Here is a 461,373-nt window from a genome sequence, read left to right on the forward strand (position 1 = left end):
TGCGCGGCAGCGGCACCCCGGAAATCGAGCGGGCGCTGACCTCATTGCGCGAACGCCGCCGCGTCGCCATCAGCCTGCCGCACTGGAACGTCGCGCCGCAGTTGATCAGCGGTACGGATCTGATTCTCACGGTGTCGTCACGCAGCGTGCGCGAGATTGATCAGCAGGAGCTGATTGTGCTGCCGCCACCGTTCGAGATTGCGCCGTTCACGTTTGTGCTGGCGTGGCATAAGCGCCGGGGTGGGGATCAGGCGTTGAACTGGTTGAATCGCCGGATTGAGGAGGGGATAGTGCGCGGCTGAAAACGTTATCAAGGAGTGGGATGTGACAGTGAAGTCTGGATGGATCGGCTGGGTGGCCCTGAGTGGGTGGTTGATGGCAGGTCAGGTATTGGCTGATTGCGTGCCAACACCGATGGCAGGAGATCTGGATCTTTCTGTCTGCAAGGAGTGGCCTGCATATCCAGGATTAACCATCAACGCCACTGCACAGTTTAAGCGCGGATCCCCATCTGATGACCCAGAAGCGCTGAGTACCTACGATTTCGACTTGTCCGTTCTGGACACCGCTCAATCGAAGCCCCTTGCGACTTATTACAAAGCGGCTGCATTTGTATTGGATGGCGTCAGTTTGCGAGAAATAACGCTCGATACGGCTCGCTACGCACTGACTGCCGAACTTCGTGCCTTTGGCGTACGTGCGTTATCCACTAATGGATCCCGGATCAATCCGATGGAAGAAAACCTGCTTTCGCTCTACGTGAAAGAGGGCGAAAAATTGCGCCCGGTATTGGATAAATTAGTGGTTTATCGGTATGGCGGCGAGTGGGATGGTGACTGCGAAGGCGAGCGATATGAGATTTCAAGAACGGTAGAAATCGCTAAAACGAGCTCTCACGGCTATGCAGATCTGATTGTCAAAACCTTGGAGAAAGACACAACAAGTGTGGGGACGGGAGACGCATGTAAAACTAAAACCACTGACAACAAACCCGTTTTGACAACATTGCACTACGACGGAAAATCCTACGTTTTGCCAAACGGTTTCCAAGGCCTGTAACCCGCTAGCCCAACACGACACTTATCAAGGAAGAACCATGCTTAACCCCACCAGACTCCTGATCGCCCTCGGTTTGCTGGCCATCACCCCCCACGCCCACGCCGCCTGCACCACCAAGAGTTTCGACGGCAAATCCATGTCGCGCTGCAATGTCTGGCCGGCGTTTCCGAGTCAGGCGATTTCGGTCAAGTCCACCTATCTGGCCGATTCTGGTGGTGACGATGCCGGGGCGTTCGATCTGGATCTGGCGCTGCTCAATGCGAGCAACGCTAAACCGATCGCCACCTACCGTAAACCGGGCGCTTACAACTCTGATGCCGTGCGCCTGGATGATGTACGCATCGATACGGCGCGCTACCGATTGACGCCGGATATCCGCGCTTTTGGTCTGCGCGCGAAGTTCGTCCACAGTTCCCATGCCATTCCCTACGAGAAAACCGATCTGGCGCTGTATGTTCGCGAGGGCGACGAGTTGCGTCCGGTGCTTGAAGGCCTGGTGGTCTTCAAGGACAACGGTGAGTTCGTGAATGACTGCGAGGGCTACAGCAAAAAAATCCGCCGGACCCTCGAGATCGCTCCAACGAGCCACAATGGTTTCGCCGATCTGATCGTCACCACCACCGGCAGTAAAATGAAAAACACCAAGTCCGGCAATCAGTGCGTTTCGACAAACACCGACCTGAAGAAGAAACAGATCACCCTGACGTACGATGGCCAGCAGTACAACGTCCCTGAAGATCTCAGAGGTTACTGAACCATGCTCACCGGCCTCAACCACCTGACCCTCGCCGTCAGTGATTTGCCCCGTAGCCTGGCGTTCTATCGCGATGTATTGGGTCTGCGCGTCGAAGCCTCGTGGGACGCCGGTGCCTATCTGTCGCTGCCGGGGCTGTGGTTGTGTCTGTCGCTGGATGCGCAGCGCACCACCGAGCCGTCCGTCGACTACACCCATTACGCGTTCAGCCTCGCCGAGGCAGATTTTCCGTTGTTTGTGCAGACGCTAAAAGCGGCGAATGTGAAGGAATGGCGCGACAACCGCAGCGAAGGTGCGTCGTTCTACTTTCTTGACCCTGATGGCCACAAGCTTGAGGTTCACGTCGGTGATCTGGCTTCGCGACTGGCAGCCTGTCGGTTGAAACCGTACACGGGCATGCGTTTTTACGACGCGTCGTGATCAGACACATTGGGCTGATATAGACTGGCCATCATTTGTACTGGCGCCAGCAGGTTTTTCATGACTCCATCGCTGCTAATGGCCGTTCTGGCCTCGGGTTTCATTTACGGCATCACGCCCGGGCCGGGCGTTCTGGCAGTGTTCGGCATTGGCGCGGCGCATGGGCGACGGGCCGGGGCCGGGTTTCTCTGTGGGCATTTGCTTGGCGATGTGGTCTGGTGCAGCACCGCGCTGATCGCCATCGTCGGTGCCCGCGAGATCGGCAGCACCGCATTCGATGTGCTGGGTGTGCTCAGCGGCTTGTACCTGTTCTGGCTTGGCTGGCGCGCAGTGCGAGCCCAGCGGCGCAGCGCTGATCAGCCGCAGGGCGCGGCGCGTCAGCCGTTCTGGCACGGCATCCTGTTCGGCCTGACCAATCCCAAGGCGTACCCGGTGGCGGTGGCGACGTTTACCGCGCTGCTGTCGAGCCGCGCCGAACTGCTCAACTGGTCGATGTTGCCGGCGCTGATCGCCCTGAGCTTTCTCGGCGGATTGCTGGCTTACGCTATCTTGATCGGCGTTGTCGGCGCCCGACGGGTGCGCACGCTGTATCAGCGCCACGAGCTGATGATCACGCGTTTGTGTGGCGTGATGTTCATCGGTTTTGCGATCAACGCACTGATGCACGCACTACCGGGATTGCTGCCGAACAAGGCTTGAAGTTGTGTGCAGGGATGCGTGAACAAAGGGTCAGGGATGGTTGAACAGTGCTGCATTGTCCGGACACCCACGCTGAACCATGGAAAGCCGAAATTCCGCGCCGTTGGCGAGTTATATGGACCTGTTGCTCGATGCCGTCTGCGCGGTGGACAGGCAGGGCCGTTTCGTTTTTGTCAGTGCTGCCTGCGAGCGTATTTTTGGTTATACGCCTGACGAGTTGATCGGCCGTTCGATGATCGAACTGGTGCATCCCGCAGACCGCCAGCGCACCTTGGCCGCCGCCCACGACATCATGAGCGGCGAACCCAAGCACAACTTTGAAAACCGTTACGTGCGCAAGGATGGCCGCATCGTCAACATCCTCTGGTCGGCGCGCTGGTCGGAGGTCGATCAGCTACGCATCGCCGTGGCCCGCGACATCACCGAGCGCAAGCAGGCGGAATCGCGTCAGGCTGCGCTGTATGCGATTTCCGAGGCGGCGCATGTCGCCGAAGACTTGCTGGCGCTGTTCAAACGCATCCACCTGATCATCGGCGAATGGCTGCCGGCGCTGAATTTCTCCGTGGCGCTGTACGACGAGCACTGTGCGCAGCTGAATTTTCCCTATCACGTCGACGATCACGAATTGCAGCCCGAGCAACCGGGCACCGTTACCGGGCGTTTGTGTGCGGAGGTCATCCGCAGCGGTCAGCCGATTCTGCTGACGCCGGACAGCCCCGACGCCTCGCCCGACTTCGCCGCGCTGGTGGCGGGGCAGGACTCACCGTGCTGGCTCGGTGTGCCGCTGAATTCGAAGAACGGCACCATCGGTGCGCTGATCGTCAAAAGCCTGCCGGGCGGTGAGCGTTATACCGAGCAGGACAAGGAACTGCTGCAATACGTCTGCGCCCAGGTCGCCACCGCCATCGAGCGCCAGCAGCTGCACGCGCGGCTCAAGCGCATGGCGCAATACGATCAACTGACCCAGTTGCCCAATCGCGGGTTGCTCAAAGACCGCCTCAAGGCTGCGCTGGCCGCTGCCCGTGAAACCTCGGGAAACATGGCGCTGCTGTATGTCGATCTGGATCGTTTCAAACAGGTCAACGACACCTTTGGCCATGCGGTCGGCGACATGCTGCTGCAAACGGTGGCGAGTCGGCTCAAGGGCTGCGTACGCGACACCGATACCGTGGCGCGCATCGGTGGCGACGAATTCGTGGTGCTGTTGCACAGCGTTCACGCCGCTGAAGACGCCGACATCGTGGCCGGAAAAATCCGCCAGGTGCTGGTGCAGCCGATGCGCCTGGACGGTCACAACCTGTACATCGAACCGAGCATCGGCGTGGCCCGTTATCCCGAACATGGCAGTGAGGAGCAACAATTGTTCCGGCATGCCGACCAAGCGATGTACGCCGCCAAACGCCTCAATCATCGGGCGGTGGATAGCTGAAACAGTGCGCGCCGTTCGTCGCGGCGCGGGCAACTTTTCTAAACCTTTGGCAGTCCGGCAATTCTCAATCTAGGCGGGCATCTGCTCGCCAACGATCAACACCAAGAGGAAGAGAATCATGCCTAATTCAAGAAACTCGAACTCGGGAAACTTCGCCAACGATCGAACCAAGGCGTCTGAAGCCGGTCGCAAAGGTGGGAAAACCACCACCACGACGGTCGACAAAGAGCCTGCGAAAACCGAAATGGGCCGCAAGCCAGCTCAGAAGTCGAAGTAGTCGGTGAGGTAGTTTTGATTGAGAGGCGGGGGCGCAAGCCCCCGCTTGAATTTGCAGAGATAGGAGGGCGCGACCATGAGCCGGATGGCCACCCAGATACGTCGTTTCAGTTTTGCCACACTGTTGGGATTGTTCGCGGGCACAGCATTCGCCCAGTCGCCTGCCGACTTCATCAACGATGCGTCCGCCAAAGGCATGGCCGACATCGAAGCCAGCCGTCTGGCGCACCAGAAATCCGAATCCAAAGAGGTCAAGGATTACACCATCGTTGTGATCAATGACCGCACCACGGCCAACCAGCATCTGGCGAAGATCGCGAAGAAACTCGATCTGCCGGTCGCGCCCCGTGAAGAAATCGCCGACAAAGCCAAAACCATGATCCCGCAGGTCAAAGAAGGCGAAACCTTCGATCAGGCCTACGCCGCGAGCCAGGTGAAAGCGACCGAAGAGGCCATCCAGCAGATCCAGCAGGAAGCGCAGTCGACCGACGTACCGGAAATCAAGGCATTTGCCGACGAGACGCTGCCAAAACTGCAAAGCCATCTGGAAATGGCGCGGGCGCTGCAAGCCAGTCGCTGACACCAACTGCCAATCAAAAGATCGCAGCCTGCGGCAGCTCCTACATAGAACGGTGTAGGAACTGCCGCAGGCTGCGATCTTTTGCTTTGTTCAACTTTACTTAGCAGTCATTCAAATCCTGCTTCGGCTTGCTCTTCTCCCCCAGCCCCTCAAGGTTGAACACCTCGCTTTCCCCCAGGCTGCGGTAATGCTTGCGCAGCGCCTCGAGTTGTTTGAGATCCAGCGATTCCAGGCCGAGCATTGCGTTCTGCGCTTCCTTGTTCACCCGCAACAACTCATCGAGTTTCAGATGCAGGATGTCGGTATCACGGTTCTGCGTGTTCTGAATCAGGAACACCATCAGAAAAGTGATGATCGTGGTCGAGGTGTTGATGATCAGTTGCCAGGTGTCATTGAAATCAAAAATCGGCCCACTCAAACCCCACAGAAAAATCAGGATCAATGCGCCCATGAAGGTTTTCGGGCTACCGGCCCAGAGGGCCAGGGTCTGGGAGATTTTCGCGAATTTCATTGCGGTGTTCCTTATTGGGAGAGCTTGAAATTCAGACATCCGGGGCGCGGTGAAAATTCTACTTACAAATGACGTCTGCCAATAATTGTGAGGGTGAAGACATCCCTTGCAATAAGCCTGTCTGGAACTGCGCGCAGCGCTGCCTGTATTGTGACGAACCGCACGAATGTCCCGACAGGAGAACGCAATGAGTTGGTCCGCCAGACAATACGTCGCTTTCGAAGATGAACGCACCCGCCCGGCACGTGATCTGCTGGCGGCGATTCCCACGGTTCAGGCGCGATCGGTGGTCGATATCGGTTGCGGTCCGGGTAACTCCACCGAGCTGCTGGTGCAGCGTTTTGAGCAGGCCCAGGTCAGGGGGCTCGACAGTTCGCCGGACATGGTCAACGCCGCGCGCAAGCGCCTGCCGCAGTTGCAGTTCGAGGTCGCAGAAATCGATAGTTGGGCGGATCAAGGGCCGTTCGATGTGATCTTCGCCAATGCAGTGCTGCAATGGGTGCCGGATCACGGGACATTGCTGCCGGCGTTGGCGGCTAAACTTTCGGACGGTGGCAGTCTGGCGATCCAGATGCCGGATAACCTCAACGAGCCTTCCCACCGACTGATGCGTGAAGTCGCCGCCAATGGCCCATGGGCCGCCAAACTGGCTGGCGCCGCCGGGCAGCGCACCGACATGGCGAGTGCCAGCGAATACTTCTCGATGTTGCGTCCGCACTGCTCGCGGGTCGATGTGTGGCGCACCACCTATCACCATCAGTTGTCAGGTGGAGCGGCGGGGGTGGTGGAGTGGTTCAAGGGCAGTGGCTTGATTCCGTTTTTGAACCCGCTGACTGAAGAGGAACGGGCGCAATATCTCACGCAGTATATGGCGGTGGTTGCCGAGGCTTATCCGGCGTTGCCGGATGGTTCGGTGCTGTTGCCGTTTCCGCGGCTGTTCATCGTCGCGACTCGGTGAAGCCAGCCTTCAGCCACCTGTAGTGAGGGGATTTATCCCCGATGGACTGCGCAGCAGGCCCTTTAAGCGGTTGCTACGCAACCATCGGGGATAAATCCCCTCACCACATATTGTTTGCTCAGCTCAGATTAGCGCTGCACCGCCACCAACAACATCATCGGCCGCTCCCGCTCTTCAGCCAGCGCTGGTTGCGCCGCCACCTCCGCATCGCTCGGCCCCCATTCATTGACATGGCGAATGGCAAAACCCGCCGCGATCAACGAATTCAACAGCGTGCCCATCGTGCGGTGCTGCTTGATCACCCCGTCGGCCAGCCAGTGGGTCACCCGCTCGCCCTCCATCTGATAGCTGTCCAGCGGCCAGCGCTTGTGGCCATCGCTGTCGACCAGCCAGCCTGGATTGCGCGGGGCCATGAAGATCGGGTGTTCGATGGAGAACACAAAATGCGAACCCGGTTTCAACGCCGCGTACAGATGAGCGAACAGTCCGGTCAGATCCTTGATGTAGTGCAGCGCCAGCGAACTGTAGGCCAGATCGAAACTGCAGGCCGGCAAGTCGAGATGTTCAAGGTCGGCACGTTCATAGCGGATGTTCGCCGCCTCAGTGGTTTCGCGCGCGCGCTCCAGCATCTTTTCCGAGACATCCAGCCCCAGCACATTGGCGGCGCCGTGCTCACTGGCCCAGCGGCTGAACCAGCCATAGCCGCAGCCGAGGTCGACCACGTTCAAGTCGTGCATCGATGGCAGCAACGCCTTGAGCTCCGGCCACTCCGGCGCGGCATCGAGGCCACCGATGGAGCGGTTCATCTGGCTGTAACCCTGGAAAAACTCCGGGTCGTCGTAAATATTTTGCGTCATGGGGGAAATACTCTTTTGAGTTCGGTCATCAGCGGCACAGAGGCCGCGCCATGGAGTCCCTCGAAAGTCAAAACGCGTATTCGTCGATGGCCGCGCAGGGGGAGGGTGGTGGGTGATGGGGGAAATGCTAGCGGGTCGTGGGGAAGGTGAGAATCGTCGGTGTGTTGTGGATCTGTAATGTCGGAACAGTGAGAATAAAAAAGCCCGGCAAAGGGCCGGGCTTTTTGAATATCAGTGATGTGATCAGGTCTGCTTTTCACGCGCCGCCAACATCAGATCATTCTGTTTTTTGGTGGCTTCGCTCAGCACTTCGCTGTAAACGCGCTTTTTTTCTTCCGATTTCGCATTGCGAATGAAATCTGCGAATGGACTCGTGGACTCCTTTGTGGATCCGAGTTTCATGCGGTTGCTCCGTAATTGATCCCAAGCATGGCCATCAGTTCGTGTCTCGTATGCTTCTCGGGGATATGGTAGTCAATCTTGTCGACACCAGCCTTGTAGAGGCGTCCAGAATTATCAATATGCTTCACAAGCAGATCGACATGCAGGTCTTTGCCAAACTCTAGCTTAAGCGTGTTTACCACGTCACGCGCTGCAAAGTATTGGTCGACGAAATGCTCCGGTCGAATCCTGCGTCCTTCAACTTCCTCGCGGGCTCTGACAAAGGACCAGTCCAGGCTAGGGTCTTGGTAGACGTAGAGAATTTGCACAAATCTCCCTTTGTGGAGGCACCGCTGCACATTTTTCCTTGCGATTTCGATATTCGAAAGTGTTCCATCCAACAGGAAGGATTGCTTTCGATCCAGAGCCAGATCAATCAGCTTTCCAACCAGAATCGAAACGGCGCCTTGGAAAAGCCAGGCATTGCCACCTTGATAGGCTTCAAATTCATATCTGAGTTCGTCTGGATCAATTCGCAAGATGGGCGTATCGGAGAAAAGGTTCAGCAGAGCTAATGACGCCTCCGTTTTGCCAGCGCCCGGCGACCCCGCCATGAAAACCGAAACAGGTTCTTCTTCGGGTGGATACTTGGTTTGCGCCGTGAGCCGCTTGCCAATCGCCTTCTTGTTTGATCGAGCAAACCTGATCGCATCATTCCAGATAGCCTGCTCTTCCCCCGTCATTCCAGATTTTTTGTTTTCCTGCACTGATGGAAACCCTCTTGAGTGAAAGGTGATTTACCGGCGGTGCTTCGGACTTACCGAACTGCCGCGCCTTCCAATCAGTCAAAGCCCAAGAGCGGCTCTGCTAATACCGATTGGGAAGCCCATGCATGGGGATCATCCCTTTGAGCAGGCAGCGCTTCGTCGTTAGTAACGATCAAAGCGTAAAGAGGGCTGGTGCATCTGCAATAAACGGTGTGTTGCATAATGGTTCGGTGCCGACCAAGTAGCCGACATCAAATCCCGGACACAAAAAAACCGGCCCTGTAGGCCGGTTTTTTCTGTTCCTGCATCCCCCGTCATAACACGACGTGGGACCTGATTGAGTGGAGCGGGTAGAGGGAATCGAACCCTCAACTAAAGCTTGGGAAGCTTTCGTTTTGCCACTAAACTATACCCGCTCAGAGCGGCTGACTTTGTACCAGAGTCGGGCGCAGATTTGAAGTTTTTCTTTTGCTCGCAGCGCGTTACAGCATTGAAAACGGTCATTCGCGGGCAAATCTGCAGGGCAATCAATGCTGGTTTTTCAACCCCACAGACTCGCTCGCGACGACGCTTTTTCAAATGGCCAATGCATGGTGATCCTGAACGAACGCGTAACGCGTTCGGCTCGACTGCGGTGAGGGTTTCAGGAAACCGAGCAAGGCGTTCTGGCTATCGCGGCATGCAGCCTTGTGTTCCATGTCGAGGAAGTGGCCGGTGGCCTGCAGCGTGGTGAAGGTGCTGTGCGCCACATGGTTGCCGAATATCCGGGCGTCTTCGGCGGCGGTGTATTCATCCCATTCGCCGTTGAGGAACAGCACCGGCACGTTGATCTTTTTCGCCGCATTCAAATAGCACTGGCGATCGCTGTGCAGCACGTCACTGATGTGGAAGTGCATCTGCCCGTATTCGTGCTCGGCCAGGCTGCTGACGTGGCGATAGTTGAAGCGCTTGAACAGTGACGGCAGGTGTTTGCCGATAGTGCTGTTGACCAGGTGCCCGACGCGGTCGCCGTCGCGCTGGCCGAGGTAATCGACACCGCGCTCCAGGTAATCAAGCATGTGTGCGTTGATCACCGGCGAGAACGAGCTGATCACGGCTTTCTCGATACGCCGCGGCTGGTGTGACAGGGCAACCAGGGTGGCTGCGCCGCCCCAGGAAAACGACAGCACGTGTTCGGCGCCGAAGTGGTCGATCAGCTCCAGCAGGATCTGCCCTTCGACTTCCTTGGTCAGATGTTTCTCGTGACGGTTGTGGATTTTCGACCTGCCCGCGTAGGGCTGGTCGTAGCAAACCACGTTGAATTGCGGGTGCAGGTTTTTCACAGTCTGTGCAAACGACGCAGTCGTGGCCATCGAGCCGTTGACCAGGATGATGGTCTTTTCTGCGGCGTCTGCGCGATAGAACTCCGTGTAAACCCGATACTGACCCTGTATATCCAGCACAGCGATTTCTGGCCTCATGTCATAAGACTCCTGGCAAGCAAGCGGGTATGCGCGCAAATAGAGATTGCACGAGCTTTGTGACAGGTAGGCATACGCCTGGAATTTGCTTGGCCCATGTCGATCCATGACTGCGGTCGACGGGTGTTGTTATTGGCGGGCAGTCTGCCGGCTGAGGCGCAACCCAGAGGGCTGACGACCGGCAAAAAGTTTCTTAGAGGTATGGTGTGACTAATCGGTCACAATTTGGCCGACGTCCTGATTCAAGCAGTGGGAAAGGGATCGCGCAAGTGCCTTTGGTAAATTGTTCGACAACTTCTGCTGAGCGGTCGCCGGCTTAGAACAAATGGATCTCTTCGGTGCGCAAAGCGCGGTACTCGCCCGGTTTTAGCGCGTTATCCAGCGACAGCGGGCCCATGGATTCGCGGTGAAGGCGCAACACTTTGTTGTTGAAGTGACCAAACATGCGCTTCACCTGATGGTAGCGACCCTCGACGATGCTCAGGCGCGCCACTCGCGGGCCGAGTACATCGAGTTGCGCCGGTTGCGTGGTCAGGTTTTCGAAGGCGAAGTAGATGCCCTCGGCAAACGTGACTGCATACTCCGGCCCGATCTCCTGTTCGGTCTCGACGTAATAGACCTTCGGCAGTTTGGTCTGCGGTTGGGTCAGCCGTCGCGACCAGCCGCCATCGTTGGTGATCAGCATCAGCCCGGTGGTGTTGAAGTCGAGGCGACCGGCGATGTGCAGGTCGTCCTTGTCCGGTTCATCGATCAGATCAAGCACGGTCGGGTGCTGCGGATCGCGAGTGGCACTGACGCACCCCGGCGGCTTGTGCAGCATGAAGTAGCGTGCCGGTTTGCCGAGTTGCAAGACTTCTTCGTCGACTTCGACGCGGCTGAATTCCAACACTTCGCTGTGCGGGTCGCTGACGACTTTTCCGTCGATCCGCACGCGCTTTTCCACCAGCAACAGGCGAACCTGCTGACGGTTGTAGCGGGGCAGGTTGCTGAGGAAACGGTCGACGCGCATGGTCAGGAATCGGCGGATAAAGGGCCGCGTATCTTACGGGATCGGCCGCGCCGCTGCTTGCAGTTGCGCCTCGACCTGCGCGCAGCGCGGGCACAGACAGGATTGATTGCGCAGCGCTGCGGGCAAGGCTTCAAGCACTGCCGGATCGATGCTCACGGCATAGCACCAGCAGGCCTGGTCGGCGGTGCGCGGGTCAGCCAGGGTGCAGTCGTTGCGCGCGCCGCAGGCCGGGCAGAGGTCGGGTTTGATGTCGGAATCAGGCATAGGACGAGTAAGGCATTTCCACGCAATTGCGGTTACGGCCAGTTTGTCTGGCCTGCTACATCGCATGATCGGCCCGAGACAGCAGGGTATGCAAGGTGTCATCAGCACGTACGGTGGTGGCACCGATGTATTCCTGGGCATTACGCAGGGCAACAGTGGGAGCGGGCTTGCTCGCGAAGGCGTCCTGTCAGTCAGTGATTCATCACTGACCCACCGCTTTCGCGAGCAAGCCCGCTCCCACAGAGGATTTTCAGTGTGACTGACACCGCTGATCTGAAGCCTTTGCGCGCCCGGCACTTGCCCCGGACCTGACAGTCAAAACTGTGTCGGCTGCGCTGTCCTGCTGCGGCCGTGGGTCTTTCAGGAGGCCGTCATGGGTATTTCAAAACTGTTACGTCGAGTGCTGCTGGGAGCGGTGCTCGGTTCAGGCCTGTCCGGGTGTTATTACTATGCCGGTCCCTACGATACTTATCCCGCCACGTCTTATTATCCAGGGTATTACTCGCCGTATTACTACGGCGGATATTACGGACCGCGTTACTACGGCGGTGCTCATTATTACTACGGCGGCTACGGCTACCGCGGCGGTTACGGACGCGGTTATCACGGCGGCGGCTATCACGGCGGCGGCTATCACGGTGGGCACCACTGATCGGCGGCTGAATGACAGTGGTTTCCAAATGAACAGGATTTCATCAATCACATGTTTCAACTTGTTACGGAAGCGCACCAGATTCGGAAAACGCTGTCAGATGTTTCGTCAGTCACCGAATAAACGACTGATGCCTGCCAGCGTCGCTGGTGTGGCTACCCGCGGTCCAGGAGGCCGCCATGTATCGACGAATTCTTCTACTTGCTGCGATGATGTTTTCCGTTGCCGGTTGCGCTCCCTACTCCTACGCAGACAGTTATTACAGCTCGGAGGTCTACACCTCACCCGCTCCGGCGTACTACAACACTGGCGGCACCTATTACAGCGGCGGCAGCACCTATTACTCGGCCCCGCGCTACTACCAGGCGGCCCCGCGTTACTACCAACCGGCTCCGCGTTACTACTCGGCGCCGCGTTACTACCAGCCAGCGCCACGCTACTACGAGAGCCGCCGCTGGCACGACAACGATCGCGGGCGCTGGGACGGGCACCGTGGTGGGGGTTGGGATCGTGACCGGGGTGGCCGTGATCATCACGGTAACCGCGGTGATCACGGCGGGCGAGGCGGTCGCTGGTAATCATCCACAAACAAAAAAGCGGCGCATTGAGCGCCGCTTTTTTTGTGCCTGCGATTTACCGGGCGTTCAGTATTGCGTCAGATCCGCCAACGGATGCCGACCTTCCCAGACCTTGTGAAAATGCGCCTCGACCACCGCGTCCGGGACGTTATTGATGTCCGGCCAATGCCAGTGCGGTTTCTGATCCTTGTCGATCAATCGCGCCCGTACCCCTTCGCTGAATTCCGGGTGCCGACAGCAATTGAGGCTCAGTGTGTATTCCATCTGAAACACTTCGGCCAGCGACAGATACCGGGCGCGGAGGATTTGTTCCCAGACCAGATGCGCGGTCAGCGGTGAGCCTTCGCTCAGGGTTTTCGCGGCGCGGGCGATCAGCGGGTCGCTGCTGTCGCGTTGCAGGCTGATGGCTTTCCAGGCACAGGTGACGTCGCTGACGTCGAGCAGTTCATCGATCTGTTGGCGCCGCGGAAGCCATTGCGCCTCGGGCATCTGCCCGACGGCTTCCTGTTGCAGGGCCTTGAACAGACTGTTGAGCTGCATATCGGTCTGTTCCTGCCAGTTGAGTTGCAGCAGGCCTTCGATCAGCTGCGGTTGCTGCTCTTCAAGCAGGAAACGGTCGGCCAGATCCAGATCGATCGCATCGCGGCCGTTCATGTGTGCACCCGTCAGACCGAGGAACAAGCCGAGCTTGCCCGGCAACCGTGACAAAAACCAACTGGCCCCGACGTCCGGATACAGACCGATGGTGATCTCCGGCATCGCCAGGCGACTGCTCGGCGTGACGATCCGCGTGCTCGCGCCTTGCAACAGGCCCATGCCGCCGCCGAGCACGTAACCGTGGCCCCAGCAGACCAGCGGTTTGGGGTAGGTGTGCAAGCTGTAGTCCAGGTGATACTCGGCGGCGAAAAACTGCGCCGCCAGTGGCGGGACTTCACCGGGGTGGGTCCGGCAGGCCTCCACCAGGCTGCGCACTTCGCCGCCGGCGCAGAACGCCTTGGCGCCGTTGCCGCGCAACAGCACGCAGACGATTTGTGGGTCCTTGGCCCAGGTGTTCAGTTTGTCGCTCAGGGCGTTGATCATCGGCAAGGACAGCGCGTTGAGCGACTTTTCAGCATCCAGGCTGGCGATCCCGAGGCGGGCGCCGTCGGTGCCGGTGAGTTCTTCGAAGTGCAGATTCATCGTGACCTCGATCGGGAATTTGAACGATCAGTATGATCGCTGTGTGGGAAAGTGCCGGATCTGTGTCAGATCAATTGACAAGCGTGGTCGGCTTTCCTAGGGTTCGCCCCATTGTTTTTGCCGGGTATGACCATGACTGCTGACGACCGTATCAAACTCGAACCGAGCTGGAAGGAGGCACTGCGTGCTGAATTCGACCAGCCTTATATGGCAGAGTTGCGCAATTTTCTGCAGCAGGAGCGGGCGGCCGGCAAGGAAATCTACCCGCCGGGCCCGCTGATTTTCAACGCGCTGAATTCGACTCCGCTGGATAAAGTCAAAGTGGTGATCCTCGGCCAGGACCCGTATCACGGCCCGGGCCAGGCCCATGGCTTGTGCTTCTCGGTGCAACCGGGCGTGCCGGCGCCGCCGTCGCTGGTCAATATCTACAAAGAGTTAAAGCGCGACTTGAACATCGACATTCCCAACCACGGCTACCTGCAGAGCTGGGCCGATCAGGGCGTGTTGATGCTCAACACCACCATGACCGTCGAGCGGGCCAATGCCAACGCGCACAAGGACAAGGGCTGGCAGTTCTTCACCGACCGGATCATTGAAGTGGTCAGCGAACGCCAGCCGCATCTGGTGTTCATGCTGTGGGGCGCGCATGCGCAGAGCAAGCAGAAGCTGATCGATGCGACCAAGCACCTGGTGCTGACGTCGGTGCATCCGTCGCCGTTGTCGGCTTATCGTGGCTTCCTCGGCTGCGGGCATTTCAGCCGGACCAACAAGTTTCTCGAGCAAAATGGCGAAGCGCCGATCGAGTGGCGGCTGCCGCCGATTTGATCGGCTGACCGGACCGGCCCCTTCGCGAGCAAGCCCGCTCCCACATTGGTTTTGCGGCATGCACATAACCAATGTGGGAGCGGGCTTGCTCGCGAAGAAGGCAACTCGGTCTATCGGTGTTACTCGGGATTACGGTTCCAATACTTGAACAACGGCTCCGCCAGAAACAGCACAAACAGCAGCCGCATCACCTGCATCGCCGTCACCAGCGGCACCGACAGTTGCAGGGTCTCCGCCGTCAGGCTCATCTCGGCGATGCCGCCGGGCATCATGCCCAACGTCAGCGAACGCAGATCCAGATGGGTCAGCGCACTCAAGCCCAAAGCCGCCAATGTCGCGATCAACATGGTCAGCGCCGTGCCGATCAGCGTACGGCCCATGAATGACGGCGCGCGGCGGAAGAACTGTCGGTTGAAGTGACAGCCCAGGCCGCTGCCGATCAGCCACTGGCCGATCTGGCTTCCACCGTCCGGCAGGCCGATGTGCAAATCCCAGGCAATGCTCACCGTGGCACTGACCAGCAGCGGCCCGAACAGCCACGGATTGGGCTGACGCAAACGCTGCCAGAGCCAGGCGAGCAGGGCGCCCGTGGGAAACAGAATCGCCAGCCAGCGCCAATCGACGTTGCCGGCGTGGGAAATCGGCGTGCCGTCGCCCAGCAGATACTTGAACGCGGCCGGCACGCACAGCACCACCACCAGCACCCGCAGACTCTGCCCCGCCGCGACATGACTGAGCAGCGCGCCATTGCGCGCGCCGAGGTTAACCATCTCCCCGGAGCCGCCGGGCATGCTCGAGAAAAATGCGGTGGCGCGATCCTCGCCGGTACGGCGCATCAACCATACGCCGACCACCGCCGACAGGCTGGTGACCAGCGCACCGAAGAAGATCAAACCGAAATGACTCAGCACCTGCTCCATCACCAACGGGGTGAAGTGCAGGCCGATGCCGATGCCGACAATCCATTGGCCGCATTTACGCCCGCCGGGGATTTCCGTGAGTTGCCACGGGGTCAGGCAGCGCACGAGGATGATCGCCAGCAACGAGCCGACCATCCACGGCAGCGGCCAGCCGATCTGGCTGGCGATAAAACCGCCGAGCAGACCGACCAGCGGGGTGGCCCACCAGCTTCTGAGGGAGGAGCGATCAGACATCGGCGATGGCGCGTTGCGCCGCCGCACGTTTGCGCCAGATGCGCAGCAGCGGCATCAGCAACATGATCGCGGTCAGGATCCACACGCCGAAAGTGATCGGGCTCGACCAGAGGATTTCCAGCGCACCGTTGGAAATCGACAGCGCACGACGCAGGTTCTGCTCCATCAGCCCGCCGAGAATGAACCCCAGAAGCACCGGCGACAACGGGAAATCCAGCTTGCGCAGGATGTAGCCGAAGATACCGATGCCGACCATCAGGAACAGGTCGAAGGTGGTCGCATGCACGGCGTACACGCCGATTCCGGTGATGATCGCGATCACCGGCACCAGTGCCCAGTTCGGCACGGCGAGGATGCGGGTGAAGATGCGGATCATCGGGATGTTGAGGATCACCAGCATGATGTTGGCGATGAACAACGACGCGATCAGGCCCCAGACGATGTCCGGTTGCTGTTGGAACAGCAGCGGCCCCGGGGTGATGTTGTACAGCGACAGCGCGCCGATCATCACGGCGGTGGTGCCCGAACCGGGTACGCCGAGGGTCAGCATCGGCACCAGCGCGCCACAGGCCGAAGCGCCGATCGCGGTCTCAGGAGCGGCGAGGCCACGGGCGTCACCCTGACCGAATTTGCCGCTGGCACCGGCGATGCGTTTTTCGGTCATGTAGGCCACGGCACTGGCCAACGTCGCGCCGGCACCCGGCAACACGCCCATGATGAAACCCAGCAGGCCGCAACGGATGTTCACCACGAACACCGACGCCGCTTCCTTGAAGTTGAACATCATGCGTCCGGTGGCTTTCACCGCTTCCTGGCCGCGATGGGTTTTTTCCAGCAGCAGGAGGATTTCACTGACCGAGAACAGACCCAGTACCAGCACCACGAACTGGATGCCGTCGGTCAGGTGAATGTTGTCGCCGGTGAAGCGGTATACGCCGCTGTTGGCGTCGATGCCAACGGTCGACAGAAACAGCCCGATCAGCGCCGCAATAAAAGTCTTCAGCGGACGATCACCGGCCATGCCGCCAAGGCAGACGATCGCAAACACCATCAGCACGAAGTATTCCGCCGGGCCGAAGGCAATCGCCCATTTCGCCAGCAGCGGGGCGAACAGCACCATGCCGCAGGTGGCGATGAACGCACCGATGAACGAACTCCATGCCGACAGCGACAGCGCGACACCGGCCAGACCCTGGCGCGCCATCGGATAACCGTCGAGGGTGGTCATCACGGTGGAGGCTTCGCCCGGAATGTTCAGCAGGATCGAGCTGATCCGCCCGCCGTATTCGCAGCCCAGATACACCGCCGCCAGCAGAATCAGCGCCGACTCCGGTGGCAGGCCGAGGGCGAAGGCGATCGGGATCAGCAGGGCCACGCCATTGATCGGACCCAGGCCCGGCAACAGCCCGACCACGGTGCCGATCAGCGTGCCGGCCAGGGCCGTGACCAGGTTGTACGGACTCAGCGCGACGCCGAAGCCCTGACCCAAATAACCGAGAGTATCCATATCAGTTCTCCAGAACGTCGAGCAGGCCCAGAGGCAGTGGAACGTCCATCAGACGGTCGAACAGCAGGTACAGACCGATGGCCATCAACGTTGTCACCAAAATGCTCGGTAGCCAGCGACCGCCATACAGGCGCGCCATCGGGATGCCGATCAGGATGCTGCTGAGGATGAAGCCCAGCGGTTCGAACAGGCCGGCGAACACCAGCAGCAACAGCACGCAGATGCCGATCTTGGTCAGGGTTTCGCGATCCAGCGGTGGCTCGTCTTCGCTGTGTTTGATCGGTGCCGGGCGGAACACCATGTACAGCAGCGCCACGCCCATCAGGCCGAGCATCAGCAGAGGAAAGGCGCGCGGGCCGACCGGTTCATAAGAAAAAGCCGCTTGATACGGCCACGCCATCAGCGCCAGGCCAACGCAGGCCAGCAACAGCACCGAGGCGAAAATGCGTTGTAAGAGCATGGGAAACTCCTGTGCCGAGGCCTCGATGCGCGAGGCCGCAGCCGCTAGACAGAGACGATCACTGAATCAGGCCGAACTCTTTGGCCAGCACTTTGTAGTCCGCGACCTGCTTCTTCACGTAGGTGTCCAGCTCCGGGCCGGTCATGGCGAACGGGAACAGTTCACGTTGATCGCGCAGCTTGGCGAAGTCGTCCGAGGCCAGCAGTTTGTCGAAGGCGTCTTTCCACCAGGCGTAGTCTTCGTCGCTGACTTTTGGCCCGAGGTAGAAACCGCGCACCACCGGCCAGACGATGTCGTAGCCCTGCTCGCGCGCGGTCGGGATGTCTTTCATTTCCGGCTCGTCGATGCGCTTGTCGGCGAACACTGCGAGCAGCCGCATGTCACCGCTCTGGATGTGCGGCATGGAGTCGGAGATGTCGGTACTGCCGACCTGGATGTGACCGCCGAGCAGTGCAGTAGCGATTTCGCCGCCGCCTTCGAGGGCGACGTAACGCAGGTCACGCGGGTTGATTCCGGCAGCCTTGGCGATCAGTGCGGTCTGCATCCAGTCCTGGCTGCCGACGGTGCCGCCGGAACCGATGACCACGGAGCTCGGATCTTTCTTCAGGGCTTTGACCAGATCGTCGAGGGTCTTGTAGGGCGAATCGCTCTTCACCGCGATGGCGCCGTAACTGGTGCCGACGGCGGCCAGCCAGCGCACGTTGGTCTCGTCGAAACGACCGAACTTGCCTTGCGCCAGGTTCAGCAACGAACCGCTGGACCACGCCACCAGCGTGCCGGCATCGGCCGGGCGCTGGGCGACGACCGCGTTGTACGCCACTGCGCCGACACCGCCGGGCATGTAGGTCACGCGCATCGGTTTGGTCAGCAGTTTTTCGTTGACCAGCGCGCTCTGCGCCAGTTTGCAAGTCAGGTCGAAACCACCGCCGGGGGAGGCCGGGGCGATGCATTCCGGACGTTTCGGTTCGGCCATCAATTGGCCGGCGAAGAGCATGACGCCAGCGGCCAGAGCAACTTTACGCAGTGATAAGTTCATCTATGTCTCCTTGGGAGTTGTTGTTATGGACGTACTGAATTACCAAAGGGCAACGCTATAGCTCACCAGCAGACGCACTTCATCGGCATCGCGAGCGGAGTAGTTGGAACGGTAGGTGGCATTACGCAGGCGTACGGCAACGTCCTTCAGGGCGCCGCTTTGTACTACATATTTGATCTCGGTGTTGCGCTCCCACTCTTTGCCTTCTTCGCCATTCTTGAGCTTGATGTTGTCACCGCTCAGGTAACGGCTCATGAACGACAAGCCAGGGATGCCGAGGCGGGCGAAGTCGAAATCGTAACGCGCCTGCCAGGAGCGTTCTTCGGCGCCGGCGAAGTCGTTGATCTGCACGAAGTTGACCAGGTACGGGTCGCTGCCATCGACATAGGGGAACGCGCTGTCGCCGGACATGTGCTGATAACCGGCGGTGAACTTGTGGCCGCTCAGGGCGTAGCTGACCAGACCGTTGAGCGAGCGGTTGTCGATCTCGCCACCCCGGGCCGCGCCCTGATCGTCACTGACCGCAAAGCGCAGGTCGGTGGCGAAGGTGCCCGGGCCCATCGGCCGCGAGGCGACCAGACCGAAGAAGTGCTGGTTATAAACTTCGTCGAGCTGGGCGAAGTGGTAACTGCCGGTGATCTTGTCGGTGAACTTGTAGTCCACGCCGGCAAAATCGAAATGCTTGCCGGCCACGGTGCCCGCGAAGCGGCTGTTCTTGTTGTTGAGGGCGATGTCCTCGAAATCGGTGCTGTCGCGATCCTTGGCTTTCTCCAGACGCCCACCGGTGAAGGTCAGGTTCTTGATCTCCTTGGAGGTCAGCAAACCACCTTCGAACGTCTGCGGCAGGATGCGCCCGTCATTCGGTTTGAGGATCGGCAGTTCGGGAATCAGGCTGCCGATTTTCAGTTCGGTGGCGGAGATTTTCACTTTGCCGGTCAGGCCGACTTTCGAGTATTCGTTCGCCGCGCGCCCGTCATCGTGGGTCGGCAACAGGCCGGTGCCGGTACGATCCGGGCTCGAATCAAGTTTGACCCCGAGCATGCCCAGCGCATCGACACCGAAGCCCACGGTGCCGTCGGTGTAACCCGATTGCAGGTTGAGCATGAAACCCTGCGCCCATTCATCACGCTTGCTTTGCTGGGCACTGGTGCCGTCGCGAAAGTCGCGGTTGAAGTACATGTTGCGGGTTTCGAAGGTGGCGGAACTGTCTTTGATGAAGTCGGCGTAGCTCAACGGTGAGAAACCGGCGAGGGCAGCGGTGCTGGCGAGGGTGGCGTGGCGCAAACGAGAAGGACGAACAGGCGTAGAAGCCTTGGTCTGCAAGGACGGCATGCGGGTGTACTCCGTTTATTGTTCTTATTGGTCGAAAACGCTTCGAGGCGTTTTTCGTATCGCTGTGTGGCAGCAGCGACGGCAGTCGAAACTGTCCGTGACCGGACTCTAACGGGCTAACCTTTCACTAACCTTTCAGCTGGATTTCGCGGGTTTCGGGCTTCACAGCGGCGGTTGCGGCTGTAAACTCCGCGGCAAAGAATGGCGTCGGCCATCCCTGAATGAGGTAGAGATCCATGCGTGTTCTGCTCGTCGAAGACCATTTGCAACTGGCCGAAAGCGTCGCCCAGGCGCTCAAGAGCACCGGTCTGACCGTGGACGTGTTGCACGATGGCGTGGCCGCCGACCTGGCGCTGGGCAGCGAGGAATACGCGATGGCGATCCTCGATGTCGGCCTGCCGCGCATGGACGGTTTCGAGGTGCTGGCGCGCCTGCGCGCACGTGGCAAGAACCTGCCGGTGTTGATGCTGACAGCGCGCAGCGATGTGAAGGACCGCGTACACGGCTTGAATCTCGGCGCTGACGATTACCTGGCCAAACCGTTCGAACTGACCGAGCTCGAAGCCCGGGTCAAAGCCCTGTTGCGGCGCAGTGTGCTCGGTGGCGAGCGTCAGCAGCGCTGCGGCGTGCTGGCCTACGATCTCGACACCCGACGCTTTAGTCTCGGCGAAGAACTGCTGACTCTGACCTCCCGCGAACAAGCCGTGCTCGAAGCGTTGATCGCCCGCCCGGGTCGGGTGATGAGCAAGGAGCAACTCGCCGCACAGGTGTTCGGTCTCGACGAAGAAGCCAGCCCCGATGCCATCGAAATCTACGTGCATCGCCTGCGCAAGAAACTCGACGGCCAACCGGTGGCGATTGTGACCTTCCGTGGCCTCGGTTACTTGCTGGAAAGTCGCGATGCATAAGCCCAGCAGCCTGCGCTGGCGGTTGCTGTGGAACCTCGCGTTGTTGCTGGTGGTGTTGATGCTCGCCAGTGGTCTGAGCGCATACTGGAACGGGCGCGAAGCTGCCGACACGGCTTACGACCGAACCCTGTTGGCCTCGGCGCGAACCATTGCCGCCGGCCTGTCGCAGCGCGACGGCACGCTCAGCGCCGACGTGCCCTACGTGGCGCTGGACACCTTCGCTTACGACAGCGCCGGGCGGATTTACTACCAGGTCAACGACATCCACCAGAAGCTGATTTCCGGCTACGAAAACCTGCCCGGACCACCACCCGGTACGCCGAGAACCGACGATTATCCAGCGCTCGCGCGCTTCTATAACGCGACCTATCGCGGGCAGAACGTGCGCGTGGTCAGCCTGCTCAAAGCGGTCACCGAACCGAACATGAACGGCATGGCGGAAATCCGTGTCGCCGAAACCGACGAGGCGCGAGTCAGCATGGCCCGCAGTCTGGCGGCCGATACGCTGCTGCGTCTGGGCATGCTCGCCATCGGCGCCTTGTTGCTGGTGTGGTTTGCGGTGAGTGCCGCGCTGCGCCCGCTGGAGCGTTTGCGCACGGCGGTGGAGGAGCGTCAGCCGGATGATTTGCGGCCGCTGCCGCTGGTGGAAGTGCAACATGAATTGTGGCCGCTGGTGCGCGCGCTCAATCACTTCACCGAACGCTTGCGCGGGCAGTTCGAGCGGCAGGCGCAGTTCATCGCCGATGCCGCCCACGAACTGCGCACGCCACTGGCGGCGTTGAAGGCGCGGCTGGAACTGGGGCTGCGTTCGACTGAAGCGGAAACCTGGCGCACAACCCTGGAATCCTCTGCGCAAAGCACTGATCGCCTGACCCATCTGGCCAATCAACTGCTGTCGCTGGCGCGGGTGGAAAACGGTGCCCGGGCGATTGCCGAGGGCGGCGCGCAACTGCTCGATCTGAGTCAGTTGGCCCGCGAGCTGGGCATGGCCATGGCGCCGTTGGCTCATGCACGCGGGGTCGCGCTAGCGCTGGAGGCGGATGAACCGGTGTGGCTGCGCGGTGAGCCGACGTTGCTCAATGAACTGCTGAGCAATCTGGTGGACAACGCACTGGCGCATACGCCACCGGGCGGCAACGTGATTCTGCGGGTCGCGGCGCCCGCGGTGCTTGAGGTTGAAGATGACGGGCCGGGCATTCCGCTGGACGAGCGTGATCGGGTGTTTGAACGCTTCTATCGGCGCAATCAGCAGGTTGCGGGCTCAGGGTTGGGGCTGGCGATCGTCGGAGAGATCTGCCGGGCGCATCTGGCGCAGATCACCTTGCACGATGGAGAGCAGGCCGGTTTGAAGGTTCGGGTGAGTTTTATTGCTGGATAAATGTGGTGTTGGTGCGGGCCTCTTCGCGAGCAAGCCCGCTCCCACAGGGGGGCCACGCCGTACACAAATCCCCTGTGGGAGCGGGCTTGCTCGCGAAGGCCGCGCCGCGGTTCCGGATCAGTAAAACATCGTCCGCGATTCTTCCAGATCCGCGCACAATTCCTTGTTCTCCGGATCGATCCCAAGCTTCCTGAACGCCGGCACGCTGAGCGGATCGATCCGCGCAATCGGATGATCGCTGTCCTTGTGGCAATACAGGCTCGCCACCTGCACCAGATCGACGTAATCGAGGTGTGCCGAGTCGCGTTTGAAATCCAGATACAGCCCCGGCAACGCCACCAGTTGCTCGGGAAATTCCCAGACCCGCAACAACTTGTCGCCCAGCAGCGGGTGAATGTGGTCGATCACATGGTTGAGGCTGACCGGGTCTGAAAGCAGTTCGTAGTGATCTTCGGCGTATGTGAGGATCGGCAATACGCCGATCTGATGCACCAGCCCGCCCAACGCCGCCTGATCAGGTTTGAGTTGGGTGTGCCGACGGCACAGGGCGTAGCTGACGCCGGCGATCTCCAGGCTCTTGCGCCAGACTTCGCGCATCTTCTGTTCGACCACCTCGGAGCGGGCGTGGAAGATCTGTTCCATCACCAGGCCGATCGCCAGGTTGCTGCTGTAGTTCACCCCCAGTCGGGTGATCGCGGTGTGCAGGTCGGTGACTTCCTGGGTCGCGCGCAGCAACGGGCTGTTGACCACTTTGATCAGGCGTGCCGACAGCGCCGTGTCGCGGCCAATCACTTTGCTCAGGTCGCTGACACTGATCTCCGGGTCTTCGGCGGCCTTGCGAATTTGCAGGGCCACTTCCGGTAACGTTGGCAGAACCAGGTCATCGTTATCGATGGCCTCAACCAAATCCTGTTGGACCTTATCCGCCAGCTCGCTCATGTAGATTCTCTAGGGTGTTGCAACAAAAGCTGCGATCAGCGCTGGATTTCGCGGTCGCGATCCAGTTCGTAGGGCAGGTCGAGCAAATGCAGGGCTGGCCCCTCAAGGGCGCCCAGGTGCAGATCACCCGCTTCGGCAGCTTCGGCCTGCAACACCGCCAGCAGTTCAATCTTTTCTGCGGCGCGGGCGGCAATCACCACTTCGCCGATGGCGCTGCTGTGGCTTGGGGCGAACAGCGGGGTGCCCGGCTCTGGCAGTTCAGTCGCGTCAAGTTCTACGCGATAGAGGCGACGCTTGAGCTTGCCCAGGTACTGCATGCGCGCGACGATTTCCTGGCCGGTGTAGCAACCTTTCTTGAAACTCACGCCACCGACGGCCTGCAGGTTGAGCATCTGCGGGATGAACAACTCGCGGGTGGTCGGCATGACCTGACCGATACCGGCGCGAATCTGCCCCAGCAGCCATTGGTTCAATTCGCCTTCAGGCAGGGCGGCGGACAGTTTGGCCTTGATGGCATCGGCTTGATCGGCCGGTACCCAGAGTTCGGCGCGATCCGGCGAGACGCGAATCGCGATCAGGCCTGCGTTGCGCACCACGCTGTCGGTTTCGCCTGGCAGGTTCAGACCCAGGCTGGCCAACGCGGCGTCGCCGTGCTCCAGGCCAAAACGCATCCAGGCGGCGCTTTCGTCGGTCAGTTTGGACTTGGAGAACACCGCGTACTTTTTCAGGTCAGCCAGTTGTGGCTCCAGCAGTTCACTGGCCATTGCCAGCAGCACGCCGTCACCTTCGAGCAGAATGCGGAAGCTCGACTGCATCCGGCCTTTTTGCGTGCAGCGCGCGCCCAGGCTGGCCTGGCTGTCGCTGAGGTAATTGATGTTGCAGGTCAATTGGCCTTGCAGGAATTTGCCGGCATCCACGCCGCGAACCGCGAGTACGCCTTCATGAGACAGGGTGCAGAAAAAAGCAGAATCGGCCATGGGTCATCGCAGGGTAAAAAAGTCTGGGGCACATCATAAGGGCGCGTTGTTGAAATGGGTAGTTGATAAAGGATCGGTGGTGCCCGACCAAAGCCGACTGTGCGACCCGCGCCGGGGCTGTATACTGCGCGCCTATTTGAGGAGGGCTCCATGGTCGAACAAGTTGAACTCAATCGCCTCTTCTGGCACAGCCGCCGTGGCATGCTGGAACTTGACGTGCTGCTGGTGCCGTTCGTGAAAGAGGTCTATCCGCACCTCAACCAGGTCGATCGCGACTTGTATGTCCGTCTGCTGACCTGTGAGGATCAGGACATGTTCGGCTGGTTCATGGAGCGCAGTGAGTCCGAAGACCCTGAGCTGCAGCGCATGGTCCGGATGATCCTGGACCGTGTTCAGCCCAAGTAATACGTTCGAATGCCGCTGGCATGCCTCTCGGCAGTTGCTGGCGGCGTATCTGTTGACCCAGGCGTTCGCGCTGGGTGTGTTGTTTCTCCTGTCGATTCCACTCTGGGCCTGTCTGCTCGGGGCTTTCGCCTGTCTGCTGCACGCCGTGTGGGTGTTGCCACGGCAGATTCTGCTGACGCATCCGCAGGCTTTTTGCCGATTGCGCCGCGATGCCGATGGCTGGCAATTGTGGAATCAGGCGGGCGGCTGGCAAGCAGTCCAACTGCGCCCTGACAGCCTGGCGTTGCCGTTGATCGTGGTGCTGCGCTTTCGTTTGCGCGGGGAGCGGCGGGTGCGCTCGATCTGTGTACCGCGAGACTCGCAGGCAGCGGATGTGCACCGACGCCTGCGAGTGCGGCTCAAGTTCAGCCGGCGTAGGTGGGCGGCACCAGAATAGTGTCGAGCGCCTCGGGCAGCAGGTTCGGGTAGTCGAGGGTGTAATGCAGGCCGCGACTTTCCTTGCGCTCCATGGCTGAGCAGATCATCAGTTCGGCGACTTGCGCCAGATTACGCAGCTCGATCAGGTCGCGGCTGACTTTATAGTTGCTGTAGAACTCGTCGATCTCGTCCAGCAACAGACGCACGCGGTGCTGCGCTCGTTGCAGGCGCTTATTGGTGCGCACGATCCCCACGTAGTCCCACATGAAGCGGCGCAGCTCGTCCCAGTTGTGGGCGATGATCACGTCTTCGTCGGAATCGGTGACCTGGCTGGCGTCCCACTCGGGCAGGGCGGTTGGCGCGGTGACGTCATCCAGTTGTGCAAGGATGTCCGCAGCCGCCGAGCGGGCATAAACGAAGCATTCGAGCAGCGAGTTGCTGGCCATGCGGTTGGCCCCGTGCAGGCCGGTGAAGCTGGTTTCGCCGATGGCGTACAGCCCCGGCACGTCGGTACGACCGTGCTGGTCAACCATCACGCCACCACAGGTGTAGTGCGCTGCCGGTACGACCGGAATCGGCTGCTTGGTGATGTCGATGCCGAAACCCAGGCAACGTTCGTAGACGGTCGGGAAGTGGCTTTTGATGAAGGCTTCAGGCTTGTGGCTGATGTCGAGATACACGCAGTCGACGCCCAGCCGCTTCATTTCATGGTCGATGGCGCGTGCGACGATGTCGCGTGGCGCCAGTTCGGCACGTTTGTCGAAGCGCGGCATGAACCGTTCACCGTTGGGCAGCTTCAGGTGCGCACCTTCGCCACGCAAGGCTTCCGTGATCAGGAAACTCTTGGCCTGTGGGTGATACAGGCAAGTGGGGTGGAACTGGTTGAATTCCAGGTTCGCCACTCGGCAGCCCGAGCGCCAGGCCATGGCGATGCCGTCACCGCAAGCGCCGTCGGGGTTACTGGTATAGAGGTAGACCTTGGCCGCGCCGCCGGACGCGAGGATCACGAAGCGTGCGCCGTAGGTGTCGACTTCGCCGGTCGCGCGATTCAGCACATAGGCGCCGAGGCAGCGCTCGCCACTCATGCCCAGACGGCGTTCGGTGATCAGATCAACGGCAACTCGCTGCTCCAGCAGTTCGATGTTGCTGCGCTCTCTGGCCTGGGCGAGGAGGGTGGTGAAAATAGCTGCGCCGGTTGCGTCCGCGGCATGGATGATGCGCCGATGGCTGTGGCCGCCTTCGCGAGTCAGGTGGAATTCGAAACCGCCGTCTTCGGTGCCGGACTGTTCGTCGCGGGTGAACGGCACCCCCTGGTCGATCAGCCACTGGATGGCTTCGCGGCTGTGCTCGACGGTAAAACGCACCGCGTCTTCATGGCACAGACCGCCGCCGGCGTTCAGGGTGTCGTCGACGTGGGATTCGACAGTATCGGTATCGTCCAGCACGGCAGCGACGCCGCCCTGGGCCCAATAAGTCGAACCGTTGGCCAGATCACCTTTGCTCAATACGGCAATGCGCAAATGACCCGGCAGGGTCAGCGCGAGACTCAAACCGGCAGCGCCGCTGCCAATCACCAGAACATCGTGTTGAAACTGTTGGCTCATTTCAGGATTCCGCTCAAAGCGACCCGGATCGGGGGTGGCGCAGGACAGCTGGATCGGCGAGTCAAGACAGCCACACAGCCCACTAGTATATAGAGGGGTGGAGCGGCACAATAGCCGAGCTCGTATGGCATTGTGAAACTACTGTGACGACAAAAGCTTGACGTTTCGTCGGACGTTTTTTTCTGTCGTTTTGGGAAAAGGCGACTGTATCGAGGATGAAACAGGCTTTTTCAGCACGCGGTTGCTCAATGTCGCTTCAGCACGGCTATAAATAATTGGAACTTTTGCCAGAGGCCCAAGATCAATAGTCAGTTGCCAGAAGCACGGGACAGTGTCGGCTTCAATGCAGAACCTGCGATTGGGTTTTTGCCGGCGAACCGATGACAAGATTATTCGCGCAGCCGGTTTATCCCGCGCTGCGTTTTTCGTGCGTGCCAAATCAGAGCCCGCAGGAAACTTGCCTGGAGGGGGAGAACTTTTGCGAAAAGCCCGAGTCTATGTTTGCAAGTCTGGTCGTTTAGTTATGCAAGCCTCCTCCATGCTTATCGAGGAGTGTTCATGCTAACCCAGGAAGAGGATCAGCAGCTGGTCGAGCGCGTTCAGCGTGGCGACAAGCGAGCTTTCGATCTGCTGGTGCTGAAATATCAGCACAAAATTCTCGGGTTGATCGTGCGTTTCGTGCACGACACCCATGAAGCCCAGGATGTGGCTCAGGAAGCCTTTATCAAGGCCTACCGAGCGCTAGGAAACTTTCGCGGAGACAGCGCGTTCTATACGTGGCTTTACCGCATTGCCATCAACACGGCAAAGAACTATCTGGTTTCACGCGGCCGCCGGCCGCCGGATAGCGATGTAAGTTCCGAAGATGCAGAGTTCTACGACGGCGATCACGGCCTGAAGGATCTCGAATCGCCGGAACGCGCGTTGCTGCGGGATGAGATCGAAGGCACCGTCCATCGAACCATTCAGCAACTGCCAGAGGATTTACGTACGGCTTTAACTTTACGTGAATTCGATGGTCTGAGTTACGAGGACATTGCGAGCGTCATGCAGTGTCCGGTGGGTACCGTGCGCTCCCGGATTTTCCGCGCTCGGGAGGCCATCGATAAAGCCCTGCAGCCGTTGTTGCAGGAAAACTGAGACAGCGGCGACAGCCAAGAGAGGAACGCCATGAGTCGTGAAGCCCTGCAGGAATCGCTGTCCGCAGTGATGGATAACGAAGCGGACGAACTGGAATTGCGTCGAGTGATCAATGCACTGGACGATGTTGAAACCCGTGAGACCTGGGCTCGTTATCAGATCGCTCGGGCAGCCATGCACAAGGATCTGCTGCTTCCGCGTCTGGACATTGCTGCGGCAGTTTCTGCTGCGCTGGAAGACGAAACGGCTCCAGCCAAAGTAGCCCGCGGCCCTTGGCGCAACCTGGGTCGTCTGGCCGTTGCAGCTTCGGTGACCGTTGCGGTACTGGCCGGTGTGCGCCTGTACAACCAGGACGAAATCGCTGGCGTCGAACTGGCCCAGCAGTCCAATCAGCCTTCGCTGGTTGCGCCTCAGGTCAAAGGCCCGGCTGTTCTGGCAGGCTACAAAGAAAGCTCGGAAACCACAGGCCCGATGGCCAACGGCGTTCTGCAAGGTCAGCCAGGCTGGCACGATCAGCGTCTGCCAGGCTATCTGCGTCAGCATGCCCAGCAAGCTGCGTTGAAAGGTACTGAAAGCGCTCTGCCTTATGCGCGTGCAGCAAGCATGGAAAACCGTTAAGGAGGATCATGCGCGCCATACCTCTACTTTCGCTTCTGCTTAGCGGCTGGTTCATTGTTCCAGCCCATGCCGACGAGGCCCAGGATTGGCTGATCCGCCTGGGTCAGGCGGAGCAGCAGCAAAGCTTCCAAGGCACTTTCGTATACGAGCGTAACGGTAGTTTTTCTACCCACAATATCTGGCATCGTGTCCAGAGTGGTCAGGTCCGCGAGCGTTTACTTCAGCTCGACGGCTCGGCTCAGGAAGTCGTGCGTGTTGATGGGCATACTCAATGCGTCAGCGGCACTCTGATTGCGGGGTTGGGAGACTCTCCCAACTCGACCGCTCGTTCGCTTGATCCCCAAAAGCTGAAAAACTGGTATGAGCTTGCCGTCATCGGCAAGTCGCGCGTGGCCGGGCGTGATGCGGTCATCGTATCGTTGACGCCTCGCGACCAGCATCGTTATGGTTTCGAACTGCATCTGGATAAACAGACCGGATTGCCACTGAAGTCGTTGTTGCTCAACGATAAAGGGCAGCTACTCGAGCGTTTCCAGTTCACCAGCCTCGATACCGCTGATGTCCCGTCGGACAAAGACCTTCAAGCTGGCGCCGAGTGCAAGGCCGTCACTATTGATAGTGACAAGGCGTCTGCCGTGAAAACGGCTCAGGTCTGGCATTCCGACTGGCTGCCTCCGGGTTTCGTGCTGACCAGCAGTACTTCACACAAAGATTCCGAAACCAAAACTCAAGTCAGCAGCCTGATGTATGACGACGGGCTGGCGCGGTTTTCAGTGTTTCTTGAGCCGTTGAACGGTGCAACAGTGACCGATACCCGCACGCAGTTGGGGCCGACTGTCGCAGTTTCCCGCCGCCTCACTACGCCTGAGGGTGAGATGATGGTGACGGTGGTCGGCGAAATTCCAATCGGCACGGCCGAGAGGATTGCCCTTTCGATGCGCAACGATGGCGCTGCAACCAGCAAGCAGTGAGCTGATTTCAGTCATTTCCACTTCTTCTTCGAGACGTAGATGAAATGTTTGCTCAGCATTTTCATTTGCAAATCACCCGAAAGTTTTTTATAGGTCAGAGCCTCACGGCTCTGGCCTTGTCTGTTGTTCCCGGAACAAAAATACCGGCCCGCGGTTCCCGGTGTTCCTTGCTCCATATCGCTTAACCCTGCTCGTCGTAACGGGAGCTGTATGTCGATACTTAGCTTGAAGTCTTATCTCTCCATTTTCGCCACCGTGCTGGTGCTGGGTCAGGCTGTCCCCGCTGCCCAGGCGGCCGACCTGCCGGATTTCACCCAACTGGTTGAACAGGCCTCGCCTGCAGTGGTGAACATCAGTACCACGCAGAAGCTGCCGGACCGCAAGGTGAACCAGCAGATGCCTGACCTGGAAGGCTTGCCGCCGATGTTGCGCGAGTTCTTCGAGCGTGGCATGCCGCCTCAGCAGCGTTCGCCGCGCGGCGATCGTCAGCGTGAAGCGCAATCGCTCGGTTCGGGCTTCATCATTTCCTCCGATGGCTACATCCTGACCAACAACCATGTGATTGCCGATGCCGACGAAATCCTCGTGCGTCTGGCAGATCGCAGTGAAATGAAAGCCAAGCTGATCGGCACCGATCCACGCTCCGACGTGGCCCTGCTGAAAATCGATGGCAAGGATCTGCCGGTGCTCAAGCTCGGCAAGTCCCAGGACCTGAAGGCGGGTCAGTGGGTTGTGGCAATCGGTTCGCCGTTCGGCTTTGACCACACCGTGACCCAAGGTATTGTCAGCGCCGTCGGCCGTAGCCTGCCGAACGAAAACTACGTGCCGTTCATCCAGACCGACGTGCCAATCAACCCGGGTAACTCCGGTGGCCCGCTGTTCAACCTGAACGGTGAAGTGGTCGGGATCAACTCGCAGATTTACACCCGTTCCGGTGGCTTCATGGGGGTGTCGTTCGCCATTCCGATCGACGTGGCGATGGACGTTTCCAATCAGCTGAAAAGCGGTGGCAAAGTCAGCCGCGGCTGGCTGGGCGTGGTCATCCAGGAAGTGAACAAGGATCTGGCCGAGTCGTTCGGTCTTGATAAGCCGGCCGGTGCGCTGGTTGCGCAGATTCAGGATGACGGTCCGGCAGCCAAGGGTGGCCTGCAAGTGGGCGACGTGATCCTGAGCATGAACGGTCAGCCGATCGTCATGTCCGCCGACCTGCCACACTTGGTCGGTGCGCTGAAAGCGGGCGCCAAGGCCAGCCTCGAAGTGATCCGTGACGGCAAACGCAAGAATGTCGAGCTGACTGTCGGTGCGATTCCGGATGAGGACAAAGAGCTGGCTGCACTGCCGAAGTCGGGTGCGGAAAGCAGCAGCAACCGCCTCGGTGTTTCGGTGGCGGAACTGACCGCTGAGCAGAAGAAAACCTACGACCTCAAGGGCGGAGTGGTGATCAAGGAAGTTCAGGACGGTCCTGCGGCTTTGATCGGTCTGCAACCGGGTGACGTGATCACTCACCTGAACAACCAGGCCATTGGCTCCACCAAAGAGTTCGCCGAGATCGCCAAGGCGCTGCCGAAGAATCGTTCGGTGTCGATGCGCGTTCTGCGTGAAGGTCGTGCGAGCTTCATCACCTTCAAACTGGCTGAATAACCCGGTTGCGGTGAAATAAAAACCGCCTCGAAAGAGGCGGTTTTTTTATGCCTGAAATTTTTATGTCGCTGATGAAAACTCAGCCCATCATGTCCTTGATCATGCGTTCCTGCTCCATCAGCTCGCGCTGGCGTGCATCGATCCGCGAGGACAGCGGGAAGTTGCTGCCCGCCTTGCGCTTGGCAAAATCAAGCTGCTGGATCGCCTGACGATAATCGCCGACCAGCGCGAAGTACTCGGCGCGGGCCTGATGCAGACCAATGATGTTGCCAGAGAGGCCACGGGTTTCGGCGACCTGATACCACACGTCCGGATCGTTCGGACGGGATTTGAGCAAGCTGTCGAGGGCTTTCTCGGCGTCGGCGGTGCGATTCTGTTTCAGCAACAGATCGACCCGAACCTGATTCAGCGGGTAGTTGCCCGGATACTGGGTGAGCATCCGGTCAACCCGCGTTTGCGCATCCGGCAGGCGGTTGTTGGTAATGTCCAGGTCGATCTGCGCGAGGTTGTAGATGATCTCGTTGGGTGACTTGGCCAGCAGCTGTTTGAGATTCTCCCTGGCTTCATTGAGCTGGCCGCCCTTGATCTGGGCGATCGCCAGGCCGTAGCGCGCCACGTCGTTTTTCGGATTCTCGTCCAGTTGTGCACGAAAGCGCTTGGCGCCCAGTCCCGGGGTTTCTTCGTAGATCAGCTGAACACGGGCGCGGATCAGCTGATAGCGCATGCTGTCTTCGATGCCGCCCGTTGGCGCTTGTTCTGCACGGTTACGGGTGTCGGCGATACGCGATTCGGTCACCGGGTGAGTCAGCAGAAATTCTGGCGGCTTGGCGTCGAAGCGGTATTGGCGCATCAGACGTTCGAACATGGTCGGCATCGAGCGCGGGTCGTATCCGGCCTTTTCCAGGTTGAGGATGCCGATACGGTCGGCTTCCTGCTCGTTTTGGCGCGAGAAGGTACGCTGCGACTGAATGGCTGCGGCCTGAGTGCCGGCGATGGTCGCGATCCCGGCATCACCGCCACCGGCGGCGGCAATCACGATCCCCGCGAGCAGCGCCGCCATCATCGGTACCTGCATCCGCTGCGAAGCTTCGACGCCGCGCGCGAAGTGGCGTTGCGACAAGTGAGCCAGTTCGTGGGCCAGTACCGAGGCGTATTCGCCTTCAGTCTGCGCGTTGAGGAACAGGCCACCGTTGACCCCGACCACGCCACCCGGCGCCGCGAAAGCGTTGAGTTGCGGGCTGTTGATCAGAATGAATTCCAGGCGACGATCGGTCACCTGGCTGGTTTCCACCAGCTTGTAGACGCTGGATTCGACGTAGTCTTTGAGCTGCGGATCGTTGAGCTGTGCAACCTGACTGCGCAACATGGCCAGCCAGGCGCGGCCCAACTGGTATTCCTGTTGCGGAGAGACAATGGCAGAACTGGCGTCGCCAAGTGACGGCAGATCGTCGGCAAAGCCCGGTGAGGCGAGCAGGCAAGCGAGCGTCAGCAGGGTAGGGCGCAGAAATGTCATGCACAAAGCCTTAGAAGACAAAGACCTTACTGTAGCCGGACACCGGGCTTGCGACCAGATATTCTAGGCGCCTCAACCACCTGAACCGGAGTGACGCAATGACTGACGCTGTAGCCCATGACTGTGAATTGGACGCCAGTGGCCTGAATTGCCCGTTGCCGTTGCTCAAGGCCAAGATGGAACTCAACAAGCTGCCCAGCGGCGCGGTGCTCAAGGTGATCGCCACGGACGCGGGTTCGCAGCGCGACTTCCGCACCTTTGCCCGTCTGGCCGGTCATACGCTGCTGCGCGAAGAAAACGAAGCAGGCGTCTACCGTTACTGGTTGAAAAAAGCCTGAAGCCGACAGCGTAAAAGACCTAAGGATTATTGATGTTCAAAGTGTTACGCGACTGGATTCAGCGCTACTTTTCCGACGAAGAAGCGGTGGTGCTGGCGGTGCTGCTGTTTCTCGCCTTCACCGCGGTGCTCACGCTCGGTGGCATGCTCGCCCCGGTATTGGCCGGGATGGTGTTGGCGTATCTGATGCAGGGGCTGGTGCTCGCTCTTGAACGCATGCGCTTGCCTGGTGCGGCGGCGGTGGGGCTGGTGTTTGCGCTGTTCATGGGCGTGTTGCTGGTGTTCATCGTGGTGGTCTTGCCGTTGCTGTGGCATCAGTTGATCACGCTGTTCAACGAACTTCCGGGCATGCTCGCCAAATGGCAGTCGCTGCTGCTGTTGCTGCCGGAGCGCTATCCGCATCTGGTCTCTGACGAGCAGGTGCTGCAGGCCATCGAAGCGGCGCGTGGCGAAATCGGCAAGTTCGGCCAATGGGCGCTGACCTTCTCGCTGTCGAGCCTGCCGCTGCTGGTCAACATCATGATCTATCTGGTGCTGGTGCCGATTCTGGTGTTTTTCTTCCTCAAGGATCGGGCCATGATCGGCGAGTGGGTGCGCGGCTATCTGCCCCGTGAGCGAGCGCTGATCACCCGCGTGGCGCAGGAAATGAACCGGCAGATCGCCAACTACATTCGTGGCAAGGTCATCGAGATCGTGATCTGTGGCGGCGTGACCTACATCGCGTTCGTCGCGCTCGGCCTCAACTATGCGGCGCTGCTGGCGTTGCTGGTCGGGGTGTCGGTGGTGGTGCCGTACGTCGGCGCGGTGGTGGTGACCGTGCCGGTGTTGCTGATTGCGTTGTTCCAGTGGGGCTGGAGCGATCAGTTCATCTATCTGATGGCGGTCTACGGGATCATTCAGACCCTGGATGGCAACGTGCTGGTGCCGTTGCTGTTTTCCGAGGCGGTTAACCTGCACCCGGTGGCAATCATTTGTGCGGTGCTGTTGTTTGGCGGGTTGTGGGGGTTCTGGGGCGTGTTCTTCGCAATTCCGCTGGCGACGCTGTTCAAGGCCGTGCTGGATGCGTGGCCGCGCAAGGAGCCGGTTGTGGCTCCATTGCTTTAGAGCCGAGCTATTCGCTGAGGCTTATTGCCCCTTCGCGAGCAAGCTCGCTCCCACATTTTGAAATGCATTCCAAATGTGGGAGCGAGCTTGCTCGCGAAGGCGTCAGTGAAAACGACGCAGAAATATCAGGCCTTGTTCAGCGCCTGAGCCGCAGCCAGCACCGCATCCACATGCCCCGGCACTTTCACGCCGCGCCATTCCTGGCGCAGCACGCCATTCTTGTCGATCAGGAATGTGCTGCGATCAACGCCCAGATATTCCTTGCCATACAGTTTCTTCAACTTGATCACGTCGAACAGCTGGCAGACGGCTTCGTCCTTGTCGCTGATCAGCTCGAACGGAAATTCCTGCTTGCACTTGAAGTTCTCGTGAGACTTCAGGCTGTCGCGGGAGATACCGAAAATCTCGGTATTAGCGGCCTGGAACGCCGCGTACTGGTCACGAAAACCCTGGCCTTCGGTGGTGCAGCCGGGGGTGCTGTCCTTCGGATAGAAGTAGATCACCACTTGCTTGCCCTTCAGGGCGGACAAGCTGACGGTCTGCCCGCTGGTGGCAGGTGCTTCGAAATCCGCAACCGGTTGGTCGATGACAACGGCCATGAAAGCTTCCTTACATTGGGTTTTGTGGGCGCCAAGGTTCGATCAGCGCATCCAGGTTCATCGCGTCGGCGAAGTCCAGGAACTGGTCGCGCAGCCAGCTGATCTGGGTGCCGGCCGGCAGCGTTACGGTGAACGTGGCGTTGAGCATGGTGCCGCCAGTCTGCGGGGCCTGATAGGTATCGCAGGTCAGGTTTTCCAGCTCGACGTTGTGATCCATGAAGAACTGGCACAGCTCGTTGATGATGTCCGGGCGATACGCCGAGCTGACATAAGCCACGTACGGCAGGGCCTGCGGACGGTTTTCCAGGGCCGCGCTGCGTACCACGTTGACGGTGAATGCGTGGCGCTTGGCCAGGGTCGGCAGGCTGCCTTCGAGGCGGGCCAGCGCGTCCCAGCTGCCGGAGATTTCCAGCACCAGGGCGCTGCATTCGCCATGGCGAGTCAGGCGGGAGGTGACGACGGCGCAGCGATTTTCATGGCTGGCGCGGCACAGGACGTTAGTCAGCTCCATGGGGTTGGCGCCAAGGGCACTGATGACAAGGAATTGTTCGCGAACTGTGGGGGTGGACATGCAGCATTCCTAAAGCGATGAGCGGTCGGTAGGTCGATGGGCGTTGGCCGTCGGGAAGCGTCTGCGCGTGCCCGTTCAGAAAGCCCCGGGCCGTGGCTCGCAATTCGCTCCAATAAAGGCGGAGCATGCAGCAGCGACACTGGAACGGGGCCTGGGAGGCCGAAAGGGGAGGCTGGAACCCGGCGTACAAGCTGATCTGTACCGATCAAAGTCTGAAGGGTAGCGAAAACCGACGCCAAGGGGAATGGCGGCGCAGTACTTCGCTTGTGCAAGCATCTTGGCGCCAGTACCATTACCGCTCTCTTTTTCCGGCAGGAGCGGTTTCATGATTGCGGGCAGTATGGTGGCACTGGTCACTCCCATGGATGCACAAGGGCGTCTTGACTGGGACAGCCTCAGCAAACTCGTGGACTTCCATCTCAAGAACGGCACCCATGCCATTGTCGCGGTCGGTACTACCGGCGAGTCGGCGACCCTTGATGTAGAAGAACACATCGCCGTCATCAAAGCCGTGGTCAAACAGGTAGCCGGGCGCATTCCGGTGATCGCCGGTACCGGCGCCAACTCGACCCGCGAAGCCGTCGAGCTGACCCGCAACGCCAAGGAAGCCGGCGCCGATGCCTGCCTGCTGGTAGTTCCGTACTACAACAAGCCGACCCAGGAAGGCCTGTACCAGCACTTCAAGCACATTGCCGAAGCCGTCGACATTCCACAGATTCTCTACAACGTTCCCGGCCGCACCTCCTGCGACATGCAGGCCGAGACCGTGATTCGCCTGTCCAGCGTGCCGAACATCATCGGCATCAAGGAAGCCACCGGCGACCTGAAACGCGCCAAAGCCATCATCGACGGCGTGAGCAAGGACTTCATCGTGCTGTCCGGCGATGATCCGACCGCGGTCGAGCTGATCCTGCTGGGCGGCAAAGGCAACATCTCCGTAACGGCCAACGTCGCCCCGCGCGAAATGGCTGACCTGTGCGAGGCCGCGCTGAAAGGCGACGCCGAGACCGCACGGGCGATCAACGAAAAATTGATGCCGCTGCACAAGGACCTGTTCATCGAAGCCAACCCGATTCCGGTGAAGTGGGCTTTGGTTGAAATGGGCCTGATGCACGAAGGCATCCGCCTGCCGTTGACCTGGCTGAGCGCTCCTTGTCATGAAACGCTTCGCACGGCCCTGCGCCAGTGCAGCGTCCTGGTTTAATTGAGGAAGTACAACGCATGAAGCGAATGGCCGGACTTTCCGCACTTGCCTTGATTATCTCCAGCACCAGTGGCTGCGGATGGGTCTGGGGCCCGGAAGGTTATTTCCGTGACCGTGGTAGCGATTACCTGGAAGCGCAACAGACTGCACCGATGCAACTGCCACCGAATGTCAGCACCTCCAAGCGTCTGGATCCGCTGTTGCCGATCCCGCGCAACGTGGCTGATGACACGGCGAAGGGCGAATACGTGGTACCGCGCCCGCAACCGCTGACGGCGGTTGCCGAGGCGACCGACTACTCGCTGCAGAAGAGCGGTGACTCGCGTTGGGTCGTGGCCCAGCACCCTCCGGCCGAAGTCTGGCCAGTGGCGGTACAGTTCTTCCAGGACAATGGTTTCCGGCTGGATGAACAGCGTCCGCAAACCGGCGAATTCACCACCACGTGGCAGCATTCCGACGAACTGTCCGCCGCCATGGCCAAGCGCCTGAGCGCCGCCGGTGTCGGTGCCGACAGCGAAACCCGCGTGCGGGTGCGTATCGAGCCAGGCGTGCAGCGCAACACCAGTGAAATCTACGTGGTCAGCGCCGAGCGTCCTGCCGGCAGCACCGCCGACGTCGATTTCACCAACCGTTCGGTCAACACTGGCCTGGACGCAGCGCTGGTCGACGACATGCTCGCGAGCATGAGCCGGATCTCCGAGAAGGGTGGTTCGGTGTCGATGCTGGCTTCGCGCGATTTCGATACCCCGAGCCGTGTCAGCCTCAGCGAAGACGGCAGTGGCAACCCGGTACTGAACGTCGGTCCGGACCTGGATCGTGCCTGGTCGAGCGTCGGTCGTGCGCTGGAGCAAGGTCAGTGGCGCGTTGAAGACATCAACCGCAGCCTGGGCCTGTACTACATCAACCTGGCCGAGAAAGCCGAGAAGAAAGACGACAAGCCTGGTTTCTTCAGCAGCCTGTTCGGCAGTGCGCCGACCAAGGAAGAAGTTGAAGCCCGCGCCGAGCGTTATCAGGTTCGCCTGAGCAAGGTCGGTGAAAACGTTCAGGTGACCGTAGAGAAGAACATCAATACCGTTGCGCCGGCCGATGTGGCGCGCAAAGTGTTGAGCGTGATTCAGGACAACCTGGGCTGATCACATGCGCTTTGCCGTTCTCGGCAGCGGTAGCCAAGGGAACGGCACGCTGATCGCCAGCGCTGATACCTATGTGCTGGTGGGTTGTGGTTTTTCCCTGCGGGAAACCGAAAAACGCCTGTTGCGTCTGGGGGTTCACCCGGCGCAACTGAGCGCGATACTCGTAACCCACGAACATGCCGACCACGTGCATGGCGTGGGTTTGCTGTCTCGGCGCTACAATCTGCCGGTCTACCTCAGTCGCGGCACACTGCGCGGGATGCGCAAACCGATCGAACCCGCAGGCTTTCTGGCCGGCGGCGAGCAGCTGCAGATCGGCGCACTGAACATCGGGGTCATTGCCGTGGCCCATGATGCGCAGGAGCCGACCCAGTACGTATTCAGTGATAACGAGCAGCGGCGCTTCGGCCTGCTGACCGACCTGGGTTCCTATTGCGAGCGGGTGCTGGACGGCTATCGGGATCTCGATGCGTTGATGATCGAGTCCAACCATTGCCGCGACATGCTGGCCCGTGGTCACTATCCGTACTTTCTCAAGCAACGGGTGGGCGGCGAGCGGGGACATTTGAACAACCATCAGGCGGCATTCCTGGTGGCCGAGTTGGGGTGGCAGGGCTTGCAGCATCTGGTTCTCGCCCACCTGAGCAGCAAGAACAACCTGCCGCAGCTGGCCCGGCAATGTTTCGTCGACACCCTCGGGTGCGACCCGGACTGGCTGCAACTGGCCGATCAAGATTCAGGGCTCGACTGGCGCCATATCGCCTAGCCCATCTACTTAGCAAGCGGAGCCCATCATGGAAAAACGTGAAGAACTCTATCGCGGCAAAGCCAAATCGGTTTACAAGACCGACGACGCTGACCGTTTGATCCTGCTGTTTCGCAACGACACCTCGGCGTTCGACGGCAAGCGCATCGAGCAGCTCGACCGCAAAGGCATGGTGAACAACAAGTTCAACGCCTTCATCATGCAGAAACTCGAAGCGGCCGGCATTCCGACCCAATTCGACAAACTGCTGGGCGACAACGAGTGCCTGGTGAAGAAGCTGGACATGATCCCGGTCGAGTGCGTCGTGCGTAACTACGCCGCCGGCAGCCTGGTAAAACGTCTGGGCGTCGAAGAGGGCATGAAGCTCAACCCGTACACTTTCGAACTGTTCCTCAAGGACGACGCCAAGGGCGACCCGTTCATCAACGAATCCCACGTCGTGGCATTCGGTTGGGGCACCGCCGAGCAACTGGCACGCATGAAAGAACTGTCGCTCAAGGTCAACGAAGTCCTGAGCAAACTGTTCGACGACGCAGGCCTGCTGCTGGTGGACTTCAAGCTTGAGTTCGGCGTGTTCAGCGACGGCTCGATCGTCCTCGGCGACGAGTTCAGCCCGGACGGCTGCCGCCTGTGGGACAAGGACACCAAGAAGAAGATGGACAAAGACCGCTTCCGCCAGGGCCTCGGTGACGTCATCGAAGCCTACGAAGAAGTCGCCAATCGTCTGGGTGTACCGCTTTAATCGACGCAAGCATCTGATAGCACGAAGAAAATTTTCGAAAGAGGGTTTGCTTTCGGCAGAAGTGTTGTTATGATGCGCGCCGTTGGAGAGATGCCAGAGTGGCCGAATGGGACGGATTCGAAATCCGTTGTACCTTCACCGGTACCTAGGGTTCGAATCCCTATCTCTCCGCCATATTCAGAAAACCCCCGTAATTCAATGAGTTACGGGGGTTTTTCTTTTTGGGTTGTACTACTCGGTTGTACTACTAATCCCGATAGGTTTTGCGGGATTTTCCCCAAGGTACATGCGATTGAGCAGTACACCGCATGCACGTAGCGAATTTTGAAGCTCCACGGTTCCCTCCAGTGCCTCCCGAACCCAGCACGCCGGATAATCTTTCTCCTTGTGCCTAAAGCCTTCGACCTTGCCTCCCCTGTTCTCATCGATGAATGAGATAGACGCATTGTGGACGATCAGTTGATGATGTTTGACCATGTTCATGAAGGCGTGCGTATATCCGAACCACTCTGACGTTAGGGCGTCATTCAGGCGATCTTCAATCTCTCCAGCCGGAAGGGCGTCTTTGACGTTGTGAATGTAGAAGTTGCCTGTGAGCGGCACGGGCACCACTAGGCCATTCAGTAACTGCCCAAAGCTATCGTACGAATTGCGAGTGATTGCAATGCAGGCAATCAGGTTGGCTTCACTGATTAAACCAGCTTTGTGAACGACACCATCATCGTCCTCGCACCCGAATATCCGCTGTGCAAACTTTATTCCGTGCGGGTCGTTTTCGGCGTTGAATGCGGTGAAGGCATCGCGGGCGAGGCACTTGTGGTACTCGAAGATATCCCGTGATCGACCAAGCGAGTTGATGATCTGAACAAGCCTTTTGCCTGTGTCAGGCTGGCGAATCTTGACCTGTGCCCTCAGCGCCTCCAGGTTCCATGCGTCACTCATGCTCATTCCCTAACAAGTTGAATCGATCCAGTCTAGTCCGACTCGCTGCCAAGCAGGCGCATGTCATGCTTTCGGCATGGGCTGTAGGTTCTGCTGCCCTCAGGCAGATTGGGCTTAACTCCAACCGTTCACTCGCTTTTGGTGCCCTCGTAGGTGAATGGTGCCGATATACTATGATGGCCTTTCAGCCACTCAGAGCCAGCCTGTATGACCGTTCTCAAAGAGCCGCCGAGCCCACATGAGTTCTACATCTCATACCCTCTGTACCAAGGATTCACCTTTGCTAAGGAGCAGAGTCAAGCGGGATGGGACATTGCGTACTCCCGAGAGCCCATAGACACATACTGCCCCGAATGTAATGCGCACAGTATTTTCCGCCAGCACATCAACGGGGGCATTTCTCATAATCCTGAAGCGTGGGTGGGGGATGGCCGTTTTGTTGTCGTGCTCAAATGTTCTAGGGACGCTAATCACGAGTTGTTCTTCCTGTTCAAGGTGGAAGACAGGACGATGCAGAAAATTGGACAGCACCCATCCCTTGCAAACCTGAATACCTACGATGTACGCCAGTATGCTGCTGTGCTGGATAAGGAAGATTTCAAAGAGCTCAACAAAGCCATCGGCTTGGCAGCTCATGGTGTAGGGGTGGGCTCATTTGTCTACTTACGGCGAATCTTTGAGAACCTTGTAGATTCTGCCTACCAGAACGCGAAAAAGGATGATGGCTGGGATGATGACGCTTACCGCAATGGGCGTATGGCTGATCGGATACAACTGCTTGCAGGCTACCTCCCTGATTTCCTTGTCGAGAACCGTTCGATGTACAAAATTCTCAGCCAAGGCTTGCATGAGCTGACTGAGGAAGAGTGCCTAGCAGCGTTTCCCATCCTTAAAATGGGGATCGAATTAGTGCTTGACGAGCAGTTAGCGGCTAAGGCCAAGCAGCAAAAGTTAGAGCAGGCAAAAAAGGCTATTCACGTTCTCGTCAGCAAAGCGAGTGCTGATAAGTAGATCGAAGTGGAGTGCTGCCCAAGTTGGCGTTTATGGCGGAAAATCACCACCACCGCCAGAGCAGGGTCGCACTCTAGGAACAATCTTCGGTGGCTACGTCCAAAATAATCAGTGAGCAGCCAGAGACGCCGATGGGCTATCGAATAACCGTTGCCTCTCGCCCGCCGAATGGCAGGAAGCACCCGCCTTCACTCTTCATCAGGAATCGGACTTTGAGCTCTTTGCCTTTGGAGAGGTTGTATCCAGCCTGTTTGTCTGCAAATTGAACCTGCAAGTCTTGCGTCCCTACGTGATCTACGTTCAATGAAACTTCGTCGGACTCCAGCAACACGACTTGGCCGCTCCATGTCATCCAGTGGTCTTTGTACTTGGCGTTAAAGATGTCGTCTTTCTTCTGGTCGCTGTAGGTGCTTTTGCACCCTACTTCAGCGTTGGCCTGTGCGTAGCTGATGGAGCTATCGGGGTAGGTTGGAGCTGCTGGGGCGCTGGAGTATGAGGGCTGAGAGGCAGATGAAGATGTGGGCGTCGCAGGTGCGTCGATCATCCCTTTAAGCACGAGTCCACCCAAGCCCACTGCTAGAATGATCCCAATGGTTCTGCTTCCCGCCATGATTCAATCCTTGAAATAATTAGAGGGAACGATGGTGGCAGATTGATACGAAAGCTGTCTAGGTGGACGGGCATTTCCCAAGTGAATTCTCAAATCCGCGCCGCGAGGGTCGTGCTCTTGAGGGCGTTCTTTGATACAGCTCAGGGAAAAATAATGGCTGGGGCCATACATTCCGAAACCGGGGTTATCACCTGAGCTACTTAACGCGAACAAGGAGTCACTCCATGAACGTGATGAATTACAACGGGTATGCAGCCCGAATTGAATACAGTGATGAAGACGGTCTTTTTGTTGGTCATATCGCTGGGATCAAGGACGTTGTAGGTTTTCATGGCGAATCTGTAAAAGAGCTTCGGTCAGCGTTCGAAGAGGCTGTTACTGACTATCTGGAGACTTGCGCAAAACTGGGCCGTGCTCCTCAAAAGCCTTATTCGGGCAATCTCAGTCTGCGTTTGGCGCCAGCTCTTCATGCGACTGTTGCCGTAAAAGCGCAATTGGCTCAAAAAAGCATTAATCAGTGGGTTGCGGATGTTCTTGACCGAGAGGCCCATGCCTAGCTTGATTCTGGTCTGGAGGTTGTACGTCGTTCCCGAACAGAGCAAATAGCCCCGTAGCTGAGAAGCTACAGGGCTTTTTTGTATCTGCGAGTTTTACCGAGCACCCGCCTCAGCCACTCACGGCTGCGGATGCCCGAGCTTCTGTTTGATCAGGTCATACACTTCCTTGTGCGTCGAGTTACGCAGGGTGTTGTCCTTGCAAGCCGAGGCCAGGAAGGTTTTCACTTCGTCCTTGGCGTGCGGATAGAGGCTGGCGACGTAGTCGGCTTCGTGTGTTTGGGTGCAGTTGAAGTGCTTGTCGTCTTTCGCTTTGTCTCTAGCCATGGTGCGGCTCCTTTTGAGTTTGAACGTCATTTGGCGAAACAGGGCTGGATGGCCCCGTACGCTGAACAGCGTAGGGGCGCAAAAGTGCTTTGCCAGTGCTTCAGACGAAAAAGGAAGAGGCTGTAGGACGCGGCGCCATCAGATTTCCTTCACCGGCGTCTCCCCCTGCACACCCTTGATCAACTCGATCACGTGTAAACAATCGGCCTTGTTCACATACGACTCGCCACTGGCAATCGTCTCGTGGTTCCCCGCCCGCAGTCTCCAGCGCCATTGGCCTTTGCCGGTGCTCGGGGTGCCTCGGGATTGCCTGTAGATCTCGAAATACATTCGGTTCGCTCCTTGCGATGGTGTTTGCGACAACCTGTGTGGCGCATCGTCGCAAGCCTAGCGGAGCGAGTTTTTTTCGCTATCGGGTATTTGTTTCCAATCGTTGGCAGATGTTTCTGAAGAGTGCGGGCTAGAGCGCACGCATCGGCGTCTGGATTGGCCAGAATGTCGCCCTTTGCACCTTGCAAGGCTATCGACGCTACTGCTTAATACGGGACGGCCCATGGCGTTGAAAATGCTTCGACGACCGACAAACACTATAAAAAGAGCACTCCATTGACTGAGCATGGAACGGCACAGGCCACACGGGTCAGGTTATCGCTGGTTGTCCCGGTTTTTAACGAGGAGGACAGTCTCGACGCGTTCATTCTGCGCATCGATGAAGTCTTCCAGCACCAAGCCTCAATTGCTTTGGAGCTGGTGTTCATCAACGACGGTAGCACTGATGCCACACTTGAGCGGCTGTTGGATCGTCAGCGGCACGACTCGCGGCTGCGCATCGTCGATCTGAGCCGTAACTTCGGCAAAGAGGCGGCGTTGTCTGCGGGATTGCAAATCGCCACCGGGCAGATTGTGGTGCCTATCGATGCCGATCTGCAGGATCCACCCGAAGTCATTCTGCAAATGATCGAGCGATGGCGCGAGGGCTATGAAGTGGTGCTCGGTCATCGCGTTAGCCGCCGCAGCGACACCTGGGCCAAGCAGACGTCGGCGCATTGGTTTTACCGCCTGCACAACAAGATCGCCGAGCAACCGCTGCCGGAAAACGTCGGCGATTTCCGCCTGATGGACCGTTGTGTAGTCGATGCCTTGCTGACTTTGCCCGAGTCCCGGCGCTTCATGAAGGGCCTGTTCGCCTGGGTCGGTTTTCGGACTACCCACGTTGATTACGAGCGGCCCGAGCGCGTGGCGGGGCAGAGCAAATTCAACGGCTGGCGGCTGTGGAATTTTGCCCTGGAAGGCATCACCAGTTTCAGTACCGAACCGTTACGGATCTGGACTTACATCGGCGCCGCGGTGTCGCTGGTGTCCTTCGCCTTTGCCATTTTTATCGTGTTGCGCACGCTGATCCACGGCGTCGACATGCCCGGTTATGCCTCGCTGATGGTGGCCGTGACGTTCCTCGGTGGCCTGCAATTGATTGGCATCGGCGTACTCGGCGAGTACCTCGGCCGCACTTATATCGAATCCAAACGCCGGCCGGTTTTTCTGGTGCGTCGCGTCTACGACCCCAAGGACTGAAACATGGATCTCAAGGAAACCGATATCCTCGGCGACAGCATCGGTGAGCATTGGTATTACTGCTCCAAAGCGGCGGCGACTCGTCGTCTGCTCGGTGATGTACCGATCACGCGGATTCTCGACGTGGGCGCCGGTTCCGGGTTTTTCTCGCACCATTTATTGACCCAAACCGCGGCGCAAGAGGCGTGGTGCGTCGACATCAGTTACCCCGCCGACTCCGATGCGACCACCGCCGGCAAACCGGTGCATTACCGCCGCGATATCGACGCCATCGACGCCGATCTGGTGCTGCTCATGGATGTGCTGGAGCATGTCGACGATGACCTCGGTCTGCTCAAGGCTTACGTTGACAAGGTGCCGTCCGGCAGCCGTTTCCTGATGACCGTGCCGGCGTTTCAGTTCCTGTGGAGCGGTCACGACGACTTCCTCGAACACAAGCGCCGCTACACCCTGCCGCAGTTTGAAACCCTGGCCCGTGATGCCGGTTTGAGCGTGCAGCGCGGTGCCTACTATTTCGGCGCGGTGTTTCCGATCGCGGCGGCGTTGCGTTTGCTGCCCAAAGGGCCGCAGGCCGCAGCGCCGCAGTCTCAGCTCAAACGCCATCATCCCTTGGTCAACGGCTTGCTCAAGACGCTGTGCAGCCTCGAACTGCCGCTGATGAGCCACAACCGTCTGGCCGGGCTGAGCGTGTTCGTGCTGGCGCAAAAACCGTGACTTCAGTTGAAAGGAAAACGCTGATCCAGCGCGGTCTGCGTTTTGCCATGACCGGTCTGTTCGTCACCGCGCTGCATGCGCTGGTGGCTGTGCTGTTCATCAATTTCGTTGCGCCGCAACCGCCGCTGGCCAACGGTGTGGCGTTTGCCGTGGCGACGGTGGTGTCTTACGTGATCAACACCACCTGGAGTTTCTCCGCCCGATTGCACGGCAGAACATTGCTGCGATTTTTATCGGTATCGGCGTGCGGTTTTCTGTTGGCGATGTTTGTCGCCTGGGCCGCGCAGGTGGCCGGGTTGAATTATCTGTTGGGCATTGTCGCGGTGGCGCTGACGATTCCGGCATTCACGTTTGTCTTGCACAACTTCTGGACGTATCGATGAAGCTCTCCGCAACACATCGGGCGACTGCGCTGCTGCCCGTGCTCTTGGGAATTCTGGCGTTTTTCATTGTGGTCGGCCCACGTGCCTTGAACCCGATGAACATTGCATGGCTGGGCGACGGCGACCCCGCCACGCACTATCAGGGTTGGGTTTTTTTTCGTCATTCGCCCTGGACGTTTCCACTGGGGCTTAACCCGAGCTATGGGCTGGAGTTGGGTAACGGGATAATTTTCTCGGATTCCAATCCGTTGTTCGCCTTTATCTTCAAACCGTTCTCAGCCCTGTTGCCTGAACCTTTCCAGTATTTCGGCCTGTGGCTACTGACGTGTTTCATTCTGCAGAGCTGGTTTGCCTGGAAGCTGATTGGCCTGTTCAGTCGCGACGTGGCGTTGCGTTTGCTTGGTGCAGGAATGTTTTTGTTCATTCCGGCGATGATCGTCCGCATGAGCGTACATCTGTCCCTGGCTGGGCATTTTCTGTTGCTGGCAGGGTTATATCTGGCATTGCGCCCCTTTACGCCGAAACGCCGCCTCGCCTGGGGCGCGCTGCTGGCGGCGGCTGCGCTGGTGCACGCTTATTTGCTGGCGATGGTTGCGTTGATCTGGCTTGCCGACCTTGCCGCGAAAACCCTTCAGCGGCGCCAGACGCCGGGTAAGGCCTTGATCGAGTTGATCGGTCTGTTTCTGCTGGTCAGTGTCTGCTGCTGGCAGGCGGGTTATTTCAGCATAGGCGACAGCGGTCTGGCGTTGATGGGGTATGGCCTGTTCCGGGCGAATGTGCTGACCTTTTTCGATGCGGGTGTCTGGTCCTATACCTTGCAGGACATGCCGGGTGTACTGGGCGACGGCGACGGGTTCGCATTTCTGGGCCTGGGCGTGATCTGCCTGGGGATCTTTGCCTTGGTGCCGGTGCTGCAAGGGACGACTGACCTGGGAGCCAAGGCTCGCCGTTACCCGTTGGTTTTGCTCGCGCTGGCAGGGCTGGCGATATTCGCCGTTTCCAACAATATCGGCGTAGGGCCATTCGAATTCAGGATTCCGCTGCCGGATGCGGTGGTTGCCGTGGCCACGATTTTTCGTGGCTCGGGGCGAATGATCTGGCCGCTCATGTACATGGCCATTTTTGCGATCCTTTATGTGGTGATTCGCGGGCACTCTTCGCGCGTGGCGTTGATGCTGCTGAGTGTGGCGCTGGTGGTTCAGGTGGCAGACACGCGCGCCGGCTGGGCGGTGTCGCGCGGTTTCTTCATGGCCACGCCGTCGCCCACATGGAAGACGCCATTGGTCGACCCGTTCTGGGAGCAGGCGGCGAAGCGTTATCAGGCAGTGCGTTGGCTGCGACCGGAGAATTATCCGGAACAGTGGATGACCCTGGCCGACTACTCGGGTCGCCATCACTTGCCGACCAACGCGGTCTACCTTGGGCGCGTCAGTACGGTTGCCACTGAAGCCGCTCAAGCGGTGTCGGATCGAATGGTCAGTTCTGGAAACTATGCAGCCGATACCCTGTACGTGCTCAGTAACCGTACTGTGCTGGAAGCAGCTCTGACCTTGAATCGCGACACCGATGTGCTCGCCAGAATTGACGGGTTGAACGTCTTGGCGCCGGGCTGGAAGCGTTGCGCCGACTGCCTGCCGATATCGGCCCCGGACCCATTGACGCTGATCCCGCCACTCAAGTCGGGCGAGAGAGTCGTGTTCAATCCCAGCAGTCTGGCGACGTTTTTCCTCGGTAAAGGGTGGGCGAACAATGAACCGTGGGGCACCTGGTCCGAGGGGAATGAGTCGCAAATTGCCCTGCGGCCGACTGCTCGGGTGCACTCGTTCTTGCTGGAAACCACTGCGCTGCTGGCCCCTTCACACACCGAGCAAGCAGTGGAAATTTTCGTCAACGATATACGCGTGCTGTCCACCCGGCTGGTCAAGCCTGAAGCGAATCGCCTGAATGTCGAGTTGCCGGTCGAAGTGCAGCAGCGTGTCGAGCAACAAGGTGTGCTGAATATTCGTTTCAGATACGCCAACGCTATCAGTCCGGTTGAGTTGGGCATGGGCAAGGACATGCGCAAGCTGGCGATCGGGATACAGGCGTTGACGGTGAATTGAGCCGGTGTTGTTCCTTTCGCCCATAGACGCTGTCCATGGGCCTTTCTAAACTGCCCGCAGACCGGGGAGTAGGGGCAATGGATGAATCGAAATGAATTACGCAAGGCCGACATCAATCTGATGGTGGTGTTCGAGACCTTGATGCTCGAACGCAACGTGACCCGGGCGGCGGAGAAGCTGTTTCTCGGCCAGCCGACCATCAGTTCGGCGCTCAATCGCTTGCGCGCGATGTTCAACGATCCGCTGTTCATTCGCGTCGGCCATCGCATGGAGCCGACTGCCCGGGCCGAAGAGCTGTTCAAGTACCTGTCGCCGGCCCTTGACTCGCTGTCGGTGGCGCTGAGCCTGACTCACGATTTCGACCCGGCCGTGAGCAACATGACGTTCCGGATCGGCCTGTCCGATGACGTCGAATTCGGCCTGCTGCCACCGTTGCTGCGGGCGCTGCGTCAGGAAGCACCCAGCGTAGTGTTCGTGGTGCAACACGTCGACTACTGGCGCATCCCCGACCTGCTGGCCGCCGGCGACATCACCGTCGGCATCAGTCAGACCCGGGGCCTGCCGGCCAATGCCAAGCGCAAGCTGCTGCGGCATATCCAGCCGAGCATCCTGCGCGCCGATGCCTCGGATTCGCCGCTGACCCTCGATGAATACTGTTCGCGCCCACACGTACTGGTGTCGCACACCGCCAACATCAGCGGCTATGCCGATGAGTGGCTGGCGGAAATCGGCCGCACCCGGCATGTGGTGTTGTCGGTGCCGCAATACAGTGCACTGCCGGCATTGCTGGCCGGCACCGACCTGATCGCCAGCCTGCCGGACTACACCGCCGAAGCCATGGCTGCCTCCGGGCTGTTGTTCAAGGAACCGTTTCCGTTCAAGACGCCGATGCTGGATCTGTCGATGGTCTGGCTCAGCCACGTCGACAGCGACCCGGCCGAGCGCTGGCTGCGGTCGCGGCTTGAGGCGTTCATGAGTGAGCGGCCACTGACCGCGCCCTGAATCCCACCACAAATCTCCCCCTGTAGGAGTGAGCCTGCTCGCGATGAGGGTGTGTCAGTCGACATTGATGTTGTCTGACACGACTCCATCGCGAGCAGGCTCACTCCTACAAGGGTTTGCGTTCGTCTGGTCGGGCTGCTTTGCTCAATGGCAATGATCCCGGCTGGAGACTTGTCCGATGAGCATTTCCCGTTCGTTGCTGCGTGGGCGCGGCAGTCTCGACAGTGGCAAGGTCGGCATGGTCGAGTTGTTTTTCGATCTGGTGTTCGTGTTTGCCGTGACTCAGCTCTCGCATTCGTTGCTCGCGCATTTGTCGATCCTGGGCGCGGTGCAGGTGGCGCTGTTGATGGTCGCGGTGTGGTGGGTATGGATTTTCACTTCGTGGATCACTAACTGGCTCGACCCGGAAAAATTGCCGATCCGTCTCGGCCTGTTCGGGCTGATGATCGCCGGTCTGTTGCTGTCGTCCTCGATCCCCAGGGCTTTCACCGAGCGCGGGCTGATGTTTGCCTCGGCGTTCGTGTTCATGCAGGTCGGGCGCACGTTGTTTGCGATCTGGGCGGTGCGTGGCGAGTCGCTGAGCATGACCCGCAACTTCCAGCGAATTCTGGCGTGGTTGATGTGCTCCGGCGTGTTCTGGATCGTCGGAGCCTTTCTTGACGGGCAACAACGTCTGCTGTGTTGGGCGCTGGCGCTGCTGATCGAGCTGATCTCGCCTTCGCTGTATTTCTGGGTGCCGGGGCTGGGGCGTTCGTCGTTGAGCGACTGGAACGTCGAAGGCAATCACATGGCCGAGCGCTGCGCGCTGTTCGTGATCATCGCCCTGGGCGAATCGTTGCTGGTGACCGGTGCGACGTTCGCTGAACTGACGCTGAGCGCCACCGGAGTCATGGCGTTTCTGGTGGCGGTGCTGGGCAGCATCGGCATGTGGTGGGTGTACTTCGACAGCGGCGCCGAGCGCGCGCATCACCGCATCGCGCATTCGAGCGATCCCGGGCGCCAGGCGCGCATCGCCTACACCTACCTGCACGTGCTGATTGTTGCCGGGGTGATTGTCAGTGCGGTGGCCGACGAACTGGTGCTGGTGCATCCGGATCACGCCAGTGACGCCGGGATCCTGGTGATCGTGGGCGGGCCATGGCTGTTTCTGTTGGGCAATGCGCTGTTCAAGTGGGTCATGTCCGACCGACCGCTGCCGCCGTTGTCGCATCTGGCGGGGCTGGTGTTGCTCATGCTGGCGCTGCCATTGGCGTTGAATCACTGGTTTTCGGCGCTGGTGCTCGGGGCGCTGACCACGGCGATCGTGGTGCTGGTGGCGCTGTGGGAAAGCCTGGCATTGCGTCAGGCGTCGGCCTCGATAACCTCGGAAAAAGCCGCAGGAGAGTAGGGCAGCGCTGTGGTATATGTACGACCTTTCTGCCGACTGACTGGAGCACCCCATGCCACACCTGCACATGGAATACACCGCCAACCTGCCGCAGTTGAACGCTGATGTGGCGTTGATCCGGCTCAACAACGCCCTGGTGGGTTCCGGTCAGTTCGCTGCGGAGTTCGATATCAAGAGCCGGGCGGTGAAGGTCGAGACCTTCAAGGTCGGTACCGGCATGGGTGAGCGTGCTTTCATCCATGTGAAACTGGCGCTGCTCAGTGGTCGCTCGCCGCAGATCAAGAAGCAGCTCTCGGATAGCCTGCTGGCGGTGTTGCAGGATCTGTGCGAGTGGCCGGCCGGAGTTGAAGTGCAGTTGTGTGTGGAGTTGCTCGATATCGACCGCGATTCCTACACCAAGACCGCCATCGGCATGTAGGACTCAGGCCGTTTCCAGCTCACTGCACACCTTGATCACCTGCTCGCGCAGCCAGACGTTGGCGCTGTCCTGATCGGCGTTCTGGCTCCATTGCATGTCGAGGGTGAACCCCGGCAGGCCGTTCGGCGCCTCGCAGTGATTGAACACCGCGTCGTTGGTCAGCAGGCGCTGGATGCGCCGGGGCAGGGTGAGGATGAAATCGGTGCCGGTGATCATCTTCAATGCCGCGCTGTAGCTGTTGGAACGCGCGACGATCTGCCGTTTCTGCGCCTGACGCGCCAGCCAGCCATCGACCATGTTGGTGGTGGAAGTCCACGGTGTCGGGAACACATGGCGCCGCTCGGTGAAGGCCTGCAGGCTCAGGCGCGGTTCCAGCGGCGTGGCGCGTTTGTCGAAGACACAGACCAGATCGTCCTCCAGCAGCATCCGCGATTTCAGGTCGGTGTGGCTGCGGTGGAAGTTGGGGCCGAAACAGATCACCAGGTCGAGGCTGCCGTCGCGCAGTTCGTCGGCGGGCACATCGGTCTCGAACTTGTGCATGTTGACCACCACCGGCAAATCGTCGAAGTCGAAACGCTTCAACAGCCGTGGCAGCACCAATTGCTCGAAGTATTCCGGAGCGCAGATATTGAAGGTCACCGCTTGCCGGGTCGGATCGAAGGCCGGGGCGCCGGCGTGGCACAGGTTGATGCTTTCGAGGATCTTCTGCACATGGCCGTACATGGTGCCGGCCTTGTAGGTGGGACGCATGCCCGTGCGGGTGTTGATGAACAACTCGTCTTCGAAACTGGTGCGCAATTTTTTCAGGCAATAGCTGACAGTGGACTGGCTGACGCACAGCGTCTCCGAGACATCCGTGACGCTGCTTTGCTCATACACGGCGATAAACACCATGAGGTCCTGCATGTCGAGCTTTCGAAGCAAGTTACTGTTCAGCATCCGTTCCGTCCCGCTGTGCTCCTTGCGCTGAAATCCGCGCAAACGTGTGCGCATGATCGTAGCGGAACGATGGTGCCAGGACAAAGCCCTGTAGGACGTTTCAATGTCGCCAGTGGGACAGAAACTTTTAGCAACACGACGTCGGCAAATAAACCGCAAAAAGATGGCAACAGGCCTCTAGCCCGGCGGCGGCATTCGGCTTCAACGGATGTGTCGGGCGTACAGCCGAGGGTCGAAGCGCAGCACTATCAGCAGCATCACCACCATCACTGCGGTCAGCGACCACCAGGCCCATTCAAAGCTGCCGAGCCGGTCGCGGATGATTCCGGCCAGCAGCGGCGAAAGCCCGGCGATCAAGTAGCCGATGCCTTGCACGAACGCGGTCAGGCTGCCGGCGCGCTGCGGGTTGTCGAGGTGATCGAGGGAGACAATAAGGCTCATCGGAAACAAGCCGCCAATCCCCAGCCCCAACAGGCACGGCCACAGCAGGCTGAGGTGTTGCGGGCTGAGGATCAATCCGCAGAAACCGGCAATGATCAGCAACAGCAACGTAGCCAGAATCAGGCGACGATCACGGCTGCGGTTGGCGATGGCCGGCGTCAGCAACCCGGAAATCACCTCCATGGCCGTCAGAAAACCCAACAGCAGGCCGGCGTGCTGTTCGCTCCAGCCTTGTTCCACGTAGTACGGCGCCAGCCAGGCGAGTACGCAGGTGTAGGACGCCGTGCCGAGGCCGAAGAAGAAGGCCAGCAGCCAAGCGCGGGAGCTACGCGTGAAGGACTCTTTTCCTACAGGCGTGTTCTGGATGGATGACGGGGTCGACTGTGTCCACCAGACCAACAACGCGAGCAAGGAAAGTGCCGCCCAGATCGCCAAGCCGATGCGCCAGCTGCCGGTCTGCCCCAGCACCAGCGGCGAAAATGAGGCGGCCAGCGCGGCGCCGCCCATGATCGATGTGACATACAGGCCCATGCACAGCGCCACATGGTCGGGGAAGCGTGACTTGATCAGCACCGGCATCAGCGCCTGAATCAGGGCGATACCCATCCCGGCCAGCACCGCGCTGCCAATCAACTGCGGTGCCGAATCGAGCACCAGCCGCGACAGTGTCGCCAGACCGATAATCCATAGCGACAGGATCACCGTGCGTTGCTCGCCTAGCCGGCGGCTGATGCCGATGCCGAAAAACATCGCCAGCCCCATCGCCATCACTGGCAGCATGGTCAGCAGCGAAGCCACGCTGAAACTCAGCGGGATATCGCCACGAATTGCCGACAGCAACGGCCCGACGGCGGCCATGGATGGGCGCAGATTGAGTGCGACGAGAATGATCCCGAACATCAGCCAGGCAGCGGGGCGGGTGTTGGCGCGGACGTTTTCCATCGGCAGACTCTGAATTGCGGAGGCTGTCGATTAGGCGGCGCGCAGCACTTATCGGCAAATCAGATTTCCCGAGCGTTATTTAAAAATTAAATATGACTCTCCCCACTGCGGCAGCTCCTACACGGGGCGCTCCGATTAATCTTGTCAATCTCGCTGTAAGACTATTCTTTCTTTCTGGCAGGACATTTCGTTACAGCTCTGGCCCAGCGCAGGCGCGTAAAACGCCGGCGGCGATATATACTGCGCGCCATTCTTCAAGGGAGAGCCGTGTGGCCATCGATATTCACTGGATTCGCGACAACGAAAGCCTCGCGCAGTTTTGCGCCGAGTGGCAGCAACTGCCGTTCGTTGCCCTCGACACCGAATTCATGCGGGTCGACACCTTCTACCCGATTGCCGGTTTACTGCAGGTCGGCGACGGCAAACGCGCCTACCTGATCGATCCGCTGACCATCGACGCCTGGCAACCGCTGGCGGCGTTGCTGGAAAACCCGGCGGTGCTCAAAGTCCTGCACGCCTGCAGCGAAGACCTCGAAGTGCTGCTGCGTCTGACCGGCAGCCTGCCGGCGCCGTTGTTCGACACGCAACTGGCGGCGGCCTACCTGAACCTCGGGTTCTCGATGGGCTATTCGCGGCTGGTGCAGGAAGTGCTGGGCATTGAGTTGCCGAAGGGCGAAACCCGTTCCGACTGGTTGCAGCGTCCACTTTCCGACACACAAATCAGCTATGCCGCTGAAGACGCAGTGCATCTGGCGGAAGTTTTCGTACAGCTGCGGCCGAAGCTGTCCGACGACAAATTCGCCTGGGTGCTGGAGGACGGCGCCGAACTGGTCGCCAACCTGCGCCGCGAGACCGACCCGTACGAGGTCTACCGCGAAGCCAAACTGGCGTGGAAACTGTCCCGCGCGCAACTGGCGGTGCTGCGTGAACTGTGCGCCTGGCGTGAAAAAGAAGCGCGTGCCCGTGATCTGCCGCGCAACCGCATCATCCGTGAACACTCGCTGTGGCCGCTGGCCCGCACGCAACCGGACAACCTCGCCGCGCTGGGCAAGATCGAAGACATGCACCCGCGTACCGTGCGTCAGGACGGCCAATTTCTGCTTGATCTGATCAAGCGCTCTGGCAGTGTGGGGCCTGATCAATGGCCGCCGGCGGTGCCGGAACCATTGCCGGTCGAAGCGGCTGCGCTGATCAAGCAACTGCGCGCCCTCGGCCAGGTCGAAGCCGAACGCCTGGGCATCGCCCCGGAACTGATGCTGCGCAAGAAAACCCTCGAAGCGCTGGTTAAAAGTGGCTTCCCCGAGGGCCCTTATCAATTGCCTGAGTCGCTGCGTGGCTGGCGCCGCGAACTCATGGGCCAGAAGCTGCTCGACAGCCTGGCCACCGCCGGAGAACAGCCTTGAAACGTATTTGCTCCATTTATCAAAGCTCCAAGCGAAGCGGGATGTACCTTTATGTGCTCAAGAGCGATGCTCTGGAGCGTGTGCCGGAACCCCTGATGCTGGCGTTCGGCAAGCCGAAACATGCCTTCGATCTGGTGCTGTCGCCTGAGCGCAAGCTGGCCAGCGAGGACATCGTCGTGGTCCTGGAAAACCTCGACAAGCAGGGTTATCACTTGCAGATGCCGCCGGCCGAGGACGAGTACATCGAACACCTGCCCGAAGAATTGCTACGACGCAACGACCCGGTCTGATCTGCGAGGCCCTGTTCTGGGCCTCTTGCCACCCTGGAACTGATTTTACGGCGACGACCGCCACGAAGGAGCGCGACTCCTTCGGCGGTTGCCTGCACGGTTTGCGAAAGGTTTGAAGATGCGCGTTCTGATTGCTGAACACGACCACGCGGTGTACGCCCGGCTGCTACGTCAGGCGGCCCCCGAACTTGAAGTACTGACCAGTGGCGACTCCGCCGAACTGGCCCGTCAGGCGGCCGATTGCCCGGTGTGGCTGGGGCAGCCGGATCTGCTGGCGACCCTGCTGCGTCAGGGCCATCAGCCGCAATGGCTGCAATCGACCTGGGCCGGCATCACGCCGCTGCTCGCTGACGGCTTGCGCCGCGATTATCGCCTGACCCGCGCGGTGGGAATCTTCGGTCAGGTGATGGCCGAATACGTGCTGACCTACATGCTTGGCCACGAGCGTGAAGTGCTGGCGCGCCTGGTCAGCCAGGTCGAGCGCAAGTGGGACAACCGCACCGGCCAGAGTCTGGTCGGGCGCAAGGTGTTGATCGTTGGCACCGGCGATATCGGTCAGAGCGTGGCGCAGTTTCTGCTGCCGTTTGGCGTCGAGCTGTACGGCCTCGCCAGCAGCGCGCGCGAGCAGGCGCCGTTCGTCGAAGTCGGCTCGATGGCGGATCTGCCACGACTAGTCGGCGCGGTCGATTACGTGGTCAATCTGCTGCCGAATACCGAGCACACCCACGACATTTACGACGCGGCGCTGTTCAAGCAATTCAAGCCGACCGGGTTGTTCATCAACGTCGGGCGCGGCGTGGCAGTGGTTGATGCGGATCTGGTGGAAGCCCTGAAGGAAGGGCATCTGGCGGGCGCGGTGATCGACGTCTGCCGTCAGGAGCCGTTGCCGCAACGCCATCCGTTCTGGACCGCCTGGGGCCTGCTGCTGACCGGGCACAGCTCGGCACCGACGTCGCCGGCGTTGATGGTGCAGTTGTTTGTCGAGAACCTGAAGGCGTATCAGGCGGGAGAAGCGTTGCGCGGGGAAGTGGATTTCAACCGCGGATATTAAATCCACCGCGATACCTGTAGGAGTGAGCCTGCTCGCGATGGCGTAGTGTCAGTCGACATTGATGTTGTCTGACACTACGCCATCGCGAGCAGGCTCACTCCTACAGTGGTTTTTGCATGGTGGCTTAGAGGGTGAAGTTGCCTTCTGCGGCCAACTCGCTCAGCGGGCGACGCGGGCTCGGCACTTCACGGGCCTGCAGGTACTCGGCCAGAGTTGCCTTGTCACCCAGCTTGCCGACAGCCACCGCCGCATGCAGCGCATAACCTTCAGGAATATTCAGCTCCTTGCGGGCCAGCTCCTGATCGAAACCGGCCATGCCGTGGGTGTGCCAGCCGCTGATGCTCGCTTGCAGCGCCAGGTGGCCCCAGGCCGAGCCGGTGTCGAAGGTGTGCCACAGCGCCGGGGACTCTTCGCTGGCGCCGGGGGCGGTGAAGGTGGTTTTCGAAATCACGATCACCAGCGCCGAAGCGTGTTGCGCCCAGCTGCGGTTGAATTCATTCAGCAGGCCCAGGAAGCGCTCCCAGTTCGGCGTGTCACGGCGCGCATACAGAAAGCGCCATGGCTGCGAGTTGTAGGCCGACGGCGCCCAGCGTGCGGCTTCGAAAAAGCTCAGCAGGGTTTCTTCCGGGATCGCTTCGCCGGTGAAGGCGCGGGGCGACCAGCGCTCGGTGAACTGCGGGTGAATGGCGTAATCGGCGACGCGAGGGTTGGCACTCATCGAAAGATTCCTTGCTGTGTTTGAGTCATGAATTCGTGGCAAAACCCTACTGGGCGGCGATTCGGCTGACAAGCGCGATTTACCGACAGTCGCCAGCGCTTGGCCCGCAAGGCCTTGGGCACTAGACTGGCGGCCTTTTCACCACCTGATGTTGATGCTTGAACCATGGCCGCCATAGTCGAACCGTTCTGGAAACGCAAAACCCTCGAGCAACTGGATCACGAGGAATGGGAATCGCTGTGCGACGGCTGCGGTCTGTGCTGCCTGCAGAAACTCGAAGATGAAGAAGACAACAGCGTCTATTACACGCGCATCGCCTGCAAACTGCTGGACCTGAAAACCTGCCAGTGCAGCGACTACCCGAATCGCATCAAGTTTGTCCCGGACTGTATCCAGCTCACTCCTGGCCAGGCCGAAGAATTCAAATGGCTACCGCCGACTTGCGGTTATCGTCTGGTCAGTGAAGGCAAGGATCTGCCGCTGTGGCACCACCTGGTGTGCGGCGATCGTGACGCCGTGCACCACGAACGGATTTCCCAGTCCGGGCGCATGCTCGCCGAAGGCAGCGTGCCGGAGGACGACTGGGAAGATCACCTGATTTTCCGCGCTGGTTAAGCACCAAGGGTTTCCAGGATTCAACAAGGAGTGTGTATGGCTGGGGGATTGCTGCGGGCATCGCTGATCGGCCTGCTGGCGCTAAGCGCGCCGGTGTGGGCGGCGAAAAAAGTCGATCTGGATTACCACGTGCGCCTGTTGCCGCAAAGCGATCAGGCCGAAGTGCGCCTGACCTTGGCCAAAGGTGAAGCGGTGCGCAGCCTCGACTTTGACCTCGGCGATGGCAGCCATTACAGCGACTTCAAGGCCGACGGCCAGTGGCAACTGACCCCGGGCAAACAAGCCCGGGGCCTCTGGCGCCCGATCGGTGACAAGCCCAGCCTGACTTATCGCGTCAGTATCAGCCACGGCCGCAAGAGCGGCAGCTTCGACACGCGCATGACCCCGAGCTGGGCACTGCTGCGTGGTGATGATCTGGTGCCGCCGGCCAGGCTCGATCAGCAGGATGGCATCGAGCTGGTGTCGCGTCTGCAATTCGAACTGCCCAATGGCTGGCAAAGCGTTGAAACCGCCTGGCCGCGCATCGGCAAGAACAAATTCCGCATCGACAACCCGTCACGCCTGTTCGACCGCCCGACCGGCTGGATGCTCGCCGGTCACCTCGGCAGCCGCCGCACGCGCCTGGGCGAAACCGAAGTCACCGTGGCCTCACCGCAAGGGCAGGGCATGCGGCGCATGGATGTGCTGACCTTGCTGACGTTCGTCTGGCCGCAGGTGCAAGCGGTCTATCCCCGGCATCCGAAGAAACTGCTGATCGTCGGTGCCAACGACCCGATGTGGCGCGGCAGCCTCGGTGCGCATGAGTCGATTTACCTGAACACGCGTTTGCCGCTGGTCAGCGAGAGTGGCAGCAGTGCGCTGGTGCGTGAGCTGGCGCAGGTGTTCGGGCGCATCAATGACGAACAGCGCAGCGACTGGATCAGCGAAGGCTTTGCCGAGTACTACGCGATCGAACTGGTGCGGCGTGCCGGGGGCATGAGCGATGAGCGCTATCAGGCGTTGCAGGCGAAGTTGACCAAGGACAGTCAGAAAGTCACGTCCCTGCGCGGCGAAAAGATCAGTGCGGCGCAGCTTGCAAAAGCGGTGATTGTCTTGCAGGAACTGGATCGCGAGATTCGCTTGAAGACGCGCAACAAACGTTCGCTGGATGATGTGTTGCGCGGGGCGATGCATCTGGGGACGGTGAGTACCAAGGAGTTAGTGCAACTGGCCGAGAGTGTTCTGGGCGAGTCTTCCAAAGTCCTCGATAGCGCATTACTTCAGTAATACCGCTTTCGCGAGCAAGCCCGCTCCCACATTTGATCGCATTCCAACTGACGGAACCCGGTTCAATGTGGGAGCGGGCTTGCTCGCGAAGAGGCCAGAAGCCTCACCGAAAATTCAGGCTCAAACCCCGGCCTTCGGCGATTTCACCGAATCATTGCCGGTCACCGTCGCGGTGCTGGTCGCCGCTTCGGCATTGGCCTTGAGCTTGCTCAGTTCTTCCCCGGCCCGTTCGATCTTCGCCCGCACGTTGTTCATGTCCTCACGGCTTTTCTCCAGCAGGCTTTTCACCGAGCTGTGCCCGGTGATGCCACGGGCCATCGCCACGCCGCCAATCGCCACCTGAATCAGACCGAACACGCCGCCACGGCGCAGGCCCTTGCCGACCATGATCACGCCACCGGCCAGCGAGCCGATGCGCTCCCAGCCCTGGACGTTCTGCTCGGTCTGGCTCTGGAACGGGGTGGAATCGATACGTTGGACGCGTTTGAGTTCGGTCATGATCTGTCTCCCAGGCAATGTGCAATAGATAGATAAGCTGACTGCCGCAGCGGCCGGCTCGTTCCATCGAATGTGCGACGTTTCAGCGGAATTTCGGCCCGGAGCGGGTATTCAGGCCCTTGGCCATGCGGTCGTAGAGCACCACGTTGACCGTCGCCGCCAGATTCATGCAGCCGGTAGTCGGGATGTACACGACGTCTTCGCACCAGTCGCGGATCTCTTTATCCAGCGAGCCGTCTTCCGGGCCGAAGATGTACAGCGCACGGTCCGGGTGGGTGTATTCGGGCAGCGGGCGGGCGCCCTCGACCAGTTCCACGGCGACCGGGACGCAGTTGAGCGGGAGGATCTTTTTCAGGTCGTCGATGCCGATCAGCGGAATGTCGTAGTGCACGCGCTTGGTGTCGGTGACGAAATCGGCGGCGCGCTCATAGCGCTTGCCGGTGTAGAACACCGACGCCACGCCGTAACAGCCTGCGGCGCGCATCACCGAACCGACGTTCTCCGGTGATTTGGGGTTGTACAAACCAATGCAGCTGTAACGTTTGTCTGCCACGAGCGGGGTGCCTTCGGGAAAAAGAGGGCGATTATACGGGGATTGGGCGGTTGTGGTCAGACCTCGGATTATCGGTGCCCGAACGGTCGCCTTCGCGAGCAAGCTCGCTCCCACAGTGGTTTTGTGTATGACACCGATCCAGTGTGGGAGCGAGCTTGCTCGCGAAGGGGCCAGTCGGGCCAATGAAGAACTTTAATCTTCTTTTTTCATCAACCCGGCGAGGGCGGCAAACGGGTTATGCGTGGCCTTGGCGATTTTTGGCGTGCTCAGCGAGCCGTCGCCGAAATATTGCTGGTCGGTGTAGCGCGAGTGTTCGTTGTCGTGGCAGTACAGGCACAACAGCTCCCAGTTCGAGCCGTCCTGCGGGTTGTTGTCGTGGTTGTGATCGCGGTGGTGCACGGTCAGTTCGCTCAGGCGCTTGCCGGAAAACTCACGGGCGCAGCGGCCGCAGACGTGCGGGTACATCTTCAGGGCCTTGTCGCGGTAGCCCATTTCCTTGTCGCGCTGGTTGTCGGCAAGGATGCGATCGAGCTTCGACGTGTTGGTCGGGGTGGACGAACTCATGGGTTCACCTTTGTAAAAAGACTAATGACGGTTATGTGCAGAGTTTAGCTCAGCCCTTGAGCTTCTCGGCAATCCAGATCGTGTGGCGGGTGCCCTTGTTGCCGTGGGCGAAGACCTGGACTTCTTCGGCCTTGAACCCGGCCTTCTTCAATTTGTCGGAAAACTGCCGGTCAGCACTGGCCGACCACACCGCCAGCACACCTTTGGGCCGCAGGGCCTTGGCGCAGGCGTTGAGGCCAGCGGCGGAGTACAGCCAGCTGTTGGCCTTCTGGGTCAGGCCTTCGGGGCCGTTGTCTACGTCGAGCATGATCGCGTCGAAGCCGTTCGGCTCGCTTTGCAGGACCTTGGCCACGTCGTCCTGACGGATCACTGTGCGCGGGTCGAGCAATGGTCGTCCGGACTTTTCACCGAGCGGCCCGCGATTCCACTCGACCACGCCGGGCACCAGTTCGGCGACCACCACCTCGGCACCCTTGCCCAGATGCTTGAGCGCCGAGGCGAGGGTGAAACCCATGCCCAGACCGCCAATCAATACTCGCGAATTCGGCCGGCCGGCGACCTTGCGGCAAGGGATCTCGGCCAGCGCATCTTCCGAACCGTGCATGCGCGTGTTCATCAATTGCCCGCCGTCGCCGCCCTGGATCTTGATGACGAAATCCTCGCCATACTCGAACAGGCACAGGGCGCCACCGTTGTCAGGGATCGGCGTGGTGTCGAGCAGAACGAAACGTTTCATGGAAATCTCTACAAGGGGGAAGGCAAGCAGGCCCGTTGGGAGTAGCCTGAGCGCAGACTAAAGGCCAAACGGAGCCCTTGATGAAGCGCACCATTCTAACGGTCATTGCCCTGGCCGCGCTCTCGATTACTGCAGTGCAGGCGCAGCAGACCATTCCGGTCAGCCCGACGCCGCAACCCGGCTCGCCGGGAACCGCCACGCCGACCCCGTATCCGCAAATTACCCCGATCAGCGCACCGAAGGTCGGTACCGGCAGTGGTAGCCCGCCGCTGGTGCCGATCGAAATGCCCAGCCCGCCGAGCAAGGATCAACCGGTGCCGGGCATCGAGCCGAGCGGCACCAAGGTCAAATCCCCCGGCGGTTAAACCTGTTGCGCCGCCAGTTGGCCGTCGGCCATGCGCAAACGTTTGGAGAGTGACACGGCAAGGGCGCGGATGATTTTCGCGGCGATCTTCGGCGCGTCGTTGAGCATTTTTTCCAGCGAGTCCTTGCCCAGGTTGAGCAACTGACAGTTGCTCGCCGCGACGCAGGTCGCCGAACGGCGCTCACCATCGAGCACCGCCATTTCCCCGAACGCCCGCCCGCTGCGCAGGGTGGCCATGGTGATGACCTGGCCGTCGGGGCCAGTCTTTTGCACCGCGACCTGGCCGGTGTGGAGGATGCACATGAAACTGCCGGCATCGCCCTCACGGAAGATCGCTTCGCCCTCCGCCACGGTGCTGATGCTGAAGTAGCCCGAGGCCGCGGCAAAGTCCGCCAGTTGCAATTGATCGAACAGGCCACAGTCCATCAGCCAGTCGCGAATTTCGTTGTTCAGCAGGGTGGGTTCTGACATGTCATTGCGGTCTTTATTGTTTTCACGGTTTTCAGGCACTACACGAACCCTTGTAGGAGTGAGCCTGTGGTGAGGGGATTTATCCCCGATCGGCTGCGCAGCAGTCGCAAATCAGCCAATGCGGTCTGCCTGAAAGAATCGCATTGCAGATCTGGCGCGGCTTTGCCACCCATCGGGGATAAATCCCCTCACCACACAGGCTCGTTCCTACAGGGATCTGTGGTGTATCGGCTTCTTGGGTCTGGAATTAAGACCCAAGTGACCGACGGAGTTCCTCAGGCCAGGCCCAAAACCTTGAACACAAATGCATATTCGAGCGCTACGTCACGTAATCCCTGATAACGCCCGCTCATCCCGCCATGCCCGGCGCCGAGTTCGGTCTTGAGCAGCAGCAGGTTGTCGTCGGTCTTGGTCGCGCGCAGTTTCGCCACCCATTTGGCCGCTTCCCAGTACTGCACGCGACTGTCGTTGTAGCCGGCTATGACCAGGGTTGCCGGATAATCCTGCGCGGTGACATTTTCGTACGGTGCGTAGGCCTTGATCCGCTCGTAGACGTCCGGCTCTTCGGGGTTGCCCCACTCGTCGTACTCAGTGACGGTCAGCGGCAAGTCCGGGTCGAGCATGGTGTTGAGCACGTCGACGAACGGCACTTCGGCAATCGCCACGCCGAACAGGTCCGGGCGCTGATTGAGCACCGCGCCAATCAACAAGCCGCCAGCACTGCCGCCGCTGATCGCCAGTTTCTCGGCGGTGGTGATGCCGTTGAGGATCAGGAATTCGGCGCAGGCAATGAAGTCGCTGAAGGTATTGTGTTTGTGTTCCTGTTTGCCGGCGCGATACCAGGCTTCGCCCAGCTCACCGCCGCCACGCACGTGGGCGATGGCGAAGGCCATGCCGCGATCCAGCAGGCTCAGGCGGGCATGGGAGAACCACGGATCGAGGCTGGAACCGTAGGCGCCATAACCGTACAGATACAGCGGCACCGGTTTGCCGACCATCTCGCGTTTCATCACCAGACTGATCGGCACCTGCGTGCCGTCCGGCGCGGTGGCCCACAGGCGTTGGCTGACGTAGGCGTCGGCGTCGAACGGGCCGAGCACCGGGGTTTCTTTCAGGACGGTTTGCTCACCGCTGGCCAGCAGCAATTGGCGCACCTGCGCCGGACGATTCAGCGCCTCGTAACGCAGACGGATGCGGTCGCTCTCGAACTCCAGGCTGTTCTGCACATAGAGGCTGTAGGCCGCGTCCGGCAATTGCACGCGATACGGCGTCTGGCCCTGTGGGTGAACTTCGATGATCGGCAGACCGCCTTCGCGCAGGCTCAGGGTCATGGCCGCGGTGTTCAGCGTCACGCCGTCGAGCATCACCGTGTCGCTGTGCGGGATCAGGTTCTGCCAGTCGGCTTCGCTCGGTACCACACCGGTGTCCGGCGCCTGATACAGGGCGAAATTGATGCCGTCACGGTTGGTGCGGATGAACCAGGTCCACACGCCATCCAGCGCGCCGTGATCGACATCGTATTCGTGATCCTCGACCCGTGGCGCCAGGCAAGTGAAGGGCAGGTGCGGCTGATGCGCGTCCAGCGCCCAGACTTCGCTGGTGGTCTTGCTGCCCAGGGTCAGCAGCAATTGCTGCTCGGAACTGGAGCGGTAGCAATGCAGGAAGAAACGCCCGTCCGGCTCGTGGAACACCTCTTCGGCGGCGGTGCCGTCGAGGCGATAGCGAAACAGTTTGTGCGGGCGATGGGTGTCGTCGAGCACACCGAAGAACAGCGTCAGGCTGTCGTTGGCCCAGGTCATGCTGCCGTCGCAGTCCTGAAATTCCAGTTCACTGACCTTGTCATTGGCCAGCTCCTTGACGAACAGTGTGTAGATCTCGTCGCCCGAGGCGTCGACGCTGTAGGCCAGACGCTGGTGATCCGGGCTGATGCTGAACGCGCCGAGCGAGAAGAAGCCGCCGTTGGCCAAAACGTTCGGGTCGAGCAGCAGTTGCTCGCGGCTTTCGTCGAGGGTCAGGCTGTCATCGGCCGGACGCGGGCAACGGTAATGGCGGGCGTACTCGTCACCCGCCGTGGTGCGCGTGTAATACAGATACGGGCCCCAAGGCGAGGGCAGGGACAGGTCGGTTTCGAGGATCCGGCCCTTGATCTCCTCGAACAGGCTCTCGCGCAGGCCGACCTGATCGGCGGTCTGTGCTTCCTGATAGGCATTTTCGGCCTTGAGGTAGTCGAGCACCGCGTCGGTGTCGCGTTCCTGCAGCCAGGCATACGGGTCGGCACCGGCAGCCTTGCGGGCGATCGGGGCGCGGAGGACGTGGGCGGATTCGGGCATGGAAGGCTCTCGGACAATGTTCGGAATAAAGGTTTTCGCGGATCGTGAAACCGCCGCAGCACCTGTGGGAGCGGGCTTGCTCGCGAAGGCGTCCTGTCAGTAAAGACTTATTTGGCTGACACACTGCTTTCGCGAGCAAGCCCGCTCCCACAATGATTGCGGCAGGCCGTCTGGCATTGGGACAAGCCTGACGGGCGAAAAGTCGTTACTATAAGCGCCTCTTTGCCTGCCTTGCCATGGACACCATGACCGAGAACGACTATCTGATCGCCTGGGGCCTCTACGCCTTTGCTGCTGTGGGCTGCCTGTTGGTATGGATGCGCCTGACCCGCTGGATGTGGCGCTGGCTGCGCGAGCCGCTGCGGGTGCTGATGGCCGTGTTGCTGTTCAGCCCGACCATCATTGACCCGGTGAAAGCCAAGGTTGCACCGTCGATCGCCATCACCGCGCTGGACCTGGCCTTCAAGGTCGGCAACAACGCCTGGCGGGCGATTTCCGATCTGTTCATGTACGGCATGATTGCGTTCGGCATCTACCTGATTTTCGTGCTGATCCGCTTCCCGATCGAACGCGCCTCGCGCGCCCGCCGCGAGCAGGCCGAGGCGGCCAAAGCGGCGGCGCGTGCCGATGATCGCGACGACGATCAGCCGTTCGGCGCTGCCGGTGATGACCGTTACGGTCGCCCGCCATTGCCGAACAATCCGCAGCGCATGCGCGTCGAGCCGCGCCTGTAATCACGAGAGTCAGCACATGTGTGAACTACTGGGCATGAGTGCCAACGTGCCGACCGATATCGTGTTCAGCTTCACCGGCCTGATGCAGCGCGGCGGGCGTACCGGCCCGCACCGCGACGGCTGGGGTATCGCCTTCTATGAAGGCCGCGGCTTGCGTCTGTTTCAGGATCCGGCCGCGAGCAGTGAGTCGGAAGTCGCCAACCTGGTGCAGCGCTATCCGATCAAGAGCGAAGTGGTCATCGGCCACATTCGTCAGGCCAACGTCGGCAAGGTCTGCCTGTCCAACACTCACCCGTTTGTGCGCGAACTGTGGGGGCGCAACTGGTGTTTTGCGCACAACGGCCAGCTCGCCGATTTCACCCCGATCAAGAGTTTCTACCGCCCGGTGGGCGATACCGACAGCGAAGCGGCGTTCTGCGATTTGCTCAACCGCGTGCGTGCAGCATTCCCGGAACCGGTCGATATAGAAGTGCTGCTGCCGGATCTGGTCGCTGCATGTGCCGAATACCGCAGCAAAGGCGTGTTCAACTGCCTGCTCAGCGACGGCGACTGGCTGTTCTGCTATTGCTCGACCAAACTGGCACAGATCACCCGGCGCGCACCGTTCGGCCCGGCGCGGCTCAAGGATGTCGATGTGATCGTCGATTTCCAGGCGGAAACCACGCCCAACGACGTGGTCACGGTGATCGCCACCGAGCCTTTGACCGAAAACGAAACCTGGACCCGTTACGAACCGGGCCAATGGAGCCTGTGGCGACGCGGCGAATGCGTCAGCCAGGGCACGACCGAATAAAGGATCTCTCCCCGATGTTGCTCAGTTATCTACGGCTGGTGTTGTTTGCGGCGGGCCTGTTGATCGGTGTCCAGGTGCCGGGTTTCATCAACGATTACGCCAAACGCGTCGAAGCTCATCTGATCGAAGCGCAGACCGGTCTGCGCGGTTTTCAGGGCACCGCCGAGCAGTTCTTCAAGGGCGACTTGCAGGCGCTGGTCGCGCATTACCGCGCCAGTGATGACCCGGTATTTCGCAGCGATGCCGACAGCCTGAGCACCTTGCTCAACCGCCAGACAGCGCTGGATAAACAGTTCCAGGCGATGCAGGGCCCGTGGTACATCCGCTTCCTGCAAGTGGTGCTGGCCGCCGACCCGGACATTCGCAAGGAAACCTGGAACGGCTACAGCTACCAGATCCTGCTGACTCCGGAAGCGATGATCTGGGGCATGAGCGGCGCGTTGCTGCTGTCGTTCGGCATCGAGTGCCTGATTCGTCTGATTGACTGGGTGGTGCTCGGCGGCCGGCGTTTGCGCCAGAGCCGGCCGATTGAAGACCGCGACGTGCGCGGCTTGTAAGGCTGGCCAAATTCCGTGGCGAGGGGATTTATCCTCGATGGGGCGCGAAGCGGCCCTCAATGGTGTGTCAGATCAACCTGATTGCTCAGGTTTCAGGACTGCTGCGCAGCCCATCGGGGATAAATCCCCTCACCACAGGTGTGATTACTGAGTGAGGGTGATGTAGTTTTCACCGACCTTGCGCGCATACCCCGCCAGCACCTGCTGACACAACGTCACCATCTCCTCGACCCACTCCACGCCAACTCGCCACGACACCACCACCTGCAGATTCGGCGGTCGCAGGTCGATGTCGAGCAAAGTCAGTTCACCCCGCGCCAGTTCCTCGGCCACCAGCACCGGCGGCAGCACGCCAATCCCAAAACCATCGCGCAACAGCCGGGTGATCGCCGACACCGAATTCACGCAGTTCAGGCGCGGCGCCAACACACCGTTGGCCTGCATCAATGCCAGCAGATCCTGATGCGGTCGGGAGTTCTTCGAGTAGGTGATGATCCGCTCCTGCGCGAGTTCGCCGAGGTCAGCGTACTCGCGGTTGTAGATCGAATTGCTCGCAACGATCCAGCCCAGCGGATGGCTGGCCAGCTCAAGGCTGCGCACACTTTCGTGGCGCACCAGATCGGTTTGCAGAATGATGTCGAGAAAGCCTTTTTGCAGCTGATCGCAGAGGTTCAGCGAGGTATCCGCCACCAGCTCGATTTCCACCCGCGGATACAGATCGGTCATCTGCGCCACCAACGGGCTGAGCCAGGTGTGGATCACCGTGTCCATTACGCCGATGCGCACCCGCCCGACCTTGCTCGAACGGGTTTCGATCGATTGCTTGAGCGCCGACATGGTGTCGAGCATCTGCTCGGCATAATCCAGCACTTTCAGGCCTTCGGGCGTCAGGCTGACGCCGCGTGAATCGCGCAGAAACAGCTTCACCCCCAGCTCGCCTTCGAGCACCGCGATGCGGCTGGAAATCGACGCCTGGGTAGTGAACAGCTTGTCGGCGGTCAGGCGAAAACTCTTCAGCCGGGCGACCCAGACAAAGGTCTCGAGAAACTTCAGGTTCATGGCAACGGCTCGGGTGACAAATTTTTCTTATGCCTAAGGCGGGTTTTTATTCGTTGGACGCAGCAGGGCCGGGCGACGAAAAATCGGCGCATCCGGTTCCCACGATAGGCGTCGTCGGAACTTCGAACAAGACCAATAAAAGCCTGCGGAGACTTGCCATGCGTGCGCCCGACACCCTCGACCTCCCCAAGAACACGGCCCGCCCCGGACCGTTCGACTGGTATCGCAACATCAATCAGCAAGAGCGTCGTACCTTCTGGAGCTGCAAGATCGGCTATGGCCTGGACGGCATGGACACACAGATGCTCAGCTTCGTGGTGCCGACCCTGATCGCCATGTGGGGCATCACCACCGGACAGGCCGGGCTGATTCACACCAGCACCCTGATCGCTTCGGCCATTGGTGGCTGGGTGGCGGGGATTCTCTCCGACCGCATCGGCCGCGTGCGCACCCTGCAACTGACGGTGCTGTGGTTCGCTTTCTTCACGTTCCTCTGCGGTTTCGCGCAGAACTACGAACAGCTGCTGATCGCTCGCACCCTGATGGGCTTCGGTTTTGGCGGCGAATGGACCGCTGGCGCGGTGCTGATCGGTGAAGTGATCCGCGCCAAGGATCGCGGCAAAGCGGTGGGCATGGTGCAGAGCGGTTGGGCCTTGGGCTGGGGATTGACGGCGATTCTCTATGCGCTGCTGTTCTCGGTGTTGCCGCCGGAAGATGCCTGGCGAGCGCTGTTCATCCTCGGCATCGTCCCGGCGATTTTCGTGATCTTCGTCCGGCGCCTGGTGAAAGACCCGGAGATCTATCGCGAAGCCAAGGCGGCGCAAACTTCGCAGAATCCGGCGAAGTTCTACGAGATCTTCGCCCCCGGCATGCTGTTCACCACGTTCCGTGCTTCCTTGCTGACCACCGGTGCGCTCGGCGGTTACTACGCGATCACTTCGTGGCTGCCGACTTTTCTCAAGAACGAACGCGGTTTGAGCGTGCTCGGCACTGGCGGGTATCTGGCGATGGTGATTGTCGGGTCCTACGTCGGCTATGTGATCAGCGCTTATCTCACTGATCTGCTCGGGCGTAAAAAGAACTTCATCCTGTTTGCGGTCGGCTCGTTCACCATCGTTCTGCTGTACACGCAGATGCCAGTGAGCAACGGGGTGATGCTGTGGCTGGGCTTTCCGCTGGGCTTCTTCGCTTCGGGAATTTTCAGCGGCATGGGCGCGTTTCTCACCGAGCTGTTTCCAACGCGAATTCGCGGCTCGGGGCAGGGCTTCTGCTACAACATCGGTCGGGCGCTGGCGGCTTTGTTTCCGCTGCTGATCGGCTTGCTCAGCCAGAAGGTGCCGTTGAGCGTTGGGATCGGCGCGTTTGCTGCGGTGTCCTACGGCGTGGTGATTCTCGCCGCACTGAGCCTGCCGGAGACCCGTGGCAAGCAACTGGATGCGCAGTAACTGATAACCTGCCGGGCAAGCGTCCTACAGATAAAAAGACCAGAAGCTACAGGAGTGTTCACCGTGAGCCGCCTGCTATTGAATTGTGATATCGGCGAGAGTTTCGGCAGCTGGACCATGGGTCTGGACGCCGAGGTCATGCCCTTCATCGACTGCGCCAACGTGGCCTGCGGCTTCCATGCCGGTGACCCGAGCATCATGCGCAAAACCGTCAGTCTGGCCCTGAGCCACGGCGTGCAGATCGGCGCGCACCCGGCCTATCAGGATCTGGTCGGTTTCGGCCGGCGCTCCATGGCCTATTCCGCCCAGGAACTGCAAGACATCCTGCATTACCAGATCGGCGCGCTCGACGGCATCTGCAAGGCGCAGGGCGGGCGAGTCAGTTACGTCAAACCCCACGGCGCGATGTACAACGACATGATGGCCAACCCGGCGCAATTGCGGGCGGTGATTCAAGCTGTGGCGGCTTACGATCGCACGTTGCCGCTGATGCTAATGGCCACCTGCGACAACTCGGCGGCGCAGCAGCTCGGTGACGAATACGGCGTGACCCTGTGGTTCGAAGCCTTTGCTGATCGCGCCTACGACAGTGCAGGTCGGCTGGTCTCGCGGCAACTGCCGGGTGCGGTGCATCACGAAGCAGAAAAAATCATCGAACAGGCCCTGACCATCGCCCGTGGCGGTGACCTCGTCGCCAGTGACGGCAGCGCGCTGCACCTGCAGGCCAACACCTTGTGCGTGCATGGCGACAACACCAGTTCCGTGGCTGCCGTGCAGCGCATTCGCGAGGCCCTGAATCAGCAGAGCGCGCCATGAACCCACGGATTGAAGTGGTGGCCGTGGATTGCCTGATGCTGCGCCTGTTCGATGAAATCGCCGAAGCCAACATGCCGTGGATGCTCGCTGCCAGTAAGCGTCTGCGCGCGGTGTTTGGCGCGCAGTTGATCGACTTGGTGCCGTCCTACACCACGTTGATGGTGCATTACGATCTGACCGCGCTGAGCCCGAGTCAGGCGCGTGAATTGATCGCAGAAGCGTTGATCGACCTGTCGCCAAATGCGCGCACCGGCGGCCAGTGCCATGTGTTGCCGGTCTGGTACGACCTGAGTGTCGGCCCCGAACTGAGCCTGCTGGCGCAGCGCAGCGGGTTGGCGGTGGAGGAGGTGATTCGTCGGCACAGCGCTCGCGAATATCAGGTGTTCGCCCTTGGCTTTGCACCGGGATTCGCCTTCATGGGGCTGGTGGAAGAAATCCTCGCGGCGCCACGCCTGGACACCCCACGCAAGAAAGTCGCGGCCGGCAGCGTCGGTATCGCCGAGCGGCAGACGGCGGCTTATCCGGTGGTGTCCCCCGGCGGCTGGAACCTGATCGGCCGCACTCCGGCGAAACTGTTCGATCGTCATCGCGACGGCTACAGCCTGATGCAACCCGGCGACACCGTGCGTTTCGAAGCGGTGAGCCACGCCGAGTTCATCAACCTGGGCGGCGATGACACACCACTGGAGGCGCTGGCATGAGCCGACTGACGATTGAAGCCAGCACGCCGCTGTGTTTGTTGCAGGACGCCGGGCGTTTTGGCGTGCGCCATTTGGGCGTGACCCAGGGCGGTGCCGCGGATTGGAGTTCGATGTGTTGGGGCAATTGGTTGCTCGGCAATGCGCTGGATCTGCCGGTGATCGAAATCACCCTCGGCGGGTTTGCCGTGGTGGCGCAGGAAGATTGCCTGCTGGCGCTGGCCGGCGCTGATCTTGGTGCGCAGATCGATGGGCAGGCGCTGGCGCCGTGGCGCAGTTTCAAACTGGGCAAAGGGCAAACATTGAAGTTTACCCAACCGCTGCTCGGCGCCCGGGCTTATCTGGCGGCGCCCGGTGGATTCGACGCGCCGCAGGTGCTGGGCAGCAGTGCTACGGTGGTGCGCGAGGAACTGGGTGGGCTTGATGGCATGGGGTCGCCGTTGGCCAACGGCGCGACACTGAGTTATCGCGGTGCGGTTCTGCAGGTGCGTGAAGTGCCGCAGGCGCATCGTCCGGATCTGCGCCTGAATACGCCGCTGGATCTGGTGCTCGGCGCACAGATCGGCCAGTTCAGCGGGCAGAGTCTGTTCGATGTTTTCAACAGCCCGTGGACGCTCGACAGTCGCGCTGATCGCATGGGCATTCGACTGTTGGGCAAGGCCTTGCAGTATCAGGGCCGGCCGATGATTTCCGAGGGTATTCCGCTGGGCGCGGTTCAGGTTCCGCCGGATGGACAGCCGATCGTGCTGCTCAATGATCGGCAGACGATTGGCGGCTATCCGCGCTTGGGAGCGTTGACGCCGTTCGCGCTGGCGCGGCTGGCGCAGTGTCTGCCGGGGGCGCAAGTGCGGCTAAGGCCGGTGGTGCAGGAAGTCGCACATCGCGAGCATGTCGAGTATTTGCAGCGCTTTCGAAATAGCTGAGAGCTTCGCGAGCAAGCCCGCTCCCACAGGGGAATGCATTCCAAATGTGGGAGCGGGCTTGCTCGCGAAGGGGCCATCACGGCTAACGAAGATTATTTCGACAGAAACCGCATCCCTTCCTCAAGCCCACGCAACGTCAGCGGATACATCTGATCCTCGATCAAATCGCGCACGATATTGGTCGACGAGGTGTAGCCCCAGGTGTCCTTCGGATAAGGATTGATCCAGATAAGCTTCTTGTACTTCTCCATGAAGCGCTGCATCCACAGGTAGCCCGGCTCTTCGTTCCAGTGCTCGACGCTGCCGCCGGCCTGGGTAATTTCGTAGGGCGCCATGGCGGCGTCACCGATGAAGATCACTTTGTAGTCGGCGCCATACTTGTGCAGCAGATCCTGCGTCGAGAAACGCTCGGACGTGCGGCGCAGGTTGTTCTTCCACACCGACTCATAAATGAAGTTGTGGAAGTAGAAGTACTCCAGATGCTTGAACTCGGTCTTGCACGCCGAGAACAGCTCCTCGCAGATCTTCACGTGCGCGTCCATCGAGCCGCCGATGTCGAATAGCAACAACAGCTTCACCGTGTTGCGCCGTTCCGGACGCATCTGGATATTCAGCAGGCCGGCGTCTTTGGCGGTGTGGTCGATGGTGCCGTCGATGTCCAGCTCTTCCGCCGCACCCTGACGGGCGAATTTGCGCAGGCGACGCAGGGCGACCTTGATGTTGCGCGTGCCCAGTTCCACCGAATCGTCGAGGTTCTTGTACTCGCGCTGATCCCAGACCTTGACCGCTTTGCCCTGACGCTTGCCGGCGTCGCCGACCCGAATGCCTTCCGGGTTGAAGCCGCCGGAACCGAACGGGCTGGTGCCGCCGGTGCCGATCCATTTGTTGCCGCCGGCGTGACGTTCCTTCTGTTCTTCCAAACGCTTCTTGAACTCTTCAATCAGCTTGTCGAGACCACCCAGGGACTGGATCTGCGCGCGTTCCTCGTCGGTCAGCGAACGCTCGAATTCCTTGCGCAACCAGTCTTCGGGAATCAGCGCCTGCAAGTGATCGTCGAGCTTTTCCAGGCCATTGAAGTAGGCGCCGAACGCACGGTCGAACTTGTCGAAATGCCGTTCGTCCTTGACCAGAATCGCCCGCGACAAGTAGTAGAACTCGTCCATGTCGGCGAAGGTCACGCGCTGTTTCAGCGCGTTGATCAGGTCGAGCAGCTCGCGCACCGACACCGGCACCTTGGCGGCACGCATTTCATTGAACAGGTTGAGCAACATGGCATCAGCCTCTTAGCGAGAACCGCGACGGCTCATGAACGCCAGGCGCTCAAGCAACTGCACGTCCTGTTCGTTCTTCACCAGCGCACCGGCCAATGGCGGAATGGCCTTGGTCGGATCGCGCTCGCGCAGCACCGCTTCGCCGATGTTGTCGGCCATCAACAGCTTCAGCCAGTCGACCAGTTCCGAGGTCGACGGCTTCTTCTTCAGGCCCGGCACCTTGCGCACGTCGAAGAACACGTCCAGCGCTTCGCTGACCAGATCCTTCTTGATGTCCGGGTAGTGCACGTCGACGATTTTCTGCAGAGTGTTACGGTCGGGGAAGGCGATGTAGTGGAAGAAGCAGCGGCGCAGGAAGGCGTCCGGCAGCTCTTTCTCGTTGTTCGAGGTAATGATGATGATCGGGCGCTTCTTGGCCTTGATGGTCTCGTCGATCTCGTAAACGTAGAACTCCATCTTGTCGAGTTCTTGCAGCAAGTCGTTGGGGAACTCGATGTCGGCCTTGTCGATTTCGTCGATCAGCAGAATCACCCGTTCTTCGGACTCGAAAGCCTCCCAGAGCTTGCCCTTCTTCAGGTAGTTGCGCACGTCGTGGACTTTTTCGTTGCCCAGTTGCGAGTCGCGCAGACGGCTGACCGCATCGTACTCGTACAGGCCCTGATGGGCCTTGGTGGTGGACTTGATGTGCCAGGTGATCAGCTTGGCGCCGAACGATTCGGCCAACTGCTCAGCGAGCATGGTCTTGCCGGTGCCGGGTTCGCCCTTGACCAGCAGTGGCCGCTCCAGGGTGATGGCGGCATTGACCGCCAGCTTCAGGTCATCGGTGGCGACGTAGGCCTGGGTGCCTTCGAACTTCATCTGCTAATCCTCGAACGGTAACGCCGACCTGCACGGGCAGGGCGGGGGCGAAAAAATCGGATGCCCCGACTATAACGCGCAGCCCGGTCGACTGTGAACGCAGACGGCTTATTCAGTCTCTGAATGGAGCGTCACATGTTGACTCGGTTTCGGCCAGAGGCCAGTATTCAGGTATCGCCGATTTGGCGATAGCCTGTCGGGCATGACGACTAAATACCGATTTCGCGACAAATACCGCATTCAGTGACGTGAGAAGGATCACCCGCCACCCCATGTCCACTTGATCGGTGGCGGAGTGGACGTGATGCTGAGCCTTGAAACCGTCGAAGTCATGACGGGCAAGGCACCGCCGCTGATTATCAAGGAAGCGCTGGCTTGGGTTGCGGCTCATCAAGTGCAACTGCTGGAGGACTGGAAACGATGTTACCCATGAAAAGGCCTCGTCTGACGGCTGTGCAGGCACTGTCAGGTTTTCGATTGAAACTGACCTTTATTGATGGTCAGGATCTGACCCTTGACCTGAGCCGAGACATCCACGCTTATCCAGGTCTGCAACCATTGCTTGATCCCGAAGTGTTTGCGGCTGCGACCCTTGACGACAATGGCTGGACGGTCGAATGGCTTGAGCCCGATATACAGATTGGCGCAGACACGCTTTATATGGATGCGCTGGCCCAAAACACTGTCGATGAAAACACTCGGATTTTCATCGATTGGCGTGCACGTACCGGACTCTCACTGAATCAGGCAGCCGAGGCGCTGGGTGTCAGTGCCCGCAGCATCAGCCGATACAGTAATGGGCGGGAGGCGGTGCCAAGGTCATTAGCCTTGGCTTGTCTTGGTTGGGACTCATTGCAGCAAAAGTCCACGCTGGCGGCTGAAGAATCTGGTCGATATGTCGTTAATCGTAAGAACTAGCCCGCATCCGGCTTAGGCCGCTCATACCGCGCATTGAATGCCTGAATGAAGCCATTGCGCAAAATCTGCAAAAACGCTTCGAATGCGCTGATATTTTGCTGATGCACGTTGCCACTGAGTTCGACCTTGGTGGCGAACTGGTTTTTGGCCTGATTCTTCAGCACGGTTTCCGTGCCGCCGACGATGGCTTCCCAGACGGAGCGGAAGATGCTCTTGTCCTTGTTTTCGACGTCCTGCTGCCAGTTGAACACTTCGACGTCGCGCAGCAACGGTTTGATGTAGCCAGTGACCTGGGCTTTTTTCGCCTGGGCTTCGATGACCACGTCGCCGTGGCCGGCGTTGAAGTCGAACTTGCCGTAGGCCGAGGCGAAGTCGTTCATGCTCTTGAGTTCGATGTCGCGGGCGCGCAGGCGGAACTGGAAGTCCTCGAAATTGCTCAGCGGATCGAAAGTGGCCGTGGTTTCCAGTGGTGCGTGGCCGAGCAGCTTGGCCTTGCCTTCGAAGCGGGCATCGCGCTTGCCCTGTTTGTCGACCACGTTGGTCAGGTTGTAGATGCTCGCCTCGACGTTGCTGGCGTTCATGTTGACCGGCGGTTTGGAGTTGAAATTGCGGAAAGTGATCTTGCCGTCGTGGATCTGCACCTCGTCGAGAGTGATCGGCAGCAACTTGCCCAGTTGCGCCCGCCAGTCGGTGCCTTTACCAGTCTGCGAGTTCTGCTTGTTGGGGCCGCCATCGACGAAGTTGATCTCGGGATTGAAGAATTGCACCTGCGCCACCACGGCATGGTCGTACCACAGCGAATGCCAGCTGACCGCCAGATCGATCACGGGCGCGTTGACGAACGGCACCGGCACCTTGCCGTCGACCTTGACGATCTTCAGGCCGTTGATCCGGTAGGCGCCGCGCCACAGGGCCAGATCGACGTCGGTGACCTGGCCGCGGTAGTCACCCATGTCGGCCAGTTTGCCGTTCAGGTAATCGCGCACCACGTAGGGCAGGGCGATGTGCAGGGCGATCAGCAGCACAACCACGACGGCAAAAATCCCTATTGGCCAGCTATAACGACGCTTCATGGCAACAATTCCCGAACGATGTAAGCGATTGACTGTGGCGCGGCGCAGACGTTCGACCCGACTGGACTGCGCCCGGCAACAGGCATACCTTGAAAGGCTGAATTCAACGCTGCATAAGGACCCAGCCATGAGCCGTATTTTCGCTGACAACGCCCATTCCATCGGCAACACGCCGCTGGTGCAGATCAACCGTATCGCGCCGCGTGGCGTGACCATTCTGGCCAAGATCGAGGGGCGCAACCCCGGTTATTCGGTCAAGTGCCGGATCGGCGCGAACATGATCTGGGACGCCGAAAGCAGCGGCAAACTCAAGCCGGGCATGACCATCGTCGAGCCGACGTCGGGCAATACCGGCATCGGTCTGGCCTTCGTTGCCGCCGCCCGTGGTTACAAATTGATGCTGACCATGCCGGCATCAATGAGCATCGAGCGGCGCAAGGTGCTCAAGGCCCTCGGCGCAGAGCTGGTCCTGACCGAACCGGCCAAGGGCATGAAAGGCGCGATCGAGAAGGCTGCCGAAATTGTTGCCAGCGACACTGGCAAATACTTCATGCCGTCGCAGTTCGATAACCCGGCCAACCCGGCGATCCACGAAAAAACCACCGGCCCGGAAATCTGGAACGACACCGATGGCGCCGTCGATGTGCTGGTGGCTGGCGTCGGGACCGGCGGAACCATCACCGGCGTTTCGCGGTATATCAAGAATACCCAGGGCAAACCGATTCTGTCGGTGGCAGTGGAGCCGGTGTCTTCGCCGGTCATCAGCCAGGCGCTGGCGGGTGAAGAGATCAAGCCGAGCCCACACAAGATTCAGGGGATTGGCGCGGGTTTCGTGCCGAAGAACCTCGATCTGTCGATGGTCGACCGGGTGGAGCAGGTCACTGACGACGAGTCCAAGGCCATGGCGCTGCGCCTGATGCAGGAAGAAGGGATTTTGTGCGGTATCTCTTGCGGCGCGGCCATGGCCGTGGCAGTGCGTTTAGCCGAGAAGCCTGAAATGCAGGGCAAGACCATCGTGGTGATTTTGCCGGACTCCGGTGAGCGCTATCTGTCGAGCATGCTGTTCAGCGATCTGTTCACCGAGCAGGAGAATCAGCAGTAGTCGAATTGACTCAGATCAGCCAGGGTTCAGGATCGTTATGCTAATAAATGCTTTGTTGCGCAATTCTTAACACTGAATCTTGGGTTCAGCGGGTTTTTCCCGAGGCCGGTAGTGTTTATCATGGCCGGCTGCCATGCCGGGTAATGGGCATTGCGCAGCGTTGTCTTTATTCAAGGAGTCGTTGATGACCTTTTCGTTAGCCGCCAAGGTGTTGGTGTTGCTGCTGTTTGTGGGCAGCATCCTCTATGTGCATTTGCGCGGCAAGGCGCGTCTGCCGGTACTGCGTCAGTTCGTCAACCACTCGGCGCTGTTCGCCCCGTACAACGCGCTGATGTACCTGTTCTCCGGCGTTCCCTCCAAACCGTATCTGGATCGCAGCAAGTTTCCGGAGCTGGATGTGTTGCGCGATAACTGGGAAACCATTCGCGACGAAGCCATGCACCTGTTCGACGAGGGCTACATCCGCGCCGCCGAGAAGAACAATGACGCCGGTTTCGGCTCGTTCTTCAAGAAGGGCTGGAAACGTTTCTACCTCAAGTGGTACGACAAACCGCTGCCGTCGGCCGAAACCCTGTGCCCGAAGACCGTGGCGCTGGTCAGTGCGATCCCTAACGTCAAAGGCGCGATGTTCGCGCTGTTGCCGGGTGGCAGCCATCTGAACCCGCACCGTGACCCGTTTGCCGGCTCGCTGCGTTATCACTTGGGCCTGTCGACACCGAACTCCGACGATTGCCGGATCTTCGTTGATGGTCAGGTCTACGCCTGGCGTGACGGTGAAGACGTGATGTTCGATGAGACCTACGTGCACTGGGTCAAGAACGAGACCGAACAGACCCGCGTCATCCTGTTCTGCGATGTCGAACGCCCGCTGAGCAACCGCCTGATGACCCGCATCAATCGCGCCATCAGCGCCTGGCTGGGCCGCGCCACCGCGCCGCAGAACCTTGATGATGAACGTGTCGGCGGCATCAACCAGGCCTACGCCTGGAGCAAGAACTTCAGCGACCGGTTCAGCGGCGTGGTCAAACAGTGGAAACGCCGCAATCCCAAGGCCTACCGCATCCTGCGTCCGGTATTGGCAGTGGTAGTGTTGACGTTGCTGGGGTATTGGCTGTTTGGTTGAAGCCGGATGTTGAAATGAAAAAACCGCTCCTTGTGAGCGGTTTTTTATTGTCTGTGAGTCAGCGGCGCCCGGCGAGAACGTTGGGTTCGTCTTCAATGCCTGTAATCAGTAACTGCAGAAAGCGCTGCTGATTGGCTGATAGCCCGGATGACACAATCTTTTCTTCTGTTTTGATTGATCTTTTCTTAGCGGGGGATTTCTTGACTGATTTGCGCATGCTCCCTCCCTCATTGATCATTACTTGAACTGTTTTCACGATACTTTACTCTCCACTGCTAGGACAAGACGACCTTCCAAATCAAATTTGAAGCCGAGCTTTGTATAAACAGGAATTGCGCCCTGCATTGGCTCCTGGACTTCAATGAACTTGCTGCCGACTATTTGGGCGAACTCATCGATGACCATCATCGCCAAGGTCCCGATACGATTTTTCAGCGGGTGAGAATCTCCGGGTCGCCCTTCCAATCGTACGATTCGAATACGTTGGCGGCTTTTGTTCGGATTGACGAAGCACAGTCCGCAGAGCTGTTCTTCGAACCAGATCGCGATATCCAGGGACAGGGGTTCTCGTGATTTCCATGCGGCAACCTCTCGCCAGCAAAAAAGTGGATTCTCCCAGAGCTCGAACGCGCTCAGTGCTATGGCGTCGATGGGTTCGAAGCGTACTTTCGACAAGTCTTGCCGCGCTGGTAGCTGCAATAGAGCTTTGGCGATGCTTGCCTGTTTCCTGGCCTGCGACTTGTACAACTGATACCGCAAATTCGTCCGTTCCCTTGGCATGTGATCCCGAGCATTCCCTGTCTCCCCATCAATGGGCCTATCCGTTGCTCTTCAGCCTAATCACCTCGCGGCCAACTGTCCCTGCTGGCCCTTTGTCCAAATCATTGCAATCCATGTCCCACGCTGGTTATAGTCGGCGCTCGTGAATCATCTGATTCACTCTCCAAACCCTTCAAAAAAGATCAGCCCCAATGCCTGCATCCCTCATCAACGCGGTAGTCGATTCAGCGGTCAACGCTGGCGTCGTGCCGTGCGGGAATCAGCAGCCTGGGCAGATCAGTCATTACCCTCCACCTGTCAGTAGCACGCCGGTGTGCGCCGTCGTATCACCGCCGGGCGTTGGCGTTTCGGGCTGATCGGCATTCTTTGCTGACCCCTGCGCCCGCCAGAAAAACCTACTGAATTTCAGCCTCGGCTGAGTTGGCTGTTTGCCTGACTACAGGTGGTATTCATGTTTGTCCTTTCGAAAAAATCCGCGCTCGCGGCGACGTCCACGAGCCTGTTCGTTCTACTGTGGAGCAGCGGGGCAATCTTCTCCAAATGGGGCCTGGCCCATGCGTCACCTTTTGCCTTTCTGCTGATGCGCTTTGTGATCGCGCTGTGCGGGCTGTTGCTGTTGACGCCGCTGCTCAAGTTGAAGCTGCCCAAGGGCGGCCGGCCGATGCTGTTTGCGATTGCAACGGGCGTGGTGTTGTTGGGGGCGTATCAGATTTTCTATCTGCTGGCCTTGAACACCAGAGTCACACCGGGGGTGATGGCGACCATCATGGGCGTACAGCCGATCCTCACTGTGGTGTTGATAGAGCGGCAGCGCTCGGCGAGCCGGATGTTCGGCCTCGCGCTGGGGCTGGCCGGGCTGATCATGGTGGTTTACCAGGGGATCGGTCTGGCAGGGATGTCCTGGGCGGGGATGCTGTTCGGTCTGTTGGCGCTGGCGAGCATGACGGTGGGCTCGATCATGCAGAAGCGCATCACCGACAATCCCCTCGGCACATTGCCGGTGCAGTATCTGGCCGGGCTGTTGTTGTGCGGGATATTTGTGCCATTTCAGCCGTTCCACTTTGAACAGAGCACGGGTTTCATCGTGCCGGTGTTGTGGATGGGACTGGTGGTGTCGGTGCTGGCGACACTGTTGCTCTATCGCCTGATCGCCCGGGGCAATCTGGTGAATGTCACCAGTCTGTTCTATCTGGTGCCGGCGGTGACGGCGGTGATGGATTACCTGATTTTCGGCAATCGTCTGGCGGCGTTGAGTGTGCTGGGGATGCTGTTGATCATCGTCGGGCTGGCGTTTGTGTTCCGTAAAACTGCTTGAAAACCTTCAGGCCGACCCGGGCATTTTCAGTGTCTGGGCCGGCCTCTTCGCGAGCAAGCCCGCTCCCACAATTGGAATGCATTCCTCCTGTGGGAGCGGGCTTGCTCGCGAAGGCTGACTTGTTAACGCCGCAAAATCAGCGGACGGTTACGGCAGCGGGCTTCACCGCCGCCGGCTTCAACACCAGCCACAACGCCAGCGCAATCAACACGCCGCCATACAGGTGCGCCATCGACAACGGCTCATCCAGCAGCAACGCGCCCCACAACACGCCGAACGCCGGAATCATGAAGGTCACGGTCATCGATTTGACCGGGCCGATGGAGCTGAGCAGGCGGAAATAGATGATGTAGGCGAACGCCGTGCAGCCCAGACCCAGGCCCAGCAGCGACAGCCAGACATTCCACCCACCCCAGCTTGCCGGAGGGGCGGTGATCACGCTGTAGCCGAACAGTGGCAACAGAAACAGCGAGGCGCCGAGCATGCTGCCCACGGCCGAGAGACGACTGTCGAGCCCGCCGCTGTGATCCAGCCAGCGCCGCGTGAGGAACCCGGCGAAGCCGTAGCAAGTGGTAGCGAGCAGGCAGGCGAGGGCGCCCATCAGCAATTGCAGATCGAACGCGACCGGACCTGCGCGCGTCAGCACACCGACACCGAACAAGCCGAGAAACACCCCGGTCAGTTTCGCGACAGTGAGTTTTTCACTGAAAAACAGCCCGCCAATCAACACGCCCATCAACGGCGTGGTGGCGTTGAAGATTGCCGAGTAACCGGCCGGCAACACTTGCGCCGCCACCGAATACAACGTCGCCGGAATCCCCGAGTTGATAACGCCCAGCAACATCACCGTTTTCAGTTTGCCCTTGAAATCCCAGCTGATGCGCATCAGCCCGAGAATCACCAGCAGACCGACGGCAGCAATCGACACCCGAAAGAACGCGGTCGGAATGGTGCCGATCACCGGCGCAATAATGCGCATGAACAGGAAGCTCGCGCCCCAGATGGCTGCCAGCGACAGCATGCGGAAAATATCGACAGCGCTCACGATGGCACTCCTTCCTTGATCGGGACGAGAGTGTTGCCGAGCGCCCTGTCGATGGCAACCGTCAATCGGGCATTTAATTTTTCATTCAGAGCACGAAGCGCGTCACCAGGCCGTTGAGGTCGATCGCCAGGCGCGACAGTTCCTGACTGGCAGCGGAGGTCTGGGTAGCGCCGGCGGCGGTCTGGGTCGAGAGATCGCGGATGGTCACCAGATTCTGATCAACCTCGCGCGCCACCAGCGCTTGCTGCTCGGCCGCGCTGGCGATCACCAGGTTGCGCTGGTTGATCTGCGAGATCGACGCGGTGATTTTCTCCAGTGCCTGACCGGCACTGTTGGCCCGGCGCAACGTGTGGCTGGCCTGCTCGGCACTGCTTTGCAAGGCGCCGACGGTGGCGCCGGTGCCTTGCTGGATGCTGCTGATCATCAGCTCGATTTCTTCGGTGGAGTTCTGCGTGCGTTGCGCCAGCGAACGCACTTCATCGGCGACCACCGCAAAACCGCGTCCGGCCTCACCCGCGCGCGCCGCTTCGATGGCGGCGTTGAGCGCCAGCAGGTTGGTTTGCCCGGCGATGCCGCGAATCACCTCCAGCACCTTGCTGATGTCCTGGGCCTGCGTGGCCAGGCCTTCGGCCTGCTCCGACGCACCGAGCACCGCGCTGACCAGTTCCTGAATCGAGCTGATGGTCTCGCTGACCTGCACATGCCCGTGTTTGCTGTCCTCGTTCGAGGCTTCGGAGGCCTCGGCGCTGGACACTGCGTTGGCCGCAACTTCATCCACCGCCGTGCTCATCTCGGTGACGGCGGTGGCGGCCTGTTCGATCTGATCGTTCTGCTGCTGCAGGCCACGGGTGCTTTGCTCCATCACCGAGCTCATTTCTTCGGCGGCGGAGGCCAGTTGCTGCGCCGATTCGCTGATGCCACGGATGGTCGAGCGCAGGTTGTTCTGCATCTCGGCGAGGGCGCTGAGCAACTGCGCCGCCTCATCGCTACCGTGATCGGCAATCTGGCCGCTGAGGTCGCCGGCGGCAATTTTTTGCGCGACGGACAGGGCCTGATTGATCGGTGCGGTGATGCTGCGGGTCAGCAGCCAGGCCAGCAGCAGGGTAGCGATCAGGGCGACAACGATGATGGTCGCGACAATCCACAGCGCCTGCTGATAAACCCCGGCAGCAGCTTCGGCGGCGCTGTCGGCGCCTTGCTGGTTGAAGCTGATCATCTGCTCCAGCGCCTTGTCGAGGATCCGGCCCTGTGGCGCCAGTTCATTGTTCAGACGGGCATAGGCCTGTTCACTTTGCCCGGCGTCGATCTGAGTGATGATCTGGTCCAGGATGCTCATGTACTTGGCGACGTCGCTATTCAAACCGTCGAGCATCGCCCGTTCCGCATCGCTGGCCAGTAGAGCGGTGTGGTCCTTCAGGCGCTTCGACAATTCTTCGCGTTGCACCTTGATGATGCCTTTGCTTGTGTCGCGTACCGCCGGCTGGGTGCTGGTGATCAGGCGCAGGGATTCGAGGCGGATGTTGGCGATGTTCGCCGCCGCATCGTGAATGCTCTCGATGCTGGGCATCCACGATTCCTCGATCACCGTTGCGCTCTCACGCAGATTTTTCATCTGGCCCAGACCGAACAGGCCGACCACCACCAGCAGGGCGGCCAATACGGCAAAACTCAAACTGGCGCGCAAACCGATGCGCAGATTGCGGATAGACATCAATGTGCTCCTTGATCTATGAGGAAGAGGTCGTCCTCGTGGGCCGAGGATCTTGTTATGAGGCGGGTACTGGCGGGCTGTATATCAAAGTGCCACTATTTTGGTAAGACCAATCTGTGAGCAGTTCTTCTCTTTCATCGACAGGCGGGAACGCAGCGCTAAAACCGCGAGCCAGAGCGGTGGGGCAGTGATTGGATCCGAATCCCAGGGAATTCGCGGGCTGGCGCGGGGCGGCAGGCGAGACTGAGAGGGCGGTTAATTGACCGAACGGTCGACTCAAAAAACTTTGATAAAAACTGTGTCGCTGTACAACCCTGCCGCGCTTTTGGCAGAAATTGCACTTCTCCTGCGCATGCATCCGTGGCTAAGCTCAGGCACAGATTTCCACTTGCACGCCGAGGTCTCCTCTATGCCGCAGCAATGGCCAGCCACCGACATCGCCCGCATGATCCTCGATGGCTTTGACGATTACCGCGAGCACTTCCGGCGGATCACCGACGGTGCGCGCGAGCGCTTCGAGCAGGCGCGCTGGCAGGAGACGCAGACCGCGTCGGCGGCGCGGATCAATCTCTACGAAGAAAAGGTCGGCGAAACCATCGCCCGCCTGCGCGAGCATTTCGACGACGAGACGCTGATGAATGTCGGCAGTTGGCCGTTGGTGAAAAGTGCTTACATCAGTGTCATCGACCTGCGTTTCGACGATGAACTGTCCGAGACCTGGTACAACTCGATCTTCTGCGGGCTGTTCAGTCACGACCTGATCAGCGACGGCTGCATGTTCATCCACACCACCCGGCCGAGCCTGCGCCGCGCCCGGGCCGCACAAACCCGCACCTACAAGCCGCAGGGCCAATTGTCATCGATGCTCGCGAGCATCTTTGCCGATTACCGCTTCAGCGAGGATTACGCCGATTTGCCCGGCGACCTGCAGCGCCTCGAAGCGCAACTGCGCGAGAATTTGCCGGACTGGGTGTGCAAGGATCCGGAACTGAGCGTCGAGCTGTTTTCCTCGGTGCTGTACCGCAACAAAGGCGCGTATCTGGTCGGGCGCATCTACACCCGCGACGAGCAGTGGCCGCTGGTGATTCCGTTGCTGCACCGCGAAGGCCGCGGGATTCAGATTGACGCGCTGATCACCGACGAAGCCGATGTGTCGATCATCTTCTCTTTCACCCGTTCGTATTTCATGGTCGATGTGCCGGTGCCGGCGGAGTTCATCGGTTTCCTGCGGCGTATCCTGCCGGGCAAGCACATCGCTGAGCTGTACACCTCGATCGGTTTCTACAAGCACGGCAAATCCGAGTTCTATCGGGCGCTGATCAATCACCTGGCCAACACCGACGACCAGTTCATCATGGCCCCCGGCGTGCGCGGCATGGTCATGAGCGTGTTCACCCTGCCGGGCTTCAACACCGTGTTCAAGATCATCAAGGACCGTTTCTCGCCGTCGAAAAACGTCGACCGGGCGACGGTGATCGAAAAATATCGTCTGGTGAAAAGTGTCGACCGGGTCGGGCGCATGGCCGATACCCAGGAGTTCGCCGACTTCCGTTTTCCGCTGAGCAAGTTTGATCCGGCGTGCCTGGAAGAACTGCTGGAAGTCGCGCCGTCGACGGTCTCGGTCGAAGGCGATACGGTGCTGATCCGCCACTGCTGGACCGAGCGCCGGATGACCCCGCTCAACCTCTACCTGGACAACGCCAACGAAGCCCAGGTGCGCGAGGCGCTGGAGGACTACGGCCTGGCGATCAAGCAACTGGCGGCGGCCAACATCTTTCCCGGCGACATGTTGCTGAAAAACTTCGGCGTCACTCGCCACGGCCGAGTGGTGTTCTACGACTACGACGAGATCTGCTTCCTGACCGAAGCCAACTTCCGCCACATCCCCGCGCCGCGTACCCCTGAGGACGAAATGGCCTCCGAGCCGTGGTATTCGATCGGGCCGCTGGATGTGTTCCCGGAAGAGTTTCCGCCTTTCCTGTTCGCCGATGCCGGGCAGCGCAAATTGTTCGATCAACTGCATGGCGAGTTGTATAACGCCGATTACTGGAAGGGTTTGCAAGAGGCGATTCGCGCCGGCAAAGTCATCGACGTCTTCCCTTACCGCCGCAAAGGCCTCGATAACGAATGACTCCCAGGTAAACACATTGTGGCGAGGGGATTTATCCCCGATGGGGTGCGAAGCACCCCCCAAAACCATTCAACTCAGACGCTTCAGAGCGACTTTCATATCCAGTCGGCGACTGCTGCGCAGCCGATCGGGGATAAATCCCCTCGCCACAAAAGCACCTCGCAGTCGTGTTCAGTGACGCAAATCTGCGACAATCGCCCCCCTGCATAAACAGACGACCGAATTGCGTACCCGATGACCGACGAATCGCCCTCCATCGACAAACTGCTGAAAAACCTCGATCACGCCATGCTCGCCGACCGTCACCGGCTGCGGCGGCAGTTGCTCGAGCTGCGCAAGAAACCCGACGAGGCCAAACTGGCCCAGTGGGTGGCGCGCATGCAGGCGTCCTGTGATCAGGTGCTGGCGCGCCGTGCCAGCCTGCCAGTGATTCGTTACGACGACAGCCTGCCGATCGCCGCCAAGCGCGACGAAATCAAGGCCGCGCTGGAGAAGCATCAGGTGCTGATCATTGCCGGCGAAACCGGCTCGGGTAAAACCACCCAGTTGCCGAAAATCTGCCTGGAAATCGGTCGCGGCCAGCATGGCTTGATCGGCCATACCCAGCCACGCCGAATCGCTGCGCGCAGTGTCGCCAGCCGGGTCGCCGAAGAACTCGGCACGCCGCTCGGTTCGCTGGTTGGCTATCAGGTGCGCTTCGAGGATCAAAGCGATTCCAACACCCTGATCAAACTGATGACTGACGGCATCCTGCTGGCGGAAACCCAGAACGACCGCTACCTCGAGCGCTACGACACGATCATCGTCGACGAAGCCCACGAACGCAGCCTGAACATCGACTTCCTGCTCGGTTACCTGAAAACCTTGCTGCCGCGTCGCCCGGATCTGAAGGTCATCATCACTTCGGCGACCATCGATCTGGAGCGCTTCTCCAAGCATTTCGACGATGCGCCGATCGTCGAGGTGTCCGGTCGCACCTTCCCGGTAGACACCTGGTATCGCCCGCTGACCCTGGAGCAGGATGAAGAGGGCAACCGTGTCGAAGACGACCTGACCGTGGATCAGGCGATCCTCGCCACCCTCGATGAAATCGCCGCCTATGAGCGCAGCGAACGCCGCAGTCCCGGCGATGTGCTGGTGTTCCTGCCCGGCGAGCGCGAGATCCGCGATGCCGCCGACATGCTGCGCAAGGCCCAGCTCAAACACACGGAAATCCTGCCGCTGTACGCGCGCCTGTCGCCGGCCGAGCAGCAGCGGATTTTCCAGTCGCATCCGGGGCGGCGCGTGGTGCTGGCGACCAACGTTGCCGAGACCTCGCTGACCGTGCCGGGCATCCGTTACGTGATCGACAGCGGCACCGCGCGCATCAGTCGCTACAGCTACCGCGCCAAGGTCCAGCGTCTGCCGATCGAAGCGATTTCCCAGGCCAGCGCCAATCAGCGTAAGGGTCGTTGCGGCCGGGTCGAGCCGGGGATCTGCGTGCGCCTGTACAGCGAAGAAGACTTCCTCGGTCGCCCGGAATTCACCGATCCGGAAATTCTGCGTACCAACCTTGCTGCCGTGATCTTGCAGATGCTGCACCTGCGCCTCGGTGAGATCACCGCGTTCCCGTTCATCGAGCCGCCGGACGGCAAGGCGATCAGCGACGGTTTCAACCTGCTGCAAGAGCTCTCGGCGGTGGATCGCAACAGCCAGCTGACCCCGCTCGGTCGCCAGTTGGCGCGCTTGCCGGTGGACCCGCGCATGGGCCGCATGCTGCTGGAAGCGGCAAAACTCGGCAGCTTGCAGGAAGTGCTGATCGTCGCCAGTGCGATGTCGATTCAGGACCCGCGCGAGCGTCCGCCGGAGCGTCAGCAAGCAGCCGATCAGGCCCACGCACAATGGAAAGACAGCGATTCGGACTTCGCCGGACTGGTCAATCTGTGGCGCGGTTTTGAAGAGCAACGCCAGGCGCTGACCGCCAGCCCGCTGCGCAACTGGTGCCGGAAGAATTTCCTCAATTATCTGCGTCTGCGCGAGTGGCGTGATTCCCATCGCCAGTTGAGTCTGATCTGCCGCGACATGCAGTTGAGCCTGAATAAAGAGCCGGCGGATTACCCGAAACTGCACAAAGCGGTATTGGTCGGTCTGCTCAGCCAGATCGGCCAGAAAACCGAGGACGGCGATTACCTCGGCGCCCGGCAGCGGCGCTTCTGGATTCACCCGTCGTCGGGCATCGGCAAGAAACGTCCGCAGTGGCTGATGACCGCCGAACTGGTGGAAACCACCAAGCTTTACGCGCGCATGGTCGCCAAGATCGATGCCGACTGGATCGAGCCGCTGGCCGGGCACCTGATCAAGAAAAACCATTTCGAACCGCACTGGGAGAAGAAGCGCGGCCAGGTCGTGGCCTACGAGCAGATCACCCTGTTCGGGCTGATCGTGGTCGGTCGCCGCCCGGTGCATTACGGCCCGGTGGATCCGGTGGTTTCGCGTGAGCTGTTTATCCGTGAAGGGCTGGTGCGTGGCGAGATTCAGTCGAAAGCCAAGTGCCTGACCGCCAACAAGCAATTGCTCGAACAGCTCGACGAGCTGGAAGCCAAGGCTCGGCGCCGCGACATTCTCGCTGACGAAGAAACCCTGTACGCGTTCTACGATGCGCGCTTGCCGGCGGAGATTCACCAGACCGCGACCTTCGACAGTTGGTATCGGGTCAACAGCCAGAAGGACCCGCAGCTGCTGATCATGCGCGAAGAAGACGTACTGGCCCGCGAGGCCAGTGAAGTCACTGCGCGTGACTACCCGGACACGCTGCACATCGGTGATCTGGAACTGGCGCTCAGCTACCACTTCGAACCCAATCACCCACGCGACGGCGTGACCCTGCGGGTGCCGGCACCGCTGCTGCCGATGCTGCCGCCGGAGCGCCTGGAATGGCTGGTGCCGGGGCTGATCGAGGCCAAGTGCATTGCCCTGGTACGCAACCTGCCAAAAGCCTTGCGCAAGAACTTCGTGCCAGTGCCGGACTTCATTAAAGCGGCGTTGCAGCGCATGACCTTCGCCGAGGGCTCGCTGCCCCAGGCGCTCGGTCGCGAGTTGCTGCGCATGACCGGTGCGCGCGTCAGCGATGAAGCATGGGCGGAAGCCGCGCAGCAGGTCGAAAGCCATCTGCGGATGAACCTGGAAATCGTCGACGGCCAGGGCAAGTTCCTTGGCGAGGGCCGTGATCTGGCCGAGCTGACCGCACGGTTTGCCGAAGCCAGCCAGGCGGCTTTGGCGGTGCCGCAGAGTGCGAAAAGTCAGCAACCGGTGGAGGCCAAGGTCTTCGCCCCGGTGGCGGAAAAGACTCAGCAGAAGATTGCCGGATTGTCGATGACGGTCTATCCGGCGCTGGTGGAAGAGGGCGGCACAGTCAAGGAAGGGCGGTTCTCGACCCCGGCCGAAGCTGAGTTCCAGCATCGCCGCGCCTTGCAGCGGCTGCTGCTGCAGCAACTGGCGGAGCCGGCGAAGTTCCTGCGCAGCAAACTGCCGGGTATCACCGAGTTGGGCCTGCTCTATCGCGAGCTGGGCCGAGTGGATGCGCTGGTCGAAGACATTCTGCTGGCCAGCCTCGACAGCTGCATTCTGGAAGGCGAAGACCCGTTGCCGCGTGATGGCGCCGGGCTGGCGGCATTGGCTGAGCGCAAACGCGGCAGCTGGACCGAACACGCCGAGCGCGTGGCAAGGCTGACGCTGGAGATCCTCAAACTGTGGCACGGCCTGCAAAAACGCTTCAAGGGCAAGATCGATCTGGCGCAGGCTGTGGCGCTGAATGACATCAAGCAGCAAATCAGCAATCTGGTGTATCCGGGTTTCGTCCGGGAAACACCGATGCAATGGCTCAAAGAGTTGCCGCGTTATCTGAAGGCGGTCGAGCAGCGTTTCGAGAAACTCGGTGCGCAAGTGCAGAAGGATCGGGTCTGGAGCGGTGAACTCGCCGGCCTCTGGGCGCAATATCAGACTCGCGCGGCGAAACATGCCCAGGAAGGCAAACGCGATCCGCAGCTTGAACTGTACCGTTGGTGGCTGGAGGAATACCGCGTGTCGCTGTTCGCCCAGCAGTTGGGGACGAAAGCGCCGATCTCGGACAAACGGCTGAGCAAGCAATGGAGTCAGGTCGAGGCCTGATCCCCAACCCTGCTCGATCACCTGTGGGCATTTGTGGTGAGGGGATAAATCCCCTCACCACAAAGATAGAGATATGCCCCACATCGGGATTTGGGTTGTGCTTGAGAAAGGCGCCAAAACCTTGGGTTTATGGCAAACTTCGCGACCATAAACGCCGGTTTCGTGACCCAGAGCCTTCGGCCGGGTCACGTGGCGGAATAAAGCGATGCCAGGTCAGCGTCCCCGGACGGGAACAGACCCTTTGTGTGTTGGTACGTCGGTGCCAGCGCTTTCTGCCTGAACAGATTAGAGAAACGACCATGCATAACGTCGTCATCAGCGGCACCGGCCTGTACACCCCGGCCAACAGCATCTCCAACGAAGAGCTGGTGCAGTCTTTCAATACCTACGTCGCGCAGTTCAACGCCGACAATGCCGACGCCATCGCCCGCGGTGAAGTCCAGGCGCTGACCGAATCCAGTGCTGCATTCATCGAAAAAGCCTCGGGCATCAAGAGCCGCTTTGTCATGGACAAGGACGGCATTCTCGATCCTGCGCGCATGGCCCCGCGCCTGCCGGAGCGTTCCAACGACGAATGGTCGGTGCTGTGCCAGATGGCCATCGGCGCCGCTGAACAGGCGCTGCAACGTGCCGGCAAGACCGCCGCCGACATCGACGGCGTGATCGTTGCCTGCTCCAATTTGCAACGCGCCTACCCGGCCATAGCCATCGAAGTCCAGGAAGCACTGGGCATTCAGGGTTTCGGTTTCGACATGAACGTCGCCTGCTCCTCGGCGACCTTCGGCATTCAGGCCGCGGCCAACAGCGTGCAACTGGGCCAGGCCCGGGCGATCCTGATGGTCAACCCGGAAGTCTGCACCGGTCACCTGAACTTCCGTGACCGCGACAGCCACTTTATCTTCGGTGACGCCGCGACGGCGGTAATCATCGAGCGCGCTGACCTGGCGACGTCCAAGTACCAGTTCGACGTGGTCAGCACCAAACTGCTGACCAAGTTCTCCAACAACATCCGCAACAACTTCGGCTTCCTCAACCGCGCCGCGGAAGAGGGCATCGGTGCCCGCGACAAGCTGTTCGTGCAGGAAGGTCGCAAGGTGTTCAAGGACGTCTGCCCGATGGTCGCCGAGCTGATCGGTGAGCACCTGGAAGAGAACAAACTCAACGTCGGCGACGTCAAGCGCTTCTGGCTGCACCAGGCCAACCTGAGCATGAACCACCTGATCGTGCGCAAGCTGTTGGGCCGTGAAGCCACTGAAGAAGAAGCGCCGGTGATTCTCGACACCTACGCCAACACCAGCTCTGCCGGCTCGGTGATTGCCTTCCACAAATATCAGGACGATCTGGTCGCCGGTTCGCTGGCCGTGCTGAGCTCGTTCGGCGCCGGTTACTCGATCGGCAGCGTAATTCTGCGCAAGCGCTGAGTCACCCTCCTTTGTGGCGAGGGAGCTTGCTCCCGCTCGAGTGCGTAGCGCTCCCGATACCGGCGATTGCGATCTTGCTGGAGAACCGCAATCGCCGGTTTTGCGACTGCTGCGCAGCCGAGCGCGAGCAAGCTCGCTCGCCACAGGGTCGAGTGCGTTAACGTTAATCGGTATTTGCAAACGAGGCGTGCATGGCCGCAACCGACGACACCCAACTGCTCGAACGTCTGCTCGCGGGTGAGCAAAAGGCTTTCAAGGAGCTGGTCAGCACCTACCAGAGCGCCATGCGCGCCGTGGCTTACGCGATTGTCGGCCAGCGCCATGTCGAAGAAGTGGTGCAGGACGCCTGGCTTTCGGTGGTGCGCCATATCGGCAGCTTCGAGGGTCGTTCCAGTCTCAAGACCTGGCTGCTGACCATCACCGCCAACTCGGCCAAGAGCCGCTACAAACAAAACCGCCGCGAAGTATTGATGGATGATCTGCCGTCACCCCACGGCACCATCGATGACGACCGTTTTTCGCCCGGTGACGGCCATTGGCTGGTGGCGCCATTCGCCTGGCATCAGGACACCCCGGAAGCCTTGCTTACCGAAAGTGAATTGCGTGATTGCCTGGAGCACACCTTGCTCAGCCTGTCGGAACTGCAAAGCAGCGTGTTGCTGCTGCGCGAGCGTCAGGGTCTGGAACTGGAAGAGATCTGTAATCTTCTGGAGATCTCGCTCTCCAATGTCCGTGTGCTGCTGCATCGGGCGCGGCTGAAAGTCTTCGCCACGGTGGAGCATTTTGAGGAGACCGGCGAATGCTGACCTGCAAGGAACAAGTAGCGCGCTCCAGCGATTATCTCGATGGCCAGTTGAGCTTTCGCGAGAAACTGCTGGTGCGCCATCACCTGATGTTCTGCCCCAAATGTCGGCGGTTCATTCGTCAGATGCGTTTGATGCAGGCCACGTTGAAGGCGATGCCGGAGAAGCCGCAAGAGGGTGTGGATGCGCTGGCTGAGCGTCTGGCCGAGCAACGCCGTAAGGAAAAATAGAATCTCACTTGTAGGAGCTGCCGAAGGCTGCGATCTTTTGATCCTCAAAAACAAGATCAAAAGATCGCAGCCTCCGGCAGCTCCTACAGTGTTTTTGCATCCTGCAGAAATAGCCGGCGCGGGACGAAACGAACGGATGATGGGGATCGTCCCGCCCGCGTCAGGCTAGAGGGTGATGCGTTTTAGAACTTGGCTTCGGCATCCAGTTGCAGCGTATTGATGTCGGAGTCGGTCTTCTTCAGGCTGGCGTTGGTGTAGTCCGAGTTGGCCATGAAGTAGGTGGCACCCAGGGTGAAGTTCTTGTCCAGCTCGTAGCTGACTTTCAGCTTGCTGCCGCGCGAACCGGTGTAGCCGTTGGCGAAGTCGGAGTCGGTGAAGGCACCGACCACCGCGTTACGCTGTACGTCGCGGTAGTTGTAGTCGATCCCGAAGCCATAAACCTTGGTTTTCACGCCGGCCAGCCAGCCAGTGTCCTGGTCGTTGCTGGCGTCTTTGTTGTTGACGTACTGACCGTAGATCGACAGCGGTACTGGCAGGTTGGCGATGTCCAGTTGACCAAAACCTTCATACAGTTTGAAGGTTTCGTTCGGGCTGTTGCCGTTGACGGCCAAGGCACATGGCGCAGTGACGGTGCCAGTGGTCGGGCAGGCGCTGTCCTTGTCATTGTCGTAGGAATAGAGGCTGCCACCCAGGGTCAGTTTCAGGCTGTCGGTCAGTGCGAAGCGACCGCCCAACTGGCCAGCGTACAGACGCAGGTCGTGCTTGAACTGCACGCCTTCGCCGTCGACGTTGTCCTTGAGGGTGTAGTGGCCGGCGCTACCGAACAGCTCGGTGCTGCCGTTCAACGGATACTTGTAGGTGACGGCCAGACCTTCCGGGTTGATGTCGCTGTCCCAGATGATGTCGCCCATGCTCACCCACGGCTGGTTCATTTTACCGGCGATCAGGTGCAGGTTCTTGATTGCGTCAGGATGGTAGTCGACGTAACCCTGGTCGAGCCAGATCTGCTTCTTGTCGAAGTAGTTGTTCAGGTCCTGGTTGGTGGAGCGGGCGTCGTCGCTGCTGCCGGTGGCAATACGGATACCGGTGTCCACCTGCGGGTTGATTTCGGTGTAGGCACCCAGACGGGCACGAATGCGCTGACGGTCCTGGTCCTTGCTGTTCGGCACGCCATCGTTCTTGACGGTCTCCTGACGGAAACGCACGTCGCCTTTGAACTGGGTCTTTGCGGCCCAGGCGAGTTTCTGGTCGAAGGAGCTCAGCTCATTGGTTTTCTTCGCGGTCGCCGCGATCTGCTCGTTGGTCTCTTGCTGCGCCTGCTGCGCGATTTGCTGAGCCTTCTGATCCTTGGCCAGTTCAGTTTGCAGTTCTACGTACTGCGCCTGGGAAATGGAACCGTTAGCCTTGAGCATGTCGAGCAGTTTGGCGTCGACTGCAGCACTGGCCGGAACGCTCATGGCCAGCAACAGGCCACCGCACAGGGCCGCCGCAGTTTTCGTGGAAGCAAGACGCATAGCAATCTCCGAAGATGAGAGGGATGGCAGAACCATCCGGGGCACACCGACGCGCACGTCGGAAAACAGTGTCCGGGTAGAACCCGGCGCTCTAAAAACAGGAGCGAGTATCGCGATGGTTTATGACAGAGCAGTGGCTAAGTGATGTCATGTCGATGACGATACAAAGTTGTCCTGAACTATTGATCTAGAGCGCTGTCGTCCGATTGCTCGTGTGCAAAGGGCAGCGATAAGCGATACTCGCGGGGCTTTGAAGCCCGGAAGTGGAGAGTCAGTTGATGCCGTTGCAACGCCTGCAAAGCCTGTCAGAAATCGCCCCGGCGACCTGGGATGCACTGGTGCCCGAGAACCAGCCGTTTTTGCGGCACGCCTTTCTCTCGGCCCTTGAAGACAGCGGCAGCGTTGGCCCGCATACGGGGTGGCAAGCCGAGCACCTGCTGCACGTCGAAGACGATCGGCTGATCGCGGCGTTGCCCAGTTACCGCAAGTGGCATTCCTACGGCGAGTACGTGTTCGATCACGGCTGGGCCGATGCCTGCGCCCGGGCCGGCATCGATTACTACCCCAAACTGCTGACGGCGGTGCCGTTCAGTCCGGTCAGCGGGCCACGCTTGCTGGCCGCCCGGGTCGAGGACGGTTTCGAACTGCTCAAGAGCCTGCCGGGTTATCTGGAAATCGAAGAGCTTTCCAGCGCGCACATCAATTTCACCGACCCGTTCACCGATGCCGCCATGGCCGAGCAGCCGGGCTGGCTGCAACGTATCGGCTGTCAGTATCACTGGCAGAATCGCGGTTATCGGGACTTCCAGGATTTTCTCGACGCGCTCAGTTCGCGCAAGCGCAAGCAAATGCGTAAAGAGCGCGAGCAAGTGGCGGGGCAGGGCTTCGAGTTCGAATGGCTGGAAGGGCGTGAGCTGGACGAGGCGCAATGGGATTTTGTCTACGCCTGCTATGCCAACACCTACGCCGTGCGCCGCCAGGCGCCGTACCTGACGCGCGAGTTTTTCAGTCTGCTGGCTGCGCGGATGCCGGAGGCGATTCGGGTGGTGCTGGCCAAACAGGGTTCACGTCCGGTGGCGATGGCCTTCAGCCTGGTCGGGGGCGACAGCTTCTATGGACGCTATTGGGGATGTCTGGCCGAGTTTGACCGGCTGCATTTCGAGACGTGTTTCTATCAGGGCATGGACTATGCGATTGCCCAGGGGTATCAGCGCTTTGATGCCGGCGCTCAGGGCGAGCACAAGCTGATTCGCGGCTTTGAACCGGTGATCACCCACTCGTGGCACTACCTGCGTCATCCCGGTCTGAAAGCCGCAGTTAAAGACTTCCTGCAACAGGAACGTGCTGGCGTCCTTGCGTACGCCGAGGAAGCCAGAACAGCCTTGCCATACCGCCAGGCCTGAGCTTGCCTTTAAACGGGGCCGACATCGATTCTCGGGCGTGGTTGATTTATTACTGTGGGAGGGGGCTTGCTCCCGAATGCGGTGTGTCAGTAGGGTAAATATGACTGACACGACGCCTTCGGGAGCAAGCCCCCTCCCACAGGGATTTCCAGTAGTTTCAGATATCCTCTTTACCTAACCAACGATAAATCGCCCCGCCTGCCACAGCGCCAATCAGCGGCGCGACCCAGAACATCCACAACTGTGCGATCGCCCAGCCGCCGACCATCAGCGCCGGCCCGGTGCTACGAGCCGGGTTGACCGAAGTGTTGGTGACCGGAATCGAGATCAGGTGAATCAGCGTCAGACCCAGGCCGATGGCAATCGGTGCGAGGCCCGCCGGGGCGCGTTTGTCGGTGGCGCCGAGGATGATGATCACGAACATCCCGGTCATCACCAGCTCGGTGACAAAGCCTGCCGCCATCGAGTATTTGCCGGGCGAGTGCTCGCCGTACCCATTGGACGCCAGACCTGCTGCGATGTCGAAACCCTCCTTGCCGCTGGCGATGTAGTAGAGCAGCGCGGCGGCGAGTATCCCGCCGAGCACCTGGGCGATGATGTAGGCGGGTAGCTCTTTTGCTGGAAACCGTCCGCCGACCACCAACCCGACCGATACCGCCGGATTGAGATGACATCCGCTGATGTGGCCAATGGCGAACGCCATGGTCAGCACCGTCAGACCAAACGCCAGGGCCACCCCCAGCACCCCGATGCCCAGAGGCGAAGACGCGGCGAGCACCGCACTGCCACAACCACCCAGAACCAGCCAGAACGTACCCAACAACTCAGTAACTGAACGTTTGAACAGAGACATGAGAGAGTCCTTGATAGCCCATGCTATCGAGACTGTATTGCGTTGTGCTTCCCTGCAGATTTACGACAGGTTCCGTGCTGGAACCTTGGCTGAGTACAGCACGCTTTGGATGGATTTCCAGCAGCCATGAAAAAACCGCCAGAGCCCGTGGTTAGAGGGCTGTGGCGGTTCCCAATATATTGTGGGAGGGGGCTTGCTCCCGAATGCGGTGTGTCAGACAAATGTTCGGTACTGACACCCCGCTTTCGGGAGCAAGCCCCCTCCCACATTGGAGTTGTATTGATTCAATGATCAATCGATCCCGACAAATCCCCCGGTCTGGTGCGCCCACAACCGCGCATACAATCCGCGATGCGCCAGCAGTTCGGCGTGGGTACCGCTCTCGGCGATCTTGCCGTTTTCCAGCACTACCAGCCGATCCATGCGAGCGATGGTCGAGAGACGGTGAGCAATGGCGATCACGGTTTTGCCTTGCATCAGGGTTTCCAGGCTTTCCTGGATCGCCGCTTCGACTTCTGAGTCGAGTGCCGAGGTTGCTTCGTCCATGATCAGGATCGGCGCGTCCTTGAGCAGCACCCGGGCAATCGCAATGCGCTGGCGCTGACCGCCGGACAGTTTCACCCCGCGTTCGCCGACGTGCGCGTCGAAACCGGTACGGCCCTCAGCGTCCGACAGCAGCGGAATGAACTCGTCGGCGCGAGCCTTGTGCACCGCGTCCCAGAGCTCGGCGTCGGTGGCGTCAGGCTTGCCATACAGCAAGTTGTCGCGGATCGAGCGGTGCAGCAGGGAGGTGTCCTGCGTGATCATGCCGATGCGTGCGCGCAGGCTTTCCTGGCCGACTTCAGCGATGTTCTGCCCATCGATCAGGATGCGTCCGCCCTCTACGTCATACAGGCGCAGCAGCAGGTTGACCAAGGTCGATTTGCCGGCGCCGGATGGCCCGATCAGACCGATTTTCTCGCCGGGTTTAATGGTCAGGTTGAGGTCGCCGATGATGCCTTTCTTCTTGCCGTAGTGAAAATCCACGTGCTCGAAACGCACTTCGCCACGAGCCACGGCCAGCGGTTTGGCCTGCTCACGATCGGTGACGCTGACCGGTTGCGAGATGGTCTGCAGACCATCCTGCACCATGCCGATGTTTTCGAAGATGCCGGTGACTACCCACATGATCCAGCCGGACATATTGACGATACGAATCACCAGACCGGTGGCCAGGGCGATCGCGCCGACGGTGATCAGCGACTGCGTCCACAGCCACAGCGCCAGCGCGGTGGTGCCAACGATCAGCAGGCCGTTCATGGTGGTGATCGCCACGTCCATGCTGGTCACCACGCGGCCGGCCATCTGCGCCTTGACCGTCTGTTCTTCGATGGCTTCCTTGGCGTAGTGCTGTTCGAAATTGGTGTGGGCGAACAGCTTGAGGGTGGCGATGTTGGTGTAGCCGTCGACGATTCGTCCCATCAGTTTCGAGCGCGCGTCGGAAGCTTCCACCGAACGCTCTTTCACCCGTGGCACGAAGTAATACAGCGCACCGATGTAGGCGACGATCCACGTCAGCAGCGGAATCATCAGGCGCCAGTCGGCTTCGGCGAACAGCACCAGCGAACTGATCGCGTAGATCACCACGTGCCACAGCGCATCCACCGCTTGCACCGCCGAGTCACGCAGCGAGTTGCCGGTCTGCATGATGCGTTGGGCGATGCGCCCGGCGAAGTCGTTCTGGAAGAAATTCAGGCTCTGCTTGAGCACGTAACTGTGGTTCTGCCAGCGGATCATGCTGGTCATGCCGGGGCTGAGGGTCTGATGCACCAGCAGGTCGTGCAGGCCGAAAAAGATCGGCCGCAGTACCAGGGCGACTACCACCATCCACGTCAGTTCGAGGGCGTGGTCGCTGAAGAAATTCGGGTTGGGCGTGCCTTGGGCCAGGTCGATGATGCGGCTCAGGTAGCTGAACAGCGCGACTTCGATCAACGCGGCAAACAGGCCGACGACGAGCAGGGCGGCGAAACTCGGCCAGACCTGCTTGAGGTAATAGGTATAGAAGGGCCAGACACGATCCGGCGGGGACGCCGTAGGGGCGTCGCGGAATATGTCGATCAGTTGTTCGAAACGGCGATAGAGCATCAGATAACCGCCCGGATGCCGGGCTCTCCTTTTATCGGTGTGAGCGGCGTGGCTTCAGGCCAGCGCCGCTCGAAACGCCCTGTACAGCTTAGTCGATGACTTTGGCCGACTTGATGATCACAGGGTCGACAGGCACGTTTTGCATGCCCTGTTTGGTGGTGGTCTGCGAGTTGACGATGATGTCGACCACGTCCATGCCTTTGACCACTTTGGCGAATACCGCGTAACCGGCATCACGGCCCGGATCGAGGAAGGCGTTGTCGGCGACGTTGATGAAGAACTGGCTGGTGGCCGAATCCGGGTTGGAGGTACGGGCCATCGACAAAGTGCCGCGAACGTTATGCAGGCCATTGCTGGCTTCGTTCTTGATCGGCGCCTTGGTTTCTTTCTGCTGCATCTGTGGCGTGAAACCGCCGCCCTGAGCCATGAAGCCCGGGATCACGCGGTGGAAAATGGTGTTGGTGTAAAAACCGCTGTTGACGTAATCCAGAAAGTTTTTGGTACTGATTGGCGCCTTGACCGGGTCCAGTTCGATTTCGATCTGGCCGTTGGTAGTGTCCAGCAGCACGTGCGGTGCTTTGGCCGGGGTGGCAGCCATCAGGTTGGCAGCAAACAGCACGGTGCCGGCGGCGAGGGCGAGTTTTTTCAGCATGGGTCAGTGATCCTGAGATTGAATGTCGGCTGCGGCGAGAAACTCCAGCAGCGTTTGGTTGAAGTGTTCGGGTTGATCGAGCGGGGTGGCGTGGCGCGAGTCGGCGATGACCACCAGCCGCGCATCGGGCAGCAGTTTTACATAGGTTTCTTTCAGTGCTACCGGCGTGTAGTCACGGTCGGCAGTCACGATGAGGGTTGGACAGGTCACCCGGGAAAGTCGTTCCTGGACGCCCCAGCCAACAATCGCATCGAAGCTGGCGAGATAAGCACGTTTGTCGTTTTTTGCCCAGCGTTCGGCCATTTTCTGCCGCAGATCAGCCTGCTCGGGTTTCGGGAACAGTTTGCCGCCTAATGCCTTGCCAATGGTCGCGAGGCTGAGCACGCGCATCAGGCTCCAGCGCTTGAACCACTGCCAGTAATCGTCGCGGCTGCGCAGTTTGACCTCGGGGGCGCTGTTGACGATGGTCAGGCTTTTCAGCATTTGCGGCTGATCGACGCCGAACTGAAAGCCGATCATCCCGCCCATCGACAGCCCGACGTAATGCACCGGGCCGAGTTTCAGGTGTTCGATCAACGCCAGCAGATCGGCGCTGAACCCGGCGATGCTGTAGCGCTCGCGAGGTTTGTCCGAGCGACCGTGACCACGTATATCCGGAACGATCACCCGGTAGTGCGCCGACAGCGCCGGGATCTGCATTTCCCAGTCCAGGGTGCTCGAACCCAGTCCGTGAACCAGTAGCAACGGGGTGCCGTGGCCATATTCCTCGTAGTGCAGGTTGCAACCTTCATGTTCGAAATAGGCCATCGGTGAACTCCGTGTCAGGCTTGCTCGGGGGCGGCGAACGGTGCGTCAAGCGGCAAAGTGTCGAAGGTACGCAACAGTTCGATGAGGATTTGTGTGGCCGGGCCCAGCGGTTTGTCCTTGTTCGAATACAGATAGAAGCTCGGGTTGCGGCTGCCACCCTGATCCAACGGTAGCAGCTTGAGCGTGCCTTCCTTCAATTCCCGTTCGATCATGTGCCGTGGCAGCCAGGCAAAGCCCAGGCCGCTGCTGACGAACGTGGCAGCCGTGGCGAGGCTGCCGACGGTCCAGCGCTGTTCGGCGCCGAGCCAGCCGACGTCGCGTGGTTGCTGGCGGCCGGAGTCGCGGATCACCACCTGCATCTGGGTTTCCAGGTCCTGGAAGCTCAGTTCGCGGTTGAGCCGATGCAGCGCGTGATCAGGGTGGGCGACCGCGACAAATTCGACGTCGCTCAATTCCGCGCCGAGGTAGCCGGGGATGCTCAGGCCGGTGATTGCCAGATCGGCCACGCCCTCGAGCAAGACCTCTTCGACCCCCGACAACACCTCCTCGCGCAGACGCACGCGGCAGCCGCGACTCTGCGGCATGAATGCGGTCAGCGCCCGCACGATGCGTGCGCTCGGGTAAGCCGCATCGACCACCAGCCGCACCTCGGCTTCCCAACCTTGCTCCATGTGGTGGGCGAGGTCTTCCAGTTGACTAGCCTGTTTCACCAGTTGTCGCGAGCGGCGCAGCAGCACACCGCCGGCTTCGGTGAGCACCGCTTTACGACCGTCAATGCGCAGCAACGGCACGCCGAGCTGGTCCTGCATGCGGGCGACGGTGTAACTCACCGAAGATTGCGAACGGTGCAAAACCTCGGCGGCCTGGGCGAAACCACCGTGGTCGACCACGGCCTGCAATGTTCGCCATTGATCAAGGGTCACGCGGGGCGCTTTCATCAATAGCTCCTCTTGTCCTAAGCTGGCCGTCCCTCATGGAGACTGGCGAATGAAAAAATTCTGTTGTGTGGTGCTCGCGTTGCTGCCGCTGACTGCGTTTGCTTACCCGATCGATGTGCAGAAGAACCTCAATGGCTTGAAGATCGACTACGAGACCTTCGACACCGACAAAGACATCGGCTCCATCCGGGTCGCCAACTACGGTGATGTCGACGCGACCTGCAAAGTCGTTTTCAACAATGGTCCGGAAGCACCGCGTACGCGCAACATCGAAGTCCCGGCCCGCAAGCATACGAATGCCACGGCCAAGTTCTCCCGCGAGATCATCAGGCTGCGCATCGACCTGAGCTGCAGCCCGAAATAACGGTCGATCCCTTGTAGGAGTGAGCCTGCTCGCGATAGCGGTGTATCAGTCAGAGAATGCGTCGATTGACACACCGCTATCGCGAGCAGGCTCACTCCTACAAGGGTACGTGTCAGCATCTAAACGAATTATTCGATGCTTTGCAGCAATTATTTGCGCTTTTTCATCGATACGACCCTGTTTAACCTTCACTCCATCGACCTACAACATTCTCGGATGGAGACTACACACCATGTCCCGCGTTCTGATCATCGAAAGCAGCGCCCGCCAGCAAGATTCGGTTTCCCGTCAACTGACCCAGACCTTAATTGGTCAGTGGAAAGCGGCGCATCCCAACGATCAGATCACCGTGCGTGACCTCGCCGTGAATCCCGTTCCACACCTGGACGCCAACCTGCTGGGCGGCTGGATGAAGCCTGCCGAGCAGCGCAACGCCAGCGAACAATCGTCGCTGGAGCGCTCCAACGAATTGACCGACGAGCTGCTCGCTGCCGACGTACTGGTGATGGCTGCGCCGATGTACAACTTCGCGATCCCGAGCACCCTCAAGGCCTGGCTCGACCACGTGCTGCGTGCCGGCGTGACCTTCAAGTACACCGAAACCGGCCCGCAAGGCCTGCTCAGCGGCAAACGTGCCTACGTGCTGACCGCTCGCGGCGGCATCTACGCCGGCGGCCCGGCCGACCATCAGGAACCGTACCTGCGTCAGGTCATGGGTTTCATCGGCATCCACGACGTGACCTTCATTCACGCCGAAGGCATGAACCTGGGCGGCGACTTCCAGGAGAAGGGCCTGAATCAGGCCAACGCCAAACTGTCCCAGGTCGCTTGATATGTTAATCGCCAGATAATCGCCGCTTGTTTAAGTGACCTGGCGCAACCCCTTCAAGGCTCTACGCGCATCGAACCTCCCTTTGCACTTGTTGCTCCTGAGTGCTGTAGCCCGATTGAACGCTTTAGCGAGATCGGGCTTTTTTTTGCCTGGGATTATCTGAGCAACGTGTAACCCCTGTGGGAGCGGGCTTGCTCGCGAAGGCGGTGTGTCAGTCAACTATTCGTCGACTGACACGATGCCTTCGCGAGCAAGCTCGCTCCCACAGGGTTCAGTGTTGCCTGAGGTTCGCGGTCTGGCGCAAAAACCGCTATCGTCGCCGCCATTCGAAACAGAGGCGACCATGGGCTATCTACTTTTTGTCACGCTGATCCAGGCGTTTTCCTTCAGTCTGATCGGCGAATACCTCGCCGGGCATGTCGACAGCTACTTTGCAGTGCTGGTGCGCGTGGTGCTGGCCGGGCTGGTGTTCATTCCGTTGACCCGCTGGCGCTCGGTGGAGCCTTCGTTCATGCGCGGCATGCTGCTGATCGGCGCGTTGCAGTTCGGCATCACCTACGTTTGCCTGTACCTGAGCTTCCGTGTGCTGACGGTGCCGGAGGTGTTGCTGTTCACGATCCTCACGCCGCTGCACGTGACGCTGATCGAAGATGCGCTGAACCGCCGCTTCAATCCGTGGGCGCTGGTGGCCGCGTTGGTAGCGGTGGGCGGTGCGGCGGTGATTCGTTTTGACCGGATCAACCCGGATTTCTTCATGGGCTTTTTGCTGCTGCAACTGGCCAACTTCACCTACGCCGCAGGGCAGGTGCTGTACAAGCATCTGGTGGCAAAACACCCGAGTGATCTGCCGCACTACCGACGTTTCGGCTTCTTCTATCTCGGCGCGTTGGCGGTGGTGTTGCCGGCGTTTCTGCTGTTCGGCAAGTCCAACTTCCTGCCCGAAGCGCCGTTGCAATGGGGCGTGTTGCTGTTCCTCGGTCTGGTCTCGACGGCGCTGGGGATGTACTGGTGGAACAAGGGCGCGTGCATGGTTAACGGCGGCACGCTGGCGGTGATGAACAACCTGCATGTGCCGGTGGGCTTGCTGCTGAACCTGCTGATCTGGAATCAGCATGAGGAACTGGGACGGTTGTTGCTGGGCGGGAGTGTGATTCTGGCGGCGGTGTGGATCAGCCGGTTGGGCATCCGCAAAACTCAAGCCACCGCATAACCCCTGTGGGAGCGGGCTTGCTCGCGAAAGCGGTGTGTCATTCAACGATTATGTTGACTGACCTGACGCCTTCGCGAGCAAGCCCGCTCCCACAGTTTTGATCTGTGGGGTTATAGGAGGTGTTTTTGTGGTTCTGGTATGTGCGCTGAGCCGAGTACAGCCGGCAACAACCCCGAACGCAAATCCCCGCCACTCGGCTGCTGATACAGGCTCAAACCGAACTCCGGCAGCACCGCCAGCAGATAATCGAAAATATCCCCCTGAATCCGCTCGTAATCGGCCCACACCGTGGTGGTCGTGAAGCAGTAGATTTCCAGCGGAATTCCCTGCGCCGTGGTCTGCATCTGCCGCACCATGCAGGTCATGTTCGGCTGCACCTCCGGGTGACTCTTCAAATACGCCAGCGCATAAGCGCGGAAGGTGCCGATGTTGGTCATGCGCCGGCGGTTGGCCGACATCGCGGCGACGTTGCCCTGCGCCTCGTTCCAAGCCTTGAGCTCGGCTTTCTTGCGGCCCATGTAGCCGGTCAGCAGGTGCACCTGGGAGAGCTTTTCTTCCTCATCGTCACGAATGAAGCGCACGCCGCTGGCGTCGATGAACAGGCTGCGCTTGATCCGCCGCCCGCCAGACTGCTGCATGCCGCGCCAGTTGCGGAACGATTCGGACATCAGGCGCCAGGTCGGGATCGAAACGATGGTCTTGTCGAAGTTCTGCACCTTGACCGTGTGCAAGGTGATGTCGACCACATCGCCATCGGCGCCGACTTGCGGCATCTCGATCCAGTCGCCGACCCGCAGCATGTCGTTGCTGGTCAGCTGTACGCTGGCGACGAACGACAGCAGGGTGTCCTTGTAGACCAACAGAATCACCGCCGACATCGCACCCAGACCGGAGAGCAGCAACAGCGGCGAACGGTCGATGAGGGTGGCGACGATGATGATCGCACCAAACACGTACAAGACCATTTTCGCCAGTTGCACATAGCCCTTGATCGAGCGGGTGCGGGCGTGTTCGGTGCGGGCGTAGATGTCCAGCAGCGCATTGAGCAGGGCGCTGACCGACAGCAGCAGGAACAGGATGGTGAAGGACAGCGCCACGTTGCCGAGGAAAGTCATCGCGGTTTTGCTCAGTTCCGGCACCAGGTGCAGGCCGAACTGGATCACCAGCGACGGCGTCATCTGCGCCAGGCGCTGAAACACCTTGTTGTGGCGAAAGTCGTTGATCCAGTGCAAGGCCGGCTGGCGCCCGAGCATGCGGCTGGCATGCAGGATCAGATAGCGTGCCACTCGTCCGAGGACCAGCGCGATCACCAGTAGCAGCATCAGCGCCAGGCCGGATTGCAGGAATGGGTGCTTTTCGAGGGCACCCCAGAGGTCTTGGGCGTTGAGCCAGAGCTGTTTGAAATCCATGTGAGCAACGATTCTTCTGTAAGACGCGATGGGCGATTAGAGCATTTAAGACGCTGTGTATTACCGTTGGAGACAAATCGAGCAACAAAAAAGCCACTGATTACGCCCGTTTGTATAAAGAAACTCGGCCTGAGCGCTCGAAACCGGTAACCTATGCAGCTGTTTTTTTGCATATCTTCGAGGTAGCACCCGTGTTTTCCCAATTCGCCCTGCACGAACGCCTGCTCAAAGCCGTGGCCGAGCTGAAATTTGTCGAGCCAACGCCTGTGCAAGCAGCGGCCATTCCGCTGGCGCTCCAGGGGCGTGACCTGCGGGTGACGGCGCAAACCGGTAGCGGCAAGACCGCCGCTTTTGTCCTGCCGATCCTCAACCGCCTGATCGGCCCGGCGAAGATCCGCGTCAGCATCAAGACCCTGATCCTGCTGCCGACCCGCGAACTGGCCCAGCAGACCCTGAAAGAAGTTGAACGCTTCTCGCAGTTCACCTTCATCAAGTCCGGCCTGATCACCGGCGGTGAAGACTTCAAGGTGCAGGCCGCGATGCTGCGCAAGGTGCCGGACATCCTGATCGGTACGCCGGGCCGGATGATCGAGCAACTCAACGCCGGCAACCTCGACCTGAAAGAAGTCGAAGTGCTGGTGCTCGACGAAGCCGACCGTATGCTCGACATGGGCTTCGCCGAAGACGTGCAACGTCTGGTCGACGAATGCCCGAACCGTCAGCAGACCATGCTGTTCTCCGCCACCACCGGTGGTTCCGGCCTGCGCGAGATGATCGCCAAGGTGCTGAACAACCCTGAGCATCTGCAGCTCAACGCGGTCAGCCAGCTGAACTCGACCACCCGCCAGCAAATCATCACCGCCGACCACAATCAGCACAAAGAGCAGATTGTGAACTGGCTGCTGGCCAACGAGACCTACCAGAAGGCCATCGTCTTCACCAACACCCGGGCCATGGCCGACCGCATTTACGGCCGCCTCGTGGCTCAGGAATACAAGGCGTTCGTGCTGCACGGCGAGAAAGACCAGAAGGATCGCAAACTGGCGATCGACCGTCTGAAGCAGGGCGGCGTGAAGATTCTGGTAGCGACCGACGTCGCGGCCCGTGGTCTGGACGTTGATGGCCTGGATCTGGTGATCAACTTCGACATGCCACGCAGCGGCGACGAATACGTGCACCGCATCGGTCGTACCGGCCGCGCAGGCAACGACGGTCTGGCGATCTCGCTGATCTGCCACGGCGACTGGAACCTGATGTCGAGCATCGAGCGCTACCTCAAGCAGAGCTTCGAGCGCCGCACCATCAAGGAAGTCAAAGGCACCTACGGCGGGCCGAAGAAGGTCAAGGCCTCGGGCAAGGCTGTCGGGGTGAAGAAGAAAAAGACCGACGCCAAGGGCGACAAGAAGAAGACCGCCGCCAAGACCCCGACCAAGCGCAAGAGCGCCAACCGTCCGAAGCCGGATTCGCTGGTGAGCAGCGACGGCATGGCCCCGCTCAAGCGTCGCAAGCCGGCTGAGCCAGCGGCTGAGTAAGGCGTTTTCGCAGGCAATAAAAAACCCGGACAGTGTCCGGGTTTTTTTATGCGCAGGGTTTGTCAGCTCCCCAACTGTCCGCTGGTGTCTGCGTCAAAGCGCTGTTTGGCGCGATCTGCCGCCGGTTTGAGCTGCGCGAGCAACGCGGCTTCGCTGTACAGCCGCGAGTTCCCGAGCTCTTTCGGCGTCGGCTCGATCGGGATCAGTACATCTTCACCGTCAGCGTGCAGCCAGATCGCCACGACGTGCAGTGCCGAGACAAACAGCACCCGCAATTCAACGCTCTTGCCGTGCAATTGCGGCGCCTGTTCCGCCAGTTTCAACGCGCCCACGGTGTCGGCGGCCCGGGTGCCGTGGTTCAGCGAAGCGAACTCGACATGGCCACGCACCTCGGCCAGTTGCGCATCGGCAATGCTTACGCCGTCGGCAAACACCAGGTAATGCCAGTCGCCGATACGTGCGTCTTTCAGACCCTTGCCTTGGCTCAGGTCGTCGAGTGTCAGCGAGTAGCCGCGATAGGCTTCGCTGAGGCTGACTTTGGCCGGTGTCGCGTTGGCGAACTGGCGGTTGATGCCGAAGCCCTGGTTTTGCAGCGCGGCTTGCAGCACCGGACGCAAAGTCTGTACGCCGTTGGAAGGCGCCTTTGGATAAGTCAGTTGCATGATGTCGCCCTCCTAGTTTTTCGCGGTGAAGTAAGTGTGAGTCCAGTTGCCGCCGCCGTTGTACGAACCGGGGAATGAGTTCAGCGCGCGGGTCGAGTAACCGTAGATCGAGTCGGCGATCAGCACGTAGTTGCCGTTGGTGCCGTAGATCGCCAGGAAGTGCGCACCGCCACCATACCAGGCACAACGCAGGCCGACCGGGCGGCCCATGTTGATCTGGTTCTGAATGGCCGACATCTGCAGCGAACCCTGATTCATCCCGTTATAGCTGCGGGTGGTCCGCAGGGCCGAATCCAGGTAGCCATAGACGTTGCACGGCCCCGGCTGACTGCAGCAATTGCGGTCCAGCTGGGTGCTGGCGACGCCGCACTGCGTCCATGACCCGGTGCCGTAGTAGTTGCCGACCGAAGCGGAAACGGCGGCCCAGCACCAGTTGGTCTGAGTCTGTTTCTGCATCGTGAAGTTAAGGTTGGCAGCGGCCAGTGCCGCCGTTTGCGCAGTGGCTTCAACCTCGACCAGTTGCGGGTCGATCAGGTGGCCAACAAGGCACCTTGGCAGGCTCTCGCCGGTGAACGATGTTGCTTGAGTGGTTAACATTTTTTCAGTCCTCCATGAATGAAAACAAGCGTCCAGCTTGTGATTGTGTTGCGGTATTGCCGAGCGATCGGTGGGTAACGGTTTTCATCTGCGATGAACGGTGCCGATCTCCTTGCTCGATGTAACCTTAGTCTGGATATGCGTTTATGCAAGAAAATAAATGCATAAATGCATTTTCTGGGGCAAAAGATCGCAGCCTGCGGCAGCTCCTACAGGGTTCGATGTAGGAGCTGCCGCAGGCTGCGATCTTTTGATCTTGCTTTTAGCTGTCGGCTTTTTTCTCAGCCGAGTCCAGTTCCTTCAAGCGCTGATCAATCAACTGGCACTTGTCCGGCAGATCGGCGCTGGCCGTGCCCAAGTCCATCTTCTGCAACTCGGCATTGATTTCCTTGGCCTTGGCCGGATTCTGTTCGGTGAGCTTGGCCACTTCCTTGGCCAGTTGTTCGCGTTTGGCGGTGGCCTCTTCTGGTGTGCAGGCCCAGACCGGCAGGGCGCAGGCTAGGGTGGCGGCGAGGGTGAGCTTGAGCAGGGTTTTCATGGGGGCAGGCCTCCGTTCCGGGTAGGGCGGGTTGATCGGTGGAGGGTTTCGGGCGGTGAAAAGTTCAGTTCCAGTGTTTTTACCAGTCCATTTAGAGTGACCGAACGGTCGCGATCTTCCCCTGAAAAGCAGACCTCTTGAGGAAAGCCACGGGTTAGAGCGGTTGTTGTAAAAGACGCTGTACGACTTATTGACGCCAGAATGATGGCAATCTACCATCGCGCCATCACATTGATATCAAATTGTGATTTCGAGGGATCGAACAAACTATTCGCCAGCGGTTCTGCGATCGTTTTTGCCACGCTTTGGACGTTCTGACCGAGGCGCGCATTTATCCCCCCTTTTTGCTTGTTCTCTCACTTGGCCCCGTGTTTTGGCCAGGCGGGGATCGCTTTGCCTGTTGATTACCCAGAACTCACTCGCCTGTCGCAACGAGAGCTCAAACATGGACGTTCGCCAATACGCCTTCCTCGCTGGTCAGCCTTCTGCTGACGTGAAAACCCGTGAGTCGTTTCTGGGCATGCCCAAGCGCGGGCTGGCGTTCCTGCTGGCGAACGTCATGTTCTGGCAACCGATGTGGGCGCAGGCCGACGGCATTGTCGTGGCCAACCCGAACACCGCGCTGGATCGGGCCGGTAACGGCGTGCCGATCATCAACATCGCCACGCCCAACGGCAGCGGTCTGTCGCATAACCAGTTCCACGATTACAACGTCGGCGCGCAGGGTGTCATCCTCAACAACGGCTCGAGCCAGACGTCGAACACACAATTGGGCGGCCACATTATCGGCAACCCGAACCTGAAAAACAGCGGCTCGGCGCAAGCCATTCTCAACGAAGTCATCAGCGGCAACCCAAGCCAGTTGCGCGGTTACACCGAAGTGGCGGGGCAGTCGGCGCGAGTGATTGTCGCCAACCCGTATGGCATCACCTGTAATGGTTGCGGCTTCATCAACGCGCCGCGCGTGACGCTGACCACCGGCAAACCGGTGCTGGATGGCGCGGGGCGGCTGGATCGTTTTCAGGTTGATCAGGGTTCTGTGGCCATTGAAGGCGCCGGGCTTAACGCGACCAACGTCGACCGCTTCGAAATCATCACCCGTAGCGCGAAGATCAATGCCGAAATCCAGGCGCAGAACCTGACCATCGTTGCCGGGCGCAACGACGTTAACGCACAGACCTTGAACGTCACGGCCCGCGCCGATGACGGCAGCGCCAAACCGCAACTGGCGATTGACTCCTCGGCGCTGGGCGGGATGTATGCCGGGGCGATCAAACTGGTCGGCACCGAGGCCGGGGTCGGCGTGAAGCTCGACGGTAAACTGATCGCCAGCGGTGGCGATATTCAGCTTGATGCCAATGGTCAATTGAGCCTGGTTGATACCTCGGCCACTGGCGCGGTCAACGTCAAGGCGGCCAGCCTTGATGCGCGCGGCCCAGTCTATGCCGGCACGACATTGAACGTGCAGACCCAAGGCAATCTGACCAACCGCCAGACCCTGGCTGCCCGCGACAGTATCAACCTCAGTGCCAGCGGTCAGCTGACCAACGCCGGAGTCATCGAGGCCGGGGTCAACGCCGACGGCAGCCGTAACGCCAACGGTGATCTGAGCCTGAGTGCGCAAAACCTCGACAACACTGGCAAAAGCCTCATCGCCGGCCGCAATCTGACAGTCAGCACTGCGCAAACCCTGAGCAACCAGGGCGGCACCCTCAGCGGACAAACCACGGCGATCACGGCGGGCACCCTGGACAACCGCAATAGCGGGCGCGTACTGAGCGGCGGCACGATGAACCTGAATGCCGCTCAAGTGCTGAACAACAAAGGCGTGATCAACAGCCAGACCAGACTGACCGGCAACATCGGTCAATTGATCAACCGCAATGGCGAACTCAGCGGCCAGACCGACGCAGTGCTGACGGTCACTTCGCTGGATAACGTCGCCGGCGTGATGACCGCCGGGCAGTTGCTCGACATCACCGCCCTCAGTGCGATCAACAACAGCAACGGCGGCCGGATCGGCGCCAGACAAGCGCTGACCCTGCGCGCACAGCAATTCGACAATAGCCAGCAAGGCCAGTTGACCAGTGAAGGCACGCTGACCACGCGCATCAGCGATCGCCTGGACAACCAGAACAAAGGCCTGATCCAGGCCAACGCAGCGATGGACCTGCAAGCCACGCGCCTGGATAACCGCGCCGGCAAGATTTCCAGCCTCAACACCCTGACGGTTACCAGCGCCAATACGGACAACCGCAGTGGCACGATTCGCGCTGATCAGGCGGCGAAACTGTTGATCGGTGAACTGGATAACGGCGACAAGGGCCGCGTTGAAAGCAAGACCACACTGACGTTCGAGGGCAACACGCTGGACAACCGCAATGGCGGTCTGCTCACCTCGACCGGTTTGCTGAGCCTCAAGGCCAACAATGTCACCAACGATGGCGGACGGATTTCCGGCAAGGGCGATGTCGACGCCAACATCGACAGCCTGAACCAGCAGGGCGGTGAATTGGTCGCCGAAGGCAACCTGTTGCTCACCGGCAAGACGCTACAGAACCATCAGGACGGTCTCGTCGGGTCGCTCAAGACCCTGACGGTCAACGTCGACCAGATCGACAACCGCGGCGGCTCGCTCTCCAGCCAGCAGGACCTGCACATCAACGGGTCGCGCCTGGACAACAGCGAGGGCGGCAAGGTGTTGTCCGACACCACGCTGGAGGCGAAAGTCGCGCAGATCATCAACGCCAGCAACGGCCTGATTTTCAGCAAGGGCGCGAGCACGCTGAGCGGCATCGGTTTGAGCAACGTCGCCGGGCGGATCGTCAGCCAGAAAACACTGGGGCTGACCTTCGGCGAGGCCGTGGATAACCAGCAAGGCCTGATCAGCAGTGAAGGGCAGATGACCCTCAACCTCGGCAGTCTCGACAATCGTCTGGGCAAACTGTCGAGTATCGAATCGATGGCGCTCACCAGCGGCGGCGCTGTATTGAACCAGGGCGGTTTGCTCGCCTCGCAAAAGGGCCTGACATTTACCAGTGGCAGCCTCGACAACAGCGACACCGGCATCATCAGCGCCAAGGCCGATTCGACGCTGACCACTGGCGAATTCAAGAACCTGCGCGGCGGCAGTCTCGCCACCGATGGCACGCTATTGCTCACCGCCACCCACCTGGATAACTCGGGCGGGACCATCGGCAGTCAGCAGAACCTGGACGTATCGGTCACTTCGCTGGAGCAGGACGGCGGCGAGCTGTTCAGCAACGCCGATCTGACCGTTGACATGCACAACGGTCTGCTCGACAACCAGCGCGGTAACATTCATGCGCCGGGTCAATTGCTGTTCAAGAACCTCAATGAGGTGAACAACAGCGCTGGTGAGATTTCCGGCGCGAAAGCCTGGAGCGTCAACGCGCAAAGCCTGAACAACGATGGCGGCAAACTGCTGAGCAACGAAAAGCTCACGCTGATTGTTGAGCGTGCCCTGAGCAACATCAAAGGCGTGATCGCCTCAGCAGGCATCGAAGCGCGCAGCGCCAGCCTGGACAATACCCATGGCGAAATCCGTGGTCGCGGCGACGTTGATTTGAGCGTCACCGGTCTGTTCGATAACCAGGACGGCGTGGTCATTGCCGACAACGGCCTGACGCTCAAAGCCGCGTCTCTGGATAATCGCCAGGAAGGTCTGGTGGGCGCGACAAAAGCGCTGAACCTCACCGTTGACCGTATCGACAACCGCAGCGGCGAACTGTCGAGCAAGGCCGATGTGAGCCTGATCGGCGCCTGGCTCGACAACAGCGACAGCGGTTACATGCTCGCCGGCGGCAATCTGGCGCTGACGGTTAATGACGTCATCAACCGCAACAAGGGGCTGCTGTCCGGTGACAGCGGCTTGACCCTGACGGGCAAGACCCTGGAAAACAGCGGACGTCTGACCAGCCAGAAAGATATCGCAATCAACCTCTCTGCGGGGCTGAACAACGGGCAGGGCAGTGTCGTCGGTGAAGGGGCTCTGGCGATCAACGCCGACAGCCTCGACAACAAGGCCGGCACGGTCTCCAGCGCTAAAGCGCTGACCATCGACACCCGTGGCGCTGTCAGTAACCAGGGCGGCAAACTGCTGACCGACAGCGACCTCACGCTCAACAGCAGCGCGCTGGATAATCAGCAAAAAGGCGCGATCAGTGGCAAAGGCAAACTGAGCATCACCACCGGCGACCTCAACAACAGCCAGGCCAGCATTTACTCCGCCGATCAATTGCACATCGCGGCCGGCCAGGTGACCAACACCGCCGGCAGTCTCGGCGCGGCCAATTCGCTGGTGGCCAATGTTCGTGGTCTCGATCAACAGGGCGGCAGGCTGTTCAGCAGCAATGCTGATGTCAGCGTCGATCTGAACGGCGGCGCGTTGAACAACCAGGGCGGCGTCATCAGTGCACCGGGTCAGTTGTTGTTGAAGAATCTGGCTGACGTAAACAACCGTGGCGGCGAGATTTCCAGCGAGCAGGCTTTCGAACTGCTCGCCAAGTCATTGGATAACAGCGGCGGCCAACTGCTGAGCAATCAGAAACTCACCCTGCAGATCGACAACGCGCTGACCTCGATCAAAGGCAAGATCGCGGCGGCGGCGCTGCAGGTTCGCGCGGCGAGTCTGGATAACAGCGGCGAAGGTGTTTTGCTCAGTGACAGCGATATCGACGTCAAGGTCGATGGCCTGCTGAACAACCAGAACAAGGGCAGCATCAAGGCCGCGCAACAACTGACCCTCAACAGCACCGGCCTGAATAATCAGGGCGGCACGCTGGTGGGTGTTGCGGGCGTGGCGATCGATCTGGGCGCCACCGCACAGGATCTGAATAACCAGGACGGCCTGATCAGCAGCAAGGGTTTGCTAAGCATCGCCCACCTGCGTGACCTCAATAACCAGAACGGCGTGATCAACAGCAAAGGCGTGTTGAGCATCGATACGCTGCGCAATCTGAATAACCAGAAGGGCGAGATTTCCAGCGTCAACAGCTTCAGTTTGAAAGGCAACAGCCTGGACAACCGTGGCGGCAACCTGATCAGCAACGATCAACTGACTCTGACCGCTGCCGAGCTGAAAAACCAGGGTGGTCTGGTCTCCGGCTGGAACGGCGTGAGCGTCACCGGCGGCACCCTCGACAACAGTCAGCAAGGCAGTGTTTCCAGTCTGCTCGGCAACACCAGCATCGACCTCAGTGGTGCGCTCACCAACCACAGCAAAGGTGGCGTGGGCGCGAAGGGCGAAGTGAGTATCAAAGCGGCCAGCCTCGATAACAGCAACGGCACGGTCAGCAGTGGCGGCAAACAGACGCTGGCCCTGACTGGCGGCACGCTCAGCAATGCTTCCGGCGGCTTGATCGAGAGCGGTGACGCGCTGGACGTCCGCGCCGCATCGCTGGACAACAGCGGCGGCAGAGTCACTGCGAAAAAAGCCCTGACCTTCACCGGCACGCACCTGAACAACAGCAATGGCAGCCTCGTTGGCGATGACAGCGTCAGCCTCGACCTGCTCGGTGCCCTGACCAACGTCAATGGTGCGCTGGGCAGCAGCGGCCCACTGCTGATCAAGCGTTCCGCCAGTGTCGACAACCGCGGCGGGCAACTGATCAGCCAGACCTTGCTGAACCTGCTCACCAGCGGTGATCTGAACAACAGCCAAAGCGGCACCGTGTCGGCCAACAGCCAACTGGATCTCACCGCTGGCGGCACTCTGCACAACGACACCGATGGCCTGATCTCCAGCCGCGATGCCGGGGTGAACCTCACCGCTGCGGCGCTGAACAACGCCAAGGGCGCTGTGCAAAGCATGACAGCACTGACCGTGAATGCGGGCAGCGGCGCCATCGACAACCAGGGCGGCAAGATCATCGCCCAGAACGGCGACCTGACCCTCACCGCCGCCAGCCTCGACAGCCGTGGCGGTGTGCTGTCGAGCCTCAAGGGTTTGCTGCAGACCCGCCTGACCGGCGTGTTGCGCAACGGCCAGGGCGGCAAGATCGAAGGCAGCCGCCTCGACCTGCGCGCACTCGGTGGTATCTACAGCGACGGCGGGCGTATCGCCGCCAACAGCGGTGACATCCTGCTCGATGCCGGTGTCGGCACGCTCGACAACAGCGGCGGCGGGATCTACGCCCGGGGCAAGGTGAAAGCCACCGCCGGCTCGATGAGCAACAACGCCGGCCAGATCAGCGGCAATGGCATCGACCTGGGCGTCAACGGCAACCTCAGCAACCGCAGCGGCCTGATCGAAAGCGCCGGCACACTAGCGATTCGTGCTGCCAACCTCGATAACCAGGGCGGCAAACTGCGCGCGCTGGGCGCTGGCGGCAAAACCGATTTCCAGATCGGCAGCCAGTTCGATAACCGCAACGGTCTGGTGGAAACCGCCAACAACGACTTCAATCTCGCCACGCCGAGCCTGCTCAATGCCGGCGGCTCGATCACCCATGTCGGCGTCGGCGAATTCGGCATCTCGACCGCCAACGTCATGAACGCCGGCGGCTCGCTGGTGACCCTCGGCGGCCTGACGCTGAACGCGGACAGCTGGACCAACAGCAGCGTGATTCAGGCGGGGCGGCTGACGGTTAATGTCGGCAATTTTGTGCAGGCTGCGAGCGGCCAGTTGCTTGCTTCCAATCAGTTGATTGGACGTGGCGGCAATTGGAACAATGACGGATTGATTGCCAGCAGTGGCAATTTCGATATCCAGTTGAGCGGCACTTATGGCGGCAACGGTCGGCTGAGCAGTGTGGGCAATCTTGGCCTCGCCGCGTCCGGGATCGACCTGAGCAGCGCGGCCAGCATCACTGGGGCGACAACCGCGACGATCACCAGTCGCGGCAGCCTGACTAACCTCGGGCGACTGACGTCGGCAGACAGCCTGACCGTCAATGCCGCAGCGCTGACCAACAACGGAACGCTGGGCAGTGCCGGCTATCTGCGCGTCAACACCGATTCACTGCTTAACCAGAACGGTCTGATTTTCAGTGGCGGCGACATGGCCTTGCGCGTCGGCACGCTGACCAACCGCTACGCCGATATCTATGGCATCGGCAACATCAGCATTGCCCGGGATGACAGCAACGGCTGGAGTTCGTCGATCAACAACGTTTCAGCGACCATTGAAAGCGTGGGTGATCTGAGTCTGGCGGCGGATCACATCGAGAACCGCAAGGATGTGTTCGAGGTCGCCGCAGGTGGAGGACTCGTTTCGGGAACAATTGGTGTTCGATGCACGACGTGTACCTCGTTCAGTGGCATCAATTTCGAGAGTCGCCTGCCCAGCCACCTGGTCTGGGAAGAAAAATACCATTCCACCATCGTCAAGGATTCGGCATCGGGCACATTGACCGCCGGGCGCAACCTGACAGGGAACGGTCGCGAATTCATTAATAACGCGTCGGTCGTCAGCGCCGGCCGGGATATGACATTCAACGTCCAGAACTTCACCAACCAAGGGGCCACTGTCGGGGATTACACCATCACGCGTTGGATTGATGCACCCAAGGCCAGCAGGGGCTGGAACTTCTGGCAGGACGTCCTGAATTACAACGCCGCGAACGATCCGGATTACGATTCGGGGCAAACAGGTGTTGTGAACGGGAAGATCAGGATGGTTCCCAATATTCACACCTGGGACATGAATAACGTCGAATCGCTCACCCGAATAGGAGGGCGTCAGGGTGGTCGTGAGGCGATCAGATACCTTCTGTTTGGCTCGATCGCTATCGAATACGATTCCGGGAAACTGCGTTACGCTGCGCCAAGCTATGACTCGGGCGTGCGCGCTGAAGCCCCGGCCATAATCAAGAACGCGGTCCCCTTCGACACGAAGATTACCGAAAGCAGCCCGACGGCCAATGCCAACGCAGTCGTTCAGGCCGGCGGCACCGTCTACATCAACGCGACCAACAAACTGGACAACGGCGTCGTTCGCAACGGTAACGCCGCTGCCGGCGGAGCGTCTCGCCTGGGCTCCACGCAACTGGCGGGTCAAGTCACCCCGACAGTCATCCGTATCAACGCCCAGCTTCCTCCAGACCTCGCCCAACAACAGGTCAACCCACTGGCCTTGCCGGGCTTCACCCTGCCGACCGGCGACAACGGTCTGTTCCGCCTCAGCCGCAAGGACGGCAGCGAGCAAACGCTCGTAGCCGGCAAGGACTGGACGATCGGCTCCATCACGGCCGCACCCTCGACACATGCGGGCGGCATGCCGGTCAGGCATGCAACAGACCTCCAGTTCGATAAAAACGATCCAGTCTCGGTGAAGAATCGTGAGCTAGCATTGGCCAGCCGTCCTTCGCTGAATCTCAATGACAAGACGGCTGTCATCAACGTCAATGCCGCTGCCGGTGACGGGCCGGTCGGTGTGCTGATGCCCGCTCGTGGCAACGTTTCTTTCGACGTTCCACGCGTGCAGGCCCTACCCGATACCAGCGTGCGCTCCAACCCGCACAAATATCTGATCGAAACCAACCCGGCGCTGACCAACCTCAAGCAGTTCATGAGCTCGGACTATCTGTTGGGCAAGCTCGGCTACGACCCCGACACCAGCGCCAAGCGCCTGGGCGACGGACTGTTTGAACAACGCATGGTGCAGCAGGCCGTGGTGGCCCGCACCGGCCAGCGCTTCATCGACGGACAGACCTCCGACGAAGGCATGTTCAAGTACCTGATGAACAACGCCATCGCCAGCAAGGATCAGCTCAACCTGTCGGTGGGCGTCACCCTGACCGCGCAACAAGTGGCGGCACTGACCCACGACATCGTCTGGCTCGAAGAGCACGAAGTGAACGGAGAAAAAGTGCTGGTGCCGGTGCTGTATCTGGCCCAGGCCAACAACCGCCTGGCGCCGAACGGCGCGCTGATCCAGGGCGGTGACGTGACCCTGATCGCCGGTGGCAATCTGGATAATGCCGGGACGCTGCGCGCCTCCAACAACCTGTCGGCGGAGGCCGGCAATAACCTCACCAACACCGGTCTGATCGAAGCCGGCGAACGCCTGACGCTCAAGGCCGGCAACGACATCATCAACAAATCCGGCGGCATCATTTCCGGCAAGGACGTCAGCCTCACAGCCACCAACGGCAGCGTGATCAACCAGCGTGACGTGACCAGTGTCGATGTCAATCGCGGTGGCAACGTGTTCCACCGCGACTACCTGGACAACGCCGCGCGAATCGAAGCGGCCAATGATCTTACGGTCAAGTCCGGCAAAGACATCAACAACATCGGCGGCGTGCTGAAAAGCGGTGGGGACATGACTCTCGATGCCGATCGCGATGTGAACATCACTTCAGTGCAGGATCGCAGCACCAATGCGCGGGGCGGCAGCTACCTCGATCAGACAATTACCCAGCATGGGGCTGAAGTGACATCAGGGCGCGATCTGTCGATCAGTGCCGATCGGGATGTGGCGGTTGTGGCCAGTCGGCTGGATGCCAAGCGGGATCTCGCTGCAACCGCAGGCCATGACATTGTCATCACTTCGGCCGCCGACGAGAGTGACTACGTATCGCGCAGCAAGAAGCGCGCGAACGAGACTCACAGCATCACGCAACAATCCTCAGTACTGAACGCCGGGCGCGATATCGCGCTCAACGCGGGTAACGATCTTGGCATCATCGCCAGTCGAATCAGGGCTACGGAAGATGTCAGTCTCGACGCGGCTCAGGACATCACCGTTGCCTCGGCCAAAGATGAAAGTTCTTCTTATTACTACAAGAAGAAAAAGGGCTCGTTCGGGCGCAGCAAGACCACTCAGGCTGAAAGTTATGAGAGCGAGAATGTTGCCTCGGTAATCGAAGCGGGGCGCGACCTCACGGTCAACTCGTCGAAGGATGAAGACGGCGCCGTCAGTCTCGACGGCGGACGCAATGTCACCATCATCGGTAGCCAGTTGAAAGCCGGAAATGATCTGGTCGTGGGTGCGACCAAAGACGTTGCAGTTCTTTCCGCCACTGAAGAGTCCGGTTCCTACTACAAGAAGACGAAGACCGGTCTGTTTGGTATGTCGAAAAGTGGCAGTAGCCATTTGCAGACATCTGTTACCCAGGTCGGTAGCCAGTTGAATGCCGGGCATGACGCCGTGGTGTTGGCGGGACGCGATGTTCGTCTGAACGCCAGTGAAGTCAACGCTGACAATGATGCTGAGCTTCATGCCGGCCTGGTGGACAAAGAAGGCGATATCACCCTGTCGTCGGCCGATGATCAGGCGTACAGCCGAGCCGAAGAGTACAAGAAAAAACTGGGCCTTTCGCTGAAGGATACGATCGGTTGGGCCGCCGGTACACCAGGCTTTGGCGCGGACATGACCTTCGCGACCTCTCACAATGGCGGGCGGGAAGTTGTCAGCTCTGAGAGTATCGGTAGTCAGGTCAATGCCGGGCACGATGCGATTCTCAATGCGGCGCGCGACATCAACATCATCGGCAGTGGAGTGAGCGCAGTTAACAATGCTTCTCTCGATGCCGGTCGCGATGTCAATGTGGTCGCATCAATTGACAACCACCGCAGCAACAGCTGGGAGACAGACAAGACCGTTGGTATCAAACAGACCATCGACAGCAATGCTTTCACCACCTTCGCCGGTAGTGAAACCATTCAACATGGCGTCAACAGCAAGGGCTACACCGCAGCGGGCAGTTCCATCGATGCGGGAATGAACATCACTGTAAATGCCGGTCGGGATATCAATCAGCAAGGCTCCGACTTGATAGCCGAGAACAACATCCGGCTCAAGGCTGATCGCGACATCAACATCGATGCCAAGGAAGAGGCAAGCGAAGTCACCATCCGTGACAGCATCAAGCGCAACGGCATCACCGTGACCACGGCCTACAACATCGGCAATACGATGGATGGCCTCAAAGGCACTGGCAAAGGTGAGGACGGGGTCAGCAAGGGCTCAAGTGTTCTCAAGTCGGTTGATACGCTGGATCAATTCTTCAGTGGACCGAAATTTGACGGACATATCGGCGGCTCGAGCGTCAGTTCCAGCCAGACTCAGACGTCGCTCACTCAACGTCCGTCGACATTGTCTGCCGGCAATGACGTCACGCTGGATGCTGGCAACAACGTCAACGTCAGCGGTAGCCAGTTCAATGCCGGCCGTGACATCAACGTCAAAGGCAAGGACATCACCTTTGATGTCGCGCACGGTTCGGAAAGCAGCGACGGGCATTCGACCCAGAGCAAGGGCGGCGTCAAAGGGGGCACCACCGGCGGCTTCAAACTGGGCGTTGGTGTCAGCAATGCCGGCACTGTAGACAAATCGACGCAGGGCACCTCGACGGCCAGTCAGTTGAACGCCGGTGGCAGCATCAACCTTGACGCGGAAAACGATCTGACCCTGATCGGCACCCGCGCCAGCGCCGATCGGGATATCTCCCTCAAGGCCGGTAACGATCTGAATATTCTCTCGGCGCAAAACGCCTACGAGAGTTCGCACGATCGGCGTAGCTGGGGTGCGGAGGGCGGCATCATTGCCGGCCAGGACGGCTTCGGTGTTTATGGTTCGGCGAATGTGGGTATCGGCGATCTCAACCGTGAGGACGTCAAGCAGCAAGAAGCCTATCTGTATGCCGGCAACAAACTGGGCTTCGAAAGCGGTCGCGATACCAATATCGCTGGCGCGACTTTGCGTGGCGACGAAGTCATCGGTGATGTCGGTCGCAACCTGACCGTGACCTCGGTACCCAACACCGGCAAGGTCGAAGGCAAGGAGTTCGATGCCAGCCTGACGGTTGCGGTCAGCTTCGGTGCAACGGTCAGCGGTTCTTTGGGTTATGGCGAAACCAACGGCAAAACCAACTGGGTCGACAACCAGACTGTTATCAGTGGCAAAAGCAAAGTCGACATCCGTACCGAAAAACATACGCAACTTGATGGCTCGGTGATCAGCGCCGACAACGGCAACCTGAAACTCGACACTGACACCCTCGGCTACCGCAACATCACGGGCAAGGATAACGAGCACGGGTATTACCTCAATGTCAGCGGCAGTTATGGCGGGGGCGGTGGCGCCCAAGCCGACAAGCCGAACAAGGGCATGGAAGGAGAAAGCAAAAACAGCTGGGCCGTGGAGGGCTACAAGTACGACAAGGATCGTCAGCAGACGCTGAATGCCACCGTGGGTGAAGGTCAGATTGTCGTGCGTAACGACAAAATCACCGGTCAGGATTCCACGGCGGGTCTTAATCGTGATGTGAACAAGGCCTATGAGGTCACCAAGGATGAGGAACATCGCACGACGTTGTATGCGAGCAGTTCCTCCATTGATGCCGTTAGCCATCCGTTAGAGACGCTGGACCGTTGGGGCGAAAGCGTTACCGACTTCAAAAAGAACATGCTCAACCAGGCTTTGGCCGGTGCCAGCTTTCTGCAAAATCTGAAACTGGCAATCAATGCTCAGCTAGTTGATATCAGTGAGGTGTCTCCTTCGCTTCGTAATGAGCTTGGTGATGAGCAGGCATTGGCCATCACAAAGAACTTTGTTCGACAGGGAAAAAATCCTTCGGATATGGATTCCCTTGACCCCGAAGTGCTTGCTGGACTCAAGCGATTTGCCGATCTGGCAGCCGACTACGATAAGGAAATGGCGAAGGAGGTTGATCAGGGCAACATCATCATGGAGCCCAAGAACGACGGTAGTGGGGGAACGAACGTCGTCTATCTCGATACGACCACAGTGAACGAAAAGGTCATTCCCATGGGGCAGGCGGCCCTTTCAGAGCTGGGTGACCTGCTCGTGGTGGCCAATTCATTGCCGGCTGATAAACGTGATCAGCTCAAAACCGTTGCCATTGCAGCTCAAGCTGTAATGGGACCCATGAAGTTCATGGTGAGCTTTACTGCAAACGCTCTGATTAATGCTGCAGCAGGTAAGGAAGTTGAAGAGTTAAAAGATGGCGCGGCGATTAAATTGGCAGCTTTCTTTACCGGTAAATCAGAGGAAAGCCTGAGGAAGAGCAACGAGCTTGCAAAGGGTGAGCATGAGAATGGCAACACCGTCAAGTATCCCCTGGAAGGTGATAACTATGTCGTTGCTTCGCGTTTCCTTATCGATGCGGCGTTGGGTGAGTTTAAGTCGCTCGGTGTAAAAGTGGGTGGGCGAGTTCTCACGGTGACGAACAAAGGACCGACGGGCGGAGGTTCGCCTCATACTCCGTCTGTATTGACCCCCCCCCGAAATGCCGCGAATCTGATTGGAGGCCCCTTGGAGCATGCCACACAAGTCAGCGGTAGATTCAGCCTGTTGGGGCCTAAGGGTGCGACCCTGTATCGTGCTGATAATCGAGGAAACATCACCAGTTATGCGGTATACGATTCGCAAGGCATGATCATCAAACGCGTGGATGTCACGGGTGCCGCTCACGCAGGTGTACCAACGCCTCATGTCATTGAGTATGGTAGAAATACCCTCCCTGATGGGTCAGTCAGAGTTCAGTCACCATCCACCAAAGCGCCTCCAAGAAGCGTCAATCCGGAAGAAATACCATGAATGGGATCTACTCAATTCCCCCTGTTACGGACGCCGTAAACTACGAGACCTGGAAAAAACAGTGGAATGAACAAGAGGGGCTGGATGTTTTTTCATATATCAGTGATCAATGTCATCCTGAGCAAATGTTGTTATTTTCGAAGGTGTTTTTCCCAGACTTTTTGACGGTTGGGGAGGGGGTTTTTCTGGAGCGAAATTTTGCTTTTGAAACATTCTCTGCGCGAATGGCTGAGATGAATGATGTTCGCGAAGTCGAGCGGATCATTAACAATGTGCATGTTTATGATCTTTTCGATCAGTGCGCAGATAATGTATCGGACAGCGTTTTTTTTCAGCTGTGCAATGTAATTGCATTCTCTTGGAGAATGGTGCTGAAAGAGAAATTTCCCGACCAAAAATTCTTTGTGGAAGTCTCGAATTCAGAAAGTGACTACGGCCCCGTCATTACGTTTTTTCAGGTGGGTGAGTAACTCGCTCGAAAGAAAGTATCGATGGGACAGACCACGTTTAAATAAAACGTGGTCTGTCCCCGGTTCTGATCTCAATCAATAAGACAGATGGCTTCCGAATCCCATCAGGGAATGAGTACGGAGCAAATGGTTTCTGGCGCCCAGGTGGATTCACCAGCCCTGGTGGATTGCCAGAGGCTGTAATGAACCCAGTGCAGCCTGGGGACTATACTGTCACTAAAATTTTCTAATGAGAGTGGGCCATGGACAATTTGCTATTCAAGTTCCGTGATGTAGAGATTTGGAAACGCAATGAGCGATATTTCATAAGGTATGATGCGGGTGGGCATGTGGACGTGATGCGTGAGGACGAGATAACTGAGGGTGATGCGCTGAAAGCTTCTGTCAATGAAGAGGCTGCAATACAATTTCTGTTTGTTTTACAAGAGCGATTGATAAGTGAAGGCGTTGACCCTTATGTTTCAAATGTTTAGAAAACGGGAAAGGGGTCAGACCTAATTTAAAGAAGGTATGGTCTATCCCTTTTTTTGACTAAATAATGAGCTTTGAAATTTTGCTGGAAAAAGAGCCTCCCGACCACTTTGGAGTCCAGGCCCTACGGGGATTTATCCGACTAGGTGACCAAGAGGAATGCTTTTTTGCTCCGATCTCCTTCTGGGGAAGGCAGGAATATTTGAGTAGCTGGTACTCATTGATTTGTTTCGGTCTCGAAGGGAGAACGCGCTCTGTATTGGTCACTTCAATGCTTGATCCAGAGTTCGCAAATTTCCTGATGGTCTGGGTTTTATACTTTGTTGAAGAGTCAGTTCACATTCAGAATAATGTGGTTTTTACAAACGATGTTGTTCCTGGGTTTAATGTGGACGATGTTAATTCTTACTTCGGTGCACGAGAGGTCGTTAACGAGGATGGCGACAGGATTTCCCAATGGGTCGTGCCGCTGTCGGATGTACTCAGCTTAAAAGAGAAATTAAATGCGGAAATCAACATTTGAAGTCATGGTGGATGACTGATTTCTCCCTTCGCGTAGCAATCTGATGCGCCACACGTAATTGATGAGAAGGCGAAAACCTTGCTGCTCAAGAACTTGCTCCATCAATTTCCGGAGGTTTCATAGTGATTAATGAAGATATAAATATCGTCCAGGAAATCTTCCAGGAAGTCGAAGCCGGTATCGTCCATGGCTACGATGCATTCAGCTACGGTGTGGAGTTGGGGGAGGGATACATTCAGACGGAACTGGGCGTTGAGAAAAGCGGGGTGGAGGACTGGAACGCCGAAACAGACATCAACGGGGCAATAATTCTTCGTCTGGTTGACCAGTTGCATGCAAATGCAGTCGAGCGCGGTGAACCATGGAAGTCGTTTGTCCTGTCTTATCGCGAAGGCGAACAGATCAAAACAAAATTCAACTATTAGATGATGTTGTTGTATGCCTTCAAACTGGATGCGAACGATTTCAGGAGGTAGCGGAGGTGGACTTTTCATTCCAGGTATTCGGAGCGGTAGGGCCGTTGAGTGGAACCTTGTCCAGAATGCATGTGCGCAGTATTTTGGGCCGTGATTTCGAGGAGTTCAAGAAAACGGCTGGCTCATTGAACACTACCGATGCATTTGTACGTCACGACCTGCATGTCTTTTACGACGAGCAAGACATAGTAAAAGGTTTGGAGTTTTTCGATAGAAGCGGCGTCTCCTGGCAGGGACATAAACTGGTGGGAGAAAAACTGTTCCCCGTACTGGGTCTGTTCCGCGGTAATGGCATCCAAGCCGTCATTGACGATGACGGGTTTGACGTTAGCGAATTTGGTATGAGCTTTTATGTCCCGGACATTGAGGACGGCGAGGATGCATTGATCAAATCCTTGTATATGAACTTGCGTACCGAAAGGTAAGTCACCTTTTGGCTGCGTCGATAGCGGGGACGAACCCCGCTTTTTCCGATTGGGTTCAACCTTCTTTGCCATGACAGCAGTCAGACTTCATTGCCGACTCATACCGATCATGATGCCGCACCCACTCCATGATCTCGTCCTCATTCCTGCCCTTGGGCGTGAGGTCGAGGTAGTTGTAGGCGCCCACCAACATGTCCAGCCCACGGGCATAGGTTGAGTAGGTGTGGAAAATGTCGCCCTTTGCATCACGATAAAACACACTCAGCCCCGGCATTTCTTCCTCGGCACTGTCAGTCTTTTCGTAGTTGTACGTAGCCTTTCCTGCAGCGACATCTTCAGCGCGGGCACACACGCCAAAGTCGTAGTTGAAATCGGAACCGTCTGACGACACCCAGTCGAATTTCCAGCCCATACGCCGCTTGAAGGCCTGGAACTGTTCAAACGGGGCGTGGGAGACCGCGACCATGGCGATGTCGTGGTGGGCCAGGTGCAAATTGGCGCCGTCGATGTGGTCGGACAGGAACGAGCAGCCCTGACAGCCTTCCTCCCAGTCCTTGGCGAACATGAAATGGTAAACGATCAACTGGCTGTGCTTGCCGAACAGGTCGGCCAGTTTCAGTTCGCCGTTTGGGCCTTGAAATTGATAGTCCTTGTCGACTTTGACCCAGGGCAACGCGCGGCGCTGGGCGCTGAGGCGGTCGCGTTCCTTGGTGAAGGCCTTTTCGTCGGCCAGATGTTGTTTGCGCGCAGCGAGCCATTCTTCGCGCGATACCACCGGATGATTCTCGACGTTCATGATGATTTCTCCTGCGGGGGTTGAAACCGTCTTTGTCAGACTAGTCGTTTAACCCTCGATCAATTCGACAGACCGCCGGTCGGTCGCCGCGGAAAATGCAGCTGAACGGCTGCGATGCGTCCGGGTCACAACCTATGACAGCGCCCCAAATCACGCGCACCGGAGGTTGAATCAGGATGACGACTTATAACTGGGATTTGATTGAACGCCTGCTGCATGAAGTGCAGAACAGCGCAGGCGAAAGTTTCGCGCCGCGAAAATATGCCGAGGACTATGCGGCGCAGAAAGCCAGTGCAGGCGAGCCAATCGAGAATCTGGATCACCTGAAAACGGTGGCCTGCGAATATGAAGGCTTGTTGCTTGATCGTGGATTTATCGAACCGCGCCCGGATCATATGGGCAGTACCGGCAGCAATTTCATTCTGACGCCACGCGGATCAAGTCTGCTGGGCCTGATCGACAGCAGCATTCCCGGAAATGATCATCCGCGGCAGGTGCTGGACGAGCAGGAAGATGCGCTGGATGAGGCGACGTTTGATGAGGTGGCTTCCAAAGCGCAGATTGCCTGATAGCCTTTTATGGGAGCGGGCTTGCTCGCGAATGCGGTGTGTCATTCACTATTAACGTGTCTGGTACACCGCGTTCGCGAGCAAGCCCGCTCCCACATTGTTTTTTGCATAGCCTTAAGGTTTTTGCGCGGCCTTCAGGCATTTGAGGTCGTTGAAATCTTTACGTACGCCTTCGATCTTTTTCAACAACCGCTGACGCTGCTGCGGCGTACTTTCGGCCATCAGATCCACCGCCAGCGAGCGCGCTTGCGCTTCGGTGTTGGCGTAGGCCTTCTGGTAATCCGATGTCCATAAACGCTCGCGGTTGACCAGAAGTGTCTCGATTCGTTGTGGGAATTCGGCACTTTTACGCTGGGCAACGGCGTTACTGAACTGTTGCTGCCAATGTGCGCGGTTGGCGATCCATTGAGTGTTCTGATCGCCCAGCGCGGTCGACCAGGCCATCACCCGTTGTTCCTGAGTGGCGCTCAACGGGCCAAGCCAATCGGTCAGGCGCTTGTCCATGCGCGCGCCGCGCTCGGCGATCTGCTGCGCCAGTGGCGGTTTGACGTATTCCTTTTCCCGTTTGCGCAGATCCTTGGCAAACGCATCGTTCATCTCGGCGACTTGCTTGTCGTCCAGCCCTTGCAGCAGCTCGATGGCCGACGGTGTGATCTGCCGTGCAGTTTCGGCAATGGCTTTTTTCGCTTCCTCGGTTCGTGCTTGCAGCGCAGCGTCGGTCACCTGATTGCTTTCGACCATTGCCTGCAAGCGATCCAGCCAGTCGAGGTAGCCCGGCAATTGCGTGGTGCAGTGCCAGTTCAGGTGCTCCTTGAGGCGATCGTTGAACCAGTCTTTTTGCTCGCTGGTCATGTCCAGATAGTCGCCAAGCGTCCATGGAATGATCACGTCGAGATTGCGGTAGGCCAGGCCGACGCGGCTGCAGGCGCCGAGGGCGAGGGTGAAGATCAGCAGGGTGGCGAGGTGTTTGAACCAGCGAGACATGAGCGAATCCTTGCGAGAGCCTGACGTCTGATTCTCATGTGAACGCAGGAAGCTCCCGGCAGTTCAGCCGATCAATAGAACGCGCGTTCGGCCTTGAGCGTCACCAGGCCGTCACACTGACTGTTGTGTCCCGAGTACGCCGAGCATTCGCTGCCGCTGAGGTTGGAATTGCTGTAGATCAGATCGAGATCGACGCCCATGAACGGTCGGGAAAACTTCACCGACCAATCGGTAAAACTGCTGACATAACCACCGTCCACCGACACCGGCGTGTTCAGTTGGTGGGTGGTGTATTTCATGCTGATCCCGATGCCGAACGGCTGATTGCCGCCGAGGTCGGCGAACAGCGTGTTGTTCTGTTTGTCCGGGTCGTTGCTGACGGCCACACCGAAGCGGCTGCCGAGCAGGGTCAGGCCGCCGAACAGCTCCTGGCTGTCGAGGGTGTCTACTTTGGGATAGCTGTAATGGATCATCCCGACTTCGTAGCCGAGGGTCTGATCGAAAGGTTGTTTGAAACCGACGTAGGAGTCGATTTCCAGATTCTTGCCCGGGGTCAGGCCCATGCTCGGTGCATACTGGCCGACATACAGGCCGCTGTCGTGGCTGAGATCGAGGCCACCGTGGAACGAGCCGACTGCCGCCGGTTTGACCAGCCCTTGGGCCATGCTGCGGCTGGGCGTGGTGCCGAGTTTGAGGTCGAAGTCGCCGAGCTCGCGCTGGAAAATCTGCGCGTGCGCCGATGAGCAGGCCATAAGGCCCACAAACAATAAACAGAAAGTTGATTTGAGCATGCGTCACTCCATGAACAGCGAGGGCAGGGCTTGGCCTGCTGAAACGCTTGATCCAGACGCGTGCAAGGATACCGGCGAATGCTCGGCAATGATGGCCGTTCGTCGATTTTCAAAGGATTTGATTAAACAGAAGGAGGGTGTAACGCGGGTGCCAGTCCAGACGCTTCGAAGCTCAAAGCGTCTCAGGACGGGTGTATTACCGGGTGTTACTTCTTGCCCAGGCTGATCTGCTTGGACGGACCGAACGTCTGGCCGCTGACGCCTTTGGCAATTTGCTGGATTTCGCCGCCGGACTTGAGGAACGCTGCGATCTGATCGTTGATCGATTCGCTGGTTTCAACGGCTGGAGCTGGCTTTGCTTTGCTGGTGGATGCTTTTACACGCATGGCGGCCATTAACCTGTAGAAAAGTAACTCGGCCAGGCATCGTACAGGAATAACTTGACAATTGCTTGATAAATATCCCCGGGAATAACTGAGCGCGTGGGTGGATTATTCTCGATTAAACAATCGGATTATTCCCCTAAGCCACTGTTTTAAATAACAACATTTATTCTTCATTGGCGCAAATGTCCGCCGTGAAACGGCACAGCAGGCTTCGCGCTGGCCTGACGAATGGCAAACCGCCTGCGCAAACCAAGGAAAATCAAGGCTTCCGCAGATTTTCTGCGGCAGGCTGCTCGCCCAGCGAACGAGACCGGCAAAACCGGGTAGAATGCCGCCCACGCAATGAGGGTTTTGGAAAATGGCTTTAGTCGGGCGTTACAACAGTTTGCAAGTGGTTAAACACACTAACTTCGGTTTATATCTGGACGGCGGTGCCGACGGCGAAATTCTTTTGCCCAACCGCTATATCCCTAAAGATATTCCCAGCGAAGATGAAGACTGGCTCAACGTTTTTATTTATCTGGACAGCGATGACAAACTTATCGCTACCACTGAAAAACCAAAAGTTCAGGTCGGCGAGTTTGCCAGTCTGAAAGTTGTTGAAATCAACAGCATCGGTGTGTTCCTCGACTGGGGCTTGCCGAAGGATCTGTTGCTGCCGTATTCCGAAGAGAAGCGGCAGATGACCGCTGGTGAATATTGCGTGGTGCACGTCTATCTCGACAAACACACCCGCCGCATCACCGCCACCGCACGTCTGGATCGCTATCTCGACAAGACCCCGGCCAACTACAGCGCCGGGCAGGAAGTTGATCTGCTGGTGGCCGAAGCCACCGACATGGGCTTCAAGGCGATCATCAACAACAAGCACTGGGGCTTGATCCACAAGAATGAGATCTTCAAGTTCATGCGTTCCGGCATGCGCGAGAAGGGTTTCATCAAGGAAGTGCGCGCCGACGGCAAGATCAGCCTCAGCCTGCAACCGGTTGGCCAGGAAGCGGCGAGCAGCCTGAGCTCGAAGATCCTCGCCAAGTTGCGTGAAAACAATGGCACGCTGGCCGTCAGCGACAAGAGCGATCCGGCGTTGATCAGCAGTCTGTTCGGTGTCAGCAAGGGCAACTTCAAGAAGGCCATCGGTTCGCTGTACAAGGAAGGCAAGATCGTCATTCATGCCGATCGCATTGAACTAACCTGAGCCTTGCGGGGCCCATGTTGCATGGGGTCACTTGAGGTCGGGTAAATGAAAAAGCCGTTGCTTGCTTATATCGCCACTCTGCTGGCGTTTCTGTTGCTCGACGGTATCTGGCTCGGCGTGCTGATGGCGCCAACCTACCGCGAACTGCTCGGTTCGCTGATGCTCGAAAAACCGCTGCTGGTTCCGGCAGCGGTTTTTTATTGCCTGTACGTTTTTGGTTGCGTGCAGTTTGTGGTGTTGCCAGCGCTGAGCTGGCAACGGGCGGCAAAGATGGGCGCATTGTTGGGGCTGGTGGCGTACGGCACGTATGACCTGACCAATTGGGCGACGTTGCGCGGGTGGTCGGTGCAGGTGAGTTTGCTGGATTGGGCGTGGGGGACGTTTGCCACTGCTGTGGCGTGTACGGTCGGCTTTTTGGTGGCAAAGCGATTTGTGAAGTCAGCCCCGTAATCTTTGTTGTCTGGGGCGACGCCCTCGCGAGCAAGCCCGCTCCCACAGGGGGAATGCGATCATCCTGTGGGAGCGGGCTTGCTCGCGAATGGCGGCGCAGCCGACAACCATTCACCGCTGACGTTACTGACGCAGACAAAGTCTTTTTCAGACGGCTTTTTTTGCCCGAGTGATTGATAATCCCCGACACAGATTTTTGACCATTGGACGGCTGCCATGTTGTGTGTTTTCGAGGTGTTGCGGTGAATGTCGAGCGGCGCAATGCCGATGGGTTTGCCTTGCAGGTGATGATCGGCCTCTGCCTGATCTGGGGCGTGCAGCAAGTGATGATCAAGTGGGCCGCGCCCGACATCGCGCCGGTGATGCAGGCGGCCGGGCGTTCGGGGATTTCCGCGTTGCTGGTGGGGTTGCTGCTGTGCTGGAAGGGCGGCTGGGATCAGGTCGGCAACACCTGGCGTGGAGGGCTGCTGGCCGGTGCGCTGTTCGGTCTGGAGTTCTTCTTCATCGCCGAAGGTCTGCAACTGACTACCGCCGCGCACATGTCGGTGTTCCTCTACACCGCGCCGATTTTCACCGCGCTCGGCGTGCATTTTCTGTTGGCCAGTGAACGCCTGCGGCCTTTGCAATGGCTGGGAATTCTGCTCGCCTTCGTCGGTATCGCCATTGCCTTCGCCGGCGGCGTGTCGTGGGATAACCTCGACCGGCGCATGCTGCTGGGCGATGCGTTCGGGGTCATTGCCGGTGCCTGCTGGGGCGCGACCACTGTGGTGGTGCGCGCTTCGCGGCTATCGGAAGCGCCGGTGACCTTGACCTTGTTTTATCAATTGATCGTCGGCTTCGTCGGCCTGCTGTTGATCGCGCTGTTCAGCGGCCAGATCACTCACGTCAGCCTGACCAGCGTGGCGGTGGCCAGCGTGCTGTTCCAGGGCCTGGTGGTGTCGTTCTTCAGTTACCTGACCTGGTTCTGGCTGCTGCGCCGCTATCTGGCGGCCAATCTGGCGGTGTTTTCGTTCATGACGCCGTTGTTCGGCGTCACGTTCGGCGTGGTGCTGCTTGGTGAAGAGTTGAGCGTGAACTTCGTCATCGGCGCGGTGCTGGTGTTGCTTGGCATTACCTTTGTCAGCGCTGAGCAGTGGGTGCGTCGGCGTTTGCGCAAAGCCCTCGGCCAGCACTGACCGATTGCAGCGCAAGCCCGCCGGCAATCAGCAGACCGCTGCCGGCAATGATCAGCGCCGGTTGCAGACCACCGCTGAAATGGCTGCTCAGCGCCGCCAGTAACGGGCCGCTGAGCTGGCCGACGGCGAAGCATGCGGTCAGCAGTCCGGCGTTGCGCTGAGTTGTGTGCGGCGCCAGTTCTCGCGAACGTTGCATCACCAGTTGCATGCAGGCCAGGAACGGCATGCCGCACAACACCACCCCCAGCGCCAAGCCATAACCACTGCCCAACAGACAGGCGAAGACCCCGAGCGCCTGCAACCACAGGGTGGCGGTCAGCCAGTGCCGTGTGGTGTTCGGATCATGGCGACGCAGGCTCACCAACAGCACGCCAATCGCCGCACCAAGACCGAAGCACGGCCAGAACAGGTCGGCCTGCCATTGCCCGTGAAATTGCGCGTTGGCCATTTGCGAGAGAAACGTGGCCGGGATGATGTAACCCACGCCATATAACGCATACACCGCCGCCAGTCGCGGGATGCCGCGATTCGAATGGTTGACGTTGAGGGTGGCGACCGGTGTGTGCACGCCCGGTTGCGGCAGGATCCGCACGATCCCCAGCAACATCACCAGCGCCACGGCGGCATAGATCAGCCACAAGGTGGCAGAGGTCTGATTCAGCAGATGTGAGAACAGTGCCAGCAGCCCGGTCAGAAAAATTCCCAGTCCGGGACCGGCAAATACCAGCGCACCCAGCCGTGGCCGACCTGCCGCCGCTGCCAGAGGCTGACTCAATGCGGTGATCATCACCAGCACCCAGGCACTCGCCACCCCGGTACTGAAGCGCAGCAGCAAATGCGCCCAGAAGCCGTTGGCCCAGAACGATGCCAGGGTCAGCAGCACACACAGCCACAAACCGCCATGCAACCGGCGCTGCACTTGCTGCGGACGGTGGGCGAACATCGCGTCCACCGCGCCCAGCAGGTAACCGAGGTAGTTGGCCGCAGCAATCAGACCGGCGGCCGTCAGGTCGACCTGACCTTCGCTGAGCAGGTGCGGCAGTTGCGGGGTGAGGGCGAAACGCCCGATGCCCATGGCCATCATCAGGGCGACGAAACAGGCGGATAAGCGAATCAGTGGCGACATGGTCGGGATTCCTTTGAAGGAGCAATGACCGTCAGGCTAGAAGCGATTGACTTTCTTTAAAATTGAATAATAGTGAGTAACTTGTTCTGTTGTGGAGAAAGGTCGTGGAGTTCAGCCAATTGCGGATCTTTCAGGCAGTCGCCGAAGAAGGTTCGATCACCCGCGCAGCAGAACGCCTGCACCGAGTGCCGTCCAACCTGTCGACCCGACTCAAGCAACTGGAAGAGCAATTGGGCGTCGAACTTTTCGTTCGTGAGCGTCAGCGTTTGCAGTTATCACCTGCGGGAAAAGTCCTGCTGGACTACACCGGCAAGCTGTTCGCCCTGCGCGATCAGGCCAGTGCAGCGGTGATGGGCGGGCAGCCGGCCGGGGATTTTGTCCTCGGCACGCTGTACAGCACCGCGGCGATCCATTTGCCGGCGTTGCTGGCGCGCTATCACAAGCAATACCCGGCGGTGAATCTGCAAGTGCAGTCCGGACCCAGCGGCGAATTGCTCGAAGGCCTGGTCTCCGGGCGCCTCGATGCGGCGCTGGTGGACGGCCCGCCGCAACTCGCCGGGATCGACGGCGTGCCGCTGTGCGACGAGCGTCTGGTGCTGATCAGCGAAGCCGACCACCCGCCGATCCGCAGCGCCAAGGAGGTCGAGGGCAGGGCGGTATTCACCTTTCGTCATGGTTGCGCCTACCGCGCGCGGCTGGAGGCGTGGTTCGTTCACTATCAGGCGGCGATGGGCCGGGCGATGGAGATCGAGTCGTATCAGGGCATGCTCGCCTGCGTGATTGCCGGCAGCGGTGTGGCATTAATGTCGGAGTCGATGCTCGCCAGTCTGCCGGGGCGCGAGAGCGTTGCAGTGCACCCGTTGGCCGAACCGTTTGCCAGTGCGACAACATGGCTCATGTGGCGCAAGGGCATGGTCGGGGCCAACCTCAATGCCTGGATTGAACAGCAGCAAGCGCTCTATTCCGTGGCATCGAGTGAAACCCGGCAGACGGCGTGAACCAACCAACCGTAATTCTGTTCAATTCAGTAACAGATCATTGCGGATTTGGCCGAGCATTGCGTAGGACTTCGGACTATTATCAGTGCGAAGCGGCCTCAGAATTCCGGCCGCTCAGCACTACCCTGAAGGGGGCATGACGATGAAAGAGAAAATTCAGAACTGGCTGCACGATTTGGGTGTTGCCCTCGGCTTGATCGAACCGCCTCTGCAACCCGTACCGATCCGCACCGATGACGAACAGCGCCGGCGTCAGCCTCGCCGGCGGTAGTGCCTGATTAAAGATCAAAAGATCGCAGCCTTCGGCAGCTCCTACAGAAAAGTGTAGGAGCTGCCGAAGGCTGCGATCTTTTGCTTTTGTAGCGAGGGGATTTAGCGAAACGTCGCACCGCCCCGATGGGCTGCGAAGCAGTCCAAAAAAACTATTCAATTTGGTTTAACCCGCGAGATTACGATTACTGACTTCAGGGCTGCTGCGCAACCCATCGGGGCGGTGCGACGTTTCGCTAAATCCCCTCGCCACAGGGCGCTCCAGCAACACGAGTGCTGTATTTATAACCCTTCTCCGTGTCGCCCGATCTCCAGCAGAAATCGACTCAGGTCATTCGCGGTCTTCGCGGTCTTGAGTATGTGATCCTCTTCGGCCGTGAACGCCGTCAGTCCGAACTCATCTTCCAGATGAAATATCAGATCTTCGATATCTGCCTTCTCCAGCCCTAACTGCACCAGACTGGTGTCGTCGTTGAATTCGCGGGATTCCAGCAGGCGCCGAATGTATCGGTGCACCGCAGCACGCACGGCAGCTCTTCTCATGGCAGATGATTTCGTTGTTGTTTTGACTGATTACAGCAGGCCTCAAGCGTGTCGACGCAACCATTCGTCAATCATCGAACGCAAATGCCCGCCGGAAAAACTGCCGAAATGTCCGCCATGCACGGTGCGGATCGGCAGCGCCTGCAAACGCCGCAGACTGGCCGCGTAATCCTGCAGATTGGAGTGGTAAGCGTCTTCGATCAGCGGCCCGTCGTAGATGATGTCGCCGCTGAATAACGTTTCGGTGGCCGCCTCATACAGGCTGATCCCGCCGGGCGAATGCCCCGGCGTGTGCAGCACTTGCAGGGTGCGGTTGCCCAGATCCAGCACATCGCCATCCTCGACAAAACCGGTGGCCGGCGCGGCCTTCACCCGGTATTCGGCGTAGCAAAGCGGGCAATCCGGGTGCGCCTCGAACATGTCGTCGCCGACGAAGGCCCGGCTCAGGTCATTCTCGCCGTCCGGCGCGGCGAGGATGTCGGCCTCGGCAGGATGCACCAGGCGCTCGGCGAATTCGTGATGCCCGGCAATGTGGTCGAAGTGGCAATGACTGGCCACCGCCACCAATGGCCGCTCGGTAATCCACGGTAACTGCTCGCGCAGGCTGACCAGCCCCGAGCCGCTGTCGAGCAACAAGTCTTTGTCGCGCCCCTGCACGTGCCACAAATTGCAGCGGTAGAACGGGCGGATATACGGCTCATGGATCAACCGGATGCCGTCGCTCAAGTGCTGAACTTCGAACCACTGATCGCGCGAAACGATCTTCATAAGCCATTTTCTCCAGACGTAAAAAAACGGGTGTGGCAACCGACGCCACACCCGTCGAAGAAAGCATCAAGTCGTTACATCAGAGCTTAGATCGCACTCGCCACCGTCGCCGGGCGAGGGGAGACCAGGCTGACCACCACAAAACTCACCAGCCCCACAGCCAGGCTGTAGTAGATCGGCGTGTTGGCATCCAGACCGTCCTTGAACATGAACAGCAGCGCGGTGGCAAAACCCAGGCCCATGCTGGCGATGGCGCCGGCGGTGGTCGCGCGTTTCCAGAAGATCGCACCGATCAGCGGAATCAGCATGCCGCCCACCAGCAGGTTGTACGCCAGGGTCAGGGCGCTGATCACGTCATTCACCACCAACGCGATACCCAGCACCACGACACCGGTGAGCAGGGTGAACAGGCGGTTGATCGCCAGGCTCGACTGTTTGCCGCCGCGCAGTTTCGGCAGCAGGTCTTCAGTCAGCGTGGTGGCAGCAGCCAGCAGGCCGGCGCTGGCGGTGGACATCATCGCCGCCAGAGCAGCAGCGATCACCAGACCACGGATGCCGTCCGGCAGCGACAGTTTGACGATGGCGGCGAAGGCGTTGTTGACGTTGTCCAGATCCGGGATCAGTACGTGCGCGGCCATGCCGATCAGCGCGCAGGCCAGACCGTAGAGGATGCAGTAGATACCGGCGATGCTGCCGGCGTACTGGGCGACTTTGGCGGTCTTGACGGTGAACACCCGTTGCCAGATGTCCTGACCGATGAGGATGCCGAAGAAGTAGATCATGAAGTAGGTGATGATCGTGTCCCAACCGATGGTGGTGAAGTTGAACGCCGCTGCCGGCAGCTTCAGCACCAGTTCGTCCCAGCCGCCGACGCGGTACAGGCAGATCGGCAACAGGATGAACATCAGGCCCACGGTCTTGATGATGAACTGGACGATGTCGGTCAGGGTCAGCGACCACATGCCGCCGATCGCCGAGTAGATCACCACCACGCCACCGCCGAGCAGCACCGAGATCCAGAATGGCAGGCCGAACAGCACTTGCAGCACGGTGCCGATCGCCAGGATCGAGGTCACGCCGATCATCAGCGCGTAGGCCAGCATGATGGCCGCGCTCGCCGAGCGGGCCATCGGGTTATAGCGTTTTTCCAGCACCTGGGTAACGGTGTAGATCTTCAGTTTCAGCAGCGGTTTGGCGAGAAACAGGTTCAGCGCGACGATGCCGCAACCCAGCGCCGCACACAGCCAGAAACCGGAGATGCCATGCACGTAGCCCAGACGCACGGTGCCGACGGTGGACGCGCCACCCAGTACGGTCGCGGCCATGGTGCCCATGTACAGGCTTGGGCCCAGGTTACGCCCGGCGACCAGAAAATCCTCGTTGGTCTTGGCCTTGCGCATGCCGTAGTAGCCGAGCAACAGCATGCCGGCGGCGTAGATGAGGACGACGAATAAATCCAAAGCCATGATGGCGTGTCTCCGATTGTCTTTTTTATGGTGAGGCTGAATTCGATTTGCCCTTGTGGGAGCGGGCTTGCTCGCGAATGCTTTGGGTCAGTCACATCAATGTTGGATGTGCCGCCGTCTTCGCGAGCAAGCCCGCTCCCACAGGGGATTTGCGTCAGGCGGCCTGACGCAGTTCAGGTGTTTCTGCGGCTTTGCGGCGGGCATCCTTGGGCCCGAACACCTCCCGCGGTTCCGGGAACAGGCTCAGCAGCGTCAGGTACACCACCGAAGCCAGGCCCAGGGTCACCGGCAAACTGATGTCGATGCCGCCGGCCATTTCACCCAACGGGCCGACGAACTGCCCCGGCAGGTTGACGAAGCACAGGCCGACCGCCGCGCTCGGGATCCATGCGCCCAGACCACGCCAGTTCCAGCCGTGATTGAACCAGTAGCGTCCGCCTTGCTCGCCGCGAGTGAACACTTGCAGGTCGTCCGGGCAGTAGAAGCCGCGACGCACCAGCAGGCCGATGATCATGATCACCATCCACGGGGTGGTGCAGGTGATGATCAGCACGGCGAAGGTCGACACGCTCTGCACTAGGTTCGCCGCGAAGCGCCCGATGAAGATGAAGGCAATCGACAGCACGCCGATCAGCAGCGTCGCCTTGACCCGCGACAGCACCCGTGGGAACACGCTGGACATGTCCAGCCCGGTGCCATACAGCGAGGTGGTGCCGGTAGACATGCCGCCGATCACCGCAATCAGGCACACCGGCAGGAAGAACCAGCTCGGCGATACCGCCAGCAGGCCGCCCACATAGTTGTTCGCCGCGATGTAGTCCGGCGCCTTGATCGCGACGATGGTCGCGGTGCTCAGGCCGAACAGGAACGGGATGAACGTGGCGATCTGCGACAGCACCACTGCGGCCATGATCCGCTGCTTGGAGGTGTCACGCGGAATGTAGCGCGACCAGTCGCCGAGGAACGCACCGAACGAGATCGGGTTGCTCATCGCGACCAGCGCCGCGCCGATGAACGCCGCCCAGAAGCCCGGTTGACCGAGGTTTACCGTGCCGGCGTAGTTGACGTCGAAAGGACCGGCGAAGGCGAAGATGCCCAGCAGGAACAACAGGCTGGCGCTCCACACCGCGATCTTGTTCACCCACAGCAGAAAGCGGAAGCCGTAGATGCACACGGTCAGCACCAGAATCGCGAACAGGCCGTAGGCCAGGCCCAGGGTCAGGTCGGTTTCCGGCAGACCGATCAGGCGTTTCGCACCCCCGATCAACGCATCGCCCGAACTCCACACCGAGAGCGAGAAGAATGCGATGGCGGTCAACAGCGACAGGAACGAACCGACGATCCGCCCGTGCACGCCGAAGTGAGCACCCGAGGACACGGCATTGTTGGTGCCGTTGAGCGGGCCGAACAGGCCCATCGGGGCGAGGATCAGCGAGCCGAGCAGCACGCCCGACACAATCGCCCAGACACCGGCCTGAAACGACAGACCGAACAGCACCGGGAAACTGCCGAGCACGGCGGTGGCAAAGGTATTGGAACCACCGAAGATCATCCGGAACAAATCCGTCGGGCCTGCGGTACGTTCGTGGTCCGGGATCTGTTCGACCCCGTGGGTTTCAATTTGCGTAAGGCTTTGGTCGTTGTTGTTGTTATTCATGATCTGCTCCGATCATAAAGGCGCGCCTCATCGTGTGTGAGGCGTCACCTGTTTGGCTAAGGGGATGGCAGCCCTTCCGGCATTGCGGACAAATGTTCGTGGCAGGCCAGCCAATGGCCTTGTTGTTCTAGGCTCGACGCTTGTTTCTTGAAAACAATCGTCTCGCGCTCCTGGCTGAAATGTTGCTCCCCTTGCATGCGCAGCTCGGTGGCCACGTCATGGATAAACACCGCCACGTCACCTTGCAGGCTGACGAAGGCGTTGCTCGAAGTGCACGACAGCACTTCAAAGCCATCCTCGGCGCGCCAGCTGTCCCACAAAGCCTGGTAGGCATCGCGCGACAGCAGCGGCTGTTCGAGGGTGTAAAACACGAAGCTTGCGTCGGCGCTGAACGCGCCGAAATAAGCCTCGCGATCGTTACGAGCGAAGGCGGACACCAGATCGGCAGCCGCTTGCAATACCTGCTCACGTTCGTTCATGGCCGAACCCTCAGCGGTGAACCACGCCAGGCAGTACGCAGAGCATTTCGTACAGCAGGTTGGCGGCCAGCAGCGAGGTGTTGCCGGTGGTGTCGTAAGCCGGCGAGACTTCTACCAGATCGCAGCCGATCAGGTCGAGGCCCTGGCAGCCGCGTACGATTTCAATCGCCTGAATGGTCGTCAGACCACCGATTTCCGGGGTGCCGGTGCCTGGTGCCCAGGCCGGGTCGATACCGTCGATGTCGAAGCTCAGGTACACCGGGCCGCCGCCGACTTTCTCGCGCACTTCGGCCATCAGCGGCGCCAGCGATTTGTGCCAGCACTCTTCGGCCTGCACCACGCGGAAACCCTGATCGCGGCTCCAGTTGAAGTCGTCAGCGGTGTAACCCTGCGCGCGCAAACCAATCTGCACCACGCGGTCGCAGTCCAGAAGACCTTCTTCGACGGCGCGACGGAAGGTCGTGCCGTGAGCGATCTTCTCGCCGAACATGTGATCGTTGACGTCAGCGTGGGCATCGATGTGCACCAGACCGACCTTGCCGTGCTTTTTATGGATGGCACGTAGGATCGGCAGGGTGATGGTGTGGTCGCCACCCAGGGTCATCGGGATCACGTTGTGCTCGAGGATGTTGTCGTAGGCTTCTTCGATGATGCGCACGGCGTCGAGCAGGTTGAAGGTGTTGATCGCCACGTCACCGATGTCGGCGACCGACAGCGAGTCGAACGGCGCGGCGCCGGTGGCCATGTTGTACGGGCGGATCATCACCGATTCGGTGCGGATGTCGCGCGGCCCGAAGCGGGTGCCGGGGCGCAGCGAAGTACCGATGTCCAGTGGCACGCCAACGAAGGCAGCGTCCAGGCCGGCAGCGGTCGGTACATGGGGAAGTCGGAGCATGGTGGCGATGCCGCCGAAGCGCGGCATTTCGTTGCCGCCCAGTGGTTGGTGAAGAATCTTGTCCACGGGTAGGGCCTCATCGTCTTTGTTTTATTTATGTCGGCGCACCGTTGAGCACAGGTTCGGACGCCGCTGTGGGGCCGATTCTGCGAAATGTAGTGGCGGGGAAGAATCGCTACGGGCAAAAACTTAGTTCAGATTTTTCTAAACTAATGAGGGCGGGCGGATTAGACTCTGCGGTTTCGGGATTCATGCCTGGCTGAACATTGCTGCCCTCACCCCAACCCTCTCCCGGAGGGAGAGGGGGCCGACAGAGTTGTCAGCGGAATCTGCATCGACCTGAAAAATCGAGTCGAACTCAGGATTTGAAAGCCCTGGAGATCAGCGCCCTCTCCCTCGGGGAGAGGGCTGGGGTGAGGGGTGCAACAGACAACGCAGTTCCAAAGCCCGGAGTAGACATGGCCAACGCTTTACCCGACCTGAAACTATTGCGCATCTTCGTCAGCGTGGTTCGCCATCAGGGTTTTGCCAATGCGCAGCAGGAACTCAACCTGTCGACCTCGGCGATCAGCACTTACATGAGCCAGCTCGAAGCGGCGCTCGGTCTGGTGCTGTGCCATCGCGGACGCGGTGGATTCAGCCTGACCAGCAAGGGCGAGCTGTTCCATCAGGAAACCCTGCGCCTGCTCGCCGAACTCGAAGGTTTCGAGCAATACGCCGCGGCGCTCAAGGGCGAACTGCGCGGTACGCTCAACCTCGGGGTGATCGACTCCACCGTCAGCGACAAGGCCTTGCCGTTCGCCGAGGCCATTGGCGCCTACAGTCAGGAACACCCGGCGGTGCATTTGCATCTGTCGGTGATGAGCCCGTACGAACTGCAACTCGGCGTGCAGGACAATCGACTCGATCTTGCCATCGGTGCGTTTTCCACGCGCATGAGCGGTCTGGTGTACATGCCGCTGTACCGCGAGCAGCACTGGCTGTATTGCAGCAGCCGGCACCCGCTGTTCAACGAACGGCGGATCCCCGAGCAGGTCATCACCCAGCAACGCATGGTCGGCCGTGGTTACTGGAGCCAGGCAGAGCTGGCCCGCCACGGTTTCAAGCACAGCGCGGCGACCGTGGAAAGTATGGAAGCGCAGCTGATTCTGGTGCTGTCCGGCGCTTACATCGGTTACTTGCCAGAACACTACGCCCAAGCCTGGGCCGACAAGGGCGACCTGCGCGTGTTGCTGCCGGCGACCTTCGGTTATCAGGCGCCGTTTTCGATGATCATGCGCCGGGGCCGCAGTCGCGAGCCGCTGATACAGACCTTCCGTGATTTGCTCAAAGCGCAGTTGAATCAGGCGTAAAGACTATGTCCAGACCCCAATGCCCGCGCTGCCTGCGCCCCCAGACCCATTGCCTGTGCCCGCTGATCCCCAGCCTCGACAGCCGCACCCGGGTGTTGCTGTTGCAGCATCCGAGCGAGGTCAATCACGCGCTCAACACCGCGCGACTGGCAGCGCTGGGTTTGACCAATGCCGAGTTGATTGTCGGTGAAGTGTTCGAGGATCTGCCGACGCTGCTCAATCGGCCGGGGTATCAGGCGCGGTTGCTGTTTCCCGCTGACGATGCGCAGCCGCTGCAGGCTTACCGCGAATCCGCTGAACCGTTGTTGCTGGTGGTGCCGGACGGCACCTGGCGCAAGGCGCGCAAGATGCTCCACCTCAATCCGCTATTGGCAGCGTTGCCACGGGTGACGCTGGCGCAGGGCGGGGTGTCGCGCTACCGGTTGCGCAAGGCACCGGGGCCGGGGGCGTTGTCGACCATCGAGGCGATTGTGCAGGCGCTGGAAACTCTGGAAGCGCCGACCACGTTTGCGCCGTTGCTCAAACCGTTCGAGGCGTTGATCGAGGGGCAGATTGCGGCGATGGGGGAGGAGGTTTTTCAGCGTAATCATTCAAAATAATGGGTGTTGGTGCGGGCCTCTTCGCGAGCAAGCCCGCTCCCACAGGGGAATGCATTCCAACTGTGGGAGCGGGCTTGCTCGCGAAGGCGCCGGATCAATCAGCGCCAATCTCAACAGTGCCCACATTAGGGTTCTTCCAGCAGGAATGCGATCACTTGTGGGAGCGGGCTTGCTTGCGAAGGCGCCGGATCAATCACCGCAAATCTCAACAATGCCTACCGCTCGCGCATCGCCTCGGTCCGGGCTTTGAGCACTGGTTTGAGCAGATAATCCAGCACACTTTTCTCCCCGGTAATAATGTCCACCGTCGCCACCATCCCCGGGATGATCAGCAGCGGTTTCACGTCCCCGCCCAAGTGGTTTTTATCGGTGCGCACCTGAATCAGGTAGAAGCTGTTGCCCTTGTCATCGGTGATGGTGTCGGCGCCGATCAGTTCCAGTTTTGCGCTCAGGCCGCCGTATATCGTGTAGTCATAAGCGCTGAACTTGACCATGGCTTTCTGGCCCGGATGGAGGAACGCGACGTCTTGCGGACGGACCTTGGCTTCGATCAGCAGGTTGTCTTCCAGCGGCACGATTTCCACCATGTCGCTGCCCGGCTGTACCACGCCGCCGATGGTGTTGACCTTGAGTTGCTTGATCACCCCGTGCACCGGCGAAGTCACGGTGGTACGGCTGACGCGGTCGTCGATGGCGATGCTCGACGCGGTGATTTTCGACAGGTCGGTGCGTTTCTGATTGAGGTCCTTGGCGGCGTCGGAGCGGAAGGTCTGTTCCGATTCGTCGATCTTGCTCTTGATCTCGTTGATTGCCGATTCCGCCCTTGGGATGGCCAGGGTCGTCGCGTTCAGCGAGCCGCGAATTTCCACCGCGCTGCGTTTCAGTCGCAGGATCTCCACCGGCGACACCGCACCCGTGCCGACCAGCGGCGCGGACATGTTCATCTCTTGCTGCAGCAGCGCCAGGCTGGAACTGTACTGGCCTTGCTTGGAGCGGAATTCCGCCAGCTCCTGAGTCTTCTGCCGCAGCTGTTCGGTGAGGGTGCGTTGTTCGCTGGCCAGACGCCGTTGGCGCTGGTCGTACAGCGCGCGCTCGTCTTCGGCGACCTGTGGCGCTTTGGCGATCACCTCGTCAGACAGTTTGAACGGACGGCCCTCGGCTTCGGCGGAAAGGCGTTCGACTTGCGCGGTCAGGGCGTAACGATCGGCCTCACTCTCACCCTTGTTCGACAGGAAGCGTGTGTCATCCAGGCGCAGCAGCTTGTCGCCCTTGTTCACCATCTGCCCTTCACGGACAAAAATCTCGGTGACGATCCCGCCCTCCAGGTTCTGGATCACCTGGACCTTGCTTGACGGAATCGCCTTGCCTTCGCCCATGGTCACTTCTTCCAGCACGGCGAACTTGGCCCAGACCAGCGCACTGATCAGCAACGCCGCCGCCAGCCACACGGTGATCCGCGACCAGCGCGGCGAATCCTGCAACGAAGCGCCGGCGGTTTCCGGCATGAACTCAGCTTCGGCGCTTTTGCCGAAACTGTCGAAGTAGCCGCGTGATTTGCTATCTGAAGATGCAGCCATGGGGCGATACCCCTCAGTTAAGAAACATCAAACCGCACAACCCATGCGTCGCCCGTAACACTTACTTGTGGTGAGGGGATTCATCCCCGATAGGGTGCGAAGCGCCCTCAGAGTATTTGGGGCTGCTGCGCAGCCCATCGGGGATAAATCCCCTCGCCACAGGTTTTGTGAGAGCCATAAATTATGTGTACGCATCTAAACCGCCGCCGAGCCGACGCGGCCCTTGCGCAGTGCATCGATAACCGCTTCTTTCGGGCCGTCGGCGACGACCCGGCCGTTGTCCATTACCAGCAGCCGGTCCACCAGGCTCAGCATTGAGGTGCGGTGGGTGACCAGCAGCAGGGTCTTGCCTTGCACCCAACCGTGGAGCTTCTGGCGCAGCAAGTCTTCGCTGCTGTTATCCATGGCGCTGGTGGGTTCGTCGAGCAGCATGATCGGTGGGTCGAGCAGCAATGCCCGGGCCAGCAATACGGCCTGGCGTTGACCACCGGAAAGCAGTTGCCCGCGTTCGCCCACGGGGCGGTCGAAACCTTGCGGATGCTGACGGGCCAGCTCGGTGACGCCGGTCAGTTCGGCGACTTCGAGCATGCGTGAATCGCTGATGTAGCGCGCGCCGAGGGTCAGGTTGTCGCGCAGGCTGCCGGCCAAAAGCGGCAGGTCGTGGGCGACATAACCGATCTGCTGGCGCAGGTCGGCGACATCCAGTTGCCGCAGGTCGAGACCGTCGAGCAGCAACTGGCCTTCCTCGGGTTCATAGAAGCCCATCACCAGTCGCGCCAGGGTGCTCTTGCCCGAGCCGCTGCGGCCGATGATGCCGATCCGCTCGCCGGGTTTCATGCTGAAGCTGACGTTGCTCAGCGCCGGTGCGTTCTGGCCGTTGTAGTGAAAGGTCACGCCGCTGACGTCCAGCGCACCTTGCAGCTGCGTGCGCTCCAGGGGCCGCTGCTTGCCGTCGCGTTCCTGCGGCAGACCCATCAGCGCGTCGGTGCTTTTCATGGTCAGTTGCGCTTGCTGGTAGCGGGTGATCAGCCCGGCGATCTGCCCCAGCGGCGCAAGAACCCGGCTGCCGAGCATGTAGCTGGCCACCAGCGCACCGACGCTGAGGTTGCCGGCGATGATGCTGTAGACCCCGGCGACGATCGTCGCCATCCCCGAGAACTGCTGGATGAACAGCGTGCCGTTGGTCGCCAGTGCCGAGAGGTTGCGCGCGTGGCTGTCGAGGCGGGTGAGGGCGCCATGGGTGCTTTCCCATTTGTGCTGGCGCTCGCTTTCGGCGCTGCAGGCCTTGAGGGTTTCCAGGCCGCCGAGGGTTTCGATCAGCAACGCCTGTCGTTCGGCACCCAGGCTCAGGCTTTTCTGCACGGTGTCACGCAGGCGCACCTGAATCGCCAGAGCAAATATGATCGTGATTGGAAACGCCAGCAGCGGAATCACCACCAGCCAGCCACCGAGCAGACCGATCACCACCAGCATCAACACCACGAAGGGCAGGTCGATCAGGCTGGTCAGGGTCACCGCCGTGAGGAATTCGCGCAGGCCCTGAAAGTCATGAATGCTCTGGGCGAAACCGCCGATGGTTGCCGGCCGCGCCTTCATCGCCATGCCGGTGATGCGCTCGAACAACGTCGCGGAAAGGATCACATCGGTTTTCTTCCCGGCGGTGTCCAGCAGGTGCGCGCGCACCACCCGCAGCACCAGTTCGAAACCGGTGCCGATCAGCAGGCCGATCGCCAACACCCACAGGGTCGACGTGGCCTGATTCGGCACCACGCGGTCGTAGGTCTGCATGACGAACAGCGGCACCATCAGGCCCAGCAGGTTGATCAGGAAACTGGCGAGGATCGCGTCGCTGTACAGCCATTTCGACAGCTTCAGGGTGTCGCGAAACCAGGCGTGGACCCGCGGCACCAGCGGTGAACGCAAGTCTTCGAGTTCGTGGCGCGGACGGGCGAACAAGGCCTGACCGCTGTAGTGTTCGGCGAGTTCTTCGCGTTCGACCCATTGCTCGCCGCCATCGGCTTCGCTGGGCAGGATCAGCGCCTTGCCGTCGTCGGCGAAACGCCGCAGGACGGCGGTGCGCCCATCCTTGAGCAGCAACAGAATCGGCAGATTCAGCGCGGAAATATCCTTCAGTTCGCGGCGCAACAAGCGCGCCTGCAAACCGGCCCGGGCCGCTGCACGGGGCAGCAGATCCAGGCTCAGACGTTGCTTGTTCAGGGGCAGCCCGGCACTCAGGCTGGCACGACTGACCGTCGCGCCATGCAGTTTGCAGAGAATCAGCAGACCGTCGAGTAACGGGTCATCGAAGCTCAGCCGCGGATCAATTCCGGAGTGTCCGCCTTCGGCCATGCTGGTCATATTGATCGCCCCTGTAATGACTGGTCCAACCTGTGGCGAGGGGATTTATCCCCGATGGCTGCGCAGCAGCCCCATGGAACTCATTGCTGCTCAAATCTTTGGGGTCACTGCGCAACCCAGCGGGAGCAAGCTCCCTCGCCACAAAGGGTCGTGGGACTTACTTCAGTTCGGGCAGGCGTGCTTCGTTTTTGACTTCGGTCGCCGCAATGGCATCCGCCGGCAGCACCACCCGTTGCTTGCTCAGCAACTGGCCCATGTTCGCCAGCACGCGGTACATCGAATATTCCTCGGTGTAGCGGATTTCGGTGTAGCGACGGTTGGCGTTGTAAAGCTCGTTTTCACTGTCGAGCAAGTCGAGCAGGGTGCGTTGGCCGAGGCCGAACTGATCCTGATACGCCGCGCGCACACGCTTGGTGGTCTCGGCGTATTCACGGGCGGTCGGGGTCTGTTTGTTCGCGTTGACCATGGCGTTCCAGGCCAGGTGAATGTTCTCGTTCAACTGGCGCAGGGCGTTGTTGCGGATGTCCATCGCCTGATTGATCTGGTGCGCATCGGAGGCCAGACGAGCCTTGTCGCTGCCGCCACGGAACAGGTTGTAATTCATGATCACGCCGACGCGCCATTCGTTGTCGTGGCCTTCATCGCCCTGCACGTTGTTGTTTGCACCCACCGCCGCCTCGGCATCGAAACGTGGGTAGAACGGCGACTTGGCAACTTCATACTGGCTCTCGGCCGACTGCACGTCCGCCTGCGCGGATTTCAGGTACGGGTTGTTCTCGACCATGCTCTGCTGGGCTTCCGGCAGGCTGGCAGGAACCTCGCCGCGGGTCGACGGTGGCGCTTCCAGTTCATCGGGCATGCGCCCGACCACAGCGTAGAAGTTCGATTCGGCGTCGGCCAGATCGACTTCGGCGGTGTCGAGGTTGTTCTGCGCCAGCGCCTTACGGGCGACCGACTGATCGGAGTCGGCGGTGCTGCCGATGCCGCGCTGGGTGCGCAGGCCGATCTGATCGTTGACGCGCAAGTGTGCTTGCAGGTTGTTCCGGGCCAGGGTCACCAGTTCACGGCGCTTGAGCACTTCGAGGTAGACCTCGATGGTGCGCAGGGCCAGATCCTGAGCGGTGCCTTGCGCGTAGTAAGCGCGCGAGTTTGACACGCCCTTGGTGCGCTCGACCTCGTTGGCGGTGTTGAAGCCGTCGAAGATCATCTGCCGCAGCCGTAGCTCGGACTGGGTGTAGTTGAGAATCGAAGTGTGGTGATTACCCAGCGCCCGGGTATTGGTGTTGTCGCTGTAACCGCGCCCGTAAGCGGCATTCAGATCGACGGAAGGATAGAAGCCACCCTTGGCCACTTTCACCTGTTCATCAGCGGACAGTTTGGCGTCCACGCGCGAGGCGAGGTCCGGGTGGGTGGCGATGGTGCTTTGAATCGCTTCGGTCAGATTCATGGCCTGGGCTTGGGAAGTGCAAGCCATGGCCAGCAAAACCGCGCTGCAGAGGGGGGTTAGTACGCGCATGGGGTGCATCTCCCTGATCCTGATGGTGCGTTACTGTCGCCAAATATTTGACGATAAATTGAGGTGTAAGCGTTTCACTCTTGTAACAACAGAGCTAAGAACATCCTGAAGCGTAGCTAAGAAAAAATTTTCATAAGGCTTATGCCGAAAAAAACTTATGCGCTTGGCGAAAAGCGGCACATTGTTCAGGGCGAAAGCCTTTGTTTCATGCGCTTTAGGGAGCACAAAAAGGCTTGAGGAAAGTTCCATTCACTTTGCGACATACGGCGAAGTACTGCTGAAGGGGAGGGACGCGTAGCGGCAGATGAGCGACAGATTTTTGTCACTCGGGTGATTCACCACCGTTACGTAGCGTTAGTGGGTGTGCTGCATCGATCAGGACGCGGAAGTGCTTGAAAGCACTGAAGTTTCCTCGTTTGCGCAACCTGCGAAACGAACTGTCGAGGTGCGAGCGTCGCCCCGACAACCCGATTGAGCCATGGGCTGCTTCGCGAACCAGTGCCGACGGTGGTCGGCAGCGGAGGAATTTCACATGGCAACGCTCATCGGGATCGTCACTAAAGTCATTGGTCAGGTTTTTGCGCAGGGCACCGACGGCACTCGCCGCGCCCTGGTCGAGGGCGACCGCTTGTTTGCCGGCGATCAAGTGATCACCGGCGCAGAAGGTGCCGTCGCCATTCATCTGCAAAATGGCCACGAGTTGACCCTGGGCCGCGACAGCAGCATGACCATGTCCGGACAACTGCTGGCCAATCAGGCAGTGCATGTCGATTCCCCTGAAGCACTGACCCCCAGCGAAGCACAACTGACTGACGTCGAGCAGATTCAGAAAGCCATCGCTGCCGGTGAAGACCCGACCAAAGCGGCAGAGGCCACCGCCGCCGGCCCGAATGCACCGGGCGGCGCGCCAGGTGAGTTGGGTGGCGGCCACAGTTTTGTCCTGCTGACGGAAGTCGGTGGGCGCGTGGATCCGGTGATCGGCTTCCCGACCGCCGGTTTCAACGGTATTCCCGAGTTTCCCGAAGAGCGCCATAACGCAGTCATCGACAATGGCGACAACACGCCGATCGTACCGTCGCCGGTCAACAACCTGGTGACCCTCAGTGGCCTCGCCGTGCCTGGCGGTGAGCTGACCCTCAACGAAGCCAACCTGCCTGCCGGCTCCTCGGCCAACCCCGGCGCGCTGACCCAGAGCGGCAGCTTCACGGTGGCGGCGCCGGACGGTCTGAGCAGCCTGAACATCGGCGGTATCAACGTGATCAGCGCTGGCGTGGCAGCCGGTTTCCCGCAGTCGATCACCACACAACTGGGCAACACCCTGACCATCACCGGGTATAACGCCAGCACCGGCGTGGTCAGCTACAGCTACACCCTCAACGGCAACGATGCCCATCCGGCCGGTGACGGCGCCAACAGCCTCAGTGAACATTTCACCGTGACCGCAAGCGACAGCAATGGCGACAGCGCCACCGGCTCGCTCGACGTCAACATCATTGATGACGAGCCCAAAGCGGCGAATGACAGCAACGCCAACACCGCCTCGGAAACCCAGTTGACCTTGACCGGCAATGTCCTGACCAACGACGTGCAAGGTGCCGACCGTGTGCCCACCGGGCCGGTCACTGCCGGCACTTTCACCGGCACTTTCGGCACGTTGGTGTTGAATGCCAATGGCACGTACACCTACACCCTCAACACCAGCGACGCGGATTTCAAAGCGCTGCACGGTGGCGGCAATGGCACCGAGACTTTCACCTACACCCTCACCGATTCGGACGGCGATACCAGCACTGCGAATCTGGTTTTGCAGATTCACAACAACGACGATCCGGTGGTGATCAACGGCTTGAACGTTGAGGGTGGCGAGCTGACGGTTTATGAAAAAAACCTCGGCACTGGCAGCGAGCCGGATGCCAATGCGCTGACCCAGAGTGGCACCTTCACCATCACCGCACTCGATGGCGTCACCACGCTGACCGTCGGTGGCATTGCCGTGGTCACCAACGGTGTGGCCGCGGGCTTCCCGCAATCGGTGACTACACCGCTGGGCAGCACGCTGACCATCACCGGTTTCAATGCCACCACCGGGGTGGTGAGTTACAGCTACACCCTCGATCACAATGACGCGCATCCGACGGGCAACGGCGCCAATACCTTGCCTGAGCAATTTGCCGTAACGGTGGTGGACGACAACGGCACCACTGCCAATGCGACCCTCGACGTTAATGTGGTCGACGACCTGCCAAAAGCGGTGAATGATTCCAACGCCAACACCGCGTCGGAAACCAACCTGATCCTCACCGGCAACGTGCTGACCAACGACGTGCAGGGCGCTGACCGCGTACCGACCGGCCCAGTCACCGCCGGGACTTTCACCGGCACTTACGGCACCCTCGAACTGCACACCGACGGCACTTACACCTACACGCTCAACCCAACTGACGCCGACTTCAAAAACCTGCACGGCGGCGGCAATGGCACCGAGAATTTCACCTACACCATCACTGACTCGGATGGCGACACCAGCACTGCGAATCTCGTCTTGCAAATCCACAACAACGACGACCCAGTGGTCATCAGCGGCCTGGACGTGAACGGCGGCGAGCTGACGGTTTACGAAAAAAACCTCAGCACCGGTAGCACTCCGGATGCCAACGCGCTGACACAAAGCGGCACCTTCACCATCACCGCTTTGGACGGTGTTACCACGCTGACAGTGGGTGGCATCGCTGTCGTGACGAATGGCGTGGCGGCAGGCTTCCCACAATCGGTCACTACACCGTTGGGCAGCACGTTGACTATCACTGGTTTCAACGCAGCAACCGGAGTGGTCAGCTACAGCTACACCCTCGATCACAACGATGCGCATCCGACTGCCAATGGCGCCAACTCGCTTTCCGAACAGTTCGGCGTCACGGTGGTCGACGACAATGGCACTACCGCCAACGCAACGCTTGATGTGAATGTGGTCGATGATCTGCCCAAGGCGGTGGATGACAGCAACACTGGCACCGCGTCAGAAACCAATCTGACCCTCACCGGTAACGTCCTGACCAACGACGTGCAAGGCGCCGACCGCGTACCGACCGGCCCAGTGACTGCCGGGACTTTCACCGGCACCTACGGCACCCTGGAACTGCACACCGACGGCACCTACACCTACACGCTGAACACCACCGACGCCGACTTCAAAAACCTGCACGGTGGCGGCAATGGCACCGAAACCTTCACCTACACCATCACCGATTCTGACGGCGATACCAGTACCGCCAACCTCGTTTTGCAGATCCACAACAACGACGATCCGGTGGTCATCAGCGGCCTGGACGTAAACGGCGGCGAGCTGACGGTTTACGAAAAAAACCTCAGCACCGGCAGTGCGCCTGATGCCAATGCACTGACCCAAAGCGGCACGTTCACCATTACTGCACTGGACGGCGTCACTACGCTGACCGTCGGCGGTATTGCCGTGGTGACCAATGGCGTGGCCGCAGGTTTTCCACAGTCGGTCACCACGCCGCTGGGCAGTACGCTCACCATCACCGGTTTCAACGCGGCCACCGGTGTTGTCAGCTACAGCTACACCCTCGACCACAACGACGCCCACCCAACCGCCAACGGCGCCAACAATCTGCCTGAACAGTTCGCCGTCACCGTAGTGGACGACAACGGCACCACCGCCAACGCAACCCTCGATGTGAACATCATCGATGACCTGCCAAAAGCCGTGAACGACAGCAACGCCAACACCGCGTCGGAAAGTCAGTTGACCCTGACCGGCAACGTCCTCACCAACGACGTGCAGGGCGCCGACCGCGTACCCACCGGCCCGGTCACCGCCGGTACGTTCACCGGCACCTACGGCACCCTGGAACTGCACACCGACGGCACCTACACCTACACGCTGAACACCAACGACGCCGACTTCAAAAACCTGCACGGCGGCGGCAACGGCACCGAAAATTTCACCTACACCATCACTGACTCGGACGGCGATACCAGCACCGCGAATCTCGTCCTGCAGATCCACAACAACGACGATCCGGTGATCCTCAACGGTCTCGACGTGAATGGTGGCGAACTCACGGTCTATGAGAAAAACCTCAGCGACGGCACCAGTCCCGATGCATCGGCGCTGACTCAGAGCGGTACCTTCACCGTGACCGCGCTCGACGGTCTGCAAACCCTGACCGTGGGCGGCATCAACGTCGTCACCGGTGGTGTGGCCGCAGGCTTCCCGCAATCAACCGTCACGCCGTTGGGCAGCACGCTGACCATCACCGGCTACAACCCGGCGACTGGCGTGGTCAGCTACAGCTACACCCTGGTCGATAACGAAACCCATCCGAACGGCAACGGCGCCAACAGCATCACCGAGAACTTCAACGTGGTGGCGACTGACACTGACGGCAGCACCGCCAGCGGCCAGATCAACGTCAACATCATCGATGACCTGCCGAGCGCGCACGCCGATGCCGCGTCGGTGGCGGAGGGCGGCACCGTCAGCGGCAACGTGCTCGACAATGACATCGGCGGCGCCGACGGCCCGGCGGTGACCGGCGCGGTGGTCGGTGTGCGCGCCGGCTCCGACACCTCGACCTCGGCCATTGGCGGCCTCAACAGCAACATCAATGGCACCTACGGTTACCTGACCCTCGATGCCAACGGCAACGCGGTCTATCACAGCAACCCCAATGCCGTGAACGGCCCCGGTGCGGTGGATGTGTTCACCTACACCGTGCGCGATTCCGATGGCGATGAAAGCACCACCACCATCACCATCGATGTCGCCAACAGCAAGCTGTATGCGACCAGCGACACCGACGTCACCGTCTACGAAAAAGCCCTCGACCTGACCAAGGACGGCGCCGATCTGGCCCCGGGTACGGTCATCGGCAGCGATCCGACCAACACTGGCGAAACCGCGTCCGGCACGCTGGTCGGTTCGGTCACCGGTGCGGTCGGCGCCATCAGCTATGCGCTGGTCGGCAGTGCCACCGGCAACTACGGGCAGATCGTGCTCAACCCCAACGGCACTTACACCTACACCCTGACCTCGCCCGCGACCACCACACCGCATGCCGACGACGGGGCCAATACCCTGACTGAAACCTTCACCTATCAGGCCACCGATTCGCTGGGCAATGTGGTCACCAGCACCATCGTCGTCAGCATCGTCGATGACGTGCCCAAAGCCCTCAACGACAGCAACGCCACCAGTGCCTCGGAAACCCAGCTGACCCTGACCGGCAACGTGCTGACTAACGACGTGCAAGGCGCGGACGTGGTCGCCACCGGACCGAATGCCGGGCCGATCACTGCCGGTACGTTCACCGGGACTTACGGCACGCTGGTGCTCAATGCCAACGGCACTTACACCTACACGCTTAACCCGGCTGACGCCGATTTCAAGGCGCTGCACGGCGGTGGAAACGGCACCGAGACATTCACCTACACGCTCACCGATGCCGACGGCGATACCAGCACCGCCAACCTGGTGCTGAACATCCACAACAACGACGATCCGGTGGTGCTCAACGGCCTCGACGTCAATGGCGGCGAACTCACCGTCTACGAGAAAAACCTCAGTGACGGCACCAGCCCCGATACTCCGGCGCTGACCCAGAGCGGTACGTTCACCGTCACGGCCCTGGATGGCCTGCAAACCCTCACTGTCGGTGGCATTGTCGTCGTGACCAACGGGGTCGCCGCAGGCTTCCCGCAATCGGTGGTGTCGCCGCTGGGCAGTACGTTCACCGTCACCGGTTACAACCCGGCGACCGGCGTGGTCAGTTACAGCTACACCCTGGTGGATAACGAAGCGCACCCGACCGGCAACGGCGCCAACAGCCTCACCGAAAACTTCAACGTGGTCGCGACTGACACCGACGGCAGCACCGCCAGCGGCCAGATCAACGTCAACATCATCGATGACCTGCCGACCGCCAAGGCCGACACCGGCTCGGTGGCGGAGGGCGGCACGGTCAATATCAGCGTGCTCGGCAACGACGTTACCGGCGCCGATGGCGCAGCGGCAGGCGGGGCAGTGGTCGGCGTGCGCGCCGGCAGCAACACCGCGACCTCGGCCATCGGCGGCCTCAACAGCAACATCAACGGCGCCTACGGCTACCTGACCCTGGACGCGGCGGGCAACGCCATCTACCACAGCAACCCGAACTCGGTGAGCCCACCGGGCGCCACCGACACCTTCACCTACACCATCCGCGACGGCGACGGTGACGAAAGCACCACCACCATCACCATCAACGTTGCCGACAGCAAACTGATTGCGTCGGTCGATCAGGACGTGACGGTCTACGAAAAAGCCCTCGACCTGAGCAAGGACGGCCAGGACCTGGCCCCCGGCACGGTCACCGGCAGCGACCCGACCAACACCGGCGAAACCGCCACCGGCACACTGGTCGGTGCGGTCACCGGCGGCAGCGGGGCGCTCACCTACACCCTGGTCGGCAGCGCCACCGGCACTTACGGGCAGATCCAGCTCAACGCCGACGGCACTTACACCTACACCCTGACCTCGGCACCGAAAACCACGCCGAACGCCAACGACGGCGCCAACACCCTGAGCGAAAGTTTTACCTACAAAGCCACCGATGCACTGGGCAACAGCACCACCAGCACGATCGTGGTCAACATCGTCGATGACGTGCCCAAAGCCGTGGCGTCGGATCGTTCGGTGGCGGCGGTGGAAATCGATTCCAACCTGCTGATCGTCCTCGACATCTCCGGCAGTATGGTCGATCCGTCCGGCGTGCCGGGTCTGTCGCGACTGGATCTGGCGAAACAGGCGATCAGTGCCTTGCTCGACAAATACGACGACCTCGGCGATGTGAAGGTGCAACTCGTCACCTTCAGCAGCAGCGCCACCGACAGGACCTCGGTGTGGGTTGACGTGGCCACCGCCAAGTCGCTGCTCGCCGGTCTCACGGCGGGTGGCGGTACCAACTACGACGCGGCCGTGGCAACGATGCAGACCGCGTTCAACACCTCGGGCAAACTCACCGGGGCGCAGAACATCGGCTACTTCTTCTCCGACGGTAAACCGACCACTGGCCAGGAAATCGGCACCGCCGATGAGACCGCACTCAAAGCCTTCCTCGATGCCAACAACATCAAGAACTACGCCATCGGTCTGGGCAGCGGCGTGAGCAACGCCAACCTCGATCCGCTGGCCTATGACGGCATCAGCCACACCAACACCAACGCGGTGGTGGTCACCGACCTCAATCAGCTCAACTCGGTGCTGTCGGGCACCGTTGAAGGCGCCCCGGTCACCGGTTCGCTGTTGGGCGAGGGCGGTACCTTCGGCGCCGATGGCGGTTTCATCAAATCCATCGTGGTCGACGGCACCACCTACACCTATGACCCGCGCGCCAACAGCGGCCAGGGTTCGTTGACCGCAACCGGCGGCACCAACCACGGTACGTTCAACACCGTGAACAACACGATCAGCATTGCCACCAACAACAGCGGCACGCTGGTGATCAACCTCGACACCGGTGACTACAGCTACACCTCGCAGAAAACCACGACCACGGTGATCACCGAGAACATCGGTTTCACCCTCAGCGACAACGACGGCGACCTCGCCAGCTCGACGCTGACCGTGAAAGTGATCCCCAACTCGCCACCGGTGGCGACGGACGACCACGTCATCACCAACGTGCTGTCGAGCAACATCACGGTGCCCGGCGAACTGTTGCTGGCCAACGACACCGATCCGGACGGCGACACGCTCAACGCCTCGCCGACCAGCTTCAACACCGGATGGGTGGCCAAGGGCGCGGACTTCACCGGCACTGGCGCGATCAACTTCGCCGGCACCGGCAACACCGCCGCCAACCAGAACCTGGCCGACGTACGCGCTGCGTTCGCCGCCAACACCGCAGCGATGACCGCCGTGCTGGTGGTCAGCGGTTACCTCGGTGCGGTGACCAGCGCCAATGCCAACGATGAAGACTTGATCACCGTCAAACTGAAACAGGGCGAAACGCTGAACCTGGATCACAACCTCGCGGCCGGCCACGTCACCATGGAGTACTCGGTCAACGGCGGCGCGTTCGTCAGCATCGCCGATGGCGGCACCATCACTGCCGGTGCCGATGGCACCTACCAGATCCACGTGACCAACATCAGCAACACCACCGGCAGCAATCCGACGGCAGCGGAAAACTATCAACTGACCATGACGGTCAACTACGCCGGCGCCCACGACGTGACGCCGGATTTCCACGGCACCTACACCGCCAATGACAACCATGGCGGCAGCGACACGGCCAACGTCAGCATCACCTATCAGGATGGCCACACCCTCACCGGCACTGCCGGGGATGACATTCTGGTGGCGGGCACCGGCAACAACATCCTCAATGGCGGCGACGGCAACGACGTACTGACCGCCGGTTCCGGCAACAACGAGATGCACGGCGGCGCGGGCAACGACTTGCTCTACAGCGGCCCGGGCAACGACATTCTCGACGGCGGCACCGGCATCGACACGGTCAGCTATGCCCACGCCACCGCCGGGGTCACGGTCAACCTCGGTCTGCTCGGTGCGCAAAACACCATCGGCGCCGGCACCGACACGATCAGCAACATCGAAAATCTGGTCGGCTCGAACTTCAACGACACCCTGACCGGCGACAACAATAACAACGTGATCAACGGCGGGCTGGGTAACGACATCCTCAACGGTGGCGGCGGTGATGACCTGCTGATCGGCGGCATGGGCAACAACACCCTGACCGGCGGGCCGGGCGCGGACACCTTCCAGTACCTGAAGGGCAACAGCGGACACGACACCATCACCGACTTCACCCCCGGCACCGACAAACTCGACCTGTCGCAACTGCTGCAAGGTGAAAACGGCACCACCGCGTCGCTGGACGACTACCTGCACTTCACCGTTACCGGCAGCGGCGCCTCGGTGCTCACCAGCATCGACGTCAGCGCCCTGGCCGGAGCCACGCCGAACCAGACCATCGACCTGGCCGGCGTCAACCTCGCCAGCCACTACGGCGTGACCCCGGGGGCGGGCGGGGTGGTGGCCGGCGGGCACGACACGGCGACGATCATCAGCGGCATGCTCAATGATCATTCGCTGAAAGTGGACACGGTGTGATCAAGGCCTGAAACGACAAAACCCGCCGCTCCGGTTGATCGGGGCGGCGGGTTTTTTCTGTCTGGAGAACTGCGTTGCCAGTGAGTCAGCCTTCGCGAGCAAGCTCGCTCCCACATTGGATCTAGGGTGCTCAGCATTTTGTGAACAACAAAGCTTCCCTGTGGGAGCGAGCCTGCTCGCGAAAGCGGCCTCCCAGCCGACCAATCCCCAACTGAATACACTCGGTCAAATGGTGGGAGCTGGCTTGCCAGCGATGGCGGCCTACCCGCCGACCAATCCCCAACTGAATGCACTCAGTCAAATTGTGGGAGCTGGCTTGCCAGCGATGGCGGCCTCCCAGCCGACCAACCTCCCACCTGAATGCACTCATTCCAACTGTGGGAGCGGGCTTGCTCGCGAAAGCGGCCTCCCAGCCGACCAATCCCCAACTGAATGCACTCGGTCAAATTGTGGGAGCTGGCTTGCCAGCGATGGCGGCCTACCAGACAAAATCAAAACAACAGAGCAAACCCCACAAATAAACATCACCCCGCAACCACGTTTAAAGTACACGAACCGTTACGCCATACCGGCTACAACGCCTTGCGCCGTTACCTACGCGTACGCCAGAATCCGCCGGCTTACACGGCTATGGGGCGGGCTATATCGTATCCCTGTCACTGAAAATCAGTGATCGGGTTTGGTAGCCCGTTTCATTACAGTCGTGCGCCACATTACAGATCCGTTTTTGGGACTCTGCTTTATGGTGGCCATGCGTGGGGCTCCTTCGGGAGCGCCGGGTTTACTGTTTTGACCGGTCTACCAACCCACAAATGGCCGCCACCCTTCGTTTGGTAGCGAGAGTGACGGCTCCTCACTTATTCAAAACAGCGAGTCACCTATGTTCAAAGCCACACCCAACCCCCCGGACACCTCGATCCCGTACGACCCAGCCCTCGACCCGCAGAAGATAAAAGCCGCGACCGACCGCGCCATCAACTTCTACCTCAACCCCGGCGCACTGAAGATCTCGATCCCTTCAACCTCGTCATGCAAGTCGAACAGAATCTTCCTCATCGACCCCACCGTGGACGAAGAAACCTTGCTCGTCGAAGCCTGCGAATCATTAGCCGCCGCCAGCGACATGGCCCGCGACATCGGCGACACCGTCGACCACCCACAGCGCCGGGCGATGCTGATGCTGCATCAGGTGATCATGCTCAGTGAACTGATGGTCAACCGGGTACTTGATGGCCGCCGCGTGCCGAACTAATCACCCGGTCCCCTGTAGGAGCTGCCGCAGGCTGCGATCTTTTGATTTTGCTTCTAAAAACAAGATCAAAAGATCGTCCGAACGCGGCCAGAACCTGCGGCAGCTCTTACAGGTCATCATCCTTTCAAAGTGCCTCGATCGGAGTTCCATCTGATGCCCGAACCCAAGCCCAATCCACCAATCACAGACCCGCTATCACCCTACGAATCCCTCAACTCCAGAAAACTCCACGAAGCCGCCGAACGCGCCCTCGACCACTACCTCGCGCCCGCGCAAATCATGGCAACGCCATACACCCCCAGCAGCATGGTCCTCGTCAATCCACAAACCGACACCGAATCCCTGCTGGCCAACGCCTGCGAATCCCTGGCGTCGGCTACTGTCATGCTCGGTGATTTCGCCGGCACGCTGGAGGGGTCGAGTCGTAATACGGTGTTGGGCATTGCGCAGGTGGTGATGCTGGGGGAGTTGGCGGTGAATCAGGTGCTGGATAATGTTGTGTCAAAGGAATAGCCGTTGACAGTTCTGGCCTCTTCGCGAGCAAGCCCGCTCCCACAGTGGATCTGCGTTGGTCACAGGTTATGTGTCCGGCAAAAATGCCTTGTAGGAGTGAGTCTATTAAATAAATTCGTCTCCTTCTCCCACCTTATTCCTGATTGTTTTTCGCAGCCCAAGAAAATTGGCCTGCATATGTTTTGTGTAATGGAGGTAAGTATTCGGATAAAGCTGTTCTCGGGATCAATTGATCGGGGTAACACTTTCGTGGGAAAGCATTACCCCGTTCAGTAACCTCCTGTATTCACTTCAGTTCATCGAAAATAAACCAGCTTTAGGCGCAAGTACTAAGCACCTCCCCATCAAGGAGAGGCGCTTACCGTGGATTACCAATTTTCGAATCAGTGATGTTTCTGGAAAGGTCACGGGAACTGTTTAGCTTTTGAAAGTGACCTTAGCTATTTCCAGCCAAGTTAAGTGTTCCAGTGAAGTTAACCCCTTTTGTTCGAATTTGAGTGTATCGAACGCCTGGCCATTTAGGGGGGAGAGCACCCTGTCAATTGGAATGTCGTTACTTAAGGGGCCCTCGTAGAGCACTATTGAGCCCACCACATCATTGTTCCATCGAAACTCAAGCTTGATGTGCGCATTTCCGGTAGTCCATCCTTTAATTACTCCGTTGAGGAGCGCACTCTTGGCGCTCCCTTGTTTCAGTGCTAAGGAGTACGCAATTATGTTTTGACTACTCTTGGTATACGTCGCGCACCTTAGGATTCGCGGCATTGTGTTGGTCGCAAAAACGCCCTGGCCGGTAGTATCCGCCGCCCCGAGAGTTGCATTAAGCGTTACTTTAGTTTTCGTCCCCTCCATGAATTCTCCCGCATTTCGGAGGCCCCTTCCTGGTGGATATGAACTGAAATCCTCAACGAGGTCGTCGGCGACGGTCACCGTCCATTCTCCCGACTCCGTCCCGCTGCCATACAACGCCTTGGCTTTGAACACATGCTTCGTACGTGTCAGCCCGGTCAGTTCAACCGTCCATATGCCATTTCCATTGGCCTCGACCCTTTTGCCAGTGGAGCTGTTACCGTCGAAAATTTCCACCTCAAGATACTTGGTCGCCGTCCCCCTCAGACGAACAGTGGTGTCACCGGTGCTTCCATCATTGCTGATTGGCTGCCCTTTGGAATCCTCCGCAGCGGTGATGGCCGGCCTGACCCCATTCAATACGGTCAGGCGCCAGGTATTCGACGACGGGTTATTTGCGTATTGACCAATGGCCTTGAAGGTATGCAGCATGTCCAGCAATAACCCGCTCACGGTACGGGTCCAAATAGAGTTGCTGCTTGCCTTGGCCTTGCCTTTGGAGACCGCACCGAGGAAAACTTCCACCTCCTGGCCGGCGGGCGCGGAGCCAGTGAACGTGACGCTGGTGTGCACGGTGTAACCGTTTTCGCGGATGTTCCAGTTGCTCTCGTCTTTTACTGATGTGATGGCCGGTGTGTCGGCAGCCACCACGACCACGATCCGCGGCGGATCCGACACCTCGCCGCTGCCATACATCGCAGTAGCGGTGAAGCTGTGGGTGTCGGCGCTCAGCCCCGTCACCGGGAATTCCCAGTCACCACTCTGTGGATCGATGTCGGCCGTGCCTATTTCGATATTGCCGTCTTTGATCAGGACTTTCTGACCTTTAGCCCCTTTCCCTTTAAGCTTGATCGAGGTGTCAACGGTCGTGGCGCCCGGGAGAATCTCATTCCCTTTGGAGTCTTCCACTCGGGTAATTTCTGGGCGCACATCCTCAAACGCTTTGATCGTGTAAGTGCGCACAGGGAAGACCACTGCCTCGCTCTCATCCGTGCTCTTGCCGAACGCGGCTTTGAACTCCATGGTCAGCGGGCTGCCATCTTTGAGGTTTCTCAAACCTGCAAAGGCGATGCTCCGCTCGTAATAACCTTGAGTGATCCATTGGTCGCTGACATATGAGCCTGGTGCTTTATGGATCTCAAGGTTGTAGTTGCTGCCATCAGCGTTCGTCCCTTTCAGACGCAGCCAGACATATTGGCCTGTGGCAATCAACGGCCAGACGCCCATGCGATAGGTGGCATTAGCGGTCAATTTACTCACATCGAACTGTGAACCGGCGCCGTTGTTGTCGGCGTCCATGATCACCGGCAGGATCAAGCTTGAGCCCGGCAGGGTGCCGACATTCAACAACAGCGGCAACGAGGTCCGGGGCACACCGTTGCGGGTGACGGTGTACGTCACGGTGACGGTTTTGCCCAGGTTGAATGCCAGCACGGTGACCGGCAGTTCGATTGTCAGCGTGGTTTCACTGATGGGTCTTGCCGGGGTGGTGTGCGAGCCGCCGGCGGCAGTGCCGGGTGCGCCGGTCCAGGTCACGCTGAGCAGATCGCTGAGCAGCAAGTCTTGCGAATCGATGTTGACGGTCAGGGCTTCCACGGCCTTGATCGGCTGCAAGGTAGTGCCATCGGCCTCGGCCTGCTGAACCTTCGGCCGGGTCAGCAGCACCGCTTCGCCGACAGTGAAATTCAACGTCCGCGAGTAGCTGACACGTTCCGGCGTGGCGCCTGCCGCCACCCTGAGGATTTCATACATCGCGTCCACAGTGCCGCCGCGATTGGGTTCGATGTGGGTCTGGACGAAGATCGGGTTCAGGGTGAAATCGATGGCTTTGCCGGCATTGAGCGAATTGATCGGCACCGAGTCGCTGGTCTTGCCGGTTTTCGAACCGCGCCAGGTATAGGTGACCTTGTCACCCGCTTTGGTGGGTTCGGCGGCAGCCGGGGCGGTCAGTTTGCTCGAACCGCCGGGCAGGTCGTCGGGTTCGAGTGTTCCGCCGGCCTCACCGAGGACGATGGGCGCGACCAGTTCCAGCAGCGGTTCACCCACCCGCAACAGGGCATGGTGCAGTGACTCGCGCTGAATGATGCCTCCATCGCTGCCCTCGGCCATCAGCACGTAGAACAAATCCAGCGTACCGCCCTCGATGGCTTTGAGGTGTTTGCCTTCGACGATGATCGGGATCGGTTCTTTGTCGTCGATATCGCCCTTGCTAAGGGTGTGCCAGTCCAGTTCCGGGTCGTAGACGCTGAAATCCTGGCGGGTGCCGACCCAGCGCAGAACGATGACCATGCCCACCTGCATCATCGGATCAAAGGGGATGAAGGCGGTGGTGTTAACCAGATCAGGGTCGAGTGCCCCTTGTTGCGCATCCACGGCAATCGGCGCGAGCAGGCGTCGGGTTTCTCCGACGATACTGACGAAGCGCCCCTTGGAGGAGCGATCATCAGACCCGCTGCGTTCCACGCGATAACTGAACACGGCCTGGGTTTTGGCCAGCAAACGTATGTCGGCGCTTGGCAGGGCCAATTCGTAGATGTTGCCCACGCTGGTGAGTGGCTCGCCGCGGACTTCAACGTTGATTGGTTCGCCGTCCAGCGTGGTGCCCTTGCCCAGGCCGATGATCACATCACCGATCCGGAATTCAGGTGCGTCGACCAATACCTGCAAGGTCAGCGGCGCATCTCCCAGTTTGTCCATGTCCACAACGCTATTGAAGGCCTCTTTGACCATGGGAGGCGACAGGCGCGTGTTGCCGGTATCGACGGCAATCTCTACTGCGGCGCACCAGTCTTCGGAACGGTTGTCGACAATGTCGTGTACTTCAAAGGCTACGGCCAGGCTGTCGGTATCGCCGGCTTCGAGGATGGTGGCCTTGTCGACATGGATGACCAGTGGATGGCCTTGCGGGTCATCGATGTGATCCTGGGTCACCCGTGGCGAATACAAAAACCAGCCGCCCCAGGTCAACTTGCAGTGGTCACCCACGGCCATGTTGGGGTAGGGCAACAGGCTGCTGCTGCCGGGTTTGGCCTTGATGATGATGTCGAGGCCGGTTTCGGCGGTTGCCTTGTCCACGCCATCGTTGATGATCCGCGGATCGATGTACATGTTCAGCTCGGAATGCCCCGGGGCACTGCCGTTTTCATCCTTGCCGCCGGGTTGCTCGAGTTTGACGAAGATATCGACCGGAGGCAGCGAAGTTTCCGGAGACTGGCTGAATACCTTGACCCGATATTGCAGCGTATAGGCCCCGGTCGCGAACTTCCGGGGCGGGACATACAGGGTGACACGCTCGCCGACATCCTCTGGCTTGACGATGGTGGTCTGGTCGACCTGAACACCGTCGAGCAGCAGCTCGATGTGGTCACCTAAACCCATAAGTTGCCAAGGTGGACAATAGACTTTCAGCCCCTTGTCGGGCGCCAGCAACTGCGCGGCGGCAATATTGATCCCCCACACCCCCCCCTCCAGGGCCGGCTGCGTACGGTCGGGTATTTCCAGTTGCCGCAGAGTCTCGGGGGGCGGGAGGCGAGGGGGCTGAATAGGCATGCTGAAGACTCCAGGGCGTGGGAAGCAAAGGCTCTGGGTTATTTAGGGGCAGGTGGCGAGCGTTGGCTACTGTCAGAAATTACAGGTAAGGACGTATTTGCGATGAACGGTCGTGAGGCGGGGTTTGCATGCCTGAAACTGCTTCCCAGTAGGCGCTGCCGCAGGGTAGTCGACTCTGCGGTGAACCCCAACCTATGGCGAGGGAGTCTGCTCCCGCTGGGGCGCGCGGCGAGTTCATCCCCCATTCTGCTCAACAAAAATGCAGCCTCACGCTGAGCTGACTGTTCAGTTGTTTCCAGCGACTTCCCGACAAACGGTAAGCAAACCTAGTATTTCTGACAGTAGTCAGCTTTTTCCGCCAGGCATCTAATTGGGTCACAAACGTTCCACGCCATCGTCAGTCAACGGCCCGTTTTATCTTCACGACTGCCCTGCGCGAGGACACTGTCCGCTCAATTGCCGTGGAGTTTCGCAATGGTGCCCCCAGAAGAGTCGTCGATGAGTCCGCAACACGCGCGCGGCAATGACGAAACAAGTCTTGTGGTTATTCCAGAACCGATTGTTCCGGATATCCTGAAAGACGAAGAGGGTAATGAGAGCCCGGACGGGCTATTACCTCGCGATGTATTGAGTCGCGATTTGAAAATCACGATTCCGGCGTGGGACTTCTCGACAGAGCCGGAATTCGTAAAAGACGTCGTGTTGGTGGGCTTCAGGCGACGGGGGCTTCCCTTTGATGACGACACGGCGGGGGTGTTCCCGTTCGATATTCCCATTGATCCGGGTGACAAGATTGTTTCGGTGCCTCAAAGGGACCTGGCATCTGGCGTTTACGACCTGTCGTACAAGCTCAAGATTGGTGGCAACGACGCGGAATCGCTGAAAAAAACCATCACCGTCGATAGAGTGCCGCCGGATGACGGCCAGGAACCGGCGATGCTGGATCTGCTGGATCTTGAGGGCGACATCACCGATGACTATTTGGACGAGCACGGTCAGGTTCGTTTCAAAGTACGCCTCTATCTGGACGTGAAGGCCCGTGACCGGGCGATTTATTACTGGACGGACACCAACACGCCACCGGACTTCGAAACCGAAATCCGCGAGCAGGCGTTCAGTCAGTTGGATATCGATAACGATCAACTCATCATCACCGTCTACGCAGACGAAATTCGCCTGCGCGGTCATGGGCAGCGATACATCTATTATCGCTTGCGCGACTGGGCCGGAAACCGTGGACCGCGCTCGCGGCCGCTGCCTGTGTTCGTCGATCTGACCCCGGGGGTGCCCATTCACAAGCCTCCGCGCATCCCCCTGTCGGACAGAGGCTTGATCGATCGTCAGCACGCCCGGGAGGGGGCGGTCAACCAAAGGGCGGTAACGGTCGAAATCGATGCCTATGACAATCCGTTGAGCGGCGATCAGGTACTGCTGGACTGGGATGGCACTGTTCTGCCGCCGCAGGATGTCGACCCGGCCAACTTTCCTTGCGTGATCCCTGTGCCGTGGAGTGCGCTCACAGCCAAGGGGCTGGGTCCGGTGAATGCTCGTGTCACTTACCGCGTGCGCACAAGGGGCGTCGATAGCAAACCATCAATGGAAACCCTGGTATCGGTGAACCTGACGGTGGCAGGCCAGGATCACGCCAATGCGCCGGCGTTGTTGAACCCCAAGCTTGCCTTGCTGGAGATCTACGGCGCCAAATCCAAGGTGCTGAACACATTGCTTACCGAAGATTTCGGCGAGGACGCCGACGGCTTCCTGACCTTGTTCGACGCACCTGAACGAGGACACACGATCGAAGTTTATTGGGGGAGCATCAGTACGCCCGTGGCGAGATACATCGTCCAGACCGGTGACGTTGCCGGCAAGAGAGTGCCGTTCAATATTCCATGGTCGGTCATTGACCAGGACCGCCTGAACCCGGCGTTGCCGGTCCATTACACCACCAGCAATGGCGTCAACCAGCAGTTGGCGCCATTCACGCCCGTCAAGGTGTCGATCATCATTATCGAAGGTCTCCAAGAGCCTTCGTTCCCTGACGCTGGCATCAGTGGGACGCTTGACTGCTGTGCGAAACCGCGTCTCTGGGAGCGGGTGCGCGTGAGGATTGAAGGCAACCCGGTGTTTGACGAGAAGGACATCGTGACGTTGTTCTGGCAGGGATGCGCGGGACCGAATGGCACCACGCCCATTCCCAAGGCCGCGGAACGGTTCTCGACCACCTTGAGTGCGGATCAGGCAAGAAACGGTTTTGAAGTGCATGTGACCGATTACGAAAGATTGATAGCGCCGATGCAAAACCGGGGTTCGGCGTTATGTCATTACACCTTGAAAAAGTTTACGGGTGGACGGGGTGTTTCAAAAAAAGATTTCGTGATTATCAATCGAACCATGGCCAGTGGTGCAGTGTGCTCACCCACTAATGAAACCTGTACGGAACCGTAACGGGTATTTGATTAATTAAAGTGCATTAGCCGTTTTTAGTCGGGACAGTCACGAGTATTTATTCGTGGCTGACAGAGAGTGTTGTGCCCGCGTTTTGGGCGTTAGTTGATTGACAAAATTCCGGGCAGATAAAGCCCGTTTCTGAAGGAGCTGAAAAATGGCAAGTCCGAAACCATTGACGCCCGCTGAACAAAGTCGGGTCGATTATCTGAAAGTTCGCCGTGCTGTTACAAAAGCTGATGCACCCGTCATCAAAGTGCATCCAGATAACCCATTTCTAAGCGATACGTCGGATGATGAAGCCAATCAGATTCCGCTGAGCCAGCAGGGAAAGCCTTTCAAGTGTCTGGTTCCGAGACCTGCTGAGGCTGACGACCCGAAGATGATACCGGGCTTCATTCATCTGACGTTTGACGGAAGTCCGATAGTCTCTACTCGATACGATTATGTTACGCCGCTGAACCCCGATATTCTTGAAATCGAAATGACGTTTCCTGTCGGATACACCGATAGGCCGGGGACACATGAGTTGGGATACTTTATCGATCAAGGCGGTAATGAGAGCAACTCTGAACCGTTGGAGTGCAATGTTGATAGAACTCCTCCACACCCGTTTTTTCCGGTTACTCTTCCGCAGGAAGTGATAGATGAAGGTATTACCAAAAAATATCTGGACGACATTGGTTTCGTAGCTATTAAGATTCCTGATTATGGAGATATGAGGATTGGCGATTTTATAGAGGTGTTATATGGGGACTCGATACCGTTGGCAGAGGTTGTCGATTCGATCACCCGGATTGATACCACCACTGAGATCGAGCTTGAACTTACCGCTGACCAAGTATTCAAGAAAGGTGAAGGGGATCACGCGCTTTTTTTCAGAGTCACCGACCGTAAGGGAAACCCAAGTGCTATTTCTCCATCAGTCCCCGTTACGGTCGTTCTGACAGACCCACCCGAGGGGCTGTTGCCCCTTGATATTCCGCTGTTGGACGGTGTCGGTGACGGTCTGGTCGATCTGGCGGATGCGCAAAACCCTTTGGGCGTGGGAATCGTTGACGAATACACCCACTACTTGCCGGGAGATGAGTTGGTGGTGACCTACGACGACATTCCGCAGATGGCGAAGCCCATCAGCGGGTTCCCGTGCTACGTCGATATTTCGTTCAAAAACGTGTTCAACAACGACCCTGGTGTAAAAACTGTAGCGGCCCGCTACCAAATCAAACGCGGCAGCACCTATTACCCGCCAACTCCGATTTCCAAAGATGTTCTCGTTGATTTGCGAAAGCCCGGTCTGCCGATTGATCCGGAAAATCCAGACCCGACCAATCCAATTCTGGCGTTGGTGACGGTTCAGGGTGATTCCGGAGGCCTAGTCAATACGTTGCGAGAAGCCGACAAAGATGGGGACGTTACTGTTACGGTCAATACCTATGCCGACGCCAAGGAAAATGACACCGTTCAACTTGAATATGCGGGCCAGCTTGTTTCTGAGGCGGATGGTGGCCTCGTTACGATTCCAAACACTATTCCCACATCGCTTGAGTGGAAAGTAAAGTGGGACGTTATTGCGGCGGCAGGTAACGGTGATCCAACGCACCCGATGGCTTACGTCATCGGTCATTCGCTGAACGACAACGTAGATATTTCAAAACCTCGGAATGTGGATGTGGAGATTCAAGTGGACACTGTCCCTGATCCGGCATTTTTACACCTTGATCCTAACTATACTGACTGGCTGAACTGCAAAGCCTTGCGTCTGGATCCCATCGAGGGTGTGGTGGTCGAGGTGCAGGTCCCGGGCGGGGAATTGGCACTGGCGAATCAAGAGCTGACATTCACCTATCAGGGTTATACCGACGACGGCGGTGCAAACCCCAAACCCGGGACAGACAAGGAGGTGCTCTACACACCGACAGATCAGGAGGCCGCGGCCGGCTTCATTGTGAAGATCCCATACGCGCCCTTGCTCGCGACTCTGAATGCGTGGGGTAGCGTCGGTTATACGGCTGTCATTAACGGGCGCGACGTTCCCTCCAAAGAGCATCTGGTCAAGGTGTACCTGGTCAATCCGGGTGATGGCGGAACTTGCCCGTTGCCTACCTGATTCAATGCGTTTCAAAGGAAACACGGGAGGCCGCTACGCCTCCCGTGTCCTCGCTGAAACGGTTGCTGAAACAGGCGGATCATTCCTCGAGCGGGAAAGGACTTTTCCGTCCGGAGCTAGGACTTCTCCTACATTTTTGCTTGACCCGGATAGGTATTGTTCGCGCCTTACAGTCTTTTGGCGTTTCTTCTGAAAGATGTGAGGTGATGAACATTCAGGAAGCCACGTCATGAACAAAAAACATGTTTCGCTGCAAAAAAATGCTGCGGCAGGACTCTTTAAAATGCTGGTCGTGCTGCCAGCATTTTTTTCTACCGGCGGGCATTCTTTTGCCGCCGTTATTGTCGATAACGGCAATACGCTGAATATCGATGCAAGCACACCACAGAGCGATTATCTGGTACGCAACGCAAGTGTGCTGAACATCGCGGGGGCCAGCACCCAGAGTCTGTCTGTCACGTCCGGATCAACGTTGAATATCAACGGCGCAACGGTCAATGCCGACAGTGGGCTGGTGGGTATCCGCATAACCGGCAGCACGGGTGATCTCACTCGCGCCATCGTGACCAGTGACTTTATGGGGCTGGCGGTCAATCGGTCTATCGGCTCGACCCTTAGCTCCAAGGTCACTGCAACCGACAGTCAATTCAAGGGTGGGGAAATCGGTGCTCAGGTCACCGGCTTGAGCACGCTCACGCTCATCAACAGTCAGGTGACGGGCACAGGGGCTGACAGTACCGGCCTGAACATATTGGGGGGGGATGTACGCGCCTCCGCAAACACGGTTATCAGCGGCGACAAGACCGGGGTGACTATGGGCAGGGATCCCTCGGGCCTGGGCAACAATTCACTGCGGCTCGACAACGCCAGTGTGGAAGGCCGCACCGGTGATGCGATTCTTGTGGACAAGGGCATCAATGCCACCCTTGAGGTGTTGAACCAGTCTTCCCTGACGGGGGGCAACGGCAACGTGCTGACGGTGCAGGGCGCTTCCACCGCGGGCATGTCTGTCAGCGACAGCACGCTGCAAGGCAACGTCAACGTCACCGGCAACAGTACCGCCAATCTCACCTTCGATCAGGGCAACATGAAGGGCGATGTGCTGGTCGAAAACGGTTCGACTGCCAACGTCACCCTGCAGAACAACTCGCAACTGACCGGCCGTCTCGACAAGGTCAACGGCGTGACCGTCAACAGCGGTTCTAGCTGGACCCTGACAGGCGCTGACACTGTAGGAACACTCGCCATGAATGGCGGGACGGTGCGCTTTGGTGCGCAGGATGTGCCAGATACGTTCTACCAGTTGAACGTCGGCACGCTGGCCGGCTCTCCGGATGGTTCCAGTACGTTCGAAATGAAGGGCAATTTCGCCACCGGTCAGCACGACTTCCTCAATGTCACGGGTGTAGCCAGCGGGCAATTCGGATTGCTGGTGGCCGCTTCCGGTCTGGACGCGCTGAACCCGCAGCAGTTGACCCTGGTGCACACCGCCGCCGGCGACGCGCAATTTGCCCTGAGAGGCGAGCATGTCGATCTGGGTACCTGGTCTTATAAACTTGATCGGCGAGAAGTGGGGGAGGGCGGAACGGAATGGTTTCTCGACCCGACCACCAAGACCATCAGCCCCGGGGCGAAATCGGTACTGGCGCTGTTCAACGCTCCGGTGACGCTGTTGTATGCCGAGGCGGCAACTTTGCGCAGCCGCATGGGCGAGTTGCGTTTCAATGGGGGTGACACCGGCCTGTGGATGCGCACCTACGGCAACAAGTACAACATCAGCGCCGCTTCCGGCGTGGGTTATCAGCAGACCCAGCAAGGGCTTTCTCTGGGGGCGGATACGCACCTGGGCGACAGTCTGTGGGTGGCCGGGATCATGGGCGGCTACAGCCATACCAACCTGGACGTCGCACAGGGGACTTCGGGTACGGTTGACAGCTACTATCTGGGCCCTTACGTGACCTGGATGAACAAGCAGAGCGGTTACTACTTTGATGCGCTGCTCAAGTTCAACCGCTTTCAGAGCGATACGAAAGTCGGCATGAGCGATGGCACCCGCGCCAAGGGCAGTTATGACAGCTCCGGTGTCAGCGCTTCGGCGGAGTTCGGTCGCCAGATCAAACTGGAGGATGGCTACTTCATCGAGCCGTACGGCAAACTGTCGACGGCGGTGATTCAGGGGCGCAACTTTGATCTGGACAATGGCATGGAGGCCGACGGCGATCGCAGCCGCTCGGTGCTGGGTGAAGCGGGCACCACTGTGGGCCGCAACTTCAACATGGGCAATGGCATGGTCGCCCAGCCTTATGTGCGCGTTGCGGTGCAGCACGAGTTCATCAATAACAACCGCGTGACGGTCAACGCTGATAATCAGTTCAACAACGACCTGTCTGGCACCCGTGGTGTGCTGGGAGCAGGCGTTGCAGTGGCATTGACCAAGGACCTGCAGGTGTATGCCGGTTACGACTACAGCCATGGCAAGTACATCAAGAAGCCGTATGACTTGAATGCCGGAGTGCGCTGGACCTGGTAAACCGCGTCACGATGTGAATACCTGAAAACGCCTCGCACCTGCGGGGCGTTTTTTTGTGCTGGCCTGCCGGGCAACCCGCTGTCCGGGCCGGCGGGTTGACCTGACACCTGCGACTCAGGTGAATCGCAACACGTTGATTTCCTGATGCCCGGACTCATGCGTGCCCCGCCAGTGCGGCCCGTCACGGGACACCTGGTAGAACAGATTCAGTGCACCGTTCTCCAGCACCCGCAGATTTTTTCCCGGCACGTACAAGGTCACGAGATGATTTTCCACGTCCTCCGGGCTGACGATGTGCCGAGCCTCATACAAGTAGGGAATGCCATTGGCCTTGGTGCCCAGCCAGGCCATGTTGACGATATCGTCCGTGGTCATGCCCGGGTACTGAATGTTCACGGTGGCCGATGTGATATCGGCGCTCACCGTATTGCCCGCGGCTTCGCTTAGGACCGGCGCGGGGATCCGGCCTTCCACGCTGGCGAGTTCGTGCCTGGAGGGGAGCGCAGAGCCGTCGTCCTTTTTGTAGCGCACATACGATACGTCTGCGGTTCCCATGGCAATCGCCCGGACCTGCGCATTCGGAATCTGAAATATGAGGATGCTGGGGAAGCTTTCCACCCTCTGGGATTGTCGGTTGGGCAACGGAGCACCGGTGGGTGGTGTGCCTACCCAGGTCATGGTGACGGTGTCACCCAACTCGAAATCGCTGGTGGAGGCGCGAACATGCACGTTGACATCGCGATTGTTCAATTTATCGAGATCAATGATGCCGTTGACTGACTCCTGGATGATCGGCTCATCCAGCTGCCGGATTCCGGACATGACTTTGACTGTGGTCCTCAGCGACCACTTCTCGGAATGGTTGAATACCTCGTCATGGATCCCGTAATGCACCACCTGCGCGTTGCCGTCGCCACCGGCCACAATATCGTCCTGGTGTGCGGTGATCTCGATAGGTGCCGTGCCGGCTGCCTCATCGGCGCTGACGGTATGAGGTGGCAAGAAGGCATTGCCCCATTGCACCTGGATAACGTCGCGCACGGCGATGTTCGGGTAGGGAGGAATAACCATCGGCACACCCTTGGCTGCCCAATCCGCATCCACGCCGTTAACGATGACGTCGCGCGGCAGCTGCACGATGTGCAATTTTGCATGTCCGGGCAAATGGGGGTCATCGTCTTTGCCGCCCGGCAGATCCAGCTTCACCAGTATTCGCAAGGGCGTGGCGGGCTCGTCGGGGCTGGTGCTGCCTGCGCGGGTCAGTACGTAGTAGACCTCGTCGACCCAGCCGGGAAGGATGTTCGTCACAGGCAGGAAGAAAAACACCGGTTGGTTGCTGCCGTCTTCGTCATCCTGCAGAACCCGGGTAAAGATCTTGTGGTTCTTGCCCCAATAGATATCGAGCGTGTCACCTTTGCGCATGGGTTCGGCGTAGGCATCGACGGCGCAGAACAAACCATTGGGATACCGGTAGTAGGTTTTGCAGTTGATACCGCCGTCCCCATCGACGATCGGCTCTATCATGGCCGAAATCCGCAAGGGACGTAGTTTCAGCCCCGGAACTTCAGTCTGCAAGCGTGGAAACAGGAAGGAGTGAAAGTGCGTCATGACGAAAAACCTCGGCGAAGGACAGGTGGCTCTGCGAGGAAGGCGTTGATTAATTGGGCCTGATGTGGCGAGTATTGCCTACTGTCAGAAATAACAGGTAAGAGGTTTTTTCCGACGAGCGGTCAGTGGCAGGGCACTTGGATAACTGGCTCGAAACACACGAAACAGACAGCTTGAGGCGCTGTATCGGGAGTAAATGCAGATGTAGCGGGGGCGGCGGTATTCAGGATTTATCCAAAGTCTTTTGCCGAAGGATGTACACCGTCACCAACACCGCGCTGGTCAACATGAACCCCCGTGCCCACGGCAGCGGCACCAGGTAGCACGAGAACAGAATGCTCGCCCACATCAGCCCGATCGCGTAGACCTTGCCCTTGAGCGGAATGCCGTTGCCGTCGAGGTAGTCGCGGATCCATGGCCCGAGCTTCGGGTGCTCGACCAGCCATTGATAGAAACGCGGAGAGCTGCGCGCGAAGCAGGCTGCGGCGAGCAGCAGGAAAGGGGTGGTGGGCAGAACCGGCAGGAAAATCCCGATCACCCCCAATGCCACGCTGAGCCAGCCGACGGCCAGCAGGAAGTAGCGCAACATCAGGGAGCGGTTGCCTATGGGGTTGTCCATAGGCCGGATCTTAGTGGTGACGTGGCTTGAGGATCGCCGGTTTTTCGTCTGGCGCCTGGCACAGCAGGTACAGCGCGGTCAGGGCTTCCGGGATCTGCACGATCATGTCGTCCATCAGGTTGGCGTCCTTGGCGATGTCTTCGAACTCTGGCTGCTCGTCGAACAAGCCCGAACCGACCATGATCGGCAGGAGCATTTCGCTGACTTCTTCTTCAGCGGTTTCGAACCAGGCCGCTTCACGCAGGAATACGCCTTCCATGAAGCCGATGCACCAGCCGCGCAGTTCAGAGTCGTCCGGCTCGTCGCCCAGGTCCAGGTCGCACGGCAGTTCGAATTCTTCGTCGGACGCCAGTTGACGGGCGATGTGTGCCTTGAGACCAATCAGGGTGGCTTCGATTTCTTCGCGCTGGGCTTCGCTGCTGTAATGCGGCTCTTCGGCGAACAGGGCGTCGATCCACTCACGCTCCGGTACGTCTTCTGCACAGATTGACAGGGCGGTCAGGTAACCGTGGGCGGCCACGTAATCCAGCGCCTCTTCGTGCAGCTCGTCGGCGTCGAGAAAGACTTGCAGGCGGGTTAGTTGCTCAGCGAAGGACATTACGGGGCTACCTTGGGGGAATAAACAATGCGGGAATTCTAGGCCTTCTTGAGCGCTCAAGCCAGCCGCACGGCAGATTTGCCGCAATTACAGGCAACACGAATATCCCTGTGGGAGCGGGCTTGCTCGCGAATACGGCGTATCAGACACTTTTGCATCGACCGGCACGCCGCCTTCGCGAGCAAGCCCGCTCCCACAGGGTTTTCGTGTTGGCGGCTAGCGGAGTCTTATCAGCGGCACCCTGTGCCGGGGAACGCTCGGGTATACTGCCGCGTTTTGCGCTCCCTGCTCGTATTGCGGCTGTCATTGCAATGCGCTCTTACGTTTTGTTTAAGCAGCTGTGGCTGTCCTGAACCAGCCTGTGCAGGGATGTTTCGGTAGATTTTTGGAGTTTTTATGCTCGAACAGGCTCAACGCGTCCTCAAGGACATCTTCGGCTACGACAGTTTCCGTGGCCGTCAGGGTGCAATCATTGAGCGCGTGGCCAGCGGCGGTGATGCGCTGGTGCTGATGCCTACCGGTGGCGGCAAGTCCTTGTGCTTCCAGGTCCCGGCGTTGCTGCGCGAAGGCCTGGCGGTGGTGGTGTCGCCGTTGATCGCGCTGATGGACGATCAGGTCGCCACCCTCGAAGAGCTGGGCGTGGCCGCTGCGGCGCTGAACTCCACGTTGAGCGCCGAACAGCAGCGCGATCTGGCGGCGCGGATCAAACGCGGTGAAGTGAAGATGCTCTATCTGGCGCCCGAGCGTCTGGTGCAGCCGCGCATGCTGTCGTTCCTGCAAGGCTTGAACATCGCCCTGTTCGCCATCGACGAAGCGCACTGCGTGTCGCAATGGGGCCATGATTTCCGCCCGGAATACCTGCAACTGGGCCAGTTGGCGGAAATGTTCCCCGACGTACCGCGCATCGCCCTGACTGCCACCGCCGACAAGCGTACCCGCGAAGAAATCGTCACCCGCCTGCACTTGCAGAACGCCGAGCGTTTCCTGTCGAGCTTCGACCGCCCGAACATCTTCTACCGCATCGTGCCCAAGGAGCAGCCGCGCAAGCAGTTGCTGGCGTTCCTTGCCGAACGCCGCAGCGATGCCGGCATCGTCTATTGCCTGTCGCGCAAGAAGGTCGAGGAAGTTGCCGCGTTCCTCAGCGAGCAGGGCTTCCCGGCGCTGCCGTATCACGCCGGTCTGCCCAATGATCTGCGCGCCTACCACCAGAAACGCTTCCTCAACGAGGAAGGCCTGATCATGGTCGCCACCGTGGCGTTCGGCATGGGCATCGACAAGCCCAACGTGCGTTTCGTCGCGCACCTCGATCTGCCGAAATCCCTGGAAGCCTATTACCAGGAAACCGGGCGCGGCGGCCGTGATGGCCTGCCGGCGGATGCGTGGATGGCTTACGGTCTGCAAGACGTGGTGATGCTCAAGCAGATGCTGCAGAACTCCGAGGGCGACGAGCGCCACAAGCGTCTGGAGCAGCACAAACTCGACGCGATGCTCTCGCTCTGCGAAGAAACCCGCTGCCGCCGCCAGACCCTGCTGGCGTACTTCGACGAAGACATGCCCGAGCCGTGCGGCCACTGCGACAACTGCGTCGATGGCGTGCAGACCTGGGACGCCACCGAGCCGGCGCGCCAGGCACTGTCGGCGATCTATCGCACCGGCCAGCGCTATGGTGTCGGCCATCTGGTGGACGTGTTGCTAGGCAAGGACAACGAAAAGGTCCGCAGTTTCGGTCATCAGCACCTGTCGGTGTACGGCGTCGGCAAGGCGCTGAGCGAGAGCGAATGGCGCTCGTTGTTCCGGCAACTGGTGGCGCGTGGTCTGGCCGACGTCGATCATGAAGGCTACGGTGGCCTGCGCCTGAGCGATACCTGCCGGCCATTGCTCAAGGGCGAAGTGAGCCTGGAGCTGCGCCGCGACCTCAAGCCGCAAGTCACCGCCAAGACCGCCAGCAAGAGTCCGGCCAGTCAGCTGGTGCGTGGCGAAGAGCGCGAACAGTGGGAAGCCTTGCGTGCACTGCGGCGCAAACTCGCCGAAGAGCATGGCGTGCCACCGTACGTCATCTTCCCCGATTCGACCCTGCTGGAAATGCTCCGCAGCCAGCCGACCTCGCTGGCCGACATGGCGCGGGTCAGCGGTGTTGGTGCGCGCAAGCTGGAACGTTACGGCGAAGCCTTCCTGGAAGTGCTCGGCGGCGAGGCCGAGGCGCCGAAAGTGGTGGCCGATGTGCGTCACGAACTGATCACCCTTGCCCGCGCCGGCATGACCCCGATGCAGATCGCCGGGCAGTTGCAGTGCTCGGAAAAGAACGTCTACACGATGCTCGCCGAGGCCATTGGCAAACAGCAGTTGTCGCTGGAGCAGGCGCTCGATTTGCCTGAAGAACTGATGGGCGAAGTGCAAGACGCGTTCCTCGACGGCGAGGGCGAGTTGCCGTCGGTCGCCGAGGTGGCCGAGCTGTTCGCCGGTCGGGTTCCGGAAGGTGTTCTTTACTGCGTAAGGGCTGCGCTGCAATCGGAATTCGAAATGTAAGAGGGCGATTGCGCCAACCGTCAGGCAGTTGTAACGATTCAGTACAGGTCGGCTCTTGCCTATAGCCAAATGTCATGCTTAGCTGACTAATAATTAGTTTTTCTCTATTTGTCAGTCTACTCATGAGTGTTTTATGCCGTTAACCGATCAACACCGCTTTGGCATGCAATTGGCCCAGATGTCCCGAGGCTGGCGTGCCGAACTGGATCGCCGACTGGCCGGTCTGGGTTTGTCCCAGGCGCGCTGGCTGGTGCTGCTGCATCTGGCGCGTTTCGAAGACGCGCCGACCCAACGCGAGCTGGCGCAAAGCGTCGGTGTCGAAGGGCCGACCCTCGCGCGCTTGCTCGACAGCCTGGAAAGCCAGGGCCTGGTGCAACGTCAGTCGGTGATGGAAGACCGCCGGGCGAAAAAAATCGTGCTCTGCGCTCCGGCGCTGCCGCTGATCGAACAAATCGAAACCATTGCCACGCAGCTGCGTCACGAATTGTTCGAAGGCGTCGACGAGGCGGATCTTAAGGTGTGCATGCGCGTTCACGGGCACATTCTGGGCAACCTGGAAAAATCTTGAGGCATAAACCGCGCGCCGTTTTTTGAGGGATCGCGCAGAGCAGACTATAAGAACTACTGGGCAATATCGTGTTCGTACCGGATGTGCGAACGCATAGAAACCGGTTTTGCTTATTTAAGGGATGCTCATGCTCGCAAGTCGGCACGTTGTACTGCGCGGTGGCGCCAGATGGCTGCTGGTCGCTGGTGTATTCAGCTATTCGACCTGGTCGATGGCGCTGGGGTTGGGGGACATTACCGTCCACTCAGCCCTCAATCAGCCGCTCAAGGCCGACATCGCCCTGGTGGATGCCGCGGGCCTCAGTGCCAGCGACCTCTCGGCCAGCTTGGCCACCGCGGATGAATTCGCCCGGGCCGGGGTTGAGCGGGTGTTCTTCCTCAATGACCTCAAGTTCACCCCGATCCTGCATGGCAATCGCCAGATGATCCGGGTGACCTCGCGCAAACCGGTCAATGAACCCTTTCTGAATTTTCTGGTGCAGCTCAATCAGCCCAATGGCCGCCTGCTGCGCGAGTACACGCTGCTGATCGATCCACCCGGATCGCCGAGTATCTTGCCGGCCACCGACGAGCCCGATCCACGTCCGCAATCTTCTGAATTTCCCACCGTCGAACCTGCCACGGCGGCGCCTCAGGCTGCTCAGGGCAAGCGCGACGCCGCCCCTTCAGCGCCACCCCCTCCGGCGACGGCGGCGCCAGCCAACGATGCCGTGGCCGAGCAATTGGCGGCCAGCGCGTTACTCAATCAGCAGCTGCAAAAGACCGTCGAGGAACTCAACACAAAACTGCAGGCGCAGGATATCCAGCTAGCCGACGGCAAAAAGCAGATCAGTGATCTGCAAACGCGTTTGAGCGAACTGCAACAGCCGCCGGCACCGGCCCTCACGCCGCCAACTCCCGCGCCAGTCACCACTGCGCCTGAAGCTGCCGACGATGGTCTCAACTGGCCGCTGCTCGGTGGCTTGCTGATGCTGCTGGGATTATTGGGTGCCGGGCTGTTCGTACGACGTCGGCGGCAACTGGTGGAGGGCGCGGCGCCACTGGCAGCTCTGCCGGCAGATCGGCAAACAGATCCTGAAGACCCGCCAACCACTCAATCGGCGAGCATCCGCGCAGCCACCGAACACCGTGAAGAACCGGCGGCCGGCGATGTGCTGGAGGCGGTGGGGATCTATCTGGCTTATGGTCGTTTGAGTGAGGCGGTCGGGTTGTTGCGCAATGCCATGGACAAGGAGCCCGAGCGCACCGAATTGGGTGTGCAATTGCTCGAAGTGCTGGGGCGGCAGGGCGACAGCGCTGCTTATGAACAACAGGAACACCGCCTGCGTGATGCCGGGGTGGATCCTCAGCAACTGGCTGCGATCCGAGAGCGGCATTCAAAATTGACCGGCGCTGCGCCGATAACCCCGGTGCTGCCAATTGCCGCCGCCGCAGCGGTGGCGCCTGCGCCACCGGCGGCCGAGGATGATTTCGAGTTGAATCTGGGTGAGCTGTCGATGGCGTCCAGTTGGGATCTTGAAGACAGTCGTTCGACACCTGAGCAGCCCGTAGAGCGGACTGCATCGAACTCCGGCCTGGAAATCCTGCCAGCGGACTTCGAGTTACCCGAAACCGGGGCCAGCGAAGAGGCGGAGCTGGAGTGGATCCCCGAACCGGACGCGCAGCCGCTGGACGATGACTTTCTTAACGAATTCGGCGACCCGGGCGAGTTGCTGGCGCTGGAGCCGCTGGATCTAGCGGCGACTGAGCCGGAACACGGCTCGGAGAAACTCGAACAGGCACAGACCTGCATTGATGATGGGGATATCGACAGCGCGATTGCCTTGCTCAATGAGTTGCTCAAGGAAGGGGATGAACCCCTCAGGCAAACGGCACGGACGTTACTCGCGGGTATTCGCTGATGGTTGAGTCACCGGAATTGTGCGGTGACCGGACTATCGCCTTCGCGAGCAAGCCCGCTCCCACAGTTGGAATGCGTTCCAGTGTGGGAGCGGGCTTGCTCGCGAAGGCGGCCTGGCAGGCAATATAGATCCACCTGAATGATCAGAACGTCTGCCCCAGATTCAAATAAACCGCCTGCTCATTCGCATCATTCAAGCCATACGTGAAATTCAACGGCCCCAACGGCGTATCGAAGCCGATGAACACACTGGCGGCATTGATGTAGCCACTGTCGAATTCATTGTCGTTGTTCCACGCCCGCCCACGCTCCAGCGACGCCCCGGCATACAGCGGGAAGTCCAGCGGCAGGTAGGAACGCGGCGTCAACCGGCGGTAATACACCGCGCGCATCAGGCTGACGTTCTGCCCGGAAATCGAATCCTCGCGAAAGCCCGACAGCTGTCGCGCACCGCCGAGCAGGAAACTCGACGTCACCACGTTGGCGTCGTCCAACGTTCGGCCATAACGGCCGCCGAGAATCAGTGTATCCGGGCCATGGCTCATGGCTTTATCGAGCTTGAATTCCCACTGCCGGTAGCGCGTATCCGAACCCAGGCCCGGTTCGAATTGCATCAGGGTCAGGCTGACGTCCTTGCCCTCGTGGGGAAAGTAGACGTTGTCCAGCGAGTCGAACGAGTACTTCAGCGAGTAGAACCCTTCAGTGAAGTTTTCTCTCGGCAGGTCCTGATCGCCGATGCGCACATCCGCTTTACCCCAGGCCTCGCCGACCCCGAAGCGGATTTCACCGTTATTGCCGATCTGCCGGCCGAAATTGAGGCCGAAACCGTAGCGTTCGACGCGATATTGGGCGATCGGGTCGTTGTCGAGCACCGCATCGACGTTCTGCGCTTCAAACGCAGCATACGGGGCGACGAAGTAGCGCGAGCCGACGTCCAGCGGCTGATAGAACTCGGTGTAGAGCTCCTGTTTGTCGCCGATTTGTGCGCGGGTCAGCCATTCCGCGCCGAGGCGGTTGATGCCGTTGATGCGGTAACTGGCGCCGAGGTTGAAGGCGCTGTCACCGCGCATGTCGTCCGCCAGATTAAGGCCGACCCGCAGGTAATCGGTGCCGCTGCGTTTGCCCCGGGCGCTGATCACCAGCGTGTGATCCTGGCCCTTGTGCACTACGCGGTACTGCACCTGTTCGAAGTAATCCAGGCCGTACAGCGTGCCCATGTCCGAGTGCAGTCGGCCCAGATCCAGAGGCTCGCCGATCGGCTGACGGATGTAATAGCGAATCACCTCATCGCCGACTTTCGAGTCGTTCTCGACCCTGATCGCGGTGATGATCGGCGTGCGCTGGCCCGGGGCGCGGGCAGCGTTCAGTTCGGCGTCCTGGGATTGTTGAGGTTTGAGCTGAGCGAGGCGGGTGTCGAGAATCCGCGTGGCGCGGTAACCGGCGTCGATCATTTCCTGGGCTTTGCCGAAATCAGTGACCCCGAATGCCGCCAGCGCCGGCTGGATCAGCACGTCGCCGGGTTTGAGGGCGGCCAGTTGCTCTTCGGAGTTGCGCCGGGTCATCAGGGTGATCGACTGGTTCAGCACATCGACCACGGTGGTCAGTTGCTTGCGGTTGCGCAGCGGAGTGCCGATGTCGACCACGATCGCCACATCGACCCCCATTTCCCGCGCGACGTCGAGCGGGATGTTATCGGTCATGCCGCCGTCCACCAGCAGCCGGCCGTCCAGTTCGACCGGGGCGAACACCGCCGGGATCGACATGCTGGCGCGGATCACCTGCGGCAAGTGACCTTTGCGGAACACCACTTTTTCGCCGTTGGCGATGTCGGTGGCGACCGCGCGGAACGGGATTGGCAGCTTGTCGAAGTCGCGGGTGTCGCTGGTATGCGCCAGCAGGCTTTCCAGCATCAGCGCCAGGTTCTGGCCCTGAATCACCCCCAGCGGCAGGCCGAGGCTGCCGTCATCGCGGAAACTCAGTTGCTGTTTCACCAGAAAATCGCGGTCGTCCTGTTTGCGGCGAAACGGCACGTCTTCCCGGGGCGGCGCGTCGGACAGTGCCTGTTGCCAGTCGATGTTCAACGCGAGTTTTTCCAGCTCATCGATCTTGTAGCCCGAGGCATACAGGCCACCGACCACCGCGCCCATGCTGGTGCCGGCAATCGCATCGATCTTGATGCCTTGCTCCTCAAGGGCCTTGAGCACGCCAATGTGCGCCAGACCACGGGCAGCGCCGCCGGACAGCACCAGGCCGACTTTCGGGCGGGTGGCTTCGGTGGCATTCACAAATAACGGCAGCAAGCCAAGCAGCAGGCAGAACAGCAAACGGCGCATGGTGAGTCTCGGGGCAAGCGATAAAGCCGGCTATTATAGCGGCGCCCTCTGTCTCAGGAGTTTCAGCGAACATGTCTGTTGCAAAACCGGAAATCGTCATCACGTATTGCACCCAATGCCAGTGGCTGCTGCGCGCCGCGTGGCTGGCGCAGGAACTGCTCAGCACTTTCGGCGACGACCTCGGCAAGGTCTCGCTGGTGCCCGGCACCGGCGGGGTATTTCACATCAGCTGCGACGATGTGCAGATCTGGGAGCGCAAGGCCGACGGCGGCTTTCCCGAGGCCAAGGTGCTCAAGCAGCGAGTCCGCGATCAGATCGACCCTGAGCGCGACCTCGGCCACAACGATCACACTCAGTGAGACGCCGCTTCGGCCGCGACGGTTTTCTTGTCGGCGCTGCCTGACATCCGCGCGGAGACCACGATGGCGACGATGATCAGCGCGCCGCCGACCAGCATGCGCACAGTCGGGTTTTCATCGAACAGCAACCAGGCGACGGTGATGCCGTAGACCGGCTCCATGGCGAACACCACGGCGGCGGTGCGCGCCTTGATCACCGCGAGGCTGGCGACAAACAGGCTGTGCGCAACGCCGGTGCAGAACACCCCGAGCAGGCTGATCCACAGCCAGTCCATGGCGCGTACTTCGCTCAATTGCGGGGCCGCGATCGGCAGCAGACACAGCGCCACCACCACGTTTTGACACAGCGCCGCCTGCACCGCCGGGATACGTCCGGAGCTGGCACGGTTGGTCAGCGACAGCAAGGCGAACAACAGGCCTGAGAGTACCGCCCAGAGCAGGCCGGTGGTGGCGCCGCTGGCCAGATCGAACGCCGGGGTGACCAACACCAGACCGACGCTGACCAGCACCACCAGCACGACTTCATTGGCGCGGATGCGTTCGCGGAAAATCAGCCCTTCGAGAATCACGGTGAACGCCGGGAAGCTGGCAAAACCCAAGGTCGCGATGGCGACGCCAGCGACCTTCACCGCGATGAAAAAACTCACCCAGTGCCCGGCCAGCAACACGCCGCTGAGCGCCAGGCGCCGCCAGTCGACCGCCTGCAGTTTCTGCCAGCCGTGCTGACTGGCGAAGCGGGCGAAAAAGGCCAGGGCGAGCACGGCAAACGCCGCACGCCCGAAGACGATCACCGCCGGCGAGGCGGCCGCGAGTTTGCCGAACACACCGGTCAGGCCGAACATCAGAGCGCCAATGTGCAGGGCGCCGAGGGCGGTACGCGGAGTCATTGCAATCCTTAATCCGAACACAGTTTCAATGTTGCCCATTGAAACGTGTTGCGGCGCAGAAGTCTGTCGGCGAACTAGCGTTTTTTGTCGCAGGAGTCGCGACGCAATTGCCCCGGTGAGGCGCCGAACTCGCGCAGCACCGCCGCCGCGAACGCGCTCTGCGAACTGTAGCCGACCCGACTGGCGATCTCGCCGATCGGCAGCGCCGTCTCGCGCAGCAGGCAGACTGCCTTGTGCAGCCGTCGGCTGCGAATGTATTCCATCGGCGTTTGTCCGCATTCAGCCATGAACCGCGCATGCAGGCGGGCGCTGGACAAGCCGGCGATCTGCGCCAGATCGGCCACCTGCAGCGGGTAGGCGGCGTGTTGCTCGATGTGCGCATCCAGCGCCGCATAGGGCAGGCGCCGCGCCGAATGTTCGGCAGGTCTGGTGTGATTCAGGCTGGCCAGCAGCAACACTGCGCCTTGCTGGGCGATCAGCGGATCCGTGACCGGGCTGTTCGCCAGCCAGTTGACCAATTGGCTTTGCCCGGCATCAAGCGACAACCGTGCAGGCTGGTCGAGCAAGCGCTGACTGGCGTCGGCGTGCTCGCCCAGCGAATCGTTCAGCCATGGCCCGTCGGGTACGTCCAGCACCAGACAACGGCTGCCATCCGGGCTGCCGCAGGCGTGATGCGCGCCGCCGGGGACGACCACGAAACTCTGCTGGCGCACCTGGCTGCCCTGACCCTCGACTTCGAAATCCAGCGCGCCGGACAGCCCGAACACCAGTTGCGCGTGGTCGTGGCTGTGGACGATCAGGTCGTGGGTGTATTGGCGCAGAGTGAGGATCGGGCGCATGGAAGAAGTCTCCGAAGTGAGCGCCAGTCTACACCGGGGCGACGGGCTTGCGCGCTGTCACACGACTGACGCCTGTCTGTCATGGTCGATTCACCCGGCACGTGCACAGTGGCGAAAACATCGCAGAGGGTTGCCCATGACCAGCGCCGAGCTCGCCAAACCCAGCCGCAAACAACGGGTGCGTACCTTGTGGATTTCCGACGTGCACCTGGGCACGCGGGATTGCCAGGCCGAGCACTTGTCGCAATTTCTCAAGGGCTACCACGCCGACAAGATCTATCTGGTCGGTGACATCATCGACGGCTGGAAGCTGCGCGGTGGCATGTACTGGCCGCAGGCGCACACCAACGTGATCCGTCGCCTGCTGACCATGAGCAAGCGCGGCACCGAGGTGATCTACGTCACCGGCAACCACGACGAATTCCTGCGCCGTTATTCGAAGCTGATCCTCGGCAACATCCAGTTGGTCGACGAGGCCGTTCACGTCACGGCGGATGGCCGGCACCTGCTGGTGATCCATGGAGACCAGTTCGACGTGATCACCCGCTACCACCGCTGGCTGGCCTTCCTCGGCGACTCGGCCTACGAATTCACCCTGACCCTCAACCGCTGGCTCAATCACTGGCGAGCGCGTTATGGCTACGGCTACTGGTCGTTGTCGGCGTACCTGAAACACAAGGTGAAGACGGCAGTGAGCTTCATCAGCGACTTCGAAGAAGCCATCGCCCACGAATGCGTGAAGCGCGAATTGCACGGCGTGGTCTGCGGGCACATTCACCATGCCGAGATCCGCAAGGTCGGCGAGGTGGACTACCTCAATTGCGGCGATTGGGTGGAATCGTGCACAGCATTGATCGAGCACTGGGATGGCACGATCGAGCTGTATCGCCTGGCGGATGCACAGGCGCGGGAGGCACAGCTCAAGGCCGCCAAGGTTGCCGAGATTGCCTAGACCCCAGATATCTCCTGTGGGAGGGGGCTTGCTCCCGAATGCGGTGTATCAGTAAGTACATGTTTGTCTGACACACCGCCTTCGGGAGCAAGCCCCCTCCCACATTGATCTGTGGTGTTCTCAGGCCGGGCTGTGTTCTTCCATCGCCGCCTTGTAGATCGAGTGCTTCGGCTGGGCAAACAACCGCTCCATCATCGGCTCGAAGAAGCTCAGCGGCAGGGTTTCATAGGCCGGGTCGAACGCCGCCGCATCGTACCTGGCGCAAAATTCCGCCGTGGCCTGATACTGCGGATGCGCGGCGAATTGCTCGCGCAGATGCCGATCCATGCCCAGGTGATGGAAGAAGTAATAACCCTGAAAGATCCCGTGCTTCTCGACCATCCACAGATTCTCGGCACTGACGAACGGTTTGAGAATCGCCGCCGCGATGTCCGGGTGGTTGTAGGAGCCGAGGGTGTCGCCAATATCATGCAGCAGCGCACAGACCACGTATTCCTCGTCACGCCCGTCGCGATAGGCGCGGGTTGCGGTTTGCAGCGAATGGGTCAGGCGATCCACCGGGAAGCCGCCGAAATCGCCTTCGAGCAACTTCAGGTGCGCGATGATCCGCGACGGCAATTGCCGAGCGTAGGCGCTGAAGTCCGCGGCGATGATCGCCCAGTCTTCCTGTGTGCCGTCTTTCATGTGGGTGAAGCGGGCATTGGCGTTCATCGGCAAGCCTCCGGGTGTGTCGGGATTCAGAACGCCACGCGGCCGAGGATCATGTCGCGGTACATGACGAAATCGCCGAGCAGGCTGTACAGCGGATGCTGGAAAGTCGCCGGACGGTTCTTTTCAAAGAAGAAATGGCCGACCCAGGCGAAGCTGTAACCGGCCAGCGGCAGGGCCAGCAACAGCAGCCAGGCGCCTTTGGCGATGGTCATGGCCAGAATGAAAATCACCAGCGTGGTGCCGATGAAATGCAATCGTCGGCAGGTACTGTTGGCGTGTTCGCTGAGGTAATACGGGTAGAACTCGGCGAAAGTGTTGAATTGCTTGATGTTTTCCACGACTGCGATCTCTGTGGTTATTGTTCTGACGGCAAGTTGTTCGGCGGGTAGCTTATTTGAGTCTAGAGTGAACACTGGCATCAGCCAGTGACAATGGGCGCCACTTTAGTATCCTTCGCAAATCGGGTCGTAACATGCGATCCATCATGTAAAAGAATAACGCCATGAGCGAACGAACGACTTCTGCAAGCTGGGCGATGGGGATTGTCAAAGCATTGGAGATGGACGGCCTGGATTGCCGGGTACTGTTCAAGCAACTGGGGCTCGATTACGCGGCCCTGGATGATCCGGATGCGCGCTTCCCGCAAGATTCCATGACCCGCCTCTGGCAACGGGCGGTCGAGCTGTCCGGCAACCCGGCGATCGGCCTGAACATGGGCAAGGTGGTACGCCCGGCGTCGTTCCACGTTGCCGGCTATGCCTTGATGTCGAGCAACACCCTGGCCGAAGGCTTTCAACGGCTGGTGCGTTATCAGCGGATCATCGCCGAGAGCGCCGACCTGAGTTTTCGTCTGCTCGAAGAAGGCTATGCGCTGATTCTGACGGTGCATGGCGATCACCTGCCGCCAACCCGGCAGAGCGCCGAAGCCTCGCTGGCCTGTGCGCTTGGCCTGTGCGGCTGGTTGACCGGACGCACCCTGCACCCGGTCAAAGTGCTGTTTCAGGGTGACGAACCCGCAGACCTGCAACCCTACCGACAAGCCTTCCACGCGCCGCTGATGTTCAACGCGCCGTACGATGCGCTGATTTTCGAACGCGCCGACATGGAAGCACCGCTGCCCACCGCCAACGAAGCCATGGCGCTGCTGCACGACCGGTTTGCCGGGGAATACCTGGCGCGTTTTTCCGAAAGTCGCGTGACCCACAAGGCGCGCCAGGTGTTATGCCGTTTACTGCCGCAGGGCGAACCCAAGCGCGATACCGTGGCGCAGACCCTGCACCTGTCGCAGCGCACCTTGCAGCGCCGTTTGCAGGAGGAGGGCACCAGTTTTCAGCAGTTGCTCGACGACACCCGCCGCGAACTGGCCGAGCAGTATCTGGCGCAGCCGAACATGACCTTGCTGGAGATTGCCTATCTGCTGGGGTTTGCCGATCCGAGCAACTTCTTCCGCGCGTTCCGCCGCTGGTTCGATACCACACCCGGCGATTACCGGGCGCGGCTGTTGCAGGCGCCGGTCAGTGACGCCAAAAGGCTGGAATACACAGCACAAACACCGTAATGATCTCCAGTCGGCCGAGCAGCATGCCGAACGACAGAATCCACTTCGCGGCATCCGGCAAGGTGGCAAAGTTGCCCGCCGGGCCGATGGTCTCGCCCAGGCCCGGGCCGACGCCGGACACGGTGCTGGCAGCGCCGGTCAACGCGGTCATCCAGTCGACGCCGAGCAGCGACAGCAGCAGGGCGATCACGCAGATGGTGATGGCGAAGAAGAACGAAAAGGTCAGGATCGAACGCACGATCTCTTCGTCGAGACGGTGGCCGTTGTACTTTTGCTTGATCACCGCGCGCGGGTGAATCAGCTGGTTAAGGTTGGCCTTGAGCAGGATGTAGGCGACCTGGAAACGGAAGATCTTGATTCCGCCCGCCGTCGAGCCGGAGCAGCCGCCGACAAAGCCCAGATAGAAAAACAGCATCAGCGAAAAGTTGCCCCACAGGCTGTAGTCGCCGAGGGCAAAACCGGTGGTGGTGACCACCGACGTTACGTTCAGCGCCACGTGCCGCAGCGCTTCCAGCCAGTGCAGCTTGGTGGTCCACCAATACCAGGTGCCGAGCACCAGCCAGGTCACCAGCAACATGCCGAGCAAACCCTGCACTTGCTGATCCTTGATCAGTGCCCGACGGTTGCCGCGCATGGTCGCCACGTACAGCGTGAACGGCAGGCTGCCGAGAATCATCACGACCACCGCGACCCAGTGCACCGCCGGTTGCGTCCACTTCGCCAGGGACTGGTCGGAGGTCGAGAAACCGCCGGTGGAAATCGCCGACATCGCGTGGTTGATCGCATCGAACGGGCTCATCCCGGCCCACCAGAACGCCAGGCTGCCGAGGATGGTGATACCGACGTAGGCCGCCACAATCAGGCGCGCCACCATGTGCGAGCGCGGCATGACCTTTTCCGAGCGGTCGGATGACTCGGTCTGGAACAGGCGCATGCCACCGATGCGCAGCAACGGCAGAATCGCCACCGCCATGCCGATGAAGCCGATACCGCCGAGCCAGTGCAGCAGCGAGCGCCACATCAGGATCCCCGGGGACATGGTGTCGAGCCCGCTGAGCACGGTCGAGCCGGTGGCGGTGATGCCGGACATGCTTTCGAAGAACGAATCGGTGTAGCTGATGTGCTGGGTCAGCAAAAACGGCAGCGCGGCGAAAATGCACACCACCAGCCAGCTGCTGACGGTCAGCAGGTACATGTCGCGCGGGCGCAGGTGAATGTGCTCGGGGCGGCCGGGGATCACCAGTGCGAGGCCGGCGACGAAGGTGATCATGCTCGCCCAGAGGAACGACGGCAGATCGCCGGTGCGCTCGAAAATCACCAGGGTGGCCATGGGCACAACCATGGCGATGGCCAGGGTGATCAGGAAGATGCCGATGATGAAACCAATAATCCGTAAGGTCGGCAACGCCATGAAGTCCGCTCGGGCTGATGTAGGAAGGGCGCCATTCTACCCGTGGGGCAGGGCATGTAAACCGGCACCCTGTTGCCGGATACCGCTAGAATAGCCGCACATTTTTCTCAGGAGGTGGCCGATGCAGGCTCTCGACGCTTTGCTCAACCGTGTTTCCGTTCCACGCCTGGTCGAACCGGCCCCTACCGCCGAGCAGCGCGAAGCCCTGTTTGGCGCAGCCCTGCGCGCACCGGATCACGGCCACTTGCAGCCGTACCGTTTCCTCACCGTCGAAGGCGCGGCACGTGAGCAAATGGGCGAGTTGCTGGCCGAAGCGGCGCAGATGCAGGAAGGCGAAGTCACTGAAGCGATGATCGACAAGGCGCGCAACGGCCCGCTGCGGGCGCCGCTGGTGGTCGTGGTGATCGCGAAACTGCAGGATCACGTCAAGTATCCGAAGGCCGAGCAGTTGCTGGCGGCGGGGTGTGCGGCTCACGGAATCCTGCTGGCGGCGTACGCGCAGGGGATTGGTGCGGTGTGGCGTACCGGTGATCTGGCGTATTCGGCGCACGTGGCCAAGGGGCTGGGCCTGGCTGAAGACGAACAAGTGATTGCCTTTCTGTACCTCGGCACGCCGCAGAAAGAGCCGCGTGTGGCGGAGAAGGTCGATCTGGCCGAGTTCGTCAGCGCCTGGCCTTCCAAGGCCTGAACATCAAAAGCCCCTCACCCTAACCCTCTCCCGGAGGGAGAGGGGATTGATTGGGGAATGCGCCAGGGATGCGCCGAGCGGAGCGATCTTCACTGAATCCATATCGACACGGTTTGCCAGGTCGATGCACTTCGCATAACAACTCGGTCGGCTCCCTCTCCCGGAGGGAGAGGGGATTGATTGGGGAATGCGCCAGGGATGCGCCGAGCGGAGCGATCTTCACTGAATCCATATCGACACGGTTTGCCAGGTCGATGCACTTCGCATAACACCTCGGTCGGCTCCCTCTCCCCAAGGGAGAGGGGATTGATTGGCATGCTCCAGGGATGCGCCGGGCGGAGCGATCTTCACTGAATCCATATCGACACGGTTTGCCAGGTCGATACACTTCGCATAACACCTCGGTCGGCTCCCTCTCCCCAAGGGAGAGGGGATTGATTGGCATGCTCCAGGGATGCGCCGGGCGGAGCGATCTTCACTGAATCCATAATCGACACGGTTTGCCAGGTCGATGCACTTCGCATAACACCTCGGTCGGCTCCCTCTCCCCAAGGGAGAGGGGATTGATTGGCATGCGCCAGGGATGCGCCGAGCGGAGCGATCTTCACTGAATCCATATCGACACGGTTTGCCAGGTCGATGCATTTCGCATAACACCTCGGTCGGCTCCCTCTCCCCAAGGGAGAGGGGATTGATTGGCATGCTCCAGGGATGCGCCGGGCGGAGCGATCTTCACTGAATCCATAATCGACACGGTTTGCCAGGTCGATGCACTTCGCACAACACCTCGGTCGGCTCCCTCTCCCCAAGGGAGAGGGATCGATTGGCATGCTCCAGGGGTGCGCCGGGCGGAGCGATCTTCACTGAATCCATAATCGACACGGTTTGCCAGGTCGATGCACTTCGCATAACACCTCGGTCGGCTCCCTCTCCCTCCGGGAGAGGGCTGGGGTGAGGGGCTTTTAAGGCTGGACAATTGCCCCTGGCACCAACGGCAATTCCAGACTGGCGATAAACCCGCCCTCAGGATGATTGGCCAGCAGCAGACTCCCGCCATGCCGCTCCGCCGCGCGCTTGGCAATCGCCAGGCCCAGACCATGCCCGGCCGCCGTCTGCCCCGGCGCCCGGTAGAACGGTTCGCCCAACTGGCTCAGATGCTCGGCCTGCACGCCCGGCCCGTGGTCGCGCACACTCACCACAATTCGTTCGCCCTGACGTGTGGCCTGCAATTCGATTGCCTGCCCCACCGGGTTGAAGCGTTGGGCGTTGCGCAAAAGGTTATCGACGGCGCGCTCGATCATGGTCGGCCAGCCGGTCAGTGTCAGGTGTGGTTCGGCATCCAGGCGCACGGTCTGCTCCGGCGAGCCAAGTTGCGCGTCTTTCTGCAAGGTGCCGAGCAGCGCATTCAGGTCTACCGCTTCGGCACTGGCGTTGTCGGCATCGACCCTTGCCAGCACCAGAATCTCGCTGATCAGCGCTTCCAGCCGATCACATTCGCGGGTCAGGCGTGGCCAGAGCTTTTCCCGTTCTTCCGGGTTGGCCCGTTCCGCCAGTGCCAGCGCAATCCGCAGTCGCGCCAAAGGTGAGCGCAGTTCGTGGGACACATCGCGCAGCAACTGGCGCTGACTGCCGATCAGGCTTTGCAGGCGCGCGCCCATGCGGTTGAAGTCGTTGGCCAGCACGCCGAATTCATCGCGACGGTTGGCCAGTTTCGCCAGGCTGTTCTGCTGATAGGTGGTCTGCCCCAGATCATGCACCGCACCGCGTAAACGACTGAGCGGGCGGGTGATGGAGAAGGTCACCAGCAGGCTGAACAGGGTCAGCACCACCAGCGCAATGCCCAGCGCACTCAGCGGCCAGAGCAGGCTTTCGCGGTGCCAGGCGTCGAGCTCCGGGTGCGGGATGCGGAAGATGAACAGATAGGTGTCGCCGGTTTTTTCGCTGGTGAATTCGTCGGTCAGGCGCCGCCAGGGCAGGCGTCGGTCATCGTTGTTCTGCCGGGCTTCGAAGGCGGCGGCGCGACGCGGGAAGGTGCCACGCACCACCGGGTCGCCGCTTTCGTTCAGCACCTGGACATCGATGTGATATTGGCGTTTGCGCTGTTCGAGGATGTCCTGCGCGGCGTCTTCGCCCTGGGCTTCGTAGGTTTGCGTCCATTCGGCGGCCAGGGTGTTGAGGCCGGGATGGCGGCTGAGGATCCACGCGTCCTGGTTGAGCATGTGCCCGAGCAGAATCGACAGCCCCGCCACCAGAGCAATGGCCAGCCAGAAGCTCGCGAGAATACGCCAGAACAATGAACGCACAGAAAATCCTCAATCAAACAAAAAACTCAACAATGTGGGAACGGGCTTGCTCGCGAATGCGGTGTGTCAGTCAACATTACTTTGTCTGATACACCGCATTCGCGAGCAAGCCCGCTCCCACATTTGGATTGAGTGGCAACAGAACCGACGGCGCTTAGCCGTCGGATCCGAGGTTATCGCATTATTGCGCTTTTTGCGGTTGTTGCGCTTTCCACGCTTTGAACTCGGCCCATTCGGCGCGGCGTTCAGCCTGTTTCTTCTGGATCTCGTCGAATTTCTTCTGTTGATCCGGTTTCAGCAGGTTGCGTACGTCAGCTTCGGCTTTCTTGTGGTTGGCGGCCATCTCGTCTTTCATGGCTTTCTGGTCGGCCGGCGAGAGTTTTTCCAGGTACTTCTCGACTACCTGGCGACGCTCATGCATCTGCTCGCCCATAATCTTGCGGATCTGATCACGTTGTTCACGGGACAGGTCGAGTTGGCTGTACGGGCCTTTGCCGTGCTCACCGTGCATCTGACCGCCGTGGCGTGGGCCGTCGAGCGGGCCACCCATCGGGCCACCATCCTGTGGCATGGCCATGGCGACGGTTGGCAGAGCGGCAGCGAACATCAGAGCGATAAGAGTCTTGCGCATGGTGTATCTCCTTGTCTCGTTCCCGGTACGTTCCGGATGAGTTCAGATTACGGAGATCAAGGTCAGCGGCGGTCAGCGCTGCGTAAAGCTTGGGTAAAGACGCTTCGTACCCTGCCTGACAAATATCACTGGCACTGCGCCTGTGGCGAGGGAGCAAGCTCCCTCGCCACATATAGCATTCAGGCAGGTATTTCCCGATTTACAGGCTGTAGTAGTAACCGCGGCTGCGCAGGGCGACGATTCGCGGGCGACCGTCGGGGTGGGGGCCGATCTTCTTGCGCAGGTTGCTGACGTGCATGTCGAGGCTGCGGTCGTACAGGGTCAGTTTGCGGCCGAGGGCCAGTTGCGCCAGTTCCTGTTTGTCCAGCGGCTCGCCGGGCTGCTTGAGCAGGGCTTCGAGCAAACGACTTTCGGAAACAGTGAGAGTCAGTTCTTTCTCGTCGATGCTGACCACGCCACGCACCGGGCTGAAGCTCAGGTCGCCGAGTTCGAGCTGGGTCGATACTGCGGCCGGGTGACTGCGGCGCAGCACGGCGCGCAGGCGCGCGGTGAGTTCACGCGGATCGCAGGGTTTGGCCAGGTAATCGTCGGCGCCCAGCTCCAGACCGAGGATGCGATCCAGCGGTTCGCCCCGGGCCGAGAGCATCAGCACTGGCAAATCGGCGTGTTCGCTGCGCAATTGCTTGAGCAGTTCCAGACCGCTGCCGTCGGGCAGCATCACGTCCAGCACCACAGCGGCAGGCGCCGATTCGGCCAGCGCTTTGCGCGCGCTCTGGCCATCGTGGCAGGCGCGTACCTGGAAGCCTTCCTGGCTCAGCCAGCTACTCAGGAGTTCGCACAACTCCTGGTCATCATCAATCAGTAACAGCTCGCTCATGACTCACTCAATTTAGCCATTGCCGACGTTTTCGGCTTGCTCCACTGGCAAAGATACCGCACAGCAGCGCCAATAGCGCTACCCCGGCGCCGGTGACGAACCATTGCTGCTGTTCGGTCAACAGACGCGGCAATGGACTGGCCTGGGCTTCCTTGAGTTGCAGCTTCAGGCGCTGGTTCTCCTGACGCAACCGGGCAAGCTGGGCGCTTTCGCGGGTGTTATCGGCATTTTGCAGTTGTTTGCTCAGTTCTTCCCGCTGCTGCTCGCTGGCCTTCAGGCGCTGCTGCAGTTCGGTAATCTGACTGCCGGCACTTAACGACAATGGCGTGGAGCTGCCGCTTTCGGTGGTTTCCTCACCATGGGCGGGCGCCATGATCGACAACGTGACCCACATCAGACACAACGGACCTTTGCGCATTGCGATTCCTGCTTGCAAATGGATATTGGGCAGGTTGTCGGCAGGCAAACGAGAATAATGAGCGATTGAGAGCGGTTAGAACCGGGAAGGTTCAGTGCTTGGAGTGGGTTGAGTGTGGCGAGAGAGCTGTTGTGGTGAGGGGATTCAGCGAAACGTCGCACCGCCCCGATGGGCTGCGAAGCCGACCTGAAATGGGAGCATGCGGTGTGTCAGGCACACCGCATTGGATGGCTTTGGGTTGCTGCGCAACCATCGGGGATAAATCCCCTCGCCACAGAGCCCCTCCACATTCCTTGGTTACGGCAAAACTTGCTTGAACGGCTTGACGATCACGTCGGCGTACACGCCGGCGGCGATGTACGGATCGGCGTCGGCCCAGGCCTGGGCGGCGCTCAGGGAGTCGAATTCGGCGACGATCAGGCTGCCAGTGAAACCCGCAGCGCCCGGATCATTGCTGTCGACCGCCGGGTGCGGGCCGGCCAGTACGATACGGCCTTCGCCCTTGAGCACTTGCAGGCGTTCGAGGTGGGCCGGGCGCGCGGCGAGGCGGGCTTCGAGCGAGTTGGCGACGTCGGTGGCAATGATTGCGTAAAGCATGTCAGTCCTCGGTTTTTGGCGTTGTGGTATCGGCGTCATGCAGATGGCGGGACAGGTAGATGCCCTGACCGACCAGGAACAGCACGGTCATGCCCAGGCTGCCGAACACCTTGAAGTCGACCCAGATGCTCTGGAAGGTGAACGCCACGAACAGGTTGGCAGCGCCGCAGAACAGGAAAAAGGCGATCCAGGCGATGTTCAGGCGGGTCCAGACCGGATCCGGCAGGGTCAGCGCGTGGCCCATGATGCGTTTGATCAGCAGGCGGTCACCGATGAAGTGGCTGCCGATGAAGGCCAGGGCGAACAGCCAGTTGACCACCGGGGCTTTCCATTTGAGGAAGGTCTCGCTGTGGAAGGCCAGGGTCAGGCTGCCGAACACCAGGCAGGCGATCAGGGTCAGCCATTGGCTCTTCTCCAGCTTGCGCTGTTTGATGAACAACGCGCCGTAGACCACCAGGGAGCTGATGATCAGCATCGCCGTGGCGCTGTAAATACCGCCTACAGTGACCTCGTGGCCGGCGATATCGACAACCCGTGGATCAAGTTTGTAAACGATGAAGAACAGCAGAAGCGGGATGAAATCGATGAATTGTTTCACAGTGAGAGCCAGAAGCTGGATGTGGCGGCATAATAACAAACATATGGGCGCGCGATAGCGCCAGCTGATTTGAGGTTACAACTCCCCGTGAATGTTGATTTGCATTGCCACAGCACGGCTTCCGATGGCGCCCTGGCGCCGGCGGTTCTGGTTGCGCGTGCGTTCGAAAACGGCGTGCGAGTCCTGGCGTTGACCGATCATGACACCCTCGAAGGCCTCGCCGAAGCGCGCCGCGCCGCCGAAGAACTGGGCATGCAACTGGTCAATGGCGTCGAACTGTCCTGCACCTGGGGCGGCGCGACCATCCACGTGCTGGGCTACGGTTTCGACGTCAACGCCGCGCCATTGGTCGAGGCCATCGCCAGACTGCACGATGGCCGCTGGCTGCGGTCCGAAGAAATAAGCCGCAAGCTCGGCCTCAAAGGTATGCCCGGTGCCCTCGACGGCGCCCGGCAGATCCAGCAGGAGCTGGGCGACAGCGGCAACGCCCCGGCCCGTCCGCATTTTGCCGACTGGATGGTGCGTGAAGGTTTTGTAAAGGATCGCGCCGAGGCGTTCCGCAAATGGCTCGGCGCTGGCAAGCTGGGTGACGTCAAGCAACACTGGCCGACGCTGGAAGACACCGTCGCCACCCTGCGCGCCGCCGGAGCGTGGGTCAGTCTGGCGCATCCATGGCACTACGATTTCACCCGCAGCAAGCGCCGAAAGCTGATTGCCGACTATATTCAAGCGGGCGGGCATGCAATCGAAGTGGTCAATGGCCATCAGCCCGCGGAACAGGTCGGCAGCCTGGCAATCCTTGCCCGCGAGTTCGGTCTGCTGGTCAGCGCCGGCAGTGATTTCCATGGCCCTGGAGGCTGGTCCGAGATTGGCCAGTACCGGCCGGTTCCCGAGGACCTTCCACCCCTGTGGTGTCGGTTCAAACATGACACAGATATTGCCGCCGTCTGAACAGGTAGAAAACGTGAGTCAATTTTTCCAGATCCATCCGGAAAACCCGCAAGCGCGCCTGATCAAACAGGCGGTCGAGATCATCCGCAAGGGCGGGGTGGTGATTTATCCCACAGACTCTTCCTACGCCATCGGTTGCCAGATCGGCGACAAGACCGCGATCGAGCGCGTGCGCCGGCTGCGTCAGCTCGACGAAAAGCACAACTTTGCGCTGATCTGCAGCGACCTGTCGCAACTGGGCAACTACGCCAAGATCGACACCGGCACCTTCCGCATTCTCAAGGCGCATCTGCCGGGGCCTTACACTTTTATCCTCAACGCCACCCGTGAAGTGCCGCGCCTGTTGCTGCATCCGAAAAAACGCACCATTGGCCTGCGGGTGCCGAGCCATCCGATTGCCCTGGCGTTGCTGGCCGAACTCGGCGAGCCGCTGATGAGCGTGACCCTGATCATGCCCGGCGATGAAGATCCGCTGAGCGATCCGTACGAAATGCGTCAATTGCTCGAACACCAGGTGGACCTGATCATCGACGGCGGTTTCGGCGGGATCAAGGCGTCCACCGTGATCGACCTGACCGGCGACGACCCGGAAGTGATCCGCGTCGGTTGCGGCGATCCCGCGCCGTTCATGGTCGAGGCCTGAATGTCCGCAGTGGAAACCGTTGTCGATCCCCAGGCCGGCGCCCAGCAGGAACTGCCGTTTGCCATGGTCTATGGCCAGGCGGTCACGGAAATGCCGCTGGACCTGTACATCCCGCCGGATGCGCTGGAAGTGTTTCTCGAAGCCTTCGAAGGCCCGCTCGACTTGCTGCTGTACCTGATCCGCAAACAGAACATCAACATCCTCGACATCCCGGTGGCGGAAATCACCCGCCAGTACATGGGCTATGTCGAATTGATGCAGTCGGTGCGCCTGGAGCTGGCTGCCGAGTATCTGGTGATGGCGGCGATGCTGGCCGAGATCAAGTCACGGATGCTCCTGCCGCGCGCCGAAACCGTCGAAGACGAAGAGGACGACCCGCGCGCCGAACTGATCCGTCGCCTGCAGGAATACGAGCGCTTCAAGGCTGCCGCCGAAGGCATCGACGGCCTGAGCCGGGTCGGTCGCGATGTGGTCGTGCCCAAGCTCGACGCCCCGGAAGCCCGGGCGCGCAAGCTGTTGCCGGATGTCGCGCTGGAAGAGATTCTGATGTCCATGGCCGAAGTGCTGCGCCGGGGCGACATGTTCGAGAGCCACCAGGTCAGTCGCGAGGCACTGTCGACCCGCGAGCGCATGAGCGATGTGCTGGAACGGCTCAAGGGCGGCGGTTTTGTACCGTTCGTCGAGCTGTTCACCGCCGAGGAAGGTCGCCTCGGCGTGGTGGTGACCTTTATGGCGATCCTTGAACTGGTCAAGGAATCCTTGGTCGAGCTGGTGCAGAATGAGCCGTTCGCCGCGATCCACGTGCGAGCCCGAGCCGAATAACGAGTCGAAACATGAACCTGACTGAACCCCGCGAGCTGGCGCCCCTGCTTGAAGCCTTTCTGTTGGCCTCGGGAAAACCGCAATCGCTTGAACGCCTTTACGAACTGTTCGAAGAAGGCGAACGACCGGAACCTGCGGTCTTCAAGAAAGCCCTGAGCCTGCTGGCCAAGTCCTGCGAGGGCCGCGCGTTCGAGCTCAAGGAAGTCGCTTCCGGCTACCGCCTGCAGATCCGCGAGAAGTTTTCGCCGTGGGTCGGGCGTTTGTGGGAAGAACGCCCGCAGCGCTATTCCCGGGCGCTGCTGGAAACCATGGCGCTGATCGCCTATCGCCAGCCGATCACCCGGGGCGAGATCGAAGACGTGCGGGGCGTGGCGGTCAATACCAACATCGTCAAGACGCTGATCGAGCGCGAGTGGATCCGCATCGTCGGTTACCGCGACGTCCCGGGCAAACCGGCGATGTTCGCCACCACCAAGGCGTTTCTCGATCATTTCAACCTGAAAAACCTCGAAGACTTGCCACCGCTGGCTGAGCTGCGCGAGATGGAAACCGAGCCGGTCCTCGATTTTGACGACGCACCGGTACCGCAGGGCCTGCAGGAACAGGCCGACGCCAGCGCCGAATCGGAAGAACCGAAGGAAGAAACCAGTTTCCACACGCTGTTGCTGGAGCTGGACAGCATGGAGGAGGGGATCAAGACCGACTTCGACGATCTGTTGCGCGATGCTGCGGATGGTGAAGCGTCGACGACTGAGCCGGAAGTCGAGACCGTCGAGCCGGTGATTGAAGTTGAACTCGAGACCGAGCCAGAAGCCGAACCGGAAGAGGACATTCTTGGCGTTGCCGAAGCCCGGGAAAAACTCCTGGCCGCCGTCGCCGCCCTCGAACAACCGGTGCCAGCGCCCGAACCCGAGCTGAGCGAAGAAGAAGCCGAAGCCCGTGCGCTGGCCGAAGCCATCGAGGCCGAACGCCGCGAATTTGAAGACTGATCCGGTTTTCAAGATCACTGGTCAACCCCTGTGGGAGCGGGCTTGCTCGCGAATGCGGTGTGTCAGATATGCATGCATTGCCTGATACAGCGCATTCGCGAGCAAGCCCGCTCCCACAGGGGCAAGTGTTGTTCTGGAGTATTCGATGAGTTCCACCAAAGACCCGTGCATCAGCCTCTGCAAGTTCAGCGCCGACATCTGTCTCGGCTGTGGCCGCAGCAAGCGCGAGATCCGTGTCTGGAAGAAACTCGACAAAGACGACAAGCGTACGGTGCTGGCCGAAGCCGCGCTGCGCCTGATCAAGCTCGGTGGCGCCGGTCGGCGGAAAAAGAAATAACTGGCGATCGATCAGCTAGTCTCTGATGCGCGATGGCGCACATCCGCGTATGATTCGCGACCCTTCGGCGATCCCTTCGCCCGAAAACCAGATTTCAATGCTTCAGGCGCCGCCTGAACAGACCACACCGGGAGGTGCCCAGATGAGTGACATCAATCAGCAAGACGACCAGGAAATCGGCCCAGCAGGCGAAAAACTGCAGAAAGTCCTCGCCCGTATCGGCGTTGGCTCGCGCCGTGACGTCGAAGCCTGGATAAGCCAGGGCCGGATCAAGGTCAATGGCAAAGACGCTACCCTCGGCCTGCGCGTCGACATGCACGACGCCATCACCATCGATGGCAAGGTGATCAAGCGCGAAGAGGCTGCCGAGTCGGTACGCCGCGTGATCATGTACAACAAGCCCGATGGCGAAATCTGCACCCGTGACGACCCGGAAGGCCGTCCGACCGTGTTCGACAAGCTGCCGCGTCCGAAAGAAGGCCGCTGGATCAACATCGGTCGTCTCGACATCAACACCACCGGCCTGCTGATGTTCACCACCGACGGTGAGCTGGCCAACCGTCTGATGCACCCGTCCTACGAGATGGACCGTGAGTACGCCGTGCGTGTACGCGGTGAAGTCGACGACGAAATGATCGAGCGCCTGAAAGCGGGCGTGGTGCTGGAAGACGGCCCGGCGCGTTTCACCGACATTCAACAGGCACCGGGCGGCGAAGGCTTCAACCACTGGTATCACTGCGTGGTGATGGAAGGCCGTAACCGTGAGGTTCGTCGTCTGTGGGAATCTCAAGGGCTGGTGGTTAGCCGTCTGAAGCGCGTGCGTTTCGGTCCGGTGTTCCTCAACTCTGATCTGCCGATGGGCCGCTGGCGCGAAATGAGCCAGTACGAAGTCGATGTACTGAGTGCTGAAGTCGGCCTGACGCCAGTAGCGATGCCGCAACTCAACGCCAAGAGCAAGGACAAGCTGGAACGTATGCAGCGCAAATCGTCGCGGCCGATGGCCAAGACCGAGCGCGTGCGTACCCTGCGTCCAGCCGCTGGCGCGCCGACCGGTCCGCGTCCGAGCCGTGAGCCGCAGATCGAAGGCGAGCGTCCGGGGCGCAAGCCGGCTGCACGTCCGGATGGCGAGCGCGCTCCGCGTGGTCGTACCGAGCGTGGCGAAGGTCGTGCGCCGGCCGGTCGCGGTACGCCGGTAGCGGATCGTCCTGCCGACACCAGCAACAAGCGTCCGGCCAAGCCTGCACCGAAGCGTCCGGGTATCAAGCTGGTCGACGGTGACAAGCCGTCGGGCAAGCGCCGTGGCGCACCGGCCGGTTCCGGTCAGCGTCCGGGTTTCGGGCGCAAGAAGCCGGAGTGATCGGCTTTAGCGTCTGAATGAAAAACGCCAACCGCAGGGTTGGCGTTTTTTTTCGTCTGGCGGAAGGTATGTAGCGTCTGAGCGGGCCTCTTCGCGGGCTTGCTCGCGAAGAGGCCAGTGGCTTCAATAAAGAAAAATCAGGCTAGAACACAAACCGCCCATCAAACACTGGCTTGTCATCCAGCGCCAACACCCCGCCAGAGAAGATCAGGTCCAGGTGATGACTGCCCTTGGCCCCACCACCCAGCCCCAGATGCAACCCACAGTGCCGCTCTTCGAACCCGGCATTGCGCGCATACAGATCTTTCACCCCTTCATTGGTACCAATCCCCAATTCCTCGATGCGCCGGTTCGAAGGGTTGGCGTCCAGGTATTTGTTGAAGTCGTGTTCCAGCCCCGGCACATCGGTGGCGATGCGGCTGATGGTCGAATTCTCGATCCACAGTTCCAGTGGCGACTCCAGCACGCCGTACTTGCGCGCAAACGGGATGGTGCTGAGGAACGTGCCCTTGAATTTCACATGGCCGTTGATGGCTTCGCTGTGGGTGGCGATTTCGCCGGGGGCCAGGTCGAAGTTGCCGACACCGTTGATGTCGGTCCACTTCTTGATGCTGCTCAGCGGCGTTTCAAACCAGGAGCCGTGGTCGTCCTTGAAGCTCAGCGTCGTCGCTTGGGACATGCGCTGGATCAAGTGGCTGTTGAGCCCGGCGATGCGCTGCGGGGTGACGCTGAAAGTGTCGTAGAAATAGTCGCCGTAATCCTTGAACAGCAGCGACTTCTTCCAGTTTTCCGCCATCACGCCCTGCAGGGCGCGAACGAACTCCGGGCCGTCGGGGCGCGGGTTGGGCAGGGTGGAAGAGTCGTAGAAGAAAATGTACAGATCGCTGTCGGCAATCGCCGCGGTCAGCGTTGCGGTGCTTTCCAAGTCCAGGCGACGGGCACTGAACGTGAAGCGGGGATGATCGCCGGCCTGTTCGGCGATGGCGCCGGTCAGGGCTTCGTAATCGGCGGTGTGGCCGAGCAGTACCTTCGCCGAATCGAGACCGGCAAGGGCAGGGTGATGTTCGAGGTAGTAAAGGAAATGCGAGATCGCGCGGGGCTTATCCATGAGTCCTCCCTGACTGACCGTGAAGAAAGCGGCAGGCACGACCGGCCGGATCGTGCCTGCCCGGGGATGTCTTACAGAGGCCACATCGCCGTGCCGAACGGAACCACCGCGTCGGCTTGCATCATTTCCACGGCGGCCTCATGGGTTGGTGCTTCAAACCATTCGTCCAGTTGCAGTTCGGTATCCAAGTCTTTTTCCAGTGCTTGCATGGTCGATCTCCTAGATGACTTTCACGGTTATGACTGGCCGGTCGAGTTGGCCGGCAAGACGTGAAGAACCTAGTTCAGGGTGTTTTGTAATGCAAAAAATTATTTATTTAAAATTTAAATAAACTTTTTATTCTGTTTTTAAGCGGCGGATTTCTTATTTGAAAACAAAAAACTAAGCGGCAACTTTCATTAGCAAGCTTGCTACCGTCAATTTGCAGACGTCCTACAGAATTTTCCGAAATGGAAAATCTGCGTTACGCCTCGTAAAGAAAAGTTTACGAAAACCCCGGTAAAGCCCAGTGGATTTAACCCTCTGCCGAGGCTGTAAGGAAAACCTGCCGAAGCCCGGCTGCAAAGGCGTCGCGCAGGGCTCTGGCGCGCTTGTTTCAGCGCTGTTTGCAGGGTGAGATGCGCCTCATGCCTGTCGTGCAGGTGCATAACAAGAAGGAGGCGCAATGAACGCCGTGATCGATCTCCACTTCTCTGCGCGGGACGTTTTTTTCCTCGTCCCCGTCGATGGCCTGCAAAGGCCTGACTCAATTTTTGCAGCCGCCCGAGTGTCTCGAGGCGGACCCACGCAATCCCGGCAAGCGCCACGCTGATCCAGCGGGGTCTGGCAGCAGGGGGTTAGCGGTGTACAATGCGCCGCGTTTTAACTGTGACCCTCTGCGTAATCGCGCAAACCTCAAGGTTATCCGCCTTGTTCACTCCGCCACGTCACAAGCGTGTCGGGTTCGATTTCGTCACAGATAAAAACAAACAGGTGACGCATGACCGTTGTAAAAACGCTGAATTCCTGGTGCTTGCGCTGGGGTTTGATCGGGGTTGTCTGAAATCGCAACCTTGCAGCAACGTCTACTGAACATCATCAAACCTTGCGTGAGACCTTTTTCATGAGTGGACAACCCTCGCAATCAGGCGAGCTGAAACGCGGCCTGAAAAATCGCCATATTCAACTGATCGCCCTCGGTGGCGCGATCGGTACCGGATTGTTCCTCGGCTCGGCCGGGGTCCTGAAATCCGCCGGCCCGTCGATGATCCTTGGCTACGCCATCTGCGGCTTCATCGCCTTCATGATCATGCGCCAGCTCGGCGAGATGATCGTCGAAGAGCCGGTGGCCGGTTCCTTCAGTCATTTCGCGCACAAGTACTGGGGCGGTTTTGCCGGTTTCCTGTCGGGCTGGAACTGCTGGATTCTGTACATTCTGGTGGGCATGTCGGAGCTGACTGCAGTCGGCAAATACATCCATTACTGGGCGCCGGACATCCCGACCTGGGTCACCGCCGCCGCCTTCTTCGTGCTGATCAACGCGATCAACCTGGCCAACGTCAAAGTCTTCGGGGAGGCCGAATTCTGGTTCGCGATCATCAAAGTCGTGGCGATCGTCGGCATGATTGCGCTGGGCAGCTACCTGCTGGTCAGCGGCCATGGCGGCCCACAGGCCTCGGTCAGTAACCTGTGGTCGCACGGCGGGTTCTTCCCCAACGGCGTCAGCGGTCTGGTGATGGCGATGGCGATCATCATGTTCTCCTTCGGTGGCCTGGAAATGCTCGGTTTCACTGCAGCCGAAGCCGACAAGCCGAAAACCGTGATCCCGAAAGCGATCAACCAGGTGATCTACCGCATCCTGATTTTCTACATCGGCGCGCTGGTGATCCTGCTGTCGCTGACTCCTTGGGACAGCCTGCTGGCAACCCTCAACGCGTCCGGCGATTCGTACAGCGGCAGCCCGTTCGTGCAGGTGTTCTCGATGCTCGGTAGCAACACTGCCGCGCACATCCTCAACTTCGTGGTGCTGACCGCAGCGCTGTCGGTGTACAACAGCGGCACCTACTGCAACAGCCGCATGCTGCTGGGCATGGCCGAGCAGGGCGATGCGCCGAAAGGTCTGGCGAAAATCGACAAGCGCGGCGTGCCGGTGCGTTCGATCCTCGCGTCCGCGGCTGTCACGCTGGTGGCGGTGCTGCTCAACTATCTTATCCCGCAGCAGGCGCTGGAACTGCTGATGTCGCTGGTGGTTGCAACACTGGTGATCAACTGGGCGATGATCAGCTTCTCGCACTTCAAGTTCCGTCAGCACATGAACAAGACGCAGCAGACACCACTGTTCAAGGCGCTGTGGTACCCGTACGGCAACTACATCTGCCTGGCGTTCGTGGTGTTCATCCTTGGCGTGATGCTGCTGATCCCGGGCATCCAGATCTCGGTGTACGCGATTCCGGTGTGGGTCGTGTTCATGTGGGTCTGCTACGTGATCAAGAACAAGCGCGGTGCGCAGCAGGCGCTGCACGCGGCGGGTTCTGCCGCGAAGTAAGCCAGACGCAGAAAGTGAGAAACCCGGCCAATGTGCCGGGTTTTTTATTGGTCGTCAGACGTATTCGGCGATGGGATGGGCTGTGCAGAACGCTTCGGTCTGCAACCGGAATTGCTCGCGCAAGGCCGGTTCCAGCAGGTAATCCTGCTCGCTGATCGGTCTCACACTGTCGAGGATCCGGCAGATCAGATCGACGATCTGGCGACATCCCCGCGGATCGATTCTGCGCTGCGCGATGGAGCCCGTGCCGATGCGCAGACCGCTGGTAATGAGTGAAGGGCGTGTCTCGCCCGGTACACGATATTTGTCCACGATAATTGCGCAACGCTCCAGCGCCGACTCGGCAATGGCGCCGGTGATGCCGCCACGCAACCGAATCAATACCGTATGGTTTTCACTGCCCCCGCCGACGACTTCGTAGTCGTGAGCCTGAAAGGCGCTGGCGAACTCGTCAGCCGTGCTACGAACCCGCCCCATGCTTCTGTCGAACTCCGTGGACTTTGCGTAAGCCAGAGCCGCCGCCTTCGCAGCGATCATGTTGACGGCAGGCGCACCCTGCATTCGCGGATAAACGGCCTGGTCGAGGGCGCGGCTGAATGTCGTCCTCAAGCCGGGCACCTTGGTGTTCGCCGCTTGACCCGAAAGGATCAGACCGCCACGCGGGCCCATGAGTTGTTTGTGGGTGCAGGTGGTGGTGACGTGTGCGACGTCGATCGGACTGGGATGCCGCCCTGTGGCAACCAGTCCGGCGATATGCGAAATATCGGCGAGCAGGATGGCGCCGGCTTCATCGGCAATCTCGCGAAATCGTTGGAAATCGATGACCCGTGAGTACGCCGTCGCGCCGCACATGATGATGCGTGGGCGATGGGCGAGCGCCAGTTTGCGCACCTGGTCGTAATCGATGATCCCTGCTGAAGTCGTGCCGTACCGAATCGCCTTGTAGTAAATGCCGGCGAATGAGGTGGAGCTGCCATGGGTGTGATGGCCGCCGTATTTGACGCCCATTCCCAGCAGGGTATCGCCTGGTTCGAGCAGGGCGGTCAGCACGTGGTAATTGGCGTTTGATGCCGAATGCGATTGCACGCTTGCGTACTGGGCATCGAACAGTTCCCGCGCTCTGCGGATGGCAAGCGCTTCGACCAGATCGACGTTTTCGCACCCGCCGCCGTAACGTCTGCCGGGCAACCCCTCGGCCGTCACATTGACCAGTGCCGAAGCGGAGGCGGCCAGGGTCATGGGCCTGACGGCGCAAGAGGAGGAGACCAGCGACAGCACCTGGTGCTGACGGGCAACTTCCGCGTCGAGGATCCCTGCCAGTTCGGCGTCTTGCGCCCACAGATCCGCCAGGCCCCGTTGCAGCAGATCAGCCTGGTTCATGAGCGGTTCGGTATGGACTGCCATTGTCTGTATTCCTTCCCTGTGTGCAGCGCGCTGCGAACGAGCGCGACTTCCTTGGTTTTACCGGAGGGTGCGTGCGTTTCTGCCCTTGACCGACCGGATACAGCGGATTCCTTGTTTTCGCGGCAGTGCGCGCAAACTAATCTCTGTATCGACGACCCGTTTTCTGCTGACTGCGGTCGCTGCCGACAGCCCGGTTGCCCGTCGCATCATAGGTTTTTCACGGCGGAACACCAGAAAATTAATCAGAAAAATGAACATTGTTCAAATAAAATGATTCTTTTCTCCGGGCCTCAGGGTGTAAAACTGCAGGCGGGAAGGATCGCTATTCACGAGATTCTGCTGGCCGATAAGCAGAACTGACGGGTCAGTACAGAATTCGAATTGTTCTTTTTGGTTCACGCCAGCGGTGTTGTTCACACTATGTTTATGCCGAAATCAGGGAGGGGGAATGCTATGATCTGCCGCGGCTCTAATACCCGTATAACTATTTCTTAGTGGGCCTGTTGAGTCCCTGAATGATGATTCGAGGGGTATTTTCAAATTGCCTTTATAAAAGACGGTAAGCATTCCATGCACAGAAGAGAACGATCGGAGAATCTGAAGAACAATATCAAGTACCTGATAAAGAGTCGTGGGGAAACGCAGCTGTCGTTATGTAATTCCAGTGGACTGACCCGAACCACGATCTACAACATTCTTGAAGGTAAAGTGGTCAACGTACAGCAGTCCACTGTGCGCAAGATTTCCGACTTTTTCGGAGTGTCCTACGAAGAGATAGAGACGATCTCGTTTGAAGAAAAGGAAATCATCGACAGCAGCATCTCGCCGCAGGGCAACATGAACCCGGCGGCAGTGCCTGTCATCAAGGAAAGTCTGCTTCTAAAGAATCTGGATAAGCGAATCGGCGAGTTGGCGACGATTTTTCCACTGACTTACTATTTTGGAACGTCCTTCAATTTGATAGGCGTCCTGCTGGAAAATGAAGTCAGTGGCATGAATGAACCGGGCGACCTGCTGATCGTGCAGAAGGGCGCGGCAAGTATCGACAAGGAAAAACTGGTGTATGACAAGGTTAGTAAAAAGTTATTCATAACAACTGAGGTTGATCTTGCGCTGGAGAGTGTTTGTGTTGTCGGGGATATAATCGAGGAACGATTTAATGGATTGCAGCGTTGAAAGGGAAAACACCAAATATAAGCTGTTGGGGTTCGAAAACGGAAAAAGCCTGGCGGTGATCATGGTCATTGCGACAGGCAAGATAATTAAAATAAAACTGAGTGAAGTGTTGAATAGTGAGATTATGGATAATCTGAACAAGATAGAAGTAAAGAATCTGTACAAGAAATTCTACTCCCAGGGAGGGTCGCTTACCGCTTATGAAATAAATGATCGCCACGAGAGTTCCTGGATGATTTATATCATTCTGAACCTGATGCTGTTCACGCTTTATATTTTTACCAGCATTGCGGCGACCAAGCCTATCTATCTGGAATATTTTGATATTGTCGTAACGCCGGGTACTTTCCTGTATCCGCTGACGTTTTTGATCGTCGACTTGCTGAATGAAACCTTCGGCCTCCGGTTGGCGCGCAAGGCGATACTCTTCGCGTTCATCAGTAATGCGGCCATTATCATTTTGCTGGCCATGACTACGTACCTTCCCGGGCTACCCGGGTGGAAACTCGACGGGCCTTACAATGATGTGATCAGTCAGTTGTCGTCGGTGCTGGTAGCTTCGTCTGTATCGTTTCTGGTGTCGGAAAATATAAACTCTTATCTGTTGTGCAAAATCAAAGAACTGACCAACTCCCGATTTCTCTTCTTGCGGGTGTTTCTGAGTACTTTGTTTGCGGTGATAATCGACAGTTTTCTTTTCTGCTACATCGCCTTTTACGGGGCGATGGAGAACAGCGCGATACTCAGCATGATTTACGTCCAGATCGCGATAAAGGTCGGTTTTGCGTTCTTCAATATCATGCCGGCATACGGTGCCAGGTCATTGTTCAAGAGGTATCTGACGGGTAGTCAGGCTTGATGGATTAAATAATGCGCTCACTCGAAATTTTCAAGTGAGCGCATTTTTATATGCTGGGTGCTTTATTGCAGATTCAGCTTCGTTTTCAAGCTGTTCATCACCTCATCCTTGTTTTCCAGAAACTCATTGAGGCCTTTTGCGCGAAGATTGCAAGCGTCGCAATTTGCACATCCGCTACCGGTTATGCCGTTGTAGCAGGTCAGTGTCTGGTGGCGAACCAAATCAAGCTGATGGTGATGATCGGCCAGTGCCCAGGTTTCCGCCTTGTTCAGCCACATCAGCGGAGTATCAAGTTTCAATGGGTAATCCATGCCCAGCTCAAGGGCTTTGTTGAGTGCCTTGACGAACTCGTCCCGGCAATCCGGATAGCCCGAGAAGTCCGTTTCGCAAACCCCGGTGATTACCGTTCTGGCTTGTACCTGATAGGCGTAAATAGAGGCGAGGGTCAAAAACAGGATGTTTCTTCCCGGCACAAAGGTGCTTGGCAGACTTTCGCCAGAACTATTAACCGTCGGAACCGGGATGTTGTCGCGAGTCAGGCTGCTGATGGCCAGCTCATTGAGCAAAGATACATCCATCACTTTATGCACGGTCACGCCGAGCTGTTTGGCCAGTTGCTGCGCGACTTCGATTTCCGCGCGATGACGCTGACCATAGTCAAACGTGATGCAATGAATTTCGTCATAGTGGCTCAGTGCATGGATCAAACAGGTCGTCGAGTCCTGTCCGCCACTAAAAACGATAACTGCTTTATTGCTCATGCTTATGCTTCCTGCATTGAACTGGTAAATTTTCGCTGGGGATCATAACGCGAAACGATTGATGCAAGAAGTTGCGCATGGCCGCAGGAGACCTGCTTTGTGGCTAATCGCGGTATCCTGCACGCTCTGAATTCGGACTTTTTTCCATGCTGGTGATTTCCAACAACGTGCATTTGCCGGATGCCGAGATCGAACTGACGTACATCCGCGCGCAAGGCGCCGGTGGGCAGAACGTCAACAAGGTCTCCAGCGCCGTGCACCTGCGCTTCGACATTCCGGCCTCGTCCTTGCCCGAGTTCTACAAGGAACGGCTGCTGGCGCTGCGTGACAGTCGCATCACCAGCGATGGCGTGCTGATCATCAAGGCTCAGCAGTACCGCACGCAGGAAGCCAACCGGACCGATGCGCTGGAGCGCCTGACCGAGTTGATCCTCAGCGCCACCAAGGTTGAAAAGAAACGCCGCCCGACCAAACCAACCCTCGGCTCGAAGAAGCGCCGGCTCGAATCCAAGACCAAGCGCGGCAGCATCAAGGCTGGGCGCGGCAAGGTGGATTTTTAAGAATTGGCGTCTTGAAATTGTTCCATTTCAGCAGGCGCGAGCAATGTATCCATTACGCGCCACTCAATTTAAATCAATTTCCGGATATCGAACGACTCTCTTATTACTAATTGGTCTACCTGACTGTCATATCTGACAGGTGTGCCGGATGCTGTTACACGTTTACTGAGCTCTCTTTTCATTGATTGAGCAAAAGTAAATGAATAACTTAAATATTGTGCGTGGTACTCCTGATACTGATTTTGGTGCGCGCGGTGAGGTCGTTTTATATGGAAAAGAACATCAGAGACTTCAATCTCGGGTCGTCACTCTTCTCTCAGAACCGAACAGGATTCTTTGCGCCGCAACTGACGAGGAGCGGCAAGAGATTTACCTGTGCATGCTTGATGAGGAAGGAGGTATCGACGAGAGCTTCGGAAAAGCGGGTAGTGTTTTTTTCAAACTCTCGGAGTTTTTTCCTGGGTGGGATTTGCCGCAGCCCTATAGCGTGAAGTTTGATAGTGTTCATGGCAAGTATGTGTTGGGGTTCTTCGCTCGTAAAGACGGCTTTAATCGTGCTACCGGTCTGGCTCGATTCGATTTGAATGGGGGACTTGATGAAGGGTTTGGTAGCAAAGGAGTCATGTTGTGGAGTCCAGATCTGAAAGATGTTGTTCCTTCAAGTTCAGATGTTCCAAAGGTGAAGCAGCCTCTGACGGATAAAGGCCGCGACTACCACGGAACTTTGGAATTATTGGACGATGGCGGCGTTTTGCTTCTGACCACGCTTGATGAAAGAGGACTTTTCGATAGTGCGATCCTGGTCAAGTTAAAAAATAACGGTAGTTTGGACGGAGCGTTCGGTAATGGCGGGTACCGATTGGTTTTTCGAGGTCCGTCTGTCTTAGTCATAGGACAGGATATGTTTCGCCAAGGGAATGGTTATGTTGTCGCCGCTTCAGACGGTCTACGTGATAAACGTTGGTTTGTTGGCCGGTATGATGCCCGTGGTAATCTTGACTCCAGTTTTGGGGCAGGAGGTTATTATGATGGAGTACCTTCGGTTAAAAATGTGATTCTGAAACGTGACGATAAGTTTTATATTGTAGGTACTTCGGATAATGGAGTTCCGCAGTATCTGTATCTCCAGCTTCAACGTCGCGGGCTCAAAGGCGAGGAAGATCCACTTTTTGGCAAACAAGGGTGGGGAGGATTTATCACTGATGATTTCAGCGATATCTATGTGACGAAAGCAGCACTCTATAATTTGAAATCAACCGTTGTGGTAGCAGGTTATGCTTATTTGCGTGTTGGGTCGGATAGTCAGGCATTTATTGCCAGTCTTGAACAAGACATGGGTTGGGACGAGGGGTTTGGTGTTGCTGGAAAGGTTGTATTTCCAAAAGACCAGATTATTCACGATCTCGCTGTTCAGGAAGATCGAAAAATTGTGTTTGTATCCAGTAAAAATAGAGAAAACGGTAGCTTCGCCATTTTCCGTTTGCATGGTTAGCTTATAAAAGCCGCGGTTGTGCATTGGCCATTCGGAACCAATGAATGGCCAATATTGGGCGATCAATGAAAGTGGTGTTTTGGTTTAATGCGGTACAAATACACACTCAGGATCAGGCCGCTCAGTGAGGCAATGGCGGCAAACAGAAAGATCGAAGCAAAACCGAAACCGGCCGCAATTGCCCCCGCCAATGGTCCGGTGATCCCCAGCGACAAATCGATGAACAGCGAATACGCGCCGACCGCCGCACCACGGCTGGAGGCTGGCACCAGGTTCACCGCTTCCACGCCCAGCGCCGGGAATACCAGCGAGAAGCCGAAACCGCTCAACGCCGCCCCGGCCAGCGCCCAATGCGCATCCGGCGCCAGCCACAGCAGTAACAGGCCGAGGGTTTCCACCGAGAGGCAGGCGATCGCTACGCGGAAGCCGCCGAGGCGGTTGATCAGGTTGCCGAACAGCAGTCGCGCGCCGATGAAGCTGGCGCCGAACAGGCTCAGGCACAGCACCGCGTTGTCCCAGTGCCGGGTGGCGTAATACAGGGTGATGAAGGTGGCGATGGTGCCGAACCCGATCGAGCCCAGCGCCAGGCCGCAGCCGTGCGGGAACACGCGACCGAGCACATGCATGAATGGCAGGCGCTCACCGGCGACAATCGGCGCCGCGGTTTTCGGCCACGCCAGCAGCAGGCCCAGCGCTGCCAGCAGAATGATGCTGACGCCCATGCTCCACAATCCCAGCTGGCCGACCAGCCAGACCCCGAACGGCGCGCCGACCGCGAGCGCGCCGTAACTGGCGATGCCGTTCCAAGAGATGACTTTGGCGGTGTTCGCCGCGCCAACGCGGCCGATGCCCCAGCCGATCGAACCGGAGCCCACCAGACTTTCCGCGCTGCCCAGCACCAGACGCCCGATCAACAGGCTGATCAGACTGAACATCGGCAAGTTGGGTGTCCACGCCGAAATCAGCATAAACACACCACTCAAGCCGCATCCGGCCAGACCGATCATCACCGCGCGCTTGCTGCCCTGGTTGTCGATGATCTTGCCGGCATACGGACGGCTGAGCAGGGTGGCGAGGTATTGCACGCTGATCACCAGCCCGGCGATCACCGCGCCGAAGCCCAGATCACTGTGGACGTAACCCGGCAGCACGGCGAGCGGAATGCCGATGTTCAGGTAGCCGATGAAGGTGAAGAGGACGATGGACACGACTTGCAGCGTGACCGCCAGGGGGCGCTGGGGTTGTGGCATAGAGGACGACATGAGAAACGATCCACGGCAAAGCAGGATTAGATAGGCTGCTTATGATACCGGCGCGCACGCGTCAGGGGCGGGGAAAAGTAAAACTATTTGCCGGGAGGGTGGAATCACGGTTTGGCCGGGGCGACCAGTTGCGTGGTGACGAGGGCGGCGAGGGCGTTTTCTTCGCTGCCGAAACGGGCGAGCAGGGCGGCCTGTTTTTCCGGGGAGAGACGGTTCCAGATCTCGATCATTTTCTCGGTGGCGCCGATCAGGACGGCAGCTTGGCTTTCAGAGAATTCGTCGGTCATGGCGGGCTCGGTTTCAGGCAGTGTGGAAAGCGCATCTTAGCGCTTTCCACACGGTCTGTACGGCGGGGTTTTACTCTTCGCTGTCGGCCTGGCGGCTCTCAACGGCTTCTTTCGGCTCGGGCTGTTGGGCACCGGCTTGTTGCGTGGTCGTCTGCTCAGGTACGTGCAGGCTTGGGAAGGGGAGATTAGGAATCTCGTGCATGGTTGCGCTCCTCGCTAAGTCTGTTGATAGATCTGGTAGATCCGCGCTTCTTGAAAGCCTGCGCAGGATACAGCAGGAAAAATGACAATCAGACTTTTAATTGAAAATAATGCGACAGATGGCCGCAGGGGGGGCGTATTCCAAGTGTGGGTGTGAATGAACCTGTGGCGAGGGGATTTATCCCCGATCGGCTGCGAAGCAGTCGTAAAACAATTGCACGCGCCATGTCAGACATTTCGCGATTGCAGTGTTGGGGCCGCTTCGCTGCCTATCGGGGATAAATCCCCTCACCACAGGGCTCACTCCTACAAGGGGGGGGGCGCGGGGTTATTTGCAGGCGTTGGCGATGGCCTCGGCCAGCAATGCCAGGCGCGTGGCGTCGATCCCGGCGACGTTGGCCCGACCCGAGCTGACCATGTACACGCTGTGCTGCTCACGCAGTTGTTTGACCTGCTCCGGTGACAGCCCGGTGTAGGAGAACATTCCGCGTTGCACGCCAATGTGCGCAAAGCGCTCGCGCAGACCGTGTGGTTCCAGTGCTTCGACCAGACCGCTGCGCAATTGGGCGATGCGCAAGCGCATGGCTTCCACTTCATCGGCCCAGCGCGCTTTCAGCTCCGGGTCGGCGAGGATGGTCGCCACCACGGCCGCGCCGTGATCCGGTGGCGTCGACCACAGGTTGCGGGCGATGTTGGCCAGTTGGCTGCGGATGTCGATCAGCTTGTCGGCGGTTTTCGCGCAGACGATCAGCGCGCCGGTACGGTCGCGGTACAGGCCGAAGTTCTTCGAGCAGGAGCTGGTGATCAGCAGCTCAGGCACCTCGGCGGCGAACAGTCGGGTCGACCACGCGTCCTGCTCCAGTCCGTCGCCAAAGCCCTGGTAGGCAAAGTCGATCAGCGGCAGCAGGTCACGGCGGCGCACGACGTCGAGCACACGCTGCCAGTCGTCATGGTTCAGGTCGAAACCGGTCGGGTTGTGGCAGCAGGCATGCAGCAGCACCACGTCGCCTTGCGGCACTTCGTTGAGTGCGGCGAGCATCGCATCGACGTCGAGGCGGTTGTCGCTGCCCACGTACGGGTAGTGACTGACCTTGACCCCGGCCGCAGCAAAGATAGTTTCGTGGATCGGCCAGGTCGGGTTGCTCAGCCACACGCCTTTGCCCGGCAGGCACTGGGCGATGAAGTCGGCCGCCAGACGCAGGGCACCGGTGCCGCCAGGAGTCTGGGTGGCGCCGGCGCGCTGTTCGGCGATCAGCTTCGAGTCGGCGCCAAGCACCAGTTCATTGATGACTTTGCCGAACAGCGGATTGCCGTGACCACCGATGTAGGTCTTGGTGTCCTGGCTTTCGACCAGTCGCGCCTCGGCGATTTTCACCGCTTCGGGGATCGGCGTCAGGCCCTGGGCATCCTTGTAGACGCCAACGCCGAGGTCGAACTTGCGCGGGTTACTGTCCTGCGCATAGGCCTCCATCAAACCGAGGATCGGGTCGCCGGGTACCCGGCCGATGGCGTCAAAGTGCATTACTTGCGTCCTTCTGCGGTCTTGGCCACTTCGTCAGTGCGCGCGGCCATGATGAAGTCGTTGCGGTGCAGGCCCTTGATCGAGTGGCTCCACCAGGTCACGGTGACTTTGCCCCACTCGGTCAGCAGGCCCGGGTGGTGACCTTCGGCCTCGGAGATCTCGCCGACGGCGTTGGTGAACGCCAGCGCATGCTTGAAGTTCTTGAACAGGAAAACTTTCTCCAACTGCATGATGTTGTCGCGTACTTCGATGTTCCAGTCAGGGATCTGCTTGATCAGGATCGGCAGTTCTTCGTCGCTGACTTGTGGCGCATCGGCACGGCAGGCTTCGCAGTGGGCTTGGTTCAAAGTGGACATGGTGTGATTCCTGAAATCGAGTGTGTTTTTTTTATAGAAACTATCGGCCCGTCAATGCCGTCACGCTAAACCAAAGTGACGGCGACTGACAGACTCAATTCTCAGCAAAAGTCGCGGATCACGCGGCTTTCGGTTTTGGCGGAAACTTCGGAGCGTGCAAACCCAGCTTCATGCCTTGGCGAACCATGGCCATGATGTCTTCATGGGCAACGTCGAACAGGCGCTTGAGGTTCGGCAGGACAAAGTACAGCGGCTGCAGGATGTCGATGCGATACGGTGTGCGCATGGCTTCCAGCGGATCGAAGGCCTGATGCTCGGGTTCATCCGACAGCGAGTAAACGGTTTCTTTTGGCGAGGACAGGATGCCGCCGCCGTAGATGCGTTTGCCTTGCGGGGTGTCGACCAGACCGAACTCGATGGTCATCCAGTACAGGCGCGCCAGATACACGCGTTCTTCCTTGGTGGCCTGCAGGCCGAGTTTGCCGTAGGTGTGGGTGAATTCGGCGAACCATGGGTTGGTCAGCAGCGGGCAGTGGCCGAAGATCTCGTGAAAAATGTCCGGCTCTTGCAGGTAGTCCAGTTCTTCGCGGGTACGAATGAACGTGGCCACCGGAAACTGTTTGCTGGCGAGCAATTCGAAGAAGGTCTGGAAGGGGATCAGTGCCGGGACGCGGGCAACCTGCCAACCGGTGGTCTCACCGAGCACCTTGTTGATCTCGCCCAGCTGCGGAATGCGGTCGTGGGGCAGACCGAGTTTTTCGATACCGTCCAGGTACTCCTGGCACGCGCGACCCTCGATCACTTTCAGCTGGCGGGTGATCAGCGTGTTCCACACCGCATGCTCTTCGGCGGGGTAGTCGATAAAACCTTGCGCATCGGGCTCGCGGGCCACGTATTGCGTCTGCTTCATACTGCTCTCCTGCTAGGGGAATTCGTTCTTGTTATGTCCAGCGATGGACTGAGAATTACCCGAGAGTGCGGCGTGATGCAGCAGGTTGAACGAGTTCCTTATAGGAACAATCGCCATATTTCGTAAAGAAATCGTTACGCTTTGGCCGGTATCTCGCGTTTGCGGTGATTTGCAGGTTTGAAAAGGGCTGTGGCTGTCACATAATCTTGACAACTATCTGCGCGCCTCGACAGAAAAGTCAGGCAAAACCGCAGCGCAAATCTCTTGTGGGAGCGGGCTTGCTCGCGAAAGCGGTGTGTCAGCTGAATGAATGGCGACTGACACACCGTCTTCGCGAGCAAGCCCGCTCCCACAGGGATTGTGTTCAACCCCTCATCCTTGTCGGGCCTCTTTATATGCGTATCAAAGTCCACTGCCAAAACCGCATCGGCATCCTGCGCGACATCCTCAACCTGCTGGTGGAGTACGGGATCAACGTTGCACGCGGCGAGGTCGGCGGCGAGCACGGCAACGCGATCTACCTGCACTGCCCGAATCTGATCAACATCCAGTTTCAGGCGCTGCGACCGAAGTTCGAGGCGATTGCCGGGGTGTTCGGCGTCAAACGCGTCGGGCTGATGCCCAGCGAGCGTCGGCACATGGAGTTGAACGCGTTGCTTGGCGCGCTGGAATTCCCGGTGCTGTCGATCGACATGGGCGGCTCGATCGTTGCGGCCAACCGCGCGGCGGCGCAGTTGCTCGGAGTGCGCGTGGATGAAGTGCCGGGGATTCCGCTGTCGCGCTATGCCGAGGATTTCGATTTGCCGGAACTGGTGCGCGCCAACAAGTCGCGAATCAACGGCATGCGCGTCAAGGTCAAGGGCGACATCTTTCTCGCCGACATCGCGCCGCTGCAATCGGAGCACGACGATAGCGAAGCCATGGCCGGTGCGGTACTGACCTTGCACCGCGCCGACCGCGTCGGTGAGCGCATCTATAACGTGCGCAAACAGGAATTGCGTGGCTTCGACAGTATCTTCCAGAGCTCGAAAGTGATGGCCGCTGTCGTGCGTGAAGCGCGGCGCATGGCGCCGCTGGATGCGCCGCTATTGATCGAAGGCGAAACCGGCACCGGCAAAGAATTGCTTGCCCGTGCCTGTCACCTCGCCAGTCCGCGTGGACAGTCGCCGCTGATGGCGCTCAATTGCGCAGGGCTGCCGGAGTCGATGGCCGAGACCGAACTGTTCGGCTACGGCCCCGGTGCCTTTGAGGGCGCGCGCGCCGAAGGCAAGCTCGGCCTGCTGGAACTGACGGCGGGCGGTACGCTGTTCCTCGATGGCGTCGGTGAAATGAGCCCGCGCTTGCAAGTGAAGTTGCTGCGCTTTCTGCAGGACGGCTGTTTCCGCCGGGTCGGCAGTGATGAAGAGGTGTATCTGGATGTGCGGGTGATCTGCGCCACTCAGGTCGACTTGTCTGAGTTGTGCGCGCGCGGCGAGTTTCGTCAGGATCTGTATCACCGCTTGAACGTGTTGTCGCTGCACATCCCGCCACTGCGCGAATGCCTCGACGGTTTGACCCCGCTGGTCGAGCACTTCCTCGATCAGGCCAGCCGCCAGATCGGTTGCTCGCTGCCGAAACTGGCGCCGGCGGCGATGGATCGCCTCAGTCATTATCACTGGCCGGGCAACGTGCGGCAGCTGGAGAACGTGCTGTTTCAAGCGGTTTCACTGTGCGAGGGTGGCACGGTCAAGGTCGAACACATTCGCCTGCCGGATTACGGCGTGCGTCAGCCGCTTGGCGATTTCTCGCTGGAGGGTGGGTTGGACGAGATCGTCGGGCGTTTTGAGAAAGCCGTACTGGAGCGGCTGTACTCCGAACACCCGAGCAGTCGGCAACTGGGTAAGCGGTTGGGGGTTTCGCATACCACCATCGCTAATAAGCTCCGCCAATACGAAGTTGGTAAAGACCCCGAGAGTTAACAGCAACACTGTGGTGAAAAGAGCTTTTGTGGTGAGGGGATTCATCCCCGAAGGGTGGCGAAGCCGCCCCAAACCAGCGAATGCGGTTCATCTGTTACACCACCATGTATGGATTGGGGGGCTGCTGCGCAGCCCATCGGGGATAAATCCCCTCACCACAGGTTCTTTTTCCATCTGCAACAATCGGGATTGCCGCCCAGCGGCATAACACCGCCGGTTTTTCGACTTCGATACATTTCCAATTTCCCCGCAAAACCCCGCAAGTCCTTTGTTTACCGGGCCGCAAGCCGCCAGAAAAAAGTTGGTCTGCAAATTGCTTATGGCTCAGCAGTACAGCGGTGGGCGGCAAACGTCCGGCATGCAGAGGAAAGAGTGTGGACAAGTACCTTTATGTGGCAATGACCGGCGCCAGTCAGAACGCACTGGCGCAAAAGGCACATGCCAACAACCTGGCGAACATCTCCACCAATGGTTTTCAGCGCGATCTGGAGCAGGCGCGTTCGATGCCGGTGTTCGGTGACAGCTTTCCGGCGCGTGCGTTTGCCATGAGCGAACGGCCCGCCACCGACTTCACCGCCGGTTCGCTGGTGCAGACCGGGCGTGACCTCGACGTCGCCGTGACCGGCAACGGTTTTATTGCCGTGCAGAACCCTAACGGTGGCGAAAGCTACGTGCGCACCGGCAGCCTGAACATCGACGCCCTCGGCGTATTGCGCGCCGGCAACGGCATGCCGGTACTCGGCAATGGCGGTCCGATCGCCGTGCCGCCGGAGCAGCAGGTCGAAGTCGGTGAAGACGGCACCATCAGTATTCGTGCGATGGGCGAAGGCCCGCGCGTCATGGCGGAAGTCGACCGGATCAAACTGGTCAACCCGGACATCAAGAACCTCAACAAGGGCCTCGACGGTTCGATCTACACCAAGGATGGCCAGCCGGCGCCGGCCGATGCCAACGTCAAACTGGTGTCGGGTTTCCTTGAGTCGAGCAACGTCAACGCCGTGGAAGAAATGACCTCGGTGCTGGCCCTGGCCAAGCAGTTCGAGTTGCACGTCAAGATGATGAACACCGCCAAAGACGACGACCAGGCCATGGCTCGGGTCTTGCAGATCAGCTAATTATCAGAACGTCGCGCCGTAAAACAGGCGCACGAGGAGAATCGAATGCTTCCGGCTCTATGGGTTGCCAAAACCGGTCTGTCCGCCCAGGACACCAACCTGACCACCATTTCCAACAACCTGGCGAACGTCTCGACCACGGGTTTCAAACGTGACCGTGCCGAGTTCCAGGACCTGCTGTACCAGATCAAGCGTCAGCCAGGCGCCCAGTCGACCCAGGACAGCGAACTGCCGTCGGGTCTGCAACTGGGTACCGGTGTGCGCATCGTCGGCACGCAGAAAAACTTCACCGCCGGCAGCCTGCAAACCACCGAGCAGCCGCTGGACATGGCCATCGACGGTCGCGGTTTCTTCCAGATCCTGCAGCCGGACGGCACCACGTCCTATACCCGTGACGGTACTTTCCACCTCGACTCCAACGGCCAGATCGTCAACGCCAGCGGTTTCGCCCTGGAGCCGGCCATCGTCATCCCGAACAACGCGCAGAGCTTCACCGTCGGCACCGACGGCACCGTGTCGATCACAGTGCCAGGCAACCCGGCCGCTCAGGTGATCGGCAACCTGCAAACCGCCGACTTCATCAACCCGGCCGGTCTGCAGGCAGTGGGCAACAACCTGTTCCTGGAAACCGCTGCTTCCGGCGCGCCGCAAATCGGCACCCCGGGCCTGAACGGTTTCGGTACCACACTGCAGAACACCCTGGAAGGTTCCAACGTCAGCACCGTTGAAGAGATGGTCAACATGATCACCACTCAGCGCGCTTACGAGATGAACTCCAAGGTGATCTCCACCGCCGACCAGATGCTCTCGTTCGTAACGCAGAATCTGTAATCAAGTCTATGGGGCGGCCTGAGGTCGCCAGCAACACCGTGAGGTAGGGTCATGAAACGCTTCGTATCTGTTCTGGCATTGGGTGGGGTCGTCTCGCTCGCGGGCTGCGTCGCACCGACGCCCAAGCCCAATGACCCTTATTACGCTCCGGTGTTGCCACGCACGCCATTGCCGTCTGCGGCCAATAACGGCTCGATCTATCAGGCCGGCTTCGAGCAGAACCTGTACAGCGACCGCAAGGCATTCCGGGTCGGTGACATCATCACCATCACCCTGAACGAGAAGACTCAGGCGAGCAAGAACGCCAACTCCCAGGTGGCCAAGAACAGCAAGACCGGCATCGGCCTGACTTCGCTGTTTGGCGGCAGTGGCACCACCAACAACCCGTTGGGTGGCAATGACCTGAGCCTCGACGTCGGCTACAGCGGCGACCGCGCGACCAAGGGCGACAGCAAGGCGGCGCAGGGCAACACCCTGACCGGTTCGATCACCGTGACCGTGGCCGACGTGTTGCCCAACGGCATCATCGCCGTGCGCGGCGAGAAGTGGATGACCCTCAACACCGGCGACGAGTTGGTGCGGATCGCAGGTCTGGTGCGTGCCGATGACATCGCCACCGACAACACCGTGTCGTCGACCCGTGTCGCCGATGCGCGCATCACCTACTCGGGCACCGGTTCGTTTGCCGATGCGAGTCAGCCAGGCTGGTTCGACCGTTTCTTCCTCAGCCCGCTGTTCCCTTTCTAGGTGGCGACTTTGAATTTCAAGAGCCTCATGCTGGCTGCGGCCCTGTTGTCCGCAGCCTTTGGTGCCCACGCCGAGCGGCTGAAAGATATCGCCAGCATTTCCGGCGTGCGTTCCAACCAGTTGATCGGTTACGGCCTGGTGGTCGGGCTTAACGGCACCGGTGACCAGACGACGCAGACCCCGTTCACTCTACAGACCTTCAACAACATGCTGTCGCAGTTCGGCATCAAGGTGCCGCCGGGATCGGGCAACGTGCAGTTGAAAAACGTCGCAGCGGTGTCGGTGAGTGCCGATCTGCCGGCGTTCGCCAAACCGGGTCAGCAGGTCGACATTACCGTTTCTTCGATCGGTAACTCCAAGAGCCTGCGCGGCGGCACTCTGTTGCTGACCCCGCTCAAGGGTATCGACGGCAACGTCTACGCCATCGCTCAGGGCAACCTGGTGGTCGGTGGTTTCGATGCCGAAGGTCGCGACGGTTCGAAGATCACCGTCAACGTTCCGTCGGCCGGTCGTATTCCGGGTGGTGCTTCGGTGGAGCGTTCGGTACCGAGCGGTTTCAACCAGGGCAACAGCCTGACGCTGAACCTCAACCGTTCCGACTTCACCACGGCCAAGCGTATCGTCGACAAGATCAACGACATGCTCGGCCCTGGCGTGGCGCAAGCCATCGACGGCGGCTCGATCCGTGTGACGGCGCCGCTCGATCCGAGCCAGCGCGTCGACTATCTGTCGATCCTCGAAAACCTTGAAGTCGATCCGGGTCAGGCGGTGGCGAAAGTCATCATCAACTCGCGCACCGGCACCATCGTCATCGGCCAGAACGTGAAAGTCTCGCCGGCCGCCGTGACCCACGGCAGTCTGACCGTGACCATCACCGAAGACCCGATCGTCAGCCAGCCGGGCCCGCTGTCCAATGGGCAGACGGCCGTCGTGCCACGTTCGCGGGTCAATGCTCAGCAGGAAGCCAAGCCGATGTTCAAGTTCGGCCCGGGCACCACCCTCGACGAGATCGTGCGGGCGGTGAACCAGGTTGGCGCGGCACCGGGTGACCTGATGGCCATTCTCGAAGCACTGAAGCAGGCCGGCGCGTTGCAAGCCGACCTGATCGTGATCTGAGGACGCCGACCATGGATATGCGCAAAGGCAGTCTGGTGGGCACGGGCGATTCGGGGTCGTACTCCGACCTCAATCGTCTGAACCAGCTCAAGGTCGGCGACAAGAACAGCGATGCGAACATGCGCAAAGTGGCGCAGGAATTCGAATCGCTGTTCCTTGGCGAAATGCTCAAGTCGATGCGTTCGGCCACCGAGGCGTTGGGTAAAGACAACCCGATGAACACCCCGGCGGCCAAGCAATATCAGGAAATGTACGATCAGCAACTGGCGGTGTCGCTGTCCCGCGAGGGCGGCGGTATCGGTCTGGCCGACGTGCTGATGAAGCAGATGTCGAGGAATAAACCGCTGGCACCGGGTGAGGCTGCAGCCGCGTCCGCCGCCAAGCAGGAGGCAGCAAAAGCCGCTGCGGTGCAGACCCCGATTGCCGCCGCCACCAATGGACCGTTGTCACGGCTCAATGGTGAGCGTCCGTTGTGGGCCTCGCGTTCTGGGCGTGTCGCCAATACCGAAGCCTCGCACAGCAATGATATGGCAATGATCAACAAGCGTCGTCTGGCATTGCCGCCGAAACTGGCCGATCGTTTGCTCGCCGGTCTGGTGCCGTCCGCCACGCCGACCGCCACCAATGCCTTGCCACAACGTGCCGTGACCACGGCCGCCACCGGCGCCGGCCCGCTGTACAACGGCGACTGGCTGAGCCGTGCCGAAGACGCCAAGGCGTCCGGCGGGCAGATGCAGATTTACGGTCGGGCGATGGCGCAGATTCCGCTGGCGCCGGCCAAGCGCGCCTTCAGCTCCGCCGACGAATTCGTCAACACCATGCTGCCGATGGCCAAAGAAGCCGCCGCGCGTATTGGCGTCGATCCGCGTTATCTGGTGGCGCAAGCCGCACTGGAAACCGGCTGGGGCAAATCGGTCATGCGTGCCCAGGATGGCAGCAGCAGTCACAACCTGTTCGGCATCAAGGCCAGCAGCAACTGGACCGGCGATTCGGCCCGGGCAATCACCAGCGAGTTCCGCAACGGGCAGATGGTCAAGGAGACGGCGCAGTTCCGTTCCTATGCCTCGTACAAGGACAGTTTCCACGATCTGGTGACTTTGCTGCAGACCAACAATCGCTATCAAGATGTGGTGAAGTCGGCCGATAACCCAGAACAGTTTGTACGCGAGTTGCAAAAGGCCGGTTACGCGACCGACCCGAACTACGCGACGAAGATTTCGCAGATAGCCAAGCAGATGAACAGTTTCGAAAACTACGCTGCGGCCGGCGTTTCAACGACGCCTCTATAAACACACGGTAAGGTTTGAATCATGAGTTTGCTCAATATCGGGATGTCGGGGTTGTCCGCGAGTTCTTCCTCTCTCGCGACCACAGGTAACAACATTGCCAACGTCGACACCGCCGGTTATTCACGCCAGCAAACCGTGCAGAGCACCAAGTCCTCGCAGCAGTTCGGCAACGTCTTCATCGGTACGGGGACGACCCTGGCCGATGTGCGCCGGGTCTACAACTCTTACCTCGAAAACCAGCTGCATACCGCCACCTCGCTCAATAGCGAAGCGGCTGCGTACGGTGCCCAGGCCACTGCGCTGGATGCCTCGATGTCCGATACCAACACCGGCCTGACCGGTGTGCTGCAGAAGTTCTTTACTTCGATGCAGGGCGTGGCGACTTCTGCCACTGATGACACCTCCCGTCAGTCGGTGCTGACCGGTGCGCAGGCCCTGACCAGCCGTTTCAATGCGCTGGCCAAACAGCTGAACGATCAGAACACCACGATCAATGGCAACCTGGGCGACATGACGTCCCAGGTCAACAAGCTGGCGACTTCGATTGCCAACCTGAACCAGAAGATCGGCGAGATTTCCACCAGCGGCGGCCAGCCGAACGATCTGCTCGACAGCCGTAACGAAGCGGTGCGTCAGCTCTCCGAGCTGACCGGTGCACAGGTCGTCGAGCGTGGCACCAGTTTTGACGTGTACATCGGCACCGGCCAGCCGCTGGTGATCGGCAACACCACCAACACCCTGAGCACCGTGCCGAGCAAGGACGATCCGACGCGCATGGCGATTCAGCTGGACCGCGGCTCAAGCGTGATCGACATCACGTCGGCCATGAGCGGTGGCGAAATCGGTGGCCTGCTGACCTATCGCAAAGAAGTGCTCGACCCTTCGCTCAATGAGTTGGGGCGTGTCGCGCTGGTGGTGGCCGATCAGGTCAACAGCCAGCAAGCCCAGGGCATCGACAAGAACGGTGACTTCGGCGCCGCGATCTTCAACAACATCAACAGTGCCGCGCTGGTCAGCCAGCGCAGCATTGCGCAGTCGACCAATAGCGCCGGCTCGGGCAACCTCGATGTCACCATCAAGGACACCGGCAAGCTGACCACCAGCGATTACCAGGTGACCTTCACCAGCGCCACCAACTATTCGGTCAAGCGCTCCGATGGCACCGACATGGGCTCGTTCAGCACCACGACCACGCCACCGCCGGTGATCGACGGCTTCACCCTGGCCCTCAACGGCGGCGCCCTGAGCGCTGGCGACACCTTCAAGGTGACACCGACCCGTAACGCGGCAAGCACTATTCAGACGGTACTGACCGATCCGAAGAAAATCGCTGCGGCAGCACCGCTGACCGGCGTGGCCAGTGCCAACAACTCCGGTACCTACACCCAGCCGACGCTGACCGATTCGTTCAACATCTACAACCCGGCGTCGCAGACCGAGTTGCAGAATGCGCTCAAATATTCGACGCCGGTCAAATTGGTGTTTGGTGCGGTCGCCAGCGGCAGCCAGTCGTACAACATGGTTGACGCCAAGGGCAACACCATCGGTTCGGGCACCATCGTGCCGGGGCAGGCCAACACCTTGAACCTCAAGGTCGGCATGGTCGACTCCACCGGTGCTCCGGTGATGGACACCACGGTCACGCCGAACGTGCAGAAGACCTTCACCGTACAGACCACCGTGGGCGCGACGCCGAAGTCCGGCGAAACCTTCACCATCAACCTGACCGGCGCGGCGTCTTCGGATAACCGCAACGCACAGACACTGGTTGGCCTGCAGACCAAGCAGACCGTGGACACCGGCAGCGGCAGCAAGGGCATCAGCCTGACCGACGCCTACAACAAACTGGTGACCAACGTCGGTACCAAGGCTGCGCAGAGCAAGTCCGACAATGAAGCCACCTCGGTGATCCTCGATCAGGCCAAGGGCGCGCGTGATTCGCTGTCCCAGGTCAACCTCGATGAAGAGACCGGCAACCTGGTCAAGTATCAGCAGTACTACACAGCGTCTTCGCAGATCATCAAAGCTGCGCAGGAAACCTTCGCCACGCTGATCAACAGTCTTTAAGGAGTCGTAATTCATGCGCATTTCCACCGCCCAGTATTACGCGACGCAAGCTGCTCAATATCAGCGCAACTACAGCAAGACGGTCGCGACCGCCAACGAAGCGAGCAGCCTGCAGCGCATCAACACCGCTGCCGACGATCCGATCGGCGCCGGTCGCCTGCTCAAGCTGGGTCAGCAAAGTGCGATGCTCGACCAGTATCAGGGCAACATCGACACCACCAAGAGCTCGCTGACCGTGCAGGAGTCGACGTTGAACTCCATCACCACGGCTCTGCAGCGCGCCAAGGAAATCGGCCTGGCCGCCAACAACGGTATCGCCACCGACGACAACCGCAAGGCGTACGCGGCGGAACTGAGCCAGATCCAGCAACAAGTGCTGGGCCTGATGAACTCCAAGGATGCCAACGGCAACTACCTGTTCTCCGGTTCCAAGACCGATACCGCGCCGTACTCGCAAAACGTCGACGGCACCTACACCTATAACGGTGACCAGACCCAGATCAACCTGGGCATTGGCGACGGTATGTCGGTCGCGACCAATACCACCGGTTGGGACGCCTTCCAGCAGACCATCAACACCAGCCGCACCCAGACCACCATGACCGCTCCGGCGGTGGATGACGGTCGTGTGGTGCTGTCCAACGGTACGGTCGGCACCGCAGCGACCTACAACGCCAAGTTCACGGCGGGCCAGCCATACACCGTGGATTTCATCAGCAGCACGCAGTTGAAAATCACCGATGCCCTGGGCAACGACGTGACGTCCGAGGCCAGCCAGAACGGCCTGATCAGCAACAGCAATGGTGCCAACCAGACCGTCAGCTTCCGTGGCGTCGACATGAAGTTGAACATCAACCTCAAGGCCGGCGACACCAACCCGGATGCGGTCATCGCCGGTCACAGCTTCCAGCTGTCGGCCACGCCTGATTCGTTCACTACCGCGCGCAGCCCGGGCAACCCGTCGACGGCGGTCATCACCGGCTCCAGCGTGACCAACCAGGCGGCGTACAGCGCGGCCTTCCCGTCGGGCGGCGGCGCGGTGCTGAAGTTCACCAGCGCCACCGATTTCGACCTGTACGCGGCCCCTGTGACCGCTGACAGCAAACCGGTGTCGTCGGGCACCATGGTCGGCAGCAACGCCACGGCCGCCGGTGTGACCTTCGCCATTGGCGGTACGCCGGGCGCGGGCGATCAATTCTCGATCCAGTCCAACAACCACCAGACCCAGAACGTGCTCGACACCCTGGGCCAGATGGTCACGGCGCTGAACCTGCCGGTCGACGGTGATCCGGTGGTCAAACAGAAATTCCAGGGGGCCATGGAGGCGGCGCTGGGCAACATCGACAGCGCGTCCAACCAGATTGGCGCTGCGGTGACCTCGATCGGTGCTCGCGGGCAATCGCTGGATGACCAGAACACCACCAACCAGAGCCTGATCCAGGCCAACACCACGACCCAGGGTTCGATCCGTGATTCGGATCCGGCCGAGGTGATGACCCGCCTGACGTTGCAGCAGACCATGCTGCAAGCCTCGCAACTGGCGTTCAGCAAGATCAGTCAGTTGGGTCTGTTCAACAAGATCTGACGTTGGACGGGCGCGCAGGCGCCCGTTTGTCTCGTCCTTCAGTTAATGTTTTTTTGCGGTTTCATGGGCTCGCTTTACCGAGCGGGCTCGTACCGCCTGTGAGCCCGCCGTGAATCCACTCCCTCTCGTCAGTCTGGTCATTCCCGCCTTCAATCCGCGCTTCTTCGAGCGGACCTTGAACAGTGCGGTGAGCCAGACTTATGGCCAACTCGAAATCATCGTTTGCGACGACAGCCGCGGCAGCGAGATTGAAGCCATCGTTGCGGCGGTAGTCGAGCAGTCCGGCGTCGCCGTGCGTTACGTGCGCAATCCACGAACGTTGGGGCTGGTCGACAACCTCAAGGCTTGTCTCGAGCAGGCGCAGGGCGAGTACATCAAGTTTCTGTGCGATGACGATCTGCTCTATTCCGCGTGCATCGAGCAGCAGGCCCATGAAATGCAGCGTGCAGAAGTCAGCCTGGTGGTGGCGCAACGGCTGCTCTGGGACGCAAACGACATCATTCTGCCGGCGCGCATCGAAAACACGCCGTTGTCGCCAGTCAGTGGCTTGCTCAAGGGCGACGACGTACTGGGCATCTTTGAAAAATTCCCGGTCAACGTGCTCGGTGGCTTCAGCAATGCGCTGATGCGTCGTGCCGACGTCGTCGAGCTGTTGCCGGCATTGACCGAGGACGGCGCCTGCTTCGTCGCAACGCTGGATTTTGCCCTGTATGTCTGCCTGCTGCGGCGCGGCAATCTGGCGGTGTCCAACAGCGTACTCAGTGCCGAACGCCTCTACCCGGAGCGTCTGAGTGCACAGCAACCGATGAAGGATGCTGCGCAAGTCGAGCGCGAGTGGATTTCGCAAATGCTCAAGGCGCGCAGCGGTGAATCGGCGCCTGCGCCGGGATGGGTGCGTTATGTTCCGTTGTCCCGCGCTGATGAGTTGCCCCGGGTCTGGCAAGAGTTGCCCCTGAGTCGAACCCTGGGTACCAAGCAGAGCCGTCAGGAGTGGGGAGTCGGCGTCAACAGCTTCAGCTTCGGCGAACTGTACGCGCAGTGGCTGGCATGTCGGGTGCTCACCGAGCAGCAACGCCACTGGTTGCCGGAAACGCTTGCCAGTTGGCCCTGCCAGCCGCGCATCGTGCCGATCATCATTGACGGGCAGGGCAGTCGCGATGGCCTGGAGCGCACATTGGAGGCGCTCGCCGCGCAGGATTATCCGCCAGAGCTGATCCTGGTCCTGTCCGTTTCGTGTGCCGAGGCGCGCCTTGATGGGCGCGTGTTCCACATGCCGTTGCAGGATGACGGGCTGGAGCAGATTAATACGTTGCTGCCGCAGCTCGAAGGGGCCGACTGGTTCTATCTGTTGCAGCCAGGCGATCGCCTGGTGGCGCCGGCGTTGCTGGTCATGGCCGACCGGATCGCGCACACCCCAACCCTGACATGTCTGTACAGCGACGAAGGCAGCCTGCGCAGCGGCGAGTCGGCAGAGCCTGCGTTCAAACCGGATTTCAACCTCGACCTGATGCGCAGTTATCCCTATGTCGGGCGCGCCCTGGCATTCAAGCGCGAGCGATTTCTGGCGCTCGGCGGCTTTGCGCCGACGTTTGCCGAACTGGCACCGCATGATGCGCTGTGGCGGATGGTCGAGAACGACGGCTTGCACGTCGTGGGACACATCGCCGAAGTGTTGCTCGAGTCCAAATTCGATCTCTCCCAGTGGCTGACCGAGCCCGGTGTCGTGGCGCAAAGCCCGCGGATTCTCGAAGCGCATCTGCAACGCCTGGGGATTGCCCATGACATCCGCCGTGGCGGCAGCGAACTGCTCAACCGCGTGGATTATCAGCATGCGCGACGACCGCTGGTGTCGGTGGTGATTGTCACTCAAGACCAGACGGCTGCACTGCAGCGCTGTGTTGAAACGCTGCTGGAAAAGACCGCTTACACCGAGTACGAATTACTGTTGGTCGACAACGGCAGCGAAAGCGCCGAGGCGCGGGTGTGGCTGGACGGCATGGCGCAACTGGGCAGCGAGCGAATTCGTGTGCTGAGCTATCCGCAAAAGGGTAATGCGGCGGCCGCGCACAACTTTGCGGTCAGCCATGCGCGTGGCGAGTATGTGTTGCTGCTCAATGCTTTTGCGGTGATCACTCAGGCCGACTGGCTCGACGAACTGCTCAATCATGCGCAACGCCCGGAAGTCGGCGTAGTCGGTGCGAAGCTGTTCAACCCGGACGGTGGTGTGCTGCACGCGGGGCTGATTCTCGGTTTGAACGGCCCGGTCGGTCTGCCGTTCTATGGCCAGCCCGTGCAGTCGGACGGGTACATGTTCCGCCTGCAAGCGGTGCATGACCTGAGCGCGGTTGGCGGCGATTGCCTGATGATTCGCAAGTCGGTCTTCGAGGTTGCCGGTGGGCTCGACGAACAGGATCTGAAGCAGACGTTGAACGTCGTGGATCTGTGTTTGCGGGTCGGCCGCGAAGGCTACCTGGTGGTATTGAATCCCCACGCCATGCTCGCAGTGGGCGCACGCCCGAGCGCCGCGGCGACGACTGAAGACGAAGCGCTGTTCGCCGAGGAAAGGGAAACCTTCTACCAGCGCTGGTTGCCAACCATCGCCCGCGATCCGGCCTACAACATTAACCTGACTCTGCAGGGTGTCGGTGCCACCAACTTCAGTCTTGAGCCTGGCCTGCGAACCGGTTGGAGTGCCTTTTCCAAAGCGCAGTTGCCGAATGTGCTGGTGGTGCCGATCAACGCCTCGGCCATCGGCCATTACCGCATGAGTCAGCCGATGATCGAGTTGCAGGCGGCTAACAGAGTCGAGGGGCGCATTTGCTACGGTTTGCCGTCGATCATTGATATCGAGCGCCAGTCGCCTGATGTGATCGTGCTGCAAGGGCGCTATTCGGAACACGCCATCGATGAAATCCCGCCTCTGAAAAAATACTTCAATGCGCGGCGCATCTTTGAGCTCGATGACTACGTCATCGACGTTCCCCATCGCAATGCGCACATCCGCAACATGCCGAGCAAGCAGGACATGGAGCGTATGGTGCGACGTGCCATCGGTCTGTGTGATCGTGTGGTCGTATCGACCCAGCCCCTGGCTAACGTGCTGTCCGACATGCACCACGACATTCGTGTCGTACCGAACATGCTGTCCAAGGACTTGTGGAGCCACTTGCGCAGTCAACGCCGCACCTCGAAGAAACCACGGGTCGGTTGGGGCGGCGGGACCAGTCACCACGGTGATCTGGCGGTGATCGCCGATGTGGTGCGCGAACTGGCCAACGAAGTCGACTGGGTTTTCTTCGGCATGTGTCCGGACGATCTGCTGCCGTACATGCATGAGTTCCACGGCGTGATCGATCTGGAGGTCTACCCGGCGAAGCTGGCCAGCCTGAACCTGGACCTGGCCCTCGCGCCGCTGGAATTCCACGTGTTCAATGACTGCAAAAGCAACTTGCGGCTGTTGGAGTACGGTGCCTGCGGCTATCCGGTGATCTGCACCGACACCGAGGCCTACCGTGGTTATCTGCCGTGTACCCGGATCAAGACCAACAGCACGGACGAGTGGCTGCAAGCGATCCGGATGCACCTGGCCGATCCGGATGCCAGTTACCGCATGGGTGATGAGTTGCGTGAGGTAGTGCTGCGTGACTACGTGTTGCGTGGCGATAACCTGCGGTATTGGGAGTATGGCTGGCTGGCGGATTGATCTGCGTTCGGCTACCGGAAAAAGGCGACCTGAAGGTCGCTTTTTTTTGTCCGTGAAATGCGTGTCTGCGTTAAATGCCGACGGATTTGCGCGCGGATTAAAGCTTTGGTTTTTCCCTGTCGATATCAACGTATTCTCGATTTATCAATGTGCTTGACGGGGGATGATCGCCACGCAAGCAGGGGCCGGTTCATAACAAGGCAAGGAAGAAGTAATGGCAGTTATAAACGGAACAAACGGCGCGGATACGCTGACCGGTACCAGTGGGGATGATGAAATCAATGGCCTGGCCGGCAATGATCTGATCAGGGGAAGTGCCGGAGCAGACAAGATCGATGGCGGTACCGGGACTGATACGGTGGACTATTCCACATCGGCTGATGGAATCAACGTCGACATCCGCTCTAATGCTGTCGGTCTTGCGGGCATCGGCGGCGACGCTCAGGGTGACACCCTGAGCGGCATTGAAAAGGTGATCGGCACGGCGTTCAACGACACCTTCAATCTCGATACGGCCACCGCGACGTTCGAGGGCGGAGCGGGGGATGATGTCTACGTTCTCAACGGCAGTGGCGGCACGGTTATCGAACAGTCGAGTGGCGGTAACGATGAAGTACGCAGCAACTTCGCCCAGATTTACCTGAGCGCCAACGTCGAGCGTCTGACCTATACCGGAACCGGTTCATTCACCGGTTGGGGCAATGCCAGCGACAACGTCATTACAGGAGGCGTTGGCAACGACTTCCTGTATGGCGGCGCGGGTGCTGATCAGTTTATCGGTGGTGCCGGTATCGACACGGTCGGCTATACCGATAGCACTGTCGGTGTCAGCATCAACCTGAAAACCGGCGTCAATTCCGGGATCGCGGCGGGGGATACCTACACCGGCATTGAACGAATCCTCGGCTCGAACGGCAACGATACATTCGTCGCCGATAGCCGGGTATTTGCCTTTGACGGCGGCGCCGGAGTGGCGGATGTGGTGGATTACTCGACATCCACCGAGGCGATCAATGTCGACATCCGCTATAACGCTGTCGGTCTCGCGGGCATTGGCGGCGACGCTCAGGGTGACACCCTGTTCGGCATTGAAAAGGTGATCGGCACGGCGTTCAACGACACCTTCAATCTCGATTCGGCCACTGCGACGTTCGAGGGTGGAGCGGGGGATGATGTCTACGTTCTCAACGGCAGTGGCGGCACGGTCATCGAACAGACGGGTGGCGGTAACGATGAAGTACGCAGCAACTTCGCCCAGATTTACCTGAGCGCCAACGTCGAGCGCCTGACCTATACCGGTAACGCGGCATTCACCGGTTGGGGCAACGCCAGCGACAACGTCATTACGGGGGGCATTGGCAATGACACCCTGTATGGCGGCGCGGGTGCCGACCAGTTCATCGGTGGTGGGGGTATCGACACGGCTGGCTATGCCGACAGCACTGTCGGTGTCACCTTGAATTTCAAGACCGGGGTCAACAGTGGCATCGCGGCGGGCGATACCTACACCGGCATTGAGCGAATCCTCGGCTCGGGCTTCAACGATACCTTCATCGCCGACAGTCGGGTGTTTGCATTTGACGGCGGTGCGGGAACGGCTGACGTGGTGGATTACTCGACGTCTGTCGAGGCGATCAATGTCGATATCCGAGCTAATGCTGTCGGTCTCGCGGGCATTGGCGGCGACGCTCAGGGTGACACCCTGAGCGGCATTGAAAAGGTGATCGGCACGGCGTTCAACGACACCTTCAATCTCGATTCGGCCACTGCGGCGTTCGAGGGGGGAGCGGGGGATGATGTCTACGTTCTCAACAGCAGTGGCGGCACGGTCATCGAACAGGCGGGTGGCGGTAACGATGAAGTACGCAGCAACTTCGGCCAGATCTACCTGGGCGCCAACGTCGAGCGTCTGACCTATACCGGCAACGCTTCATTCATCGGCTGGGGCAATGCCAGCGACAACATTATTACCGGTGGTGCCGGCAATGACCTGTTGTATGGCGGCGCAGGTGCCGATCAATTTATTGGTGGCGCCGGCATAGATACCGCCAGCTACGGCGACAGTACTGTTGGCGTCAGCATCAATTTGAAAACCGGTGTCAACAGCGGCATCGCAGCGGGCGATACCTACACCGGCATTGAGCGAATCCTCGGCTCGGGCTTCAACGATACCTTCATCGCCGACAGTCGGGTGTTTGCATTTGACGGCGGTGCGGGAACGGCTGACGTGGTGGATTACTCGACGTCTGTCGAGGCGATCAATGTCGATATCAGAGCTAATGCTGTCGGTCTCGCGGGCATTGGCGGCGACGCTCAGGGTGACACCCTGATCGGCATTGAAAAGGTGATCGGCACGGCGTTCAACGACACCTTCAATCTCGATTCGGCCACTGCGACGTTCGAGGGGGGAGCGGGGGATGATGTCTACGTTCTCAACGGCAGTGGCGGCACGGTCATCGAACAGGCGGGTGGCGGTAACGATGAAGTACGCAGCAACTTCGGCCAGATCTACCTGGGCGCCAACGTCGAGCGTCTGACCTATACCGGCACCGGGTCATTCACCGGTTGGGGCAACGCCATCGACAACATCATTACAGGGGGCAATGGCAACGACATCCTGTATGGCGGCGCGGGTGCCGACCGGTTCATCGGTGGTGCCGGTTTTGACACTGTCGGCTACGGCGACACGACTATTGGCGTCACCATCAACCTGAAAACCGGGGTTCACACAGGGATCGCAGCAGGGGATACCTACACCAGTATCGAGGCTTTGACCGGCACGATAGCCGGTGACATTTTCATCGCCGACGGCGCGGCCATGGCTTTTGACGGGTTAGTGGGTGCGGACATGGTCAGCTATGAACAATCCGATAGCGCCGTGACCATTGATTTGAAAACTAAGGTCAATGCGGGTGACGCGGCCGGCGATACCTACACCGGAATCGAGTTTTTCCAGGGCAGCAGCTTCAACGACACCCTGTCCGGAACCGCATTCGGTGACAACTTCATTGGTGGCTCCGGTGCGGACCTGATCGATGGGCGTGAAGGGCATGACACTGCCTGGTACATCAACAGCAAGGCCGCTGTGAACATCAATCTGCAGACCAACGTCAACGAAGGCGCCGATGCTCAAGGTGATGTGCTGCTCAATATCGAGCGAGTGATCGGCAGCCAATTCGACGATACGCTGACCGGAAGTTCGGCAGTCGATTTTCTTGAGGGCAGCACAGGCAACGACGTGATTTATGGCGGCGACGGGGCCGACTTCATTTATGGAGGCCTGGTTTCCCTGGCCGGGCCGTTAGCCAGTTCGGCACCCAATGCAGGGGCTGAGGCTGATGCGCTCTATGGCGGCAATGACAACGACACGATTCTCACCGCATCCAACGACACTGGCAGCCGTGCGTATGGCGAAGCGGGCGATGACACCATCACCGTAACTCATGGCATCGCTGATGGTGGTGAAGGCAATGACAAGCTGATCGGTACCGGCCTGGGCTTCTCGCTGTTTGGCGGCGTGGGCAAGGATAATCTGGTATTGCAGTCCGTCGGTTCGGCCTTCGGTGGTGAAGGTGACGATATCTACACCATCGACACTTCGGCATTGGTCAACATTCAGGACGACGGTACCAGCCGTGGCGACAAGATTGTGCTGTCGTACATTCGCGCTTCGGAACTGCAAGTCGACCGTGTCGGTGACGACCTCTACCTGCACCGTTACAGCGTTTCAGCCGGACAGACGCCGGATGAGGGCGTGCGCCTGAAGGATTGGTTTGCCGGTTCCGACACTATCGAGCAGATCGTGACGGCCGATAATCAGACCATCAATCTGCCGGCCAACAGTGATGCATTCGCGATGTTTGGCTGACCACTGAATCGCACACCTGCAATCGCAATGCGGCCGCAGGTGTGCGCTTGGCAGCTGAAGGACCAACCTGGTTTCAACCAAGCAAGGAAGAAGCAAATGTCAGTGATTTATGGAACGAGTGAAGCCGATGTCATGGGCGGCAATGAAGGCAATGACGAACTCTACGGACTGGAGTCGGATGATCAGATCTGGGGTACCACGGGGTCCGATCTGCTGGATGGCGGGGAGGGGTTCGATTCAGTGAGTTATCAGATGATGCCGAACGGCGTCAGCGTCGATTTCCGCGAGGGGCTGGCCACTGTCACCAAGGCGGACGGCTCCGTCGATACCCTGGTCGGCATCGAAAAAGTCATCGGCAGCTTTGACAATGACACCTTGGTCAGTTCGGTCAGCGGTATCACGCTGGAAGGTGATAACGGAGATGACGTGTACATCGTCGGTAGCGAAGGTGTGACCATCGTCGAAGCGGAACGCGGCGGTTACGACGAGCTGCGCACCAGCGTCAACACCCAGAGGATGGATCCGTTCCTGGACAAAATGATCTTCACCGGCACCGGCGACTTCAAGGGCTACGGCAATGCCGAGGCGAACGTGATTGTCGCCGGTGCAGGCAATGACGTGCTGTGGGGTGGCGACGGTGGCGATCAGTTCATTGGCGGTGAGGGCTTCGACACAGTCAGCTATACCGACAGCCTTGAAGGCGTCAGTATCGAGCTCTCGAGCATGTGGGGCGCCACCGGCATTGCATTCGGCGATACCTACTCGAGCATCGAGGCCGTGCGGGGTTCGAATTTCAACGATGTGATCTTCGCCGGCGCAAGCGCAATGGTCATGGACGGTGCCGATGGCTTTGACGCCGTCGATTACAGCCGTTCCAACGATGCGGTCAGCATCGAGTTTCGTGATGGCGAGGGCTTCGGTTCTGGCGGCTACGCCGAGGGCGACACCTTGATCAATGTGGAAAAGGTTGTCGGGACTAACCTGGACGATCACTTCACTGCCAACTCGGGCGGCGTGACCTTCGAAGGTGGCTGGGGCAGTGACGTCTATACGATCAACAGCGAGGGTGTGACCATCGTCGAGACAGACTCAGGCATGGGGTTTGACGAGCTGTACACCAGCCTGTCGGTCATGAAGATGGACCCGTTCATCGAGAAAATGACCTACACCGGTACAGCCGATTTCACCGGTTATGGCAATGATTCCGACAACTACATCTTCGGCGGCAGCGGCGATGACCTGTTCTACGGTGGCGCCGGACGGGATGTGTTCGTCGGCGGCGCGGGAACGGACATCGTCAGCTATGACGACAGCGATACGGGTGTGGTGGTCAACCTGTCGAGGATTGGCCAGAACGGTACGGCCGAAGGGGATATGTATTACGACGTAGAAGGTCTGCAAGGCAGTCGTTTCAACGATGTGATGGATGCCGGCCGCGAGGACGCGATCCTGGAAGGTGGCAACGGCGATGATGTGATCAGTGGCAACGATGGCAATGATCACCTTTACGGCGGACTGAAATCCGGTCTCGACGGTGATGTCGCGCAGGCCGACACACTGTCTGGCGGTTCGGGTGATGACGTCATCGTCAGCGCTGTGAATGACCTGGGTACAGTGGCCCACGGCGACGGAGGCAATGACACCATCACGGTCCACAACGGCAGTGCCCTTGGTGATGACGGTCATGACGTGCTCACCGGCACCGGCAACAGTTATCTGTTGTCAGGTGGCAGCGGCAACGACGTGCTGAACCTCAATCTTCCGGGGCAGTCCGGTACTGGCGGCACCGCACTGGGCGGTATGGGTGACGATATCTACATCGTGAACAGCACCGGGCTGGTATCGATTCAGGACGAGGGCTGGGATCTCAACGACACCCTGATCCTCAACACCATCACCAACGCCAGCCAGTTGAACGTCACCCGCATCGGCGATGACGCCTACCTGCACAGCGCCAACGACGGCAGCAGCGGTGTGCCGGACAACGGCGTGAAACTGGCGGGATGGTATGCCGGGTTCAACAACATCGAGCACCTGCAGACTGCCGACGGCCAGGTCTACGACCTGCCGGCGACGGTTGATGGGTTCGCCATGTTCGGCTGATCACTCGATCTGTTGATGCACCGCAATGAAAGGGATGAATCCGCTGCTGGATTCATCCCTTTTTTCATGCCTTACGGCGCACCCGACGCAGCGCTCGCGGAGCTGGCGCGTTTCCTGCAAGTCCCCCTCAAATCGCCATAAAACGAGCGCTCGCGGTCATCGCAGCGGCGCCGCAGGCGGCAAAAGGGTTAGCCAGACGGCCCGCATCGCTCAACCAAGCCATGCGCAGCCCGGTGACGAACGAGAGGGGAGACGATGAAGGCAGTTATTTTGGCGGGTGGCCTCGGCACGCGCATCAGTGAAGAGTCGCACCTCAAGCCCAAGCCCATGATCGAGATCGGCGGCAAGCCAATTCTCTGGCACATCATGAAGCAGTATTCCGCTCACGGGATCCACGACTTCGTGATTTGCCTGGGCTACAAGGGCTATGCGATCAAAGACTTCTTCGCCAACTACTTCCTGCACACCTCCGACGTCACGTTCGACATGCGCAACAACCGCATGGACGTGCACCAGAACTACAGCGAGCCGTGGAGCGTCACCCTGATCGACACCGGCGAGGAAACCATGACCGGTGGCCGTCTGCTGCGTGCCGGCCGTTACCTCAAGGATGAAGAGGCGTTCTGCTTCACCTACGGCGACGGCGTTTCCGACATCAACATTGCTCAACTCGTCGATTACCACAAAGCCCACGGTCGCCTGGCCACCGTCACCGCGGTGCAGCCGCCGGGACGTTACGGTGCCCTTGAGCGCCAGGGCGATCAGGTACTGGGTTTCACCGAAAAACCGCGCGGCGACGGTGGCTGGATCAACGGTGGCTTCTTCGTGCTGTCACCCAAAGTCCTGTCCTACATCGCTGGCGATGAAACCACCTGGGAAGCCGAGCCGCTGGCGCGTCTGGCAGAGGATGAACAGCTGAACGCCTTCGAACACGAAGGCTTCTGGCATCCGATGGACACCCTGCGCGACAAGAACCACCTCGAAGCGCTGTGGCAGAGCGGGGAGGCCCCATGGAAGCAATGGGCCTGAGTGCGGATTTCTGGCGCGGCAAACGCGTACTGATTACCGGCCACACCGGTTTCAAAGGCAGCTGGCTGACCCTGTGGCTGCAAAGCCTCGGTGCGCAAGTCAGCGGTTTTTCGCTGGATCCGTCGACCGAACCGAGCCTGTATGAACTGGCGCGGGTTCACGAAGGGATCAACGATCAACGTGGCGATCTGCGTGATCTCGGCGCGTTGCTGGAGATCATCGCCGACACCGAGCCGGAGATCGTTCTGCACCTGGCCGCGCAGCCACTGGTGCGTGAAGGCTATCGCGACCCGCTGGGCACTTATTCCAGCAACGTCATGGGCACGCTGAACCTGCTCGAAGCGATCCGTCAGGTCGGTTGCGTGCGCGCCTGCGTGCTGGTGACCACCGACAAGGTTTACGCCAACAAGGAATGGCTGTGGCCGTACCGCGAGGACGAAGCCCTCGGCGGGCACGATCCTTACAGCAGCAGCAAGGCTTGCTGCGAACTGTTGGCGCAGTCTTACGCCGCGTCGTTTTTCCCGGCTGACAAGTACGCCGAACACGGTTTGGCCCTGGCCACCGCGCGCGCCGGCAACGTCCTGGGCGGCGGTGACTTCGCCCCTGAACGCCTGATTCCCGACGTGCTCAAAGCCTGGACTGCGGACGAGCCGGTGACCCTGCGTTATCCGCAAGCGGTGCGCCCGTGGCAGCACGCGCTGGAACCGCTGGCCGGTTACCTGCAACTGGCTGCGGGTCTCTACGAACAAGGCCCGGAATACGCCGGGGCGTGGAACTTCGGCCCGGGCGAGGCGGACATGTGCAGCGTCGGCGAAGTGGTCGAACTGCTCGCCAGTCGCTGGCCACAGGCACGCGGTTTGCGCATTGAGAAAAGCGAACTGCACGAGGCTGGTCTGTTGCGTCTGGACAGCAGTCGCGCCCGTCAGGTGTTGGGCTGGCAGCCACGCTGGACCTTGCAGCAATGCCTGACCCAGACCCTCGACTGGCATCTGGCGTGGCAGAACGGCGATGACATGCGCAACGTCACTCTCGGCCAACTGAACCTGTACCGAGGCGCGCTGTGAGCGAGTTTTCCTTGAAACCGTTGCCGCTGGCCGGGCTGTTCAGCGTCCAGCACAGACGCTTCGAAGATCAGCGCGGGCATTTCGCCCGGCTGTTCTGCGAAGGCAGCCTGAGCGCGTTCGGCAGCGAATTTCATATCCGCCAGATCAACCATTCCTGCACCCGCGACAAGGGCAGTGTGCGCGGTCTGCATTACCAGAATGCCAACGCCCCGGAAGCCAAGCTGATCACTTGCCTGCGCGGTGAAGTGTGGGACGTGGCGGTGGATCTGCGCCCTGATTCCGAGACCTTTCTGCACTGGCACGCCGAGCACCTCAAGGCTGGCGACGGTCGCAGCCTGCTGATTCCGGCCGGCTTCGCTCATGGCTTTCAGACCCTGACCGACGACGCCGAACTGCTTTACCTGCACAGCGCTGATTACGCGCCGGAGCACGAGAGCGGGCTGTCGGTGAACGATCCACGGCTGGCGATTGCCTGGCCGTTGCCTGTCAATAATTTGTCAGCGCGTGATTCCAGCCATCCTGCGCTCGATCAACACTTTGCCGGAGTGCATCTATGAACTGCCGTGGGTGCGCCGCACCGCTGAGCCTGCCGCTGATTGACCTCGGCACCTCGCCACCGTCCAACGCCTACGTGCATGCCGAGCGCCTGGAGCAGGCCGAACAGTGGGTGCCGCTCAAGGTCGCCGTGTGCCAGCAGTGCTGGCTGGTGCAGACCGAGGACTACACCCGCGCCGACAGCCTGTTCGACGCCGAGTACGCCTATTTCAGTTCGTTCTCCAGCACCTGGCTGGCCCACGCCGAGCGTTATGTCGCCGAGATGGTCGAGCGCTTTGCTCTGAGCGCCGACAGTCGTGTGGTCGAAGTCGCCGCCAACGACGGTTACCTGCTGCAGTACGTCGCCGCTCGCGGCATTCCGTGTCTGGGTGTCGAGCCGACCCGCAGCACCGCGCAAGCGGCGCGGGAAAAGGGTCTGCAGATTCGTGAAGTGTTCTTCGGTCGCGACAGCGCTGCGCAGCTGCACAGCGAAGGCTGGGGCGCCGACCTGATGGCCGCCAACAACGTGCTCGCGCATGTGCCGGACATCAATGATTTCCTGGGTGGTTTCGCCACGCTGCTCAAGCCGACCGGCGTCGCTACTTTCGAATTTCCGCAACTGCTGACGCTGATAGCTGGCGCGCAGTTCGACACGCTGTACCACGAGCACTATTCCTACCTGTCGCTGACCGCCGTGCAGACCTTGTGCGAGCGCAATGGTCTGGAAGTGTTCGACGTCAGTCAGTTGAGCACTCACGGCGGTTCGCTGCGGGTGTTCGTGCAGCGCCAGGACGGAGAGCGTCGTGCTGTGCAGCCTGCGGTGCAGCAACAGTTGCAGGCCGAGCTGGATGCCGGGGTGAAAACCCCTGAGTACTACGCGACCCTCGCGCCGGCTGCCGAACGCATCAAGCATGAACTGCTGCGCTTTCTGTTGCAGGCCAAGGCCGACGGCAAGCGGGTGGTCGGTTACGGCGCGGCGGCCAAGGGCAACACCTTGCTCAACTACGCCGGGGTCAAACCGGATCTGCTGGCGTGGGTGGCCGATGCCAACCCGCACAAGCAGGGCAAGTTCCTACCGGGCAGTCGTATTCCGATTGTTGCGCCGGCGCAGATCGACATCGAAAAACCGGACTACGTGCTGGTGTTGCCGTGGAACCTGCTGCACGAAGTCAGTCAGCAACTGGCGCAGGTGCGTCAGTGGGACGGGCGCTTCGTAATCGCCGTGCCTGAGATGAAAGTCCTGTGAACGTCCTGGTCACCGGGGCCACGGGCTTCGTCGGCCGGCATCTGGTCGCGGCGTTGCTCGCCCGTGGCTGCGCGGTACGTGCGGTGGCGCGTAATGTCGAGACTGCGGCGAGCATGCCGTGGATCAATCACGTCGAATTCGTCGCGACGGATATTCACGCGGCGGATCTGGACATTGCGGCGCTCACCGACGGTATCGACGTCCTCGCGCACCTGGCCTGGCCGGGGTTGCCGAACTATCGGGCGCTGTTCCATTTCGAGCACAACCTGATGGCCGACTACCGCTTTATCAAAGGCGCGGTCGAGGCGGGTGTGGCGCAAGTATTGGTGACCGGCACCTGCTTCGAGTACGGCATGCAAAGCGGGCCTCTCAGTGAGCAGGTCGAGCCGCGGCCGAGCAATCCTTACGGTCTGGCCAAACACACGCTGCAGCTGTTTTTGCAAAATCTGCAGCAGGAAAAACCGTTCACCTTGCAGTGGGCGCGTCTGTTCTACCTGCATGGCGAAGGGCAGAACCCCAACAGTCTGCTGGCGGCGCTGGACCGGGCGATCGATGCCGGGGAGGCGTCGTTCAACATGTCTGGCGGCGAGCAGTTGCGGGACTTTTTGCCGATCGCCAGCGCTGCCGCTTACCTCGCCATGATCGTGCATCAGCGCGATTTCAACGGCGTGATCAACTGCGCCAGTGGCCAACCGGTATCGGTGCGCGCACTGGTTGAACAACGGCTGCGCGAGCGCGGTGCGGCACTGAAACTGAACCTCGGCCATTACCCGTATCCGAGCCATGAACCGATGGCGTTCTGGGCCGTGACCGAGCGTTTGCAACAGCTACTGGGAGAGCCGCAATGAGGCACGAGTTGTATCGGGTCACCGACCTGCCGGTGTTGCAGAACCGCACCTTCGCCGACCCGGAGTCGGCAAAGGCTTCGGCCAGCGCCGACATGCTGCTGGTGCAGGACGAGCGCAGCGGCCTGATCTTCAACGCCGCGTTCGATGCCGACAAGCTCAGCTATGACGCTGACTATCAGAACGAGCAGGCCCATTCGGGCCAGTTCCAGAAGCACCTGAGCGACGTTGAAGGCATCATCGCCAGGCACTTCAAGGGCCAGGAGCTGATCGAAGTCGGCTGCGGCAAGGGCTACTTCCTTGAGCTGCTCAAGGGCCTCGGTTATTCGATCACCGGGATCGACCCGGCCTATGAAGGCGAGAATGCCGACGTGATCAAGGCGCCGTTCACCCGTGGTCTTGGCCTGGCAGCTGACGCCATTGTCCTGCGCCATGTGCTGGAACACATCGAAGACCCGGTCAGCTTCCTGTCGGTGATCGCCGAAGCCAACCAGGGCGGGCAGATCTACATCGAGGTGCCGTGCTTCGACTGGATCCTCGAGCACAAAGCGTGGTTCGACCTGTTCTACGAGCACGTCAATTATTTCCGCCTCGATGACCTGCGCCGGATGTTCGGCACCGTGCACGAGGCCGGCCACCTGTTTGGCGGCCAATACCTGTACATCGTCGCCGACCTGTCGACATTGCGCCTGACTCCGCAGCAACCGGTGCCACGCCTGACGCTGCCGGACGGTTTCACCGCCAGCCTCGAGCGCGCGGTGCAGATCATTCAGTCCGCACCCGAGCAGGGTTCGGCGATCTGGGGCGCATCGTCCAAAGGCGTGATCTATTCGCTGTTCCTGCAACGCGCGGGTGTCGCGGTGGATCGTGTGGTGGATATCAACCCGGCCAAACAGGGGCGTTATCTGCCGCTGAGCGGCGCGCGGGTGTCCTCGCCGCAAGAGGCGATGGATGCGCTGCCCGAAGGCGCCCACCTGTTTGTGATGAACTCCAATTACCTCGAAGAAATCAAGCGGATGACCGGTGGACGCTACGTCTATCACGCCGTCGATAGCGCTTCGTTCCAGTGACCATTGAGACTTTGAACATGACCGACAACAGCATCAACCAAGCTTTCGAAGCCGAGTGCCGCGAGCAGATCGCCCAGCAGGGCGACGACCAGAAACTGACTGGCCTGGCCCGTGATTTCTTCAACGAATCGGCCAAACACAAGTACAGCTACCACTTCTCGTGGATGGGTCGCCCGATCATCCAGCTGCCGCAGGACATGATGGCGATGCAGGAGATCATCTGGCAGGTCAAGCCGGATCTGGTCATCGAGTGCGGCATCGCCCACGGCGGTTCGATCATCTACTACGCCTCATTGCTGGAACTGCAAGGTCACGGCGAAGTGCTGGGCATCGACCTCGACATCCGCCCGCACAACCGTGAAGCGATCGAAAGCCACCCGATGGCCAAGCGCATCAAGATGATCGAAGGTTCGAGCATCGACCCGGCCATCGCCGCTCAGGTGCAGGCTGCGGCCAAAGGCAAGAAGGTCATTCTGGTGCTCGACTCCAACCACACCCACGACCACGTGCTCGAAGAGCTGCGCCTGTATGCGCCGCTGGTCTCGGTCGACAGCTACTGCGTGGTGATGGACACCGTGGTCGAAGACATGCCGGCCGATTTCTTCCCGGATCGTCCATGGGGCCCGGGCGACAATCCGAAAACCGCGGTGTGGAAGTACCTGGAAGAGAACCAGGACTTCGAGATCGACCAGCAGTTGCAGAACAAGCTGCTGATCACCGTGGCGCCGGACGGCTATCTGCGTCGCGTTCGTTAATTCGCACCATCACCAAAGCGTTATCTCGGCGAGTCGCCGGTTGTGGAGAGAAGTTATGCAAGGCAAGTACAGTTCTGAACTGGCGCTACCGCTCAACGAGCTGTTGACCGTGGTGCTGATTACTCACAATCGGCCGGCGTTCCTGCGTCGGGCGGTGAAGTATTACAGCAGCTTGCCCTGCCGGATCATGGTGCTCGACTCGACGGTCGAGCGGCCTGAAGGGGATTTTTCTGCCGTCGATTATCACCATGTACCGCAGTTCGCCTACTGGGGCATGCAGGCCAAACTGGCTTATGGTGTGGAGCAGCTGACCACGCCGTATATGGTGCTGGCGGCTGACGATGACTTCATCCTGCACGATTCGCTGGCCGAGTCCGTGAACTTCCTGCAGGCGAATCAGGACTACGGCATGTGCCACGGCTATTGCCTGATGTACCTGTCTCTGGCCCATGGCGTGAACTACTACCGTCGTGACAAGAAAGTCCAGGAAGACTATTCGTCCGAGCGGGCGCAGGATCGTGTCATCGATTACATGAGCCAGTACATTCCGCCGTTCTACGCGGTGACCCGTACTGACCTGATGAAAAACTGGCATTCGGCGTTGCCACCGGGTACCAATTTCCAGTGGCAGGAAATCGGTCACGTCTATTACCTGCTGGCCAGTGCCAAGGCGCGGATCCTGCCGATGCCTTATGTGGTGCGTGAGATCAACTACGGTGTCTCCGAGCACAATACCGATGTGTATCACTCGCTGACCTACGCCGACGGCAAATCGGTCGCCGAGCGAGAGGCCTTTGCCGAGTTTCTCGCCTCTCTGCCAACCGCCATTCAAGGGCTCGACGCCGGACAGCTCAAGGCGTTTGTCCTGCAGAGTTTCGAGGCCATGGCCGACAGCTTGAAGACTGGGCGCGCGCTGACTGCAGAACTGATTTTCGAATCCACCTGGAACCAGAACCTCAGGCATCCAGATCGTCGTTTCGGCCCGTTGCAGTACGTCGAGATGCCGTTTTACAACCAGCCGTTCTTTGATCGTCTGGAGCAGTTCGAATTCATGCTGCACGCCATGCCCGCCGGCCGTATGCAACTGGAAGGACTTGAAGGCATATGGACGCGTCAGGCGCACTTGCTGCAGGCACGCAACAACGATACCCCGGAAAGTGTGGTGGACCGTTTGTGGCAGGCGCATGACCTCAATGCTTTCAACCGGACCGTCGTCAAACGCCTTGCCGCACATCTCGACACCCTGGGTGAAGACGAAGCCGCCCAGTCGGTGAACGAATGGATTGCTCGACTTGAAGCGCTGACGGTTGAAGATAATCAGGCAGTCTTCGAAAAAATGAAATCCGGTCGCCTGCTGCAGTGGCTGGCCGCGCGTGAGCCGTCGGCGCAACAGGTCGAGTCGATCACTCGACAGCTGTCGGCCCATGACGGTGGCCCGCAGTTCGGCATTTTCCTGCTGGATCTGGATGACCAGATCGACAAGGTGCAGGTCTCGCTCGACAGTCTGCTCGAGGGGCACTGCAAAGCGTTCAAGATTGTGGTGTTCACCACGGGCGAACCGCCGGTAGCGACCACCGCGCAAAACACCCTGCACTTCGTGCGCGTCACCCAGAGCAACTATGTCGACAAGTTGAATCAGAGCGCCCAACAGTCACCGTGCGACTGGCTGCTGCTGGCGCAAGCGGGCGACGAGTTCACCGCTGGCGGCTTGTTGCGGGCCAGTCTGGAACTGATGTCCGCCACAGGTGTGCGTGCCGTGGCCACCGATGAAATCCAGCGCAAGGAAAACGGTGCGCTGGTCGACGTCTTCCGCCCGGGCTTCAATCTGGACCTGCTGCAAAGCATTCCAGCGCTGATGGCGCGTCATTGGTTGATTCGCCGCGAAGTGTTGCTCGAAGCCGGTGGTTATCAGGCCGACTTCAGCAAGGCCCTGGAACTGGATCTGCTGCTGCGCATCATCGAACAGGGCGGCATTGGCGGCCTGGCGCACCTCGACGAGCCACTGCTGATCACCCAGGCCTCGATACTGGAAGAAAATGCCCACGAACGTCAGGCGCTGCTGCGTCACCTGGGCAATCGCGGTTACAAGGCCAGGGTCACTTCGGCGACACCCGGTACGTATCAGATTGACTACCGTCATCCCGACCAGCCGCTGGTCTCGATTATTGTGCCAGCCATCGACGACCTGCCGGCACTGCGTCGCTGCCTGGAAGGCGTGTTGCTCAGAACCCGTTACAGCCGTTATGAAGTGCTGATTGCGGCGAATCCGAATCAGTCGGCCGAGGTCAATGACTGGCTGGGCACGCTGCGTAACCCTAAAGTCAATGTGCTGCGTGCCGATCAGCCGCTCGGCGAGACGGCGTTGTACAACGCCGCCAGCGAGCAGGCGCAGGGTGAGTATCTGGTGCTGTTGGCCGCTGACAGCGAAATCGTCAATCCGAACTGGATCGACTCGTTGCTCAATCATGCACAGCGTCCGGAAGTGGCTATCGTCGGCGCCAAACTCGTCGATCGTGACGGCAAAATCGCCCATGCCGGTTTGATTGTTGGTCTGAACGATGGCGTGGGTTCGCCTTTTATCGGTGAAAAACATTCCGCTGAAGGCTACATGCAACGCTTGGCGGTCGAGCAGAATTATTCCGCGGTGTCGAAAGTGTGCCTGATGATCCGCAAAGAACTGTTCAACGCACTGGGCGGTCTGGACGAAGTGGCGTTCGCCGACGGCTTGAGCGATGTCGATCTGTGCCTCAAGGCCGGTGATGCGGGTTACCTCATTGTGTGGACGCCGCTGGTGCAGGTTGTGCATCCGGGCCTCTTGCCGCAAGCGCCATCAGCCCTGGCTGCTTTGCGTGAGAAGTGGGGCGGCGCCTTTGCGCAGGACAGTGCCTATAACGCCAATCTATCCCTCATCGGCAAAGGTTTTACCTTGGGTGAAAGCACGCCGGTCAACTGGTCGCAGTTACTCGCTTGAGTCCGTCGGACAAGGAACAGGAATCAGCACATGTTCAACGGTAAATCGATCTTCATCTCTGGCGGCACCGGCTCGTTCGGGCGCAAATTCATCGCCCGTCTGCTTGAGCAATACCAGCCCAAGCGCGTGGTGGTGTTCTCCCGCGATGAGCTCAAGCAGTACGAAATGCAGCAGACGTTCAACGCGCCGTGCATGCGGTACTTTCTCGGTGACGTACGCGACGCCGACCGTCTGCGGCAGGCCATGCGCGGCATCGACTACGTGGTGCACGCGGCGGCGCTCAAGCAGGTGCCGGCGGCGGAGTACAACCCGACCGAGTGCATCCGCACCAACGTCAATGGTGCGGAGAACATCATCGCCGCCGCCATCGACAATGGCGTGAAGAAAGTCGTCGCGCTGTCCACCGACAAAGCGGCCAGCCCGATCAACCTGTACGGCGCGACCAAGCTGCTGTCGGACAAACTGTTCGTCGCCGCCAACAACATTGCCGGCGAGCAGCAGACCCGTTTTGCCGTGGTGCGCTACGGCAACGTGGCCGGATCCCGTGGCTCGGTCGTACCGTTTTTCAGCAAGCTGATTGCCGACGGTGCGCAGGAGTTGCCGATCACCGACGAGCGCATGACCCGATTCTGGATCACCCTCGATCACGGCGTGCAGTTTGTCCTCGACAGCTTTGCGCGGATGCACGGCGGCGAAGTGTTCGTGCCGAAGATTCCGTCGATTCGCATCGTCGATCTGGCGCGGGGCATGGCCGAGCATCTGCCGCACAAGAACGTCGGTATTCGTCCCGGGGAAAAACTGCATGAACTGATGGTGCCGCTGGACGATGCGCGGATGACCCTGGAGTTCGCAGACCACTACACCATTCAGCCGTCGATCCGCTTCACCAGCGTCGATGTCGATTTCTCCATCGACAAGCTCGGCGAACATGGGCGGCCGGTGAGTGAAGATTTCGAATACCGCTCCGATACCAACCCGCACTACCTCTCGGTCGGGCAGATCGCCGAGCTGCACGCGAAGCTCTCGGCATGATTCCCTACGGTCGGCAGAGCGTTGATCAGGCGGACATCGATGCAGTGGTCGAGGTTTTGCAATCGGACTGGCTGACTCAAGGGCCGACTATCGAGCGTTTCGAGCAGGCGGTGGCCGAACGATGCCAGGCGGATTTCGCGGTAGCGGTGTGCAACGCCACCGCGGCGCTGCACATCGCTTGCCTCGCGGCCGGCCTTGGCCCGGGTGATCGCTTGTGGACCACGCCGAACACTTTTCTGGCCTCAGCCAACTGCGGGCGCTATTGCGGCGCCGACGTGGATTTCGTCGACATCGATCCGCTGACCTGGAACCTCGATGCCTTCGCCCTCGCCGCGAAGCTCGATCAGGCCGAGCAGGACGGCACGCTGCCGAAAGTGTTGGTGGCGGTGGCGTTCTCCGGGCAGAGCTGCGACCTGCGCAAGATTGCCGAACTGGCCGAGCGCTACAACTTCACCGTGATCGAAGACGCCTCGCACGCGGTGGGCGCCAGCTACGCCGGGCGCCCGGTGGGTTGCGGGGAATTTGCGGCGATGACCGTGTTCAGTTTCCACCCGGTGAAGATCATCACCAGCGCCGAAGGTGGCATGGTCCTGACCAATCGCCCGCAACTGGCCGAGCGTCTGCAACGCCTGCGCAGCCACGGCATGACCCGCGATCCGCAGCAGATGAGCGAACCCAGCCACGGCCCGTGGTATTACCAGCAGATCGAGCTGGGCTTCAATTACCGGATCACCGAGTTGCAGGCGGCGCTGGGTCTGTCGCAACTGGCCAAACTGGACAGCTTCATCGCCCGTCGCCGCGAACTGGCGGCGCGTTACGACCGGTTGCTGGCCTACCTGCCACTGAGCTTGCCCAGCGCGCAGCCGGAGGCGGAATCGGCGTGGCACCTGTACGTGGTGCGCTTGCAGACCGAACGCATCGGCCTGACCCACCGTCAGGTGTTCGAAGGCTTGCGTGCCGCCGGCATCGGCGTGAACCTGCATTATATTCCTGTGCATTTGCAGCCGTACTATCGCGACCTGGGTTTTGCCGAAGGCGACTTCCCCGAAGCCGAGCGTTATTACGCCGAGGCGATCAGCCTGCCGCTGTATCCGTTGCTCAGTGATGAGCAGCAGGATCATGTGGTTGAGCAATTGCGCCGGCTGACCGAATAAACCCCGCTGCGGCGGCGAATGAGACTGTGCAATGCGTGATCTGAGTGAGCAGGAAAAATTCTGGCAGGGCGATTTCGGCAACCAGTACGTCGATCGCAACGTCGGTCAGCCGTTGGTCGCGGCCAACCTGGCGTTGTTCGCCAAGGCCCTGAGCCGCGCCGGGCGCATCGACAGTGTGGTTGAGCTGGGCACCAATGCCGGCAACAACTTGCAGGCGCTGCGTCAGCTGCTGCCGCACAGTGAATTGTTCGGCGTCGAGATCAATGAAAGCGCCTGTGCCCAGGCGCGGACACTGGGCATCGCGCAGATCTGGCACGGCTCGCTGTTCGATTTTCCCCGCGAGCGCAGCTACGACCTGACCCTGAGCAAAGGCGTGCTGATCCATCTGGCGCCGGAGCTGCTGCCGACCGCCTATGCGCAGTTGTATGCGTTAAGCCAGCGCTACATCCTGATCGCCGAATACTACAATCCGGCACCGGTGGAAGTGTCCTATCGCGGCAACAGCGGCAAGCTGTTCAAGCGCGATTTCGCCGGGGAAATGCTCGATCGTTATGCCGATCTGCACTTGCTCGATTACGGCTTTGGTTATCACCGTGACCCACAATTCCCGGTGGATGACATCACTTGGTTTCTGCTGGAAAAACGTCCTTGAACAGCGTCGCAATCATCCCGGCCCGTGGCGGCAGCAAGCGCATCCCGCGCAAGAATCTGTTGCCGTTCGATGGCGTGCCGATGATTGTCCGCTCGATCCATACGGCGCTCGACAGTGACCTGTTCGAACAGGTCGTGGTCAGTACCGATGACGCGGAAATTGCTGAGTTGGCGCTGGCCCACGGTGCGCAAGTGCCGTTCCTGCGCCCGGCTGAACTGGCGGATGATTTCACCGGCACCGCTGCGGTGATCGTGCATGCCTTGCAGCAACTGCCAGCCTTCGATTACGCCTGCTGCGTGTACGCCACGGCGCCGTTGTTGCAGGCGCGCTTCCTGCGGCAAGGATTTGAGCTGTTGCAGCAGCACCCGGACAAAGCCTTTGCGTTCTCCGTGTGCAGCTTTGGTTTCCCGGTGCAGCGTGCGCTGACGCTGGACGGGCAGGGCGCATTGACCGCGTTGTACCCGGAATTTCGCAACACCCGCTCGCAGGATCTGCCTGAAGCTTTTCAGGACGCCGGCCAGTTTTACTGGGGCCGTCGCGAGGCGTGGCTGCGCGGTGACGTGTTGTATTCAAGCGCCAGCCTACCGGTGCTTCTGCCGCGGCATCTGGTGCAGGACATCGATACGCCGCAAGACTGGAAACGCGCCGAATACCTCTACGCCGCGCTCAAGGCCGGCGGAGAACTGCAATGAGAGTGCTGATCCGCGCTGACGCTTCGCCGACCATCGGCAGTGGCCACATTGCCCGTTGCCTGACGCTGGCGCGAGTGCTGCGCAAACAGGGCAGTCATGTCGCGTTTGCCTGTCGGCGGTTGCCCGGGCATCGGCTCGATGCCTTGGCTGCCGAAGGTTTCGAGACCTTCGCCTTGCCGGACGTCTACCCCGACGAAGACCCGCAGCAAGCCATCGAATCGATGCTGCCGTGGCAGGCAGATATCGAGGCGCTGGACGCCTTGCTGGCAGGTCACGCCGCATTCGACTGGATCATTGCCGACCACTACGGCCTTGATCATCACTGGCAAACCGCTGCCCGTCGTTGGGCGCCACGGATTGCGGCTGTGGATGATCTCGCCACCCGCCGTTACAGCGTTGATCTGCTGCTCAATCAGAACCTGTCCGGCCTCAGCGAGAACTACGCGCCGCTGCTGCCCGAAGGCTGCCGGACCTTGCTCGGCCCGCGCTACGCCATGTTGCGCGAAGAGTTCGTCTGCCCGGCCATTGCGATCAAGCCCAAGGCGCGCCGGGTGCTGGTGAATTTCGGTGGTTTCGATGCGGCGATGCAGACCCATCACGCGATGCTGGCGCTGCAGGACTTCGCAGAGCTGGAAGTGGATTTCGTTGCCGGTGCAGACAATCCTGCGTGGGCGCAAATGCAGGCACTGGCCGCAACACGGCCGCATTGGCGCCTGCACAGTTTCGTCAGCGATTTCCAGCAACGCATGACCGCGGCCGATCTGTTTATCGGCGCGGGTGGCGGCACCAGTTGGGAGCGTGCAGCCCTCGGCCTGCCGACCCTCTGCATCGCGGTATCGAACAATCAGCAGGCCAACGGCGAAGTGATGGCGGCGGCGGGGGCGCATGTGTTCATGGGCGCCCGCGAGCAGGTCAGCGTCGAACAACTGCGCGACGCCATCGGTTTTGTCGTCGACAATTTTTATCTGCGCCAGAGCCTGGCCGAGCGTTCGCGGCAACTGGTCGATGGGCGCGGTGCCTTGCGCGTGGCGGCGGCGCTGGCCGGTGCGGTGCTCAAGCTGCGCCCGGCGACCCTCGATGATGCGCAATTACTGTTCGACGGGCGCAATGCCGAGGCTGTGCGGCGTTGGTCACTGGACACGGCTGCAATCGAATGGCCGCAGCACCTGAACTGGCTGAATGCGAGCCTGCGCAATCCGCAGCGTCTGCTGTTGATTGCGCAGGCCGATGACGGCGCGGTCGGCGTCTTGCGTTATGACCTGCGCGGCTTTGAAGCCGAAGTGTCGCTGTATCTGCTGGAAGGACGGCTCGGTCTCGGCTGGGGCCGGGCGCTGCTGGCGCGAGGCGAGGCGTTCGTCCGCGAGCACTGGCCGCAGATGACCGTTGTCACCGCTCAGGTGCTGCCGGGCAATCGCCCCTCTTTGAATGTGTTTCGTGACGCCGGATTCACCCAGAGTGCCTGCGCGTTCACCAAGGTTTTGAAGGATCACCGCGATGAGTAGTTTCAAGATTGGCGAGCGTCTGATCGGTGCCGATGCGCCGCCGTTCATCATTGCCGAGATGAGCGGCAACCATAACCAGTCGCTGGAGGTGGCCCTGCAGATTGTCGAAGCCGCCGCCAAGGCTGGCGCGCACGCCTTGAAGTTGCAGACTTACACCGCGCAGACCATGACCCTGGATCTGGCCGAGGGCGAGTTTTTCATCAAGGACCCGAACAGCCTGTGGGCCGGCACTTCGCTGTTCGACCTGTATGAGAAAGCCCATACCCCATGGGAGTGGCACGCGCCGATTTTTGCCCGGGCCAAAGAGCTGGGCATGCTCGCGTTCTCGACGCCGTTCGATGACACGGCGGTGGACTTTCTCGAAAGCCTCGACGTGCCGGCGTACAAGATCGCCAGTTTCGAAAACACCGATCTGCCGTTGATTCGTCGCGTGGCGGCGACCGGCAAACCGCTGATCATCTCCACCGGCATGGCCAGCATCGCCGAGCTCGACGAAACCGTGCGCGCCGCCCGCGAGGCAGGGTGCAAGGATCTGGTGCTGCTCAAATGCACCAGCACTTACCCGGCAACCCCGCTCAACAGCAATGTGCGCACGATCCCGCATCTGCGTGAACTGTTCGGTTGCGAGGTAGGTCTTTCCGATCACTCCATGGGCGTTGGCGTGTCCGTGGCCGCTGTGGCGCTCGGGGCGACGGTGGTGGAGAAACACTTCACCCTCGACCGTTCGGCGGGCGGGGTCGACGCCAGTTTCTCGCTGGAGCCGGCGGAACTGGCCAGCCTGGTGGTGGAAACCGAACGCGCCTGGCAGGCCATGGGCCAGGTGCATTACGGCGTCACTGAGGCCGAGCGCAAGTCGCTGGTCTATCGCCGCTCGCTGTACGTCACTGCCGACATGGCGGCCGGTGAAGCCTTTTCCGGGGACAATCTGCGCGCCATTCGCCCAGGTCTCGGTCTGCCGCCCAAGCACACCGAGGCCGTCCTCGGTCGCCGCGCTCGTCAGGCGATCAAACGTGGCACGCCGCTGGACTGGTCGTTGGTCGAATAACCCGATCTGCAACCGATTCGGCAAAATAGCGTGACCTGCGAGTCATAACGCGCATCTTCACTGTATTGTATTGACCGGGGAGATGGCGCCTGGCCGTGTAATCGGTTCCAGTGATAGCCCTTTGCGCTCCCCGTGGCTGCCCGTTGTGGCGGCCGTTTTCTGTTTGTCGGCGCCCCTCGAATCCTTGCGAGCGGTGGTTTTGGGCTGTTTTTTATTGGGAAGCCGTAATGATTGGCATAAAAAGCATTGCGAGCTACGTTCCTGTAGCCGGCGTGGACAATTACGCACAAGGTGCAAAATTCGAGAAGGATGAAGAATTCATCCTCGGCAAAATCGGTTCGGCCTTCCTGCCGCGCAAAGACGCTGAACAGGAAACCTCCGATCTGTGCGTGGAAGCGGCCAATGCGCTGTTTGCCAGCAACCCTGAACTGAAGCGTGAATCGATCGACGCGCTGATCGTCGTCACCCAGAACGGTGACGAAGAAGGTCTGCCGCACACCGCTGCCATCGTCCAGGACAAACTCGGTCTGCCGACTAATGTCGCGGCATTCGATATTTCCCTGGGCTGCTCCGGTTACGTCTACGGCATCTACGCGATCAAGGGCTTCATGGAAGCCGCCGGTCTGAAGAACGGCCTGCTGATCACCGCTGACCCGTATTCGAAAATCGTCGACCCCGAAGACCGTAACACCACCATGCTGTTCGGCGATGCCGCCACGGCGACCTGGATGGGCGAAGATCCTTCCTGGGCGCTGGGCAAGGCCAAGTTCGGCACCGACGGTTCCGGCGCACCGCACCTGAAAGTCACCGATGGCGTGTTCTTCATGAACGGCCGTCAGGTGTTCAACTTCGCGCTGCTCAAAGTCCCGGCGCACTTGCACGAATTGCTCGACGACTCCGGCCTCAAGGCTGACGACATCGACGCCTTCTGCATTCACCAGGGCAGTGCGGCGATTGTCGATGCCGTGGCCCGACGTTTCGAAGGCGAGCCGGAGAAGTTCATCAAGGACATGGTCGAGACCGGCAACACCGTGTCGTCGAGCATTCCGCTGCTGCTGGAAAAACACGTACTCGATTCCGACTGGCAGCGCATTGCCCTGAGCGGTTTCGGTGTCGGTCTGTCGTGGGGCTCGGCGATCATCTATCGTCCTTGAGTCGGTCAAAAACGGCGGATACAAAAATAGCGTTCAAGGTTACCCTTGAGCGCTATTTTTTTGCCTGAATGGAGCGCTAGGCGGCATGAGCGAGTTTTTCCAACCCAACGCCCAGGTCATCCAGCAACGCTGGCCGGCGTTGTTCGAGCGGCTGATGGCGGAAGACACCTCAGTCGTTCAAGCCGAACTGGTGCAGGGCTTGGGCTCGACGCTCAGTGTCAATGGCATTCAACTGACCAGTCGCCACGACCGCGTCCACGAAGCCCGCATCCAGGCTGCCAGCCTGGCGGAAAAATCGCAGTTGCATGTCTACGGCACTGGCCTCGGCGATTTGCCAACGGTGCTGCTGGAGCGCGCTGGCCTTGAGCGGTTGTACGTGCATATCCTCAATGGCGCGGTGTTCGCGCTGGTGCTGCAACTGCTCGATCAGCGCCCGTGGCTGGAAGATCCGCGTGTGCAGCTGTTCTATGCCGGTGATCTGTCAGACATCTGCACACCGTTTTTCGCCCTGCCGGCCGAGATGCTGCTGGCTGATGATTTCAACGCGAAGATCCGCGATCGGCTGGTCAGCGAAGTGCACCTGAATTTCAACAATCGCGAGTTCGATCCAAACTTGCCGTTCATTCAGCAGCGTCTGCAGGACTGTTTGCCGGTGTTGCTGGGCGATGATGATGTGGCGCAGTTGTTCGGCACGGCCAGTGGCCGGGAAATCTATGTGATCGGCACCGGGCCGACCCTGGAAGGGCATTTCCAGCGTCTGGCGGCGGTGCATGCGCAGGCTGAACGTCCATTGTTGATGTGCGTCGATACCGCTTACCGGCCACTGCGCGAACACGGCATCGTCCCGGATCTGGTGGTCACCATCGATCAGCGCATCAGCTTCCGGCATTTGCCGTTCGAGGACTCCGCCGGCATCCCGCTGGTGTATCTGCCTATGAGCGATCCTGCGGTGCTGACCGCCTGGAAAGGCAAGCGCTATGGCGGTTACTCGGCCAGCCCGGTGTACGCCGCGTTGCGTGAGCAATATCCGCGCGGACAACTGCATGTCGGTGGCAGCGTGATTCATCCGGCGGTGGATCTGGCGGTGAAGATGGGCGCGTCGCGCATTACCCTGTTTGGCGCTGACTTCGCCTTCCCGATGAACAAGACCCATGCTGGCTGGAATGACGGTGATCTGGGGCCAGGGGTCGATCAGGCGCGGCATTGGGTGCAGGACGGCCATGGCCAGCGGGTCAGCACCCAACTGAACTTTCGCGGCTATCTGTGTGTGCTGGAGCGCTATATCGCCGCGCATCCGCAGGTGCAGTTTTTCAACAGCAGTCGCGCGGGCGCACTGATCGCCGGGACGCAGTTCAATCAGGAGTTTGTGCAATGACAACGATTGAGCAGTGCGTCGACGAGTGCCGCCACTGCGCCGGGCTGTTTCGTCTAGGACGTGATGTCGAGGCGGCGCTGGATATGGTCGATGTGTTCGAGGGCGCGCAGCAGTTGCTGATAACTGCGCCTGCGCCGATTCAGCAGGACTGGTCCTTTGTGCTCACGCACATGCTCGATTGTCAGGAGCGTCAGGACTGGCTGGGGTTGGCTGACTGGATGGAGTACGAGTTGATCGAAGTGTTGCAAAAAGCACGATCGGCAAACTGACCGACCGCGCTGGCCCGCGGCTTTGCGTGCGGGTCGGTTTTATGGCGTCATTTTTTCGCAGGTGGGAGGGCGCTAAGCCCTTGTTTTCTCGGGGGTGGCAGGGTGATGGCAAATTTTTTTCAAAAAGCCCTCAAGCAACTTGCCAACCCGACGATAACTATTACGAAGGTTCTCTAGGCCATTCCAGGCGGTTGCCAGGGCCGGAAGCCGCAGTACCCAACCAACGAGGAATTCGTCATGGCTTTAACAGTAAACACCAACACCACGTCGCTGAACGTTCAAAAGAACCTGAACCGCGCTTCCGACGCTCTGTCGACTTCGATGCAGCGCCTGTCTTCCGGCCTGAAAATCAACAGCGCTAAAGACGACGCTGCTGGCCTGCAGATCTCGAACCGTATGTCTTCGCAGATCCGTGGTAACACCCAAGCCATCCAGAACGCCAACGACGGTATCTCCGTTGCTCAGACCGCTGAAGGCGCTCTGCAAGCGACTACCGACATTCTGCAGCGTATGCGTGAACTGGCTGTTAAAGCACGTAACGGCACCAACGGCACTGCTGACCAGACCGCTACCAACGCTGAATTCGCTCAGATGTCTGACGAAATCACCCGTATCTCGGCTTCGACCAACCTGAACGGCAAAAACCTGCTGGACGGTTCGGCTGGTACTGTGACCCTGCAAGTTGGCGCAAACACTGGTTCGGCTAACCACATCGACCTGGTACTGAGCTCCAAGTTCGACGCCGTCAGCCTGTCGGTTGGTAGCGGTACTCTGTCCCTGACCGGTGCTACCGTAACTGGCGCTTCGCAGAACATCGACAACGCGATCACCGCAATCGACGCCGCTATCGCTGCAATCGGTGCAACTCGTGCCAGCCTGGGTGCTTCGCAAAACCGTCTGACCAGCACCATCCAGAACTTGCAGAACATCACCGAGAACACCACTGCTGCACAAGGTCGCGTACAAGATACCGACTTCGCCGCAGAGACTGCTAACCTGACCAAGCAGCAAACCCTGCAACAGGCTTCGACCTCTGTTCTGGCTCAAGCCAACCAACTGCCTTCCGCTGTACTGAAGCTGCTTCAGTAATTTCGGAATGAGTTTGGGCGGGAGGGTGCGCTGGTCGCGCTCTCTCGCTTTTTTACGTTAGGAGGTGATGAGCATGGACATGAGCGTAAAGCTTAACGTGTCTTATCCGGCTCCCAAGCCAGCGACGCCTGTTGCTGATAAGCCGTCGGAGACGCCAAAAGTTGCACCGGCCGACGCTCCGGTCGCTGACAGGAAAAGTCAGCAAACGGATGACGCCAAGTTGAAACTGGCCGTGCAAGAGATCGAGAAGTTCGTTCAATCGATCAAGCGTAACCTGGAGTTCTCGATCGACGAGCACTCTGGCAAGGTCATCGTCAAGGTGATCGCAAGCGAGACGGGTGAGGTGGTACGCCAGATCCCCTCCGCAGAAGCACTCAAGCTCGCAGACAGCCTCGCCAACGCAAGCCATGTGTTGTTCGACGCCAAAGTCTGATAGCTGGCATGAATAGTGTTTGTCTTTCTTGAATGACGCCTGGATGGGTCAAAAGTCTGGCAACAATCTGAAGGGAGATGCACATGGCAAGTCCAATTCTACCGGGTTCCGGACTGGGTTCCGGCCTGGACATCGGCGCGATCGTGACCGCGCTGGTCAACGCCGACAAGTCGCCGAAGCAGACGCAGATCGATTCCGCGACCAAAACCAATACCCTGAAGATTTCCGGTGTCGGCACGTTGAAGAGTGCGCTGACCGCGTACCAGACGGCGATGACCAACCTGGGCAGCAAGACCAACCCGGCGTTTGCCGGCTTCACGGCGACCTCGAGCAACACAGCGATTCTCGGCGCCACCTCCGATAACACCGCGGTGTCGGGGACTTACAACGTTGTTGTCAACCAATTGGCCACTGGCTCGAAAGTCGCCAGCGCTTCTTTCGCCGGCGGTGCTGCCAGTGCCATTCCGAGTGGTACCCTGAAAATCAGTCAGAATGGCACTGATTACAATGTCACGATCCCGGCCAATGCGACCTTGCAGAGCACCCGTGACGCAATCAACACGGCTCAGGGCTCAAATGGTATTTCTGCCAACATCGTGACCGACAGCAGTGGTGCTTCGCGCCTGGTGATCAGCTCGAACAAGACGGGCGCCGGTACCGACCTCTCTGTCAGCGGGATTGCCGGTCTGGAGATCGACGGTACTCAGCCGATGGGTACCAATCCGGCGGCAGGCGCCTCTGGCAACGTCAATGGCCCTGCACAAGACGCCAAGGTGACCATTGACGGTCTTCAGGTTTCCAGCAAGAGCAATACGGTCAGTGGTGCAATCAGCGGCCTGACCCTGAATCTGACCACTGTCAGTCCTGAAGTTGGTGGCGTTGCCACGCCGACCGTTGTCAGCGTCGATACCAACACCAAGGGGCTGCAGGCGTCGGTTCAGGCGTTTGTTGACGCCTACAACACCCTGAAGACCACCATCGACACGCTTTCCAAGGCTACGCCTGATGAAGACGGCAAACTGACGGTGCAGGCGGCGTTTACCGGTGACTCGTTGCCGCGTTCGCTGATCGCCGACATCCGTGGCCAGTTGACTGCTCCTGGTGCTGGTGCAAAGGGTTCTTTGTCCTATCTGTCAGAGATCGGTGTGATGACCGACCGCAACACCGGCAACCTGACGTTTGATACTGCTGCGTTCACCAAAACCATGGCTCAGCCCGGCAAGGCTGGCCAGGTGCAGCAGATGTTCACCGGGACCGACGACACCAACGGTCTGCTGGCGCGCATGAACAAGGCAGTGGATCCGTATCTGAAGGCGCCTGCCGGTAGCGCCCCTACTGCCGTAGGCCTGCTTGATCAGCGCATGTCCATCCTGAACAACAACACCCGGAACCTGACCAGTCAGCAACTGGCGCTGGATCTGCGTGTTGCCAACCTGACCAAGACGTTGACGGCCAAGTACAACGCCATGGACTTGCTGGTAGGGCAGATGAAGGCGACGGCGAGCAATATCACGTCGTTCTTCAGCTCGCTGAACGCTCAGCAGTCCGCGAAGTAACCTGCTAGAACGACAAAAACCCGGCTACGCTTTATCGGCGTGCGCCGGGTTTTTGTCTTTTGATCTAAAGTTCTGTGATTCGTTGGCGATACACTGGTTATACGAGTCATTGTGGCAATGAGGTAGAACATGAACCCAATGTTAGCCCTTCGGCAATATCAGAAAGTCGGCGCGCACGCCCAGACCTCCGAGGCGAGCCCGCACCGTCTGGTGCAAATGCTGATGGAAGGCGGGTTGGCCCGCATCGCTCAGGCCAAGGGTGCCATCGAGCGCAAGGATATTCCTGGCAAGTGCACCTCGATCAGCAAGGCCATTGGCATTGTCAGCGGGCTGCGCGAAGGTCTGGATCTGGAAAAGTGTGCCGATGAACTGGCCGATCTGGACGGGCTGTACATCTACATGATGAAGCGTCTCGCCGAGGCCAACATCAACAGCGATCCGCGCATTCTCGATGAGGTCGCCGGCTTGCTGAGCACGGTAAAAGAAGGCTGGGATGCCATCGCCCCCGAGCCTGCTCCGCAGTTTTAAAGGAGAGCACCATGAGTCTTGTATTGCAGCGAATCGCCGATACCCGTGAAGCGCTGGTCAGTGCGCTGGCCGAACGCAACTGGGAAGCCATTGGCGAGCTGGATCTGGCTTGCCGTTCCTGCATGGAAGACGTCATGGCCGAGGCCTCGCTGGATGAGGAGGCCTTGCGCAGTAACCTTGAGGAATTGCTCCATGTCTACAAGGAGCTACTTGAGGCGGCCATGGGTGAGCGCCAGGCGATAGCCAACGAGATGTCGCAGATCACCCAAGCGCAAAAGGCGGCAAAGGTTTACCATCTGTTTGGTTAATTAACCCCCAGTTAATCCAGACATGTGCGCCATAAATTTGACTGTGCACGGTTTTTTGACTTAACTAGTGGCTGTTTTCAGATTTCAGGCGTCTACAGGCACAAGGTGTCCTGCAAGCGTCTCGCTTGCCCCATTTTTCGGGCATTGAGTTGACTAGGGAAGTTGCTATTGCATGTGGCGTGAAACCAAAATTCTGCTGATCGATGACGATAGCGTCCGCCGCCGCGACCTGGCGGTGATTTTAAATTTTCTCGGCGAAGAAAATTTACCCTGCGGCAGCCATGACTGGCAGCAGGCTGTCGGCTCTTTGTCATCGAGTCGTGAAGTCATCTGTGTACTGATCGGGACGGTAAATGCTCCGGGTGCACTTTTGGGCTTGTTAAAGACACTCTCGACGTGGGATGAGTTCCTTCCGGTTTTGCTGATGGGCGATAATTCTTCCGTCGACCTGCCGGAAGACCAGCGCCGCCGGGTGCTTTCGACCCTGGAAATGCCGCCCAGCTACAGCAAACTGCTCGACTCCCTGCACCGTGCCCAGGTCTATCGCGAGATGTACGACCAGGCCCGCGAGCGCGGTCGTCATCGCGAGCCCAACCTGTTCCGCAGCCTTGTCGGCACCAGCCGGGCGATTCAGCACGTCCGGCAGATGATGCAGCAAGTGGCCGATACCGACGCCAGCGTGCTGATCCTCGGCGAGTCCGGCACCGGCAAGGAAGTGGTTGCGCGCAACCTGCATTACCACTCCAAGCGTCGCGACGCGCCTTTCGTGCCGGTCAACTGCGGGGCGATCCCGGCAGAGCTGCTGGAAAGCGAACTGTTTGGCCACGAGAAGGGCGCCTTCACCGGTGCGATCACCAGCCGTGCCGGGCGTTTCGAACTGGCCAACGGCGGTACGCTGTTCCTCGACGAAATCGGCGATATGCCGCTGCCGATGCAGGTCAAGCTGCTGCGCGTGCTGCAGGAGCGCACCTTCGAGCGCGTGGGCAGCAACAAGACCCAGAGCGTCGACGTGCGCATCATTGCCGCGACCCACAAGAATCTCGAAAGCATGATCGAGATCGGCACCTTCCGCGAAGACCTTTACTATCGCCTGAACGTGTTCCCGATCGAGATGGCGCCGCTGCGTGAGCGCGTCGAAGACATCCCGCTGTTGATGAACGAACTGATCTCGCGCATGGAACACGAAAAGCGCGGTTCGATCCGTTTCAACTCGGCGGCGATCATGTCGCTGTGCCGTCACGGCTGGCCGGGCAACGTCCGTGAGCTGGCGAACCTGGTCGAGCGCATGGCGATCATGCATCCGTACGGGGTGATCGGCGTGGTCGAGTTGCCGAAGAAATTCCGCTACGTCGACGACGAAGACGAGCAGATGGTCGACAGCCTGCGCAGCGATCTCGAAGAGCGCGTGGCGATCAACGGTCATACGCCGGACTTCACCGCCAACGCGATGCTGCCGCCGGAAGGCCTGGACCTCAAGGACTACCTCGGTGGTCTGGAACAGGGCCTGATCCAGCAGGCGCTGGACGACGCCAATGGCATCGTCGCGCGTGCCGCCGAACGCCTGCGCATTCGTCGCACCACGCTGGTGGAGAAGATGCGCAAGTACGGCATGAGCCGGCGCGAAGGAGACGAACAGGCGGATGATTGACGCCTGTTTTTCAACGCCTTCATTTATAAGCAGTTTTTTTTAGGCACGGGTATTGCTACATCCCTCGCAACGTTCCGTTTAACTGACGGTCAGCCAAGCGAGAGAACACAATGCCCCACGCCCAGATGTCATCTGCCTCCCATGCCGAGGGGCAACCGTCGTCCGTAGAGCAGGCGAGCCGTCAGGGTCTTGAGCACGCGTTCGCGTTGTTCAATCAGATGTCCAGTCAACTGACCGATTCCTACAGCATGCTTGAAGCCCGGGTTACCGAGCTCAAGGGCGAGCTGGCGGTGGTCAGTGCCCAGCGCATGCAGGAGCTGGCCGAAAAAGAACGCTTGGCCAACCGTCTGCAAAACCTCCTCGATCTGTTGCCCGGTGGCGTCATCGTGATCGACGGCCACGGCATGGTGCGCGAAGCCAACCCGGCGGCGATCGATTTGTTGGGGCTGCCGCTGGAAGGCGAGTTGTGGCGCCACGTCATCGCCCGTTGCTTCGCCCCGCGTGAAGACGACGGTCATGAAATCTCTCTGAAAAACGGTCGGCGCCTGTCGATTGCCACCCGCTCGCTGGATGCCGAGCCGGGGCAGTTGGTGCTGCTCAACGACCTGACAGAAACCCGCCACCTTCAAGATCAACTGGCGCGCCACGAGCGTCTGTCGTCGCTCGGACGGATGGTCGCCTCGCTAGCCCATCAGATCCGCACGCCGTTGTCCGCTGCGTTGCTCTACGCCAGTCATTTGACTGAGCAGGAATTGCCCGTCGCCACCCAGCAGCGTTTCGCTGGCCGCCTCAAAGAGCGCCTGCATGAGCTGGAGCATCAGGTGCGCGACATGCTGGTGTTCGCCCGTGGCGAGTTGCCGCTGACCGACCGCATCACCCCGAATACTCTGATGCAGGCGCTGCAAGCGGCGGCGCTGACCCATGTGCAGGATCTGCCAATCCGCTGGCAGTGCGACAGCCATGCCGGCGAATTGCTGTGCAACCGCGACACCCTGGTCGGGGCGATTCTCAATCTGATCGAAAACGCGATTCAGGCCAGCGATGGCAACGTGCGCCTGAAGGTGCATTGCTACACCCGCGACAACAGCCTCCGCCTGTGCGTCAGCGACAGCGGCAGCGGCATCGAGCCGCTGGTGCTCGAGCGTCTCGGCGAACCGTTTTTCACCACCAAAGTCACCGGCACCGGGCTTGGCCTGACCGTGGTCAAGGCTGTGGCGCGGGCACATCAGGGAGAATTGCAGCTGCGCTCGCGAGTCGGGCGCGGCACGTGCGCGCAGGTGATCCTGCCGCTGTTTTCCGCTGTACACGGAGCTGAGTAAACGTCATGGGCATCAAGGTTTTGCTGGTCGAGGATGACCGCTCGTTGCGCGAAGCGCTGGCCGATACGCTGTTGCTGGCGGGCCACGACTACCATGCAGTCGGCAGCGCCGAAGAGGCGTTGCAGGCGGTCGAGCGCGAAGCGTTCAGTCTGGTGGTCAGCGACGTCAACATGCCCGGCATGGATGGCCATCAACTGCTCGGTTTGCTGCGTGCCCGGCAGCCGCAATTGCCGGTGTTGCTGATGACTGCGCACGGCGCGGTCGAGCGTGCGGTCGATGCGATGCGTCAGGGCGCGGCGGATTACCTGGTCAAGCCGTTCGAGCCCAAGGCTCTGCTGGACCTGGTGTCGCGGCATGCCTTGGGCAGCATCAGCACCACAGATTGCGAAGGTCCGGTGGCGGTCGAGCCGGCCAGTGCGCAGTTGCTCGAGCTGGCGGCGCGGGTGGCACGCAGTGATTCCACGGTGCTGATCTCCGGCGAGTCCGGCACCGGCAAGGAAGTGTTGGCGCGTTACATTCACCAGCATTCCCATCGTGCCAATCAGCCGTTCATCGCGATCAACTGCGCGGCGATTCCCGACAACATGCTCGAGGCCACGCTGTTCGGTCACGAGAAGGGCTCGTTCACCGGCGCCATCGCGGCCCAGGCCGGCAAGTTCGAACAAGCCGATGGCGGCACCATTCTGCTCGACGAGATTTCCGAGATGCCCCTGGGCCTGCAAGCCAAGTTGCTGCGGGTGTTGCAGGAGCGCGAGGTCGAGCGCGTCGGCGCGCGCAAACCGATCACCCTGGACATCCGCGTGGTGGCGACCACCAACCGTGATCTGGCTGGCGAAGTGGCGGCGGGGCGTTTTCGTGAAGACTTGTTCTACCGCTTGTCGGTTTTTCCCCTGGCCTGGCGTCCACTTCGCGAGCGCACTGCCGATATCCTGCCGCTGGCCGAGCGGTTGCTGAACAAACACGTCAATAAAATGAAGCATGCGGCGGCGAAACTTTCGCCAGAAGCCCAGGCTTGCCTGACCCACTACCCGTGGCCGGGCAACGTGCGTGAGCTGGATAACGCGATTCAACGCGCGCTGATTCTGCAGCAGGGCGGTTTGATCCAGCCGCAGGATTTCTGCCTGACCGGCGCAGTGACCTACACCGCGGCGCTGGTGCAACCGCTGGTGCGCGAAATCGAAGTCGAGGCTGAATCCGCCGGGGCGCTGGGCGATGACCTGCGGCGCCGGGAGTTTCAGATGATCATCGACACCCTGCGCACCGAGCGTGGCCGGCGCAAGGAGGCTGCGGAAAAGCTCGGTATCAGCCCGCGTACCCTGCGTTACAAACTGGCGCAGATGCGTGATGCCGGGATGGACGTCGAAGGTTATCTGTTCGCTACCTGAAAGTTGTCGCAGTCAATTGTGGGAGCGAGCTTGCTCGCGAAGGCGGTGGGGCAGTTGCGAAAATGTCGACTGATTCTCCCTCTTCGCGAGCAAGCTCGCTCCCACAGTGATTTCACGGTGCCTTGATGGGCTTTTATAGAATAAGTCCGCCGAGCTGGCACCCTTGTTGCTAACACCTGTGTACCCGCCGAGTGAGTGTCAAAAAATTGCGGGCCGCCCAAGAGAGTAGACCATGAGCCAAGGTATTGAATTCAATCGGTTGATGATGGACATGAAGGCCATGAAAATGGACGCCATGGCCACGCCGAAATCGACTGCCGCCGTCCCTGAACTGGCAGGCAGCAGCTTTTCCGACATGCTCGGTCAGGCCATCAACAAAGTCAGCGATACCCAGCAGGCGTCGACTCAGTTGGCCAACGCATTTGAAATCGGCAAGAGCGGCGTCGATCTGACGGACGTGATGATCGCCTCGCAGAAAGCCAGCGTGTCGTTCCAGGCTCTGACCCAGGTGCGCAACAAACTGGTTCAGGCTTATCAAGACATCATGCAGATGCCGGTTTAAGGACGAGATTGAGTCATGGCAGAAGCAGTCGCCGATAACGTTCCGGCCAAGGCCACCCCGATAGACGGCAAACCGCCGCTGTTCGGCCTGTCCTTCCTGGAAAACCTCTCCGAGATGACCATGCTGCGTCAGGTGGGCCTGTTGGTCGGCCTGGCTGCGAGCGTGGCGATTGGCTTTGCCGTGGTGCTGTGGTCGCAGCAGCCGGATTACCGTCCGTTGTACGGCAGCCTTGCCGGCATGGACGCCAAGCAGGTCATGGACACCCTGGCCTCCGCCGACATCCCTTACACCGTCGAGCCGAACTCCGGCGCCTTGCTGGTCAAGGCTGACGACCTGTCCCGTGCGCGGATGAAACTCGCGGCCGCTGGTGTCACTCCCAGCGACGGCAACATCGGTTTCGAAATCCTCGACAAGGAACAGGGTCTGGGCACCAGCCAGTTCATGGAAGCGACGCGTTACCGTCGCGGTCTCGAAGGCGAACTGGCGCGCACCATCTCCAGCCTGAACAACGTCAAGGGCGCTCGCGTGCACCTGGCGATTCCGAAGAGCTCGGTGTTCGTGCGTGATGAGCGCAAGCCAAGCGCTTCGGTTCTGGTCGAGTTGTACTCCGGGCGTTCGCTGGAGCCGGGTCAGGTGGTGGCGATCATCAACCTGGTGGCGACCTCCGTGCCTGAATTGAGCAAATCGCAGATCACCGTCGTCGATCAGAAGGGCAACCTGCTCTCCGATCAGGCGGAAAACTCCGAAATGACCATGGCCGGCAAGCAGTTCGATTACAGCCGCCGCATGGAAAGCATGCTCACCCAGCGCGTGCACAACATTCTGCAGCCGGTACTGGGCAACGATCGCTACAAGGCTGAAGTCTCGGCCGACATCGATTTCAGTGCCGTCGAATCGACTGCCGAGCAGTTCAACCCGGACCAGCCGGCGTTGCGCAGCGAGCAGTCGGTCAACGAACAACGCACCGCCAGCAATGGCCCGCAAGGCGTGCCGGGTGCCCTGAGCAACCAGCCGCCGGCGCCGGCGTCGGCCCCGCAAACCACCGGTGGTGCGCAAGGCTCTACCGGTATGATTCAACCCGGTCAGCCACTGGTCGATGCCAACGGTCAGCAGATCATGGACCCGGCCACTGGCCAGCCGATGCTCGCGCCTTACCCGGCGGACAAGCGTCAACAATCCACCAAGAACTTCGAGCTCGACCGTTCCATCAGCCACACCAAACAGCAGCAGGGTCGCCTGAATCGTCTGTCGGTGTCGGTGGTGGTCGACGATCAGGTCAAGGTCAATGCGGCCAACGGTGAAACCACCCGCGCACCGTGGAGCGCCGATGAACTGGCGCGCTTCACCCGTCTGGTGCAGGACGCGGTCGGTTTCGACGCCAGCCGTGGCGACAGCGTCAGCGTGATCAACATGCCGTTCTCCGCCGAACGCGGTGAAGTGGTTGCCGATATTCCGTTCTACTCCCAGCCATGGTTCTGGGACATCGTCAAACAAGTGCTGGGTGTGTTGTTCATCCTGGTGCTGGTGTTTGGTGTGCTGCGTCCGGTGTTGAACAACATCACCGGCGGCGGCAAAGGCAAGGAGCTGGCCGGTCTGGGCAGCGACGTGGAACTCGGTGGCATGGGCGGCCTGGACGGCGACCTGGCCAACGACCGCGTGAGCCTCGGTGGTCCGCAGAGCATTCTGTTGCCGAGCCCGAGTGAGGGTTACGACGCACAACTGAATGCAATCAAGAGCTTGGTGGCCGAGGATCCGGGTCGCGTGGCTCAGGTCGTGAAAGAGTGGATTAACGCAGATGAGTGATAACCGAGCCGCAACCGTCAAACTGAACAAGGTCGACAAAGCCGCGATTCTGCTGCTGTCCCTGGGTTCGACCGATGCCGCGCAAGTGCTGCGCCACATGGGCCCGAAAGAGGTTCAGCGGGTCGGTGTGGCCATGGCCCAGATGGGCAACGTCCATCGCGAGCAGGTCGAGCAGGTCATGAGCGAGTTCGTCGATATCGTCGGCGACCAGACCAGCCTCGGCGTCGGCTCCGACGACTACGTGCGCAAAATGCTCACCCAGGCGCTGGGTGAAGACAAGGCCAACGGCCTGATCGACCGCATCCTGCTCGGTGGCAACACCAGCGGCCTCGACAGCCTGAAATGGATGGAGCCGCGCGCTGTTGCCGACGTGATCCGTTACGAACACCCGCAGATCCAGGCGATCGTGGTGGCGTACCTCGACCCGGATCAGGCCGGTGAAGTACTGGGCAACTTCGACCACAAGGTGCGTCTGGACATCATCCTGCGCGTCTCGTCGTTGAACACCGTGCAACCGGCTGCGCTGAAAGAGCTGAACCAGATTCTCGAGAAGCAGTTCTCCGGCAACTCGAATGCCTCGCGCACCACCCTGGGTGGCATCAAGCGTGCGGCGGACATCATGAACTTCCTCGACAGCTCGATCGAAGGCCAGCTCATGGACTCGATCCGCGAAGTCGACGAAGACCTGTCCGGTCAGATCGAAGACCTCATGTTCGTGTTCAACAACCTCGCCGACGTCGACGACCGCGGCATCCAGGCGCTGTTGCGCGAAGTGTCCTCCGACGTGCTGGTGCTGGCCCTCAAGGGCTCGGACGAAGGCGTCAAAGAAAAGATCTTCAAGAACATGTCCAAGCGTGCGGCCGAACTGTTGCGCGACGACCTCGAAGCCAAAGGCCCGGTGCGCGTCAGCGACGTGGAAACCGCGCAGAAAGAAATCCTCACCATTGCCCGTCGCATGGCCGAAGCCGGCGAAATCGTGCTCGGTGGCAAGGGCGGCGAGGAAATGATCTAAGCCCATGGACAAGCATGACGAGTCAGTGACGGATCTGATCCGCGCCCGCGATGTCCGTGGTTTCGAATCCTGGGCGCTGCCCAGCTTCGATCCGCCAAAACCGGAACCCGAGCCGGAACCGGAGCCCGAACCGCCGGAAATGGAAGAAGTGCCGCTGGAAGAAGTCCAGCCACTGACCCTGGAAGAACTCGAAAGCATCCGTCAGGAGGCTTACAACGAGGGCTTTGGCATCGGCGAGAAGGAAGGTTTTCACAGCGCCACGCTCAAGGTGCGTCAGGAAGCCGAAGTGGCGCTGGCGGCGAAACTGGCCAGCCTCGAGCAACTGATGACCCATCTGTTCGAGCCGATTGCCGAGCAAGACACGCAGATCGAAAAGTCGCTGGTCGACCTCGTGCAACACATCACCAGACAGGTGATCAAGCGCGAATTGGCCATCGATTCCAGCCAGATCGAACACGTCATGCGCGACGCGCTCAAGCTGCTGCCGTTGGGCGTGGACAACGTGCGTCTGTACGTCAATCCGCAGGACTTCGAGCAGGCCAAGGCCTTGCGCGAGCGTCATGAGGAATCCTGGCGCATCGTCGAAGACGACTCGCTGCTGCCGGGCGGTTGCCGGGTTGAAACCGAGCACAGCCGCATCGACGCCAGCATCGAGACCCGCGTGACCCAGGTCATGGCCAAACTGTTCGACCAGTTGCACGAACAGGCTCTGCACCCGGCCGCGCCGGACCTGAGCCTGGACATTCCTGAAGAAAGCCAACTGACGGCTGCGCCTGAAGAGCCGCTCGCGGACACCCCCGATGCGCCTTGAACGCACCAGTTTCGCCAAGCGCCTCAGCACCTATGCCGACGCCACTGAAATCGCCGGCGCGCCGATTCTCGAAGGCCGCCTGCTGCGCATGGTCGGCCTCACCCTCGAAGCCGAAGGCCTGCGCGCCGCCATGGGCACGCGCTGCCTGGTGATCAATGACGACAGCTATCACCCGTCCCAGGTGGAAGCGGAAGTCATGGGTTTTTCCGGCAGCAAAGTCTTTCTGATGCCGGTCGGCAGCGTCGCCGGCATTGCCCCGGGCGCCCGTGTGGTGCCGCTGGCCGAAACCGGTCGCCTGCCGATGGGCATGAGCATGCTCGGTCGCGTGCTTGATGGCGCCGGACGCGCGCTGGACGGCAAGGGCGGGATGAAGGCTGAAGACTGGGTGCCGATGGACGGCCCGACAATCAACCCGCTCAACCGCGACCCGATCCACGAACCGCTGGATGTCGGCATCCGTTGCATCAACGGTTTGCTGACGGTCGGGCGTGGTCAGCGTCTGGGCCTGTTCGCCGGTACCGGTGTCGGTAAATCGGTGCTGCTGGGCATGATGACCCGTTTCACTGAGGCCGACATTATCGTCGTCGGTCTGATCGGTGAGCGGGGTCGAGAAGTTAAGGAATTCATCGAGCACATCCTCGGTGAAGAAGGCCTCAAGCGTTCGGTGGTCGTCGCCTCGCCGGCGGACGATGCGCCGCTGATGCGTCTGCGCGCGGCGATGTACTGCACGCGCATCGCCGAGTATTTCCGCGACAAGGGCAAAAACGTTCTGTTGCTGATGGATTCGCTGACCCGTTTCGCCCAGGCCCAGCGGGAAATCGCCCTGGCCATCGGTGAGCCGCCAGCGACCAAGGGCTATCCGCCCTCGGTATTTGCCAAACTGCCGAAACTGGTGGAGCGCGCCGGTAATGCGGAGAAGGGCGGGGGGTCGATCACCGCGTTCTACACCGTATTGTCCGAAGGCGATGACCAGCAGGATCCGATTGCCGACTCGGCGCGGGGCGTGCTCGACGGCCACATCGTGTTGTCCCGGCGGCTGGCCGAGGAAGGGCACTACCCGGCCATCGACATCGAAGCGTCGATCAGCCGGGTGATGCCGGCCGTGGTCTCGGCGGAGCACATGCAGCGCGCGCAGTACTTCAAGCAGCTGTGGTCGCGCTATCAGCAGAGCCGCGATCTGATCAGTGTCGGCGCTTACGTCGCCGGTGGCGACCGCGAGACCGATCTGGCGATCTCGCTGCAACCGCAACTGACCCGCTACCAGCGGCAGGGGCTGAACGACAAGATCAATATGGGCGAGAGCCAGGCTTACCTCGAAACCCTGTTCGCGCCTGCGGCGGGCGGGTAACCGGCCATGGCCGTGAGCCGAGCTGCGCGTCTGGCACCGGTGGTGGAAATGGCCGAACAGGCCGAGAAAACCGCCGTGCAACGCCTAGGTTACTTTCAGGGTCAGGTCAAAGTCGCTGAAAGCAAACTCGCCGACCTCGACGCCTTTCGTCTGGATTATCAGGAACAGTGGATCGTGCGCGGCAGCGACGGGGTTTCCGGGCAATGGCTGCTGGGGTATCACGGCTTTCTGGCACAACTGGACACCGCGATCGACCAGCAGCGCCAGAGTCTGGTCTGGCACCAGAACAACCTGATCAAGGCGCGCGATGCCTGGCAGCAGGCGTTTGCCAAGGTCGAAGGCTTGCGCAAACTGGTGCAGCGCTACCGCGAAGAGGCGCAACGCCTCGAAGACAAGCGCGAGCAGAAGCTGCTGGACGAGTTGTCGCAGCGCTTGCCGCGGCACGATCCGTATTAATGCGCCGCAGCATTAGTGCTAGAGGATGGTCTGAGTCATTTGTCCAATATTGTGAAGCTGAAGCCTTTGGAACGACCCAGGAGTTTGGAGTCACGGATCACGTCGAAGAACATATATATTTGTTTGCCCACTAACTCCCATTCCCAGTAGTCAGTGATGGGTATAGCGTAATCCGGCCGATCACTAAGGTTTATTTGCCACTTTCTATGGGTATCAGCGTCTTCGGCCACAAGGTAAAACGCAAGTTCGTCGCCTGCTTTACCTGGGTAGGTCGCCTTCACGCCGGAATTACCACTTAGGTATTCATCATGAGTGATGATTGTTGTTGACTTGGTGTTATGCAGGGACGGTTTTCCAAAACGTTCAAAATGCGGGTCCATGATGCAGTCCTTTGACCTGAGCGCAGCGAAATTGCTGCCGCTTGATTAAGGGCTATGCCTCTTTCCTCGGTCTACTGTCAGATCTGACAGTGGCGACAAGCGGCAGTCGCGAAGTGGCTGCAGGGCATAGCTTCTCCTGCGCAAACGGTTACCGCGCTACGGCGAAGAGGCGCAACGCCTCGAAGACAAGCGCGAGCAGAAGCTGCTGGAGCAGTTGTCGCAGCGCCTGCCGCGCCACAACCCTTTTCAAATTGCCCAAAAACTCCCTGTGGGAGCGAGCTTGCTCGCGAAGGCGGTGTGTCAGAGACAACAATGTTGACTGACACACCGCCTTCGCGAGCAAGCCCGCTCCCACATTTGCTTCTGCGCTGAGCCTTGCCCCAACCCTGTCCAGGTGCTAAACCTTGTACACGTTCGTCAATGACAAGGAAGCCAGTCAATGTCAGTCGTTACAGAAGTCTCTCCGGATGGTCAAAAACTGACGATTTCGGTCAAGGGGCGGTTCGATTTTGGGCGCCATCAGGAGTTTCGCGAGTCCTATGAGCGACTTAACCAGAAACCCGACTCCATCGTGGTTGATCTGAAAGATGCCACCTACCTCGACAGCTCCGCGCTGGGCATGCTGCTCCTGCTGCGCGATCATGCCGGCGGCGACGAGTCGGACGTGCGCGTGATCAACAGCAACTCCGACGTGCGCAAGATCCTCGCCATCTCCAACTTCGACAAACTGTTCGACATCAGTTGACGGCCATGCAGGCGCAAGAGCCGCTGACGATCCTGATCGCCGAAGACAGCGCCGCCGACCGGTTGCTGTTGGCGACCATCGTCCGCCGTCAGGGCCATGAAGTATTGACGGCGGCCAATGGCGCCGAAGCGTTGGAGATGTTTCGTCGACAGTCACCGCATCTGGTGCTGATGGACGCGATGATGCCGGTGATGGACGGCTTTGAGGCGGCGCGGCAGATCAAGGCGCTGGCGGGGGAAACCCTGGTGCCGATCATTTTCCTGACCTCACTGACCGAGAGCGAAGCGCTTGCCCGTTGTCTGGAAGCAGGTGGCGACGACTTTCTGGCGAAGCCTTACAACCAGGTGATCCTCGCCGCCAAAATCAAGGCGATGGATCGCTTGCGCCGCTTGCAGGCCACGGTGCTGCAACAGCGTGACCTGATCGCCAGACATCACGATTACCTGCTCAACGAACAGCGCGTGGCCAAAGCCGTTTTCGACAAGGTCGCGCATTCGGGTTGTCTGAGTGCACCGAATATTCGTTATCTGCAATCGCCCTATGCGTTGTTCAACGGCGACCTGCTGCTGGCGGCCTATACCCCGGCCGGCGACATGCATGTGCTGCTCGGTGATTTCACCGGCCACGGCTTGCCGGCAGCGGTGGGGGCGATGCCGCTCGCCGAAGTGTTTTACGGCATGACCGCCAAGGGCTACGGCCTGGCTGAAACCCTGCGCGAGATGAACGCCAAGCTCAAGCGCATCCTGCCGGTGGACATGTTCTGCTGCGCGACCATGCTTTGTCTGAGTTTTCAGCGGCGTTCGGTAGAGGTGTGGAACGGCGGCATGCCTGACGGTTATCTGCATCGGATTGCCACCGGCGAACGTGTGCCGCTGGCGGCGCGCCATTTGCCGCTGGGGGTGCTCAGTCCGCAAGCGTTTGATGATCGCACCGAAGTACAGACCATGGCCGTGGGTGACCGGGTGTTCCTGCTTTCGGACGGGGTGATCGATACCACTGACGCCGACGATCGCTTGTTCGGTGTCGAGCGTTTGCAGCAACTGTTTGCCGCCAATCGTGAGCCGGACAACCTGTTCGCCGAGATCGAGCAGGCCTTGCACGCCTTTCGCGGCGAGCCCCGCGACGATGTGAGCATGGTCGAGATCAGCTTGCTGGAGGCGGCGCAGGTGATGCCGTCGGCGCCGGTGTATTCCGACAGCGGCCAGTCGTGCCCGCTGGACTGGTCGGTAAGCTTCGAGTTTCGCGGGGCGACGCTCAGGCGCTTCAATCCTTTGCCGTATCTGCTGCAGTTGTTGCAGGAAGTGCACGGTTTGCGCACCCAGGGCGGGGCGATCTACAGCGTGCTCGCCGAGCTGTACTCCAACGCGCTGGAGCACGGTGTTCTTGGCCTGGATTCCAGCCTGAAGCGTGATGCCAGTGGCTTCGCTCGTTACTATGAACAGCGCAACGAGCGGCTCGAAGCCCTGCAGGACGGTTACGTGCGCGTGCATCTGCAGGTGAAGCCGCAAGGTGCCGGGGGTTGTCTGGTGATCCGCGTCGAGGACAGCGGCAAGGGTTTTGACGTGGCGCGGGTGATGGAGCGGCCGCTGGATGGTGTCCGCCTGTCGGGGCGCGGGGTCAGTCTGATCCGCCAGTTAGGGCATAACGCCAGTTGGTCGGACGAAGGTCGCAGTGCTTGCGTGGAGTTTTTCTGGGAGGGTTGAGGCATAATTCGCCGATTCTTGATCAAGGAGTGAACAAGTGACTGACCAACATGTGGATCGCGAAGTACTCGATGCGTTGCGCGAAGTGATGGAAGACAGCTATCCGGATTTGCTGGATACCTTCCTGACCGATTCTGAAAGTCGCTTGCATCAATTGCAAAAGACCGCCGACGCCAAGGTGTTGGCCGAGGTCGCCCATAGTTTCAAGGGCAGCGCCAGCAACATGGGGGCTGTCCGGTTGGCGACGCTCTGTCAGGAGCTGGAGGCGGATGCCAAAGGCAAAAGCCCTGCGGAAATCGTCAAACTGGTGGCCGACATCAGTTGCGAATTCGCGGAAGTCCGTCCTGTCTACGAAGACGAACGCCAGCACGCCCTGACCCATTGAACCCTGCCGTCCGGCGCTTTTCGCAAGCGCCGGACAAAACTGGCCCGACACTTGCAATAATCACCGTCAACTGTACCTACGATCCCAGTGCAGCGGAGACCGTGTCATGCCTGCGACCCCCAATGTTCTTCTTCAATCTGCCGCCCAGGCCAAGGCGCAAGCCGCCGCCGCGAAAACGCCGGTCATGGCCGCAGACACCGGGGACAAGGCCTCAAGCTTCGCTCAGGTGTTCGCCGATCAAGGCCCGAAAAAGACTCTTGCGAACTCTGACAGTTCGTTGAAACCGGCGCGCGACAAGGTTGCCGACAACAGCGACAAGAAAGATTTCGCCAAGGATAAGTCTGCCGCCACGCAACAGACCGTTGCCGATAGCGGCAATGCCTTGCCTGCCGACAAGACCGCGTCGACCACCACCGATGATCAGGCCGCCGCTGACAAGGCCGCCGCCGATGCTGCTGCCGACAGCGCGCAGACGCCAGTGGCCGACACCACCCCGGTGGATCCGGCGCTGGATCCGGCACTTGCGCAAACCGTGCAGCCGCTGGTGACCGCGCCGGTGGTGGCAGCGCCAGTCGCTGCAACACCGGAACCGGCCAAAACTGAAACGCCGGTCGTGGCCGCCACTTTGGCGCCAGCCGTGGTCAAAGATCCGGCGGCATCAACCGATAGCGCGTTCGACCCAGCGGCCGATCCACTCGACTCGTTGCCGGCGCTGCGTATGGCGATGGAGCAGGGCGGGCACATTTCCGCCAGCAGCCAGGCCCAACCCAAAGCTACACCGGCCCAGACTCAGGCCGACGGTGAATTGACTGCGGCGCAGAACTTCGCTGCCGGCATGGCGAGCATGCTCGACGTGCAGGCCGACAAGGACAGCACCAGTCAGAATGGTGAAAAGGCCTTCAGCGGCCTGATAGACGATGGCCTGAAAGATCTGAAGGCTGCTACCAGCGACACCCGTGTCGATGATTTCGCCAACCGTCTGGCGGCGCTGACTCAGGCGGCCACTCCGAAAACCGCGAACGCGGTGCCGGTGAATCAACCGATCGCCATGCATCAGAGCGGCTGGACCGAAGAAATCGTCAACCGCGTCATGTACCTGTCCAGCGCCAACCTGAAGGCGGCGGATATTCAATTGCAGCCGGCGGAACTCGGGCGTCTGGATATTCGGGTCAACATGGTTCCGGACCAGCAGACCCAGGTGACCTTCATGAGCGCGCACCCAAGCGTGCGCGAAGCGCTCGACGGTCAGATGCATCGCTTGCGTGACATGTTCACCCAGCAGGGCATGGGCCAGGTCGACGTCAATGTCTCCGACCAGAGCCGTGGCTGGCAGGGTCAGCAGGGTCAGGAACAGGCGCAGCAGGGCCAGAGTGGTCGCACCAGCGCTGCGGGTGGTCGACTGGATTCGGCGGAAGAGGAGCTGACGCCGGCGGCCGTGGCGGAAGCTGCTGCGCAAACCACCAGCGTGATCGGCAGTAGCGCCGTCGACTATTACGCCTGAGCAAAATCAAGAGCCCCTCACCCTAGCCCTCTCCCACAGGGAGAGGGGACCGATTGGAGGATGCTCGCGAAGTACGCCGACCGGATACTTGCGCTGTGAATCCATAATCGACTCGGTCTTTCAGGTCGATGTTTGACGCCTGACACCTCGGTCAGCCCCCTCTCCCTCCGGGAGAGGGCTGGGGTGAGGGTGGCTTTTGACTTTAGCGTTACCTCCGACACTTCTGGCATAACACTTGCTCTTGCCTTGCCGTGCGACTGTGAAAACCCGATTAGTGACGGATTATTGGCATGGCGAAGAGCGAAGCAGCAGCTGTAAAAGACCCCGCGACCAAAGGCAAACTCAAGATGATCATCCTGATCGTGGTGGCTCTGCTGCTGGCGATCGGTGTGTCCGTGGGCGCGACCTGGTACTTCATGCACAGCGCTCAGAGCAAGCCTGCCGCAGCGGCCGAGGCTGCGCCGGTCGGCAAGCAACCGGCGATCTTCGAGCCGATGGCGCCGGCGTTTGTCGCCAACTACAACCAGAACGGCCGTCAGCGCTACATGCAGGTGAGCATCACCATGCTGGCGCGTAACCAGGCCGATCTGGAGGCGCTCAAAGTGCACATGCCGGTGATCCGCAACAACCTGGTGATGCTCTTCTCCGGTCAGGATTTTGCCACCTTGGCGACTCCGGTCGGCCAGGAGATGTTGCGCCAGAAGGCTACCGCCAGCGTCCAGGAAGTGGCGCAGAAAGAGCTGGGCAAAGTGGTGATCGAACAGTTGCTTTTCACTAATTTCGTACTGCAGTAGGAACACGACATGGCCGTGCAGGATCTGCTGTCCCAGGATGAAATCGACGCGCTGTTGCATGGCGTCGACGATGGTCTGGTACAGACCGATAACGCTGCCGAACCCGGCAGTGTCAAAAGCTACGACCTGACCAGCCAGGATCGCATCGTCCGTGGACGCATGCCGACTCTGGAGATGATCAACGAGCGTTTTGCCCGTTACACCCGCATCAGCATGTTCAACATGCTGCGCCGCTCGGCGGATGTTGCCGTCGGTGGCGTCCAGGTGATGAAGTTCGGCGAATACGTGCACTCGCTGTACGTGCCGACCAGCCTCAACCTGGTCAAGATCAAACCGCTGCGCGGCACCGCGCTGTTCATCCTCGACGCCAAACTGGTGTTCAAACTGGTGGACAACTTCTTCGGTGGCGACGGCCGTCACGCCAAGATCGAGGGGCGTGAATTCACCCCGACCGAACTGCGTGTGGTGCGCATGGTGCTGGAGCAGGCGTTCGTCGATCTGAAGGAAGCCTGGCAGGCGATCATGGAAGTCAATTTCGAGTACATCAACTCGGAAGTGAACCCGGCCATGGCCAACATCGTCGGCCCGAGCGAAGCGATCGTGGTTTCTACTTTCCACATCGAACTCGATGGCGGTGGCGGTGACCTGCACGTGACCATGCCGTACTCGATGATCGAGCCGGTGCGCGAGATGCTCGACGCCGGTTTCCAGTCGGACCTCGACGATCAGGACGAGCGCTGGGTCAATGCCCTGCGTCAGGACGTGCTCGATGTCGACGTGCCGATCGGCGCCACCGTGGCCCGCCGCCAGTTGAAGCTGCGCGACATCCTGCACATGCAGCCGGGGGATGTGATCCCGGTCGAGATGCCGGAAGACATGATCATGCGCGCCAACGGCGTACCGGCCTTCAAGGTCAAGATGGGCTCGCACAAAGGCAACCTCGCGTTGCAGGTGATCGAGCCGATCGAGCGTCGCTGAAGCGGCGCTTTTCCCCCACGCATTTAACTGAATTGTTGCCCGCCGAGGACACATGATGAACGACGAAATGAACGCCCAGGACGATCAGGCACTGGCCGACGAATGGGCTGCGGCCCTGGAAGAGACCGGTGATGGCAGCCAGGCTGACATCGACGCGCTGCTGGCCGCCGACGCTGGCGCTGCAAGCTCCAACCGTCTGCCGATGGAAGAGTTCGGCAGCGTGCCGAAGAACAACGATCCGGTGACCCTGGACGGTCCGAACCTGGACGTGATCCTCGACATCCCGGTGTCGATCTCGATGGAAGTGGGCAGCACCGACATCAACATCCGCAACCTGCTGCAACTGAACCAGGGTTCGGTGATCGAGCTCGATCGTCTGGCCGGCGAGCCGCTGGACGTGCTGGTCAACGGCACCCTGATCGCGCACGGTGAAGTGGTGGTGGTCAACGAGAAGTTCGGCATCCGCCTGACCGACGTGATCAGCCCAAGCGAACGCATCAAGAAGCTGCGCTGAGTGAAACGGTTTCTCTGGGCTTTGCTGGCACTGCCATTGAGCGTGCTGGCCGCCGAGCCGTCGACGGCGACCACCGTGCCTGCTGCCACCGCGCCGATGGTCAACAGCGGCGTGGCCGGGCAACTGACGCAACTGGTGTTCGGTCTGTTGCTGGTGCTGGGGTTGATCTTCTTCCTCGCCTGGCTGCTGCGCCGGGTGCAGCAGGCAGGGCTGGCGGGCAAGGGCCAGGTGATCGAGCTGATCGGCTCCCGTGCGCTCGGTCCGCGTGACCGGTTGATGCTGGTGCAGGTCGGCAACGAGCAGATTCTGCTCGGCTTGAGCCCTGGCACCATCACCGCGCTGCACGTGCTCAAGGAGCCGGTGCCAGTGCCGAGCAGCAGCGAAAAAGCGACCCCGGAATTTGCCCAGCATCTGCTGAAGATTCTCGGCAAGGATCAGAAGGATAAGAAGTAATGGGTGCGCTACGCATCGTCTTGACGCTGGCCCTGATGCTGGCCGCGCCGCTGGCATTCGCCGCCGACCCGTTGTCGATCCCGGCGATCACGCTGGGCACCAACGCCGACGGCGCGCAGGAGTATTCGGTCAGCCTGCAGATCCTGCTGATCATGACCGCCCTGAGCTTTATTCCGGCGGCCGTGATCCTGATGACCAGTTTCACTCGGATCATCATCGTCTTCTCGATCCTGCGTCAGGCCCTCGGCCTGCAGCAGACGCCGTCGAACCAGATCCTCACCGGCATGGCGTTGTTCCTCACCATGTTCATCATGGCCCCGGTGTTCGATCGGGTGAACAACGATGCGCTGCAGCCGTACCTGGCGGAAAAACTCACCGCCCAGCAAGCGGTGGAAAAGGCCCAGGTACCGATCAAGGACTTCATGCTCGCCCAGACCCGCACCAGCGATCTGGAGCTGTTCATGCGTCTGTCCAAGCGCACTGACATTGCCACCCCGGATCAGGCGCCGCTGACCATTTTGGTGCCGGCGTTTGTCACCTCCGAGCTTAAAACCGCCTTCCAGATCGGCTTCATGATCTTCATTCCGTTCCTGATCATCGACCTGGTCGTGGCCAGTGTGCTGATGGCGATGGGTATGATGATGCTCTCGCCGCTGATCATTTCGCTGCCGTTCAAGATCATGCTGTTCGTACTGGTGGATGGCTGGGCGCTGATCATCGGCACCCTGGCCAGCAGTTTCGGAGGTGTCTCGCCATGACGCCGGAAGTTGCGGTCGATATCTTTCGTGAAGCGCTGTGGCTGACCACTCTGATGGTCGCGATTCTGGTAGTGCCGAGCCTGTTGGTCGGTTTGCTGGTGGCGATGTTCCAGGCGGCGACGCAGATCAACGAACAGACCCTGAGCTTCCTGCCGCGTCTGCTGGTGATGCTGGTGACCCTGATCGTCGCCGGCCCGTGGATCGTGCAGACGTTCATGGAATACATCATTCAGTTGTACAAAAACATTCCGATGGTCATCGGCTAAGCCATGCAGTCGCTGCTTCAGTTGACCGACACCCAGATCAGTACCTGGGTGGCGTCGTTCATGTTGCCACTGTTTCGCGTCGCCTCGATGCTGATGGTCATGCCGGTGTTCGGCACCACGTTGGTGTCGCGGCGGATACGCCTGTATTTCGCCGTGGCCATCACCGTATGCATTGCCCCGGGGCTGCCGCCGATGCCGGACGTCAGTCCGCTTGCTCTCAGCGGCTGGTTACTGATTGCCGAGCAGATTCTGGTGGGTGCTGTGCTGGGGTTTTCCCTGCAACTGTTTTTCCAGGCATTTGCCGTGGCCGGGCAGATTGTCGCGATCCAGATGGGCATGGGCTTCGCCTCGATGGTCGACCCGGCCAACGGCGTCTCGGTGGCGGTGATCGGGCAGTTCTTCACCATGCTGGTGACCTTGCTGTTCCTGTCGATGAACGGCCACCTGGTGGTCTTCGAAGTGCTCACCGAAAGCTTCACCACGCTGCCGGTCGGCGGCGGCTTGATGACGGCGCAATACTGGGAGCTGGCCGGCAAGCTTGGCTGGGTTCTTGGGGCGGCGTTGTTGCTGGTGCTGCCGGCGGTCACCGCGCTGCTGGTGGTCAACATCGCCTTCGGCGTGATGACCCGCGCCGCGCCGCAACTGAACATTTTCTCCATCGGTTTTCCGCTGACTCTGGTACTGGGCCTGTTCATCGTCTGGGTCGGTCTGGCGGATATCCTCAATCAGTATCAACCGCTGGCCTCCGAGGCCTTGCAGTTGTTACGCGAACTGGCACGGGCGCGCTGAGCCATGGCAGAGAGCGAAAGCGGTCAGGACAAAACAGAAGACCCCACGGACAAACGGAAAAAGGACTCTCGTGAGAAGGGCGAGATTGCCCGTTCCAAAGAGCTCAACACCCTCGCCGTGATGATGGCCGGTGCCGGTGCGCTGCTGGTGTTCGGCGGCATGCTGGCCGAAGACCTGATGGAGCTGATGCGTCTGAACTTCACCCTCTCGCGCGAGGTGATCATGGATCAGGGGGCCATGGGCAGGTTCCTGCTGCAGTCGGGGCAGATGGCGCTGTTGGCGATCCAGCCGATCATGATCACCCTGTTGCTGGCGGCGTTGATCGGGCCGATCTCCCTCGGTGGCTGGCTGTTTGCGGCCGGCTCCATGGCACCCAAATTCAGCCGGATGAACCCGGCCGCGGGCCTGAAGCGGATGTTCTCGTTCAAGGCTGTGGTCGAACTGCTCAAGGCGCTGGCCAAATTTCTGATCACCCTGGGGGTGGCGTTGGCGGTGTTGTCGGCGGACGTCGATGATTTCTTGCGGATCGCCCACGAGCCGCTCGAAATGGCGATCATTCACAGCGTCACGCTGGTCGGCTGGAGTACGTTGTGGCTGGCCTGCGGCCTGATCATCATCGCCGCCGTCGACGTGCCGGTGCAGCTCTGGGAAGCCCACAAGAAACTGCTGATGACCAAGCAGGAAGTGCGCGACGAGCACAAGGATCAGGAAGGCCGGCCGGAGGTCAAGCAGCGCATCCGCCAGACCCAGCGCGAGATGTCGCAGCGGCGGATGATGGCGGCGATTCCCGACGCCGACGTGGTCATCACCAACCCGACCCACTACGCCGTCGCGCTCAAGTACGACTCGGAGAAGGGCGGCGCGCCAGTGCTGCTGGCCAAGGGCAGCGACTTCCTCGCGCTGAAGATCCGCGAAATCGCCGTCGCCAACAACGTCATGCTCCTCGAATCGCCGGGGCTGGCGCGCTCGATCTACTACTCCACCGAACTCGAGCAGGAAATCCCCGGTGGCCTGTACCTGGCGGTCGCCCAGGTATTGGCCTACGTCTACCAGATCCGCCAGTACCGCGCCGGCAAGGGCAAGCGCCCGGATCCGCTGAAGGACGATTTGCCGATCCCGCCGGATCTGCGGCGCGATTCCTGACTTGACAGTAACGCAATAAAAAACCGCCATCCCGATTGAACGGGGTGGCGGTTTTTTTATGCCTGACCCAAAGATATTTCAGCTCCTGCCGCGGTCATTGTGGTGAGGGGATTCATCCCCGATGGGCTGCGCAGCGGCCCCAGACTTCAATCTTTCAGAAATACCGCGAGTTCAGGTTTTACGACTGCTGCGCAGCCGAGCGGGAGCAAGCTCCCTCGCCACAGGTTCTTGCCTGCCTTCTTAGCCCGGTAATTCCAGATTATCCAGCGCCCGATTCACCGCCAGCTCCCCCGCCTGACCCAATGAAACGTCGGCTCCTGCCGCAGTCACTGTGGCGAGGGAGCTTGCTCCCGCTGGGCTGCGCAGCAGACCCAAATCCTGTCACTGCAAATTTTCAGAAATACCGCGAGTTCAGGGTTTACGGCTGCTGCGCAACCGATCGGGGATGAATCCCCTCGCCACAGGTTCTTGCCTGCCTTCTTAGCCCGGCAACTGCAGATTATCCAGCGCCCGATTCACCGCCAGCTCGCCAAGCATGATCAGTTGCGCGATGCCCAACAGAGTCCTGCGCTGCGACGCCGGTATGAGGTGGGCGAAGTCATTGGCGATGGTTCTGGCCGAGGCGAGTGTTTCGCAGGCATCGGCCAGCAGTTCTTCGTTTTTGAAGTCTGCGGTCACGGCATACATCGAGCGGGTTTTGCGTTGAATGGGCGTGGCGCCGGGAGAGCAGAGGTAGTGGTCGAGGGCGCGGTCAGCCGCTTCGTGGAGCTTTTTTGAATCGAGGGATTCGTAGGGGGAGGTGGCGTCGGTTTCGGGTGGGTTGGGTGTTGGTTTGCTCATGGTGAAGCTCCTTTGAAGTGGAGCCGCTACAACCTGTCGCTAAACAGGAGGGGTGGCGGCTGTACGCAGGTTAGCGAACCGGTCAAAGGCACCCGGCAGACCCGAAGGTCTCCCGCATACAGCCACCATGACGAAATCGCGAAAATTCAGATCCGCAACGAAGCCTGGAACGCTGATGCACCTTTGACTTGAATTCGAGTCGCTAAACCCGATCGCTGATTCGTCAGCGACCGATCCACAATAGAACCCGACCCCAAGGCGCACAAGCCGGCGGATTCTGGCGTAGCTGTAGGCAATGGCGCAAGGGCGTGTAGCCTTGAAGGCGTGTCTGGAGGTGTTGTTTAAACGTATGGTTTAAAGACAAAAAATTGGGGGCTGTTTGGGACGTACTCTCCATCGGTCCCTGTAGGATTCGTCGCCACGCCGAGCACGCCGAGCACGCCGAGCACGCCGAGCACGCCGAGCACGGCGACATGCGTCGCGCTCGGCGGTTCATGACAGAAAAGGATAAGGCGTTCAACAGGTCATTGAGAAGTTATCTACATATGAACGAGTACTTCCATTGTGTATATCAATATATTTGATTTTCTTGTTTGGTGTTTCTGTGATGTCAACCCATGTTTTATGTTTTTCATCATGTGCCGGAGTGGGCACGGCTTTAACTAAATTTAAATTTTCGTCGTAGCATCTGTACTGTGAAATGGTTCGATAGGCACAATAAGTGCCGAATCTAATGCTTTTTGCTGTTTGCTTTAGTGTGAGTCTTAGAATTCCGTTTGGATAAATATCTATATATTTTAATGTTATTTGTGGGGCTGCTGAATAAGAATCTCCAAGAGAGAAAAGTGCGCGTTCTGATATTACCGTAACGGTCATGCTTGGGAAATCCATGACTGTTCCAATAGGTTTGATACCAGTTGCCCCCGTCTCGAAATCCTCAAGTATTACTAAAGGAGGGATTTTCAATAGGTTTAAATTCAATAGTGGAAATATAATAGGTGTTAAATTGCTGGCGGGATTCGGCAGTGCTTCTAAAGATATTGTGAGCTCAGTATCGTGTCCCAGACTTAACAACTGTTCTCTGGTCAGTGTCTGTTTTATTCCAGAGGTTTTTTCCGTATCTGTTATTTTGTGGTTGGTCAATATCGGAATTGTGCAGTCGTCGTTGTTGTCGTCTTTTCCCGAAAGTTTTAGTTGCACGATGTTATCAGTGCTGATGCCTGTCCATGGCAGCACGGTAACCTCAGCGTTTCCTTCAAAAGAATTCAAATCCAGCACGTTGTCATCCGATGCCTGTGGGATTTTCGGCGAGGGTAGCCGAGGGTCTTCATCCGCTATCTTCAGCAAAGTCACCCTGGTCGCATCTGATTCACCCGCTTGTTCATCATTGCGATTCAAATCCCAGCGCAATTCGATCACCTTGCCATGTCGCGCCGCCAGAAACGCCGGGTTCAATACTGTATCCACCCGTTTGTTGTTGAACTCCACCAAAGGAAACGGTGGCGTGCCTGCTGGGGGATCGACCTCCACCAGGCGTGCCCGGTCGCCGCTCAATGCTTCTGGGTATTCGATACGCACCGTCACGCCGTTCGGGTAGGCCAGGACATCAATCGGATCTTTGGCCGGTGCTACAAGGAACGGTGGCGGTAGCTCCCCCAGCGCCGTCCCGATGCGCAACGTCAACTCATGAGAATGCCCCAGCGTCTCGCCCGCCCGCTGAATGCTGTAATCGGCAACCACCGTACCGTTCAGGTTGGGGGTCACGTATTTTTTCTCAACGGTAATCCGCACAGGCCGGCCAGCGGTGGCAGGGATCAGGTCGACATGACTACTGACGCTACCGCCGCTGGCAGAGCCGCGCCAACGGTAGTTCACACGATCCTTGTCGCGGGTGCCGAGGTACGGCACCACCAGCGTGGCACCGGTGGGTGGCACGTTGTCCGGATCGAGCACGTCGTTGGCATCTGCGCCCTCGACTTCCGGCCGGTCGAACGTCGGCAGGGCGACGCCGACCTGCATCATGAACGGCAGCGACTCGCGAACGCTCAACAGCCCCGTTTCGCTGTTGGTGACGACGTAATAGACCTTGACGTTCAGGCCATTGAAACGCTGGATTTCGACATTGCTCACGCTGCGCAGGACGGGCTGATTGTCCGCTACGTTGCCGACCGGGCGGGGATCTTCGTAATAAACGGTGTCGTTACCGGGCGCCTGGGCCCACCAGATCAGGTTGAGCAGGTCGCTGCTGTTGCGACCGGGGTACCAAGGGATCTGCACAGTCGCCCAAGGCGTTTCGGGTGGCAACGTTCCGCCTGGTGCCTCATCGACGGTGGGGGCGACTAACTGGCTGATGTCGCCAATTACGGTGACGCTGGCATTTTTTGAGCGGCGGTCGCTTTCATTGCTGCGACGGCGCACATAGCCGACCGAGGCTGCGCCTTTGGCAATGGCTTTGACGGCGGCGTTGGGGATGGGGAAATCGAGCTGGAAGGGCACGTACAACACCTCTTTCTCCAGCGGCCCGACGATGATCTGCGAGCCTTGCGCCGGGGTGCCAATCCAGGTCAGGAGCACCTTGTCGCCCACCGCAAAATCGTCCTTGGTGATGTACACGCGGGCGTTCACATCGTCATCCCCGAGCTGGTCGAGGTCGATGCTGTCGGTTGGAATGCCGTTGACCAGCACCTGCGGTTCGTCCAGCCGATTGCCCCCCAGGTCCACCAACAGATAATGCGTCGCCGACCACGGCGCGCGTTCGTCCGGGAAGTTACCGCAGCGGTCAATGACCTGATAAGCCACCGCGACACGATCACCGTCCCCGGCATCGTCAATAACGGCGCGGCTGAAGACAACCTCGATCGGGTTTCTGATCGGGTCCTGGGCCTGTTCCGGCGTAACGATATGCACCACTTGCTGGCTACCCCAGCGGGCGAGAATGCGGTCGTATCGGGTGAGGTTGCGGTAAGGCACGATGTGCATCGTCACCCCGCTGGGCGGCAGGTTTTCATCGACCTCGTCATGAGAGAGGGAGAACTTGAGATCGGAGTGGCCGTCATCGCCGGGAATGTCATCGTACCCCCCGGGACGCGTGAGTTTGACCAGCAGGGTCATGACCGGTTTCGAGTCCTCCGGGGCGCCCTGGTTCTTGCGCGTGATCCGGTAGAACACTGGCGTGGCATCCCCCTCAAGTACCTGGCCCTTGGCAATGGTGAAAACCAGGTCCTGGTTGAGCTCGGCATCGTGCTCTAAGGTCTTGCTCCAGACCGCGGCGCTGTCATTGTCCCAGAACACCTCGGCCAGATCGCCAATGGACATGGTCAGCCAGGCGGGAATGATGCCTTGCAGATCGCCTTCCACGGCTCTGATGGGTATGCCGCCGTCATAGTGTTCGGCAGGGCTGAGGTTGACCAGTGCCGGAAAGTACGGAGGTCTGAGGGCTCGCGGGGGTTGCTGGCTGGACATTTGACGAACTCCGGTCGGGGGGCTGGGTGACGGAGTTATTGAGCGCGCGTTGGAGGAATTAGGCACCTGTCAGATCTGACAGGTGCCGGCGGGTTTCCGACAAGTGGTCATGTGGGCTGAAGGAAAGAGGCGACAAACCGCCGCCCGGTTAAATGAGGTGGCGGTTTTTTTTATGCCTGAAGACATGTGTCGGCGGTGAGGCCGCTTTCGCGAGCAAGCTCGCTCCCACAGGTTCGGCGTGCAGCCACAGGTTTGTGATCGACACCAATCCCTGTGGGAGCGGGCTTGCTCGCGAAGACGTCAGCAGCCGCAACGCCTCACTCAGGGCTTGTCACAGATCCCTGCTACTGCGGCAACTCCAGATTATCCAGCGCCCGATTCACCGCCAGCTCGCCGAGCATGATCAGTTGCGCGATGCCCAGCAGCGTCCTGCGCTGGGACGCCGGTATGAGGTGGGCGAAATCATTGGCGATGGTTCTGGCCGAGGCGAGTGTTTCGCAGGCATCGGCCAGCAGTTCTTCGTTTTTGAAGTCTGCGGTCACGGCGTACATCGAACGGGTTTTACGTTGAATGGGCGTGGCGCCGGGCGAGCAGAGGTAGTGGTCGAGGGCGCGGTCGGCGGCTTCGTGGAGCTTTTTTGAATCGAGGGATTCGTAGGGGGAGGTGGCGTCGGATTCAGGTGGGTTGGGTGTTGGTTTGATCATGGTGAAGCTCCTAGAGTCGGCGGAGCTGCCACATTTCGCTGCGATACGAAAGGGAGGTGGCAGCCATACGCGGGTCGCAGACCGGGACTCTAGAACCGGCAGACCCAAAGGTCTCCCACGTACAGCCGCCATAAAACGAGGACGGAAGTTGTGCGTCTAGAAATCAGCGGGCTGCGAGACCCGGTCGCTGATTCGTCAGCGACCGACCCACAATAGAACCCGCCCCCAAGGCGCACAAGCCGGCGGATTCTGGCGTAGCTGTAGGCAATGGCGCAAGAATATGTAGCCCGCAAGGCGTGTCTGGAGGTGTCTTTTAAACGCCAGCGTTTAAAGTTGCTGCTCATGATTCTGTGGTGTCGCGGATGGCTTCTTCGCGAGCAAGCCCACTCCCACAGGGGATCTGTGTGATACCCCCAATCTGTGTTCATTGCGGCGCGATTCCTGATAAATCAAAAGACCGCGGCCTTCCGTTTATCTGAAAAAGACCTCTACCTGTTAGTTCTGACAGTGGACACAAAGGGCATTCAGCTATTCCATGTTCCTTGGCAGGTTTCACGGGCAAGTCGCCTTCTGACCTGTCTTTAACATTCGCCAAGGAGAAGGTCATGCCAGAGAACTACAGAAAGCTTGAAGGAATGAGGTTCGAATTCGTTTCCGGGTCGGTGGCGAAAGAGTCTGATCATATCGCTTGCACGTTCACTTTTAAGGCGATGTTGGACTTCACGCATTTCGTGCACATGAGCAATGCGTATGTGCCGGGCTATCTCGATTCGTATATCAATGCGATCAAGCCAAGGTTGGACGGGGTAGCCCACCATAGTCTCTACAACCGATTCAATAGTGCCGCTGGCAACATTGGTACTGTTGAAGAGTTGGTCAGAGTTTTCTCTTCGCCCAACAACTACTCCGATACATGGAGTAGCAATGGCACCGGCCTACTGGCGCGTTATCACAAACCACAATTTCACATGGTCGGTGATCAGTTACAGGTCACGGGTGGGCAGGACTTTCGATGGGAGGTCGAGCCGGAGGTCGAACGGAAGATCGAGCCACAGGATGTGCCGGACATTTACTTTGTCTGGGCACTGAGTGTGTTGAAGGCATACCCCGAAGATCCTTTTCATCAGCCTGAGGAAATCGTGACTTTGGGCGATTCTGAGGAGGCGCTTGTCGACGTGGGAGGGAAGCCGATCCGTAAGGGTACGCGCTACCTGGTGGGCCGCGATTTGCGTCTTGGTGCGATAAATCCAGAGCAAATTTTGACTGCCGGGTATCCGTGAGTGCGCGGGTTTTTCTGATTTTTGTTCACTGCTAATGGTGATAGCCGTCCTGCGTCTGTTTTGCGGTCGGCTCCATGGCGCCCAGCTTCTCTCAAGACACTTCCCCTGAAGCAAACCTCAATTTCAATCCCCGGCAAAAGTTGGAAGGCTTCTTGCAGTAGCCGCCGTGCGCCTGCTTTGGGCGTCAAAAGTTTGCTTTAAAGGAACGGGGAAAACCGGTGGATCGCTCTCAGTTATTCAACACTGCTCGCTCGAATGTTGCCGACCTCAGTCGAGGCAATCTGGGCGTGCCGTTGTTGCTGCTGGTCATGTTGGCAATGATGATGTTGCCGATTCCGCCGTTCCTGCTCGATGTGTTCTTCACCTTCAACATTGCCCTGTCGATTGTCGTCCTGCTGGTCTGTGTGTATGCGCTGCGGCCACTGGATTTCGCGGTGTTCCCGACCATTCTGCTGGTGGCGACGCTGCTGCGACTGGCGTTGAACGTGGCCTCGACGCGGGTGGTGATGCTCCACGGTCAGGACGGCCACGCCGCCGCCGGTAAGGTGATTCAGGCCTTCGGCGAAGTGGTGATCGGCGGTAACTACGTGGTCGGTATCGTGGTGTTCGCGATTCTGATGATCATCAACTTCGTCGTGGTGACCAAGGGTGCCGGGCGGATTTCCGAGGTGAGCGCACGCTTCACCCTCGATGCAATGCCTGGCAAACAAATGGCGATCGACGCCGACCTCAACGCCGGTCTGATCGACCAGAACCAGGCCAAGGCCCGCCGTCAGGAAGTCGCCCAAGAGGCTGAGTTCTACGGTTCGATGGACGGTGCCAGCAAGTTCGTCCGTGGTGACGCCATCGCCGGCCTGCTGATTCTGTTCATCAACCTCATCGGCGGTATGGCCGTCGGTATCTTCCAGCACAACATGACCTTCGCCGATGCGGGCAAGGTTTACGCCTTGCTGACCATCGGAGACGGTTTGGTGGCGCAATTGCCATCACTGTTGTTATCGACAGCGGCAGCGATCATGGTGACCCGTGCTTCCGGTTCGGAAGACATGGGCAAGCAGATCAATCGGCAGATGTTCGCCTCGCCCAAAGCCCTGGCGGTGGCCGCTGGTTTGATGGCGGTCATGGGCCTGGTGCCGGGCATGCCGCACTTCTCGTTCCTGAGCATGGCCGCGCTGGCGGCCGGTGGCGCGTATCTGTTCTGGAAAAAGCAGAACGTTGCCAAGGTGCAGGCGCTGCAAGAGGTTCAGCGTCAGCAGGAACTGTTGCCGTCGCCGGCCCGCGCCATGGAAACCAAGGAGCTGGGCTGGGATGACGTGACGCCGATCGACATGATCGGCCTGGAAGTCGGTTACCGCCTGATCCCGCTGGTGGATCGCAATCAGGGCGGGCAATTGCTGGCGCGGATCAAGGGCGTGCGCAAGAAGCTCTCGCAGGATCTGGGCTTCCTGATGCCGACCGTGCACATTCGCGACAACCTCGATCTGGCGCCGAGCGCCTATCGCCTGACCCTGATGGGCGTGATCCTGGCCGAAGCCGAGATCTACCCGGATCGCGAACTGGCGATCAACCCGGGGCAGGTCTACGGCACGCTCAACGGCATTACCGCCAAAGATCCGGCTTTCGGCCTGGAGGCGGTGTGGATCGAAGTCAGCCAGCGCGCCCAGGCGCAATCGCTCGGTTACACCGTGGTCGACGCCAGTACCGTGGTCGCGACCCACTTGAACCAGATTCTGTACAAGCACTCCAGCGAGCTGATCGGCCACGAGGAAGTGCAGCAACTCATGCAATTGCTGGCCAAAAGCTCGCCGAAACTGGCTGAAGAGCTGGTGCCGGGCGTGGTGTCGCTGTCGCAGTTGCTCAAAGTGCTGCAAGCGCTGCTCGCCGAACACGTGCCGGTGCGCGATATCCGCAGCATTGCCGAGGCTATCGCCAACAACGCCGCCAAGAGTCAAGATACCGCCGCCTTGGTCGCCGCAGTACGCGTCGGCGTATCCCGCGCCATCGTCCAAAGCATTGTAGGCACTGACTCCGAGCTGCCTGTGATCACCTTGGAACCAAGGTTGGAACAAATATTGCTCAATAGTCTGCAGAAGGCAGGACAAGGCTCTGAAGAGGGCGTTCTGCTGGAGCCAAGCATGGCCGAGAAGCTGCAGCGTTCGCTCATCGAAGCGGCGCAGCGCCAGGAAATGCAAGGTCAACCGGTGATCCTGTTGGTAGCAGGCCCGATCCGCGCGATGCTCTCGCGTTTCGGTCGCCTCGCAGTTCCAGGGCTGCACGTGCTGGCCTACCAGGAAATTCCGGACAACAAGCAAGTGACCATCGTTGCGACAGTAGGGCCCAACGGCTGAGGTAGTGGTTTATGCAAGTTAAGCGTTTTTTCGCCGCCGATATGCGTCAGGCCATGAAGCTGGTTCGTGATGAGCTGGGCGCTGATGCCGCCATCATTGGCAACCGCCGCATTGCCGGCGGCGTCGAGCTGACGGCGGCGCTGGATTACAAATTGTCGGCGCTGGCGCCACGGGTTCCGAACATGGAACTCGAGGACGAGCTGCGCAAGACCCAGTCGCGCATCGTGACCGCCCAGGCCGAACTGAGCCTGCGTGGCGAAGCCGACGGCAACACCAATCGCCAATTGTTCGCCGGGCTGCCGTTGACGGCCGGCCTGCCGCTGACCGCTGCCGAACCGTTGAGCGAACCGACTTACGCCGCCCCGGCGCGTCCAGCGCCCGCGCCTGCACAGTCGTCCGCCGGCATCGATCCGCGTGCGCTGGATTCGATGCGTTTCGAATTGAACAGTCTGCGCGAACTGATGGAAGTGCAGCTCGGCACGCTGGCCTGGAATCAGCTGCAAGGCAGCCGTCCGGCGCAAGCCAATCTGTATCGTCGTCTGCAACGCATAGGTCTGTCCGGGCCGTTGTCGCGCGATCTGCTGGCGATGATTACTGATATCGAAGAGCCGCGTCAGGCCTGGCGCATGCTGCTTGCGCACCTGGCGCGGATGATTGCCGTACCGGAAGTCGAGCCGCTGGAAGAGGGCGGGGTGATTGCCATGGTCGGCCCGGCCGGCATGGGCAAAACCACCACCCTGGCCAAACTCGCGGCGCGCTACGTGCTCAAGTACGGCGCGCAGAATGTCGCGCTGGTCAGCATGGACAGCTTCCGCATTGGCGCCCAGGAACAACTCAAGACGCTGGGGCGGATTCTCAACGTGCCGGTAACGCACGTCGATCCGGGCCAGTCGCTGGTGCAGGCACTCGACCCGCTGCTGCGCAAACGCGTGGTGCTGATCGATACCGCCGGCCTGCAGGCCAGCGATCCGGCACTGCGCATGCAGCTGGAAAGTCTGGCCGGGCGTGGCATCCGTTCAAAAAATTATCTGGTGCTGGCAACCACCAGCCAGAAACAGGTTCTAACCGCCGCGTACCACAGTTACAAGCGTTGCGGGCTAGCCGGCTGCATCCTGACTAAACTGGATGAGACGGCCAGCCTTGGCGAAGTGTTGAGCCTGGCGATCAGTCATGAACTGCCGGTCGCGTACCTGACCGATGGCCCACGGATTCCGGATGATCTGCATCTGCCGCGCCGTCATCAACTGGTCAGCCGCGCCGTCAGCGTGCAAATGCAGGAAGAACCCAGCGAAGAAGCCATGGCTGACATGTTCGCTGATATCTACCACAGCCCGACCAAGCAGGTTGGCTGAGGTAATGAACCGTTTTTGTACCTACATCGATGGTCTGCCATGCATTGTTCCGGTTGAGAACGCGCAGCCAGTAATGTGGCCTCCGTCTATGCAAGACAAGGTAAAGAAATAACATGGGCAGCATGCATCCCGTACAGGTGATCGCGGTGACCGGCGGCAAAGGTGGCGTCGGCAAGACTAACGTGTCAGTGAACTTGTCTCTGGCGCTGGCAGAGCTTGGCCGTCGGGTCATGCTGCTGGACGCTGACCTGGGGCTGGCGAACGTCGACGTTCTGCTGGGACTGACCCCCAAACGTACTCTGGCCGATGTGATCGAAGGCCGCTGTGAGCTGCGCGACGTGCTGTTGCAGGGCCCCGGCGGGATCCGCATCGTGCCGGCCGCTTCCGGCACCCAAAGCATGGTGCACCTGAGCCCGGCGCAACATGCCGGTCTGATTCAGGCCTTCAGCGACATCGGCGACAACCTCGATGTGCTGGTGATCGACACTGCTGCGGGTATCGGTGACTCGGTAGTCAGTTTTGTCCGCGCCGCGCAGGAAGTGTTGCTGGTGGTCTGCGACGAGCCGACCTCGATCACCGACGCCTACGCGCTGATCAAACTGCTCAACCGCGACTACGGCATGAACCGCTTCCGCGTGCTGGCCAACATGGCGCAGAGCCCGCAGGAAGGGCGCAACCTGTTCGCCAAGTTGACCAAGGTCACGGATCGCTTCCTCGACGTCGCCTTACAATACGTCGGCGCCGTGCCGTACGACGAAAGCGTGCGCAAGGCAGTGCAGAAGCAGCGAGCGGTCTATGAAGCCTTTCCGCGTTCCAAGTGCGCGCTGGCGTTCAAGGCGATCGCGCAGAAGGTCGATACCTGGCCGCTGCCTGCCAACCCGCGCGGCCACCTTGAGTTTTTCGTCGAGCGCCTCGTGCAGCAAACAGCAGGGCCTGTGTTATGACCGCGAGCGGTATGAACTACTACAAGAAGTCGGCACGTGACGCGCAGTACGAGTTGATCGAGCGTTACGCGCCACTGGTCAAGCGCATTGCCTATCACTTGCTGGCGCGCTTGCCGGCGAGTGTGCAGGTTGAAGACCTGATTCAGGCCGGGATGATCGGCCTGCTCGAAGTCTCGACCAAATATGACGCCAGCAAAGGCGCCAGTTTCGAAACGTACGCGGGCATCCGGATCCGCGGCGCGATGCTCGATGAAGTGCGCAAAGGGGATTGGGCACCGCGCTCGGTTCACCGCAATACCCGTATGGTCAGCGATGCCATTCGCTCAATTGAAGCTAAAACCGGCCGTGACGCTAAAGATCACGAGGTTGCGGCCGAACTCCAATTGAGTCTCGACGATTACTACGGGATTTTGAATGACACCCTGGGCAGCCGGCTGTTCAGTTTCGACGATCTGTTGCAGGACGGCGAACACGAAGGGCTGCACGAGGATGGCGCCAGTGCTCATCTTGAGCCGTCACGCGATCTGGAAGATGAACGCTTTCAGGCGGCGCTGGCGGACGCGATTGCCAATTTGCCGGAGCGTGAGCGACTGGTGTTGGCGCTGTACTACGACGAAGAGCTGAACCTCAAGGAGATCGGTGAAGTCCTTGGCGTCAGTGAATCGCGGGTCAGCCAGTTACACAGCCAGTGCGCGGCCCGTTTGCGGGGGCGTTTGGGGGAGTGGCGAGCGCGCTGAAGGCAGTGTGGGGACACTGCGAACGAGGCTGGTGCGGTGAGAACGGCACCGGTCTTGCTCTGTTGTGCTCCAGACAGTCTTCGAGTGCTGCGCCGATTGATTGAAGTGGCGCGTCCAGGTGCTGGGCGCGTTTAAGACTGCTTGGAGGTCGAATTGAACAAAGACATGAAAATCCTCATCGTTGATGACTTCTCAACGATGCGGCGGATCATCAAGAACCTGCTGCGCGATCTCGGGTTCACCAACACCGTCGAGGCCGACGATGGCACTACTGCCATTCCGGTACTCAACAGCGGCAGCATCGACTTTCTGGTAACGGACTGGAACATGCCGGGCATGACCGGTATCGACTTGCTGCGCCACGTGCGTGCCGATGAAAAACTCAAGCATCTGCCGGTGCTGATGGTGACCGCTGAAGCCAAGCGCGAGCAAATCATCGAGGCCGCTCAGGCCGGTGTGAACGGCTACGTGGTCAAACCTTTCACGGCTCAGGCGTTGAAAGACAAAATCGAGAAGATTTTCGAACGCATCGGCTGATGACGCGCGGGGGAGCTATGGAGCATAACGAATCTTCACAGGGCGATTTCGAGTCGACCCTGAAAAAACACGCGGTCGAACTGGTCGAGAGCCTTGAAAAAGGCAGGTTCGGCGACGCTGTGCAACTGATCCATGAGCTCAATCAGACCCGTGACCGCGGCCTGTATCAGGAAGTGGGCAAGCTCACACGCGAACTGCACAGTGCGATCGTCAATTTCCAGATCGATCCGCACATGCCGCAGGCCGAGGAAGTGTCGCAAATCACCGACGCCACCGAACGCCTGGGCTATGTGGTCAAGCTGACCGAAGCCGCGGCCAACCGCACCATGGATCTGGTGGAAAGCGCCACCCCGGTGGTCAATGGCCTGGCTGAAGAAGCCCAGGCGCTGAGCACCGATTGGGGCCGCTTCATGCGTCGTGAAGTCGGAGCTGAAGAGTTCCGCGAACTGGCGCGCCGGGTCGACGGTTTTCTGTCACGCAGCAGCACGGACAACCGTGCGGTGTCGAGCAACCTCAACGACATCCTGCTGGCTCAGGATTACCAGGACCTCACAGGTCAAGTGATCAAGCGCGTGACCCAACTGGTCACCGAAGTCGAAAGCAATTTGCTCAAACTCGTCCTCATGGCCAGTCAGGTTGACCGCTTTGCGGGCATCGAACACGACCGTGCCGCGATGCTTGCAGAAAAAGATCCACAAAAACATCTCTCGCAGGGTGAAGGTCCGCAGATTCATGCCGATAAACGAGAAGACGTTGTGTCCGGTCAGGACGATGTGGACGATTTGTTATCCAGCCTCGGATTCTAGAGTTTTGGAATTTTAGGTTTTTTGGGTTTTTAGACCTGTAGGAGCACCCCATTAATGAGCTTCGGCGCCGATGAAGAGATCCTTCAGGATTTCCTGGTTGAGGCCGGCGAGATTCTTGAGCAACTGTCCGAGCAACTGGTCGAGCTGGAAAGCCGCCCGGATGACGCAGATCTGCTCAACGCAATTTTTCGCGGTTTCCACACTGTAAAAGGGGGCGCCGGCTTCCTTCAGCTCAATGAGCTGGTGGAGTGCTGTCACATCGCCGAAAACGTGTTCGACATCCTGCGCAAGGGTGAGCGGCGCGTTGATGCAGAACTGATGGACGTGGTGCTTGAAGCACTGGACGCGGTGAACAGCATGTTCAGCGAAGTCCGTGAACGTGCACCGATCACTGCTGCAACCCCGGAACTGCTGGCCGCCCTGGCGCGTCTGGCCGAGCCGCAAACGGCCGACGAAGCCCCGGCTTCGCCAGTGGCCGAGATGATCGAAGAGCTGGTCGTCGAAGGCGATTCGAGCGATTCGGGCGACATCACCGATAACGAATTTGAACAGCTGCTGGATTCGCTGAACGCCGTCAAGGCCGAAGCCGAAGCCCCGGCTGCTGCTGCTGCTGCTGCACCTGCGCCGGCTGCCGATGCGGCCGCCAGCGATGAAATCACCGACGCCGAATTCGAGTCGTTGCTCGATCAACTGCACGGCAAAGGCCAGTTCGCGCCAGACGCCGTCGCACCGACTGCGGCTGCTCCGGCGGCACCGGCGGCGGGCGACAGCTCGGACATCACCGACGACGAATTCGAAGCACTGCTCGATCAGTTGCATGGCAAGGGCAACTTTGCCGTGGAAGCGCTGGAATCGGCTATCGCCTCGGCACCGGTTGCGCCTGCCGCACCGGCGGCGGCCGCTGCCGGCAGCGATCTGATCAGCGATCACGAGTTCGAATCGCTGCTCGACGAGCTGCACGGCAAAGGCAAGTTCACCGACGTTGGCGCCGCTGCTGCAGGCACCGCGTCGACTGTGGCCGCGCCTGCCGCCAAGGCTGCTGCCGCTCCGGCCGCTGTGCCTAAGGCTGCGCCCAAGCCTGAGCCGAAAGCCGAAGCGCCAAAACCGGCCGCCGCTGCTGCACCGGCGCCGGCCCGTGCTGCCGCTGCTCCGCCGCCGGAAAAACCGGCGAGCGAAGCCGAGACCACCGTGCGGGTCGATACCGCGCGTCTCGACGAAATCATGAACATGGTCGGCGAGCTGGTGCTGGTGCGTAACCGTCTGGTGCGCCTGGGTCTCAACAGCGGCGACGAAGCCATGTCCAAGGCCGTGTCGAACCTCGACGTGGTCACGGCTGACTTGCAGACCGCGGTGATGAAGACCCGGATGCAGCCGATCAAGAAGGTCTTCGGGCGCTTCCCGCGTCTGGTTCGCGACCTCGCGCGTCAGCTGAAGAAAGAGATCAATCTGGAACTGGTGGGTGAAGAAACCGACCTCGACAAAAACCTTGTCGAGGCCCTGGCCGACCCGTTGGTCCACTTGGTGCGTAACGCTGTCGACCACGGCATCGAATCGCCGGAAGAGCGCGAAGCTTCGGGCAAGGCCCGTGGCGGTCGCGTGGTACTGGCCGCCGAGCAGGAAGGCGATCACATCCTGTTGTCGATCTCCGACGACGGCAAGGGCATGGACCCGAACGTGCTGCGTTCGATCGCAGTAAAACGCGGTGTGATGGACAAGGACGCGGCCGATCGCCTGAGCGATACCGAGTGCTACAACCTGATTTTCGCCCCGGGTTTCTCGACCAAGACCGAGATCTCCGACGTGTCCGGCCGCGGTGTCGGCATGGACGTGGTGAAAACCAAGATTTCCCAGCTCAACGGTTCGATCAACATCTACTCGACCAAGGGCCAGGGCTCGAAGATCGTCATCAAGGTGCCGCTGACGCTGGCGATCATGCCGACCCTGATGGTGATGCTCGGCAATCAGGCGTTTGCGTTCCCGTTGGTCAACGTCAACGAAATCTTCCACCTCGACCTGTCGACCACCAACGTGGTGGATGGCCAGGAAGTGGTGATCGTGCGGGACAAGGCGCTGCCATTGTTCTACCTCAAGCGCTGGCTGGTCAGCTCCGCCGCTCACGAAGAGCAGCGCGAAGGCCATGTGGTGATCCTTTCGGTGGGCACCCAGCGGATCGGCTTCGTCGTCGATCAACTGGTCGGCCAGGAAGAAGTGGTCATCAAGCCATTGGGCAAAATGCTGCAGGGCACTCCGGGCATGTCCGGCGCCACCATCACCGGTGACGGCCGCATCGCGCTGATCCTTGATGTTCCAAGCATGCTCAAGCGTTACGCGACGAAGCGTATTTGAATCCGGGGCAGCGGGGCGACGACGTCCCGCTGCACCTAATGGAGTGTTTATGGCAGTCAAAGTCCTGGTGGTGGACGATTCGGGTTTTTTCCGCCGCCGCGTCTCGGAAATTCTTTCAGCGGATCCGAGCATCCAGGTGGTCGGTACGGCCACCAACGGTAAAGAGGCGATCGATCAGGCCCTGGCCCTCAAGCCGGACGTGATCACCATGGACTACGAGATGCCGATGATGGATGGCATCACGGCGGTGCGGCACATCATGCAGCGCTGCCCGACTCCGGTGTTGATGTTCTCCTCGCTGACGCACGAAGGCGCCCGGGTTACCCTGGATGCGCTGGACGCCGGTGCGGTGGATTTCCTGCCGAAGAATTTCGAAGACATCTCGCGCAACCCCGAGAAGGTCAAGCAACTGCTGTGCGAGAAGGTCCACAGCATCTCGCGCAGCAATCGTCGTTTCAGTGCCTACAGTGCGCCGGCTCCGGCCGCTGCACCGACGCCTGCGCCAGCCCCGGCGGCCTCGAGTTTCAGCAGCCACAGCGCTGCTGCTCCGACGCGTCCGGCGCCGGCTCCAGCACCTGCGCGTGCGCCAGCCGCCAGCGCGTCGTCGCCGGCACCGAAACGCAAAGCCTACAAACTGGTTGCCATCGGGACTTCGACCGGCGGCCCGGTTGCCCTGCAACGGGTGCTGACCCAATTGCCGGCGAACTTCCCGGCGCCGATCGTGCTGATCCAGCACATGCCGGCGGCGTTCACCAAGGCGTTTGCCGAGCGCCTGGACAAGCTGTGCCGCATCAGCGTGAAAGAGGCCGAGGATGGCGACATCCTGCGTCCGGGCCTGGCGCTGCTGGCGCCGGGTGGCAAGCAGATGATGATCGACGGCCGTGGCGCGGTGAAAATCCTGCCGGGCGACGAGCGTCTGAATTACAAGCCGTGCGTGGACATCACCTTCGGTTCCGCAGCCAAGTCCTACGGTGACAAAGTTCTGGCGGTGGTCCTCACCGGCATGGGCGCCGACGGCCGTGAAGGCGCGCGTCTGCTCAAGCAGGGCGGCAGCTCGGTATGGGCGCAAGACGAAGCCAGTTGCGTGATCTACGGCATGCCGATGGCCATCGTCAAAGCCGATCTGGCTGACGCGGTTTACGGCCTGGACGACATCGGCAAGCACATCGTCGAGGCGTGTATCTGATGGATGTTCTAAGCCTTATCGGGATCATCATGGCGTTCGTCGCCATCATCGGCGGCAACTACCTTGAAGGCGGCCACCTCGGCGCGCTGGCCAACGGCCCGGCGGCGCTGATCGTGCTCGGTGGCACCATCGGTGCCGCGCTGTTGCAATCGCCGATGAGCGCCTTCAAGCGCGCCATGCAGATTCTCGCCTGGATCCTGTTTCCACCACGGGTGGATCTGGCCGGCGGCATCGATCGGGTGGTCAACTGGAGCCTTACCGCACGCAAGGAAGGCCTGCTCGGGCTGGAAGGCGTCGCTGATGCCGAGCCGGACAACTACTCGCGCAAGGGCCTGCAACTGCTGGTCGATGGCGCCGAGCCGGAAGCGATCCGCAGCATTCTCGAAGTGGATTTCTACACCCAGGAAGCCCGCGACATCGAGGCTGCCAAAGTTTTCGAAAGCATGGGCGGCTATGCGCCGACCATCGGCATCATCGGTGCGGTGATGGGCCTGATTCATGTGATGGGCAACCTCGCTGATCCGACCCAATTGGGCAGCGGTATTGCCGTGGCATTCGTCGCGACCATCTACGGCGTGGCCAGTGCCAACCTGGTGTTGCTGCCGGTGGCGGCCAAGCTCAAGTCAATCGCGTTGCGGCAGTCGCGTTATCGCGAAATGTTGTTGGAAGGTATTTTGTCGATCGCCGAAGGTGAAAACCCTCGCTCTATCGAGCTGAAGCTTCAGGGCTTCATGGATTGATGGGGGTAATGGACTATGGCTCGCCGCAGGCATCAGGAAGAACACGTTAATCACGAGCGCTGGCTCGTGTCCTACGCGGATTTCATCACGCTGCTGTTCGCGTTCTTCGTGGTGATGTACTCGATCTCGTCGATCAACGAAGGCAAGTACAAGGTCATTTCCGAAGCGCTGATCGGGGTTTTCACTGACTCCGATCGCTCGCTCAAGCCGATCCCGATCGGTGAGGAACGGCCGAAAACCGTGACCCCGGCCAAGCCGCTGGTCAAGGACAGCGAGCAGGTCGATGCCGGTATCGCCGGGGCCAGCGATCCGCTGAAAAGCATTGCCGATGACATCAGTGCCGCGTTCGGCGACTTGATCGCTTCCAACCAGATGACCGTGCGCGGCAACGAGTTGTGGGTCGAGATCGAACTCAATTCCAGCCTGTTGTTCGGCAGTGGCGACGCAATGCCGAGTGATATCGCGTTCAACATCATCGACAAGGTCGCGGCGATCCTCAAACCTTTCGACAACCCGATTCACGTCGAAGGCTTCACCGACGATCAGCCGATCCGCACCGCGCAGTACCCGACCAACTGGGAACTGTCCTCGGCGCGTTCGGCGAGTATCGTGCGGATGCTGGCGATGCAGGGCGTCAACCCCGGGCGTCTGGCCTCGGTGGGTTACGGTGAGTTTCAGCCGGTGGCCAACAACGCCACCGCCGAAGGCCGGGCGAAAAACCGTCGTGTGGTGCTGGTGGTGTCGCGCAACCTCGATGTGCGCCGCAGTCTGACCGGTACCGGTACTGCCAATGCACAACCGGACGCGGCATTGAAGCGCGCTGGCACACAAACTGCACCGTCCCCGGTCAAGACGCCGGGACGCGAGAGTGCCGTCAATTCTCCGTCGCCCGCATTAATACGCTGAGCTATGTCTCGGTCGAGCATCTCGGCCGGGAGGAACGAACCGAATGAGAGTCTGGGCAGTCGCCAATCAAAAGGGTGGTGTCGGTAAAACCACATCTTCCATCGCTTTAGCCGGATTGCTGGCGGAGGCGGGCAAGCGCGTGGTTGTGGTCGATCTCGACCCGCACGGCTCGATGACCAGCTATTTCGGCTACGACCCCGACAGCCTGGAACACAGCAACTACGACCTGTTTTTGCACAAGGGCAGCGTGCCGCAAGGCTTGCCCGGGCAGTTGCTGCTGTCGACCAGCGACGAACGCATTTCCCTGTTGCCGTCGAGTACCGCACTGGCCACCCTCGAGCGCCAGTCGCCGGGGCAGAGTGGCCTGGGCCTGGTGATCGCCAAGAGTCTGGCGCAGCTGTGGCAGGACTTCGATTACGCGATCATCGACAGCCCGCCGTTGCTCGGCGTGCTGATGGTCAACGCTCTGGCCGCGAGCCAGCAACTGGTGATCCCGGTGCAGACCGAGCACCTGGCCGTCAAAGGTCTGGAGCGCATGGTCAACACCCTGGCGATGATCAACCGCTCGCGCAAACAGGCGCTGCCGTTCAGCATCGTGCCGACCCTGTTCGACCGCCGCACCCAAGCATCGCTGGGCACCTTGCGCGTGCTGCGTGACAAATTCCCCGAAGAGATCTGGCAGGGTTACATCCCGGTCGATACCCGTCTGCGCGACGCCAGCCGGGCCGGGGTCACGCCTTCGCAGTTCGACGGCAAGAGTCGTGGCGTGCTGGCGTACCGCGCGCTGCTCAAGCATCTGCTGGCGCAACAACTTGTTCCGCAGGTGGCCTGAGATGACCGTGTTCCGATCACGCATGCCTGAATTGCACAAATCCTGTGGGAGCGAGCCTGCTCGCGAAGCTGGCGACGCGGTTTCCCTGTCAGGCGCTGTTGACCGATGAACCGCCCAATCAAGCTGACATCGCGTCCGCAACTGGCGTTGCAGTCCTATCTGGACAGCTTGCTGCAGGAAATCCCTGACGAGTTGCCGCCAGTGGAAGTGCCGGTCGAGGCGCCGGTCGAGGTGGTCGAAAGTGCTGCGGCGCTGGATGAATTCCAGGCTGCGGTACTGGAAGAGCAGGCGCGTGATGCGCAGAAAACCACCAAACCTGCCGCCCCGGTTGCCGCGCCTGCCGCCGCACCGATCGCCAAGGCGCCAGTGGCGTTGATCGAAGAAGCCGAGCCGCCACGCGCGCCGGTTTCGACACTCGCACCGCTGCTGCAAACCCAATTGCTGAAAACCGCGCCGGAACCGGTCGTGGCCGAACCGGCGCCGGTGGCACCGGCACCCGTCGAACAGACGCTGGTGCCGCCAGTGGTGGAAGTGCACCTGCCACCGAGCAACACGCCGCCACCGGTGGAAACCGATGGCCGTCCGGCCTGGGCCTCGGAAGCCTTCGAATGCCTGTTGTTCGATGTTGCCGGGCTGACGCTGGCGGTGCCGCTGGTGTGCCTCGGTTCGATCTATTCGCTGGCTGGCCACGAGTTGACGCCGCTGTTCGGGCAGCCGGAATGGTTCCTCGGGATTCTGCCGAGCCAGGCCGGCAATCTGAAAGTGTTGGACACGGCGCGTTGGGTCATGCCGGATCGCTATCGCGATGACTTCCGTCAGGGCCTGCAGTACGTGATTTCGGTACAAGGTTACGAATGGGGCCTGGCGGTGCATCAGGTCAGCCGTTCGTTGCGCCTGGACCCGAATGAAATCAAATGGAGAAGTCACCGGGGTCAGCGGCCATGGCTTGCCGGCACGGTGATCGAGCACATGTGTGCATTACTTGATGTAGCCGCGCTGGCCGAGTTGATCGCCAGCGGCGGGGCAAAGCACTTGGGCGGCCACAAGCCGCTACATAAATCGACATAGCAGCCGACATAACAGTCAGGCGAAGGCATTTTTCAATGCCTCCACACAGAACACACACCGCCCAGTGCGGTTTTTTCGAGGGGTCAGGGTATGAGTAGTCAGGCGACGAATGCAAAAGGTTCTGAAGATCCGATCCTGCAATGGGTGACCTTCAAGCTGGACAACGAAACCTACGGCATCAACGTGATGCGCGTTCAGGAAGTCCTGCGTTACACCGAAATCGCGCCGGTACCGGGTGCGCCAAGCTACGTGCTGGGCATCATCAACCTGCGCGGTAACGTGGTCACCGTGATCGACACCCGTCAGCGCTTCGGCCTGAACAGCGGCGAGATCAGCGACAACACCCGTATCGTCATCATCGAAGCCGACAAGCAAGTGGTCGGGATCATGGTCGACAGCGTCGCTGAAGTGGTTTACCTGCGTCAGTCGGAAATCGAGACCGCGCCAAACGTCGGCAACGAAGAGTCGGCCAAGTTCATCCAGGGCGTGTGCAACAAGAACAACGAGTTGCTGATCCTGGTCGAGCTGGACAAGATGATGAGCGAAGAAGAATGGTCGGAACTGGAGAGCATCTGATTGATTCTCGAGGTGGCGGTCATTGTCCTGTTCCTCTTTTGGGCAGGCACGCTGGCAATGTTTCTGGCGTACATCAAGGCGCAGCGGGTGATCGCTGCGCAACAGGCTCAGGGCGACGCGCTGCGTGATCAGCGCATCAAGGACCTGGCCAAGCGTGTCGACGACTATCAGAACGGCAACGTGCGCATGGGCGAAGCCCTGCACGAGCTGCGCTCGGTCGTCGGTCCGTTGCCGGACAAGATTGTCGCGCTGGAACAACGCGACCCGTCGAGCCTGTCGTTCGCCCAGGCGGCGAAACTGGTGGGGATGGGCGCGAGCGTCGATGAGCTGACCCAGTCCTGCGGCTTGACCCAGGCTGAGGCGGAGTTGATGCGCAAGCTGCACAGAAGCTGATATGCGTAGAGGCATGTCATTTGAATAAGAATCGCCGGTCATGCCGGCGATTTTTTTTGCGCTCGATTTTGTTGCCTGATTCGCCCATGGCCGTCTGTCTGAACTGTTATTTCTGACAGTAGAGAATTTCGCTCATCGCTCCTCACACTGCTCGTGACTCGCGATAGTCCCGTCGGCTTTTCAGGCAGACGCGTCTGATCGCCAATTCACCGATCCAGCCAATCGTGGAGTGGGTATGCATTTGCCAGCCAGAATCGAGCGCGTGAAAAAAGTCCGGTCACCCGGTGTTACCGCCCTGTGGCTGGCAGTCGTGCTGCTCCTGACGGCTTGTCAGGCTCAGGTCAGCAGGCTTGCTCCAGAAGCCAATATTGCCGACCGGCAAAATTGTCACGGTGTCCACCTGGTCAATGTCGTTGCGCATATGGACGACGATCTGCTGTTTATTGATCCGCGGATTTCGCAAGTTCTGGCTGCCGGCGGCTGTGTGACCAGTATCTTCATGAACGGTGGCAGTTCTGGCGCCGGCTTCGACTATGTGCTGAAGCGCGAAAGCGCGTCGAGAAAAGCCTATGAAAAAATGCTGGGTTTTGCGACCGGATGGACGCCTAACCTGATATTCACTGATTCAGCCATTGTGATGAGCGTCAAGGCCAATGAGCGACCTGGATTGAAGCTCATATATTTGCGTGTGCCGGGAGGGGACGTTCGTGGTGGAGATGTGCCGCTGGCCGATTTGCTCGACCTCGATAAAACTGTTCGGAGTTGGCCCTATCTGGACTCGGCTTCAGGTCCGGTAAACCTCTACAGTCGAACATCTTTCGTGCAGCTCTTGACCGAACTGATCGTCAATGAAGGAGCCACCCGGGTGTATGCACTCAATCCGGACACCGTTGCGTACACGGAGCATCCTGACCATATTTATTCGGCACGTTTGACGCGCCTGGCCTTGCGCGGAATCAGTGCAGATATCCCGGTGATTTATCACGAGACCTATCCCTCGGCGGCCGTCGCTCCTAACGTGGACCCGGCAGCGGTGCAGGCGAAACGGCATGTTGTCGCCAGCTACTTTCACTTTGAAGGGGCTGAGCCAGTCAGCAGTGCGTACAGTGAAGCCACCTGGAATGGCAATTGGGTGGCGCGACTGAATTTCACGCTCAGCCATGCTCACGCCGCCGGGCCACTGGTCAATATCCCTTTCAGACCGCTAGTCAATTTCCAGACGCAACAGTGCCTGGTTGCCAATGGATTGGGGCAGCAGGTGACACTGGATGGATGTGAGCCAGACGCTGACCAGCGCTGGGCGTTTGTGCCCTCCGACATTGCAGTCGGCGCGAGCAGGGGAGTTGCGCTGCTGAAAACAGCCTCTGGCCATTGCATAGCGCGTCAGAATGGCCAATTGATCGAACGCGCATGTGAAAGCAATGAGCCCTCTCAACACTGGACTCCGTGGGATTTCGGGAAAATTTATGTTCCCGGAGCGCAGGGGCAATGCCTGGACGGAGTACAGCCGAGCTTGATAGCGGATTGCATGGAGTTTGCGGGTTCTACGTTGTGGGTGCGCAGCGTCGATAACATCGACAGCAATGATTCGATGGAAGTGGCGCTGACGGGGGATGTCATCGGTGACGGGACGAACCGGACGGTGCAAGTGCAGCGCCGGCAGGATGGTCCAGGTGTCGATATTTGGGTCACGTCGCTGGACGCAGACGCGATTGCATCCGAGAAATGGTATGAGAACAGACCTCCATTTGATCCAGACTCTTTTGATTCCGGGTGTGCTACAGCGATTTGCTACGACGCTACGCGCTATCTGCTGGCGGATTTCACAGGTGACGGCAAGGCTGATCTGATGGCGATATCGCCCGGAAAAGCTGACGAAACCATTTTCAGGCTATTGAAGAATGAAGGCGGGCATTTTGCTGATCCGATTATCTGGCGTTCGGTTCAGCAAGGGCATGCCTACCGGCAAGCTCAGCAATATCTGGCTGGCGACTTCAGAGGCGTCGGCAAGCAAGATGTGTTGATCGTGCAAACCCTGAATAACACAGTGTCCGATTTCTGGCTGATGGAGAATAAAGGGGCGAGTCTGGGCGTTCCTGCTCACTGGGGAGATGCCCGAAAAAACCCATTGCCGGCCCACTTCTACAGCGCCAGGCTGGACAACGATGGCAAAGATGATGTGCTCGCTGTTGATTCAAGTGCACAGTTCTTGAAGCTGCTCACCTACAGGAGTAGCGGCCGTTCTCTGGATTTTGAGAAAGCCTTGGAGTTGCCGGGCTTTTATTCTGCGCGTTCAAAGACCGCAGTGCTGGATTCGCCGATTACCAAACTGACCGATGTATGGGTGCTGCACGCTCGATCAGACGGTAGTGATATCAATTTCTGGAAAGTCGCAAATCTTGGCGGCGGAGAGTTCGAAGAGCCTTCGTCTCCGGCTTTCGAGACGAGCGTGCTTAATTGGGCCGACGTGCGGCCTTATGGGCTGGGGACGGGCAGGCAGATCCTGCTTCCCTATCGCGTCAACGATCCTGTGCATGAGTATTACTGGCGAATCGGGAAAATCGGCTTCAAGGCACTGAATCTGTCCGAGCAAGGTATGCCCGTCGGGATCAAGGATTATGGTCGCTCACAACGGTTTGAATGGGCGAACCTGCAGTGGCGAGCGCGTTTGAATTGAATATCGAGCGAGAGCGCGTGCATCTGGGCTTGTCTCCGGCGCGGCCTAGTAATCATCCCCGCGTTCGGTAACGTCCTTCTCGACCATCGGCGCATCCGGATCCTGCCCCTCGGGGAATTTCCCCTTCAGATTCCACGCGAACGCGATGATCTCGGCGATCGTGCGGTACAGCTCCTCGGGAATGCTGTCGCCCAGTTCCATCCGCGCCAACAGCCGCACCAGCTCGGCGTTTTCATAGATCGGCACTTCGCAATCGCGGGCGATGCGCAGGATTTCTTCGGCCAGTTCCTCATCGCCCTTGGCGGTGAGGGTCGGGGCGTGGTTGCCGTCGTATTTGAGGGCGATGGCCTGGCGTGGAGCAGTGGAATCGTTCATGCGGTTTCGTCGACCCAGCGGTGTTCGAGGCGGGTTTGATTGCCTTGCGGCGGGGTGCCGAGGTGGCAATCGAGATCGCCGACATTCAGCCCGCGATCGAGCAGGCGCTGACGCAGGGCGAACAGATTGGTTTCGATCAGGTCGGCGGTGTATGGGCGCTCGGCCCAGAGCTGACTCGACAGGCTGCCGGCAATCAACTGCGCCTGAATCTGCATCGGCCCCAACGGCTCCATGTCGAACGCCAGGTCGACGCGCCACAGCTGCTGTTTGGGTTCGCGTTCGTCACGGCGTTCGTTGGGTTGCGGTTCTCTTTCCGGCGCTTCTTCGCGCTGAAACTTGACCTGCAACGGCACGATGTCCTGCAGGTTGCGCATGGGGATTTCCAGCTGCCAGGTGCTGAGCAGGCGACCATCGTCGGTGAGCCCGGTCTGTTCCAGGCTCGACAGTTGATGGCTTTGCAGGCGCGACACGGCTGCCGCGGCGAGGCGCAGCAGATGTTCCAGATCGCCTTCACCTTCGAGGCTTTGCAGCAGGCGGTCGGGCAGCGGGAAACTGTTGGGCAGCGGTTTGGCGCTGACCTGACCGAGGGTGCCGAGGGCGTTGCGCACGAAGCTCGGCAGAGCTTGCGCCAGCGTGTTGGCGGCGATGATCGCGTTGAAACTGGCATTGCCCGGCGCACCCGGCGACAGTTGCGCGATCAGCTTGAGCAGATCGGCTTTCATGTCCGGGGCCAGCGCCGGATTCTGTCCGGTCAGCAATTTGGCTTCGAGGAAGGCGCCGCTGTTGGCCAGGGCCAGCGCCACGCCTTTGGCGGTGCTCATTTGCTGCACATCGGGCAGGTTGGCGAGCAGGCGCGTGACGGCAGCGCGCAGATCCTGCGAGGTCTGATCGTCGTCGCTCGGCAGGTTTTGCAGAGCATTGAGCAAACCGTCCAGCGAACCTTGGCGAGTCTGCTGGCCGAGCAGTTGCTGGCTCACCGCCAATTGCTCCTGACGGCTGCTCAGTGGCACGAACTTGAGGGTTTGCGAGTCTTCGACCAGTGCCGAGAGCAGGGTGCCGATGCGCAGTGGTGTCGGGCTGTCGATGTCCAGTGTGGCGCCACTTTGCGCGGTGTTGAGCAGGCTCACCAGTGAGCGGTACACCGTCGGCTGTCCCGGCACTTGCGGCAGTGTCTGCGAGGTCAGCACCTTGCCTTGCAGCAGCGTGCCGACCGGCAACTGCGCGGTGTCGATGCGGGTGAGGGCGGCGACGCTGCTGGCAATCGCCTGTTGCACGGTGATCGCCAGATTGCCCGCCGACGGCTGGGTGACGGCCAGGTTGGTGCCGGTCGGCAACGGCAGGTTGCTGCTGGCTTGCACGGTGGTCTGCCGGCCGCCGTCGACGGTCACCTTGAGCAGCAGTTGAAAGGTCTGATCCGCCTGCTTGAGTGACAACACCTCGGCCTGGGCGCTTTGCCCGGCGCCGATCAAGCCTTCGACCGGGGTCAACAGCTTGAGCAACTCACCGCTCATCACCAGCGGACGCGTGTTCGCCGGGGTGGTGGGCGGCAGCGGGAGGATGTTCATTTCGCCTGTCATACGCGGACACAACCTGAGGAAATTGCGCTCTTGGGAGTAAGGCACGGCATGTATAATGCCGCGCGTCTTGCGCTTCGTTCAGAAAACATAGCAATTGTTTGATCCAGCTCTCTGCTTCGCACCGTCATTGCATTTATCCTGCATCTCTTTAACGGCCGCGCCAGAGCCGACTTGAACCGTATAAGGCCCGTGATCCCTTGACCAGTCCTGTCCTGCAAACCGTTGCCCTTGCCTGTGAGCGAGACCTGCGGCTGCTCTTCGAAAATCTCGAATTGCGACTGGCCAGTGGCGATATGGTGCAGATCAGCGGTCCCAACGGCAGCGGCAAGACCAGCCTGCTGCGCCTGTTGTCCGGGTTGATGCAGCCGACCAGCGGTCAGGTGCTGCTCAACGGCCAGCCCTTGACTGCACAACCGAGCGAACTGGCGCGCAACCTGCTGTGGATCGGCCACGCTGCCGGGATCAAGGACCTGCTGACCCCGGAAGAGAACCTGTCCTGGCTCTGCGCTCTGCATCGGCCGGCCGGGCGCGAGGCGATCTGGCAGGCGCTGGCAGCCGTAGGATTGCGCGGATTCGAAGATGTTCCCTGCCACACCCTGTCCGCCGGTCAGCAACGCCGCGTGGCGCTGGCGCGGCTGTATCTGGACAGCCCGCCGCTGTGGATTCTCGACGAGCCGTTCACCGCGCTCGACAAACAGGGCGTGGCGCAGCTTGAAGAACACTTGGCCGGGCACTGCGAGCGCGGCGGTCTGGTGGTTCTGACCACGCACCACACACTGAGCCGGATGCCGGCCGGTTATCGCGATATCGATCTGGGGAACTGGGCAGTATGAGTGTGTTCGGCCTGCTGGTTGCCCGTGAGTCCCGTTTGCTGTTTCGTCGCCCGGCGGAACTGGCCAATCCGCTGATTTTCTTCGCCATCGTCATCGCCTTGTTCCCGCTGGCCGTCGGCCCGGAAACTCAAGTCTTGCAAAACCTGTCCCCGGGGTTAGTCTGGGTGGCCGCGTTGTTGTCGGTCCTGCTTTCGCTGGACGGACTGTTTCGCAGTGATTTCGAAGATGGCTCCCTGGAACAGTGGGTCCTTTCGCCGCACCCGCTGCCCCTACTGGTGCTGGCCAAGGTGCTGGCACACTGGCTGTTCTCGGGACTGGCACTGGTTCTGCTCTCGCCGTTGCTGGCGTTGATGCTCGGTTTGCCGGTCGCCTGCCTGCCGGTGTTGCTGTTGTCGTTGCTGCTGGGTACACCGGTGCTGAGCCTGCTCGGTGCGGTGGGCGCGGCGCTGACGGTTGGTTTGAAACGCGGCGGCCTTTTGCTGGCGTTGCTGATTCTGCCGTTGTACATCCCGGTGTTGATCCTGGGCAGTGGCGCCTTGCAGGCCGCCTTGCAAGGCATGCCGGCGACCGGGTATCTGCTGTGGCTGGGTAGCCTGACCGCCCTGGCGATCACCCTGACACCTTTTGCAATAGCTGCTGGCCTGAAGATCAGCGTCGGCGAATAATGAGGTCTGGTTAAAATTTAACCAGCAAAGACCCTGAGACTGCTCACACCGATGAGCGGCACCCGTGATGGAAACAGTATGAACTGGACCTGGTTTCACAAGCTCGGCTCGCCCAAGTGGTTCTACGGCATCAGCAGCCGGTTTCTGCCGTGGCTGAGCATCGCCGCGTTGCTGCTGATCAGCGTTGGCGTCGTCTGGGGCCTGGCCTTCGCGCCGCCGGATTATCAGCAGGGCAACAGCTTCCGCATCATCTACATCCACGTGCCGGCGGCGATGCTGGCGCAGTCGATCTACGTGATGCTGGCGGTATGCGGCGTGGTCGGGCTGGTGTGGAAAATGAAACTGGCCGACGTCGCCCTGCAATGCGCGGCGCCGATCGGCGCGTGGATGACCGCCGTGGCGCTGGTCACCGGGGCGATCTGGGGCAAGCCGACCTGGGGCTCGTGGTGGGTCTGGGATGCGCGGCTGACGTCGATGCTGATTCTGCTGTTCCTGTATTTCGGGGTGATTGCGCTGGGCAACGCCATCAGCAACCGCGACAGCGCCGCCAAGGCCTGCGCGGTGCTGGCGATCGTCGGGGTGATCAACATTCCGATCATCAAGTACTCGGTGGAGTGGTGGAACACCCTGCACCAGGGCGCGACCTTCACCCTTACGGAAAAACCCGCGATGCCCGCCGAAATGTGGCTGCCGCTGCTGCTGACGGTGCTGGGGTTCTACTGCTTCTTCGGCGCCGTGCTGTTGTTGCGCATGCGCCTCGAAGTGCTCAAGCGCGAAGCCCGCGCCAGTTGGGTCAAAGAAGAAGTGCAGAACAGCCTGGAGGCCGCGCGATGAGTTTTGCTTCATTCGGCGACTTCCTCGCCATGGGCCACCATGGCCTGTATGTCTGGTCGGCCTACGGCATCTGTCTGACGGTGCTGATCCTCAACGTGGTCGCACCGATCGCGGCCCGCAAGCGCTATCTGCAACAAGAGGCGCGTCGTCTGCGCCGGGAGAACGGCAAGTGAATCCGCTGCGCAAAAAACGTCTGACCCTCATTCTGGCGATCCTGGTCGGGGTCGGCGCTGCCGTCGGCCTGGCCCTGAGCGCCCTGCAGGAAAACATCAACCTGTTTTACACGCCGACCCAGATCGCCAACGGTGAAGCGCCGCACGACACGCGCATCCGCGCCGGCGGCATGGTCGAGAAGGGCTCGCTGCAACGTTCGCCGGACTCGCTGGACGTCAAATTCGTTGTCACCGACTTCAACAAAGCCGTGACCATCACCTACCGCGGGATCCTCCCGGATCTGTTCCGCGAAGGGCAGGGCATTGTCGCCCTGGGCAAACTTAACGCCGACGGCGTGGTGGTGGCCGATGAAGTGCTGGCCAAGCACGACGAGAAGTACATGCCGCCGGAAGTGACCAAAGCGCTGAAAGACAGTGGTCAATCGGCACCGACCCCAGCGAAGGAGGGTTGATCGATGACTTCTGCACTGTTTATTCCCGAGCTCGGCCATCTGGCGATGATTCTGGCGCTGTGTTTTGCGCTGGTGCAGGCCGTGGTGCCGCTGTTCGGTGCGTGGCGCGGTGACCGCATGTGGATGGGCCTGGCCCAGCCGGCGGCGTGGGGTCAGTTTGCGTTCCTGCTGTTTGCCTTCGGTTGCCTGACCTACGCGTTCATGACCGACGATTTCTCGGTCGGTTATGTCGCGATGAACTCCAACAGCGCCTTGCCGTGGTATTACAAGTTCAGCGCGGTGTGGGGCGCCCACGAAGGTTCGCTGCTGCTGTGGGCGTTGATCCTCGGTGGCTGGACCTTCGCCGTGTCGGTGTTCTCCCGGCAGTTGCCGCAAGTCATGCTCGCTCGCGTACTGGCGGTGATGGGCATGATCAGCACCGGTTTCCTGTTGTTTCTGATCCTCACCTCCAACCCGTTCTCGCGGATCCTGCCGCAGATTCCGGCCGACGGTCGTGACCTCAATCCGCTGCTGCAAGACATCGGCCTGATTGTGCATCCGCCGATGCTCTACATGGGGTACGTCGGCTTCTCGGTGGCGTTCGCCTTCGCCATTGCCGCACTGCTCGGTGGTCGTCTCGACGCCGCCTGGGCACGCTGGTCGCGCCCTTGGACGATTGTCGCATGGGCCTTCCTCGGCATCGGCATCACCCTCGGTTCATGGTGGGCGTACTACGAACTCGGCTGGGGCGGCTGGTGGTTCTGGGATCCGGTGGAAAACGCCTCGTTCATGCCATGGCTGGTCGGCACCGCGCTGATTCACTCGCTGGCAGTCACGGAAAAACGTGGCGTGTTCAAGAGCTGGACGGTGTTGCTGGCGATTGCCGCGTTCTCGCTGAGCCTGCTTGGCACGTTCCTCGTGCGCTCCGGCGTGCTGACTTCGGTACATGCGTTTGCCTCGGACCCTGAACGCGGTGTGTTCATCCTGATCTTCCTGCTGTTCGTGGTTGGCGGTTCGCTGACGCTGTTTGCGTTGCGCGCTCCGGTGGTCAAGAGCCAGGTCGGCTTCAACCTGTGGTCGCGGGAAACCCTGTTGCTGGGCAACAACCTGGTGCTGGTGGTGGCCGCGTCGATGATTCTGCTCGGCACGTTGTATCCGCTGATTCTTGATGCGATCAGCGGCGCCAAGCTGTCGGTAGGCCCGCCGTACTTCAACGCGTTGTTCATCCCGCTGATGGCGTTGCTGATGCTGGTGATGGCAGTCGGCGTGATCGTCCGCTGGAAGGACACCCCGGTGAAGTGGCTGGCAAACATGCTGACCCCGGTGTTGCTCGGCAGTGTCGCATTGGCCGTGGTGGCTGGTGTCGCTTACGGCGATTTCAACTGGGCGGTGATCGCGACGTTCCTGCTTGCCGCATGGGTGTTGCTCGCCGGTGTGCGCGACATCTTCGACAAGACTCGCCACAAGGGCCTGATCAAAGGCCTGCCAACCCTGACCCGCAGCTACTGGGGCATGCAGATCGCTCACCTCGGCATCGCCGTATGCGCCCTCGGTGTGGTGCTGTCGAGTCAGAACAGTGCCGAGCGCGACCTGCGTCTGGCGCCGGGCGAGTCGATGGATCTGGCCGGTTATCACTTCATCTTCGAAGGTGCCAAACACTTCGAAGGGCCGAACTTCACCTCCGACAAGGGCACCATCCGGGTGATCCGCGACGGCAAGGAAGTCAGCGTGCTGCACCCGGAAAAACGCCTGTACACCGTGCAGAGTTCGATGATGACCGAGGCCGGGATCGACGCCGGTTTCACCCGCGATCTCTACGTTGCACTGGGCGAGCCGCTGGAAAACGGCGCGTGGGCGGTACGGGTTCACGTCAAACCGTTCGTGCGCTGGATCTGGTTCGGCGGTCTGCTGACCGGTCTGGGCGGATTGCTGGCGGCGCTGGATCGGCGTTATCGAGTCAAGGTCAAAGCCCGGGTGCGTGAAGCCCTCGGCCTGCAAGGAGCGGCTGCATGAGACGTTGGTTGATGCTGGTACCCCTGGCGATGTTCCTGCTGGTGGCGGTGTTTCTGTATCGCGGTCTGTACCTCGATCCGGCGGAGCTGCCGTCGGCGATGATCAACAAGCCCTTCCCGGAATTCAGCCTGCCGAACGTGCAGGGTGACAAGACCCTGACCAAGGCTGACATTCTCGGCAAACCGGCGCTGGTCAACGTCTGGGGCACCTGGTGCATTTCCTGCCGGGTCGAGCACCCGGTGCTGAACAAGCTGGCCGAACGCGGTGTGGTGATCTACGGCATCAACTACAAGGACACCAACGCCGATGCGTTGAAGTGGCTGGCCGAATTCCACAACCCGTACCTGCTGGATATTCGTGACGACGAAGGTTCGCTGGGCCTCAACCTCGGCGTGTACGGCGCACCGGAAACCTTCTTCATCGACGCCAAGGGCGTCATTCGCGACAAGTACGTGGGTGTGATCGACGAGCAGGTCTGGCGCGAAAAACTCGCAGCCAAGTATCAGGCGCTGGTCGATGAGGCCAAGCCATGAAGCGCTTTATCGCTGCCGTGGTCTTGGGCCTGAGTCTGGCCGGTGTGGCGCATGCCGCGATCGACACCTACGAGTTCGCCAAGGAAGGTGATCGCGAGCGCTTTCGTGAACTGACCAAGGAACTGCGCTGCCCCAAGTGTCAGAACCAGGACATCGCCGACTCCAACGCGCCGATTGCCGCCGACCTGCGCAAAGAGATTTTCCGCATGCTCGGCGAGGGCAAGGACAATCAGCAGATCATCGACTTCATGGTCGATCGCTACGGTGATTTCGTCCGCTACAAACCGGCGCTCAATGCCAAGACTGCACTGCTGTGGTTCGGCCCGGCCGGCCTGTTGTTCGGTGGTCTGGTGGTGATCGCAGTGATCGTTCGCCGACGCCGCGCACAACGCACCGAGACCCCGCCATCGCTGTCCACCGAAGAGCGTCAGCGCCTCGACCAACTGTTGGATAAAAACCAAGAATGATTGATTTCTGGCTTGCCGCAGGGCTGTTGCTTCTGGTCGCCCTGAGTTTTCTGCTGATCCCGGTTTTGCGTGGCCGTCGCGCCCAGCGTGAAGAGGATCGAACTGCTCTGAACGTGGCGCTGTATCAGGAACGCGTGGCCGAGCTGCAAGCGCAGCAGGCTGAAGGCGTACTCGATGCCGCGCAAATGGACAGCGGGCGCGCGGAAGCGGCGCGTGAGCTGCTCGCCGATACCGAAGGCGTTGCCGCACCGCGTGTGTCGAAACTGGGCAAGCCGTTGCCGCTGCTGGCGGCGGTGTTGGTGCCGGTGTTGGGCCTGGGTCTGTACCTGCATTTCGGTGCTGCCGATAAAGTCGAACTGACCCGTGAATTCGCCCAGGCGCCGCAGTCGATGGAAGAGATGACCCGGCGTCTGGAGCGCGCCGTGGCCGCGCAACCGGATTCCGCCGAAGGCTTGTACTTCCTTGGTCGTACCTACATGGCCCAGGATCGTCCGGCAGATGCGGCGAAGATGTTCGAACGCGCCGCCAACCTGGCCGGTCGCCAACCGGAACTGCTCGGCCAGTGGGCGCAGGCGCAATACTTTGCTGACGGCAAGAAGTGGTCGGACAAGATCCAGGCCCTGACCGATGAAGCGCTGAAAGCCGATCCGAAAGAAGTCACCAGCCTCGGTCTGCTCGGCATCGCCGCGTTCGAGGGCGAGCGTTATCAGCAGGCAATCGACTATTGGAACCGGTTGCTGGCGCAGTTGCCAGAGGGCGACAACTCCCGCGCCGCCTTGCAGGGCGGGATCGAGCGAGCCACCGAGCGCCTGCAAGCCAGTGGCGGCAAGGTTGCCGCCGCGCCAGCAGCCAAGGTTGCCGCTCTGCTCAAGGTGCGCGTCGATCTGGCCAGCGAACTCAAAGGCCAGGTGCAACCGGGCGACAGCGTTTTCATCTTCGCCCGCGCCGTTTCCGGCCCACCGGCACCATTGGCGGCCAAGCGCCTGACCGTGGCCGATCTGCCGGTCACTGTCGAATTGGGCGATGCCGACGCGATGATGCCGCAGTTGAAACTGTCGAACTTCCCTGAAGTCCAACTGGTTGCGCGCATCTCCCGTGCCGGTCAACCGACCGCCGGGGAGTGGGTGGGTCGCAGCGGCCCGCTGGCCAGCAGCACCACCGCGCAGCAAACTCTGACCATCGACAGCCCGGACCGATAACCCCCGGAACCCACAGGAAAGCACCGCCATGCACAGCCTCGCCCGCATCTCCGTCATCACATTGGCCTTGAGCATGAGCGCATGTGCGGTGCACCGACCGGAACCGACCACCAGCCTGCCGCCCATCCCGCCGTCGCAACCGAGCCCGACCCCGTCGACCTCGCCGACTCCGGGCAAAAGCATCCCGGCCAAACCGTCCAAGCCAGTCCCACGCACCTCAGCCAGCTTCGCCCCACCACCGGGCGGCAACAGCCACTGGGACCAGAAGCTCGGCGTCTACGTCCTCGACGACCAGCCCAACACCTTCTACCGCCAGCGCACCTACTTCCGCTGGAACAACGGCTGGACTCGCTCCGTCAGCCCCAACGGCCCTTGGGAAGACACCGATATCCACGGCGTACCGCCGGGATTGGGCAAACAGTTCGGGCAGTGATGAAAAAACGGCGATCTTTGGATCGCCGTTTTTTTGTGTGTTGCCGGGCATTGATGATGTCCCTGTAGGAGCTGGCGAAGCCTGCGATCTTTTGATTAGCTGTTTTTCACAATCCGCTGGTCAACAACCCCTGCACATAATCCACAAACGCCTGCGCCTTCGCACTGACCATCCGCCCCGTGGGAAACACCGCCCACAAGTCCTGATCCGGCAATACCCAGTCATTCATCACCGCCCTGACCGCACCGCTTGCCAGCTCCGGAGCGAACATCCATTGCGAGGCGATGGTCAGGCCCTGATCGGCCAGCACGGCTGCACGCAAACCCTCGGCGGCGCTGACCCGCAGGCGGCCGGTCAGGGTTTGCGTCTGTTGTTCGCTGCCCTGGGTGAAGATCCAGGTGGCGCCGCCGCTGAGGTTGTAGACGATGCCTTGATGCTTATCCAAATCGGCAGGGCAGCTCGGCTCGCCGTGGCGGGCGAAGTAGGCCGGGGTGCCGAGCACTACGCGGTGACAGTCGGCGATTTTACGCACGGTGAGGCTGGAGTCGCTGAGCGGGCCCATGCGCAGGGCGATGTCGATACCTTCTTCGACCAGATTGATGTTGCGATCATCGAGCATCAGGTCGATGTTCAGCTGTGGATGCTGATCGAGAAACGGCCCCAGCTGCGGCACGACGTGCAGGCGACCGAAAGTCACCGCAGCGCTGATGCGCAGGTTGCCGCTTAAACCGCTGGCGCTGCCACGGGCGGCGTTATCGGCTTCGTTGGCTTCGTCGATGGCGCGTCTGGCCCGTTCGAAAAACGCGAGTCCGGCTTCAGTCGGGGTCAGGCCGCGAGTCGAGCGCAGCAACAGGCTGACCGCCAGGCGTTTTTCCAACTGAGCGATGGTTTTCGACACGGCGGGCTGGCCGATATTCAGCCGTCGGGCGGCAGCGGAAAACGAGCCGGTTTCGACCACGTAGACGAAGGTTTCCATGGCGGCGAGGCGGTCCATCAGTCTTCCTGCAAATCTGAAAGTTGTCGTAGTCCCCTTGTGGGAGCGGGCTTGCTCGCGAAAGCGGTCTGACATTCAGCACATGTATTGGCTGATCCAACGCCTTCGCGAGCAAGCCCGCTCCCACAGGGAATAGGGTGCTGAGTGTAATCCGCGTCCATTCAATCACATGCGGTAAAACAACCAAACGTCGTCCTGCAGATTTATGTGCTTGAGTAAAGATAACTCTAGAGTTACTTTTATTCGGCCGGAGCAAGGAGGCGCCAGGTGCAAAGCAGGCTATTGATCAAGGAGCTGGAGGAGGCAGGCTGGACGCTGGATCGAGTCACCGGCAGTCATCACATCTTCACGCATCGTTACAACCCGTACACCATTCCCGTTCCTCACCCTAAAAAGGATTTGCCGCTGGGGACGGTCAAAAGCATCAGGAGGCGTGCCGGGTTGTACCACCCGCCAGCCAGCTACAAGGGAGATCCATAATGCAATATCCGATCTGCATCGAATGGGGTGACGACAACACCGCCATCGGTATTCAGATACCTGACATTCCCGGCGCCGTCACGGCCGGGGACACTTTCGAGGACGCCTATAACGCAGCCGTTGAAGTCGCCCATCTCATGTTGCAGGAGATAGCGGCGGACGGGGAATCGATTCCGATGCCGACGTCGGCAGCGGCCCATCGCAATAATCCGGAGTTTGCCGACATGGGCTGGGGGATGCTCGAGCTGGATATCTCGCCGTACATGGGCAAGACCGAGAAGGTCAACGTGACGTTGCCAGGCTATGTGATCCAGCGCATCGATCGCTATGTGCGTGAACACAATGTCAAAAGCCGCTCTTCGTTTCTGGCAGATGCGGCGATGGAGAAGCTGGTTCGGTATTAAGCGTCATCGCTCTCACAGGCCCAGTGAGCAACCTGTGGGAGCGAGCTTGCTCGACATCTTACGCCGTTGCCAAAGCACCACGCTGCGACGCACTCAGGAACCGCAACAACGCCAGCAGCGGGAACGCGCTACCGACAATCACGATCCACAACCAGCCGCCATGCTCATACACCGCACTGGCGACCGACGAGCCGAAAGCGCCGCCGATGAAGATGCTGGTCATGTACAGCGCGTTGAGGCGACCACGGCTTTTGGCGTCCAGCGAGTAGACCGCGCGCTGGCCGAGAACCATGTTCATCTGCACGCAGAAGTCCAGTACCACGCCGGTCACCGCGAGGCCGATGACGCTGTAGGCCGGGTGAATGAAGGCCGGCAGGAAGCTCAGGCTGGCGAACAGCATGGCCAGCAGCGAAGCGATGCGGGTGTGGCCGGCGTCAGCCAGGCGTCCGCTGATCGGCGCGGCGATGGCACCGATGGCGCCGACCAGCGCGAAGATCGCAATCTCGCTTTGCGACAGACCGTGGTTGCGCGCCAGTTCCAGTGGCACCGCTGTCCAGAACAGGCTGAAGGTGGCGAACATGCAGCCCTGATAAAACGCCCGCTGACGCAGCACCGGTTGCTGGCGCAGCAGCGTCCACAGCGAGCCGAGCAACTGGCCGTAGGAAGCGCTGTGATCCGGTTGGCGCTTGGGCACGGTCAGCGCCAGCACCACGCTGATCGCCGCCATCAACGCCGCGGCAATCATGAACATCGCACGCCAGCCGAAATGGTCAGCCACTACGCTCGACACCGGCCGCGCCAGCAGAATGCCCAACAGCAGGCCGCCCATGATCCCGCCGACCACCCGGCCACGGGATTCTTCCGGCGCCAGATGCGCGGCCAGCGGAATCAGGATCTGCACCGACACCGAACTGAAGCCCACCAGCAACGAGATCAGCAGGAACACGTTCGGCTGACGGGTGAACGCCGCGCCGAGCAGGCTGGCAATCGCCACCACCGTGGTGATGATCATCAACCGGCGGTTTTCCAGCAGGTCGCCCAGCGGCACCAGGAAGAACAGGCCCAGCGCATAACCGATCTGCGTCAGCGAGACGATGAAGCTGGCCATGGTGTCGGAAAGACCGATGTCCGGCGCGATCAGGCCGATGATCGGTTGCGCGTAGTAGATGTTGGCGACGATCGCGCCGCAGCAGAAGGCGAACAGCAGCACCATGCCTCGGGTCATTGCGTGAGTTGTGGCGTTCATAAGGTTTCTCGATCCAGCGAAAGGGAATGCGGTGAGGCTAAGGGACGCACCGACGCGGCGGTAGAAGCCTTGTATCGATATCAGTTATTCCGTTGCGGAATGATTGGCTTCAGCGGCGGTGTCGTCCATCGGCGAACCTTGCGTCCAGCCGGGGAGGGTCGATGATACATTCACTTACATGTTCTTCGATAGCGTGCTTATGTTTACCGCTGCGCTTTTACTGTTCATCAACGGAGGATTGCCATGTTGCGTCAGCTGCTGCGTCACACCACCACGATTGCCTTGATTGGCCTGCTCAGTGCCACTGCGGTGCAGGCCGCCGATGCCCCGGGCATGCGTCTCGGCGTGCGCGGTGAGATCACCGGGGTCAGCGCCGATTCGCTGAAAGTCCACGTCAACAGCGGCGAGAACGTGGTGATCCGGTTGACTGCGGACACCAAGGTGCGTGCCGTCACGCTGGCGAATATCGAAGACATCAAACCCGGCAGCTACATTGGCTCGGCCGCCATGCCGCAGGAAGATGGCACCCTCAAGGCAATGGAAGTGCACGTATTCCCGCCGGAACTGGCCGGCAGCGGTGACGGTCATCGGCCATTCGACTTGGCCAAGGGCAGCAGCATGACCAATGGCAGTGTCGGTGATCTGGTGGTCAGCAATGGCCGGGTGCTGACGGTCAATTACAAGGGCGGACAGCAGAAGATCCTGGTGCCGGAGGACGTGCCGATCGTCAACCTGATGCCGGGGGATCGGAGTTTGCTGAAGGTGGGGGTGAAGATCGTCACTTTTGTCACGCAAAGTGCGGACGGCACGCTGACCGCGCAATCGATCTCGGCGGGCAAGGATGGTGTGAAACCACCGATGTGAAGTCGATTTGATCGTAAATTGGAATGCTTTAAACGAACCATGGGTAACGGCGCTTTCTCCAATTTCATCATGGTTTTACCGTACGTGCGTATGAAAAATCCTGTATCACTGTGGCTGAATGGTTGGAGAGAGCGTAGGAATATTTGCTTTTCTAAGCAGAATTTCTTGTCAAGGTGGAAAACCATTTATTACATATGAGGTTTTTCGAGAATCTTGGGGTTGGCGAGGAAACGAAAAAAAACTAAAGTGTTTTGAGTGAATTATTAGGGAAATTACTCGATGGCTCCGAAAGCGGTACCAACGAAAAAAGCAAAGAATTCTCCTTCTGAAAAGGGTCGAGAGACCGAGCTTAAGGGACCTGCACTCAATTTGCCCGAAGGATCATCCCAAGAAATTGAACCCTCGCGATTATTACTTGATCCGCACAATCTCAGGCTTTTAGAACGGGTGGGGGATATTTATAAGATCCTGGATGTAAAGCTTTTTGGTCAGCCAGCTATTCAGGATAAGCTTTATGGGGTTGTGAATGGAGAGCCACGTTTTGATATAGAGTCTCTCGCAACTTCAATAGAAAATAACGGTTTTTTGAAGCATGAAAGGTTAATTGTTGCAAAGTACGATGGCGACAAGTTTTTGGTGCTTGAGGGGAATCGTAGGGTTACCGCGGTACGTAGACTTTTCAATGACTCAGGGCCAAATCATGAAAAGCTTCGTCCACAAGTTAGAGAGTCACTTAGAACACTTCCTTGTTTTGTTTTGGAAGGTCCCGTTATAGATGGTAGCGCGAAGCAACTTGAGAAGTATCGACGCGCTTCTGAAATATATATCGGTATGCGCCATTTGATGGGGGCGAAAAGTTGGGAGCCAGCGAGCCGCTATGAATTTCAGTCTCGACTGATTTTTGAAGATGGCTGGAGTGTGGCACAGGTTGCTGATCGCTTTGGACGTAAAAAATCGGAAGTGCTGCGCGATCTGAAAGCGCACGTGTTGTATAAAGATTTTCTGGCTTTTGAAAAGAGATCTTCAGTAAAACACACATTGACCTATAACGCATTCTCAGAGGCGGCAAGAGCACCTGCGATATCTAGGTGGTTAGGCTGGTCTGAAAAAGACATGAGCTATGTTAATAGCGCTAGTGAAGATGTGTTTTTTCACTATCTATTGAACAAGCTGGCTGTGGAGACAAATAATCTCGAAGATCAAGAGGATAGTGGCGGTACAGAAGTTTCGGCAGAGATGGCAGTTCGTCGTCTTCGTGAAATGTTGAAGCTCGAAGACAGTTCGGTATTAGAAGCTTTAGCTGATCGTGACTTTCGGTCGGCGGAAATATTTTTTGAGGAGAGGAAAGAAGGAGAGCTTTCCAAGAAAATCGCAATGTTCATCAGGACATTGAAGAGGACTCCTACGGATGATTTAATAGAGTCGCCTGAAACTAAACAAAAACTCGAAGAATTGAAGGGCCAGGTTACAAGAATGTTAGCGGTGATCAATGCTTTGTCGGAGGTGCAGTCACAACTCCAAGGTTCATTGTCAGAGGTAAACAATGGCGCTGACTGAAGCAGAGATTTCCGTTGTCGTTAAAGCAGCAAAAAAATTGGCTATCGATGCACCAGAAGTTTCAGTTGAAAGTTTTTACGGAAGTGAGCTTAACCTGAGTCCGGTGCAGTTGGCGGCAGCGTTTCCCGATCCTGATCCCGGCGGAGAAGTGGCAATTGCAGTCAGTCATCTTTCTCTCGCGCGTGAGCAAATATTGCGAGATAAGTGTGAGGTTGCAGAGTTTGTAGTTTACTCGGGGGTTAATGGTAATAGTGTTATTTCCGGGCTCTGTACTTATCTTTCTAGGGTGCAATTGTCTAGTTCGTATCCTTCTGATTTTTTAGAGCGTATAAAAAAACATAAGAATATAAGGGCGGCACTGCTTAATATTGATAAGGGGCATGATCTCGAGGTCGTTGCGGCAGCCATTCTATCTGAAGCTTGTTTTTTTGGGGCTGCCACGAAGGGGTCTGGAGACCAAGGTGTGGATGCGATTGCCTGGAATCATCTCGTGGATATCGAGGAAGCTTTTTCGCATGGAACAGTAGGGGGAGGGTTGGTTAGAGCCGGTCAAAAGGTAATGATTGTCGCATCCTCCAAGGCTGCCATTAATAGCAATTTTGATAATCCAAAGGTTATTAATCCTGCTCATATTAGGGAGTTGATTGGCGGGTGGCTGATTCAAAGAAGTGAAAGTGGGAATTGGCGGGAGTTTGGTATTCAGATGTTGACGCCGCTTCAGTTGGTTCTAGTAACAACGTACCGTCTTAGTCCCGCTTCTAAAGATGAGTGTCAGAAGTTGGGTGTACAGGTTTGGGGTATTGCTGAGTTAATCTATTTAATTTGCAGATATGCACCATCGTCAGTCTTTCAGCGAGGTGGGAAGTTTGTTTTTTCTCCAGCTAAATTTAATGAGTGGTGGCAGGCTAAGTCGCATTCGCGAGTTAGCCCTTAATTAGGAGCAAGGCGACCTTTTCAGGTCGCCTTTTTCGTTTTGCTCAAGCCTTACTGGCCGGTATAGATCTGATCAAAGATCCCGCCATCATTGAAGTGGGTCTTCTGCACCGAACGCCAGTCGCCGAAGGTTTTCTCCACCGACAGGAAATCGACTTTCGGGAAACGGTCGGTGTACTTCGCCAGCACTGCCGGGTCCCGTGGACGCAGGTAGTTGGCGGCGGCGATTTCCTGACCTTCCGGCGACCACAGGTATTTCAGGTATTCATCGGCGGCGGCGCGGGTGCCTTTTTTGTCGACCACTTTGTCGACCACCGACACCGGTGGTTCGGCCTCGGCGGAGACGCTTGGGTAGATCACCTCGAACTGATCGCGACCGAACTCGCGAGCGATCATCTCGGCTTCGTTCTCGAAGGTGACCAGCACGTCGCCGATCTGGTTGGTCATGAACGTGGTGGTCGCGGCGCGGCCACCGGTATCGAGCACTGGCGCTTGCTTGAACAGTTTGCCGACGAAGTCCTTGGCCTTGTTCTCGTCACCGCCATTTTTCAGCACGTAGCCCCAGGCCGAGAGGTAGGTGTAGCGGCCGTTGCCCGAAGTTTTCGGGTTCGGCACGATCACTTGCACGCCGTCCTTGAGCAGGTCCGGCCAGTCTTTCAGGGCTTTCGGGTTGCCTTTGCGGACGATGAACACGGTGGCCGAGGTGAACGGTGCGCTGTTGTTCGGCAGGCGGCTGACCCAGTTTTCCGGCACCAGTTTGCCGTTGTCGGCGAGGGCGTTGATGTCGGTCGCCATGTTCATGGTGATGACGTCAGCCGGCAGGCCGTCGATCACCGAACGCGCCTGCTTGCTCGAACCGCCGAAGGACATTTGCACGGTGATGTTTTCGTTGTGCTCGGCCTGCCAGTGTTTCTGGAACGCAGTGTTGTAATCCTTGTAGAAATCGCGCATCACGTCATAGGAGACGTTGAGCAGGGTCGGTGCGGCTTGAGCCACGCTGCCAAAGGCAAGACCGGCGGCGAGAAGTGAGGCGCCAAAGAGTTTTTTCACTGCGCATTCCTTGTTGTGTCGGTGATAACGGTCGGGGGTGATACCGTTTTGCCAGCGACTATAGCCGGGCTGGCATAGTCGTTTAAAGATTAAAAAGCTCTGTGCTTATTCCACTTTCTTAAACAGCTGACTGCCGCACCGCGAGCAAAATGCTGCGTTCTGTTCATGGCTGTTTTTCTTGCACACCGGGCAGTCATGTTGCAGCTGTTCGCCGCGCATGGCGTTGGCCAGTTCCGCCGTGAAAATCCCGGTGGGCACGGCGATGATCGAGTAACCGGTGATCATCACCAGCGACGAAATCACCTGGCCCAGCGGGGTCTTCGGCACGATGTCGCCGAAGCCGACGGTGGTCAACGTCACAATAGCCCAATAGATGCCTTTGGGGATGCTGGTGAAGCCATGTTCCGGGCCTTCGATCACGTACATCAGGGTGCCGAACACCGTCACCAGGGTGCAGACGCTGACCAGAAACACCACGATCTTCTGCTTGCTGCCGCGCAGCGCCGACATCAGATAGTTGGCTTGCTTGAGGTACGGGCTGAGCTTGAGCACGCGGAAGATCCGCAGCATCCGGATGATGCGGATGATCAGCAGGTACTGCGCATCGCTGTAATACAGCGCCAGAATTCCGGGCACGATCGCCAGCAGATCCACCAGTCCGTAGAAGCTGAAAGCGTAGCGCAACGGTTTCGGTGAGCAATACAGGCGCAGGATGTATTCACCGAGAAAAATGACGGTGAAACCCCACTCGATGTAGGCCAGCACATCGGCGTAGTTCTGGTGAATGCTGTCGATGCTGTCGAGCATCACCACCACCAGGCTGGCAAGGATGATCAACAGCAAGGTGCCGTCGAAGCGCCGCCCGGCGAGGGTGTCGCTCTGGAAAATCATCACGTAAAGCCGTTCGCGCCAACTGTTGCTGCTGTCCATGGATAACGCCTGAATTGAAGATCAGCGCAGCCTAGGTTGATTGTCCCCCTGTGCGCAAGGCGTGGCGTCGACGGCCGCTTTACCGAGCATCTGGATCCCGGCGCGGATCAGCCAGCCGGCGAGGATGAACGGCGCGGTCAGCATCGCCAGACCGAGAGCGGCGAACAGCGGGGTGACCAGCAGCGCAAGGACGATGCCCAGCAGCGGCAGCCACGGTTGCTGGCGCTGCGCACTGAAGGCGAGGGCGGCGAGTACCGCGTTGTAACTGCCCAGTCCCAGCAATGCCGCGCCGGTTTCGTGGTGCAACAGACTGGACGCAAGGCCGATGGCTGACGCGAACAATGCCCAGCAAAAGGCGCGGCGATCAGCGATCAACAAGCCGATGCCGATCAATGCGCCGGCCAGCGGATGCTCGAGGAACATCACCTGACCCAATCCACGCAGTCCTGCGGCGAGCAGGTTCAGCGTGTTCATCTCGATGTGCGCCGTCGGCGCGGATGGCTCGGCGAACAGCAACAGGATCCAGCCGATGGCCACGAATGGCGAGGTGTAGGCCGGTATCGATCGACTGCGGTAAACGTGTTTGAGCCATTGCTGAGTGAGCATCGCACTGACGCCGCCAGCCGCCAGAATCAGCGGCGGCAGCAGCGGTGACCAGGGGAAATACAGACTCAGTAACAAGCCGAGCAGCACGCCGTTGTAGCTGAACAAACCGGCCTGACGATCAGCCTTGGCATAGTTACGTCGCTGTGCAGTGAGCAATCCAGCGACCGCCCCGAGCAGCGCGCCGGCAAACAGCACCGGCGCAGTGAGCAGGATCGCCAGCAGGCACAACAGGCCGCATAGCGGGTGGCGCTGAAGGAATATCTGACTGAAACCGTTGAGCAAAGCCTCGGCCCAGTCGGGGCAGTGGGTGTTGAAATGATTGGCAGGCATGTTGAAAAAATCTGGGCAGTTGGAAAATCAAAAGGTCTTGCTTACCTGTGGTGAGGGGATTTATCCCCGATGGGCTGCGAAGCGGCCCCCAATCGGGGAGTGCGGTTTTTCTGTGAAAACCGTCACTCTCTTGAAAGCGGTGACTGCTGCGCAGTCAATCGGGGATGAATCCCCTCACCACAGGGTTCAGTCGCAATCGTCAGATCAATGTTTCGATCCGCAGTGAGTTAGTCGATCCCGGCTGCCCGAACGGCACCCCGGCAGTGATCAGCAACGTATCGCCACGCTCGGCCATGCCTTGCGCCTGGGCGATTTCCAGCGCGGTCGAACACACTTCATCGACCTGACGCAGGCGATCGTTGACCACCGAGTGAATGCCCCACGCCACGCTCAAACGCCGCGCGGTCTGCAGGTTCGGCGTCAGGTTGAGGATCGGCGCTTTCGGCCGCTCCCGCGCCGCACGTAATGTCGAGGCGCCCGATTCGCTGTAGTTGACCAGCACCGCCACCGGCAGCACGTTGCTGATGCGGCGGATCGCGCAACTGATCGCATCGGACACCGTCGCCTCGGCTTTCGGTCGGCTGACGTCGAGTTGAGTCTGATAGTCCGGACCGTTCTCAACCTGACGAATGATCTTGCTCATCATCTGCACCGCTTCCAGCGGGTATTCGCCGGACGCGGTTTCGGCCGAGAGCATCACTGCATCCGCGCCTTCAGCCACAGCGTTGGCCACGTCAGTGACTTCAGCACGGGTCGGTGCCGGGGAGAAGCGCATCGATTCGAGCATCTGCGTCGCCACCACCACCGGTTTGCCGAGTTCACGGCAGGTTGTGATGATGTTTTTCTGGATCTGCGGCACGCTTTCCGCCGGCACTTCGACACCGAGATCGCCGCGAGCGACCATGATCGCGTCGCTCAGCTCGGCGATTTCGCGCAGTTGTTCAACCGCCGACGGCTTCTCGATTTTCGCCATCAGGAACGCTTTGTCGCCGATCAGTTCGCGTGCTTCGAGGATGTCTTGCGGACGCTGCACGAACGACAGCGCCACCCAGTCCACGCCCAGTTCCAGGCCGAAGCTCAGGTCGCGGCGATCCTTGGCGGTCAGCGGGCTCAGTTCAAGTACCGCTTGCGGCACGTTCACCCCTTTGCGGTCGGACAGTTCGCCGCCGTTGAGCACGGTGGTGTCGATCGCGTCGGAGTATTTGCTGACCACGCGCAGGCGCAGTTTGCCGTCATCCAGCAGCAGATCCATGCCTGCTTCGAGCGCGGCGATGATCTCCGGATGCGGCAGGTTCACTCGGCGTTCATCGCCGGGTGTCGCGTCCAGATCGAGGCGGAACGCCTGACCGCGATGCAGCTGCACCTTGCCGTCGGCGAACTTGCCGACGCGCAGTTTCGGCCCTTGCAGGTCCATCAGGATGCCCAGCGGGTAGTTGAGCTGGCGCTCGACTTCGCGGATCCACTGATAACGCTTGGCGTGGTCGGCGTGATCGCCGTGGCTGAAGTTCAGGCGGAAGATGTTGACCCCGGCCTCGACCAGTTCACGGATATCTTCGATGCCATCGACGGCAGGCCCGAGGGTGGCGAGGATTTTGACCTTTTTATCAGGCGTCATGATTTGCAGTTCTCAAGGATCAGGATGGCGCGGAAGTCGTTGACGTTGGTGCGGGTCGGCTCGGTGACGATCAGCGCATCGAGCGCCTCGAAGTAGCCGTAACCGTTGTTGTTATCCAGCTCGTCGCTGGCGCTCAGGCCCAGAGCGGCGGCGCGGGCGTAGCTGTCCGGGGTCATGATCGCGCCGGCGTTGTCTTCCGAGCCGTCGATGCCGTCGGTGTCACCGGCCAGCGCATAAACGCCGGGCTGGCCCTTGAGGCTGTCGGTCAGGCTCAGGAGGAATTCGGCGTTGCGTCCGCCACGGCCATTGCCGCGCACGGTCACGGTAGTTTCGCCGCCGGACAGAATCACGCACGGCGCTGCCAGTGGCTGCCCGTGATTGATGATCTGCCGGGCGATGCCGGCGTGGACCTTCGCCACTTCGCGGGATTCACCTTCGAGGTCGCCAAGGATCAGCGTGCTGAAACCGGCCTGGCGGCATTTCACTGCCGCTGCATCCAGCGATTGCTGCGGGCGGGCGATCAACTGGAAATGGCTGCGAGCGAGGCTCGGATCACCGGGTTTGACCGTTTCCGATTCCGGGCTTTGCAGCCAGTTGCGCACCGTCGCCGGGACTTCAATGTTGTAGCGCTTGAGGATCGCCAGCGCTTCGGCCGAAGTGCTCGGGTCGGCCACGGTCGGGCCGGAAGCGATCACCGTGGCGAGGTCGCCCGGTACATCGGAAATTGCGTAGGTGTAGACGGTGGCAGGCCAGCAAGCCTTGCCGAGGCGGCCGCCCTTGATCGCCGAGAGGTGCTTGCGCACGCAGTTCATCTCGCCGATGGTCGCGCCGGATTTGAGCAGGGCTTTGTTGATCGACTGCTTGTCGGCCAGGGTGATGCCTTCGGCTGGCAGCGCGAGCAGGGCTGAACCGCCGCCGGAGAGCAGGAAGATCACGCGGTCGTCTTCAGTCAGATTGCTGACCAGTTCCAGCACGCGTTTGGCCACGGCCAGACCGGCAGCGTCCGGTACCGGATGCGCGGCTTCGACCACTTCGATTTTTTCGCACGGAGCGCCGTGACCGTAACGGGTCACCACCAGACCGGATACTTCACCCTGCCAGCAGCGCTCGACCACCTGGGCCATGGCAGCTGCGGCTTTGCCGGCACCGATGACGATCACCCGACCCGTGCGATCGGCAGGCAGATGGGCTTCGAGGACTTGGTTCGGATGGGCCGCGTCGATGGCTGTGGCAAACAGCTCGCGCAGCAGTTGTTGCGGATCGACCGACATGGCGGGCTCCCGGAATTCTTGTTATTCGAAAGGGCAACTCGGATCTTTGTAGGAGTGAGCCTGCTCGCGATTCAGGCGGCGCGGTGTATCAGGTACACCGAGATGAATTCATCGCGAGCAGGCTCACTCCTACAGGTTTGATGAAGGCTTATTTTTTGTCGCGAATCGAGAAGTTGGCCATGTGTTCCAGACCCTTGATCAGCGCCGAGTGGTCCCAGTTGCTGCCACCGATCGCCGCGCAGGTGCTGAACACTTGCTGGGCGTTGGCGGTGTTCGGCAGGTTGATGTTCAGTTCCTTGGCACCTTGCAGGGCCAGGTTCAGGTCCTTCTGGTGCAGGCTGATGCGGAAGCCCGGATCGAAGGTGCCTTTGATCATGCGCTCGCCGTGCACTTCGAGGATCTTCGACGAAGCGAAACCGCCCATCAGCGCTTCACGCACCTTGGCCGGATCAGCACCGTTTTTCGAAGCGAACAGCAGGGCTTCAGCCACGGCCTGAATGTTCAGCGCGACGATGATCTGGTTCGCCACTTTGGCGGTCTGACCGTCACCATTGCCGCCGACCAGGGTGATGTTCTTGCCCATGGCCTGGAACAGCGGCAGGGCGCGTTCGAAGGCATCGGCGTCGCCACCGACCATGATGCTCAGGGTCGCAGCCTTGGCGCCGACTTCACCACCGGATACCGGGGCGTCGAGGTATTGCGCGCCTTTTTCGTTGATCTTCTTGGCGAAGGCCTTGGTGGCGGTCGGCGAGATCGAGCTCATGTCGATCACCACTTTGCCTTTGCCGATGCCGGCAGCAACGCCGTCGGCGCGGAACAGCACGTCGTCGACCTGCGGGGTATCCGGCACCATGACGATGATGAATTCGGCTTCCTGCGCCACTTCGCGCGGGTTGGCCAGGGCGACGGCGCCAGCGGCGACCAGATCGGCCGGAGCGGCGTCGTGGTGCGCCGACAGGAACAGGCTGTGACCGGCTTTCTGCAGGTTCGAAGCCATTGGGTGGCCCATGATGCCGGTGCCGATAAATCCGATTTTAGCCATGAGAAAATCCTCTTGTTTTTGTCTTGCTCAAGCGAAATAGGGGGTGTTGCTTTGGGTGGGAGCGGGCTTGCTCGCGAATGCGGTGGAACATTCAATATCCGTGTTGACTGAACCACCGCATTCGCGAGCAAGCCCGCTCCCACAAGGGTTTTGCAGTGTTCTTAAATGGCGTTGTGGGTTTTCAGCCAGCCGAGGCCTGCTTCAGTGGTGGTCAGCGGCTTGTATTCGCAACCCACCCATCCCTGATAACCAATGCGATCCAGGTGTTCGAACAGGAAGCGGTAGTTGATCTCACCGGTGCCCGGCTCGTTGCGCCCCGGGTTGTCCGCGAGCTGCACGTGGTTGATCTCGCCCAGGTGCGATTGCAGGGTACGGGCCAGATCGCCTTCCATGATTTGCATGTGATAGATGTCGTATTGCAGAAACAGATTGGCGCTGCCGACCTGCTCGCGAATCGACAGGGCTTGCGCCGTGTTGTTCAGGTAAAAGCCCGGGATGTCGCGGGTGTTGATCGCTTCCATCACCAGTTTGATGCCCGCCGCCTGCAGCTTGTCGGCTGCATATTTGAGGTTGGCGACGAAGGTTTTTTCCACGGTGGCATCGTCCACGCCTTGCGGACGGATACCGGCCAGGCAGTTGACCTGGGTGTTGCCCAGCACTTGCGCGTAGGCAATCGCCAGATCGACCCCGGCGCGGAACTCTTCAACCCGATCCGGCAGACACGCGATACCGCGCTCGCCCTTGGCCCAGTCGCCGGCCGGCAGGTTGAACAGCACTTGGGTCAGACCGTTGGCATCGAGCCTGGCCTTGATTTCGGCAGAGCTGAAGTCGTACGGGAACAGGTATTCCACACCACTGAAACCGGCCTTGGCGGCGGCGTCGAAACGGGCAAGGAAATCCTGTTCGGTGAACAGCATGGACAGGTTGGCAGCGAAACGCGGCATGGTGGTCTCCTAAAACGGTTTTGACGCGGGTGGTCAGACTAAACCCAATCAGTCCCCTCTCCAGGGGGAGAGGGTTAGGGAGAGGGTTAGGGTGAGGGGGGAATCAGGGTTGGCCCCAAATTCCCCGAACGACACAAAATCGCTCCCTCACCCCAGCCCTCTCCCGGAGGGAGAGGGAGCCAGTTACGTTCAGTCGAGCAACGAAATCGCCGTTGGCGCGTCGTTGCCGACCAGTGCCAGGTCTTCGAATTCGTTGACGGCGTTGATCTCGGTCCCCATGGAGATGTTGGTCACACGCTCCAGGATGATCTCGACAATCACCGGTACCTTGAACTCTTCGATCATCTGTTCGGCCTTGCGCAGGGCAGGGGCGATTTCCGATGGTTCGAACACCCGCAGGGCTTTACAGCCGAGGCCTTCGGCGACTGCGATGTGGTCGACACCGTAACCGTTGAGTTCCGGCGCGTTCAGGTTATCGAAGGATAGCTGCACGCAGTAGTCCATTTCGAACCCGCGCTGGGCCTGACGGATCAGCCCCAGGTACGAGTTGTTCACCACAACGTGGATGTAAGGCAGTTTGAACTGAGCGCCGACCGCCAGCTCCTCGATCATGAACTGGAAGTCATAGTCCCCCGACAGGGCCACGACTTTCCGGCTCGGATCGGCCTTGACCACGCCCAGCGCCGCCGGAATGGTCCAGCCCAACGGGCCGGCCTGACCGCAGTTGATCCAGTGACGCGGCTTGTAGACGTGCAGGAACTGCGCGCCGGCAATCTGCGACAGACCAATGGTGCTGACGTAGCAGGTGTCTTTGCCGAACACCTGGTTCATCTCTTCGTATACGCGCTGCGGCTTGACCGGCACGTTGTCGAAGTGAGTCTTGCGGTGCAGGCTGGCCTTGCGCTGCTGGCAATCCTGCAGCCAGGCGCTACGGTTTTTCAGCTTGCCGGCGGCTTGCCATTCACGGGCGACTTCGATGAACACGGTCAGCGCGGCAGCGGCGTCGGAGACGATGCCCAGATCCGGAGTGAACACGCGGCCGATCTGCGTGCCTTCGATGTCGACGTGAATGAACTTGCGGCCTTCGGTGTAGACATCCACCGAACCGGTGTGGCGGTTGGCCCAACGGTTACCGATACCCAGTACCACGTCGGATTTCAGCAGCGTGGCGTTGCCGTAACGGTGCGACGTCTGCAGACCGACCATGCCGACCATCAGCGGGTGATCATCGGGAATGGTGCCCCAGCCCATCAGGGTCGGGATCACCGGAATACCGGTCAGCTCGGCGAACTCCACCAGCAGATCGCTGGCGTCGGCGTTGATGATGCCGCCACCGGCCACCAGCAATGGACGCTCGGCCTGATCCAGCAGCGCCAGAGCCTTTTCGACCTGAACGCGGGTCGCGGTTGGCTTGGCCAGCGGCAGCGGCTGGTAGGCATCGATGTCGAATTCGATTTCAGCCATCTGCACGTCGAACGGCAGGTCGATCAGCACCGGGCCTGGACGACCGGAGCGCATTTCGTAGAAGGCTTTCTGGAACGCGTAAGGCACCTGGCCCGGCTCCAGAACCGTGGTCGCCCACTTGGTGACAGGCTTGACGATGCTGGTGATGTCGACCGCCTGGAAGTCTTCCTTGTGCATACGGGCGCGGGGTGCCTGGCCGGTAATGCAGAGGATCGGAATCGAGTCGGCCGAGGCGCTGTAGAGCCCGGTGACCATGTCGGTACCGGCAGGGCCGGACGTACCGATGCACACGCCGATGTTGCCGGCCTTGGTGCGGGTGTAACCCTCGGCCATGTGTGACGCGCCTTCGACGTGGCGAGCGAGGACGTGATCGATGCCACCGACTTTCTGCAGGGCGGAGTACAGCGGGTTGATCGCAGCACCCGGAATGCCAAAAGCGGTATCAACCCCTTCACGGCGCATCACCAGAACGGCGGCTTCGATTGCTCTCATTTTGCTCATGGTTTTGTGCCTCTTTACGTTTTGTAATTGTATACAAGTGGCTTTGCGCAGAGTGTATTCACGGCGGACGGCGCAGGTCAATCCATTTTCTCAAGCGTCTGTTTCATTTGTCGGAAGCCGGTTTTGCTGTGGCTTTTCGTCGCATGTGGCGCCTTTCGAGAATTATTGTATACAAAAAAATAATTCATTGTGTTCTATTTGTGGCATCGGGCTGCGGCACTTAAGCGCAGCCCCACGACTTTCCCAATAACAAAATGAGGACGGCACCATGAGCGCTTTAACCTTGAAAGTCGCAGTCAACCTGGTCAACGAAGCCATCAGCACCGGGCGCGGGATCAACGCCGCGCCGCTGACCATCGCGGTACTCGATACCGGCGGCCACCTGATCACCCTGCAACGCGAAGACGGCGCCAGCCTGCTGCGCCCGAACATCGCCATCGGCAAAGCCTGGGGCGCCATCGCCCTGGGCAAGGGCTCACGCCTGCTGGCGCTGGACGCCCAACAACGCCCGGCCTTCATCGCCGCACTCAACAGCATGGGCCAGGGCAGCGTCGTCCCGGCCCCGGGCGGGGTGTTGATCCGTGATCAGGCGGGGAATGTGCTGGGGGCGATTGGGATTAGCGGCGATCTGTCGGATATTGATGAGCAGGTGGCGATCAAAGCGGTAGAGGCGCTGGATTTGAGGGCGGATGCGGGGGTGGCTGCTTGAATCTGCGTTGATTGATTAACCGCTATCGCGAGCAGGCTCACTCCTACAAGGGATCCTGGTTGGACACAAAATGTCTGAACACCACAAACCCCTGTAGGAGTGAGCCTGCTCGCGATAGCTCTCTCCCAGAAACATCCAGCCAAGAGTCTGTCCCATCAACTTGAGCACGCAGAACTAGTCTTCTCATGAGCTGATCATGGGAGGCAAAGGAATGCCTGATCTACCCGCTGCACACCGATTGCGAGCCGGTCGCTATGCCGAGCCCAATCGAATCTACCTACTGACGACCAACACTCTTGATCGCAAACCGATCTTTGCCGATTTTGCTTTGGGCCGATTGGTGGTTCATCAATTTCGGCGTGCACAAGATCTCGGCTTGGCGAACTCACTGGCGTGGGTGGTAATGCCAGATCATTTTCATTGGTTAATCGAATTGCAGAGCGGGTCTTTGAGCGAACTGATGCAAAAGACCAAGTCGCTAAGTACCAAAGCGGTGAATCAGGCTACCGGTAGAAATGTTGGCCTCTGGCAAAGAGGGTTTCATGACCGGGCACTGCGGCGGGAGGAGGATTTAGTGAAGATGGCAAGGTATGTCGTCGCCAACCCATTGCGGGCTGGACTGGTGGAGAGGCTTGGAGACTATCCGCTGTGGGATGCGATTTGGGTTTGAGCCGAAACCGTGTCGCCTCGATCGCGAGCAGGCTCACTCCTACATTTGGAATGCATTCCCCTGTAGGAGTGAGCCTGCTCGCGATGGCGTCAGCGCGGTCTTACTGATCCGGCTCACACCCTTTCAACACCAACCGGATAATCGTTTGCGCCGCAGCCTCGTAATCCGCCTCGTCCAGCTTGTCCTTGCCGGTCACTGCAGAGATCTGCCAGTCGAAGTCGGCGTAGGTCTGGGTCGCGGCCCAGATGCTGAACATCAGGTGATTGGGGTCGATCGGGGCGATCTGGCCGCGGTCGATCCAGCTCTGGATGCAGTCGATGTTGTGCTTGGCCTGGCTGTTGAGCTGCTCGACCAGGTCGGCGCTCAGGTGCGGGGCGCCGTGCATGATTTCGCTGGCGAACACTTTGGAGGCGAAGGGCAGGTCGCGGGAGATGCGGATCTTCGAGCGGATGTAGCCGCTGAGCACTTCGCTCGGTACGCCGTCCGGGTTGAACGGGGTCGAAGCCTGCAGGATCGGCACGATGATGCTTTCCAGGACCTCGCGGTAGAGGTTTTCCTTGGATTTGAAGTAGTAATAAACGTTGGGCTTGGGCAATCCTGCCTTGGCGGCGATGTCGCTGGTTTTGGTCGCAGCGAAGCCCTTGTCGGCAAATTCCTCACTGGCGGCACGCAGGATCAGTTCTTTGTTGCGCTCGCGGATTGTGCTCATAAACCCGGTGGTTCCTTGCCTGTTCTGGCGGTTGCGCATGGTAGCACCGGCCTCGCGCATGGCTCAAGAATGCCCCGTGTGGCCCGCAGTCGCGGTATGCTGCGCGGCATTATTCACATAAGGAAACAAGATTCATGGCAGGAAGCAGTTTGCTGGTGCTGATCGACGATATTGCCACCGTTCTGGATGATGTGGCGTTGATGAGCAAAATGGCCGCGAAGAAGACCGCCGGCGTACTCGGCGATGACTTGGCGCTCAATGCCCAGCAAGTCTCCGGCGTGCGCGCCGAGCGGGAAATTCCGGTGGTCTGGGCGGTCGCCAAGGGCTCGTTTCTCAACAAGCTGATCCTGGTGCCCTCGGCCCTGGCGATCAGTGCGTTCGTGCCGTGGCTGGTGACGCCGCTGTTGATGGTCGGCGGCGCGTACCTGTGTTTCGAAGGTTTCGAGAAGCTCGCGCACAAGTTCCTGCACAGCAAGGCCGAAGATGATGCCGACCACGCGCAATTGAGCGCGGCGGTGGCCGAGCCGACCACCGATCTGGTGGCTTACGAGAAGGACAAGATCAAAGGCGCGATCCGCACTGACTTCATCCTCTCGGCGGAAATCATCGCCATCACACTTGGCACCGTGGCCGACGCTTCGCTGACCCAGCAAGTGATCGTCATGTCGGGCATCGCCATCGTCATGACCGTGGGGGTTTATGGCCTGGTGGCCGGCATCGTCAAACTCGACGATCTGGGCCTGTGGCTGACCCAGAAATCGGGTGCGGCAGCAAAAAACATCGGCAATGCAATCCTGCGCGCCGCCCCGTACATGATGAAAGGCCTGTCGGTGATCGGCACGGCGGCAATGTTCCTCGTCGGTGGCGGCATTCTCACCCACGGCATTCCCGTGGTGCATCACTGGATTGAAAGTGTCGGTGTGGCGGCCGGTAGCGCCGGGTTCGCAGTCCCTGTGCTGCTCAATGGCGTAGCGGGGATCATCGCGGGCGCGGCAGTGCTGGCGGTGGTTTCGGTGGTCGGTAAAATCTGGCGCACGATCAAAGGATAAACACATCACCTTTGTGGGAGCGGGCTTGCTCGCGAATGCGGTGGGTCAGTCGAAGAATATGCTGGCTGATTCACCGCATTCGCGAGCAAGCCCGCTCCCACAGTTTGATCCAGGTTGTGCCATGAAAAAGGGCCATTCGACTCGCATCGAATGGCCCTTTTTTGTTGTCGCTGAGGTTACTCGGCAATCTGCAACTTGCGCGACTCGGTGTAGACGTAACGCACTTTCTCGTACTCGAACGGCGAGTTCATCTGGCCGTAGCGGAAGTTGGTCTGGTAGCGCTTGTCGACCGCGCGCAGGGCCCAGATTTCCGGGTGGTTGGAGCTGACTTCCGACACATTCAGGTAGTTGATTGCCGATTCGGCGGTGTAGTCCACGGCGAGGCCGGCGGTGTCGCGAATGTTCGACGGGCCGAGGATCGGCAACACGAAGTAGGCACCGCCCGGTACGCCGTAGAAGCCCAGGGTCTGACCGAAGTCTTCGCTCTGGCGCGGCAGGCCCATGGCAGTGGCCGGGTCCCACAGACCGGCAATGCCGATAGTGGTGTTGAGCAACAGGCGCGCGGTGGTTTCCATCGAGCGCTTGCCCTTGAACTGCAGCAGGCTGTTGACCAAGTTCGGCACGTCGCCAAGGTTGTTGAAGAAGTTGCTCACCCCGGTGCGCAGGAAGCTTGGCGTCACGTAGCGATAGCCGTCGACCACCGGCAGGAACACCCATTGGTCGAAGCGGTAGTTGAAGTGGTAGACGCGGCGGTTCCACGACTCCAGCGGGTCATAGACGTTGAGTGCGTTGAGCGTCGAGCGCTCGAACTCACGCTGGTCCAGACCCGGGTTGAACTTGAGTTTGGACAGCGGCTCCTTGAAGCCATCGCTGTCGACCACCACCGGCGCGTTGGCTTTGCTGTTGTCGGCCTGGGCCACGCCTGCACTGAGGAGCGCTGCAATCAGCAGGAGATATTTAGCCACGGAAAAACTCCAGCATGGCGTCGCTGTTGACGCGGTAGTTAAGGTTGCCGCAATGGCCGCCCAGTGGGTAAACGGTCAGGCGATCGCCAAAGGTCTTGCGCAGGAAACCGAGGTCGCCAGGGCCGAGGATCACGTCATCAGCATTGTGCATGACGGCGATTTTCGGGCTGTCGTGCAGGTAATCCTTGAGTGCGTACAGGCTGACCTGATCGATCAGTTGCAGCAGGCTGCCGCCGTCAGTGCGCGCGCGCCACATCGGAATCACTTGTTCGGTCAGGTAGCAGTCGAAGTCGCATTGCAGCGCACGCTTGAGGAACGGCGTGAGGCTGGTGCCTTCGGTGATCGGGAATTTCGGCGGGGTGATCAGGCCACGACGGTTGATCAGGTCGGAGGTGAAGGCAATGTCGGCCGCCGAGAAACGGAACGAAGTGCCGATCAGCATCGCCATCTGTTCGTTGGTCAGGTGCTGCTTCGACTGCTGGAAGTCGTAGAGCAGGGCGTCATTGAGGTCGATGTAGCCTTTCTGCTGGAAGTAGCGGGTCAGCTTGTTCAGCACCAGTTCATAGAAGGTGGTGCTGTTGTTGATGCCCTTCACCTCGGTCTGTACCAGCTTGTCGAGGTTGCTGATCGAGGTGTAGAGGTTGACCGGCGGGTTGAGCAGCAGGACTTTCTTGAAGTTGAAGCTGCGTCGGGTCTCGTCCAGGTGTGCGACGAACGCGGCATCCAGCGCGCCGAGGCTGTAGCCGCTGAGGTAGTACTCGGTGACCGGCAGTTTCGGATGCTGCGCGCGTACGGCCTGCATCACCCGGTACATGTCTTCGGCGTCTTCCTTGGTGATGCCCGGGGTGGCGAAGCGTGAAGCGGCGCTGATGAAGTCGAAGCTGGTGGGCGACGACAACTGCACGACGTGGTAGCCGGCCTTGTAGTAGAGCTTCTTCAGGTATTCGTTGAGCGTGCTGTCATAGCGCGCACCGGTGCCGGCGATCAGGAAGATCAGCGGCGCCGGTTTGTCCTGCTCGGCGATGCGGTAGGTGAGTTTTTTCACCGCCCAGAAATTGTCCGGGAGGATGAAGGCCCGTTCCGGGCGCAGGGTGATGCTGTGGTCGGACTGATTGATCTCGTCGTTCGACGGCAACTCCGGGCGCAGGTCCGGTGGCGTGGTGGCGATGGTCGCCTCGAACGGGTTGGTCAGGGGATAGCCATAACTGGCGGCATCGATATCCACCGCCAGTGCGGACGCACTCAGAATAAGGCCGCTGAACAGCGCGGCGAAGCGCAAGGAACGGAGCATGACTGGATCCCTTAAAGGAAGGTGCCGAATGAAGTTCGCAGGCTATGACCACCGGGCTTGCGCCAAAGTGCCATGCCTCGGCACCAAACAGGCAGAATTCGGAGTAATAGTAGCTGGACGATACACTTTGCAAGGCGCGGATGACCAGTTAACAGTTGTTAGTGCTTGCCAATGCGTGCGGGCAGATTAAGCTGGCCGCCGATTTCGTTGATTGGAGAGATTCATGTCCCGCCGCTTGCCCGTGATTCTGTTGCTCGTGCTGTTGCCGCTGTGGCTGGCCGCCAGTTATGGCGCGCGTTATGGCTTCATGGAGGACGGACAGTGGGTTGGCATCTGCGTCGATGAAGCGAGCCGTTGGGAATGCTCGGTGCGTTCGAACCTGGGGCTGATGATCCACTTCAAGGTGTTGGGCTGGACCGCGCTGGGTGCGGCGCTGCTGGGTTTTGTGTTGCCCGGGCGGGCAGGGTGGTGGCTGGCGGTGCTGGCGCTGGTGTTCGGGTTGCCGGCGCTGGCGTTGTACAACACGACGCTGGCGGTGTTTGCGCTGGTGATTGCCGGGTTGCGGTTGGTCCGGGAATCCCGTAGCGCCTGATAGTCAGCCTTCGCGAGCAAGCCCGCTCCCACATTTAATCGAGTTCCTTCAGTTGGAATGCAATCAAATGTGGGAGCGGGCTTGCTCGCGAACGGGCCAGACTGGCCTCGGGAGATCAGCCTTTGCGAACCCGCAGGCAGCGCCAAAGTGCCGCCACCATCAAACCACTGACCAGCGCCCAGCCCCACGCCTGCTGATTCAACAATCCTTCTTCATACAGCTGCGGCGCAATGCCGGCGCCGATGATAAAGGTCAGCAGGGCGATTTCCCGGCGTGGCACGCTGACCGGACGGCACACGAAAACCAGCGCCGGCAGGATGAACGCCATGCTGGCGAAACTGCGATAACGCGCGTCGAACACCATCTCCAGCATCATCACCGCCGCCGCAAAGCCGGCCAGCGCCACCAGCCAGCCGGCACGGCGCTCGAGCCGATTGAAGACGCGTTCACGCCAACCCTGGCGGGCGCTCAGGCTCAGCGCGGCATGGGCCAGCACTAACAGATTCAAGACCGTCAGCAAGCCGACCCACAGCCATTCGCTGGCAAACCGCGTGGTCACTCGCGCCAGATCGCCCCAGGCGCCGATAGAGCAGGCTGCAACTGCCGCAAGCAGGGGCAGAACCAACGCCGATTGCGTGGTGCGAACCCGGCCGCCGAGCAGCAGCGTGCCGAGGAAAATCAGCCCACCGACGCCCAGCCATTCCTTCCAGTACGGCACATTGGTCACTGGCCCGGCGAGCACGCCCTTGTCCTGGCGATCGGCGTCGAACAGGCCCCAGTAACCGCCGACCGCACCTTCGCTGCCCCGTTTCCATGGCTGGTCGAAGGCTTCGATCAGGTTGTAATGCCAGCCTTCCTTCTCGGCCATCGCGACAAAACCGCGAATGAACTTGGCCTCGTTGACCCGGCTCGGCAGGGCGGTCTCGCGCTGGCGACCTTCGCTGGGCCAACCGGTTTCGCCGATCATCACGTCCTTGGGCGCGAACTTGTTGCCGAACACCTGACGCACATCCGCCACATGTTGCAGCGCGACGTCGATGTTCGACGGATCGTCTTCCCAGTACGGCAACAGGTGAATGGTCAGGAAATCCACCGCCGGCGCGACTTCCGGGTGCTTGAGCCAGAACTCCCAGACATCGGCATAGGTGACCGGTTGCTTGACCTGGCTTTTGACCTTGTTGATCAGTCTGGCCAGTTGCGCGCCGGTGACTTCCTTGCGCAGCAAGGCTTCGTTGCCGACGATCACCGCGCTGACCACATCCGGGTTGGCGTTGGCCGAGGCGATCAACTGGTCGACCTCTTTTTCGGTGTCCACCGGGTTGCTGTTGACCCAGGCGCCGATCATCAGCTTCAAACCGTGTTTGCGCGCCAGTTCCGGCAGCGCTTCGAGGCCGGTCATCGAATAGGTGCGGATGCACTCGAAGCGCGTCGCCAGCAGGGCGAGGTCGGCGTCCATACGCTCCGGGCGCAGTTTGAACGGTACGTCGAACGGCGACTGATCCTTGTCGAACGGCGTGTAGGAGGCGCATTGCAACTTGTGCGTCGGGGTCGCGGCGTCCGGCAGGATCACCGGTTTGCCGAGGCCGTACCAGAAGCCACCGAGGGCAAACAGGCCGAGCAGGCAGGCGAAGAGGTAAGGAAGAAAGGGAAAGCGGGAAGTCGCGGACATGGTCAGGCCGAGTGGCTGCAAAGCGACGCATGTTACCTGCATTTTTCAGCGGTTGGTGGCCTGCATGATTTGCCCATGCAAAGTTCGGGCGGATTGTCTGGCGCCATTTATTCGGAGGCGATTAATGGCCTTCTGATGTCGTTTCTCGGTGTATTGAGGTCGCTGACAGAGCAGGTCGCTGCGGGCGTCAGGCCGATGATCGAAAGCGTCAGCACTCCACTGGCGTTCAAGCGAGTTTGCGGTCAGGCGTGATGGGGGCGCTGTGCACCATAACAATACGTTGACGATGCCCGGCATCCGTTGGGCGCAGCATTTCGGGGAAGTAAACGATGAAGATGCGACGACTTTTAGGCGCAGGTGCCGCTCTGGTGCTTGCGATGAGTTCCACATTCGCCAGCGCTGAAAAACAGACCCTGAACATCGGTTACGTTGACGGCTGGTCCGACAGCGTCGCGACCACCCATGTGGCGGCCGAGGTGATCAAGCAGAAACTCGGCTACGACGTGAAGTTGCAAGCCGTCGCCACCGGGATCATGTGGCAGGGCGTGGCCACCGGCAAACTCGATGCGATGCTTTCGGCCTGGCTGCCGGTCACCCACGGCGAATACTGGGCGAAGAACAAGGATCTGGTCGTGGATTACGGCCCGAACTTCAAGGATGCGAAAATCGGCCTGATCGTGCCGGAGTACGTCAAAGCGAAATCGATCGAAGACCTCAAGACCGATGACAGCTTCAAGAACCGCATCGTCGGCATCGACGCCGGTTCAGGCGTAATGCTCAAAACCGATCAGGCGATCAAGGATTACGGCCTGGACAAATATACGCTCAAGGCCAGTTCCGGCGCCGGCATGATTGCCGAGCTGACCCGCGCCGAGAAAAAGAACGAGTCGATTGCGGTCACCGGTTGGGTGCCGCACTGGATGTTCGCCAAGTGGAAACTGCGCTTCCTCGACGACCCGAAAGGCGTGTACGGCGCGGCTGAAACCGTGAACAGCATCGGCAGCAAAGAGCTGGATGCCAAAGCGCCTGAAGTCGCCAAGTTCCTGAAAAACTTCCAGTGGGCGTCGAAAGACGAGATCGGCGAAGTCATGCTGGCCATCCAGGACGGCGCCAAGCCAGAAGCGGCAGCCAAGGATTGGGTCGCCAAGCACCCGGATCGCGTGGCTGACTGGACCAAATAAAAGTACCAACAACGCCTGACCCCTGTGGGAGCGAGCTTGCTCGCGAAAGCGGTGTAACAGTTGACAGAAATGTTGGCTGACACGACGCCTTCGCGAGCAAGCCCGCTCCCACATTTGTTTCTTGTGCACCCTCTCTGGCAGGGTTTACGGCTGTTTCAAAGCCTCTTTCCAACTCTTTCGGCTAATTAGCGTCCGAAAATTGGCGAAAACGTCATGTCGTTCTAATACTAAGGTCGTCTGGAACCCGTTCCGCAGCCGCATACAGTGGATACGTTCCAACAATAATCTGTGCTGCGAGGATAAAAACAATGAACGACAGCATTTACCTCTCGATTCAAAACAGCCCGCGCTTCAAGGAGCTGGTGCGAAAAAGAGAAAAATTCGCCTGGATACTCTCGGCGATCATGCTCGGGCTGTACTCCGGATTCATCCTGCTGATCGCATACGGGCCGCAAGTGCTCGGGGCGAAACTCAGTCCCGGGTCGTCGATTACCTGGGGTATTCCGATTGGTGTCGGCCTGATTGTCTCGGCCTTCATCCTGACCGCGATCTACGTACGGCGCGCCAATGGCGAGTTTGACGACCTGAACAATGCGATTCTCAAGGAGGCTCAGCAATGATCCGGCGTCTACTGGCTTTTTTGAGCATCGCAGCGTTCGCTCCAGCCGTCTGGGCCGCTGACGCCTTGACCGGCGAAGTCCACAAACAACCGCTCAACGTTTCCGCGATCGCCATGTTCGTGGTGTTCGTCGGCGCCACCCTGTGCATCACCTACTGGGCGTCCAAGCGCAACAAGTCGGCCGCCGACTACTATGCGGCGGGCGGCAAGATCACCGGGTTCCAGAACGGTCTGGCGATTGCCGGTGACTACATGTCGGCGGCGTCCTTCCTGGGGATTTCCGCGCTGGTGTTCACCTCCGGCTACGATGGCCTGATCTATTCGATCGGCTTCCTGGTGGGCTGGCCGATCATTCTGTTCCTGATCGCCGAGCGCCTGCGTAATCTGGGTAAATACACCTTTGCCGACGTGGCGTCCTACCGCCTCGGGCAAACCCAGATCCGCACCCTGTCTGCCTGCGGCTCGCTGGTAGTGGTGGCGTTCTACCTGATCGCGCAAATGGTTGGTGCCGGCAAGCTGATCCAGCTGCTGTTCGGTCTCGACTACTACGTCGCGGTGATTCTGGTCGGTATCCTGATGTGCATGTACGTGCTGTTCGGCGGCATGCTGGCGACCACCTGGGTGCAGATCATCAAGGCGGTGCTGTTGCTGTCCGGTGCCTCGTTCATGGCGCTGATGGTGATGAAGCACGTCAACTTCGACTTCAACATGCTGTTCTCCGAAGCGATCAAGGTTCACCCGAAAGGTGAAGCGATCATGAGCCCGGGCGGTTTGGTGAAAGATCCGATTTCGGCGTTCTCCCTCGGTCTGGCCCTGATGTTCGGTACCGCTGGTCTGCCGCACATCCTGATGCGCTTCTTCACCGTGAGTGACGCCAAAGAAGCCCGCAAGAGCGTGCTGTACGCCACCGGCTTCATTGGTTACTTCTACATCCTGACCTTCATCATCGGCTTCGGCGCGATCCTGCTGGTCAGCACCAACCCGGCCTTCAAGGATGCGGCGGGCGCTCTGCTCGGCGGCAACAACATGGCGGCGGTGCACCTGGCTGACGCGGTGGGTGGCAGCATCTTCCTCGGCTTCATCTCGGCGGTGGCGTTCGCGACCATTCTGGCGGTGGTGGCGGGTCTGACCCTGGCCGGTGCTTCGGCGGTATCGCACGACCTGTATGCCAGCGTGATCAAGAAGGGCAAGGCCAACGACAAGGATGAGATTCGTGTGTCGAAGATCACCACCATCGCCCTGGGTGTGCTGGCGATCGGTCTGGGCATCCTGTTCGAGAGCCAGAACATCGCGTTCATGGTCGGCCTGGCGTTCTCCATCGCGGCGAGCTGCAACTTCCCGGTGCTGTTGCTTTCGATGTACTGGAAGAAACTGACCACCCGCGGCGCGATGGTCGGTGGCTGGCTGGGGCTGGTGAGTGCGGTGGGGCTGATGATCCTTGGCCCGACCATCTGGGTGCAGATTCTGCATCATGAGAAGGCGATCTTCCCTTACGAGTACCCGGCGCTGTTCTCGATGGTGATCGCGTTCATCGGGATCTGGTTCTTCTCGATTACCGACAAGTCCGCAGCAGCCGAGAACGAGCGGGCGCTGTTCTTCCCGCAGTTTGTGCGTTCACAGACTGGCCTTGGGGCGAGCGGGGCGGTCTCGCACTAAGTTCTGGTTACGTGGTTTGAGTGAAATGCCCTGGTTGAGAGATCGGGGCATTTTTTTTGTGGGCGGTTATCGGACTCGGGCCTTGGTGTTTGGTGGTTATCGAGTACATATCCGTTGCTGCGGTAACGGCCACTTAGGGTTCCGCCCTTACGGCGGGTCACTTTTGGCAAACGCCCCAAAAGTAACCAAAAGGTCTATGCCCTGACGTTCGGCCCTCGCTTAGGCTCGGGTTCCTTCGCTGCGGGATTCATCCGGGGGGCAGCGCCTACGGTTTGCTTCGCTGCACCTCCTCTCGCTGTGTTTGGCTGCGCCAAACGGTCGCTGCGCTCCCACCCCCGGATCAATCCCTCCACTCAGCCTGCCGACGGGCCCTCAGATCAAAAGCGGTACTCGAGCTAACGCTCATTGTGTTGAGTGGTGGAAAAGCATGCGGTCGGCTTGTGTTCTGTGTTGGATCTACCCCTCACCCCAGCCCTCTCCCAAGGGAGAGGGAGCCGATTTTTGAGCCTTTCAGAACCTGAGTTCGACTGGGTGTTTCACGTCGGCGTAACTCTCCCAAGCACCGCGATCAGTCCCCTCTCCCTCCGGGAGAGGGCTAGGGTGAGGGGCTCTTGATCTGGTTTTTGATCTGGCTTTGGCTTTTGATCTTTTGCCCCTTCGGCAGGCCGAGCGTAGGTGTCCATCCGGGGGGTAGGCGCGCAGCGCCATGCGGCGTAGCCGCATACATCGAGAGGAGGTGCAGCGAAGCAAACCGGAGGCGATGCCCCCGGATGGACACCGTAGCGAGGGAATACTGAGCCTCAGCGAAGTGCCGTACGCCGGGGCAAAGCCTTTTGGGTTACCTTTTCGGCGTTTGGAAAAGGTGACTCGCTGTAAGAGCGAAACCATAGGAGGCCGTTACCGCAGCAACGGATATATACCCAAAACCCCAAAACCCAGTCGGCCCACAGGCCGCTGCGACCAGACAAACAAAAACGGCCTCTATATAAGAGGCCGTTCCCGATACAACTTCAAGACGTTATCGCAAGACAAGCCTTATTTGCGGTCTTCCAGCTTGGTGATATCACGCGACTCGTAGCCAGTGTACAACTGGCGCGGACGGCCAATCTTGTACGGGCTGGAGAGCATTTCTTTCCAGTGCGAGATCCAGCCCACAGTACGCGCCAGAGCGAAGATCACGGTGAACATGCTGGTTGGAATGCCGATCGCCTTGAGGATGATCCCCGAGTAGAAGTCGACGTTCGGGTACAGCGAGCGCTCGATGAAGTACGGGTCGGTCAGCGCGATCTCTTCCAGGCGCATGGCCAGTTCGAGTTGCGGATCGTTGTTGATGCCCAGTTCCTTCAGTACTTCGTCGCAGGTCTGCTTCATGACAGTCGCGCGAGGGTCGCGGTTCTTGTAAACGCGGTGACCGAAGCCCATCAGTTTGAACGGATCGTTCTTGTCCTTGGCCTTGGCGATGAACTTGTCGATGTTGGACACATCGCCAATCTCGTCAAGCATGGTCAGAACGGCTTCGTTCGCACCGCCGTGGGCAGGGCCCCACAGTGCGGCGATACCGGCGGCGATACAGGCGAACGGGTTGGCACCCGAGGAACCTGCCAGGCGCACGGTGGACGTCGATGCGTTCTGCTCGTGGTCGGCGTGGAGGATGAAGATCCGGTCCATGGCCTTGGCGAGTACCGGGCTGATCGGTTTGATCTCGCACGGGGTGTTGAACATCATGTGCAGGAAGTTTTCCGCGTACGTCAGGTCGTTGCGCGGGTACATCATGGGTTGGCCCATGGAGTACTTGTAAACCATCGCTGCCAGGGTCGGCATCTTGGCAACCAGACGGATCGCGGAGATTTCGCGATGCTGCGGGTTATTGATGTCCAGGGAGTCGTGGTAGAAGGCCGAGAGGGCGCCGACTACGCCGCACATGACGGCCATCGGATGGGCGTCGCGACGGAAGCCGTTGAAGAAGGTTTTCAGCTGCTCGTGAACCATGGTGTGGTTTTTCACGGTGCTGACGAACTGGGCCTTCTGTTCTGCAGTCGGCAATTCGCCGTTGAGCAGCAGGTAGCAGGTTTCCAGGTAGTCCGACTTTTCAGCCAGCTGTTCGATCGGGTAGCCGCGGTGCAACAGAATGCCGTTGTCGCCGTCGATATAGGTGATCTTCGATTCGCACGAGGCGGTCGACATGAAACCCGGGTCGAAAGTGAAGCGGCCCGTGGCCGTCAGGCCCCGAACATCGATTACATCGGGACCAACGGTGCCGGTTAAAATGGGCAGCTCGACGGGGGCTGCGCCCTCGATGATCAACTGCGCTTTTTTGTCAGCCATGTGGCCTCCTATTTATGCTTGAACCATCAGACAGACCCCCCACGCAGGGCCCGCACCACTATAGTGAGATAAATTCGAATGTCAATTTGCCTAAAGTCTTGCTCCAGAAGGCTTTAAGCGCACTTTTTCCTCGAAATTGACTGCCATTTACGCCTTTTATACGACTTGTGCAATCAGCTATTTGGGGTAGGTGATTGCGTTGTCATTAGTAGCCTAACTGTCTATACTCGGCCACCGACCGCCAAGGGCTTTTGGGCTTGCTTTCATTGGGGGTCGCATCCCTGGGTGGTGGTTACCTGACCAGTGCACTCCCCAACAACTTTGCCCTGATTGTTAGGGGCTCTTCAGTGTGAAAAAAAAGCCGTGAAAAGCCAACGACCTGTAAACCTAGACCTAAGGACCATCAAACTCCCAGTCACTGCTTACACGTCCATTCTTCACCGTATCTCCGGTGTCATCCTCTTCGTGTGCCTTGCCATCATGCTTTACGCATTGGACAAGTCGCTGAGCTCCGAGGAAGGCTTCGGTCAGGTGAAAGCGTGTCTGACCAGTCCGCTAGCCAAGCTAGTGATTTGGGGCATCCTGTCCGCTCTGCTGTATCACCTGGTTGCCGGTGTGCGCCATTTGATCATGGACATGGGCATCGGTGAGACGCTGGAAGGCGGCAAGCTGGGCTCGAAAATCGTTATCGCCGTTTCCGTGGTGGTAATCGTTCTGGCAGGAGTCTGGATATGGTAACTAACGTCACGAACCTCTCGCGTTCGGGCCTCTATGACTGGATGGCGCAACGTGTGTCGGCGGTCGTTCTCGCGGCTTACTTCATTTTTCTGATCGGATACGTCGTGGCCCACCCAGGCCTCGAGTACGCCCAGTGGCATGAACTGTTCGCCCACAACGGGATGCGTATTTTCAGCCTCCTGGCCCTTGTTGCTCTCGGCGCTCACGCCTGGGTCGGCATGTGGACCATCGCGACTGACTACCTGACGCCAATGGCGTTCGGCAAGTCCGCGACGGCTATACGTTTCCTTTTCCAGGCAGTATGCGGCGTTGCGATGTTCGCTTACTTCGTCTGGGGTGTGCAGATTCTCTGGGGTATCTGAGTCATGGCTAACATTCCAACGATTTCTTTCGACGCCATCATTATTGGTGGTGGCGGTGCCGGCATGCGCGCTGCGCTGCAGCTGGCGCAGGGCGGTCACAAGACTGCGGTGATCACCAAGGTTTTCCCGACCCGTTCGCACACTGTATCCGCCCAGGGCGGCATCACCTGCGCGATCGCGTCCGCTGACCCGAACGATGACTGGCGCTGGCACATGTACGATACCGTCAAGGGTTCCGACTACATCGGTGACCAGGACGCTATCGAATACATGTGTCAGGAAGGCCCGGCTGCCGTTTTCGAGCTGGACCACATGGGTCTGCCGTTCTCGCGTACCGAGCAAGGCCGTATCTACCAGCGTCCGTTCGGTGGTCAGTCCAAGGACTACGGTAAAGGCGGTCAGGCTGCCCGTACTTGCGCAGCGTCCGACCGTACCGGTCACGCACTGCTGCACACCCTTTATCAGGGCAACCTGAAAGCCGGCACCACGTTCCTGAACGAGTACTACGCTGTTGATCTGGTAAAAAACCAGGAAGGCGAGTTTGTCGGTGTGATCGCGATCTGCATCGAAACCGGCGAAACTTCGTACATTCGCGCCAAGGCCACCGTACTGGCTACTGGCGGTGCTGGCCGTATCTACGCCTCCACCACCAACGCCCTGATCAACACCGGTGACGGCGTTGGCATGGCGCTGCGTGCTGGCGTGCCGGTACAAGACATCGAAATGTGGCAGTTCCACCCGACCGGCATCGCTGGCGCCGGTGTACTGGTGACCGAAGGTTGCCGTGGTGAAGGTGGTTACCTGATCAACAAGCACGGCGAGCGTTTCATGGAGCGTTATGCTCCGAACGCGAAAGACCTCGCGGGTCGTGACGTGGTTGCCCGCTCGATGGTTAAAGAAATCATCGCCGGCAACGGTTGCGGTCCGAATGGCGACCACGTAATGCTCAAACTCGACCACCTGGGCGAGGAAGTGCTGCACAGCCGTCTGCCAGGCATCTGCGAACTGTCGAAGACTTTCGCCCACGTTGACCCGGTGGTTGCTCCGGTTCCGGTTGTTCCGACCTGCCACTACATGATGGGCGGCGTTGCCACCAACATTCATGGTCAGGCGATCACCCAGAACGCCGAAGGCGTGGATCAGATCATTCCTGGTCTGTTCGCGGTAGGTGAAGTGGCTTGCGTATCGGTACACGGTGCCAACCGTCTGGGCGGCAACTCGCTGCTCGACCTGGTGGTATTCGGCCGCGCTGCCGGCCTGCACCTGGAAAAGGCGCTGACCGACGGCATCGAATACGACGACGCTACCGAAGCCGACATCGAAGCTGCCCTGTCGCGTTTGAACGCGCTGAACGGCCGTACCGATGGCGAAGACGTGGCTACCCTGCGTCGCGAGCTGCAAAGCTGCATGCAGAACTACTTCGGTGTATTCCGCACTGGCGAATACATGCAGAAGGGTATCGCTCAGCTGGCCGATCTGCGCAAGCGCATCGCCAACGTGAAGATCAACGACAAGTCGCAAGCGTTCAACACCGCGCGTATCGAAGCTCTGGAACTGCAAAACCTGCTGGAAGTGGCTGAAGCTACCGCCATCGCGGCCGAAGTACGTAAAGAGTCCCGCGGCGCTCACGCCCGTGAAGACTTCGAAGACCGTGACGACGAAAACTGGCTGTGCCACACCCTGTACTTCCCGGGTGAGAAACGCGTCGCCAAGCGTGCCGTAAACTTCTCGCCGAAGACTGTTCCGACTTTCGAACCTAAAGTCCGGACTTATTAAGGGTGATCGCCATGTTGCAAGTCAGTGTTTATCGCTACAACCCTGATCAGGACGCTGCGCCGTTCATGCAGGAATTCCAGGTCGATACCGGTGGTAAAGACCTGATGGTGCTGGACGTGCTGGCCCTGATCAAAGAGCAGGACGAGGGTTTCTCCTATCGTCGCTCTTGCCGTGAAGGCGTCTGCGGCTCCGACGGCATGAACATCAACGGCAAGAACGGCCTGGCGTGCATCACGCCGCTGTCCGCTGTCGTAAAAGGCAACAAGTTGATCGTTCGTCCGCTGCCAGGTTTGCCGGTCATCCGTGACCTGGTTGTCGATATGAGCATCTTCTACAAGCAATACGAGAAGGTTAAGCCTTACCTGCAGAACGACACGCCGGCTCCGGCCATCGAGCGTCTGCAGTCCCCTGAAGAGCGTGAAAAGCTCGACGGTCTGTACGAGTGCATCCTGTGCGCCTGCTGCTCGACCTCGTGCCCGTCCTTCTGGTGGAACCCGGACAAGTTCCTGGGCCCGGCTGCCCTGCTGCAAGCGTACCGCTTCCTGGCAGACAGCCGTGACACCAAGACGTCCGAGCGTCTGGCTTCGCTCGATGACCCGTTCAGCGTCTTCCGCTGCCGGGGCATCATGAACTGCGTCAACGTATGTCCGAAAGGCCTGAACCCGACTAAGGCCATCGGTCACATCCGTAACATGCTGCTTTCGAGCGGCGTGTGATTCAGCTGCTGTAACCGTAGAACCGCTGTAACGAAGAGGCTGTGGCGCGGGCTTCAACCCGCGTCATGGCTATAACCAGAGCAGTAGCCACAAGCTGCAGCTCTTATTTTGAAGAAATGAGACAAGCAGGGGCATCCGGGCTGGTACCCGGACTATCAGCGTGATCCTAAGTGGCTTGTTTTGGTCGCTGCATTCGGACTTCTGCAAGTTTGCTCGGTATTGACGCCGATGGTGTTCCCCTAACCGAGGGTGACCAAGCATGCAAGAAAGCGTGATGCAGCGCATGTGGAACAGCGCCTACCTTTCAGGTGGAAACGCTGCCTATGTGGAAGAGCTTTATGAGCTCTACCTGCACGACCCTAACGCTGTGCCAGAAGAGTGGCGCACCTACTTTCAGAAGCTGCCTGCCGACGGCAGCTCTGCCACTGATGTTTCGCACTCCACAATTCGCGATCATTTCGTGCTGCTGGCAAAGAACCAGCGCCGCGCCCAACCGGTTTCCGCCGGGAGCGTGAGCAGTGAGCACGAGAAGAAGCAAGTTGAAGTGCTGCGATTGATCCAGGCCTACCGTATGCGTGGCCACCAGGCAGCCCAGCTTGACCCGCTGGGGCTGTGGCAGCGTCCTGCACCTGCAGACCTGTCGATCAATCATTACGGCTTGACCAATGCCGATCTTGATACGACCTTCCGTGCCGGCGACCTGTTCATCGGCAAAGAGGAAGCGAGCCTACGCGAAATTCACGAAGCGTTGCAGCAGACATATTGCCGCACCATCGGCGCTGAATTTACGCACATCACCGATTCCGAGCAGCGCCAGTGGTTCCAGCAGCGTCTGGAAAGCGTGCGTGGTCGTCCGACGTACTCCGCCGACATCAAGAGCCACCTGCTTGAGCGCGTGACTGCCGGTGAAGGCCTGGAAAAATACCTGGGCACCAAATACCCGGGCACCAAGCGTTTCGGTCTGGAAGGCGGCGAAAGCCTGATCCCGATGCTCGACGAGCTGATCCAGCGTTCCGGTTCCTACGGCACCAAGGAAGTCGTCATCGGCATGGCCCACCGTGGCCGTCTGAACGTGCTGGTCAACACCTTCGGCAAGAACCCGCGCGAGCTGTTCGACGAGTTCGAAGGCAAGAAGAAGGTCGAGCTGGGTTCCGGTGACGTCAAATACCACCAGGGCTTCTCGTCCAACGTGATGACCACTGGCGGTGAAGTTCACCTGGCCATGGCGTTCAACCCGTCCCACCTGGAAATCGTTTCCCCGGTGGTAGAAGGTTCGGTTCGCGCCCGTCAGGATCGTCGTAACGACCCGACCGGTGAGAAGGTGCTGCCGATCTCCATCCACGGTGACGCTGCATTCGCAGGTCAGGGCGTGGTCATGGAAACCTTCCAGATGTCGCAGACCCGCGGTTTCAAGACCGGCGGTACCGTGCACATCGTGATCAACAACCAGGTGGGTTTCACCATCAGCAACCCGCTGGACTCGCGTTCCACCGAGTACGCCACCGACGTTGCGAAGATGATCCAGGCGCCGATCCTCCATGTGAATGGTGATGATCCGGAAGCCGTGCTGTTCGTGACCCAGCTGGCCATCGATTACCGCATGCAGTTCAAGCGTGACGTGGTGATCGACCTGGTCTGCTACCGTCGTCGCGGCCACAACGAGGCCGACGAGCCAAGCGGCACCCAGCCGCTGATGTATCAGCAGATCACCAAGCAGCGCACCACCCGTGAGCTGTACGCTGATCGTCTGACTCAGGCCGGTGTACTGGACGCTGAACGTGTTCAGGCCAAGGTCGACGAGTACCGCAACGCGCTGGACAACGGTCTGCACGTAGTGAAATCGCTGGTCAAAGAGCCGAACAAAGAGCTGTTCGTGGACTGGCGTCCGTATCTGGGCCACGCCTGGACTGCGCGTCACGACACCCGTTTCGATCTGAAGACCCTGCAGGAACTGTCCGCCAAGCTGCTGGAAATTCCGGAAGGCTTCGTGGTTCAGCGTCAGGTCGCGAAGATCTACGAAGACCGTCAGAAGATGCAAGCCGGCGGCCTGCCGATCAACTGGGGTTACGCCGAAACCATGGCGTACGCGACCCTGGCGTTCGAAGGTCACCCGATCCGCATGACCGGTCAGGACATCGGCCGCGGTACGTTCTCGCACCGTCACGCTGTGCTGCACAATCAGAAAGACGCGGGCACCTACATTCCGCTGCAGAACCTGTACGACGGTCAGCCACGCTTTGACCTGTACGACTCGTTCCTCTCGGAAGAAGCGGTATTGGCCTTCGAATATGGTTACTCGACCACCACGCCAAACGCGCTGGTGATCTGGGAAGCCCAGTTCGGCGACTTCGCCAACGGTGCACAGGTTGTTATCGACCAGTTCATCACCAGCGGCGAACACAAGTGGGGCCGTCTCTGCGGTCTGACCATGCTGTTGCCACACGGCTACGAAGGTCAGGGCCCTGAGCACAGCTCGGCTCGTCTTGAGCGTTACCTGCAGCTGTGCGCCGAGCACAACATTCAGGTGTGCATGCCGACCACCCCGGCCCAGATCTACCACTTGCTGCGTCGTCAGGTGATTCGCCCGCTGCGCAAACCTCTGGTAGTGCTGACGCCGAAGTCGCTGCTGCGCCACAAGCTGGCCGTCTCGACCCTGGAAGATCTGGCTGAAGGTTCGTTCCAGACCGTGATCCCGGAAATCGATGCCCTGGACCCGAAAAAGGTCGAGCGCGTTGTTCTGTGTAGCGGCAAGGTCTACTACGACCTGCTGGAAAAACGTCGTGCCGAAGGCCGTGACGATATCGCCATCGTGCGTATCGAGCAGCTGTATCCATTCCCTGAGGACGACTTGAAAGAAGTCCTGGCGCCTTACACCAACGTCAAGCATGCCGTCTGGTGTCAGGAAGAGCCGATGAACCAGGGCGCCTGGTACTGCAGCCAGCATCACCTGCGTCGCAGCATCGGTAACCTCGACAAGTCTCTCGTACTCGAGTACGCGGGCCGCGAGGCTTCTGCTGCCCCAGCATGTGGTTACGCATCGATGCACGCCGAGCAGCAGGAAAAACTGCTGCAAGACGCGTTTACCGTTTAACGCCTTCGCGCACCTGAAACCGAATTTAAGGAACCACAGATAATGGCTATCGAGATCAAAGCCCCCACTTTCCCGGAATCGGTTGCCGATGGCACCGTTGCCACCTGGCACAAAAAACCGGGCGACGCCGTCAAGCGTGACGACCTGATCGTCGACATCGAAACCGACAAGGTCGTACTGGAAGTGCTGGCTACCGCCGACGGCGTGCTGGGCGCAATCGTCAAAAACGAAGGCGACACCGTTCTGTCCGACGAAGTCCTGGGCTCGATCGAAGCGGGCGGCGCTGCTGCCGCTGCTCCAGCCGCCGCTGCTGCTCCGGCCGCTGCTGCCGCTGCCCCGGCTGCTGCCGAAGGCGAAGACGATCCTGTTGCTGCTCCGGCTGCGCGCAAGCTGGCTGAAGAAAACGGCATCAACATCGCTTCCGTTGCCGGTACCGGCAAAGGCGGTCGTGTGACCAAGGAAGACGTGGTCGCTGCTGTAGCCGCGAAGAAAGCCGCTCCGGCTGCTGCTCCTGCAAAAGCCGCTGCTCCAGCCGCTGCTGCTCCGGTATTCGCTGCCGGTGATCGCGTTGAGAAGCGCGTACCGATGACCCGTCTGCGTGCCAAGGTTGCCGAGCGTCTGGTTGAAGCCCAGTCGAACATGGCAATGCTGACCACGTTCAACGAAGTCGACATGACCGAAGTCATGGCCCTGCGTTCGAAGTACAAGGACCTGTTCGAGAAGTCCCACAACGGCGTACGCCTGGGCTTCATGTCGTTCTTCGTCAAGGCTGCCACCGAAGCGCTGAAACGCTTCCCGGCGGTCAACGCTTCGATCGACGGTGCAGACATCGTTTACCACGGCTACGCCGACATCGGTGTTGCCGTTTCCAGCGACCGTGGTCTGGTCGTTCCGGTTCTGCGTAACGCCGAGCTGATGAGCCTGGCTGAAATCGAAGGCGGCATCGCCACGTTCGGCAAAAAAGCCCGTGACGGCAAACTGTCGATGGAAGAGATGACCGGCGGTACCTTCACCATCACCAACGGTGGTACCTTCGGTTCGATGATGTCGACTCCGATCGTCAACCCGCCGCAGGCAGCGATTCTGGGCATGCACAACATCATCCAGCGTCCTATGGCCATCAACGGTCAGGTCGTGATCCGTCCGATGATGTACCTGGCACTGTCCTACGATCACCGTCTGATCGATGGCAAAGAAGCTGTAACCTTCCTGGTGACCATCAAGAACCTGCTGGAAGATCCGGCTCGTCTGTTGCTGGATATCTGATAGAAGCAGCCATGCGCTGCGGGTGGCGTACCGTCGGCAACGGCGGTACGGCCCGCAGCGCGCGGCTTGAAGCTTTTCGCTAAAGAGGATTTTTTGAATGTCGCAGAAATTTGACGTAGTAGTGATCGGTGCCGGCCCTGGCGGCTATGTAGCTGCCATCAAGGCCGCGCAGCTGGGTCTCACCACTGCCTGCATCGAGAAGTACACCGACGCTGAAGGCAAACAGGCCCTCGGCGGTACTTGCCTGAACGTCGGCTGCATTCCGTCCAAGGCGCTGCTGGACAGCTCCTGGAAGTACAAGGAAGCCAAAGAGAGCTTCAACGTTCACGGTATCTCGACCGGCGAAGTCAAAATGGACGTCGCTGCGATGGTTGGCCGTAAGGCTGGCATCGTCAAGAACCTGACTGGCGGCGTTGCCACCCTGTTCAAGGCCAACGGCGTTACCTCGATCCAGGGCCACGGCAAGCTGCTGGCTGGCAAGAAAGTCGAAGTCACCAAGCCGGACGGTTCGGTTGAAGTCATCGAAGCCGAAAACGTCATCCTGGCTCCAGGTTCGCGTCCGATCGACATTCCGCCGGCTCCGGTCGATCAGAAAGTCATCGTCGATTCGACTGGCGCTCTGGAATTCCAATCCGTACCTAAGCGTCTGGGCGTGATCGGCGCTGGCGTGATCGGTCTGGAACTGGGTTCGGTGTGGTCGCGTCTGGGTTCCGAAGTGGTTGTCCTCGAAGCACTGGACACCTTCCTGATGGCAGCGGACACCGCTGTTTCCAAGGAAGCGCTGAAAACCCTGACCAAGCAAGGTCTGGACATCAAACTGGGCGCTCGCGTAACCGGTTCGAAAGTGAACGGCGACGAAGTCGTGGTTAACTACACCGATGCCAACGGCGAACAGTCCATCACTTTCGACAAGCTGATCGTAGCCGTTGGTCGCCGTCCGGTGACCACTGATCTGCTGGCTGCCGACAGCGGCGTGACCCTGGACGAGCGCGGTTTCGTGCACGTTGACGATCACTGCGCCACCACCGTACCGGGCGTCTACGCCATCGGTGACGTGGTGCGCGGCATGATGCTGGCGCACAAGGCCTCGGAAGAGGGCATCATGGTTGTCGAGCGCATCAAGGGCCACAAAGCCCAGATGAACTATGACCTGATCCCTTCGGTTATTTATACTCACCCGGAAATCGCGTGGGTTGGCAAAACCGAGCAGGCCTTGAAAGCCGAAGGCGTTGAAGTTAACGTCGGCACCTTCCCGTTCGCCGCTTCCGGCCGTGCCATGGCCGCCAACGATACCGGTGGTTTCGTCAAGGTCATCGCTGATGCCAAGACTGACCGCGTATTGGGCGTGCACGTAATTGGCCCGAGCGCTGCAGAACTGGTTCAGCAGGGCGCGATCGGTATGGAATTCGGTACCAGCGCTGAAGACCTGGGCATGATGGTTTTCTCCCATCCGACCCTGTCTGAAGCCTTGCACGAAGCTGCTCTGGCTGTGAATGGCGGCGCCATCCACATTGCCAACCGCAAGAAGCGTTAAGACACAATAAGAAACCACGGCGGTAACGGCCCGTCGTGAGCCTTGCGAGCAAGTCTCACCGCGGAATGTCCGCTGGACGCAGTCTTGCGTAGCTGCACCGGGTATCCGGAAAGGCTACGCAAGCAGCAGTCACAGGTGGCGCGGCACTCATCAAGAGCGCAGCGCCGAATGCGCAGTACCTAACGAAGACGGTAAAAAGCATGAATCTTCACGAGTATCAGGGTAAGCAGCTGTTCGCTGAATACGGCCTGCCAGTTTCCACTGGTTACGCAGTAGACACCCCGGAAGCAGCAGCAGAAGCTTGCGACAAAATCGGCGGCAGCGAGTGGGTTGTCAAAGCCCAGGTCCACGCCGGTGGTCGCGGTAAAGCGGGCGGCGTCAAGCTGGTTCGCAACAAAGAAGACGCCAAGGCCTTCGCACAGCAGTGGCTGGGCAAGCGTCTGGTGACTTACCAGACTGACGCCAATGGTCAGCCAGTCACCAAGATCCTGGTTGAATCGTGCACTGATATCGCTAAAGAGCTGTACCTGGGCGCTGTCGTTGACCGTTCGAGCCGTCGCATCGTGTTCATGGCTTCCACCGAAGGTGGCGTGGACATCGAGAAAATCGCTCACGACACTCCAGAAAAAATTCTGAAAGCCACTATCGATCCACTGGTTGGCGCTCAGCCATTCCAGGGTCGCGAGCTGGCGTTCCAACTGGGTCTGGAAGGCAAGCAAGTTGCCCAGTTCGCCAAGATCTTCGTTGGTCTGGCCAAGCTGTTCCAGGATCACGATCTGGCCCTGCTGGAAGTGAACCCGCTGGTGATCAAGGCTGACGGCGATCTGCACTGCCTGGACGCCAAGATCAACATCGACGCCAACGCCATGTACCGTCAGCCTAAGCTGAAGACTTTCCACGATCCGTCGCAAGACGATCCGCGCGAAGCGCACGCTGCCAAGTTCGAACTGAACTACGTAGCCCTGGAAGGCAACATCGGCTGCATGGTCAACGGTGCCGGCCTGGCCATGGGTACCATGGACATCGTCAACCTGCACGGCGGCAAGCCAGCCAACTTCCTCGACGTAGGTGGTGGTGCTACCAAAGAACGCGTTACCGAAGCATTCAAAATCATTCTGTCCGACACCAACGTCGCTGCAGTACTGGTTAACATCTTCGGCGGCATCGTTCGCTGCGACATGATTGCCGAAGGCATCATCGGCGCCGTGAAAGAAGTCGGCGTGAAAATCCCGGTTGTTGTTCGCCTTGAAGGCAACAACGCTGAGCTGGGCGCTAAAGTACTGGCAGAAAGCGGTTTGAACATCATCGCTGCTACCAGCCTGACCGACGCTGCTCAACAAGTTGTCAAAGCTGCGGAGGGCAAATAATGAGCGTCCTGATCAATAAAGACACCAAAGTTATCTGCCAGGGTATTACCGGTTCGCAAGGTAGTTTCCACACCCAGCAAGCCATCGAATACGGCACCAAGATGGTTGGTGGCGTAACTCCGGGCAAAGGCGGCACCGAGCACCTGGGTCTGCCAGTGTTCAACACCGTTAAAGACGCAGTAGCTGCCACTGGCGCTACCGCCAGCGTGATCTACGTTCCGGCTCCTTTCTGCAAGGACTCGATCCTGGAAGCTGCTTTCGGCGGCATCAAGCTGATCGTCTGCATCACCGAAGGCATTCCTACCCTGGACATGCTGGACGCCAAAGTTAAGTGCGACGAGCTGGGTGTTACCCTGATCGGCCCTAACTGCCCAGGCGTGATCACCCCAGGCGAATGCAAGATCGGCATCATGCCAGGTCACATTCACTTGCCAGGCAAGGTCGGTATCGTTTCGCGTTCCGGCACCCTGACCTACGAAGCTGTGAAGCAGACCACTGACGCCGGTTTCGGTCAGTCGACCTGCGTCGGCATCGGTGGTGACCCGATCCCGGGTTCGAACTTCATCGACATCCTGAAGCTGTTCCAGGAAGACCCGAAGACCGAAGCGATCGTGATGATCGGCGAGATCGGCGGTTCGGCTGAAGAAGAAGCGGCTGCCTACATCAAGACACACGTGACCAAGCCGGTTGTTTCCTACATCGCTGGTGTGACTGCTCCTCCGGGCAAGCGCATGGGCCATGCTGGCGCAATCATCTCTGGCGGCAAAGGCACTGCAGACGAGAAATTCGCTGCGCTGCAAGACGCAGGCGTAAAAACCGTGCGTTCGCTGGCAGACATCGGCAAGGCCCTGGCCGAGCTGACCGGTTGGGCTGTCAAGTAAGCCTCGTGCTTGACTGACGCTTCACCAGACAAAGGCCACCTGCGGGTGGCCTTTGTTGTTTCTGGCATCTGCGTTTTAGCGGGCATTTGTGGTGAGGGGATTTATCCCCGATGGGCTGCGAAGCGGCTCCAAACCCGATGTATCCAGCCAATCGAAAAGCGCTACAAGTTCTCAATCAGGGCTGCTTCGGCCCATCGGGGATAAATCCCCTCACTACAGGGTTCGTGCTCTACCTACAGAGTTCCATGTAGGAAAAATAGATGCGTAAACGCGACACAGACACGTCGTGTATCGGATAGTTCGCCCTCAAACAGTGCGTTTGTCAGACAAATTCGTTAGGCTAGCAGCCATTTTTGCGTCTGCCGCCCACAAGGCATGCAACGCGCTAAACGGGTCAGTCTTATACGGACTGACAGCATTTCCCTAACCCCACAGGGAAATCCCCCTCTAAATTCCGATTCAGTAGTGTGGTATTTCCTTAATGAAAGTTTTGAAAGGTCAGGACATCCTGGCACTGGGCTTTATGACATTTGCCCTGTTCGTCGGGGCCGGCAACATCATTTTCCCGCCTATCGTCGGCCTGCAGTCCGGACCTAACGTCTGGATGGCGGCGCTGGGCTTCCTGATCACGGCCGTCGGTCTGCCGGTGGTCACCGTCGTCGCCCTGGCCAAGGTCGGTGGCGCGATGGATGCGCTGAGCAGCCCGATTGGCAAGATCGCCGGTGGTGTGCTCGCCGCGGCATGCTACCTGGCGGTCGGCCCGCTGTTCGCCACCCCGCGGACCGCGACCGTGTCGTTCGAAGTGGGACTCGCGCCGCTGACCGGCGAAAGCCCGCTGGCGCTGTTCCTCTACAGCTCGGTGTACTTCCTGCTGGTGTTCTTCATCTCGCTGTATCCCGGCCGTCTGCTCGATACCGTGGGGCGTTTCCTCGCGCCGCTGAAAATCATCGCCCTGGCGGTACTCGGCATCGCCGCGTTCGCCCTGCCGGCCGGTGATATCGGTCAGGCCACACCGGAATACGTCGCGGCACCGTTCTCCCAAGGCTTCATCAATGGTTACCTGACCATGGATACCCTCGGCGCGCTGGTGTTCGGTATCGTCATCGTCAACGCGATCCGCTCCCGTGGCGTCGAGTCGCCTGCGCTGATCACCCGTTACGCGATCATTGCCGGCCTCATCGCCGGTGTCGGTCTGGCGCTGGTGTACATCAGCCTGTTCCGCCTCGGCTCCGGCAGCCACGAAGTCGCGGTCGGTGCCACTAACGGCGCGGCGGTGCTGCATGCTTACGTGCAACACACCTTCGGTTCGCTGGGCAGCGGTTTCCTCGCGGTGCTGATCTCGCTGGCGTGCCTGGTGACCGCGGTCGGTCTGACCTGCGCCTGCGCTGAATACTTCAGCCGCGTGCTGCCGCTGTCCTACAAGACCCTGGTGATCATCCTCGCCGCGTTCTCGCTGCTGGTGTCCAACCTGGGCCTGACCAAGCTGATCGCGTTCTCGATCCCGGTGCTGACCGCGATCTACCCGCCGTGCATCGTTCTGGTGGCTCTGAGCTTCTGCAAGGACTTCTGGCATGAACACGGGCGGATCCTCGGCCCGGTCATGCTGGTGTCGTTCCTGTTCGGCACCATCGACGCGCTCAAGGGCGCCGGTCTGGCCGACTGGATGCCGTCGCAGCTGTCGCACCTGCCGCTGAGCGAGCAGGGTCTGGCGTGGCTGGTGCCATGCGTGATGACCCTGGTGGTCGCCGTGGTCTGTGATCGCCTGCTGGGCAAGCGCAGCGAAGCCGTTGCCTGACGTTGTCTGACCCGCCACAAACGGGTCTTCAGCGCTTAAACAGAAATGCCCCGTATCAATCGATACGGGGCATTTTTTATGGGCGTCTGGCAGTGTCTTTTTCCGCGAGCTAACGTCGAAGGGTTGCCGAAGTCTTAATGTAGGAGCGAGCAGGCTCGCTTCTACAGGTAGCATCCATACTCCACAGGGAATTGCATGTCGTTCATCCAAGCCAATCTGATCCACCTGCTGGCCGCGCTCTGGTTTGTCATCTGCTGGGGCGGCTACACCCGTTATGCGTCGTGGAAGGCCCGCGACACCGCGTGCCTCGCCAGCGTGCTGCACCTGTATCGCGAAGACTGGATGCGCCGCATGCTGCTGCGTGACAACCGTATTGCCGACGCCAGCGTGATCGGTAATCTGGAGCGTAACGCCTCGTTCTTCGCCTCCAGCACTCTGATCATCCTCGCCGGCATTCTCACCGTGCTCGGTGCGTCCGAACGCGCCGTGTCGCTGCTGGCGGATATCCCGATGGTGCAGCAGGCGTCGCAGGGCATGTCGGAGATCAAGTTGCTGTGTCTGGCGCTGGTGTTCGTCTATGCGTTCTTCACCTTCAGTTGGTGCATGCGTCAGTACAACTTTGCTGCGGTGCTGGTCGGTTCCGCGCCGATGATCGGTGAGCGTCAGGTCTCGGAGCAGGAGCGCAAGGCGTTCGCACTGCGGGCGGCGCGGGTGATTTCGATGGCGGCGAACCAGTTCAACTTCGGTCTGCGCTCTTATTACTTCGGCATGAGCATGCTGGCGTGGTTTGTCAGCCCGTGGCTGTTCATGTTGATGAGTGCCGGGGTGGTCATCGTGTTGTACCGCCGCGAGTTTCATTCCGACGTGCTGGATGTGATGGTCTATACCCCTACAGAGGCACCATTGCCCGAAACCTATAAAGAGGCTGCTTGATGAGTATTCCGTTCTGGTGTGTGTTTATCAGTGCACTGTTGATTTACATCGCGCGCATGCCGGTGGGCAAGGCCATGAAAGAGCAGGGTGGTTACAACAACCATCTACCGCGCCAACAGCAGGCGCAACTCACTGGCTATGGCGCGCGGGCGCTGGCGGCGCACCAGAACTGCATCGAAGCGTTCATCCTGTTCGCCGTGGGTGTGCTGATGGCGCACACCACGCAAACCCAAGGCTGGTTGATTGATGCGCTGGCGATCATCTTTGTGATCGCGCGAATTCTTTACGTGTGGTTATACCTGGCGGATAAACCATCCCTGCGCAGCCTGGTGTGGCTGGTCGGCCTGATCTGCAGTTTGTTGCTGATGATTAGTCCGACTTTTAGAACCGTATTGCTCTAAGAAAGCCTCTAAGCCAAGACTGACAAAAAATCACAGGCAAAAGAAAACCCGCACTTGGCGGGTTTTCTTTTACTGCATCAAGTCGCAATTATTGCTTCTTGGCAGCTTCTTCCTGAGCAGCTTGATTCGATTCAGCCTGAGCTTTGGCAGCTTCGGCGTTTTCTTTTGCTGCGTCGTTCACTTTATCCTGAGCTTTGTTCATGTCTTGCTGAGCTTGCTCAGCATGTTGGTTTGCATCTTGAGCTTTGTCCTCGGATTTTTTATCGCAGGCAGCGAGACCGAGGGAAGCGGTCAACATCAAGGCAATAGCTAAAGTCTTACGCATGGGGTGTTTCTCCTTATGGAAAATAACTACTGGCCTTAAGAGCGCAGCGCCAAAGGTTAAGTTCCTCATTTCCTTCAGATATATAAGTTTGTTTTTTAGTGGAACTTTTGCGGTATTTCCTACTACTGGCACAAGGCTCTAACGAGAGTAATTATCAAATGGCTGAAAACCCCGTTTTTGAGCGCGCGACACGATTTCTTTCGGCCCTGCGCCATTGTCAGGTGCTCGGTTTGACGGTACACAGCGCCAGCAGCGAAGGGCTGACGGTGAGGTTGCCGTACAGCGCGCAAATCGTCGGCAATCCACAGACCGGGGTCATCCACGGCGGTGCCATTACTTCGCTGATGGACACCGCGTGCGGCATGTCCACGTTGTGCGTGCTGGCGGAGTTCGAAGTCTGCCCGACCCTGGACCTGCGTATCGACTACATGCACGCCGCCGAGCCGAACAAGGACGTCTATGGCTTTGCCCAGTGTTACCGGGTCACCACCGATGTGATCTTCGCCCGCGGCTTTGCCTATCAGGATGATCCGCAGCAACCGATCGCCCATGTCGTCGGCACATTCATGCGCATGGGCAAGGGCCTGAAGGGCACTCACGGGTTTGGCGGCACGATCAAAGGAGAGCTCTCATGAGCGATGACTGGAAGCAACAATTGCTGCTGGCCCACGCCCAGGGCGATTACGCACCGCTGCTGGGGATGATTCCCTACGCCGGGCTGATCGGCGTCGAATGCTCGCGAGTCGGTGATGAATTGCTGTTCAAGCTGCCGGCGAATAAGGACAACATTGGTAACCCTTTATTGCCAGCCATTCACGGCGGGGTGATCGCCGGGTTCATGGAGCTGGCGGCCGCGTTGCATCTGCTGATCTTCACCGGGGCGCCCGGGGTGCCGAAGATCATCGACTTCTCTCTGGATTACCTGCGCGCCGGGCAGTTTCGCGACACCTGGGCCAAGTGTCAGGTCTGTCGCCAGGGCCGGCGCGTGGCCAACGTCGCCATCACGGCCTGGCAAAGCACCGAGAGCGAACCGATTGCCACCGCCCGTGCACATTTCAAAATTGATGAGCCCTTGAAATCCTGAACGCTGCCCCCAACTCAGTGAACAACCCGCCGCCGACCCCTCTGGATCGCGGCCACTGCCATCTGATTGGAGTTTGATGACCATGAGTGTGGAAACTCAAAAGGAAACCCTGGGCTTCCAGACCGAGGTAAAGCAGCTGCTGCACCTCATGATCCATTCGCTGTATTCCAACAAGGAAATCTTCCTTCGCGAATTGATCTCGAACGCCTCTGACGCTGTCGACAAGCTGCGCTTCGAAGCCCTGGCCAAGCCTGAGTTGCTCGAAGGTGGCGCTGAACTGAAAATCCGTGTGAGCTTCGACAAGGACGCCAAGACCGTCACCCTCGAAGACAACGGTATCGGCATGAACCGTGACGATGTGATCACCCACCTGGGGACCATCGCCAAGTCGGGCACCGCCGATTTCATGAAGAATCTCTCGGGCGATCAGAAAAAAGATTCGCACCTGATCGGCCAATTCGGTGTCGGCTTCTACTCGGCCTTCATCGTGGCTGACAAAGTCGACGTGTACAGCCGTCGCGCCGGCACTCCTGCCAGCGAAGGCGTGCACTGGTCGTCGAAAGGCGAGGGCGAGTTTGAAGTCGCCACCATCGACAAGCCAGAGCGCGGCACCCGCATCGTCCTGCACCTGAAGTCCGCTGAAGACGAGTTCGCCGACGGCTGGCGTCTGCGCAACATCATCAAGAAATACTCCGACCACATCGCGCTGCCGATCGAACTGCCGAAAGAAGTCACTGCCGCTGAAGGCGAAGAGAAGCCTGCCGTTGAATGGGAAACCGTCAACCGCGCCAGCGCCCTGTGGACCCGTCCGCGCACTGAAGTGAAGGACGAGGAATACCAGGAGTTCTACAAGCACATCGCTCACGACTTCGAAAATCCGCTGGCCTGGAGCCACAACAAAGTCGAAGGCAAGCTCGAGTACAGCTCGCTGCTGTACGTGCCGGCCCGCGCGCCGTTCGACCTGTACCAGCGTGAAGCGCCGAAAGGCCTGAAGCTGTACGTGCAGCGCGTGTTCGTGATGGATCAGGCCGAGTCGTTCCTGCCGCTGTACCTGCGCTTCATCAAGGGTGTGGTCGATTCCAACGACCTGTCGCTGAACGTGTCGCGGGAAATCCTGCAGAAAGACCCGATCATCGACTCGATGAAGTCGGCGCTGACCAAGCGCGTGCTGGACATGCTGGAAAAACTGGCGAAGAACGAGCCTGAGCAATACAAGGGCTTCTGGAAAAACTTCGGTCAGGTCATGAAAGAAGGCCCGGCAGAAGATTTCGCCAACAAGGAAAAAATTGCCGGTCTGCTGCGTTTCGCATCGACCCAAGGCGACGACGGCGAGCAAGTTGTCGGTCTGGCTGACTACCTGGCGCGCGCCAAGGAAGGTCAGGACAAGATCTACTACCTCACCGGCGAAACCTACGCGCAGGTCAAGAACAGCCCGCACCTGGAAGTCTTCCGCAAGAAAGGCATCGAAGTGCTGCTGCTGACCGACCGTATCGACGAGTGGCTGATGAGCTACCTCAGCGAATTCGACGGCAAGACCTTTGTCGACGTGGCACGCGGTGATCTTGATCTGGGCAACCTGGACTCGGAAGAGGACAAGAAAGCTGCAGAAGAAGTCGCCAAGTCCAAAGAAGGTCTGGTCGAGCGCCTGAAAACCGCGCTGGGCGACTCCGTTGCCGAGGTTCGCGTCTCTCACCGTCTGACCGATTCGCCAGCCATTCTGGCCATCGGCGAACAGGACCTGGGCCTGCAAATGCGCCAGATCCTCGAAGCCAGCGGACAGAAAGTGCCGGAGTCGAAGCCGATTTTCGAATTCAACCCGAGTCACCCGCTGATCGAGAAACTCGACGGCGAGCAGAACGAAGGGCGTTTTGGCGACCTGTCGCACATCCTCTTCGATCAGGCCGCCCTGGCGGCTGGCGAAAGCTTGAAAGACCCGGCCGCTTACGTGACCCGTCTGAACAAGCTGCTGGTTGAACTGTCAGCTTGATCACGTTGTAGAAAAACCCGCTTCGGCGGGTTTTTTCATTCTGGTGTTTAACTAATCAGGAGTCAGAAATGAGCCAAGTTACTGTACGTTCCGTGGTCTATCAGCTGGATGGCCAGCCCTATGAAGGTCGTCTGGCGTTCGACGCCGAGCACAAGGGCGCGCGCCCGGGCCTGCTGATGGCGCCGAACTGGATGGGTGTCAGCGCCGGTGCGGAGGAGATCGCCAAGTCGGTCGCGGCCAAGGGCTACGTGGTGTTGATTGCTGACGTGTATGGCCAGGCAGTACGTCCGCAGAACGCTGACGAGGCCGGCGCGGCGATGATGCCGCTGAAGAACGATCGTGCACTGCTGCGCAAGCGCATGCAGGCAGCGTTCGAGCAGTTGCAGAAGCAGGGCGAGGCAGCGGTCGATACCTCGAAGCTGGCGGTGTTCGGGTTCTGCTTCGGTGGTTGCTGTGCACTGGACCTGGCGCGCACCGGTGCACCAGTGAAGGCGGCGGTGTCGTTCCACGGTACGCTGGACTCGCCGAATCCGGCGGACGCAAAGAACATCAAGGGCTCGGTGCTGGTACTGCACGGTGCCTCCGACCCGCTGGTGCCGAAGGAGCAATTGCCGGCGTTCGAAGATGAAATGAACGCGGCGAAGGTCGATTGGCAGTTGCTCAGCTACGGCGGTGCGGTGCATTCGTTTACCGATCCGCATGCCAATGTGCCGGGCAAGATGATGTACGACGCGAAGACCGCCAAGCGTGCGTTCAAGTCGATGCATGATTTGCTGGATGAAGTGTTCAAAGCCTGAAGCCTGGAAAGCTAAAAGCCCCCTCACCCTAACCCTCTCCCAAAGGGAGAGGGGACTGATCGGGGGATGCTCAAGGATTACGCCGACCTGAAAGTGCCTTAGTGAATCCATAATCGCCAGGATTTTTCAGGTCGATGTATGACGCCAGATACCTCGGTCGGCTCCCTCTCCCTCTGGGAGAGGGCTGGGGTGAGGGTAAAGACTTAACGCGGCAATTCAATCCGCTCCACTTCCCCCGGCACCGTCGGCCAATCCCCGGCCGCCCACTTGTGCCGCGCCTCATCGATCGCCGCCGGATCGCTCGCGACAAAATTCCAGTTGATCCGCCGAGGCCCGTCCAGCGGCGCGCCGCCAAACACCACCGCGTGCACGTCACTCTCGGCGAACAGGCTCATCTGTTCCCCGGCCGGCAACACCGCCAGCGCATGGGGTTCGAGGGGCTCGCCATTCAACTGCGCATCGCCACTCAGCACATAAATCGCGCGTTCTTCGTGCTCGGTCGGGATCAGCAAAGTGGTCGCGGTCTGCATCTTTACTTCGGCGTACAGCGTAGGAGAAAGCACCGGCACTGGCGATTCCAGGCAAAAGCCTGACCCGGCGATCATCCGGATCTGCACACCAAGGTTATCGCTGACCGGCAAGGTTGCCGCCGGGTGATGGCTGTAATGTCCCGGACCTTGCTCGTGATCCTTGGGCGAAGCGAGCCAGATCTGCAAGCCGTGCATGGTGAAGCTTTGCTCCCACAGCGGCTCGGGCGTGCGCTCGACGTGGGCAATCGCACTGCCCGCGGTCATCCAGCTGACATCGCCAGCACTGACCACCTGATCGGAGCCGAGGCTGTCCTTGTGCTGGATTTGCCCTTCGAACAGGTAGGTCAGGGTCGACAGACCAATGTGCGGATGCTGTCGGATGTTCATGCCTTTGCCCGTCGGATAAACCGTTTCGAGCATGTGGTCGAAAAACACGAAAGGCCCGATGCTGCGGCATTTGGCTGACGGCAGCGGGCGCAGGATCGGCTGGCCTTCGACGTCTTCGGCGCGCGGGCGGATGATCAGTGGTTGCGTATCCATGGTGCATTCCAGGCTGAGCGGGTGATGCCAGAAGCATAACCCGCCGCTGGCAAGAGGGTGATTACTGGCTGTCGAAGCCTTGTGGGGCGTGGGTTTCGATGCTGACGTCGGTGGTAGTCATCAGTTTGTGGATCGGGCAGCGATCAGCCACGCGCAGTAACTCTTCACGCTGGGCATCGTTGAGGACGCCCTTGAGGGTAAGCGTCACGTGCAGGGCGTATTTGCCTTTCTGCTCTTCGCTGTTGTCGCGTTTGACCTCGACACCCACGCCGGTCAGCGGGATGTCTTTCTTCTTTGCGTACATCTTCAGGGTCAGTGCCTTGCAGGCACCGAGCGCGGCGTCGAAGTAGTCGTGTGGCTCGGGGGCCGAGCCTTCGCCGCCGGCAGACTTCGGCACGTCGGCAAACAATTCATGGTCATCGATCTGTACGGTGTGACGAAAACCTTCGGCGGAGACGGTATTGACGGTAACAGTCATGGCAACCTCACTGGCAGTAGGAAAAGTCGTGCGATCAAAAAAGACCTTGCAGTTATAGAGCATTCCTACAGAGCCGCGTTCCACTTTCCTGCAGGATGAACCCTTGTGATCGGCTCAGGGTCTAGGCTATGCCTACCTGCCGGAGATTACTTGTGTCCTTGTTTCGTTTGAGTCTTGCCTGCCTGCTGGCATTCGCCGGTAGCGCCAGCGCCCGCGATTACACCTACAGCGATGCGCACTTGCACTACGTGGATTTTTTCCAGGAAACCGCCGGCATGGCGAAATTGCTCACGGCCATGCAGGACAATTCCATCGACCATGTGATGATTTCCGGTATTCCCGTGGCGAAGAAGTGGCACGAGGACGAACCCAAGCGTCCGCGCTATTACGCCGGCGATGATGCCGATGCCTACTGGTACAGCGCCACCGATGTGATCGTTGCCGATGCCGTGCAAAAGCTGACTTCGGAGCAGCGACTGCACTTCCATCCGTTCCTTTCAGGCTTCAACCCCAATGACAAGAACTCCGCCGCGCACATCCAGCGCATGCTCGATCTGTATCCGGGGCTGTGGCAGGGCATTGGTGAAGTGTTCACCCGCCATGATGACTTGACGGCGTTGACCGCCGGCGACACGCCACGGGCCAATAACGAGGCGATGAAGCGGATTTATCACCTGGCTGCCGAAAACGATCTGCCAGTGATGCTGCATTCCAACATCACCTCCAAGCGTGAGAAAAATCCACTGTACTTGAAGGAAATCGAAGAACCCCTGCGTAATCACCCGCACACCCGGTTCATCTGGGCGCACGCCGGCACCAGCGCGGAAATTCATCGGCACCAGACGCAACTCGATTTTCTCCTGCCCACGGTGAGTCGGATGCTTGAGGCTTATCCGAATCTGTACATCGATCTGTCGTGGAGCATGCTCACACCGTACCTGCTGGACGAGCAGGGCAAGCCGCGTGCGGAATGGCTGGCCTTGGTCGAGAAATACCCTGAGCGCTTCATGCTAGGTTCGGATGTTGTAGGTCGATTCACCAAGCTCGGTCAGGAAATGCGCAGCTTCACGCCGTTCCTTGATGCCTTGCCTGAAGAAATTGCGCGTAAGGTCGCCCGGGATAACTTCCTGGCGATATTGCCGCGAACAGCGGCAAAGTCCGGGAAACCGCGCTGAATCGTTAATGCCGAGGGTTCGAAGTATCAAGGCCTTTTGATATCACCTTTTGGTCTTACGCAAATTATCGCCGGGCCGATACCTTCTAAAGCAACCAGCTGCAGGGTTGATGCAGCGCTTTTGGAAGGAACCAGAGTCATGAGCATCCGTAGTCTCAATATCGCGCCGCGAGCCGGCCTGGGTTTTGGTGTGTTGGCGCTGATGGTGTTTGCCCTTGGGGCGTTCGCCCTGCTGCAAATGGCGAACATGCGCGCCCAGTCTGATGAGGTCGACAACAACTGGCTGCCGAGCGTGATGGCGGTCGGCGAGATGAGTCAGGACATGTTGCGCCTGCGTGCGCTGACCATGCGCCTGCTGCTCAATCGCGACCCGCAGGCGCTGGCGCAGAATGTCGCCAAGCTCAATGACCTGCGCGGTGTCTTGAGCGAAGCGCAACAACGCTATGACGTGTTGATCGTGCTGCCCGAAGAGCGCAAGTTGTTCGACCGCTTCAAGGTCGCCGAGCACCAGTACCTGGAGTTTCAGGCGCAGGTCATGCAGTTGTCCGCACAGAATCGGGTGGAGGAGGCGGCGGCGATTCTCAACGGTGAAATGAGCCCGTTGGCCGACGACATGGCGGCCACCCTGAAGGAGCTGGTCGAGCTGAACAAGCACAACGCCAACCTTGCCACCGAAGCCGCGCGCCTGGTTTTCATCAATTCGCGGGTGTGGGTCGGGGTGATGATTGGCATTACCGCATTGATCACCATCGGTCTGGCGTTGTTGCTGACCCGCAGCATCGTCCTGCCGCTGGCGCAATCACTGGGCGTGGCGGAAGTGGTGGCCGGCGGTGATCTGACGGGCGATATCAACATCTCCGGCAAGGACGAACCGGCGCGGCTGCTGCAGGCGCTGAAAAGCATGCAGCACAACCTGCGCGACACCATTCGGCAGATTTCCGAATCGTCCAGCCAGTTGGCGTCCGCCTCGGAGGAACTGAGTTGCGTCACCGAGGACGCCACGCGCGGGCTGCACCAGCAAAGCCTGGAGATCGAGCAGGCCGCCACGGCGGTCAATCAGATGACCGCTGCCGTGGAAGAGGTCGCGAGCAACGCCGTGGCGACTTCCGAAGCGTCGCGCGAATCTGACCGGATTGCCCAGCATGGGCGCGAGCAGGTCAACCAGACGGTGACTTCGATCCAGTCCCTGGCTGACGACGTCACGTCCAATGCCACGCAGGTCGAGGATCTGGCGCAGAAGGTTCACGGCATCAGCAAAGTGCTCGACGTGATCCGCTCGATTGCCGAGCAGACCAATCTGCTGGCATTGAACGCAGCGATCGAGGCGGCGCGGGCTGGGGATGCCGGGCGTGGCTTCGCGGTGGTGGCCGATGAGGTGCGGGCGCTGGCCCATCGCACTCAGCAATCGACCCAGGAAATCGAGCAGATGATCGGTGGCATCCAGCAGGGTACCGATTCGGCGGTCAGTTCGATGCAACAGAGCAGCGTCCGCGCCAATTCGACCCTGGAGCTGGCCAAGGCTGCGGGGTTGGCGCTGGAGGAAATCGCCTCGGCATTCACCTTGATCAATGAACGCAACCTTGTGATCGCCAGCGCCTCGGAAGAGCAGGCGGCGGTGGCGCGGGAGGTGGACCGCAACCTGATGAACATCCGCGATCTGGCGATGCAGACGTCTGCGGGGGCAAATCAGACCAGTGCGGCAAGCCAGGAGTTGTCGCGGCTGGCGGTGGATTTGAACAATATGGTGGCCAGATTTTCGGTCTGAGCTGACCCTTGACGATTGCACTCACCCCCTGTGGGAGCGGGCTTGCTCGCGAAGGTGTTGTATCAGATACATCTTCGTTAGCTGGCAGGCCGCCTTCGCGAGCAAGCCCGCTCCCACAGTATTTGTGTGTCGCCTGGGAATCGCAGGCACAAAAAAGCCCCGCATCTGCGGGGCTTTCGGTGTAGCGGCAGATCAGCTGCCTTTAACGGTTTTGCCGTTGACCGTGCCGTCCTGGAGCATGATGTTGTACTCCTTGCCGTCGGTTTCAACCTGTTGCAGGCGGACCAGCAGGTAATCCCAGTCCTTGGCGAACCACAGCACAGTGATGCGCTTGCTTTGTGTCGGGTCACGCACGCGCTCGACCTTGATTGCATCGATCTTGCCGGCCTTGGTGTCGACTTTCTCGGCACCCAATACACGGAAGTCATAGGTGTCGACTTCACCGTCGTCGACCACCTGATAGCTCATGGTCTTTTTGCCGGAGGCGACGTCGTGCTGCAGCGCCAGTTGATAGGTCGACTTGTCGACCATGCCACGGTTCAGCGGGATCTTCACCGCGTCGCCCCGGTCAGTGCCGGTGACCATCTTGCTGTTCCAGTCGAAGTCCAGATCAGCCTTTTTTGCTTTGCCCAGACCGCCACGTTCGAAGTGGTAGGACTGTGGCAGCAGGGTGTCCTTGTCCAGGGTCAGCGTGCTTTCTTCGGTCAGGCTGGCGATCATCATCGACGCTTTGAAGCTGAGTTTCCAGACGCCGTTGGCTTCCTTGGTCAGGCTGCGTTCGGCGGTGCCGCTCATGGGCAACTGTTTCCAGTCGGCGGTGTAGCTGGCGGAGAACGGTTGAAGGTCTGCCGCCTGCGCGAAAGGCAGGGCGAGCAGAGCGCAAGCGAAGAGCAGGGCGCGACGCATAAAATCTCCTAGTGTCGAATCAAGTGGCCGCTGGCCGCGAGTAACTGGCCATCCAGTAAAGCACCTTGCTCACCGAGTGCCAGTCGGCCTTCGGCAAACCAGCGTACAGCCATCGGATAGATCAGGTGTTCCTGGACATGCACTCGCTGCGCAAGTGTCTGCGGCGTGTCGTGCAACTCTACCGGTATTACTGCCTGTACGACCAGTGGTCCACCATCGAGTTCCTCGGTGACGAAGTGCACGGAGCAGCCGTGCTCCGCATCGCCGGCCTCGAGCGCGCGCTGATGAGTGTGTAACCCTTTGTATTTGGGCAGCAGCGACGGGTGGATATTGAGCAGACGACCCTGATAGTGGCGCACGAAATCAGCGCTGAGAATACGCATGAAGCCGGCCAGTACCACGAGTTTTGGTTTGAATTCGTCGATCAGTTCGATCAGGGCAGCATCGAAGGCCTCGCGACCTTCGAAAGCCTTGTGATCCAGCGAGCGGGTGGCGATACCCGCGTCACTGGCGCGTTGCAGGCCATAGGCGTCGGCGCGGTTGGAAATCACCGCAGCGATGCGGACCGGGCTGTCGCCGGTCCGCGTGCTGTCGATCAGAGCCTGCAAGTTACTGCCGGTGCCGGACAACAGCACCACGACATCACAGGTTGCGGACATTAATGAGCCTTAAGGTTCTGCAGATCAACCTGGGCAGCGCCTTCGGCAGCGGCAGCGATCTGGCCGATGACCCAAGGCTGTTCGCCGGCGTCACGCAGGGTGTTCAGGGCCACTTCAACGTGCTCCTGAGCCACGCAGATCACCATGCCCACGCCGCAGTTCAGTACGCGGTGCATTTCGGTCTCGTCGACGTTGCCTTTCTCTTGCAGCCAGTCGAAGACCGCCGGGCGAGTCCAGCTGGCCACGTCAACCACGGCCTGAGCGCCTTTTGGCAGAACGCGCGGAATGTTGTCCAGCAGGCCGCCACCGGTGATGTGGGCCATGGCTTTGACCGCGCCGGTGTCTTTGATCAGCTTGAGCAGCGGCTTCACGTAGATGCGGGTCGGGGCCATCAGCAGTTCGGTCAGTGGCTTGCCGTCGAGCTGAACGGTTTCAATGTCGGCACCCGACACTTCGATGATCTTGCGGATCAGCGAGTAGCCGTTGGAGTGCGGGCCGGACGATGGCAGGGCGATCAGCGCATCACCGGTGGCGACTTTCGAGCCGTCGATGATTTCGGCTTTTTCCACGACGCCGACGCAGAAGCCGGCCAGATCGTAGTCTTCGCCTTCGTACATGCCAGGCATTTCAGCGGTTTCGCCGCCGACCAGGGAGCAGCCAGCCAGTTCGCAGCCTGCACCGATACCGGTGACCACGGTGGCAGCTACGTCGACGTTCAGCTTGCCCGTGGCGTAGTAGTCGAGGAAGAACAGCGGTTCTGCGCCGCACACCACCAGATCGTTGACGCACATGGCGACCAGGTCCTGGCCGATGCTGTCGTGCTTGTTCAGGTTCAGCGCCAGGCGCAGCTTGGTGCCGACGCCATCAGTACCGGAAACCAGCACCGGCTGTTTGTAACCGGCCGGGATCTCGCAGAGGGCGCCGAAACCGCCCAGGCCGCCCATGACTTCCGGGCGCGCAGTGCGCTTGGCGACGCTCTTGATGCGTTCGACCAATGCTTCACCGGCGTCGATGTCTACACCGGCGTCCTTGTAGCTCAGGGAGGGTTGCTTGCTCATGATCCAGGCCTTTAGGGGAGGGGATTCAGGGGTAACGACCGAGTTCAGCGGGAACATCGAAATCGAGAGGGCGATGGCCTTACGCGAATTTCGGGGTGCCCGGCTGTTGCCGGTCTGCGAAGGCGCGCGATTTTATCAGGCTTGAGGGGCAGCGGCCATCCTCGCGCCGACGGGCAGGGGCATAATCGACTGAAATTTTTTGCAATTGTGCCGGGCGGCTGCCTGTATAAGGTGTGCCGATTAACCGTCTATCGTTATCACTGTGCAAAAACTTACCGCTAGCGTGTGAGTGTTTTGCGATGGCAGATTGTCACAGCCTTGCTTAACCGGTTCACGCGGCCTGTTCCAGCCGCTCCTGTCGACGGGAATTTTCCATGCGTTTTTGTAAATTGTTGGTTGTGGGTTGTTTGTCGTTGGTCAGCCTGGCGAGTCATGCCGAAAACCTCAAGGGTCTCTATCAAGTGCGCCAGCCGGTCAGCAGCCAAGCGCCGGAGGAGCGTGATCGCGCCACTCAGGCGGCACTGGATACGCTGGTGTTGCGCCTGACCGGTGACCCCAAGGCTCCGCAGAATCCAGGGTTGGCGGCGATTCGCAAGGATCCGCAGCAGATCATCAGTCAGTTCGGTTTCGATGCCGGGCCGCCGGAGGTGCTCAAGGTCGATTTCGATCCGGCCACCACCGAGCAGGCGCTGCGTCGCGCCGGGCTGTCATTGTGGGGGGCGAGTCGGCCGTCGATTCTGAGCTGGTGGCTGAACGATTCGACTGAAGGTTCGAGCCTGGTCGGCGACGGTCAGGCAGCGGCTGCACCATTGCGTTCTGCGGCTCAGCATCGCGGCTTGCCGCTGCGTCTGCCGCTAGCGGATCTGAGTGAGCAACTGGTGGCTACCGCGCCAGTGCTGGATGGCACCGATCCCGCGCCATTGCGCGGCGCTTCGGAGCGTTACGGCGCGGATGCGTTGCTGGCGGTGCATGCGCACGAAGAGGGCGGGCAGTGGCAGGCCAAGTGGCATCTGTGGCTGGGTGATCAGAAAGAGGCCGGCAGTGTGCAGGGCGCCGATCAGGCTGCCGTGGCCGATGCCGTGATGCTGGCGGTGGCCGAGCGTCTGGCGCCGCGCTTTGTCGCCAAGCCTGGTGCTTCGGGCCAACAGACCCTGGAAGTGCAGGGCATGAATCTTGAGCATTACGCCACGCTGCTGCGGTTACTCGAACCGTTCGGTGTGCGTCTGCAAAGTGTCGATGGTGATCGCATCGTGTATCGGGTCAACGGCAGTGCCGATCAGTTGCGCGCGCAGTTGTCGCTGGCGAAGTTGCAGGAGTTGCCGGCCGAAGCACCGACGCCAGTGGCAGCGCCGCAGCCAGCGGTGGCAGGTGCAGCGCCTGTTGCGGCTCCAGCGCCTGCACCGGTAGCACCTTCGTTGCGGTTTCGCTGGTAAGTCTTTCCTTATATAGAAGCAGTGGGAGTGGTAAATGGCCGATACGCGGCGTTGGTTCTGGCTCGGTGGGGTAGTCCTGCTTTGCGCATTTGTCTGGTTGCTGCATCCGATCCTCACGCCGTTTCTGGTGGCGTTGCTGCTGGCGTATCTGTTCGATCCGCTGGTGGATCGGCTGGAGAAACTCGGTTTGTCGCGAACCTGGGGTGTGATCGCGGTGTTCGCCTTGTTCACTCTGATCGTCACCACGTTGCTGTTGGTGCTGGTGCCGATGCTTGCCAAGCAGTTGGTGCGTTTGTATGAGTTGGCGCCGCAAATGCTTGACTGGCTGCAGCACACGGCGCTGCCGTGGGCGCAATCGAAGCTGGGCCTGTCTGACGGCTTCTGGAAGTTCGACAAGGTCAAGGCGGCGATCAGCGAACACATGGGGCAGACCACTGACATCGTCGGTGTGGTGCTGAGTCAGGCGACGGCCTCGAGTCTGGCGCTGATCGGCTGGCTGGCGAATCTGGTGCTGATCCCAGTGGTGAGTTTTTATCTGCTGCGCGACTGGGACGTGATGATGGCCAAGATCCGCAGCCTGTTGCCGCGTGATCGTGAAGAAACCATCGTCTCGCTCGCCGGTGAGTGCCACGAAGTGCTCGGCGCTTTCGTGCGCGGGCAACTGCTGGTTATGCTGGCGCTGGGCGTGATCTACGCAGCGGGCCTGATGATTGTTGGTCTGGAACTGGGGCTGTTGATCGGCCTGATCGCAGGCCTCGCGGCAATCGTGCCGTACATGGGTTTTGTGATCGGTATTGGCGCGGCGCTGATTGCCGGGCTGTTCCAGTTCGGTGGCGACCTGTACCCGATGATCGGCATCGTTGCGGTGTTCATGGTCGGGCAGGCGCTGGAAGGCATGGTGCTGACGCCGCTGCTGGTCGGCGACCGGATCGGCCTGCATCCGGTGGCGGTGATCTTCGCGATCCTGGCCGGCGGCGAGCTGTTCGGCTTTACCGGTGTGCTGCTGGCATTGCCGGTGGCGGCGGTGATCATGGTGCTGGTGCGTCACGTGCACGATTTGTACAAGGACTCGGATATTTACAGCGGGGCAGATGATCCCGAGTTGTAATCCGATCACGGGCGGCCCGGCATTGTGCCGGGTTGGCCCGTGTTTTGCGGCGGGGTGTTTCGATACCGCGTCAGAGAAACTGTCATAAAACCAGCGTGTTAACGCAAACCTTTGATTTTGCTTGGGGTCTGTCGCATTGTGCGCTCAGCTTCACGGGTATAAACTTCGCAAACTTTACACAGAGGCCACTAACGGTTCCTTGAGAACTGTTCAGTCAGCATGAAACCGATTCAGCTGCCCCTAGGTGTGCGTCTGCGTGACGACGCCACCTTCATCAACTACTACCCAGGCGCCAATGCCGCTGCACTCGGCTATGTCGAGCGCCTATGCGAAGCCGACGCCGGCTGGACCGAAAGCCTCATCTACCTGTGGGGCAAGCATGGGGTAGGGCGTACGCATCTGTTGCAGGCGGCGTGTCTGCGTTTCGAGCAGATGGGTGAACCGGCGGTGTATCTGCCGCTGGCCGAGCTGATGGATCGTGGTATCGAAATCCTCGACAACCTTGAGCAGTACGAACTGGTCTGCCTGGATGACTTGCAGGTGATTGCCGGCAAGCCGGACTGGGAAGAGGCGATGTTTCATCTGTTCAACCGCCTGCGTGACAGCGGTCGACGTTTGCTGATTGCCGCTTCAACCTCGCCGCGCGAGCTGCCGGTGAAACTGGCTGACCTCAAATCGCGCCTGACCCTGGCGCTGATCTTCCAGATGCGTCCGCTCTCCGATGAAGACAAATTGCGTGCCCTGCAATTGCGCGCGTCGCGTCGCGGTCTGCATCTGACCGATGAAGTCGGGCACTTTATTCTGACTCGCGGCACCCGCAGCATGAGTGCATTGTTCGACCTGCTCGAACAGCTGGATCAGGCCTCGTTGCAGGCGCAACGCAAGCTGACGATTCCGTTCCTGAAAGAGACCCTTGGTTGGTAGCCAGCCCTTGAAATACGAGGCTTTCAGCACGTTTCGACATATTTCAGGCGCCAGAAAATCCGCGTTTCCGCAACGTATGCAGACCGCGTATCGAGTCAAATGGGCTTAAGCGCTTAGATGTAAACGAGAAACCGGGAAGTCACAAAAAGATCGATTGAATTTGCAAATGAGGCCGATAGCGGGCATAGTCTCGGCTTCTTTACAACTTCAGCCACGGTCGTGCCCATGCTAAATCGCTTCGCACCCCTCGTGCCTCTCGCACTCGTCACCCTGTTGTTCGGTTGTGCTGCTCATTCTCCAGTTCAAGAGCAGCCTCAGCAGGTTAAAAATTCTGCCACTGCCCAGTCTTCCGTTATTTACCAGGAAGAGCTGGACACTGAAAAAGAACTCTCGGACTTCAACAAGAAGCCGTACGAGCTTCCGGTTCTGGCCGACAGTATCCTTGAACGCGGCATGTCCCTGATCGGTACCCGTTACCGTTTCGGCGGTACCTCTGAAGCCGGCTTCGACTGCAGCGGTTTCATCGGTTATCTGTTCCGCGAAGAAGCCGGCATGAATCTGCCGCGCTCCACCCGTGAAATGATCAACGTGGATGCGCCTCTGGTCTCGCGCGGCAACCTTGAGCCGGGCGATTTGCTGTTCTTCGCCACCAATGGTCGTCGCGGTCGTGTAAGCCACGCCGGGATCTACCTGGGTGACAACCAGTTCATCCACTCCAGCAGTCGTCGCAGCGGCGGTGTTCGCATCGACAGCCTGGGTGACAGCTACTGGAGCAAGACCTTCATCGAAGCCAAGCGCGCCCTCGCGATGGCTCCGACCGTGGTCACCGCTCGCAAGTAATTCCCCCGTTGTCGCCACGTCCGTGGCGACAAAAACGGTGCCCGGCAAGGGAGTAGACCTAGACTTTACAAGGTGAAGTTAAAGTCTTACTTGAAGTTTGCCGCGTAGCCGCTAGAATCCTGTATCTATATTGATGGCAAACCGCCTGCGTGCTGCGCAGGCGGTTTTGTTTCTGTCCATTCGGCAGAGAAAGCCGCAGCCAGATCAGGATGTTCTGCTTATGACGATGTCGGCCCGCCTCACAGTGATTTTCTTCGCAGCGCTGCTCAGCGCCTGCGCCAGCCGTACTCCGCCGCCTGCGCCCGTGGTACGCGCCCCGGTGGTGTTCGGGCCTTCCCAGGCTTTTTCGCCGGCTGCTGAAGACGTGCTGTTTCGCGCGCTGGGCCTGGTTGGCACGCCTTATCGCTGGGGCGGCAACACACCGGATTCCGGGTTTGATTGCAGTGGCCTGATCGGTTTCGTCTACCGCGATGCCGCCGGTATCTCCTTGCCGCGCTCCACCCGCGAGATGATCGTGATGCAGGCGCCGAATGTCGGCAAAGAGGGTTTGCAGACCGGCGACCTGATCTTCTTCGCCACCAATGGCGGCTCGCAGGTCAGTCATGCGGGGATCTACGTCGGCGAAGGGCGCTTCGTGCACGCGCCGGCCACCGGCGGCACGGTGAAGCTGGACAGTCTGTCGAAGGCGTACTGGCAGAAGGCGTACCTGAGTGCCAAGCGGGTGTTGCAGCCGGAGCATCTGGCGCATAACCCGTAAACGCTGAAAATCTAAATGTGGGAGCGGGCTTGCTCGCGAATGCGGTGTGTCATTCATCCATGATGTTGAATGACCTGACGCTTTCGCGAGCAAGCCCGCTCCCACATTTGTTATGTGTCGGGCCCTGATTTATTTAGCGGCCGACACCCGCCAAACCTTGTTCCCCACATCATCCGCCACCAGCAAACCACCTTGCTGGTCGATCACCACGCCCACCGGGCGGCCAAGTGCGTTCTCGTCCTTGTCGAGGAAACCGGTCAGCACATCCACCGGTGCTCCGTTCGGCTTGCCAGCGGCGAACGGTACGAAAATCACTTTATAACCACTGTGCGGTTTGCGGTTCCACGAGCCGTGTTGACCGATGAACGCGCCTTCCTTGAACTGCGCCGGCAGGCTGTTGCCTTCGGCGAAGGTCAGGCCCAGCGAGGCAGTGTGCGGGCCGACGGCGTAGTCCGGGGCGATAGCTTTGGCCACCAGATCCAGATTTTGCGGCTTCACCCGCACATCCACGTGCTGACCGTAATAGCTGAAGGGCCAGCCATAGAAGCCACCGTCCTTGACCGAGGTGATGTAGTCCGGCACCAAGTCGCTGCCGATCTCGTCACGCTCATTGACCGCTGTCCACAGCGCACCCGTGGTCGGTTCCCACGCGAGGCCGTTGGGGTTGCGGATGCCCGAGGCGAAGATCCGGTGGTTGCCGGTGGCGCGATCAACTTCCCAGATCGCCGCGCGACCTTCTTCTTTATCCAGACCATTCTCGCCGACGTTGCTGTTCGAGCCGACAGTGACGTACAGCTTGCTGCCGTCCTTGCTGGCGATGACATTTTTGGTCCAGTGATGGTTCAGCGTGCCGCCCGGCAGATCGGTGACTTTGATCGGCTGGGTCTTGATCTCGGTCGCGCCGGATTCGTAGTGGAAGCGCAGCAGGCGATCGGTGTCAGCGACGTACAAATCGTTACCGACCAGGGTCATGCCAAACGGCGAATTGAGATTTTGAAGAAACACCGTGCGGGTCTCGGCCACGCCGTCGTGGTCGGCGTCGCGCAACAGGGTGATGCGGTTCGGGCTCGGCACACCAGCGCCGGCCTTGCCCATGACTTTCTTCATCACCCAGCCACGAATGCCGCTGCTGTCGTCAGGCTTGGGCGGAGCGTTGGTTTCCGCCACCAGCACGTCACCGTTGGGCAGCACGTAGAGCCAGCGCGGATGATCGAGGCCTTCGGCGAATGCTGCGACTTGCGTACCGGCTACGGCGGTCGGTTTACCGCCTGCAGGCCAGCCGACCGCCGGGGCGATGTTCACCGTCGGGATCAGGGTTTTGTTTGGTTCAGGCAGCTTCGGTGATGGACCGGTGCCGTCAGAAACTTGCAGGCTGGAGGATTCACCACAGGCGGCGAGCCCTCCGGCGAGGGCGATGACGAGAGCGAGTTGGGTTTTGCGCATTACTGATCTTCCCTATGAATGCATGCCTAATCATAGAGGAGTGTGCGCACCCGATGGTTCAACCGCTCAACCGCGGGCCTCTTTGAACAGCACGGCGATGCCCGGGTGATAGTTGCCCGCTTCGCTGCGCAACTTGCGGTAGGCGTAGGGGAAATACCAGGCCACGGCGCAGCAGTGTTCCTTTTGCAGGTCGTCGACCATGTCCTGCAACTCTTCGGGGCTGGCGCTGTGTTGGGCTTTTTGCGGGGCGACGAACAGGCAACCGAGCTTGAGGTCGCTGGCAAAACTGATGCGTTTGGCGTCGCTGGTGATGTCCAGCAGGGCCTGGGTCAGATTGAGGTTGTTGACCCGTGGCCAGCGCTGGGTGGCCTGAAGGTAGGCGCGGTCTTCGGCGCCGGCGATGAACAGATCGGCGCGGGCATTGCGTTCGCCTTCCTCGTTCTGCTTTCGGGTCGAGGTATCACAAAGGGTCACCAGCTCGGCCATCCAGGCGGCCGCGGAGAGCAAGCCGAGATTGGCTTTCTCGTCATGCCAGTAAGGGGTGTCGTTGTCGCCGCGTACAGCGTTGTAGCGGTCGATACAGTCAAACCAGCGTTCAAGCATCGGGCGCAGGAATTCCAGGCGCGGGTTGCTGATGATCATGCCTTGCATCGTCATCATCCTTATTGTTGTGATGTGCTTTTCAATCAAAAGCATGGCTCTTTGATATCACTTGTCTCAGTGTGGCACAAGATTGGCGTCAGATAATTGATCGACGGCAGTTATTCGCCCGACGGCCCCCTCTTTAATTGACGCTCCACCCCCAACCCTCTAACCTTCGCGGCTTGTTTCAGGTGCTCTGTGACGCATGTCGACAGAGTGAAACAGGGAAGCCGGTGAGGGTTGTCTTCAGGCGAAGCACGATCACGATCCCGGCGCTGCCCCCGCAACGGTAAATGAGTGAAAACTGTGCATTGAGCCACTGTGTCGACGACGCGGGAAGGCGCGCAGTCAGGCGATTCGCCGCTCATGAGCCCGGAGACCGGCCTGATCCATCCAGCGGCATCACGGTGGGCGATGCCAGGCTTTTTGCCGTCTATTCTTGTGCCTGCCCGCCGTTATCCAGCCTCAACGGAGAGCTCCCCCATGACCGATTCCCCCGAGCGCGACGAACGCCATCTGGCGCGTATGCAGCGCAAAAAAGCCGTGATCGACGAACGCATCGCCAATTCGCCTGACGAATGCGGTCTGGTGCTGGTGCTCACCGGCAATGGCAAAGGCAAAAGCAGCTCGGCGTTCGGCATGCTCGCCCGCGCCATGGGCCACGGCATGCAGTGCGGCGTGGTGCAGTTCATCAAAGGCCGCAACAGCACGGGCGAAGAACTGTTCTTCCGCCGTTTCCCCGAGCAAGTGCGCTTTCACGTGATGGGCGAGGGCTTCACCTGGGAAACCCAGGATCGCCAGCGTGACATCGCCGCCGCCGAAGCCGCGTGGGAAGTGTCCCGCGAGCTGCTGCGTGATCCGTCGATCGGCCTGGTGGTGCTGGACGAACTGAACATCGCCCTCAAGCACGGCTACCTCGATCTGGATCGAGTGCTCAGTGACTTGCAGGCGCGTCCGCCGATGCAACACGTGATCGTCACCGGTCGCGCGGCCAAGCCGGAAATGATCGAGATGGGCGATACCGTTACCGAAATGGGCATGCTCAAACACGCCTTCCAGGCCGGCATCAAAGCGCAGAAAGGCGTCGAACTTTGAATCAACCACGTCACTGCCCGGCGGTACTCATCGCCGCGCCGGCCTCCGGTCAGGGCAAGACCACCGTCACCGCCGCGCTCGCGCGCTTGCATCGCAACCAGGGGCGCAAGGTGCGCGTGTTCAAGTGCGGCCCGGACTTCCTCGACCCGATGATTCTCGAGCGCGCCAGCGGTGCGCCGGTGTATCAACTGGACATGTGGATGGTCGGCGAGCAGGAAAGCCGCCGTCTGTTATGGGAAGCCGCCGCCGAAGCCGATCTGATCCTGATCGAAGGCGTGATGGGCCTGTTCGACGGCACGCCGTCCAGCGCCGATCTGGCGCGGCATTTCGGCGTGCCGGTGCTCGGCGTGATCGACGGCACCGCCATGGCCCAGACCTTCGGCGCATTGGCGTTGGGGCTGGCGCGTTACCAGCCGGATTTGCCGTTTGCCGGCGTGCTGGCCAACCGTGTCGGCACCTTGCGTCATGCGCAATTGCTCGAAGGCAGCCTCACCGAAGGTTTGCGCTGGTACGGCGCGCTGTCCCGTGAGACCGGGATCGAGTTGCCGAGCCGCCATCTCGGTCTGGTGCAGGCCAGTGAACTGAATGATCTGGATCTGCGTCTCGACGCCGCCGCCGAAGCCTTGGCCAGCAGTTGCGAGGTAGCGCTGCCACCGGCCGTGGCATTCGCCGCGCCTGAAATGATCAGCGCTGAACCGCTGCTCGACGGCGTGCGCATTGCTGTCGCTCGCGATGAGGCCTTTGCCTTCACCTACGGCGCCAGTCTCGACCTGCTACGGGCGATGGGCGCCGAGTTGAGTTTCTTCTCGCCGATCCGCGATACGCAATTGCCCGAGACCGACAGTCTGTATCTGCCCGGCGGTTATCCGGAATTGCACCATGTCGCGCTATCGCAAAACGTGGCAATGCTCGATGCAATCCGTGCGCACCACGCCGCTGGTAAACCGCTGCTCGCCGAATGCGGCGGCATGCTCTATCTGCTCGACGCGTTGACCGATGTTGACGGCACCCGCGCCGAACTGGTCGGCCTGCTGCGCGGTGAGGCGGTGATGCAAAAACGTCTGGCGGCACTGGCACTGCAAGCGGTGGATCTGCCAGAGGGCTCGCTGCGTGGGCATACCTATCACCATTCCCTGACCAGCACCGAACTGACGCCGATTGCCCGGGGCCTGAGTCCGAATGGCGGGCGTGGGGCCGAGGCGGTTTATCGGGAAGGGCGGATGACGGCTTCGTATGTGCATTTTTACTTTCCGTCGAATCCTGCGGCTATCGCGGCGCTGTTTGTGCCAGATCTTGAGGCCGCCTTCGCGAGCAAGCTCGCTCCCACATTGGATCACCTAACCCCTGTGGGAGCGGGCTTGCTCGCGAAGAGGCCATGACCGACAACGCATTCACTGAGGCCGAGCGCACAGCGGTCTATAAAGCCATCGCCGAACGCCGCGACATGCGCCACTTCACCGGCGGCACCGTCGAACCGGAGCTGCTGCGCCGTCTACTCGAAGCCGCGCATCAGGCGCCCAGCGTCGGCCTGATGCAGCCATGGCGCTTCATCCGCATCAGCGATCGCGGCTTGCGCGGGCAGATCCAGAACCTCGTCGAAGAAGAACGTGTGCGCACCGCCGAAGCCCTCGGCGAGCGCTCTGATGAGTTCATGAAGCTCAAGGTCGAAGGCATCAACGACTGCGCCGAAGTGCTGGTCGCAGCGTTGATGGATGATCGCGAAAAACATATTTTCGGCCGTCGTACGCTGCCGGAAATGGACATGGCCTCGCTGTCCTGCGCGATTCAGAATCTGTGGCTGGCGTCCCGTGCCGAAGGACTGGGCATGGGCTGGGTTTCACTGTTCGAACCGCAGGCACTGGCCGATCTGCTGCAGTTGCCGGCCGGGGCGAAGCCGCTGGCAGTGTTGTGCCTGGGGCCGGTCAAGGAATTCTATCCGGCGCCGATGCTGGTACTCGAAGGGTGGGCGCAGGCGCGGCCGCTCAATGAGTTGCTGTACGAAAATTATTGGGGAGTGAGTCAATGAGTGTGGCGTTGTTGAGTGTCGCCGCGGTCGCGCTGGATGCGCTGCTGGGTGAACCGAAACGCTGGCATCCGCTGGTGGCGTTCGGCAATTTTGCCGGACGCATCGAGCGCCGTTTCAATGCGGGCGGGCGCGGCTGGCGCAGTCACGGGGTCACCGCGTGGGTGATTGCGGTGCTGCCGCTGACGCTGCTCGCCACTGCGTTTTCCTGGGCACCGTACGTGGGCTGGATCGTCGAGATTCTTGCGCTGTATTGCGCCCTCGGCATGCGCAGCCTCGGTGAGCATGTCGCGCCGGTAGCCGCCGCCTTGCGCGCCGATGATCTGGAAGAAGCGCGCAAGCGTGTCGGCTATCTGGTCAGCCGCCAGACCAGCGAACTGGACAGCACCGCTGTTGCGCGCGCGGCCACCGAGTCGGTACTGGAGAACGGCAGTGACGCGGTGTTCGCCGCGCTGTTCTGGTTTGTCGTGGCCGGCGCGCCGGGCGTGGTGCTCTATCGCCTGAGCAATACGCTCGACGCGATGTGGGGCTATCGCAACGAACGCTTCGAGCGCTTCGGCTGGTGCGCGGCAAAAATCGACGACGTGCTCAACTATATTCCGGCCCGGCTGGTGGCGCTGACCTACGCGCTGCTGGGCAACACTCGGCTCGCCTGGAAATGCTGGCGCAGCCAGGGCCCGCAATGGGACAGCCCGAATGCCGGTCCGGTGATGGCGGCCGGTGCCGGTGCATTGAATGTCGAACTGGGCGGGCCGGCGATCTATCACGGCGAACTGCATGAGCGTCCGCAACTGGGCGAAGGTGCGCCGGCCGATGCCGATTCGATTGATCGCGGCTGGCAATTGGTCCAGCGCGGGGTATGGTTATGGCTGCTGATTCTCTGCGTGGGGGCTGAATTCTATGCTTGAGCACGGTGGCCGGCTGCGCAAGGCTGCACTCGATTACGGGATTGCCGAGGCCGACTGGCTCGACTTATCCAGCGGCCTCGCGCCGTGGCCGTTTGCGGTGCCGGAGATTCCGCTGCGCGCCTGGGCACGCTTGCCGGAAACCGACGACGGGCTGGAACAGGCCGCGTGTGATTACTACGGCGCTTCGCAGGTGCTGCCGGTGGCCGGTTCGCAGATGGCGATCCAATTGCTGCCGCGTTTGCGCCGCGCCGGCAAGGTCGGTGTGTTGTCGCCGTGTTATGCCGAGCACGCCGAAGCCTGGCGTCGCAGTGGTTACATCGTGCGCGAAGTGCTGGAGCAGGAAGTCGAGTTCTTTCTCGACAGCCTCGACGTGCTGGTGGTGGTCAATCCGAACAACCCCACGGGTCTGAGCCTGACCCCGGCGCGGCTGCTCGACTGGCACGCTCGGCTGGCCCAGCGTGGCGGCTGGCTGGTGGTCGATGAAGCGTTCATGGATAACACACCGCAGCTGAGTCTGGCGTCGCATACCCATCAAGTTGGCCTGATCGTGTTGCGCTCGTTCGGCAAGTTTTTCGGTCTGGCGGGGGTGCGTCTGGGCTTTGTGCTGGCCGAGCGCAAACTGCTCAGATTACTCGTGGAACAGGTCGGGCCCTGGGCGGTCAGCGGGCCGACGCGGGTGCTCGGTCAGGCTTGCCTGCAAGACACCGAAGCGCACACCCGGCAACGCATTCGCAGCGATGAAGCCAGTGAACGCCTGGCATTGTTGCTGGAGCGCTATGGCTTCAAACCTCAGGGCGGTTGCGCGTTGTTTCAGTGGCTGATCACCGAGCACGCGCCTGCGCTGCACGAGTTCATGGCCCGACGCGGCATCCTCCTGCGCATCTTCACCCACAACAGCAGCCTGCGTTTCGGCCTGCCTGCCAACGCCGCTGAAGAAGCGCGTCTCGAACAGGCGCTGCAAGCCTTTGCCAAGGAATCGAAATGACCACGCTGATGGTGCAAGGCACCACGTCCGACGCCGGTAAAAGCACGCTGGTGACGGCGCTGTGCCGCTGGGCCACCCGTCAGGGCGTGGCGGTGGTGCCGTTCAAACCGCAGAACATGGCGCTCAACAGCGCGGTGACCGCCGACGGCGGCGAGATCGGCCGGGCGCAAGCGGTGCAGGCGCAAGCGGCGCATCTCGAACCACACACCGACATGAACCCGGTGCTGCTCAAGCCCAACAGCGACACCGGCGCGCAGGTAATCATCCATGGCCGTGCGGTCACCAGCATGAACGCGGTGGCGTATCACGACTACAAAGCCATCGCCATGCAAGCGGTGCTCGCGTCGCACCAGCGACTCAGCGCGGCATATCCGCTGGTGATGGTCGAAGGCGCTGGCTCGCCGGCCGAGATCAACCTGCGTGCCGGTGACATCGCCAACATGGGCTTTGCTGAAGCGGTGGATTGCCCGGTGCTGCTGATCGCCGACATCAATCGCGGCGGCGTTTTCGCGCATCTGGTCGGCACGCTGGAGTTGCTTTCGCCGAGCGAACAGGCACGGGTCAAAGGTTTCATCATCAATCGTTTTCGCGGTGACATCGCCTTGCTCCAACCGGGCCTCGACTGGCTGGAACAGCGCACCGGCAAACCGGTGGTGGGCGTGCTGCCATACGTGATGGACCTGCATCTGGAGGCCGAGGACGGCATCGACCAGCGCCAGACCGGCAAGGCCGAGCAAGTGCTGAAAGTGGTGGTGCCGGTGCTGCCGCGCATCAGCAACCACACCGATTTCGATCCGCTGCGTTTGCATCCGCAAGTGGACCTGCAATTCATCGGCCCGGGGCAGGCGATTCCTGCTGCCGACCTGATCATCCTGCCGGGCTCGAAAAGCGTGCGCAGCGACCTCGCGTATCTGCGCGCCAACGGCTGGGACGCGGCGATTAATCGGCACTTGCGCTATGGCGGCAAGTTGCTGGGGATCTGCGGCGGTCTGCAAATGCTCGGCGAGCAAGTGCACGATCCGCTGGGCCTCGAAGGCGCGCCGGGTTCCAGTGCCGGCCTCGGTTTGCTGGCGTTCGAAACCACGCTGGAAGCCGAGAAGCAGTTGCGCAATGTCCGTGGGCATCTGGCGCTGGAAAACGCCGAGGTCAGTGGCTATGAAATCCATGCGGGCGTGACGCTGGGGCCGGCGCTGGAGAATGCGGCGGTGCATCTGGATGACGGTCGTTGCGACGGCGCGCAGAGTCTGGACGGGCAGGTGTTCGGCACTTATCTGCACGGCTTGTTCGAGTCGCCGCAAGCCAGTGCCGCGTTGCTGCGCTGGGCCGGGTTGAGCGATGTGCAGGAGGTGGATTACCACGGCTTGCGCGAGCGCGATATCGAGCGGTTGGCGGATCTGGTAGAGCAGCATCTGGATACCGGGCTGCTGCGTCAGCTCTGCGGGATTTAGGCTGGCTGTTACGGCCTCTTCGCGAGCAGGCTCGCTCCCACTTTGGAACGCATTCCCATGTGGGAGCGGGCTTGCTCGCGAAGGGGCCGGTGCCTCAATACATAAATGACAGGACATCTCCATCCTCCACAGGGGAGTGAGGTGTTTCAGCCACTGCGGTCACTGTGGGAGCGGGCTTGCCCGCGAAGAGGGCGATTGCCTCAACACATAATTTTCAGGATGTCCCCATGCTCCAACTGATCCTCGGCGGCGCCCGCTCCGGCAAAAGTCGCCTGGCGGAAAAACTCGCCAGCGACAGCCATCTGGCGGTCACTTACATCGCCACCAGCCAGCCGCTGGACGGTGAGATGAACGAACGCGTCGCCCATCACCGCGCCCGGCGTCCGGCCGAATGGGCGCTGATCGAAGAACCGCTGGAGCTGGCCCGCGTCCTGCGCGAGAACGCCAGTGCCGAGCGTTGCTTGCTGGTCGACTGCCTGACCCTGTGGCTGACCAATCTACTGATGCTTGATGACGCCGCGCGTCTCGCCGCCGAGCGCGACGCCCTGCTGGACTGCCTGGCGTCATTGCCGGGGGAAAACATTTTTGTCAGCAACGAGACCGGAATGGGTGTCGTGCCGCTGGGCGAATTGACTCGCCGCTACGTCGATGAAGCCGGTTGGCTGCATCAAGCTCTGGCCGAGCGTTGTCAGCGAGTCGTCCTGACCGTCGCCGGCCTGCCCCTGACCCTGAAAGGACCTGCGTTATGACTCAAGCGTGGTGGTTGAACCCGTGCCAATCCGTGAATGCCGAGATCGTTGAACAGGCGGCGGCGCGCCAACAGCAACTGACCAAACCGGCCGGCTCCCTCGGTCGCCTCGAAAGCGTGGCGGTGCAATTGGCCGGATTGCAGGGGCAGATCAAACCGACGATTGAACAGGTGTGGATCGCGATTTTTGCCGGTGATCACGGGGTGGTCGCGGAAGGCGTTTCCGCGTTCCCGCAGGAAGTCACCGGGCAGATGTTGCTCAACTTCGTCAGCGGCGGTGCGGCGATCAGCGTGTTGGCGCGGCAGCTCGATGCACAGCTGGAAGTGGTCGATCTGGGCACCGTGACACCGACGTTGAATCTGCCGGGCGTGCGTCATCTGAACATCGGCCCTGGCACGGCGAATTTCGCCAAGGGCGCGGCGATGACCCAGGCACAGGGCGAACTCGCCTTGCAGGCCGGTCGCGATAGCGTGCTGCGCGCCAAAGCGGCTGGCACGCAGTTGTTCATCGGCGGCGAAATGGGCATCGGCAACACCACTGCCGCCAGTGCGCTGGCCTGTGCCTTGCTCGATTGCCCGGTGGCGCACCTGACCGGTCCTGGCACCGGGTTGAATGCCGAAGGGGTCAGCCATAAAGCACAGGTGATCGAGCGCGCACTGGCGCTGCACGCAGCACAGCGCGGCGATGCGCTGCAAACCCTGTTCAACCTCGGCGGTTTTGAAATCGCCGCACTGGTCGGCGCGTACCTGGCGTGTGCGCAGGAAGGCGTCGCGGTGCTGGTCGACGGCTTTATCTGCACGGTCGCCGCGTTGATCGCGGTGCGGCTGAATCCAGCCTGCCGCGAGTGGCTGCTGTTCGGTCATCGTGGGGCCGAGCCAGGCCATCGCCATGTGCTGGAAACCCTCAATGCCGAACCGTTGCTGGAGCTCGGCCTGCGTCTGGGCGAGGGCAGTGGCGCGGCATTGGCCGTGCCACTGTTGCGTCTGGCCTGCGACCTGCATGGGCAGATGGCGACGTTCGCCGAAGCCGCAGTGGCGGATCGTCCGGCATGACCTTGCGTCTGGACCTGCTGCGCCACGGTGAGACTGAACTGGGCGGCGGTTTGCGCGGCAGTCTCGATGATGCGCTCACCGGAAAAGGCTGGGCGCAGATGCGTGCCGCGGTGGTCGCGGGCGGGCCGTGGGATCGGCTGATCAGTTCGCCGCTGCAGCGTTGTGCACGGTTTGCCGCAGAGCTGGGCGAGCAACTGAATTTGCCGGTGCAGTTGGAAACGGATCTGCAGGAACTGCACTTCGGTGCCTGGGAAGGCCAGAGCGCAGCGGCGTTGATGGAGACTGATGCCGAAGCGCTGGGGCTGTTCTGGGCTGATCCCTATGCCTTCACCCCGCCGCAAGGCGAGCCGGTCAGCGAGTTTGCGGCTCGTGTGCTGGGTGCGGTTGCGCGGTTGCATCAGGCCTATGCCGGTGAACGCGTTTTGTTGATCAGTCATGGCGGCGTGATGCGTCTGTTGCTGGCGAAGGCGCGAGGTTTGCCGCGAGAACAGTTGCTCAATGTCGAAGTCGCGCATGCTTCATTGTTTTCCCTGACCGTTGAAGCCGATGGTTCGCTCAAGGAAGGTCACTGAGATGCTGCCACTGTGGATCGCCCTGCAATTTCTCAGCAGTTTGCCGATTCGTCTGCCGGGTATGCCGGAGCCGCAACAGCTTGGGCGTTCGCTGTTGTTTTATCCGCTGGTGGGGTTGCTGTTCGGAGGGATCCTCTGGGCATTCAACCTGGCGTTGGCCGGCGCGCCGTTGTTGCTGCATGCGGCACTGTTGCTGACGGTGTGGGTGCTGCTCAGCGGCGCGCTGCACCTCGACGGACTGGCCGACAGCGCCGATGCCTGGCTTGGCGGTTTCGGTGATCGCGAGCGCACGCTGACGATCATGAAGGATCCGCGCAGCGGGCCGATTGCCGTGGTGACGCTGGTGTTGGTGTTGCTGCTGAAGTTCTGCGCGTTGCTGGCGCTGATCGAGCAGGGGGATGCGGTGATGTTGATCATCGTGCCGTTGCTGGGGCGGGCGGCGCTGCTGGGGCTGTTTCTGACCACGCCGTATGTGCGCGCGGGTGGGTTGGGGCAGGCGTTGGCTGATCATTTGCCGCGTAGAGCTGGTTGGTGGGTGCTCGGGGCGAGTGCGCTGGCGTGTTTGCTGATTGCCGGGGTGAAAGCGATTGTTGCGCTGGTTGTCGCGTTCGTCGGGTTTGTCTGGCTGCGGCGGGTGATGGTGCGGCGGTTGGGCGGAACCACCGGCGATACGGCGGGGGCGTTGCTGGAATTGCTGGAGATGGTGGTGTTGGTTGGGGTGGTGTTGGTCTGAGCCATATATGTAACCGTGCTGGCCCCTTCGCGAGCAAGCCCGCTCCCACCCTTGGAATGCATTCCCCTGTGGGAGCGGGCTTGCTCGCGAAGGCGGCCCGTCAGGCGCCGGAAATGTCCTTGAATAACTACATGTAACTTGATTTAACACAGTCGCGGGTATATACACGCATCATGCTTCCTTCTCAGTGTTTGTGCACCAACCTGCGTCGCGCCGCTCGTGGCGTCAGCAGGCATTACGACGGCGCTCTCGACGGCTTCGGGATCAACGTTGCCCAGTATTCTTTGCTGTGCAACCTGCAGCGTCTGGATCAACCGAGCATCTCGGAACTGGCCGAAGCCATGGGTCTGGATCGCAGCACCCTGGGGCGCAACCTGCGGGTGCTCGAAGGCGAGGGCCTGGTGGCGCTGGCCGAGGGCGAGGACATGCGCAATCGCATCGTCCGGCTCACCGAAACCGGTGCACAACGCCTCGCGGCGGCGCTGCCGGCCTGGGAAGCGGCGCAACAGCGATTGATCGATCGTCTGGGCGCCGAGAAGCGTGAAACCTTGCTGCGACTGTTGGATGAACTGGCCTGAAGGCCGGTTTTTCCGGTTTTAAGCGGGTATATACCCGCGAACGGAGAATAACAATGACATCGATGTGGCGTACGTGCGGTTGGGTGTTGCTGGGAAGTGCGCTGATTCTGGCGTTGTCATTGGGCGTGCGGCACGGCTTCGGTCTGTTCCTGTCGCCGATGAGTGCGCAGTTCGGCTGGGGGCGCGAAGTGTTTGCCTTCGCCATCGCCTTGCAGAACCTGATCTGGGGTCTGGCGCAGCCGTTCACTGGCGCCCTGGCTGACCGTTTCGGTGCGGCGAAAGTGGTGCTGGTCGGCGGCGTGCTGTATGCCGGGGGCCTGGTGTGCATGGGGCTGTCCGATTCGGCGCTGACCCTGTCGCTGAGTGCCGGTCTGTTGATCGGTATCGGTCTGTCCGGTACGTCGTTCTCGGTGATTCTCGGTGTGGTTGGCCGTGCCGTACCGCCGGAAAAACGCAGCATGGGCATGGGGATCGCCAGCGCCGCTGGCTCATTCGGTCAGTTTGCGATGTTGCCGGGCACGCTGGGTTTGATCGGCTGGCTCGGCTGGTCGGCGGCGCTGTTGGTACTCGGTTTGCTGGTGGCGATGATTGTGCCGTTGGTGAGCATGCTCAAGGACAAGCCGCTGCCGGTGTTCGGTCATGAGCAGACCCTGTCTGAAGCGCTGCGCGAAGCCTGCTCGCATTCGGGTTTCTGGTTGTTGGCGTTCGGCTTTTTCGTCTGCGGTTTTCAGGTGGTATTCATTGGCGTGCATTTGCCGGCCTATCTGGTTGATCAGCATCTGCCGGCAACCGTCGGCACCACAGTGCTGGCGCTGATCGGGCTGTTCAATATCTTCGGTACTTACACCGCCGGCTGGCTCGGCGGGCGCATGTCCAAGCCGCGTCTGCTGACGGCGTTGTATCTGCTGCGTGCGGTGGTGATCGTGCTGTTTCTGTGGCTGCCGGTGACGACGACCTCGGCGTACCTGTTCGGCATGGCCATGGGCTTCCTCTGGCTGTCGACGGTGCCGTTGACCAACGGCACGGTGGCGACCTTGTTTGGCGTGCGTAACCTGTCCATGCTCGGCGGTATCGTGTTCCTCTTTCATCAACTCGGCTCGTTCCTCGGCGGCTGGCTGGGTGGGGTGGTGTATGACCGTACCGGGAGTTATGACTTGATCTGGCAAGTGGCGATTCTCTTGAGCCTGCTGGCGGCTGCGCTGAACTGGCCGGTGCGCGAGCGTCCGGTGGCGCGTCTGCAACCGGCTGTCGGCGCCGTATGAAGCGTTCCTGGCCGCGAATCGCCTTCATCGCACTCGGCGCGCTGTTGCTGGCGCTGGTGTGGTGGGGCTGGCATCAGGGCGGGCTGGCGTTGATGCAGTTGGGCATGGGTGCTTGCTTGTAGGCTTGGAGGGCGAGTAACGTCGATGTCTGATAACCGCATCAAGGATGCCGACATGTTCATGCGCTGGTGTGCTGTACCCGCGTTGCTGATGGCGTTGACCGGACTGGCCCAGGCCGCTGACTGTCCGGAGGCGCTGCAAGGTTCGTTGCCCAAGTTGCGCGCCAAGGAATCCGTCGATCTGTGCCAGCGCTACGCCGGCAAGCCGCTGGTGGTGGTCAATACCGCCAGTTTCTGTGGCTTCGCCCCACAGTTCGAGGGCCTCGAAGCGCTCAATCAGCACTACAAGGCGCAAGGCCTGGAAATGCTCGGCGTACCGTCCAATGACTTCAAGCAGGAGTCCAAGGACAGCGCCGAAACCGCCAAGGTCTGCTACGCCAATTACGGCGTGACCTTCACCATGACCGAGCCGCAGAAAGTCCGTGGCGACGATGCTACTCACCTGTTCAAGGTGCTGGCCGAGCAGAGCAGCGCGCCGAAGTGGAATTTCTACAAGTACGTGATCGACCGGCAAGGCAAGGTGATTGCCAATTTCTCCAGCCTGACCAAACCGGATGATCCAGAGTTTATTGCGGCAGTTGAAAAGGCCATCGCCTCCAAACCTCTCAACTGATAACACACGCTTTTTGTGGGGGCGGGCTTGCTCGCGAGGGCTGCGGATCATTCAGCACTTGTTCTGGATGTCAGACCGCATTCGCGAGCAAGCCCGCTCCCACATTTGACCTGTGGCGTTTGAACAGGCATTAAAAAGCCCCGCTTTCTGTAAAGAGAGCGGGGCTTTTCTGTGGGCGAGGGTTTAGCCTCGCCGTGCAGCATCAGAAGCGGTAAGTTGCGCCAACACCGAAACCGTTTGCCGAGTTTTCATACTTGGCATCGTAGGTCTGGCCACGATCGTTCTGGTTGTGGATCTTGACCGACTCTTCCTTCAGGTACGAGTAAGCCACGTCGATGGTCAGGTCTTCGGTCGGGCTCCAGCCGGCACCGATGCTGAAAATGGTGCGGTCGCCAGTAGGAATGCGTGGCGAACGGTCGACGTTGTTGGTCGGCGACTGATCGAAGGTCAGACCGGTACGCAGTACCCATTCCTTGTTCAGCTGGTACGAAGTACCCACGGCGTAAGCCCAGGAGTCGTGCCAGTTCTGGTCTTCGGTGATCTCGCCAAACTGACCGGCCAGCAGCGGCTGTACGCCCGAGTTTTCAACGGTGATCTTCTTCAACTGGCTCCAGCGGGTCCAGGTCGAACCGGCATAGACGTTCCAGCGGTCGTTGATCGCTTGAGTAACCGAGAAGTCCACGGATTCAGGTGTGGTGATCTTCAGCGAAGCGTCGTACTTCTGGCTGGCGCCCAGACCGACTGCAGCCAGTGCGCCGTAGTTGACCTTGGTGTTGCCTTCGAGCTTGTAGTCGACTTTCGAGTGGTAGGTCAGACCCAGGCGAGTGGTGTCGGTGGCCTGTACCAGTACGCCGATGTTGTAGCCCAGCGCGGTGTCGTCACCCTTGATCTTGACCTTGCCGTCCGGCGCCAGCTGAGTCACCGAGAGGTTGGACTCGAGGGTGCCGTCGATGCGGTTGATGGTCGGACCGAAACCGATCGACACCACGTCGTTGAACTTGTAGCTGACAGTTGGCTGGAAAGTGATGACTTGTACTTCGGACTTGCTGCCGAAGTAACGGCCGCCAAAGCCTTTTTCGTAGTCGGTAATCAGACCGAACGGCACGTACACGCCGAGGCCGAATGCCCAATGCTCATCGATCGGTTTGACGTAGAAGCCCATAGGTACGGAGGTGAAGGGCACCATGTCGCCTTTGTTGCTGCCGCCGTTAGGGCTGGAGCTGGCGTCGCTGATATCGGTCTTGGCATCGAGGAATGCAACACCGCCGGTGACTTGTTCGCGCGTGATGCGCGACATGCCGGCAGGGTTGCCATAAACAGTGCTTGCGTCGTCGGCAGAAGAGGATCGCCCAGCGTAACCAGTGCCCATCCCGCTGATGCTGTGTTCGTTGATGGCAAAGCCAGCTGCGAAGATCTGGGTGGATGCCATGGTAACGGCGAGGCTAAGGGTGGTTTTGAGCATGACTTTTTTCATTATTAGAACTCCTGGTGATCACCGGGGCGAAAATTACCAACATTTTCGTCCCAGCGCTATAGTCCGTATGGCTTGAGTTAGAGCGGTTTTGTAGGACAATCCGACCAGATTCGCGACCTGTTGAGCGATCTTCTGAAACTCGCCAGTCAACACGCGACCTGATTCACCGGTGAAACACAGGTTTGCCAGGCGTAGGTGAAGTCGCGCAGACGACCTTGCGGCTGGAAGGTCTGACGCCAGATTCGCGCCATGCCCAGCAGATCGTCCGGGGCGGGGAGGGTGGTGTGTTGTTCTTCTACCAGCAGCCAGGCGATGGCGGTGGCGTAACGCAGGTTGACGGTCAATTCCAGGTGCGGGCCGCTCAAAAAAGCATGTTGGCTGGCGAGGCCGCGAACCAGGCTCGCACGCTCCGGATCGAGTGCCAGATAGTGATCCCAAAGGGCCTGGTGGCGGTGCTCGGCAATCCGGTAGAGGCCGTGGCCACGGCGGTCATGCAGGGCGGAACCGAGGGCGGACTGGCTGGCGGCAATGCCCAGCAGCAGGGATTCGGCAGTTGCGCAGTGGCGTCCCAGATAAATCAGTGTGGGACGGATCACATAGCGGCACAGTTCGCTGGCAGCGATACCCATAAAACCCTCGGATCTTGTAATTGGGCGGCGATACCTGAAGGGGCCTTGGCAGCGGTGGATCGACTCAGGCTCGCCGAAAGCGGATCAAGCCGCTTGAGTTGAAGTGTAGTGTCATATTCGCGACGTAAAGGCCTGTTTTTAAAATATTTCCGGCAGCGAGCCACAGGCGTTATATCCGAAGGTGCTTAGGCCTGAAGGGCTAAAAGCGAAATATCGGGCAATAAAAAACCCCGCATTTTGTGCGGGGCTTTTGCTTTTGCAGCCTTTTCGGCTCTCAGGCAATCAATGCCTGACGCGTACGATCAATAATGGCCTGCAGCGGTTCGGCGCTGGAGTATTGATCGGGGTACAGACGCTCGCTGTGGCGAGCGATCCCGTGTTCATTGACCACGGTGAAGCTGAAGCAGCCTTTGCGAGCGGCCATGATCAGGCAGTTCATTGGGGCAAAAGCGTTGGTTAGGGTGCGAATGGCATCCTGAGTCTGGATTTGAGTAGACATAGTTATTAGGTGTTCCTACAAATGACACGGATAAGAACCGTGCAACGTTAAAACGTTCCAGTAATGTCGACCACCATTGGTCGAACAAAGAACCCGACTGGAACAAAGCAGCCAGTTTGAAGCGCTTATAAGTTGGCGCGCTTGGGCTGGCAGGTAGGTACTTAGGAGGACAGGCAACACATCGAGGGCAAAGGTTCTGGGCCCGGGGTGAAGATCCTGATCAATTTGCAGGCTGGTTCGGTCAGAGTAAGTGGTCTTCGCAACACCCTTTGCATTCATTCAAAGGCAGTGTCGGCGCAAGATTTACCTGGAAACCATCGAGGGGTCGTTCCCGCTTTTTTCGGTGAAGGGCTTCTGGGAAGAAGATTGACCGTGGGGATGTGTTCGACCGGAATTGACTTTCAGCTTGGTACTAACGCCGCGGATAGTAACGGAACGTCCTGGGCAATGCAACCCGGCGGCAAAAAAAGATTTCGGTCGGTGGCGCGGATCACGGGGGACAGGGCTGGCCCCTTCGCGAGCAGGCTCGCTCCCACGGGAGAACGGGGCCGATTGTAGGAGCGAGCCTGCTCGCGAAGAAACCATCCGTCGCCACAAAAGCGTGCAGCCATGCCCAGCGCCAACCCGCTTATCCCCAGTCCGAGGCGCAAAACGGGCCAAAAAAGCGCATCGATATAACCGGGTAACAGGTACTTGTGCACATTAGTTGCGCAGACGGTAACCTTGGTGTCATATCAATCCTGACCCCGATGGCTGCCTGTATCAAAAGTTTAAGTCAATGAAAAATATCGTCTTTTTTTGTTGGTGAAAAAATCGTCAGTTTGACTGCGAGCCCCATTCCACAAGGCTTTGCGGAGGTTCGGGAGCGGTTGTCCACTGAGTTATCCACAGCTTCTGTGGATTGTCCCTAGCGCTTGCTCTAGGACGGGCGTGCCGGGTTTTTTTCGACTTTACCTGTACGAAAAAGAGAGTAGAGTGGCGCGCCTTCCGATCTGTCCCACAGTGTTTTATGAAGTTTCGCTCAGTATCAGACTCTGTTACCTCCGAACACCCTCGTGTTACCCCTCCCAAGCGATTTTCCGTGCGTGTGGCCGAATGGCTGCTCGACAGCCCGCGCCTGGGCGATAGCCGTAATGCCAAGCATCTGGCGGGGCGTCTGCTCAAGCAACCGGCGCGCGAAGGCGTGGTCGCCGCGCAAAGTCGTCTCGGCCAATTGATGTGCCGCGAGTGCGGCAATGCCCGTGATCGGCGCATCGGGCAGGATCTGCTGCGCCAGGCCGCCCGCGCCGGCGACCGGCGTGCACAACGGGAACTCGGTCTGCTCGAAGACTGAGCTGTCCAACGCCCCACGCCTTGGTTAACCTTCAGGCTTTATCGAATCGGCAGGAGTGGCTATGGCTATGGACTTGACCAGCGTGTTGCTGTGTCTGGCGGGCGCGGGATTGCCGCTGCTGGCGCTGGCCTGGCAACTGCAACGGCGGGCCAGTGATCGGCAAGCCGAGGTCGCCTTGCTCGAAGAGCGTCTGGCCATGGCGCAACTGGCGCAGGACGGGCTCAACGCCCAACTTGAGGCCAGCCGCGATGAAATCGTCGACCTCGGCCAGGCCAATGCCGCCAAGCAGGCGGAGCTGGCGGCCCTGCGCCGCGAAGTCGAGCTGCTGCAGATCGAGCGCGATGATGCCCGTGACGCTTCCCACGCCTGGAACATCGAGCGTGCCAACAAAGAGGCCGAATTGCGGCGTCTCGACGCACAGGCCGCGTCGCTCAACGCCGAACTGCGCGAGCAACAGGAAAGCCATCAACAACGCCTCAACGACCTGCAAGGCTCGCGCGATGAGCTGCGCGCGCAGTTCGCCGAGCTGGCGGGGAAGATCTTCGATGAGCGTGAACAGCGCTTTGCCGAAACCAGTCAACAGCGCCTCGGGCAGTTGCTCGATCCGCTGAAAGAACGCATCCAATCCTTCGAAAAACGCGTGGAAGAAAGCTATCAGGCCGAAGCCCGCGAACGCTTCTCGCTGGCCAAGGAGCTGGAGCGTCTGCAAGCGCTGAATCTGCGCCTGAGCGACGAAGCGACCAACCTGACCCGCGCCCTCAAAGGCCAGAAGACCCAAGGCAACTGGGGTGAGCTGATTCTTGAGCGGGTGCTGGAGCACGCGGGTCTGGAGAAGGGCCGCGAGTACCAGACTCAGGTCAACCTCAAGGGGCCGGACGGCGAGCGCTTCCAGCCGGATGTGATCATTTACCTGCCGGGCGACAAGCAGGTGGTGGTCGACTCCAAGGTCAGCCTCACTGCCTATCAGCAGTACGTTGCCGCCGAAGATGACACCCTCGGCCAGGTCGCGATCAAGCAGCACGTGCTGTCCCTGCGCAGCCACGTCAAAGGCCTCGCCGGCAAGGATTACAAGCGTCTGGAAGGCCTGCACAGCCTCGATTTCGTCTTGCTGTTCGTGCCGATCGAAGCGGCATTTTCCGCCGCCCTGCAAGCCGAGCCGGCGTTGTTCCAGGAAGCGTTCGACCGCAACATCGTGATCGTCAGCCCGACCACGTTGCTGGCGACGTTACGGGTGATCGACAGCCTGTGGAAGCAGGAGCGGCAAAGCCAGAACGCGCGGGAAATCGCCGAGCGTGCCGGCTGGCTGTACGACAAATTCGTGCTGTTCATTCAGGATCTGGACGAAGTCGGCAATCGCCTGCAACAGCTGGACAAGGCCTACAGCTCGGCGCGCAACAAACTCACGGAAGGGCGCGGCAACCTGGTCAGCCGCAGTGAGCAGCTCAAACTGCTCGGTGCGCGGGCCAGCAAGAGTTTGCCGGCGGATCTGCTGGAGCGGGCGATGACCGATGTCGATGGGCTGGTCGAAATCCCGGAATAACCCGAAGAGCTTCGCGAGCAGGCTCGCTCCCACAGTGAAACGCATTCCAAAGGTGTGAGCGGGCTTGCTCGCGAAGGCGTCAGTGGTAGCGCTGCAACACTCAAGTCAAACGGTTACAGCGGCACATACCGACTCAACAACGCCCGCAACGCCGCCGGTTTCACCGGTTTGGCCAGATAATCCAGCCCTGCCGCATGCACCTGCGCCACCGTCTCCGGGCGGCCATCGGCGCTGATCACCACCCCCGGCACCGGCTCGCCTAACGTGGTGCGCAGCCACGCCATCAGCTCGGTTCCGGTATCGCCGTGGTCGAGGTGATAGTCGACCAGTGCCAATTGCGGCCGCACACCCTCATTCAGCAACGCCGCGCATTCCTCGCGATTACGCGCCGTCCACACCTGACAGCCCCAACGGCTCAGCAGGCTGTTCATGCCAATCAGAATGCTGTCTTCATTGTCGATGCACAGCACCTGCGCGCCACTGAGCAGCTTGCCGTTCAACTCCACCGCGGCGTTCTGCGGCAGCGCTTGCGTCCGGGCCAATGGCACGCTGACGCTGAACACGCTGCCGCGTCCCGGCCACGAACGTACGCGCAGGGTATGGCCAAGCACGCGACACAAACCGTCGGCAATCGCCAGGCCCAGGCCGAGGCCTTTTTCGGCGCGGGTCTGATGGCTGTCGAGGCGCTTGAACTCCTCGAAAATCACTTGTTGTTTGTCTTCCGGAATCCCCGGCCCGCGATCCCACACTTCCAGACACAGTTCACTGCCGCGACGGCGCACGCCTAGCAACACCGGCCCTTTGGCGTAGCGGAAAGCGTTGGTCAGGAAGTTCTGCAGAATCCGCCGCAGCAATTTGATGTCGCTGTCGATGCGCAACTGGCTGCCGCGCACACGGAAGGTCAGACCTTGTTCCTGGGCCAGCGCCTTGAATTCGGCGCCGAGCGTATCGAACAGCTCATTGAGCGCGAACGGCTTGCGATCCGGGTTGATCTTGCCGTTTTCCAGGCGGGAAATATCCAGCAGGTCACTGATCAGGTCTTCCGCCGAACGCAGCGAACTGTCGAGGTGTTGCACCAGTTTCTGCGCCTCGCTGCTCAAACCGTCGTCCTGATGGGAGAGAGCGGCAGAGAACAACCGGGCGGCGTTCAGCGGCTGCATCAGGTCGTGGCTGACGGCGGCGAGGAAGCGGGTTTTCGACTGGTTCGCCGCCTCGGCATGGCCCTTGGCTTCGGTCAGTGCGACGTTGAGTTGCGACAGCTCCTGCGTGCGCTCGCTGACCCGTTGTTCCAGGCCTTCGTTGGCCTCGGTCAGCGCCTGCTCGGCTTCGCGGAACGCGGTGATGTCAGTGAAACTCATGACGAAGCCGCCGCCGGGCATCGGGTTGCCGATCAGCTCGATCACCCGGCCGTTGGGGAACAAACGTTCGGAAGTGTGCGCACGGCCCTGACGCATCCAGTGCAGGCGCCGGGCGACGTGGACTTCCGCCTCGCCGGGGCCGCACAAGCCACGTTCGGCGTTGTAGCGAATGATGTCGGCAATCGGCCGGCCGACGCTGATCAAGCCGTCCGGGTAGTTGAACAGCTCCAGATAGCGGCGGTTCCAGGCCACCAGTTTCAGCGACTGGTCGACCACGCTGATGCCTTGGGTGATGTTCTCGATCGCGCCTTGCAGCAGCGCGCGGTTGAACTGCAGGACTTCCGAGGCTTCGTCAGCGATACGGACGACGTCCTCCAGCTGCATTTCCCGACCTTCGATGGCGGCTTTTACTACGGCGCGCGTCGAAGAAGCACCGAGCACGCCGGCCAGCAGACGTTCGGTGTGGGCGATCCATTCGCCGTCAGCATTCTGGTTCGGGTTGAAGCCCTTGCCCTGGCGGTAAGCGAAACGAATGAAGCTCTGTCGCGCGCGCTCTTCACCGACAAAGCGTGCCGCCAGTTGCAGCAAATCATCAATCTGCACCGCGAGCATCGAGCGCGCACTCGGCCGGGCGCTGATTTCCTGACCGATGAAGCGCCCGGCCTGCCAGTGTTCCGAGACCCGTGTGCGCGACAGCACCGAGACCCAGGCGAACAGGGTGAAGTTGCCCGCCAGCGACAGCACTACGCCTTGGGTCAGCGGGGTGATCGGCAGGTTCAGCGGGTTGCTGTGCAGCCACGCCAGCCCGGGGAAAGTGCTCAGCGACCAGCCGAGGCTGTGGGCGGCAATCGGCAGGATCAGCGTGTAGAACCAGAGGAACGTGCCGGCGGCCAGACCGGCGAACACCCCACGGCGGTTAGCCTGTTTCCAGTACAGCGCGCCGAGCATCGCCGGGGCCAATTGGGTGACGGCAGCGAAGGCGATCTGGCCGATGGTCGCCAGACTCGCGGTGGAGCCGAGCAAACGGTAGCTGACGTAGGCCAGCAACAGAATCAGCACGATGCTCACGCGGCGCACCGAGAGCATCCACTGACGGAACACTTCGAACGGGCGCTCGGCGTTGTTACGGCGCAGCAACCACGGCAAGAGCATGTCGTTGGAAACCATGGTCGACAGTGCCACGCTGGCCACAATCACCATGCCGGTGGCCGCCGACGCGCCGCCGATGAACGCCAGCAACGCCAGGGCCGGATGGGCCTGGGCCAGCGGCAGGCTGATCACGAACGAGTCGGGCAACACGTGACTCGGCAGCATCATCTGCCCGGCGAGGGCGATCGGCACCACGAACAGCGCGGCCAGCGCCAGATAAGCCGGGAACACCCACTTGGCCAGACGCAGGTCCTGCGGGTCGATGTTCTCCACCACCGTGACGTGAAACTGCCGTGGCAGGCAGATGATCGCCATCATCGCCACCCCGGTCTGCACCACCATCGACGGCCAGTTAATCGTTTCCTTCCAGTATTCCTCGAGGCGCGGCGCGAGCATCGCCTGATTGAACAGGTCGTCAAACCCGTCGTACAGCCCATAGGTCACGAACGCGCCAACGGCGAGAAAGGCGAACAGCTTGACCAGCGATTCAAACGCAATCGCCAGCACCATGCCGCGGTGGTGCTCGGTGGCATCGAGGTTGCGCGTACCGAAGACGATGGTGAACAGCGCCAGTACCAGCGAGACGATCAGCGCGGTGTCCTGGGCGCGGGTGCCCATGGCGTCGGCCCCGGCGCCGATCAGCAGGTTCACGCCGAGCACGATGCCTTTGAGTTGCAGGGCGATGTAGGGCAGGACGCCAACCAGACAGATCAGCGCCACCACCACCGCCAGCGATTGTGATTTGCCGTAGCGCGCGGCGATGAAGTCGGCGATGGAGGTGATGTTCTCCTGTTTGCTGATCATCACCATTTTCTGCAGGACCCACGGCGCGCCCAGCAGCAACAGGATCGGCCCGAGGTAGATCGGCAGGAATGACCACAGCTGTTCGGCGGCTTGGCCGACGGCGCCGAAGAACGTCCAACTGGTGCAATAAACCGCCAGTGACAGGCTGTACACCCACGCGCGCATCCGCGGCGGCAACGGTGTGCTGCGACGGTCGCCGTAGAAGGCGATGGCGAACATGATGGCCATATAGGCCAGGGCGACGGCGGCGATCAGCCCGGTGGACAGCGACATGCAACACTCCCGACAAAAGACTCCCCGGCAGTCCTGCCCGGGCGGACAGTCTCGCATGAGTATGGCGGTTAGTCAGTGTCGACCAAGGTCGTGGCGTGGCGGGGTGTCGCAGGTTTGAAACCGGGTGGTTTTATGGTGACTCATCAGGCCCCATCGCGAGCAGGCTCACTCCTACAGGTGGAACGCATTCCAATTGTAGGAGTGAGCCTGCTCGCGATAGCGTCAGTCCTGTTTCAACGCCATATCGATCAACCGATGCAGCTCATCCACCTCCAGCGCCGCCGCCGAAAACAGAATCCGGAACACCACCGGCGCCACCACCAGATTGATCAAATGATCAACGCTCGGCGCTGCCTCATCCGGGTAGCGGTCAAGGATGGTCTGCAACTGCGCGCCAAGGATCGTCACGCAATAACCCGGCGTGGCACTGGCCTGCACGTCGCGCATCATGTGGCGCCCAGGCTCCGAACTCATTTCGTCCAGATACTGTTCGGCCCAGGCGCGGATATCACCGCGCAGGTCACCGGTCACCGCCGGTTCGCTGTCAGGGCGCATGCGGGCGAGGGCGACGTCGGCGAGCAACGCCGCCAGATCACCCCAGCGCCGATAGATCGTCGACGGCGTGACCCCGGCGCGCGCAGCGATTTGCGGGACGGTCACGCTGCTGCGCTCCTGTTCTTGCAGAAGCGCGCGAACTGCCGAATGAATCGACTCTTGCACCCGGGCACTGCGGCCACCGGGGCGTAAACCTTCTTTAATAGCCATGCGCCAGACCTTAACACAAAGAATTTGCTTTAAGCCAAAGCCGAGAGCACACTCCGCAAAAGCAAAAAATTAGCTTTTGCGGAGTGTGCCCATGACCAGCCTTGCTTCCAACCGTGGCAGCCTGATTTTTCTGGCGATCACCTTACTGAGTTTTCTCGCCGCTTCCACGGCGCCGACGCCGTTGTATCACCTGTATCAGGATCAACTGCACTTCTCGGCAGCAGTGCTGACCCTTATTTTCGGCGTGTATGCGCTGAGTCTGCTGGCGGCGCTGCTGACGGTCGGATCGCTGTCCGATCACCTGGGACGTAAACCGGTGATCTTCACTGCCGTGCTGCTCAATGCGATAGCGATGTTGCTGTTTATCAGCGCCGACAGTGTTGCCTGGCTGATCAGCGCCCGCGTATTGCAGGGTTTTGCCACCGGCATGGCCACCGCTGTTTTGAGCGCGACGCTGCTCGACACCGACCGTCAGCAAGGGCCGTTGATCAACAGCGTCGCACCGTTGCTCGGTATGGCGCTGGGCAGCATGGGCTGTGGTTTGCTGGCCGAGTTCGCCCCGGCGCCGTTGCAATTGACCTACTGGCTGCTGCTGGCGCTGTTTGTGTTGCAGGCGGTGTACGTCTGGCGTCTGCCGGAAAGCGTCACTCCACAAGCAGGGGCCTGGGCTTCGCTGCGGCCAACCCTGCATGTGCCGGTTCAGGCGCGTTCGACCTTATGGCGTGTGCTACCGCTGAACACCGCAACCTGGGCCCTCGGCGGCTTTTTTGCCTCGCTGGCGCCGTCGCTGGTGCGCACCGCCACGGGCTCGACGTCGAACCTGATCGGCGGCGCGACTGTCTCGGCGTTGACCGTGACCGGGGCGCTGATGATTTTCACTTTGCGCAATCGTCCCGCCGGCAAAGCCCTGCAAATCGGCGCCAGTCTGCTGCCTATCGGCGTGCTGCTGATTTTGCTCGGCGTGCACAGCGCCAGTCTGGCGCTGTTTTTCCTCGGCACACTGGTCGCCGGTTGCGGCTTTGGCTCGGGTTTCCTCGGCGCGGTGCGCAGTCTGGTGCCGCTAGCCCTGCCGCATGAGCGGGCCGGTTTGATGTCGGCGTATTACGCGTTGAGTTATCTGGCGTTCTGCCTGCCGGCGTTGCTCGCTGGGCATTTGACCCGCACTTACGGTTTGCTGGTGACTACCGACGGCTACGGTGCCGGATTGATCGTCCTGGCCGTCGCCGCGCTGTTGCTCAGCCTGCGCCCGCAAGCAGTGAAGGCTTGCAGCACTCCATAAACGTGATGGTTTCAGTTACCTTTGTCCGGCCTTCTTTTCACGGATCGACAGATGAAGATTATCCGCAGCAAGTCGTTCACCGCCGAGCGTGCCTGGGGTGCGCTGGACATTGCCAACATGAACGGCATCACCACGCGCCTGCACTGGACTGATCAGCCTTACAAATGGCACGTCAACGATGGTGAGGAAGTGTTTGTGGTGCTCGATGGTCAGGTGCAGATGCGCTATCGCGAACAGGGTGAAGAAAAGCAGGCGCTGCTTGAGGTCGGGGACATCTTCTACGCCTCAGTCGGTACCGAGCACGTGGCGCATCCGCAGGGCGCGGCGCGGATTCTGGTGATCGAAAGCGAAGGCAGTGTTTGACTGCTTATCTGTAAAGTAGATAACAGATAGAGAAATTACCCGTTATATAGATATTCGATTCGGTTCTACCATGGGCTCAACCTCACCTGAGGAAAGGAGTTCATGATGACTTGCCCCAACACCGCCAAACCTGGCATCAAGCCGTTCAGCCAGCTTCAGCATCCGCGTGAAGTGATCCGTCAATTCACCCCGAACTGGTTCGCCGCGACCATGGGCACCGGCGTGCTGGCCCTGGCGCTGGCGCAATTACCGGTGGCGATTCCCGGGCTGCACGCGGTGGCCGAGGGTTTGTGGCTGTTCAACATTCTGTTGTTCACCTTGTTTACCTTCGCCTATGCCGCGCGCTGGATTTTATTCTTCGATGAAGCGCGGCGGATCTTCGGTCACTCCACTGTTTCGATGTTCTTCGGCACCATTCCCATGGGTTTGGCGACCATCATCAACGGCTTTCTGCTGTTCGGTCTGCCACGCTGGGGCGAGGGCGTAATTCATCTTGCCGAAGTGCTGTGGTGGCTCGACGTGGCGATGTCGCTGGCCTGCGGTGTGTTGATCCCTTACATGATGTTTACCCGCCAGGAACACAGCATCGACCAGATGACCGCGGTCTGGCTGTTGCCGGTGGTGGCGGCGGAAGTGGCGGCGGCCAGCGGCGGCTTGCTCGCTCCGCATCTGGCTGATGCCCACGCGCAACTGGTGGTGCTGACCACCAGCTACGTGCTCTGGGCATTTTCCCTGCCGGTGGCGTTCAGCATTCTGACTATCCTGTTGCTGCGCATGGCCCTGCATAAACTGCCTCACGAAAACATGGCCGCCTCAAGCTGGCTGGCCCTCGGCCCGATCGGTACTGGTGCGTTGGGCATGTTGCTGCTGGGCGCTGATGCACCGGCGATCTTCGCCGCCAACGGCCTGCCGGGCATCGGTGAAATCGCTGCTGGCGTGGGGCTGGTCGCCGGTATCACCCTGTGGGGCTTCGGCTTGTGGTGGATGTTGATGGCGCTGCTGATCACCGCGCGTTACCTGCGTGACGGCATCCCGTTCAACCTCGGCTGGTGGGGTTTTACCTTCCCGCTGGGCGTGTATTCGCTGGCGACCCTCAAGCTCGCCAGCACGCTGAACCTGGGTTTTTTCAGCGTGGTCGGCTGCATGCTGGTGAGCCTGCTGGCGATGATGTGGCTGATCGTCGGTAAACGCACCGTGCAAGGCGCGTGGCGCGGTGAGCTGTTTGTCTCACCTTGTATTGCAGGGTTGAAGAAATATCCTGAAAAGTTTGGGTAAGGTGTGGCCTGGATCGCCGATCGAGATTCCAATAAGCAGATCCAGGCCATTCTCTACCGACCTCAGGGAAACACGGAAGATGAGTCACCCCTCACAGTTCAACCTGCTTCGCACTCGGCGCTTTCTGCCGTTTTTCATCACGCAGTCGCTGGGCGCGTTCAACGACAACGTGTTCAAGCAATCGCTGATCCTCGCCATTCTGTATCGGCTGACCATCGAAGGTGACCGTTCGATCTGGGTCAACCTGTGCGCGCTGCTGTTTATCCTGCCGTTCTTTCTGTTTTCGGCGTTGGCCGGGCAGTTCGGGGAAAAATTCGCCAAGGACGCGTTGATCCGTCTGATCAAACTCGCGGAAATCGCGATCATGGCCGTAGGATCGATCGGTTTCCTGTTCGATCACCTGTCGCTGATGCTGGTGGCGCTGTTTGCCATGGGCACGCATTCGGCGCTGTTCGGGCCGGTGAAGTATTCGATCCTGCCGCAGGCGTTGCGCGAGGATGAACTGGTCGGCGGCAACGGGCTGGTGGAGATGGGCACGTTCCTGGCGATCCTTGCCGGGACCATCGGCGCCGGCATCATCATGTCCTCGACGCACTACGCGCCGCTGGTTTCGACCGCGATTGTCGGGATTGCAGTGCTGGGATATCTCGCCAGTCGCAGCATTCCGCGCGCGGCGGCGGCATCGCCGGAAATGCGCCTGAACTGGAACATCTTCAGCCAGTCCTGGGCCACGCTGAAACTCGGTCTGGGCCAGACGCCTGCGGTGTCGCGTTCGATTGTCGGCAACTCGTGGTTCTGGTTTGTCGGGGCGATTTACCTGACGCAGATCCCGGCCTACGCCAAGGAATGGATGCACGGCGACGAAACCGTGGTGACGCTGATTCTCACGGTGTTTTCAGTAGGCATTGCGCTGGGTTCGATGCTTTGCGAGAAACTCTCCGGGCGCAAGGTCGAGATCGGTCTGGTGCCGTTCGGTTCGTTCGGCCTGACCGTGTTTGGCCTGCTGCTGTGGTGGCATTCCGGTGGAATCCCGGAAAGCGTCAACGGCCACAGCTGGACCGAAGTGCTGGGCTTTGCGCATACCTGGGCGGTGCTGGTCGACATTCTCGGCCTCGGCATTTTTGGCGGTTTCTATATCGTGCCGCTGTACGCGTTGATCCAGTCGCGCACCGCCGAGAACGAGCGGGCGCGGGTGATTGCCGCCAACAACATTCTCAACGCTCTGTTCATGGTGGTGTCGGCGATCGTTTCGATCGTGTTGCTGAGTGTGGTCAAACTGTCGATTCCGCAATTGTTCCTGGTGGTGTCGCTGCTGAACATCGGCGTCAACGCCTACATCTTCAAGATCGTCCCCGAGTTCAGCATGCGTTTCATGATCTGGCTGCTCAGCCATTCCATGTACCGCGTCGAGCACCGCAACCTCGAGGCGATCCCGGACGAGGGCGCGGCGCTGTTGGTGTGCAACCACGTGTCGTTCGTCGATGCGCTACTGATTGGCGGTGCGGTGCGTCGGCCGATTCGCTTTGTCATGTACTACAAAATCTACAACCTGCCGGTGCTGAACTTTATCTTCCGCACGGCGGGGACGATTCCGATTGCCGGACGCAACGAAGACATCCAGATCTACGAAAAAGCCTTCACCCGGATTGCCCAGTATCTGAAGGACGGTGAGCTGGTGTGCATCTTCCCGGAAGGCAAGTTGACCACTGACGGCGAGATCAATGAGTTCAAGGGCGGGCTGACGCGGATTCTCGAAGAAACGCCGGTGCCGGTGATTCCGCTGGCGTTGCAAGGGTTGTGGGGGAGTTTCTTCAGCCGCGATCCGAACAAGGGGCTGTTCAAGCGGTTGTGGTCGCGGGTGACGTTGGTGGCGGGTTCGGCGGTCGAGGTTGAGGCGGCGCAGCCGGCGAAATTGCAGGGGTTGGTGGGAGCGTTGCGCGGGACTGTCAGGTAGTTGTCACCTGATATGGCCCTATCGCGAGCAGGCTCACTCCTACATTTGAAGCGCGTACCCCTTGTAGGAGTGAGCCTGCTCGCGATAGAGGCCAGTGGCCTAAGCGCTGACCTTGAGACCAATCAACCCGGTAATGATCAACGCCACACTGGCCAGCCGAATCAATGCCATCGACTCGCCAAACAGAATGATCCCGGCAATCACCGTGCCCACGGCACCGACTCCGGTCCAGATCGCATAAGCCGTACCCAGCGGCAATTCCTTCATTGCCAGACCCAGCAGGCCAAGGCTGATGGCCATGGCCGCAACGGTCAGGACGGTGGGGAGCGGGCGGGTGAAGCCGTCGGTGTATTTCAGGCCGACGGCCCAGCCGACTTCGAACAGGCCGGCGAAAAACAGAATGATCCAGGACATAAGAGACCTCCATCGATTGACGGGGCCGTCCCCAGATTGATAACTCGATCGAGCCGCAGGGTCGTCCCCGCGTAGCGCAACAGTCTGCCGAGCATTAATCCGGGGATCAAGTTTCCCGGTCAGTCGGCTGGCTGCTGCGCTAGCGCCTCACGGTCTTCTTTCTCGCTCATGCGCCGGAAGTACGTCGAGAGCAACGCCCCGGAAATGTTGTGCCAGACGCTGAACAACGCGCTCGGCACCGCGGCCAGCGGCGAGAAGTGCGCACTGGCCAAGGCCGCGCCCAACCCCGAGTTCTGCATGCCGACTTCCAGCGCCAGCGACTTGCGCTGCGCCAGTGGCAACTTGAACAGGCGTCCAGTGAAGTAACCCAGCAAGTAGCCGAAGCTGTTGTGCAGCATCACCACGGCCATGATCAGCAGACCGGATTCGGCGATTTTCGCCTGACTGGCGGCCACCACGGCGGTGACGATGATCACGATGCTGACCACCGACACCAGTGGCAACACGTCCACCGCGTGGCGCACCTTGTCGCCGAGCACGCGTTGCGCGACCACGCCGAGCACGATCGGCAGCAGCACCACTTGCAGAATCGACCAGAACAATTCCATGAACGAAACCGGCAACCACGCCGAAGCCAGCAGCCAGATCAGCGCCGGGGTCAGCAACGGGGCGAGGAGGGTGGTGACGGCAGCAATCGCCACCGACAGCGCCAGATCGCCGCGGGCCAGCCAGGTCATGACGTTGGAAGAGGTGCCGCTTGGGCAGCAGCCGACCAGAATCACCCCGACCGCGATTTCCGGCGGCAGGTGGAAGATCTGGCAGAGCAACCACGCCACGCCGGGCATGATCACGAAATGTGCGACCACGCCCAGAGCCACGCGCCACGGATGGCGGGCGACGGCAGCGAAGTCACCGAGTTTGAGGGTCAGGCCCATGCCGAACATCACCAGCCCCAGCAGCGGCACGATCGCGCCCTTGAGGCCGAGAAACCACGCCGGTTGCAGGAACGCGATCACGGCGAAAATCAGAACCCAGTAAGCGAAAGTGTTGCCGACAAAGCGGCTCAGTGCAGCCAGTGCGCGCATGGCCTGTTCCTTATTATTAGTTACACCACAAAACCAATTGTGGGAGCGGGCTTGCTCGCGAAAGCGGCGGGTCAGCCAAGTTAATGTTGAATGACACACCGCTTTCGCGAGCAAGCCTGCTCCCACATTGGGATTTCACAAGGGTTTTAGATCCCCTGCGGAGTCTCTTCACCGCCCAACGCTTCCACCAGCGCCGGCAGGAAGTCGCCGAAGGTCAGCATCATCAGGGTGAAGCTGGCGTCCAGTTGGCCTAGGGCCTCGTCGCCACCGTCCTGTTCCGCCTGATCCTGCAGCAGGTCTTCGAACTTCAGGCGTTTGACGGTCATCTTGTCATCGAGCATGAACGACAGTTTGTCCTGCCAGGCCAGCGACAACTGAGTCACGACTTTACCGGTGCTCAGGTGCAGCTGGATTTCTTCGCTGGTCAGGTCCTGACGCTTGCAACGCACGATGCCGCCGTCTTCGTGGGTATCGCGCAGCTCGCATTCGTCCAGTACGAAGAAGTCCGGGGCGGCTTGCTGGGTGGTGACCCATTCGGTCATCACGGCCGTCGGTGCGGTTTTCACGGTCAGTGGACGCACGGGCAGGGTGCCGAGCACTTCACGCATTGTGGAAAGCAGGTCTTCGGCACGTTTCGGGCTGGCCGAGTTGACCAGGATCAGGCCCTGTTTCGGCGCGATGGCGGCGAAGGTCGACGAGCGACGGATAAAGGCGCGCGGCAGGAACGCCTGGATGATTTCATCCTTGATCTGATCGCGTTCCTTCTTATAGACCTTGCGCATCTGCTCGGCTTCGATCTCTTCGACCTTCTCCTTGACCGCATCGCGCACGACGCTGCCCGGCAGAATGCGTTCTTCTTTACGCGCAGCGATCAGCAGGAAGTCACCGCTGACGTGCACCAGTGGCGCATCTTCGCCTTTGCCGAACGGCGCGACGAAACCGTAGGTGGTCAACTCCTGGCTTGCACATGGACGCGCCAGTTTGGTGGCCAGTGCAGTTTCCAGCGCCTCGGCATCGACAGGCAGGTCTTGGGTCAGGCGATAGATAAGCAGGTTTTTGAACCACATGGGGTGAGTCTCTCCTTTATACAAAGGGGGGCATTATTGTCTTCGCCGGGTCATAGGCCAACCCTTCTCTAAGCCTTTGGAAGGCCTGAGAAAATTAATTAAAAAAGTGCTTGCCAGAGGTTGGGTCGCTCCGTAGAATGCGCGCCACACCGAAGCGAAGGGTGATTAGCTCAGCTGGGAGAGCGTCTGCCTTACAAGCAGAATGTCGGCGGTTCGATCCCGTCATCACCCACCATTCGTTTCAAGTGTTTAGCGCAGCGGTAGTTCAGTCGGTTAGAATACCGGCCTGTCACGCCGGGGGTCGCGGGTTCGAGTCCCGTCCGCTGCGCCATATTCGGTAACCTGGACCACTGAACGCCAGGTCACCACGGAAAAACCCGCTGAAGCGGGTTTTTTTCTGTCTCAAGTTTGTACCTTGTTCCATCGGGTTTGTGTCGTTTCACCGGTTTTCAGATTTTTTTGAAAAAAAACTTCAATTAAATCAACACATTACGAAAACTTGTGGCATAATGCTCCCCGTAACGAAGCGAAGGGTGATTAGCTCAGCTGGGAGAGCGTCTGCCTTACAAGCAGAATGTCGGCGGTTCGATCCCGTCATCACCCACCATTCGTTTCAAGCGTTTCGCGCAGCGGTAGTTCAGTCGGTTAGAATACCGGCCTGTCACGCCGGGGGTCGCGGGTTCGAGTCCCGTCCGCTGCGCCATATTCGGTCACCTGGACCCACTGAACGCCAGGTCACCACAGAAAGCCCGCCTAGTGCGGGCTTTTTGCTGTCTGCGATTTGCGAATTTCTGCAATGCCTGTGTGGCGAGGGGATTTATCCCCGATGGCCTGCGCAGCAGGCCGAAAGTCTTCAAGCTGGGGCTGCTTCGCATCCCATCGGGGATAAATCCCCTCACCACAAATCATCTCCTCGTCTTCTCACTGTTCGGCATTGCGACTGTGCCGATAATCGCTCACCGCCTCATACACCGCTTTGCGCAAGCGGTTGATCCCGCCAATCGGTCGGTGCGCCTCGATACCAAACCACGGATTGAACGACAGGTTGTCGCACGCCAGATTCAATGCCGGCGTGTCAAAGTCCTGCGCAGGCAGGGTGATTCGCGCCACACTTTCGAACGGTGAATCCTGCTCGCGCCACTCGATGCTGGTGTCCTCGATTGGCATGTACTTGTTCGCGTCCTGGCGCTGAATCTGCAGCACAAAACACGCTGGCACCCGATCCGTCGACAGTTGCTGGTTCAAGGCGCTGCGCAGGAAATTCGGCAGGTCGTGGTTTTGTGGGGGCAGGGCATACGCCGGGCAATTGTCCGGATCCGGCGCGACTCGAAACTTCACATTTGCCTCCCCGAATTTGTAGGGCGATACCGAAAAGTACGTGGTCGCCGTCGGGCTGTTCGGTGGCGGCGCCAGGGTCGCCAAGGCGATGAACAGGTGGCGGATCTGCCAGTTGCGCGGATCCCAGCCAGGAAAGAACGCCATCATCTTTTTGCCGTCAGCCTGAGCCGCCACATTCTGACGATACTCGGCGACATCGCTGACAAAGAAATTCGGGTGGCTGAACATCACGAAGTTTTGCTCGCGGCGTTGCTGACGGTCGCCGAGCAATGGTTTGCCGGGCACATCGAGCAGTTTGATTGCCATGCCCCGGGCATCGCGGATGCTGTCGAACTGCGGGTAGGCGTTGCCATTGGACAGGCGAATCATCGCCTGCCAGGTTTTGCCTGGTTCGGTGAAAACACCTTGGCGCAGCGCTGGTGTCAGTTCCGGCAGCACCGTCACTTCGGCTTTCACGCAACCATGGGCCTTGGCATGCGCGTCGCGCAGATAACGGGTGCCTTCACGGTGTTGATCGACGATGCGTACGGCGGTCTGGATCACGTCCTGGGTCATCGCCGCTTCACCGGCGGGAACCTGTTCCTGCGCTGACACCGGGCCTCTGTGTTGCCAGACGAACCATGCGCTCGCGATGGCCCAGCCCAGCAGGCCGATAATCAGCAATGTCAGTAGGGCTTTGCCCAGCAGGCGCCCCAGCCACATCCAGACGCGGGCGAACATCGACGGTCTTTTATACGGGTCGATCCTCATGGCAATTGCGCCTCCAGTGGTCCGCCCAGTACTTTCAGGTATTCCAGCAAGGCCCAGCGCTCCTCTGGTTGCAGCAGTCGGCCGATGACCCCACTGCCGCGCTCGCCGGCGCGGAATTCATGACCGCTGTTGTGGTTGCCGCTAATCCGCGTGTCGAACAGGAAACCATTGGTAAAGGCTTCGGTGCGATACCCCAGATGGCGCGGGTCGTATTCGAACGAACCTTTATAGAACGTCGTGGCGCGCTCATCCTGCGGTGACAGCAGTTGATAAAGGCTCGGTACTGAACCGTTGTGCAGAAACGGCGCGGTGGCCCAGATACCGGCCAACGGCCTGGCCTTGTAGGCGACCTTTTCGCGTACGCCGATCGGCAGTCCGAAGCCGTCGAGTTGGGGTTTTTCCTGCGGGGTGACGCCGGCCTCGCGATAGGCGCGGTTCTCGACGAACGCGGTGACGTAGGCCAGGCCCTTGGCCACCGAGAGCTGGCTCAAATCCAGTGGTTCGGTGGGCGTCGGATGCAACTTCACATCCATCTGCTCCAACTCCTTCAGGTCCCATTGCAGCGGCGTCAGGTCGAAACGGTGGTTGGCTATGTTGGTCGCCGCATTCGGATCGGTACCGATTACCTCCACCGGCAGCAGGTGCAAATGCTGCACCCAGCGTTCGCCCTCCTGGGTCTTGCGCGGCACGTGGCAACCGGCGCAGTTCTCGGCAAACAGCGCGCGGCCCTTGGCAGCCAGTGGTTTGTCCACCGCACCCAAGACATCTTCCGGCCAGGCGGGTGGTTGCAGGTGTTGCAGGGTTTCTTCGATTTTGTGCAGATCACGCACGCGGACACTGGAGGCGTAACGGGCATCGCCCTGCAGCGGCTGGCCATTGCTGTCGAAGAAATTCAACGTGGCGCCGACACCCAGTGCCTCCCCGATGTTGCGCGCCATCGGTTGCTGCGCCGAACCGTTCCACTGCACCCAGTCGAACGTCCACATGTCCCACAGTTGCGGGTAGTCCACCGGTGCATTGGCCACGCGGTAGTTAGCGGGGGAGATCGCGTCGCCGAAGGTGGCGTTGGCGATGCGGCCGAATGCGTCGGTGCGGCCCGGGCCTTCTTCGGTAGGGTAGAGGCCGCGATGCGTGTCGTTCCAGGCGACTTTGAGGAAAGTGTTCAGCGATTGCTTGAAGTCTTTGCGCAGTTGCTCGTGGCGTGTCTCGTAGTCATCGCCCAGAACATTTTTGGCGAAACGCTCGAATTTCCATGGGTTGTAGTAAGTCGAGGCCAGACTCGCGACCAATGCCTGTCCGAAACTGCCACCGCGCAATGTAGGAACGCTGGAAGGCAAGACATGTTGCGCCGAACCACCGTCAATTCGCACGGCCTGGCCCTTGAAGCGCAATTCGCCGGTGTGGCAGGCGGCGCAGGTGATATCGAGATAATGCTCGGTGCCACCGGGATTCGCGTGGCGGGCGAAGCCGACCGGCAGATTGCCGGGGTTGTTCGACGTGGCTTTCTGCTGTGGATCAACCAGAAAACCGAAGCGTGCGAGGTATTCCGGGGACGCGAAACGCTGCTGAGAGAAGGGCAGTTCCAGCGCCTCGAACCATTCATAGCGCAGGCCTTTGACCTGTGTGCCTTGCGGCGTGAAGTAGTAGGTCTGGCGTTCCTCCTCGCTCCACTGCTGCAGGTAATGCACCTGTTGGGCCGGGATATAGAAGGGCAGTTTCGGGTTGGCGACGTAGTACAGAATCACTGCCAGAGCCAGTCCCAGCAGCACAATGATCAGTGCCAGCACACGGTATAAGAGGCGCAAGATAAACATCCTTGTCGAGTTGTTGCCTTGTTATGCCTCAGCTGTTGCAGGTGCGGCAAGTGGCCATTACGCCAACTGTCGTAGGAAGTCTCATCAGCCCTTGTCAGCTCCAGATGACAGAAGCTTCATCGTCCCTTGGCCCGAATGCGTTTTAATCCCTGAACTTATCGGACATTTCCTGCTCTCATGCCGGTAGCCATTGGTCGTGGCGGCCTGATAAGCTCGCGGCTTTACTCGATTGCCCTTTCGGCGCATGAACAAGGAAATAGCATGAAACAGCATCGGTTGGCGGCGGCGGTAGCCCTGGTTAGCCTGGTCCTCGCGGGTTGTGATTCGCAGACCAGCGTAGAGCTGAAAACCCCGGCGCAAAAAGCTTCCTACGGTATCGGCCTGAACATGGGCAAGAGCCTTGCTCAGGAAGGCATGGATGATCTGGACTCCAAAGCGGTAGCCCAGGGCATCGAAGATGCCGTCGGCAAGAAAGAACAGAAGCTGAAAGACGAAGAACTGGTCGAAGCCTTCGCCGCGCTGCAAAAGCGTGCTGAAGAGCGCATGGCCAAGATGAGCGAAGAGTCGGCAGCCGCCGGCAAGAAATTCCTCGAAGAAAACGGCAAGAAGCCTGGTGTCACCACCACCGCTTCCGGTCTGCAGTACGAAGTGGTCAAGAAAGCCGACGGCCCACAGCCTAAGCCTACCGACGTAGTGACCGTTCACTACACCGGCAAGCTGACCAACGGCACCGTGTTCGACAGCTCTGTTGAACGTGGCAGCCCGATCGATCTGCCGGTCAGCGGTGTGATCCCGGGTTGGGTTGAAGGTCTGCAACTGATGCACGTTGGCGAGAAGTACAAACTGTACATCCCTAGCGATCTGGCTTACGGCGCGCAATCGCCAAGCCCGGCAATCCCGGCCAACTCGGTTCTGGTCTTCGACCTGGAACTGCTGGCCATCAAGGATCCAGCCAAAGAAGACGCCGCCGCCAAGTAATCGGCTGTAGCTTCGAAGACAACGCCTCGCTTATGCGGGGCGTTGTTGCATCTGGACGATGCTGGCGGTAAACAGAGCGAACGGATGGCGCTTACGGCAGTCCTAGAGATTGAGGCTGCCAGCGCTAGACGCCCTGAGCCGCCAAGTCAATGAAATATTGGGGTTTTTTATGTGAGTAAAAAACGCCCGATCTGAGCGCGGCCCTTATAAAACGGGGCTTTCAGCGCTGAAATGCAGCTCTGTTCACAAGGTTATCCACAATTTGTGTGGATAACATTTCAACGGGAGAAATAGATGAAAGCGCCGTGGAATTTCGCCCGATTTCTGCCCCTCGCCGGTCGATTGCTGGCGCGTGGGCGTCTGCCGACCCTGTTGTTCGCGGTGGCGAGCAAAGGTGCCGCGCAAGGCAATCGCCTTGGCAAACTCAAGGATGATCTGCGTCTGCTCCAGGCACTGTGCCTGGCCTACTGGCGTGGCGACTATCGGGCCATCAGCCCGAAAGCCATGGTTTCGGTGGTAGCGGGGCTGATGTACTTCCTCAGTCCGGTGGATGCGATCCCGGATTTCATCCCGGTGTTCGGCATGCTCGATGACATCGCCGTTCTGGCCTGGCTGATGAAAACCCTCGACGATGAGCTCAATGCTTTTCGGCTCTGGCGCAACCGCCAGCAGCCGGAAAAACTTGCGGTGGTCGAGCGCCTGCCTGATACCCCCGAGCAACTTCAGCTTCAGGGCCCGAAAAAGCCCTGATTCACTTCGCCTGCAGACAGATAGATACCCCCCGCGACCTTGGCCGCTGTTAGGATTACACTTCTAGGGAAAAGTGCCGACTCGCTAAGTGTTGTTGTCCTACGGGGTAGTCATGGATATTCAGATAATTGCACGCGATGGCGAACCCGAGTATGCGGTTCTGCCATGGGTCCAGTATCAGGCTCTACTGAAAGCAGCAGGCATCAACGAAACACCGCCGCAGCAGGCGCCAGCGCCGGCCGCCGCAACGCCGGACCCGATTCTTCCAGGTCTGGATCAACTACGCAGTTTGCGCGAAGGGAAGGGCATCGCCATCGAGGCGCTGGCCCGCACGGTAGGCATCAGCCCGTCTTATCTGGCCATGATCGAAAGCGGCGAGCGTCAACCTGACGCCGCGATTCGTCGCAGCCTGGCCTGGGAACTGACGGTGCCGGGTTGGAGGGATGAATCGTGAGCGTACGCATCAGTCGTCAACATTGGGACGGATTGCTCGGGGAGCTGGATCAGGCGCGCAGGCAGCGCCATCTGTTGACCTATCGAGCCTTGCTCGAACGTTTGCAACTGCCGACGCCGGCGATGCAGACGCTGACCGCGGCACTTGAGCATCTGGCCGCGCTGGACGCCAAGGCTGAACAGCCGTTGCGCAGTTCGCTGGTGATCAGCCAGGGTGCCAGCCGTTTGCCACGTACCGGTTTTTTTGAATGTGTCGAGCGTCTTGGACGCTTTTCCGGGCCGTCCGATGGCGTCGCGGCTGCTTCCTGGCATGCGTCGGAAGTGGTCAGGGTGTTCGAATACGAGTACCCGGAATCGGCGGAGGCCTGAGTGTTCTTACGACTCAAGGCGTCAGCCAGTTACTGGTTGGCCCGCAGGCTGTTTCACTGGTCATGGTTTGTCCGCCAGCCCAGAGGCTGGCGCTGGCTCGAAGGGCAGTTTGCGCGCATGGCCAATCTTGGCGATGTCGGCGCGCAGAGCTTTTATGGGCACATTCTGACGTTTCGCGGGGTTGGCCTGGGTGCCCGCGAAGAGGGTGTGCGGCTGTTGCGTCTGGCGGCGCTCGCCGGCGACGGCAAAGCGGCCTATCAGGTCGGCGTGATCAGCTTGGCCGGTACGCCGAGCAAAGCGCCGGATCCGGCCGAAGCGGCGCGCTGGTGGACGTTGGCCGCCAAGGCCGGTCACCCGTTGGCGGAGCTCAAACTCAAAGAATTGAGCGCTCGGGATTAAACCCGGTAAATCATTTTGTATCGCTCGATAAACGTGGCGTGAGGGAAACCTCACGCCACGTTTGCGTTTATCGCTATACGTTTTGTAGTAATCAGCCTTTTGCGGATTAGTCCTACAGCAAACACCTACTCGCCTGACTTCTTTCCTGCTTGATCCCCCGCAAAGTCCCCGCGCCTAATTTTTGCGCGAGGGAACGCTCATGTTTGACCCGGTTTTTCATTCCACCCCGCATCGTCGCGTGCGCTGATGGAAGCCGTCAGCCGTATCGAGCAGGAACTCGACAGTTTCCCCGACACCCTCAGCCTCTATCGCCAGCAGCTTGAGCATTGGTTCAGCAAAGCGGCCGACCAGGTCAGCCACGCGGCGGACCTGCCGTCGCTGATGGGCATGGAGCGGATCATCCGCTTCGGTGATCGCGTTACCGCCGTCAGCACGGGCGACAGTGAGTTTGCCACCGGCGTCGTGCAGTGCCCGAAAAGCGGGGTGCTGGCGATCGAGAGCAAATTCGAGTCGGTGTACGACATTCCGCTGGGCGACATCGTGGTGGATGTGGTCGCGGTGGATGATGGCCAAACCTCCCCCGTCGCACTTGATGCGCAAGGCCGGGGAACATTCACCGGTACGCCAGGCAAGTTCTATCGCGTGCAGGTGCACAGCGACGTTACCCCGGAGCAGATCAAGGCGCTGTTCCAGTCCTACGACGGCTTGACCGGCGAGCTGGATGGCTGGTTGCGCAGCGAGTGGCAGGGGTTCAAACCGCAGTGGTCGCAGTCGGTGGCGACGGCGGCGGGCAACGGCATGCTCGCCGGGAGCTGGGCGGCGATCGAGGGGGTATGGGACAGCATCGGCATGCTGTCGGAGATTCTCAAGGATCCAGGCGCATTTGCCGAGCGGCTGGGAAGCGGCGCGGCTGATCTGATTCATCTCGCAGAATCAGCTCCGGATGTCATGCAAAAGCTGCGGTTGCTGGTCAGTGATGAGGCAGCGCTGTGTTTGCTGCTGCGCAGTGCGAGTCTCTGGCTGGAGATGCTGCCGCCCAGCCAGATCGCCGGCAAAACCGCTGAAACGGCGTCGATGATGATCGTGCAGGTGCTGATCGATGTGCTGATCGGCGTTGTGTTGACATTCGTCGGGGCTGGCGCCGGGATCGCTTATCTCACGCTACGCCTGGCGGATCGCGCCGCCCAGTTGCTCTCGGTTGTGAAACGCCTGGTCAAGGCAATGTTCGGCATCGTCAACACGTTCATCCATTACGTCGACCAGTACAAAACTGTCGCCGCGCGGGGTATCGCCGCCGGGGTGAAAAAGGGCCGCATGCAATTGCGCTGGGATGCGAAGCGCAATGCCGCCCTGAAGAAAAACGAGCACCACGATAACGCTCCCGATCAAGCGAAAAACCCCAACGGCGACAGCGCCGATTGCGCACCGCTGACCTGCACCAACGGCTGTCCGGTGTCGATGGTTACCGGCGAAGAACTGCTGACCCTGACCGATGGCACGCTCGATGGGGTGTTGCCGTTCGAGTTCACCCGGTTGTACCGCACCAGCGCGGTGGAGATCGATGTCGGGCTGGGGTTTGGCTGGAGTCATTCGCTGGCGCATCGGCTGGAGTTTGATGGCGAGGCGGTGGTCTGGGTCGATCACGAGAACCGCCGCACGCGGTTTCCGTTGCCCAGCGTTGAGCGCCCGGCGATTCACAACAGCCTGTCGCGGGCGGCGATTTTTCTCGGCGATGAGCCAGAGGAACTGATCCTCGCGCTGGCCGGGGATACAGCGCGGTTTTATCACTTTCGTGCCGGGCGGCTGGTGGCGGTCAGTGATGCGTATGGCAATCGTCTGATCGTTTCTCGCGATCATCAGCAGCGGATTGTCCGCCTGGACAATGGCGCGGGTCGCTCGCTGCTGTTGCGCTATGACCGGGCGCATCTGGTCGCGGTTGATTACCAGGTGCTTGAGGCTGATGGCTGGCGCACCGAGCAAACGCTGGTCAGTTATTGCTACGACGCGCGTCAGCGGTTGTTGGCCGCGACCAATGCGGTCGGTGACAGCGAGCGTTACGACTACGACGATCAGCACGTCATCCTGCAGCGGCAACTGACCGGCGGCGCGAGCTTTTTCTGGGAGTGGGAGCGCTCGGGCAAGGCGGCGCGCTGCGTGCGGCACTGGGCGTCGTTCGCGCAGATGGACACCCGTTACGTCTGGGCCGATGACGGCAGCGTCGCGGTGCACTACGTCGATGGCAGCGAAGAAACCTACGTCCACGATGACAGCGCACGGCTGGTGCGCAAGGTCGCGGCCGATGGCGGTGAGCACCTCAAGGCTTATGACGATCAGGGCCGGCTGATCGCCGAGCAGGATCCGCTGGGCGCGGTCACCGAATACCGTTACGACGACGTCGGACGGCTGATCGCGCTGCTTCCGCCGGACGATGAGCCAACGTCCTACGAGTACCGCAACGGTTTCCTGCACAGCCGTTCTCGCGGCGAGGCGGTGTGGACGTTTCGGCGCAACGCCGAGGGCGATGTCACCGAGGCGGTCGATCCTGACGGCCAGGTCACCCATTACTACTACGACACGCGCGGGCAGTTGCTGTCGATCCGCTATCCGGACACCAGCCGGCACAAGTTGTCGTGGAACGACCTCGGGCAACTGATCGAGGAAACCCTGCCTGACGGTGGTGTGCGGCGCTTTTCCTACGACGCGCTGGGGCGACGGACGACCACTTGCGACGAACACGGCGCGATCACCCGTCAGCAGTGGGATGCGGTTGGCCGACTGGTTCAAACGACCTTTCCTACGGGCGCTACCCGTGCCTACAGCTATGGCGCCTACGGCCAAGTCACTGCCGAGCGCGACGAACTCGGGCGCATCACCCGCTACGAGTATGACGACGACCTGCACCTCGTCTCGCGCAAGATCAACCCCGACGGCACGCGGGTGCAGTACCGCTACGACCATGCGCAACTGCTGCTGACGGAAATCGAGAACGAGTCCGGGGAAAAGTACCGGCTGGACTACACGCCGAGCGGATTGATCCGACAGGAAACCGGCTTCGACGGCCGGCGCACCGCTTACGCCTACGACCGCAACGGGCACCTGCTGGAAAAGACCGAGTTCGGCGATGACGGCTCGACGCTGGTCACCACTTACGTGCGTGATGCGGCCGGGCGTCTGCTGCTGAAAACCCTGCCCGACGGGGTTGAGGTGGCTTACACCTACGACCGCCTGGGCCGTTTGACCGGGGTCGATGACGGCCAGAAACATCCACTGGCCTTTGAATACGACCGGCAGGACCGGCTGATCACCGAGCATCAGGGCTGGGGCACCCTGCGATACACCTACGACGCCTGCGGCCAGCTCAAGCGCCAGCGTCTGCCGGACAACAGCAAGCTCGATTACCACTACGCCAAGGGCGGCGCGCTGACCGCCATCGACCTCAATGGCACGCGGCTGAGCAGCCACGTCTATCAATCGGGTCGCGAACAACAACGCCAACAAGGCCTGCTGCTCAGCGATTATGCCTACGACGATCAGGGACGTTTGCTGGCCCATTCTGTAGGCCATCAGCACGACTCGCTGTATCGCCGGGATTATGCCTACAGCGCCAACGGCAACCTCGAGCACATTGCCGACAGCCGCCACGGCCAGCGCACCTATGGCTATGACGCCCTAGACCGTTTGATCCGCGTCCGTCACTCGCGCGACGAACTACCGGAATCCTTCGCCCACGACCCGGCCGGCAACCTGCTGATGCAGGATCGTCCCGGCCCCACGCGGATCAAGGGCAACCGCCTGCTGATGCAGGGCGACCGGCACTACGACTACGACGCCTTCGGCAACCTGATCCGCGAACGTCGTGGCCGCGACCAGCAACTCGTCACCGAATACCGCTACGACTGCCAGCACCGCCTGATCGGCCTGACCCGCCCCGACGGCCAAACCGCGTCCTACCAGTACGACGCCTTCGGCCGGCGCATCCGCAAAACCGTCGACGGCCAGACCACCGAGTTCTTCTGGCAAGGCGACCACCTCGTCGCCGAAAGCAGCAAAACCCACCACCGCAGCTACGTCTACGAACCCGGCACCTTCCGCCCCCTGGCGCTGCTCGACGGCAAAGGTCCGAAAAAGGCCTGCCCGTTCTACTACCAACTCGACCACCTCGGCACGCCGCAGGAACTGACCGACTACAGCGGCGAAATCGTCTGGTCAGCGCAATACGACGCCTACGGCAAGGTGTCGGCGATCACCCTCGCGGGCGAGGACTACCTGGACCAGCCGCTGCGTTTTCAGGGGCAGTATTTCGACGCGGAAAGTGGGCTGCATTACAACCGGCATCGGTATTACGACCCGAGGTTGGGGCGGTATCTGACGCCGGATCCGGTGAAGTTGGCTGGAGGACTCAACCAATACCAGTACACGCCGAATCCGACGGGGTGGGTGGATCCGTTGGGGTTGAACTCTAACTGCCCGCCGCCGAATAGGCCGGGCTGTACGGTACCTGGTGCGAGTGATGGAGCTAAGGTTGATGAAGAAGAGCCTGAACTTCCGAAGCCGAAATTAAGCGCAAGAGAGGCCGCGAAGAAAGAGGTTGAGAGGTTAAATGACAGTCAGGGGATGCACATGGTTGGTAAGCATGGCCCTGAGCTGCCAAATGAAAAATTTAAAAAAAGGGCTATTGATGGGACGGACCCGATTACGGGTCAACCAAGAAGAGGTCGAAATGCTGGTGTAGGTAATCCGAGCTCCAGATTTTACAGTTGGGAAATAATGCTTGAAGCCTATGTTCTCGCGACCACCAGGGTTGAACGCGGACTCCCTCGTTTCACCGGACAGGATAGTCAGGGAGCTAACGTTGTAAAAATGAGGCTTCCTAACGCTGGGGAAGGTTATAAGCCAAATAGAAGGGATAAAGAAAACCCTCGATTAGTTACCAATATGGGAGGGTTCGAAATGAAGTTCGACCCCATAACAAACCTACCATTTACTCTTTATCCAACGGAGTGATTTTATGTACATTGATCCTGAAACGTCGAAGCCTTATCTACCGACCCCAGCATATTTTTTGTGTTGTTTTGATGTGTATGATCGCGAAGAAACCTTGGGGGTGGAGCTTGAAAGATATAATCCGAACACAGTCGTAGATAGGGAGGAACTTATTTTAAAGTATTGCATACCTATGAATAGGTCGTATCGTCAAAAATTTTTGCTTGTGGAGTGTCTCAAGTTTGCGTTGCAAGACGAGAGGTACGATTTTAGATCCTTATTCCAGTATGATCCTGAGGCTTATTGTTCATTTCCGGATGGTTGGGATGAAATGGTCGATTCAAGGGTTTTTTTTGAAGATATATATCGGATAGCTATGGTTGAATGGGGTGCCGAGTTGAAGAAGGCTGGTTTGGAAGATCAAGCTACTTGGTAAATGCGTTAGCTGATGATGCTGGTTTGGAGTGGTAATAGAAGATGTTCAGAGGTGTTTATAGTTCGCGGTTTTTAACCCATCGAGCGCAGTTGAATGCTTTAAATGAAGCGATGACAAGAGAGGCACGGAAGATGTCGCGATTCACGGGAGAAGACAGCATGGGTAATTTGGTTGTGAGAATGGCTGCCGAAAATGTGGGGGAAGGGTACGAACCTAACCCATCAGATCCATCAGAACCCCGCTACATTCAAAAAATGAATGGGTTTGAAATGAAGTTTGACTTTGAAACATTGCAACCTTTCGCTCTATATCCGGTGGAGCACGTTTGATGTTGATGCATCCCTATCTTGATGTTCCATACAGTCCTAAGTTAAAGCATTTTCTTGGTGGGTTTGATATATACGATCGCGAAGAGACGCTGGGCGCAGAGTTGGCAGAGTACGATCCTGAGTGTCCTTCAGATAGAGCGAAATTAATTTATAAATTTATTGTGAAAAGATTTTCGGGTTTGACTCATCGGCACAAGTTTGTCTTGTTTTTTGTATTGCGTGAGGCTCTGGATGGCGAAACGAGTAAGCTCTCTGAGGTTTTTAAACATGATCCTTTTTCTCATTCATTGCTTCCACTTGGCTGGAATGAAATAAAAGATCCCACGAGTTTTTTTGAGCATGTGTACTCTATTCTCTCCGAAGTTTGGATTGATGAGTTGTATCTCGCCAGTCAGGAAGACTGCTCCACGTGGTAGCCGGCATTAGAAGCGGAATCTTGAGTGATGCTACTGACGCCTTCGCGAGCAAGCCCGCTCCCACAGGGATCTGTGTCGCCTGGAGAGTCAGCGTTGGCCAATCAGTTGCGGCAGGTGAAGGTCGGCAGCAGTGAGGCTATCAATCACATGCACGCTATACCCCGGAACATTCTTCGCATGATGCTTCGCCTGCGAAGCCATTTCCGCGAGTTGGCTGGCATCCAGTTCTGCGCAGGCCTCGGGTTGCAGGTGGACTACGCCGATCGATAACGAGAGCAGCGGAAACTCCTGCCGCACACCCTGGCGATTCGGCGCGATGAAGCAGCCGGCTTCAAGATGCTCAGGGCGATAGAAGCGTCGGCATTGGCTCTGGAAGTCGTCGAGCAGTTGGTTGAGGCGTTTGCGCCAGTCTTCCGGGCCGAGTACCAGCAGGAAGTCGTCGCCGCCGATGTGGCCGACGAAGTCGCGGGACGGGTCGACGCGTTCGTTCAGACATTGCGCCAGGCACAGCAGGACTTCGTCGCCACGGCCGTAGCCGTAGATGTCGTTGAAGGGTTTGAAGCTGTCGATGTCGACGTAGCAGATGATCGATTCGCGGCCCTGTTGCAGCAGGCGGGTCAGGCATTGCTGGATCGGCACGTTGCCGGGTAGCAGGGTCAGCGGGTTGGCGTAGCGGGCTTGCTGGATTTTCAGTTCGGTGATCAGTTTGAGTAGATCGATCACCCGACCGAGGCCGAGATAACTGCCGTTGAGGGTGATGATGAAATCTTCTTCGATGCGCTGCCGGGCGCGGCTGGTGATCAGGCGGCTGACCTGTTGCAGCGACTGGCTCATTTCCACAGCGAGGAAGTCGTCGTTCATCAGGCGGCTGATTGGCTTGCGGGCGAACAGGTCGGTGGCAAACGGCTTGAGCAAGGCGTCGGACAACGAATGGCGATGGACGATGCCGCACGGCTGGCCCTGTTCGTCGAGCACCGCCAGTGAGTTCAGATTGGCCTGGCGGCGGAAGGCTTCCAGCACCGTGGCGGTCGGTGTGTCACGATGCACCGCCGGTTGCTCGTTGAGCAGGGCGCTGAGGTCGCTGCCTTCGTCGTTCAACGCCACGGTGCTGCTGTCGTGTTTCGGCATCAGGGCCCGGGCATCGCGGGGTGGATGCTCCTGCGGACGACCGAGCAGGTAACCCTGCACCAGATCGACGCCCATCTCGGTCAGCACCGCCAACTCTTCCGGCAACTCTATGCCCTCGGCAATCACCTGCGCCCGCGAAGCCTTGGCGATTTGCAGGATCGAGCCGACGAACTCGCGTTTCAACGCATCCTGATGGATGCCGTCGATGAAGTGGCGGTCGATCTTCACGTAATCCGGGCGCAACTCCGACCATAGACGCAAGCTCGAATAGCCGGCACCCAAGTCATCCAGTGCAATCGAAAAGCCCATCGCCCGATAATGATGCAGGGCGGTTTGCAGCAACTGGAAATCGTCGATCGGCGTCTGTTCGGTGAGTTCGATCACCACTTGACTCGGTGGGATGCCGAAGTCTTGCAGCAGTTGCAAGGTCCGCCCCGGTTGGTACGCGGCTTCGAGCAGGGATTCCGGCGAGACGTTGAGGAACAGCTTGCCCGGCAGTTGCTGCTCGTTGAAACGACGGCAGGCAGACTGGCGGCAGGCAATCTCCAGTTCGCTCAAGCGGCCGGCTTGACGCGCCACCGCGAACAGCGCGATAGGCGAATGCAGAGGGCTGTTGGACGGGCCGCGGGTGAGGGCTTCGTAGCCGAGAATGCGACGCTCGGAGAGACAGATGATCGGCTGGAACAGGCTGTGCAAACCGCTTTGAGTCAGGATCGAGCTCAAGGCACTCAGCTGTTCGGTCGTGGTCATGGCAATCTCTGGCGATAAAAAAAGGACTGGGAGCGCTCTTGCTTGAAGAGGCGCTCCCAGTCCTTTATTTCACGACAGAATGATGACTGTTTGATGACGCTCCGGGGAGCGTCACCACTAAATTGCCATCATCTTACTTCTTGGCCACCTGATTGCTCAGCTTCAGGTAATCCAGCAGCACGCGCCCGGTTTCGCTCAGGTAGGCGTCGTCTTCTGGTTTGACCTTGTCCGGCTCAGCCGCAGCCAGCGCGTCTTCATCTTCTTTCTTCAGCTCTTTGAGCGGTTCTTCGCCTTTGGCTTTGCGACGGATGTTTTCCATGGCCAGTTGCTTGGCATCGATGTCCGCATGCTGGGCACGGCGGTCGGCTTCGTTGAGGCTGACGGTTTTTTCTTCCATCAGCTTCTGCGCCAGGGCCAGCTTGTCACGGATGAACACGAACTCGGCGTCTTTGGCGCTGCGTGCGTCATGCTCGGACTTGAGCTGCGCCAGGTACGGCTTGAACGGATCGGAGGCCGGCTTGATCGCTGCCTTGATGGTGTCCCACGGCATGGCTTCCGGCAGGGCGCTTTCGCCGATTTCCTTGGTGTCGATGATCGACGGGTAGTCGATGTCCGGCAGTACGCCCTGATGCTGGGTGCTCTGCCCGGAAACCCGGTAGAACTTGGCCAGGGTCAGTTTCAGTTCGCCATGGTTCAGCGGCTGAATGGTCTGCACGGTGCCTTTGCCGAAGGTCTGGCCACCGATGATCAATGCGCGATGGTAGTCCTGCATGGCGCCGGCGAAAATCTCCGAAGCCGAGGCGGACAGGCGGTTGACCAGCAGAGCCATCGGGCCTTTGTAGAACGCGCCCGGGTTTTCATCTTCCAGTACATCGACGCGGCCATCGGCGTTACGCACGAGTACGGTCGGGCCCTTGTCGATGAACAGGCTGGTCAGCTCGGTGGCTTCCTGCAGAGAACCGCCGCCGTTGTTGCGCAGGTCGATGACCACGCCGTCGACTTTCTCTTTCTGCAGTTCGGTCAGCAGTTTCTTGACGTCACGGGTGGTGCTCTTGTAGTCCGGATCACCGGCACGGAACGCCTTGAAGTCGAGGTAGAAGGCCGGGATCTCGATGATGCCGAGCTTGTAGTCCTTGCCGTCCTGTTTCAGGTTCAGCACGGATTTTTTCACCGCCTGGTCTTCAAGCTTCACCGCTTCGCGAGTGATCGGCACGATCTTGCTGGTCTGGTCGTTCGGCGCATTGCTCGCCGGAATCACTTCCAGGCGCACCACGGTGCCTTTCGGGCCGCGGATCAGCTTGACCACTTCGTCCAGGCGCCAGCCCACCACGTCAACCATCTCTTTGTTGCCCTGGGCAACGCCGATGATCTTGTCGGCCGGTGCAACCTGCTTGGTCTTGTCGGCCGGGCCTGCCGGCACCAGGCGCACGACTTTCACTTGATCGTTGTCGCTCTGCAACACGGCGCCGATGCCCTCGAGGGACAGGCTCATGTTGATGTCGAAGTTCTCCGCGTTATCCGGCGACAGATAGTTGGTGTGCGGGTCGTAGGACATGGCGAAGGTGTTGATGTACGCCTGGAAGATGTCTTCCGCGCGAGTCTGGTCAAGACGCGCCAACTGGTTCTTGTAGCGCTTGGTCAGGGTTTCCTGGATCTGCTTGGAATCCTTGCCGGCGATCTTCTGCCGCAGCACTTCGTCCTTGACGCGTTTGCGCCACAGGTCGTCGAGTTCAGCGGTGGATTTGAGCCAAGGGGCGTCCTTGCGATCGATCAGCAAGGTTTCCTTGGTGGTGAAGTCCATCTTGTCGACGCCCTTGTTCAGCTCCGCAATGGCGAAGTCCAGGCGCGCCTTGACGCGGTCCAGATAGCGCTTGTAGATGGTGAACCCGGCGTTGAGGTCGCCGCTTTTGAGGAAGTCGTCGAACTGGGTCTTCCACTTGTCGAATTCGGCGATGTCGCTGGCCATGAAGTAGCTGCGCGACGGGTCCAGCAGCTTGATGTAGCTGTCGTAGATGATCACCGAGCGCGCATCGTCGAGCGGCGGCTTGCTGTAGTGGTGACGCTTGAGCAACTCGACGACGTTGAGGCTGGCGATCACTTCGTCGCGATCCGGCTGCAACTTGTCCCAGCTGTTGGCTGCGAATGTAGTGCCCGACACCGGCAACAAGCCGATACCGATGAAAAGAGCGAGGGCGGTGCTGGGGAGCAAATGCTTCATGCTGATTCGACGCGGGGACAATTGATAACGCATATTAGGCCGTCTTTGAAGTCGCCGGTTCTACGAGAGCCGGTCGCATAATGCAAAAAGCCCGGCGCTACAGCTTCGGGCTCAGTCCAGACTCACTATGGAGGCACTGTGAAGGCATTGCAAGGCGTTGAAGGTCAAGTGGCATGGCTTGAAGAGCCGAGTCCGGCATGTGATGTAGGACAAGTGCGCATTCGCGTGGCGGCTGCGGGCCTCAATCGCGCCGATTTATTACAGAAAGCCGGGCTTTATCCACCGCCGCCGGGCGCCAGTCAGGTGCTCGGTCTGGAGTGTTCCGGGGTGATCAGCGAAGTCGGCGCCGGCTCGTCCTGGCAGGTCGGCGACCGGGTCTGCGCCTTGCTGGCCGGGGGCGGAATGGCCGAGGAGGTGGTGGTCGACGGACGGCACGTGCTGCCGGTGCCCGAGGGCGTTTCGTTGATCGAGGCCGCGGCATTACCCGAGGTTTATGCAACGGTCTGGCTCAACGTGTTTCAACTGGCGGCGCTGAAACCCGGCGAGAAGGTTCTCCTGCACGCCGGGGCCAGTGGAATTGGTTCAGCCGCCATTCAGCTATGCAAGGCGTTCGGCAATCCCTGTTGGGTCAGCGTCGGGTCGGCTGAGCGATTGGCCTACTGTGAGGCGCTGGGAGCCCAGGGCGGCGTGGTGCGCACCGATGATCTGGAAAGCCTGCGCGACTTCGGGCCGTTTGACGTGATCCTTGATCCGGTCGGCGGCAACTATGCGGCACTGAACCTCAAGCTGACGGCGCTGGACGGACGCTGGGTACTGATCGGCCTGATGGGCGGACGTGAGGCGAAACTGGACCTGGCACAGATACTGGCCAAGCGCGTGCAGTTGCTCGGTTCGACGTTGCGCAGTCGCGACGATCAGTTCAAGGCCGACCTGTTCAGCGATTTGAGCCAGCATGTGTGGCCGCTGTTTGCCGAAGGGCGGTTGAGTCCGCAACTGGCAAAAGCCTTCCCGGTGAAAGACGCCGAAGCGGCGTTTGCCGAGCTGGCGAGCAACAAAGTTGCCGGCAAACTGGTGCTGGTGGTCGACGAAAGCCTGACCTGAAAACACCGAAAAACCTGTGGGAGCGGGCTTGCTCGCGAAGGCGGTGAATCAGACAAGAATTTATCGACTGACACTCCGCCTTCGCGAGCAAGCCCGCTCCCACATTTGGATCTATGTTTAGCCGGATTTTTCGGCAAGCTCCCTTGCCACAGTTAAGCGTCCATATTTGGATCTTTGATTATTTCCAGAGATGGATCGGCCAGCCGGCTTTTTCGGCGTGCTCCAGCAGGATCGGATCCGGATTCACCACATGCGGGAAGTCCACCTTCAGCAGTAATGGCAAATCGTTGCGTGAGTCGGAGTAGAAACTCGCGCCTTCCAGATTCTCTTCCTCGGCATCCAGCCATTCCAGCAGGCGGGTGATCTTGCCTTCGCGGTAGGTCAGCGTGCCGACGGTCTGGCCAGTGTAAACGCCGTGCGCAACGTCCAGTTCGATGCCGAGAATTTCGTCGATGCCCAGGCGCTCGGCGATCGGTTTGACCAGGTGCGTGCCGGAAGCCGAGATCACCAGAATCCGGTCGCCGGCCTTGCGGTGGGCGGCGATGGTTTTGGTCGCGTCGCTGAAGATGATCGGTTCGATGAAGTCTTCCACCCATGGGCCGACCAGGTGTTCGACCTCTTCCGGGGTGCGCCCGATCATCGGTTCGAGGCTGAATTCCATGTACTCTTCCATGCGCAATTTGCCATGGCTGTAGGCGTCCATCAGCTCGTTGTTCTTGCGCATGAACGACTCGGGATCGACCCAGCCCAGGCGCCCCATCTGCTCGCTCCAGAGGGTGGCGCAGTCGCCGTGGATCAGGGTTTCGTCCAGATCAAAAATTGCCAGGGCCATCAGTGCAGTTCTCTCTTCAACGTCAGCAAAGTCATCAGGCTACCTCACACAGGGCCGTCGGATCGATGGAAAGCGCCAGACGCTGACCGTCGGGATGCAGATCCGCCGCCGAGCGGTTGAGCACGTCCACCACCAGTTCCACGCCACGCGCCTCGACTCGATAGCGGATCACGTTACCGAGCAGGCTGTGGCTGCGGATCTGTGCATCGAGTTCGCCATTGAGGCTCAGCTCGATGGCTTCCGGGCGAATCGCGATGCGGTGGTTGATCGGCCGTTGCAGCAGTTTCGAGGCGCTCTCGGCGTCGAGCAGGTTGTAGTTGCCGATGAAGCCGGCGGCGAAGATATCGACCGGCGCGGTGTAGAGGGTTTCGGCATCGCCGCTCTGCACGATTTTCCCTTGGTTCATCAGGAAAATCCGGTCAGACATGGTCAATGCTTCTTCCTGGTCGTGGGTGACGAAAATCGTGGTCAGGCCGAGTTCGCGCTGGATCTGCCGGATCTGTTCACGCAGGTGTTTGCGGATACGCGCATCCAGCGCCGACAGTGGTTCATCCAGCAGTAACAGGCGTGGACGGGTCACCAGCGAGCGGGCGAGGGCAACGCGTTGACACTGGCCGCCGGAGAGCTGATGCGGATAACGGCTGGCGAAGTCGTTGAGCTCAACCAGTTTCAGCACCTCGGCGACACGCTTGTGGCTGTCGTTGGCATTGACCTTCTGCATGCGCAGGCCGAAGGCAACGTTTTGTTCGACGGTCATGTTGGGGAACAGCGCGTAGCTCTGGAACACCATGCCGATCCCGCGTTTCTGCGGGCTCAGCGGCACGATGTCGACGCCATCAAGCAGGATCTTGCCGCCATCCACCGGCGTCAGGCCGGCAATGCAGCGCAGCAGGGTGGACTTGCCGCAACCCGATGGGCCGAGGAGGGTGACGAATTCACCCTTGTTGATCTCGCAGTTGATGTCGCTGAACACGGTCGTGCCCGCGTAGTTTTTCTGCAGGTGTTGGACGCTGACATAGCTCATTCGCTTTTGTCCTTGTTCAAGATGTTGGCGATCCAGGTCAGGACCAGCACGAAAAAGAAGTACGAGATCACCAGCGCACTGGTGAAGTGGCCGCTGCTGTTGCGCATGTTGTTCAGATACACCTGCAGGGTTTCGTAACGCGTGCCGACGAGGATGTTGGCGAACACGAACTCACCGAACAGGAACGAGAACGACAGCAGCAACGCGACCATCAGGCCTTTGCGCAGGTTCGGCAGCACCACCAGAAATGCCGCCTGAAAGGTGCTGGCGCCGAGCAGTTGCGCGGCGTCCATCAGGTCGCGCAGGTTGATCGCCTGCAGGTTGTTGGTGATCGCCCGGTACATGAACGGCAGCGCCACGGTGAAGTAGCAACCGATCAGAATCCACGGTGTGCCTACCATCGCCAGCGGCCCGGAACCGTACAGTTGCAACAGACCCACCGACGACACCACCGGCGGCACCGCGAAGGGCAGCAGGATCAGGATGTTCATCAGCGCATCGAGTTTCGGGAAGTGGTAATGCACCACGAACAGCAGCGGCAGGATCAGCACCACCGACAGCACCAGCGCGCCGACGCACACCAGCAGCGACTGGCCGAAGGCATGCAGGAAGCGCGGGTCGCTCCACAACTGGAGGTACCACTTGAAGGTGAAACCGCTGGGCAGGATGGTCGCCGACCAACTGCTGGCAATCGAGTAGATCAGCGTGCCCACCAGCGGCAGCAGCAGAATCGCGAACAGCAGATAAACCACGACGCGGTGGTAGACGCCGGCCGGGCCGGATTCAGCGCGAGACATGGTAGCTCCTCTTCAACAGCAGTTGATGCACGACGGTGACGATGGTCATCAACGCCACCAGCACCACGGCCAGGGCACTGGCGAGATTCGGATCGAGGGAAATATCCCCGGAAACCATTGCCGCGATGCGGATCGGCAGCACGTTGAAGTTGCCGGTGGTCAAGGCGTACACCGTGGCGTAGGCGCCGAGGGCGTTGGCCAGCAGGATCACGAAAGTGCCGAGCAGTGCCGGGGTCAGCACCGGCAGACCGATGTGGCGCCAGAACTGCCAGCCGTTGGCGCCGAGCAGCGCGGCGGATTCGCGCCAGTCTTCACGCAAGGCGTCGAACGCCGGGTACAGCAGCAGCACGCCGAGGGGAATCTGGAAGTAGGTGTAGAGGATGATCAGACCGGTTTTCGAGTACAGGTTGAAGTCCTGAATGATCCCGGCCTGCTTGAGCATGATCGTGATGCTGCCGTTGAAACCGAGCAGGATGATGAACGCGAACGCCAGCGGCACCCCCGCGAAGTTGCTGGTCATGTTGGCGAAGGCATTCACGAAGTTGCGCAGTTTCGAGTCGACCCGGCGCAACGAATACGCACCGAGCACGGCGATGATGATGCCGAATACGCTCGACCAGAAACTGATCTCCAGGCTGTACTGAATCGCCTGCAGATAGAACTTCGAACTGAAGATCTTGCTGAAATTGGCGAAGCCCCAGCCGAACTCTTCCGATTGCAGGCTGTTGATCATCACCCAGACCAGCGGGGCGATTTCGAACACGATAAAGAACAGCGCGAACGGCACCAGACACAGGGCCGCCAGCCATTTGCCGCGAGTCATGGCATTCACTTGAGCAGCTCCCGGCACACAGGTTTGTCGTGAGGGACGCCGAGCAGTTCGCAGACGGTGCCGCAGATCTCGGTCTGCTTCGGCGCGGCGTCAGCGTTGAGGCTGAAGGCGTTGCCGAGGACGAACAGCGGCACCTGACGTTCTTCCGGCAGCAGGCCGTTGTGCGAGCGGTCGTTGTTCATGCCGTGATCGGCAGTCACCAGCACCTGATAATCCGCGTCGAGCCAGCCTTGCAGGTAGTCGGCGAGGATGATGTCCGCCGAGCGCGCGCTGTTGCGGTATTGCGCGGAATCGAGGCCGTGCTTGTGGCCGGCGTCGTCGATGTTCATCGGGTGGATCAGCAGGAAGTTCGGCGCATGGCGCAGGCGCAGGTGTTCCGCGTCGGCGAACAGGTGCGAATCCGGGTAGTGATCGTTCCAGTAGAAATGCCCGTGCTGGATCGGTAACGCTGGATCGTCGGTATGCCGGTCGCGGGCCGCTAGGAACGGTGAGCGGTTGTACAACTCGCTGACCCAGTGATAAGCCGCTGCGGCGGTTTTCAGGCCGGCGTCGCGGGCGTAGTGATAGATGCTGCGCTGATTGGACAGGCGCGCAACGTTGTTGTGGACGATGCCGCTGTCGATCGGCGGCACGCCGGTAAGGATGCATTCGTAAAGCGGTCGGGACAGGGCCGGCAACTCGCACTCCAACTGATAGAGCGCGGCGCGTCCTGCGCCAACGTAAGCCTGCAGATGCCCCATGGCGTGACGCGCGACCTCGTAATTGAGACCGTCGAGCACGACAAGGATGACGTTGTGCTTCATAGGGGCAAAAACTCCGCGAAAACAGGAAATTTCAGATTCAACCTGGATCCCCTGTGGGAGCGGGCTTGCTCGCGAAGGCGGAGTGTCAGTCAATAGATGCTTGACTGATCCACCGCATTCGCGAGCAAGCCCGCTCCCACATTTGGATCTCCAATGGATCCAGCAGTGGGGATTTACAGGATTACTTCATCTCTACGATGACTTCTTCGTTCCACTTCTGCGGCAGGGCCTTGGAGGTTTTTTCCCAGGCGTCGGCGTCCTTGATCGGCGTGACCTTCTTGTACTGCTCGTTCGGCAGCAGCTTGGCCTTCACGTCTTCCGGCAGTTGCAGGTGCTCGGCACGGATCGGGCGGGCGTTGCCACGCGCCAGGTTGGTCTGGCCGGCGTCGCTGAAGATGTATTCGCGGGTCAGCTTGGCGGCGTTCGGGTTTTTCGCGTATTTGTTGATGATGGTGGTGTAGCCGGAAATCACCGAGCCATCCGACGGGATCAGCACCACGTAGTCATCCGGGTTGGCCATCTTGGCCTTGTAGCTCAGGCCGTTGAAGTCCCAGACCACGCCGACTTCGATCTCGCCTTTTTCCATGGTGGCGATGGTCGGGTTGGCCATCGACAGGCGACCTTGCTTGGCGATGTCTGCAAACAGCAGCAGAGCCGGCTGGATGTTTTTCTCGTCGCCACCGTTGGCCAGGGCAGCGGCCAGTACGCCGTTGGCGGCTTGCGCGGCGGTGCTCACGTCACCAATGGAAACCTTGTATTTGCCGCCCTTGAGGTCAGCCCATTTGGTCGGGACTTCGGAACCGTGCAGCAGCTTCTTGTTGACGATGAAGGCGATGGTGCCGGTGTAGGCCAGTGCCCAGTTGCCGTCCTTGTCCTTGGCCCAGTCCGGGACTTGATCCCAGGTGCTTGGTTTGTACGGTTGCACCACGCCCTGCTTGACCGCGATCGGGCCGAAGGCGGCGCCGACGTCGCCGATGTCGGCAGTGGCGTTGTCTTTTTCGGCGGCGAACTTGGCGATTTCCTGGGCCGAGCTCATGTCGGTGTCGATGTGTTTCAGGCCATAGGTCTTGGCCAGGTCTTCCCAGGTGCCTTTCCAGTTGGCCCAGTCATCGGGCATGCCGACGCTGTTGACGGCGCCTTCCGCTTTCGCAGCGGCTTCGAGGGTTTTCAGGTCGGTACCCGCCGCCATGGCGGAGGTGCACATTGCAATGGTCGAGCCTAACAGTGTTGCCAGGAAAAGCTGTTTCATTCCGAAGCTCCTTGGTCGTGTTCAACGCTGCGATTGCGGTTTGTGTTGGTCTAGGTCAGCAATACCTGAGCCAATTTAAGGGGGCTGGATGACACTTTGATGTCGGCGGTCGCCCGGCAGGCCTTTTATTGGCCCGGTTTCGGCGCTTGCCCGGTAAGCGTAGACCAAGGTCAAAGCCCCAGCGGACAAGGCACTTGGCCGATGTATTGCAAGTCATGAGGGCGACCGTCGGGCGGGTTTGTCATCTCTCGGTCATCTGCACTGCCTAGGCTTGCAATACAGGAAACGGCTTGCAGGCCGTACGGTTTTTGCCCCGAAACAGTGCTGGTCTAGTCCAGATAGGTAACGTTGATGCGCGATGAGGCAACAAAAGCGGTGACAGCGATTGGTCAGGTGCTGCAGGAGCAGCTTGATCACGGCCTGCTCGCGCCCGGGAGCAAGTTGCCGGCCGAGCGCAAGCTCAGTGAGTTGTTCGGCACCACGCGCATTACGGTGCGTGAGGCGCTGTTGCAACTGGAGGCGCAGGGGCAGATCTATCGCGAGGAGCGCCGTGGCTGGTTCGTTTCGCCGCCACGTCTGGCGTACAACCTGATGCAGCGCAGTCACTTTCACGCGATGGTCAGTGCGCAGGGGCGGGTGCCGTCGACCGAGGTGATTTCGGCGCGGTTGCAGCCGGCGTCGGTGGCGGTTTGTGCGTTGTTGCAGTTGCCTGCTTTGTCGAGCGTGATTCAGATTTGCCGGTCGCGGCGGATTGACGGGCGGCTGGTTTTGTATGTGGAGCACTATCTGAATCCGCAGTATTTTCCGGGGATTCTGGGATTTGATTTGAATCAGTCGATGACCGAGTTGTATGCGCGGCATTACGATTTGCGCTATGGGCGGGTGCGGTTCGAGATTGTGCCGACGTCGTTGTCGGTGGATGCGGCGGCGGCTTTGCGGGTTTCTGTCGGGAGTCCGGGGTTACGGATTGCTCGGGTCAATTATGATCAGCATGAGCGGTTGATTGATTGTGATCTGGAGTTTTGGCGGCATGATGCGATTCACGTTGGTGTAGATGTTGTTTGACCTTGGCGGCCTTTGGGCCGACCAGGCTGTTGGGTTCTATGTGAATATCCGTTTCTTCGGGTGCTGCCGCTGACGGTTTCGCTCTTACAGCGAGTCACTTTTGCAGACGCCCAAAAGTAACCAAAACGCTTGGCCCCGGCGTACGGCCCTCGCTTAGGCTCGGGTTCCTTCGTTGCGGGGTTCATCCGGGGGCATCGCCTCCGGTTTGCTTCGCTGCACCTCCTCTCGATGCATTTGGCTTCGCCAAACGGTCGCTGCGCTCCCACCCCCGGATAACCCCCTCCACTCAGCCTGCCGATGGGGCCGGCACGGCAAGATCAAGAGCTTTCGGCGAGCTGACACTCGGCCATTGAGTGGTGAAGAGCCTGCGGTCGGCTTTTGCTTTGCTGTAGGGGTGAGCCTGCTCGCGATGGCGGCCTGAAAGCCGACCAATCACCAACTGCCTGCACTCAATCCAACTGTGGGAGCTGGCCTGCCAGTGGTGGTGACCTACCAGCCGACCAACTCCAACAGCCCACACCCAATCCACTGTGGGAGCGAGCTTGCTCGCGAAGGCGGCCTGACAGCCGACCAATCTCCAACTGCCTGCACCCAATCCCACTGTGGGAGCTGGCTTGCCAGCGATGGCGGCCTGACAGCCGACCAATCTCCAACTGCCTGCACTCAATCCAACTGTGGGAGCTGGCTTGCCAGCGATGGCGGCCTGACAGCCGACCAATCTCCAACAGCCCACACCCAATCCACTGTGGGAGCGGGCTTGCTCGCGAAGTCGCCCGCACAATCACCCCATCTCTATCTGGCCAGCTGAGCATTCCCATACAAATAATCCGTCGCCAACGACGCCATCGTCCTCACCCCAACCACCAGCGCCGACTCATCCACAAAGAATCCCGGATTGTGATTCGGCGCCGCCTTACTCATGTCCTGATCCCGTGGCGTCACCCCGAGAAACACAAATAACCCGGGCACTTCCTTGGCGAAGAACGAGAAGTCTTCCGCGCCGCCCACCAGCGGCGCATTGACCACGTCATCCTTGGCTGCCCACTTCAACGTCGGCAGCATTTTTTCCGTCAGTGCCGGGTTGTTGATCGTGGGGTCGTATTTTTCGATGATGGTAACGTCGGCTTTCGCGCCGCCGCTTTCGGCGATTTTTTCGATGGTCTGGCGTACGTCGGCGTGGAGTTTCTGGCGGATGCCGTAGTCGTAGGAGCGGATGGTGCCGCTCATGTCCACGGACTCGGGAATGATGTTGTAGCGGGTGCCGCCGTTGATGGTGCCGATGCTGACCACCGACGGGTAGGACGAAATGTCAGTGCGGCGGCTGACCACGGTTTGCAGGCCGACGATGGTTTGTGCGCCGACGGTGATCGGGTCGATGCCGTCCCACGGGCGGCCGGCGTGGGTCTGTTTGCCGAGGATTTTGATGCGCAGGTCGTCGGAGCTGGCCAGAGTGGCGCCGGGGCGGTAGGCGATCTGGCCGGCGGGGACGCCGGCCCAGACGTGGAGGCCGAAGACGGCGTCGGGTTTGGGGGATTTCATCACGCCTTCCTGCACCATCATTTTCGCGCCCCAGGTGTTTTTGCCGTCGGGGATGAAGTCGCTCGGGCCTTCTTCGGCGGGCTGGAAATAGAACACCACGGTGCCGGGCAGGGTGTCGCGCAGGCCAGTGAGAATTTTCGCCGTGTTCAGCAGGATCGCAGTGTGGGCGTCGTGGCCGCAGGCGTGCATCACGTCGACTTCTTTGTCCAGATAAGTGCCTTTGGCTTTCGAGGCGAAAGGCAGGTCGGCGACTTCCTTGACCGGCAACGCGTCCATGTCGGCGCGCAAGGCCACGGTCGGGCCGGGCAGGGCGCCCTTGAGGATGGCAACCACGCCGGTGCGGGCGACGTTGGTTTTGACTTCCAGGCCCATGGCCTTCAGTTGTCTGGCGACCAGTTCCGCGGTGCGTTTCTCGGTGTTGCCCAGTTCCGGATGCGCGTGGATGTCGCGGCGGGTTTCCAGCAGTTGCGGTTCAAGTGCCTTGGCTTGCGTGGCGATCTGTTCGCGGGTGCTGTCCAGGGTGGCGGCGCTGGCGGTGCCGGCCAGCAGAGTGAGCAGAACGGTCTGGGCGATACGTGTCAGCTGCATCGGGTGTCTCCATGGTTATTGTTTTTCTGGCTTCCCTGCCTGTGACCCGAGTGTCTGCGCGAAGTGCTATTCCTTCGGCTGGCCACCGCCGGCAGTGATGACCTGCACGCTCATGCGTGGCGTCGCCAGATCGAGTCCGGCTTCGTCCAGATGGCGTTTGAGCGACAGGTTGAACGCTCGGGAAACTTCCCATTGTTTGATCGGTGCAGTCTTGAACCGCGCGCGCAGGATCGCGCTGCCGGATTCGAAACTTTCCACGCCCTGAATCTCCAGCGGCGACCAGATGTTCCGCCGTTGCAGTGGGTCGGTACGCATTTTCTGGCCGACTTCGCGCATCAGTTTGATCGCGTCGTCGATTTCCATGTTGTACGGCACCGCCACGCGGAAGATCGCGTAGCCGAATTCCCGCGAGTAGTTCTTGATGCTTTTGATTTCGCTGAACGGGATGGTGTGGACGATGCCGTCGATGTCACGCAGGCGCACGGTGCGGATGGTCAGGCCTTCGACGGTGCCGAGGTGGCCGCCGACGTCGACGTAGTCATCAATGGCCAGCGAGTCTTCGATGATGATGAACAGACCGGTGATCAGGTCCGCCACCAGCGACTGCGCACCGAAACCGATGGCCAGACCGATCACACCGGCACCGGCCAGCAGTGGCGTGACGTTCATGCCCATGTTCGCCAGGGCGACGATCAGCGCGATGATGAAAATCGCCACGAACAGCACGTTGCGGATCAGCGGCATCATCGTCTGCGCGCGGGCATTCGCCAGGCCTTTGCGCGAGCGGGTGAGGGCGTGGTGCACGGCGGTGTCGGCGAGGATCCAGATCAGCCAGGAGAAAATCAGCGTGCCGATCAGGCTGAACAGTTTGACGCTGACGTCATGCCCTTCGCCCTCGGCAAAGCCGATCAGCGACTTGCCCCACACGCGCAGGCCGAGCTCGATGAAGATCAGCCACACCAGCAGGTGGGCGAGGGTGTAGAAGAAGCTTTTCAGGCGCTCCGAGTACAACGCATGGCGCTTCGGCCCGCGTTGCGGTTTGAGTGAATGACGGCGCACGAGGCCGTTGATCACCATGCACATCACCAGCAGCACCGTGCAGATCAGCGACTGACGCAGGGCGGTGCTGGTGTCGCCGGCGGAGACGAAGGTGGCGAACAGCGAGATGCCGACCAGCACCAGCGCCGGCACGTACCAGAAGGTGCCGAGGATATCGATGGTGTCGCTGAGGGCGCGGCGGGTCAGGCGGCGGGACAACGGCTGGTTGCGGATCAGGTGCGCGATCGGCCGGCGGAAACGCAGGATGAACAACCCGGTGAACAGCGCCGCGAGCACGTTGGTGATGGTCGCGGTGGTGTGCGCCAGGTGCACGCCGAGGCCTTCGACCAGGCGCGGGTCACTCAGCGCTTCACCGAATGCGGCGAAGCTGCCGATCAGCCACAACGGACGGAAGGCCTGATGCCGCAGGATGTACAGCGCCCGGTGCCGGTGCGGGCCGTCGAGCAGCGAGAAGGCGATCACGCAGATCGCCGAGAAACAGGTGCCGACCACCAGCGCATAAGCCAGCACCATCGCCAGGCTTTTACCCAATGACGACGGCAGCGCGTAGCTCATGTAAACGGTGATGACCAACGCAATCAACCACGGTCCGAGCTTGCGCAGGGCGAAGCGCAGCATGTCGAGGGCCTTGGGGTGTTGCGGCAGTTCTTCGGTCAGGCCGAAGCGCATGCGCACCCGGTGACCGAGCCAGATCAGCGCGGCGGCGAGCAGGCTCCAGACCATCAGGATCACCGCGAAGCCGAAGATGATCGGCAGCCATTCGCTGGCCGGCAACATCAGGTTGTCGAGTTCGTCCCTGGCCAGATCGAACTCGTCGGACCAGCGGGTCAGCGGGCTGTCGTCACCGGAGAACTGTTTCTCGAAACTGGCCAGGGTGCCGCCGATCAGGCCCAGCACGCCTTCTTCCGGTGAGGCCTGGGCTTTCTTGGTGGCGTCGCGCAGCTTTTTCAGATCGCTCAGCAATTGCGCGCGTTGCTTGTCGTTTTCCAGCGACTTGATGACTTCATCCAGCGACTGGCCCAGCGGCTCTTGCGCCTCCGGTTGCGTCTTGGTGGTGTTGAGCAGGCCCGGCAACCCGACCGCCTGGGCAGGGGCCAGCGGCAGCAGCGTCATCAGGCAGACAAGGAACAGGCAGGGCAGAGCAAACAGACGAGCGAACACTAGGCGGTCAACCTCGCAAAGGGGCGAATTGAGCGAGTGTACGAGGCAGCCAGAATCAATGCGAGCCGGGCGCGGATTTATTCGTTGAGTTTGGCGAGGATCTTGTAGACCACGGTCGCCAGGATCATCAGCATGCCGACCCACATGGCAAACACACCGGCGTTCTTGTCGCGGAAGTTGAAACCGATCGCCAGCAGGATCATCCCGGACAGTATCGGAATGAGCATGGCGTGGAAGGAGGACATCGAAATCATGGTGACTGCCTTGTCGAAGGGAATGATTTAAGTCTAGGTCGCTTTCTGCAGCGAGGAGTGATGTGTATCAGGAATGATTCGGTTCTACGATGAATCTTTGTTGTCTGCACGAGCGCTTTCGCGAGCAAGCCCGCTCCCACAGGTTGAAATGCATTCCAATGTGGGAGCGGGCTTGCTCGCGAAGCTTTTCAGCTTTTAAGGCAACTCGCGGCTGGCGTAGAACGCGCTCAGCACTTTGACCAGGTGCGCCAGGTCGTGGCTGCCGCACAGTTCGCGGATCGAGTGCATGGCGAAGGTCGGCAGGCCGATGTCGACGGTGCGCACGCCCAGGTGGCTGGCGGTGATCGGGCCGATGGTCGAGCCGCAGCCCATGTCGCTGCGCACCACGAAGCTCTGCACCGGTACTTCTTCGGCCATGCACAGGTGGCGGAAGAACCCGGCGGTTTCGCTGTTGGTGGCGTAGCGCTGGTTGCTGTTGACCTTGATCACCGGGCCGGCGTTGAGTTTCGGACCGTGGTTGGCGTCGTGCTTCTCGGCGTAGTTCGGGTGCACGCCGTGGGCATTGTCGGCTGAGACCAGCAGCGATTTCTGGATGGTGCGGACGAACTCGTCACCTTCCGGCAGCAGGCGGCGCAGGGTCTGTTCGAGCATCGGGCCATCGGCACCGCACGCCGAGCAGGAGCCGACTTCTTCGTGGTCGTTGCACACCAGCACGCAGGTTTCTTCGGTGTCGGCAGTGAGCAGGGCTTGCAGGCCGGCGTAACACGACAGCAGGTTGTCCAGGCGCGCGCCGGCGATGAAGTCGCCATGCAGGCCGATGACCGCCGCGCTCTGGGTGTCGTAGAAACTCAGCTCGTAATCCAGCACCACATCGGCGTTCAGGCCATGTTCGCGGGCCAGTTGATCGGTCAGTACCGCACGGAAGTCGACGCGCTCGTCACCGGCGAACTGCGCGAGGATCGGCGGCAGCTCCGTCTGTGCGTTGATCGCCCAGCCTTGGTTGGCTTCACGGTTCAGGTGAATCGCCAGGTTGGGAATGATCGCGATTGGCGCCTTGAAGTCGATCAGCTGGCTTTCGACCTTGCCGTCGCGACGGAAGGTGACGCGCCCGGCCAGCGACAGGTCGCGGTCAAACCACGGCGCCAGCAGCGCGCCGCCGTAGACTTCAACGCCCAGTTGCCAGAAGCCCTGACGTTGCAGTTCCGGTTGCGGCTTGACCCGCAGACACGGGCTGTCGGTGTGGGCGCCGACCAGACGGATACCGTCGTGCAGCGGCGAGTTGCGGCCCATTTTGATCGCGACGATCGAGGAGTCGTTGCGGGTGACGTAATAGCGGCCGTTGGCCTCTGTAGTCCATGGCTCGCGCTCGTCGAGGCGCACGTAACCGGCGGCCTCCAGACGCTGAACAAGGCTGGCGGTGGCGTGGAACGGGGTAGGGGAGGCCTTGAGGAAGTCGATCAGGCCTTGGTTCAACTCTTCGCGCATAAGAAGCTCCAGACAGCAATGGGCGCGAGTTTAACGCATCGGCCCGGGAATTGAATCCGGGCAGGATCGGGGTGGGAGCGGGCTTGCTCGCGAAAGCGGTGGGTCAGATGCAGATTTTTGGATGACACACCGCTTTCGCGAGCAAGCCCGCTCCCACAGGGAGTAATGTGGATCAGCGGGCGGCTATGCGTTTTTTCAAATAGTTCATGATGACTTTTTCATCTTCCGGTTTATCCGGACGCGGCAGCTGTTGCGGCCAGGACTTCTGGCTCAGCAGTTTTTTCTGCTGGCTCTCGTCCCAACGCAGAATTTCCCGCGAGGCGCATTCCCACCATTCGTGTCGGCAAACGCTGTAGTACGGATCTTCCGGCGCGGCGCTGCCGTACAGCAGATCACGACCGACCTTGCGCAGGGCACCTTTCTGGTGGCGCAGCTTCCATTTGATTTTCAATCGGCGCCAGGCCGAGGGGAACGGCTTGACCCGTGGCACATCGCTGCACAGATCCACCAGGCGCTGGCTGAACTGCTCGCCGTGCTGGGAGAAGAAGTATGTCTGCATCGCGTGGAAGAAACGTTTTTCCGCGAAGTAGTGGTAGACGTGTTTGCGCGCTTCCACCACCTGACGCTCGCGCATGGCATACGACAGGGCGATCTGTTCGATGGTGTGGATTTCGAAGCCGCCGAGTGTCCACTCATCAATCAGGCGGATCGACTCTTCGAACAGCGCTGAGTCGCTGTCGGTCACGCCGCACAAGCCGCTGTTGTAGAGCTTGAAACCGTTATCCGGCGTCACGCCGTGGCTGCGCAGGTCGCGACCGAGTTTTTGATAGTCGGGACGCTGATGCACATCTTTCCAGTCGTACTCGAAGCGATCCATCACCGAGCGATTCGGCTCGATGAATTTGAACAGTTGGCTCGGGTGGCGGGTGAACAGGGTGTCGGTGTCGACGAACAGGGTTTTTTCCGCCCACTGCATGCCCGCGGCGATGGCGCAGGCCTTGCGGCGGTGGTGATAGCCGTGGGTGCCTTGCCAGCGGGTCAGAGTCGCTTCATCCAGCAACACCGTGTCGACCGGCCAGCCCGCATAGTCGTCGGGGCGATCGGTGAGAATGCGGATCGCCGGACGCTCGCCGTTTTTAGCCTGGGACAGTACGGTCAGGATGCTGAACTTGGCTTCGCGCCGGTACACATCCTGATTGCCGTAAACCAGGTAAAGCAGTTGATGACGAACTTTCGTGAGGGGGGTTACCAGGGAATCGATACAACTCATCCGAAAACAGAATCCTTGTCCAAAAGAAAACAGCGCCGCCACTCAGGCAGCGCTTAAAACGGTGCCGGGCATTCGAAGCGCAAACGCTCGCCGGTTTGCGGGTGGGTGAAGCTCAGCATGCTGGCGTGCAGGCACAGACGCGGCCAGGCCGCCAAGGCCTGCTCATGGGCGTACAGCCCGTCGCCCAGCAGCGGGTGGCCGATGGACAGCATGTGCACACGCAACTGGTGCGAGCGACCGGTGATCGGCGTCAGTTCGACGCGGCACCAGTCGCCGCAACGTTCCAGTACGCGCCAGAAGGTCAGCGCATGCTTGCCGAATTCGTGGTCGACCACGTGCCGCGGTTTGGTCGGCGGATCGTAGCGCAACGGCAGGTCGATGCTGCCGCTGTCCAGTTCCGGCTGACCCCAGCAGAGCGCAGTGTAGGCTTTCTCTGTTTCACGATCGTGAAACTGCCGCGACAGTTCGCGGTGAGTATCCGCGTCACGGGCCAGCAGAATGATGCCGGAGGTTTCCCAGTCCAGGCGATGGACGATGCGCGCTTCCGGGTAGCCGTTTTCCTGCAGGCGGGTGATCAGGCAGTCCTTGTTGTCGTCGGCGCGACCGGGCACCGAGAGCAGCAACGTCGGTTTGTCGACCACCAGTACGGCGGCGTCCTGATGAATGATGCGGATGTTGGACAACGGCATTAAAACAGCCTCGTAACAAATGCCAACGGCGGCTCAGGGCCATTCCGCGATGGGAATGGCCCTGAGCCGCCGTCGTTCCTGCCGGATCGACTCAGCGATCGGGCAGGGTGATGTTGAGTTCCAGAATCGAGCAACTGCCCTGGCTTTCCAGTGCAACATGTACGTCGTCGTTGCCGATGTTGACGTACTTGCGGATCACGTCGACCAGTTCCTTCTGCAAGGCTGGCAGGTAATCCGGCGTGCTGCGCTGGCCGCGCTCATGCGCCACGATGATCTGTAGACGCTCTTTCGCTACCGAGGCGGTACTTGGCTTTTTGTTGGCACGAAAGAAGTCAAAAAGGTTCATTACCTACCTCCAAACAGGCGCTCGAAGAATCCCTTCTTCGTAACATCGAGGAAACGATGTTCTTTTTCTTTGCCCAGCAGACGATCAACGGCATCGCTGTACGCCTGACCGGCATCGCTCTGGTCGTCGAGAATCACTGGAACGCCCGAGTTGGAAGCCTTCAGGACCGCCTGCGACTCAGGGATGACGCCCAGCAGGGTCACGGCCAGGATTTCCTTCACGTCTTCGACGCCCAGCATCTCGCCATCGCTGACGCGCTGCGGGTTGTAACGGGTCAGCAGGAGGTGTTCCTTGATCGGGTCTTCGCCTTTTTCGGCGCGACGCGATTTGCTGGCCAACAGGCCGAGCATGCGGTCGGAGTCACGTACCGAGGACACTTCCGGGTTGGTCACGATGATCGCTTCGTCGGCGAAATACATGGCCAGGTGCGCACCTTTCTCGATGCCCGCCGGGGAGTCGCAGACCACGAAGTCGAAGTCTTCCTTCAACTGCATCAGGACTTTTTCCACGCCTTCCTGGGTCAGCGCGTCTTTGTCGCGGGTCTGGCTGGCGGCCAGCACGTAGAGATTTTCCAGGCGCTTGTCTTTGATCAGGGCCTGCTGCAGGTTGGCTTCGCCGTTGACCACGTTGACGAAGTCGTACACCACGCGACGCTCGCAACCCATGATCAGGTCGAGGTTACGCAGGCCCACGTCGAAGTCGACGATCACTGTTTTATGGCCGCGCAGAGCGAGGCCGGTACCGATAGCGGCGCTGGTGGTGGTCTTACCCACACCACCCTTGCCGGATGTAACCACGAGAATCTTGGCCAAGGTGTTTCACCCCTAAGGAAGAAGGACTTTTTAGCCCCTGAAAAACATCTCTTGAAAACTACTGCAGTCGGACAGCCTTGGCTGGAATTCGGCGCAAGTCGCAATTGCCGGGGGCAAACGCTGCTTGTTCCTTTTTCCTACTTCGTTTGAGCCGTTTTCGCTACGTTTTAGAGATGCTTGGAAAATGCGGCAGTATCCGTTAAAGCCGAATGATGTTCAACACGTCGGCCGACAGGCTGACCTGGACGCCGGAGCCCCACAGTGGATCGCGGCGCAAATCTTCGGAAACCTTGTAATGCCCGGCGATGGAGATCAGTTCAGCGCTCAATTGCTGACAGAAAATCCGGGCCTTGGTGTCGCCTTTGACGCCGGCCAGTGCGCGACCGCGCATCGGGCCGTATACATGGATGTTGCCATCGGCCAGAAGTTCCGCCCCCGGACTGACCGAAGAAACGACGACCAGATCGCCACCCTGGGCATATATCTGTTGGCCACCACGTACTGGCGTGGTGATGACGCGGGTCGGTTTGACCGTTGGCTCCGGCGGCTTTTCCGGCTTCTTTTTGACTTCCGGTTCCGGCGCTTCCAGCGGTCGCTCGCGGGCGCCGGACGGCGGCAGCACCGGGATGTCGATGGCGATGGCGGCAGCGATGTCTTCGATACGGCTGGCGCGGATCGCCAGGGTGCGCAGACCATGCTGGCGGCATACGCGCATCAGGCCGGGCAGATCGACCGCGCCTTCGCCGGGCGGCAGTTTGTCCAGCGCCAGGACCAACGGTGCATTGCTGAAGAAATTCGGCGCCTGGGCGACTTTGGCGGCCAGTTGCCGATCAAGGCTGTCGAGGTCGTTGCGGGACAGTTCCAGCACCGTGATGGCCAGCATGCTGCCCTTCAACTGGAACACGGGATCTCGGTCTGGCGATTCGTTTTGGCTCATATCGGCATACAACGGCTTGTCACTAAAAGTGCCGAGACTTATAACGAGAACGCCCGCGAGCCGCAAGCCGGGTCGAACGATGTAGAATGCGCGGCCACTGAATTTACGGAAGCTTTAATGGATCGCCCGCGTTTTCGAAGAGCCTTTCTTTCTCCCCGCTTCTGGCCGCTCTGGTGCGGTCTGGGGCTGTTGTGGCTGGTCGTGCAGTTGCCGTATGCGGTTTTACTGACGATCGGTCGTGTGCTGGGCGCATTGATGTATCGCGTGGCCGGCGACCGGCGGCGTATCGCCAAGCGCAATCTCGAGCTGTGCTTCCCGGAAAAATCCGCCGCCGAGCGTAAACGCTTGCTCAAGGAAAACTTCGCCTCCACCGGCATCGCTTTTTTTGAAATGGCGATGAGTTGGTGGTGGTCCCGTGAGCGTCTGGCCAAACTGGCGCATGTCGAAGGCCTGGAGCATCTGCAAAAGGCCCAGCGCGAAGGCAAGGGCGTGATCCTCATGGCCGCGCACTTCACCACCCTGGAAATCGGCGCCGCGTTGCTCGGCCAGCAGCACACCATCGATGGCATGTACCGCGAGCACAAAAACCCGTTGTTCGACTTCGTCCAGCGTCGGGGCCGTGAGCGGCACAATCTCGATTCGCTGGCGGTGGAGCGTGACGACGTGCGTGGCATGCTCAAGTTGCTGCGTTCGGGCCGGGCGATCTGGTACGCACCGGATCAGGATTACGGCGCCAAGCAAAGCATCTTCGTGCCGCTGTTCGGCATTCAGGCGGCGACCGTGACCGCGACCACCAAATTCGCCCGCTTGGGTAAAGCGCTGGTGGTGCCGTTTACTCAGGAGCGTCTGGCGGATGGCAGCGGTTACAAACTGGTGATCCACCCGCCGCTGGAAGACTTCCCGGGCGAGACCGAAGAAGCCGACTGCATCCGCATCAACCAGTGGGTGGAAAGTGCGCTGCGCGCCTGCCCTGAGCAATACTTGTGGGCGCACCGCCGCTTCAAGAGCCGTCCACCGGGCGAGCCGAAGCTTTACCCGAAACGGCGCGGCTGATTCACTCACCCTTTCAAGCACCATGGAGCGTTGCGATGAGCCCAGCGGAACCGGTCACAGGTTTGATTCTTTCCGGCGGCGGGGCTCGGGCGGCGTATCAGGTGGGGGTACTGGCGGCGATTGCCGAATTGCTGCCGCTGGGCGCGGACAATCCGTTTCCGGTGATCGTCGGCACTTCGGCCGGGGCGATCAACGCGGTCAGCCTCGCCAGTGGTGCCACCGATTTTCGCGCGGCCATCGAACGCCTCACACTGTTCTGGCAGGGCTTTCGCAGTCATCGGGTGTTGCGCAGTGACTGGCCGGGGGTGATCCGTCAGGCCAGCCGCTTTTTCAGTCACAGCCTGCTCGGCATCGGTCGCCAACTGCCGGTGGCGCTGCTCAACAGTTCGCCGCTGCGCGAGCTGCTCAATGAAAAACTGCACATGCCCGGTATCGCCGAATCCATCGCGCGCAAGCAATTGCATGCGGTGGCGGTGACCGCGTTCGGCTACGAATCGGGGCAGGCGGTGACCTTCTATCAGGGCGGCGGCACGATCGATGCGTGGTTGCGCCATCGGCGGATCGGCGTGCCGGCGCAATTGTCGGTGGACCATCTGCTCGCCAGTTCGGCGATCCCGTTGCTGTTTGCCCCGGTGAAAATCGGTGAGGAATATTTCGGCGACGGCGCGGTACGCCAGTCGGCACCGATCAGCCCGGCGCTGCACCTGGGCGCGAGTCGGGTGCTGGTGGTGGGCGTCAGCGGCAACCCGCGCGGGTTTGATCCGCAGCAGCCGCTGGAGCGCGCCTACACCGGTCAGCAGCCAACGCTGGCGCAGATCGGCGGGCACATGCTCAACAGCACGTTCATTGACAGTCTGGAGAGCGACATCGAGTTGCTGCAGCGTCTGAACCAGTTCAGCCACCTGATGCCCGAGGGCGTGCCGACTCGTGAGTTGGGCGTGGCGCCAGTGGAAGTGCTGGTGATTGCGCCGAGTCAGCCGATCGACGAGATCGCGGCGCGGCATCGGCAGGAGTTGCCGGCGGCATTGCGCCTGTTCTTACGCGGCCCGGGGGCGACCAAGACCAGTGGGGCAGGGGTGCTGAGTTATCTGTTGTTCGAGGCGGGGTATTGCAGCGAGCTGATCGATCTGGGACGGCGCGATGCGTTGGCCAAGCGTGAGGAGTTGTGCCGGTTTCTCGGGATCACCGAGGCGGTCGCGCCCACCTGATATTTGTGCTGAAGCCATTCGCGAGCAAGCTCGCTCCCACATTGGTTCTGTGTTGGTCACAAAACCAGTGTGGGAGCGGGCTTGCTCGTGAAGGCGTCCTTGCAGACGCCACTGATACCAGGATCAGAAGTGGAACTTCACCAGGAAGCTGGTCACGTTCTGATTGGTGGTGAACGCACGGGTGTCGTCGATCCCGTACTTGTCTTTCCAGTAGTCGTATTCAACACCGACGTACAGCTGCTTCTCGCCGAAATTCAGCGCCTTGCCCAGGTCGTATTTGACCTGTGGGTTGAAGTGCAGGTTGGCGTGGTATTCGCCTTTGCTGTTGACGTCGTTGTCGACCACCCAGTCCATGAAACCGTCGATCAGGATGTTCGAGTCGCCAACCGGAATGGTGTAGGACCAGACCGGGGTGATCTGCCAGACGTTGTCACCGGCGCGCGAGCCTTCGGTGTGGCGCTGGTAGAAGTTCAGCTGGAAGTAGTCGAAGCCTGGAATCGCCAGGTCAAAACCCGGGCCGATCAGGTACGACTCGACGTCGCCTTCACCGAACTCGTAAGTCATCGCCAGCAGCACATCCTTGACCGGACCGAATTCGATCTTCTGGTCGAGGATCTTGCCCAGCGACAGTCGTGGGCTGAATTCGCCATAGTAAGTGTTGTTGCCGACGCCGCCATCCGGCTTGCCGTTGTAGAAGATCTTGTCGACGAACAGGAAGTTGTCCCCGTACTTCCAGGCATCGGCGTGCTCGAAGGTGACGGTCTGCTGGATCGCCGGGTTGACCTTGAAGTCTTTGCCGTAGAGGTAGGTCAGGCTGTTGTTCTGCCATTGCAGCAGGCCGTCGGCCATGGCCTGGCCGCCGGCCAGCATCGATCCCGCGAGCATCAGGCTGGTGCACATACGTTTCATTCGGTTGCTCCCAAAGTAGGTGTTCCACGTTTATTTTTTTAAGATCGGCGCTCTGGTGTGGCGCCTTTTTTCGTCGCTGCAAAAGTCATCCGATCGGTCAGCTTCGCTGGTGATAGCAAGAGCTGGGCCAACGCTTTCGAAAAGCAAAAAAACGCCCGTTCGGCTGCTGAAAAACAGTCGATTGCGCGTGTTTTCGGGATGCCTCGGTACTGACCGGGGCCGGGATAAGTTGGCTTGTCGGTCAGGAATTAAATCCGGGCTTTTTTTTAGACCGAATTCAAGAGGCCGCGGAGAATACTGACTCCTCGGCCAGCTCTCAAGTGCCCCGCAACAGAGCACCGACGACAGGTATGGGGCACGGTTGCGGGCCATCTCAGAAGTGCACCTTCACCAGCAGGCTGGCGGTGTTCTGGTTGGTGTCGAGGTTGTGGCTGCTTTCGACGCCGTATTTGTTCTTCCAGTAGCTGTATTCGGTGCCGACATACAGCTGCTTGTGGCTCCAGCCCAGGGCTTTGCCGAGGTCATATTTGATCTGTGGATTGATGTGCAGGTTGGCGTGGTAGGTGCCGCGCGAGTTCTGATCGTTGTCGACCACCCAGTCCAGATAGCCGTCGATCAACAGGTCGGAGTTGCCCAGCGGCACGCTGTACGACCAGCCCGGGGTGATCTGCCAGACGCCGTCGCCGGGGCGCGGGCCTTCGGTTTGGCGGCGGAAGATGTTCAGGGTCACGTAGTTGAAACCGGGCACTTTCAGGTCGAAGCCGGGGCCGATCAGGTAGGCCTCGCTATCGCCTTCGCCGTACTCGTAGGTCATCGCCAGCAGCACGTCCTTGATCGGGCCGAATTCGATTTTCCGGTCGAAGATCTTGCCGAACGAGAAGCGCGGGGTGAATTCGCCGTAGAAGGTGTGCGGGCCTTTGTTGCGGTCTTCCTGACCGTTGTAGAAGATCTTGTCGACGAACAGGAAGTTGTCGCCGTACTTCCACTTGTCGGCGTGCTCGAACGTCACCGTCTGCTGGATCGACGGGTTGATCGCGAAGTTCTTGCCGTACAGGTAGCTCAGGCTGTTGGTCTGCCACAGCAGTAAATCGCCGGCCATGGCCTGACTCGCGGCCAGCAGGCCGCCACTCAACAGAACGCTGGTTTGCGTGCGAATCATCGGTTGCTCCCTCTTGTTTTTATTTTTAAGGCGCAGAGCTGTTTCCCTTTGTAGGAGTGAGCCTGCTCGCGATGGCGTTCTTTCAGTCAACTCAAGTGTTGAATGTCATACCGCTATCGCGAGCAGGCTCACTCCTACAGGGTTAAATCGGTTGCTGTTAATGCTGATGTGCGTGGCAGTCGTTGATCGCTGCGCGTTCGGCGCCGCCGAGGATGTTGAACAGCAGATTCAACGTCAGCGCGCTGAGCGTGGCCATGGCGATGCCACTGTGGGTGATCGGGCTCATCCACAGCGGCAGATGCGCAAAGAACTCCGGACGCACCACCGGGATCAGGCCCATGCCGATGCTCACCGCCACCAGCAGTTGATTACGCCGGTCGCCGATGTCGGCTTCTTGCAGGATCTTGATGCCGGTGGCAGCAACCATGCCGAACATCGCGATCGCCGCACCGCCCAACACCGCCGGCGGAATCGACGCCACCAGGAATGCGGCTTTCGGCAGCAGGCTCAGCACGATCAGCAGACCACCGGCAACGATTGTCACCGAGCGGCAACGCACGCCGGTCATCTGCACCAGGCCGATGTTCTGCGCGAACGAGGAGTGGGTGAAGGTGTTGAAGAAACCGGCGACGAACGAGGCGCCGGCATCGCACAGCAGGCCGCGACGCAGCATCCGCGGGCAGACTTCCTGACCGGTGATCTTGCCCAGCGCAAGGAACATCCCGGTGGACTCGACGAAAATGATCACCACCACCAGACACATCGACAGGATCGGCGCCAGTTCGAATTTCGGCATGCCGAAGTGCAGCGGGGTGACGAACTGAACCCATGGCGCGTTGGCCATGCCGCTCAGGTCGACCATGCCGATGGCGCCGCACAGCACGTAACCGATGCACATGCCGATAAGTACGGAAATATTGACCCAGAAACCGCGCATGAAGCGGTGGATCAACAGAATGGTCGCCAGTACCAGAGCGGCGATGGCCAGATAAATCGGTGAGCCGAATTGCGCCGCGGCGGCACCGCCACCGGCCCAGTTCACGGCCACGGGGAACAGCGACAAACCGATCGAGGTGATGACTGTGCCGGTCACTAGCGGCGGGAAGAAACGCACGACCTTGGACATGAACGGCGCGATGAGCATGCCGAAGAACCCGGCGGCGATGGTTGCACCGAAGATCCCTTGCAGACCGATACCGGGCATGCCGGCCATGGCGACCATGCTGCCGACGGCGGCGAAACTGGCGCCCATCATCACCGGCATGCGGATGCCCATCGGGCCGATGCCGAGCGACTGGACGATGGTGGCGATACCGGCGACCAGCAGGTCGGCGTTGATCAGGAAGGCAATTTCTTCACGACTCAGGCCAGCGGCCTGTCCGATGATCAACGGCACCGCGATGGCACCGCCGTACATCAGCAGAACATGTTGCAAACCGACCAGGATCAGTTGCAAAAGGGGCAAACGCTGAATGGCGGGTGCGTCGGGGATGCGCGCTTTGGACAGCTCGGACATGCAACACCTCGGATCTTTTTTATTCTTGTGATTGAACAGCTGCCGGGTGGCTCACAGCTGTCCTTTTGCTTCATTCGTATATGTGGCAAAAAGCTTGTTGTGGTGAGGAAACCATTTGTTATGAGGAGATTTATTGTGGCGAGGGGATTTATCCCCGATGGGCTACGAAGTAGCCCCAAAACCTGCAACCGCGTACATCAGGCAGATTGCGATTGCCAGGTTTGCGACGGCTGCGCCGCCGATCGGGGATAAATCCCCTCACCACAGGTAGATCCTCAAGCACAAGTAAATCCCATCACCACAAAAGCCTGCTTTTACACAGGCTTTTGTCTGGCTCAGTTGGTCTGCGCTCCCTGGGCGATCCATGCACCGATCAGGTCACGTTCCTGCTGGGTCATCTGCGTGATGTTGCCCAGTGGCATGATCTGCGTGGTGATGGCTTGCGCCTGGATCCGCGCCGCGTTCTGGCGGATCTGCTCGGGGGTGTCGAACATCACACCGGCGGGCGCCGCGCTGAACAACGGGCTGGTCGGTTTGGCCGAATGGCAGACCGCGCAGCGTTCCTGGATCACGTTGTGCACCTTGTCGAACGCAGGGCCTGCGTTGGACGCTTGCGCCGGTGCTGCCGCAGGGGCTGCTGGCGCTGCAGGTGCCGCCGCTTCAGCCGGTTTCGCGCCACCGCCCAGTGCCGTTTCCGGCAGTGGCTGGTACTCGATTTTCGCGGGTGCCTTGGCCACGTCCGGTGCGGTTGGCATCGGCGCAGGGCCGGTGACGTACGCCAGGGTGATCATGCCCACCGCTGCCACGGGCAGGGTCCAGGCAAACTTGTGGCTGTCGTGACGGGTGTTGAAGTAGTGACGCACCAACACCGCCAACACCGCGATCCCGGCCAGAATCAACCAGTTGTACTGGCTGCCGTAAGTGCTCGGGAAGTGGTTGCTGATCATGATGAACAGCACCGGCAGGGTGAAGTAGTTGTTGTGACGCGACCGCAGCAGGCCTTTGGCCGGCAGCGCCGGGTCCGGTGTACGGTTCTCGGCGATCGCTGCGACCAGTGCACGCTGTGCCGGCATGATGATGCGGAACACGTTGCCGACCATGATGGTGCCGATGATCGCGCCGACGTGCAGGTATGCACCGCGACCGCTGAACACCTTGCTGAAGCCATACGCCGCGCCAATGATCAGCACGAACAGGATGAAGCCGAGCAGGGCGGGTTTCTTGCCAAGGGCCGAATCGCAGAGGAAGTCGTAGATGAACCAGCCGGCGATCAGCGAACCGATGCCGATGGCCACGCCTTCAGGGCCGGTCAGGCCGCTGCCGGGTGCCACGAGGTAGAGCACGGGGTTGGAGTAGAACACCACGCACAGCAGCGCGATCCCCGACATCCAGGTGAAATAGGCTTCCCATTTGAACCAGTGCAGGTTCTCCGGCATCGACGGTGGGGCCAGTTTGTATTTTTCCAGGTGATAGATACCGCCGCCGTGGATTGCCCACAGATCACCGGCCAGACCGGTTTTCGGGTTGACGCGGTTGAGGTTGTTCTCCAGCCAGACGAAATAGAACGACGCGCCGATCCAGGCCACGCCAGTGATCATGTGAACCCAGCGCACGCTCAGGTTCAGCCATTCCAACAGATGTGCTTCCACAGTCTTTACCTCTCGCCTGTCACTCTTGTTGTCGAGTGATCAGACCTTCTCTTATTGGTGGGGGGCGAGGATCAAACGCTCATCCTCTTTGAAAAAATGCTCATCGCAGTTATTGCCTGTGCCACTGCGATCAACCACCAGGAAGTCATCCCGCTTTTCGATCGTCAGCACCGGGTGGTGCCAGACGCCGCGATGGTAATTGATGCCCTGCCTGCCGTTGGTGACGAAGGCGCGGACCAAGCCTGATACAGGTACATCGCCAAGTGGCGCGACCACGATCAGAAAGGGGTTGCCGAGCAGCGGAATGAAAGCCTGGCTGCCCAGCGGATGGCGTTCCAGCATGCTCACGGTCAGCGGCATGTCCTGCGCGTCGGCGCGGAAGATGCTGATGATCGCGTTGTCCTCAGGCGTAGCGGTTTCGACCGTCGCCAGTTTGTGGAAGCGCATGGTCGAACCGTTGTTGATCATGAAGTGGTCGCTGCCGTCGGTTTCGATCACGTCACCGAAGGGGGCGAAGGCTTCTTTGGTCAGCGGTTCAATCTGTAGTGTGCGCATGCTGTTCTTCTTATCCGAATTCTGTGTTGTTTGATCTGACGCTTTCGCGAGCAAGCTCGCTCCCACAGGAATTGCGATCAATGTGGGAGCGAGCTTGCTCGCGAATGGTCGCGCCGCTTACTTCGCTACCTTGCCGAGAACGCGCAGGCGACTCACACCACCGTCCGGGAACACGTTCAGACGGATGTGGGTGATCGGGCCCAGTGCCTTGATCTGCTCGACGAAGGTGTGTTCGGCGTGCATTTCCAGCTTCTGGCTCGGCAGCAGTTCACGCCAGAACAGCGACTGGGTTTCGATCTGGCTGTCGGTGCCGCCCTTGACGAACGCGCCCTGGATCGAGCAGGTGTCCGGGTAGTTGCCCTTGAAGTGCAGGGTGTCGACGATGATTTTTTCGATCTCGCCCGGATGGCCCAGCGCGACGATCACCCAGTCATTGCCCGGGGTGCGACGACGTGCGGTTTCCCAGCCGTCGCCCATGTTGATGCCACGACCCGGGTTGAGGATGTTGCTCATGCGACCGAAGTGTTCGTCGGAGCAGGCGAGGGCGCGGCCTCCGTTAAGGGCTGCAGCCAGGTCGACTTGCTCGTTATCGCCAACAGCGGACCAGTCGCGGAACGGAATGCCGTACACGCGCAGACGGGCGACGCCGCCGTCCGGGTAGATGTTGAAGCGCAAGTGGCTGAACGCTTGGTCATTGCTGATTTCGTGGTAGTGGTGGCTGTTGCCTTGCAGCTCGACGGCCGACAGCACTTCAGTCCACTGGGTGTTTTCGTCCGGCTCGCCCGAGGCCAGGAAGCACGCTTCCAGCGAGGCCGATGGCGGGAAGTTGCCGGTGAAGAATGAGGTGTCGATGTCCACGCCTTTGATCGAACCCGGTACGCCCAGGCGGATCACCGCGCTGTCGTAGCCTTCAAAGCGCTTGCGACGCGATTCCCAGCCGTCCATCCACTTGCCGTTGTCGTCGAACACCCCCTCCTTCCACACGGCCGGGGTCGGCTGAAACAGACGATTGGCGTCTGCGAACCAGTCATCGGTGACCGAGATGATTTTGGTGCCCAGACGGGCATCGGCCAGGTTGACGAACTTCTCGAAAGGTACGGCGTAAGCTTTCATTCTTCTTGTCTGCCTTTAATAAGTTGGCTGGGGATGCTTGCAAGGCCCTGGGTGCTCTCCGCGTTTGACGCACTCGGGCCAGGCTTCGCTAAAGAGTCAGTAAACGGAACAGGGCGATCTTGTTGATCTCCGCCAGCGCGCATTTGAATTCGGTGTCGACCGAGTTGTGAATGCGCGTTTCGAACGCCGCGAGGATCTGATGCCGGTTGCTGCCTTTTACCGCCATGATGAAGGGAAACTTGAACTTGGCCTTGTAGGCGTCGTTCAGCTCGGTGAAGCGCTGAAACTCTTCGGCCGTGCATTGGTGAATACCGGCGCCCGCCTGTTCATTGGTGCTGGCTTCGGTCAGTTGGCCCTGGACGGCAGCTTTGCCGGCCAGGTCCGGGTGAGCGTTGATCAGTGCCAGTTGACTGGTGTGATCGGCGCTCAACAGGATGTCGCTCATGCGCTGGTGCAGGGTTTCGATCTCGTCGATCGAGGCGTCCGCTCCCAGGTCGTAGGCCTTTTCGGCTACCCATGGCGAATGTTCGTAGATGTCGGCGAAGGCTTTGACGAAAGCGTCGCGGCTCAGGCTCGACGGTTGCAGGGTTTGAAAGCGGCTCATTGGGCGGCCCCTTGGTACGGGTGGGTTTCGTGCCAGTGACGCGCGATGTCGACGCGACGGCTGAACCACACCTGTTCATGACTTTTGGCGTATTCGATGAAGCGCTTGAGCGAGGCCAGACGCGCCGGACGGCCGATCAACCGGCAGTGCAGACCGATCGAAAGCATCTTCGGCGCTTCGGCGCCCTCGGCGTACAGTACGTCGAACGCGTCTTTGAGGTATTCGAAGAAATCGTCGCCCTTGTTGAAACCCTGCACCTGGGTGAAGCGCATGTCGTTGGTGTCGAGGGTGTACGGGATCACCAGGTGCGGTTTGCCGGTCGGGTTGTTCGGTTCCCAGTAGGGCAGGTCGTCGTCGTAGGTGTCGCAGTCGTAGAGGAAACCGCCTTCTTCCATCACCAGGCGCCGGGTGTTCGGGCCGGTGCGGCCGGTGTACCAGCCCAGTGGGCGTTCGCCGGTGAGTTCGGTGAGGATGCGGATCGCTTCGAGCATGTGCTCGCGCTCCTGCGCCTCATCCATGTATTGGTAGTCGATCCAGCGGTAGCCGTGGCTGCAGATCTCGTGACCGGCTTCAACCATCGCGCGGATCACATCCGGGTGGCGCTGGGCAGCCATGGCCACGGCGAAGATGGTCAGGGGAATGTCGAATTCCTTGAACAGCTTGAGGATCCGCCAGACGCCGGCGCGGCTGCCATACTCGTAAAGCGATTCCATGCTCATATTGCGCGCGCCTTGTAGCGGCTGGGCAGCGACCATTTCCGAGAGGAAGGCTTCGGATTCTTTGTCGCCGTGCAGAATGTTGCGCTCGCCGCCTTCTTCGTAATTGAGCACGAAGGACAGGGCGATGCGCGCGTTGCCCGGCCAGTGTGGGTGAGGAGGGTTACTGCCGTAACCGATCAGGTCGCGTGGGTAGTCAGCGCTCACTGCAGTCTTCCTTCTTATTCGTTGACAGGTTTGTGTAACGGCCTGCACAGGCTGGCGTCACAGCGATGGGCTGATTGTATACAACTTTATTCGCAATTTGTAAGCCTGAATTTTCGCATTTTTCACCGACTGTCATCTTTTGCTGCTAATGGCGTAAACCTGCAAGAAACCTGCCTGATCAGTCAGCTAATGGATCGCAGGTTCAATAGCCAGGCACTTGGGGGGCATATCAAGGGTAAACACCCGAATGGCGGGGGTGATGCGAAAAATGTCGTTTTTATTGTGTACAATTTTTTTGAAAAGTGTCTTAATCAGTCGCTCGCCGCAACTTTTCGTGCTCCGAATCGGTGCGGTCTCCTTTTTACCTGACTTCGGGAGGCGCGAAGTCTGACTGCTCTTTGCGGCCAGGCGCGCAGAATCAATGGGACGTTTGACAACACACGTTTTGGACGCTGCACACGGTTGCCCGGGCAGCTCGATCAAGGTCGAGCTGTACCGCGTTGAAGGTTCGCACCTGGAATTGGTCGCCAGTGCGATAACCAACAGCGATGGCCGGGTCGATGCGCCGCTGCTGCAAGGCGATGACTACCGCACCGGGGTCTATCAGGTGCAGTTCCACGCCGGCGATTACTACCGCGCCCGTGGCGTGCAACTGCCGGAGCCGGCGTTCCTCGACGTGGTGGTGCTGCGTTTCGGCATCTCCGCCGAGCAGGATCATTACCACGTACCCCTGCTGATCTCGCCTTACAGCTATTCCACCTATCGGGGCAGCTGACCCCCAAGCAGCTGCCCCCACCGGGAAGCGACTGCGCATATAGCTTCTTTGGTCTTTCGCCCGCTCACACTGCGGGCTTTTTTTCGCCTGGAGGAAAGTGTTGTCTGATCTGACGCCTTCGCGAGCAAGCCCGCTCCCACAAGGGGATGCATTCCAAATGTGGGAGCGGGCTTGCTCGCGAAGCTTTTGCTGTCAGCGGCTCAACAGCGACGCAGCACCGGCACCACTGAACAATCCGGCACTCACCCGGTTGAACCAGCTCTGCCCCTTGCCGCTGCGCAGATAGCGCGCCGCGCCATGTGCACCCAGCCCGTAAGCCAGTTTGCAGCACAGGTCGAGCACCACCCAGGTCGCGATCATAATCAGCAACTGCGGCAGAAACGGTTGTTGCGCGCTAAGGAACTGCGGCAGAAACGCGGCGAAAAACAGAATGTCCTTCGGATTGCTCGCGCCCAAGACAAACGCGCGGCCGAACAGCGTGCGGAAACGTGGCACCGGAGCGGCCTGCGGCACTTCGGCGCCGACCGCTGGCTGGCGCGATTGCTGCCAGCTCTGCCAGGCGAGGTAGAACAGGTACAGCGCGCCGACGATTTTCAGGGCGCTGAACAGTTGTTCCGACGCCAGCAGCAGGGCGCCAAGCCCCAGCGCCGACGCACTGAGCAGGCAGATCGAAGCGATCACGCCGCCGAGAAATGCCGGGTAAGAGCGGCGCAAGCCGTAGTTCAGACTGTTGCTGATCATCAGCAATGACAGCGGCCCCGGAATCAGGATCACCACCAGTGCAGCGCCGCTGAACAGCAGCCAGGTTTCCAGACTCATCACTTTGCTCCTTTTTTTGTTGTACTCAAGAATGTGCAAAAGCCCCACCCGCGAGGGTGAGGCTGGTTTGACGCTTGAACCGCGTGACGCTTACAAGAAGATGAACTTGGCGATGAAGATCGCGCAGAGCACCCACAGGCTGACGGAAATTTCCTTGTACTTGCCGGTACCGGCCTTCAACGCCACGTAGGTGATGAAGCCCAGCGCAATGCCATCGGCGACCGAGAAGGTCAGCGGCATCATGATCGCGGTGACAATCGCCGGGATGGCGTCAGTGGCCTCATCCCATTCGATGTGCGCCATGCCGCCCATCATCAGCATCGCGACATAAATCAGCGCACCAGCAGTGGCGTAAGCCGGAATCATCCCGGCCAGCGGTGCGAAAAACATCGCGGCTATAAATAGCACGCCCACGGTGACTGCGGTAAGACCAGTCCGACCACCAGCCGCTACACCTGCGGCACTTTCCACATAGCTGGTGACGGGCGGAACGCCGACCACCGCACCGAAGACGCTGGAGGCGCTGTCGGCTTTCATCGCTCGGGAAAGGTTTTCGATACGGCCGTCAGCGTTGACCAGATTGGCGCGCTGAGCCACGCCCATCAGGGTGCCGGCGGTGTCGAACATGTGTACGAAGAGAAAGGCCAGCACCACGCTGATCATGCTGACGTTGAACACACCGGCGATGTTCATGGCCATGAACGTAGGCGCCAGGCTCGGCGGAGTCGACATGATGCCCGAGTAGTGCACGATGCCCAGGCCCCAACCGGCGAGGGTCACGGTGATGATGCTGATGAGGATCGCACCGAAGACTTTGTGGTAGCTGAGGATCGCGATCATCAGGAAGCAGATCGCCGCCAGCAGCGGGCCGGGTTCACGCAGGGAGCCGAGTTTGATCAGGGTGGCCGGGCTGTCGACGACAATGCCAGCGGTTTTCAGACCGATCAGCCCGAGGAACAGGCCGACGCCAGCGCCCATCGCAAAGCGCAGGCTGACCGGGATGCTGTTGAGCAGCCATTCGCGAATCCGCGAGAAGGTCAGGATCATGAACAGCACACCGGAAACAAACACCGCACCGAGCGCGGTTTCCCAGTTGTAGCCCATGGTGCCGACTACGGTGTAAGTGAAGAAGGCGTTGAGGCCCATGCCCGGTGCCAGGCCCACTGGCCAGTTGGCGTACAGGCCCATCAGCAGGCAGCCGAGCGCGGCGGCGATGCAGGTGGCGACGAAGGCTGCACCGTGATCGATCCCGGCATCGGCCATGATGTTCGGGTTGACGAAGATGATGTAAGCCATGGTGATGAAGGTTGTCAGACCGGCAATCAGCTCGGTCTTCACCGTGGTGCCATGCAAGCTGAGTTTGAAGATGCGCTCCAGCACGCCTGTGCGTAAGGGCGGCGAGAGTTCCAGCGTCGATGCTTCGGATTTGCGGCTTTCCACAGCGAGTACTCCTCAAGAGTTTTATTGTTATTTCCAGGGCCGGACCCATGAGGGGTGGCAGCAGCCCTTTGAGGCATACGCGAATTTGTTGACCATGCGGTCAGGAACTCGCACGCAGTGGATTATGCTTTTGTGTACAAATAAAGCAAATATTGTTTTTGGTTTTGTTTACGAAAGGTCAGGCGATAGGGATATATCGCCCTTGCGTGCCCCTTCGCGAGCAAGCTCGCTCCCACATTTGAAATGCGTTCCACTGTGGGAGCGAGCTTGCTCGCGAAGAGGCCGTCCTATTCAATCGAGAGCTGCCTGAGTTTTTCCCAGCGCCATATTCACCGCCAACCACCCATTCACCGCCGCCTCCCCAGCCTCAGCAAACACCCGCTCGAGCAATTTCACCTGCTCACGCCGCAACGCCTGCTCAAACTTCTCACCTTCAGTAGTCAGCTCCAGCAGGCGCTTACGCTTGTCTGCCTCCGACGCCACGCTTTCCACAAGGTGCATTTCCTGCAACTGGCGCAACGGCATGTTCAGCGCCTGTTTACTCACGCCGAGCAATCCCAGCAATTCCTTCACGCTCAAATTCGGATAACGCGCGATGAAGAACACAATCCGCTGATGCACCCGGGACAGGCCGCGCCGCTCGAGCATTTCATCAGCCTTGGCGGTGAACGCCTGATAGCCGAAGAAAAACGCTTCCATCGCCTGTTGCTGGCTGGCGGGGTTTTTAAGGTCAAGCATGTTGACGTACTCGCTCAAGCTGTCGTAGTTTCAGTCAACCAGTTTGACTCATTTTTCCCAGGCCTCGCTACCGGTGACTCCCATGGCTTTTTCCGAACGTGTTTCGCGCCTTAAAAGTTCTCTGATCCGTGAAATCCTCGCCGCCGCCCAGCGCCCGGAGGTGATGTCGTTCGCCGGTGGCCTTCCCGCCGAAGCCATGCTGCCGAAAGTCGAATGGTCCGAGATGCCGCTGGCGCTGGGTCAGTACGGCATGAGCGAGGGCGAGCCGGCGCTGCGTGAAGCGCTGGCGGCGCAGGCGCGAGCGTTGGGGCTGGAGTGCACGGCGAGTCAGGTGCTGGTGGTCAGCGGTTCCCAGCAGACCCTGGATCTGGCCGCCAAGTTATACATCGACAAAGGCACCGAAATCCTGCTGGAGGCGCCAACCTACCTTGCCGCGTTGCAGATCTTCCAGCTGTTCGGCGCCGATTGCCTGACCGTGCCGCAAGAATCCGACGGCCCCAATCTCGCGCAACTGCGCAGTCGGTTGGAACAGCATCGCCTGGCGTTCATCTACCTGATCCCGACGTTCCAGAACCCCTCCGCCGTGCGCTACAGCGAAGCCAAGCGCGCCGCGGTCGCCGCATTGCTCGATGAATTCGGCGTGACCCTGATCGAAGACGAGCCGTACCGCGAATTGACGTTCGATGGCGGCAGCGCCAAACCGATTGCCGGGCGTTTGCAGAAAGCCAGCTGGATCTACACCGGCACCGTGTCGAAAACCTTGCTGCCGGGTTTGCGCGTCGGCTACCTGATCGCCAGCCCGGACCTGTTCCCGCATTTGCTCAAACTCAAGCAATCGGCAGATCTGCACACTAACCGCATCGGCCAGTGGCAGGCACTGCAATGGATCGGCACGGAAAAATATCAGCAGCACCTGAGCGAACTGCGCGGTTTCTACCGGCAGCGCCGCGATGCTTTCCAGTCAGCGCTGGAAACGCACTTTTCCGATCTGGCGAACTGGAACATGCCGCAGGGCGGGTTGTTTTTCTGGCTGACGCTCAAGCAACCGCTGGATACGCGAACCTTGCTCAACGAAGCGCTGGCCGGTGACGTGGCGTTCATGCCGGGCGAGCCGTTCTTTCCCGAACCGGATAAAAACCTCGGGCACCTGCGTTTGAATTTCAGTCACATCGATCCGGCGCGACTGGATGAAGGGCTTAAACGATTGGCGACGGTATTGAGGCAGGCGCAGATAGATCAAGCGGCCTGAAAAACGAATAAACCGGCTCTAGGGCCGGTTTATTTTTGTCTGGGATTTGCGTTGGCTGGGAGGGCCTCTTCGCGAGCAAGCCCGCTCCCACAATGGGCTGTGGCGTGCACAAAACCTGTGGGAGCGGGCTTGCTCGCGAAGGCGTCAATCAACCCACCACATAATCATCAGACCGCCGCAAACCGCTTATCCAGATAATCAATGATCACCTTGGACTCATACATCCACGTGGTCTGCCCATTCTCTTCAATGCGCAGGCACGGCACTTTGATCTTGCCGCCCTGGTCCAGCAGCGTCTGGCGATCCTGTTCGTTGTTCTTCGCGTCCTTCAGTGCGACCGGCACATTCAGGCGACGCAGCGTACGACGGGTTTTCACGCAGAACGGGCAGGCGTGGAACTGATACAGGGTCAGGCCTTTGGCGGCGGCGTTGACTTGCGCCTGTACCTCGGCCGGGCGCTGTTTCTTGCCCGGGCGAGTGATGAAGTCGATGAAGATGATCAGTTGGCCAAGGCCGACACGAAGCGCTTTTACGAACACGTTGAAAGCCTCACGGTGCAAAGAGAGAAGGGCGCGCAGCTTACCCGATTTTTCACGGACGAAAAAAAACCGGCGATCAACGCCGGTTTTTTTCTGCAGCCGATTACTTGATCAGGCTGAGGAACTCGCTGCGAGTCGCCGCGTTTTCGCGGAACTCACCGAGCATCACCGAAGTGATCATCGACGAATTCTGCTTCTCGACACCGCGCATCATCATGCACATGTGCTTGGCCTCGATCACCACGGCCACGCCCAGCGCACCGGTGACTTGCATCACCGCATCGGCGATCTGCCGGCTGAGGTTTTCCTGGATCTGCAGGCGGCGGGCGTACATGTCGACGATCCGCGCGACCTTCGACAGGCCCAGCACTTTGCCGCTCGGGATGTACGCAACGTGCGCCTTGCCGATGAACGGCAGCAGGTGGTGTTCGCACAACGAGTACAGCTCGATGTCCTTGACCAGCACCATTTCGCTGTTGTCGGAGCTGAACAGGGCACCATTGGTGACCTCTTCGAGCGTCTGTTCATAACCGCGGCAGAGGTACTGCATGGCTTTGGCGGCACGCTTTGGCGTGTCGAGCAGGCCCTCGCGGGAGACGTCCTCGCCCAGTTGGCCGAGAATCGCGGTGTAATTCTGTTCCAGGGACATGAAACTACCTGTGGGGATTTTCGCAAAGGGCAAGGGTACGGTGGCGGACACAACCCTGCAAGTTCGGTGTAACGCGATTATTCGTCGCGGCCTTCCATCATGGTGCGTTTGAGCATCACGTACACCGCGCCGGCACCGCCGTGTTTCGCCTGGCACGAGCAGAAACCGAGCACTTGCGGATGCTGACGCAGCCAGGTGTTGACGTGGCTTTTGATCATCGGCCGCTTGCCGTCCAGGCGCACGGCCTTGCCGTGGGTGACGCGCACGCAGCGGATTTCGAATTTGGTCGCTTCGGCGAGAAACGCCCAGAGGGTCTCGCGGGCTTTTTCGACGTTCATGCCGTGCAGGTCGAGGCTGCCTTCGAACGGGATCTGGCCGATCTTGAGCTTGCGCATCTGGCTTTCCTGCACCCCGTCGCGGGCCCACATCAACTCGTCTTCGGGGCCGACGTCGATCACGAACTGATCGGACAGGCCATCCACGGTGGTGGTGTCGGTGCGCACGGTGGCGGACTGGCGCAGCTTGGCGATCTGCGCGCGGTCAGCCTTGGGTTTGCCAGTGTCGGCTCGGTCGTGCTTGATCGGCTTGACGCCTTGGATCGCACTTTTGAACAGGGAAAAATCGTCGTCTTGCATGTCAGCCTCCGCGAAGGGCGGCCAGTTTACCCAAGTCAAAACAAAACGGCCCGGCAAAAAGCCAGGCCGTGGAGTCAGTCGTGTTTTTTCATCAGGTGCGGGGACATGTTCAGCTCCCGTGATTGCCTGGCGCGACGCCGGCATCGACGCCACAGCGCCACACCGAAATACAGGAACAACAAGCCGACCGCGAGAATGATCGCCGAACCCATCGGCGTGGCATTCAAATCGCCGAGCGCCGGCGGGCGCCCCAGCAGGCTGGCGGCACCGGCCATCGCCAGCAGCACACCGAACGTCGCCAGAATGGCGGCGATCGCTGCGCCGAATCGAAAACGCCAGTTGCTTTGGCCTTTGGGCCGCAAGCGGCGTGCGTCAAATCCATCGGATAACTTCATTCCGACCTTCCTCAATGGGTATCGGCCCTTCGACCGGGAGTTGACCGGGTTGTTCCTGAGGCTAAGGCAATTGAAGCAAATGCGAGGCTTTTGCGGATGAGCGGCGTGCTGAGCCGCTCATCAGAGCAGATCAGATCAGATCTTGAGTCAGGGCAAGGGTGGCGAAGTTGTCGGCCATGATCGCCATTTCCGCTTCCTGCACCACGGCGGCGCTGAGCACGCGGCCCTTGAACGGCAGGTCACGGGTGGCGCAGGCGTCTTCGACCAGGGTGCAACGGAAGCCCAGGTTCTTCGCCGCGCGTACGGTGGTGCTGACGCTGGAGTGGCTCATGAAACCGCAGACGATCAGGTCCAGCGAGCCAAGATTCTGCAAACGGTCGAGCAGTTCGGTGCCGTGGAACGCGCTCGGCAGCAGTTTGCCGATGATGGTTTCGTCACCTTGTGGCTCAAGGCCGGGGATGAATTCGCCGCGTTCGCCCTGCGGGTCGAACAGGCCACCGACGGTGCCGAGATGACGCACGTGCACGATCGGCCGACCGGCTGCACGGGCCGCGGCGACCAGTTGTTTGATGTTCGCGACGGCCGCGTCCATGCCGCTCAGGGCCAGCGGGCCACTGAGGTACTCTTTCTGGGCATCGATGATGACCACGGTGGCATGGCTCAGTGTGGCCGCTGCGTAACCGCGGCCGCTGAGTTGAAACATCGTTTTTGGAACGGACATTCGGGGCTCCTTGGGGTGGGGCTTTTGCGGCATTGTCCTCTGGCTGAGCGGTTCTGTGAACCGCTACCATCGTAGGCAGCGTCGTTACTGGCCTGCAGCCTTGTCAAGTTACACGTTCTGTTCAATAGCTGATGCAAAAAACAGAAAAGTCCTACTGTCGGCCGCGAATGTTTCCCGCGTCGTCGTGACGCGTTTTGGCTGGTAGAATCGCCAGTCGTTTTTCTGGAGTTCTGCCCCGTGATCACTTCCCGACTTCGTACCCTGCGCGACCACATCCGTTGGGCCGTCAGCCGCTTCCATGGGGAGGATCTGTTTTTCGGCCATGGCACCGACAACGCCTGGGATGAAGCCCGGCAGTTGGTGCTCGGTGCCTTGCACCTGCCGTGGGAGATCGCCGACAGCTACCTCGACTGTGCGCTGGAAGACGACGAGCTGGTCAACCTGCAACGCCTGCTCAAGCGCCGCATCGAAGAGCGCATCCCGACTGCGTACCTGTTGGGTGAGGCATGGTTCTGCGGCATGTCGTTCATCGTCGATGAGCGCGTGCTGATCCCGCGTTCGCCGATTGGCGAGCTGATCGAAAACCGCTTCGCACCGTGGATCGGCGACGAGCCGGCACGCATCCTCGACCTGTGCACCGGCTCGGGCTGCATCGGGATCGCCTGCGCCTACGAGTTCCAGAACGCTGAAGTGGTGCTGGCCGATCTGTCGTTCGAAGCGCTGGAAGTGGCCAACCAGAACATCGAGCGCCATGGCGTCGATGAGCGTGTGTACACCGTGCAGGGCGATGGTTTCGATGGCCTGCCGGGGCAGCGTTTCGACCTGATCGTGTCGAACCCGCCGTACGTTGATGCCGAAGATTTCGCCGACATGCCGGACGAATACCAGCACGAACCGGAGCTGGGCCTGGCCTGCGGAGATGACGGTCTGAACCTGGTACGGCGGATGCTCGCCGAAGCGGCGGATCACCTGACCGAGAAGGGGCTATTGATCGTTGAGGTGGGCAACAGCCAGGTGCACGTCGAAGCGCTGTACCCGGAAGTCGATTTTGCCTGGCTCGAATTCGAGCGCGGCGGGCATGGTGTGTTCATGCTGACGGCGGAGCAGTGCCGCGATCATCAGGCCTTGTTCGCTTCCCGCGTCTGACCTGACTGACTTTTGTGGCGAGGGAGCTTGCTCCCGCTGGTCTGCGAAGCAGACCCAAAATATGCAATGACGGTGCACCAGACATACCGCATGTGCATGTTTTACGACTGCTTCGCAGTCGAGCGGGAGCAAGCTCCCTCGCCACAGGTCAACGCTGATTTCAGCGGTGCGTAGCAATCCAGATCAACAATCCTGCCTGAAACACCGCAAACGCCACCAGACAGGTAATGGTAAAGCGCAATCCAGCGTCTTCACGCTTGAACTTGCTGACCTTGTCTTCCTGCTTCTTCAGCTTCACTTCCTGCTCGGCGAGGTTCTGCTCGGCCTGTTGCAGCATCTGCGCTGCTTCGAGAATCTCGACGATCTGCAGCTTCTCGCTGTTCCAGTCGCCCAACAGGTCACCGACCTGTACCTCTTTGACGCTGCCCTTCAAATGCTGGGCATCGGCGTACACCACATCAAAACCGTGCACACGCAAGAAGTGATCGCGACGCAGACGGGTGTCTTCGTTCAGCGCATCCTTGTTGTTCAGGTCCATGCCGTCGACCGTGTAGGCGGGCCAGCGTTTTTTCGCCCAATTGATGCCTTGTGCAGCCATGAAACGACCTATACCACGGTTCAACGGTTCGATCTGCAAACCGCTGTCGGGGCCGAAGTGCACACGTTTGCTGGTGTGATTGACCCACACATCCAGATGGTTCTGCTCTTTGCGCACGCGCTGACCGGGCAGTTTGATCGCCATGCGCATCAGGCTGTGTTCTTTGCTGTTGCGCTCGGCGTAGCCGAACTCGACAAAGCGCAACGGCCGGCCACCGGTGTGACGGTCAGTCTGCAACGGCGCCAGGCGGAGCATCTTGTGGTGCTCGACGCTGACGTCCGCCCATGGCAGCTCGACCGCTGGCGGTGCGTCTTTTTCAGCGGTGGTGTCGGGTGAAGTCGGGGTATCAGTCATAACGGCGAGATCCTGTCCAAGCCCTGCTTGTCGCCAGCCGATACGCTGGCGACAAAGGCTTATCGGCCGTTTTTTGCAGGACTGGAGGGCAAACTACGGTTAACGGTTGCGAATGCCGTCAATAAATTCGATGAGTTTGCCGCCCAGTTCCGCCGCCAGTGGCAAATTGGGGTCCTTATACGAGGCCAATTGCCGCTTCACATCGGCGGGGACGATGCGCATGACGTGGTTCATGCCGTCGATCACCACCAGTTCGGCGTCGGGCTTGGCGGCTTTCAGCGCCTGCGCATCGCCGACGCCGACCTGCATGTCGTTGCTGCCCTGGACGATCAGCGCCGGCATCTTCAGTTGTGCAAAGGCCTTGGCCGGGTCCTGGCGAAACAGCGAAATCAGGTACGGCTGCACGCTCGGGCGGAAGATCGGTTGCAGTGGCGCCGGCACGTTGTCATCGGTGTGACCGGCCTTGAGGCTGTCGAGCAGTTCATTACTGCGCAGCATCAACGGTGGCGGCAGGCTACGGGCTAGTTGTTCGCGGATTACCTGATCCACCGGGCGCGCGCTGCCGGACAGCGAAATCAGCGCAGCGGCGTCGGCACGCGGAGCGGCGAGGGTGGCAATCAGTGCACCTTCGCTGTGACCGAGCAGAATCAACGGGCCGAAACGCGGGTCGTTTTTCAGCTTCTGGCTCCAGGCCACGGCGTCGTCGACGTAGCCTTCCACCGACAGATTGCGCTCGTCAGGTGTGGCCGGCCGGCTCGCAGCCACCCCGCGCTTGTCGTAGCGCACGCTGGCGATGTTGTGTTTGGCCAGCACCCAGGCCAGCCGCTTGAGGCTGTCATTGCGCCCGCCATCGGGGTTATTGCCGTCACGATCTGTAGGACCGGAGCCGGCAAGGATCAGGACAACCGGCACTGGGTTGTCGGATTTTGGCAGCAACAGCGAGCCGAAAAGTTCACCGCTCCCGGTATCCAGAGAGATCGGGCGCTGCAGGACAGTCGCGTGGGCAAAACCGGTAAACAGGGTAAGACTCAAGATCAGAACTCGCAGCATCATCACGCCATCATTCGCCAAGGTGCCGGTTGGACTCACCAACACCACTAAGGTTCGAGGATGAACTACTCGGTTAGCCTGCGTATACTGGCGCGCATCACGAATTCGGGTTTGATTTCACGGAGCGTCCTGCATGTCCGGCAATACCTACGGCAAGTTGTTCACTGTCACCACCGCTGGCGAGAGCCATGGTCCGGCGTTGGTCGCCATTGTCGACGGCTGCCCGCCGGGCCTGGAGATCTCCCTCGAAGACCTGCAGCGCGACCTCGATCGGCGCAAGCCAGGCACCAGCCGTCACACCACCCAGCGTCAGGAAGCCGATGAAGTCGAAATCCTTTCCGGCGTGTTCGAGGGCCGCACCACCGGTTGCTCGATCGGCCTGCTGATCCGCAACACCGACCAGAAGTCCAAGGACTACTCGGCGATCAAGGATCTGTTCCGCCCGGCGCACGCCGACTACACCTACCACCACAAATACGGCGAGCGCGACTACCGTGGTGGCGGTCGCAGCTCGGCGCGGGAAACCGCGATGCGTGTGGCGGCAGGTGCGATTGCCAAAAAGTATCTGGCCAGCCAGGGCATCGTCATCCGCGGCTACATGAGCCAGCTCGGCCCGATCGAAATCCCGTTCAAGACCTGGGATTCGGTGGAACAGAACGCGTTCTTCAGCCCGGATCCGGACAAGGTCCCGGAACTGGAAGCCTACATGGACCAGTTGCGCCGCGATCAGGACTCGGTCGGGGCGAAGATCACTGTAGTCGCCGAAGGCGTGATGCCGGGCCTCGGCGAGCCGATTTTCGACCGCCTCGACGCTGAACTGGCGCATGCGCTGATGAGCATCAACGCGGTGAAAGGCGTGGAAATCGGCGCCGGTTTCGCCTGCGTCGCCCAGCGCGGCACCGAGCATCGCGATGAACTGACCCCGCAAGGTTTCCTCAGCAACAACGCTGGCGGCATCCTCGGCGGCATTTCGTCCGGTCAGCCGATCGTCGCGCATCTGGCGCTCAAGCCAACGTCGAGCATCACCACTCCGGGCCGTTCGATCGACATCCACGGCAATCCGGTCGACGTGATCACCAAGGGCCGTCACGATCCGTGCGTCGGCATCCGCGCCACGCCGATTGCCGAAGCGATGATGGCCATCGTGCTGATGGATCACCTGCTGCGTCATCGTGGGCAGAACGCCGACGTGCGCGTCAGCACCCCGGTGCTGGGTCAGCTTTGATGGTTGATCGCCAAGCCGTCGCGGTCTGACCGTGGCGGCGCTCCCGTACTGGCGGCTGTCCAGTTTCTATCTGTTCTATTTCGCCTTGCTCGGCTCGACAGCGCCGTTTCTGGCGCTGTACTTCGATCATCTCGGCTTCAGCCCTGCGCGCATCGGCGAGCTGGTGGCGATCCCGATGCTGATGCGCTGTGTGGCGCCGAACATCTGGGGCTGGCTCGGCGACTACACCGGCAAACGCCTGGCCATCGTGCGCTTCGGTGCGGTGTGTACGCTGCTGACGTTCTCGCTGATTTTCGTCAGCAAGACCTACGCCTGGCTGGCGATGGTCATGGCGCTGCACGCATTCTTCTGGCACGCGGTGTTGCCGCAATTCGAAGTCATCACCCTCGCGCACTTGCAGGGGCAAACCGCGCGCTACAGCCAGATTCGCCTGTGGGGCTCGATCGGTTTCATCATCACCGTGGTCGCGCTGGGCCGACTGTTCGAATGGCTGAGCCTGGATATCTACCCGGCGGCGCTGGTGCTGATCATGGCCGGCATCGTCCTCAGCAGCCTGTGGGTGCCGAACGCGCAGCCACCGCAAGGTAATCGGCCGAGCGGGGAGGGCTTTCTCAAGCAGCTGCGCAGTCCCGGTGTACTGGCGTTTTACGCCTGCGTCGCGCTGATGCAGATGAGCCACGGCCCGTATTACACGTTTCTGACTTTGCACCTTGAACGACTCGGTTACAGCCGTGGCACGATCGGCATGCTCTGGGCCGTGGGCGTGGTCGCCGAGGTGCTGATGTTCATGGCGATGAGCCGGATTCTCGTGCGCTTTTCATTGCGTCGGGTGCTGATGGCGAGTTTTCTGCTGGCGGCGCTGCGCTGGTTGCTGCTAGGTTCGTTCGCCGAATTCCTCTGGGTACTGTTGTTGGCCCAGGTGCTGCACGCGGCGACCTTCGGCAGCTTTCATGCGGCTGCCATCGCGTTCGTGCAACGTAGCTTCGGTGCGCGTCAGCAAGGTCAGGGGCAGGCGCTGTACGCGGCGCTGGCCGGCACCGGTGGCGCGCTGGGCGCGTTGTATTCCGGTTACAGCTGGAATGCCCTCGGTGCGACATTGACCTTTAGTATTGCCAGTCTCGCGGCGCTCGCTGCTGCCGTTATCATTGCCACACGTATGCAAGAGGACAGGCCATGAGCCTTACGCGTGAACAGCTCGCCCAGCAGATCGTCGACGCCGGGCGTTTTCTTTATGGTCGCGGCTGGTCGCCGGCCACCAGCAGCAATTACTCGACGCGTCTGTCGCCGAGCGAAGCGCTGCTGACCGTGTCCGGCAAGCACAAGGGCCAGTTGGGCCTGGACGACGTGCTCGCCACGGATTTGTCCGGCAACAGCCTGGAACCGGGCAAAAAGCCCTCGGCCGAAACCCTGCTCCACACTCAGCTCTACAGCTGGCGCCCGGAGATCGGCGCGGTGCTGCACACCCACTCGGTGAACGCCACGGTGCTGTCGCGCCTGACGCCGCAAGACTTTATCGAGTTCGAAGACTACGAACTGCAAAAAGCCTTCAGCGGCATCTCCACCCACGAATCGCGGGTGCGCGTGCCGATCTTCGACAACGATCAGGACATTGCGCGCCTCGCCGCCAAGGTGCAGCCTTGGCTCGACGCCCATCCCGATTGCGTCGGTTATCTGATTCGCGGCCACGGCCTCTACACCTGGGGCGCGCAGATGAGCGATGCCCTGCGGCAGATCGAGGCCTTCGAATTTCTGTTTGAATGCGAGTTGAAAACCCGCAGCGTCATGAACCGCCAAGGCTGACTTCACCCGAAGCCGCCCATTTGCCTGATGAAATGCACTGCCCGACCGGTCTGCAAGAACCGGACGGCAAGGCCGATACCGAGGAATTGCCCATGAGCAGCCTGTCCGTCTATCACGTATCCAGCCCCGAGATTCCGAACAAGGTGCTGACCCATTTCGAAGACATCGCCTCGACGCTCGCCGAGCAGGGCGTGCGCTTCGACCGCTGGCAAGCCGCCGCGAAGATCCAGCCCGGCGCCAGCCAGGAAGAGGTGATCAGCGCCTATCAGGAGCAGATCGACAAGCTGATGACCGAGCGCGGTTACATCACCGTCGATGTGATCAGCCTCAACAGCGATCACCCGCAAAAAGCCGAACTGCGCGCCAAGTTCCTTGAAGAACACCGCCATGGCGAAGACGAAGTGCGCTTTTTCGTCGCTGGCCGTGGCCTGTTTACCCTGCACATCGACGATTACGTCTACGCGGTGCTGTGCGAGAAGAATGACCTGATCTCTGTGCCCGCCGGCACCAAGCACTGGTTCGACATGGGCGAGCACCCGCACTTCGTGGCGATTCGTCTGTTCAACAACCCGGAAGGCTGGGTCGCGAATTTCACCGGCGAAGACATCGCCGGGCGCTTCCCGCGTCTGGAGGACTGAGCCGATGCCGATCAAAGCCATTGTCACTGACATTGAAGGCACCACCAGCGCGGTGAGTTTCGTTTTTGATGTGCTGTTCCCGTATGCGGCCAAACACCTGCCGGATTTTGTTCGGCAGAACGCCGAACGTGCCGATGTGGCTGAGCAACTCGACGCCGTGCGCCGCGACAGCAATGCACCGCAGGCCGATGTTGAACGGGTTGTTGAAATTCTCTTGAGCTGGATCGAGGAAGATCGCAAAGCCACGCCGCTCAAAGCCTTGCAAGGCATGGTCTGGGCCCAGGGTTATCACGCCGGGCAGTTGAAGGGCCACGTGTACCCGGATGCCGTTGAAGCGCTCAAGCGCTGGCATCAGGCCGGTTATCAACTGTTTGTGTATTCGTCGGGTTCGATCCAGGCGCAGAAGCTGATCTTCGGCTGCTCCGAGGCGGGAGATCTGACACCGCTGTTCAGCGGGTATTTCGATACCACGTCGGGGCCCAAGCGTGAGGCGCAGTCTTACACCAACATTCAACAGGCGATTGGTGTCGAACCGCAGGACATTCTGTTTCTGTCCGACATCGTTGAGGAGCTGGATGCCGCTCAATCGGCAGGCCTGCAGACCTGCGGCCTGGCGCGCGAGGGTGGGGAGCTGGGAAGCCATATCACCGTCGACAGCTTCACCGGCATCGAACCCGAAGCCTTTTAACCACCCTCGATCCAATGTGGGAGCGGGCTTGCTCGCGAAAGCGGTGTGTCAGCCAAATATTTTTGACTGACACACCGCTTTCGCGAGCAAGCCCGCTCCCACACGGAGTTTTGCATCAGCCAAAAACACAGGCCGGACAGTGAAAGCTGCCCGGCCTGTGTTTGTTTAAAGCTGTTTAAAGCTTCGAATCAATTACAGCGAGTGATACGTCGGCAGAGCAAAGCGCTGCTGGCTTTGCAGCATCGCAATCTGCGGCAGCTCACTGGCTTCTTCCGCCAGGTCACGACGGATCGCGCTGATCGCCCACGACAGTTGGTCGGCGTTGTGCATTTGCTGATACGTCAGGGCGCGCTTGAATACTTTGCCTTCACTACTGCGCAGCGTCAGCAGGATCCCGCCATCGGGACGTGGCGCAGTGGTGACGTTGAAGTTGGAGAACAGCGAGGTAAATTTTTCTTGGATCAGGCTCATGTCTTTCAGCTCCGTATGCACTTGAATGGCAAGCATGCAGAGGAGGTTGCAGCGATTGTGCCAGCACACGAAAAAATAAAAATGCTTATAAATCAATAAGTTAAAAATCGTGAAATTTGCATTCGTCGTGCAATCTGCATGAATGGCCATCGTGCATCCTGCATTTTGCGGGATTCTCATGAGTTGAACGGAACCAAACGGCAAAGTCGTAATCACCGCCGCCAGGCGTGACAGGGCGGATACAAAACATTGCAAAAACCGCGTGTACAGGCCGAGAAGCGCTGACGTATTTTCGATCTCGACCTTGCCCACAACGCAGGTCATGCCCACAGCCCGAACAATAAAAAACTGGCCGACCAGGCCGACCGGGGAGCTGCCATGCGTCACGCGTCGAGCGACACGATTACCTGGAGCATGATGCTCCGCAAACTGCCGACGATCGCCAAAGCCATCCCGCGGGTGGTCAAGGGCATGAAAGTCGCCAACGTCACGGATCCGACCCAAACGTGTGGCCTCGGCTGGACCTTCGAGCAAGCAACGCTGCGCAATCCAGAGGGGCAGGCGATCTTGCAGGACGACGTCTTGCTGACCTATGCGCAGGTCAACCAGTGGGCCAACCGCATCGCCCACTATCTGAGCGCGCAGGGCATCGGCAAGGGCGACGTGGTCGCGGTGTTCATCGAAAATCGTCCCGAGCTGCTGGTGACCATTCTGGCGCTGGCCAAACTCGGCGCGGTCAGTGCGCTGCTCAATACTTCGCAAACCCGCGACACACTGATTCACAGCGTAAATCTGGTGGCGCCGGTGGCGATTGTCCTCGGTGAGGAATTGCAGCCGGCGTTTGCCGCGATCCGCGAGCAGGTGTCGATCCCGGCGCAGCGCACCTGGTTTATCGCCGACCGTGACACCTATAGCCACCCAGGCATTGCGCCCGAGGGCTACGTCAATCTGATCAGTGCCAGTGCTGACGCCTGCACTGAAAACCCGCCCAGCAGCGGCGAAGTGTTCTTCAACGACCCGTGCTTTTACATCTACACCTCCGGCACCACCGGCCTGCCCAAGGCCGGGGTGTTCAAGCACGGCCGCTGGATGCGCAGCTCCGCCAGCTTCGGCATGATCGCCCTGAACATGACGCCCGACGATGTCGTCTATTGCACCTTGCCGCTGTACCACGCCACCGGCCTTTGTGTGTGCTGGGGCTCGGCGATCAATGGCGCTTCCGGGTTCGCGATCCGTCGCAAGTTCAGCGCCAGTCAGTTCTGGCCGGACGTGCGTCGCTACAACGCGACCACCCTCGGCTATGTCGGCGAATTGTGCCGTTATCTGGTCGATCAACCGCCCAGCGCCGATGACAGCCGTCACGCGGTGCGCAAGATGATCGGCAACGGCTTGCGTCCCGGCGCCTGGGCCGAGTTCAAGACCCGGTTTGCCGTCGAGCACATCTGCGAGCTGTACGCGGCGAGCGACGGCAATATCGGCTTCAGCAATATCCTCAACTTCGACAACACCATCGGTTTCTCGCTGATGGCCTGGGAGCTGGTTGCGTACGACCACGACAGCGGACAGCCGTTGCGCAGCGCCGACGGCTTCATGCGCAAGGTCGGCAAGGGCGAACAGGGCTTGCTGCTGGCACGGATCGACGAAAAAGCCCCGCTGGACGGTTACACCGATCCGCAGAAAACCGCAAAGGTGGTGTTGCACGATGTGTTCAGCAAGGGCGACCGCTTCTTCAACACCGGCGACCTGCTGCGCAATATCGGTTTTGGCCATGCACAATTCGTCGATCGGCTCGGCGACACCTATCGCTGGAAGGGCGAAAACGTCTCGACCACTGAAGTGGAAAACCTGTTGCTGCAGCATCCGCATATCTCCGAGGCCGTCGCCTACGGCGTCGAAGTGCGCAACACCAACGGTCGCGCCGGCATGGCGGCAATCACGCCCGCCGAGTCACTGGCGACCCTGGATTTCGCCGAATTGCTCGCATTCGCCCGTCAGCGCATGCCGGCCTATGCGGTGCCGCTGTTTCTGCGGGTGAAGGTGAAAATGGAAACCACCGGGACTTTCAAATACCAAAAGACCCGACTGAAAAACGAGGGCTTCGACCCGGGTCAGACAGGTGATGATCCGATTTACGCGTGGCTGCCTGGCACCCAGACTTACGTGCAAGTGACGGACGAAATTCTGGCCGATATTCATCAGGGCAAATATCGCTATTGAGATTGGCTATAGCCTGACTTGAGAAAAAGGGGGTGACAGCTATCGTCGCGCTCGGGAAACTGT

At 59.9% G+C, this 461,373-nt stretch carries 422 protein-coding genes, 6 tRNA genes, 2 pseudogenes and 1 riboswitch (1 of these 431 cut by a window edge); of the genes and pseudogenes, 264 read left to right on the forward strand and 166 right to left on the reverse strand.

Translation table 11 applies throughout. The features are described 5' to 3' along the window. The 8 genes from E4T63_RS06770 to E4T63_RS06805 form a co-directional block, all read left to right on the forward strand. Nucleotides 1-302 carry the final stretch of a LysR family transcriptional regulator gene (locus E4T63_RS06770; RefSeq protein WP_209318227.1) on the forward strand. The gene continues 610 nt to the left of window position 1, outside the view, so 302 of the gene's 912 nt are visible here — the last part of the coding sequence; the start codon falls outside the window, past its left edge; its stop codon occupies nt 300-302. A gap of 22 nt (nt 303-324) precedes the next feature. Further along, nucleotides 325-1,059 (forward strand): hypothetical protein, encoded by a 735-nt coding sequence (locus E4T63_RS06775; RefSeq protein WP_135295128.1) that lies wholly within the window; start codon nt 325-327, stop codon nt 1,057-1,059. Nucleotides 1,060-1,096: 37 nt separating this feature from the next. Then, entirely contained in the window at nt 1,097-1,813 is a 717-nt protein-coding gene (locus E4T63_RS06780) for a hypothetical protein (protein ID WP_098967641.1), read from the forward strand. Nucleotides 1,814-1,816: 3 nt separating this feature from the next. Then, the gene (gene fos, locus E4T63_RS06785) at nt 1,817-2,233 is read left to right on the forward strand and encodes a fosfomycin resistance glutathione transferase (protein WP_027614435.1); all 417 of its coding nucleotides are present in this window, start codon (nt 1,817-1,819) and stop codon (nt 2,231-2,233) included. 60 nt (nt 2,234-2,293) lie between these two features. Then, entirely contained in the window at nt 2,294-2,932 is a 639-nt protein-coding gene (locus E4T63_RS06790) for a LysE family translocator (RefSeq protein WP_027614436.1), read from the forward strand. A 79-nt stretch (nt 2,933-3,011) separates the two neighbouring features. Further along, nucleotides 3,012-4,361, forward strand: a complete 1,350-nt coding sequence (locus E4T63_RS06795; protein WP_134785614.1) for a sensor domain-containing protein — start codon at nt 3,012-3,014, stop codon at nt 4,359-4,361. A gap of 118 nt (nt 4,362-4,479) precedes the next feature. Beyond that, the gene (locus tag E4T63_RS06800; RefSeq protein ID WP_003222499.1) at nt 4,480-4,638 is read left to right on the forward strand and encodes a KGG domain-containing protein; all 159 of its coding nucleotides are present in this window, start codon (nt 4,480-4,482) and stop codon (nt 4,636-4,638) included. Between the two features lie 75 nt (nt 4,639-4,713). Further along, entirely contained in the window at nt 4,714-5,217 is a 504-nt protein-coding gene (locus tag E4T63_RS06805) for a DUF4142 domain-containing protein (RefSeq protein WP_135295129.1), read from the forward strand. A gap of 100 nt (nt 5,218-5,317) precedes the next feature. Here E4T63_RS06805 and E4T63_RS06810 read toward each other — a convergent pair whose 3' ends face one another. Then, entirely contained in the window at nt 5,318-5,728 is a 411-nt protein-coding gene (locus tag E4T63_RS06810) for a low affinity iron permease family protein (protein ID WP_047598058.1), read from the reverse strand. 187 nt (nt 5,729-5,915) lie between these two features. On the opposite strand from E4T63_RS06810, the gene tam reads away from it, so the two are divergent. Further along, nucleotides 5,916-6,686: a trans-aconitate 2-methyltransferase gene (gene tam / locus E4T63_RS06815; protein ID WP_135295130.1), complete on the forward strand. Its 771-nt coding sequence runs from the start codon at nt 5,916-5,918 to the stop codon at nt 6,684-6,686. A gap of 128 nt (nt 6,687-6,814) precedes the next feature. Here the strand turns inward: tam and E4T63_RS06820 are convergent, their stop codons facing one another. From E4T63_RS06820 to E4T63_RS06845, 7 genes are all read right to left on the reverse strand, one after another. Next, nucleotides 6,815-7,543 (reverse strand): class I SAM-dependent methyltransferase, encoded by a 729-nt coding sequence (locus E4T63_RS06820; RefSeq protein WP_135295131.1) that lies wholly within the window; start codon nt 7,541-7,543, stop codon nt 6,815-6,817. Nucleotides 7,544-7,786: 243 nt separating this feature from the next. Next, complete coding sequence (locus tag E4T63_RS28470; RefSeq protein ID WP_167734096.1) at nt 7,787-7,945, reverse strand: hypothetical protein; 159 nt, start codon at nt 7,943-7,945, stop codon at nt 7,787-7,789. After that, nucleotides 7,942-8,667 (reverse strand): zeta toxin family protein, encoded by a 726-nt coding sequence (locus E4T63_RS06825; RefSeq protein ID WP_135296907.1) that lies wholly within the window; start codon nt 8,665-8,667, stop codon nt 7,942-7,944. Before E4T63_RS06825 ends, E4T63_RS28470 begins: the two co-directional genes overlap by 4 nt. Nucleotides 8,668-9,033: 366 nt before the next feature. Next, nucleotides 9,034-9,107 (reverse strand) — tRNA-Gly (locus E4T63_RS06830). A gap of 159 nt (nt 9,108-9,266) precedes the next feature. Then, on the reverse strand, nt 9,267-10,151 hold the full coding sequence (locus tag E4T63_RS06835) for an alpha/beta fold hydrolase (RefSeq protein WP_095138524.1): 885 nt from the start codon (nt 10,149-10,151) through the stop codon (nt 9,267-9,269). A 316-nt stretch (nt 10,152-10,467) separates the two neighbouring features. Continuing rightward, nucleotides 10,468-11,160: a pseudouridine synthase gene (locus tag E4T63_RS06840; RefSeq protein WP_098967653.1), complete on the reverse strand. Its 693-nt coding sequence runs from the start codon at nt 11,158-11,160 to the stop codon at nt 10,468-10,470. Nucleotides 11,161-11,193: 33 nt separating this feature from the next. Next, nucleotides 11,194-11,424, reverse strand: coding sequence for a cysteine-rich CWC family protein (locus E4T63_RS06845; RefSeq protein WP_098967655.1), 231 nt, complete (start codon nt 11,422-11,424; stop codon nt 11,194-11,196). A gap of 373 nt (nt 11,425-11,797) precedes the next feature. Between E4T63_RS06845 and E4T63_RS06850 the strand changes: the two genes are divergently transcribed. Next, nucleotides 11,798-12,076, forward strand: a complete 279-nt coding sequence (locus tag E4T63_RS06850) for a hypothetical protein (RefSeq protein WP_135295132.1) — start codon at nt 11,798-11,800, stop codon at nt 12,074-12,076. Between the two features lie 179 nt (nt 12,077-12,255). Then, complete coding sequence (locus E4T63_RS06855) at nt 12,256-12,654, forward strand: hypothetical protein (protein ID WP_007963255.1); 399 nt, start codon at nt 12,256-12,258, stop codon at nt 12,652-12,654. A gap of 66 nt (nt 12,655-12,720) precedes the next feature. Here the strand turns inward: E4T63_RS06855 and E4T63_RS06860 are convergent, their stop codons facing one another. Then, nucleotides 12,721-13,833 carry an enoyl-CoA hydratase/isomerase family protein gene (locus tag E4T63_RS06860; RefSeq protein ID WP_135295133.1) on the reverse strand — a complete coding sequence of 371 codons (1,113 nt, stop codon included), beginning with the start codon at nt 13,831-13,833 and terminating at the stop codon, nt 12,721-12,723. Between the two features lie 132 nt (nt 13,834-13,965). On the opposite strand from E4T63_RS06860, the gene ung reads away from it, so the two are divergent. After that, entirely contained in the window at nt 13,966-14,658 is a 693-nt protein-coding gene (ung, locus tag E4T63_RS06865) for a uracil-DNA glycosylase (RefSeq protein WP_097086750.1), read from the forward strand. Nucleotides 14,659-14,777: 119 nt separating this feature from the next. Here ung and E4T63_RS06870 read toward each other — a convergent pair whose 3' ends face one another. The 5 genes from E4T63_RS06870 to E4T63_RS06890 are packed head-to-tail and all read right to left on the reverse strand — an operon-like array spanning nt 14,778 to nt 20,147. Next, the gene (locus tag E4T63_RS06870) at nt 14,778-15,812 is read right to left on the reverse strand and encodes an AbrB family transcriptional regulator (protein ID WP_027614451.1); all 1,035 of its coding nucleotides are present in this window, start codon (nt 15,810-15,812) and stop codon (nt 14,778-14,780) included. Then, nucleotides 15,805-17,319, reverse strand: a complete 1,515-nt coding sequence (locus tag E4T63_RS06875) for a tripartite tricarboxylate transporter permease (RefSeq protein ID WP_135295134.1) — start codon at nt 17,317-17,319, stop codon at nt 15,805-15,807. Before E4T63_RS06875 ends, E4T63_RS06870 begins: the two co-directional genes overlap by 8 nt. A 1-nt stretch (nt 17,320) precedes the next feature. After that, nucleotides 17,321-17,779 carry a tripartite tricarboxylate transporter TctB family protein gene (locus E4T63_RS06880; RefSeq protein WP_098967661.1) on the reverse strand — a complete coding sequence of 153 codons (459 nt, stop codon included), beginning with the start codon at nt 17,777-17,779 and terminating at the stop codon, nt 17,321-17,323. A 58-nt stretch (nt 17,780-17,837) separates the two neighbouring features. After that, nucleotides 17,838-18,815 carry a Bug family tripartite tricarboxylate transporter substrate binding protein gene (locus E4T63_RS06885; protein WP_007963261.1) on the reverse strand — a complete coding sequence of 326 codons (978 nt, stop codon included), beginning with the start codon at nt 18,813-18,815 and terminating at the stop codon, nt 17,838-17,840. A gap of 39 nt (nt 18,816-18,854) precedes the next feature. Beyond that, a complete protein-coding gene (locus E4T63_RS06890; RefSeq protein ID WP_135295135.1) occupies nt 18,855-20,147 on the reverse strand; it encodes an OprD family porin in 1,293 nt (430 codons plus the stop codon). 236 nt (nt 20,148-20,383) lie between these two features. Between E4T63_RS06890 and E4T63_RS06895 the strand changes: the two genes are divergently transcribed. Then, on the forward strand, nt 20,384-21,055 hold the full coding sequence (locus E4T63_RS06895; RefSeq protein WP_003222545.1) for a response regulator: 672 nt from the start codon (nt 20,384-20,386) through the stop codon (nt 21,053-21,055). Beyond that, entirely contained in the window at nt 21,048-22,433 is a 1,386-nt protein-coding gene (locus E4T63_RS06900) for a sensor histidine kinase (RefSeq protein ID WP_135295136.1), read from the forward strand. The genes E4T63_RS06895 and E4T63_RS06900 overlap by 8 nt, the downstream gene beginning before the upstream one ends. Before the next feature lie 117 nt (nt 22,434-22,550). Here the strand turns inward: E4T63_RS06900 and E4T63_RS06905 are convergent, their stop codons facing one another. Both E4T63_RS06905 and E4T63_RS06910 read right to left on the reverse strand, forming a co-directional pair. Next, nucleotides 22,551-23,372 (reverse strand): HDOD domain-containing protein, encoded by an 822-nt coding sequence (locus E4T63_RS06905; protein ID WP_027614457.1) that lies wholly within the window; start codon nt 23,370-23,372, stop codon nt 22,551-22,553. Nucleotides 23,373-23,407: 35 nt separating this feature from the next. Further along, entirely contained in the window at nt 23,408-24,349 is a 942-nt protein-coding gene (locus tag E4T63_RS06910) for a YgfZ/GcvT domain-containing protein (RefSeq protein WP_135295137.1), read from the reverse strand. A gap of 150 nt (nt 24,350-24,499) precedes the next feature. On the opposite strand from E4T63_RS06910, the gene E4T63_RS06915 reads away from it, so the two are divergent. Then, the gene (locus tag E4T63_RS06915) at nt 24,500-24,754 is read left to right on the forward strand and encodes a succinate dehydrogenase assembly factor 2 (RefSeq protein ID WP_003222550.1); all 255 of its coding nucleotides are present in this window, start codon (nt 24,500-24,502) and stop codon (nt 24,752-24,754) included. Then, nucleotides 24,738-25,190 carry a protein YgfX gene (locus tag E4T63_RS06920; RefSeq protein ID WP_097086670.1) on the forward strand — a complete coding sequence of 151 codons (453 nt, stop codon included), beginning with the start codon at nt 24,738-24,740 and terminating at the stop codon, nt 25,188-25,190. Before E4T63_RS06915 ends, E4T63_RS06920 begins: the two co-directional genes overlap by 17 nt. Here E4T63_RS06920 and nadB read toward each other — a convergent pair. Continuing rightward, nucleotides 25,159-26,775 carry an L-aspartate oxidase gene (nadB, locus tag E4T63_RS06925; protein ID WP_135295138.1) on the reverse strand — a complete coding sequence of 539 codons (1,617 nt, stop codon included), beginning with the start codon at nt 26,773-26,775 and terminating at the stop codon, nt 25,159-25,161. The two genes, E4T63_RS06920 and nadB, sit on opposite strands and share 32 nt — an antisense overlap. A gap of 558 nt (nt 26,776-27,333) precedes the next feature. On the opposite strand from nadB, the gene rpoE reads away from it, so the two are divergent. The 4 genes from rpoE to E4T63_RS06945 all read left to right on the forward strand — a co-directional run bounded on the left by rpoE (nt 27,334) and on the right by E4T63_RS06945 (nt 31,145). Continuing rightward, the gene (gene rpoE / locus E4T63_RS06930; RefSeq protein ID WP_003172477.1) at nt 27,334-27,915 is read left to right on the forward strand and encodes an RNA polymerase sigma factor RpoE; all 582 of its coding nucleotides are present in this window, start codon (nt 27,334-27,336) and stop codon (nt 27,913-27,915) included. A 30-nt stretch (nt 27,916-27,945) separates the two neighbouring features. After that, on the forward strand, nt 27,946-28,533 hold the full coding sequence (locus E4T63_RS06935) for a sigma-E factor negative regulatory protein (protein WP_135295139.1): 588 nt from the start codon (nt 27,946-27,948) through the stop codon (nt 28,531-28,533). 8 nt (nt 28,534-28,541) lie between these two features. Beyond that, the gene (locus tag E4T63_RS06940) at nt 28,542-29,504 is read left to right on the forward strand and encodes a MucB/RseB C-terminal domain-containing protein (RefSeq protein WP_098967666.1); all 963 of its coding nucleotides are present in this window, start codon (nt 28,542-28,544) and stop codon (nt 29,502-29,504) included. 210 nt (nt 29,505-29,714) lie between these two features. Further along, the gene (locus E4T63_RS06945; protein ID WP_098967667.1) at nt 29,715-31,145 is read left to right on the forward strand and encodes a DegQ family serine endoprotease; all 1,431 of its coding nucleotides are present in this window, start codon (nt 29,715-29,717) and stop codon (nt 31,143-31,145) included. A gap of 79 nt (nt 31,146-31,224) precedes the next feature. Here E4T63_RS06945 and E4T63_RS06950 read toward each other — a convergent pair whose 3' ends face one another. Beyond that, nucleotides 31,225-32,658 carry a M48 family metalloprotease gene (locus E4T63_RS06950; RefSeq protein WP_135295140.1) on the reverse strand — a complete coding sequence of 478 codons (1,434 nt, stop codon included), beginning with the start codon at nt 32,656-32,658 and terminating at the stop codon, nt 31,225-31,227. A 98-nt stretch (nt 32,659-32,756) separates the two neighbouring features. Here E4T63_RS06950 and E4T63_RS06955 point away from each other — a divergent pair, with 98 nt between their 5' ends. Next, a complete protein-coding gene (locus E4T63_RS06955; protein WP_098967669.1) occupies nt 32,757-32,996 on the forward strand; it encodes a sulfurtransferase TusA family protein in 240 nt (79 codons plus the stop codon). A 32-nt stretch (nt 32,997-33,028) separates the two neighbouring features. Next, on the forward strand, nt 33,029-34,099 hold the full coding sequence (locus E4T63_RS06960; protein ID WP_003222568.1) for an AI-2E family transporter: 1,071 nt from the start codon (nt 33,029-33,031) through the stop codon (nt 34,097-34,099). 125 nt (nt 34,100-34,224) lie between these two features. On the opposite strand, the gene E4T63_RS06965 is transcribed toward E4T63_RS06960, so the two are convergent. Both E4T63_RS06965 and E4T63_RS06970 read right to left on the reverse strand, forming a co-directional pair. Then, the gene (locus tag E4T63_RS06965; RefSeq protein WP_003222570.1) at nt 34,225-34,698 is read right to left on the reverse strand and encodes a peroxiredoxin; all 474 of its coding nucleotides are present in this window, start codon (nt 34,696-34,698) and stop codon (nt 34,225-34,227) included. A 10-nt stretch (nt 34,699-34,708) separates the two neighbouring features. Next, nucleotides 34,709-35,269, reverse strand: coding sequence for a glycine cleavage system protein R (locus E4T63_RS06970; protein ID WP_007963284.1), 561 nt, complete (start codon nt 35,267-35,269; stop codon nt 34,709-34,711). A gap of 325 nt (nt 35,270-35,594) precedes the next feature. Between E4T63_RS06970 and dapA the strand changes: the two genes are divergently transcribed. The 5 genes from dapA to E4T63_RS07000 all read left to right on the forward strand — a co-directional run bounded on the left by dapA (nt 35,595) and on the right by E4T63_RS07000 (nt 39,288). Further along, nucleotides 35,595-36,473 carry a 4-hydroxy-tetrahydrodipicolinate synthase gene (gene dapA / locus E4T63_RS06980; protein WP_027614465.1) on the forward strand — a complete coding sequence of 293 codons (879 nt, stop codon included), beginning with the start codon at nt 35,595-35,597 and terminating at the stop codon, nt 36,471-36,473. A gap of 17 nt (nt 36,474-36,490) precedes the next feature. Next, entirely contained in the window at nt 36,491-37,606 is a 1,116-nt protein-coding gene (gene bamC, locus E4T63_RS06985) for an outer membrane protein assembly factor BamC (protein ID WP_027614466.1), read from the forward strand. A gap of 4 nt (nt 37,607-37,610) precedes the next feature. Continuing rightward, nucleotides 37,611-38,372, forward strand: a complete 762-nt coding sequence (locus tag E4T63_RS06990; RefSeq protein ID WP_135295141.1) for an MBL fold metallo-hydrolase — start codon at nt 37,611-37,613, stop codon at nt 38,370-38,372. A gap of 28 nt (nt 38,373-38,400) precedes the next feature. Then, a complete protein-coding gene (purC, locus tag E4T63_RS06995) occupies nt 38,401-39,114 on the forward strand; it encodes a phosphoribosylaminoimidazolesuccinocarboxamide synthase (RefSeq protein WP_007963288.1) in 714 nt (237 codons plus the stop codon). An 84-nt stretch (nt 39,115-39,198) separates the two neighbouring features. After that, nucleotides 39,199-39,288: transfer RNA gene (locus tag E4T63_RS07000), tRNA-Ser, on the forward strand. Between the two features lie 57 nt (nt 39,289-39,345). Here E4T63_RS07000 and E4T63_RS07005 read toward each other — a convergent pair. Next, nucleotides 39,346-40,056, reverse strand: coding sequence for a hypothetical protein (locus E4T63_RS07005; protein ID WP_135295142.1), 711 nt, complete (start codon nt 40,054-40,056; stop codon nt 39,346-39,348). Nucleotides 40,057-40,263: 207 nt separating this feature from the next. Between E4T63_RS07005 and E4T63_RS07010 the strand changes: the two genes are divergently transcribed. After that, the gene (locus tag E4T63_RS07010; protein ID WP_135295143.1) at nt 40,264-41,067 is read left to right on the forward strand and encodes a short-chain dehydrogenase; all 804 of its coding nucleotides are present in this window, start codon (nt 40,264-40,266) and stop codon (nt 41,065-41,067) included. A gap of 136 nt (nt 41,068-41,203) precedes the next feature. On the opposite strand, the gene E4T63_RS07015 is transcribed toward E4T63_RS07010, so the two are convergent. Beyond that, nucleotides 41,204-41,677 (reverse strand): hypothetical protein, encoded by a 474-nt coding sequence (locus E4T63_RS07015; RefSeq protein ID WP_135295144.1) that lies wholly within the window; start codon nt 41,675-41,677, stop codon nt 41,204-41,206. A 224-nt stretch (nt 41,678-41,901) separates the two neighbouring features. On the opposite strand from E4T63_RS07015, the gene E4T63_RS07020 reads away from it, so the two are divergent. Next, nucleotides 41,902-42,234: a type II toxin-antitoxin system HicB family antitoxin gene (locus tag E4T63_RS07020; protein ID WP_047598089.1), complete on the forward strand. Its 333-nt coding sequence runs from the start codon at nt 41,902-41,904 to the stop codon at nt 42,232-42,234. Between the two features lie 117 nt (nt 42,235-42,351). Here E4T63_RS07020 and E4T63_RS07025 read toward each other — a convergent pair whose 3' ends face one another. Beyond that, nucleotides 42,352-42,558, reverse strand: coding sequence for a hypothetical protein (locus tag E4T63_RS07025; protein WP_027614505.1), 207 nt, complete (start codon nt 42,556-42,558; stop codon nt 42,352-42,354). Nucleotides 42,559-42,696: 138 nt separating this feature from the next. Beyond that, nucleotides 42,697-42,888 carry a YegP family protein gene (locus E4T63_RS07030; RefSeq protein ID WP_007963291.1) on the reverse strand — a complete coding sequence of 64 codons (192 nt, stop codon included), beginning with the start codon at nt 42,886-42,888 and terminating at the stop codon, nt 42,697-42,699. Nucleotides 42,889-43,164: 276 nt separating this feature from the next. Between E4T63_RS07030 and E4T63_RS07035 the strand changes: the two genes are divergently transcribed. The 7 genes from E4T63_RS07035 (at nt 43,165) to E4T63_RS07065 (ending at nt 50,136) form a co-directional block, all read left to right on the forward strand. Further along, nucleotides 43,165-44,130: a glycosyltransferase family 2 protein gene (locus tag E4T63_RS07035; protein WP_135295145.1), complete on the forward strand. Its 966-nt coding sequence runs from the start codon at nt 43,165-43,167 to the stop codon at nt 44,128-44,130. A 3-nt stretch (nt 44,131-44,133) separates the two neighbouring features. After that, a complete protein-coding gene (locus E4T63_RS07040) occupies nt 44,134-44,844 on the forward strand; it encodes a class I SAM-dependent methyltransferase (protein ID WP_135295146.1) in 711 nt (236 codons plus the stop codon). Then, nucleotides 44,841-45,227 (forward strand): GtrA family protein, encoded by a 387-nt coding sequence (locus E4T63_RS07045; protein WP_098967674.1) that lies wholly within the window; start codon nt 44,841-44,843, stop codon nt 45,225-45,227. Before E4T63_RS07040 ends, E4T63_RS07045 begins: the two co-directional genes overlap by 4 nt. Continuing rightward, a complete protein-coding gene (locus E4T63_RS07050; RefSeq protein WP_135295147.1) occupies nt 45,224-47,329 on the forward strand; it encodes a DUF6311 domain-containing protein in 2,106 nt (701 codons plus the stop codon). Before E4T63_RS07045 ends, E4T63_RS07050 begins: the two co-directional genes overlap by 4 nt. 81 nt (nt 47,330-47,410) lie before the next feature. Then, nucleotides 47,411-48,331 (forward strand): LysR substrate-binding domain-containing protein, encoded by a 921-nt coding sequence (locus E4T63_RS07055; protein WP_027614510.1) that lies wholly within the window; start codon nt 47,411-47,413, stop codon nt 48,329-48,331. Nucleotides 48,332-48,509: 178 nt separating this feature from the next. Further along, nucleotides 48,510-49,718, forward strand: coding sequence for a low temperature requirement protein A (locus E4T63_RS07060; RefSeq protein ID WP_135295148.1), 1,209 nt, complete (start codon nt 48,510-48,512; stop codon nt 49,716-49,718). Between the two features lie 52 nt (nt 49,719-49,770). After that, nucleotides 49,771-50,136, forward strand: a complete 366-nt coding sequence (locus E4T63_RS07065) for a 5-carboxymethyl-2-hydroxymuconate Delta-isomerase (RefSeq protein ID WP_027614512.1) — start codon at nt 49,771-49,773, stop codon at nt 50,134-50,136. Nucleotides 50,137-50,139: 3 nt separating this feature from the next. Here the strand turns inward: E4T63_RS07065 and E4T63_RS07070 are convergent, their stop codons facing one another. Beyond that, on the reverse strand, nt 50,140-51,075 hold the full coding sequence (locus tag E4T63_RS07070; protein WP_098967678.1) for a LysR family transcriptional regulator: 936 nt from the start codon (nt 51,073-51,075) through the stop codon (nt 50,140-50,142). A gap of 201 nt (nt 51,076-51,276) precedes the next feature. After that, nucleotides 51,277-52,458, reverse strand: a complete 1,182-nt coding sequence (locus E4T63_RS07075; protein WP_135295149.1) for a cyanate transporter — start codon at nt 52,456-52,458, stop codon at nt 51,277-51,279. 269 nt (nt 52,459-52,727) lie between these two features. Here E4T63_RS07075 and rnd point away from each other — a divergent pair, with 269 nt between their 5' ends. From rnd to E4T63_RS07090, 3 genes are all read left to right on the forward strand, one after another. After that, the gene (gene rnd / locus E4T63_RS07080) at nt 52,728-53,861 is read left to right on the forward strand and encodes a ribonuclease D (RefSeq protein ID WP_123586883.1); all 1,134 of its coding nucleotides are present in this window, start codon (nt 52,728-52,730) and stop codon (nt 53,859-53,861) included. Beyond that, nucleotides 53,858-54,151, forward strand: coding sequence for a YcgL domain-containing protein (locus tag E4T63_RS07085; protein ID WP_097086697.1), 294 nt, complete (start codon nt 53,858-53,860; stop codon nt 54,149-54,151). Before rnd ends, E4T63_RS07085 begins: the two co-directional genes overlap by 4 nt. Nucleotides 54,152-54,269: 118 nt before the next feature. Next, a complete protein-coding gene (locus E4T63_RS07090; RefSeq protein ID WP_135295150.1) occupies nt 54,270-55,202 on the forward strand; it encodes a D-2-hydroxyacid dehydrogenase in 933 nt (310 codons plus the stop codon). Nucleotides 55,203-55,326: 124 nt separating this feature from the next. Here E4T63_RS07090 and E4T63_RS07095 read toward each other — a convergent pair whose 3' ends face one another. After that, nucleotides 55,327-55,920, reverse strand: a complete 594-nt coding sequence (locus E4T63_RS07095) for a nitroreductase family protein (protein ID WP_134785677.1) — start codon at nt 55,918-55,920, stop codon at nt 55,327-55,329. Nucleotides 55,921-56,085: 165 nt separating this feature from the next. Between E4T63_RS07095 and E4T63_RS07100 the strand changes: the two genes are divergently transcribed. Together E4T63_RS07100 and E4T63_RS07105 are read left to right on the forward strand one after the other, a co-directional pair. Next, nucleotides 56,086-56,535, forward strand: a complete 450-nt coding sequence (locus E4T63_RS07100; protein WP_098967686.1) for a YcgN family cysteine cluster protein — start codon at nt 56,086-56,088, stop codon at nt 56,533-56,535. A 36-nt stretch (nt 56,536-56,571) separates the two neighbouring features. After that, entirely contained in the window at nt 56,572-57,801 is a 1,230-nt protein-coding gene (locus tag E4T63_RS07105; RefSeq protein ID WP_135295151.1) for a hypothetical protein, read from the forward strand. Between the two features lie 120 nt (nt 57,802-57,921). On the opposite strand, the gene E4T63_RS07110 is transcribed toward E4T63_RS07105, so the two are convergent. The 4 genes from E4T63_RS07110 to E4T63_RS07125 form a co-directional block, all read right to left on the reverse strand. Continuing rightward, nucleotides 57,922-58,299 (reverse strand): YgaP family membrane protein, encoded by a 378-nt coding sequence (locus E4T63_RS07110; RefSeq protein WP_135295152.1) that lies wholly within the window; start codon nt 58,297-58,299, stop codon nt 57,922-57,924. 82 nt (nt 58,300-58,381) lie between these two features. Next, nucleotides 58,382-58,852 (reverse strand): RNA methyltransferase, encoded by a 471-nt coding sequence (locus tag E4T63_RS07115; protein ID WP_007911337.1) that lies wholly within the window; start codon nt 58,850-58,852, stop codon nt 58,382-58,384. A gap of 192 nt (nt 58,853-59,044) precedes the next feature. Beyond that, nucleotides 59,045-59,416 (reverse strand): YajD family HNH nuclease, encoded by a 372-nt coding sequence (locus E4T63_RS07120; RefSeq protein WP_003222612.1) that lies wholly within the window; start codon nt 59,414-59,416, stop codon nt 59,045-59,047. A gap of 49 nt (nt 59,417-59,465) precedes the next feature. After that, nucleotides 59,466-60,152: a spermidine synthase gene (locus tag E4T63_RS07125; protein ID WP_003222615.1), complete on the reverse strand. Its 687-nt coding sequence runs from the start codon at nt 60,150-60,152 to the stop codon at nt 59,466-59,468. 80 nt (nt 60,153-60,232) lie between these two features. On the opposite strand from E4T63_RS07125, the gene E4T63_RS07130 reads away from it, so the two are divergent. After that, entirely contained in the window at nt 60,233-60,517 is a 285-nt protein-coding gene (locus tag E4T63_RS07130; protein ID WP_135295153.1) for a hypothetical protein, read from the forward strand. Here the strand turns inward: E4T63_RS07130 and E4T63_RS07135 are convergent. Further along, nucleotides 60,514-60,987: a cyclic nucleotide-binding domain-containing protein gene (locus E4T63_RS07135; RefSeq protein WP_041070525.1), complete on the reverse strand. Its 474-nt coding sequence runs from the start codon at nt 60,985-60,987 to the stop codon at nt 60,514-60,516. The genes E4T63_RS07130 and E4T63_RS07135 overlap by 4 nt on opposite strands. Nucleotides 60,988-61,262: 275 nt before the next feature. Further along, on the reverse strand, nt 61,263-63,317 hold the full coding sequence (locus E4T63_RS07140; protein ID WP_135295154.1) for a S9 family peptidase: 2,055 nt from the start codon (nt 63,315-63,317) through the stop codon (nt 61,263-61,265). A 236-nt stretch (nt 63,318-63,553) separates the two neighbouring features. Between E4T63_RS07140 and E4T63_RS07145 the strand changes: the two genes are divergently transcribed. The 3 genes from E4T63_RS07145 to E4T63_RS07155 are packed head-to-tail and all read left to right on the forward strand — an operon-like array spanning nt 63,554 to nt 65,401. Beyond that, nucleotides 63,554-64,051, forward strand: coding sequence for an MFS transporter (locus E4T63_RS07145; RefSeq protein ID WP_086791999.1), 498 nt, complete (start codon nt 63,554-63,556; stop codon nt 64,049-64,051). A gap of 16 nt (nt 64,052-64,067) precedes the next feature. Then, a complete protein-coding gene (locus E4T63_RS07150) occupies nt 64,068-64,844 on the forward strand; it encodes a class II glutamine amidotransferase (RefSeq protein WP_025110635.1) in 777 nt (258 codons plus the stop codon). A 14-nt stretch (nt 64,845-64,858) separates the two neighbouring features. After that, nucleotides 64,859-65,401 (forward strand): DUF2937 family protein, encoded by a 543-nt coding sequence (locus E4T63_RS07155; protein WP_007969600.1) that lies wholly within the window; start codon nt 64,859-64,861, stop codon nt 65,399-65,401. Nucleotides 65,402-65,545: 144 nt separating this feature from the next. Here the strand turns inward: E4T63_RS07155 and E4T63_RS07160 are convergent, their stop codons facing one another. Beyond that, the gene (locus E4T63_RS07160) at nt 65,546-66,460 is read right to left on the reverse strand and encodes a LysR family transcriptional regulator (protein ID WP_098967696.1); all 915 of its coding nucleotides are present in this window, start codon (nt 66,458-66,460) and stop codon (nt 65,546-65,548) included. A gap of 158 nt (nt 66,461-66,618) precedes the next feature. On the opposite strand from E4T63_RS07160, the gene E4T63_RS07165 reads away from it, so the two are divergent. The 4 genes from E4T63_RS07165 to E4T63_RS07180 all read left to right on the forward strand — a co-directional run bounded on the left by E4T63_RS07165 (nt 66,619) and on the right by E4T63_RS07180 (nt 70,342). Next, entirely contained in the window at nt 66,619-67,905 is a 1,287-nt protein-coding gene (locus E4T63_RS07165) for an MFS transporter (protein WP_135295155.1), read from the forward strand. Between the two features lie 63 nt (nt 67,906-67,968). Next, complete coding sequence (locus E4T63_RS07170; RefSeq protein WP_135295156.1) at nt 67,969-68,721, forward strand: 5-oxoprolinase subunit PxpA; 753 nt, start codon at nt 67,969-67,971, stop codon at nt 68,719-68,721. Beyond that, nucleotides 68,718-69,422, forward strand: a complete 705-nt coding sequence (gene pxpB, locus E4T63_RS07175) for a 5-oxoprolinase subunit PxpB (RefSeq protein WP_135295157.1) — start codon at nt 68,718-68,720, stop codon at nt 69,420-69,422. Before E4T63_RS07170 ends, pxpB begins: the two co-directional genes overlap by 4 nt. Then, complete coding sequence (locus E4T63_RS07180) at nt 69,419-70,342, forward strand: biotin-dependent carboxyltransferase family protein (RefSeq protein WP_135295158.1); 924 nt, start codon at nt 69,419-69,421, stop codon at nt 70,340-70,342. Before pxpB ends, E4T63_RS07180 begins: the two co-directional genes overlap by 4 nt. Nucleotides 70,343-70,434: 92 nt before the next feature. Here E4T63_RS07180 and E4T63_RS07185 read toward each other — a convergent pair whose 3' ends face one another. Both E4T63_RS07185 and E4T63_RS07190 read right to left on the reverse strand, forming a co-directional pair. Next, complete coding sequence (locus E4T63_RS07185) at nt 70,435-71,613, reverse strand: vWA domain-containing protein (protein WP_007969609.1); 1,179 nt, start codon at nt 71,611-71,613, stop codon at nt 70,435-70,437. A 12-nt stretch (nt 71,614-71,625) separates the two neighbouring features. Beyond that, nucleotides 71,626-72,471 (reverse strand): AAA family ATPase, encoded by an 846-nt coding sequence (locus E4T63_RS07190; protein ID WP_098967703.1) that lies wholly within the window; start codon nt 72,469-72,471, stop codon nt 71,626-71,628. A 202-nt stretch (nt 72,472-72,673) separates the two neighbouring features. Between E4T63_RS07190 and E4T63_RS07195 the strand changes: the two are divergent. After that, nucleotides 72,674-72,904 (forward strand): annotated as a pseudogene (locus E4T63_RS07195) (DUF4160 domain-containing protein). Further along, entirely contained in the window at nt 72,892-73,389 is a 498-nt protein-coding gene (locus tag E4T63_RS07200) for a helix-turn-helix domain-containing protein (RefSeq protein WP_041070304.1), read from the forward strand. The pseudogene E4T63_RS07195 and the gene E4T63_RS07200 overlap by 13 nt, the downstream one beginning before the upstream one ends. On the opposite strand, the gene E4T63_RS07205 is transcribed toward E4T63_RS07200, so the two are convergent. Next, nucleotides 73,386-74,462, reverse strand: coding sequence for a DUF748 domain-containing protein (locus E4T63_RS07205; RefSeq protein WP_115988004.1), 1,077 nt, complete (start codon nt 74,460-74,462; stop codon nt 73,386-73,388). The two genes, E4T63_RS07200 and E4T63_RS07205, sit on opposite strands and share 4 nt — an antisense overlap. Before the next feature lie 127 nt (nt 74,463-74,589). Between E4T63_RS07205 and cysK the strand changes: the two genes are divergently transcribed. Together cysK and E4T63_RS07215 are read left to right on the forward strand one after the other, a co-directional pair. Further along, nucleotides 74,590-75,564 carry a cysteine synthase A gene (gene cysK, locus E4T63_RS07210; RefSeq protein ID WP_041070300.1) on the forward strand — a complete coding sequence of 325 codons (975 nt, stop codon included), beginning with the start codon at nt 74,590-74,592 and terminating at the stop codon, nt 75,562-75,564. Between the two features lie 184 nt (nt 75,565-75,748). Next, nucleotides 75,749-76,687: an aspartyl/asparaginyl beta-hydroxylase domain-containing protein gene (locus E4T63_RS07215; RefSeq protein WP_027614536.1), complete on the forward strand. Its 939-nt coding sequence runs from the start codon at nt 75,749-75,751 to the stop codon at nt 76,685-76,687. A 58-nt stretch (nt 76,688-76,745) separates the two neighbouring features. Here E4T63_RS07215 and E4T63_RS28475 read toward each other — a convergent pair whose 3' ends face one another. Both E4T63_RS28475 and E4T63_RS07220 read right to left on the reverse strand, forming a co-directional pair. Then, complete coding sequence (locus E4T63_RS28475) at nt 76,746-76,904, reverse strand: hypothetical protein (protein WP_167734099.1); 159 nt, start codon at nt 76,902-76,904, stop codon at nt 76,746-76,748. A gap of 35 nt (nt 76,905-76,939) precedes the next feature. Beyond that, nucleotides 76,940-77,467, reverse strand: coding sequence for an N-acetyltransferase (locus E4T63_RS07220; protein ID WP_027614537.1), 528 nt, complete (start codon nt 77,465-77,467; stop codon nt 76,940-76,942). Between the two features lie 451 nt (nt 77,468-77,918). Here E4T63_RS07220 and E4T63_RS07225 point away from each other — a divergent pair, with 451 nt between their 5' ends. Continuing rightward, nucleotides 77,919-78,782, forward strand: coding sequence for a DMT family transporter (locus E4T63_RS07225; RefSeq protein WP_098967708.1), 864 nt, complete (start codon nt 77,919-77,921; stop codon nt 78,780-78,782). A 136-nt stretch (nt 78,783-78,918) separates the two neighbouring features. Here the strand turns inward: E4T63_RS07225 and E4T63_RS07230 are convergent, their stop codons facing one another. Then, complete coding sequence (locus E4T63_RS07230) at nt 78,919-79,827, reverse strand: DMT family transporter (protein WP_135295159.1); 909 nt, start codon at nt 79,825-79,827, stop codon at nt 78,919-78,921. An 85-nt stretch (nt 79,828-79,912) separates the two neighbouring features. Beyond that, a complete protein-coding gene (locus E4T63_RS07235) occupies nt 79,913-81,538 on the reverse strand; it encodes a methyl-accepting chemotaxis protein (protein WP_135295160.1) in 1,626 nt (541 codons plus the stop codon). Nucleotides 81,539-81,947: 409 nt separating this feature from the next. Between E4T63_RS07235 and aceK the strand changes: the two genes are divergently transcribed. From aceK to E4T63_RS07260, 5 genes are all read left to right on the forward strand, one after another. Then, nucleotides 81,948-83,669, forward strand: a complete 1,722-nt coding sequence (aceK, locus tag E4T63_RS07240; protein WP_135295161.1) for a bifunctional isocitrate dehydrogenase kinase/phosphatase — start codon at nt 81,948-81,950, stop codon at nt 83,667-83,669. Nucleotides 83,670-83,903: 234 nt separating this feature from the next. Next, nucleotides 83,904-87,815 (forward strand): ATP-dependent RNA helicase HrpA, encoded by a 3,912-nt coding sequence (hrpA, locus tag E4T63_RS07245; RefSeq protein WP_135295162.1) that lies wholly within the window; start codon nt 83,904-83,906, stop codon nt 87,813-87,815. Between the two features lie 299 nt (nt 87,816-88,114). After that, on the forward strand, nt 88,115-89,236 hold the full coding sequence (locus tag E4T63_RS07250; protein ID WP_135295163.1) for a beta-ketoacyl-ACP synthase III: 1,122 nt from the start codon (nt 88,115-88,117) through the stop codon (nt 89,234-89,236). Between the two features lie 191 nt (nt 89,237-89,427). After that, the gene (locus E4T63_RS07255) at nt 89,428-90,042 is read left to right on the forward strand and encodes an RNA polymerase sigma factor (RefSeq protein WP_003222662.1); all 615 of its coding nucleotides are present in this window, start codon (nt 89,428-89,430) and stop codon (nt 90,040-90,042) included. Then, nucleotides 90,036-90,269, forward strand: a complete 234-nt coding sequence (locus E4T63_RS07260) for an anti-sigma factor family protein (RefSeq protein ID WP_135295164.1) — start codon at nt 90,036-90,038, stop codon at nt 90,267-90,269. Before E4T63_RS07255 ends, E4T63_RS07260 begins: the two co-directional genes overlap by 7 nt. 182 nt (nt 90,270-90,451) lie before the next feature. Here E4T63_RS07260 and E4T63_RS07265 read toward each other — a convergent pair whose 3' ends face one another. Further along, complete coding sequence (locus tag E4T63_RS07265) at nt 90,452-91,783, reverse strand: putative porin (RefSeq protein ID WP_098967717.1); 1,332 nt, start codon at nt 91,781-91,783, stop codon at nt 90,452-90,454. Nucleotides 91,784-92,061: 278 nt separating this feature from the next. Here E4T63_RS07265 and E4T63_RS07270 point away from each other — a divergent pair, with 278 nt between their 5' ends. After that, nucleotides 92,062-93,186, forward strand: coding sequence for a GNAT family N-acetyltransferase (locus E4T63_RS07270; RefSeq protein ID WP_098967719.1), 1,125 nt, complete (start codon nt 92,062-92,064; stop codon nt 93,184-93,186). A 157-nt stretch (nt 93,187-93,343) separates the two neighbouring features. Here the strand turns inward: E4T63_RS07270 and aqpZ are convergent, their stop codons facing one another. From aqpZ to E4T63_RS07295, 5 genes are all read right to left on the reverse strand, one after another. After that, the gene (gene aqpZ / locus E4T63_RS07275; RefSeq protein WP_098967720.1) at nt 93,344-94,039 is read right to left on the reverse strand and encodes an aquaporin Z; all 696 of its coding nucleotides are present in this window, start codon (nt 94,037-94,039) and stop codon (nt 93,344-93,346) included. 291 nt (nt 94,040-94,330) lie between these two features. Beyond that, nucleotides 94,331-96,163 carry an ABC transporter ATP-binding protein gene (locus tag E4T63_RS07280; RefSeq protein ID WP_095138579.1) on the reverse strand — a complete coding sequence of 611 codons (1,833 nt, stop codon included), beginning with the start codon at nt 96,161-96,163 and terminating at the stop codon, nt 94,331-94,333. 88 nt (nt 96,164-96,251) lie between these two features. Beyond that, the gene (locus E4T63_RS07285) at nt 96,252-96,815 is read right to left on the reverse strand and encodes a peptidylprolyl isomerase (RefSeq protein WP_095138580.1); all 564 of its coding nucleotides are present in this window, start codon (nt 96,813-96,815) and stop codon (nt 96,252-96,254) included. A 3-nt stretch (nt 96,816-96,818) separates the two neighbouring features. Next, nucleotides 96,819-97,622, reverse strand: a complete 804-nt coding sequence (locus E4T63_RS07290; RefSeq protein ID WP_096796627.1) for an alpha/beta fold hydrolase — start codon at nt 97,620-97,622, stop codon at nt 96,819-96,821. 14 nt (nt 97,623-97,636) lie between these two features. Next, on the reverse strand, nt 97,637-98,560 hold the full coding sequence (locus E4T63_RS07295; RefSeq protein WP_027614550.1) for a LysR family transcriptional regulator: 924 nt from the start codon (nt 98,558-98,560) through the stop codon (nt 97,637-97,639). Between the two features lie 49 nt (nt 98,561-98,609). Between E4T63_RS07295 and E4T63_RS07300 the strand changes: the two genes are divergently transcribed. From E4T63_RS07300 to E4T63_RS07315, 3 genes are all read left to right on the forward strand, one after another. Continuing rightward, nucleotides 98,610-98,924 carry a 3-phosphoglycerate kinase gene (locus E4T63_RS07300; RefSeq protein ID WP_098967723.1) on the forward strand — a complete coding sequence of 105 codons (315 nt, stop codon included), beginning with the start codon at nt 98,610-98,612 and terminating at the stop codon, nt 98,922-98,924. Nucleotides 98,925-99,156: 232 nt separating this feature from the next. Then, nucleotides 99,157-99,756: an FMN-dependent NADH-azoreductase gene (locus E4T63_RS07310; protein WP_098967725.1), complete on the forward strand. Its 600-nt coding sequence runs from the start codon at nt 99,157-99,159 to the stop codon at nt 99,754-99,756. A 343-nt stretch (nt 99,757-100,099) separates the two neighbouring features. Continuing rightward, nucleotides 100,100-100,966, forward strand: coding sequence for a carboxylate/amino acid/amine transporter (locus E4T63_RS07315; protein ID WP_098967727.1), 867 nt, complete (start codon nt 100,100-100,102; stop codon nt 100,964-100,966). Between the two features lie 110 nt (nt 100,967-101,076). Here the strand turns inward: E4T63_RS07315 and E4T63_RS07320 are convergent, their stop codons facing one another. Beyond that, nucleotides 101,077-102,375 carry a mechanosensitive ion channel family protein gene (locus E4T63_RS07320; RefSeq protein ID WP_098967728.1) on the reverse strand — a complete coding sequence of 433 codons (1,299 nt, stop codon included), beginning with the start codon at nt 102,373-102,375 and terminating at the stop codon, nt 101,077-101,079. Between the two features lie 191 nt (nt 102,376-102,566). Here E4T63_RS07320 and E4T63_RS07325 point away from each other — a divergent pair, with 191 nt between their 5' ends. Beyond that, on the forward strand, nt 102,567-103,907 hold the full coding sequence (locus E4T63_RS07325; RefSeq protein ID WP_041070247.1) for a DEAD/DEAH box helicase: 1,341 nt from the start codon (nt 102,567-102,569) through the stop codon (nt 103,905-103,907). A 62-nt stretch (nt 103,908-103,969) separates the two neighbouring features. Here the strand turns inward: E4T63_RS07325 and E4T63_RS07330 are convergent, their stop codons facing one another. The 3 genes from E4T63_RS07330 to E4T63_RS07340 form a co-directional block, all read right to left on the reverse strand. Continuing rightward, entirely contained in the window at nt 103,970-104,569 is a 600-nt protein-coding gene (locus E4T63_RS07330; protein ID WP_135295165.1) for a hypothetical protein, read from the reverse strand. Between the two features lie 12 nt (nt 104,570-104,581). After that, nucleotides 104,582-105,166 (reverse strand): papain-like cysteine protease family protein, encoded by a 585-nt coding sequence (locus E4T63_RS07335; RefSeq protein WP_135295166.1) that lies wholly within the window; start codon nt 105,164-105,166, stop codon nt 104,582-104,584. 262 nt (nt 105,167-105,428) lie between these two features. Next, complete coding sequence (locus E4T63_RS07340) at nt 105,429-105,704, reverse strand: hypothetical protein (protein WP_097086740.1); 276 nt, start codon at nt 105,702-105,704, stop codon at nt 105,429-105,431. Between the two features lie 445 nt (nt 105,705-106,149). Between E4T63_RS07340 and E4T63_RS28480 the strand changes: the two genes are divergently transcribed. The 6 genes from E4T63_RS28480 to E4T63_RS07375 all read left to right on the forward strand — a co-directional run bounded on the left by E4T63_RS28480 (nt 106,150) and on the right by E4T63_RS07375 (nt 121,597). After that, on the forward strand, nt 106,150-119,232 hold the full coding sequence (locus E4T63_RS28480) for a hemagglutinin repeat-containing protein (protein WP_167797066.1): 13,083 nt from the start codon (nt 106,150-106,152) through the stop codon (nt 119,230-119,232). Next, nucleotides 119,229-119,702: a hypothetical protein gene (locus tag E4T63_RS07355; protein ID WP_135295167.1), complete on the forward strand. Its 474-nt coding sequence runs from the start codon at nt 119,229-119,231 to the stop codon at nt 119,700-119,702. The genes E4T63_RS28480 and E4T63_RS07355 overlap by 4 nt, the downstream gene beginning before the upstream one ends. 242 nt (nt 119,703-119,944) lie before the next feature. Beyond that, on the forward strand, nt 119,945-120,175 hold the full coding sequence (locus E4T63_RS07360) for a hypothetical protein (protein ID WP_135295168.1): 231 nt from the start codon (nt 119,945-119,947) through the stop codon (nt 120,173-120,175). Nucleotides 120,176-120,240: 65 nt separating this feature from the next. Next, a complete protein-coding gene (locus tag E4T63_RS07365; RefSeq protein ID WP_135295169.1) occupies nt 120,241-120,696 on the forward strand; it encodes a hypothetical protein in 456 nt (151 codons plus the stop codon). Between the two features lie 122 nt (nt 120,697-120,818). Continuing rightward, complete coding sequence (locus tag E4T63_RS07370) at nt 120,819-121,121, forward strand: hypothetical protein (protein ID WP_135295170.1); 303 nt, start codon at nt 120,819-120,821, stop codon at nt 121,119-121,121. A 56-nt stretch (nt 121,122-121,177) separates the two neighbouring features. Further along, entirely contained in the window at nt 121,178-121,597 is a 420-nt protein-coding gene (locus tag E4T63_RS07375; RefSeq protein WP_135295171.1) for a hypothetical protein, read from the forward strand. A gap of 55 nt (nt 121,598-121,652) precedes the next feature. Here the strand turns inward: E4T63_RS07375 and E4T63_RS07380 are convergent, their stop codons facing one another. Continuing rightward, on the reverse strand, nt 121,653-122,393 hold the full coding sequence (locus tag E4T63_RS07380; RefSeq protein WP_135295172.1) for a DUF899 domain-containing protein: 741 nt from the start codon (nt 122,391-122,393) through the stop codon (nt 121,653-121,655). A gap of 176 nt (nt 122,394-122,569) precedes the next feature. Between E4T63_RS07380 and E4T63_RS07385 the strand changes: the two genes are divergently transcribed. After that, nucleotides 122,570-122,962 (forward strand): transcriptional regulator, encoded by a 393-nt coding sequence (locus E4T63_RS07385; protein WP_135295173.1) that lies wholly within the window; start codon nt 122,570-122,572, stop codon nt 122,960-122,962. Between the two features lie 114 nt (nt 122,963-123,076). Here E4T63_RS07385 and E4T63_RS07390 read toward each other — a convergent pair whose 3' ends face one another. The 3 genes from E4T63_RS07390 to E4T63_RS07400 all read right to left on the reverse strand — a co-directional run bounded on the left by E4T63_RS07390 (nt 123,077) and on the right by E4T63_RS07400 (nt 125,132). Next, entirely contained in the window at nt 123,077-123,946 is an 870-nt protein-coding gene (locus tag E4T63_RS07390; RefSeq protein WP_135295174.1) for a DUF6279 family lipoprotein, read from the reverse strand. A 71-nt stretch (nt 123,947-124,017) separates the two neighbouring features. Further along, nucleotides 124,018-124,737: a TorF family putative porin gene (locus E4T63_RS07395; RefSeq protein ID WP_096797476.1), complete on the reverse strand. Its 720-nt coding sequence runs from the start codon at nt 124,735-124,737 to the stop codon at nt 124,018-124,020. Between the two features lie 206 nt (nt 124,738-124,943). Further along, nucleotides 124,944-125,132, reverse strand: coding sequence for a hypothetical protein (locus E4T63_RS07400; protein ID WP_016985943.1), 189 nt, complete (start codon nt 125,130-125,132; stop codon nt 124,944-124,946). A gap of 349 nt (nt 125,133-125,481) precedes the next feature. Here E4T63_RS07400 and E4T63_RS07405 point away from each other — a divergent pair, with 349 nt between their 5' ends. The 3 genes from E4T63_RS07405 to E4T63_RS07415 all read left to right on the forward strand — a co-directional run bounded on the left by E4T63_RS07405 (nt 125,482) and on the right by E4T63_RS07415 (nt 127,943). Beyond that, on the forward strand, nt 125,482-126,318 hold the full coding sequence (locus E4T63_RS07405) for a CvfB family protein (protein WP_027614566.1): 837 nt from the start codon (nt 125,482-125,484) through the stop codon (nt 126,316-126,318). Between the two features lie 45 nt (nt 126,319-126,363). Continuing rightward, a complete protein-coding gene (locus E4T63_RS07410; protein WP_135295175.1) occupies nt 126,364-126,768 on the forward strand; it encodes a DUF2177 family protein in 405 nt (134 codons plus the stop codon). A gap of 287 nt (nt 126,769-127,055) precedes the next feature. Next, entirely contained in the window at nt 127,056-127,943 is an 888-nt protein-coding gene (locus E4T63_RS07415; RefSeq protein WP_432431705.1) for a DMT family transporter, read from the forward strand. Here the strand turns inward: E4T63_RS07415 and E4T63_RS07420 are convergent. Further along, entirely contained in the window at nt 127,888-129,069 is a 1,182-nt protein-coding gene (locus E4T63_RS07420) for an MFS transporter (protein ID WP_135295177.1), read from the reverse strand. The genes E4T63_RS07415 and E4T63_RS07420 overlap by 56 nt on opposite strands. A gap of 104 nt (nt 129,070-129,173) precedes the next feature. Between E4T63_RS07420 and ptrR the strand changes: the two genes are divergently transcribed. Next, a complete protein-coding gene (gene ptrR, locus E4T63_RS07425; protein WP_098967749.1) occupies nt 129,174-130,067 on the forward strand; it encodes a putrescine utilization regulator PtrR in 894 nt (297 codons plus the stop codon). A 142-nt stretch (nt 130,068-130,209) separates the two neighbouring features. Next, nucleotides 130,210-130,338 (forward strand): PA1414 family protein, encoded by a 129-nt coding sequence (locus E4T63_RS28800; RefSeq protein WP_003184145.1) that lies wholly within the window; start codon nt 130,210-130,212, stop codon nt 130,336-130,338. Between the two features lie 281 nt (nt 130,339-130,619). On the opposite strand, the gene E4T63_RS07430 is transcribed toward E4T63_RS28800, so the two are convergent. The 6 genes from E4T63_RS07430 to speB all read right to left on the reverse strand — a co-directional run bounded on the left by E4T63_RS07430 (nt 130,620) and on the right by speB (nt 136,211). After that, nucleotides 130,620-130,880, reverse strand: coding sequence for a phosphopantetheine-containing protein (locus E4T63_RS07430; RefSeq protein ID WP_098967751.1), 261 nt, complete (start codon nt 130,878-130,880; stop codon nt 130,620-130,622). 42 nt (nt 130,881-130,922) lie between these two features. Continuing rightward, a complete protein-coding gene (locus E4T63_RS07435; protein WP_098967752.1) occupies nt 130,923-131,648 on the reverse strand; it encodes an MBL fold metallo-hydrolase in 726 nt (241 codons plus the stop codon). 86 nt (nt 131,649-131,734) lie between these two features. Continuing rightward, the gene (locus E4T63_RS07440; RefSeq protein ID WP_047598203.1) at nt 131,735-133,114 is read right to left on the reverse strand and encodes a sodium:solute symporter; all 1,380 of its coding nucleotides are present in this window, start codon (nt 133,112-133,114) and stop codon (nt 131,735-131,737) included. 154 nt (nt 133,115-133,268) lie between these two features. Further along, on the reverse strand, nt 133,269-134,771 hold the full coding sequence (locus E4T63_RS07445; RefSeq protein WP_135295178.1) for a purine-cytosine permease family protein: 1,503 nt from the start codon (nt 134,769-134,771) through the stop codon (nt 133,269-133,271). Between the two features lie 56 nt (nt 134,772-134,827). Next, nucleotides 134,828-135,250 (reverse strand): YybH family protein, encoded by a 423-nt coding sequence (locus E4T63_RS07450; RefSeq protein ID WP_097090488.1) that lies wholly within the window; start codon nt 135,248-135,250, stop codon nt 134,828-134,830. Between the two features lie 10 nt (nt 135,251-135,260). After that, on the reverse strand, nt 135,261-136,211 hold the full coding sequence (speB, locus tag E4T63_RS07455) for an agmatinase (protein WP_003222717.1): 951 nt from the start codon (nt 136,209-136,211) through the stop codon (nt 135,261-135,263). Between the two features lie 392 nt (nt 136,212-136,603). Between speB and E4T63_RS07460 the strand changes: the two genes are divergently transcribed. Both E4T63_RS07460 and E4T63_RS07465 read left to right on the forward strand, forming a co-directional pair. Further along, nucleotides 136,604-137,497 (forward strand): LysR family transcriptional regulator, encoded by an 894-nt coding sequence (locus E4T63_RS07460; protein ID WP_007956593.1) that lies wholly within the window; start codon nt 136,604-136,606, stop codon nt 137,495-137,497. Between the two features lie 5 nt (nt 137,498-137,502). Then, nucleotides 137,503-138,096, forward strand: coding sequence for a tRNA-uridine aminocarboxypropyltransferase (locus E4T63_RS07465; protein WP_134785701.1), 594 nt, complete (start codon nt 137,503-137,505; stop codon nt 138,094-138,096). 215 nt (nt 138,097-138,311) lie between these two features. On the opposite strand, the gene E4T63_RS07470 is transcribed toward E4T63_RS07465, so the two are convergent. The 3 genes from E4T63_RS07470 to E4T63_RS07480 all read right to left on the reverse strand — a co-directional run bounded on the left by E4T63_RS07470 (nt 138,312) and on the right by E4T63_RS07480 (nt 143,547). After that, entirely contained in the window at nt 138,312-139,673 is a 1,362-nt protein-coding gene (locus tag E4T63_RS07470; RefSeq protein ID WP_134785702.1) for an HlyD family type I secretion periplasmic adaptor subunit, read from the reverse strand. A 195-nt stretch (nt 139,674-139,868) separates the two neighbouring features. Then, a complete protein-coding gene (locus E4T63_RS07475; RefSeq protein ID WP_135295179.1) occupies nt 139,869-142,031 on the reverse strand; it encodes a type I secretion system permease/ATPase in 2,163 nt (720 codons plus the stop codon). 157 nt (nt 142,032-142,188) lie between these two features. Beyond that, complete coding sequence (locus tag E4T63_RS07480; protein WP_098968485.1) at nt 142,189-143,547, reverse strand: TolC family outer membrane protein; 1,359 nt, start codon at nt 143,545-143,547, stop codon at nt 142,189-142,191. A 532-nt stretch (nt 143,548-144,079) separates the two neighbouring features. Here E4T63_RS07480 and E4T63_RS07485 point away from each other — a divergent pair. The 3 genes from E4T63_RS07485 to E4T63_RS07495 all read left to right on the forward strand — a co-directional run bounded on the left by E4T63_RS07485 (nt 144,080) and on the right by E4T63_RS07495 (nt 154,454). Continuing rightward, complete coding sequence (locus tag E4T63_RS07485) at nt 144,080-152,689, forward strand: retention module-containing protein (protein WP_135295180.1); 8,610 nt, start codon at nt 144,080-144,082, stop codon at nt 152,687-152,689. Between the two features lie 880 nt (nt 152,690-153,569). Next, on the forward strand, nt 153,570-153,941 hold the full coding sequence (locus tag E4T63_RS07490) for a DUF6124 family protein (protein WP_135295181.1): 372 nt from the start codon (nt 153,570-153,572) through the stop codon (nt 153,939-153,941). A 153-nt stretch (nt 153,942-154,094) separates the two neighbouring features. Beyond that, entirely contained in the window at nt 154,095-154,454 is a 360-nt protein-coding gene (locus tag E4T63_RS07495) for a DUF6124 family protein (RefSeq protein ID WP_135295182.1), read from the forward strand. A gap of 417 nt (nt 154,455-154,871) precedes the next feature. Here E4T63_RS07495 and E4T63_RS07500 read toward each other — a convergent pair whose 3' ends face one another. Then, entirely contained in the window at nt 154,872-158,852 is a 3,981-nt protein-coding gene (locus E4T63_RS07500; RefSeq protein ID WP_135295183.1) for a hypothetical protein, read from the reverse strand. A gap of 498 nt (nt 158,853-159,350) precedes the next feature. Here E4T63_RS07500 and E4T63_RS07505 point away from each other — a divergent pair, with 498 nt between their 5' ends. The 3 genes from E4T63_RS07505 to E4T63_RS07515 all read left to right on the forward strand — a co-directional run bounded on the left by E4T63_RS07505 (nt 159,351) and on the right by E4T63_RS07515 (nt 165,940). After that, nucleotides 159,351-161,300: a hypothetical protein gene (locus E4T63_RS07505; RefSeq protein ID WP_167797067.1), complete on the forward strand. Its 1,950-nt coding sequence runs from the start codon at nt 159,351-159,353 to the stop codon at nt 161,298-161,300. Between the two features lie 157 nt (nt 161,301-161,457). Beyond that, nucleotides 161,458-163,410 (forward strand): hypothetical protein, encoded by a 1,953-nt coding sequence (locus E4T63_RS07510; RefSeq protein ID WP_209318228.1) that lies wholly within the window; start codon nt 161,458-161,460, stop codon nt 163,408-163,410. Nucleotides 163,411-163,693: 283 nt separating this feature from the next. After that, entirely contained in the window at nt 163,694-165,940 is a 2,247-nt protein-coding gene (locus E4T63_RS07515; RefSeq protein WP_245223430.1) for an autotransporter outer membrane beta-barrel domain-containing protein, read from the forward strand. A gap of 114 nt (nt 165,941-166,054) precedes the next feature. Here E4T63_RS07515 and E4T63_RS07520 read toward each other — a convergent pair whose 3' ends face one another. The 3 genes from E4T63_RS07520 to E4T63_RS07530 form a co-directional block, all read right to left on the reverse strand. After that, the gene (locus E4T63_RS07520) at nt 166,055-167,548 is read right to left on the reverse strand and encodes a hypothetical protein (protein WP_135295186.1); all 1,494 of its coding nucleotides are present in this window, start codon (nt 167,546-167,548) and stop codon (nt 166,055-166,057) included. Nucleotides 167,549-167,771: 223 nt separating this feature from the next. Beyond that, nucleotides 167,772-168,167 carry a YbaN family protein gene (locus tag E4T63_RS07525; RefSeq protein ID WP_098967773.1) on the reverse strand — a complete coding sequence of 132 codons (396 nt, stop codon included), beginning with the start codon at nt 168,165-168,167 and terminating at the stop codon, nt 167,772-167,774. A gap of 10 nt (nt 168,168-168,177) precedes the next feature. Then, nucleotides 168,178-168,765, reverse strand: a complete 588-nt coding sequence (locus tag E4T63_RS07530; RefSeq protein ID WP_007962155.1) for a YecA family protein — start codon at nt 168,763-168,765, stop codon at nt 168,178-168,180. Between the two features lie 396 nt (nt 168,766-169,161). Here E4T63_RS07530 and recQ point away from each other — a divergent pair, with 396 nt between their 5' ends. The 3 genes from recQ (at nt 169,162) to E4T63_RS07545 (ending at nt 173,759) form a co-directional block, all read left to right on the forward strand. Further along, a complete protein-coding gene (gene recQ, locus E4T63_RS07535; RefSeq protein ID WP_097090179.1) occupies nt 169,162-171,291 on the forward strand; it encodes a DNA helicase RecQ in 2,130 nt (709 codons plus the stop codon). 133 nt (nt 171,292-171,424) lie between these two features. Beyond that, complete coding sequence (locus tag E4T63_RS07540) at nt 171,425-171,859, forward strand: MarR family transcriptional regulator (protein WP_027613988.1); 435 nt, start codon at nt 171,425-171,427, stop codon at nt 171,857-171,859. Nucleotides 171,860-171,986: 127 nt separating this feature from the next. Further along, nucleotides 171,987-173,759, forward strand: a complete 1,773-nt coding sequence (locus E4T63_RS07545; RefSeq protein ID WP_135295187.1) for a FimV/HubP family polar landmark protein — start codon at nt 171,987-171,989, stop codon at nt 173,757-173,759. A 142-nt stretch (nt 173,760-173,901) separates the two neighbouring features. Here the strand turns inward: E4T63_RS07545 and E4T63_RS07550 are convergent, their stop codons facing one another. Continuing rightward, nucleotides 173,902-176,091, reverse strand: a complete 2,190-nt coding sequence (locus tag E4T63_RS07550; RefSeq protein ID WP_135295188.1) for a patatin-like phospholipase family protein — start codon at nt 176,089-176,091, stop codon at nt 173,902-173,904. A gap of 71 nt (nt 176,092-176,162) precedes the next feature. Between E4T63_RS07550 and E4T63_RS07555 the strand changes: the two genes are divergently transcribed. Beyond that, complete coding sequence (locus E4T63_RS07555; protein WP_135295189.1) at nt 176,163-176,450, forward strand: SelT/SelW/SelH family protein; 288 nt, start codon at nt 176,163-176,165, stop codon at nt 176,448-176,450. Here E4T63_RS07555 and E4T63_RS07560 read toward each other — a convergent pair. After that, nucleotides 176,444-177,337, reverse strand: a complete 894-nt coding sequence (locus E4T63_RS07560; protein ID WP_086794533.1) for a DMT family transporter — start codon at nt 177,335-177,337, stop codon at nt 176,444-176,446. The two genes, E4T63_RS07555 and E4T63_RS07560, sit on opposite strands and share 7 nt — an antisense overlap. Nucleotides 177,338-177,411: 74 nt before the next feature. Then, nucleotides 177,412-178,176 (reverse strand): helix-turn-helix transcriptional regulator, encoded by a 765-nt coding sequence (locus E4T63_RS07565; RefSeq protein ID WP_135295190.1) that lies wholly within the window; start codon nt 178,174-178,176, stop codon nt 177,412-177,414. A 136-nt stretch (nt 178,177-178,312) separates the two neighbouring features. Here E4T63_RS07565 and E4T63_RS07570 point away from each other — a divergent pair, with 136 nt between their 5' ends. Further along, nucleotides 178,313-179,128, forward strand: coding sequence for a UDP-2,3-diacylglucosamine diphosphatase (locus tag E4T63_RS07570; protein WP_007966031.1), 816 nt, complete (start codon nt 178,313-178,315; stop codon nt 179,126-179,128). Between the two features lie 120 nt (nt 179,129-179,248). On the opposite strand, the gene E4T63_RS07575 is transcribed toward E4T63_RS07570, so the two are convergent. Together E4T63_RS07575 and E4T63_RS07580 are read right to left on the reverse strand one after the other, a co-directional pair. Then, on the reverse strand, nt 179,249-179,839 hold the full coding sequence (locus E4T63_RS07575) for an HD domain-containing protein (protein ID WP_098967777.1): 591 nt from the start codon (nt 179,837-179,839) through the stop codon (nt 179,249-179,251). A 26-nt stretch (nt 179,840-179,865) separates the two neighbouring features. Further along, nucleotides 179,866-180,177: a DUF962 domain-containing protein gene (locus tag E4T63_RS07580; RefSeq protein WP_003222750.1), complete on the reverse strand. Its 312-nt coding sequence runs from the start codon at nt 180,175-180,177 to the stop codon at nt 179,866-179,868. Nucleotides 180,178-180,341: 164 nt separating this feature from the next. Here E4T63_RS07580 and E4T63_RS07585 point away from each other — a divergent pair, with 164 nt between their 5' ends. Further along, nucleotides 180,342-181,397 (forward strand): AraC family transcriptional regulator, encoded by a 1,056-nt coding sequence (locus tag E4T63_RS07585; protein WP_209318229.1) that lies wholly within the window; start codon nt 180,342-180,344, stop codon nt 181,395-181,397. On the opposite strand, the gene E4T63_RS07590 is transcribed toward E4T63_RS07585, so the two are convergent. Beyond that, entirely contained in the window at nt 181,354-182,808 is a 1,455-nt protein-coding gene (locus E4T63_RS07590; protein WP_135295191.1) for a TrkH family potassium uptake protein, read from the reverse strand. The genes E4T63_RS07585 and E4T63_RS07590 overlap by 44 nt on opposite strands. Before the next feature lie 121 nt (nt 182,809-182,929). On the opposite strand from E4T63_RS07590, the gene E4T63_RS07595 reads away from it, so the two are divergent. Next, the gene (locus E4T63_RS07595) at nt 182,930-183,496 is read left to right on the forward strand and encodes a nitroreductase family protein (protein ID WP_098967781.1); all 567 of its coding nucleotides are present in this window, start codon (nt 182,930-182,932) and stop codon (nt 183,494-183,496) included. 962 nt (nt 183,497-184,458) lie between these two features. On the opposite strand, the gene E4T63_RS07600 is transcribed toward E4T63_RS07595, so the two are convergent. The 6 genes from E4T63_RS07600 to E4T63_RS07625 all read right to left on the reverse strand — a co-directional run bounded on the left by E4T63_RS07600 (nt 184,459) and on the right by E4T63_RS07625 (nt 188,920). Continuing rightward, a complete protein-coding gene (locus tag E4T63_RS07600; protein WP_135295192.1) occupies nt 184,459-185,799 on the reverse strand; it encodes a sensor histidine kinase in 1,341 nt (446 codons plus the stop codon). Nucleotides 185,800-185,980: 181 nt separating this feature from the next. Then, a complete protein-coding gene (locus tag E4T63_RS07605; protein WP_047600020.1) occupies nt 185,981-186,430 on the reverse strand; it encodes a Spy/CpxP family protein refolding chaperone in 450 nt (149 codons plus the stop codon). Between the two features lie 199 nt (nt 186,431-186,629). Next, nucleotides 186,630-187,307 carry a response regulator transcription factor gene (locus tag E4T63_RS07610; protein WP_007966021.1) on the reverse strand — a complete coding sequence of 226 codons (678 nt, stop codon included), beginning with the start codon at nt 187,305-187,307 and terminating at the stop codon, nt 186,630-186,632. Between the two features lie 7 nt (nt 187,308-187,314). Continuing rightward, nucleotides 187,315-187,725 carry a translation initiation factor 2 gene (locus tag E4T63_RS07615; protein ID WP_027613976.1) on the reverse strand — a complete coding sequence of 137 codons (411 nt, stop codon included), beginning with the start codon at nt 187,723-187,725 and terminating at the stop codon, nt 187,315-187,317. Between the two features lie 297 nt (nt 187,726-188,022). After that, the gene (locus E4T63_RS07620) at nt 188,023-188,322 is read right to left on the reverse strand and encodes a YciI family protein (RefSeq protein ID WP_135295193.1); all 300 of its coding nucleotides are present in this window, start codon (nt 188,320-188,322) and stop codon (nt 188,023-188,025) included. A gap of 1 nt (nt 188,323) precedes the next feature. Beyond that, nucleotides 188,324-188,920, reverse strand: coding sequence for a septation protein A (locus E4T63_RS07625; protein WP_027613975.1), 597 nt, complete (start codon nt 188,918-188,920; stop codon nt 188,324-188,326). A gap of 87 nt (nt 188,921-189,007) precedes the next feature. Between E4T63_RS07625 and E4T63_RS07630 the strand changes: the two genes are divergently transcribed. The 6 genes from E4T63_RS07630 to rluB all read left to right on the forward strand — a co-directional run bounded on the left by E4T63_RS07630 (nt 189,008) and on the right by rluB (nt 194,019). Next, the gene (locus E4T63_RS07630; protein ID WP_135295194.1) at nt 189,008-189,871 is read left to right on the forward strand and encodes a PHP domain-containing protein; all 864 of its coding nucleotides are present in this window, start codon (nt 189,008-189,010) and stop codon (nt 189,869-189,871) included. Nucleotides 189,872-189,884: 13 nt separating this feature from the next. After that, nucleotides 189,885-190,514: an L-threonylcarbamoyladenylate synthase gene (locus E4T63_RS07635; protein ID WP_007966016.1), complete on the forward strand. Its 630-nt coding sequence runs from the start codon at nt 189,885-189,887 to the stop codon at nt 190,512-190,514. A 123-nt stretch (nt 190,515-190,637) separates the two neighbouring features. Continuing rightward, nucleotides 190,638-191,336 carry a segregation and condensation protein A gene (locus tag E4T63_RS07640; protein ID WP_171061841.1) on the forward strand — a complete coding sequence of 233 codons (699 nt, stop codon included), beginning with the start codon at nt 190,638-190,640 and terminating at the stop codon, nt 191,334-191,336. Nucleotides 191,337-191,347: 11 nt separating this feature from the next. Beyond that, entirely contained in the window at nt 191,348-192,325 is a 978-nt protein-coding gene (gene scpB, locus E4T63_RS07645) for an SMC-Scp complex subunit ScpB (RefSeq protein ID WP_135295195.1), read from the forward strand. Between the two features lie 145 nt (nt 192,326-192,470). Continuing rightward, nucleotides 192,471-192,662 carry a DUF1289 domain-containing protein gene (locus tag E4T63_RS07650; protein ID WP_135295196.1) on the forward strand — a complete coding sequence of 64 codons (192 nt, stop codon included), beginning with the start codon at nt 192,471-192,473 and terminating at the stop codon, nt 192,660-192,662. A gap of 142 nt (nt 192,663-192,804) precedes the next feature. Then, nucleotides 192,805-194,019: a 23S rRNA pseudouridine(2605) synthase RluB gene (gene rluB / locus E4T63_RS07655; protein WP_135295197.1), complete on the forward strand. Its 1,215-nt coding sequence runs from the start codon at nt 192,805-192,807 to the stop codon at nt 194,017-194,019. 142 nt (nt 194,020-194,161) lie between these two features. Here rluB and E4T63_RS07660 read toward each other — a convergent pair whose 3' ends face one another. Together E4T63_RS07660 and E4T63_RS28485 are read right to left on the reverse strand one after the other, a co-directional pair. Further along, on the reverse strand, nt 194,162-195,127 hold the full coding sequence (locus E4T63_RS07660; protein ID WP_041073062.1) for a hypothetical protein: 966 nt from the start codon (nt 195,125-195,127) through the stop codon (nt 194,162-194,164). A 71-nt stretch (nt 195,128-195,198) separates the two neighbouring features. Further along, nucleotides 195,199-195,336: a hypothetical protein gene (locus tag E4T63_RS28485; protein WP_003222780.1), complete on the reverse strand. Its 138-nt coding sequence runs from the start codon at nt 195,334-195,336 to the stop codon at nt 195,199-195,201. 893 nt (nt 195,337-196,229) lie between these two features. Here E4T63_RS28485 and E4T63_RS07665 point away from each other — a divergent pair. Further along, nucleotides 196,230-197,651: an amino acid permease gene (locus E4T63_RS07665; RefSeq protein ID WP_135295198.1), complete on the forward strand. Its 1,422-nt coding sequence runs from the start codon at nt 196,230-196,232 to the stop codon at nt 197,649-197,651. A 54-nt stretch (nt 197,652-197,705) separates the two neighbouring features. On the opposite strand, the gene glyA is transcribed toward E4T63_RS07665, so the two are convergent. After that, nucleotides 197,706-199,055 carry a serine hydroxymethyltransferase gene (gene glyA / locus E4T63_RS07670; protein WP_135295199.1) on the reverse strand — a complete coding sequence of 450 codons (1,350 nt, stop codon included), beginning with the start codon at nt 199,053-199,055 and terminating at the stop codon, nt 197,706-197,708. 570 nt (nt 199,056-199,625) lie between these two features. Here glyA and E4T63_RS07675 point away from each other — a divergent pair. After that, the gene (locus E4T63_RS07675) at nt 199,626-200,231 is read left to right on the forward strand and encodes a helix-turn-helix transcriptional regulator (RefSeq protein WP_135295200.1); all 606 of its coding nucleotides are present in this window, start codon (nt 199,626-199,628) and stop codon (nt 200,229-200,231) included. Then, complete coding sequence (locus E4T63_RS07680) at nt 200,215-201,090, forward strand: queuosine precursor transporter (RefSeq protein ID WP_135295201.1); 876 nt, start codon at nt 200,215-200,217, stop codon at nt 201,088-201,090. Before E4T63_RS07675 ends, E4T63_RS07680 begins: the two co-directional genes overlap by 17 nt. Nucleotides 201,091-201,152: 62 nt before the next feature. On the opposite strand, the gene queC is transcribed toward E4T63_RS07680, so the two are convergent. Beyond that, a complete protein-coding gene (gene queC, locus E4T63_RS07685) occupies nt 201,153-201,851 on the reverse strand; it encodes a 7-cyano-7-deazaguanine synthase QueC (RefSeq protein ID WP_097090165.1) in 699 nt (232 codons plus the stop codon). A gap of 146 nt (nt 201,852-201,997) precedes the next feature. Here queC and arfB point away from each other — a divergent pair, with 146 nt between their 5' ends. Both arfB and E4T63_RS07695 read left to right on the forward strand, forming a co-directional pair. Beyond that, a complete protein-coding gene (gene arfB, locus E4T63_RS07690) occupies nt 201,998-202,411 on the forward strand; it encodes an alternative ribosome rescue aminoacyl-tRNA hydrolase ArfB (RefSeq protein WP_103368136.1) in 414 nt (137 codons plus the stop codon). A 199-nt stretch (nt 202,412-202,610) separates the two neighbouring features. Continuing rightward, a complete protein-coding gene (locus E4T63_RS07695) occupies nt 202,611-203,903 on the forward strand; it encodes a hypothetical protein (protein ID WP_135295202.1) in 1,293 nt (430 codons plus the stop codon). Nucleotides 203,904-203,965: 62 nt separating this feature from the next. Here E4T63_RS07695 and E4T63_RS07700 read toward each other — a convergent pair whose 3' ends face one another. The 6 genes from E4T63_RS07700 to phhA form a co-directional block, all read right to left on the reverse strand. Beyond that, complete coding sequence (locus E4T63_RS07700; protein ID WP_049827945.1) at nt 203,966-205,165, reverse strand: MFS transporter; 1,200 nt, start codon at nt 205,163-205,165, stop codon at nt 203,966-203,968. 104 nt (nt 205,166-205,269) lie between these two features. Further along, complete coding sequence (locus tag E4T63_RS07705; protein WP_003222790.1) at nt 205,270-205,452, reverse strand: hypothetical protein; 183 nt, start codon at nt 205,450-205,452, stop codon at nt 205,270-205,272. A gap of 70 nt (nt 205,453-205,522) precedes the next feature. Then, nucleotides 205,523-205,654, reverse strand: coding sequence for a hypothetical protein (locus tag E4T63_RS28805; RefSeq protein ID WP_256214475.1), 132 nt, complete (start codon nt 205,652-205,654; stop codon nt 205,523-205,525). A 327-nt stretch (nt 205,655-205,981) separates the two neighbouring features. Next, nucleotides 205,982-207,175, reverse strand: a complete 1,194-nt coding sequence (locus tag E4T63_RS07710; protein WP_135295203.1) for an amino acid aminotransferase — start codon at nt 207,173-207,175, stop codon at nt 205,982-205,984. After that, nucleotides 207,175-207,531, reverse strand: coding sequence for a 4a-hydroxytetrahydrobiopterin dehydratase (locus E4T63_RS07715; protein ID WP_064586543.1), 357 nt, complete (start codon nt 207,529-207,531; stop codon nt 207,175-207,177). The genes E4T63_RS07710 and E4T63_RS07715 overlap by 1 nt, the downstream gene beginning before the upstream one ends. Before the next feature lie 118 nt (nt 207,532-207,649). After that, complete coding sequence (phhA, locus tag E4T63_RS07720) at nt 207,650-208,441, reverse strand: phenylalanine 4-monooxygenase (protein ID WP_135295204.1); 792 nt, start codon at nt 208,439-208,441, stop codon at nt 207,650-207,652. Between the two features lie 395 nt (nt 208,442-208,836). On the opposite strand from phhA, the gene E4T63_RS07725 reads away from it, so the two are divergent. The 42 genes from E4T63_RS07725 to fliJ all read left to right on the forward strand — a co-directional run bounded on the left by E4T63_RS07725 (nt 208,837) and on the right by fliJ (nt 261,470). Further along, on the forward strand, nt 208,837-210,399 hold the full coding sequence (locus tag E4T63_RS07725) for a sigma-54-dependent transcriptional regulator (protein ID WP_096796287.1): 1,563 nt from the start codon (nt 208,837-208,839) through the stop codon (nt 210,397-210,399). 374 nt (nt 210,400-210,773) lie between these two features. Next, entirely contained in the window at nt 210,774-211,514 is a 741-nt protein-coding gene (locus E4T63_RS07730; protein WP_007965507.1) for a flagellar basal body rod protein FlgF, read from the forward strand. 45 nt (nt 211,515-211,559) lie between these two features. Beyond that, a complete protein-coding gene (gene flgG, locus E4T63_RS07735) occupies nt 211,560-212,345 on the forward strand; it encodes a flagellar basal-body rod protein FlgG (protein WP_003222804.1) in 786 nt (261 codons plus the stop codon). Nucleotides 212,346-212,396: 51 nt separating this feature from the next. Further along, on the forward strand, nt 212,397-213,092 hold the full coding sequence (gene flgH, locus E4T63_RS07740) for a flagellar basal body L-ring protein FlgH (protein ID WP_027613958.1): 696 nt from the start codon (nt 212,397-212,399) through the stop codon (nt 213,090-213,092). A gap of 27 nt (nt 213,093-213,119) precedes the next feature. Further along, nucleotides 213,120-214,208, forward strand: a complete 1,089-nt coding sequence (locus E4T63_RS07745) for a flagellar basal body P-ring protein FlgI (protein WP_161794916.1) — start codon at nt 213,120-213,122, stop codon at nt 214,206-214,208. An 11-nt stretch (nt 214,209-214,219) separates the two neighbouring features. Then, the gene (flgJ, locus tag E4T63_RS07750) at nt 214,220-215,497 is read left to right on the forward strand and encodes a flagellar assembly peptidoglycan hydrolase FlgJ (RefSeq protein ID WP_135295205.1); all 1,278 of its coding nucleotides are present in this window, start codon (nt 214,220-214,222) and stop codon (nt 215,495-215,497) included. Between the two features lie 21 nt (nt 215,498-215,518). Continuing rightward, nucleotides 215,519-217,564 (forward strand): flagellar hook-associated protein FlgK, encoded by a 2,046-nt coding sequence (gene flgK, locus E4T63_RS07755; RefSeq protein ID WP_135295206.1) that lies wholly within the window; start codon nt 215,519-215,521, stop codon nt 217,562-217,564. A gap of 13 nt (nt 217,565-217,577) precedes the next feature. After that, the gene (locus E4T63_RS07760; protein ID WP_135295207.1) at nt 217,578-219,149 is read left to right on the forward strand and encodes a flagellar hook-associated protein 3; all 1,572 of its coding nucleotides are present in this window, start codon (nt 217,578-217,580) and stop codon (nt 219,147-219,149) included. Nucleotides 219,150-219,258: 109 nt separating this feature from the next. Next, entirely contained in the window at nt 219,259-222,852 is a 3,594-nt protein-coding gene (locus E4T63_RS07765; RefSeq protein WP_098967809.1) for a glycosyltransferase, read from the forward strand. Nucleotides 222,853-223,066: 214 nt separating this feature from the next. Continuing rightward, nucleotides 223,067-226,720, forward strand: coding sequence for a beta strand repeat-containing protein (locus E4T63_RS07770; protein WP_135295208.1), 3,654 nt, complete (start codon nt 223,067-223,069; stop codon nt 226,718-226,720). Nucleotides 226,721-226,816: 96 nt separating this feature from the next. Next, nucleotides 226,817-228,823, forward strand: a complete 2,007-nt coding sequence (locus tag E4T63_RS07775; RefSeq protein ID WP_135295209.1) for a calcium-binding protein — start codon at nt 226,817-226,819, stop codon at nt 228,821-228,823. 255 nt (nt 228,824-229,078) lie between these two features. Then, nucleotides 229,079-229,852 (forward strand): glucose-1-phosphate cytidylyltransferase, encoded by a 774-nt coding sequence (gene rfbF / locus E4T63_RS07780; RefSeq protein ID WP_095139348.1) that lies wholly within the window; start codon nt 229,079-229,081, stop codon nt 229,850-229,852. Then, nucleotides 229,834-230,916 (forward strand): CDP-glucose 4,6-dehydratase, encoded by a 1,083-nt coding sequence (gene rfbG, locus E4T63_RS07785; RefSeq protein WP_098967814.1) that lies wholly within the window; start codon nt 229,834-229,836, stop codon nt 230,914-230,916. The genes rfbF and rfbG overlap by 19 nt, the downstream gene beginning before the upstream one ends. After that, entirely contained in the window at nt 230,913-231,473 is a 561-nt protein-coding gene (rfbC, locus tag E4T63_RS07790; protein ID WP_135295210.1) for a dTDP-4-dehydrorhamnose 3,5-epimerase, read from the forward strand. The genes rfbG and rfbC overlap by 4 nt, the downstream gene beginning before the upstream one ends. Then, on the forward strand, nt 231,470-232,696 hold the full coding sequence (locus E4T63_RS07795; protein WP_135295211.1) for a class I SAM-dependent methyltransferase: 1,227 nt from the start codon (nt 231,470-231,472) through the stop codon (nt 232,694-232,696). Before rfbC ends, E4T63_RS07795 begins: the two co-directional genes overlap by 4 nt. After that, nucleotides 232,693-233,544 (forward strand): NAD-dependent epimerase/dehydratase family protein, encoded by an 852-nt coding sequence (locus tag E4T63_RS07800; protein ID WP_135295212.1) that lies wholly within the window; start codon nt 232,693-232,695, stop codon nt 233,542-233,544. The genes E4T63_RS07795 and E4T63_RS07800 overlap by 4 nt, the downstream gene beginning before the upstream one ends. Continuing rightward, the gene (locus E4T63_RS07805) at nt 233,541-234,611 is read left to right on the forward strand and encodes a class I SAM-dependent methyltransferase (protein ID WP_135295213.1); all 1,071 of its coding nucleotides are present in this window, start codon (nt 233,541-233,543) and stop codon (nt 234,609-234,611) included. The genes E4T63_RS07800 and E4T63_RS07805 overlap by 4 nt, the downstream gene beginning before the upstream one ends. Nucleotides 234,612-234,628: 17 nt before the next feature. Further along, the gene (locus E4T63_RS07810; protein ID WP_027614220.1) at nt 234,629-235,366 is read left to right on the forward strand and encodes a cephalosporin hydroxylase family protein; all 738 of its coding nucleotides are present in this window, start codon (nt 234,629-234,631) and stop codon (nt 235,364-235,366) included. A gap of 55 nt (nt 235,367-235,421) precedes the next feature. Then, nucleotides 235,422-238,337 (forward strand): glycosyltransferase family 2 protein, encoded by a 2,916-nt coding sequence (locus E4T63_RS07815; protein ID WP_135295214.1) that lies wholly within the window; start codon nt 235,422-235,424, stop codon nt 238,335-238,337. Nucleotides 238,338-238,367: 30 nt separating this feature from the next. Then, nucleotides 238,368-239,369, forward strand: coding sequence for a UDP-N-acetylglucosamine 4,6-dehydratase (inverting) (pseB, locus tag E4T63_RS07820; RefSeq protein ID WP_047292505.1), 1,002 nt, complete (start codon nt 238,368-238,370; stop codon nt 239,367-239,369). Next, nucleotides 239,366-240,523 (forward strand): UDP-4-amino-4,6-dideoxy-N-acetyl-beta-L-altrosamine transaminase, encoded by a 1,158-nt coding sequence (gene pseC / locus E4T63_RS07825; protein ID WP_098967823.1) that lies wholly within the window; start codon nt 239,366-239,368, stop codon nt 240,521-240,523. The genes pseB and pseC overlap by 4 nt, the downstream gene beginning before the upstream one ends. A gap of 31 nt (nt 240,524-240,554) precedes the next feature. Next, a complete protein-coding gene (locus E4T63_RS07830) occupies nt 240,555-241,175 on the forward strand; it encodes a pseudaminic acid biosynthesis-associated methylase (RefSeq protein WP_098967825.1) in 621 nt (206 codons plus the stop codon). Beyond that, nucleotides 241,172-241,867: a pseudaminic acid cytidylyltransferase gene (pseF, locus tag E4T63_RS07835; RefSeq protein ID WP_098967827.1), complete on the forward strand. Its 696-nt coding sequence runs from the start codon at nt 241,172-241,174 to the stop codon at nt 241,865-241,867. The genes E4T63_RS07830 and pseF overlap by 4 nt, the downstream gene beginning before the upstream one ends. Then, a complete protein-coding gene (gene pseG / locus E4T63_RS07840; protein WP_135295215.1) occupies nt 241,864-243,369 on the forward strand; it encodes a UDP-2,4-diacetamido-2,4,6-trideoxy-beta-L-altropyranose hydrolase in 1,506 nt (501 codons plus the stop codon). The genes pseF and pseG overlap by 4 nt, the downstream gene beginning before the upstream one ends. Continuing rightward, nucleotides 243,362-244,414 carry a pseudaminic acid synthase gene (gene pseI / locus E4T63_RS07845; RefSeq protein WP_135295216.1) on the forward strand — a complete coding sequence of 351 codons (1,053 nt, stop codon included), beginning with the start codon at nt 243,362-243,364 and terminating at the stop codon, nt 244,412-244,414. Before pseG ends, pseI begins: the two co-directional genes overlap by 8 nt. Before the next feature lie 227 nt (nt 244,415-244,641). Beyond that, the gene (locus tag E4T63_RS07850) at nt 244,642-245,568 is read left to right on the forward strand and encodes a ketoacyl-ACP synthase III (RefSeq protein WP_096796272.1); all 927 of its coding nucleotides are present in this window, start codon (nt 244,642-244,644) and stop codon (nt 245,566-245,568) included. 85 nt (nt 245,569-245,653) lie between these two features. Beyond that, nucleotides 245,654-246,943: a motility associated factor glycosyltransferase family protein gene (locus E4T63_RS07855; RefSeq protein ID WP_135295217.1), complete on the forward strand. Its 1,290-nt coding sequence runs from the start codon at nt 245,654-245,656 to the stop codon at nt 246,941-246,943. Continuing rightward, nucleotides 246,940-247,212 (forward strand): hypothetical protein, encoded by a 273-nt coding sequence (locus E4T63_RS07860; RefSeq protein WP_098967834.1) that lies wholly within the window; start codon nt 246,940-246,942, stop codon nt 247,210-247,212. The genes E4T63_RS07855 and E4T63_RS07860 overlap by 4 nt, the downstream gene beginning before the upstream one ends. A gap of 237 nt (nt 247,213-247,449) precedes the next feature. Next, nucleotides 247,450-248,301: a flagellin domain-containing protein gene (locus E4T63_RS07865; RefSeq protein ID WP_007920059.1), complete on the forward strand. Its 852-nt coding sequence runs from the start codon at nt 247,450-247,452 to the stop codon at nt 248,299-248,301. Nucleotides 248,302-248,374: 73 nt separating this feature from the next. Then, nucleotides 248,375-248,734 (forward strand): flagellar protein FlaG, encoded by a 360-nt coding sequence (locus tag E4T63_RS07870; RefSeq protein WP_027614231.1) that lies wholly within the window; start codon nt 248,375-248,377, stop codon nt 248,732-248,734. 83 nt (nt 248,735-248,817) lie between these two features. Next, nucleotides 248,818-250,290 carry a flagellar filament capping protein FliD gene (gene fliD / locus E4T63_RS07875; RefSeq protein ID WP_135295218.1) on the forward strand — a complete coding sequence of 491 codons (1,473 nt, stop codon included), beginning with the start codon at nt 248,818-248,820 and terminating at the stop codon, nt 250,288-250,290. 129 nt (nt 250,291-250,419) lie between these two features. Beyond that, on the forward strand, nt 250,420-250,818 hold the full coding sequence (fliS, locus tag E4T63_RS07880) for a flagellar export chaperone FliS (RefSeq protein ID WP_027614233.1): 399 nt from the start codon (nt 250,420-250,422) through the stop codon (nt 250,816-250,818). A gap of 11 nt (nt 250,819-250,829) precedes the next feature. Next, on the forward strand, nt 250,830-251,126 hold the full coding sequence (gene fliT / locus E4T63_RS07885; RefSeq protein ID WP_007966233.1) for a flagellar protein FliT: 297 nt from the start codon (nt 250,830-250,832) through the stop codon (nt 251,124-251,126). A 172-nt stretch (nt 251,127-251,298) separates the two neighbouring features. Further along, nucleotides 251,299-252,774 (forward strand): sigma-54 dependent transcriptional regulator, encoded by a 1,476-nt coding sequence (locus tag E4T63_RS07890; RefSeq protein WP_003222863.1) that lies wholly within the window; start codon nt 251,299-251,301, stop codon nt 252,772-252,774. 125 nt (nt 252,775-252,899) lie between these two features. After that, a complete protein-coding gene (locus E4T63_RS07895) occupies nt 252,900-254,093 on the forward strand; it encodes a sensor histidine kinase (protein ID WP_167797091.1) in 1,194 nt (397 codons plus the stop codon). 5 nt (nt 254,094-254,098) lie between these two features. Beyond that, a complete protein-coding gene (locus E4T63_RS07900; RefSeq protein ID WP_135295219.1) occupies nt 254,099-255,478 on the forward strand; it encodes a sigma-54-dependent transcriptional regulator in 1,380 nt (459 codons plus the stop codon). A 232-nt stretch (nt 255,479-255,710) separates the two neighbouring features. Continuing rightward, entirely contained in the window at nt 255,711-256,040 is a 330-nt protein-coding gene (fliE, locus tag E4T63_RS07905) for a flagellar hook-basal body complex protein FliE (RefSeq protein WP_003222869.1), read from the forward strand. A 15-nt stretch (nt 256,041-256,055) separates the two neighbouring features. Further along, nucleotides 256,056-257,843, forward strand: coding sequence for a flagellar basal-body MS-ring/collar protein FliF (gene fliF / locus E4T63_RS07910; protein ID WP_027614236.1), 1,788 nt, complete (start codon nt 256,056-256,058; stop codon nt 257,841-257,843). Then, nucleotides 257,836-258,855: a flagellar motor switch protein FliG gene (gene fliG, locus E4T63_RS07915; RefSeq protein ID WP_007920042.1), complete on the forward strand. Its 1,020-nt coding sequence runs from the start codon at nt 257,836-257,838 to the stop codon at nt 258,853-258,855. Before fliF ends, fliG begins: the two co-directional genes overlap by 8 nt. Nucleotides 258,856-258,859: 4 nt before the next feature. Next, on the forward strand, nt 258,860-259,666 hold the full coding sequence (gene fliH, locus E4T63_RS07920; protein WP_134785747.1) for a flagellar assembly protein FliH: 807 nt from the start codon (nt 258,860-258,862) through the stop codon (nt 259,664-259,666). Beyond that, nucleotides 259,656-261,014, forward strand: coding sequence for a flagellar protein export ATPase FliI (gene fliI, locus E4T63_RS07925; protein ID WP_007966241.1), 1,359 nt, complete (start codon nt 259,656-259,658; stop codon nt 261,012-261,014). Before fliH ends, fliI begins: the two co-directional genes overlap by 11 nt. Before the next feature lie 6 nt (nt 261,015-261,020). Further along, a complete protein-coding gene (fliJ, locus tag E4T63_RS07930; RefSeq protein WP_095139370.1) occupies nt 261,021-261,470 on the forward strand; it encodes a flagellar export protein FliJ in 450 nt (149 codons plus the stop codon). A gap of 35 nt (nt 261,471-261,505) precedes the next feature. On the opposite strand, the gene E4T63_RS07935 is transcribed toward fliJ, so the two are convergent. Further along, on the reverse strand, nt 261,506-261,850 hold the full coding sequence (locus tag E4T63_RS07935) for a hypothetical protein (protein WP_135295220.1): 345 nt from the start codon (nt 261,848-261,850) through the stop codon (nt 261,506-261,508). A gap of 136 nt (nt 261,851-261,986) precedes the next feature. On the opposite strand from E4T63_RS07935, the pseudogene E4T63_RS28645 reads away from it, so the two are divergent. The 13 genes and pseudogenes from E4T63_RS28645 to flhB all read left to right on the forward strand — a co-directional run. Further along, a pseudogene (locus E4T63_RS28645) lies at nt 261,987-262,097 on the forward strand (flagellar export protein FliJ); the annotation flags it as partial. 192 nt (nt 262,098-262,289) lie between these two features. After that, nucleotides 262,290-262,595 carry an STAS domain-containing protein gene (locus tag E4T63_RS07945; protein ID WP_096796263.1) on the forward strand — a complete coding sequence of 102 codons (306 nt, stop codon included), beginning with the start codon at nt 262,290-262,292 and terminating at the stop codon, nt 262,593-262,595. A 5-nt stretch (nt 262,596-262,600) separates the two neighbouring features. After that, the gene (locus tag E4T63_RS07950; RefSeq protein ID WP_135295221.1) at nt 262,601-264,298 is read left to right on the forward strand and encodes an ATP-binding SpoIIE family protein phosphatase; all 1,698 of its coding nucleotides are present in this window, start codon (nt 262,601-262,603) and stop codon (nt 264,296-264,298) included. 37 nt (nt 264,299-264,335) lie between these two features. Beyond that, nucleotides 264,336-264,683, forward strand: coding sequence for an Hpt domain-containing protein (locus tag E4T63_RS07955; RefSeq protein WP_135295222.1), 348 nt, complete (start codon nt 264,336-264,338; stop codon nt 264,681-264,683). A gap of 106 nt (nt 264,684-264,789) precedes the next feature. After that, complete coding sequence (locus E4T63_RS07960; protein WP_135295223.1) at nt 264,790-266,184, forward strand: flagellar hook-length control protein FliK; 1,395 nt, start codon at nt 264,790-264,792, stop codon at nt 266,182-266,184. A 290-nt stretch (nt 266,185-266,474) separates the two neighbouring features. Beyond that, on the forward strand, nt 266,475-266,978 hold the full coding sequence (gene fliL / locus E4T63_RS07965) for a flagellar basal body-associated protein FliL (RefSeq protein ID WP_047599975.1): 504 nt from the start codon (nt 266,475-266,477) through the stop codon (nt 266,976-266,978). A 9-nt stretch (nt 266,979-266,987) separates the two neighbouring features. Beyond that, nucleotides 266,988-267,956 (forward strand): flagellar motor switch protein FliM, encoded by a 969-nt coding sequence (gene fliM / locus E4T63_RS07970; RefSeq protein ID WP_003222890.1) that lies wholly within the window; start codon nt 266,988-266,990, stop codon nt 267,954-267,956. Nucleotides 267,957-268,011: 55 nt separating this feature from the next. Then, a complete protein-coding gene (gene fliN, locus E4T63_RS07975; RefSeq protein WP_003222891.1) occupies nt 268,012-268,470 on the forward strand; it encodes a flagellar motor switch protein FliN in 459 nt (152 codons plus the stop codon). Continuing rightward, a complete protein-coding gene (gene fliO / locus E4T63_RS07980; protein ID WP_135295224.1) occupies nt 268,471-268,923 on the forward strand; it encodes a flagellar biosynthetic protein FliO in 453 nt (150 codons plus the stop codon). After that, entirely contained in the window at nt 268,923-269,681 is a 759-nt protein-coding gene (fliP, locus tag E4T63_RS07985) for a flagellar type III secretion system pore protein FliP (protein ID WP_003222895.1), read from the forward strand. The genes fliO and fliP overlap by 1 nt, the downstream gene beginning before the upstream one ends. Next, nucleotides 269,678-269,947 carry a flagellar biosynthesis protein FliQ gene (fliQ, locus tag E4T63_RS07990; protein ID WP_007920026.1) on the forward strand — a complete coding sequence of 90 codons (270 nt, stop codon included), beginning with the start codon at nt 269,678-269,680 and terminating at the stop codon, nt 269,945-269,947. The genes fliP and fliQ overlap by 4 nt, the downstream gene beginning before the upstream one ends. A 3-nt stretch (nt 269,948-269,950) precedes the next feature. Then, nucleotides 269,951-270,736: a flagellar biosynthetic protein FliR gene (gene fliR, locus E4T63_RS07995; protein WP_027613914.1), complete on the forward strand. Its 786-nt coding sequence runs from the start codon at nt 269,951-269,953 to the stop codon at nt 270,734-270,736. Nucleotides 270,737-270,739: 3 nt separating this feature from the next. Then, nucleotides 270,740-271,879, forward strand: coding sequence for a flagellar biosynthesis protein FlhB (gene flhB, locus E4T63_RS08000; protein WP_097090136.1), 1,140 nt, complete (start codon nt 270,740-270,742; stop codon nt 271,877-271,879). A 480-nt stretch (nt 271,880-272,359) separates the two neighbouring features. Here the strand turns inward: flhB and E4T63_RS08005 are convergent, their stop codons facing one another. The 3 genes from E4T63_RS08005 to E4T63_RS08015 all read right to left on the reverse strand — a co-directional run bounded on the left by E4T63_RS08005 (nt 272,360) and on the right by E4T63_RS08015 (nt 276,885). Continuing rightward, complete coding sequence (locus E4T63_RS08005) at nt 272,360-272,719, reverse strand: DUF6124 family protein (RefSeq protein ID WP_135295225.1); 360 nt, start codon at nt 272,717-272,719, stop codon at nt 272,360-272,362. A gap of 516 nt (nt 272,720-273,235) precedes the next feature. Beyond that, nucleotides 273,236-276,181 carry a hypothetical protein gene (locus tag E4T63_RS08010; RefSeq protein WP_209318230.1) on the reverse strand — a complete coding sequence of 982 codons (2,946 nt, stop codon included), beginning with the start codon at nt 276,179-276,181 and terminating at the stop codon, nt 273,236-273,238. A gap of 344 nt (nt 276,182-276,525) precedes the next feature. Beyond that, nucleotides 276,526-276,885 carry a DUF6124 family protein gene (locus E4T63_RS08015; protein ID WP_098967851.1) on the reverse strand — a complete coding sequence of 120 codons (360 nt, stop codon included), beginning with the start codon at nt 276,883-276,885 and terminating at the stop codon, nt 276,526-276,528. A gap of 605 nt (nt 276,886-277,490) precedes the next feature. On the opposite strand from E4T63_RS08015, the gene E4T63_RS08020 reads away from it, so the two are divergent. The 16 genes from E4T63_RS08020 (at nt 277,491) to E4T63_RS08095 (ending at nt 295,613) form a co-directional block, all read left to right on the forward strand. Further along, entirely contained in the window at nt 277,491-278,165 is a 675-nt protein-coding gene (locus E4T63_RS08020; protein WP_135295226.1) for a hypothetical protein, read from the forward strand. A gap of 218 nt (nt 278,166-278,383) precedes the next feature. Further along, complete coding sequence (gene flhA / locus E4T63_RS08025) at nt 278,384-280,513, forward strand: flagellar biosynthesis protein FlhA (RefSeq protein ID WP_047599970.1); 2,130 nt, start codon at nt 278,384-278,386, stop codon at nt 280,511-280,513. A gap of 11 nt (nt 280,514-280,524) precedes the next feature. Then, nucleotides 280,525-281,865: a flagellar biosynthesis protein FlhF gene (gene flhF / locus E4T63_RS08030; RefSeq protein ID WP_003222914.1), complete on the forward strand. Its 1,341-nt coding sequence runs from the start codon at nt 280,525-280,527 to the stop codon at nt 281,863-281,865. 113 nt (nt 281,866-281,978) lie between these two features. Next, the gene (gene fleN / locus E4T63_RS08035; protein WP_003222917.1) at nt 281,979-282,809 is read left to right on the forward strand and encodes a flagellar synthesis regulator FleN; all 831 of its coding nucleotides are present in this window, start codon (nt 281,979-281,981) and stop codon (nt 282,807-282,809) included. After that, nucleotides 282,806-283,546 (forward strand): RNA polymerase sigma factor FliA, encoded by a 741-nt coding sequence (gene fliA, locus E4T63_RS08040; RefSeq protein ID WP_007920004.1) that lies wholly within the window; start codon nt 282,806-282,808, stop codon nt 283,544-283,546. Before fleN ends, fliA begins: the two co-directional genes overlap by 4 nt. Before the next feature lie 165 nt (nt 283,547-283,711). Further along, nucleotides 283,712-284,083, forward strand: a complete 372-nt coding sequence (locus E4T63_RS08045) for a chemotaxis response regulator CheY (RefSeq protein ID WP_024012118.1) — start codon at nt 283,712-283,714, stop codon at nt 284,081-284,083. 17 nt (nt 284,084-284,100) lie between these two features. Continuing rightward, nucleotides 284,101-284,889 (forward strand): protein phosphatase CheZ, encoded by a 789-nt coding sequence (locus E4T63_RS08050; RefSeq protein WP_027613919.1) that lies wholly within the window; start codon nt 284,101-284,103, stop codon nt 284,887-284,889. Nucleotides 284,890-284,943: 54 nt separating this feature from the next. Next, nucleotides 284,944-287,235, forward strand: coding sequence for a chemotaxis protein CheA (locus E4T63_RS08055; RefSeq protein ID WP_135295227.1), 2,292 nt, complete (start codon nt 284,944-284,946; stop codon nt 287,233-287,235). Nucleotides 287,236-287,284: 49 nt separating this feature from the next. Next, nucleotides 287,285-288,421 (forward strand): protein-glutamate methylesterase/protein-glutamine glutaminase, encoded by a 1,137-nt coding sequence (locus E4T63_RS08060; protein ID WP_095139385.1) that lies wholly within the window; start codon nt 287,285-287,287, stop codon nt 288,419-288,421. Beyond that, complete coding sequence (locus E4T63_RS08065) at nt 288,421-289,161, forward strand: flagellar motor protein (RefSeq protein ID WP_003222929.1); 741 nt, start codon at nt 288,421-288,423, stop codon at nt 289,159-289,161. Before E4T63_RS08060 ends, E4T63_RS08065 begins: the two co-directional genes overlap by 1 nt. A gap of 15 nt (nt 289,162-289,176) precedes the next feature. Beyond that, on the forward strand, nt 289,177-290,067 hold the full coding sequence (gene motD, locus E4T63_RS08070; protein ID WP_027613922.1) for a flagellar motor protein MotD: 891 nt from the start codon (nt 289,177-289,179) through the stop codon (nt 290,065-290,067). Nucleotides 290,068-290,110: 43 nt separating this feature from the next. After that, nucleotides 290,111-290,899, forward strand: coding sequence for a ParA family protein (locus tag E4T63_RS08075; protein WP_003222933.1), 789 nt, complete (start codon nt 290,111-290,113; stop codon nt 290,897-290,899). A 105-nt stretch (nt 290,900-291,004) separates the two neighbouring features. Further along, a complete protein-coding gene (locus E4T63_RS08080; protein WP_135295228.1) occupies nt 291,005-291,967 on the forward strand; it encodes a CheW domain-containing protein in 963 nt (320 codons plus the stop codon). 90 nt (nt 291,968-292,057) lie between these two features. Next, nucleotides 292,058-292,543, forward strand: coding sequence for a chemotaxis protein CheW (locus tag E4T63_RS08085; RefSeq protein WP_003222936.1), 486 nt, complete (start codon nt 292,058-292,060; stop codon nt 292,541-292,543). After that, a complete protein-coding gene (locus E4T63_RS08090; RefSeq protein ID WP_007961680.1) occupies nt 292,544-292,936 on the forward strand; it encodes a DUF2802 domain-containing protein in 393 nt (130 codons plus the stop codon). It begins immediately after the preceding gene. A gap of 235 nt (nt 292,937-293,171) precedes the next feature. After that, nucleotides 293,172-295,613, forward strand: coding sequence for a PIG-L family deacetylase (locus E4T63_RS08095; RefSeq protein WP_135295229.1), 2,442 nt, complete (start codon nt 293,172-293,174; stop codon nt 295,611-295,613). Nucleotides 295,614-295,658: 45 nt separating this feature from the next. On the opposite strand, the gene E4T63_RS08100 is transcribed toward E4T63_RS08095, so the two are convergent. Both E4T63_RS08100 and E4T63_RS08105 read right to left on the reverse strand, forming a co-directional pair. Beyond that, nucleotides 295,659-295,988 carry an EscU/YscU/HrcU family type III secretion system export apparatus switch protein gene (locus tag E4T63_RS08100; RefSeq protein ID WP_003222939.1) on the reverse strand — a complete coding sequence of 110 codons (330 nt, stop codon included), beginning with the start codon at nt 295,986-295,988 and terminating at the stop codon, nt 295,659-295,661. Further along, nucleotides 295,985-297,565 (reverse strand): flagellar hook-length control protein FliK, encoded by a 1,581-nt coding sequence (locus E4T63_RS08105; protein ID WP_098967859.1) that lies wholly within the window; start codon nt 297,563-297,565, stop codon nt 295,985-295,987. Before E4T63_RS08105 ends, E4T63_RS08100 begins: the two co-directional genes overlap by 4 nt. A gap of 197 nt (nt 297,566-297,762) precedes the next feature. Between E4T63_RS08105 and ccmA the strand changes: the two genes are divergently transcribed. The 10 genes from ccmA to E4T63_RS08155 all read left to right on the forward strand — a co-directional run bounded on the left by ccmA (nt 297,763) and on the right by E4T63_RS08155 (nt 305,146). Further along, nucleotides 297,763-298,398 (forward strand): cytochrome c biogenesis heme-transporting ATPase CcmA, encoded by a 636-nt coding sequence (gene ccmA, locus E4T63_RS08110; RefSeq protein WP_027613927.1) that lies wholly within the window; start codon nt 297,763-297,765, stop codon nt 298,396-298,398. Next, nucleotides 298,395-299,063, forward strand: a complete 669-nt coding sequence (gene ccmB, locus E4T63_RS08115) for a heme exporter protein CcmB (protein WP_003222942.1) — start codon at nt 298,395-298,397, stop codon at nt 299,061-299,063. Before ccmA ends, ccmB begins: the two co-directional genes overlap by 4 nt. 78 nt (nt 299,064-299,141) lie before the next feature. Continuing rightward, nucleotides 299,142-299,897 carry a heme ABC transporter permease gene (locus tag E4T63_RS08120; RefSeq protein WP_003222943.1) on the forward strand — a complete coding sequence of 252 codons (756 nt, stop codon included), beginning with the start codon at nt 299,142-299,144 and terminating at the stop codon, nt 299,895-299,897. Beyond that, entirely contained in the window at nt 299,894-300,070 is a 177-nt protein-coding gene (gene ccmD / locus E4T63_RS08125) for a heme exporter protein CcmD (protein WP_115987129.1), read from the forward strand. The genes E4T63_RS08120 and ccmD overlap by 4 nt, the downstream gene beginning before the upstream one ends. Further along, nucleotides 300,067-300,522 carry a cytochrome c maturation protein CcmE gene (gene ccmE, locus E4T63_RS08130; protein WP_041072935.1) on the forward strand — a complete coding sequence of 152 codons (456 nt, stop codon included), beginning with the start codon at nt 300,067-300,069 and terminating at the stop codon, nt 300,520-300,522. The genes ccmD and ccmE overlap by 4 nt, the downstream gene beginning before the upstream one ends. Nucleotides 300,523-300,525: 3 nt before the next feature. After that, the gene (locus E4T63_RS08135) at nt 300,526-302,514 is read left to right on the forward strand and encodes a heme lyase CcmF/NrfE family subunit (RefSeq protein ID WP_135295230.1); all 1,989 of its coding nucleotides are present in this window, start codon (nt 300,526-300,528) and stop codon (nt 302,512-302,514) included. Further along, nucleotides 302,511-303,047: a DsbE family thiol:disulfide interchange protein gene (locus E4T63_RS08140; protein ID WP_135295231.1), complete on the forward strand. Its 537-nt coding sequence runs from the start codon at nt 302,511-302,513 to the stop codon at nt 303,045-303,047. The genes E4T63_RS08135 and E4T63_RS08140 overlap by 4 nt, the downstream gene beginning before the upstream one ends. Further along, nucleotides 303,044-303,514, forward strand: coding sequence for a cytochrome c-type biogenesis protein (locus E4T63_RS08145; RefSeq protein ID WP_003222948.1), 471 nt, complete (start codon nt 303,044-303,046; stop codon nt 303,512-303,514). The genes E4T63_RS08140 and E4T63_RS08145 overlap by 4 nt, the downstream gene beginning before the upstream one ends. Further along, nucleotides 303,511-304,713, forward strand: coding sequence for a c-type cytochrome biogenesis protein CcmI (gene ccmI / locus E4T63_RS08150; protein WP_135295232.1), 1,203 nt, complete (start codon nt 303,511-303,513; stop codon nt 304,711-304,713). The genes E4T63_RS08145 and ccmI overlap by 4 nt, the downstream gene beginning before the upstream one ends. Nucleotides 304,714-304,741: 28 nt before the next feature. Beyond that, nucleotides 304,742-305,146 carry a hypothetical protein gene (locus tag E4T63_RS08155; RefSeq protein WP_135295233.1) on the forward strand — a complete coding sequence of 135 codons (405 nt, stop codon included), beginning with the start codon at nt 304,742-304,744 and terminating at the stop codon, nt 305,144-305,146. Nucleotides 305,147-305,252: 106 nt separating this feature from the next. Here the strand turns inward: E4T63_RS08155 and E4T63_RS08160 are convergent, their stop codons facing one another. Further along, on the reverse strand, nt 305,253-306,140 hold the full coding sequence (locus tag E4T63_RS08160; protein WP_135295234.1) for a LysR family transcriptional regulator: 888 nt from the start codon (nt 306,138-306,140) through the stop codon (nt 305,253-305,255). A gap of 267 nt (nt 306,141-306,407) precedes the next feature. Here E4T63_RS08160 and E4T63_RS08165 point away from each other — a divergent pair, with 267 nt between their 5' ends. Together E4T63_RS08165 and E4T63_RS08170 are read left to right on the forward strand one after the other, a co-directional pair. Next, entirely contained in the window at nt 306,408-306,620 is a 213-nt protein-coding gene (locus E4T63_RS08165; RefSeq protein WP_027613935.1) for a type II toxin-antitoxin system HicA family toxin, read from the forward strand. Next, on the forward strand, nt 306,620-307,024 hold the full coding sequence (locus tag E4T63_RS08170; protein ID WP_115987135.1) for a type II toxin-antitoxin system HicB family antitoxin: 405 nt from the start codon (nt 306,620-306,622) through the stop codon (nt 307,022-307,024). Before E4T63_RS08165 ends, E4T63_RS08170 begins: the two co-directional genes overlap by 1 nt. 58 nt (nt 307,025-307,082) lie before the next feature. Here the strand turns inward: E4T63_RS08170 and E4T63_RS08175 are convergent, their stop codons facing one another. Continuing rightward, on the reverse strand, nt 307,083-308,270 hold the full coding sequence (locus E4T63_RS08175) for an MFS transporter (RefSeq protein WP_135295235.1): 1,188 nt from the start codon (nt 308,268-308,270) through the stop codon (nt 307,083-307,085). 243 nt (nt 308,271-308,513) lie between these two features. Between E4T63_RS08175 and E4T63_RS08180 the strand changes: the two genes are divergently transcribed. The 3 genes from E4T63_RS08180 (at nt 308,514) to E4T63_RS08190 (ending at nt 311,625) form a co-directional block, all read left to right on the forward strand. Beyond that, complete coding sequence (locus tag E4T63_RS08180) at nt 308,514-309,134, forward strand: DUF5666 domain-containing protein (RefSeq protein WP_134785766.1); 621 nt, start codon at nt 308,514-308,516, stop codon at nt 309,132-309,134. A gap of 279 nt (nt 309,135-309,413) precedes the next feature. Continuing rightward, nucleotides 309,414-310,691: a hypothetical protein gene (locus tag E4T63_RS08185; protein ID WP_135295236.1), complete on the forward strand. Its 1,278-nt coding sequence runs from the start codon at nt 309,414-309,416 to the stop codon at nt 310,689-310,691. After that, a complete protein-coding gene (locus E4T63_RS08190) occupies nt 310,678-311,625 on the forward strand; it encodes a hypothetical protein (RefSeq protein ID WP_127646222.1) in 948 nt (315 codons plus the stop codon). Before E4T63_RS08185 ends, E4T63_RS08190 begins: the two co-directional genes overlap by 14 nt. Nucleotides 311,626-311,675: 50 nt before the next feature. Here E4T63_RS08190 and E4T63_RS08195 read toward each other — a convergent pair whose 3' ends face one another. From E4T63_RS08195 to gcl, 8 genes are all read right to left on the reverse strand, one after another. Continuing rightward, nucleotides 311,676-312,674: a sulfate ABC transporter substrate-binding protein gene (locus E4T63_RS08195; protein WP_027613937.1), complete on the reverse strand. Its 999-nt coding sequence runs from the start codon at nt 312,672-312,674 to the stop codon at nt 311,676-311,678. Nucleotides 312,675-312,779: 105 nt separating this feature from the next. After that, a complete protein-coding gene (locus tag E4T63_RS08200) occupies nt 312,780-313,604 on the reverse strand; it encodes an ion transporter (protein WP_095667160.1) in 825 nt (274 codons plus the stop codon). 21 nt (nt 313,605-313,625) lie between these two features. Continuing rightward, a complete protein-coding gene (locus E4T63_RS08205) occupies nt 313,626-314,540 on the reverse strand; it encodes an urea transporter (RefSeq protein WP_135295237.1) in 915 nt (304 codons plus the stop codon). 199 nt (nt 314,541-314,739) lie between these two features. Next, the gene (gene pyk / locus E4T63_RS08210; RefSeq protein ID WP_135295238.1) at nt 314,740-316,155 is read right to left on the reverse strand and encodes a pyruvate kinase; all 1,416 of its coding nucleotides are present in this window, start codon (nt 316,153-316,155) and stop codon (nt 314,740-314,742) included. Next, nucleotides 316,152-317,426, reverse strand: a complete 1,275-nt coding sequence (locus E4T63_RS08215; protein WP_096796236.1) for a glycerate kinase type-2 family protein — start codon at nt 317,424-317,426, stop codon at nt 316,152-316,154. The genes pyk and E4T63_RS08215 overlap by 4 nt, the downstream gene beginning before the upstream one ends. Nucleotides 317,427-317,574: 148 nt before the next feature. Next, nucleotides 317,575-318,468 (reverse strand): 2-hydroxy-3-oxopropionate reductase, encoded by an 894-nt coding sequence (locus tag E4T63_RS08220; RefSeq protein ID WP_003222962.1) that lies wholly within the window; start codon nt 318,466-318,468, stop codon nt 317,575-317,577. Nucleotides 318,469-318,629: 161 nt separating this feature from the next. Continuing rightward, complete coding sequence (gene hyi / locus E4T63_RS08225; RefSeq protein WP_095050211.1) at nt 318,630-319,412, reverse strand: hydroxypyruvate isomerase; 783 nt, start codon at nt 319,410-319,412, stop codon at nt 318,630-318,632. A gap of 189 nt (nt 319,413-319,601) precedes the next feature. Then, the gene (gcl, locus tag E4T63_RS08230; RefSeq protein ID WP_096796234.1) at nt 319,602-321,377 is read right to left on the reverse strand and encodes a glyoxylate carboligase; all 1,776 of its coding nucleotides are present in this window, start codon (nt 321,375-321,377) and stop codon (nt 319,602-319,604) included. A gap of 268 nt (nt 321,378-321,645) precedes the next feature. Between gcl and E4T63_RS08235 the strand changes: the two genes are divergently transcribed. Both E4T63_RS08235 and E4T63_RS08240 read left to right on the forward strand, forming a co-directional pair. Then, nucleotides 321,646-322,086, forward strand: coding sequence for a GlcG/HbpS family heme-binding protein (locus E4T63_RS08235; protein WP_027613943.1), 441 nt, complete (start codon nt 321,646-321,648; stop codon nt 322,084-322,086). Nucleotides 322,087-322,297: 211 nt separating this feature from the next. Then, nucleotides 322,298-322,756: an REP-associated tyrosine transposase gene (locus E4T63_RS08240; RefSeq protein WP_098968488.1), complete on the forward strand. Its 459-nt coding sequence runs from the start codon at nt 322,298-322,300 to the stop codon at nt 322,754-322,756. 100 nt (nt 322,757-322,856) lie between these two features. Here E4T63_RS08240 and E4T63_RS08245 read toward each other — a convergent pair whose 3' ends face one another. After that, on the reverse strand, nt 322,857-323,465 hold the full coding sequence (locus E4T63_RS08245; RefSeq protein WP_034151540.1) for a TetR/AcrR family transcriptional regulator: 609 nt from the start codon (nt 323,463-323,465) through the stop codon (nt 322,857-322,859). Nucleotides 323,466-323,599: 134 nt separating this feature from the next. On the opposite strand from E4T63_RS08245, the gene E4T63_RS08250 reads away from it, so the two are divergent. Then, nucleotides 323,600-324,514 carry a DUF808 domain-containing protein gene (locus E4T63_RS08250; protein WP_097090118.1) on the forward strand — a complete coding sequence of 305 codons (915 nt, stop codon included), beginning with the start codon at nt 323,600-323,602 and terminating at the stop codon, nt 324,512-324,514. 176 nt (nt 324,515-324,690) lie between these two features. On the opposite strand, the gene E4T63_RS08255 is transcribed toward E4T63_RS08250, so the two are convergent. Next, nucleotides 324,691-325,479 carry an MlaA family lipoprotein gene (locus E4T63_RS08255; protein ID WP_007969640.1) on the reverse strand — a complete coding sequence of 263 codons (789 nt, stop codon included), beginning with the start codon at nt 325,477-325,479 and terminating at the stop codon, nt 324,691-324,693. Further along, the gene (locus E4T63_RS08260; protein ID WP_027613946.1) at nt 325,472-326,770 is read right to left on the reverse strand and encodes a serine/threonine protein kinase; all 1,299 of its coding nucleotides are present in this window, start codon (nt 326,768-326,770) and stop codon (nt 325,472-325,474) included. Before E4T63_RS08260 ends, E4T63_RS08255 begins: the two co-directional genes overlap by 8 nt. 223 nt (nt 326,771-326,993) lie before the next feature. On the opposite strand from E4T63_RS08260, the gene E4T63_RS08265 reads away from it, so the two are divergent. Next, a complete protein-coding gene (locus tag E4T63_RS08265; protein ID WP_134785772.1) occupies nt 326,994-327,362 on the forward strand; it encodes a hypothetical protein in 369 nt (122 codons plus the stop codon). A 115-nt stretch (nt 327,363-327,477) separates the two neighbouring features. Here E4T63_RS08265 and E4T63_RS08270 read toward each other — a convergent pair whose 3' ends face one another. Continuing rightward, nucleotides 327,478-329,073, reverse strand: coding sequence for a beta (1-6) glucans synthase (locus tag E4T63_RS08270; protein WP_135295239.1), 1,596 nt, complete (start codon nt 329,071-329,073; stop codon nt 327,478-327,480). A 287-nt stretch (nt 329,074-329,360) separates the two neighbouring features. Here E4T63_RS08270 and E4T63_RS08280 point away from each other — a divergent pair, with 287 nt between their 5' ends. The 3 genes from E4T63_RS08280 (at nt 329,361) to E4T63_RS08295 (ending at nt 332,487) form a co-directional block, all read left to right on the forward strand. Next, complete coding sequence (locus E4T63_RS08280; RefSeq protein WP_003222989.1) at nt 329,361-330,212, forward strand: glycine betaine ABC transporter substrate-binding protein; 852 nt, start codon at nt 329,361-329,363, stop codon at nt 330,210-330,212. A 308-nt stretch (nt 330,213-330,520) separates the two neighbouring features. Continuing rightward, entirely contained in the window at nt 330,521-330,832 is a 312-nt protein-coding gene (locus E4T63_RS08290) for a DUF485 domain-containing protein (protein WP_027613950.1), read from the forward strand. Further along, nucleotides 330,829-332,487, forward strand: coding sequence for a cation acetate symporter (locus E4T63_RS08295; protein WP_135295241.1), 1,659 nt, complete (start codon nt 330,829-330,831; stop codon nt 332,485-332,487). The genes E4T63_RS08290 and E4T63_RS08295 overlap by 4 nt, the downstream gene beginning before the upstream one ends. Before the next feature lie 1,035 nt (nt 332,488-333,522). On the opposite strand, the gene gltA is transcribed toward E4T63_RS08295, so the two are convergent. Next, nucleotides 333,523-334,812, reverse strand: a complete 1,290-nt coding sequence (gene gltA, locus E4T63_RS08300) for a citrate synthase (RefSeq protein ID WP_003222994.1) — start codon at nt 334,810-334,812, stop codon at nt 333,523-333,525. A gap of 363 nt (nt 334,813-335,175) precedes the next feature. On the opposite strand from gltA, the gene sdhC reads away from it, so the two are divergent. The 12 genes from sdhC to E4T63_RS08360 all read left to right on the forward strand — a co-directional run bounded on the left by sdhC (nt 335,176) and on the right by E4T63_RS08360 (nt 349,672). Then, nucleotides 335,176-335,550 carry a succinate dehydrogenase, cytochrome b556 subunit gene (gene sdhC, locus E4T63_RS08305; protein WP_016773673.1) on the forward strand — a complete coding sequence of 125 codons (375 nt, stop codon included), beginning with the start codon at nt 335,176-335,178 and terminating at the stop codon, nt 335,548-335,550. Then, nucleotides 335,544-335,912, forward strand: coding sequence for a succinate dehydrogenase, hydrophobic membrane anchor protein (gene sdhD, locus E4T63_RS08310; protein ID WP_003222999.1), 369 nt, complete (start codon nt 335,544-335,546; stop codon nt 335,910-335,912). Before sdhC ends, sdhD begins: the two co-directional genes overlap by 7 nt. Nucleotides 335,913-335,915: 3 nt before the next feature. Next, complete coding sequence (sdhA, locus tag E4T63_RS08315; protein WP_007962857.1) at nt 335,916-337,688, forward strand: succinate dehydrogenase flavoprotein subunit; 1,773 nt, start codon at nt 335,916-335,918, stop codon at nt 337,686-337,688. A gap of 11 nt (nt 337,689-337,699) precedes the next feature. Further along, nucleotides 337,700-338,404 carry a succinate dehydrogenase iron-sulfur subunit gene (locus E4T63_RS08320; RefSeq protein WP_003223007.1) on the forward strand — a complete coding sequence of 235 codons (705 nt, stop codon included), beginning with the start codon at nt 337,700-337,702 and terminating at the stop codon, nt 338,402-338,404. 259 nt (nt 338,405-338,663) lie between these two features. Then, nucleotides 338,664-341,495, forward strand: coding sequence for a 2-oxoglutarate dehydrogenase E1 component (locus E4T63_RS08325; protein WP_027614036.1), 2,832 nt, complete (start codon nt 338,664-338,666; stop codon nt 341,493-341,495). 42 nt (nt 341,496-341,537) lie between these two features. Next, nucleotides 341,538-342,761 carry a 2-oxoglutarate dehydrogenase complex dihydrolipoyllysine-residue succinyltransferase gene (odhB, locus tag E4T63_RS08330; protein ID WP_003223011.1) on the forward strand — a complete coding sequence of 408 codons (1,224 nt, stop codon included), beginning with the start codon at nt 341,538-341,540 and terminating at the stop codon, nt 342,759-342,761. Nucleotides 342,762-342,858: 97 nt separating this feature from the next. Beyond that, the gene (gene lpdA / locus E4T63_RS08335; RefSeq protein WP_007962860.1) at nt 342,859-344,295 is read left to right on the forward strand and encodes a dihydrolipoyl dehydrogenase; all 1,437 of its coding nucleotides are present in this window, start codon (nt 342,859-342,861) and stop codon (nt 344,293-344,295) included. Between the two features lie 200 nt (nt 344,296-344,495). Continuing rightward, nucleotides 344,496-345,662 carry an ADP-forming succinate--CoA ligase subunit beta gene (gene sucC / locus E4T63_RS08340; RefSeq protein WP_003223015.1) on the forward strand — a complete coding sequence of 389 codons (1,167 nt, stop codon included), beginning with the start codon at nt 344,496-344,498 and terminating at the stop codon, nt 345,660-345,662. Continuing rightward, on the forward strand, nt 345,662-346,543 hold the full coding sequence (sucD, locus tag E4T63_RS08345; protein ID WP_135295242.1) for a succinate--CoA ligase subunit alpha: 882 nt from the start codon (nt 345,662-345,664) through the stop codon (nt 346,541-346,543). Before sucC ends, sucD begins: the two co-directional genes overlap by 1 nt. 481 nt (nt 346,544-347,024) lie before the next feature. Beyond that, a complete protein-coding gene (brnQ, locus tag E4T63_RS08350) occupies nt 347,025-348,338 on the forward strand; it encodes a branched-chain amino acid transport system II carrier protein (protein ID WP_027614038.1) in 1,314 nt (437 codons plus the stop codon). A 195-nt stretch (nt 348,339-348,533) separates the two neighbouring features. Then, complete coding sequence (locus E4T63_RS08355) at nt 348,534-349,271, forward strand: DUF599 domain-containing protein (protein WP_135295243.1); 738 nt, start codon at nt 348,534-348,536, stop codon at nt 349,269-349,271. Then, entirely contained in the window at nt 349,271-349,672 is a 402-nt protein-coding gene (locus E4T63_RS08360) for an MAPEG family protein (protein WP_007962864.1), read from the forward strand. Before E4T63_RS08355 ends, E4T63_RS08360 begins: the two co-directional genes overlap by 1 nt. An 88-nt stretch (nt 349,673-349,760) precedes the next feature. Here E4T63_RS08360 and E4T63_RS08365 read toward each other — a convergent pair whose 3' ends face one another. Then, complete coding sequence (locus E4T63_RS08365) at nt 349,761-349,997, reverse strand: hypothetical protein (protein ID WP_007962865.1); 237 nt, start codon at nt 349,995-349,997, stop codon at nt 349,761-349,763. 158 nt (nt 349,998-350,155) lie between these two features. Here E4T63_RS08365 and E4T63_RS08370 point away from each other — a divergent pair, with 158 nt between their 5' ends. From E4T63_RS08370 to E4T63_RS08385, 4 genes are all read left to right on the forward strand, one after another. Continuing rightward, nucleotides 350,156-350,632, forward strand: a complete 477-nt coding sequence (locus E4T63_RS08370; RefSeq protein ID WP_098967875.1) for a PaaI family thioesterase — start codon at nt 350,156-350,158, stop codon at nt 350,630-350,632. Next, nucleotides 350,629-351,081: a PaaI family thioesterase gene (locus E4T63_RS08375; RefSeq protein WP_064586638.1), complete on the forward strand. Its 453-nt coding sequence runs from the start codon at nt 350,629-350,631 to the stop codon at nt 351,079-351,081. Before E4T63_RS08370 ends, E4T63_RS08375 begins: the two co-directional genes overlap by 4 nt. An 82-nt stretch (nt 351,082-351,163) precedes the next feature. Further along, complete coding sequence (gene htpG, locus E4T63_RS08380; protein ID WP_047600274.1) at nt 351,164-353,068, forward strand: molecular chaperone HtpG; 1,905 nt, start codon at nt 351,164-351,166, stop codon at nt 353,066-353,068. 68 nt (nt 353,069-353,136) lie between these two features. Next, nucleotides 353,137-353,865 (forward strand): dienelactone hydrolase family protein, encoded by a 729-nt coding sequence (locus tag E4T63_RS08385; RefSeq protein ID WP_135295244.1) that lies wholly within the window; start codon nt 353,137-353,139, stop codon nt 353,863-353,865. Nucleotides 353,866-354,068: 203 nt separating this feature from the next. Here E4T63_RS08385 and E4T63_RS08390 read toward each other — a convergent pair whose 3' ends face one another. Together E4T63_RS08390 and E4T63_RS08395 are read right to left on the reverse strand one after the other, a co-directional pair. After that, entirely contained in the window at nt 354,069-354,935 is an 867-nt protein-coding gene (locus E4T63_RS08390) for a pirin family protein (protein ID WP_135295245.1), read from the reverse strand. Nucleotides 354,936-354,996: 61 nt separating this feature from the next. Continuing rightward, a complete protein-coding gene (locus tag E4T63_RS08395; protein ID WP_098968490.1) occupies nt 354,997-355,413 on the reverse strand; it encodes an OsmC family protein in 417 nt (138 codons plus the stop codon). A 128-nt stretch (nt 355,414-355,541) separates the two neighbouring features. Between E4T63_RS08395 and E4T63_RS08400 the strand changes: the two genes are divergently transcribed. Both E4T63_RS08400 and E4T63_RS08405 read left to right on the forward strand, forming a co-directional pair. Further along, nucleotides 355,542-356,588 carry an amidohydrolase family protein gene (locus E4T63_RS08400; protein WP_432431701.1) on the forward strand — a complete coding sequence of 349 codons (1,047 nt, stop codon included), beginning with the start codon at nt 355,542-355,544 and terminating at the stop codon, nt 356,586-356,588. A gap of 138 nt (nt 356,589-356,726) precedes the next feature. Beyond that, entirely contained in the window at nt 356,727-358,352 is a 1,626-nt protein-coding gene (locus E4T63_RS08405; RefSeq protein ID WP_135295247.1) for a methyl-accepting chemotaxis protein, read from the forward strand. A gap of 192 nt (nt 358,353-358,544) precedes the next feature. On the opposite strand, the gene E4T63_RS08410 is transcribed toward E4T63_RS08405, so the two are convergent. Genes E4T63_RS08410 through purM form a run of 3 tightly spaced genes read right to left on the reverse strand, consistent with a single transcriptional unit; the run spans nt 358,545 to nt 360,975 of the window. Further along, nucleotides 358,545-359,258: a DUF3108 domain-containing protein gene (locus tag E4T63_RS08410; RefSeq protein ID WP_027614049.1), complete on the reverse strand. Its 714-nt coding sequence runs from the start codon at nt 359,256-359,258 to the stop codon at nt 358,545-358,547. Between the two features lie 8 nt (nt 359,259-359,266). Then, nucleotides 359,267-359,917: a phosphoribosylglycinamide formyltransferase gene (gene purN, locus E4T63_RS08415; protein WP_047600250.1), complete on the reverse strand. Its 651-nt coding sequence runs from the start codon at nt 359,915-359,917 to the stop codon at nt 359,267-359,269. Then, a complete protein-coding gene (purM, locus tag E4T63_RS08420; protein ID WP_027614051.1) occupies nt 359,917-360,975 on the reverse strand; it encodes a phosphoribosylformylglycinamidine cyclo-ligase in 1,059 nt (352 codons plus the stop codon). The genes purN and purM overlap by 1 nt, the downstream gene beginning before the upstream one ends. 374 nt (nt 360,976-361,349) lie before the next feature. Between purM and E4T63_RS08425 the strand changes: the two genes are divergently transcribed. The 5 genes from E4T63_RS08425 (at nt 361,350) to E4T63_RS08445 (ending at nt 366,037) form a co-directional block, all read left to right on the forward strand. After that, the gene (locus E4T63_RS08425; RefSeq protein WP_027614052.1) at nt 361,350-362,408 is read left to right on the forward strand and encodes a DUF2066 domain-containing protein; all 1,059 of its coding nucleotides are present in this window, start codon (nt 361,350-361,352) and stop codon (nt 362,406-362,408) included. 34 nt (nt 362,409-362,442) lie between these two features. Continuing rightward, nucleotides 362,443-363,516, forward strand: coding sequence for an AI-2E family transporter (locus E4T63_RS08430; RefSeq protein WP_134785784.1), 1,074 nt, complete (start codon nt 362,443-362,445; stop codon nt 363,514-363,516). Between the two features lie 219 nt (nt 363,517-363,735). After that, the gene (hda, locus tag E4T63_RS08435) at nt 363,736-364,440 is read left to right on the forward strand and encodes a DnaA regulatory inactivator Hda (protein ID WP_025111852.1); all 705 of its coding nucleotides are present in this window, start codon (nt 363,736-363,738) and stop codon (nt 364,438-364,440) included. 225 nt (nt 364,441-364,665) lie between these two features. After that, a complete protein-coding gene (locus E4T63_RS08440; RefSeq protein ID WP_007962885.1) occupies nt 364,666-365,280 on the forward strand; it encodes a C40 family peptidase in 615 nt (204 codons plus the stop codon). 220 nt (nt 365,281-365,500) lie between these two features. After that, nucleotides 365,501-366,037: a C40 family peptidase gene (locus tag E4T63_RS08445; RefSeq protein WP_027614054.1), complete on the forward strand. Its 537-nt coding sequence runs from the start codon at nt 365,501-365,503 to the stop codon at nt 366,035-366,037. 129 nt (nt 366,038-366,166) lie between these two features. Here E4T63_RS08445 and E4T63_RS08450 read toward each other — a convergent pair whose 3' ends face one another. Together E4T63_RS08450 and E4T63_RS08455 are read right to left on the reverse strand one after the other, a co-directional pair. Beyond that, nucleotides 366,167-367,480 carry a PQQ-dependent sugar dehydrogenase gene (locus E4T63_RS08450; protein WP_135295248.1) on the reverse strand — a complete coding sequence of 438 codons (1,314 nt, stop codon included), beginning with the start codon at nt 367,478-367,480 and terminating at the stop codon, nt 366,167-366,169. 66 nt (nt 367,481-367,546) lie between these two features. Further along, complete coding sequence (locus E4T63_RS08455) at nt 367,547-368,131, reverse strand: hypothetical protein (protein WP_096797405.1); 585 nt, start codon at nt 368,129-368,131, stop codon at nt 367,547-367,549. Between the two features lie 163 nt (nt 368,132-368,294). Next, nucleotides 368,295-368,524: riboswitch (cobalamin riboswitch) on the forward strand. Between the two features lie 81 nt (nt 368,525-368,605). On the opposite strand from E4T63_RS08455, the gene cobO reads away from it, so the two are divergent. The 14 genes from cobO to E4T63_RS08520 all read left to right on the forward strand — a co-directional run bounded on the left by cobO (nt 368,606) and on the right by E4T63_RS08520 (nt 380,259). Beyond that, nucleotides 368,606-369,217 (forward strand): cob(I)yrinic acid a,c-diamide adenosyltransferase, encoded by a 612-nt coding sequence (gene cobO, locus E4T63_RS08460; protein WP_027614057.1) that lies wholly within the window; start codon nt 368,606-368,608, stop codon nt 369,215-369,217. Then, on the forward strand, nt 369,214-370,596 hold the full coding sequence (locus E4T63_RS08465) for a cobyrinate a,c-diamide synthase (RefSeq protein ID WP_135295249.1): 1,383 nt from the start codon (nt 369,214-369,216) through the stop codon (nt 370,594-370,596). The genes cobO and E4T63_RS08465 overlap by 4 nt, the downstream gene beginning before the upstream one ends. Further along, nucleotides 370,593-371,243 carry a 5,6-dimethylbenzimidazole synthase gene (gene bluB, locus E4T63_RS08470; RefSeq protein WP_135295250.1) on the forward strand — a complete coding sequence of 217 codons (651 nt, stop codon included), beginning with the start codon at nt 370,593-370,595 and terminating at the stop codon, nt 371,241-371,243. Before E4T63_RS08465 ends, bluB begins: the two co-directional genes overlap by 4 nt. Beyond that, nucleotides 371,240-372,148 (forward strand): adenosylcobinamide-phosphate synthase CbiB, encoded by a 909-nt coding sequence (gene cbiB, locus E4T63_RS08475; RefSeq protein WP_134785789.1) that lies wholly within the window; start codon nt 371,240-371,242, stop codon nt 372,146-372,148. Before bluB ends, cbiB begins: the two co-directional genes overlap by 4 nt. Next, nucleotides 372,141-373,133 (forward strand): threonine-phosphate decarboxylase CobD, encoded by a 993-nt coding sequence (gene cobD / locus E4T63_RS08480; protein ID WP_135295251.1) that lies wholly within the window; start codon nt 372,141-372,143, stop codon nt 373,131-373,133. Before cbiB ends, cobD begins: the two co-directional genes overlap by 8 nt. After that, entirely contained in the window at nt 373,130-374,581 is a 1,452-nt protein-coding gene (locus E4T63_RS08485) for a cobyric acid synthase (protein ID WP_135295252.1), read from the forward strand. Before cobD ends, E4T63_RS08485 begins: the two co-directional genes overlap by 4 nt. A gap of 227 nt (nt 374,582-374,808) precedes the next feature. Continuing rightward, the gene (gene cobU, locus E4T63_RS08490) at nt 374,809-375,330 is read left to right on the forward strand and encodes a bifunctional adenosylcobinamide kinase/adenosylcobinamide-phosphate guanylyltransferase (RefSeq protein WP_135295253.1); all 522 of its coding nucleotides are present in this window, start codon (nt 374,809-374,811) and stop codon (nt 375,328-375,330) included. Next, the gene (cobT, locus tag E4T63_RS08495) at nt 375,327-376,382 is read left to right on the forward strand and encodes a nicotinate-nucleotide--dimethylbenzimidazole phosphoribosyltransferase (RefSeq protein WP_135295254.1); all 1,056 of its coding nucleotides are present in this window, start codon (nt 375,327-375,329) and stop codon (nt 376,380-376,382) included. Before cobU ends, cobT begins: the two co-directional genes overlap by 4 nt. Further along, nucleotides 376,379-376,954: an alpha-ribazole phosphatase family protein gene (gene cobC, locus E4T63_RS08500; RefSeq protein ID WP_135295255.1), complete on the forward strand. Its 576-nt coding sequence runs from the start codon at nt 376,379-376,381 to the stop codon at nt 376,952-376,954. Before cobT ends, cobC begins: the two co-directional genes overlap by 4 nt. 1 nt (nt 376,955) lies before the next feature. Further along, entirely contained in the window at nt 376,956-377,687 is a 732-nt protein-coding gene (locus E4T63_RS08505; protein ID WP_135295256.1) for an adenosylcobinamide-GDP ribazoletransferase, read from the forward strand. A gap of 173 nt (nt 377,688-377,860) precedes the next feature. Beyond that, complete coding sequence (locus E4T63_RS08510) at nt 377,861-378,265, forward strand: MarR family winged helix-turn-helix transcriptional regulator (protein ID WP_007950413.1); 405 nt, start codon at nt 377,861-377,863, stop codon at nt 378,263-378,265. Between the two features lie 53 nt (nt 378,266-378,318). Continuing rightward, nucleotides 378,319-379,527, forward strand: coding sequence for an MFS transporter (locus E4T63_RS08515; RefSeq protein WP_135295257.1), 1,209 nt, complete (start codon nt 378,319-378,321; stop codon nt 379,525-379,527). Continuing rightward, a complete protein-coding gene (locus E4T63_RS28810; protein WP_256616859.1) occupies nt 379,524-379,649 on the forward strand; it encodes a hypothetical protein in 126 nt (41 codons plus the stop codon). The genes E4T63_RS08515 and E4T63_RS28810 overlap by 4 nt, the downstream gene beginning before the upstream one ends. A gap of 52 nt (nt 379,650-379,701) precedes the next feature. Further along, a complete protein-coding gene (locus tag E4T63_RS08520) occupies nt 379,702-380,259 on the forward strand; it encodes a glutathione peroxidase (protein ID WP_003223074.1) in 558 nt (185 codons plus the stop codon). A 202-nt stretch (nt 380,260-380,461) separates the two neighbouring features. Here the strand turns inward: E4T63_RS08520 and E4T63_RS08525 are convergent, their stop codons facing one another. From E4T63_RS08525 to E4T63_RS08535, 3 genes are all read right to left on the reverse strand, one after another. Next, on the reverse strand, nt 380,462-381,733 hold the full coding sequence (locus E4T63_RS08525; RefSeq protein WP_098967892.1) for an OmpP1/FadL family transporter: 1,272 nt from the start codon (nt 381,731-381,733) through the stop codon (nt 380,462-380,464). Nucleotides 381,734-381,879: 146 nt separating this feature from the next. Then, complete coding sequence (locus E4T63_RS08530; protein WP_096797718.1) at nt 381,880-382,362, reverse strand: hypothetical protein; 483 nt, start codon at nt 382,360-382,362, stop codon at nt 381,880-381,882. A 274-nt stretch (nt 382,363-382,636) separates the two neighbouring features. After that, complete coding sequence (locus tag E4T63_RS08535) at nt 382,637-382,861, reverse strand: hypothetical protein (protein ID WP_007962908.1); 225 nt, start codon at nt 382,859-382,861, stop codon at nt 382,637-382,639. Nucleotides 382,862-383,870: 1,009 nt separating this feature from the next. On the opposite strand from E4T63_RS08535, the gene E4T63_RS08545 reads away from it, so the two are divergent. Continuing rightward, nucleotides 383,871-384,194, forward strand: a complete 324-nt coding sequence (locus tag E4T63_RS08545) for a sel1 repeat family protein (protein ID WP_081730279.1) — start codon at nt 383,871-383,873, stop codon at nt 384,192-384,194. Between the two features lie 175 nt (nt 384,195-384,369). Next, nucleotides 384,370-385,734, forward strand: coding sequence for a DNA recombination protein RmuC (gene rmuC, locus E4T63_RS08550; protein ID WP_167734194.1), 1,365 nt, complete (start codon nt 384,370-384,372; stop codon nt 385,732-385,734). A gap of 113 nt (nt 385,735-385,847) precedes the next feature. Here the strand turns inward: rmuC and E4T63_RS08555 are convergent, their stop codons facing one another. Together E4T63_RS08555 and E4T63_RS08560 are read right to left on the reverse strand one after the other, a co-directional pair. Beyond that, nucleotides 385,848-389,318 (reverse strand): hybrid sensor histidine kinase/response regulator, encoded by a 3,471-nt coding sequence (locus tag E4T63_RS08555; RefSeq protein WP_135295259.1) that lies wholly within the window; start codon nt 389,316-389,318, stop codon nt 385,848-385,850. A gap of 222 nt (nt 389,319-389,540) precedes the next feature. Beyond that, on the reverse strand, nt 389,541-390,083 hold the full coding sequence (locus tag E4T63_RS08560) for a TetR/AcrR family transcriptional regulator (protein ID WP_134785801.1): 543 nt from the start codon (nt 390,081-390,083) through the stop codon (nt 389,541-389,543). Nucleotides 390,084-390,174: 91 nt separating this feature from the next. Here E4T63_RS08560 and E4T63_RS08565 point away from each other — a divergent pair, with 91 nt between their 5' ends. The 4 genes from E4T63_RS08565 (at nt 390,175) to E4T63_RS08580 (ending at nt 394,954) form a co-directional block, all read left to right on the forward strand. Further along, nucleotides 390,175-391,362, forward strand: a complete 1,188-nt coding sequence (locus tag E4T63_RS08565; RefSeq protein ID WP_135295260.1) for an MFS transporter — start codon at nt 390,175-390,177, stop codon at nt 391,360-391,362. A gap of 51 nt (nt 391,363-391,413) precedes the next feature. Then, the gene (locus E4T63_RS08570) at nt 391,414-391,725 is read left to right on the forward strand and encodes a cupin domain-containing protein (RefSeq protein ID WP_097087529.1); all 312 of its coding nucleotides are present in this window, start codon (nt 391,414-391,416) and stop codon (nt 391,723-391,725) included. Nucleotides 391,726-391,830: 105 nt separating this feature from the next. Continuing rightward, nucleotides 391,831-393,000: a TDT family transporter gene (locus E4T63_RS08575; RefSeq protein WP_135295261.1), complete on the forward strand. Its 1,170-nt coding sequence runs from the start codon at nt 391,831-391,833 to the stop codon at nt 392,998-393,000. 79 nt (nt 393,001-393,079) lie between these two features. Beyond that, a complete protein-coding gene (locus E4T63_RS08580) occupies nt 393,080-394,954 on the forward strand; it encodes an MFS transporter (protein ID WP_135295262.1) in 1,875 nt (624 codons plus the stop codon). 99 nt (nt 394,955-395,053) lie between these two features. Here the strand turns inward: E4T63_RS08580 and sugE are convergent, their stop codons facing one another. From sugE to rdgC, 3 genes are all read right to left on the reverse strand, one after another. After that, a complete protein-coding gene (sugE, locus tag E4T63_RS08585) occupies nt 395,054-395,368 on the reverse strand; it encodes a quaternary ammonium compound efflux SMR transporter SugE (RefSeq protein ID WP_003223093.1) in 315 nt (104 codons plus the stop codon). Nucleotides 395,369-395,487: 119 nt separating this feature from the next. Next, nucleotides 395,488-396,453 carry a bile acid:sodium symporter family protein gene (locus E4T63_RS08590; RefSeq protein ID WP_135295263.1) on the reverse strand — a complete coding sequence of 322 codons (966 nt, stop codon included), beginning with the start codon at nt 396,451-396,453 and terminating at the stop codon, nt 395,488-395,490. A gap of 146 nt (nt 396,454-396,599) precedes the next feature. Next, the gene (rdgC, locus tag E4T63_RS08595) at nt 396,600-397,520 is read right to left on the reverse strand and encodes a recombination-associated protein RdgC (protein ID WP_003223096.1); all 921 of its coding nucleotides are present in this window, start codon (nt 397,518-397,520) and stop codon (nt 396,600-396,602) included. A gap of 159 nt (nt 397,521-397,679) precedes the next feature. On the opposite strand from rdgC, the gene E4T63_RS08600 reads away from it, so the two are divergent. The 4 genes from E4T63_RS08600 (at nt 397,680) to E4T63_RS08615 (ending at nt 398,223) form a co-directional block, all read left to right on the forward strand. Further along, nucleotides 397,680-397,755, forward strand: a tRNA-Val gene (locus E4T63_RS08600). Between the two features lie 19 nt (nt 397,756-397,774). Continuing rightward, nucleotides 397,775-397,851 (forward strand) — tRNA-Asp (locus E4T63_RS08605). A gap of 200 nt (nt 397,852-398,051) precedes the next feature. After that, nucleotides 398,052-398,127: transfer RNA gene (locus E4T63_RS08610), tRNA-Val, on the forward strand. Nucleotides 398,128-398,146: 19 nt separating this feature from the next. Continuing rightward, nucleotides 398,147-398,223: transfer RNA gene (locus E4T63_RS08615), tRNA-Asp, on the forward strand. Between the two features lie 218 nt (nt 398,224-398,441). Here E4T63_RS08615 and E4T63_RS08620 read toward each other — a convergent pair. Together E4T63_RS08620 and E4T63_RS08625 are read right to left on the reverse strand one after the other, a co-directional pair. Then, nucleotides 398,442-399,608, reverse strand: a complete 1,167-nt coding sequence (locus tag E4T63_RS08620) for a catalase family protein (protein WP_134785806.1) — start codon at nt 399,606-399,608, stop codon at nt 398,442-398,444. Further along, nucleotides 399,605-401,413, reverse strand: coding sequence for a di-heme-cytochrome C peroxidase (locus tag E4T63_RS08625; RefSeq protein ID WP_135295264.1), 1,809 nt, complete (start codon nt 401,411-401,413; stop codon nt 399,605-399,607). Before E4T63_RS08625 ends, E4T63_RS08620 begins: the two co-directional genes overlap by 4 nt. A gap of 270 nt (nt 401,414-401,683) precedes the next feature. On the opposite strand from E4T63_RS08625, the gene E4T63_RS08630 reads away from it, so the two are divergent. The 9 genes from E4T63_RS08630 to E4T63_RS08670 all read left to right on the forward strand — a co-directional run bounded on the left by E4T63_RS08630 (nt 401,684) and on the right by E4T63_RS08670 (nt 410,535). Continuing rightward, entirely contained in the window at nt 401,684-402,400 is a 717-nt protein-coding gene (locus E4T63_RS08630) for an FKBP-type peptidyl-prolyl cis-trans isomerase (RefSeq protein WP_007966725.1), read from the forward strand. 294 nt (nt 402,401-402,694) lie between these two features. Then, entirely contained in the window at nt 402,695-403,150 is a 456-nt protein-coding gene (locus tag E4T63_RS08635; protein WP_135295265.1) for a YkvA family protein, read from the forward strand. Between the two features lie 112 nt (nt 403,151-403,262). Continuing rightward, nucleotides 403,263-403,604, forward strand: coding sequence for a helix-turn-helix domain-containing protein (locus E4T63_RS08640; RefSeq protein WP_098967902.1), 342 nt, complete (start codon nt 403,263-403,265; stop codon nt 403,602-403,604). Continuing rightward, a complete protein-coding gene (locus E4T63_RS08645) occupies nt 403,601-403,972 on the forward strand; it encodes a hypothetical protein (RefSeq protein ID WP_003223109.1) in 372 nt (123 codons plus the stop codon). Before E4T63_RS08640 ends, E4T63_RS08645 begins: the two co-directional genes overlap by 4 nt. After that, nucleotides 403,973-404,371 (forward strand): sel1 repeat family protein, encoded by a 399-nt coding sequence (locus E4T63_RS08650; RefSeq protein WP_098967903.1) that lies wholly within the window; start codon nt 403,973-403,975, stop codon nt 404,369-404,371. It abuts the gene before it with no gap. 246 nt (nt 404,372-404,617) lie between these two features. After that, on the forward strand, nt 404,618-409,375 hold the full coding sequence (locus E4T63_RS08655) for an RHS repeat-associated core domain-containing protein (RefSeq protein WP_135295266.1): 4,758 nt from the start codon (nt 404,618-404,620) through the stop codon (nt 409,373-409,375). A gap of 4 nt (nt 409,376-409,379) precedes the next feature. Next, a complete protein-coding gene (locus tag E4T63_RS08660; protein WP_096797032.1) occupies nt 409,380-409,790 on the forward strand; it encodes a hypothetical protein in 411 nt (136 codons plus the stop codon). Between the two features lie 158 nt (nt 409,791-409,948). After that, a complete protein-coding gene (locus E4T63_RS08665) occupies nt 409,949-410,119 on the forward strand; it encodes a hypothetical protein (protein WP_245223432.1) in 171 nt (56 codons plus the stop codon). Further along, nucleotides 410,119-410,535, forward strand: a complete 417-nt coding sequence (locus tag E4T63_RS08670) for a hypothetical protein (RefSeq protein ID WP_135295267.1) — start codon at nt 410,119-410,121, stop codon at nt 410,533-410,535. The genes E4T63_RS08665 and E4T63_RS08670 overlap by 1 nt, the downstream gene beginning before the upstream one ends. Nucleotides 410,536-410,622: 87 nt before the next feature. Here E4T63_RS08670 and E4T63_RS08675 read toward each other — a convergent pair whose 3' ends face one another. Further along, the gene (locus E4T63_RS08675; protein ID WP_135295268.1) at nt 410,623-412,413 is read right to left on the reverse strand and encodes a GGDEF domain-containing protein; all 1,791 of its coding nucleotides are present in this window, start codon (nt 412,411-412,413) and stop codon (nt 410,623-410,625) included. 133 nt (nt 412,414-412,546) lie between these two features. Then, a complete protein-coding gene (locus E4T63_RS08680; protein ID WP_167734107.1) occupies nt 412,547-414,631 on the reverse strand; it encodes a carboxy terminal-processing peptidase in 2,085 nt (694 codons plus the stop codon). 138 nt (nt 414,632-414,769) lie between these two features. Here E4T63_RS08680 and E4T63_RS08685 point away from each other — a divergent pair, with 138 nt between their 5' ends. Further along, nucleotides 414,770-415,732, forward strand: coding sequence for a zinc-binding dehydrogenase (locus E4T63_RS08685; protein ID WP_135295269.1), 963 nt, complete (start codon nt 414,770-414,772; stop codon nt 415,730-415,732). A gap of 178 nt (nt 415,733-415,910) precedes the next feature. On the opposite strand, the gene E4T63_RS08690 is transcribed toward E4T63_RS08685, so the two are convergent. The 6 genes from E4T63_RS08690 to E4T63_RS08715 all read right to left on the reverse strand — a co-directional run bounded on the left by E4T63_RS08690 (nt 415,911) and on the right by E4T63_RS08715 (nt 421,269). Further along, on the reverse strand, nt 415,911-416,564 hold the full coding sequence (locus tag E4T63_RS08690) for an HAD family hydrolase (protein ID WP_135295270.1): 654 nt from the start codon (nt 416,562-416,564) through the stop codon (nt 415,911-415,913). Nucleotides 416,565-416,598: 34 nt separating this feature from the next. After that, nucleotides 416,599-417,588: an ABC transporter ATP-binding protein gene (locus E4T63_RS08695; protein WP_135295271.1), complete on the reverse strand. Its 990-nt coding sequence runs from the start codon at nt 417,586-417,588 to the stop codon at nt 416,599-416,601. Continuing rightward, complete coding sequence (locus tag E4T63_RS08700) at nt 417,585-418,385, reverse strand: ABC transporter permease (RefSeq protein ID WP_007965346.1); 801 nt, start codon at nt 418,383-418,385, stop codon at nt 417,585-417,587. The genes E4T63_RS08695 and E4T63_RS08700 overlap by 4 nt, the downstream gene beginning before the upstream one ends. Further along, nucleotides 418,372-419,208 carry an ABC transporter permease gene (locus E4T63_RS08705; RefSeq protein WP_163005303.1) on the reverse strand — a complete coding sequence of 279 codons (837 nt, stop codon included), beginning with the start codon at nt 419,206-419,208 and terminating at the stop codon, nt 418,372-418,374. Before E4T63_RS08705 ends, E4T63_RS08700 begins: the two co-directional genes overlap by 14 nt. 5 nt (nt 419,209-419,213) lie before the next feature. After that, complete coding sequence (locus E4T63_RS08710) at nt 419,214-420,020, reverse strand: alkaline phosphatase family protein (protein WP_135295272.1); 807 nt, start codon at nt 420,018-420,020, stop codon at nt 419,214-419,216. A 181-nt stretch (nt 420,021-420,201) separates the two neighbouring features. Continuing rightward, a complete protein-coding gene (locus E4T63_RS08715) occupies nt 420,202-421,269 on the reverse strand; it encodes an ABC transporter substrate-binding protein (protein ID WP_027613356.1) in 1,068 nt (355 codons plus the stop codon). Between the two features lie 351 nt (nt 421,270-421,620). Between E4T63_RS08715 and E4T63_RS08720 the strand changes: the two genes are divergently transcribed. Further along, nucleotides 421,621-422,334 carry a UTRA domain-containing protein gene (locus tag E4T63_RS08720; RefSeq protein WP_007965348.1) on the forward strand — a complete coding sequence of 238 codons (714 nt, stop codon included), beginning with the start codon at nt 421,621-421,623 and terminating at the stop codon, nt 422,332-422,334. 792 nt (nt 422,335-423,126) lie between these two features. Here the strand turns inward: E4T63_RS08720 and E4T63_RS08725 are convergent. The 9 genes from E4T63_RS08725 to minC all read right to left on the reverse strand — a co-directional run bounded on the left by E4T63_RS08725 (nt 423,127) and on the right by minC (nt 432,474). Further along, a complete protein-coding gene (locus E4T63_RS08725) occupies nt 423,127-424,461 on the reverse strand; it encodes an amidohydrolase (protein WP_135295273.1) in 1,335 nt (444 codons plus the stop codon). Between the two features lie 66 nt (nt 424,462-424,527). After that, nucleotides 424,528-426,681, reverse strand: coding sequence for a mechanosensitive ion channel family protein (locus E4T63_RS08730; protein ID WP_098967912.1), 2,154 nt, complete (start codon nt 426,679-426,681; stop codon nt 424,528-424,530). A 77-nt stretch (nt 426,682-426,758) separates the two neighbouring features. Further along, nucleotides 426,759-426,935, reverse strand: a complete 177-nt coding sequence (locus E4T63_RS28490; protein WP_007965354.1) for a hypothetical protein — start codon at nt 426,933-426,935, stop codon at nt 426,759-426,761. Between the two features lie 195 nt (nt 426,936-427,130). Continuing rightward, complete coding sequence (locus E4T63_RS08735; protein WP_047598982.1) at nt 427,131-428,420, reverse strand: M18 family aminopeptidase; 1,290 nt, start codon at nt 428,418-428,420, stop codon at nt 427,131-427,133. A 172-nt stretch (nt 428,421-428,592) separates the two neighbouring features. Beyond that, nucleotides 428,593-429,690 carry a hypothetical protein gene (locus E4T63_RS08740; protein ID WP_135295274.1) on the reverse strand — a complete coding sequence of 366 codons (1,098 nt, stop codon included), beginning with the start codon at nt 429,688-429,690 and terminating at the stop codon, nt 428,593-428,595. Between the two features lie 53 nt (nt 429,691-429,743). Next, the gene (locus E4T63_RS08745) at nt 429,744-430,379 is read right to left on the reverse strand and encodes an RluA family pseudouridine synthase (protein ID WP_027613350.1); all 636 of its coding nucleotides are present in this window, start codon (nt 430,377-430,379) and stop codon (nt 429,744-429,746) included. Nucleotides 430,380-430,470: 91 nt separating this feature from the next. Beyond that, nucleotides 430,471-430,725 carry a cell division topological specificity factor MinE gene (minE, locus tag E4T63_RS08750; RefSeq protein WP_003223146.1) on the reverse strand — a complete coding sequence of 85 codons (255 nt, stop codon included), beginning with the start codon at nt 430,723-430,725 and terminating at the stop codon, nt 430,471-430,473. Further along, on the reverse strand, nt 430,725-431,537 hold the full coding sequence (gene minD, locus E4T63_RS08755; RefSeq protein WP_098967914.1) for a septum site-determining protein MinD: 813 nt from the start codon (nt 431,535-431,537) through the stop codon (nt 430,725-430,727). Before minD ends, minE begins: the two co-directional genes overlap by 1 nt. A gap of 199 nt (nt 431,538-431,736) precedes the next feature. Continuing rightward, nucleotides 431,737-432,474 (reverse strand): septum site-determining protein MinC, encoded by a 738-nt coding sequence (gene minC / locus E4T63_RS08760; RefSeq protein WP_027613349.1) that lies wholly within the window; start codon nt 432,472-432,474, stop codon nt 431,737-431,739. Nucleotides 432,475-432,591: 117 nt separating this feature from the next. Here minC and E4T63_RS08765 point away from each other — a divergent pair, with 117 nt between their 5' ends. Further along, entirely contained in the window at nt 432,592-433,527 is a 936-nt protein-coding gene (locus E4T63_RS08765) for a lipid A biosynthesis lauroyl acyltransferase (protein WP_096797021.1), read from the forward strand. Nucleotides 433,528-433,562: 35 nt separating this feature from the next. Then, nucleotides 433,563-434,735 carry a patatin-like phospholipase family protein gene (locus E4T63_RS08770; protein WP_135295275.1) on the forward strand — a complete coding sequence of 391 codons (1,173 nt, stop codon included), beginning with the start codon at nt 433,563-433,565 and terminating at the stop codon, nt 434,733-434,735. Between the two features lie 123 nt (nt 434,736-434,858). Here E4T63_RS08770 and E4T63_RS08775 read toward each other — a convergent pair whose 3' ends face one another. From E4T63_RS08775 to puuE, 8 genes are all read right to left on the reverse strand, one after another. Next, a complete protein-coding gene (locus E4T63_RS08775; protein ID WP_127651706.1) occupies nt 434,859-435,644 on the reverse strand; it encodes an outer membrane protein OmpK in 786 nt (261 codons plus the stop codon). 373 nt (nt 435,645-436,017) lie between these two features. Continuing rightward, a complete protein-coding gene (locus E4T63_RS08780; RefSeq protein WP_096797020.1) occupies nt 436,018-436,803 on the reverse strand; it encodes an outer membrane protein OmpK in 786 nt (261 codons plus the stop codon). Nucleotides 436,804-436,960: 157 nt separating this feature from the next. Beyond that, nucleotides 436,961-438,319 carry a nucleobase:cation symporter-2 family protein gene (locus E4T63_RS08785; protein ID WP_134785816.1) on the reverse strand — a complete coding sequence of 453 codons (1,359 nt, stop codon included), beginning with the start codon at nt 438,317-438,319 and terminating at the stop codon, nt 436,961-436,963. Between the two features lie 335 nt (nt 438,320-438,654). Beyond that, nucleotides 438,655-439,968, reverse strand: a complete 1,314-nt coding sequence (locus E4T63_RS08790) for a urate hydroxylase PuuD (RefSeq protein ID WP_135295276.1) — start codon at nt 439,966-439,968, stop codon at nt 438,655-438,657. Between the two features lie 51 nt (nt 439,969-440,019). Next, on the reverse strand, nt 440,020-440,523 hold the full coding sequence (locus E4T63_RS08795) for an ureidoglycolate lyase (protein WP_041068829.1): 504 nt from the start codon (nt 440,521-440,523) through the stop codon (nt 440,020-440,022). 117 nt (nt 440,524-440,640) lie between these two features. After that, the gene (alc, locus tag E4T63_RS08800; protein ID WP_003223166.1) at nt 440,641-441,636 is read right to left on the reverse strand and encodes an allantoicase; all 996 of its coding nucleotides are present in this window, start codon (nt 441,634-441,636) and stop codon (nt 440,641-440,643) included. A gap of 88 nt (nt 441,637-441,724) precedes the next feature. Beyond that, the gene (gene uraD / locus E4T63_RS08805; protein ID WP_135295277.1) at nt 441,725-442,240 is read right to left on the reverse strand and encodes a 2-oxo-4-hydroxy-4-carboxy-5-ureidoimidazoline decarboxylase; all 516 of its coding nucleotides are present in this window, start codon (nt 442,238-442,240) and stop codon (nt 441,725-441,727) included. Next, nucleotides 442,237-443,163: an allantoinase PuuE gene (gene puuE, locus E4T63_RS08810; protein ID WP_096797017.1), complete on the reverse strand. Its 927-nt coding sequence runs from the start codon at nt 443,161-443,163 to the stop codon at nt 442,237-442,239. The genes uraD and puuE overlap by 4 nt, the downstream gene beginning before the upstream one ends. 421 nt (nt 443,164-443,584) lie before the next feature. Here puuE and uraH point away from each other — a divergent pair, with 421 nt between their 5' ends. After that, on the forward strand, nt 443,585-443,938 hold the full coding sequence (gene uraH, locus E4T63_RS08820) for a hydroxyisourate hydrolase (protein WP_003223171.1): 354 nt from the start codon (nt 443,585-443,587) through the stop codon (nt 443,936-443,938). A 192-nt stretch (nt 443,939-444,130) separates the two neighbouring features. On the opposite strand, the gene E4T63_RS08825 is transcribed toward uraH, so the two are convergent. From E4T63_RS08825 to E4T63_RS08835, 3 genes are all read right to left on the reverse strand, one after another. Beyond that, on the reverse strand, nt 444,131-444,757 hold the full coding sequence (locus E4T63_RS08825; RefSeq protein WP_003223174.1) for a LysE family translocator: 627 nt from the start codon (nt 444,755-444,757) through the stop codon (nt 444,131-444,133). A gap of 90 nt (nt 444,758-444,847) precedes the next feature. Continuing rightward, nucleotides 444,848-446,197 (reverse strand): NCS2 family permease, encoded by a 1,350-nt coding sequence (locus E4T63_RS08830; RefSeq protein WP_003223176.1) that lies wholly within the window; start codon nt 446,195-446,197, stop codon nt 444,848-444,850. Nucleotides 446,198-446,488: 291 nt separating this feature from the next. Beyond that, nucleotides 446,489-446,935, reverse strand: coding sequence for a MarR family winged helix-turn-helix transcriptional regulator (locus E4T63_RS08835; protein WP_135295279.1), 447 nt, complete (start codon nt 446,933-446,935; stop codon nt 446,489-446,491). An 82-nt stretch (nt 446,936-447,017) separates the two neighbouring features. Between E4T63_RS08835 and E4T63_RS08840 the strand changes: the two genes are divergently transcribed. After that, the gene (locus tag E4T63_RS08840; RefSeq protein WP_135295280.1) at nt 447,018-448,184 is read left to right on the forward strand and encodes a PLP-dependent aminotransferase family protein; all 1,167 of its coding nucleotides are present in this window, start codon (nt 447,018-447,020) and stop codon (nt 448,182-448,184) included. Nucleotides 448,185-448,351: 167 nt separating this feature from the next. On the opposite strand, the gene E4T63_RS08845 is transcribed toward E4T63_RS08840, so the two are convergent. The 5 genes from E4T63_RS08845 to E4T63_RS08865 all read right to left on the reverse strand — a co-directional run bounded on the left by E4T63_RS08845 (nt 448,352) and on the right by E4T63_RS08865 (nt 451,123). Further along, a complete protein-coding gene (locus E4T63_RS08845; RefSeq protein WP_007960660.1) occupies nt 448,352-448,723 on the reverse strand; it encodes a glutathione S-transferase N-terminal domain-containing protein in 372 nt (123 codons plus the stop codon). Nucleotides 448,724-448,826: 103 nt separating this feature from the next. Next, the gene (gene folE / locus E4T63_RS08850; RefSeq protein WP_003442011.1) at nt 448,827-449,372 is read right to left on the reverse strand and encodes a GTP cyclohydrolase I FolE; all 546 of its coding nucleotides are present in this window, start codon (nt 449,370-449,372) and stop codon (nt 448,827-448,829) included. A 77-nt stretch (nt 449,373-449,449) separates the two neighbouring features. Beyond that, entirely contained in the window at nt 449,450-450,007 is a 558-nt protein-coding gene (locus E4T63_RS08855) for a Smr/MutS family protein (RefSeq protein WP_027613336.1), read from the reverse strand. 74 nt (nt 450,008-450,081) lie between these two features. Then, nucleotides 450,082-450,402, reverse strand: coding sequence for a hypothetical protein (locus tag E4T63_RS08860; RefSeq protein ID WP_007914024.1), 321 nt, complete (start codon nt 450,400-450,402; stop codon nt 450,082-450,084). 130 nt (nt 450,403-450,532) lie between these two features. After that, nucleotides 450,533-451,123 (reverse strand): cysteine hydrolase family protein, encoded by a 591-nt coding sequence (locus tag E4T63_RS08865; protein ID WP_003223193.1) that lies wholly within the window; start codon nt 451,121-451,123, stop codon nt 450,533-450,535. A 237-nt stretch (nt 451,124-451,360) separates the two neighbouring features. Here E4T63_RS08865 and prmB point away from each other — a divergent pair, with 237 nt between their 5' ends. Beyond that, nucleotides 451,361-452,269: a 50S ribosomal protein L3 N(5)-glutamine methyltransferase gene (gene prmB / locus E4T63_RS08870; RefSeq protein ID WP_086794742.1), complete on the forward strand. Its 909-nt coding sequence runs from the start codon at nt 451,361-451,363 to the stop codon at nt 452,267-452,269. Nucleotides 452,270-452,429: 160 nt separating this feature from the next. Here the strand turns inward: prmB and E4T63_RS08875 are convergent, their stop codons facing one another. Then, nucleotides 452,430-453,221 carry a hypothetical protein gene (locus E4T63_RS08875; RefSeq protein ID WP_027613334.1) on the reverse strand — a complete coding sequence of 264 codons (792 nt, stop codon included), beginning with the start codon at nt 453,219-453,221 and terminating at the stop codon, nt 452,430-452,432. A gap of 99 nt (nt 453,222-453,320) precedes the next feature. Continuing rightward, entirely contained in the window at nt 453,321-454,274 is a 954-nt protein-coding gene (locus tag E4T63_RS08880; RefSeq protein ID WP_135295281.1) for an alpha/beta hydrolase, read from the reverse strand. Nucleotides 454,275-454,404: 130 nt separating this feature from the next. Between E4T63_RS08880 and aroC the strand changes: the two genes are divergently transcribed. The 5 genes from aroC (at nt 454,405) to mtnC (ending at nt 458,622) form a co-directional block, all read left to right on the forward strand. Continuing rightward, nucleotides 454,405-455,496 carry a chorismate synthase gene (gene aroC, locus E4T63_RS08885; protein ID WP_027613332.1) on the forward strand — a complete coding sequence of 364 codons (1,092 nt, stop codon included), beginning with the start codon at nt 454,405-454,407 and terminating at the stop codon, nt 455,494-455,496. Between the two features lie 31 nt (nt 455,497-455,527). After that, the gene (locus tag E4T63_RS08890) at nt 455,528-456,673 is read left to right on the forward strand and encodes an MFS transporter (protein WP_135295282.1); all 1,146 of its coding nucleotides are present in this window, start codon (nt 455,528-455,530) and stop codon (nt 456,671-456,673) included. Continuing rightward, nucleotides 456,670-457,296 carry a methylthioribulose 1-phosphate dehydratase gene (locus E4T63_RS08895; RefSeq protein ID WP_007959997.1) on the forward strand — a complete coding sequence of 209 codons (627 nt, stop codon included), beginning with the start codon at nt 456,670-456,672 and terminating at the stop codon, nt 457,294-457,296. The genes E4T63_RS08890 and E4T63_RS08895 overlap by 4 nt, the downstream gene beginning before the upstream one ends. A 92-nt stretch (nt 457,297-457,388) precedes the next feature. Next, nucleotides 457,389-457,934, forward strand: coding sequence for a 1,2-dihydroxy-3-keto-5-methylthiopentene dioxygenase (locus tag E4T63_RS08900; RefSeq protein ID WP_027613329.1), 546 nt, complete (start codon nt 457,389-457,391; stop codon nt 457,932-457,934). 4 nt (nt 457,935-457,938) lie between these two features. Beyond that, nucleotides 457,939-458,622, forward strand: coding sequence for an acireductone synthase (gene mtnC, locus E4T63_RS08905; protein WP_027613328.1), 684 nt, complete (start codon nt 457,939-457,941; stop codon nt 458,620-458,622). Between the two features lie 192 nt (nt 458,623-458,814). Here mtnC and E4T63_RS28840 read toward each other — a convergent pair whose 3' ends face one another. Beyond that, the gene (locus E4T63_RS28840) at nt 458,815-459,093 is read right to left on the reverse strand and encodes a DUF3509 domain-containing protein (protein WP_027613327.1); all 279 of its coding nucleotides are present in this window, start codon (nt 459,091-459,093) and stop codon (nt 458,815-458,817) included. 378 nt (nt 459,094-459,471) lie between these two features. On the opposite strand from E4T63_RS28840, the gene E4T63_RS08915 reads away from it, so the two are divergent. Then, the gene (locus tag E4T63_RS08915; protein ID WP_135295283.1) at nt 459,472-461,310 is read left to right on the forward strand and encodes a long-chain-acyl-CoA synthetase; all 1,839 of its coding nucleotides are present in this window, start codon (nt 459,472-459,474) and stop codon (nt 461,308-461,310) included. Nucleotides 461,311-461,373 lie beyond the last annotated feature (63 nt).

The organism is Pseudomonas fluorescens (assembly GCF_004683905.1).
Classification (GTDB): Bacteria; Pseudomonadota; Gammaproteobacteria; order Pseudomonadales; family Pseudomonadaceae; genus Aquipseudomonas; species Aquipseudomonas putida_A.

Coding starts and splice junctions, on each gene's coding strand:
- E4T63_RS07695 (WP_135295202.1), top strand. CDS start 202,611: ATGAATAACTTAAATATTGTGCGTGGTACTCCTGATACTGATTTTGGT.
- E4T63_RS06850 (WP_135295132.1), top strand. CDS start 11,798: ATGGGTATTTCAAAACTGTTACGTCGAGTGCTGCTGGGAGCGGTGCTC.
- E4T63_RS07205 (WP_115988004.1), bottom strand. CDS start 74,462: ATGAAGCGTCGTTATAGCTGGCCAATAGGGATTTTTGCCGTCGTGGTT.
- E4T63_RS08825 (WP_003223174.1), bottom strand. CDS start 444,757: ATGAGTCTGGAAACCTGGCTGCTGTTCAGCGGCGCTGCACTGGTGGTG.
- E4T63_RS07570 (WP_007966031.1), top strand. CDS start 178,313: ATGACCAGCGCCGAGCTCGCCAAACCCAGCCGCAAACAACGGGTGCGT.
- E4T63_RS08560 (WP_134785801.1), bottom strand. CDS start 390,083: ATGGCTATTAAAGAAGGTTTACGCCCCGGTGGCCGCAGTGCCCGGGTG.
- E4T63_RS07250 (WP_135295163.1), top strand. CDS start 88,115: ATGCATAACGTCGTCATCAGCGGCACCGGCCTGTACACCCCGGCCAAC.
- E4T63_RS07935 (WP_135295220.1), bottom strand. CDS start 261,850: ATGGACCCGCATTTTGAACGTTTTGGAAAACCGTCCCTGCATAACACC.
- E4T63_RS08780 (WP_096797020.1), bottom strand. CDS start 436,803: ATGATTCGCACGCAAACCAGCGTTCTGTTGAGTGGCGGCCTGCTGGCC.
- E4T63_RS07435 (WP_098967752.1), bottom strand. CDS start 131,648: ATGAAGATCGTTTCGCGCGATCAGTGGTTCGAAGTTCAGCACTTGAGC.
- E4T63_RS08680 (WP_167734107.1), bottom strand. CDS start 414,631: ATGAAGCATTTGCTCCCCAGCACCGCCCTCGCTCTTTTCATCGGTATC.
- uraD (WP_135295277.1), bottom strand. CDS start 442,240: ATGAGCCGCTTTCAAACCCTGCAACCGTCGAGCCTGAGCCGCGACGCT.
- cobT (WP_135295254.1), top strand. CDS start 375,327: ATGACTCAAGCGTGGTGGTTGAACCCGTGCCAATCCGTGAATGCCGAG.
- E4T63_RS28840 (WP_027613327.1), bottom strand. CDS start 459,093: ATGAGCCTGATCCAAGAAAAATTTACCTCGCTGTTCTCCAACTTCAAC.
- E4T63_RS07135 (WP_041070525.1), bottom strand. CDS start 60,987: ATGTCAGAACCCACCCTGCTGAACAACGAAATTCGCGACTGGCTGATG.
- fliQ (WP_007920026.1), top strand. CDS start 269,678: ATGACGCCGGAAGTTGCGGTCGATATCTTTCGTGAAGCGCTGTGGCTG.
- E4T63_RS07100 (WP_098967686.1), top strand. CDS start 56,086: ATGGCCGCCATAGTCGAACCGTTCTGGAAACGCAAAACCCTCGAGCAA.
- E4T63_RS06790 (WP_027614436.1), top strand. CDS start 2,294: ATGACTCCATCGCTGCTAATGGCCGTTCTGGCCTCGGGTTTCATTTAC.
- E4T63_RS06950 (WP_135295140.1), bottom strand. CDS start 32,658: ATGACATTTCTGCGCCCTACCCTGCTGACGCTCGCTTGCCTGCTCGCC.
- folE (WP_003442011.1), bottom strand. CDS start 449,372: ATGTCCCTGGAACAGAATTACACCGCGATTCTCGGCCAACTGGGCGAG.
- queC (WP_097090165.1), bottom strand. CDS start 201,851: ATGAGCAATAAAGCAGTTATCGTTTTTAGTGGCGGACAGGACTCGACG.
- gltA (WP_003222994.1), bottom strand. CDS start 334,812: ATGGCTGACAAAAAAGCGCAGTTGATCATCGAGGGCGCAGCCCCCGTC.
- E4T63_RS08175 (WP_135295235.1), bottom strand. CDS start 308,270: ATGAACGCCACAACTCACGCAATGACCCGAGGCATGGTGCTGCTGTTC.
- E4T63_RS07725 (WP_096796287.1), top strand. CDS start 208,837: ATGCGTATCAAAGTCCACTGCCAAAACCGCATCGGCATCCTGCGCGAC.
- E4T63_RS06780 (WP_098967641.1), top strand. CDS start 1,097: ATGCTTAACCCCACCAGACTCCTGATCGCCCTCGGTTTGCTGGCCATC.
- E4T63_RS07450 (WP_097090488.1), bottom strand. CDS start 135,250: ATGAACGAACGTGAGCAGGTATTGCAAGCGGCTGCCGATCTGGTGTCC.
- sucD (WP_135295242.1), top strand. CDS start 345,662: ATGAGCGTCCTGATCAATAAAGACACCAAAGTTATCTGCCAGGGTATT.
- E4T63_RS07775 (WP_135295209.1), top strand. CDS start 226,817: ATGTCAGTGATTTATGGAACGAGTGAAGCCGATGTCATGGGCGGCAAT.
- E4T63_RS07545 (WP_135295187.1), top strand. CDS start 171,987: ATGCTCGCAAGTCGGCACGTTGTACTGCGCGGTGGCGCCAGATGGCTG.
- E4T63_RS07295 (WP_027614550.1), bottom strand. CDS start 98,560: ATGAAAGCGCCCCGCGTGACCCTTGATCAATGGCGAACATTGCAGGCC.
- E4T63_RS06990 (WP_135295141.1), top strand. CDS start 37,611: ATGCGCTTTGCCGTTCTCGGCAGCGGTAGCCAAGGGAACGGCACGCTG.
- E4T63_RS07405 (WP_027614566.1), top strand. CDS start 125,482: ATGGCTTTAGTCGGGCGTTACAACAGTTTGCAAGTGGTTAAACACACT.
- E4T63_RS07140 (WP_135295154.1), bottom strand. CDS start 63,317: ATGCCCGAATCCGCCCACGTCCTCCGCGCCCCGATCGCCCGCAAGGCT.
- E4T63_RS07705 (WP_003222790.1), bottom strand. CDS start 205,452: ATGACCGACGAATTCTCTGAAAGCCAAGCTGCCGTCCTGATCGGCGCC.
- E4T63_RS08155 (WP_135295233.1), top strand. CDS start 304,742: ATGCACAGCCTCGCCCGCATCTCCGTCATCACATTGGCCTTGAGCATG.
- E4T63_RS07650 (WP_135295196.1), top strand. CDS start 192,471: ATGAGTTCCACCAAAGACCCGTGCATCAGCCTCTGCAAGTTCAGCGCC.
- E4T63_RS06970 (WP_007963284.1), bottom strand. CDS start 35,269: ATGTCCACCCCCACAGTTCGCGAACAATTCCTTGTCATCAGTGCCCTT.
- E4T63_RS07575 (WP_098967777.1), bottom strand. CDS start 179,839: ATGAACGCCAATGCCCGCTTCACCCACATGAAAGACGGCACACAGGAA.
- E4T63_RS07465 (WP_134785701.1), top strand. CDS start 137,503: ATGTCCAGACCCCAATGCCCGCGCTGCCTGCGCCCCCAGACCCATTGC.
- E4T63_RS08715 (WP_027613356.1), bottom strand. CDS start 421,269: ATGAAACAGCTTTTCCTGGCAACACTGTTAGGCTCGACCATTGCAATG.
- E4T63_RS07300 (WP_098967723.1), top strand. CDS start 98,610: ATGAAAAAATTCTGTTGTGTGGTGCTCGCGTTGCTGCCGCTGACTGCG.
- E4T63_RS08390 (WP_135295245.1), bottom strand. CDS start 354,935: ATGGATACGCAACCACTGATCATCCGCCCGCGCGCCGAAGACGTCGAA.
- E4T63_RS07675 (WP_135295200.1), top strand. CDS start 199,626: ATGCACAGAAGAGAACGATCGGAGAATCTGAAGAACAATATCAAGTAC.
- E4T63_RS08135 (WP_135295230.1), top strand. CDS start 300,526: ATGACTTCTGCACTGTTTATTCCCGAGCTCGGCCATCTGGCGATGATT.
- E4T63_RS07380 (WP_135295172.1), bottom strand. CDS start 122,393: ATGAACGTCGAGAATCATCCGGTGGTATCGCGCGAAGAATGGCTCGCT.
- E4T63_RS08320 (WP_003223007.1), top strand. CDS start 337,700: ATGTTGCAAGTCAGTGTTTATCGCTACAACCCTGATCAGGACGCTGCG.
- glyA (WP_135295199.1), bottom strand. CDS start 199,055: ATGGCAGTCCATACCGAACCGCTCATGAACCAGGCTGATCTGCTGCAA.
- E4T63_RS08095 (WP_135295229.1), top strand. CDS start 293,172: ATGCATTTGCCAGCCAGAATCGAGCGCGTGAAAAAAGTCCGGTCACCC.
- E4T63_RS06945 (WP_098967667.1), top strand. CDS start 29,715: ATGTCGATACTTAGCTTGAAGTCTTATCTCTCCATTTTCGCCACCGTG.
- E4T63_RS08400 (WP_432431701.1), top strand. CDS start 355,542: ATGCCTACCTGCCGGAGATTACTTGTGTCCTTGTTTCGTTTGAGTCTT.
- E4T63_RS08515 (WP_135295257.1), top strand. CDS start 378,319: ATGACATCGATGTGGCGTACGTGCGGTTGGGTGTTGCTGGGAAGTGCG.
- cobU (WP_135295253.1), top strand. CDS start 374,809: ATGCTCCAACTGATCCTCGGCGGCGCCCGCTCCGGCAAAAGTCGCCTG.
- E4T63_RS07445 (WP_135295178.1), bottom strand. CDS start 134,771: ATGAATAACAACAACAACGACCAAAGCCTTACGCAAATTGAAACCCAC.
- E4T63_RS07540 (WP_027613988.1), top strand. CDS start 171,425: ATGCCGTTAACCGATCAACACCGCTTTGGCATGCAATTGGCCCAGATG.
- E4T63_RS08630 (WP_007966725.1), top strand. CDS start 401,684: ATGAAACAGCATCGGTTGGCGGCGGCGGTAGCCCTGGTTAGCCTGGTC.
- mtnC (WP_027613328.1), top strand. CDS start 457,939: ATGCCGATCAAAGCCATTGTCACTGACATTGAAGGCACCACCAGCGCG.
- E4T63_RS08765 (WP_096797021.1), top strand. CDS start 432,592: ATGGATCGCCCGCGTTTTCGAAGAGCCTTTCTTTCTCCCCGCTTCTGG.
- E4T63_RS08055 (WP_135295227.1), top strand. CDS start 284,944: ATGAGCTTCGGCGCCGATGAAGAGATCCTTCAGGATTTCCTGGTTGAG.
- purN (WP_047600250.1), bottom strand. CDS start 359,917: ATGTCCGCAACCTGTGATGTCGTGGTGCTGTTGTCCGGCACCGGCAGT.
- E4T63_RS08270 (WP_135295239.1), bottom strand. CDS start 329,073: ATGCAGGTAACATGCGTCGCTTTGCAGCCACTCGGCCTGACCATGTCC.
- E4T63_RS08170 (WP_115987135.1), top strand. CDS start 306,620: ATGCAATATCCGATCTGCATCGAATGGGGTGACGACAACACCGCCATC.
- E4T63_RS08375 (WP_064586638.1), top strand. CDS start 350,629: ATGAGCGATGACTGGAAGCAACAATTGCTGCTGGCCCACGCCCAGGGC.
- flhB (WP_097090136.1), top strand. CDS start 270,740: ATGGCAGAGAGCGAAAGCGGTCAGGACAAAACAGAAGACCCCACGGAC.
- E4T63_RS08745 (WP_027613350.1), bottom strand. CDS start 430,379: ATGCCGTTGTCCAACATCCGCATCATTCATCAGGACGCCGCCGTACTG.
- E4T63_RS07200 (WP_041070304.1), top strand. CDS start 72,892: ATGTTACCCATGAAAAGGCCTCGTCTGACGGCTGTGCAGGCACTGTCA.
- brnQ (WP_027614038.1), top strand. CDS start 347,025: ATGAAAGTTTTGAAAGGTCAGGACATCCTGGCACTGGGCTTTATGACA.
- uraH (WP_003223171.1), top strand. CDS start 443,585: ATGGGACGTTTGACAACACACGTTTTGGACGCTGCACACGGTTGCCCG.
- E4T63_RS07315 (WP_098967727.1), top strand. CDS start 100,100: ATGGGCTATCTACTTTTTGTCACGCTGATCCAGGCGTTTTCCTTCAGT.
- E4T63_RS07340 (WP_097086740.1), bottom strand. CDS start 105,704: ATGAAAACCCTGCTCAAGCTCACCCTCGCCGCCACCCTAGCCTGCGCC.
- E4T63_RS08620 (WP_134785806.1), bottom strand. CDS start 399,608: ATGAGGATCGACCCGTATAAAAGACCGTCGATGTTCGCCCGCGTCTGG.
- nadB (WP_135295138.1), bottom strand. CDS start 26,775: ATGAGCCAACAGTTTCAACACGATGTTCTGGTGATTGGCAGCGGCGCT.
- purM (WP_027614051.1), bottom strand. CDS start 360,975: ATGAGCAAGCAACCCTCCCTGAGCTACAAGGACGCCGGTGTAGACATC.
- flgH (WP_027613958.1), top strand. CDS start 212,397: ATGAAACGCTTCGTATCTGTTCTGGCATTGGGTGGGGTCGTCTCGCTC.
- E4T63_RS08080 (WP_135295228.1), top strand. CDS start 291,005: ATGAACCGCCCAATCAAGCTGACATCGCGTCCGCAACTGGCGTTGCAG.
- E4T63_RS07185 (WP_007969609.1), bottom strand. CDS start 71,613: ATGTTGCTCAACCTGTTCAATGAAATGCGTGCCGCCAAGGTGCCGGTG.
- E4T63_RS07050 (WP_135295147.1), top strand. CDS start 45,224: ATGAAGCTCTCCGCAACACATCGGGCGACTGCGCTGCTGCCCGTGCTC.
- E4T63_RS08675 (WP_135295268.1), bottom strand. CDS start 412,413: ATGACCACGACCGAACAGCTGAGTGCCTTGAGCTCGATCCTGACTCAA.
- E4T63_RS07460 (WP_007956593.1), top strand. CDS start 136,604: ATGGCCAACGCTTTACCCGACCTGAAACTATTGCGCATCTTCGTCAGC.
- E4T63_RS06965 (WP_003222570.1), bottom strand. CDS start 34,698: ATGGCCGTTGTCATCGACCAACCGGTTGCGGATTTCGAAGCACCTGCC.
- E4T63_RS07385 (WP_135295173.1), top strand. CDS start 122,570: ATGACGACTTATAACTGGGATTTGATTGAACGCCTGCTGCATGAAGTG.
- E4T63_RS07795 (WP_135295211.1), top strand. CDS start 231,470: ATGAACTGCCGTGGGTGCGCCGCACCGCTGAGCCTGCCGCTGATTGAC.
- fliE (WP_003222869.1), top strand. CDS start 255,711: ATGAGCCAAGGTATTGAATTCAATCGGTTGATGATGGACATGAAGGCC.
- E4T63_RS08875 (WP_027613334.1), bottom strand. CDS start 453,221: ATGACTGATACCCCGACTTCACCCGACACCACCGCTGAAAAAGACGCA.
- alc (WP_003223166.1), bottom strand. CDS start 441,636: ATGAAAGCTTACGCCGTACCTTTCGAGAAGTTCGTCAACCTGGCCGAT.
- E4T63_RS06905 (WP_027614457.1), bottom strand. CDS start 23,372: ATGAGCGAGCTGGCGGATAAGGTCCAACAGGATTTGGTTGAGGCCATC.
- E4T63_RS08050 (WP_027613919.1), top strand. CDS start 284,101: ATGGAGCATAACGAATCTTCACAGGGCGATTTCGAGTCGACCCTGAAA.
- E4T63_RS07290 (WP_096796627.1), bottom strand. CDS start 97,622: ATGGCCTATTTCGAACATGAAGGTTGCAACCTGCACTACGAGGAATAT.
- E4T63_RS06810 (WP_047598058.1), bottom strand. CDS start 5,728: ATGAAATTCGCGAAAATCTCCCAGACCCTGGCCCTCTGGGCCGGTAGC.
- E4T63_RS08655 (WP_135295266.1), top strand. CDS start 404,618: ATGGAAGCCGTCAGCCGTATCGAGCAGGAACTCGACAGTTTCCCCGAC.
- bluB (WP_135295250.1), top strand. CDS start 370,593: ATGACCGACAACGCATTCACTGAGGCCGAGCGCACAGCGGTCTATAAA.
- E4T63_RS07805 (WP_135295213.1), top strand. CDS start 233,541: ATGAGGCACGAGTTGTATCGGGTCACCGACCTGCCGGTGTTGCAGAAC.
- E4T63_RS06900 (WP_135295136.1), top strand. CDS start 21,048: ATGCATAAGCCCAGCAGCCTGCGCTGGCGGTTGCTGTGGAACCTCGCG.
- fliD (WP_135295218.1), top strand. CDS start 248,818: ATGGCAAGTCCAATTCTACCGGGTTCCGGACTGGGTTCCGGCCTGGAC.
- E4T63_RS28805 (WP_256214475.1), bottom strand. CDS start 205,654: ATGCACGAGATTCCTAATCTCCCCTTCCCAAGCCTGCACGTACCTGAG.
- E4T63_RS07040 (WP_135295146.1), top strand. CDS start 44,134: ATGGATCTCAAGGAAACCGATATCCTCGGCGACAGCATCGGTGAGCAT.
- E4T63_RS06820 (WP_135295131.1), bottom strand. CDS start 7,543: ATGACGCAAAATATTTACGACGACCCGGAGTTTTTCCAGGGTTACAGC.
- E4T63_RS08570 (WP_097087529.1), top strand. CDS start 391,414: ATGAAGATTATCCGCAGCAAGTCGTTCACCGCCGAGCGTGCCTGGGGT.
- E4T63_RS08770 (WP_135295275.1), top strand. CDS start 433,563: ATGAGCCCAGCGGAACCGGTCACAGGTTTGATTCTTTCCGGCGGCGGG.
- pseI (WP_135295216.1), top strand. CDS start 243,362: ATGAGTAGTTTCAAGATTGGCGAGCGTCTGATCGGTGCCGATGCGCCG.
- fliR (WP_027613914.1), top strand. CDS start 269,951: ATGCAGTCGCTGCTTCAGTTGACCGACACCCAGATCAGTACCTGGGTG.
- E4T63_RS07810 (WP_027614220.1), top strand. CDS start 234,629: ATGACCGACAACAGCATCAACCAAGCTTTCGAAGCCGAGTGCCGCGAG.
- E4T63_RS07550 (WP_135295188.1), bottom strand. CDS start 176,091: ATGCGCCGTTTGCTGTTCTGCCTGCTGCTTGGCTTGCTGCCGTTATTT.
- E4T63_RS08575 (WP_135295261.1), top strand. CDS start 391,831: ATGACTTGCCCCAACACCGCCAAACCTGGCATCAAGCCGTTCAGCCAG.
- E4T63_RS08690 (WP_135295270.1), bottom strand. CDS start 416,564: ATGGCCCTGGCAATTTTTGATCTGGACGAAACCCTGATCCACGGCGAC.
- E4T63_RS07125 (WP_003222615.1), bottom strand. CDS start 60,152: ATGAAACGTTTCGTTCTGCTCGACACCACGCCGATCCCTGACAACGGT.
- E4T63_RS08895 (WP_007959997.1), top strand. CDS start 456,670: ATGAGCCTTACGCGTGAACAGCTCGCCCAGCAGATCGTCGACGCCGGG.
- E4T63_RS07265 (WP_098967717.1), bottom strand. CDS start 91,783: ATGCGTCTTGCTTCCACGAAAACTGCGGCGGCCCTGTGCGGTGGCCTG.
- hda (WP_025111852.1), top strand. CDS start 363,736: ATGAAACCGATTCAGCTGCCCCTAGGTGTGCGTCTGCGTGACGACGCC.
- E4T63_RS08700 (WP_007965346.1), bottom strand. CDS start 418,385: ATGTCTCGCGCTGAATCCGGCCCGGCCGGCGTCTACCACCGCGTCGTG.
- E4T63_RS08235 (WP_027613943.1), top strand. CDS start 321,646: ATGAGCGCTTTAACCTTGAAAGTCGCAGTCAACCTGGTCAACGAAGCC.
- E4T63_RS08635 (WP_135295265.1), top strand. CDS start 402,695: ATGAAAGCGCCGTGGAATTTCGCCCGATTTCTGCCCCTCGCCGGTCGA.
- purC (WP_007963288.1), top strand. CDS start 38,401: ATGGAAAAACGTGAAGAACTCTATCGCGGCAAAGCCAAATCGGTTTAC.
- E4T63_RS07160 (WP_098967696.1), bottom strand. CDS start 66,460: ATGAACCTGAAGTTTCTCGAGACCTTTGTCTGGGTCGCCCGGCTGAAG.
- E4T63_RS08565 (WP_135295260.1), top strand. CDS start 390,175: ATGACCAGCCTTGCTTCCAACCGTGGCAGCCTGATTTTTCTGGCGATC.
- E4T63_RS08855 (WP_027613336.1), bottom strand. CDS start 450,007: ATGCAAGACGACGATTTTTCCCTGTTCAAAAGTGCGATCCAAGGCGTC.
- E4T63_RS07520 (WP_135295186.1), bottom strand. CDS start 167,548: ATGACGCACTTTCACTCCTTCCTGTTTCCACGCTTGCAGACTGAAGTT.
- E4T63_RS08015 (WP_098967851.1), bottom strand. CDS start 276,885: ATGATCAAACCAACACCCAACCCACCTGAATCCGACGCCACCTCCCCC.
- fliM (WP_003222890.1), top strand. CDS start 266,988: ATGGCCGTGCAGGATCTGCTGTCCCAGGATGAAATCGACGCGCTGTTG.
- E4T63_RS06880 (WP_098967661.1), bottom strand. CDS start 17,779: ATGCTCTTACAACGCATTTTCGCCTCGGTGCTGTTGCTGGCCTGCGTT.
- E4T63_RS07700 (WP_049827945.1), bottom strand. CDS start 205,165: ATGTCGTCCTCTATGCCACAACCCCAGCGCCCCCTGGCGGTCACGCTG.
- E4T63_RS07390 (WP_135295174.1), bottom strand. CDS start 123,946: ATGTCTCGCTGGTTCAAACACCTCGCCACCCTGCTGATCTTCACCCTC.
- rfbF (WP_095139348.1), top strand. CDS start 229,079: ATGAAGGCAGTTATTTTGGCGGGTGGCCTCGGCACGCGCATCAGTGAA.
- E4T63_RS08455 (WP_096797405.1), bottom strand. CDS start 368,131: ATGCAAGGCATGATCATCAGCAACCCGCGCCTGGAATTCCTGCGCCCG.
- E4T63_RS08695 (WP_135295271.1), bottom strand. CDS start 417,588: ATGAGCTATGTCAGCGTCCAACACCTGCAGAAAAACTACGCGGGCACG.
- E4T63_RS07505 (WP_167797067.1), top strand. CDS start 159,351: ATGAGTCCGCAACACGCGCGCGGCAATGACGAAACAAGTCTTGTGGTT.
- recQ (WP_097090179.1), top strand. CDS start 169,162: ATGCTCGAACAGGCTCAACGCGTCCTCAAGGACATCTTCGGCTACGAC.
- E4T63_RS06805 (WP_135295129.1), top strand. CDS start 4,714: ATGAGCCGGATGGCCACCCAGATACGTCGTTTCAGTTTTGCCACACTG.
- E4T63_RS07165 (WP_135295155.1), top strand. CDS start 66,619: ATGCGTGCGCCCGACACCCTCGACCTCCCCAAGAACACGGCCCGCCCC.
- E4T63_RS28810 (WP_256616859.1), top strand. CDS start 379,524: ATGAAGCGTTCCTGGCCGCGAATCGCCTTCATCGCACTCGGCGCGCTG.
- E4T63_RS08835 (WP_135295279.1), bottom strand. CDS start 446,935: ATGCTTGACCTTAAAAACCCCGCCAGCCAGCAACAGGCGATGGAAGCG.
- odhB (WP_003223011.1), top strand. CDS start 341,538: ATGGCTATCGAGATCAAAGCCCCCACTTTCCCGGAATCGGTTGCCGAT.
- E4T63_RS06795 (WP_134785614.1), top strand. CDS start 3,012: ATGGAAAGCCGAAATTCCGCGCCGTTGGCGAGTTATATGGACCTGTTG.
- E4T63_RS07150 (WP_025110635.1), top strand. CDS start 64,068: ATGTGTGAACTACTGGGCATGAGTGCCAACGTGCCGACCGATATCGTG.
- E4T63_RS08430 (WP_134785784.1), top strand. CDS start 362,443: ATGGCCGATACGCGGCGTTGGTTCTGGCTCGGTGGGGTAGTCCTGCTT.
- E4T63_RS07480 (WP_098968485.1), bottom strand. CDS start 143,547: ATGCGCGTACTAACCCCCCTCTGCAGCGCGGTTTTGCTGGCCATGGCT.
- E4T63_RS08325 (WP_027614036.1), top strand. CDS start 338,664: ATGCAAGAAAGCGTGATGCAGCGCATGTGGAACAGCGCCTACCTTTCA.
- E4T63_RS07860 (WP_098967834.1), top strand. CDS start 246,940: ATGACAACGATTGAGCAGTGCGTCGACGAGTGCCGCCACTGCGCCGGG.
- fleN (WP_003222917.1), top strand. CDS start 281,979: ATGGGCAGCATGCATCCCGTACAGGTGATCGCGGTGACCGGCGGCAAA.
- E4T63_RS08740 (WP_135295274.1), bottom strand. CDS start 429,690: ATGAGTTGTATCGATTCCCTGGTAACCCCCCTCACGAAAGTTCGTCAT.
- E4T63_RS08725 (WP_135295273.1), bottom strand. CDS start 424,461: ATGCAGCTGACACGTATCGCCCAGACCGTTCTGCTCACTCTGCTGGCC.
- aqpZ (WP_098967720.1), bottom strand. CDS start 94,039: ATGTCTCTGTTCAAACGTTCAGTTACTGAGTTGTTGGGTACGTTCTGG.
- E4T63_RS08590 (WP_135295263.1), bottom strand. CDS start 396,453: ATGCGCGCACTGGCTGCACTGAGCCGCTTTGTCGGCAACACTTTCGCT.
- E4T63_RS07285 (WP_095138580.1), bottom strand. CDS start 96,815: ATGCTGAAAAAACTCGCCCTCGCCGCCGGCACCGTGCTGTTTGCTGCC.
- E4T63_RS07490 (WP_135295181.1), top strand. CDS start 153,570: ATGTTCAAAGCCACACCCAACCCCCCGGACACCTCGATCCCGTACGAC.
- E4T63_RS07605 (WP_047600020.1), bottom strand. CDS start 186,430: ATGCGCAAGACTCTTATCGCTCTGATGTTCGCTGCCGCTCTGCCAACC.
- E4T63_RS07105 (WP_135295151.1), top strand. CDS start 56,572: ATGGCTGGGGGATTGCTGCGGGCATCGCTGATCGGCCTGCTGGCGCTA.
- E4T63_RS07215 (WP_027614536.1), top strand. CDS start 75,749: ATGACCTTTTCGTTAGCCGCCAAGGTGTTGGTGTTGCTGCTGTTTGTG.
- E4T63_RS07010 (WP_135295143.1), top strand. CDS start 40,264: ATGACCGTTCTCAAAGAGCCGCCGAGCCCACATGAGTTCTACATCTCA.
- E4T63_RS07760 (WP_135295207.1), top strand. CDS start 217,578: ATGCGCATTTCCACCGCCCAGTATTACGCGACGCAAGCTGCTCAATAT.
- E4T63_RS07310 (WP_098967725.1), top strand. CDS start 99,157: ATGTCCCGCGTTCTGATCATCGAAAGCAGCGCCCGCCAGCAAGATTCG.
- fliI (WP_007966241.1), top strand. CDS start 259,656: ATGCGCCTTGAACGCACCAGTTTCGCCAAGCGCCTCAGCACCTATGCC.
- E4T63_RS07220 (WP_027614537.1), bottom strand. CDS start 77,467: ATGCCAAGGGAACGGACGAATTTGCGGTATCAGTTGTACAAGTCGCAG.
- sdhA (WP_007962857.1), top strand. CDS start 335,916: ATGGCTAACATTCCAACGATTTCTTTCGACGCCATCATTATTGGTGGT.
- E4T63_RS06910 (WP_135295137.1), bottom strand. CDS start 24,349: ATGGCCGATTCTGCTTTTTTCTGCACCCTGTCTCATGAAGGCGTACTC.
- E4T63_RS06870 (WP_027614451.1), bottom strand. CDS start 15,812: ATGTCTGATCGCTCCTCCCTCAGAAGCTGGTGGGCCACCCCGCTGGTC.
- E4T63_RS07130 (WP_135295153.1), top strand. CDS start 60,233: ATGAAGCGCACCATTCTAACGGTCATTGCCCTGGCCGCGCTCTCGATT.
- E4T63_RS08795 (WP_041068829.1), bottom strand. CDS start 440,523: ATGCGCACACTACAGATTGAACCGCTGACCAAAGAAGCCTTCGCCCCC.
- E4T63_RS08580 (WP_135295262.1), top strand. CDS start 393,080: ATGAGTCACCCCTCACAGTTCAACCTGCTTCGCACTCGGCGCTTTCTG.
- gcl (WP_096796234.1), bottom strand. CDS start 321,377: ATGAGCAAAATGAGAGCAATCGAAGCCGCCGTTCTGGTGATGCGCCGT.
- E4T63_RS08245 (WP_034151540.1), bottom strand. CDS start 323,465: ATGAGCACAATCCGCGAGCGCAACAAAGAACTGATCCTGCGTGCCGCC.
- E4T63_RS08485 (WP_135295252.1), top strand. CDS start 373,130: ATGACCACGCTGATGGTGCAAGGCACCACGTCCGACGCCGGTAAAAGC.
- E4T63_RS08250 (WP_097090118.1), top strand. CDS start 323,600: ATGGCAGGAAGCAGTTTGCTGGTGCTGATCGACGATATTGCCACCGTT.
- E4T63_RS08705 (WP_163005303.1), bottom strand. CDS start 419,208: ATGACTCGCGGCAAATGGCTGGCGGCCCTGTGTCTGGTGCCGTTCGCG.
- E4T63_RS07870 (WP_027614231.1), top strand. CDS start 248,375: ATGGACATGAGCGTAAAGCTTAACGTGTCTTATCCGGCTCCCAAGCCA.
- E4T63_RS08360 (WP_007962864.1), top strand. CDS start 349,271: ATGAGTATTCCGTTCTGGTGTGTGTTTATCAGTGCACTGTTGATTTAC.
- E4T63_RS07615 (WP_027613976.1), bottom strand. CDS start 187,725: ATGCGCAAAGGTCCGTTGTGTCTGATGTGGGTCACGTTGTCGATCATG.
- E4T63_RS08710 (WP_135295272.1), bottom strand. CDS start 420,020: ATGAAGCACAACGTCATCCTTGTCGTGCTCGACGGTCTCAATTACGAG.
- E4T63_RS28470 (WP_167734096.1), bottom strand. CDS start 7,945: ATGAAACTCGGATCCACAAAGGAGTCCACGAGTCCATTCGCAGATTTC.
- E4T63_RS07500 (WP_135295183.1), bottom strand. CDS start 158,852: ATGCCTATTCAGCCCCCTCGCCTCCCGCCCCCCGAGACTCTGCGGCAA.
- E4T63_RS07110 (WP_135295152.1), bottom strand. CDS start 58,299: ATGACCGAACTCAAACGCGTCCAACGTATCGATTCCACCCCGTTCCAG.
- E4T63_RS08900 (WP_027613329.1), top strand. CDS start 457,389: ATGAGCAGCCTGTCCGTCTATCACGTATCCAGCCCCGAGATTCCGAAC.
- flgJ (WP_135295205.1), top strand. CDS start 214,220: ATGGATATGCGCAAAGGCAGTCTGGTGGGCACGGGCGATTCGGGGTCG.
- E4T63_RS07855 (WP_135295217.1), top strand. CDS start 245,654: ATGAGCGAGTTTTTCCAACCCAACGCCCAGGTCATCCAGCAACGCTGG.
- E4T63_RS07430 (WP_098967751.1), bottom strand. CDS start 130,880: ATGAGAAGAGCTGCCGTGCGTGCTGCGGTGCACCGATACATTCGGCGC.
- fliJ (WP_095139370.1), top strand. CDS start 261,021: ATGGCCGTGAGCCGAGCTGCGCGTCTGGCACCGGTGGTGGAAATGGCC.
- tam (WP_135295130.1), top strand. CDS start 5,916: ATGAGTTGGTCCGCCAGACAATACGTCGCTTTCGAAGATGAACGCACC.
- E4T63_RS08640 (WP_098967902.1), top strand. CDS start 403,263: ATGGATATTCAGATAATTGCACGCGATGGCGAACCCGAGTATGCGGTT.
- aceK (WP_135295161.1), top strand. CDS start 81,948: ATGCCGCAGCAATGGCCAGCCACCGACATCGCCCGCATGATCCTCGAT.
- E4T63_RS08365 (WP_007962865.1), bottom strand. CDS start 349,997: ATGCGTAAGACTTTAGCTATTGCCTTGATGTTGACCGCTTCCCTCGGT.
- E4T63_RS07070 (WP_098967678.1), bottom strand. CDS start 51,075: ATGCTGAACAGTAACTTGCTTCGAAAGCTCGACATGCAGGACCTCATG.
- E4T63_RS08840 (WP_135295280.1), top strand. CDS start 447,018: ATGGCTTTTTCCGAACGTGTTTCGCGCCTTAAAAGTTCTCTGATCCGT.
- fliS (WP_027614233.1), top strand. CDS start 250,420: ATGAACCCAATGTTAGCCCTTCGGCAATATCAGAAAGTCGGCGCGCAC.
- E4T63_RS07400 (WP_016985943.1), bottom strand. CDS start 125,132: ATGGCCGCCATGCGTGTAAAAGCATCCACCAGCAAAGCAAAGCCAGCT.
- E4T63_RS07590 (WP_135295191.1), bottom strand. CDS start 182,808: ATGGCGTTGCCGACCTTACGGATTATTGGTTTCATCATCGGCATCTTC.
- E4T63_RS06940 (WP_098967666.1), top strand. CDS start 28,542: ATGCGCGCCATACCTCTACTTTCGCTTCTGCTTAGCGGCTGGTTCATT.
- E4T63_RS07565 (WP_135295190.1), bottom strand. CDS start 178,176: ATGCGCCCGATCCTCACTCTGCGCCAATACACCCACGACCTGATCGTC.
- E4T63_RS07680 (WP_135295201.1), top strand. CDS start 200,215: ATGGATTGCAGCGTTGAAAGGGAAAACACCAAATATAAGCTGTTGGGG.
- fliH (WP_134785747.1), top strand. CDS start 258,860: ATGGACAAGCATGACGAGTCAGTGACGGATCTGATCCGCGCCCGCGAT.
- E4T63_RS08535 (WP_007962908.1), bottom strand. CDS start 382,861: ATGTCTACTCAAATCCAGACTCAGGATGCCATTCGCACCCTAACCAAC.
- htpG (WP_047600274.1), top strand. CDS start 351,164: ATGAGTGTGGAAACTCAAAAGGAAACCCTGGGCTTCCAGACCGAGGTA.
- E4T63_RS08395 (WP_098968490.1), bottom strand. CDS start 355,413: ATGACTGTTACCGTCAATACCGTCTCCGCCGAAGGTTTTCGTCACACC.
- E4T63_RS07470 (WP_134785702.1), bottom strand. CDS start 139,673: ATGGCTGCATCTTCAGATAGCAAATCACGCGGCTACTTCGACAGTTTC.
- E4T63_RS07745 (WP_161794916.1), top strand. CDS start 213,120: ATGCTGGCTGCGGCCCTGTTGTCCGCAGCCTTTGGTGCCCACGCCGAG.
- E4T63_RS07710 (WP_135295203.1), bottom strand. CDS start 207,175: ATGCACTTTGACGCCATCGGCCGGGTACCCGGCGACCCGATCCTCGGT.
- E4T63_RS08120 (WP_003222943.1), top strand. CDS start 299,142: ATGAACTGGACCTGGTTTCACAAGCTCGGCTCGCCCAAGTGGTTCTAC.
- rluB (WP_135295197.1), top strand. CDS start 192,805: ATGAGTGACATCAATCAGCAAGACGACCAGGAAATCGGCCCAGCAGGC.
- E4T63_RS06885 (WP_007963261.1), bottom strand. CDS start 18,815: ATGAACTTATCACTGCGTAAAGTTGCTCTGGCCGCTGGCGTCATGCTC.
- arfB (WP_103368136.1), top strand. CDS start 201,998: ATGCTGGTGATTTCCAACAACGTGCATTTGCCGGATGCCGAGATCGAA.
- E4T63_RS07715 (WP_064586543.1), bottom strand. CDS start 207,531: ATGTCCACTTTGAACCAAGCCCACTGCGAAGCCTGCCGTGCCGATGCG.
- E4T63_RS08295 (WP_135295241.1), top strand. CDS start 330,829: ATGATCCGGCGTCTACTGGCTTTTTTGAGCATCGCAGCGTTCGCTCCA.
- E4T63_RS07475 (WP_135295179.1), bottom strand. CDS start 142,031: ATGACCAGCATGGCCGAAGGCGGACACTCCGGAATTGATCCGCGGCTG.
- E4T63_RS07005 (WP_135295142.1), bottom strand. CDS start 40,056: ATGAGTGACGCATGGAACCTGGAGGCGCTGAGGGCACAGGTCAAGATT.
- dapA (WP_027614465.1), top strand. CDS start 35,595: ATGATTGCGGGCAGTATGGTGGCACTGGTCACTCCCATGGATGCACAA.
- E4T63_RS08410 (WP_027614049.1), bottom strand. CDS start 359,258: ATGCGTCGCGCCCTGCTCTTCGCTTGCGCTCTGCTCGCCCTGCCTTTC.
- E4T63_RS08525 (WP_098967892.1), bottom strand. CDS start 381,733: ATGAAAAAAGTCATGCTCAAAACCACCCTTAGCCTCGCCGTTACCATG.
- E4T63_RS06855 (WP_007963255.1), top strand. CDS start 12,256: ATGTATCGACGAATTCTTCTACTTGCTGCGATGATGTTTTCCGTTGCC.
- E4T63_RS07025 (WP_027614505.1), bottom strand. CDS start 42,558: ATGGCTAGAGACAAAGCGAAAGACGACAAGCACTTCAACTGCACCCAA.
- E4T63_RS07660 (WP_041073062.1), bottom strand. CDS start 195,127: ATGGATAAGCCCCGCGCGATCTCGCATTTCCTTTACTACCTCGAACAT.
- fliA (WP_007920004.1), top strand. CDS start 282,806: ATGACCGCGAGCGGTATGAACTACTACAAGAAGTCGGCACGTGACGCG.
- flhF (WP_003222914.1), top strand. CDS start 280,525: ATGCAAGTTAAGCGTTTTTTCGCCGCCGATATGCGTCAGGCCATGAAG.
- E4T63_RS08100 (WP_003222939.1), bottom strand. CDS start 295,988: ATGAACGATTCCACTGCTCCACGCCAGGCCATCGCCCTCAAATACGAC.
- E4T63_RS07815 (WP_135295214.1), top strand. CDS start 235,422: ATGCAAGGCAAGTACAGTTCTGAACTGGCGCTACCGCTCAACGAGCTG.
- cobD (WP_135295251.1), top strand. CDS start 372,141: ATGCTTGAGCACGGTGGCCGGCTGCGCAAGGCTGCACTCGATTACGGG.
- E4T63_RS07190 (WP_098967703.1), bottom strand. CDS start 72,471: ATGAAGTTCGAAGGCACCCAGGCCTACGTCGCCACCGATGACCTGAAG.
- E4T63_RS07280 (WP_095138579.1), bottom strand. CDS start 96,163: ATGCTCTATCGCCGTTTCGAACAACTGATCGACATATTCCGCGACGCC.
- E4T63_RS07945 (WP_096796263.1), top strand. CDS start 262,290: ATGTCAGTCGTTACAGAAGTCTCTCCGGATGGTCAAAAACTGACGATT.
- E4T63_RS07270 (WP_098967719.1), top strand. CDS start 92,062: ATGCCGTTGCAACGCCTGCAAAGCCTGTCAGAAATCGCCCCGGCGACC.
- E4T63_RS07950 (WP_135295221.1), top strand. CDS start 262,601: ATGCAGGCGCAAGAGCCGCTGACGATCCTGATCGCCGAAGACAGCGCC.
- E4T63_RS06890 (WP_135295135.1), bottom strand. CDS start 20,147: ATGCCGTCCTTGCAGACCAAGGCTTCTACGCCTGTTCGTCCTTCTCGT.
- E4T63_RS07225 (WP_098967708.1), top strand. CDS start 77,919: ATGTTTGTCCTTTCGAAAAAATCCGCGCTCGCGGCGACGTCCACGAGC.
- E4T63_RS08355 (WP_135295243.1), top strand. CDS start 348,534: ATGTCGTTCATCCAAGCCAATCTGATCCACCTGCTGGCCGCGCTCTGG.
- E4T63_RS08290 (WP_027613950.1), top strand. CDS start 330,521: ATGAACGACAGCATTTACCTCTCGATTCAAAACAGCCCGCGCTTCAAG.
- E4T63_RS07020 (WP_047598089.1), top strand. CDS start 41,902: ATGAACGTGATGAATTACAACGGGTATGCAGCCCGAATTGAATACAGT.
- pxpB (WP_135295157.1), top strand. CDS start 68,718: ATGAACCCACGGATTGAAGTGGTGGCCGTGGATTGCCTGATGCTGCGC.
- E4T63_RS07895 (WP_167797091.1), top strand. CDS start 252,900: ATGTCATCTGCCTCCCATGCCGAGGGGCAACCGTCGTCCGTAGAGCAG.
- E4T63_RS07525 (WP_098967773.1), bottom strand. CDS start 168,167: ATGGACAACCCCATAGGCAACCGCTCCCTGATGTTGCGCTACTTCCTG.
- E4T63_RS07560 (WP_086794533.1), bottom strand. CDS start 177,337: ATGACTCCGCGTACCGCCCTCGGCGCCCTGCACATTGGCGCTCTGATG.
- E4T63_RS28475 (WP_167734099.1), bottom strand. CDS start 76,904: ATGCGCAAATCAGTCAAGAAATCCCCCGCTAAGAAAAGATCAATCAAA.
- cobC (WP_135295255.1), top strand. CDS start 376,379: ATGACCTTGCGTCTGGACCTGCTGCGCCACGGTGAGACTGAACTGGGC.
- E4T63_RS08530 (WP_096797718.1), bottom strand. CDS start 382,362: ATGGGTATCGCTGCCAGCGAACTGTGCCGCTATGTGATCCGTCCCACA.
- E4T63_RS08085 (WP_003222936.1), top strand. CDS start 292,058: ATGAGTAGTCAGGCGACGAATGCAAAAGGTTCTGAAGATCCGATCCTG.
- E4T63_RS08220 (WP_003222962.1), bottom strand. CDS start 318,468: ATGGCTAAAATCGGATTTATCGGCACCGGCATCATGGGCCACCCAATG.
- E4T63_RS07530 (WP_007962155.1), bottom strand. CDS start 168,765: ATGTCCTTCGCTGAGCAACTAACCCGCCTGCAAGTCTTTCTCGACGCC.
- fliT (WP_007966233.1), top strand. CDS start 250,830: ATGAGTCTTGTATTGCAGCGAATCGCCGATACCCGTGAAGCGCTGGTC.
- E4T63_RS08440 (WP_007962885.1), top strand. CDS start 364,666: ATGCTAAATCGCTTCGCACCCCTCGTGCCTCTCGCACTCGTCACCCTG.
- fliG (WP_007920042.1), top strand. CDS start 257,836: ATGAGTGATAACCGAGCCGCAACCGTCAAACTGAACAAGGTCGACAAA.
- E4T63_RS07145 (WP_086791999.1), top strand. CDS start 63,554: ATGGACACCATGACCGAGAACGACTATCTGATCGCCTGGGGCCTCTAC.
- E4T63_RS08505 (WP_135295256.1), top strand. CDS start 376,956: ATGCTGCCACTGTGGATCGCCCTGCAATTTCTCAGCAGTTTGCCGATT.
- E4T63_RS08735 (WP_047598982.1), bottom strand. CDS start 428,420: ATGCGCGAAGAGTTGAACCAAGGCCTGATCGACTTCCTCAAGGCCTCC.
- E4T63_RS07555 (WP_135295189.1), top strand. CDS start 176,163: ATGTCTGTTGCAAAACCGGAAATCGTCATCACGTATTGCACCCAATGC.
- E4T63_RS07365 (WP_135295169.1), top strand. CDS start 120,241: ATGAGCTTTGAAATTTTGCTGGAAAAAGAGCCTCCCGACCACTTTGGA.
- motD (WP_027613922.1), top strand. CDS start 289,177: ATGGCTCGCCGCAGGCATCAGGAAGAACACGTTAATCACGAGCGCTGG.
- pseG (WP_135295215.1), top strand. CDS start 241,864: ATGAGAGTGCTGATCCGCGCTGACGCTTCGCCGACCATCGGCAGTGGC.
- E4T63_RS08075 (WP_003222933.1), top strand. CDS start 290,111: ATGAGAGTCTGGGCAGTCGCCAATCAAAAGGGTGGTGTCGGTAAAACC.
- ccmD (WP_115987129.1), top strand. CDS start 299,894: ATGAGTTTTGCTTCATTCGGCGACTTCCTCGCCATGGGCCACCATGGC.
- E4T63_RS07015 (WP_135295144.1), bottom strand. CDS start 41,677: ATGGCGGGAAGCAGAACCATTGGGATCATTCTAGCAGTGGGCTTGGGT.
- E4T63_RS07850 (WP_096796272.1), top strand. CDS start 244,642: ATGATTGGCATAAAAAGCATTGCGAGCTACGTTCCTGTAGCCGGCGTG.
- bamC (WP_027614466.1), top strand. CDS start 36,491: ATGAAGCGAATGGCCGGACTTTCCGCACTTGCCTTGATTATCTCCAGC.
- fos (WP_027614435.1), top strand. CDS start 1,817: ATGCTCACCGGCCTCAACCACCTGACCCTCGCCGTCAGTGATTTGCCC.
- E4T63_RS08215 (WP_096796236.1), bottom strand. CDS start 317,426: ATGTCGGTCGATCCGCAACAACTGCTGCGCGAGCTGTTTGCCACAGCC.
- E4T63_RS07440 (WP_047598203.1), bottom strand. CDS start 133,114: ATGGCTTTGGATTTATTCGTCGTCCTCATCTACGCCGCCGGCATGCTG.
- E4T63_RS07515 (WP_245223430.1), top strand. CDS start 163,694: ATGCTGGTCGTGCTGCCAGCATTTTTTTCTACCGGCGGGCATTCTTTT.
- E4T63_RS07865 (WP_007920059.1), top strand. CDS start 247,450: ATGGCTTTAACAGTAAACACCAACACCACGTCGCTGAACGTTCAAAAG.
- E4T63_RS08240 (WP_098968488.1), top strand. CDS start 322,298: ATGCCTGATCTACCCGCTGCACACCGATTGCGAGCCGGTCGCTATGCC.
- rfbG (WP_098967814.1), top strand. CDS start 229,834: ATGGAAGCAATGGGCCTGAGTGCGGATTTCTGGCGCGGCAAACGCGTA.
- E4T63_RS08720 (WP_007965348.1), top strand. CDS start 421,621: ATGCGCGATGAGGCAACAAAAGCGGTGACAGCGATTGGTCAGGTGCTG.
- E4T63_RS08660 (WP_096797032.1), top strand. CDS start 409,380: ATGTACATTGATCCTGAAACGTCGAAGCCTTATCTACCGACCCCAGCA.
- sdhD (WP_003222999.1), top strand. CDS start 335,544: ATGGTAACTAACGTCACGAACCTCTCGCGTTCGGGCCTCTATGACTGG.
- E4T63_RS07410 (WP_135295175.1), top strand. CDS start 126,364: ATGAAAAAGCCGTTGCTTGCTTATATCGCCACTCTGCTGGCGTTTCTG.
- E4T63_RS07330 (WP_135295165.1), bottom strand. CDS start 104,569: ATGCAACTGACTTATCCAAAGGCGCCTTCCAACGGCGTACAGACTTTG.
- E4T63_RS06845 (WP_098967655.1), bottom strand. CDS start 11,424: ATGCCTGATTCCGACATCAAACCCGACCTCTGCCCGGCCTGCGGCGCG.
- E4T63_RS28800 (WP_003184145.1), top strand. CDS start 130,210: ATGAAAGAGAAAATTCAGAACTGGCTGCACGATTTGGGTGTTGCCCTC.
- ccmB (WP_003222942.1), top strand. CDS start 298,395: ATGAGTGTGTTCGGCCTGCTGGTTGCCCGTGAGTCCCGTTTGCTGTTT.
- E4T63_RS08005 (WP_135295225.1), bottom strand. CDS start 272,719: ATGAGCAAACCAACACCCAACCCACCCGAAACCGACGCCACCTCCCCC.
- E4T63_RS06825 (WP_135296907.1), bottom strand. CDS start 8,667: ATGACGGGGGAAGAGCAGGCTATCTGGAATGATGCGATCAGGTTTGCT.
- fliN (WP_003222891.1), top strand. CDS start 268,012: ATGAACGACGAAATGAACGCCCAGGACGATCAGGCACTGGCCGACGAA.
- E4T63_RS07495 (WP_135295182.1), top strand. CDS start 154,095: ATGCCCGAACCCAAGCCCAATCCACCAATCACAGACCCGCTATCACCC.
- E4T63_RS08180 (WP_134785766.1), top strand. CDS start 308,514: ATGTTGCGTCAGCTGCTGCGTCACACCACCACGATTGCCTTGATTGGC.
- E4T63_RS07900 (WP_135295219.1), top strand. CDS start 254,099: ATGGGCATCAAGGTTTTGCTGGTCGAGGATGACCGCTCGTTGCGCGAA.
- ccmI (WP_135295232.1), top strand. CDS start 303,511: ATGATTGATTTCTGGCTTGCCGCAGGGCTGTTGCTTCTGGTCGCCCTG.
- E4T63_RS07060 (WP_135295148.1), top strand. CDS start 48,510: ATGAGCATTTCCCGTTCGTTGCTGCGTGGGCGCGGCAGTCTCGACAGT.
- E4T63_RS07235 (WP_135295160.1), bottom strand. CDS start 81,538: ATGTCTATCCGCAATCTGCGCATCGGTTTGCGCGCCAGTTTGAGTTTT.
- E4T63_RS07960 (WP_135295223.1), top strand. CDS start 264,790: ATGCCTGCGACCCCCAATGTTCTTCTTCAATCTGCCGCCCAGGCCAAG.
- E4T63_RS07030 (WP_007963291.1), bottom strand. CDS start 42,888: ATGTATTTCGAGATCTACAGGCAATCCCGAGGCACCCCGAGCACCGGC.
- E4T63_RS06800 (WP_003222499.1), top strand. CDS start 4,480: ATGCCTAATTCAAGAAACTCGAACTCGGGAAACTTCGCCAACGATCGA.
- E4T63_RS08520 (WP_003223074.1), top strand. CDS start 379,702: ATGTTCATGCGCTGGTGTGCTGTACCCGCGTTGCTGATGGCGTTGACC.
- rdgC (WP_003223096.1), bottom strand. CDS start 397,520: ATGTGGTTCAAAAACCTGCTTATCTATCGCCTGACCCAAGACCTGCCT.
- lpdA (WP_007962860.1), top strand. CDS start 342,859: ATGTCGCAGAAATTTGACGTAGTAGTGATCGGTGCCGGCCCTGGCGGC.
- hyi (WP_095050211.1), bottom strand. CDS start 319,412: ATGCCGCGTTTCGCTGCCAACCTGTCCATGCTGTTCACCGAACAGGAT.
- flgG (WP_003222804.1), top strand. CDS start 211,560: ATGCTTCCGGCTCTATGGGTTGCCAAAACCGGTCTGTCCGCCCAGGAC.
- E4T63_RS08425 (WP_027614052.1), top strand. CDS start 361,350: ATGCGTTTTTGTAAATTGTTGGTTGTGGGTTGTTTGTCGTTGGTCAGC.
- E4T63_RS07360 (WP_135295168.1), top strand. CDS start 119,945: ATGGACAATTTGCTATTCAAGTTCCGTGATGTAGAGATTTGGAAACGC.
- E4T63_RS06840 (WP_098967653.1), bottom strand. CDS start 11,160: ATGCGCGTCGACCGTTTCCTCAGCAACCTGCCCCGCTACAACCGTCAG.
- cysK (WP_041070300.1), top strand. CDS start 74,590: ATGAGCCGTATTTTCGCTGACAACGCCCATTCCATCGGCAACACGCCG.
- E4T63_RS07320 (WP_098967728.1), bottom strand. CDS start 102,375: ATGGATTTCAAACAGCTCTGGCTCAACGCCCAAGACCTCTGGGGTGCC.
- E4T63_RS07595 (WP_098967781.1), top strand. CDS start 182,930: ATGCAGGCTCTCGACGCTTTGCTCAACCGTGTTTCCGTTCCACGCCTG.
- E4T63_RS08385 (WP_135295244.1), top strand. CDS start 353,137: ATGAGCCAAGTTACTGTACGTTCCGTGGTCTATCAGCTGGATGGCCAG.
- E4T63_RS08200 (WP_095667160.1), bottom strand. CDS start 313,604: ATGGACAGCAGCAACAGTTGGCGCGAACGGCTTTACGTGATGATTTTC.
- E4T63_RS07610 (WP_007966021.1), bottom strand. CDS start 187,307: ATGAGCGAGCTGTTACTGATTGATGATGACCAGGAGTTGTGCGAACTC.
- minE (WP_003223146.1), bottom strand. CDS start 430,725: ATGAACCTTTTTGACTTCTTTCGTGCCAACAAAAAGCCAAGTACCGCC.
- E4T63_RS07055 (WP_027614510.1), top strand. CDS start 47,411: ATGAATCGAAATGAATTACGCAAGGCCGACATCAATCTGATGGTGGTG.
- E4T63_RS07335 (WP_135295166.1), bottom strand. CDS start 105,166: ATGTTAACCACTCAAGCAACATCGTTCACCGGCGAGAGCCTGCCAAGG.
- E4T63_RS08510 (WP_007950413.1), top strand. CDS start 377,861: ATGCTTCCTTCTCAGTGTTTGTGCACCAACCTGCGTCGCGCCGCTCGT.
- E4T63_RS06875 (WP_135295134.1), bottom strand. CDS start 17,319: ATGGATACTCTCGGTTATTTGGGTCAGGGCTTCGGCGTCGCGCTGAGT.
- E4T63_RS08185 (WP_135295236.1), top strand. CDS start 309,414: ATGGCTCCGAAAGCGGTACCAACGAAAAAAGCAAAGAATTCTCCTTCT.
- pseB (WP_047292505.1), top strand. CDS start 238,368: ATGTTCAACGGTAAATCGATCTTCATCTCTGGCGGCACCGGCTCGTTC.
- E4T63_RS08545 (WP_081730279.1), top strand. CDS start 383,871: ATGAAGTTTCGCTCAGTATCAGACTCTGTTACCTCCGAACACCCTCGT.
- E4T63_RS08105 (WP_098967859.1), bottom strand. CDS start 297,565: ATGACAGGCGAAATGAACATCCTCCCGCTGCCGCCCACCACCCCGGCG.
- E4T63_RS07065 (WP_027614512.1), top strand. CDS start 49,771: ATGCCACACCTGCACATGGAATACACCGCCAACCTGCCGCAGTTGAAC.
- E4T63_RS07355 (WP_135295167.1), top strand. CDS start 119,229: ATGAATGGGATCTACTCAATTCCCCCTGTTACGGACGCCGTAAACTAC.
- cobO (WP_027614057.1), top strand. CDS start 368,606: ATGACCGATTCCCCCGAGCGCGACGAACGCCATCTGGCGCGTATGCAG.
- E4T63_RS08775 (WP_127651706.1), bottom strand. CDS start 435,644: ATGAAACGTATGTGCACCAGCCTGATGCTCGCGGGATCGATGCTGGCC.
- rpoE (WP_003172477.1), top strand. CDS start 27,334: ATGCTAACCCAGGAAGAGGATCAGCAGCTGGTCGAGCGCGTTCAGCGT.
- hrpA (WP_135295162.1), top strand. CDS start 83,904: ATGACCGACGAATCGCCCTCCATCGACAAACTGCTGAAAAACCTCGAT.
- E4T63_RS06895 (WP_003222545.1), top strand. CDS start 20,384: ATGCGTGTTCTGCTCGTCGAAGACCATTTGCAACTGGCCGAAAGCGTC.
- E4T63_RS08865 (WP_003223193.1), bottom strand. CDS start 451,123: ATGTCCGTTCCAAAAACGATGTTTCAACTCAGCGGCCGCGGTTACGCA.
- fliP (WP_003222895.1), top strand. CDS start 268,923: ATGGGTGCGCTACGCATCGTCTTGACGCTGGCCCTGATGCTGGCCGCG.
- minC (WP_027613349.1), bottom strand. CDS start 432,474: ATGAGCCAAAACGAATCGCCAGACCGAGATCCCGTGTTCCAGTTGAAG.
- E4T63_RS08010 (WP_209318230.1), bottom strand. CDS start 276,181: ATGTCCAGCCAGCAACCCCCGCGAGCCCTCAGACCTCCGTACTTTCCG.
- sucC (WP_003223015.1), top strand. CDS start 344,496: ATGAATCTTCACGAGTATCAGGGTAAGCAGCTGTTCGCTGAATACGGC.
- cbiB (WP_134785789.1), top strand. CDS start 371,240: ATGAGTGTGGCGTTGTTGAGTGTCGCCGCGGTCGCGCTGGATGCGCTG.
- E4T63_RS07090 (WP_135295150.1), top strand. CDS start 54,270: ATGCGCGTTCTGATTGCTGAACACGACCACGCGGTGTACGCCCGGCTG.
- E4T63_RS08020 (WP_135295226.1), top strand. CDS start 277,491: ATGCCAGAGAACTACAGAAAGCTTGAAGGAATGAGGTTCGAATTCGTT.
- E4T63_RS07075 (WP_135295149.1), bottom strand. CDS start 52,458: ATGGAAAACGTCCGCGCCAACACCCGCCCCGCTGCCTGGCTGATGTTC.
- E4T63_RS07890 (WP_003222863.1), top strand. CDS start 251,299: ATGTGGCGTGAAACCAAAATTCTGCTGATCGATGACGATAGCGTCCGC.
- E4T63_RS07485 (WP_135295180.1), top strand. CDS start 144,080: ATGGCAACGCTCATCGGGATCGTCACTAAAGTCATTGGTCAGGTTTTT.
- E4T63_RS07395 (WP_096797476.1), bottom strand. CDS start 124,737: ATGCTCAAATCAACTTTCTGTTTATTGTTTGTGGGCCTTATGGCCTGC.
- fliF (WP_027614236.1), top strand. CDS start 256,056: ATGGCAGAAGCAGTCGCCGATAACGTTCCGGCCAAGGCCACCCCGATA.
- E4T63_RS07120 (WP_003222612.1), bottom strand. CDS start 59,416: ATGAGTTCGTCCACCCCGACCAACACGTCGAAGCTCGATCGCATCCTT.
- E4T63_RS08160 (WP_135295234.1), bottom strand. CDS start 306,140: ATGGACCGCCTCGCCGCCATGGAAACCTTCGTCTACGTGGTCGAAACC.
- fliL (WP_047599975.1), top strand. CDS start 266,475: ATGGCGAAGAGCGAAGCAGCAGCTGTAAAAGACCCCGCGACCAAAGGC.
- E4T63_RS08450 (WP_135295248.1), bottom strand. CDS start 367,480: ATGCGCAAAACCCAACTCGCTCTCGTCATCGCCCTCGCCGGAGGGCTC.
- E4T63_RS08665 (WP_245223432.1), top strand. CDS start 409,949: ATGGGTAATTTGGTTGTGAGAATGGCTGCCGAAAATGTGGGGGAAGGG.
- E4T63_RS06860 (WP_135295133.1), bottom strand. CDS start 13,833: ATGAATCTGCACTTCGAAGAACTCACCGGCACCGACGGCGCCCGCCTC.
- E4T63_RS08785 (WP_134785816.1), bottom strand. CDS start 438,319: ATGTCCGAGCTGTCCAAAGCGCGCATCCCCGACGCACCCGCCATTCAG.
- E4T63_RS08670 (WP_135295267.1), top strand. CDS start 410,119: ATGTTGATGCATCCCTATCTTGATGTTCCATACAGTCCTAAGTTAAAG.
- E4T63_RS08280 (WP_003222989.1), top strand. CDS start 329,361: ATGAAGATGCGACGACTTTTAGGCGCAGGTGCCGCTCTGGTGCTTGCG.
- E4T63_RS08205 (WP_135295237.1), bottom strand. CDS start 314,540: ATGCCTGCCAATCATTTCAACACCCACTGCCCCGACTGGGCCGAGGCT.
- E4T63_RS08060 (WP_095139385.1), top strand. CDS start 287,285: ATGGCAGTCAAAGTCCTGGTGGTGGACGATTCGGGTTTTTTCCGCCGC.
- flgK (WP_135295206.1), top strand. CDS start 215,519: ATGAGTTTGCTCAATATCGGGATGTCGGGGTTGTCCGCGAGTTCTTCC.
- E4T63_RS07585 (WP_209318229.1), top strand. CDS start 180,342: ATGAGCGAACGAACGACTTCTGCAAGCTGGGCGATGGGGATTGTCAAA.
- E4T63_RS08405 (WP_135295247.1), top strand. CDS start 356,727: ATGAGCATCCGTAGTCTCAATATCGCGCCGCGAGCCGGCCTGGGTTTT.
- E4T63_RS08045 (WP_024012118.1), top strand. CDS start 283,712: ATGAAAATCCTCATCGTTGATGACTTCTCAACGATGCGGCGGATCATC.
- E4T63_RS28480 (WP_167797066.1), top strand. CDS start 106,150: ATGGACGTTCGCCAATACGCCTTCCTCGCTGGTCAGCCTTCTGCTGAC.
- E4T63_RS06960 (WP_003222568.1), top strand. CDS start 33,029: ATGTTCAAAGTGTTACGCGACTGGATTCAGCGCTACTTTTCCGACGAA.
- aroC (WP_027613332.1), top strand. CDS start 454,405: ATGTCCGGCAATACCTACGGCAAGTTGTTCACTGTCACCACCGCTGGC.
- E4T63_RS06915 (WP_003222550.1), top strand. CDS start 24,500: ATGGTCGAACAAGTTGAACTCAATCGCCTCTTCTGGCACAGCCGCCGT.
- E4T63_RS07180 (WP_135295158.1), top strand. CDS start 69,419: ATGAGCCGACTGACGATTGAAGCCAGCACGCCGCTGTGTTTGTTGCAG.
- E4T63_RS28490 (WP_007965354.1), bottom strand. CDS start 426,935: ATGATTTCGATGTCCTCCTTCCACGCCATGCTCATTCCGATACTGTCC.
- E4T63_RS08370 (WP_098967875.1), top strand. CDS start 350,156: ATGGCTGAAAACCCCGTTTTTGAGCGCGCGACACGATTTCTTTCGGCC.
- E4T63_RS08145 (WP_003222948.1), top strand. CDS start 303,044: ATGAAGCGCTTTATCGCTGCCGTGGTCTTGGGCCTGAGTCTGGCCGGT.
- phhA (WP_135295204.1), bottom strand. CDS start 208,441: ATGAAGCAGACGCAATACGTGGCCCGCGAGCCCGATGCGCAAGGTTTT.
- pseC (WP_098967823.1), top strand. CDS start 239,366: ATGATTCCCTACGGTCGGCAGAGCGTTGATCAGGCGGACATCGATGCA.
- pyk (WP_135295238.1), bottom strand. CDS start 316,155: ATGACGCCTGATAAAAAGGTCAAAATCCTCGCCACCCTCGGGCCTGCC.
- E4T63_RS06835 (WP_095138524.1), bottom strand. CDS start 10,151: ATGAGGCCAGAAATCGCTGTGCTGGATATACAGGGTCAGTATCGGGTT.
- E4T63_RS08065 (WP_003222929.1), top strand. CDS start 288,421: ATGGATGTTCTAAGCCTTATCGGGATCATCATGGCGTTCGTCGCCATC.
- E4T63_RS07830 (WP_098967825.1), top strand. CDS start 240,555: ATGCGTGATCTGAGTGAGCAGGAAAAATTCTGGCAGGGCGATTTCGGC.
- E4T63_RS07095 (WP_134785677.1), bottom strand. CDS start 55,920: ATGAGTGCCAACCCTCGCGTCGCCGATTACGCCATTCACCCGCAGTTC.
- E4T63_RS07420 (WP_135295177.1), bottom strand. CDS start 129,069: ATGTCGCCACTGATTCGCTTATCCGCCTGTTTCGTCGCCCTGATGATG.
- E4T63_RS28485 (WP_003222780.1), bottom strand. CDS start 195,336: ATGCAAGCACTGGAAAAAGACTTGGATACCGAACTGCAACTGGACGAA.
- E4T63_RS08140 (WP_135295231.1), top strand. CDS start 302,511: ATGAGACGTTGGTTGATGCTGGTACCCCTGGCGATGTTCCTGCTGGTG.
- E4T63_RS08555 (WP_135295259.1), bottom strand. CDS start 389,318: ATGTCGCTGTCCACCGGGCTGATCGCCGCCGTCGCCCTGGCCTATATG.
- E4T63_RS08860 (WP_007914024.1), bottom strand. CDS start 450,402: ATGAAGTTATCCGATGGATTTGACGCACGCCGCTTGCGGCCCAAAGGC.
- E4T63_RS06935 (WP_135295139.1), top strand. CDS start 27,946: ATGAGTCGTGAAGCCCTGCAGGAATCGCTGTCCGCAGTGATGGATAAC.
- E4T63_RS08915 (WP_135295283.1), top strand. CDS start 459,472: ATGCGTCACGCGTCGAGCGACACGATTACCTGGAGCATGATGCTCCGC.
- sugE (WP_003223093.1), bottom strand. CDS start 395,368: ATGTCCTGGATCATTCTGTTTTTCGCCGGCCTGTTCGAAGTCGGCTGG.
- E4T63_RS07155 (WP_007969600.1), top strand. CDS start 64,859: ATGTTGCTCAGTTATCTACGGCTGGTGTTGTTTGCGGCGGGCCTGTTG.
- E4T63_RS06955 (WP_098967669.1), top strand. CDS start 32,757: ATGACTGACGCTGTAGCCCATGACTGTGAATTGGACGCCAGTGGCCTG.
- E4T63_RS08265 (WP_134785772.1), top strand. CDS start 326,994: ATGTCCCGCCGCTTGCCCGTGATTCTGTTGCTCGTGCTGTTGCCGCTG.
- E4T63_RS07770 (WP_135295208.1), top strand. CDS start 223,067: ATGGCAGTTATAAACGGAACAAACGGCGCGGATACGCTGACCGGTACC.
- E4T63_RS07620 (WP_135295193.1), bottom strand. CDS start 188,322: ATGCTTTACGCAATCATTGCCACCGACGTCGCCAACTCGCTCGAAGCC.
- scpB (WP_135295195.1), top strand. CDS start 191,348: ATGAACCTGACTGAACCCCGCGAGCTGGCGCCCCTGCTTGAAGCCTTT.
- E4T63_RS07510 (WP_209318228.1), top strand. CDS start 161,458: ATGGCAAGTCCGAAACCATTGACGCCCGCTGAACAAAGTCGGGTCGAT.
- E4T63_RS07665 (WP_135295198.1), top strand. CDS start 196,230: ATGAGTGGACAACCCTCGCAATCAGGCGAGCTGAAACGCGGCCTGAAA.
- E4T63_RS08445 (WP_027614054.1), top strand. CDS start 365,501: ATGACGATGTCGGCCCGCCTCACAGTGATTTTCTTCGCAGCGCTGCTC.
- E4T63_RS08190 (WP_127646222.1), top strand. CDS start 310,678: ATGGCGCTGACTGAAGCAGAGATTTCCGTTGTCGTTAAAGCAGCAAAA.
- E4T63_RS07260 (WP_135295164.1), top strand. CDS start 90,036: ATGCTGACCTGCAAGGAACAAGTAGCGCGCTCCAGCGATTATCTCGAT.
- E4T63_RS08260 (WP_027613946.1), bottom strand. CDS start 326,770: ATGCTCCGTTCCTTGCGCTTCGCCGCGCTGTTCAGCGGCCTTATTCTG.
- ung (WP_097086750.1), top strand. CDS start 13,966: ATGACTGCTGACGACCGTATCAAACTCGAACCGAGCTGGAAGGAGGCA.
- E4T63_RS07255 (WP_003222662.1), top strand. CDS start 89,428: ATGGCCGCAACCGACGACACCCAACTGCTCGAACGTCTGCTCGCGGGT.
- E4T63_RS08880 (WP_135295281.1), bottom strand. CDS start 454,274: ATGATGCTGCGAGTTCTGATCTTGAGTCTTACCCTGTTTACCGGTTTT.
- E4T63_RS07415 (WP_432431705.1), top strand. CDS start 127,056: ATGATCGGCCTCTGCCTGATCTGGGGCGTGCAGCAAGTGATGATCAAG.